This window comes from Pseudomonas bubulae (assembly GCF_900618535.1).
Lineage (GTDB): Bacteria > Pseudomonadota > Gammaproteobacteria > Pseudomonadales > Pseudomonadaceae > Aquipseudomonas > Aquipseudomonas bubulae.
In genome coordinates this window covers 225,099-686,471 of the sequence record NZ_UYJA01000003.1, presented here as the reverse complement: position 1 = coordinate 686,471, position 461,373 = coordinate 225,099, and the positions used below count along the sequence as shown (strand labels likewise).

The 461,373-nt window shown below is 57.9% G+C and carries 410 protein-coding genes, 12 tRNA genes, 6 pseudogenes and 1 riboswitch (2 of these 429 running past the window's edge); of the genes and pseudogenes, 176 read left to right on the top strand and 252 right to left on the bottom strand.

The window, feature by feature from the left end; translation table 11 throughout:
- Positions 1-963, bottom strand: the 5' portion of a protein-coding gene (locus PPTH39_RS14195; protein ID WP_130872110.1) for an MFS transporter. It extends 363 nt beyond the left edge of the window; only the first 963 of its 1,326 coding nucleotides appear in the window; it begins with the start codon at positions 961-963; its stop codon lies beyond the left edge, outside the window.
- A 291-nt stretch (positions 964-1,254) separates the two neighbouring features.
- Here PPTH39_RS14195 and PPTH39_RS14190 point away from each other — a divergent pair, with 291 nt between their 5' ends.
- On the top strand, positions 1,255-2,124 hold the full coding sequence (locus PPTH39_RS14190) for a LysR substrate-binding domain-containing protein (protein WP_095001689.1): 870 nt from the start codon (positions 1,255-1,257) through the stop codon (positions 2,122-2,124).
- Between the two features lie 44 nt (positions 2,125-2,168).
- Here PPTH39_RS14190 and PPTH39_RS14185 read toward each other — a convergent pair whose 3' ends face one another.
- Positions 2,169-3,026: a LysR substrate-binding domain-containing protein gene (locus PPTH39_RS14185; RefSeq protein ID WP_130872109.1), complete on the bottom strand. Its 858-nt coding sequence runs from the start codon at positions 3,024-3,026 to the stop codon at positions 2,169-2,171.
- A 113-nt stretch (positions 3,027-3,139) separates the two neighbouring features.
- Here PPTH39_RS14185 and PPTH39_RS14180 point away from each other — a divergent pair, with 113 nt between their 5' ends.
- Positions 3,140-4,249 (top strand): 2-aminoethylphosphonate--pyruvate transaminase, encoded by a 1,110-nt coding sequence (locus tag PPTH39_RS14180; RefSeq protein ID WP_095001691.1) that lies wholly within the window; start codon positions 3,140-3,142, stop codon positions 4,247-4,249.
- A 72-nt stretch (positions 4,250-4,321) separates the two neighbouring features.
- A complete protein-coding gene (gene phnX, locus PPTH39_RS14175; RefSeq protein WP_095001692.1) occupies positions 4,322-5,149 on the top strand; it encodes a phosphonoacetaldehyde hydrolase in 828 nt (275 codons plus the stop codon).
- A gap of 77 nt (positions 5,150-5,226) precedes the next feature.
- On the opposite strand, the gene PPTH39_RS14170 is transcribed toward phnX, so the two are convergent.
- Positions 5,227-5,775: an NADPH-dependent FMN reductase gene (locus tag PPTH39_RS14170; protein WP_095001693.1), complete on the bottom strand. Its 549-nt coding sequence runs from the start codon at positions 5,773-5,775 to the stop codon at positions 5,227-5,229.
- Positions 5,776-5,971: 196 nt separating this feature from the next.
- Between PPTH39_RS14170 and PPTH39_RS14165 the strand changes: the two genes are divergently transcribed.
- A complete protein-coding gene (locus PPTH39_RS14165) occupies positions 5,972-6,193 on the top strand; it encodes a hypothetical protein (protein ID WP_095001694.1) in 222 nt (73 codons plus the stop codon).
- 171 nt (positions 6,194-6,364) lie between these two features.
- Positions 6,365-7,276 (top strand): LysR substrate-binding domain-containing protein, encoded by a 912-nt coding sequence (locus PPTH39_RS14160; protein WP_095001695.1) that lies wholly within the window; start codon positions 6,365-6,367, stop codon positions 7,274-7,276.
- Positions 7,277-7,329: 53 nt separating this feature from the next.
- On the opposite strand, the gene PPTH39_RS14155 is transcribed toward PPTH39_RS14160, so the two are convergent.
- The 4 genes from PPTH39_RS14155 to PPTH39_RS14140 all read right to left on the bottom strand — a co-directional run bounded on the left by PPTH39_RS14155 (position 7,330) and on the right by PPTH39_RS14140 (position 10,021).
- Complete coding sequence (locus PPTH39_RS14155; protein WP_095001696.1) at positions 7,330-7,905, bottom strand: GNAT family N-acetyltransferase; 576 nt, start codon at positions 7,903-7,905, stop codon at positions 7,330-7,332.
- A gap of 67 nt (positions 7,906-7,972) precedes the next feature.
- On the bottom strand, positions 7,973-8,731 hold the full coding sequence (gene dnaQ / locus PPTH39_RS14150; protein WP_095001697.1) for a DNA polymerase III subunit epsilon: 759 nt from the start codon (positions 8,729-8,731) through the stop codon (positions 7,973-7,975).
- Positions 8,724-9,176: a ribonuclease HI gene (rnhA, locus tag PPTH39_RS14145; RefSeq protein ID WP_130872108.1), complete on the bottom strand. Its 453-nt coding sequence runs from the start codon at positions 9,174-9,176 to the stop codon at positions 8,724-8,726. Before rnhA ends, dnaQ begins: the two co-directional genes overlap by 8 nt.
- An 86-nt stretch (positions 9,177-9,262) precedes the next feature.
- Positions 9,263-10,021: a methyltransferase domain-containing protein gene (locus PPTH39_RS14140; RefSeq protein ID WP_130872107.1), complete on the bottom strand. Its 759-nt coding sequence runs from the start codon at positions 10,019-10,021 to the stop codon at positions 9,263-9,265.
- A gap of 109 nt (positions 10,022-10,130) precedes the next feature.
- On the opposite strand from PPTH39_RS14140, the gene gloB reads away from it, so the two are divergent.
- The 8 genes from gloB to fabI all read left to right on the top strand — a co-directional run bounded on the left by gloB (position 10,131) and on the right by fabI (position 20,754).
- Positions 10,131-10,910: a hydroxyacylglutathione hydrolase gene (gene gloB, locus PPTH39_RS14135; RefSeq protein ID WP_095025492.1), complete on the top strand. Its 780-nt coding sequence runs from the start codon at positions 10,131-10,133 to the stop codon at positions 10,908-10,910.
- A 97-nt stretch (positions 10,911-11,007) separates the two neighbouring features.
- Entirely contained in the window at positions 11,008-12,408 is a 1,401-nt protein-coding gene (locus tag PPTH39_RS14130; protein WP_095001701.1) for a lytic transglycosylase domain-containing protein, read from the top strand.
- A gap of 181 nt (positions 12,409-12,589) precedes the next feature.
- Positions 12,590-14,395 carry an extracellular solute-binding protein gene (locus tag PPTH39_RS14125; protein WP_416068816.1) on the top strand — a complete coding sequence of 602 codons (1,806 nt, stop codon included), beginning with the start codon at positions 12,590-12,592 and terminating at the stop codon, positions 14,393-14,395.
- A complete protein-coding gene (locus PPTH39_RS14120) occupies positions 14,392-16,233 on the top strand; it encodes an extracellular solute-binding protein (protein WP_095001703.1) in 1,842 nt (613 codons plus the stop codon). Before PPTH39_RS14125 ends, PPTH39_RS14120 begins: the two co-directional genes overlap by 4 nt.
- Positions 16,234-17,307 (top strand): microcin C ABC transporter permease YejB, encoded by a 1,074-nt coding sequence (locus tag PPTH39_RS14115; RefSeq protein ID WP_095019319.1) that lies wholly within the window; start codon positions 16,234-16,236, stop codon positions 17,305-17,307.
- Position 17,308: 1 nt separating this feature from the next.
- Positions 17,309-18,328, top strand: coding sequence for an ABC transporter permease (locus tag PPTH39_RS14110; RefSeq protein WP_095019320.1), 1,020 nt, complete (start codon positions 17,309-17,311; stop codon positions 18,326-18,328).
- 1 nt (position 18,329) lies between these two features.
- Complete coding sequence (locus PPTH39_RS14105; protein WP_130872105.1) at positions 18,330-19,940, top strand: ABC transporter ATP-binding protein; 1,611 nt, start codon at positions 18,330-18,332, stop codon at positions 19,938-19,940.
- A gap of 19 nt (positions 19,941-19,959) precedes the next feature.
- Positions 19,960-20,754 carry an enoyl-ACP reductase FabI gene (fabI, locus tag PPTH39_RS14100; RefSeq protein WP_016782317.1) on the top strand — a complete coding sequence of 265 codons (795 nt, stop codon included), beginning with the start codon at positions 19,960-19,962 and terminating at the stop codon, positions 20,752-20,754.
- A 240-nt stretch (positions 20,755-20,994) separates the two neighbouring features.
- Here fabI and PPTH39_RS14095 read toward each other — a convergent pair whose 3' ends face one another.
- The 10 genes from PPTH39_RS14095 to PPTH39_RS14050 all read right to left on the bottom strand — a co-directional run bounded on the left by PPTH39_RS14095 (position 20,995) and on the right by PPTH39_RS14050 (position 30,364).
- Complete coding sequence (locus tag PPTH39_RS14095) at positions 20,995-22,866, bottom strand: SurA N-terminal domain-containing protein (protein WP_095019322.1); 1,872 nt, start codon at positions 22,864-22,866, stop codon at positions 20,995-20,997.
- 229 nt (positions 22,867-23,095) lie between these two features.
- Positions 23,096-23,368, bottom strand: coding sequence for an HU family DNA-binding protein (locus PPTH39_RS14090; RefSeq protein WP_016782315.1), 273 nt, complete (start codon positions 23,366-23,368; stop codon positions 23,096-23,098).
- A 148-nt stretch (positions 23,369-23,516) separates the two neighbouring features.
- Positions 23,517-25,913: an endopeptidase La gene (gene lon / locus PPTH39_RS14085; protein ID WP_095001708.1), complete on the bottom strand. Its 2,397-nt coding sequence runs from the start codon at positions 25,911-25,913 to the stop codon at positions 23,517-23,519.
- Between the two features lie 162 nt (positions 25,914-26,075).
- The gene (gene clpX, locus PPTH39_RS14080) at positions 26,076-27,359 is read right to left on the bottom strand and encodes an ATP-dependent Clp protease ATP-binding subunit ClpX (RefSeq protein WP_016782313.1); all 1,284 of its coding nucleotides are present in this window, start codon (positions 27,357-27,359) and stop codon (positions 26,076-26,078) included.
- A gap of 106 nt (positions 27,360-27,465) precedes the next feature.
- The gene (gene clpP, locus PPTH39_RS14075; protein ID WP_095001709.1) at positions 27,466-28,107 is read right to left on the bottom strand and encodes an ATP-dependent Clp endopeptidase proteolytic subunit ClpP; all 642 of its coding nucleotides are present in this window, start codon (positions 28,105-28,107) and stop codon (positions 27,466-27,468) included.
- A 90-nt stretch (positions 28,108-28,197) separates the two neighbouring features.
- Positions 28,198-29,508: a trigger factor gene (tig, locus tag PPTH39_RS14070; protein WP_029611584.1), complete on the bottom strand. Its 1,311-nt coding sequence runs from the start codon at positions 29,506-29,508 to the stop codon at positions 28,198-28,200.
- A gap of 359 nt (positions 29,509-29,867) precedes the next feature.
- A tRNA-His gene (locus PPTH39_RS14065) sits at positions 29,868-29,943 on the bottom strand.
- Positions 29,944-30,029: 86 nt separating this feature from the next.
- Positions 30,030-30,114: transfer RNA gene (locus PPTH39_RS14060), tRNA-Leu, on the bottom strand.
- 56 nt (positions 30,115-30,170) lie between these two features.
- Positions 30,171-30,246, bottom strand: a tRNA-His gene (locus tag PPTH39_RS14055).
- Between the two features lie 41 nt (positions 30,247-30,287).
- Positions 30,288-30,364, bottom strand: a tRNA-Arg gene (locus PPTH39_RS14050).
- A gap of 280 nt (positions 30,365-30,644) precedes the next feature.
- Here PPTH39_RS14050 and folD point away from each other — a divergent pair.
- Positions 30,645-31,502: a bifunctional methylenetetrahydrofolate dehydrogenase/methenyltetrahydrofolate cyclohydrolase FolD gene (gene folD / locus PPTH39_RS14045; RefSeq protein ID WP_088377854.1), complete on the top strand. Its 858-nt coding sequence runs from the start codon at positions 30,645-30,647 to the stop codon at positions 31,500-31,502.
- Between the two features lie 163 nt (positions 31,503-31,665).
- On the opposite strand, the gene cysS is transcribed toward folD, so the two are convergent.
- Entirely contained in the window at positions 31,666-33,048 is a 1,383-nt protein-coding gene (cysS, locus tag PPTH39_RS14040) for a cysteine--tRNA ligase (RefSeq protein WP_130872104.1), read from the bottom strand.
- A 22-nt stretch (positions 33,049-33,070) separates the two neighbouring features.
- The gene (locus tag PPTH39_RS14035; RefSeq protein ID WP_095026548.1) at positions 33,071-34,768 is read right to left on the bottom strand and encodes a glutamine--tRNA ligase/YqeY domain fusion protein; all 1,698 of its coding nucleotides are present in this window, start codon (positions 34,766-34,768) and stop codon (positions 33,071-33,073) included.
- Positions 34,769-35,045: 277 nt separating this feature from the next.
- Between PPTH39_RS14035 and PPTH39_RS14030 the strand changes: the two genes are divergently transcribed.
- Positions 35,046-35,549: a peptidylprolyl isomerase gene (locus PPTH39_RS14030; RefSeq protein WP_095001712.1), complete on the top strand. Its 504-nt coding sequence runs from the start codon at positions 35,046-35,048 to the stop codon at positions 35,547-35,549.
- Entirely contained in the window at positions 35,546-36,283 is a 738-nt protein-coding gene (gene lpxH, locus PPTH39_RS14025) for a UDP-2,3-diacylglucosamine diphosphatase (RefSeq protein WP_095026549.1), read from the top strand. Before PPTH39_RS14030 ends, lpxH begins: the two co-directional genes overlap by 4 nt.
- A 121-nt stretch (positions 36,284-36,404) precedes the next feature.
- On the opposite strand, the gene PPTH39_RS14020 is transcribed toward lpxH, so the two are convergent.
- The 5 genes from PPTH39_RS14020 to PPTH39_RS14000 all read right to left on the bottom strand — a co-directional run bounded on the left by PPTH39_RS14020 (position 36,405) and on the right by PPTH39_RS14000 (position 42,028).
- Positions 36,405-37,934 (bottom strand): DHA2 family efflux MFS transporter permease subunit, encoded by a 1,530-nt coding sequence (locus PPTH39_RS14020; protein ID WP_095001714.1) that lies wholly within the window; start codon positions 37,932-37,934, stop codon positions 36,405-36,407.
- A 63-nt stretch (positions 37,935-37,997) separates the two neighbouring features.
- A complete protein-coding gene (locus tag PPTH39_RS14015; protein WP_095019325.1) occupies positions 37,998-39,203 on the bottom strand; it encodes an efflux RND transporter periplasmic adaptor subunit in 1,206 nt (401 codons plus the stop codon).
- Between the two features lie 9 nt (positions 39,204-39,212).
- Entirely contained in the window at positions 39,213-40,688 is a 1,476-nt protein-coding gene (locus PPTH39_RS14010) for an efflux transporter outer membrane subunit (protein WP_095001716.1), read from the bottom strand.
- Positions 40,685-41,158 (bottom strand): MarR family winged helix-turn-helix transcriptional regulator, encoded by a 474-nt coding sequence (locus tag PPTH39_RS14005; protein ID WP_095020911.1) that lies wholly within the window; start codon positions 41,156-41,158, stop codon positions 40,685-40,687. The genes PPTH39_RS14010 and PPTH39_RS14005 overlap by 4 nt, the downstream gene beginning before the upstream one ends.
- A 261-nt stretch (positions 41,159-41,419) precedes the next feature.
- Positions 41,420-42,028 (bottom strand): MiaE family protein, encoded by a 609-nt coding sequence (locus PPTH39_RS14000; protein WP_095001718.1) that lies wholly within the window; start codon positions 42,026-42,028, stop codon positions 41,420-41,422.
- A gap of 220 nt (positions 42,029-42,248) precedes the next feature.
- On the opposite strand from PPTH39_RS14000, the gene PPTH39_RS13995 reads away from it, so the two are divergent.
- Positions 42,249-43,112: a universal stress protein gene (locus tag PPTH39_RS13995; protein ID WP_130872103.1), complete on the top strand. Its 864-nt coding sequence runs from the start codon at positions 42,249-42,251 to the stop codon at positions 43,110-43,112.
- Between the two features lie 4 nt (positions 43,113-43,116).
- Here the strand turns inward: PPTH39_RS13995 and PPTH39_RS13990 are convergent, their stop codons facing one another.
- Positions 43,117-43,587 carry a DUF1289 domain-containing protein gene (locus tag PPTH39_RS13990; protein WP_095001720.1) on the bottom strand — a complete coding sequence of 157 codons (471 nt, stop codon included), beginning with the start codon at positions 43,585-43,587 and terminating at the stop codon, positions 43,117-43,119.
- Positions 43,588-43,993: 406 nt separating this feature from the next.
- Between PPTH39_RS13990 and acnB the strand changes: the two genes are divergently transcribed.
- Positions 43,994-46,594, top strand: coding sequence for a bifunctional aconitate hydratase 2/2-methylisocitrate dehydratase (gene acnB / locus PPTH39_RS13985; protein WP_095001721.1), 2,601 nt, complete (start codon positions 43,994-43,996; stop codon positions 46,592-46,594).
- A 69-nt stretch (positions 46,595-46,663) separates the two neighbouring features.
- Here the strand turns inward: acnB and PPTH39_RS13980 are convergent, their stop codons facing one another.
- Complete coding sequence (locus PPTH39_RS13980; RefSeq protein ID WP_029611582.1) at positions 46,664-47,734, bottom strand: AI-2E family transporter; 1,071 nt, start codon at positions 47,732-47,734, stop codon at positions 46,664-46,666.
- 87 nt (positions 47,735-47,821) lie between these two features.
- On the bottom strand, positions 47,822-48,061 hold the full coding sequence (locus PPTH39_RS13975) for a sulfurtransferase TusA family protein (protein ID WP_095001723.1): 240 nt from the start codon (positions 48,059-48,061) through the stop codon (positions 47,822-47,824).
- Positions 48,062-48,181: 120 nt separating this feature from the next.
- Here PPTH39_RS13975 and PPTH39_RS13970 point away from each other — a divergent pair, with 120 nt between their 5' ends.
- Positions 48,182-49,612 carry a M48 family metalloprotease gene (locus PPTH39_RS13970; protein WP_095001724.1) on the top strand — a complete coding sequence of 477 codons (1,431 nt, stop codon included), beginning with the start codon at positions 48,182-48,184 and terminating at the stop codon, positions 49,610-49,612.
- 39 nt (positions 49,613-49,651) lie between these two features.
- Here PPTH39_RS13970 and nadA read toward each other — a convergent pair whose 3' ends face one another.
- The 14 genes from nadA to PPTH39_RS13900 all read right to left on the bottom strand — a co-directional run bounded on the left by nadA (position 49,652) and on the right by PPTH39_RS13900 (position 62,186).
- Positions 49,652-50,710, bottom strand: a complete 1,059-nt coding sequence (gene nadA, locus PPTH39_RS13965; RefSeq protein ID WP_095001725.1) for a quinolinate synthase NadA — start codon at positions 50,708-50,710, stop codon at positions 49,652-49,654.
- A gap of 214 nt (positions 50,711-50,924) precedes the next feature.
- Positions 50,925-51,611 (bottom strand): type 1 glutamine amidotransferase domain-containing protein, encoded by a 687-nt coding sequence (locus tag PPTH39_RS13960; RefSeq protein ID WP_095019328.1) that lies wholly within the window; start codon positions 51,609-51,611, stop codon positions 50,925-50,927.
- 84 nt (positions 51,612-51,695) lie between these two features.
- The gene (locus PPTH39_RS13955) at positions 51,696-52,658 is read right to left on the bottom strand and encodes a type II secretion system F family protein (protein WP_095001733.1); all 963 of its coding nucleotides are present in this window, start codon (positions 52,656-52,658) and stop codon (positions 51,696-51,698) included.
- A gap of 24 nt (positions 52,659-52,682) precedes the next feature.
- A complete protein-coding gene (locus tag PPTH39_RS13950) occupies positions 52,683-53,669 on the bottom strand; it encodes a type II secretion system F family protein (RefSeq protein ID WP_095001734.1) in 987 nt (328 codons plus the stop codon).
- Positions 53,666-55,105 (bottom strand): CpaF family protein, encoded by a 1,440-nt coding sequence (locus tag PPTH39_RS13945; protein WP_095001735.1) that lies wholly within the window; start codon positions 55,103-55,105, stop codon positions 53,666-53,668. Before PPTH39_RS13945 ends, PPTH39_RS13950 begins: the two co-directional genes overlap by 4 nt.
- 3 nt (positions 55,106-55,108) lie before the next feature.
- The gene (locus PPTH39_RS13940; protein ID WP_095001736.1) at positions 55,109-56,326 is read right to left on the bottom strand and encodes an AAA family ATPase; all 1,218 of its coding nucleotides are present in this window, start codon (positions 56,324-56,326) and stop codon (positions 55,109-55,111) included.
- Positions 56,320-56,823 (bottom strand): TadE/TadG family type IV pilus assembly protein, encoded by a 504-nt coding sequence (locus PPTH39_RS13935; RefSeq protein WP_095001737.1) that lies wholly within the window; start codon positions 56,821-56,823, stop codon positions 56,320-56,322. The genes PPTH39_RS13940 and PPTH39_RS13935 overlap by 7 nt, the downstream gene beginning before the upstream one ends.
- Positions 56,823-57,293, bottom strand: a complete 471-nt coding sequence (locus tag PPTH39_RS13930; RefSeq protein ID WP_095001738.1) for a TadE/TadG family type IV pilus assembly protein — start codon at positions 57,291-57,293, stop codon at positions 56,823-56,825. Before PPTH39_RS13930 ends, PPTH39_RS13935 begins: the two co-directional genes overlap by 1 nt.
- 8 nt (positions 57,294-57,301) lie before the next feature.
- Entirely contained in the window at positions 57,302-58,642 is a 1,341-nt protein-coding gene (locus PPTH39_RS13925; protein ID WP_232527648.1) for a TadE/TadG family type IV pilus assembly protein, read from the bottom strand.
- A 40-nt stretch (positions 58,643-58,682) separates the two neighbouring features.
- The gene (cpaB, locus tag PPTH39_RS13920) at positions 58,683-59,489 is read right to left on the bottom strand and encodes a Flp pilus assembly protein CpaB (protein ID WP_095020918.1); all 807 of its coding nucleotides are present in this window, start codon (positions 59,487-59,489) and stop codon (positions 58,683-58,685) included.
- 12 nt (positions 59,490-59,501) lie between these two features.
- A complete protein-coding gene (locus PPTH39_RS13915; protein WP_095001741.1) occupies positions 59,502-60,824 on the bottom strand; it encodes an AAA family ATPase in 1,323 nt (440 codons plus the stop codon).
- 14 nt (positions 60,825-60,838) lie between these two features.
- A complete protein-coding gene (locus PPTH39_RS13910) occupies positions 60,839-61,357 on the bottom strand; it encodes an A24 family peptidase (RefSeq protein ID WP_095001742.1) in 519 nt (172 codons plus the stop codon).
- Positions 61,358-61,385: 28 nt separating this feature from the next.
- Positions 61,386-61,577 (bottom strand): Flp family type IVb pilin, encoded by a 192-nt coding sequence (locus PPTH39_RS13905; protein WP_016782274.1) that lies wholly within the window; start codon positions 61,575-61,577, stop codon positions 61,386-61,388.
- A 417-nt stretch (positions 61,578-61,994) separates the two neighbouring features.
- Positions 61,995-62,186 (bottom strand): Flp family type IVb pilin, encoded by a 192-nt coding sequence (locus PPTH39_RS13900; RefSeq protein WP_095001743.1) that lies wholly within the window; start codon positions 62,184-62,186, stop codon positions 61,995-61,997.
- A 241-nt stretch (positions 62,187-62,427) separates the two neighbouring features.
- Here PPTH39_RS13900 and PPTH39_RS13895 point away from each other — a divergent pair, with 241 nt between their 5' ends.
- Positions 62,428-63,288: a helix-turn-helix domain-containing protein gene (locus tag PPTH39_RS13895; protein WP_095001744.1), complete on the top strand. Its 861-nt coding sequence runs from the start codon at positions 62,428-62,430 to the stop codon at positions 63,286-63,288.
- Between the two features lie 5 nt (positions 63,289-63,293).
- On the opposite strand, the gene PPTH39_RS13890 is transcribed toward PPTH39_RS13895, so the two are convergent.
- The 4 genes from PPTH39_RS13890 to PPTH39_RS13875 are packed head-to-tail and all read right to left on the bottom strand — an operon-like array spanning position 63,294 to position 70,790.
- Positions 63,294-65,045: a tannase/feruloyl esterase family alpha/beta hydrolase gene (locus PPTH39_RS13890; protein ID WP_130872101.1), complete on the bottom strand. Its 1,752-nt coding sequence runs from the start codon at positions 65,043-65,045 to the stop codon at positions 63,294-63,296.
- 41 nt (positions 65,046-65,086) lie between these two features.
- Entirely contained in the window at positions 65,087-66,460 is a 1,374-nt protein-coding gene (locus tag PPTH39_RS13885) for an efflux transporter outer membrane subunit (RefSeq protein ID WP_130872100.1), read from the bottom strand.
- Entirely contained in the window at positions 66,457-69,591 is a 3,135-nt protein-coding gene (locus PPTH39_RS13880; protein WP_130872099.1) for an efflux RND transporter permease subunit, read from the bottom strand. Before PPTH39_RS13880 ends, PPTH39_RS13885 begins: the two co-directional genes overlap by 4 nt.
- Before the next feature lie 2 nt (positions 69,592-69,593).
- Entirely contained in the window at positions 69,594-70,790 is a 1,197-nt protein-coding gene (locus PPTH39_RS13875) for an efflux RND transporter periplasmic adaptor subunit (protein ID WP_130872098.1), read from the bottom strand.
- Between the two features lie 138 nt (positions 70,791-70,928).
- Here PPTH39_RS13875 and PPTH39_RS13870 point away from each other — a divergent pair, with 138 nt between their 5' ends.
- Entirely contained in the window at positions 70,929-72,314 is a 1,386-nt protein-coding gene (locus PPTH39_RS13870; RefSeq protein WP_095032093.1) for an ATP-binding protein, read from the top strand.
- A gap of 3 nt (positions 72,315-72,317) precedes the next feature.
- Complete coding sequence (locus PPTH39_RS13865) at positions 72,318-72,983, top strand: response regulator (protein WP_130872097.1); 666 nt, start codon at positions 72,318-72,320, stop codon at positions 72,981-72,983.
- A gap of 32 nt (positions 72,984-73,015) precedes the next feature.
- Here the strand turns inward: PPTH39_RS13865 and PPTH39_RS23535 are convergent, their stop codons facing one another.
- The 3 genes from PPTH39_RS23535 to PPTH39_RS13855 form a co-directional block, all read right to left on the bottom strand.
- Complete coding sequence (locus PPTH39_RS23535) at positions 73,016-73,159, bottom strand: hypothetical protein (protein WP_165446521.1); 144 nt, start codon at positions 73,157-73,159, stop codon at positions 73,016-73,018.
- Positions 73,160-73,422: 263 nt separating this feature from the next.
- Positions 73,423-74,742 (bottom strand): LLM class flavin-dependent oxidoreductase, encoded by a 1,320-nt coding sequence (locus tag PPTH39_RS13860; protein ID WP_095019284.1) that lies wholly within the window; start codon positions 74,740-74,742, stop codon positions 73,423-73,425.
- Between the two features lie 17 nt (positions 74,743-74,759).
- Complete coding sequence (locus tag PPTH39_RS13855) at positions 74,760-75,683, bottom strand: ABC transporter substrate-binding protein (protein WP_095019283.1); 924 nt, start codon at positions 75,681-75,683, stop codon at positions 74,760-74,762.
- A 313-nt stretch (positions 75,684-75,996) separates the two neighbouring features.
- Between PPTH39_RS13855 and PPTH39_RS13850 the strand changes: the two genes are divergently transcribed.
- The 3 genes from PPTH39_RS13850 (at position 75,997) to PPTH39_RS13840 (ending at position 79,226) form a co-directional block, all read left to right on the top strand.
- On the top strand, positions 75,997-77,235 hold the full coding sequence (locus tag PPTH39_RS13850; protein WP_130872096.1) for an acyl-CoA dehydrogenase family protein: 1,239 nt from the start codon (positions 75,997-75,999) through the stop codon (positions 77,233-77,235).
- A 279-nt stretch (positions 77,236-77,514) separates the two neighbouring features.
- Positions 77,515-78,534 carry an alpha/beta hydrolase gene (locus tag PPTH39_RS13845; protein ID WP_095026557.1) on the top strand — a complete coding sequence of 340 codons (1,020 nt, stop codon included), beginning with the start codon at positions 77,515-77,517 and terminating at the stop codon, positions 78,532-78,534.
- A gap of 176 nt (positions 78,535-78,710) precedes the next feature.
- Complete coding sequence (locus tag PPTH39_RS13840) at positions 78,711-79,226, top strand: cupin domain-containing protein (protein WP_095022923.1); 516 nt, start codon at positions 78,711-78,713, stop codon at positions 79,224-79,226.
- Positions 79,227-79,240: 14 nt separating this feature from the next.
- Here PPTH39_RS13840 and PPTH39_RS13835 read toward each other — a convergent pair whose 3' ends face one another.
- Positions 79,241-80,062 carry an AraC family transcriptional regulator gene (locus PPTH39_RS13835; protein ID WP_130872126.1) on the bottom strand — a complete coding sequence of 274 codons (822 nt, stop codon included), beginning with the start codon at positions 80,060-80,062 and terminating at the stop codon, positions 79,241-79,243.
- Between the two features lie 65 nt (positions 80,063-80,127).
- Between PPTH39_RS13835 and PPTH39_RS13830 the strand changes: the two genes are divergently transcribed.
- Entirely contained in the window at positions 80,128-81,369 is a 1,242-nt protein-coding gene (locus PPTH39_RS13830; protein ID WP_179292405.1) for an MFS transporter, read from the top strand.
- Positions 81,370-81,729: 360 nt separating this feature from the next.
- Here PPTH39_RS13830 and PPTH39_RS13825 read toward each other — a convergent pair whose 3' ends face one another.
- The 4 genes from PPTH39_RS13825 to PPTH39_RS13810 form a co-directional block, all read right to left on the bottom strand.
- Positions 81,730-82,155, bottom strand: coding sequence for a hypothetical protein (locus PPTH39_RS13825; protein ID WP_130872095.1), 426 nt, complete (start codon positions 82,153-82,155; stop codon positions 81,730-81,732).
- 8 nt (positions 82,156-82,163) lie between these two features.
- Positions 82,164-92,339, bottom strand: a complete 10,176-nt coding sequence (locus tag PPTH39_RS13820; RefSeq protein WP_130872094.1) for a two-partner secretion domain-containing protein — start codon at positions 92,337-92,339, stop codon at positions 82,164-82,166.
- Positions 92,340-92,369: 30 nt separating this feature from the next.
- On the bottom strand, positions 92,370-94,088 hold the full coding sequence (locus PPTH39_RS13815; RefSeq protein WP_130872093.1) for a ShlB/FhaC/HecB family hemolysin secretion/activation protein: 1,719 nt from the start codon (positions 94,086-94,088) through the stop codon (positions 92,370-92,372).
- 567 nt (positions 94,089-94,655) lie between these two features.
- Positions 94,656-95,546: a LysR family transcriptional regulator gene (locus tag PPTH39_RS13810; protein WP_130872092.1), complete on the bottom strand. Its 891-nt coding sequence runs from the start codon at positions 95,544-95,546 to the stop codon at positions 94,656-94,658.
- A gap of 137 nt (positions 95,547-95,683) precedes the next feature.
- On the opposite strand from PPTH39_RS13810, the gene PPTH39_RS13805 reads away from it, so the two are divergent.
- The 4 genes from PPTH39_RS13805 (at position 95,684) to PPTH39_RS13790 (ending at position 98,937) form a co-directional block, all read left to right on the top strand.
- A complete protein-coding gene (locus tag PPTH39_RS13805) occupies positions 95,684-96,424 on the top strand; it encodes an SDR family oxidoreductase (protein ID WP_095001760.1) in 741 nt (246 codons plus the stop codon).
- A gap of 118 nt (positions 96,425-96,542) precedes the next feature.
- Positions 96,543-97,439, top strand: coding sequence for an SDR family oxidoreductase (locus tag PPTH39_RS13800; protein ID WP_198417409.1), 897 nt, complete (start codon positions 96,543-96,545; stop codon positions 97,437-97,439).
- 125 nt (positions 97,440-97,564) lie between these two features.
- Positions 97,565-98,176 carry a hypothetical protein gene (locus tag PPTH39_RS13795; protein WP_232527640.1) on the top strand — a complete coding sequence of 204 codons (612 nt, stop codon included), beginning with the start codon at positions 97,565-97,567 and terminating at the stop codon, positions 98,174-98,176.
- Between the two features lie 278 nt (positions 98,177-98,454).
- Entirely contained in the window at positions 98,455-98,937 is a 483-nt protein-coding gene (locus PPTH39_RS13790; protein WP_232527639.1) for a GNAT family N-acetyltransferase, read from the top strand.
- A gap of 154 nt (positions 98,938-99,091) precedes the next feature.
- On the opposite strand, the gene PPTH39_RS13785 is transcribed toward PPTH39_RS13790, so the two are convergent.
- Positions 99,092-99,349 carry an MFS transporter gene (locus tag PPTH39_RS13785; RefSeq protein WP_198417408.1) on the bottom strand — a complete coding sequence of 86 codons (258 nt, stop codon included), beginning with the start codon at positions 99,347-99,349 and terminating at the stop codon, positions 99,092-99,094.
- Between the two features lie 162 nt (positions 99,350-99,511).
- On the opposite strand from PPTH39_RS13785, the gene PPTH39_RS23735 reads away from it, so the two are divergent.
- From PPTH39_RS23735 to PPTH39_RS13770, 4 genes are all read left to right on the top strand, one after another.
- Positions 99,512-99,934, top strand: a complete 423-nt coding sequence (locus tag PPTH39_RS23735) for an acyltransferase family protein (protein ID WP_232527638.1) — start codon at positions 99,512-99,514, stop codon at positions 99,932-99,934.
- On the top strand, positions 99,918-100,346 hold the full coding sequence (locus PPTH39_RS23730; protein ID WP_232527637.1) for an SGNH hydrolase domain-containing protein: 429 nt from the start codon (positions 99,918-99,920) through the stop codon (positions 100,344-100,346). Before PPTH39_RS23735 ends, PPTH39_RS23730 begins: the two co-directional genes overlap by 17 nt.
- An 81-nt stretch (positions 100,347-100,427) precedes the next feature.
- Positions 100,428-100,967, top strand: a complete 540-nt coding sequence (locus PPTH39_RS13775; protein ID WP_095032233.1) for a PBECR2 nuclease fold domain-containing protein — start codon at positions 100,428-100,430, stop codon at positions 100,965-100,967.
- Between the two features lie 341 nt (positions 100,968-101,308).
- A complete protein-coding gene (locus PPTH39_RS13770; RefSeq protein ID WP_130872090.1) occupies positions 101,309-101,971 on the top strand; it encodes a methyl-accepting chemotaxis protein in 663 nt (220 codons plus the stop codon).
- A gap of 405 nt (positions 101,972-102,376) precedes the next feature.
- On the opposite strand, the gene PPTH39_RS13765 is transcribed toward PPTH39_RS13770, so the two are convergent.
- The 17 genes from PPTH39_RS13765 to PPTH39_RS13685 all read right to left on the bottom strand — a co-directional run bounded on the left by PPTH39_RS13765 (position 102,377) and on the right by PPTH39_RS13685 (position 115,507).
- Positions 102,377-102,452: transfer RNA gene (locus tag PPTH39_RS13765), tRNA-Lys, on the bottom strand.
- Between the two features lie 74 nt (positions 102,453-102,526).
- The gene (gene queC / locus PPTH39_RS13760) at positions 102,527-103,219 is read right to left on the bottom strand and encodes a 7-cyano-7-deazaguanine synthase QueC (protein ID WP_095001772.1); all 693 of its coding nucleotides are present in this window, start codon (positions 103,217-103,219) and stop codon (positions 102,527-102,529) included.
- A gap of 1 nt (position 103,220) precedes the next feature.
- Positions 103,221-103,868 (bottom strand): 7-carboxy-7-deazaguanine synthase QueE, encoded by a 648-nt coding sequence (queE, locus tag PPTH39_RS13755; protein WP_095001773.1) that lies wholly within the window; start codon positions 103,866-103,868, stop codon positions 103,221-103,223.
- Between the two features lie 163 nt (positions 103,869-104,031).
- Positions 104,032-104,850, bottom strand: coding sequence for a tol-pal system protein YbgF (ybgF, locus tag PPTH39_RS13750; protein ID WP_095001774.1), 819 nt, complete (start codon positions 104,848-104,850; stop codon positions 104,032-104,034).
- A gap of 6 nt (positions 104,851-104,856) precedes the next feature.
- On the bottom strand, positions 104,857-105,357 hold the full coding sequence (gene pal / locus PPTH39_RS13745) for a peptidoglycan-associated lipoprotein Pal (protein ID WP_003441254.1): 501 nt from the start codon (positions 105,355-105,357) through the stop codon (positions 104,857-104,859).
- A gap of 55 nt (positions 105,358-105,412) precedes the next feature.
- Entirely contained in the window at positions 105,413-106,663 is a 1,251-nt protein-coding gene (tolB, locus tag PPTH39_RS13740) for a Tol-Pal system beta propeller repeat protein TolB (RefSeq protein WP_016782234.1), read from the bottom strand.
- A gap of 47 nt (positions 106,664-106,710) precedes the next feature.
- Positions 106,711-107,805 (bottom strand): cell envelope integrity protein TolA, encoded by a 1,095-nt coding sequence (gene tolA, locus PPTH39_RS13735; RefSeq protein ID WP_095001775.1) that lies wholly within the window; start codon positions 107,803-107,805, stop codon positions 106,711-106,713.
- Positions 107,805-108,257, bottom strand: coding sequence for a protein TolR (gene tolR, locus PPTH39_RS13730; RefSeq protein WP_162200692.1), 453 nt, complete (start codon positions 108,255-108,257; stop codon positions 107,805-107,807). Before tolR ends, tolA begins: the two co-directional genes overlap by 1 nt.
- A gap of 23 nt (positions 108,258-108,280) precedes the next feature.
- The gene (tolQ, locus tag PPTH39_RS13725; protein ID WP_048363571.1) at positions 108,281-108,976 is read right to left on the bottom strand and encodes a protein TolQ; all 696 of its coding nucleotides are present in this window, start codon (positions 108,974-108,976) and stop codon (positions 108,281-108,283) included.
- Positions 108,966-109,433 (bottom strand): tol-pal system-associated acyl-CoA thioesterase, encoded by a 468-nt coding sequence (ybgC, locus tag PPTH39_RS13720; RefSeq protein ID WP_016782230.1) that lies wholly within the window; start codon positions 109,431-109,433, stop codon positions 108,966-108,968. Before ybgC ends, tolQ begins: the two co-directional genes overlap by 11 nt.
- Before the next feature lie 137 nt (positions 109,434-109,570).
- Positions 109,571-110,629, bottom strand: coding sequence for a Holliday junction branch migration DNA helicase RuvB (ruvB, locus tag PPTH39_RS13715; protein ID WP_095001776.1), 1,059 nt, complete (start codon positions 110,627-110,629; stop codon positions 109,571-109,573).
- Complete coding sequence (gene ruvA, locus PPTH39_RS13710; protein ID WP_095001777.1) at positions 110,630-111,238, bottom strand: Holliday junction branch migration protein RuvA; 609 nt, start codon at positions 111,236-111,238, stop codon at positions 110,630-110,632.
- A gap of 110 nt (positions 111,239-111,348) precedes the next feature.
- Complete coding sequence (ruvC, locus tag PPTH39_RS13705) at positions 111,349-111,873, bottom strand: crossover junction endodeoxyribonuclease RuvC (RefSeq protein ID WP_029611572.1); 525 nt, start codon at positions 111,871-111,873, stop codon at positions 111,349-111,351.
- Positions 111,874-112,001: 128 nt separating this feature from the next.
- Positions 112,002-112,748: a YebC/PmpR family DNA-binding transcriptional regulator gene (locus PPTH39_RS13700; RefSeq protein WP_016782226.1), complete on the bottom strand. Its 747-nt coding sequence runs from the start codon at positions 112,746-112,748 to the stop codon at positions 112,002-112,004.
- 109 nt (positions 112,749-112,857) lie between these two features.
- On the bottom strand, positions 112,858-114,633 hold the full coding sequence (gene aspS / locus PPTH39_RS13695; RefSeq protein ID WP_130872089.1) for an aspartate--tRNA ligase: 1,776 nt from the start codon (positions 114,631-114,633) through the stop codon (positions 112,858-112,860).
- A gap of 109 nt (positions 114,634-114,742) precedes the next feature.
- Positions 114,743-114,964: an FmdB family zinc ribbon protein gene (locus tag PPTH39_RS13690; RefSeq protein WP_029611571.1), complete on the bottom strand. Its 222-nt coding sequence runs from the start codon at positions 114,962-114,964 to the stop codon at positions 114,743-114,745.
- Between the two features lie 198 nt (positions 114,965-115,162).
- Positions 115,163-115,507 (bottom strand): ribbon-helix-helix domain-containing protein, encoded by a 345-nt coding sequence (locus tag PPTH39_RS13685; RefSeq protein ID WP_095025871.1) that lies wholly within the window; start codon positions 115,505-115,507, stop codon positions 115,163-115,165.
- A 473-nt stretch (positions 115,508-115,980) separates the two neighbouring features.
- On the opposite strand from PPTH39_RS13685, the gene PPTH39_RS23795 reads away from it, so the two are divergent.
- A complete protein-coding gene (locus PPTH39_RS23795) occupies positions 115,981-116,583 on the top strand; it encodes a cold-shock protein (protein ID WP_095001779.1) in 603 nt (200 codons plus the stop codon).
- Between the two features lie 68 nt (positions 116,584-116,651).
- Here the strand turns inward: PPTH39_RS23795 and PPTH39_RS13675 are convergent, their stop codons facing one another.
- The 3 genes from PPTH39_RS13675 to PPTH39_RS13665 all read right to left on the bottom strand — a co-directional run bounded on the left by PPTH39_RS13675 (position 116,652) and on the right by PPTH39_RS13665 (position 118,089).
- Positions 116,652-116,858 (bottom strand): SlyX family protein, encoded by a 207-nt coding sequence (locus PPTH39_RS13675; protein ID WP_095019267.1) that lies wholly within the window; start codon positions 116,856-116,858, stop codon positions 116,652-116,654.
- Between the two features lie 2 nt (positions 116,859-116,860).
- Positions 116,861-117,286: an HIT family protein gene (locus tag PPTH39_RS13670; RefSeq protein ID WP_095001781.1), complete on the bottom strand. Its 426-nt coding sequence runs from the start codon at positions 117,284-117,286 to the stop codon at positions 116,861-116,863.
- A gap of 377 nt (positions 117,287-117,663) precedes the next feature.
- Entirely contained in the window at positions 117,664-118,089 is a 426-nt protein-coding gene (locus tag PPTH39_RS13665) for a hypothetical protein (protein ID WP_130872088.1), read from the bottom strand.
- On the opposite strand from PPTH39_RS13665, the gene PPTH39_RS13660 reads away from it, so the two are divergent.
- On the top strand, positions 118,067-119,359 hold the full coding sequence (locus PPTH39_RS13660) for an OprD family porin (RefSeq protein WP_130872087.1): 1,293 nt from the start codon (positions 118,067-118,069) through the stop codon (positions 119,357-119,359). The two genes, PPTH39_RS13665 and PPTH39_RS13660, sit on opposite strands and share 23 nt — an antisense overlap.
- A gap of 268 nt (positions 119,360-119,627) precedes the next feature.
- Here PPTH39_RS13660 and PPTH39_RS13655 read toward each other — a convergent pair whose 3' ends face one another.
- Together PPTH39_RS13655 and PPTH39_RS13650 are read right to left on the bottom strand one after the other, a co-directional pair.
- The gene (locus PPTH39_RS13655) at positions 119,628-120,470 is read right to left on the bottom strand and encodes a mechanosensitive ion channel family protein (RefSeq protein ID WP_130872086.1); all 843 of its coding nucleotides are present in this window, start codon (positions 120,468-120,470) and stop codon (positions 119,628-119,630) included.
- Positions 120,471-120,606: 136 nt separating this feature from the next.
- Positions 120,607-121,092, bottom strand: a complete 486-nt coding sequence (locus PPTH39_RS13650; protein WP_007906601.1) for a YajQ family cyclic di-GMP-binding protein — start codon at positions 121,090-121,092, stop codon at positions 120,607-120,609.
- A 205-nt stretch (positions 121,093-121,297) separates the two neighbouring features.
- Between PPTH39_RS13650 and PPTH39_RS13645 the strand changes: the two genes are divergently transcribed.
- From PPTH39_RS13645 to PPTH39_RS13635, 3 genes are read left to right on the top strand one after another with little or no spacing between them, the layout of a single operon-like run.
- Positions 121,298-122,173 carry a putative 2-dehydropantoate 2-reductase gene (locus tag PPTH39_RS13645; RefSeq protein WP_232527646.1) on the top strand — a complete coding sequence of 292 codons (876 nt, stop codon included), beginning with the start codon at positions 121,298-121,300 and terminating at the stop codon, positions 122,171-122,173.
- A 47-nt stretch (positions 122,174-122,220) separates the two neighbouring features.
- Complete coding sequence (locus PPTH39_RS13640; protein WP_095001785.1) at positions 122,221-124,257, top strand: sensor histidine kinase; 2,037 nt, start codon at positions 122,221-122,223, stop codon at positions 124,255-124,257.
- A 2-nt stretch (positions 124,258-124,259) separates the two neighbouring features.
- Entirely contained in the window at positions 124,260-124,841 is a 582-nt protein-coding gene (locus tag PPTH39_RS13635; protein WP_095001786.1) for a cob(I)yrinic acid a,c-diamide adenosyltransferase, read from the top strand.
- Between the two features lie 159 nt (positions 124,842-125,000).
- Here the strand turns inward: PPTH39_RS13635 and PPTH39_RS13630 are convergent, their stop codons facing one another.
- From PPTH39_RS13630 to secA, 4 genes are all read right to left on the bottom strand, one after another.
- Positions 125,001-125,945 (bottom strand): Nudix family hydrolase, encoded by a 945-nt coding sequence (locus tag PPTH39_RS13630; protein ID WP_095021329.1) that lies wholly within the window; start codon positions 125,943-125,945, stop codon positions 125,001-125,003.
- Positions 125,942-126,574 carry a glutathione S-transferase gene (locus PPTH39_RS13625; RefSeq protein WP_130872084.1) on the bottom strand — a complete coding sequence of 211 codons (633 nt, stop codon included), beginning with the start codon at positions 126,572-126,574 and terminating at the stop codon, positions 125,942-125,944. Before PPTH39_RS13625 ends, PPTH39_RS13630 begins: the two co-directional genes overlap by 4 nt.
- Positions 126,575-126,675: 101 nt before the next feature.
- Complete coding sequence (argJ, locus tag PPTH39_RS13620) at positions 126,676-127,893, bottom strand: bifunctional glutamate N-acetyltransferase/amino-acid acetyltransferase ArgJ (protein ID WP_095026570.1); 1,218 nt, start codon at positions 127,891-127,893, stop codon at positions 126,676-126,678.
- Positions 127,894-128,008: 115 nt separating this feature from the next.
- Positions 128,009-130,762 carry a preprotein translocase subunit SecA gene (gene secA, locus PPTH39_RS13615; RefSeq protein WP_095001790.1) on the bottom strand — a complete coding sequence of 918 codons (2,754 nt, stop codon included), beginning with the start codon at positions 130,760-130,762 and terminating at the stop codon, positions 128,009-128,011.
- 307 nt (positions 130,763-131,069) lie between these two features.
- On the opposite strand from secA, the gene PPTH39_RS13610 reads away from it, so the two are divergent.
- Positions 131,070-131,528 carry a DUF721 domain-containing protein gene (locus PPTH39_RS13610; RefSeq protein WP_095001791.1) on the top strand — a complete coding sequence of 153 codons (459 nt, stop codon included), beginning with the start codon at positions 131,070-131,072 and terminating at the stop codon, positions 131,526-131,528.
- A 64-nt stretch (positions 131,529-131,592) separates the two neighbouring features.
- On the opposite strand, the gene PPTH39_RS13605 is transcribed toward PPTH39_RS13610, so the two are convergent.
- A complete protein-coding gene (locus tag PPTH39_RS13605) occupies positions 131,593-133,077 on the bottom strand; it encodes a helicase HerA-like domain-containing protein (protein WP_130872083.1) in 1,485 nt (494 codons plus the stop codon).
- A gap of 195 nt (positions 133,078-133,272) precedes the next feature.
- On the opposite strand from PPTH39_RS13605, the pseudogene PPTH39_RS23880 reads away from it, so the two are divergent.
- A pseudogene (locus PPTH39_RS23880) lies at positions 133,273-134,307 on the top strand (HAMP domain-containing protein); the annotation flags it as partial.
- A 90-nt stretch (positions 134,308-134,397) separates the two neighbouring features.
- Positions 134,398-135,162 carry a methyl-accepting chemotaxis protein gene (locus PPTH39_RS23875; RefSeq protein ID WP_373557358.1) on the top strand — a complete coding sequence of 255 codons (765 nt, stop codon included), beginning with the start codon at positions 134,398-134,400 and terminating at the stop codon, positions 135,160-135,162.
- Here PPTH39_RS23875 and PPTH39_RS13595 read toward each other — a convergent pair.
- Positions 135,159-135,338: a hypothetical protein gene (locus PPTH39_RS13595; protein WP_130872081.1), complete on the bottom strand. Its 180-nt coding sequence runs from the start codon at positions 135,336-135,338 to the stop codon at positions 135,159-135,161. The two genes, PPTH39_RS23875 and PPTH39_RS13595, sit on opposite strands and share 4 nt — an antisense overlap.
- 52 nt (positions 135,339-135,390) lie before the next feature.
- Positions 135,391-136,239 (bottom strand): formyltetrahydrofolate deformylase, encoded by an 849-nt coding sequence (gene purU, locus PPTH39_RS13590; protein ID WP_095001795.1) that lies wholly within the window; start codon positions 136,237-136,239, stop codon positions 135,391-135,393.
- Positions 136,240-136,588: 349 nt separating this feature from the next.
- Here purU and mvaT point away from each other — a divergent pair, with 349 nt between their 5' ends.
- A complete protein-coding gene (gene mvaT, locus PPTH39_RS13585) occupies positions 136,589-136,966 on the top strand; it encodes a histone-like nucleoid-structuring protein MvaT (protein WP_048363549.1) in 378 nt (125 codons plus the stop codon).
- 76 nt (positions 136,967-137,042) lie between these two features.
- Here mvaT and sbcB read toward each other — a convergent pair whose 3' ends face one another.
- The 3 genes from sbcB to PPTH39_RS13570 all read right to left on the bottom strand — a co-directional run bounded on the left by sbcB (position 137,043) and on the right by PPTH39_RS13570 (position 139,541).
- The gene (gene sbcB / locus PPTH39_RS13580; protein ID WP_130872080.1) at positions 137,043-138,494 is read right to left on the bottom strand and encodes an exodeoxyribonuclease I; all 1,452 of its coding nucleotides are present in this window, start codon (positions 138,492-138,494) and stop codon (positions 137,043-137,045) included.
- Positions 138,495-138,561: 67 nt separating this feature from the next.
- A complete protein-coding gene (locus PPTH39_RS13575) occupies positions 138,562-138,921 on the bottom strand; it encodes a PilZ domain-containing protein (protein WP_095001797.1) in 360 nt (119 codons plus the stop codon).
- 239 nt (positions 138,922-139,160) lie between these two features.
- Entirely contained in the window at positions 139,161-139,541 is a 381-nt protein-coding gene (locus PPTH39_RS13570) for a tetratricopeptide repeat protein (RefSeq protein ID WP_095001798.1), read from the bottom strand.
- Between the two features lie 162 nt (positions 139,542-139,703).
- Here PPTH39_RS13570 and pyk point away from each other — a divergent pair, with 162 nt between their 5' ends.
- Positions 139,704-141,155, top strand: coding sequence for a pyruvate kinase (gene pyk / locus PPTH39_RS13565; protein ID WP_088377893.1), 1,452 nt, complete (start codon positions 139,704-139,706; stop codon positions 141,153-141,155).
- Between the two features lie 60 nt (positions 141,156-141,215).
- Here pyk and PPTH39_RS13560 read toward each other — a convergent pair whose 3' ends face one another.
- Positions 141,216-142,151 carry an iron-sulfur-binding ferredoxin reductase gene (locus PPTH39_RS13560; protein ID WP_130872079.1) on the bottom strand — a complete coding sequence of 312 codons (936 nt, stop codon included), beginning with the start codon at positions 142,149-142,151 and terminating at the stop codon, positions 141,216-141,218.
- A gap of 350 nt (positions 142,152-142,501) precedes the next feature.
- On the opposite strand from PPTH39_RS13560, the gene PPTH39_RS13550 reads away from it, so the two are divergent.
- A complete protein-coding gene (locus tag PPTH39_RS13550) occupies positions 142,502-144,025 on the top strand; it encodes a fumarate hydratase (RefSeq protein ID WP_095001801.1) in 1,524 nt (507 codons plus the stop codon).
- A 120-nt stretch (positions 144,026-144,145) separates the two neighbouring features.
- Here the strand turns inward: PPTH39_RS13550 and yiaY are convergent, their stop codons facing one another.
- A complete protein-coding gene (gene yiaY, locus PPTH39_RS13545) occupies positions 144,146-145,294 on the bottom strand; it encodes an L-threonine dehydrogenase (RefSeq protein ID WP_095001802.1) in 1,149 nt (382 codons plus the stop codon).
- 137 nt (positions 145,295-145,431) lie between these two features.
- Between yiaY and PPTH39_RS13540 the strand changes: the two genes are divergently transcribed.
- Positions 145,432-146,457 carry a DUF4917 family protein gene (locus tag PPTH39_RS13540; protein ID WP_130872078.1) on the top strand — a complete coding sequence of 342 codons (1,026 nt, stop codon included), beginning with the start codon at positions 145,432-145,434 and terminating at the stop codon, positions 146,455-146,457.
- A gap of 154 nt (positions 146,458-146,611) precedes the next feature.
- On the opposite strand, the gene PPTH39_RS13535 is transcribed toward PPTH39_RS13540, so the two are convergent.
- Positions 146,612-146,944, bottom strand: a complete 333-nt coding sequence (locus tag PPTH39_RS13535) for a YegP family protein (RefSeq protein WP_095001804.1) — start codon at positions 146,942-146,944, stop codon at positions 146,612-146,614.
- A 172-nt stretch (positions 146,945-147,116) separates the two neighbouring features.
- Between PPTH39_RS13535 and PPTH39_RS13530 the strand changes: the two genes are divergently transcribed.
- From PPTH39_RS13530 to PPTH39_RS13520, 3 genes are all read left to right on the top strand, one after another.
- Positions 147,117-147,656 (top strand): RNA polymerase sigma factor, encoded by a 540-nt coding sequence (locus PPTH39_RS13530; protein ID WP_130872077.1) that lies wholly within the window; start codon positions 147,117-147,119, stop codon positions 147,654-147,656.
- On the top strand, positions 147,653-148,594 hold the full coding sequence (locus tag PPTH39_RS13525; protein WP_095038651.1) for a FecR family protein: 942 nt from the start codon (positions 147,653-147,655) through the stop codon (positions 148,592-148,594). Before PPTH39_RS13530 ends, PPTH39_RS13525 begins: the two co-directional genes overlap by 4 nt.
- A 119-nt stretch (positions 148,595-148,713) precedes the next feature.
- The gene (locus PPTH39_RS13520; protein ID WP_130872076.1) at positions 148,714-151,260 is read left to right on the top strand and encodes a TonB-dependent receptor; all 2,547 of its coding nucleotides are present in this window, start codon (positions 148,714-148,716) and stop codon (positions 151,258-151,260) included.
- Positions 151,261-151,399: 139 nt separating this feature from the next.
- On the opposite strand, the gene PPTH39_RS13515 is transcribed toward PPTH39_RS13520, so the two are convergent.
- From PPTH39_RS13515 to PPTH39_RS13475, 8 genes are all read right to left on the bottom strand, one after another.
- Positions 151,400-151,720: a ribbon-helix-helix domain-containing protein gene (locus PPTH39_RS13515; protein ID WP_095026575.1), complete on the bottom strand. Its 321-nt coding sequence runs from the start codon at positions 151,718-151,720 to the stop codon at positions 151,400-151,402.
- Between the two features lie 15 nt (positions 151,721-151,735).
- The gene (locus PPTH39_RS13510) at positions 151,736-152,317 is read right to left on the bottom strand and encodes a DJ-1/PfpI family protein (RefSeq protein WP_095001809.1); all 582 of its coding nucleotides are present in this window, start codon (positions 152,315-152,317) and stop codon (positions 151,736-151,738) included.
- A gap of 115 nt (positions 152,318-152,432) precedes the next feature.
- Positions 152,433-153,650, bottom strand: coding sequence for a class I SAM-dependent methyltransferase (locus PPTH39_RS13505; RefSeq protein ID WP_130872075.1), 1,218 nt, complete (start codon positions 153,648-153,650; stop codon positions 152,433-152,435).
- A 425-nt stretch (positions 153,651-154,075) separates the two neighbouring features.
- The gene (locus tag PPTH39_RS13495) at positions 154,076-154,600 is read right to left on the bottom strand and encodes a hypothetical protein (RefSeq protein WP_130872074.1); all 525 of its coding nucleotides are present in this window, start codon (positions 154,598-154,600) and stop codon (positions 154,076-154,078) included.
- An 86-nt stretch (positions 154,601-154,686) separates the two neighbouring features.
- A complete protein-coding gene (locus tag PPTH39_RS13490; protein ID WP_130872073.1) occupies positions 154,687-154,878 on the bottom strand; it encodes a LuxR C-terminal-related transcriptional regulator in 192 nt (63 codons plus the stop codon).
- Positions 154,879-155,134: 256 nt separating this feature from the next.
- Complete coding sequence (locus PPTH39_RS13485) at positions 155,135-155,749, bottom strand: TPM domain-containing protein (RefSeq protein WP_095001813.1); 615 nt, start codon at positions 155,747-155,749, stop codon at positions 155,135-155,137.
- 26 nt (positions 155,750-155,775) lie between these two features.
- The gene (locus PPTH39_RS23790) at positions 155,776-156,516 is read right to left on the bottom strand and encodes a TPM domain-containing protein (RefSeq protein WP_130872072.1); all 741 of its coding nucleotides are present in this window, start codon (positions 156,514-156,516) and stop codon (positions 155,776-155,778) included.
- A gap of 153 nt (positions 156,517-156,669) precedes the next feature.
- Positions 156,670-157,278, bottom strand: a complete 609-nt coding sequence (locus tag PPTH39_RS13475) for a LemA family protein (RefSeq protein WP_095001815.1) — start codon at positions 157,276-157,278, stop codon at positions 156,670-156,672.
- A gap of 243 nt (positions 157,279-157,521) precedes the next feature.
- On the opposite strand from PPTH39_RS13475, the gene bglX reads away from it, so the two are divergent.
- The 3 genes from bglX (at position 157,522) to PPTH39_RS13460 (ending at position 164,416) form a co-directional block, all read left to right on the top strand.
- Positions 157,522-159,813: a beta-glucosidase BglX gene (gene bglX, locus PPTH39_RS13470; protein WP_130872071.1), complete on the top strand. Its 2,292-nt coding sequence runs from the start codon at positions 157,522-157,524 to the stop codon at positions 159,811-159,813.
- A 694-nt stretch (positions 159,814-160,507) separates the two neighbouring features.
- The gene (locus PPTH39_RS13465; RefSeq protein ID WP_130872070.1) at positions 160,508-163,381 is read left to right on the top strand and encodes a ribonucleoside-diphosphate reductase subunit alpha; all 2,874 of its coding nucleotides are present in this window, start codon (positions 160,508-160,510) and stop codon (positions 163,379-163,381) included.
- 330 nt (positions 163,382-163,711) lie between these two features.
- Positions 163,712-164,416 (top strand): LuxR C-terminal-related transcriptional regulator, encoded by a 705-nt coding sequence (locus PPTH39_RS13460; protein WP_130872069.1) that lies wholly within the window; start codon positions 163,712-163,714, stop codon positions 164,414-164,416.
- A gap of 72 nt (positions 164,417-164,488) precedes the next feature.
- Here PPTH39_RS13460 and PPTH39_RS13455 read toward each other — a convergent pair whose 3' ends face one another.
- Complete coding sequence (locus PPTH39_RS13455; protein ID WP_130872068.1) at positions 164,489-165,211, bottom strand: purine nucleoside phosphorylase YfiH/LACC1 family protein; 723 nt, start codon at positions 165,209-165,211, stop codon at positions 164,489-164,491.
- Between the two features lie 262 nt (positions 165,212-165,473).
- Between PPTH39_RS13455 and PPTH39_RS13450 the strand changes: the two genes are divergently transcribed.
- From PPTH39_RS13450 to PPTH39_RS13430, 5 genes are all read left to right on the top strand, one after another.
- A complete protein-coding gene (locus PPTH39_RS13450) occupies positions 165,474-166,178 on the top strand; it encodes an alpha/beta hydrolase (protein WP_130872067.1) in 705 nt (234 codons plus the stop codon).
- A 20-nt stretch (positions 166,179-166,198) separates the two neighbouring features.
- A complete protein-coding gene (locus PPTH39_RS13445) occupies positions 166,199-166,459 on the top strand; it encodes a class I SAM-dependent methyltransferase (protein ID WP_130872066.1) in 261 nt (86 codons plus the stop codon).
- Positions 166,460-166,609: 150 nt separating this feature from the next.
- Positions 166,610-166,918, top strand: coding sequence for a hypothetical protein (locus PPTH39_RS13440; RefSeq protein WP_130872065.1), 309 nt, complete (start codon positions 166,610-166,612; stop codon positions 166,916-166,918).
- A gap of 3 nt (positions 166,919-166,921) precedes the next feature.
- Entirely contained in the window at positions 166,922-167,716 is a 795-nt protein-coding gene (locus PPTH39_RS13435; protein WP_095021379.1) for a hypothetical protein, read from the top strand.
- Between the two features lie 21 nt (positions 167,717-167,737).
- Positions 167,738-168,949 carry an MFS transporter gene (locus PPTH39_RS13430; RefSeq protein WP_130872064.1) on the top strand — a complete coding sequence of 404 codons (1,212 nt, stop codon included), beginning with the start codon at positions 167,738-167,740 and terminating at the stop codon, positions 168,947-168,949.
- A gap of 167 nt (positions 168,950-169,116) precedes the next feature.
- On the opposite strand, the gene PPTH39_RS13425 is transcribed toward PPTH39_RS13430, so the two are convergent.
- Entirely contained in the window at positions 169,117-170,646 is a 1,530-nt protein-coding gene (locus PPTH39_RS13425; RefSeq protein WP_130872063.1) for a hypothetical protein, read from the bottom strand.
- 477 nt (positions 170,647-171,123) lie between these two features.
- Between PPTH39_RS13425 and PPTH39_RS13420 the strand changes: the two genes are divergently transcribed.
- The 5 genes from PPTH39_RS13420 (at position 171,124) to codA (ending at position 176,432) form a co-directional block, all read left to right on the top strand.
- Positions 171,124-171,660 carry a hypothetical protein gene (locus PPTH39_RS13420; RefSeq protein ID WP_130872062.1) on the top strand — a complete coding sequence of 179 codons (537 nt, stop codon included), beginning with the start codon at positions 171,124-171,126 and terminating at the stop codon, positions 171,658-171,660.
- Positions 171,599-172,360 (top strand): hypothetical protein, encoded by a 762-nt coding sequence (locus PPTH39_RS13415; protein ID WP_165446520.1) that lies wholly within the window; start codon positions 171,599-171,601, stop codon positions 172,358-172,360. Before PPTH39_RS13420 ends, PPTH39_RS13415 begins: the two co-directional genes overlap by 62 nt.
- A 354-nt stretch (positions 172,361-172,714) precedes the next feature.
- The gene (gene codB / locus PPTH39_RS13410; protein WP_130872060.1) at positions 172,715-173,980 is read left to right on the top strand and encodes a cytosine permease; all 1,266 of its coding nucleotides are present in this window, start codon (positions 172,715-172,717) and stop codon (positions 173,978-173,980) included.
- On the top strand, positions 173,977-175,200 hold the full coding sequence (locus tag PPTH39_RS13405; protein ID WP_130872059.1) for a PucR family transcriptional regulator: 1,224 nt from the start codon (positions 173,977-173,979) through the stop codon (positions 175,198-175,200). Before codB ends, PPTH39_RS13405 begins: the two co-directional genes overlap by 4 nt.
- On the top strand, positions 175,197-176,432 hold the full coding sequence (gene codA, locus PPTH39_RS13400; RefSeq protein ID WP_095025894.1) for a cytosine deaminase: 1,236 nt from the start codon (positions 175,197-175,199) through the stop codon (positions 176,430-176,432). The genes PPTH39_RS13405 and codA overlap by 4 nt, the downstream gene beginning before the upstream one ends.
- A gap of 156 nt (positions 176,433-176,588) precedes the next feature.
- On the opposite strand, the gene flgE is transcribed toward codA, so the two are convergent.
- From flgE to PPTH39_RS13370, 6 genes are all read right to left on the bottom strand, one after another.
- The gene (gene flgE, locus PPTH39_RS13395; RefSeq protein ID WP_095001821.1) at positions 176,589-177,917 is read right to left on the bottom strand and encodes a flagellar hook protein FlgE; all 1,329 of its coding nucleotides are present in this window, start codon (positions 177,915-177,917) and stop codon (positions 176,589-176,591) included.
- A 29-nt stretch (positions 177,918-177,946) separates the two neighbouring features.
- Positions 177,947-178,672, bottom strand: coding sequence for a flagellar hook assembly protein FlgD (gene flgD / locus PPTH39_RS13390; protein WP_095001822.1), 726 nt, complete (start codon positions 178,670-178,672; stop codon positions 177,947-177,949).
- A gap of 15 nt (positions 178,673-178,687) precedes the next feature.
- On the bottom strand, positions 178,688-179,134 hold the full coding sequence (flgC, locus tag PPTH39_RS13385) for a flagellar basal body rod protein FlgC (protein ID WP_095021373.1): 447 nt from the start codon (positions 179,132-179,134) through the stop codon (positions 178,688-178,690).
- A gap of 3 nt (positions 179,135-179,137) precedes the next feature.
- Positions 179,138-179,545: a flagellar basal body rod protein FlgB gene (flgB, locus tag PPTH39_RS13380; protein ID WP_016782175.1), complete on the bottom strand. Its 408-nt coding sequence runs from the start codon at positions 179,543-179,545 to the stop codon at positions 179,138-179,140.
- 449 nt (positions 179,546-179,994) lie between these two features.
- A complete protein-coding gene (gene cheR, locus PPTH39_RS13375) occupies positions 179,995-180,822 on the bottom strand; it encodes a protein-glutamate O-methyltransferase CheR (RefSeq protein ID WP_095001824.1) in 828 nt (275 codons plus the stop codon).
- A 45-nt stretch (positions 180,823-180,867) separates the two neighbouring features.
- Positions 180,868-181,800: a chemotaxis protein CheV gene (locus PPTH39_RS13370; protein WP_130872058.1), complete on the bottom strand. Its 933-nt coding sequence runs from the start codon at positions 181,798-181,800 to the stop codon at positions 180,868-180,870.
- 76 nt (positions 181,801-181,876) lie between these two features.
- On the opposite strand from PPTH39_RS13370, the gene flgA reads away from it, so the two are divergent.
- The 4 genes from flgA (at position 181,877) to PPTH39_RS13350 (ending at position 184,479) form a co-directional block, all read left to right on the top strand.
- A complete protein-coding gene (flgA, locus tag PPTH39_RS13365; RefSeq protein WP_095001826.1) occupies positions 181,877-182,647 on the top strand; it encodes a flagellar basal body P-ring formation chaperone FlgA in 771 nt (256 codons plus the stop codon).
- A gap of 151 nt (positions 182,648-182,798) precedes the next feature.
- The gene (flgM, locus tag PPTH39_RS13360; RefSeq protein ID WP_095026582.1) at positions 182,799-183,125 is read left to right on the top strand and encodes a flagellar biosynthesis anti-sigma factor FlgM; all 327 of its coding nucleotides are present in this window, start codon (positions 182,799-182,801) and stop codon (positions 183,123-183,125) included.
- A gap of 49 nt (positions 183,126-183,174) precedes the next feature.
- Positions 183,175-183,642, top strand: a complete 468-nt coding sequence (locus PPTH39_RS13355) for a flagella synthesis protein FlgN (protein WP_095001828.1) — start codon at positions 183,175-183,177, stop codon at positions 183,640-183,642.
- Between the two features lie 96 nt (positions 183,643-183,738).
- Positions 183,739-184,479: a flagellar brake protein gene (locus tag PPTH39_RS13350; protein ID WP_095001829.1), complete on the top strand. Its 741-nt coding sequence runs from the start codon at positions 183,739-183,741 to the stop codon at positions 184,477-184,479.
- A 100-nt stretch (positions 184,480-184,579) separates the two neighbouring features.
- Here the strand turns inward: PPTH39_RS13350 and PPTH39_RS13345 are convergent, their stop codons facing one another.
- Both PPTH39_RS13345 and PPTH39_RS13340 read right to left on the bottom strand, forming a co-directional pair.
- Entirely contained in the window at positions 184,580-185,893 is a 1,314-nt protein-coding gene (locus PPTH39_RS13345) for an MFS transporter (protein WP_095001830.1), read from the bottom strand.
- Between the two features lie 65 nt (positions 185,894-185,958).
- A complete protein-coding gene (locus PPTH39_RS13340; RefSeq protein ID WP_165446524.1) occupies positions 185,959-187,200 on the bottom strand; it encodes a glutamine synthetase family protein in 1,242 nt (413 codons plus the stop codon).
- 305 nt (positions 187,201-187,505) lie between these two features.
- Between PPTH39_RS13340 and PPTH39_RS13335 the strand changes: the two genes are divergently transcribed.
- Positions 187,506-188,804 carry a histidine-type phosphatase gene (locus PPTH39_RS13335; RefSeq protein ID WP_130872057.1) on the top strand — a complete coding sequence of 433 codons (1,299 nt, stop codon included), beginning with the start codon at positions 187,506-187,508 and terminating at the stop codon, positions 188,802-188,804.
- Here the strand turns inward: PPTH39_RS13335 and PPTH39_RS13330 are convergent.
- Both PPTH39_RS13330 and PPTH39_RS13325 read right to left on the bottom strand, forming a co-directional pair.
- A complete protein-coding gene (locus tag PPTH39_RS13330; RefSeq protein WP_130872056.1) occupies positions 188,797-190,014 on the bottom strand; it encodes an EAL domain-containing response regulator in 1,218 nt (405 codons plus the stop codon). The genes PPTH39_RS13335 and PPTH39_RS13330 overlap by 8 nt on opposite strands.
- A gap of 120 nt (positions 190,015-190,134) precedes the next feature.
- Positions 190,135-190,896, bottom strand: coding sequence for a FadR/GntR family transcriptional regulator (locus tag PPTH39_RS13325; RefSeq protein ID WP_095001834.1), 762 nt, complete (start codon positions 190,894-190,896; stop codon positions 190,135-190,137).
- Positions 190,897-191,134: 238 nt separating this feature from the next.
- On the opposite strand from PPTH39_RS13325, the gene PPTH39_RS13320 reads away from it, so the two are divergent.
- The 9 genes from PPTH39_RS13320 to PPTH39_RS13280 all read left to right on the top strand — a co-directional run bounded on the left by PPTH39_RS13320 (position 191,135) and on the right by PPTH39_RS13280 (position 199,208).
- Positions 191,135-191,875: an SDR family oxidoreductase gene (locus PPTH39_RS13320; protein ID WP_095019233.1), complete on the top strand. Its 741-nt coding sequence runs from the start codon at positions 191,135-191,137 to the stop codon at positions 191,873-191,875.
- 153 nt (positions 191,876-192,028) lie between these two features.
- Entirely contained in the window at positions 192,029-192,877 is an 849-nt protein-coding gene (locus PPTH39_RS13315; protein WP_130872055.1) for a fumarylacetoacetate hydrolase family protein, read from the top strand.
- Between the two features lie 14 nt (positions 192,878-192,891).
- Positions 192,892-194,169, top strand: a complete 1,278-nt coding sequence (locus PPTH39_RS13310) for an L-fuconate dehydratase (RefSeq protein ID WP_095019231.1) — start codon at positions 192,892-192,894, stop codon at positions 194,167-194,169.
- 24 nt (positions 194,170-194,193) lie between these two features.
- Entirely contained in the window at positions 194,194-195,039 is an 846-nt protein-coding gene (locus PPTH39_RS13305; protein WP_130872054.1) for an amidohydrolase family protein, read from the top strand.
- Positions 195,036-195,812: an L-fucose dehydrogenase gene (locus PPTH39_RS13300; RefSeq protein ID WP_095001839.1), complete on the top strand. Its 777-nt coding sequence runs from the start codon at positions 195,036-195,038 to the stop codon at positions 195,810-195,812. The genes PPTH39_RS13305 and PPTH39_RS13300 overlap by 4 nt, the downstream gene beginning before the upstream one ends.
- Positions 195,809-196,150, top strand: coding sequence for an L-rhamnose mutarotase (locus PPTH39_RS13295; RefSeq protein WP_095001840.1), 342 nt, complete (start codon positions 195,809-195,811; stop codon positions 196,148-196,150). The genes PPTH39_RS13300 and PPTH39_RS13295 overlap by 4 nt, the downstream gene beginning before the upstream one ends.
- Positions 196,151-196,298: 148 nt before the next feature.
- Positions 196,299-197,525: an L-fucose:H+ symporter permease gene (fucP, locus tag PPTH39_RS13290; protein ID WP_095001841.1), complete on the top strand. Its 1,227-nt coding sequence runs from the start codon at positions 196,299-196,301 to the stop codon at positions 197,523-197,525.
- Positions 197,526-197,561: 36 nt separating this feature from the next.
- Positions 197,562-198,872, top strand: a complete 1,311-nt coding sequence (locus PPTH39_RS13285) for an MFS transporter (RefSeq protein WP_095001842.1) — start codon at positions 197,562-197,564, stop codon at positions 198,870-198,872.
- 84 nt (positions 198,873-198,956) lie between these two features.
- Positions 198,957-199,208 (top strand): hypothetical protein, encoded by a 252-nt coding sequence (locus PPTH39_RS13280; protein ID WP_095001843.1) that lies wholly within the window; start codon positions 198,957-198,959, stop codon positions 199,206-199,208.
- Positions 199,209-199,235: 27 nt separating this feature from the next.
- Here PPTH39_RS13280 and PPTH39_RS13275 read toward each other — a convergent pair whose 3' ends face one another.
- From PPTH39_RS13275 to PPTH39_RS13265, 3 genes are all read right to left on the bottom strand, one after another.
- Entirely contained in the window at positions 199,236-199,694 is a 459-nt protein-coding gene (locus tag PPTH39_RS13275) for an REP-associated tyrosine transposase (RefSeq protein ID WP_130872053.1), read from the bottom strand.
- A gap of 599 nt (positions 199,695-200,293) precedes the next feature.
- Complete coding sequence (locus tag PPTH39_RS13270; protein ID WP_130872052.1) at positions 200,294-201,562, bottom strand: MFS transporter; 1,269 nt, start codon at positions 201,560-201,562, stop codon at positions 200,294-200,296.
- Positions 201,563-201,678: 116 nt separating this feature from the next.
- Positions 201,679-202,635, bottom strand: coding sequence for a LysR family transcriptional regulator (locus PPTH39_RS13265; protein WP_095003378.1), 957 nt, complete (start codon positions 202,633-202,635; stop codon positions 201,679-201,681).
- A gap of 106 nt (positions 202,636-202,741) precedes the next feature.
- On the opposite strand from PPTH39_RS13265, the gene PPTH39_RS13260 reads away from it, so the two are divergent.
- The 7 genes from PPTH39_RS13260 (at position 202,742) to PPTH39_RS13230 (ending at position 211,027) form a co-directional block, all read left to right on the top strand.
- Positions 202,742-203,482 (top strand): SDR family oxidoreductase, encoded by a 741-nt coding sequence (locus PPTH39_RS13260; RefSeq protein WP_130872051.1) that lies wholly within the window; start codon positions 202,742-202,744, stop codon positions 203,480-203,482.
- 138 nt (positions 203,483-203,620) lie between these two features.
- Complete coding sequence (locus tag PPTH39_RS13255) at positions 203,621-204,469, top strand: ureidoglycolate lyase (protein WP_095020876.1); 849 nt, start codon at positions 203,621-203,623, stop codon at positions 204,467-204,469.
- A 37-nt stretch (positions 204,470-204,506) separates the two neighbouring features.
- Positions 204,507-205,481, top strand: coding sequence for a D-erythronate dehydrogenase (gene denD, locus PPTH39_RS13250; RefSeq protein WP_095023003.1), 975 nt, complete (start codon positions 204,507-204,509; stop codon positions 205,479-205,481).
- Positions 205,482-205,652: 171 nt separating this feature from the next.
- Positions 205,653-207,020: an MFS transporter gene (locus tag PPTH39_RS13245; protein ID WP_130872050.1), complete on the top strand. Its 1,368-nt coding sequence runs from the start codon at positions 205,653-205,655 to the stop codon at positions 207,018-207,020.
- The gene (locus tag PPTH39_RS13240; protein ID WP_095025901.1) at positions 207,017-207,901 is read left to right on the top strand and encodes an NAD(P)-dependent oxidoreductase; all 885 of its coding nucleotides are present in this window, start codon (positions 207,017-207,019) and stop codon (positions 207,899-207,901) included. The genes PPTH39_RS13245 and PPTH39_RS13240 overlap by 4 nt, the downstream gene beginning before the upstream one ends.
- Before the next feature lie 21 nt (positions 207,902-207,922).
- Positions 207,923-209,707, top strand: coding sequence for an IlvD/Edd family dehydratase (locus PPTH39_RS13235; RefSeq protein ID WP_095026589.1), 1,785 nt, complete (start codon positions 207,923-207,925; stop codon positions 209,705-209,707).
- 132 nt (positions 209,708-209,839) lie between these two features.
- Positions 209,840-211,027, top strand: a complete 1,188-nt coding sequence (locus PPTH39_RS13230) for a fumarylacetoacetate hydrolase family protein (RefSeq protein ID WP_130872049.1) — start codon at positions 209,840-209,842, stop codon at positions 211,025-211,027.
- A gap of 63 nt (positions 211,028-211,090) precedes the next feature.
- On the opposite strand, the gene PPTH39_RS13225 is transcribed toward PPTH39_RS13230, so the two are convergent.
- Positions 211,091-211,167 (bottom strand) — tRNA-Arg (locus tag PPTH39_RS13225).
- A 324-nt stretch (positions 211,168-211,491) separates the two neighbouring features.
- Here PPTH39_RS13225 and PPTH39_RS13220 point away from each other — a divergent pair.
- The 3 genes from PPTH39_RS13220 (at position 211,492) to PPTH39_RS13215 (ending at position 212,528) form a co-directional block, all read left to right on the top strand.
- Positions 211,492-211,722, top strand: a complete 231-nt coding sequence (locus PPTH39_RS13220; RefSeq protein ID WP_095019285.1) for a hypothetical protein — start codon at positions 211,492-211,494, stop codon at positions 211,720-211,722.
- A 28-nt stretch (positions 211,723-211,750) separates the two neighbouring features.
- On the top strand, positions 211,751-211,927 hold the full coding sequence (locus PPTH39_RS23530; RefSeq protein WP_165446519.1) for a PA3371 family protein: 177 nt from the start codon (positions 211,751-211,753) through the stop codon (positions 211,925-211,927).
- 274 nt (positions 211,928-212,201) lie between these two features.
- Positions 212,202-212,528: an Arc family DNA-binding protein gene (locus PPTH39_RS13215; protein ID WP_016782142.1), complete on the top strand. Its 327-nt coding sequence runs from the start codon at positions 212,202-212,204 to the stop codon at positions 212,526-212,528.
- 75 nt (positions 212,529-212,603) lie between these two features.
- Here the strand turns inward: PPTH39_RS13215 and mgtE are convergent, their stop codons facing one another.
- The 10 genes from mgtE to ltaE all read right to left on the bottom strand — a co-directional run bounded on the left by mgtE (position 212,604) and on the right by ltaE (position 220,691).
- Entirely contained in the window at positions 212,604-214,046 is a 1,443-nt protein-coding gene (gene mgtE, locus PPTH39_RS13210) for a magnesium transporter (RefSeq protein ID WP_016782141.1), read from the bottom strand.
- Between the two features lie 403 nt (positions 214,047-214,449).
- Positions 214,450-214,526: transfer RNA gene (locus PPTH39_RS13205), tRNA-Arg, on the bottom strand.
- 71 nt (positions 214,527-214,597) lie between these two features.
- Positions 214,598-214,674 (bottom strand) — tRNA-Arg (locus PPTH39_RS13200).
- A 71-nt stretch (positions 214,675-214,745) separates the two neighbouring features.
- Positions 214,746-214,822, bottom strand: a tRNA-Arg gene (locus PPTH39_RS13195).
- Positions 214,823-214,893: 71 nt separating this feature from the next.
- A tRNA-Arg gene (locus PPTH39_RS13190) sits at positions 214,894-214,970 on the bottom strand.
- A gap of 107 nt (positions 214,971-215,077) precedes the next feature.
- Positions 215,078-215,168 (bottom strand) — tRNA-Ser (locus PPTH39_RS13185).
- A gap of 61 nt (positions 215,169-215,229) precedes the next feature.
- Complete coding sequence (gene csrA / locus PPTH39_RS13180) at positions 215,230-215,418, bottom strand: carbon storage regulator CsrA (protein ID WP_130872048.1); 189 nt, start codon at positions 215,416-215,418, stop codon at positions 215,230-215,232.
- Positions 215,419-215,602: 184 nt separating this feature from the next.
- Positions 215,603-216,838 (bottom strand): aspartate kinase, encoded by a 1,236-nt coding sequence (locus PPTH39_RS13175; RefSeq protein WP_095003369.1) that lies wholly within the window; start codon positions 216,836-216,838, stop codon positions 215,603-215,605.
- Positions 216,839-216,921: 83 nt separating this feature from the next.
- Complete coding sequence (gene alaS, locus PPTH39_RS13170) at positions 216,922-219,540, bottom strand: alanine--tRNA ligase (protein ID WP_130872047.1); 2,619 nt, start codon at positions 219,538-219,540, stop codon at positions 216,922-216,924.
- Between the two features lie 146 nt (positions 219,541-219,686).
- Positions 219,687-220,691: a low-specificity L-threonine aldolase gene (ltaE, locus tag PPTH39_RS13165; RefSeq protein ID WP_095003367.1), complete on the bottom strand. Its 1,005-nt coding sequence runs from the start codon at positions 220,689-220,691 to the stop codon at positions 219,687-219,689.
- Positions 220,692-220,906: 215 nt separating this feature from the next.
- A riboswitch (FMN riboswitch) is annotated at positions 220,907-221,077 on the top strand.
- A gap of 131 nt (positions 221,078-221,208) precedes the next feature.
- Here ltaE and PPTH39_RS13160 point away from each other — a divergent pair.
- Positions 221,209-221,703 carry a 6,7-dimethyl-8-ribityllumazine synthase gene (locus PPTH39_RS13160; RefSeq protein WP_095003366.1) on the top strand — a complete coding sequence of 165 codons (495 nt, stop codon included), beginning with the start codon at positions 221,209-221,211 and terminating at the stop codon, positions 221,701-221,703.
- A gap of 518 nt (positions 221,704-222,221) precedes the next feature.
- Positions 222,222-223,337, top strand: a complete 1,116-nt coding sequence (locus tag PPTH39_RS13155; protein ID WP_165446518.1) for a M91 family zinc metallopeptidase — start codon at positions 222,222-222,224, stop codon at positions 223,335-223,337.
- On the opposite strand, the gene astE is transcribed toward PPTH39_RS13155, so the two are convergent.
- From astE to PPTH39_RS13115, 7 genes are all read right to left on the bottom strand, one after another.
- Entirely contained in the window at positions 223,334-224,344 is a 1,011-nt protein-coding gene (gene astE, locus PPTH39_RS13150; RefSeq protein WP_095003229.1) for a succinylglutamate desuccinylase, read from the bottom strand. The two genes, PPTH39_RS13155 and astE, sit on opposite strands and share 4 nt — an antisense overlap.
- A 12-nt stretch (positions 224,345-224,356) precedes the next feature.
- On the bottom strand, positions 224,357-224,644 hold the full coding sequence (locus PPTH39_RS13145; protein ID WP_003440880.1) for a hypothetical protein: 288 nt from the start codon (positions 224,642-224,644) through the stop codon (positions 224,357-224,359).
- Between the two features lie 67 nt (positions 224,645-224,711).
- Positions 224,712-226,058: an N-succinylarginine dihydrolase gene (gene astB / locus PPTH39_RS13140; RefSeq protein ID WP_095003230.1), complete on the bottom strand. Its 1,347-nt coding sequence runs from the start codon at positions 226,056-226,058 to the stop codon at positions 224,712-224,714.
- A gap of 117 nt (positions 226,059-226,175) precedes the next feature.
- On the bottom strand, positions 226,176-227,645 hold the full coding sequence (gene astD, locus PPTH39_RS13135) for a succinylglutamate-semialdehyde dehydrogenase (protein WP_176465210.1): 1,470 nt from the start codon (positions 227,643-227,645) through the stop codon (positions 226,176-226,178).
- Positions 227,642-228,679 carry an arginine N-succinyltransferase gene (gene astA, locus PPTH39_RS13130; protein WP_130872045.1) on the bottom strand — a complete coding sequence of 346 codons (1,038 nt, stop codon included), beginning with the start codon at positions 228,677-228,679 and terminating at the stop codon, positions 227,642-227,644. The genes astD and astA overlap by 4 nt, the downstream gene beginning before the upstream one ends.
- A gap of 55 nt (positions 228,680-228,734) precedes the next feature.
- Positions 228,735-229,754, bottom strand: coding sequence for an arginine/ornithine succinyltransferase subunit alpha (aruF, locus tag PPTH39_RS13125; protein ID WP_095003233.1), 1,020 nt, complete (start codon positions 229,752-229,754; stop codon positions 228,735-228,737).
- Between the two features lie 240 nt (positions 229,755-229,994).
- Positions 229,995-231,215 carry an aspartate aminotransferase family protein gene (locus tag PPTH39_RS13115; RefSeq protein WP_095020866.1) on the bottom strand — a complete coding sequence of 407 codons (1,221 nt, stop codon included), beginning with the start codon at positions 231,213-231,215 and terminating at the stop codon, positions 229,995-229,997.
- 396 nt (positions 231,216-231,611) lie between these two features.
- Here PPTH39_RS13115 and PPTH39_RS13110 point away from each other — a divergent pair, with 396 nt between their 5' ends.
- Entirely contained in the window at positions 231,612-236,735 is a 5,124-nt protein-coding gene (locus PPTH39_RS13110; RefSeq protein WP_130872043.1) for an NEL-type E3 ubiquitin ligase domain-containing protein, read from the top strand.
- Positions 236,736-236,737: 2 nt separating this feature from the next.
- On the opposite strand, the gene argR is transcribed toward PPTH39_RS13110, so the two are convergent.
- The 7 genes from argR to acs form a co-directional block, all read right to left on the bottom strand.
- The gene (gene argR / locus PPTH39_RS13105) at positions 236,738-237,718 is read right to left on the bottom strand and encodes a transcriptional regulator ArgR (protein WP_095003236.1); all 981 of its coding nucleotides are present in this window, start codon (positions 237,716-237,718) and stop codon (positions 236,738-236,740) included.
- 115 nt (positions 237,719-237,833) lie between these two features.
- A complete protein-coding gene (locus PPTH39_RS13100; protein ID WP_095003237.1) occupies positions 237,834-238,598 on the bottom strand; it encodes an ABC transporter ATP-binding protein in 765 nt (254 codons plus the stop codon).
- Positions 238,599-238,621: 23 nt separating this feature from the next.
- Positions 238,622-239,734, bottom strand: coding sequence for a succinylglutamate desuccinylase/aspartoacylase family protein (locus PPTH39_RS13095; RefSeq protein WP_095003238.1), 1,113 nt, complete (start codon positions 239,732-239,734; stop codon positions 238,622-238,624).
- 3 nt (positions 239,735-239,737) lie between these two features.
- Positions 239,738-240,436, bottom strand: coding sequence for an ABC transporter permease (locus PPTH39_RS13090; RefSeq protein ID WP_095003239.1), 699 nt, complete (start codon positions 240,434-240,436; stop codon positions 239,738-239,740).
- Entirely contained in the window at positions 240,433-241,122 is a 690-nt protein-coding gene (locus PPTH39_RS13085) for an ABC transporter permease (protein WP_095003240.1), read from the bottom strand. Before PPTH39_RS13085 ends, PPTH39_RS13090 begins: the two co-directional genes overlap by 4 nt.
- Positions 241,123-241,227: 105 nt before the next feature.
- On the bottom strand, positions 241,228-242,001 hold the full coding sequence (locus PPTH39_RS13080) for an ABC transporter substrate-binding protein (RefSeq protein WP_095003241.1): 774 nt from the start codon (positions 241,999-242,001) through the stop codon (positions 241,228-241,230).
- 512 nt (positions 242,002-242,513) lie between these two features.
- Positions 242,514-244,469, bottom strand: coding sequence for an acetate--CoA ligase (gene acs, locus PPTH39_RS13075; protein ID WP_086798394.1), 1,956 nt, complete (start codon positions 244,467-244,469; stop codon positions 242,514-242,516).
- Between the two features lie 415 nt (positions 244,470-244,884).
- Here acs and PPTH39_RS13070 point away from each other — a divergent pair, with 415 nt between their 5' ends.
- From PPTH39_RS13070 to PPTH39_RS13060, 3 genes are all read left to right on the top strand, one after another.
- Positions 244,885-245,148, top strand: coding sequence for a DUF2790 domain-containing protein (locus PPTH39_RS13070; protein WP_095003243.1), 264 nt, complete (start codon positions 244,885-244,887; stop codon positions 245,146-245,148).
- Positions 245,149-245,289: 141 nt separating this feature from the next.
- Complete coding sequence (locus PPTH39_RS13065; RefSeq protein ID WP_095019707.1) at positions 245,290-245,547, top strand: heme utilization protein; 258 nt, start codon at positions 245,290-245,292, stop codon at positions 245,545-245,547.
- 503 nt (positions 245,548-246,050) lie between these two features.
- Positions 246,051-247,301, top strand: coding sequence for a ribonucleotide-diphosphate reductase subunit beta (locus PPTH39_RS13060; protein ID WP_016782118.1), 1,251 nt, complete (start codon positions 246,051-246,053; stop codon positions 247,299-247,301).
- A 242-nt stretch (positions 247,302-247,543) separates the two neighbouring features.
- Here the strand turns inward: PPTH39_RS13060 and PPTH39_RS13055 are convergent, their stop codons facing one another.
- Positions 247,544-248,428: a hypothetical protein gene (locus PPTH39_RS13055; protein ID WP_130872042.1), complete on the bottom strand. Its 885-nt coding sequence runs from the start codon at positions 248,426-248,428 to the stop codon at positions 247,544-247,546.
- Positions 248,429-249,037: 609 nt separating this feature from the next.
- Between PPTH39_RS13055 and PPTH39_RS13050 the strand changes: the two genes are divergently transcribed.
- Positions 249,038-249,355 carry a helix-turn-helix domain-containing protein gene (locus tag PPTH39_RS13050; protein ID WP_095003246.1) on the top strand — a complete coding sequence of 106 codons (318 nt, stop codon included), beginning with the start codon at positions 249,038-249,040 and terminating at the stop codon, positions 249,353-249,355.
- 9 nt (positions 249,356-249,364) lie between these two features.
- On the opposite strand, the gene PPTH39_RS13045 is transcribed toward PPTH39_RS13050, so the two are convergent.
- The gene (locus PPTH39_RS13045) at positions 249,365-250,393 is read right to left on the bottom strand and encodes an MBL fold metallo-hydrolase (RefSeq protein WP_095020863.1); all 1,029 of its coding nucleotides are present in this window, start codon (positions 250,391-250,393) and stop codon (positions 249,365-249,367) included.
- Positions 250,394-250,649: 256 nt separating this feature from the next.
- Here PPTH39_RS13045 and PPTH39_RS13040 point away from each other — a divergent pair, with 256 nt between their 5' ends.
- A complete protein-coding gene (locus PPTH39_RS13040; RefSeq protein ID WP_095003248.1) occupies positions 250,650-251,729 on the top strand; it encodes a diguanylate cyclase in 1,080 nt (359 codons plus the stop codon).
- Positions 251,730-251,752: 23 nt separating this feature from the next.
- On the opposite strand, the gene PPTH39_RS13035 is transcribed toward PPTH39_RS13040, so the two are convergent.
- Entirely contained in the window at positions 251,753-252,076 is a 324-nt protein-coding gene (locus tag PPTH39_RS13035; RefSeq protein ID WP_095003249.1) for a DUF2025 family protein, read from the bottom strand.
- A 168-nt stretch (positions 252,077-252,244) separates the two neighbouring features.
- On the opposite strand from PPTH39_RS13035, the gene PPTH39_RS13030 reads away from it, so the two are divergent.
- From PPTH39_RS13030 to PPTH39_RS13010, 5 genes and pseudogenes are all read left to right on the top strand, one after another.
- Positions 252,245-253,378 carry a glycerophosphodiester phosphodiesterase gene (locus tag PPTH39_RS13030; RefSeq protein ID WP_095039368.1) on the top strand — a complete coding sequence of 378 codons (1,134 nt, stop codon included), beginning with the start codon at positions 252,245-252,247 and terminating at the stop codon, positions 253,376-253,378.
- 94 nt (positions 253,379-253,472) lie between these two features.
- A complete protein-coding gene (locus PPTH39_RS13025; protein ID WP_095003251.1) occupies positions 253,473-253,778 on the top strand; it encodes a PepSY domain-containing protein in 306 nt (101 codons plus the stop codon).
- A gap of 130 nt (positions 253,779-253,908) precedes the next feature.
- Positions 253,909-255,087, top strand: a pseudogene (locus tag PPTH39_RS13020) (GAF domain-containing sensor histidine kinase).
- Between the two features lie 141 nt (positions 255,088-255,228).
- On the top strand, positions 255,229-256,017 hold the full coding sequence (mddA, locus tag PPTH39_RS13015; protein ID WP_095003253.1) for a methanethiol S-methyltransferase: 789 nt from the start codon (positions 255,229-255,231) through the stop codon (positions 256,015-256,017).
- Positions 256,018-256,130: 113 nt separating this feature from the next.
- Positions 256,131-256,637: a GNAT family N-acetyltransferase gene (locus PPTH39_RS13010; protein ID WP_095019699.1), complete on the top strand. Its 507-nt coding sequence runs from the start codon at positions 256,131-256,133 to the stop codon at positions 256,635-256,637.
- On the opposite strand, the gene PPTH39_RS13005 is transcribed toward PPTH39_RS13010, so the two are convergent.
- Positions 256,634-257,125: a GyrI-like domain-containing protein gene (locus PPTH39_RS13005; protein WP_095019698.1), complete on the bottom strand. Its 492-nt coding sequence runs from the start codon at positions 257,123-257,125 to the stop codon at positions 256,634-256,636. The two genes, PPTH39_RS13010 and PPTH39_RS13005, sit on opposite strands and share 4 nt — an antisense overlap.
- Before the next feature lie 198 nt (positions 257,126-257,323).
- On the opposite strand from PPTH39_RS13005, the gene alaC reads away from it, so the two are divergent.
- Positions 257,324-258,532: an alanine transaminase gene (gene alaC, locus PPTH39_RS13000; RefSeq protein WP_095003256.1), complete on the top strand. Its 1,209-nt coding sequence runs from the start codon at positions 257,324-257,326 to the stop codon at positions 258,530-258,532.
- A gap of 48 nt (positions 258,533-258,580) precedes the next feature.
- Here alaC and PPTH39_RS12995 read toward each other — a convergent pair whose 3' ends face one another.
- Together PPTH39_RS12995 and PPTH39_RS12990 are read right to left on the bottom strand one after the other, a co-directional pair.
- The gene (locus tag PPTH39_RS12995; RefSeq protein WP_095003257.1) at positions 258,581-259,933 is read right to left on the bottom strand and encodes a GntP family permease; all 1,353 of its coding nucleotides are present in this window, start codon (positions 259,931-259,933) and stop codon (positions 258,581-258,583) included.
- A gap of 85 nt (positions 259,934-260,018) precedes the next feature.
- Positions 260,019-260,552 (bottom strand): gluconokinase, encoded by a 534-nt coding sequence (locus PPTH39_RS12990; protein WP_095003258.1) that lies wholly within the window; start codon positions 260,550-260,552, stop codon positions 260,019-260,021.
- A 229-nt stretch (positions 260,553-260,781) separates the two neighbouring features.
- Here PPTH39_RS12990 and gntR point away from each other — a divergent pair, with 229 nt between their 5' ends.
- Positions 260,782-261,813, top strand: a complete 1,032-nt coding sequence (gntR, locus tag PPTH39_RS12985; protein WP_130872041.1) for an HTH-type transcriptional regulator GntR — start codon at positions 260,782-260,784, stop codon at positions 261,811-261,813.
- 34 nt (positions 261,814-261,847) lie between these two features.
- Here the strand turns inward: gntR and PPTH39_RS23870 are convergent.
- Both PPTH39_RS23870 and PPTH39_RS23865 read right to left on the bottom strand, forming a co-directional pair.
- Positions 261,848-262,276 (bottom strand): annotated as a pseudogene (locus tag PPTH39_RS23870) (methyl-accepting chemotaxis protein); the annotation flags it as partial.
- Positions 262,277-262,396: 120 nt separating this feature from the next.
- Positions 262,397-263,068, bottom strand: a pseudogene (locus tag PPTH39_RS23865) (PAS domain-containing protein); the annotation flags it as partial.
- Positions 263,069-263,771: 703 nt separating this feature from the next.
- Between PPTH39_RS23865 and PPTH39_RS12975 the strand changes: the two are divergent.
- Positions 263,772-264,218: a GNAT family N-acetyltransferase gene (locus PPTH39_RS12975; protein WP_095032562.1), complete on the top strand. Its 447-nt coding sequence runs from the start codon at positions 263,772-263,774 to the stop codon at positions 264,216-264,218.
- Here the strand turns inward: PPTH39_RS12975 and def are convergent.
- Together def and PPTH39_RS12965 are read right to left on the bottom strand one after the other, a co-directional pair.
- On the bottom strand, positions 264,172-264,711 hold the full coding sequence (gene def / locus PPTH39_RS12970; protein ID WP_095003261.1) for a peptide deformylase: 540 nt from the start codon (positions 264,709-264,711) through the stop codon (positions 264,172-264,174). The two genes, PPTH39_RS12975 and def, sit on opposite strands and share 47 nt — an antisense overlap.
- A 2-nt stretch (positions 264,712-264,713) precedes the next feature.
- The gene (locus tag PPTH39_RS12965; RefSeq protein WP_095003262.1) at positions 264,714-265,667 is read right to left on the bottom strand and encodes a YihY/virulence factor BrkB family protein; all 954 of its coding nucleotides are present in this window, start codon (positions 265,665-265,667) and stop codon (positions 264,714-264,716) included.
- A gap of 281 nt (positions 265,668-265,948) precedes the next feature.
- Here PPTH39_RS12965 and PPTH39_RS12960 point away from each other — a divergent pair, with 281 nt between their 5' ends.
- Positions 265,949-266,329, top strand: a complete 381-nt coding sequence (locus tag PPTH39_RS12960; protein WP_016782092.1) for a hypothetical protein — start codon at positions 265,949-265,951, stop codon at positions 266,327-266,329.
- Positions 266,330-266,535: 206 nt separating this feature from the next.
- Here PPTH39_RS12960 and fadD1 read toward each other — a convergent pair whose 3' ends face one another.
- Positions 266,536-268,227 carry a long-chain-fatty-acid--CoA ligase FadD1 gene (fadD1, locus tag PPTH39_RS12955; protein ID WP_095003263.1) on the bottom strand — a complete coding sequence of 564 codons (1,692 nt, stop codon included), beginning with the start codon at positions 268,225-268,227 and terminating at the stop codon, positions 266,536-266,538.
- Between the two features lie 329 nt (positions 268,228-268,556).
- Positions 268,557-270,245 (bottom strand): long-chain-fatty-acid--CoA ligase FadD2, encoded by a 1,689-nt coding sequence (gene fadD2 / locus PPTH39_RS12950; RefSeq protein WP_130872039.1) that lies wholly within the window; start codon positions 270,243-270,245, stop codon positions 268,557-268,559.
- 209 nt (positions 270,246-270,454) lie between these two features.
- Here fadD2 and PPTH39_RS12945 point away from each other — a divergent pair, with 209 nt between their 5' ends.
- Both PPTH39_RS12945 and PPTH39_RS12940 read left to right on the top strand, forming a co-directional pair.
- A complete protein-coding gene (locus PPTH39_RS12945; RefSeq protein WP_095025547.1) occupies positions 270,455-271,399 on the top strand; it encodes an alpha/beta hydrolase in 945 nt (314 codons plus the stop codon).
- Between the two features lie 79 nt (positions 271,400-271,478).
- A complete protein-coding gene (locus PPTH39_RS12940) occupies positions 271,479-271,949 on the top strand; it encodes a MaoC family dehydratase (protein WP_019829146.1) in 471 nt (156 codons plus the stop codon).
- Positions 271,950-272,068: 119 nt separating this feature from the next.
- Here PPTH39_RS12940 and PPTH39_RS12935 read toward each other — a convergent pair whose 3' ends face one another.
- Entirely contained in the window at positions 272,069-272,536 is a 468-nt protein-coding gene (locus PPTH39_RS12935; protein WP_130872038.1) for a PA2169 family four-helix-bundle protein, read from the bottom strand.
- Between the two features lie 208 nt (positions 272,537-272,744).
- Here PPTH39_RS12935 and PPTH39_RS12930 point away from each other — a divergent pair, with 208 nt between their 5' ends.
- Together PPTH39_RS12930 and PPTH39_RS12925 are read left to right on the top strand one after the other, a co-directional pair.
- A complete protein-coding gene (locus PPTH39_RS12930; protein WP_019693207.1) occupies positions 272,745-272,981 on the top strand; it encodes a DUF3820 family protein in 237 nt (78 codons plus the stop codon).
- Between the two features lie 12 nt (positions 272,982-272,993).
- A complete protein-coding gene (locus PPTH39_RS12925; protein ID WP_130872037.1) occupies positions 272,994-274,187 on the top strand; it encodes an aminotransferase class V-fold PLP-dependent enzyme in 1,194 nt (397 codons plus the stop codon).
- 95 nt (positions 274,188-274,282) lie between these two features.
- On the opposite strand, the gene PPTH39_RS12920 is transcribed toward PPTH39_RS12925, so the two are convergent.
- Genes PPTH39_RS12920 through zwf form a run of 3 tightly spaced genes read right to left on the bottom strand, consistent with a single transcriptional unit; the run spans position 274,283 to position 277,135 of the window.
- Positions 274,283-274,948, bottom strand: a complete 666-nt coding sequence (locus tag PPTH39_RS12920) for a bifunctional 4-hydroxy-2-oxoglutarate aldolase/2-dehydro-3-deoxy-phosphogluconate aldolase (RefSeq protein WP_095003268.1) — start codon at positions 274,946-274,948, stop codon at positions 274,283-274,285.
- A 17-nt stretch (positions 274,949-274,965) separates the two neighbouring features.
- Positions 274,966-275,679, bottom strand: a complete 714-nt coding sequence (pgl, locus tag PPTH39_RS12915) for a 6-phosphogluconolactonase (protein ID WP_095003269.1) — start codon at positions 275,677-275,679, stop codon at positions 274,966-274,968.
- Entirely contained in the window at positions 275,666-277,135 is a 1,470-nt protein-coding gene (zwf, locus tag PPTH39_RS12910) for a glucose-6-phosphate dehydrogenase (protein ID WP_130872036.1), read from the bottom strand. The genes pgl and zwf overlap by 14 nt, the downstream gene beginning before the upstream one ends.
- 205 nt (positions 277,136-277,340) lie before the next feature.
- On the opposite strand from zwf, the gene PPTH39_RS12905 reads away from it, so the two are divergent.
- Positions 277,341-278,201 (top strand): MurR/RpiR family transcriptional regulator, encoded by an 861-nt coding sequence (locus PPTH39_RS12905; protein ID WP_169845242.1) that lies wholly within the window; start codon positions 277,341-277,343, stop codon positions 278,199-278,201.
- Between the two features lie 22 nt (positions 278,202-278,223).
- On the opposite strand, the gene PPTH39_RS12900 is transcribed toward PPTH39_RS12905, so the two are convergent.
- The 6 genes from PPTH39_RS12900 to PPTH39_RS12875 form a co-directional block, all read right to left on the bottom strand.
- Complete coding sequence (locus tag PPTH39_RS12900; RefSeq protein ID WP_095003271.1) at positions 278,224-279,087, bottom strand: D-hexose-6-phosphate mutarotase; 864 nt, start codon at positions 279,085-279,087, stop codon at positions 278,224-278,226.
- Positions 279,088-279,184: 97 nt separating this feature from the next.
- Entirely contained in the window at positions 279,185-280,522 is a 1,338-nt protein-coding gene (locus tag PPTH39_RS12895) for a carbohydrate porin (RefSeq protein ID WP_095003272.1), read from the bottom strand.
- An 84-nt stretch (positions 280,523-280,606) separates the two neighbouring features.
- Positions 280,607-281,767, bottom strand: coding sequence for an ABC transporter ATP-binding protein (locus tag PPTH39_RS12890; protein WP_095003273.1), 1,161 nt, complete (start codon positions 281,765-281,767; stop codon positions 280,607-280,609).
- A 3-nt stretch (positions 281,768-281,770) separates the two neighbouring features.
- Positions 281,771-282,607: a carbohydrate ABC transporter permease gene (locus tag PPTH39_RS12885; protein WP_095020853.1), complete on the bottom strand. Its 837-nt coding sequence runs from the start codon at positions 282,605-282,607 to the stop codon at positions 281,771-281,773.
- Positions 282,600-283,508, bottom strand: coding sequence for a carbohydrate ABC transporter permease (locus tag PPTH39_RS12880; protein WP_095003275.1), 909 nt, complete (start codon positions 283,506-283,508; stop codon positions 282,600-282,602). The genes PPTH39_RS12885 and PPTH39_RS12880 overlap by 8 nt, the downstream gene beginning before the upstream one ends.
- A gap of 107 nt (positions 283,509-283,615) precedes the next feature.
- Positions 283,616-284,905 (bottom strand): ABC transporter substrate-binding protein, encoded by a 1,290-nt coding sequence (locus PPTH39_RS12875; RefSeq protein ID WP_130872035.1) that lies wholly within the window; start codon positions 284,903-284,905, stop codon positions 283,616-283,618.
- A gap of 354 nt (positions 284,906-285,259) precedes the next feature.
- Between PPTH39_RS12875 and PPTH39_RS12870 the strand changes: the two genes are divergently transcribed.
- Positions 285,260-285,907, top strand: a complete 648-nt coding sequence (locus PPTH39_RS12870; protein ID WP_095020852.1) for an AP2 domain-containing protein — start codon at positions 285,260-285,262, stop codon at positions 285,905-285,907.
- Here PPTH39_RS12870 and PPTH39_RS12865 read toward each other — a convergent pair.
- The 4 genes from PPTH39_RS12865 to edd form a co-directional block, all read right to left on the bottom strand.
- On the bottom strand, positions 285,876-287,336 hold the full coding sequence (locus tag PPTH39_RS12865) for a HAMP domain-containing sensor histidine kinase (protein WP_095024520.1): 1,461 nt from the start codon (positions 287,334-287,336) through the stop codon (positions 285,876-285,878). The two genes, PPTH39_RS12870 and PPTH39_RS12865, sit on opposite strands and share 32 nt — an antisense overlap.
- Positions 287,326-288,057: a response regulator gene (locus tag PPTH39_RS12860; protein WP_095019828.1), complete on the bottom strand. Its 732-nt coding sequence runs from the start codon at positions 288,055-288,057 to the stop codon at positions 287,326-287,328. The genes PPTH39_RS12865 and PPTH39_RS12860 overlap by 11 nt, the downstream gene beginning before the upstream one ends.
- 89 nt (positions 288,058-288,146) lie before the next feature.
- Positions 288,147-289,103 carry a glucokinase gene (locus PPTH39_RS12855; protein ID WP_095027218.1) on the bottom strand — a complete coding sequence of 319 codons (957 nt, stop codon included), beginning with the start codon at positions 289,101-289,103 and terminating at the stop codon, positions 288,147-288,149.
- Positions 289,100-290,926 (bottom strand): phosphogluconate dehydratase, encoded by a 1,827-nt coding sequence (gene edd, locus PPTH39_RS12850; RefSeq protein ID WP_095001384.1) that lies wholly within the window; start codon positions 290,924-290,926, stop codon positions 289,100-289,102. The genes PPTH39_RS12855 and edd overlap by 4 nt, the downstream gene beginning before the upstream one ends.
- A gap of 209 nt (positions 290,927-291,135) precedes the next feature.
- Here edd and gap point away from each other — a divergent pair, with 209 nt between their 5' ends.
- From gap to PPTH39_RS12815, 7 genes are all read left to right on the top strand, one after another.
- Positions 291,136-292,137 (top strand): type I glyceraldehyde-3-phosphate dehydrogenase, encoded by a 1,002-nt coding sequence (gap, locus tag PPTH39_RS12845; protein ID WP_095001383.1) that lies wholly within the window; start codon positions 291,136-291,138, stop codon positions 292,135-292,137.
- A 4-nt stretch (positions 292,138-292,141) separates the two neighbouring features.
- The gene (locus PPTH39_RS12840; RefSeq protein ID WP_095001382.1) at positions 292,142-292,606 is read left to right on the top strand and encodes a methylglyoxal synthase; all 465 of its coding nucleotides are present in this window, start codon (positions 292,142-292,144) and stop codon (positions 292,604-292,606) included.
- A 164-nt stretch (positions 292,607-292,770) separates the two neighbouring features.
- Positions 292,771-293,289, top strand: coding sequence for an RNA polymerase sigma factor (locus tag PPTH39_RS12835; RefSeq protein ID WP_095001381.1), 519 nt, complete (start codon positions 292,771-292,773; stop codon positions 293,287-293,289).
- Between the two features lie 51 nt (positions 293,290-293,340).
- Positions 293,341-294,309, top strand: coding sequence for a FecR family protein (locus tag PPTH39_RS12830; protein ID WP_095019825.1), 969 nt, complete (start codon positions 293,341-293,343; stop codon positions 294,307-294,309).
- Positions 294,310-294,427: 118 nt separating this feature from the next.
- The gene (locus tag PPTH39_RS12825; RefSeq protein WP_095001379.1) at positions 294,428-297,025 is read left to right on the top strand and encodes a TonB-dependent receptor; all 2,598 of its coding nucleotides are present in this window, start codon (positions 294,428-294,430) and stop codon (positions 297,023-297,025) included.
- A 112-nt stretch (positions 297,026-297,137) separates the two neighbouring features.
- Positions 297,138-297,746, top strand: coding sequence for a biliverdin-producing heme oxygenase (locus PPTH39_RS12820; protein WP_095001378.1), 609 nt, complete (start codon positions 297,138-297,140; stop codon positions 297,744-297,746).
- Positions 297,747-297,803: 57 nt separating this feature from the next.
- A complete protein-coding gene (locus PPTH39_RS12815) occupies positions 297,804-298,205 on the top strand; it encodes a YbaN family protein (protein WP_095001397.1) in 402 nt (133 codons plus the stop codon).
- Positions 298,206-298,376: 171 nt separating this feature from the next.
- Here the strand turns inward: PPTH39_RS12815 and arcD (PPTH39_RS12810) are convergent, their stop codons facing one another.
- Positions 298,377-299,804, bottom strand: coding sequence for an arginine-ornithine antiporter (arcD, locus tag PPTH39_RS12810; RefSeq protein ID WP_095001377.1), 1,428 nt, complete (start codon positions 299,802-299,804; stop codon positions 298,377-298,379).
- Positions 299,805-300,258: 454 nt separating this feature from the next.
- Between arcD (PPTH39_RS12810) and arcD (PPTH39_RS12805) the strand changes: the two genes are divergently transcribed.
- From arcD (PPTH39_RS12805) to PPTH39_RS12745, 12 genes are all read left to right on the top strand, one after another.
- On the top strand, positions 300,259-301,686 hold the full coding sequence (arcD, locus tag PPTH39_RS12805; protein ID WP_029611554.1) for an arginine-ornithine antiporter: 1,428 nt from the start codon (positions 300,259-300,261) through the stop codon (positions 301,684-301,686).
- Positions 301,687-301,719: 33 nt separating this feature from the next.
- Positions 301,720-302,976, top strand: coding sequence for an arginine deiminase (gene arcA, locus PPTH39_RS12800; RefSeq protein WP_088377977.1), 1,257 nt, complete (start codon positions 301,720-301,722; stop codon positions 302,974-302,976).
- A gap of 78 nt (positions 302,977-303,054) precedes the next feature.
- Positions 303,055-304,065, top strand: coding sequence for an ornithine carbamoyltransferase (locus tag PPTH39_RS12795; RefSeq protein WP_095001376.1), 1,011 nt, complete (start codon positions 303,055-303,057; stop codon positions 304,063-304,065).
- Between the two features lie 124 nt (positions 304,066-304,189).
- Positions 304,190-305,119: a carbamate kinase gene (gene arcC, locus PPTH39_RS12790; protein ID WP_095001375.1), complete on the top strand. Its 930-nt coding sequence runs from the start codon at positions 304,190-304,192 to the stop codon at positions 305,117-305,119.
- A gap of 54 nt (positions 305,120-305,173) precedes the next feature.
- A complete protein-coding gene (locus tag PPTH39_RS12785) occupies positions 305,174-305,533 on the top strand; it encodes a DUF5064 family protein (RefSeq protein ID WP_016782057.1) in 360 nt (119 codons plus the stop codon).
- A 184-nt stretch (positions 305,534-305,717) separates the two neighbouring features.
- A complete protein-coding gene (locus tag PPTH39_RS12775) occupies positions 305,718-307,226 on the top strand; it encodes a sigma-54-dependent transcriptional regulator (RefSeq protein ID WP_095019742.1) in 1,509 nt (502 codons plus the stop codon).
- A 464-nt stretch (positions 307,227-307,690) separates the two neighbouring features.
- Positions 307,691-308,074 carry a glycine cleavage system protein GcvH gene (gcvH, locus tag PPTH39_RS12770; RefSeq protein ID WP_095001372.1) on the top strand — a complete coding sequence of 128 codons (384 nt, stop codon included), beginning with the start codon at positions 307,691-307,693 and terminating at the stop codon, positions 308,072-308,074.
- A 10-nt stretch (positions 308,075-308,084) separates the two neighbouring features.
- Complete coding sequence (gene gcvP, locus PPTH39_RS12765) at positions 308,085-310,943, top strand: aminomethyl-transferring glycine dehydrogenase (protein WP_095020848.1); 2,859 nt, start codon at positions 308,085-308,087, stop codon at positions 310,941-310,943.
- A gap of 154 nt (positions 310,944-311,097) precedes the next feature.
- Positions 311,098-312,474 (top strand): L-serine ammonia-lyase, encoded by a 1,377-nt coding sequence (locus PPTH39_RS12760; protein WP_095001370.1) that lies wholly within the window; start codon positions 311,098-311,100, stop codon positions 312,472-312,474.
- 17 nt (positions 312,475-312,491) lie between these two features.
- A complete protein-coding gene (gene gcvT, locus PPTH39_RS12755) occupies positions 312,492-313,616 on the top strand; it encodes a glycine cleavage system aminomethyltransferase GcvT (protein WP_095001369.1) in 1,125 nt (374 codons plus the stop codon).
- A gap of 380 nt (positions 313,617-313,996) precedes the next feature.
- On the top strand, positions 313,997-314,209 hold the full coding sequence (locus PPTH39_RS12750; protein WP_016782052.1) for a cold-shock protein: 213 nt from the start codon (positions 313,997-313,999) through the stop codon (positions 314,207-314,209).
- 93 nt (positions 314,210-314,302) lie between these two features.
- Positions 314,303-314,791: an RDD family protein gene (locus tag PPTH39_RS12745; RefSeq protein ID WP_095001368.1), complete on the top strand. Its 489-nt coding sequence runs from the start codon at positions 314,303-314,305 to the stop codon at positions 314,789-314,791.
- A 141-nt stretch (positions 314,792-314,932) separates the two neighbouring features.
- Here the strand turns inward: PPTH39_RS12745 and PPTH39_RS12740 are convergent, their stop codons facing one another.
- The 4 genes from PPTH39_RS12740 to rpoE all read right to left on the bottom strand — a co-directional run bounded on the left by PPTH39_RS12740 (position 314,933) and on the right by rpoE (position 318,714).
- A complete protein-coding gene (locus tag PPTH39_RS12740) occupies positions 314,933-316,354 on the bottom strand; it encodes a DegQ family serine endoprotease (RefSeq protein ID WP_370688609.1) in 1,422 nt (473 codons plus the stop codon).
- A 185-nt stretch (positions 316,355-316,539) separates the two neighbouring features.
- Entirely contained in the window at positions 316,540-317,502 is a 963-nt protein-coding gene (locus PPTH39_RS12735) for a MucB/RseB C-terminal domain-containing protein (protein WP_095020847.1), read from the bottom strand.
- A gap of 8 nt (positions 317,503-317,510) precedes the next feature.
- Positions 317,511-318,101 carry a sigma-E factor negative regulatory protein gene (locus tag PPTH39_RS12730; RefSeq protein WP_095019735.1) on the bottom strand — a complete coding sequence of 197 codons (591 nt, stop codon included), beginning with the start codon at positions 318,099-318,101 and terminating at the stop codon, positions 317,511-317,513.
- 31 nt (positions 318,102-318,132) lie between these two features.
- Positions 318,133-318,714, bottom strand: coding sequence for an RNA polymerase sigma factor RpoE (gene rpoE / locus PPTH39_RS12725; RefSeq protein WP_016782046.1), 582 nt, complete (start codon positions 318,712-318,714; stop codon positions 318,133-318,135).
- 524 nt (positions 318,715-319,238) lie between these two features.
- On the opposite strand from rpoE, the gene nadB reads away from it, so the two are divergent.
- Complete coding sequence (gene nadB, locus PPTH39_RS12720) at positions 319,239-320,855, top strand: L-aspartate oxidase (protein ID WP_095024516.1); 1,617 nt, start codon at positions 319,239-319,241, stop codon at positions 320,853-320,855.
- On the opposite strand, the gene PPTH39_RS12715 is transcribed toward nadB, so the two are convergent.
- Both PPTH39_RS12715 and PPTH39_RS12710 read right to left on the bottom strand, forming a co-directional pair.
- Positions 320,824-321,276, bottom strand: a complete 453-nt coding sequence (locus PPTH39_RS12715) for a protein YgfX (RefSeq protein ID WP_095027212.1) — start codon at positions 321,274-321,276, stop codon at positions 320,824-320,826. The two genes, nadB and PPTH39_RS12715, sit on opposite strands and share 32 nt — an antisense overlap.
- Positions 321,260-321,514: an FAD assembly factor SdhE gene (locus PPTH39_RS12710; protein ID WP_048363403.1), complete on the bottom strand. Its 255-nt coding sequence runs from the start codon at positions 321,512-321,514 to the stop codon at positions 321,260-321,262. The genes PPTH39_RS12715 and PPTH39_RS12710 overlap by 17 nt, the downstream gene beginning before the upstream one ends.
- A gap of 148 nt (positions 321,515-321,662) precedes the next feature.
- Between PPTH39_RS12710 and ygfZ the strand changes: the two genes are divergently transcribed.
- Complete coding sequence (gene ygfZ, locus PPTH39_RS12705; RefSeq protein ID WP_095001355.1) at positions 321,663-322,607, top strand: CAF17-like 4Fe-4S cluster assembly/insertion protein YgfZ; 945 nt, start codon at positions 321,663-321,665, stop codon at positions 322,605-322,607.
- A 32-nt stretch (positions 322,608-322,639) separates the two neighbouring features.
- A complete protein-coding gene (locus PPTH39_RS12700) occupies positions 322,640-323,443 on the top strand; it encodes an HDOD domain-containing protein (protein WP_095001354.1) in 804 nt (267 codons plus the stop codon).
- A gap of 153 nt (positions 323,444-323,596) precedes the next feature.
- Here PPTH39_RS12700 and PPTH39_RS12690 read toward each other — a convergent pair whose 3' ends face one another.
- A complete protein-coding gene (locus tag PPTH39_RS12690) occupies positions 323,597-324,991 on the bottom strand; it encodes a sensor histidine kinase (RefSeq protein WP_095001353.1) in 1,395 nt (464 codons plus the stop codon).
- Complete coding sequence (locus PPTH39_RS12685; RefSeq protein WP_095001352.1) at positions 324,984-325,655, bottom strand: response regulator; 672 nt, start codon at positions 325,653-325,655, stop codon at positions 324,984-324,986. The genes PPTH39_RS12690 and PPTH39_RS12685 overlap by 8 nt, the downstream gene beginning before the upstream one ends.
- A 424-nt stretch (positions 325,656-326,079) precedes the next feature.
- Here PPTH39_RS12685 and PPTH39_RS12680 point away from each other — a divergent pair, with 424 nt between their 5' ends.
- Genes PPTH39_RS12680 through PPTH39_RS12665 form a run of 4 tightly spaced genes read left to right on the top strand, consistent with a single transcriptional unit; the run spans position 326,080 to position 330,125 of the window.
- Positions 326,080-327,057 carry a Bug family tripartite tricarboxylate transporter substrate binding protein gene (locus PPTH39_RS12680; RefSeq protein ID WP_095001351.1) on the top strand — a complete coding sequence of 326 codons (978 nt, stop codon included), beginning with the start codon at positions 326,080-326,082 and terminating at the stop codon, positions 327,055-327,057.
- Between the two features lie 57 nt (positions 327,058-327,114).
- On the top strand, positions 327,115-327,573 hold the full coding sequence (locus PPTH39_RS12675; protein ID WP_095001350.1) for a tripartite tricarboxylate transporter TctB family protein: 459 nt from the start codon (positions 327,115-327,117) through the stop codon (positions 327,571-327,573).
- A 1-nt stretch (position 327,574) separates the two neighbouring features.
- Positions 327,575-329,089, top strand: coding sequence for a tripartite tricarboxylate transporter permease (locus PPTH39_RS12670; RefSeq protein WP_130872033.1), 1,515 nt, complete (start codon positions 327,575-327,577; stop codon positions 329,087-329,089).
- Positions 329,082-330,125 carry an AbrB family transcriptional regulator gene (locus tag PPTH39_RS12665; protein ID WP_130872032.1) on the top strand — a complete coding sequence of 348 codons (1,044 nt, stop codon included), beginning with the start codon at positions 329,082-329,084 and terminating at the stop codon, positions 330,123-330,125. Before PPTH39_RS12670 ends, PPTH39_RS12665 begins: the two co-directional genes overlap by 8 nt.
- A 60-nt stretch (positions 330,126-330,185) precedes the next feature.
- Here PPTH39_RS12665 and ung read toward each other — a convergent pair whose 3' ends face one another.
- Positions 330,186-330,878 (bottom strand): uracil-DNA glycosylase, encoded by a 693-nt coding sequence (ung, locus tag PPTH39_RS12660; RefSeq protein WP_095001347.1) that lies wholly within the window; start codon positions 330,876-330,878, stop codon positions 330,186-330,188.
- Positions 330,879-331,008: 130 nt separating this feature from the next.
- On the opposite strand from ung, the gene PPTH39_RS12655 reads away from it, so the two are divergent.
- Positions 331,009-331,386, top strand: coding sequence for a hypothetical protein (locus PPTH39_RS12655; protein ID WP_130872031.1), 378 nt, complete (start codon positions 331,009-331,011; stop codon positions 331,384-331,386).
- A gap of 302 nt (positions 331,387-331,688) precedes the next feature.
- Here PPTH39_RS12655 and PPTH39_RS12650 read toward each other — a convergent pair whose 3' ends face one another.
- Positions 331,689-332,126: a DUF3757 domain-containing protein gene (locus tag PPTH39_RS12650; RefSeq protein WP_130872030.1), complete on the bottom strand. Its 438-nt coding sequence runs from the start codon at positions 332,124-332,126 to the stop codon at positions 331,689-331,691.
- Positions 332,127-332,376: 250 nt separating this feature from the next.
- On the opposite strand from PPTH39_RS12650, the gene PPTH39_RS12645 reads away from it, so the two are divergent.
- The 4 genes from PPTH39_RS12645 (at position 332,377) to PPTH39_RS12630 (ending at position 334,464) form a co-directional block, all read left to right on the top strand.
- The gene (locus tag PPTH39_RS12645) at positions 332,377-332,598 is read left to right on the top strand and encodes a cysteine-rich CWC family protein (RefSeq protein ID WP_095001344.1); all 222 of its coding nucleotides are present in this window, start codon (positions 332,377-332,379) and stop codon (positions 332,596-332,598) included.
- 33 nt (positions 332,599-332,631) lie between these two features.
- Positions 332,632-333,342 carry a pseudouridine synthase gene (locus tag PPTH39_RS12640; RefSeq protein ID WP_130872029.1) on the top strand — a complete coding sequence of 237 codons (711 nt, stop codon included), beginning with the start codon at positions 332,632-332,634 and terminating at the stop codon, positions 333,340-333,342.
- An 87-nt stretch (positions 333,343-333,429) separates the two neighbouring features.
- Entirely contained in the window at positions 333,430-334,284 is an 855-nt protein-coding gene (locus PPTH39_RS12635) for an alpha/beta fold hydrolase (RefSeq protein ID WP_169916950.1), read from the top strand.
- A 106-nt stretch (positions 334,285-334,390) separates the two neighbouring features.
- Positions 334,391-334,464, top strand: a tRNA-Gly gene (locus PPTH39_RS12630).
- 137 nt (positions 334,465-334,601) lie between these two features.
- On the opposite strand, the gene PPTH39_RS12625 is transcribed toward PPTH39_RS12630, so the two are convergent.
- The 3 genes from PPTH39_RS12625 to PPTH39_RS12615 form a co-directional block, all read right to left on the bottom strand.
- Positions 334,602-335,237, bottom strand: a complete 636-nt coding sequence (locus PPTH39_RS12625) for a LysE family translocator (protein WP_095001341.1) — start codon at positions 335,235-335,237, stop codon at positions 334,602-334,604.
- A gap of 102 nt (positions 335,238-335,339) precedes the next feature.
- Positions 335,340-336,497 carry a phospholipase D-like domain-containing protein gene (locus PPTH39_RS12620; protein WP_095001340.1) on the bottom strand — a complete coding sequence of 386 codons (1,158 nt, stop codon included), beginning with the start codon at positions 336,495-336,497 and terminating at the stop codon, positions 335,340-335,342.
- A 1-nt stretch (position 336,498) separates the two neighbouring features.
- Positions 336,499-337,089: a YceI family protein gene (locus PPTH39_RS12615; RefSeq protein WP_130872028.1), complete on the bottom strand. Its 591-nt coding sequence runs from the start codon at positions 337,087-337,089 to the stop codon at positions 336,499-336,501.
- 237 nt (positions 337,090-337,326) lie between these two features.
- Here PPTH39_RS12615 and olsB point away from each other — a divergent pair, with 237 nt between their 5' ends.
- Positions 337,327-338,082: an L-ornithine N(alpha)-acyltransferase gene (gene olsB / locus PPTH39_RS12610; RefSeq protein WP_095001338.1), complete on the top strand. Its 756-nt coding sequence runs from the start codon at positions 337,327-337,329 to the stop codon at positions 338,080-338,082.
- Positions 338,082-338,873, top strand: a complete 792-nt coding sequence (locus tag PPTH39_RS12605) for a lysophospholipid acyltransferase family protein (RefSeq protein WP_130872027.1) — start codon at positions 338,082-338,084, stop codon at positions 338,871-338,873. Before olsB ends, PPTH39_RS12605 begins: the two co-directional genes overlap by 1 nt.
- A gap of 530 nt (positions 338,874-339,403) precedes the next feature.
- Here the strand turns inward: PPTH39_RS12605 and PPTH39_RS12595 are convergent.
- Both PPTH39_RS12595 and PPTH39_RS12580 read right to left on the bottom strand, forming a co-directional pair.
- Positions 339,404-339,673: a short-chain dehydrogenase gene (locus tag PPTH39_RS12595; RefSeq protein ID WP_130872025.1), complete on the bottom strand. Its 270-nt coding sequence runs from the start codon at positions 339,671-339,673 to the stop codon at positions 339,404-339,406.
- A gap of 1,452 nt (positions 339,674-341,125) precedes the next feature.
- Positions 341,126-341,713: an acyl carrier protein phosphodiesterase gene (locus PPTH39_RS12580; protein ID WP_095020574.1), complete on the bottom strand. Its 588-nt coding sequence runs from the start codon at positions 341,711-341,713 to the stop codon at positions 341,126-341,128.
- 154 nt (positions 341,714-341,867) lie between these two features.
- Here PPTH39_RS12580 and PPTH39_RS12575 point away from each other — a divergent pair, with 154 nt between their 5' ends.
- Genes PPTH39_RS12575 through PPTH39_RS12565 form a run of 3 tightly spaced genes read left to right on the top strand, consistent with a single transcriptional unit; the run spans position 341,868 to position 344,417 of the window.
- Complete coding sequence (locus PPTH39_RS12575) at positions 341,868-342,170, top strand: ArsR/SmtB family transcription factor (protein ID WP_095001333.1); 303 nt, start codon at positions 341,868-341,870, stop codon at positions 342,168-342,170.
- A gap of 10 nt (positions 342,171-342,180) precedes the next feature.
- Positions 342,181-343,347 carry an MFS transporter gene (locus PPTH39_RS12570; protein ID WP_095001332.1) on the top strand — a complete coding sequence of 389 codons (1,167 nt, stop codon included), beginning with the start codon at positions 342,181-342,183 and terminating at the stop codon, positions 343,345-343,347.
- Positions 343,348-343,367: 20 nt separating this feature from the next.
- A complete protein-coding gene (locus tag PPTH39_RS12565) occupies positions 343,368-344,417 on the top strand; it encodes an alkene reductase (protein WP_095001331.1) in 1,050 nt (349 codons plus the stop codon).
- Between the two features lie 629 nt (positions 344,418-345,046).
- Here PPTH39_RS12565 and rpoS read toward each other — a convergent pair.
- The 8 genes from rpoS to PPTH39_RS12525 all read right to left on the bottom strand — a co-directional run bounded on the left by rpoS (position 345,047) and on the right by PPTH39_RS12525 (position 352,229).
- Positions 345,047-346,051 (bottom strand): RNA polymerase sigma factor RpoS, encoded by a 1,005-nt coding sequence (gene rpoS, locus PPTH39_RS12560; RefSeq protein WP_095001330.1) that lies wholly within the window; start codon positions 346,049-346,051, stop codon positions 345,047-345,049.
- Positions 346,052-346,157: 106 nt separating this feature from the next.
- Positions 346,158-346,985, bottom strand: a complete 828-nt coding sequence (locus tag PPTH39_RS12555) for a peptidoglycan DD-metalloendopeptidase family protein (RefSeq protein WP_095020572.1) — start codon at positions 346,983-346,985, stop codon at positions 346,158-346,160.
- Positions 346,986-347,194: 209 nt separating this feature from the next.
- Positions 347,195-347,830 carry a protein-L-isoaspartate(D-aspartate) O-methyltransferase gene (locus PPTH39_RS12550; RefSeq protein ID WP_169916772.1) on the bottom strand — a complete coding sequence of 212 codons (636 nt, stop codon included), beginning with the start codon at positions 347,828-347,830 and terminating at the stop codon, positions 347,195-347,197.
- A gap of 41 nt (positions 347,831-347,871) precedes the next feature.
- Entirely contained in the window at positions 347,872-348,621 is a 750-nt protein-coding gene (surE, locus tag PPTH39_RS12545) for a 5'/3'-nucleotidase SurE (RefSeq protein ID WP_095001327.1), read from the bottom strand.
- Complete coding sequence (gene truD, locus PPTH39_RS12540) at positions 348,609-349,667, bottom strand: tRNA pseudouridine(13) synthase TruD (RefSeq protein WP_130872022.1); 1,059 nt, start codon at positions 349,665-349,667, stop codon at positions 348,609-348,611. The genes surE and truD overlap by 13 nt, the downstream gene beginning before the upstream one ends.
- The gene (gene ispF, locus PPTH39_RS12535; protein WP_095001325.1) at positions 349,664-350,137 is read right to left on the bottom strand and encodes a 2-C-methyl-D-erythritol 2,4-cyclodiphosphate synthase; all 474 of its coding nucleotides are present in this window, start codon (positions 350,135-350,137) and stop codon (positions 349,664-349,666) included. The genes truD and ispF overlap by 4 nt, the downstream gene beginning before the upstream one ends.
- A gap of 43 nt (positions 350,138-350,180) precedes the next feature.
- On the bottom strand, positions 350,181-351,032 hold the full coding sequence (gene fghA / locus PPTH39_RS12530) for an S-formylglutathione hydrolase (protein WP_170943723.1): 852 nt from the start codon (positions 351,030-351,032) through the stop codon (positions 350,181-350,183).
- An 84-nt stretch (positions 351,033-351,116) separates the two neighbouring features.
- Positions 351,117-352,229 (bottom strand): S-(hydroxymethyl)glutathione dehydrogenase/class III alcohol dehydrogenase, encoded by a 1,113-nt coding sequence (locus PPTH39_RS12525; protein WP_016782003.1) that lies wholly within the window; start codon positions 352,227-352,229, stop codon positions 351,117-351,119.
- A gap of 108 nt (positions 352,230-352,337) precedes the next feature.
- Between PPTH39_RS12525 and PPTH39_RS12520 the strand changes: the two genes are divergently transcribed.
- On the top strand, positions 352,338-353,243 hold the full coding sequence (locus tag PPTH39_RS12520) for a LysR substrate-binding domain-containing protein (protein WP_095001323.1): 906 nt from the start codon (positions 352,338-352,340) through the stop codon (positions 353,241-353,243).
- 115 nt (positions 353,244-353,358) lie between these two features.
- On the opposite strand, the gene ispD is transcribed toward PPTH39_RS12520, so the two are convergent.
- The 23 genes and pseudogenes from ispD to rpsB form a co-directional block, all read right to left on the bottom strand.
- Complete coding sequence (gene ispD / locus PPTH39_RS12515; protein ID WP_095020570.1) at positions 353,359-354,063, bottom strand: 2-C-methyl-D-erythritol 4-phosphate cytidylyltransferase; 705 nt, start codon at positions 354,061-354,063, stop codon at positions 353,359-353,361.
- The gene (gene ftsB, locus PPTH39_RS12510; RefSeq protein ID WP_016782000.1) at positions 354,060-354,338 is read right to left on the bottom strand and encodes a cell division protein FtsB; all 279 of its coding nucleotides are present in this window, start codon (positions 354,336-354,338) and stop codon (positions 354,060-354,062) included. Before ftsB ends, ispD begins: the two co-directional genes overlap by 4 nt.
- A 168-nt stretch (positions 354,339-354,506) precedes the next feature.
- Complete coding sequence (eno, locus tag PPTH39_RS12505; protein ID WP_095001321.1) at positions 354,507-355,796, bottom strand: phosphopyruvate hydratase; 1,290 nt, start codon at positions 355,794-355,796, stop codon at positions 354,507-354,509.
- 153 nt (positions 355,797-355,949) lie between these two features.
- Entirely contained in the window at positions 355,950-356,795 is an 846-nt protein-coding gene (kdsA, locus tag PPTH39_RS12500; protein ID WP_016781998.1) for a 3-deoxy-8-phosphooctulonate synthase, read from the bottom strand.
- A gap of 5 nt (positions 356,796-356,800) precedes the next feature.
- Positions 356,801-358,432, bottom strand: coding sequence for a CTP synthase (locus PPTH39_RS12495; protein WP_029611550.1), 1,632 nt, complete (start codon positions 358,430-358,432; stop codon positions 356,801-356,803).
- A 272-nt stretch (positions 358,433-358,704) separates the two neighbouring features.
- Positions 358,705-360,021, bottom strand: a complete 1,317-nt coding sequence (tilS, locus tag PPTH39_RS12490; RefSeq protein WP_095023029.1) for a tRNA lysidine(34) synthetase TilS — start codon at positions 360,019-360,021, stop codon at positions 358,705-358,707.
- Positions 360,022-360,151: 130 nt separating this feature from the next.
- The gene (locus PPTH39_RS12485) at positions 360,152-361,099 is read right to left on the bottom strand and encodes an acetyl-CoA carboxylase carboxyltransferase subunit alpha (RefSeq protein ID WP_016781995.1); all 948 of its coding nucleotides are present in this window, start codon (positions 361,097-361,099) and stop codon (positions 360,152-360,154) included.
- A 184-nt stretch (positions 361,100-361,283) separates the two neighbouring features.
- Complete coding sequence (gene dnaE, locus PPTH39_RS12480; RefSeq protein WP_095001318.1) at positions 361,284-364,805, bottom strand: DNA polymerase III subunit alpha; 3,522 nt, start codon at positions 364,803-364,805, stop codon at positions 361,284-361,286.
- 78 nt (positions 364,806-364,883) lie between these two features.
- Positions 364,884-365,492, bottom strand: coding sequence for a ribonuclease HII (gene rnhB, locus PPTH39_RS12475; protein WP_095001317.1), 609 nt, complete (start codon positions 365,490-365,492; stop codon positions 364,884-364,886).
- Between the two features lie 11 nt (positions 365,493-365,503).
- Positions 365,504-366,634 (bottom strand): lipid-A-disaccharide synthase, encoded by a 1,131-nt coding sequence (lpxB, locus tag PPTH39_RS12470; protein ID WP_130872021.1) that lies wholly within the window; start codon positions 366,632-366,634, stop codon positions 365,504-365,506.
- A gap of 2 nt (positions 366,635-366,636) precedes the next feature.
- On the bottom strand, positions 366,637-367,413 hold the full coding sequence (lpxA, locus tag PPTH39_RS12465; RefSeq protein WP_095001315.1) for an acyl-ACP--UDP-N-acetylglucosamine O-acyltransferase: 777 nt from the start codon (positions 367,411-367,413) through the stop codon (positions 366,637-366,639).
- Positions 367,410-367,850, bottom strand: a complete 441-nt coding sequence (gene fabZ, locus PPTH39_RS12460) for a 3-hydroxyacyl-ACP dehydratase FabZ (RefSeq protein ID WP_016781990.1) — start codon at positions 367,848-367,850, stop codon at positions 367,410-367,412. The genes lpxA and fabZ overlap by 4 nt, the downstream gene beginning before the upstream one ends.
- A 109-nt stretch (positions 367,851-367,959) precedes the next feature.
- A pseudogene (gene lpxD / locus PPTH39_RS12455) lies at positions 367,960-369,014 on the bottom strand (UDP-3-O-(3-hydroxymyristoyl)glucosamine N-acyltransferase).
- Between the two features lie 2 nt (positions 369,015-369,016).
- A complete protein-coding gene (locus PPTH39_RS12450) occupies positions 369,017-369,520 on the bottom strand; it encodes an OmpH/Skp family outer membrane protein (protein ID WP_003440444.1) in 504 nt (167 codons plus the stop codon).
- Between the two features lie 44 nt (positions 369,521-369,564).
- On the bottom strand, positions 369,565-371,925 hold the full coding sequence (gene bamA, locus PPTH39_RS12445) for an outer membrane protein assembly factor BamA (protein WP_095001313.1): 2,361 nt from the start codon (positions 371,923-371,925) through the stop codon (positions 369,565-369,567).
- A 75-nt stretch (positions 371,926-372,000) separates the two neighbouring features.
- Entirely contained in the window at positions 372,001-373,353 is a 1,353-nt protein-coding gene (rseP, locus tag PPTH39_RS12440) for a sigma E protease regulator RseP (protein WP_095018172.1), read from the bottom strand.
- Positions 373,354-373,396: 43 nt separating this feature from the next.
- Entirely contained in the window at positions 373,397-374,584 is a 1,188-nt protein-coding gene (ispC, locus tag PPTH39_RS12435) for a 1-deoxy-D-xylulose-5-phosphate reductoisomerase (RefSeq protein ID WP_095001311.1), read from the bottom strand.
- Positions 374,581-375,387, bottom strand: coding sequence for a phosphatidate cytidylyltransferase (locus PPTH39_RS12430; RefSeq protein ID WP_130872020.1), 807 nt, complete (start codon positions 375,385-375,387; stop codon positions 374,581-374,583). Before PPTH39_RS12430 ends, ispC begins: the two co-directional genes overlap by 4 nt.
- A complete protein-coding gene (gene uppS / locus PPTH39_RS12425) occupies positions 375,387-376,142 on the bottom strand; it encodes a polyprenyl diphosphate synthase (RefSeq protein ID WP_095001309.1) in 756 nt (251 codons plus the stop codon). Before uppS ends, PPTH39_RS12430 begins: the two co-directional genes overlap by 1 nt.
- A 15-nt stretch (positions 376,143-376,157) precedes the next feature.
- Positions 376,158-376,715, bottom strand: coding sequence for a ribosome recycling factor (frr, locus tag PPTH39_RS12420; protein WP_016781983.1), 558 nt, complete (start codon positions 376,713-376,715; stop codon positions 376,158-376,160).
- Positions 376,712-377,455 (bottom strand): UMP kinase, encoded by a 744-nt coding sequence (gene pyrH, locus PPTH39_RS12415; RefSeq protein ID WP_003440426.1) that lies wholly within the window; start codon positions 377,453-377,455, stop codon positions 376,712-376,714. The genes frr and pyrH overlap by 4 nt, the downstream gene beginning before the upstream one ends.
- 208 nt (positions 377,456-377,663) lie before the next feature.
- The gene (tsf, locus tag PPTH39_RS12410; protein ID WP_095001308.1) at positions 377,664-378,533 is read right to left on the bottom strand and encodes a translation elongation factor Ts; all 870 of its coding nucleotides are present in this window, start codon (positions 378,531-378,533) and stop codon (positions 377,664-377,666) included.
- Between the two features lie 206 nt (positions 378,534-378,739).
- Positions 378,740-379,483: a 30S ribosomal protein S2 gene (gene rpsB, locus PPTH39_RS12405; RefSeq protein ID WP_016781981.1), complete on the bottom strand. Its 744-nt coding sequence runs from the start codon at positions 379,481-379,483 to the stop codon at positions 378,740-378,742.
- Positions 379,484-380,350: 867 nt separating this feature from the next.
- On the opposite strand from rpsB, the gene map reads away from it, so the two are divergent.
- The 3 genes from map to dapC are packed head-to-tail and all read left to right on the top strand — an operon-like array spanning position 380,351 to position 385,189.
- Positions 380,351-381,205 (top strand): type I methionyl aminopeptidase, encoded by an 855-nt coding sequence (gene map, locus PPTH39_RS12395; RefSeq protein ID WP_095001307.1) that lies wholly within the window; start codon positions 380,351-380,353, stop codon positions 381,203-381,205.
- 55 nt (positions 381,206-381,260) lie between these two features.
- Positions 381,261-383,963: a [protein-PII] uridylyltransferase gene (locus PPTH39_RS12390; RefSeq protein WP_095001306.1), complete on the top strand. Its 2,703-nt coding sequence runs from the start codon at positions 381,261-381,263 to the stop codon at positions 383,961-383,963.
- Between the two features lie 26 nt (positions 383,964-383,989).
- Complete coding sequence (dapC, locus tag PPTH39_RS12385) at positions 383,990-385,189, top strand: succinyldiaminopimelate transaminase (RefSeq protein ID WP_095001305.1); 1,200 nt, start codon at positions 383,990-383,992, stop codon at positions 385,187-385,189.
- A 105-nt stretch (positions 385,190-385,294) separates the two neighbouring features.
- On the opposite strand, the gene PPTH39_RS12380 is transcribed toward dapC, so the two are convergent.
- Positions 385,295-386,941 (bottom strand): Na+/H+ antiporter, encoded by a 1,647-nt coding sequence (locus PPTH39_RS12380; protein WP_095001304.1) that lies wholly within the window; start codon positions 386,939-386,941, stop codon positions 385,295-385,297.
- A gap of 229 nt (positions 386,942-387,170) precedes the next feature.
- Here PPTH39_RS12380 and PPTH39_RS12375 point away from each other — a divergent pair, with 229 nt between their 5' ends.
- From PPTH39_RS12375 to PPTH39_RS12360, 4 genes are read left to right on the top strand one after another with little or no spacing between them, the layout of a single operon-like run.
- Positions 387,171-387,533 (top strand): ArsC family reductase, encoded by a 363-nt coding sequence (locus PPTH39_RS12375; protein WP_095001396.1) that lies wholly within the window; start codon positions 387,171-387,173, stop codon positions 387,531-387,533.
- A gap of 35 nt (positions 387,534-387,568) precedes the next feature.
- Positions 387,569-388,603 (top strand): 2,3,4,5-tetrahydropyridine-2,6-dicarboxylate N-succinyltransferase, encoded by a 1,035-nt coding sequence (dapD, locus tag PPTH39_RS12370; RefSeq protein ID WP_095001303.1) that lies wholly within the window; start codon positions 387,569-387,571, stop codon positions 388,601-388,603.
- 58 nt (positions 388,604-388,661) lie between these two features.
- A complete protein-coding gene (locus tag PPTH39_RS12365; protein ID WP_130872018.1) occupies positions 388,662-389,867 on the top strand; it encodes an aminotransferase class V-fold PLP-dependent enzyme in 1,206 nt (401 codons plus the stop codon).
- Positions 389,864-390,268, top strand: coding sequence for a SufE family protein (locus PPTH39_RS12360; RefSeq protein ID WP_130872017.1), 405 nt, complete (start codon positions 389,864-389,866; stop codon positions 390,266-390,268). Before PPTH39_RS12365 ends, PPTH39_RS12360 begins: the two co-directional genes overlap by 4 nt.
- Before the next feature lie 121 nt (positions 390,269-390,389).
- On the opposite strand, the gene tcdA is transcribed toward PPTH39_RS12360, so the two are convergent.
- A complete protein-coding gene (tcdA, locus tag PPTH39_RS12355) occupies positions 390,390-391,208 on the bottom strand; it encodes a tRNA cyclic N6-threonylcarbamoyladenosine(37) synthase TcdA (protein ID WP_095001300.1) in 819 nt (272 codons plus the stop codon).
- Between the two features lie 276 nt (positions 391,209-391,484).
- Between tcdA and PPTH39_RS12350 the strand changes: the two genes are divergently transcribed.
- The 4 genes from PPTH39_RS12350 (at position 391,485) to PPTH39_RS12335 (ending at position 396,590) form a co-directional block, all read left to right on the top strand.
- Entirely contained in the window at positions 391,485-394,076 is a 2,592-nt protein-coding gene (locus PPTH39_RS12350; RefSeq protein WP_095001299.1) for a glycosyltransferase, read from the top strand.
- Between the two features lie 95 nt (positions 394,077-394,171).
- Entirely contained in the window at positions 394,172-395,323 is a 1,152-nt protein-coding gene (dapE, locus tag PPTH39_RS12345) for a succinyl-diaminopimelate desuccinylase (RefSeq protein WP_095001298.1), read from the top strand.
- On the top strand, positions 395,323-396,132 hold the full coding sequence (locus PPTH39_RS12340) for a putative RNA methyltransferase (RefSeq protein ID WP_095018175.1): 810 nt from the start codon (positions 395,323-395,325) through the stop codon (positions 396,130-396,132). The genes dapE and PPTH39_RS12340 overlap by 1 nt, the downstream gene beginning before the upstream one ends.
- An 80-nt stretch (positions 396,133-396,212) precedes the next feature.
- Complete coding sequence (locus PPTH39_RS12335) at positions 396,213-396,590, top strand: hypothetical protein (RefSeq protein WP_095001296.1); 378 nt, start codon at positions 396,213-396,215, stop codon at positions 396,588-396,590.
- 127 nt (positions 396,591-396,717) lie between these two features.
- On the opposite strand, the gene PPTH39_RS12330 is transcribed toward PPTH39_RS12335, so the two are convergent.
- Complete coding sequence (locus tag PPTH39_RS12330) at positions 396,718-396,927, bottom strand: cold shock domain-containing protein (RefSeq protein WP_095001295.1); 210 nt, start codon at positions 396,925-396,927, stop codon at positions 396,718-396,720.
- Between the two features lie 239 nt (positions 396,928-397,166).
- Here PPTH39_RS12330 and plsB point away from each other — a divergent pair, with 239 nt between their 5' ends.
- The 3 genes from plsB to PPTH39_RS12320 all read left to right on the top strand — a co-directional run bounded on the left by plsB (position 397,167) and on the right by PPTH39_RS12320 (position 400,488).
- The gene (gene plsB, locus PPTH39_RS12325) at positions 397,167-399,665 is read left to right on the top strand and encodes a glycerol-3-phosphate 1-O-acyltransferase PlsB (protein WP_095018176.1); all 2,499 of its coding nucleotides are present in this window, start codon (positions 397,167-397,169) and stop codon (positions 399,663-399,665) included.
- A 123-nt stretch (positions 399,666-399,788) separates the two neighbouring features.
- Positions 399,789-399,965 carry a hypothetical protein gene (locus PPTH39_RS23525; RefSeq protein ID WP_153328079.1) on the top strand — a complete coding sequence of 59 codons (177 nt, stop codon included), beginning with the start codon at positions 399,789-399,791 and terminating at the stop codon, positions 399,963-399,965.
- Positions 399,966-400,089: 124 nt separating this feature from the next.
- Positions 400,090-400,488 carry a YbaY family lipoprotein gene (locus PPTH39_RS12320; RefSeq protein WP_130872016.1) on the top strand — a complete coding sequence of 133 codons (399 nt, stop codon included), beginning with the start codon at positions 400,090-400,092 and terminating at the stop codon, positions 400,486-400,488.
- Positions 400,489-400,651: 163 nt separating this feature from the next.
- On the opposite strand, the gene PPTH39_RS12315 is transcribed toward PPTH39_RS12320, so the two are convergent.
- Positions 400,652-403,717, bottom strand: coding sequence for an efflux RND transporter permease subunit (locus PPTH39_RS12315; protein ID WP_095001292.1), 3,066 nt, complete (start codon positions 403,715-403,717; stop codon positions 400,652-400,654).
- Between the two features lie 5 nt (positions 403,718-403,722).
- Positions 403,723-404,823: an efflux RND transporter periplasmic adaptor subunit gene (locus tag PPTH39_RS12310; protein WP_095001291.1), complete on the bottom strand. Its 1,101-nt coding sequence runs from the start codon at positions 404,821-404,823 to the stop codon at positions 403,723-403,725.
- Positions 404,824-404,912: 89 nt separating this feature from the next.
- On the opposite strand from PPTH39_RS12310, the gene PPTH39_RS12305 reads away from it, so the two are divergent.
- Positions 404,913-405,554 (top strand): TetR/AcrR family transcriptional regulator, encoded by a 642-nt coding sequence (locus tag PPTH39_RS12305; protein WP_095001290.1) that lies wholly within the window; start codon positions 404,913-404,915, stop codon positions 405,552-405,554.
- 118 nt (positions 405,555-405,672) lie between these two features.
- Here PPTH39_RS12305 and PPTH39_RS12300 read toward each other — a convergent pair whose 3' ends face one another.
- The gene (locus PPTH39_RS12300) at positions 405,673-406,455 is read right to left on the bottom strand and encodes a class I SAM-dependent methyltransferase (RefSeq protein ID WP_095001289.1); all 783 of its coding nucleotides are present in this window, start codon (positions 406,453-406,455) and stop codon (positions 405,673-405,675) included.
- Positions 406,456-406,548: 93 nt separating this feature from the next.
- Here PPTH39_RS12300 and PPTH39_RS12295 point away from each other — a divergent pair, with 93 nt between their 5' ends.
- The gene (locus tag PPTH39_RS12295; RefSeq protein WP_095020562.1) at positions 406,549-407,169 is read left to right on the top strand and encodes an energy transducer TonB; all 621 of its coding nucleotides are present in this window, start codon (positions 406,549-406,551) and stop codon (positions 407,167-407,169) included.
- Here the strand turns inward: PPTH39_RS12295 and PPTH39_RS12290 are convergent.
- The 5 genes from PPTH39_RS12290 to ppc form a co-directional block, all read right to left on the bottom strand.
- A complete protein-coding gene (locus PPTH39_RS12290) occupies positions 407,166-408,029 on the bottom strand; it encodes a DUF72 domain-containing protein (RefSeq protein ID WP_130872015.1) in 864 nt (287 codons plus the stop codon). The genes PPTH39_RS12295 and PPTH39_RS12290 overlap by 4 nt on opposite strands.
- 4 nt (positions 408,030-408,033) lie before the next feature.
- Complete coding sequence (locus PPTH39_RS12285) at positions 408,034-408,321, bottom strand: hypothetical protein (RefSeq protein ID WP_095018181.1); 288 nt, start codon at positions 408,319-408,321, stop codon at positions 408,034-408,036.
- 116 nt (positions 408,322-408,437) lie between these two features.
- On the bottom strand, positions 408,438-409,121 hold the full coding sequence (gene tsaB / locus PPTH39_RS12280) for a tRNA (adenosine(37)-N6)-threonylcarbamoyltransferase complex dimerization subunit type 1 TsaB (protein WP_095018182.1): 684 nt from the start codon (positions 409,119-409,121) through the stop codon (positions 408,438-408,440).
- Positions 409,122-409,216: 95 nt separating this feature from the next.
- A complete protein-coding gene (gene adk / locus PPTH39_RS12275; protein ID WP_095001284.1) occupies positions 409,217-409,864 on the bottom strand; it encodes an adenylate kinase in 648 nt (215 codons plus the stop codon).
- 286 nt (positions 409,865-410,150) lie between these two features.
- The gene (gene ppc / locus PPTH39_RS12270) at positions 410,151-412,781 is read right to left on the bottom strand and encodes a phosphoenolpyruvate carboxylase (RefSeq protein WP_095001283.1); all 2,631 of its coding nucleotides are present in this window, start codon (positions 412,779-412,781) and stop codon (positions 410,151-410,153) included.
- Positions 412,782-413,051: 270 nt separating this feature from the next.
- On the opposite strand from ppc, the gene PPTH39_RS12265 reads away from it, so the two are divergent.
- Positions 413,052-413,465, top strand: a complete 414-nt coding sequence (locus tag PPTH39_RS12265) for a DUF4398 domain-containing protein (protein WP_019822131.1) — start codon at positions 413,052-413,054, stop codon at positions 413,463-413,465.
- A gap of 66 nt (positions 413,466-413,531) precedes the next feature.
- Complete coding sequence (locus tag PPTH39_RS12260; protein ID WP_095001282.1) at positions 413,532-414,311, top strand: lipotoxin F family OmpA-related protein LptF; 780 nt, start codon at positions 413,532-413,534, stop codon at positions 414,309-414,311.
- A 159-nt stretch (positions 414,312-414,470) separates the two neighbouring features.
- Here the strand turns inward: PPTH39_RS12260 and PPTH39_RS12255 are convergent, their stop codons facing one another.
- The 7 genes from PPTH39_RS12255 to prfB all read right to left on the bottom strand — a co-directional run bounded on the left by PPTH39_RS12255 (position 414,471) and on the right by prfB (position 421,272).
- On the bottom strand, positions 414,471-414,797 hold the full coding sequence (locus PPTH39_RS12255) for a hypothetical protein (RefSeq protein ID WP_029611547.1): 327 nt from the start codon (positions 414,795-414,797) through the stop codon (positions 414,471-414,473).
- Positions 414,794-415,705, bottom strand: a complete 912-nt coding sequence (locus tag PPTH39_RS12250; protein WP_095018184.1) for an alpha/beta hydrolase — start codon at positions 415,703-415,705, stop codon at positions 414,794-414,796. Before PPTH39_RS12250 ends, PPTH39_RS12255 begins: the two co-directional genes overlap by 4 nt.
- 117 nt (positions 415,706-415,822) lie before the next feature.
- The gene (locus tag PPTH39_RS12245; RefSeq protein WP_095001280.1) at positions 415,823-417,100 is read right to left on the bottom strand and encodes a flavohemoglobin expression-modulating QEGLA motif protein; all 1,278 of its coding nucleotides are present in this window, start codon (positions 417,098-417,100) and stop codon (positions 415,823-415,825) included.
- Positions 417,101-417,125: 25 nt separating this feature from the next.
- The gene (locus tag PPTH39_RS12240; protein ID WP_130872014.1) at positions 417,126-417,674 is read right to left on the bottom strand and encodes a hypothetical protein; all 549 of its coding nucleotides are present in this window, start codon (positions 417,672-417,674) and stop codon (positions 417,126-417,128) included.
- A gap of 12 nt (positions 417,675-417,686) precedes the next feature.
- Entirely contained in the window at positions 417,687-418,391 is a 705-nt protein-coding gene (locus tag PPTH39_RS12235; protein ID WP_130872013.1) for a TetR/AcrR family transcriptional regulator, read from the bottom strand.
- Between the two features lie 170 nt (positions 418,392-418,561).
- Positions 418,562-420,064, bottom strand: a complete 1,503-nt coding sequence (gene lysS / locus PPTH39_RS12230) for a lysine--tRNA ligase (RefSeq protein ID WP_130872012.1) — start codon at positions 420,062-420,064, stop codon at positions 418,562-418,564.
- 112 nt (positions 420,065-420,176) lie between these two features.
- A protein-coding gene (gene prfB, locus PPTH39_RS12225; RefSeq protein WP_130872011.1) for a peptide chain release factor 2 occupies positions 420,177-421,272 on the bottom strand; the annotation gives its coding sequence in 2 pieces (ribosomal slippage) (positions 420,177-421,199 and positions 421,201-421,272; 1,095 coding nt in all).
- Positions 421,273-421,694: 422 nt separating this feature from the next.
- Here prfB and PPTH39_RS12220 point away from each other — a divergent pair.
- From PPTH39_RS12220 to PPTH39_RS12195, 6 genes are read left to right on the top strand one after another with little or no spacing between them, the layout of a single operon-like run.
- Positions 421,695-423,143 carry a gamma-glutamyltransferase gene (locus PPTH39_RS12220; RefSeq protein ID WP_165446517.1) on the top strand — a complete coding sequence of 483 codons (1,449 nt, stop codon included), beginning with the start codon at positions 421,695-421,697 and terminating at the stop codon, positions 423,141-423,143.
- Positions 423,140-424,537, top strand: a complete 1,398-nt coding sequence (locus PPTH39_RS12215; RefSeq protein WP_130872009.1) for an MFS transporter — start codon at positions 423,140-423,142, stop codon at positions 424,535-424,537. Before PPTH39_RS12220 ends, PPTH39_RS12215 begins: the two co-directional genes overlap by 4 nt.
- A gap of 14 nt (positions 424,538-424,551) precedes the next feature.
- Positions 424,552-425,196: a GTP cyclohydrolase II RibA gene (gene ribA, locus PPTH39_RS12210; protein WP_232527636.1), complete on the top strand. Its 645-nt coding sequence runs from the start codon at positions 424,552-424,554 to the stop codon at positions 425,194-425,196.
- A gap of 5 nt (positions 425,197-425,201) precedes the next feature.
- On the top strand, positions 425,202-426,074 hold the full coding sequence (locus PPTH39_RS12205) for a beta-keto acid cleavage family enzyme (protein ID WP_095001395.1): 873 nt from the start codon (positions 425,202-425,204) through the stop codon (positions 426,072-426,074).
- Between the two features lie 16 nt (positions 426,075-426,090).
- Positions 426,091-426,879: a class I SAM-dependent methyltransferase gene (locus tag PPTH39_RS12200; protein WP_165446516.1), complete on the top strand. Its 789-nt coding sequence runs from the start codon at positions 426,091-426,093 to the stop codon at positions 426,877-426,879.
- Positions 426,879-427,505 (top strand): riboflavin synthase subunit alpha, encoded by a 627-nt coding sequence (locus PPTH39_RS12195; RefSeq protein ID WP_095018188.1) that lies wholly within the window; start codon positions 426,879-426,881, stop codon positions 427,503-427,505. Before PPTH39_RS12200 ends, PPTH39_RS12195 begins: the two co-directional genes overlap by 1 nt.
- 144 nt (positions 427,506-427,649) lie before the next feature.
- On the opposite strand, the gene PPTH39_RS12190 is transcribed toward PPTH39_RS12195, so the two are convergent.
- The 12 genes from PPTH39_RS12190 to PPTH39_RS12130 all read right to left on the bottom strand — a co-directional run bounded on the left by PPTH39_RS12190 (position 427,650) and on the right by PPTH39_RS12130 (position 442,506).
- Positions 427,650-428,651, bottom strand: a complete 1,002-nt coding sequence (locus tag PPTH39_RS12190) for a diguanylate cyclase (protein WP_095001271.1) — start codon at positions 428,649-428,651, stop codon at positions 427,650-427,652.
- 52 nt (positions 428,652-428,703) lie between these two features.
- Positions 428,704-429,714, bottom strand: a complete 1,011-nt coding sequence (gene cheB, locus PPTH39_RS12185) for a chemotaxis response regulator protein-glutamate methylesterase (RefSeq protein ID WP_095001270.1) — start codon at positions 429,712-429,714, stop codon at positions 428,704-428,706.
- Positions 429,711-432,020, bottom strand: a complete 2,310-nt coding sequence (locus PPTH39_RS12180; protein ID WP_095018190.1) for a hybrid sensor histidine kinase/response regulator — start codon at positions 432,018-432,020, stop codon at positions 429,711-429,713. Before PPTH39_RS12180 ends, cheB begins: the two co-directional genes overlap by 4 nt.
- The gene (locus PPTH39_RS12175; protein WP_095001268.1) at positions 432,017-432,703 is read right to left on the bottom strand and encodes a chemotaxis protein CheW; all 687 of its coding nucleotides are present in this window, start codon (positions 432,701-432,703) and stop codon (positions 432,017-432,019) included. Before PPTH39_RS12175 ends, PPTH39_RS12180 begins: the two co-directional genes overlap by 4 nt.
- Entirely contained in the window at positions 432,700-433,974 is a 1,275-nt protein-coding gene (locus PPTH39_RS12170; protein ID WP_130872008.1) for a CheR family methyltransferase, read from the bottom strand. Before PPTH39_RS12170 ends, PPTH39_RS12175 begins: the two co-directional genes overlap by 4 nt.
- Positions 433,971-434,486: a chemotaxis protein CheW gene (locus PPTH39_RS12165; protein ID WP_095020557.1), complete on the bottom strand. Its 516-nt coding sequence runs from the start codon at positions 434,484-434,486 to the stop codon at positions 433,971-433,973. The genes PPTH39_RS12170 and PPTH39_RS12165 overlap by 4 nt, the downstream gene beginning before the upstream one ends.
- Positions 434,486-436,108, bottom strand: coding sequence for a methyl-accepting chemotaxis protein (locus tag PPTH39_RS12160; protein ID WP_095001265.1), 1,623 nt, complete (start codon positions 436,106-436,108; stop codon positions 434,486-434,488). The genes PPTH39_RS12165 and PPTH39_RS12160 overlap by 1 nt, the downstream gene beginning before the upstream one ends.
- Positions 436,109-436,247: 139 nt before the next feature.
- Positions 436,248-437,924: an acid phosphatase gene (locus PPTH39_RS12155; RefSeq protein ID WP_130872007.1), complete on the bottom strand. Its 1,677-nt coding sequence runs from the start codon at positions 437,922-437,924 to the stop codon at positions 436,248-436,250.
- 190 nt (positions 437,925-438,114) lie between these two features.
- Entirely contained in the window at positions 438,115-438,822 is a 708-nt protein-coding gene (locus PPTH39_RS12150) for a tellurite resistance TerB family protein (protein WP_095018194.1), read from the bottom strand.
- A 78-nt stretch (positions 438,823-438,900) separates the two neighbouring features.
- The gene (locus PPTH39_RS12145; RefSeq protein WP_095001262.1) at positions 438,901-440,007 is read right to left on the bottom strand and encodes an NADH:flavin oxidoreductase/NADH oxidase; all 1,107 of its coding nucleotides are present in this window, start codon (positions 440,005-440,007) and stop codon (positions 438,901-438,903) included.
- Between the two features lie 205 nt (positions 440,008-440,212).
- On the bottom strand, positions 440,213-441,922 hold the full coding sequence (gene recJ, locus PPTH39_RS12135; protein ID WP_130872006.1) for a single-stranded-DNA-specific exonuclease RecJ: 1,710 nt from the start codon (positions 441,920-441,922) through the stop codon (positions 440,213-440,215).
- Positions 441,923-441,963: 41 nt separating this feature from the next.
- Positions 441,964-442,506: a YaeQ family protein gene (locus tag PPTH39_RS12130; RefSeq protein WP_016781928.1), complete on the bottom strand. Its 543-nt coding sequence runs from the start codon at positions 442,504-442,506 to the stop codon at positions 441,964-441,966.
- Between the two features lie 134 nt (positions 442,507-442,640).
- Here PPTH39_RS12130 and PPTH39_RS12125 point away from each other — a divergent pair, with 134 nt between their 5' ends.
- Together PPTH39_RS12125 and PPTH39_RS12120 are read left to right on the top strand one after the other, a co-directional pair.
- Positions 442,641-443,840: a CaiB/BaiF CoA transferase family protein gene (locus PPTH39_RS12125; protein WP_095001260.1), complete on the top strand. Its 1,200-nt coding sequence runs from the start codon at positions 442,641-442,643 to the stop codon at positions 443,838-443,840.
- 43 nt (positions 443,841-443,883) lie between these two features.
- A complete protein-coding gene (locus tag PPTH39_RS12120; protein ID WP_095001259.1) occupies positions 443,884-444,696 on the top strand; it encodes a TIGR02285 family protein in 813 nt (270 codons plus the stop codon).
- 164 nt (positions 444,697-444,860) lie between these two features.
- Here the strand turns inward: PPTH39_RS12120 and PPTH39_RS12115 are convergent, their stop codons facing one another.
- The 6 genes from PPTH39_RS12115 to xerD all read right to left on the bottom strand — a co-directional run bounded on the left by PPTH39_RS12115 (position 444,861) and on the right by xerD (position 452,335).
- On the bottom strand, positions 444,861-445,280 hold the full coding sequence (locus tag PPTH39_RS12115) for a response regulator (RefSeq protein ID WP_095001258.1): 420 nt from the start codon (positions 445,278-445,280) through the stop codon (positions 444,861-444,863).
- 131 nt (positions 445,281-445,411) lie between these two features.
- Positions 445,412-447,508: a transporter substrate-binding domain-containing protein gene (locus PPTH39_RS12110; RefSeq protein ID WP_130872005.1), complete on the bottom strand. Its 2,097-nt coding sequence runs from the start codon at positions 447,506-447,508 to the stop codon at positions 445,412-445,414.
- 120 nt (positions 447,509-447,628) lie between these two features.
- Positions 447,629-449,038 carry a threonine synthase gene (gene thrC, locus PPTH39_RS12105; protein ID WP_095001256.1) on the bottom strand — a complete coding sequence of 470 codons (1,410 nt, stop codon included), beginning with the start codon at positions 449,036-449,038 and terminating at the stop codon, positions 447,629-447,631.
- Positions 449,039-449,143: 105 nt separating this feature from the next.
- Complete coding sequence (locus PPTH39_RS12100) at positions 449,144-450,448, bottom strand: homoserine dehydrogenase (protein ID WP_016781922.1); 1,305 nt, start codon at positions 450,446-450,448, stop codon at positions 449,144-449,146.
- Between the two features lie 136 nt (positions 450,449-450,584).
- Positions 450,585-451,316: a DsbC family protein gene (locus PPTH39_RS12095; protein ID WP_095001255.1), complete on the bottom strand. Its 732-nt coding sequence runs from the start codon at positions 451,314-451,316 to the stop codon at positions 450,585-450,587.
- 122 nt (positions 451,317-451,438) lie between these two features.
- Positions 451,439-452,335: a site-specific tyrosine recombinase XerD gene (gene xerD / locus PPTH39_RS12090; protein ID WP_095026616.1), complete on the bottom strand. Its 897-nt coding sequence runs from the start codon at positions 452,333-452,335 to the stop codon at positions 451,439-451,441.
- 120 nt (positions 452,336-452,455) lie between these two features.
- Between xerD and PPTH39_RS12085 the strand changes: the two genes are divergently transcribed.
- Positions 452,456-454,252 (top strand): cation:proton antiporter, encoded by a 1,797-nt coding sequence (locus tag PPTH39_RS12085; RefSeq protein WP_095001253.1) that lies wholly within the window; start codon positions 452,456-452,458, stop codon positions 454,250-454,252.
- A gap of 6 nt (positions 454,253-454,258) precedes the next feature.
- Here the strand turns inward: PPTH39_RS12085 and PPTH39_RS12080 are convergent, their stop codons facing one another.
- The 6 genes from PPTH39_RS12080 to ffh form a co-directional block, all read right to left on the bottom strand.
- On the bottom strand, positions 454,259-454,672 hold the full coding sequence (locus PPTH39_RS12080; RefSeq protein WP_095001252.1) for an acyl-CoA thioesterase: 414 nt from the start codon (positions 454,670-454,672) through the stop codon (positions 454,259-454,261).
- 97 nt (positions 454,673-454,769) lie between these two features.
- Positions 454,770-455,120, bottom strand: a complete 351-nt coding sequence (rplS, locus tag PPTH39_RS12075; RefSeq protein ID WP_003440273.1) for a 50S ribosomal protein L19 — start codon at positions 455,118-455,120, stop codon at positions 454,770-454,772.
- A gap of 45 nt (positions 455,121-455,165) precedes the next feature.
- Positions 455,166-455,918, bottom strand: a complete 753-nt coding sequence (trmD, locus tag PPTH39_RS12070) for a tRNA (guanosine(37)-N1)-methyltransferase TrmD (protein ID WP_003440270.1) — start codon at positions 455,916-455,918, stop codon at positions 455,166-455,168.
- Between the two features lie 2 nt (positions 455,919-455,920).
- The gene (gene rimM / locus PPTH39_RS12065; protein WP_048363294.1) at positions 455,921-456,460 is read right to left on the bottom strand and encodes a ribosome maturation factor RimM; all 540 of its coding nucleotides are present in this window, start codon (positions 456,458-456,460) and stop codon (positions 455,921-455,923) included.
- A gap of 5 nt (positions 456,461-456,465) precedes the next feature.
- Positions 456,466-456,717, bottom strand: a complete 252-nt coding sequence (gene rpsP / locus PPTH39_RS12060) for a 30S ribosomal protein S16 (protein WP_095001251.1) — start codon at positions 456,715-456,717, stop codon at positions 456,466-456,468.
- A 249-nt stretch (positions 456,718-456,966) separates the two neighbouring features.
- Positions 456,967-458,343: a signal recognition particle protein gene (ffh, locus tag PPTH39_RS12055; protein WP_095001250.1), complete on the bottom strand. Its 1,377-nt coding sequence runs from the start codon at positions 458,341-458,343 to the stop codon at positions 456,967-456,969.
- Positions 458,344-458,551: 208 nt separating this feature from the next.
- Here ffh and PPTH39_RS12050 point away from each other — a divergent pair, with 208 nt between their 5' ends.
- From PPTH39_RS12050 to PPTH39_RS12040, 3 genes and pseudogenes are all read left to right on the top strand, one after another.
- Complete coding sequence (locus PPTH39_RS12050) at positions 458,552-459,364, top strand: cytochrome C assembly family protein (protein WP_095001249.1); 813 nt, start codon at positions 458,552-458,554, stop codon at positions 459,362-459,364.
- Between the two features lie 186 nt (positions 459,365-459,550).
- A pseudogene (locus PPTH39_RS12045) lies at positions 459,551-460,255 on the top strand (transporter associated domain-containing protein); the annotation flags it as partial.
- 257 nt (positions 460,256-460,512) lie between these two features.
- Positions 460,513-461,373: the 5' portion of an MFS transporter gene (locus PPTH39_RS12040; protein WP_095038757.1), read on the top strand. Its footprint extends 456 nt past the window's final position; only the first 861 of its 1,317 coding nucleotides appear in the window; it begins with the start codon at positions 460,513-460,515; its stop codon lies off the right edge, out of view.

Below are 461,373 nucleotides of genomic sequence, written 5' to 3'. Positions count from 1 at the left end.
AAACGCCAGGGAAACGGTCAGCGCCAACAGGCTCAAAATGCAGGCGGGCATGCGCCGGGCACCGAACAGCTTGTCGGAGGCCAGGCCGATCATGATCGGCCCCAGCAAACCCGCCAACTCAAAGGCCGTAGGAATAATCGCGGCGCCGACCTTGCCCACTTGCGGCATTTGCTCGAACACAATCACCGGCCCCCACAGCAGAATCGCGTAGCGTGCCGGCTTGAGCATGAAGTACGCCAGCCCCAGGGTCAGCACCGTGCGATTGCGCATGATCTCGCGCAAGGGTGCCCAAACGCTGATGCGCTTTTCGGCAGCGATTTCATCGGCGCTCATTGGCGGCTCGGGCTCAACCGCCGGCAGGCCGACATCTTGCGGCGTATTGCGCTGGAAGAAAAAGAACAGTACCGCCACCAGCGCCACCACCGCCGCGCTGGAAATAAATGCCGCGTGCCAACTGCCGATCAGCGTATAGGCCCACCACCCGGCAAAGGGTGAAGCTACCAACCCGCCAAAGGCATAACACGAACTCCACAGCCCCAGCACCCGCCCACGTTGCTGGGCGGGGAAAAAGCTGCCGATGTTTTTGCACAGCCCCGACCAGCCGGTGGATTGCGCCAGGCCCTGAACCAGCATGCAGGTGGCAAAGATCGGCAAGGTGGCGTAAGTGCCCATCACCAACGCCGCCAGTGCAGAGATGATCAAGCCGCCCAGCACCACAACCCGTGGGCCGAAGCGATCGGCGAGGATGCCCCAGGTAAATTGCCCTACGGCGTAGGCTGCCAGATAGATGGCATCGAGGTTGGCCATTGCCATCTTGTCCAGAAGAAAGCTGGGGTCATCAGCAATCCCCAGTTTGGCCACGGAAAAGGCTTTGCGAGTGAAGTAAAAGGCCGCGTAGGCCAGCCAGGTGATGGCAAAAATCTGCACGCGCCAGCGCTTGATGGTGGCAAAGGAGTTGTTCATGTCGGGTCTGACCTCAGAGGTGGAATGTGCCGGCAGAATCAGAAGAGAACGCCTGTTTTTTTATTGTGTTGAGCACTTCAATACCGCCCTTCAGACAAGAGCCGTATTTGACAGACACACCCTGAACGGCCCGTTTTTTGTTGGAGTTAGGGGCTGCACATCAGTGTGTCGCGACCCACCGTTATCGAGGACATAACGCCGGGCTGAGGTCGATCAAAGCAATTACTGACTAATAGGTAAAATCGATTTATCGTATTTCACTCATAAGCTCAGCTTGTAAGAGGTTTTTCAATGTCAGTTTCCCATGCGCAGTTGAAGGCCTTTCATGCCGTCGCCGTTCACGGCAGTTTCACGCGGGCTGCCGAACGTCTGTTTTTAAGCCAGCCGGCCATCTCCGATCAGGTCAGAAAACTTGAAGAACGCTTCGGGGTGTTGCTGTTCCACCGCAACAAGCGCTCGGTGCGCCTTACCGACCTGGGTGAGCGGTTGCTGAGCATCACCCAACGCCTGTTCGGGGTACAGGCCGAGGCCCAGGAGTTACTGCAGGACTCCCAGGCCCTGCAAACCGGCAGCCTGATCCTGGCGGTGGACGCCCCTGTTCATGTGTTGCCGCAAATCGCCCGCTTTTGCCAGCGCTACCCCGGGATCACGGTAAAAATCGAAACAGGCAACACCGACGAATGTCTGGCGCGGCTGTTCAACTACCAGGCAGACCTGGCCCTGCTGGGGCGCGATGTGAATGATGACCGGCTGCTGAGCGTGCCCTTGCGCAGCGACCCGATGGTGGCGTTTGTAGCACGCACGCACCCTTGGGCAAGCCGCCGTTCGATCTGCCTGGCCGACCTGGATGACACACCGCTGGTATTGCGCGAAGTCGGTTCGGTAACCCGGCAAACCCTGGAAGAAGAAATGAGCCAGGCCGGCCTGCGTATCCGCGCCGCGATCCAGGTAGAGGGTCGTGAAGCGGCGCGTGAAGCAGTGGTGGTCGGGATTGGCGTGGGGGTGGTGTCGGCGGCGGAGTTTGGCTCGGACTCCCGGGTGTGCGCCCTGCCCATCATCGACTGCAAAAGGCGCCTGACCGAAACCCTGGTGTGCCTGCAGGAGCAGAGCTCACGGCGGGTAGTGGCAACGTTTCTGGAGATTGTGCGGGCAGACCTGTAACACACCATTCGTAGCAGCTGCTACGCGTGTTATTCCCGCACAAATCACACCGCCAGCTCCATAAACGCCTTGATCAACCGCAACTCGGCCCGCCGTTCCATGCAGCCGAGCATATGCAGATTGACCAGCCCCGCGCCGTTGATCGGTACCGCACGCACGCGGGGGTCATGACTGACTTCCACCGACGACACAATGCCCACACCCAACTGCGCAGCGACGGCTTCGGTCACCGCCTCCCGGCTGTCCAGTTCCAGTAATACCCGTGGATTGACTCCAGCCTGCTCACAGGCATTGTCGAAAGTGCGACGGGTAATCGAGGTTGGTTCACGCAGCACCATGATCACCTGATCCAGTTGCCCGATCGCGATGCCATCAGGCAAGGCCAGCCACGGGTGGTTGGCGGGAACCAGCGCACAAATCCGTGACTCGTTAAGCGCACGCAAGGTCAGGCCCTTGCGCGGCTCCACTTCGGTCAGCACCGCCACATCGGCATGCTCCGACAGCAACGCCGCCAGGGTTTCCTGAGCGTTGCCCAGGCGCAAATTCACGGTAACCCCCGGATAACGTGCGCGCAGGCTTGCCAGCATCGGCATCACCAGATGCGGACCATCGGCCGCCACCTCAAGTCGCCCGGTGAGCAACTGGCGGTTGGCCTCCAGCATGACCTGCGCTTCATCCACCAAACCGAACATGGCCCGGGTGATGGCCGCCAGCTTGGTGCCTTCTTCAGTCAACTCCACCCGCCGCGCCGTACGCCGCAGCAAGGTGATCTGGTAGTGCTCCTCAAGCGCCTTGATATGCCCGGTCACCGCCGGCTGGCTGATAAACAGCCGGGCCGCAGCCCGGGTAAAACTGCCCTCGCGGGCCACGGCATCAAACGCACGGAGCTGGAATAAATTCATTTATAAGCCTCACTGATGGCAGGCATAACAACAAACAATTTGATTGATATCAACACAAACTGCAATTTATGTCCTGTACCAAGTAGCCATCCCATGCTTGTGAGGAATTCAGAATGAGTACTGCCGCGCCGATCCTGCTGACCCCTGGCCCACTGACCACCTCGGCGCGTACCCGCCAGGCGATGATGGTTGACTGGGGCTCATGGGATGACAGCTTCAACCAGCTGACTGCCAGCCTGTGCCAGCAACTGCTGGCCATTATCAACGGCGCCGACAGCCATCACTGCGTGCCCCTGCAAGGCAGCGGCACCTTTGCCGTCGAAGCCGCCATCGGCACCCTGGTACCACGGGATGGCAATGTACTGGTGCTGATCAACGGTGCGTACGGCAAACGCCTGGCGAAAATCTGCGAAGTGCTGGACCGTCGCTACAGCACCTTTGAAACCGCTGAAGACGAGCCCACCACGGCGGCAGACGTCGACCGCCTGCTGCATGCAGACCCGAGCATCACCCACGTGGCGTTGATCCACTGCGAAACCAGCACCGGCATCCTTAACCCGCTGCCCGACATTGCCGCAGTGATCGCTCAGCACGGCAAACGCCTGATCATCGATGCCATGAGTTCCTTCGGTGCCCTGCCGATCGATGCCCGGCAAGTCCCTTTTGATGCATTGATCGCTGCCTCCGGCAAATGCCTCGAAGGTGTGCCCGGCATGGGCTTTGTATTCGCCCGCAAAGAAGCCCTGGGCAATGCCGCCGGTAACAGCCATTCACTGGCAATGGACCTGCACGATCAGCACGTTTACATGAGCAAAACCGGACAATGGCGCTTTACCCCGCCGACCCATGTGGTAGCCGCCCTGCACGAGGCACTGCTGCAATACAACGAAGAAGGCGGCTTGCCTGCCCGCCATCAGCGTTACGCCAACAACTGCCAGGCCCTGCTCGACGGCATGGCCAAACTGGGCATTAGCAGTTTTCTGCCCGAGGCTATCCAGGCGCCGATTATCGTCACCTTCCATGCGCCAAAAGACCCCCGCTATCAGTTCAAGGAGTTCTACGAGCGGGTCAAGGCCAAGGGTTTCATCCTGTATCCGGGCAAATTGACCCAGGTTGAGACTTTTCGTGTGGGCTGCATCGGCCACGTCAATCAGGCCGAGATGCAGGCAGCCGTAGACGCCATAGGCCAGGTGCTGCAGGAAATGGAAGTCTTCGATATTTGATGGTGCAGGAACAGGCTAGAACAACCCTATTTACTTCGTGCGGCACAGCCCGCTCTTACAGGATTAACAGACATGAACTACACCAACCCGAGCAAGCTGCAAGCCGCCATCCTCGACTGGGCCGGCACCGTGGTCGATTTCGGCTCGTTCGCCCCAACCCAGATTTTTGTCGAAGCCTTTGCCGAGTTTGACGTGCAGGTGTCCATCGAAGAAGCTCGCGGGCCGATGGGCATGGGCAAGTGGGACCACATTCGTACCCTGTGTGATCAGCCGCAGATAACCGAGCGCTATAAAAAAGTGTTTGGCCGTGCACCGACCGACGATGACGTCACCGCGATTTATGAGCGCTTTATGCCGCTGCAGATCGAAAAGATCGCCGAGCATTCGGCCCTGATTCCCGGCGCACTGGACACCATTGCCCAACTGCGTGAGCAAGGTATCAAGATCGGTTCCTGCTCGGGCTACCCCGCGCAGGTCATGGCCAAAGTGGTTGAACTGGCCGCCACCAATGGCTATGTGGCCGACCACGTCGTGGCCACCGATGAAGTCCCTAACGGTCGCCCCTGGCCGGCCCAGGCACTGGCCAACGTGATCGCGCTGGGTATTGATGATGTGGGTGCCTGCGTCAAGATCGACGACACCGTACCGGGCATTCTTGAAGGTCGCCGCGCCGGCATGTGGACCGTGGCGCTGGTGTGCTCGGGCAACGCCCTGGGCCTGACCTGGGAACAATACAAGGCACTGGCCCCGGCAACCCTGGACAGCGAACGCAACCGCATTCACGCCCTGTTCGCCGGCTCTCGCCCCCACTATCTGATCGACACCATCAGCGACCTGCCCGCAGTGATTAGCGATATCAACCAGCGCCTGGCCAAGGGCGAGATGCCACAGAGCAGCTGATAGCTGCAGGTTGATAGCTGCAAGCTGCAAGCTGCAAGCTGCAAGTTTCTGACTTGCGGCTTGCGACTGCTGTAGTCCTAGCGCTCTACCCACCCGGCAAACTGATCGATAAATTTCTGCAAAAACGGTCGGGTTTTATCCGACAGTTTACCGGATGCATCAAACGCATCACCGGCTCCTCCCAGATAAGCCTCAGGCTGCTGCATGCACGGCACATCGAGAAACACCAGCGACTGGCGCAAGTGATGGTTAGCCCCAAAGCCACCAATGGCCCCAGGCGAAACGCTGATCACCGCGCCCGGCTTGCCACTGAACACACTCTGCCCATAGGGCCGCGAACCGACATCAATGGCGTTTTTCAACACCCCTGGCACCGAGCGATTGTACTCGGGGGTCACAAACAGGATGGCATCGGCCGGGCGGATCTGATCGCGAAAAACCGTGTATGGCGCAGGTGGCGACGCACCATCAATGTCTTCGTTGTAAAGCGCCAGCTCACCGATTTCGACAATAAACAGTTTCAGGCTTGGCGGAGCCAGCTCTGCCAGAGCCTGAGCCACTTTTCGATTGAGGGAATCCTTCCTCAAACTGCCAACCAACACTGCAACGCTGTAGACCTTGCTCATGGAAAACCCCGAGTCAGTAGCTGTAGGAAGAGTAGTTATAGATGATCGGACGGCTTTCTTGCACCCCAGTTCACCCTATCGGCCTGCAAGCCTGTAAAGTAGGGGGACTATTTTTTTCACATGGTTAAACTTCCCCTGCTGAACAACGGTCTACAGAACCGCAAATTGGGTGTTTATCTCCAGAGGTTCTCTACAAATGGCGGCAGTTCTCGTTGGACAATTTCATGCAAGAGATGCGGAAGGTCGCGTCTATTCCGTGCATGAGTTTGAAGATTCACAAGCAACCGGCGATCAACCCGTAATGACCTACAAACTGGCCATTGGCGATCGTGTCAAAAAGAACGATGACAACAACTTCGAGCTGGTGCAGTCGGGTGTCATCCTGGTTCGCGACCCGTCGCCCGTCGTCGCAGCCTGACCTGCCACTCAGGGCGTACAGGTTGAAGTCAAAGGATGAGAGACGGATCAGGCTTCGCAACGCTGAAACCTCATCTGCCGGGCACTGGTGTCCGGCCTCATGATTACGATCCTTTTTGACGACAACAGACGCCGTCAAAAAGGATCAGTATTTGCGAGACAGGACACCAGTATGCGTCTACGCCACATCGAAGTGATTCAAGCAATCTTGCAAACCGGCAACCTCGGCCATGCTGCCGAATTGCTGCAATTGCCCACGGCCACCCTCAACGCAACGCTGCAGGAAGCCGAACAGCAATTGGGCTTTATGCTGTTTGCCAGTATTCGCGGGAGGCTGCAAGCCACCCGCGACACCCTTGTGCTGCAACCCCTTATCAATCAGCTGTACCAGGCACTTGAGCCTCTGCGCCAGCTGGGCAACGAGCTGCGCCAGCATCAGGAACCGGCCTTGCGCATAGCCTGCAGCGAAACCCTGGCCCAACCGCTGCTGCCTCATTGCATAGGCGCTCTCAGACGGCGCTTTCCCGATACCCCGACAACCTTGAGCAGCCAGCCTTGCGCCGAAATTGTGCGCCGTCTGTTAATGGACGAATGCGATCTGGGCTTGAGTCTGCAGCAATCGGAGCAATCCGGGATCGAATCTCAGCCACTGGTTCAAGGCAAGGTGCAGTTTCTGGCGCCTCATGGCTGGTTGTCACCCAAGCACAAATACATCGCACTGCAAGAGCTGGCGGGACAGGCAATGATCGGCCTGCATCAGCACGACCCGTTGAGCCGCCTGCTCGACAGCAAGCTGCAAGCCTTGCGTCCGGCACCGGTGGTGCAGATTCAGGTGCAGAGTTACCAGATGATGCGCAGCATGGTCGAAGCGGGAGAAGGACTGGCGCTGGTCGACCCGTTCACGGCAGTGGGTGCCAGGGCAAGCGGGCTGGATGTGTGCCCGATCTCACCGGCGATCCCGGTGACGCTCTATGCGCTTACACGCAAAGGCACCCGGCACGGGCTGGCACTGGATGCCTTGCTGGAGATCGTGCGGCAAAAGGCCGAGGCATTGCTGGCGGATCAGGGCTTGGTGGTGCTTTAAAACACGAGCCCTGTAGCAGCCGCCGAACGCAGCCTCGCAGAGCTCGACAACTGCTACAGATCCCTGCGCTCAAATATCAAATACCAGAAAATAGCCACTTCACGGGTCTGTGGGTCAATACCGCGATAGCGCAAATCATCGATGCCCCCTACCTGATACCCGCAACGCTCATACAACCGGCAGGCGCCCAGGTTGTTGTTCTGGGTCTCGAGCATGATCCCCGGCAGGTTTTTTTTATGGCTCCAGAACCTCACCACTTCCAGCAATGACCTGGCCACACCGTGGCGACGGGCGCCCGCGATAACGGCCAGTTCATCGACATGGGCAAAGCCGTTCCAGTGGGTGCTTACAACCACATGCCCCACGGGCTGGTTGTCCAGGTACGCCATAAAGATGTCGCTGCCCTTGCCACCGCGGTAGCTGGCGAACTCATCCGGGTCGATGCCGTAGCACTTGCGATAGGGCGTAATCAGCTCCAGCGGCCAGTGCTCGACCTTTTTATGCCGGTCGGCACGGGCATAGGCACGAACTTCAAAGCTGAAATCGTTGCACCAGACATAGGGCGCAAAACCCTCGTCGGCCAGGCGTACCGAGACTTGAGGGTCTTGGGGGTTGATAACCAGATGCATGAAAAATCCTTCTTTCCTGTCGTCGACGCTGACAATAAGCGGCAGCGGCAGTCAGGTAGGCGCCAGGTTACTGCAGCGTCTGCCCTTTCGCGTCGAGGAGTTGCGCCCACAACGACGGGCCGCCAGCCGATTTGGCAATGGCTTCAAGTCGAGCCGCATGCTCGGTCAAGTCGCTTTCACTTGCACGAATAATCCGGCCCGGTTGACGGTCCGCCGACAGGCGGCGAATTTCGCTGGCCTGATTGCCCGACCCCTCACCCGAGCCATTACCGTCAGAAGCATTCCCGGCCAACGACAGGCTGGTCTGGCCACCGGTCATGGTCAGGTAAACGTCGGCCAGGATCTCGGAGTCGAGCAAGGCGCCGTGCAGCTCACGGCCCGAGTTGTCGACACCATAGCGTTTGCACAGCGCATCGAGGCTGTTGCGCTGGCCCGGGTGACGGGCCCGTGCCATGGCCAGGGTATCGAGGATGGTGCAGTGCTGAGTCAGGTCGGCGCGATCGGTCTGGCCGATCAGGGCAAACTCGTTGTTGAGGAAGCCCACGTCAAACGCAGCGTTATGAATAATCAGCTGTGCGCCCTTGATGAATTCGAAAAACTCATCGGCGACTTCAGCAAAACGCGGCTTGCCCACCAGGAATTCATTGGTAATGCCGTGGACGCCAATGGCGCCTTCGTCACTTTCACGGTCGGGTTGCAGATACACGTGAAAATGGCGACCGGTCAAACGGCGCCCCATCAACTCGACGCAACCGATCTCGATCACCCGGTGGCCGTCGGTGACCGGCATACCGGTGGTTTCGGTATCGAGTACAACACTACGCATGCTTGATTCCCCGTACCTGATCGACCCCACGATTGGCCAACTGGTCGGCGCGCTCGTTGCCGGGATGGCCGATGTGACCGCGTACCCACTGCCATTTCACGGTGTGACGACTGACCTGCTCATCGAGCAGCTTCCACAGGTCGGCATTTTTTACCGGCTCCTTGGAGGCGGTTTTCCAGCCGCGTTTTTTCCAGTTGACCATCCAATCGGTGATGCCTTTCATCACATACTGCGAGTCAGTCACCAGCAGCACCTCACACGGACGCTTGAGCTCTTCAAGCCCGCGAATGGCGGCCATCAGTTCCATGCGGTTGTTGGTGGTATTGGCCTCGCCACCCCAGAGCTCTTTCTCGACACCCTGGCAGATCAGCAAGGCACCCCAGCCACCCGGGCCAGGATTGCCCTTGCAGGCACCATCGGTGAACATTTCAACGCTATCAATCATTGCAAACTATCCAGGTAAGGCTGCTTATGGCCTGACCATCAGCAATGGCCAGCACCTGAGCCGGGCAAACCCGGCCCAACATAAATTTAGGAGTCTGTGTGGCGCCGATTGACCTTGGCCATCTGCAAGGGAATCAGCTTGCCCATCGGTTCCCGGCGCATCGGGTTGACAGGGCGCAAGCCCACCACCATTTTGCGAGCAACCAATACATAGAAGCCGCCACCTGCCAATTGCCAGCTACCGGCCTTGCGTTCCCAGCCGGACAAGCGGCTTTGCCACACTTTGGAAGCGAGCGGCGGACGATAGCACCCGAAGCGGCGTTTCTCCAGCGCAAAGCCCAGCAGGTTCAGCCAGTCGGCGACCCGTGAAGGTGAGATACAGCGTGCCTTGCGCAGGGCATCCTTGGCGAAGACATGGCGCAAGCCCCAACTGCTCCAGGGGTTGATCCCGACAATCAGCAGGTGCCCGCCAGGGCGTACGCTGCTGGCCGCTTCGCGCAACAGACCGTGGGGCGACAGACAGAAATCCAGCCCGTGCTGCAGCACCACCACGTCGGCAGCGTGCTCGCACAATGGCCAGGCCTGTTCTTCGCAGATGATTTCAACACCCGGTAATGGCGCGCCCAGGCGTACGTTGCGCTGAACCTGCGGGGCCTTGGGCGGGGTGTCGGCAGCAGGGCCGTAATGCACCAGATAGCCGCCGAAAAAGCGCCCCAGCTCGACCTCAAGCACGCGTTGCTCATCTTCGAGCAACAACTGCCCATGGGGGCCAGACAGCCACTCACGCGCCGAACTGATCAGTGCCAGCCACTCAGGATCAGCCTGAGCCAATGCTTTATCGGTCATTGCTCCTCCAACTCGCCCTTTATCTGTCGCAAGCCCTGACGACGCGACTCGCAATAAAACGTCAACAGCCCCTAAGATGCGCCATTGTTTCACACTTGGGAATTGCACCATGTTACAGATCGACGCCCTGCCCGCCTTCAACGACAACTACATCTGGTTGTTACAGGACACTACCCAAAAGCGCTGCGCCGTGGTCGACCCGGGTGATGCCGCGCCTGTTCTGGAGTGGCTGGCCAGGCGCCCGGACTGGGTCCTCAGCGACATTCTGATCACCCATCACCATTTCGATCATGTGGGCGGTGTCGCGCAACTTCACGCACACACTAACGCGAAGGTCTGGGGGCCGGCGCTTGAGACCATACCGGCCCGACAAGTGGCACTCAACGACGGCGACCGCATCGAGGTACTGGGCCTGGAGTTCCAGATCCTGCTGGTACCCGGCCATACGCTTGGGCATATCGCCTACTATCACCAAGACCCGACAGCGCCCCTGCTGTTCTGTGGCGACACCCTGTTCGCCGCGGGTTGCGGCCGACTGTTCGAGGGCACCCCGGAACAGATGCATCACTCCCTGACTCGCCTGGCCGCGCTGCCCGCCCACACCGGCGTGTACTGCACCCACGAATACACCTTGAGCAACCTGCGCTTCGCCCAGGCCGTGGAACCGAACAACCCGGATATTGCCGCGCGTGTAGCGCAAGTCACGCAGTGGCGGGCTGAAGGTCGTATCAGCTTGCCATCATCTATGGCACTGGAACTACGCACAAATCCCTTTCTGCGAGTCCACGAAACATCTGTTAAAGAAAAAGCTGACGAGTGGAACTCCCGCGACAACGACTCGCCCAGTGCGGTCTTTGCCAGCCTGCGCAGCTGGAAAGACAGGTTCTAAAACCGGCCGCGGTCAGAACAAAAATTCTCAACAGTTGACCGCGCCCCCCCTGCTTTCTAGAATCCCCCGACATTTTTTCCTGACTTTTTTCAAAACAATGTCGTCATTTAAAGGTAACTCCATCAATTCAGACGCATTGACGCGCATGGTCAAAGCCATTGCGGTGGCTGTCTGCGCCACGCTCGCGGGCTGCCAGTCCATGGATCATTCGGCGCAGACCACGGAGCGGGCCAGCCTTAAAATCGCCAAACGCATTCCCCAGGATCCACTCTGGCTCAGCCAGAAGCCCAGCCCCCTCCCCCCTCAAGATGTGTGGGAGCGCATGCGCCAGGGTTTCAAGTTGCAGGACGGCCAGAACGTCAACCCCCGAATTGAACAACAGCGCCTGTGGTTTGCGAGCAACCCGTCGTTTCTCGAGAATGCGGGCGAGCGCGGCAGCCTTTATATCCACTACATTGTAGAGCGCCTCGAAGAACGCAATATGCCGCTGGAACTGGCCCTGCTGCCAGCCATTGAAAGCGCCTACAACCCAATGGCGTATTCACATGCAAATGCGGTCGGGCTCTGGCAGTTCATTCCGTCGACAGGCCGCTACTTCAACCTGCGTCAAACCCGTGCCTACGATGGTCGCCGTGACATTACCGCCTCGACGCTGGCAGCCCTGAACTACCTGAACCGTCTGCATGACATGTTCAACGGCGACTGGCTGCTGGCCCTGGCGGCCTACAACGCTGGCGAAGGTACCGTCAGCCGGGCCATCGAGCGCAACGAAAAGCTCGGCCTGCCGACCGACTACTGGAACCTGCCACTGCCGCAGGAAACCAAAGACTACGTGCCAAAACTGCTGGCCCTGTCACAAGTGGTTCTGGCCCCTGAAGCCTACGGCATCAACCTGAACCCGATCGCCAACGAACCCTACTTCGAAATGGTCGAGATCAAACAGTCCATGGACCTGTCCCGCGTGGCAGCCCTGGCCGAAATCGACGAAGACGAAATGTTCCAGCTCAATCCGGCCTACAAACAGCGCGCCACCACCGATGGCCCCCAGCATCTGCTGGTACCTACGGCCAAAGCCCAGCTGTTGACTGCCAGCCTGTCCAATCTCAGCTCCGACCAACTGGTCAGTCTGCGCCCCAACAAGCCGGTATTTGACAAGGTTGCAAGCACATCCCCAGCTCGCCTGAACCGCAAGTACCGGGTCAAGAGCGGCGACAACCTGACCCTGATTGCCAAGGCCAACAAGGTCAATGTCAAAGACTTGCAACACTGGAACAAACTCAGCGGCAACAACCTCAAGGCCGGCCAGGTCCTGGTGATGCAGGACACACGCAAGCCCTCGGGCAAAAAGCCGACCCAATACAAGGTCCAGAAAGGCGACTCGCTGTATATGGTGGCCAAGCGTTTCAACGTTGAAATGCAGCATCTCAAGCGCTGGAATCCAAACAGCGCAAAAGCCCTCAAGCCGGGGCAAATGCTGACCGTTTCCAAACCCCGATAAGCACAGCGCTGACATCCCCCGCGGGCAAGCTGATTCCTACACAAAAGTAGGCCGCAGCTTGCCCGTCGTGCTTACCAGCGTGGCCTTTTTCCTACAGATACAAGCTGTTACTGTACGGAAACCTTAAGCCCAATGCCTGGATCGGATCTCTGACTTGACGCGTCCCCTCCTTACGCTATTTATCTGCCTGGCCTTGAGCTTCACCGCCAGCGCAAACCTGAGCGAAAGCCACGGTTATGCGCAGTTCGGCACACTCAAGTACCCCGCCACCTTTACCCATTTCGACTGGGTAAACCCTGACGCCCCCAAGGGCGGCACCTTGAAGGTCATGGCGTTCGGCACGTTCGACACGCTCAACCCCTACACCTTCAAAGGCACCAGCCCGGTTTCGACTCCCAACTTCCTGCAGTACGGGGTCAATGAACTCAATGAAACCCTGATGGCCGGTACGGGCCAATATGCCCCCTCCGGCGATGAGCCAACATCCAGCTATGGTTTGATCGCTCAATCAGTGGAGTACAACGAGGACCGCAGCTGGGTCGTCTTTAACCTGCGACCCGAAGCCCGCTTTCATGATGGGACGCCGATCACTGCCTACGATGTTGCCTTCTCCTACGACCTGTTACTAAAAGAAGGTCATCCGCAGTACCGCACCAATCTTCAGGAAGTCCAGCGGGTCGATATCCTGGGCCCCAAACGAATTCGTTTTGTCTTCAAGCGCTCAGGCAACCCGTTGCTGATTTTGCGCCTGGGCGAACTGCCCGTGTTGCCCCAGCAATACTGGGTAAAGCGCGACTTCAAAGCCACCACCTTCGAGCCACCGCTGGGTAGCGGCCCCTATCGCATTACCCGGGTTACCCCCGGGCGCCAACTGGTCTTTGAGCGCGTCAAGAACTGGTGGGGCGCCAACCTGCCGGTCAACCGCGGCAAATACAACTTCGACCGGGTTGAAGTGGAGTTCTACCGCGACAGCGATGTCGCCTTCGAGGCGTTCAAGGCCCGCGAGTTCGACATTTACATCGAGCACCAGGCCAAGAACTGGGCCAATGGCTATAACTTCCCGGCGGTACGCCGCGGCGATGTGATCAAGGCCGAAATTACCCACCAGATCCCGACACAAACCCAGGGGCTGTTTATGAACAGTCGCCGCGCCACCTTTGCGCAAAACAAAACCCGTGAGGCCCTGGGCCTTATGTTTGATTTTGAATGGACCAACCGCACCCTGTTCAACGGCGCCTACCAGCGCGCCGTGAGCCATTACCCCAACAGCGAATTCTCGGCCAGCGGCATTCCCCAGGGGCATGAGTGGCTGATGCTGTCACCCTGGCGCAGCCAACTACCGCCCGAACTGTTCAACCAGGCCTTTACCTTGCCGCAAACCGACGGCCGCGGCATCCCCCGCGCAACTCTGCGCCAGGCACTGGCACTGCTGGATGAAAGCGGCTGGAAACTGTCGGGCCAGCGCCTGGTCAATAGTGAAGGCAAACCCCTGCGTTTCGAAATATTACTGGTAAACCCGAACCTTGAGCGCATCCTGCAACCCTATGTGGAGAACCTGGCCAGCATTGGCGTCGATGCCCGGCTGCGCACCGTGGATCGCGCGCAATACAAGCAGCGCCTGGACCAGTTCGACTTTGACATGATCCTGATGACCCTTGACCAGACCCTGAGCCCCGGCCTTGAACAGTGGCAGTACTTCCACTCCAGCCAGGCCAACGTCAAGGGCAGCAAAAATTATGCAGGGGTAGCCAGCCCGGTGGTGGACCAACTGCTCGAGCGCCTGCTGGCCGCACGGACCCGCGACGAGCAATTGTCTGCCGGCCAGGCCCTGGACCGCGTGTTGCTTTGGCAGCACTACATCATTCCCAACTGGTATCTGAACTATCACCGCCTGGCGTACCGCAACCGGTTCGCCTTTGTGACTACGCCGCCCTACACCCTGGGCCTCAGCGCGTGGTGGCTTAAGCCTACGGAGAAAAAACAATGATGCCTTTGCGTACATGGCTAAAGCCCCTTGCCAGCTTGTTGTTTGCCGGTTTTGCCTGCACGGCCATGGCCGCTCCCCAGCATGCCTTGACCCTCTATGACGAGCCGCCGAAATATCCTGCCGACTTCAAGCATGTCGACTACGTCAACCCGCAAGCCCCCAAGGGCGGTACCTTTCGCAAGTCTGCGCTGGGCAGCTTTGACAGCCTCAACCCGTTTATCAATAAAGGCGTGCCAGCCGACGACATTGATCTGACCTTCGATACCCTGGCCCGGCAAACCCTCGACGAGCCTTTTACGTCCTACGGCCTGATTGCCGGGAAAATCGAGAAAGCCCCGGATAACAGCTGGGTGCGGTTTTACCTGCGCCCGGAAGCGAAGTTCAGCGATGGCCATCCGATTCGCGCCGAAGATGTCGTGTTCAGCTTCGATACCCTGATGAAAAGTGGCTCGCCGCTGTACAAGGGTTATTACAGCGATGTCGACCAGGCCATCGCGGAAAACCCGCTGCAAGTGAAATTCACCTTCAAGCACAACAAAAACCGTGAACTGCCGCTGATTCTTGGCCAGCTTCCGGTTCTGCCCAAGCACTGGTGGGAAACCCGCGACTTCAACAAGGGCAACCTGGAAATCCCGCCCGGCAGCGGCCCCTACACCATCGCCGAGATCAAGCCCGGGCGCTCGATCCGCTACGAGCGCAACAAGGACTATTGGGGCAAGGACCTGCCCATCAACAAGGGCCTGTACAATTTTGATGCCATCACGGTCGATTACTTTCGCGACAACAGCGTTGCCTTCGAAGCCCTCAAGGCCGGTCAGTTTGATTACTGGCTGGAGATCAGCGCCAAAAACTGGGCCGGAGCCTACAACTCTCCGGCATTTACTCAGGGCCGCCTGAAAAAAGAAGAAATCCGCAACCACAATCCAACAGGCATGCAGGGATTTGTCTTCAACCTGCGCAGGCCAATGTTCCAGGATGTGCGTGTACGCGAGGCGCTAAGCCTGCTGTTCGACTTTGAATGGGCCAACAAGCAACTGTTCAACGGTGCCTATGCGCGCACTGGCAGCTACTTCGAAAACTCGGAAATGGCCGCCAAGGCGCCGCCGACCGAAGCTGAACTGGCCATTCTGGAGCCCTTGCGCGGCCAGATTCCCGAGCAGGCGTTCAGCCAGGTGTTCAAACCCAGCGTCACCGACGCCAGCGGTATGATTCGCGAGCAACAGCGCCGCGCCTACCAACTGCTGCAAGACGCCGGCTGGCGCATCGTCGATGACAAGATGGTCGACGCCCAGGGCAAGCCGGTGAAGATCGAATTCCTGCTGGCACAAACCGAATTCGAGCGCATCCTTCTGCCGTTCAAGCGCAACCTCAGCGACCTGGGCATCGATTTGCAGATTCGCCGGGTCGACACCTCCCAATACCTCAACCGCCTGCGCTCAAGGGATTACGACATGATTGTCGGCAGCTTCCCGCAGTCCAGCTCACCCGGCAGCGAGCAGCGCGAGTACTGGGAATCACAAAGTATCGACAAACCCGGCAGCCGAAACTTTATCGGCCTCAAGGACCCGGCCATCGACCAGTTGACCGAGGGCCTGATCAACGCCGAGTCACGGCAAAGCCTGATCAACCATGCCAGGGCGCTGGACCGTGTGTTGCAGTGGGGCTTCTACGTGATCCCCAACTGGCATATCAAAACCTGGCGCGTGGCCTACTCGAACCATATCGGCCATCCCGAAGTTACGCCCAAATACGATATCGGCACCAACACCTGGTGGGCCAAACCTGACGCAAAACCTGCACCCTCTACCAAACCTTCAAGCGCGAGCCAGGAGCCTTAAATGCTGGCTTATATTTTCAGGCGACTGCTGCTGATCATTCCGACACTGTTCGGGATTCTGTTGATTAACTTCATCATTATCCAGGCGGCCCCCGGCGGCCCGGTTGAACAGATGATCGCCAAGCTCGAAGGCTTTGACGGCGCCACCAGCCGCATCGCCGGTGGTGGTTCGGAAGTGTCGGTGGCGGGCTCCAACTACCGTGGCGCCCAAGGGCTGGATCCGGAACTGATCAAGGAAATCGAAAAGATGTACGGTTTCGACAAGTCGGCGCCGGAACGCCTGTGGATCATGATTAAAAACTACGCCCGACTGGACTTCGGCGAAAGCTTCTTCCGCGACGCCAAGGTCATCGACCTGATCAAGGAGAAAATGCCGGTCTCCATCTCGCTGGGGTTGTGGAGCACCCTGATCATGTACCTGGTGTCGATCCCCCTGGGGATCGCCAAGGCCACGCGCCACGGCAGCCACTTTGATGTCTGGACCAGTTCACTGATCATCATCGGCTACGCCATCCCGGCCTTTCTGTTTGCCATCCTGCTGATCGTACTGTTTGCCGGGGGCAGTTACCTGGACTGGTTCCCCCTGCGCGGCCTGACGTCCAACAACTTTGACGAACTGAGCCTGGGCGGCAAGATTCTCGATTACTTCTGGCATCTGGCATTGCCCGTTACGGCACTGGTTATCGGCAACTTCGCCACCATGACCCTGCTGACCAAAAACAGCTTTCTCGACGAGATCAACAAACAGTATGTCGTCACTGCCAAAGCCAAGGGCCTGACCAACCACCGGGTGCTCTATGGCCATGTGTTCCGCAATGCCATGCTGCTGGTTATTGCCGGTTTCCCGTCGGCCTTTATCGGAATTTTCTTTACCGGCTCACTGCTGGTCGAAGTGATTTTCTCCCTCGATGGCCTGGGCCTGATGAGTTTCGAGGCCGCGATCAATCGCGACTACCCGGTTGTATTCGGCACCCTGTTTATCTTTACGCTGGTCGGGCTGGTGGTGAAGCTGATCGGTGACCTCTCATACACCCTGGTCGATCCGCGTATCGACTTTGAAAGCAGGGAGCATTGAGATGAAGCTATCCCCCCTCAATCGACGCCGTTTTGCCCGTTTCAAAGCCAACAAGCGTGGCTGGTGGTCGCTGTGGATCTTCCTGGTGCTGTTCGGGCTCAGCCTGAACGCCGAGTTCATCGCCAACGACAAACCGCTGGTGATCAATTACGACGGGGAGTGGTATTTCCCGGCGCTCAAGCGCTATCCAGAGACCGACTTCGGTGGAGAGTTCCCCCTCGAAGCCAACTACAAAAGCCCGTATATCCGTGAACTGCTGGCCAAGAAAGATGCCTGGGTTGTGTGGCCACCCATCCCCTACAGCTATCAAAGCATCAACTACGACCTGAAAGTCCCTGCCCCTGCACCGCCCTCCGCCGAGAACTGGCTGGGCACCGACGACCAGGGCCGCGACGTGCTGGCCCGAGTGATTTATGGCTTTCGCATATCGGTGCTGTTCGCCCTGACCCTGACGGTACTGAGCTCCATCATCGGCGTGATCGCCGGGGCCTTGCAGGGCTTTTATGGTGGCTGGGTCGACCTGGCCGGTCAGCGCTTTCTGGAAATCTGGTCAGGCTTGCCCGTGTTGTACCTGCTGATCATTCTCGCCAGTTTTGTGCAGCCCAATTTCTGGTGGCTGCTGGGCATCATGCTGCTGTTCTCGTGGATGAGCCTGGTGGACGTCGTGCGCGCCGAATTCCTGCGTGGGCGCAATCTGGAGTATGTGCGCGCCGCCCGCGCCCTGGGCATGCAGGACATGGCCATCATGTACCGCCACATCCTGCCCAACGCCATGGTCTCCACCATGACCTTTATGCCGTTTATCCTCACTGGCGCCATCGGCACCCTCACTGCCCTGGACTTCCTGGGCTTCGGCCTGCCCCCGGGCGCGCCGTCGCTGGGCGAACTGGTGGCCCAGGGCAAGTCCAACCTGCAAGCGCCCTGGCTGGGCATCAGTGCATTCGCAGTGCTGGCCATCATGCTCAGCCTGCTGGTGTTTATCGGTGAGTCCGCTCGCGATGCCTTCGACCCGAGGAAATAAGATGACGCAGGACAATCTGATCGAAGTGCGCGACCTCAGCGTCGAGTTTGTAGCGGGTGACACACCGCAGCGGGTGGTGCAAGGCGTCAGTTTTGATATCAGGCGCGGCGAAACCCTGGCCCTGGTGGGCGAAAGCGGTTCGGGCAAATCGGTGACCGCGCACTCGATCCTCAGGTTGCTGTCCTACCCCCTTGCACGCCACCCCAGCGGCAGCATCGCCTACGGCGGCCAGGATTTGCTCAGCGTGGACGAGAAAAAGCTGCGCAACATTCGCGGCAACCGCATTGCGATGATTTTTCAGGAGCCCATGACCTCCCTGAACCCGCTGCACAGCATTGAAAAACAAATCAATGAGGTGCTCGGCATTCACAAGGGGATCACCGGCAAGGCCGCTACCCTGCGCACCCTGGAGCTTCTGGAGCTGGTAGGCATACCCGAGCCTCACAAACGCCTCAAGGCGCTGCCACACGAGCTCTCAGGGGGTCAGAGACAGCGCGTGATGATCGCCATGGCCCTGGTCAATGAACCCGAACTGCTGATTGCCGACGAACCTACCACCGCCCTGGACGTGACCGTTCAGCTTAAAATCCTCGACTTGCTCAAGGATCTGCAAGCCCGCCTGGGCATGTCGTTGTTACTGATCAGTCACGATTTGAACCTTGTACGAAGAATTGCGCATCGCGTATGTGTCATGCAGCGCGGTTTAATCGTCGAACAAGCATCGTGCGAGCAGCTGTTCCGTTCGCCGCAGCATCCTTACACCCGGGAACTGCTCAGCGCAGAGCCCAGCGGAGGCCCGGCCAGCACCATTGCCGGTCCGCCATTGCTGCAAGTCGAGGACCTGAAGGTATGGTTCCCGATCAAGAAAGGCCTGCTGCGCAAGACCGTCGATTACGTGAAAGCGGTGGACGGTATCAATTTCAGCTTGCCCCAGGGGCAGACCCTGGGAATTGTGGGTGAAAGCGGATCGGGCAAATCAACGCTGGGCCTGGCGATTTTGCGTCTGATTGCCAGCAAGGGCCTGATCAGCTTTGAAGGCAAACGGCTAGACTGTCTGTCACAGAAAGAAGTCAGGCCATTGCGACGGGAAATGCAGGTGGTATTCCAGGACCCGTTTGGCAGTCTCAGCCCGCGCATGAGCGTCAGCGAGATTGTCGGTGAAGGGTTGCGCATTCACCGTATGGGCACCGAAGCGGAACAGGAAAGTGCAATTATTGAAGCCTTGCGAGAAGTAGGTCTGGATCCGGAAACCCGGCACCGTTACCCTCACGAGTTTTCAGGCGGACAACGGCAAAGAATCGCCATTGCCCGCGCACTGGTGTTAAAGCCGGAGTTGATATTGCTGGACGAGCCAACCTCTGCGCTGGACCGCACAGTACAACGCCAGGTTGTTGAACTGCTGCGCTCACTGCAAGCCAGGCACAACCTGACGTATTTGTTTATCAGCCATGACCTGGCTGTCGTCAAAGCGCTGAGCCACCAATTGATGGTGGTCAAGCATGGCCAAGTGGTCGAACAGGGTGATGCGCAAAGTATCTTTGCCTCACCGCAACATCCATATACACAACAGCTGCTGGAAGCCGCCTTTTTGGCACCAGTGGCTGTCGATTAACCTGATAGAGGAACAACACATGGGTTTTCTCACCGGTAAGCGCGTACTGATCGTTGGTGTCGCTAGCAAATTGTCCATCGCTTCTGGCATTGCTGCCGCCATGCACCGTGAAGGCGCCGAGCTGGCTTTCACTTATCAGAACGAAAAGCTGAAAGGTCGTGTTGAAGAATTCGCCGCAGGCTGGGGTTCGAACCCTGAGCTGTGCTTCCCTTGCGACGTTGCCAGCGATGAAGAAATCGCCAAGGTCTTCGAAGACCTGAGCAAGAAGTGGGACGGTCTGGACTGCATCGTTCACTCCGTAGGTTTCGCTCCTGGCGACCAGCTGGATGGCGATTTCACCGACGCCACCACCCGTGAAGGCTTCCGCATCGCTCACGACATCAGCGCCTACAGCTTCGTGGCCCTGGCCAAGGCTGGTCGCCCGATGATGAAAGGTCGCAACGGCAGCCTGCTGACCCTGTCCTACCTGGGCGCCGAGCGCACCATGCCTAACTACAACGTGATGGGCATGGCCAAGGCCAGCCTGGAAGCCGGTGTACGTTACCTGGCAGGCAGCCTGGGCCCTGAGGGTACTCGCGTTAACTGCGTATCGGCAGGCCCGATCCGTACCCTGGCAGCGTCGGGCATCAAGAACTTCCGCAAAATGCTGGCGGCCAACGAAGCGCAGACTCCACTGCGTCGCAACGTGACCATCGACGAAGTCGGCAATGCCGGCGCCTTCCTGTGCTCGGATCTGGCATCGGGCATCAGCGGCGAAATCATGTACGTAGACGGTGGCTTCAACACTACCGCCATGGGCAGCCTCGAAGAGTAAACCCTTCGTTACAAGCGCTACTCAAAAACGCCCGGTGCAGAGATTGCATCGGGCGTTTTTTTGCCTCGCGACAATCTCTGGGAGATGATCTGTGGGGGCGGGCTTGCCCGCGAAACAAACGACGCGATACGTCAGACAGAGCGCATGGATGCCATCGCGAGCAAGCCCGCTCCCACAAAAAAACCAGCGCAAAAAAATGGCCGCTCAATGAGCGGCCATTTTTAGCGAAGCAGGCTGAACTTAGTAGCGCTCAACCTTGGCTTCGTTTTCCAACTGCTTGCGGTAGGCAGCAAAGTCTTGCTGGCCAACACGCGAAGCGAGGAAGCGGCGATACGACGCTTTCTCTTCTTCAGTCGGCGCTACTGCATCGTTGACGCCGTTCAAACGCAATACAACCACAGTGCCATCTGCCAGGGTGACACTGCTGAATGTCGGCTTGTCCTTGGCTGCAGGTTTCGGCATGCGGAATACCGCTTGCAGGACGGCAGGATCAATACCTTCCTGACCACGGGCAACCGCTTCCTGGACCTTCCACGCCTGACCATCAACCGGCTGGTTCAACGGCAGTTTGCCATCGCGCAGCTCCTTGATGATTTCTTCAGCACGGGTTTTGGCCGCAGCACTGGCGTGCTCCTTGACCAGTTGCGCACGAATGCTCGAGGCAACAGCCTCCAGCGGCAACTGCTCAGGCTTGCGGTGCTCCTTGACGCGCAACACCACTACGGTCTCAGGGTCCAGCTCCAGGGCTGTACTGTTCGCGCCCTCATCCATCACTTCGGTGCTGAATGCGGCCTGAATCACAGCGCGATTGGCGGTGACACCCTCGCCCCCCTCACGACCAAATGGCGCAGAGGTATGCACAGTCAGCTTAAGCTCTTGAGCTGGCTGAGCCAGATCGGACGCTTCAAATGCCGAGTCTTCCAATTGCTTGGTTGCATCGACAAACAGGCGTTCAACCTGCTGGGTTTTCAGGTCATGGGTCAGCTTGTCTTTCAGGCTGGCAAAGCTCGGCACTTCAGGTGCTTCAACACCCAGCAGCTTGATCAGGTGATAACCGAAGCTGGTGCGTACCGGCTCCGAAACCTGGTCCTGCTTCAACCCGTAAACAGCCGTTTCGAACACAGGATCGTAAACACCAGGGCCTGCGAAGCCCAGGTCACCGCCATTGGCAGCCGAACCCGGATCCTGGGAGAACTCCTTGGCCAGAGCTTCGAAGCTTTCACCTTTGGCCAGACGCTGCTGAATCTCGGCGATCTTGGCTTTGGCCTGCTCGTCGCTGACCTTGTCGTTCACTTCGATCAGGATATGCGCAGCGCGGCGCTGTTCGGCCAGGTTGGCGATTTCCTTTTGATACAACGCTTGAAGCTCATCATCCTTCACGGCTACCTGGTCAAAGAAAGAAGATTTCTTCAACTCGATATAGTCGATCACGACCTGATCAGGGGTCATGAATTCCTTGGCGTGCTCGTCGTAGTAAGCCTTGATTTCGTCATCGCTCAGTTTCACCGCAGCCGGGTCGGCCTTGATGTTCAGCGAAGCGAAATCACGAGTTTGTTTCTCAAGACGGGCGAACGCATTCACCTGTTCGTCGGTCACGAAACCACTGCCCGCCAGACCGGCACGCAGCTGACCAATCAGCATTTCTTCGCCCAGCATGTTACGGAACTGCAAGCGACCGTAACCCAGTTGACGGATCACCTGGTCGAAACGCTCAGGGCTGAATTTGCCGTCTTCCTGAAATTCAGGAGTCAACAGAATGACTTGGTCCAAAGCGGCTTCAGAAAACGAAAACTTCGCGTCTTTGGCGCCTTGCAGCAACAGCTTGCGATCGATCAACCCTTTGAGGGCCGCTTCACGCAGCATTTTTTCATCCAGCAACGACGAGTCGAAATCCTTGCCCAACTGCTGCAGCAGCTGCCGGCGTTGCATATCGACGGCCTGGCTCAGTTCAACCTGGGTGATTTCTTCACCGTTAACCTTGGCAGCATCCTGGCTGGTAGAGGTGGCTTGAAAAATGGCATCGAAACCGGTCAACGCCATTAACGCGACGATGACACCGATGATGGTCTTGGCAATCCAGCCTTGTGAATTGTCCCTGATATTTTGCAGCATGCTTCCCCCAGAAACGGTCTTGCATAATGAGCAACCGTGGAGCGTGGGTAGAGTCCGGATAGAAGAAAGGCGCATCCGAGGATGCGCCTTCTCGTAACTGGCGGAGCGGACCGGGCTCGAACCCGCGACCCCCGGCGTGACACATCGATGTTGCCACCGATTGCACTACCGCTCCGCTGCCAAGCCTGGCGTGCGCCTGACCCGGTTGGGTAAAAGGTGTTACAGAAACTTAGTTAACCGCTTCTTTCAGTGCTTTACCGGCTTTGAAGCCTGGCTTTTTGGCAGCAGGAATTTCCAGCGTTTTACCGGTCTGTGGGTTACGACCAATACGGGCAGGACGATCGGTTACAGAGAAAGTACCAAAACCAACCAGTACCACAGAGTCGCCAGCCTTAAGAGCGCCAGTGACGGATTCGATTACTGCGTCCAGCGCACGGCCAGCTGCAGCTTTCGGGATATCAGCAGATGCAGCGATAGCATCAATCAGTTCCGACTTGTTCACTCTAAGTCCCCTTATATCTGTCTGAGTATGTTTCTAAAGTTTTTTGGTAAAAGCAAAACGACTGCTGAAGCACTTACGGACACTTATAGAGCCGCTTTATAACAAGGGCTCTAAAAAGCGTCAAGAAAGCCCGTCAGGCGAATCCGTATTAATGCGTGCTAATTCTTTCCTTAGAGTCAGATTCTCGTTTGTCGTCCTTGGCAACAATCTCGGGAGCCACATCCGGCAAGGGCTCCGGGGCGTATTGCAGCGCAATTTGCAGGACTTCGTCAATCCATTTAACCGGTTTAATCTGAAGATCCTGTTTGATGTTGTCAGGAATTTCCTTCAGGTCACGAACGTTCTCTTCGGGAATAATTACAGTTTTGATGCCACCACGGTGAGCAGCAAGTAATTTTTCCTTCAGGCCACCAATCGCCAACACCTGACCACGAAGGGTAATTTCACCGGTCATGGCAACATCGGCGCGTACCGGAATCAGGGTCAATGCAGAGACCAGGGCAGTACACATTCCCACGCCAGCACTAGGGCCATCTTTAGGCGTAGCGCCTTCGGGCATGTGAATGTGAATATCGCGTTTTTCGTGGAAATCCAACGGGATACCCAGGCTCTTGGCGCGGCTGCGCACCACCGTCAATGCAGCGGTGATGGACTCTACCATCACGTCGCCCAGTGAACCGGTCTTGATCAACTGGCCTTTGCCAGGAACAACGGCCGCTTCAATGGTCAACAACTCGCCACCCACCTGGGTCCAGGCCAGGCCGGTCACTTGACCGATCTGGTCCTGAACTTCAGCCAAACCGTAGCTGAATTTTCTTACGCCCAAAAAGTGCTCAAGTAGCTCCGGCGTGACGGTGACCGCAAAGCGTTTTTCCAGCGCATGCTCTTTGACCGCCTTGCGGCAGATCTTCGCAATCTGGCGCTCAAGGCCCCGCACACCGGCTTCCCGGGTGTAGTAGCGGATCATGTCGCGGATGGCTTCGTTATCAAATGCCAGCTCGCCCTTCTTCAAGCCATTGGCTTCAATTTGTTTCGGGGCCAGGTATTTGACAGCAATGTTGATTTTTTCGTCTTCGGTGTAGCCAGGCAGACGAATGACTTCCATCCGGTCCAGCAAGGCTGGCGGGATGTTCATCGAGTTGGACGTACACAGGAACATCACATCGGACAGGTCGTAATCAACCTCGAGGTAATGGTCGTTGAAATTGTGGTTCTGCTCGGGATCGAGCACTTCAAGCAGTGCAGACGCCGGATCGCCGCGCATGTCACTGCCCATCTTGTCGATTTCATCAAGCAGGAACAGCGGGTTGCGCACACCAACCTTGGTCATCTTTTGAATCAATCTTCCTGGCATCGAACCGATGTACGTACGGCGATGGCCACGAATTTCCGCTTCGTCACGCACGCCACCCAAGGCCATACGCACAAATTTGCGGTTTGTTGCGTGGGCAATGGACTCAGCAAGCGAGGTTTTGCCTACACCCGGTGGACCGACCAGGCAAAGAACCGGGCCACGAATTTTCTTCACACGCTTTTGCACGGCAAGATATTCGAGAATCCGCTCTTTGACTTCGTCCAGACCGTAGTGATCTGCGTCCAGAATGTCTTCAGCACGCTTGAGATCCAGGCGCACCTTGCTCTGAGCCTTCCACGGCACCTGCACCAGCCAGTCGATGTAGGAGCGCACCACGGTGGCTTCTGCGGACATTGGCGACATTTGCTTGAGCTTGTTCAGCTCCGCCTGGGCCTTGGCCATTGCATCTTTCGGCAAACCGGCAGCATCGATGCGTTTTTTCAGCTCTTCGATTTCATTGTGACCTTCGTCACCATCACCCAGCTCTTTCTGAATGGCCTTCATCTGCTCATTCAGGTAGTACTCGCGCTGGCTGCGCTCCATTTGCTTTTTGACGCGGCCACGGATGCGCTTTTCGACTTGCAGCAAGTCGATCTCGGCATCCAGCAGGGCCAGAACGTGCTCGACACGGGCCTGCAGATCGATGATTTCGAGGATTTCCTGCTTCTGCTCGATCTTGAGTGCCATATGGGCAGCCATGGTATCGACCAGACGGCTTGGCTCGTCAATGCTGTTAAGCGATGACAGAACCTCGGCCGGGACTTTTTTGCCCAGTTGCACGTATTGCTCGAACTGCGAAAGCAGGCTGCGCACAAAGACCTCGGATTCGCGATCCGGGGCAGCCACTTCGTCAATCAGGGAGACTTCGGCACTCAGATAACCATCTGCCTGACCAAAATGCTCAACCGCACCGCGTTGCTCACCCTCAACCAGCACTTTGACCGTGCCGTCCGGGAGCTTGAGCAGTTGCAGTACAGTTGCAATGGTACCGACGCGATACAGGGCGTCTTCGCCCGGATCGTCGTCAGCCGGATTCTTTTGAGCCAACAGCAAAATTTGCTTGTCGCCCGTCATCGCAGCCTCAAGGGCCTCGATCGACTTCTCGCGTCCCACGAACAGTGGGATCACCATGTGCGGATACACAACAACATCACGCAACGGCAGGAGAGGCAATTCGATGGTTGTCTTCATGATTTCGCCTCTACGGCGGCCATAAGGCCGTAATCAGATGGATGTAAGCTTGAAGCCAAGATGGGGGCAGTCTTGAAAAAAAACAAGCGTTGAACGACAGGAAAAACAAAGGGGCCCGAAGGCCCCTTCTTTAACACGCAATGTGGAATGCCAGCATTACATTTACGCGTCAGGTGCAACCTTGGCAGTCGCTTCGTTGTTTTCATAGATCAACAACGGCTTGGACTTGCCTTCTATAACGCTTTCGTCGATCACAACTTTACTCACCTCGGATTGCGAGGGGATTTCATACATTGTGTCGAGCAGCACGCCTTCAAGAATCGAACGCAGGCCACGAGCGCCCGTTTTGCGCTCCAGAGCACGCTTGGCCACGGCCTTCAAGGCGTCGGCACGGAACTCAAGATCTACACCTTCCATCTCGAACAGCTTGCCGTACTGCTTGGTCAAGGCGTTCTTCGGTTCGGTGAGGATCTGCATCAAGGCAGCCTCGTCCAGCTCGTCCAGGGTTGCCAGCACAGGCAGACGACCCACGAATTCCGGGATCAGGCCAAACTTGACCAGATCGTCAGGCTCGACTTCACGCAGGGATTCGCCAACCTTCTTGCCCTCTTCCTTGCTGCGCACTTCGGCACTGAAGCCGATGCCGCCGCGAGTCGAGCGAGCCTGTACAACCTTCTCAAGGCCCGAGAACGCACCACCGCAGATAAACAGGATGTTGCGGGTATCAACCTGCAAGAACTCCTGCTGCGGGTGCTTGCGGCCGCCTTGAGGCGGTACGGAAGCCACGGTACCTTCGATCAGCTTGAGCAATGCCTGCTGCACACCTTCACCGGAAACATCACGGGTAATCGAAGGGTTGTCAGACTTGCGCGAAATCTTGTCGATTTCATCGATGTAGACAATGCCCATCTGGGCTTTTTCTACGTCGTAATCGCATTTCTGCAGCAGCTTCTGAATGATGTTTTCAACATCTTCGCCTACGTAACCGGCTTCAGTCAGCGTGGTTGCGTCAGCGATGGTGAAAGGTACATTCAACAGGCGTGCAAGGGTTTCTGCCAGCAGGGTCTTACCCGAACCGGTAGGGCCGATCAGCAGGATGTTGCTCTTGCCGAGTTCGACGTCGTCGTTTTTCTTGTCACGCTGGTTGAGGCGCTTGTAGTGGTTGTACACCGCTACAGCCAAAACCTTTTTGGCACGCTCCTGACCAATGACGTATTGATCAAGGATGCCGCTGATTTCTTTTGGCGATGGTAATTTATGCGCGCTGCTCTCGGCCTGGGCTTCCTGCACCTCCTCACGGATGATGTCATTGCACAGGTCAACGCATTCGTCGCAGATAAAGACCGAGGGGCCGGCAATCAATTTGCGCACTTCATGCTGGCTTTTGCCACAGAAGGAGCAATAGAGCAATTTGCCGTTGTCCTCGCCGTTGCGGGTGTCAGTCATTCGATCGATCCAAATCCGATAGGCTTGCAACACAAGATGAAGGCAACTGCGGGCTTTTTCAAGCCCGCAGGTGGTCGGTTAACCCAACCACCCACATTTGAGCTGCTTAAGCGGGCATTTGACGCTTGCTGAACACAGAGTCGATCAAACCGTATTCGGCTGCACGCTCGGCGCTCATGAAGTTGTCACGCTCGGTGTCGCGCTCGATGGTTTCGAGAGTCTGGCCCGTGTGGTGAGCCAGCAGCGAGTTCAAACGGTGACGGATGTTGAGGATTTCCTTGGCATGAATGTCGATATCCGACGCCTGGCCCTGGAAACCGCCCAGTGGCTGGTGAATCATCATGCGCGAGTTCGGCAGGCAGTGACGCTTGCCCGGTGCGCCACCAGCCAACAGGAAGGCACCCATGCTGCAGGCCTGGCCGATGCAGATGGTCGACACGTCAGGCTTGATGAATTGCATGGTGTCGTAGATCGACATGCCTGCAGTCACCGAACCGCCCGGCGAGTTGATGTACAGGTGGATGTCCTTGTCCGGGTTCTCGGCTTCAAGGAACAGCAGCTGCGCAGCCACCAGGTTGGCCATGTAGTCTTCTACGGGGCCGACCAGGAAGATGATTCGCTCCTTCAGGAGGCGCGAGTAGATGTCGTAAGCGCGTTCGCCACGAGCGGACTGCTCGACAACCATCGGGACCAGGCCGCCAGCGGCGTGGATATCAGAGTTCTGCTGAATATAAGAATTGCGGGACATGTCCGGCAGTCACTCCCAAATAGTCTTGTCTGGATACGCATAAGCCAGCTCGAGGCTGGCTTATGGTTGTGTTTTCTAACGAGTCAGAAATCAGTCGGCTTGTGGAGCTTCCACCGGCTTGACAGCTTCTTCGTAAGAGACCGCTTTATCGGTCACCTTGGCCTTCTGCAGAACAGTATCCACAACTTGCTCTTCCAGCACAACCGAACGAACCTCGTTCAATTGCGCGTCGTTTTTGTAGTACCAGGCTACAACCTGCTCTGGCTCCTGGTAAGCGGAAGCCATTTCCTGAATCATTTCGCGAACGCGATCTTCGTCAGGCTTGAGGTCGAACTGCTTGACCACTTCAGCCACGATCAGACCCAGCACTACACGGCGGTTGGCTTGCTCTTCGAACAGCTCTGCCGGCAGTTGATCAGGCTTGATGTTACCACCGAACTGCTGAACAGCCTGCACGCGCAGACGGTCAACTTCGTTGGCCAGCAGCGACTTCGGCACTTCGATCGGGTTGGCAGCCAGCAGGCCGTCCATTACCTGGTTCTTGACCTTGGACTTGATGGCCTGACGCAGTTCACGCTCCATGTTCTTGCGAACTTCGGCGCGGAAGCCTTCCAGACCGGTTTCCTTGATACCGAACTGGGCGAAGAACTCTTCGTTCAGCTCTGGCAGCTTAGGCTCGGAAACAGTGTTCACGGTTACGGTGAACTCGGCTTCTTTGCCAGCCAGGTCCAGATTCTGGTAGTCAGCAGGGAAAGTCAGTTTCAGAACGCGCTCTTCACCGGCTTTGGCGCCTACCAGGCCTTCTTCAAAGCCAGGAATCATGCGGCCCGAACCCAGCACCAGCTGAGTACCGGTGGCGGAGCCGCCAGCGAACACTTCGCCGTCTACCTTGCCAACGAAATCGATGTTCAGCTGATCATCGTTCTGGGCAGCACGGTCAGTCACTTCAAAGCGGGTGTTCTGCTTGCGCAGCACGTCCAGCATCTTGTCCAGGTCGGCATCAGCCACTTCGGCGCTCAGGCGCTCGATAGCGATGGTGTCCAGACCGGTCACTTCGAATTCAGGGAATACTTCGAAAGTAGCAACGTATTCCAGATCTTTGCCTTTTTCGAAAACCTTAGGCTCGATCGAAGGAGCACCAGCCGGGTTCAGCTTCTGCTCAACCACAGCTTCGTAGAACGAAGACTGGACTACATTGCCCAGCGCTTCCTGGCGCGCATCAGCTTCGTAACGCTGACGGATTACGCTCATTGGCACCTTGCCTGGACGGAAGCCCGGGATCTTGGCCTTTTGGGCAGTCTGTTGCAGACGCTTGTTGACTTCAGCCTCAATACGCTCAGCTGGCACGCCAATGGTCATGCGACGCTCAAGAGCGGAAGTATTTTCAACAGAAACTTGCATGGATATTCCTCGTTGCACAGACATTAGCCGGCCGTTTCCGACCCCATAATCAAGGGCAAGCATTCTAGTGGGTCAAACTCAAGAAGTCACCCTACCGCAAACACCCTAAGAAACGGCCGACAGAAATTAAGTAAAAGCAGCCATCCGCCTCGCCTTCTATATAGATAGAAGACTGCACTGATCAATTGGCGATAACGGGCAGCCTTTGGAGCTACCCCGATCTGCGCGCATTGTCACACAAATCACAGAGGACGCTAAGCATGCGGGAAACAAGGCGCCGAACGACACCCCTATATGCGATTCTCAAACCGCAGATACAAAAAAACGCCAGAGGGTTAGTCTGGCGTTTTCTTTTAATATGGGGTGGACGAAGGGGATCGAACCCTCGACAACGGGAGTCACAATCCCGTGCTCTACCAACTGAGCTACGCCCACCATAGTGCGCTTACAACGCTGCCTGCTCCTGGAAGCCGACAGTTACAACCAAAGAAAAAGCCGCTACAAGCGGCTCTATCAAAATTTGGTGCGGACGGAGAGACTCGAACTCTCACACCTTGCGGCGCTGGAACCTAAATCCAGTGTGTCTACCAATTCCACCACATCCGCATTTCAAACTCTTGAAGCAAAGACGCCAGACTTTTAATCTGGCGGCTTTCTAAATATGGGGTGGACGAAGGGGATCGAACCCTCGACAACGGGAGTCACAATCCCGTGCTCTACCAACTGAGCTACGCCCACCATATTGCCTGTACTGCTTTACTTGTGCCAAAGCTGCCTAATGGCGCACCCGGCAGGACTCGAACCTGCGACCATCCGCTTAGAAGGCGGATGCTCTATCCAGCTGAGCTACGGGCGCATTGTTAGCCTGTATTCTTTGACGACTACAAACCAAGTGCTTTCAGTATCACCAAGCTGGACAACAACTTCGCTCTACCTTCTTAACCAGTGCTAGGCTGTGCCCGACAAGTGCGACGAATGTTATAGGTGAGCCCGTAAGTCGTCAACTGTTTTTTAAAAAAAGTTTAGAAATATAAAGGAGTTAGGGCAATAAACAGACCAGGCGCCTTTGCCCTCGCGCCGCGGCATGCGAGAATGCACGTCCTTTTTCCACCCTTTACGATGGTTAATCACGCGTAATGACTGCACAACTAATCGACGGCAAAGCGATCGCCGCCAGCCTGCGCCAGCAGATTGCCAAACGTGTCGCCGAGCGCCACGAGCAAGGCCTGCGCACCCCTGGTCTGGCAGTGATTCTGGTCGGCAGCGATCCTGCTTCCCAGGTTTATGTTTCGCACAAGCGTAAAGACTGCGAAGAGGTAGGCTTTATTTCCCAAGCCTATGACCTGCCCTCCGACACGACCCAACAGGACCTCACCGACCTGATCGACCGTCTCAATGACGACGCGAACATCGACGGCATCCTGCTGCAACTGCCTCTGCCTGCCCATCTGGATGCCTCCAAACTGCTGGAGCGTATCCGCCCGGACAAAGATGTCGACGGTTTCCACCCCTATAACGTCGGTCGTCTGGCCCAACGCATCCCGCTGCTGCGCCCATGCACCCCCAAAGGCATCATGGCCCTGCTGGAAAGCACCGGCCAGGACCTGTACGGAATGGACGCGGTCATTGTCGGCGCCTCCAATATCGTTGGACGCCCGATGGCCATGGAATTGCTGCTGGCTGGCTGCACCGTGACCGTAACCCACCGTTTCACCAAGGACCTGGCCGGCCACGTTGGCCGCGCCGACCTGGTGGTGGTAGCTGCCGGCAAGCCTGGCCTGGTCAAAGGCGAATGGATCAAGGAAGGCGCCATCGTCATCGACGTGGGCATCAACCGCCAGGCTGATGGCAAGCTGGTGGGCGACGTGGTGTACGAGACTGCCCTGCCCCGCGCGGGCTGGATCACCCCGGTACCGGGCGGCGTAGGCCCGATGACTCGTGCCTGCCTGCTGGAAAACACCTTGTACGCAGCCGAAGAATTGCACGGCAACTAGTGCAAAGCGCTGCAAAAAAACGGCACCTTCGGGTGCCGTTTTTATTGGCGCCGCTAAAATCCGGGCAAACAAAAGCCCGCACTTGGCGCAATGCCATGACCTCGTTCCCACAAAATCATCAGCATCACGCCCCGTACGGGCTTTTGTTCACACAACGGGCAATCTAGTCAGCCAAGCGCCAGGTTGTCCCGCCTTTACTGTCTTCCAGCACCACACCCATTGCGGCGAACTGATCACGGATACGGTCAGACTCCGCCCAGTCCTTGGCAGCGCGGGCAGCCAGACGCGCATCGATCAAGGCCTGCACCTGAGCGGCATCGATCTTGCCTTCAGCACCGGCCTGCAGAAAGTCATCCGCTTCAAGCTGCAACACACCCAGCACATCGGCCAATTGCTTGAGACGTGCCGCCAGACCGGCAGCCGCCTGCAGATCGGTTTCGCGCAACCGGTTGATCTCGCGAACCATCTCGAACAGCACCGCACAGGCTTCCGGCGTACCGAAGTCGTCGTTCATGACTTGGGTAAAGCGCTCAACAAAGGCTTCACCACCGGCCGGAGCAACCTTGGGCAACCCTTTCAGTGCGTTATAGAAGCGATCAAGGGCTGCCTTGGCATCCTTGAGATTGTCTTCCGAATAGTTGATCGAACTACGGTAGTGGCTCGACACCAACAGATAACGCACAACCTCCGGGTGATACTTCGCCAGAACGTCGCGAATGGTGAAGAAGTTGTTCAAGGACTTGGACATCTTCTCGCCATTGATGCGAATCATCCCGCAATGCATCCAGGCATTGGCGTAGGTTTTACCCGTAGCCGCCTCGCTTTGGGCGATTTCGTTCTCATGGTGCGGAAACTCCAGGTCGCTGCCGCCGCCATGAATATCGAAGGTCTCACCCAGGCAGCAGGTAGACATCACCGAGCATTCAATGTGCCAGCCCGGACGACCCGGGCCCCACGGCGACTCCCAGCTCGGCTCGCCAGGCTTGACGCCTTTCCACAACACGAAGTCCAGCGGATCGTCCTTGGCCTCGTCGACCTCGATGCGCGCGCCGATGCGCAGATCTTCGATCTTTTTGCGCGACAGCTTGCCGTAGCCCATGAACTTGGCAACGCGGTAGTACACGTCACCATTGCCCGGGGCATAGGCGTAACCCTTGTCGATCAGGGTCTGGATCATCGCGTGCATGCCAGGGATATGATCCGTGGCACGAGGCTCCATATCCGGCTTGAGGATATTGAGCCGCGCTTCATCTTCATGCATGGCCGCGATCATGCGCTCGGTCAGCACCTCGAAAGGCTCGCCGTTTTCACGCGCACGATTGATGATCTTGTCTTCAATGTCCGTAATGTTGCGCACGTAGGTCAGGTTGTAGCCGCTGAAACGCAACCAGCGGGTCACCAGATCGAAGGCAATCATGCTGCGACCATGGCCGATGTGGCAGTAGTCGTACACGGTCATGCCGCACACGTACATGCGCACATTGTTGCCGTCCAGCGGCTTGAAAACTTCTTTGCTCTTGGTGAGCGTGTTGTAGATCGTAAGCACGGCTTGTTCCTTCAAAACTTGATCACTGGCCCCACGAATCACGCAGGGTCACGGTACGGTTGAATACCGGGTGACCGGGTTTCGAGTCCTTGATATCTGCGCAGAAGTAGCCTTCGCGCTCGAACTGGAAACGGTCTTCCGGCTGTGCATTGCCCAGCGAGGGTTCAGCACGACAACCGGTCAGTACCTGCAGCGAGTCAGGGTTGATGTTTTCCAGGAAGCCCGCGCCGTCTTCGGCCTTTTCAGGGTTCGGCGAGCGGAACAGACGATCATACAAACGCACTTCGCATTCGACGCTGGCAGCCGCCGGCACCCAATGCACAACACCCTTGACCTTGCGACCTTCAGGGTTTTTACCCAGGGTCAGCGGATCGTACGAGCAATGCAGTTCAACGATGTTGCCATCGGCATCCTTGATCGCTTCGTCGGCACGGATCACATAGCTGCCGCGCAAACGCACTTCGCCCGCAGGCTCAAGACGCTTGTAGCCTTTTGGCGGCTCTTCCATGAAGTCTTCATGGTCGATGTAGATTTCACGGGCAAACGGCAACACCCGCACACCCATGTCTTCCTTAGGGTGGCAAGGCAGCTCGAGGTTTTCGACCTGACCTTCCGGGTAGTTGGTGATGATCACTTTCAATGGACGCAGCACGCACATGGCGCGCGGCGCGCTGTGGTCCAGATCGTCACGAATGCTGAATTCCAGCATGCCGAAGTCAACAACACCGTCAGAACGGTTGGTGCCGACCATGTCACAGAAATTACGAATCGATTTAGGCGTGTAACCGCGACGGCGGAAACCCGACAGCGTCGACATGCGCGGGTCATCCCAGCCGTTGACGTGCTTTTCATCGACCAGCTGCTTGAGCTTGCGCTTGCTGGTGATGGTGTAGTTGAGGTTCAGACGGCTGAACTCGTACTGACGCGGGCGCGCCGGTACTGGCAGGCTGTCCAGGAACCATTCGTACAGCGGACGATGGCTTTCGAACTCCAGGGTGCAGATCGAATGGGTGATGCCTTCAATGGCATCCGACTGACCGTGGGTGAAGTCATAGTTGGGGTAGATGCACCACTTGTCACCGGTCTGGTGGTGATGGGCATGACGGATGCGGTACATGATCGGGTCGCGCAAGTTCATGTTCGGCGAGGTCATGTCGATCTTGGCGCGCAGCACACGCTTGCCGTCTTCAAACTCACCGGCGGTCATGCGGGCGAACAGATCCAGGTTCTCTTCAACGCTACGGTCGCGGAACGGGCTGTTCTTGCCGGGCTCGGTCAGGCTGCCGCGGTATTCCTTGGCTTGCTCGGGCGTCAGGTCGCAGACGTAGGCCTTGCCTTCTTTGATCAGGTAAATCGCCCACTCGTGCAGTTGATCGAAGTATTGCGACGCGTAACGCACTTCACCGGCCCACTCGAAGCCCAGCCACTTGACGTCGCTTTCGATGGCGTCGATGTATTCCTGGTCTTCTTTTGCCGGGTTGGTGTCGTCAAAACGCAAATGCGTCACGCCGCCAAACTCTTGAGCCAGCCCAAAGTTCACACAAATGGATTTGGCATGACCGATGTGCAGATAGCCGTTTGGCTCCGGCGGAAAGCGGGTCACGATCTGTGTGTATTTACCCGAGTCTAGGTCCGCCTGAACGATTGGACGCAGGAAGTTAGCCGGGACAGCAGGGCCAGCCTTTGGATTCAGAGTGGGGTCGACAGTGGGCTTGCTCATAGGATCCTTGAACGTAACAGGGTGCGCGGCCTGGGTCGGCCGACTAAATCAAAGCGCCTATCATAGCCGATGCCGCCAAGTCACTGACAGAGCAGGTGCTCAATCAAAGCGATTGAAATGCCGGCTTTTAGTCCCCATATGGGAAAAACACCATCGAAATGCCGTGCGAGCACGCTAAACTCCGCCCGCGGCTGTATCTACCCAGCCAGCCCGGGAGATTGAGGTGTGTTCACCCCGCTCCCCGGCCCGACGAATTCCCTGATAGAGCGATACGACCATGACCCAAGTAAAACTGAGCACCAACCACGGCGACATCGTGATCGAACTGAACGCTGAAAAAGCACCGATCACCGTAGCCAACTTCATCGAATACGTAAAAGCCGGCCACTACGAAAACACCGTTTTCCACCGTGTAATCGGCAACTTCATGATCCAGGGCGGCGGTTTTGAGCCAGGCATGAAAGAAAAGAAAGACAAGCGTCCAAGCATCCAGAACGAAGCCGACAACGGCCTGCCGAACGAGAAGTACACCGTGGCCATGGCTCGCACCATGGAACCGCATTCGGCTTCCGCCCAGTTCTTCATCAACGTGGCTGACAACAGCTTCCTCAACCACAGCGGCAAAACCGCTCAGGGCTGGGGCTACGCCGTATTCGGTAAAGTCGTTGCAGGCCAGGACGTAGTAGACAAGATCAAAGGCGTTGCCACCACATCCAAAGCCGGCCACCAGGACGTGCCTAAAGATGACGTGATCGTCGAGAAAGCAGAGATCATTGAGTGATACTGCTGATTTCAGATTTGCATCTGGAAGAGGAGCGCCCGGACATTACCCGGGCGTTTCTGGATTTCCTGACCGGGCGTGCGCGCTCGGCTCAGGCGCTCTACATCCTGGGCGACTTTTTCGAAGCCTGGATTGGCGACGATGCCATGACCCCCTATCAGCGCTCGATCTGTGCAGCGCTGCGCACCCTGAGCGAGACCGGCACGCAGATCTTTCTGATGCACGGCAACCGCGACTTTTTACTGGGCCAGGCCTTTTGTAAAGCGGCTGGCTGCACCCTGATCAAAGACCCCAGCGTGGTCGACTTCTATGGCGAACCGGTTTTGTTGATGCACGGCGACAGCCTGTGCACGCGCGACGAAGCCTATATGCGCCTGCGACGCATCCTGCGCAACCCCGTCACTTTGTGGGTCCTGCGCCACCTGCCGCTGAGCACCCGGCATAAACTGGCGCGCAAGCTGCGCAGCGAAAGCCGCGCCCAGACCCGCATGAAAGCCAACGACATCGTTGACGTGACTCCCGAGGAAGTACCCCGGATCATGGCGCACTTTGGTGTGCACACCCTGATTCACGGCCACACCCACCGCCCGGCGATACACAAACTGCAGATCGGCGAACAGACCGCCCGGCGCATTGTGCTGGGTGACTGGGACCGCCAGGGCTGGGTACTGCAAGTGGATGAGCAAGGCATGCAGCTGACGCCGTTTGATTTTGCTCCGCCTGGCGCACAGTAAACTCGTGGGAGCGAGCCTGCTCGCGAAGGTTTCTGCACAACATCACAGATAAACCGCATGCCGACTTTCGCGAGCAGGCTCGCTCCCACAAGGGACTTGCAGGGCTCCAGCCCCTCTACCTCTAATGCCCGCTGGTCGCCGGCCCCGCCTTGGCTATAAACGGTGGTTTCGCCAGCCACACCAGCAGAATCAAGCCCATAAACAGCCAACCCATCATGGTGAAGTAATCCACGGTGGAGAACATATAGGCCTGACTGGTCAGAATCTTGTCCATCTGTGCATAGGCGGGCGTGCTGGCGCCCCCCAGGCTTTCGAGCGTATGCCGGGTCACAGGGTCATAGGCGCTGATGCTTTCGCTCAAGTAGGCATGATGCTGATCCGCCCGGCGAATCCAGATCCAGGTGGTCAAGGACGCCGCAAAGCTGCCGCCCAGTGTGCGCAGGAAGGTCGCTAGCCCCGCGCCATCAGCAATCTGATGCGGCGGCAAATCCGACATCAAAATGGTCAAGGTCGGCATAAAGAACAGGGCCACGCCAATCCCCATGAACAGCTGCACCATCGCGATATGCTGGAAATCCACCTCATTGGTGAACTCGGCACGCATAAAGCAGCTCAGGCCAATAGCCAAAAAGGCCAGCCCGGCCAACAGGCGCAAGTCGAATTTATTCGCGTACTTGCCCACAAAGGGCGACATCAAAACCGGCAAGATCCCGATCGGTGCCACCGCCAGACCGGCCCAGGTAGCGGTATAGCCCATCTGCGTCTGCAGCCATTGCGGCAAAATCAGGTTGATACCAAAGAACCCGGCATAACCCAACACCAGCACAATGGTGCCAATCCGGAAGTTACGGTGAGCAAACAGGCGCAAGTTGACGATCGGATGCTTGTCTGTCATTTCCCAAATGATAAAGGCCGCCAGTGCCACTACCGATAACGCCGTGCCCGAGAGGATGAAACTGGACTCGAACCAGTCCAGATCATTGCCCTTGTCGAGCACGATCTGCAACGCACCCACACCGATGATCAAGGTGATTAGTCCCACGTAATCCATCGGTTGACGGGTAATCACCACCGGGCGCGCCTTGAGTTGCTGGCGAACCACCATCACGGCAAAAATACCGATCGGGATATTGATAAAGAAGATCCACGGCCAACTGTAACTGTCGGTGATCCAGCCGCCCAAAATAGGCCCGGCAATCGGTGCAACCACCGTGACCATTGCCAGCAATGCCAATGCCATCCCCCGTTTTGCCGGGGGATACACCGCAATCAGCAAAGTCTGGGTCATGGGATAAAGCGGCCCGGCCACCAACCCCTGGAGCACGCGAAACCCGACCAGCTCTGGCATCGAGGTGGAAATACCGCACAAAAACGAGGCCAGAACGAACAGCATCGTGGCCCACAGAAACAACTTAACCTCACCAAACCGCCGGCTGAGCCAGCCGGTTAACGGCAAGGCAATCGCGTTACTGACCGCAAATGACGTAATGACCCAGGTACCCTGCTCCGAACTCACTCCAAGATTACCGGAGATGGTGGGCAAGGCGACGTTGGCGATGGTGGTGTCCAGCACCTGCATAAAGGTCGCCAGCGACAGGCCGATCGTGGCCATTACCAGGCTGGGAGGGGAAAATGACGCGTTTGTACTCATCGCAAATCCTTTAAAACCGGGGATGCAGCCCCACCCTTGCGGCGGGGCTCATGGATTGGCGAATCAGCGTTGGGCGGCCATGTCGCCAGTGCCAGCGCTGTTGCTGTCAATCAAACGCGTAATCAGGGCTTCGGCATCGACCAATTGCTGCGCATACACCGTGGTGGAGAACGAAGCTTTTTGCGGCGGTTGCTGAGCCAGTACCGGACCACTTTGGTCACGCAGGTTGACATCCACAGTCGTCGACAAGCCGACCCGCAACGGGTGCTCGGCCAGCTCATCGGCATTGATATGAATACGCACCGGCACACGCTGGACAATCTTGATCCAGTTGCCCGTGGCATTTTGCGCGGGCAACAGAGCAAATGCACTGCCGGTACCGGCACCGATACTGTCGATGGTGCCGCTGTATTTCACGCCGCTGCCGTAGATATCAGACTCAATATCCACCGCCTGCCCGATACGCATCTTGTGCAACTGGGTTTCCTTGAAGTTGGCATCGATCCACAGCTGGTTAAGCGGAATGACCGCCATCAACGCCGTGCCCGGCTGAACCCGCTGGCCCAGCTGCACGGTGCGCTTGGCCACATAACCGGTGACCGGCGCAATCAGGGTGGAACGGGCATTGGCCAGGTACGCCTGGCGCAGTTGCGCCGCTGCAGCCTTCACATCCGGGTGGTTGGCCACCGTGGTGTTATCGACCAGCGCCAGGGTGGTGTCGAGTTTTTGCTCGGCATTGCGCAAGGCGCTTTGCGCCGAAGACAGATCATCCCGGGCATGGGACAACTCTTCCTGAGAGATCGCCCCGCCTGCTGCCAGGCTTTTACGGCGGCTGTAGTTATCCTGGTTTTTCTGCACTTCAACTTTCTGCGCAGCCACCTGGGCTTTCATGCCCTTCACATCACTGAACAGGCCGCGTACCTGGCGCACGGTACGGGCCAGATTGGCTTCAGCGCTCTGCAGGCCGACCTGGGCATCGCTCGGATCGAAGTCAATCAGCACCTGCCCTTCATGCACCAGATCGCCATCATCGGCGCCGATACTCACCACCGTACCGGTGACCAACGGGGTGATTTCAACCACGTTGCCATTTACATAGGCATCGTCGGTGCTTTCATTCCAGCGACCATAGAGCTCTTCCCAGGCCCAGACACCCAGCCCGAGCAGGATGACCAAAATTGCCAGGCCGCTCAGCCAGAGCTTGCGTTTGCGCTGGCTGGCAGCGTCCTGGGGTTGTTGCGTTTCATTCGGTGTTTGCACAGTGGCCATGACGGGTACCTAAATTATTCTGCCAGCGAGGGCTTCAGCGGGAGCGGCCGCAGCCGGATTGCCGGGCTCAAGTCCGCCGCCCAGGGCTTGCATCAGTTGAATCGAAAGGTCGATCTGCTCGGCATTCAGGCCCGCCAGCTGGCGCTGCGCCTGCAACAATTGCTGCTCGATGCTGAGCACGTCGAGGTAGTTGCCGACACCCGAGCCGTAGCGCTGCAAGACGGTATCGAACGACTCCTGAGCGATCTGGGTGGCCCGTTGCTGGGCGCTTATCTGCTGGCCCACGGCACTTAACTGCGCCAGGGTGTCACTGACATCGCCCAGGGCGCCGACCAGGATCTTGTTGTATTGCGCCACCGCCAGATCGTAATTGGCGTCCTCTGCATCCAGCCCGGCACGCAAACGCCCGCCATCAAAGATCGGCAGCGAAATCGCCGGGGCAATATTGAGGAAGCGACTGGCAGAACCGAACAGCGCATCACCCAGCAACGACTGGGTTCCCGCCGCTGCACTCAAATTGAGATTGGGATAAAAACGCGTCCGGGCGGCGGCAATATTCTTGCTCGCTGCCTCTACCCGCCAGCGCGCAGCCACCAGATCGGGGCGACGCCCCAGCAGTTCAGCTGGCAAGCTGCTCGGTAACGCCACGGCGCCCGGGGCGAGGGTTTTCGGGCGAGCGATATCCATCCCGCGGTCCGGCCCCTTGCCCAACAACACCGCCAGCGCGATGCGTGCACTTTTGAGTTGTTTTTCAGCATTGATCAACTGCTCCTGGGAGCTGGCCTCAAGGCTTTCGGTTTGCTGGTACTGGTAATGGCTGTCGATACCGGCTTGCAGGCGGCGCTTGCTCAGGTCCAGCATTTTACCGGTGCGTTCCAGGTCATCCCTGGCCAGGTCGCGCACGATAAAGGCATGTCCCAGGCTGCTATACCCCCGCGCTACATCGGCAGCCAGGGTCAGGCTCGCGGCCTGAGTGTCGACTTCGGCAGCGCGGGCCTGGCCCAACGCCGCTTCCCAGGCCGCACGCTGGCCGCCCCATAGGTCGAAGGTGTAATTAAATGTCAGGCTGGCGTTGCGTAGCGTGTCGTAACGGCCACCCTGGCCGGTCGGATCCTGGGAGCGCGACAGGCGCGAACGCGAAACATCGGCCTCGGCATCCAGGGTCGGCATGCGTGCGGCATCTGCAGCCCCGGCTGCAGCCGTTGCTTGATGGGCGCGGGCACTCGCTATTTGCATATCAGGGCTGTCGCGCAACGCTTGTTCGATCAAGCCATCCAGCTGAGTGTCGCCCAGGCGCTTCCACCAGTCCTTTTCAGGCCATGCCGCCGGGCTGACGGCAATGCCTGCAAGGGTCCTGGCCGCTTCCAGGTTTTTCCCGTCCTGGCTCACGCCCTCGGTGTTCAGCCCGCTGTAGCTGGCACAACCGGCCAGCAGCATCGACGTAAAAACCAGGCTCAGGCCTGTACGCAGTGTCTTGTGGCTCATTTTTCACCTAAACGCATGACAGTGATGGGATCACCCGCTGCCAACAGTATTTTCTTGAGGATCTGTTCCAGGCTTTGCAGTTCTTGCGGGCTGATGGCGCCGGCCAGCTGGTTCATCGCATCGGCACCGACCTTCGGCAGAAGGCCTGCCAGGGCCTTGCCGTCTTCGCTCAGTACCAGCCGCACCTGGCGACGGTCAGCCTCGGAACGCTGGCGCACCAGCAGGTTTTTCTGCTCAAGACGATCGAGCATGCGCGTCATCGAGCCGCTGTCCAGGCACAGATGGCGGCAAAGCTCAGCCGGAGTGTCGACGTCGAACTGGGCCATGATGATCAGCACCTTGAACTGCGCCGCGGTGATGCCGTAAGGCTCCATATGGCGGTCAATGATCTTGTCTTTGAGCATGGCCGTGCGCCCCAGGAGCAAACCCAGGGTGCAGTTTTGAAAGTTATCGGGGTGAAAATGCTTCATCAGGGCACCAGGAAGCTGCCTAGGCAGTAATGTTTCTAAATATTACTGTCTAGGCAGCTAATGTCAAGCCGATTATTAGGTGGCTATCTATCTGGTTTTTCAGCGGGCACGCAAACCGGTGCCTAAGAGAGCAACTATCTAGATGATGGCGGGATTGTTGTGGGAGCGGGCTTGCTCGCGAGGGCATCGCCCTGCCTGCATGACAGACCGCAGCGTCTGCATCGCGAGCAAGCCCGCTCCCACAGTAGATCTACAGAAGACTCAAGAAACTGCCGGCACACCACTATGAAAGCGGAATTCAACATCCGGCGACTCAATCAGCTCCTGCTCCGCCGCCCTCACCCGCTCGATCACCTGGGCGATATCCTTGGCGTCGCCATACTGGTAGGCCAGCTTCAGATAACCCTGGAAATGTCGGGCCTCGCTCTTGAGCAGACCGAAGTAGAACTTGCCGAGCTCTTCGTCCAGATGCGGCACCAGCGCCTCGAAACGCTCGCAGCTGCGGGCCTCGATAAACGCCCCCACCACCAGGGTATCCACCAGTTTGACCGGCTCATGGTTGCGCACCACCTTGCGCAGCGCCGAGGCATAGCGCCCGGCCGATAGCTGGCGCAGCTCGATCTTGCGCTTTTTCATCAGACGCATGACTTGCTCGTGGTGCACCAGCTCTTCACGAGCCAGACGCGACATCATATTGATCAGGTCAACATGGGAGTGATATTTGGCGATCAGGCTCAGCGCCGTGCTGGCGGCCTTGAACTCGCAGTTTTTGTGATCGATCAGCAGGGTTTCCTGATCAGCCAGTGCCGCTGCAATCCAGCCGTCAGGCGTTCGGCAACCCAGGAACTCATGAATTTCAGGAAGATTCACGCGCACACTCCCAGGCATTGGGAATTGCACGGCAGACCGGCAGTGATTTGAACAATTGCTGACATGGGACTCACAAAGACTGAATTGAGGCGAGCCGGTGATTATACGGCCCCCGGCGCGCAGCACCAACGACACAACTTGATATGCATCAACGCAGGTTCAACTGCCGACCAACTATAGTGAATGCACGCCGTTTCTATTACATGTGGAGTCACCGGTCATGCACAGCATTAACAGCCTGTTGGTCGTCATCGAGCCTCACCTGATGGAAAGCCTCGCACTCAAGCGGGCCAAGCACATTGCCAGTCACACCAAGGCGCATCTGCATCTATTGATCTGCGATAAAAAAAATGACCACTCAGCCCTGCTGAGCGTGCTTGAAAGCAGCCTCAAAAGCGAAGCCTACAGTGTGAGCAGCGAGCAGGCCTGGCACGAAAGCCAGCACGCCACCATTATCAAAGTGCAGCAGGCGCACAACTGCGGGCTGGTGATCAAACAGCATGTGCCCGACAACCCGCTAAAAAAAGTCCTGCTGACCCCTGAGGACTGGAAACTGCTGCGCTATTGCCCTAGCCCGGTGCTGCTGGCCAAAACAGCACAGAGTTGGGAGCACGGCGTGATACTGGCAGCCGTCGACGTGGGCAATAACGACCCGGAGCATATGGCCCTGCATACCAGCATTGTCGACCACGGCTTTCGCATCGCCAGCATGGCCCATGCCGAACTGCATGTGGTCAGCGCCCACCCGGCGCCAATGCTCGCAACAGTCGACGCGGTCTACCCGCTGGATACCGAGCTGGAACAGACCTACCGCACAGAATGTAAAGTCTTCCAGCAACAATGCGAAATTGACGACAGCCGCCTGCATATTGAAGAAGGCCCGGCGGACGTGATCATTCCGCGGGTAGCCAAAAACCTGGACGCCGTGGTCACTGTGATGGGCACCGTCGCCCGTACCGGCTTTTCCGGGGCCCTGATCGGCAATACCGCCGAAGTGGTGATCGACAAGCTGGAAAGCGACATTCTGGTGCTCAAGCCCGATGACATCGTCGAGCATCTGGAGCAACTGGCGAGCAAGCTCTGAGCGCTTACTCGCCAAACGCATCCTTCAGAAAGCCCGGGGCGATATAGCGCTGATAATGCGCTTCGGACAGGAGGAAAAATTCCCGATCAATGGCATCGCGCAGATCGGTCAGCGGCCAGCCGCGAAACTCCGGCAACAGCACCATGCCGTACAGCTCCAGCTGGTTGATCACCCGCGCCCCGCGGGCAATCAGCTGGTAGGCCCAGCAATACTCGGACTGGGCAGGCACAAAGCGGATTTTGCGCGCCACCAGCTGGTCACGCAGCGTGGCCCGGTCGAACACTTCGACCTTGCCGGCCATCACCTGCACCAACAACTGCTCGAGCCGACGCCACACGGCACGCTTTTCTTCCTCGTTGTAACCGTTCCAGTTGATCACTTCATGATGGAAACGCTTGCAACCACGGCACACAAGGTCGCCGTAAACCGTTGAGCAAAGGCCTATGCAGGGGGTCTTGATGGTTTGATTGGACATGGCGAAATAGAGCACTGCAGAACGAAACAGGTGGCCATGTTAGCCCTTTGTCTAACGCAGATCACCCCTCAACCTTCAGGGCCTAACTTACCTTTAACAAGTTTTTACCGTAGAATCGGCCTGCCTTTTAAGGCGCCAATGTCCGTTAGAAGCTGTTTTCAAAGCGTCACGAGCACAGTTGATCCCGAAGAACGGTGTTGGTGAAGGGTGTTTGCACTGCAGATACCCCCACCGACATTCATCATCTCCCCCGTTCGGAAGGCGTAAAACTTTGAAAACAGCTTCTGTTGGGAATCCTTGAAACTCTGGCCAAGCGGCTCATAAAGCCGCGCAGCGCATGAGTGCTCGGCATTCCTGGATGAGCGTCCCGGACACCCATTTGGGACCAATGATGAGGGTAATAACTGTGCTTGAAGCCTACCGCAAACATATCGAAGAGCGCGCAGCACTGGGTATCGTTCCCCAGCCGCTTAACGCCGAACAAACCGCAGGCCTGGTTGAGCTGCTGAAAAACCCGCCTGCCGGCGAAGAAGAATTCCTCGTTGACCTGATCACCAACCGCATTCCGCCGGGTGTTGACGAAGCTGCTTACGTAAAAGCCGGCTTCCTGGCCGCGATTGCCAAAGGCGAAGCGACCTCTCCGCTGATCAGCAAAAAACGCGCTGTTGAACTGCTTGGCACCATGCAGGGCGGCTACAACATCGTGACCCTGGTTGACCTGCTGGACGACGCGGAGCTGGCTCCAGTTGCCGCCGAGCAACTCAAGCACACCCTGCTGATGTTTGACGCCTTCCACGACGTTGCAGAAAAAGCCAAGAACGGCAATGCCCACGCCAAAGCCGTGGTGCAGTCCTGGGCTGACGGCGAGTGGTTCAAGAACCGCCCTACCCTGGCTGACAAAATCAGCCTGCGCGTGTTCAAGGTAACCGGCGAAACCAACACCGACGACCTGTCGCCGGCACCGGACGCCTGGTCGCGCCCTGACATCCCGCTGCACGCCCTGGCCATGCTGAAAATGGCCCGTGACGGTATCGTGCCGGACGTGCAAGGCTCCATCGGCCCGATGAAGCAAATCGAAGAAATGCGCGGCCAGGGCTTCCCTATCGCTTACGTCGGTGACGTAGTCGGTACCGGTTCGTCGCGCAAGTCGGCAACCAACTCCGTACTGTGGTTCTTCGGCGACGACGTTCCTTATGTACCGAACAAGCGTGCCGGCGGTTTCTGCTTCGGCAGCAAAATCGCTCCGATCTTCTACAACACCATGGAAGATGCTGGCGCACTGCCAATCGAATTTGATGTTTCCAACATCAACATGGGCGACGTGATCGACCTGTACCCGCACGCAGGCAAAGTCTGCAAGCACGGTACTGACGAAGTCATCACCACTTTCGAACTGAAAACCCCGGTTCTGTTGGACGAAGTACGCGCTGGCGGCCGTATTCCGCTGATCATCGGCCGCGGCCTCACCGAGAAGGCTCGCGCCGAGCTGGGTCTGGGCCCTACCGACCTGTTCAAGAAGCCTGAAGCACCGGTTGAAAGCACCAAGGGTTTCACCCTGGCGCAGAAAATGGTCGGCAAGGCTTGCGGCGTGACTGGCGTTCGTCCAGGCACTTACTGCGAACCGAAGATGACCACCGTAGGTTCTCAGGACACCACCGGTCCTATGACCCGTGACGAACTGAAGGACCTGGCGTGCCTGGGCTTCTCCGCTGATCTGGTGATGCAGTCGTTCTGCCACACCGCGGCTTATCCAAAGCCGATCGACGTGACCACCCACCACACCCTGCCTGACTTCATCATGACCCGCGGCGGTGTTTCCCTGCGTCCGGGCGACGGCATCATCCACAGCTGGCTGAACCGCATGCTGCTGCCGGATACCGTCGGTACCGGTGGTGACTCCCACACCCGTTTCCCGATGGGCATTTCGTTCCCGGCCGGTTCGGGTCTGGTGGCGTTCGCCGCAGCTACTGGCGTAATGCCATTGGATATGCCGGAATCGGTTCTGGTTCGCTTCAAGGGCGAAATGCAACCGGGCATCACCCTGCGTGACCTGGTTCACGCCATTCCTTACGTCGCTATCCAGAAAGGCCTGCTGACGGTAGAGAAGAAAGGCAAGATCAACGAATTCTCGGGTCGTATCCTGGAAATCGAAGGTCTGGACAACCTGAGCATCGAGCAAGCCTTCGAACTGTCCGACGCTTCGGCAGAACGTTCGGCCGCCGGTTGCACCATCAAGTTGTCCAAAGAGTCGATCACCGAATACCTGAATTCCAACATCACCCTGCTGCGCTGGATGATCGGTGAAGGTTACGGCGACGCACGTACCCTCGAGCGTCGTGCTCAAGCGATGGAAGCCTGGGTAGCCAACCCTGAGCTGATGGAAGCCGATGCTGACGCCGAATACGCGCACATTATCGAAATCGATCTGGCTGACATCAAAGAGCCTGTGCTCTGCGCGCCAAACGACCCGGATGACGCCCGTCTGCTGTCCAGCGTTGCTGGCGAGAAAATCGACGAAGTGTTTATCGGTTCGTGCATGACCAACATCGGCCACTTCCGCGCTGCGGGCAAGTTGCTGGACAAGGTCAAAGGCCAGCTGCCAACCCGTCTGTGGCTGTCGCCGCCGACCAAGATGGACGCTCACCAACTGACCGAAGAAGGCTACTACGGTATTTACGGCAAAGCTGGCGCGCGCATGGAAATGCCGGGCTGCTCGCTGTGCATGGGTAACCAGGCACGTGTAGAGCCGAACTCGACTGTTGTGTCGACTTCGACCCGTAACTTCCCGAACCGTCTGGGTGACGGCGCGAACGTTTACCTGGCTTCGGCCGAGTTGGCGTCGGTTGCCTCGATCCTGGGTCGCCTGCCTTCCGTTGAGGAATACATGGCCTACGCGGCAGAGATCAACACCATGGCTGCGGACGTGTACCGCTACCTGAGCTTTGATCAGATCGCCGAATTCCGTGAAGCGGCCGCCAATGCCAATATCCCGGTTATTCAAGCGTAAGCTGATGCAGTAACGAAAAAGCCCCGACTCTTACGAGCCGGGGCTTTTTCATCTCTGGCGTTCAGTGATTTACAACAGCGGTGATACGACTTGCTGCTCGCGCGGCCAGGCATCGAGCACGGCCTTGAACAAGGTCGCCAGCGGGATCGCAAAGAATATCCCCCAGAACCCCCATAAACCGCCAAACAACAGCACCGCACAAATGATCGCCACCGGGTGCAGGCTCACCGCCTCGGAGAACAGCAGCGGTACCAGCACATTGCCGTCCAGGGTCTGAATGATCCCGTAGACCGCCATCAGGTAGATAAACTGATCGCTCCAGCCCCACTGGAACAGCGCAATCAGCAGCACCGGCACCGTCACCACCACCGCCCCGACATAGGGCACCACTACCGAAACCCCCACTAGCAGCGCCAGCAAGGCCGCATAGTTGAGGCCCATGGTGACAAAGGCGATATAGGTCACGCCGCCACAAATGATGATCTCGATCACCTTGCCGCGAATGTAATTAGCAATCTGGCGGTTCATTTCTTCGGCCACGCGGGTAATCAATGCCCGTTCACGGGGCAAATAACCCCGCACCCAACGGCCAATCACCGCGCGGTCCTTGAGGAAGAAAAACACCAGGATCGGTACCAGCACCAGATAAATCATGATGTTGACCAGCAGCGGCAAACTGGACAGCGAAAAGGTCAGTGCCAGTTGCCCGAACTTGCCGATTTCACCCCGTGCAACTTCGATGGCCTGTAACACCTGCTCATCCGATACGAGGTGAGGGTAGCGCTCAGGCAGCAACAGCAACAACGATTGCCACTTGGCAAGCATGCCCGGCAGTTCGTTGAACAGGGTGATCAACTGATGCCAGAGCAAAGGCACTACCACCACCAGAAACACCAGCAACAGCCCCATAAACAGCGCAAACACCAGCCCGACTGCCGCCGCGGCCGGCACCCGCATGCGTTCCAGTGCAACCACCAGGCCCTGCATCAAATACGCCAGCACCATGCCCGCCAGCACCGGCGCCAGCATGCCGCCCAATGTCAGTACGGCGGTGAAAGCCAACACCAGCAACACCGCCAGCACCACCGCTTCTTCATCAGAGAAATAGCGCTGCACCCAACCACGTAAAACCTTGAACATCGATATTCCTTAAAAGAAAGTGCAGCGCTTCTGCGGGAGCGATTCATTCGCGAGCAGGCTCGCTCCCACAGCGAGGTCAAGCAAGGGTCAGGCCTTGCGTAACCAGTAGCGATAAGTGCCAGCATCTACTTCTTCACGCAGCAACTCATGGCCTGCCAGGCGCGCGAAGGTACGAATGTCCCGTTGTGAGCCGGCATCGGTGGCAATCACCTTGAGGGTCTGGCCACTGCCCATTTTGTTAAGCGCCATCTTGGCCTTGAGCAGTGGCAGCGGGCAATTGAGCCCGGCAGCATCCAGTTCGGCATCATGGGCCAGCACATCAGTCATTGCATACGTCTCCACAGAGGGCTTTTTTTATGCGGGCTAGAATACCCCAAGCAACCCCGCCACTGGTCGCCAGCCAAGTGTCCAGCTACAGTAAGCGCTTTACCGACCAGAGCCTTGTGCATGACTTTTCTGCGCCCTACCCTGTTGACGCTCGCTTGCCTGCTCGCATCACCGAGTTTCGCCGACGATTTACCGTCTCTGGGTGACGCCAGTTCGTCCATTGTCTCGCCACAGCAAGAGTACCAACTGGGCCGCGCCTGGCTGGGCATGTTGCGCGGCCAGGTGTCACAACTCAACGACCCGCAGCTCAAGGACTACGTCGAGACCAGTGTCTACAAACTGGTCGAAACCAGCCAGGTGCAGGACCGCCGCCTGGAATTCATCCTGATCAACAGCCCGCAACTCAACGCCTTCGCCGCACCCGGCGGCATCATCGGGGTTAACGGCGGCCTGTTCCTCAATGCCCAGACCGAAGGTGAATATGCCTCGGTAATGGCCCACGAACTGGCCCACTTGTCCCAACGCCACTTTGCCCGTGGCGTGGAAGCCCAGCAGCGCATGCAACTGCCGATGATGGCAGCGCTACTCGCCGGGATCATCGTTGCAGCCTCTGGCGCAGGAGATGCCGGCATCGCTGCGATTGCCGGCACCCAGGCTGCGGCCCTGCAAGAGCAGCGACGCTTCTCGCGTCAGAACGAGCAGGAAGCTGACCGCATCGGCATTCTTAACCTGGAGAAAGCCGGTTACGACCCGCGCTCCATGCCCACCATGTTTGAGCGCCTGATGCGCCAGTACCGTTTTGATGGCAGGCCGCCGGAATTTTTGCTGACTCACCCGGTCACCGAGTCGCGTATCGCCGATACCCGCAACCGCGCGGAACAGGCCCGGCCAGGCGGCACTGAAGACAGCCTGCGCTATCAGTTGATCCGCGCCCGGGTGCAACTCAATTACGAAGAAACCCCGGGGCTGGCCGCCAAACGCTTTCGCCAGCAACTGGATGAAAACCCGAAAAATAACGTAGCCCGTTATGGCCTGGCGATTGCCTATATAAAAGGCAGCCAGTTCAACGAAGCCCGCGAGACCCTCAAGCCACTGCTGGAAAAGGCGCCCAACGACATCACCTATAACCTGGCACAGATCGAGCTGGACATGGACAGCAACCGCCTGAGCGAAGCCCAGCAACGTATCGACCGGATGCGCACCCTGTACCCGGGCAATTACCCGCTCAATCAGGCCCGGGTTGATTTGCTGCTCAAGCAGAATAATCCCAAGGAAGCCGACAAGGCCCTTGAGGCGCTGCTCAAGAGCCGCCCCGACGACCCGGATGTCTGGTATTCGGTTGCCGAGACCCGAGGTTTGTCAGGCAATATCATCGGCCTGCACCAGGCCCGTGCGGAGTACTTCGCATTGGTGGGGGATTACCGCCAGGCCATCCAGCAGCTGGATTTCGCCCAGAAGCTGACCAACAACTTTCAGCTGTCGGCACGCCTGGATGCGCGCAAGCGGGAATTGATGGATCAGGAACGGGCGCTCAAGGAAATGATGAACTGAGCCTGACTGGCTCAGTTCCTGTGGGAGCGGGTTTGCTAATCAGGCATTCCCCGCCAGCTTCAACCGCGCCGCCTGGGTGAAATCCAGCATGCGCTTGAGCGGGCGAATGGCATGGGGCACCAGTGCCGGGTCGACAAAGATTTCGTTGCTGCCCTGCTGCAAGCATTCCAGCGTGCGCTCCAGGGTATTCATCGCCATCCACGGACAGTGTGCGCAACTGCGGCACGCCGCACCGTTACCCGCGGTCGGGGCTTCGATAAACACCTTGTCCGGGCACAACTGCTGCATCTTGTAGAAAATGCCGCGATCGGTGGCCACGATAAAGGTCTTGTTGGGCAGGTTCTGCGCCGCAGCAATCAACTGACTGGTAGAGCCCACGGCATCGGCCAGATCGATCACCGACTCTGGCGACTCCGGGTGCACCAGAATCGCTGCATCCGGGTACAGCGCCTTCATGTCTTCCAGCTGCTTGGACTTGAACTCTTCGTGAACGATGCAGGCACCGTCCCACAGCAGCATGTCGGCACCGGTCTGGCGCTGGATATAACGGCCCAGATGCTTGTCCGGCCCCCAGATAATGGTTTCGCCGTTATCCATCAGGCTTTCGACGATTTCCAGCGCGCAGCTTGAGGTCACCACCCAGTCCGCCCGGGCCTTGACCGCCGCCGACGTGTTGGCATACACCACCACCGTGCGCTCGGGGTGCTTGTCGCAAAACGCGGAGAACTCTTCCACCGGGCAGCCCAGGTCCAGCGAGCAGGTGGCCTCCAGCGTCGGCATCAGCACGCGTTTTTCAGGGGTGAGGATTTTTGCGGTTTCGCCCATAAAGCGCACACCGGCCACCAGAATGGTCTTGGCCGGGTGAGCCGCACCAAAGCGGGCCATCTCCAGGGAGTCAGAGACACAGCCGCCAGTTTCTTCGGCCAGGGCCTGAATCACCGGATCACAATAAAAGTGCGCCACCAGCACCGCGTCGCGGGCTTTAAGTTCAGCCGCGATTTGCGCCCGCAGGCTGAGGGCTTGAGCCTCAGTCAACGGCTTGGGCTGCTTGGCATCAAGGTGGGCTTGAACCAGAAGTCGTTCAGAAATTTGCGTCATGTTCGCAAGACCTGCAAGCGCTGTTGCGCGAAAGTCGAGTGTACCACCAGCTCCGGGCCGGCAAGCCCCGCTGGGAGAATGTATGTATCAGGCACGGACAAGCACTGAAGCGCGACAAGGCTACAGAATATCCTTGGGATTCAAAAGTTTAATGTGGGTATCAGGCAGGTAGATGCAGGCTGAGGGGCCTGCATCGGCTTTAGAACGGGGGATTTTACTGAATCGCCGCCAGTACCAGCTCGGCCACCGGCCCGCCCGATGCCGGGTTTTGCCCGGTAATCAGCCGTCCGTCTGCGATGGCAAACGGTGCCCATGGGGTGCCGGCCTTTTGATACAAGGCACCGCGCTTCACCAGCTCGGTTTCGGTCAGGTACGGCACATGCTGGCTTAATCCGGCCAGGTCTTCCTCTTCATTGGAAAAACCAGTGACTTTCTTGCCCTTGACCAGCAGTTCACCATTACTCAGCTTGATATTCAGTAAACCCACAGCGCCATGACACACCGACGAAACCACCCCGCCGTGCTCATAGATATGACGGCTGAGCGCTTGCAGTTTCTCGTTGTCAGGAAAATCCCAGATCACACCATGGCCGCCCGCGTAATAAATGGCGATATAGTCATCCGGGTTGACCTGATCCGGCGTCAGCGTCGCCCCAAGCCGGTTCATAAACGCCTTGTTGTGGTACCACTGCCAGTCAATCGGCGACGCCATGTCGGCGGCAAGGCTGTGGGGGTCGATCGGCGTGTACCCACCTTGCGGGCTGACGTAGTCGACGGCATAGCCTGCGGCCTCGACCTTGTGCACAAAATGCACGGCTTCGCCCAGCCATAAGCCTGTGGCGCGATCAAGGTTCGGGTATTTCTCGACGCTGGTCAGTACCACCAAAATCTTCTTGCTCATGGTCAACCTCCTGTTTGTGCGAACACCGGCAAACCGGTGGGAACAAGAGCATAGACCACAGCAACACGCATTCGTCCTGTGCACTCAAATCTTGCCGAACACCTTGAACACACTGATGATCGCAGGCCCGATGGCCACCAGGAAAAAGCTCGGCCACAGGCAGAAGATCAGTGGAAACACCAGCTTGGTACCGACTTTGGCGGCCTTTTCTTCAGCCAACTGGGTGCGCCGATCGCGAAACTCTTCAGCATAAATCCGCAGGGTCGTACCCACACTGGTACCAAAGCGAATGCTTTGTGCCAGCAAGCTCACCAGCCCGCGAATATCTTCCAGCCCGGTACGCTCGGCCAGGTGCTTGAGCGCCTCAGTACTGGGCACCCCGGCACGCACCTCGGCGTTGACCAGCGCCAGTTCCATGGCCAGGTCAGGCTGGCTGACGGCCATTTCCTCGGCCACCCGTTCAATAGCCTGGGGCAAGGCCAGGCCCGATTCCACACACACCACCATAAGGTCGAGGGCATCCGGGAAGGCAATGAGCAACCGCGACATGCGCGACTTCTTGCGTGAGCTGACATAGATCGCCGGTATCAACCAGCCCACCCCGAGCGCTACTGCCAGGATGCCGCCCCCCAGCAGCAGCGACATGTTGGGAATAAACGGCAATGCCAGAAGCGCAATACCCATCAGCAGCAGTGGCAGCAGCAGACGAATCGCCCAGTACACCTGCACCGCAGACGGCGAGCGATAACCGGCATGGATCAGCAGGGTCCGGGTGGCCGATGCCCCCCGGGTCTCACCGGAGCTGAAACGCTGCCCGACCTGCTCCAGCATCATTTGCAGATTGCTCGGCGGCGCCCGGTGGTCGACACCATGCCCGCGCTTGATCAACATCAAGCGCCGCTGTACCGGGCTTTGCAGGCCCTTGACCAGCACCGCCAGGGTGACCACCACCAACACCACACTCAGGCCGATAAGCCCGGCAAACAGCATGCGGGTCAGTTGCTCGTTACCCACCATCCGGTTGATCAGTTCGAGTAAATAGTTCATGTCACCCTCCAGGGCGAGCCGTGTTCAAACCTGAATCCGGATGATTTTGCGAATCCAGAAAATCCCGATGATCATGGCCACAAAAGCCCCCATGATCAGCTTCTGGCCCATGGGCTCCTTGAACAGCAGGGGCATATAAGTCGGGCTGGAAATCAGGATGGCCAACGCCAGCACAAAGGGCATCGACACCAGAATCCAGCCGGACATCCGCCCTTCAGCCGAGAGCGTCTTGACCTTGCGATGGAAGCGAAAGCGCCCGCGGATCAGGCTGCTCAAGCGGGTCAACACCTCGGTCAGGTTGCCGCCGGTTTCGCGGTGGATCAGCACCGTGGTCACCAGCATCATCACCGTCATGCTGGGCACCCGTTCCAGCAGGCCGAGCATGGCCCGGCGCACATCATTGCCATAGTTGATATCGGCAAAGGCCAGGCCGAACTCGTAAGCCACCGGCCCGTGATGCTCTTCGGCAACCAGTTGCAGGGTTTCGTTAAACGGATGCCCGGCGCGCAAAGCCCGGCACATGGCATCCAGCGCATCGGGCAAACCCTCTTCAAACTGGGCAAAACGCTTGATGCGATCGTGGGAAATCTTCCAGATGGGTAGCCAGAAGCAGACAAACGCCGCCGGCAACGCCACCCACCACAGCTGCAACAACGACCACAGCACCAGCCCCACCGCCGTAGCCAGCACCAGCCCCAGCAGCAACACGCGGTAGGCCCTGTATTCATGGCCGGCCTGCTCGATCATCTGCGCCAGGGTTTCCATCATCGGCAACTGCTCAAGGCGGGCCTCAAGGGGTGGCAGACGCCGCAGGTATTTCTGGCGCAGGATCGACTGCATATTGGGCAGGTTACTCGCCCGCTCCAGCAGGTTCAGGCGCCCGCGAATGCGCTTGCGCACCTGGTTGGCCTCACCGAACACCGGAATGGTCAAACCCTGACTGAGCAGGAACATGGCAGTGAACACCATGCCCAGGAACGCCAGGATAAATTCGCCAGGAACCTGATTCATGACTGCCCCTCCATCCATTCCGGCCGGAACAGGCTGAGCGGCAGCTCAATACCCCGTTTGGCCAGCACATCACGAAATGCCGGCACCATGCCGGTTGAGCGGAACTCGCCCAGCACTTCCCCTTTTTCGCCCATGCCGCTGCGTACAAAGGCGAAGATCTCGGTCATGGTAATGATGTCGCCTTCCATGCCGTTGATTTCCTGCACGCTGACCAGGCGCCGGGTACCATCCTCCTGACGCTCCAGCTGGATGACCACGCCGATGGCCGAGGCAATTTGCTGACGCATGGCCTTGATCGGAAAGGTGGCGCCGCTCATCGACACCATGTTTTCGATCCGCCCCAGCGCGTCGCGGGCCGTATTGGCGTGAATAGTGGTCAGCGACCCGTCGTGGCCGGTGTTCATGGCCGTCAACATATCCAGCGCCTCGGCGCCACGCACCTCACCGATCACGATCCGGTCAGGGCGCATACGCAGGCTGTTGCGCACCAGTTCACGCTGACCCACCTCGCCACGCCCCTCGATATTCGAGGGCCGGGTTTCCAGGCGCACCACATGGGGCTGCTGCAATTGCAGCTCGGCGGAGTCTTCAATGGTGACGATGCGCTCGTTGTGCGGGATAAAGCTGGAGAGCACATTGAGCATGGTGGTCTTGCCGCTGCCGGTGCCGCCGGAGATCAGCACATTGAGCCGCCCGCGCACGATGGCCTTGAGCATCAGGGCAATGGCCGGGGTCAGGGTGCCCATCTGCACCAGGCTCTGGGTATTGAGCAGGTCTACGGCGAAGCGGCGGATCGACATGCTCGGCCCGTCGATGGCCAGCGGCGGGATGATCGCGTTGACCCGCGAGCCGTCCTTGAGCCGTGCATCCACCAGGGGCGAGGACTCATCGATACGCCGCCCGAGGCTGGAGACAATACGGTCGATGATATTGAGCAGATGATGATCGTCGCGAAAGCGCACATCGGTTCTCTGCAATTTACCGAAGCGCTCGACGTACACCGAGTCAAAACCATTGACCAGAATGTCCGATACGCTGCTGTCACCCAGCAGCGGCTCCAGCGGCCCGAGGCCCAGCACCTCGTCGGTAATCTGCTTGATGATCAACTGACGGCTGCTGGCACTGACCGGTGCCGAGTATTCATCCAGCAGGCGCTGACTGATCTCGCGAATCTGGCGCCCTGCATCGGCCAGCTCCAGGGTGTCGAGCAAGGACAGGTCCATGACCTTGAGCAACTGCTGGTAAATCTTCTCCCGCCACTCGGCCTCCATGGAGCTGAGCTTGGTGCGGGTTTCATACACCACATCCGGCACGCTGGCTTCCCAGGCCATCAATACACTGGTGCAATCGGCGCCCTCGACAGGCAGTGCCACCACTTCTGCGGAGGCCAGCTTGCCGGCTTGCTGACGCAGACGATTACGAAAGTCGCTGAGCATGGCTTATCCTCCGAACAGACGGCTGAAAGTACGTTTGAGCAAACCTGCTTCAGTGGCCTCGATGCCGATCAGGCTCTGGCTCAGCTCACGCAGGCTCAAGGTGATGCTGGCACGGGGAGCATGCAGCTCCAGGGGCACCCCGGTATTCTGGCTTTCACTGACCACCGCATAGTCATTGGGCAACTTTTGCAGTTCCGCGCAGCGCAATGCTTCGCTGATGTCCTTGGGTTTAAAGGGCGACGCCTTGTCAAAGCGGTTAAGCACCACATGCAGACGATTGCCCTGCACGCCCAGGTCGTCGCGCAGAATGCGCACCAGGCGGTTGGCGTCCTGCAGATGGCTCAAGCTTTGCTGCAGCACGATATAGACCCGGTCCGACTGTTCCAGGGTGATGCCGGTGAGGTGATCAATATGCCGCGGCAAATCCACCACGACCCAGTCATAGGTGCTGCGCGCCAGTTTCAGCAAACTGTCCAGTTGCTCCAGACGAATTTCCTGCGACAGGCACAGCTCATCGGTGCGGCCGCCCAGCACATGCAGACTGGGGCTGAAATGACTGCAGAAACCCCGCAGCGCCACGCTGTCCAGGGTATCGATCTGTTGCAGCACATCGGTATGGCTGTGGGTGGGCAACACATCCAGACTGTGAGCCAGGCTGCCGAATTGCAGGTCCAGATCCAGCAGCAGGGTTCTGCCGCCCTGCACACTTAATTGATGAGCCAGATTGCAAGCCAGCATCGAGGCACCCGAACCGCCCTTGGCATTCATCACCGACACCAGTTTGCCCTTGCTCCCATACTCGCTGTGCTGCTCCAGCTGCATGCGCTCCAGCGCCGACTGCAAGTCCTCGGCCGACACTGGCTCCGGCAAAAAGTCACGGGCCCCGGCCTGCATGGCCATACGCATGCCTTCATGCTCATCCAGCGACCCGCACACCAGCAGTGGCGGACGCTCCTTGAGCGGATGCTGCAACAACGCCGCCAGTTCCTCGCGCCATAAATGACTGACGCGCAACAGCAGAAAATCAGGCTGCTGTTCCAGGCCGTAGAGCGGGTCAGTGTGGCCATTGCTCACCAGCCGCGTACTCACCTGCAAGTGGGCTATGCCCTGGCTCAAGGCCTTGAGATGATTCAAGGCCGCGGCATCACGACCGCTGATCAACAGGCGCATTCCCTGGCGGTCTGATGACGTAGCCGCCGTCACTTCTCGGACACTTAACATGGCGTAATCCCCGGTGTAACCGCCGGATCAGGCTGGCGACCAAGACTCTCACGAGGCACGGTCGACCTGAACGTGGGCAGAATGAAGACCCCCCTGAAGCCGGGGATCAACAGATTGAAACTGAAGTTGGTCACCTGCAGTTGCACATAACGAATGGCGGCAAAACCGCCGGCCCCCACCAGATCATTGGGGCTGGAGACCACTGCACCGTTGGCGTCCAGATAGATCAGGTTCAGATTGGCACTGGTCAGGCTGGCGATCAGGCTGCTTGGCCCGGCATTGCCCGCCGTGTTGAACATGGCACGACGCAGGATGACCGGGTCCTGGATATTGCACACCGCTGCCAGCCGCGCGCCGCGACGCACCGACTCGCTCAGCACATTGACGGTGAAGTACAGCCGGCCCATTTCCAGTGCGCCAAACAGCAGGGTGAAGAGCACCAGAGCGGTGATGGCGAACTCGACGATATACACGCCACCCATGCGTTTGCGGTTCATCACAAGGCCCTCATTACGACCGTTGAAGTCAACAGCAGGCCCAGTGGCACGCTGCTGCCATACAGCGCAGGAATGGCGCTGCCGAGCGCCGGGACAAAGGTGTAGGCAATGCTGACCCGTACATGGTTGGTGCCCACCGCACTCACCGTGACATCACCGGTGGTCAGGCCTGGTGCCGCCGCCGGGTAACCGTTGGGGTTGGCCGGCAGGCCATAAACGGCAACGTTCTTGGTCTTGGTGACCAGCGCCGCGTTCAGGTCCAGCGTGCCCAGGGTGGCGTTCCACGCCTGGCTGGCCACATAACGCCCGGCATCACGGCTGGCCTGCTGCAGGCTGTTGTACTGGAACAGCATGCGGCCGAACTCGGCGAAGGCCAGCATCAGCAACACCAGCAGCGGCAGGGTCAGCGCCAGTTCGACCATCGCCAGGCCCCGCTGGGCGCGGGACGACCTGAATCCACAGCGTCTCATGAGACCTCCTAGGAGTCGGTGCTCGGCGTCTGGTTGTTGTCGATATAGGTTTTGTACAGCTGGATCACCTGTGGCCCGGCGTTGGCCGCAGGGTTGGGACCCGGTACGTTGTCGCCTTCGCACACGCTGACGAACTGGCCGAAGATTTGCGCTTCATTACCCTGCTGAGCGGCTGGCTGCATCACGAAATAGCAGCCAAAGCCCAGCACCGGAATCGCCGAGGCTCCGTCGTTCTTGCCCGAGCAATCGCCGATCACGATTTTCAGGATCCGTCGTTCAAATACACCATTGCCCTGGCAACCGGCGCCGCCGCCCACACAAGCTGCCTCGTCCTGCTTCCAGTTGTTGTAGTCGTACAGGGCACCGCTGCTGGTGGACAGGTTGCCGCTGCTGGACGTGACCGTATTGCCGTCATACAGAATCGGCGCAGGCGACCCGGCGTAGGTAAATGACTTGGGATTGACGGTAACCACCAGGTCCGGCGGATAGTCAGAAGCACTGAGGCCACCCTTGTATTCGTTAAAGCGCGTATTGAGGCCCTGGGAAGCCGGGCCCACGGTGTTGCCCGGCTTGGTCTGGGCAGTTGCACCGACGATATTGCACTGGTCGATCCCCCCCGCCAACGCTTCCCTGACCGTCTTGCCGCCCGAACCGAAATCCAGCAGCTGAAAATTGCCCGGACCGATGGGCGAATTGTTGTTGGCGGCAGTTTTCAGTACCTGCAGATCACCGAACGTGAAACCCCAGAACATCCCCGCAGCCGGATTGTTCTGCGCAGGGTTGCCGCACACCAGCAGCGGCGTCAGATCACAGGGGCCGCTGCTCGGGCTGGGCCCGGCAGTGGCCACCGCCGCGACGGCCTTGCCGGTGGCGTTACCGTTGTCCAGCGCCTGGAATACGCCCCAGAAAAAACTGCTCAGGGGATAGTTGTTCACCGTGACCCGAACAAAGGTCGCATTGGTCGGCCCCGGGAAAGAAAACGGCCCGTAGACACTGGTGGCCAGTTCCACCGAGGCAAAGCCTGACGGGTTGGCCGTGATGGCCCTGCCCAATTCCTCGTTGCCCGTCGCATTGGCATTGAGGCTCAGGGTATTGAGGGCCGCTGTTTGCGTCAGGCTGGCCGAGCCGGTCGCCCCCACTACCATGCTGAGCGTCTTGGCCCCGCTCAACGCCGCCGCATCCACGGCGTTTTGCAACCGGGTCTTGTTCAGCAGCATATGGCTGCCGTCCAGGGCCAGGGCGCCCATCAACAGGAGCGAAGCCATGGCAATCACCACCAGGACCAGCATGGCGCCGCGCTGTTGCCGGGGAAGCGCGGTGTGGGGCTGTTGGATACGCGCGTTCATGATGGTTCACCTTGATAGTGTTGCGCTGCCGCTGCCCGACCCTCTACATCGCTTTTTCTACCGTGGCCGCGACACCGCGGATGACAATCACGCCACCGTCATTGGCCGGTGCACGACGGCGAGCCACCGGCTTGGCCATCACGGTCGGCAGTACCGGCGCCGCCATGGCAACGGGCTCAGCCGCAATGGGTGTCTTGTTGTTATCCAGAGGGTTGCGCAAGGCCAGTTGCACCTTGCCAGCGCTCATGCCCTTGACCAGCACTTCGGCCTGGGCGGGGGTCATCTCCAGGGTTACCGCACGCACCACCACCGGTTGGGTCTTGTCAGTGCTGGCGGTCTGGTCAACAGCCAGTACCCGCAGGTCCTGGAGAATGGTCTTCGACTCGGCATTACCTTCGCTACCAACCTGCCGGGTTGCCAGCACGTCGACCCGATTACCCGGCAGCAGGAAGCCGCCGACGCCAACCACGTCATCCACCCGCACCGAGATGGCCCGTTTGCTGGGTTCGATCAGCGAGGCCAGGGTGCTGCCACCCATATGCTCGGCCAACCGTGCCCCCCGCAGAATGTCGCCGCGCAGCAGGGAGAAGGTGGCGATCTTGCCGACCACTTTTTCAGTGGTGTCGAAGGCGTCTTCGGGGGCTGCATCCCTGGGCATGCGCACCACCGTCACTTGCTGGGGCTCGATCATCTGCCCGAAAGCGATTTCCACCGTGGCAATCACCACGTTTTGCTGGTTATCGTCAGGGCTGGTGTTCAGCCGTGCCGTGAGCCAGTTATTGGCCATCCATGTAGCCCCCAGCCCGAGGATCACGGACAGGACAATCAAAGTCAGCGTGCGCGAGTTCATGACGGTAACTCCTTAGCCAAGAAAATCGAGTTGGACGAAATAGTTGCGCCACGCCCACTCAAGCTCCTGAGTAGTCAGTGGCCCCGCCCCCTCCAGATAACGCTGGCGATCGCACGCCATATTCAACAGATCCCGGGGATGACATGGCACCAGGGGCATGTTTTCGGCGCCATACAGGTCGTGCAGCACGAAACTGAGCAACAGCGGGTCATAGGGGATACCCAGGCGCTGCGTCTCTTGAATCCAGATGCGTTCGTATTCGCCAGGCTTGAGGTAGCCAAATTGCAGCTTGTAGCCAATGCGCCGCAAAAATGCTTCGTCAGCCAGCTCCAGCGGATTGAGGTTGGTGGAGAACACCAGGATCAGGTCAAACGGCAGTTCGCAGTGGCGCCCGCCCCCCAGGTTGAGGAAGTCTCGCCTCTCTTCCATGGGCACAATCCAGCGGTTCAACAACTCGCCCGGGGTCATGCGCTGACGCCCCAGATCGTCGATGATCAGCAGGCCGTTACTGGCCTTGAGTTGCAACGGTGCCTGGTACTGACGGGCATAAGGGTCATAACGCACATCCAGTTGTTCCATCGTCAACTCACCACCGGTGATCACGATCGGCCGTTCGCAGCACAGCAAGCGGCGGTCTATGCCCTCGTTGAGCATCAAGCCGTTTTGATGTTCGTCATCGCCCAGGCGCTTGTGTACCTGAGGGTCAAAGATCTCGATCACCGATTCATTGATGGCGATGGCATGAGGCACCCAGATCGCTTCGGCAAACAAGCGGATCAGCCGACTGCTGACATAGGTCTTGCCGGTACCCGCAGGCCCGTAAATCATGATGGCGCGCCCGGAATTCAAGGCAACACCCAGTTGATCGAGCATGCTTTGCGCCAGCACCATCGAACCGAAACAGTGGTGCATGTCATGGGCGCTGATACGCCCGTGGTGAATGGTCTGCAACTTCAGCAGCGAGCGGTAGGCACTCACCGGGTAAGGCGCTGCACCTATGTAGCCACTGCGGGCCAGGGCATCGCGGGCACTGTTGCGGCCGCGCTCGGTCAAGCCGTAGCGCATGGCCTGCCCCCCTGCCTGGCCCAGTACTTCGACGCGACGGTCCTTGCGCAGGAACGTGAGGATTTCTTCCATTACCGCACCGGTAAGCGCCAGTCGCGCCACCAGCTGCACCATGTCCAGCACACCCGCATCGTATAAATGCTTGCACACCAGATCACCGAGAAAATTGTCTGCCAATCCGGTTTCAAGGATGGTCCGTGGTTGTGGAGCCAGTAGTTGTACCGCTTCGCGCTCATCGAGAGAAACACGGTTGCTGCTGATGGCGTACATGGTGTTCTCCTGAACTAGTGGCCCAAGGTCAGCCAAAAGACGCTGGCCAAGGTGCCGAGCAAAACGGCGACCGAATAAGGGAAAGGTTTGCCGGCCACTTCAGCAGCGTGGGGGGGGAAGTAGGCGCGTGCCCTGAGCATCAACCAGTAGCGGCCCAGGGTTTGCAGGGCCTGGCCCTGCACCAGGACGATCAATAACCCGCATACCCCACCTGCAATCAGGCTGAAAAACGCAGCCCAGAGGGCGTCATGGGGGGTTAAAAATGCGCCGGCCATGGCCATTAGCTTGACGTCTCCGGCGGCCATCCCGCCAACGGCGTACATGGGCAGGAAAATTCCGAAACCGATCAGCATGCCCAGCAGTGAATGCCCCAACCCGATAAAGCCTGCGGCCCAGGTCTGGCCGACCAGGCCCAGTACCAGCCCCAGCAAAACAAGAAGGTTGGGAATGCGGTGACTGCGAAGATCGCTCACCACCGCAACTCCCAGCAGCCCTAAAAGCAATACGACAGGAGCAATCAGTAACTCGCTCATGGCTGCACCCTCAACAGGAGACATCGTGTTAGCAGACAGTGCCCTTGACAGCACATCCCAGACTGGTGATTGCTGTTTTCACATTGCCGCCCAGGGTGATAAACGCGGCGACAGCGCCCAGAGTTATCAGCCCGCCTGCCACTGCATATTCCACAATGGTCAGGCCATCTTCGTCGTTGATAAACTTCACTACGGAAGTCTTGATTGATTGCAGGCTCATTTCGTCCACCTCACTCAATGTTTGATATCAAGAAGCAGGGCTATTTGCGCTGCTTGATTGGATCTTAGCCAGAGGGTTATTTGAGGGTTAGGAGATTTTTGCTGACTGCTAGGACTTTATTGACATTACCCAGAAACAGTTAAACCCCACCTATTCAAGAGCAGGTAACTGCCACTAACAGACTCTTTATATGCAATCCGTACTACAACTAATCAGGCACAAAAAAACCGGCTTAAGGGTGCTGGGCTAGAGGGGACGTATAGCGCAACAGACTAAGCCGGGGGTTTCATAGCAGGATTTAATCTTCACAACCTCACAGCAACAGCGATACTTATGTACGGGTTGGTATCATTGGCGCTGCAAACCGGCAGCCAGCAACTGCAAAGGAGCCATGCCCCAGTGATCATTGCCCGTGCATCAGCAGGTAGTACCCTTGACCGCACACCCCAGGCTGGTAATGGCGTCCTTGACGTTGCCACCCAGGGTGACGAATGCCGCAACCGCCCCCAGGGTTATCAAGCCACCGGCCACGGCGTATTCAACAATGGTCAGGCCGTTCTCATCCTTAATAAAGGCCTGGACGGAAGTTTTAATGGTTTGCAAGTTCATTTTGTTCACCTCACTCGAGTGGCTTGCCCAAAGCGATTACTAAATGCACCGCCTGATTGAAGGCTAGCCATCGGTGGAAGGAGCGGTTAGGAGTTTATTGTCGAACAGCAGGATTTTTTTGCACTAATTAGATAGGCAAACACCCTGATCGGATCCAATTAAAAACCAACTTGAAAGTGCGCGTACATATTGATTCGACCTATCAACCCGACAGCGCTCTGCACAAGAAAGGATTAGGTGAATGAAATCTGAAGCTGTCAAACAACCTCATCTCCTATGGTTCGACCTTACCCGCAATCAATCCACTGAAGCCCTCATGCTGCCCTTTCGTTCCGCCTGCCACTGCCTGCTGGACACCCCCCGGGCCTGGGCCAACAAACACCGCGAACCGGTGCCAGACATGATCTGCATGCATTTTGACTGCCCCGACCTGGCGGGGCTCAGCCTGTTGCAGGAAATCAAACTCAAGTCGCCCTCTATCCCGATCACCATGTTTACCGTGCAGCACTCCGAAGAGCTTGCGATCTGGGCCATGCGTTCGCGAGTCTGGGAATACGTGGTGCTGCCCTTGAGTGCGGCCGAGATCAACCGTTACCTCAACGCCCTTGAGCAACTGTGTACATTGAGAAGCGCCGCCGGGAACAACAAGGCATTGCCGATCGAACATGGTCCTGCTCTGCCCGACAGCATCCGCCTGACCACCGACCATCAAAAGCACAACGCACTGCACAATGTGCTGCAGTACATCGATCAGCATTACTGCGAAAGCATTGACCAGAAAGACCTGGCCAAGCGCTGCGGGATGACCACCTTTCGCTTTAGCCGCCTGTTCAAGGAAGTCTACGGGCTGGGCTTTATGGACTACATACTGGGCAAGCGCATGGACAGCGCCAAGGACCTGCTCGACAACAGCCAGATGCCCATTACCAGTATCGGCTATGAAGTCGGCTTCAAGGACCCCTCCTACTTCGCCCGCGCATTCAAGCAATACGCGGGCAGTACCCCCAGCGAGTATCGCCAGGCGCGACGCAGTGATGTGCCATTATCGGATGAAATCCTCACCCAGGTCATCCAGAGCCTGGCGCGCAGTGCCGAGGGCTGAAGACCTCAGCGTTGCAGCGGTGCATAGGGCGTGAAAAAGTCCGAGCCCAGCCACTGCGGGGTTTTTTCATCCACCGCGTTTGGGCTGCGCACATAACTGTCGGCCGATTTAACATCGCCCTTGCCGTCATACACCGCCACATCCGGGTACGGAAACACCAGGCGTGTACGCCCGTCGTTGGCAGGGTCCTGGGCGACAGACCGGGGCGCCATCATTGACGGTTTTTGGTCCGCAGCAGCCCGGCCCGGAAGATTGGTCGGTGCGCCAAACTCGCTGGCAGCGGCCTGTTTGCTGCTGGCCTGCAAGGTCACAATGGCAGCGGGGGCCTGACCCTTTTCGACCCATGACATCATGGGTGTCAGCAGGTCCAGCAGGCTCGGGCCTTCACCGCCACCACAGTGGTAAACCCCTGGCAGCAGGTAAAGCCGCTCGAAGGACTCGGCCTTCGACTTGCCCATCTGCACCTGCACCGCCTGGTGGTAGGCGATGGTGTTCAGGGGCGAGATATGCTGATCGGCCCAACCGTGCCACAGGATCAGCTTGCCGCCGCGGTCTGCGAATGCCGACAGATCCGGGTTGGTGGCGTCATACAGTGGGTGCAGGGCGCGCAATTGATCCAGGGTGCTGCGATCAAACTTCACGTCCGCCAGGCTGTAATCTGCTCCCGGATTGCGCTCGAAGGCCAGATTGCGCAAGACATCCAGGGCCATCTTTTCACTGTTGATCGGCTGATCGACGCTGTCCGGCACAAACACCCCGGCCCAGGCCAGTTCGGAACCCGGCTGTGGCCCGGCAATGGTCAGGCGTTCACCGGTAGCCGGGTCACGCGGGCCGTCATAAAGGCTTCGGGCCGCATCCACCTCCCTGGCGCTCAGACAGTCCGATGTGTCCGTCGCAGAGGCCTTGCACTGCACGGTTGCTGGATCAAAGCGGCAGGCTCGCGGGTCGCTGATCAGACCATCGACCTGCCCGTCCAGCGCGTCGCACTGCTGCAGCACAGCCTGGTGCAGGATCGGCAGGCGCGAGGCGACAAGAATCGCCTTGCCCTCCCCGTCCTGATTGGCGCGGGCCTGCCAGGCATGATAAATCGAATTCTGCACCAGAAAATTCAATGCCGGCGCCCCGGCAATGATGCCGTTGAAATCGTCGGGATAGCGCTGGGCTTCGATCAGGGCTTCGCGCCCGCCATCGGAGCAGCCGGTAAAATAAGCGTACGCAGGTTGCTGGCCGTAATAGGCGCCAATCAGTTGCTTGGCGGCCAATGCCGTCAGGTGGACGCCGCGATGGGCGAAATCAGCACGTTTTTGTGCATCGTTGCCCCAACTGTTGTCCATGCCCTCGTGACCCATATCGGTTGCTGCCAGCACAAAGCCGCCGCTGTTCAGGGGGGCACAGCCTTCGGCCGCGCCCACCTGCAATGAAATCCGCCCGCACAGGCCGCCGCAACCCACTTGCAGATAACGCTGGGTCCAGGTGTGGGTTGGCAGCATGACCTTGAAACCGATGCTCGGCGCCAGCGTGCCTTGCACTTCACAGGCGGTAACCCCATTGCTGGTGGTTTCGCTGGCCGACACCACCTGGCTGCCCTTGCCGCCGATTGCCTGCAGATCAACCCGGGTCAGGGCCGCGCAGCTGATGGCGGGTTTGACCACGGGCAGCGCGGCGATGGGCGTTTCGGCATGGGCCAGGTTCGGCAGTTGCAGGAGAAGCACTGTGCTGCCGAGAAATAGCCGGCGCAGGGTTTGGAGGGCGATCATGACAGCTCCTTTTCAATGAAAAATCCGGGGTAAACCTGCGCTCAGTTCCAGCCACCGCCCAGCACTTTGTATAACGTCACGCGGTTGCTTTGTTCGGCCAGTCGCAGGGTGATCAGGTCTTGTTCGGCGCTGTACAGCGAACGCTGGGAAACCAGTGCTTCAAGAAAGCTTTGCGAACCACTGCGGTACAGTGCATCCGACAACTCGTAGCTTTTGCGACTGGCCTCGGTCAGCGCTTGCTGGGCGCTCAGGCGCTGGTCCAGGGTGCTGCGCACCGCCAGTGCATCGGCCACTTCCTTGAACGCAGTCTGCAAGGTCAGCTGGTAGGTCTGCGCCTGTATCTCGCGCTCCACTTTGGCTGAGTCCAGCGTAGCCCGATTACTGCCGGCGTCGAAGATCGGCAGGCTGATACTCGGCGCAAAGCTCCACGCGCCGCTGCCGGCCTTGAACAGGCTCGACAGGCTGGTGCTGGCTGACCCGGCACCGGCGGTCAGGGTGATGCTGGGGAAGAACGCCGCCCGCGCCGCGCCAATGTCGATGTTGGCGGACATCAAGGTATGTTCAGCGGCCAGTACGTCCGGGCGACGCTGCAACAAGGTGGACGGCAACTCGGCTGGCACTTGCACCAGCATCGCCGCCGATTCCAGGCTGTCGCCCGGCAGCAGGCTGGCCGGGATGTCGCTGCCCACCAGCAGACGCAACGCATTCTGATCTTGCAGCACCTGACTGGCGTATTCGGCCACATCGACCCGCGCCGATTCCACGGTGGTTTGCGCCTCAGAGACTGCCAGCCCCGATGAACCACCCAAACCATGGCTGCGCTGGGTCAGTTCGTAGGTGGACTGCTGGCTGGTCAGCGTCTCTTGTGCCAATTTCAGGCGCTCGTTGTCCGCCGCCAACGTCAGCCACGCGGTGCCCACTTCGGCGACCATGCTGATCTGAGTGCTGCGCCGGGTTTCGGTCAGCGCCAGATAGGATTGCAGCGCTTCGTCCTGAAGGTTTTTGACTCGCCCGAACACGTCCACTTCGTAGCTGCTCAACCCCAGTTCGGCACTGTAGCTGTGGCTGGTGCTGCTGTTGGCCCGACTGGAACTGCCACTGACGCTGGCGTCGATCCCCGGAAACGAGGCGGCACGCTGAATACGGTATTGCGCCTGCGCTTTTTCGATATTCAGGCTGGCCACCCGCAGGTCGCGGTTATTGGCCAAGGCCAGGGTCTGCAACTGCGCCAGACGCGGATCGGTGAAAAACTGCTGCCATTGAATGTCCGCCGCCACCTGCCCTTTGGGCGTAGCGGTGCCCGGCAGCCATTGTTCGGCCACCGGGGCTTGCGGGCGCTCGTACTCAGGCGCCAGATTGATGCAGCCGCCCAGCAGTGCGAAAACGGCCAGCAGCGGCCAACGAAAGCGACTCATGCTTCACCTGTACGGTCAGTGGTGGGGGTCGACACGCGGCTGAAACGGCGGCGAATCAACACGAAGAACAGCGGCACAAAGAAGATCCCCAGCACCGTGGCGCTGAACATGCCGCCCAGCACGCCGGTGCCGATGGCTTGACGCCCGGCCGAACCTGCACCGGAACTCATGGCCAGCGGCAACACGCCAAACATAAAGGCCAGCGAGGTCATCAAAATCGGCCGCAGACGTTGCCGTACCGCGATCAGCGTGGCGTCGATCAAACTGTTGCCCTGCTCTTGCAGATGCTTGGCGAACTCGACGATCAGAATGGCGTTTTTCGCCGCCAGCCCCACGGTGGTCAACAGCCCCACCTGAAAGTACACGTCATTGCTCAAGCCGCTGAAGCGAGTGGCGAGCACCGCGCCCACCACGCCCAATGGCACCACCAGCATCACCGAAAACGGCACCGACCAGCTCTCGTACAGCGCCGCCAGGCACAGGAACACAAACAGCACCGAAATCGCATACAGCAACGGCGCTTGCGAGCCGGACAGGCGCAGTTGATAGGACTGCCCCGTCCATTCGTAGCTGATGCCTTCAGGCAGTTGCTTGATGATCGACTCCACAGCGTCCATCGCCACCCCGGAACTCACGCCCGGTGCCGGATCACCCACCACTTCCAGCGACGAACTGCCGTTGTAGCGCTCCAGCAGCGGCGAACCCGAGGTCCATGAGCTGCTGGCGAACGAGGAGAACGGCACCATTTCGTCATTGCTGTTGCGCACAAACCAGTGATCAAGGTCGTCAGCCTGCATCCGCGACGACGCCTGCCCCTGCACATAGACCTTTTTCACCCGGCCCTGATTGAGGAAGTCATTGACGTAACTGCCGCCCAACGCCGTGGATAACGTGGTGTTGATATCGCTGGTGGTCAGGCTCAGCGCCCCGGCTTTGCGGTCATCAATCGTCACCTTGAGCTGCGGCGTGTCGTCCAGACCGTTGCTGCGTACGCCTTGCAGGCGCGGGTCCTGTCTGGCCAGCTCGATCAGTTGCTCACGCGCCGCCACCAGCGCTTCATGGCCCAGCCCGGCGACGTCCTTGAGTTGCAAATCAAACCCCGAGCTTTGCCCCAATCCGCGCACGGCTGGCGGCTGCATGACAAACACATCGGCATCGCCGATGCTCGACAGCGCCTGCGTGGCGCGCTGCGCGATCGACGCTGAATCCTGCCCGGCGCCGGTGCGCTCGCTCCAGTCCTTGAGACGGATAAACGCCCGCGCCGAGTTCTGACTGTTGCCGCCCATACCCATGCCGGAAATACTGATCATGGCCTCGACTTCCGGCTGTTGCAGAATGTAGCTCTCGAACTGTTTGAGCACCGCCTGGGTGCGGTCATCGGTGGCGCCTACCGGCAATTGCATCTGCGCCATGAGGATGCCCTGATCTTCATCGGGCAGGAACGAGGTGGGCAGTTTGGTGTAACCCACCGCCATCGCGGCAACTACCAACACGTACACTATCAGGCTGCGGCCACTGCGTTGCAAAATCTTGCCGACTACCCGTTGATACGCCTGGGCGCCGCGCTCAAAGGTACGGTTGAACCAGCCGAAGAATCCGCTCTGCGGGCCGTGGCCCTTACCGTCAACCGGCTTGAGCAAGGTCGCACACAGGGCCGGGGTCAAGGTCATGGCCACCAGCACCGAGAGCACCATCGCCGACACAATCGTCACCGAAAACTGGCGGTAGATAATCCCGGTCGAACCGCTGAAAAACGCCATAGGAATAAACACCGCGCTCAGCACCAGAGCGATGCCGATCAAGGCGCTGGTGATTTCATCCATCGACTGGCGCGTCGCTTCCAGCGGCGACAAACCCTTCTCGCTCATCACCCGCTCGACGTTTTCCACCACCACAATGGCGTCATCCACTAGCAAGCCAATGGCCAATACCATGGCAAACATGGTCAGGGTGTTGATCGAGTAACCAAACATCGCCAGCACGCCAAAGGTGCCCAGCAGCACCACCGGCACGGTGATGGCGGGGATCAGCGTGGCGCGAAAATTCTGCAGGAACAGGAACATGATCAGCACCACCAGCACGATGGCCTCGCCCAGGGACTTGACCACTTCTTCGATGGACAGGCTGACAAACGGCGTGGTGTCGTAGGCGATCACGTTTTTGAGCTGCATTTCGCTCGGGTAGTACGGTTCCAGTTCGGCGAGCTTGGCCTTGACCGCCTCACCGACTTCCAGCGCATTGGCGCCGGTGGCCAGTTGCACGCCCATGGCGGCGGACGGTTTGCCATTAAGGGCCGAGTTGACGTCATAGCTGTCACTGCCCAGCTCCACCGTGGCCACTTCGCCGAGCAACACCACGGCACCGGCGCTGTTGGACTTGACCACCACATTGCGAAATTCTTCGGCGGTTTGCAGCTTGCTGCGCGCGGTGATGGTGGCATTGAGTTGCTGGCTGGCCACGGCGGGCAAGGCGCCCAATTGCCCGGCCGACACTTCGGTGTTTTGCGCCTCCAGGGCGGTGGTCACGTCAGAAGGCATAAGGGAATATTTTTGCAGCAGCGCCGGGTCCAGCCAGATGCGCATGGCGTAGCCCGAGCCCATGGCTTTGACTTCACCGACGCCGTCGATGCGGCTGATGGAGTCGAGCAAGGTGCTGGAGATGTAATCGCCAATCTGCGTGCCGGTCACGCTCGGGTTATCCGAGGCCAGCGCGGCAATCATCAAGAAATCCGAGCCGCCCTTGGTCACGGTCAGGCCTTCGCTCTGCACCGAGCTGGGCAGGCGCGATTCCACTTGCTGGAGCTTGTTTTGCACCTGCATCTGCGCCACGTCGGGATCCGTGCCGGCCTCAAAGGTGAGGTTGATACTGGCGCTGCCCGCCGAACTGCTGGAGGCCGACATATAGGTCAGCTTGTCGATACCGGTCATTTGCTGCTCGATCACCTGTGTCACCGAGTCCTCGACCGTTTTGGCCGATGCGCCGGTGTAGGTGGCGGCGATTTTCACGGTGGGCGGTGCAATGTCCGGGTACTGTTCAAGGGGCAATTGGGTGATCGACAGCGCGCCCGCGAGCATGATCACAATGGCAATCACCCAGGCAAAAATCGGCCGATCAATAAAGAAACGCGCCATGCTCAACCCTCCTTGGCAATTGCAGTGGGTGCGGCACGGGTTGGCAGCGCACGGGTTTCGCTGTTTTGTGCCAATACCTCGTTGCCCACCCGGACTTTCTGCCCGCCCTCGACAATCACCTGATCACCGGCATTCAACCCGGAGGTGACCCACCATTGATTGCCCTCGGCACGGTCAATGGTCAGCACGCGCTGTTCGACCTTGCCCTCGACCACCACCAGCACCGAGGTCACGCCGCTGGCGCTGCGGGTGACGGCTTTTTGCGGGATCAAAATCGCCCTGTCGTCGGTGGCCTGATCCAGCACGGCGCGTACATACATACCCGGCAATAACAGGTGATCGGGGTTGGGGAAGACAGCGCGCAGGGTCACGGTGCCGGTGCCTTCAGTGACGGTGACGCCACTGAACTTGAGGCTGCCGGCGTGGTTGTAGGTGCTGCCGTCATCGAGTTTGAGCAACACCGGGGTTTCGCCCTGGCCATTGTTTTGCAGGGTGCCGCTGGCCAGGTCGCGTTTCAGGCGCAGCAACTCGCTGGTCGACTGGGTGACGTCGACATAGATCGGGTCCAGTTGCTGCACGGTGGTCAGCGCAGTGTCCTGGCTGGCCACCACCAAGGCGCCGGGGGTCACGGTGGAGGTTTCGATGCGGCCACTGAGCGGCGAACTGATGCGCGTGTAAGCCAGATTGATGCGCGCGGTTTCGACGTCGGCCAAGGCCACTTGCAGGTCGGCCTCGGCCGTTTGCAGGCTGACCTGCGCGTCTTCATTATCTTGCTGGCTGATGGCGTCTATTTTCGCCAGTTGCGCGTCGCGCCGGGCCGTGGCCTGAGCCGATTTGACGGTGGCGCGGGCCTTGGCGGCGGTGGCCTGCATCTGGGCAAAGGCGGCCTTGTATGGCGCTGCATCAATTTGATACAGCGCCTCGCCGGCCTTGACCTCGGCCCCTTCGACGAACAGGCGCTGCTGCACAATGCCGCTGACCTGAGGACGGATCTGCGCAACCATAAATGCCTGGGTGCGACCGGCCAGCTCGGTGGTCAATGCCTGACGCTGCGGTTGCACAGTGAGCACCGAAACCTTGGGTTTTTCGGCAACGGGCGCGGAATCACCGGCCGAGCATCCGCTCAACACAACGAGAACCAGCAAAGACACAATAACAGCGGCGGTTACCAGGGATTTGGTAAACAGTTTGATCGACATGGCGGCCTCTACAAGACAGTTGGCTGATGTCATGGTGCGAGGCAAATGTGCAGGAAAATTGAAGATTGCCCGCAAGCCTTGAATCTTCCCCGGCGCAGGGCCTAAATGAGCAGGCCATTTCGCCAGTAAGCCGAGCCGATGAAACTGAGTATCTCCACCAAGCTGTTTATCGCCGTCCTGGCCAGCGTGCTGTTCGTGATTCTGAGCATGGGCCTGGCCACCAGCTGGAGTTTCACCCGGGGCTTTCTCGGCTACCTCAATGAACAGGCGCTGGAGCGCATGGAATCCGTGCAGCCGCGTATGGTTAGCGCCTGGCAGCGCGAAGGCAGTTGGGATTTTTTGCGACACAATCCAGAGCGCTGGTTTCAACTTATGCGGCCAGACGCAGGGGATGAACCCAAACGCGGCGACCTTAAAAACCCGTTGCCCTCGGACCTGACCGGCGCGCTGTTTCGTATTGCCCTGCTCGACCAGGATAAAAAGCGCGTCACCGGCTACCCCTCCATCGGCGACGATGCTCTGCTGCGGCCAATTGAAGTCAATGGCAAAACCGTCGGCTGGCTGGCCGTGACCCCGTTCCAGAGCGTGACCGAGGCCGGTGGCGAGCGTTTCCAGCAATACCAGTTGCAAACCAGTCTGGGCATGGGCGTGCTCTCGCTGCTGCTGGCCATGCTGATTGCCTGGTGGATCGCCCGCACCCTGCTCGACCCGGTCAAGCGCGTGGCTGCGGCCACCCACAAACTGGCCACCGGGGAATACAGCAACCGGGTAGCCGTATCGTCCAATGACGAAGTCGGCCAGCTGGCCCGCGACTTCAATCAACTGGCCTACACCCTTGAGCGCAACGAAAAAATGCGCCGTGAATTTATGGCCGATGTCTCCCACGAACTGCGCACGCCGTTGTCGATCCTGCGCGGCGAACTGGAGGCCATCGAGGACGGTGTACGCACCCTCGACCACAGTTCGATGAAGTCACTGCAAGGCGAAGTCGGCATGCTCAGCAAACTGGTGGACGACCTGTATGAGCTGTCACTGGCCGATGTCGGTGCCCTGACCTACCGCAAAAGCCAATGCGACCTCAACGACCTGCTGCAGACCTCGGTGGCCATGTATCAGGAACGCTGCAATGCGGCCGGCCTGCGGGTTGAGCTGCGCCTGCCATCCTGCCCCCTGCTGCTGGAAGCCGATGCCAAGCGCCTGCAACAGCTGTTTGGCAACCTGCTGGAAAACGCCGTGCGCTACACCGATGCCGGCGGCATGCTGCTGATCAGCGCCTCCATTGAAGATGAGCACATACTGGTCAGCTTTATGGACTCCGGCCCCGGCGTAGACCCGCAGCAACTGCCGCGGCTGTTCGAGCGCTTCTACCGCGGTGAAGCTTCGCGCAATCGCGCCAGTGGCGGCGCCGGCCTGGGACTGGCGATCTGTCACAGCATCGTACTGGCCCATGGCGGCAGCCTCACGGCCGACCACTCACCCCTGGGCGGCCTCTGGCTCAGCCTGCGCTTGCCACGCAAGGTGTAAAGCATGGACACGATTCTGATCGTTGAAGATGAGCCTAAACTGGCCGCATTGATGCATGACTACCTGACCCTCGCCGGTTACGCCGTGCATTGCCTGGACAACGGCCTGGACGTGGTGCCGTGGGTACGCAGCCATGCGCCACGGCTAATCCTGCTGGACCTGATGCTGCCCGGTAGCGACGGCCTGGAAATCTGCAAGGAGCTGCGGGATTTCAGCGCAATCCCGGTCATCATGATCACCGCTCGGGTAGAAGAAGTGGACCGCCTGCTGGGGCTGGATCTGGGCGCTGACGACTATATCTGCAAGCCGTTCAGCCCGCGTGAAGTGGTGGCCCGGGTCAAGGCCATCCTGCGCCGCAGCCCGCAGTTCGAGCAGGTGGCCCGGGCCCGCCTGCAGATCGACGAAGCGCAGTATCGCGCCTCGTTCGATGGCGTGGCGCTGGACCTGACCCCGGTTGAACTGCGCCTGCTCAACACCTTCGCCCGCGCCCCGGGGCGGGTATTTTCCCGTGACCAGTTGCTGGACAAACTCTACTCCGACCATCGCGTGGTCACTGACCGCACGGTGGACAGCCATATCCGCAACCTGCGGCGCAAACTGGCCCAGGCCAGCCCCGGGCAAGACCCGATCCAGTCGTTGTATGGCGTGGGCTACAAGCTGGAATTGTAATGCCAGCGCCCACAATAGAGCGACTCACCCGATCAGCGCTGACCACCGTGCTGACCACCGCCACCATGACCGCCACCACCGCCACCGCCACCTGGCGGCATAAACATCCAGCAGCCTGACAAGGCCGATACCGCCACCGCTACAACCATCGCTTTAACAACAGACTTCAATTTCATGACCGAACGCTCATTTTCAACAGGGACAAAACGCCGCCCTTATACCTGTGCGAGCAAGGCTCGAAGCCAAGATTTACCCAACTTTACAGTCCTTGCACAACTGCCAAGCACCTGTAGCCGCTGTCGAGCGGAGCGAGGCTGCGACGAGCATCGGGTGATTGTCAGCTACCCATTGAATATTCTGTAAAGGAACCGGCCTCAGGGGCTATCGAGCAATCCGTCATTGGCGAGGGGTTCAGGAGTGAACCCTTCGCACTCCGGTTTCAATTGAAACTTTTCAACCCCAGATGCCCACGCAAGGTCGGATGCTCATAGGCGCTGCGCAGGTAACCGCGGCGTTGCAGGATCGGCACCACCGATTCGGTGAACTCGGTGAAAGTGCCGGGCAGGTAGGCAGGCGACACCACATAACCGTCGCAGGCCCCCAACTCCAGCCAGTCGATCAATTGCTGCGCCACGCTCTCTGCGGTCCCCGCCAATTGCGGCACGCGGATACTGGCGGCCATGATCGCACCGTACTCGCCAAGGGTGATGTCACGTTCCAGACGCAGTTTTTGCGCAATCACGTCGGGGGTGGCCGAGTGCCGGGCGATATCCAGCAGGCGGGTGTCCAGCGGGAATTGGGTAAAGTCGAAATTGGACTGGGTCGACAGGGTGATAACCCCCAGTTCAGGGTTGGCCAATGCATTGTGCTCATCGCGCTTTTTGATCGCTTCAGCTTCAGTGCCGCCAATAAATGGCATGACCGCCGTGAGGATTTTGCAGTCATCCGGGTTGCGGCCAATGGCGCGCATTTGCTGGTGGATGTCCTGGCGGAATTCGAGCATGCGCTCTACCCGGCTGTTGATGCTGAAAATCACTTCAGCCCAGCGTGAACCAAACTGGCGACCCCGCCCCGAGGCTCCGGCCTGGATCAGCACCGGCTGGCCCTGTGGCACTCGCGGAATATTGAGCGGGCCTTCGCAGTCGAAGTAGGTGCCGCTGTGCTTGAAGGCATCGATCTTGCTCGGGTCGGCGAGGATGCCGCGCACCTTGTCCAGCACCAGCGCATCCGGCTGCCAGCTGTTCCACAGTTTGAGCACCAGTTCGACAAACTCATCGGCGCGGGCGTAGCGCTGATCGTGGGCCAGGTGCTGGGCATGGCCGAACAGACGCGCTTCGCTGTCGTTCATCGAGGTCACGATATTCCAGGCGCTGCGACCTCTGGAGATATGGTCCAGGGAGGCGATGGCCCGCGCCACATGGGGCGGTTGGTAGTAGGTGGTAGAGCGTGTCAGCCCCAGGCCAATATGCTTGGTGTGACCGGCCAGCAAGCTGAGAATCGGTAGCGGATCGAGCCGCGCCGCATCCTGCGCACCCAACTCGAAGGAACGCGCCCGGGATTGCCCGGCCTGATCGCCGACCGCCAGGCGATCAGCGAAAAACAACAGGTCAAAACAACCCTCTTCCAGGGTCTTGGCGATTTCGATGTAGTAGTCGGGGTCGAGAAAGTGGCTATGGGTTTGCGGGTGACGCCACACCGCGTGGCTATGTACCACGGGGCCCGAAAGCATAAACCCCGCCAGTGCCATTTGCTTGGCCATAAGGTTTTCCTTGGTTGTCAGAGTGCGCGGTCAAACATGGGAGTGACGTCGTACGGCTTTTTCAGCAGTTTGGCGTCGTATAGAAAGTCAGAAGTGGCCTGGGCTTCGCTGACAATGGTGGGCGAGATCGGCAACACGGTAATGGCGTCACGCTTGAACCAGGCCTTGGCGATTTCCGGGGAGGACTGGTTGGCCTTGGACCAGGCGGCAGCGTATTCATCAACATGGCTTTGGCTCCACTCCCGGGCGCGGGTCAGGCGCGCAACAAAGTCCTTGATGATCTCGCCCTTTTGCGCCAGCACCGGCTCATAGGCAACCACATAAGTCGGTGCGCTCATCAGCCCCTTGGCGTTGCGGATCAGGGTGCTGCCTTCTTTTTCCTGCAGCGACACATAGGGTTCCCACGTGCCGAAGGCATCGATATCGCCCTGGCTCAAGGCCATGCTCGCCTCCGCCGGCAACAGGAACTTGTAGTTCACGCTGTCCCGTGGCACGCCTGCTTCGTCAAGGGCCTTGAACATCATCTGCTGACTCCAGGAGCCGTTCCAGATCGCCACGGTCTTGCCTTTGAGATCCGCCACCGAATGGATGCCCGGGCGGGCCACAATGCCGACACCGTTAAGGCTGGTCTGGGTGCTGGCCACGACTTTGACCGGGGCACCGTTGGCCGCCAGGCTGATCACCGGGGTATCGCCTACCACGCCAATATCCAGGGCGCCGCTGGCGACGGCCGAGGCTACCGGCGAACCGGTATTGAAGCGCTTGAAATCGATGGTATAGGGCAAATCTTTAAGCTCACCCGAGAGTTCGAGAACAATGCGGTTGGAGAAGAACTGATCGCCCACCACCAGGGTCTGCGGGGTAGCGGCGCAGGCGGGAGTGCCATGCAGCACCAGAGAGGCCAGACCCAACAGGCCGAGCAATTTTTGACGTGTTGTCATTAAGAATTCCTACAGAGTTAACAGCTGAATCAACCATCTGTAGGCATGCAGTCTGGCTTTGAGAAAAGAGGCTTTTTGAGTCGCCAAGCGTGGCGTTTTTAGAAGCTAGCGCAATAAAGACATAAGCAACCAATACTTTTAAGGCATATCCATAGAACCCTGTCCGGGTATTTGGTTAGCTGTTTTTGGTATTAAGCATTTGACCAATCTAGTATTAGGGTGGCTTCACCAGACCACTGGGCCTAACCGTATTTACTTCACTCATTTCAGCGCCAGCGCGCCTTTGAGCGCAGGCCCGGCAAGGTCAGACTGCATGCCTAATCCACAACTTGATATCTGGGGCAGCGCCCCAAGCGCCCGTTACGAACAACTGGCCGCTCCCTTTCGCCCGCTGTTTGCCCAAATCGGCGCACAAGCCGCCGAAGCTGATGGTTCGCGCAGCCACCTGGGCAAGGTGATCCAGCAACTGAACGCCCTGGGCTTGCCGCGCTGGCGTCTGCCGACCAGCTATGGCGGTCAGGACGCCACGCTGGTTGAGTTGCTCGCCCTGTTGACCGAATTGTCCGCAGCCGACTCCAACATCACCCAGGCCTTGCGCGGGCATTTTGGGTTCTGCGAAGAAGTGCTGGTGTCGAAAAATCTCGACTGGCAGGCCCGCTGGCTGGACACACTCAGCCAGGGCGTTTTGCTGTCGCCGGGCAGTACCGAGGTGGGCACCCAGACCCGTGGCGAATTCGAAACCCGCATCCACCGGGCTGAAGACGGCTCGCTGCGTATCAGCGGGAAAAAGTTCTACACCACCGGCGCCCTTTACAGTGACCTGATCAACACCATCGGCACCGGTGACGATGGCACGTTGTACAGCGTAGTGGTCGATCTCAAGGCCCCCGGCGTGCAAATCATTGATGACTGGAACGGCTTTGGTCAGCGCCTGACGGCCAGCGGTACCTGCATTTTCGACAACGTGCGGGTGAACGATGAACCCCGCGCCACCGACCAGCGTTTTGCCTATGGCCAATCGTTCTTCCAGATCTACCACCTGAGCACCCTGGCCGGCATCGCCCGCCGCGCCGCCTTGAGTGGTGCCGACGAACTGCACAGCCGCTCCAGAACCTTCTCTACGGGCAATGCCGACAGCGCCGCGCAGGACGTGCAATTGCTGCAAGTGATTGGCGAGGTGGCCAGCCAGGCCTATGCGGCACAGGCCATTGCCCGGTACGCGGCGCAGCGCCTGGAAAGCACCGCGCAATACACCATTGCCAGTGAGCAGCCGCTGACCCATGAAGACCCGCAGGTGGCACTGGCCGAACTGGAAGTGTGCCTGGCGGTCAACCCCGTGGTAGACGCCACCCTGGCCGCGACTACGGCGCTGTTCGATGCCCTGGGCGCCAGCGCCACCGCCAGCAACAAGGCGCTGGACCGCCTGTGGCGCAACGCCCGCACCCTGGCCAACCACAACCCCCGGGTCTACAAGTCACGCATTGTCGGCAACTACCTGGTCAACGGCCTGGTGCCCCCTTCGCAGTGGCGGGTGGGGGTGGCCAAGTGCTGATTATTGCGCAGGCGCGGCTTTCAGCTCATTGCCACCCTTAACGGTAATGAGTTGGCCTGCACTCGCCAGATAAAACCCGGGCAACTTGTAAACGCTCATCAAACAACTGTCGTGAAAAACAAATACAGAATGAGCCGCTGGTTTTTCCGACTACAAATCCTCTAACAGTCTGGAAGTTGACGCTTTCAGCCAGCTTGAGCATAACTTCGTCGCCCATTTAGGCAATTGCGATGTACACCCGTACGTGTACGCTCAACCCACTGCGATGAAGATAAAAACATGAGCACTCTTGTTAAAATCCTGGCGGGGTCAATCCTCGCTGTATCTATAGGCAGCGCGTTCGCAGCAACTGACACCGGTATTGAACACAACACCCGGAACTTCCTTAATGCATTGAATTCCAGTGGCGGCACACCCATCGAGAAGCTCTCGCCTGAAAATGCGCGTGCGGTGCTGGCGAGTGCCCAGTCGGGGGTAGAGCTGACTCTGCCCAAAGCCGATATCAGCCAAAAGACCATTTCCGTCGAGGGTCAGGATATCAACCTGACCATCGTGCGCCCGGCAGGCGTGAAAGGCATCTTGCCCGTGTTCATGTACTTCCACGGTGGCGGCTGGGTGCTGGGAGACTACCCGACCCACGAGCGCCTGATACGCGACCTGGTCGCGGGTTCCGGGGCAGTGGCGGTGTATGTTGACTACACCCCCTCCCCCGAAGCCAGGTACCCGACAGCCATCAACCAGGCCTACGCGGCAACCCAGTGGGTGGCCGAGCACGGCAGCGAAATCAATGTAGACGGCAAACGCCTGGCCGTTGCAGGCAACAGCGTGGGCGGCAATATGGCCGCTGTGGTCAGCCTGATGGCCAAAGACAAAGGCACACCGGCGATCAAATACCAGGTGCTGCTATGGCCAGTGACTGATGCCAACTTTGATACCGGATCCTACAAGCAATTTGCCGAGGGCCACTTTCTCACCCGCAACATGATGAAGTGGTTCTGGGACAACTACACCACCGACCCCAAGCAACGTGCCGACCTCTACGCCTCGCCACTTCGCGCATCGGTGGATCAGTTGAAGGGGCTGCCACCTGCACTGGTACAAACCGCCAGTGCCGATGTACTGCGTGACGAAGGCGAAGCCTACGCCCGCAAGCTGGATCAGGCAGGAGTACCGGTCACTGCGGTTCGCTATAACGGCATGATTCACGACTTTGGTCTTTTGAACGTGGTCAGCCAGGTGCCTGCAGTGCGCTCTGCCATGTTGCAAGCCTCGCAAGAACTCAAGGCACATTTGCAGTAACGCTGAATGCTGGCAATGGCATGAGCGGGCAACCAACCCCATCAGCGCTCACCAAAAGTCCGTCTCGATCAGCCGGGCTTTTATAACCCATAAACAAATTGTTAATTGTCCAGAGCCGCTCCCCCGCAGAACATGGCTGCCTGTCACGTCAATTCAGCACAAGGGAACCCTGCTCCATGCATAAGCACACTCGCGCACCGCAGCGCACTGCAATCCACCGCCTGGGCCTGCGCACGGCAGCGGCTGTCGCCATTACCCTGGCTGGCCTGAGCGGTGCCCAGGCCGCCACCTCCACTACCGACACCATCAAGGCCTACAAATTGTGTACGGGTGCGGACAACGCCTCCCATGTTCTGCAAGGCCGTATCGACCAGAACATGCGCAACGACGTGACCGCCATCCATTTCAAGCAAAGCCCGGCGCATGCTTCCTATGACTGGCACAACGACCCGGAGCCGCAGTACGTCATCACGTTGTCGGGCACGCTGGCATTCGCGACCCGCAATGGCGAAAAATTCACCCTGCATCCGGGCGAAGTGCTGATCGCCGAAGACAACACCGGTACGGGGCATCGCTGGAGCATGGTCGATGACCAGCCTTGGCGCCGCGGCTACGTGGTGCTTAAACCCTCAGCCAAGGACTCGTTTATCCCCGACGACCCGGTTGCTGCCAAGGTGTGTAGCGGTTCGTAGCAGCGAGCGAAAGACTATTTGAAAAAATGGCTGGGAGTTTTGCCGAACTGCTTTTTGAACATGTTGGTGAACGCACTCGGACTTTCATACCCCAGTGAAAACGCCACATCGATAATCTTCTCCCCCACCGCCATGCGCTCAACCGCCAGCAGCAAACGTGCCTGCTGGCGCCACTGGCCGAAGGTCATGCCGGTCTCCTTGCGAAACAGGCGCTGGATGGTTTTTTCGTCGAGGCCCAGATGGGTACTCCAGTCAGCCAGCGTCGAACTGTCGGCGGGATTTTTTTGCAACCTGAGGCAAATATCGTTGATGCGATGATCGGCTGGCCGGGGCAGATGCAAGGGTAATGCGGGCAGTAGAGCCAACTCGTCCAGAATCAGCTGCATCACCCGACCTTCGCGGGTGTGCGCGGTATATGGCAGCTTCAGGCCCACGGCAACCTTGATCAACTCGCTCAACAGCGGCGAGATGCTCACGGCCCTTATCTCGGCAGGCAGGTCCACAAGTGCATCGGGTCGCACAAACACACTGCGCATTTTCAGCGGCCCCACACAGCGGATCGAATGAACCCTGCCGCTGGGCATCCACACCCCCCGATTGGAGGGAACGGTCCACTGGCTCGACTCGCTGTAAACCACCATGACACCTGCAATGGCATACAGCAGTTGATGCTTCTCATGAGTATGGCCCGGGATGATCCAGTCCTGAGGATAATCGGTCGCGCTGCCGATCACCGTCCAGTTGCTCCGATCGATCTCCAGCAAAAAATCATTGAGTGGTTTGATCGCGACGCCCCTTTTGCGATGGTTTGCTCCCTTATACAGCGAGACAGGCATGCAGGCGAATTCTAGGATAGCGTCGAGCATTGAGCTCGCACCCCTATCGCCCCGGAAGATTTGCCATGTCTACAACAACCGCATCCCCGGCCTCTGCGTCTGCGTCTGCGTCTGCGTCTGCGTCAGCCTCAGTGGCCCAACAAGCGAGCCCGCTGGTCATGAAGGTGATCGGCGCCTGCGCGCTGGCACATTTGATCAACGACCTGATCCAGGCCGTGCTTCCCTCGATCTATCCCATGCTCAAGGCCAACTATGGGCTCAGCTTTACCCAGGTGGGGCTGATTACCTTGACCTTCCAGCTGACAGCCTCCCTGCTGCAGCCCTGGGTGGGTTATCACACCGATCGCCACCCCAAACCCTGGCTGCTGCCGGCGGGCATGGTGTGCACCTTGATCGGCATCCTGCTGCTGGCCTTTGCCGCCAGCTTTGCGTCGATCCTGGTGGCCTCCGCCCTTGTCGGCATCGGCTCATCGACCTTCCACCCCGAGGCCTCCCGTGTAGCGCGACTGGCGTCAGGCGGGCGCTATGGCCTGGCCCAGTCAACCTTCCAGGTCGGCGGCAACGCCGGTAGCGCATTCGGCCCGCTGCTGGCTGCGGCCATCGTGATCCCTTATGGCCAGGGGCATGTCGCCTGGTTTGGCCTGTTTGCCGCCTTCGCCATCTTCGTGCTGTACGGCTTGAGCCGCTGGTATCGCAACCACCTGGCCCTGTTCAAGCTTAAACAGGGCAGCCAGGCGAGCCACGGCCTGTCCAAGGGACGAGTAACGTTTGCACTGGTGGTGCTCGCAATGCTGGTGTTCTCCAAATACTTCTACATGACCAGCTTTACCAGTTATTTCACGTTCTACCTTATCGAGAAATTTCACCTGTCAGTGGCCAGCTCTCAACTTTACCTGTTCTTGTTCCTCGGCTCAGTGGCAGCAGGTACCTTCTTTGGTGGCCCGATTGGCGACAGGATCGGGCGCAAAAAAGTCATCTGGTTCTCGATCCTGGGGGCAGCCCCTTTTACACTGGCCTTGCCTTATGTGGACCTGTTCTGGACAGGCGTATTGAGCATGGTTATTGGATTTATTCTGGCGTCGGCGTTCTCTGCCATCGTCGTCTATGCCCAGGAACTGGTACCCGGTAACGTCGGCATGATTGCCGGTGTGTTCTTCGGCTTGATGTTCGGTTTTGGCGGGATTGGCGCCGCGTTGCTGGGGCATCTGGCGGACATCCAGGGCATCGAGTATGTGTATGGACTCTGTTCCTACCTGCCGCTGCTGGGGGTATTGACCATCTTGCTGCCGAATACCAAAGGGGTTTAAGGGAGGGCCGCGCTGGGAAATCACTACCAGCCTGACGCAACGCATGCAATTAATGGGAGTCACGCAAGAGCTCGGGTTGGGCTCTTGGTGTTCCCTAAGTTAACTCTCAAAGGCTAAGAACCTGCCTTGGCTGAAAGCTTTGTGCTGGGTCTCGTAGTCAGCACTATTAAAATAGATAGTCTTGAATAGCTGTCGCACGAGAAAAAACGCCTTTCAATACCGCTCCGCTGAGGGCAGCACAAACGAAGTTAACAGTTATTAGATAGGCCCCAGTTACTTTCACACCATTTGAGTTTTAATCAGCACAAACTAGGAGGACATCTCCACCTCCCAAACCACCAATTATATGCTGACCATACCCTAACCCCATGGTTCTGCTATGCGCTCCACTTCTTCCAGGAATCGCAGTACTTCCACTGGGTCCCGTTCAACAACCCCTATATAATGCTCATACTCATTAACCAGTAGCGGATAGCCTATAACATGGCTAATTTTAAAAGCTTCAAAAAGACACTTATAATCAGGGCGCGTTTGCGTAATACAAAGCTGCCAGCCGGCTGGAATTCTAGCATCAACCAACTGAAACAGACTGCTCGGAGCCCAGAAAGGTGGTTGCTCAGGCGCTCGAACTAAAAAATCCACTCGTTCAAAAACACACAGCAGACCATACACCACATAACTCCCACCAATACTTAAAGGGGAGTAGTCAGTTTGATCAACCTCACCCAAATAGCGCTCCTTGGCTGGAATAGCACTACCGAGATTAGCCTGACATAAGGCAAGCATAGTTTTACTCACTTAAATTTGAAATCATCAATGGCTCCAGTTATGGAGTTTCTTACATAGTGAATTTCGATTCCATTTATATTTTGGGCCGATTTCACCCAACCATCATTTGCCGGCCATCGGGGATCAGTCATTGGGACAGTCAGTGGGCGACCAGCAGCAGGGTTCGAAATAGCCTGCTCCATTGCAAGCTTTTCACTCAAGTTAGCAGGTGCAGACCTACCCGTCGAACCAAGACCTAAAGGTTTGTTCGCTAGCGTAGTTATTTCAGCGCCTTTTACCCCCCAAGACCCGAGGCGCCACAATATACCCGCGAGAGCCGCCCCTGTGAGCTCGCCGGCCATAAACATGCCCCAAGCCTCAACTAACTCACTAGCCGGTTGGACACCATCAAACCCTTGCCCTCGGGCCAACTCCAGTTGCGCCTGAGCTATTTCATCACCCGTAGCGCCCTTGCTTTGCATATCTGCTGCGAGGGTAGTTGCCGCTTGTCCATACTCAACCAAGCCAGGCGGCAGATGGTTAAGGAAGTTGTACTGCGTCAGGTTCTGCGCAATCCATTTGCCTTTCTCCAGCTTGCTGGCGTCCACATCATGTTGAGCGGCAGCCGCCAGCACACCAACGATCTGCGAACTCATGGTCAGCAGTTTTTCATCACCATTGACCAAGTCATTCAAGTGACCAACCAACACCTCGTTGGCACCTGCTGCCAAGGCACCGGTTTTAAAGTCTCCGCCCGTGGCTTCTGCCAGCAAACCTCCGACCATGGCCTGAATTGCGACCTTTGGCCCTGAGCCATCGGCAAACACACCCTGGGTGTAATCGCCAACAGCGTTGAAACTGGCCGCCGCCAAGGTGTTGAATAGCGCACTTTTCAAGGCATCGCTGACGTTGCCACCCTGCCCCAAGGCCTTGCTCAAGGCCAGGGAGGTGCCATTTTGCAGCGTCTGGTTGGCTGCAAATTGCCCAGCGCCTTTCCAGGTGTTGAGGGGGACATTGACCTTGCCTGTGCCCGTATTGGTTTTGCTTGCCGTCAAGTCGTCAAAATAGCCAGCCGTCACACCAGCGGTAACACCTGATATCGCATAGCCCTTCATCGCATCGGATGACGTGACGTCCTTGATCACCGCACCAAGATTTCCGCGATTATTGACGGTACTAACGGTGGCATTCGTTGCCGCGCCTGCGGTCACTGCTCCTGCAGCCGCTGACAGCCCAGCCGCGGTGCCCGCCGTCATTGTTCCGGCGGCAACCGCAGCCCCTGTCGCACCGGCCATGGCTCCCATCGCCATAGGCCCAATCACGGCCGCCATCACAATAGCGATAATGATCTGCGAAGCCGGACCCAGCCCCGAGTGGCTGTATTTGAAGCTGTCGTGGATTTCCTTGACCTGACGCCAATCCACATCGCCACGTTTTTCTGCATCCTTGAGCCAGGCCAGTTGAGGGTCAGCCTCGACCATCGCGTCGATGGACTGGCTGACCGATTGTTGGTCAACCTGTCTGATATCGATCTTCAGGCCATCAACAGCTTTGATCGCAATGCTGCCTTCGGCAATCATCTGGGTCTGACGTAAGGTTTCGTCGGTGTTGCCCTGGCCTTTGGATGAAACCCAAAATGCATTGTTGTTACTCTTTTCGTGACTCTCCTGATGCAAGTCTTTAACCGCCTCAAAAGTAACCGTCCCATCGCTATCGATCGCGATATCGTTACCGCTGTTGAGCCTGGCCCCTTGATAAAGCTGATCACCGCCACTGCTTAGGGTCAGGTCACCACCGGTCTTGATTTCGCTACCGATGTTTTTGATGTCGGTAACTTCATCTCGCTTGGTTTTCTTACTCCCCCAACCGCCCTTCTTTTTCATGTCATAAAACGAGTAGTTGCTGTCCTGCGCAGCCAACAGGCTCAACTCGTTATCAGCATGAAGATAGGCCTCGTTGCCTGCACTGATCTTGCTCGCCATCAGCGTCAGGTCTGTTCCCGCAATAGCTAGCAGGTCGCCACCGGCGCTCAGTTCGGCAGACTGCTGGGTCACCTGGTCCGACTGGGTGTTGGTCTTGGTTTTGCCTTTTTTCTCTTTGGCGTAATCATGGTTTTCGTTGGCAGCAGCGGCCAGGGTCAAGCTTTCCCCGGCTGTGACGCTCAAGTCTTTAGCAGCACTGACGGTGCTGGCGATTACGGCGATATCCCGCCGAGCATCGATGCTCAAGTCACCACCGATATCCACTGCCGAGGCGTGTTGTTGGATAGTTTGTTCGGTGCCGCTGCTGCGCCGGCGCTGGTAGTCGTAGCTGTCTTCTTCAGCCCTGCTGGCAATTACCACGTCGCGCCCGGCGACAATGGACGCATCGGCACCGGTTTTGAGGGTGCTGCCGATGCTCGCGATATCGCGCCCAGCGTTGAGTTTGAGGGTGTCCGTGGCTTCAAAGCGGGAGGCGTTGCTCACCACGTCATTGCGCAACTGATAGCCATCGCCTTCACGCTTGAAGGTGGTGACGGTGCGTTCGTTGAGAATGTCGCCGGTCAGCGCGGTTGCATCGATTTCGCGCCCCGCAATTACCCCGCCACGGCTGTTGCTGATGGAGTCGGTGGCGAGCATGTCCAGACGGTTGCCGGCCTGCATCAGGCCGCTGTTGTCGAGGGTGTTGGCCACCATGTTCAAGTTGTGCGTGGCCCGCAATGTGCCGCTGTTGTGCAGGTCAGTACCGGAGATCAGGCTGACATCCTGGCCCTGGATCAGCGCGCCGTTAGGGGCCAGGCGGTTGTTGGCCTGGGCCAGGTAAAGCACCGGGGTCAGGACTTTTTGGCCGTTAACCTGAGCCTCTTCCATCCACACAATATCGTGGGTCAGTGCCGCCACTTGTTCGGCGGTCAGGGAAACGCCAAGTTGAAGCTTCAGCGTGTCCTTGTATGAAATGGCGTTGTCCATCAGGTAGCGGAACAGCGCATCGTCGCTGGTAATCCCCTCGATGTAACGCTGACCGGTGCGGGCAACTACCGCTTCACGAATCAGCCGTTGCTCATAAAGCCCATCGCCCAGACGACGATGGGTTGCGTCCGGAGTCATACCCAGCTTGTCGAGCAGGTAGTCGGAACTCATGAACTGCTTGAGGTCGGTAAGTGCCGGGTTGGTTTCGATCAGATACTTGTGGCTATTATCCGCCGCAGGGGTTTCTGGCAGGCCTTGCACCCGAGTGACGCTGTGCGTATTGGTCTCCAGAACCAACGGCCCCTGACCATTCACCGTGGCTGTTACCGGCGGTGTATCGAGGGTAAAACCCCGTTCCTGGGCAGCGTTGTAGCCCAGTGTTTTTTCGCGGTCTTGCGCGGCAATTTGGCGGCCTGTGACGCTGAAATCGCCGCCACCTTTGGGAGCATTGTTCGCAGCGTCATCAGTGGCTTGCTGACCACTTAGCCGAAACAAGCCGTTTTGCCCGGTGGGGAGGCTAAATCCCGGCAAGGTCACCGGATTGACTTGCTGTTGTGCCAGATCGGGTGGCAGTTGCGCGGTGATCGCTGGCTTCACAGTCGAGGCAAATACATCGGAACTGGTGTTGTGGTTTCGCTCGGGATTGTTGATATCCGTGGCGTTCGGGCGGATGACGCTGTTGTTGAGTTGTTGCGCGGCATTGACCGCGACGGAGCCTGCCGCCTGGATAACCGCCTGGGCAATAACACTCCCCGAGGTCGGTACGACATAGGTGCTGGTCTCGATAAAGTTGCCGATACCGGCCATGACCTGAGCTACGGTCATGTCACCCGGGCGGTAGTTTGCCGAAGTTGGGTTGTTGTACTGGTTGAATTGGTCACGGCGGCTGATGAAGGTGTTGTAGAAACCACGATCACGGGTATACATCGCCGAATTCAGATGGCGTACCTCCCCTCCCGCAGCACCGGTGTTGTTCAGGACATCAGTGTTGATAAGGATGTTTTTTGCCGCCGATACCGAGCTGTAGAGGTTGTCGAAGGTTTGACTGCCCACTGTCAGATCCCCCCCTGCGTTAATAAACGCCGAGGCCGAACTGCCGGTTATCACATCTTCATAGCGCTCTACCGAGGTGAAACTGAGCGAGCAGCCTTTACCCTTGCAGAAATCGTTGGAGTAGACGTTGATGTTGCCCGATACCAGTTTCTTTTCTGTACTGAATTGATCGCGGCGGTTACTCAGGCTGCCCGCCAGCAGACGCATATCGCCGATGCTTTCCAGGGTGCCGGAAATATTTTCGATCAGGGCACTGCGGCCGTTCGCGTCATCACGTGCGATGTCCAGGCCACCCAGGCTGTAGACATCGCCGAAGCGGTTGCTGAAGTCATTGACCCGCACCGTCATGTCGTTGCCGCTGAAAATCAGGCCTTGGTCGTTGCCCAGGTGAACAGCGTTCAACCGCACCTTTTCGGCACCACCCAGGGTGCCGTAGTTGTTCAATTTACTGGCGTTGACCGTCAGGTCGCCTGCCGATGTCAGGCGGCCATGGTTGTTCAAGGTCGTGCTGTTGATGTGGGTAGTGGCGCCACTGGCAATGCGGGCGGTGTCGCCCAGGTTCATGCTGGAGCTGGCAAGGTGCATGTCGCCCAGACTGCTGATGCGACCGTTGCCGCTGTAGTCACCGGTAAGGGTCAGCTCAAGGCTACCGTCACTGGCCAGGAGACCTTCGTTGATCCAGGTGTCACCTTTGCCGCTCAAACGTTGCGAGCCCAGCAACTGACCGCTGGCTGTCTGAGTGAACTGACCGATATCAAGGTTCAGGCGACCGGCCTGGATGACACTGCTGTTGGTCCAGCTCGCCGCCTTGATATCCAGCTGGCCATTGGTCACGAAGCTGCCGCCCGCGCGGGTGACTTGATCTGAAGCCAGGTCAAATTTACCGCTGCCGCTGTGCAGGACGCGACCACCGTTGTTGTCCAGCGCTGATGCTTGCAGGTTGAGGTATGGGTTGGTGCTTTCGAGCACACCAAAACGATTATCCAGCTGGCCCGAAGCGCTGATGTACGAGGTGCCCGTGCGCCCCATGGCCCGCAAGGTGCCGTTTACGTTGCTGATATCACGCGCGGCTAGACGCAGCGTTTCATCGCTTTCGATCAAGCCGAAACTATTGCTCAAAGATCCCGCAAGACTGAACTCGATGTCCTTCGCACCGACTTTTCCTCCGTTTCCTTCAGTTGTCCCTTGGTTGTCGAAGTGCTCAGCCGTGACTTTGAGCCGGGTATCGGCATAGATACCACCGCCCTGATTATTGAACGTACTGGTAACAATGCGGTTTTCGCCGCCCAGTGCAGATAAGTGCCCCATCTGATTGAGCAGTCCGCCTGTGGCGTCGATATCCAGGGATTGCGCCTGGGTGATCCCACCGCTGTTGTCGAACAAGCCGGTGACCAGTTTTATCCAGCCCTTGTTGCTGTTGAGCACACCGCCTGCATCGTTGGCGATACTGGCCGCTTCAAGGTTCACATTGGCGCTCAGGCTGTCGACCTTGCCGCCCTGGTTATTCAAGGCATCACCAAGGTGCAGACTATTATCGGCCTGGCTTTGCAGCGTGCCTTGCTGGTTGTTGAGGGCGCGGGCAGCCAGGTCGAGTCGACCTTTTTGACTGAAGATCAAACCGGCCTGCTGGTTGTGTACATCACCAGCCAACAGTTTGATAACCAGGTCTTTCTGGCTGGCCAGGGTGCCTTGGTCGCGGTTGTCCAGATCACCGTTGGTGAGAGTCAGATCAAGCTGATCCTGGCTGGCCAGTTGACCGCCACGGTTATCCAGACTGGCCGCAATGAGCAGCAGGGCCGCACCACTGGCCAAGCGCGCGTTATTGGCGTTGATCAATGCACCGCTCAAGGTGCCTTTGAGGGTTCCCTGGCTGATCAGTTGCCCAGCGCTGTTGTCCACGCTCCGACCTGTGAGGGTGATATTGGCAGCGTTGACTTTGCCGTTACGGTTGCTCAGCTCAGTCCGCACGTGGTTGAAATCCAGATCTCTTGCGGACGAAATCAAACCGTCATTACTGTTGTCCAGACCACCCGCGATGCTGAGCGTTAGGTCATCCTGGCCCGAAATAATGCCCTGGTTGTTATTCAGGCTCGCGGCACTGACATGTTGCTTGCCCTGGCTGACCAGCGCGCCCGCGTCGTGGTTATCCAAAGCATCTGTGAGGACAACCTGCAGGGTGCCGTCCTTGCTCGACAGGGTGCCTTGGACGCTGTTGTCCAAGCTGTCGCCAATCACCTTCAGGCCATTCCAGCCGGAGATCAAGCCGTGGTCGGAGTTGACCACATGCCCAGCCTCAAGGCGCAATTGGTCGGTGCTGAGGATGACGCCGCGATCACCGTTATCGATGTGTTTCGCCCCCAGGGTGAATGCGTTCTGACTGGAGATTTCCCCGTGTTCACGGTTGGTCAGGGCGACCAGACGTGCAAAGGTCAGCGGGCCGTTGGCCCTGATCAAACCACCCCTGTTGTCCAGATCCCCGCCTTGCAGGTCAATGGCCACGGCACGCTCGCCGACCAGGCGACCCTGGCGCTGAATCAACTGTTGAACGGTGAGTTCCAGGTCGCCCTTGGCCGAGATTTCCCCGCCCTGGCTTGAGGTCACGTGTTGACCCGCTAAAGCAAGATCGCCTTGGCTGTTGATCAGGCCTGCGCTGTTTTCAAGGTCAGCGGTGGTCAGATTCAACGCCCGCTGGCTGCCGATTACCCCTTCACGGTTATCCACGTTGCCAGCCGTGACAATCATGGAGCCATCGCTGGCTAAACTGCCGCCCTGGCGATTGTCCAGCGCTCCCGTGTTGAGGGTCAGGTGGGCACCGGCGAAGAGTCGCCCCTTGTCGCTGTTGTTCAATGACCCGGAGGCCACTTCAAGTGTGGTCGCGGCCGTGATCATGCCTTGGTTGCGATTGTCCAGAACCCCCTCAACCTTGAGGTTGAGGTCGCCATGACTGGCGAGCGCCCCACCGGACCGGTTGTCCAGGCTGGCGGTCGCCACTTGTAATACGTTCTGCGCCGACAGCACCCCTTTGACACTGTTATCCAGTGCATGGGCCACGTGCAGTTGAAGGCTATCGGCACTGATGACCTTGCCGCCTCGGTTGTTCAGCGAATCTGCCGCCAGCACAAATGACTGCGTGCTGGAAATCTCGCCGCCCTGGCTGTTGTCGACCACGCCCAAGTTGCTTAGCAGCAACTGCCCTGGTGTCGCAATCAATCCTCGGTTGCGGTTGATCAAAACCCCATGATTGAGGTTCAGATTGATGCCCGTGTTGCTGACCAGTTCGCCCCGATCGTGTTGATCCAGTCCGGTCAGCGTTGCGTTAACCGTGGACTTGGCGAAGATCGAACCTTGCTGGCTGTTGTTCAGTTGACCGCCATCAAGGGTGATCCCGGCGTCACTTTTAATACTGCCTTGCTGACTGTTGTCCAGGTTCGCGCTGAGGATATCAATGCTGTTTCTGGCACTGATGACACCGCCCTGGCTGTTGTTAAGGTCGCCGCTGTACAGGCTGGCCGTACCATCCGCCAGCAGTTTGCCGGCCTGATTATTCAATAGGCCCCGAGTGGTGACCGACAACGCCTTGGCTGCGGAGAGAATACCGCCCTGGCCATTATCCAGACTGGCAGCGTTTACTCTCAGGTTTCCCTCGCTGACAAGTTCGCCCTGGAAATGGTTAAGCAGATCCTCAGTCAAATTGACTTGAATATTTTTTTGGCTGGTGAGGCGTCCACCCGAGCTGTTATCCAGCTGGCCACCGTTCAATACCAGCCCTTCGCGACCTGCCAGCAGCCCTTTGTTCTGATTGAGAAGCCGTTGCACCGTCAGGTTCAGGCCGCTGTCGGCAATCACTTTACCGCCACTGTTATTCAGAAAATCAGCAGCCAGCAGTACCTTGGCCTGGCTGGAAATCTCGCCTCGCTGATTGAGCAGAGTTTGGCCGTGCAGGGCCACGCCTTTATCAGCGGCGATCAGGCCGCCGTTGCGGTTGTCCAGCGTGGTGGTTTTGAGTGCCAGTGCACCTTCGCTGACCAGCTCACCACCTTGTTGATTCAGGACACCAACCGTGACCTGCAGACCGCCCTTGGCACTGATCCGCCCGGCGCCGTTTTCGATCTGGTTGGCATTGAGGGCCAAAAGACCCTCGCTGCTCAGTTTGCCGCCGGTGTTATCCAGACGGTCCAACTCAACACGGGCACCTGCCTTGCTGCTGATAACGCCTTTTTGGCTGTTATCAACGCGGCCACCCCTCAGGGTCAGTGCTCCATCAGCGATCACCAGGCCTGCGTGATTGACCAGGGCATCGCTGTGCAACGTCAGGCCTGTTTTGCTGGAGATCAGTCCTGCCTGGGAGTTGTACAACTGACCAGTCGTGATCTGCTGAGCCCCCTGACTGACCAGATTGCCTTTGTTGCGGTTGTCGAGCAGACCGGTGATGGATGCGGTCAAGCCGACCTGGCTGGACAAAGAACCTTGGCCACTGTTATCCAGGCTGGCGGCCTGAACTGTCAGCCAGTCAACAGCAGAAAAAATGCCGAGACGATTATCGATTGCGCCGCTGGCCGTCACGTTAAGGTTGCTGCCCAACAACGTGCCTGAGCGGTTGTCCAGGGTCGTGGTAGTGATAAGGGTTTGGCTGGCCGATAGTTCACCCGACCGGTTGCTCAGGTGTCCGGCCGTCACGCTGGCCCGCTCGGTGCTGGCGATCAGGCCCTTGTCGTTGGTCAGTTGACCAGCGTTGAGTTTCAAGTCGTTGAGGCCAATCACTCGGCCATTTTGGTTTTCCAGAGCCGCCAGTACCGTGACGTCTGCGCTGTTAGTGCTGTGCAGCAAGCCATCGGCTCGGTTGTCCAGGCGGGTAGCGTTGACGTTGAGTGTGTCAGTGCCGAGGATGCGGCCCCCACGGTTATCGAGGTGACCGGCAGTGACCGATGTTTTCGGGCCGCTTAACGTACCCGTTTGGTTGTCCAGCGTTTGTGTGGCGGCCACCGTCAAGGCACGACTGGCAACTATGCTATTGGTATTGCTTAGATTGGCTGCTGAAAGGCTGATATCACCTGTGGTATTGCGGGTGTTGTCTGCGTTGACCCCGGCTTCGATGATGCCGTTATTGGTCAACTGGCCACCACTGCTGAGGGTAATGCTGTCCCGTGCGGCGAGGCTTTTTTGGTTGTTCAGTGCCGTTGTGGTTTGTACATCAAGCCGAGTGCCAGCATCGACCGGGCCCTGGGCATCGAGGCTCGCCGCTTTGACATTGATAGCCCCACTTGCCGAGGCTTGGGCCATGCGCAAATGCCCATTGGCGTCGAGCACAATATCGCCACCACTGGCCGCCAGGGTGCCGTCCAGCTTCACGCCGACACCCGCTTGCGTACCTACCAGCTTGATAGCACCTGCATACATGCCGCCCAGTACAGATGAATCGATGGCCAATTCAGGTTTTGCACTGCCGTCGTCGACCCGAGCGGTGATGGCAAGAGTCTGGGCACTGACGTCATTACGCCCGGCAATGACGGTCAAATTGCGTGCATTGATCTGCGCATTGATTCTGGCTGTGCGGGTGATGATTTCGAAGCTGTCAACGTTGCTCGCGTTCAAGCCCTGACCGTCGATGGTCACGGCGCCGCCATCCACCTGATAACGATCCAGGTGGCCGTTATCCAGGACGGGCTTGCCGGTGCTCAGGGTGACGCTAGGAGTGTTGATAAAACCGCAGCCATTACAGGTAATGCCGTAGGGGTTGGCCACGATCACCTTGGCCGACTGCCCCGCCACTTCGGTATAGCCGCGCAGCTGGCTAGGGCTGCCGCCGCTGACTTCGTTGAGGATGATGTTGGCAGCATTGCCATGCAGGTTCGGGTTGCCGAGGATGATGCCGCCCAGTTGTGTCGACTGGGTGCGGTCGGTGGCGTTGTTGAGGATCAGGCCATTGGCACCGACGTTGTAATCATTGAACTGGTTATGCGACAGCCCGCTGCCATTGGGTGCTGCAATATTGATGATCGGGACGCCATTACCCGCTGTTTGCAGACTGGTGCCTGGCCCGCTGACGACGATACCTTCGGCCTGCACCAGCAGTGGCTGCCAGAACATCGCGTTGGCCAGAATAAAGGCCAGGCCACGCTTGGGCATGCCCAGGAAGGATTCTCGGGGTTGCAGGGCCGCGGAGGGCTGGCGAGCCAAAAAGGCCAGGTGACGGTCGTCCATGTCAGTTTCTCGATACAACGAAGCGTTGAATTAAAGAAAGAAATCCATACGGAAGTAGATCGGCGCTTCACGCTCGGTGAGCACATCCGGTCGTTCCAGGGAATGAGCAAAGGTCACGCTGGTGCTGAGGTTGCGGCCCCGGGCAAACAACTCCAGCGAATTGCTGGAGACCCGGCCATGTACCTCGCGGTTGTAACGCCCGTGGCGAATCACGCCCTGGTCGTAGCCAAGGCTGGTGCCGTAATCGGTAAATACCGGGCGCAGCCACCCCCACGTCACCGGACGCCACCAGCGCAGGTCATTGCGCCAGTAACCTCCGCTGTCGCCGGACAGTTGCTGGTCCTTGTAGCCCCGTACCGAGGCTGTACCGCCCAGGCTTAAGCGTTGTGGACTAAACAGCACATCCTCACTGCGTTGACCGGTGGCCATACTGGTAAAGCTGAAGGACTCACCCCACAGCTTGAAAGGCTGTAAATAGCTGATGGTCGCGGTGTATTTGCGGTAGCGGGCCTCTGGCATGCCCCGCTCGGGGCTGTGCTCCCCCTGGGCATCGAAGGCGCCGATACCGTTTTGCATACCGACATCGAGGTTGACGAAGGAACTCGCGATACGTCGACCGTGGTTGATGCCAACCTGGAATTCGCTAAGACGGTGGCTGCTGTTGCGCAGTCGTGAATCGCTTACGTAGTTATTGGAACGCATATGCGCCAGACCGGTGTTGAGGGAGGTTTTACTCATCGCGTCGCGATGGACCACCCGTTCGGCACGCAGTTGATGGTTTGCACTGTCCCCGGTTTGTTTGAAATCAAACGTATTGGCCTGGCCGACCGAGCGATAATCGCTTTGGCTGTAGGTATAAGCGAAGTTCCACCAGCCCCACGGCAGGTTGTAGTAGAAGCTCGCATTTTTCGACGTTTTCCGGTGGTCGCTGATTGCATCGTGGCCCCCACGCAGCACCAATTGATCGGCCAGACCCAGCGGGCTGTCCCACTCAAACCCCGTGCCCCACTGCTGTTCACCGGTACTTTTCTGACCGTCGTTAGTACGCGACAAGCCGACACGCCAGGGCTTTTGCGGCGCGTTTTTGACCACTACCGCACTCCCCCCCACCTCACTGCCCGGTGCCAGTTCCATTTGTGCCTGGTTGGATGGCAAGCGGTTGAGCTGATCAATCGCCTGCTCGATTTCCCGCAAATCCAGCTGATTACCAGGCTGACCGGGAAAGCTCATGGCCAATTCGCGGCTGGATAGCTTGCTGTTGTCGTCGCCCTTGAAACTTTCAAGCTTGCCTTCAACCACCAGGACTTGCAGATGCCCTTGGGAAAGGTCCTGCTGCGGCAAGTAAGCACGACTGGTCACCAAACCCCTGTCGATATATCGGTTGGTGATGACCTTGAGTAGTTCATTGAGCTGAGACACGCCCAGACACTGGCCGATATAGGACTGGAACACCGATTCGCGCTCACTGGCGGACAGGCTGTCGGCGCCCTTGAGCTCGATTTCTTCTATGGGGAAACAGCGACTGTCGGCTGGCTGAGCTGGAGCCGTAAGAGAAATCTGTTTGCCGGGAAGCTCCTGAAGCTCCTCAAGCCGGCGCCGTTGCTCTTCGAGCAGACGTTCTTGACGATCGCGAATCAGATCCTGATCACCCGGCGTCGGGCCCGATTCAGCCACAGCGGAACTCACCCCGGCCAAACCAACCAGCAGAGACGAAAAGTAAAACCTTACAGCGAGGTGACATGCCGACATGCTTGCTCCATCCGTGGTTCGCAAACCTTGCTGTGTGAGCCAAAGCCTTTTGACAGGGGCAACTCGTAGAAAAATGCCTAGGAGCGCCCGTGGATGGCGTAAGTTTTAAGTTTCTCAGAAGGAAATGATTTAGGACGTTTCCTATACCAACGACGAAACCTCTCGCCAGGGAACTAGATTTTTCGAAGCAGGTAGATCTGGTAGTTGAGGGGTCCGCTTGCCCCCATGTGCAAAGCCAAATTGTCAGAGCGCCCAAGAGCACTGCGTTGGCCTTATCGATGAGTGCCGATCCGTGGTTGATATCAACGGCCAACGGGGTGAACAGATTAAAAATCCGCCGCTCTTTGAATATTTACTGCCGATCGCATACCGATAAACCACTCACGGACACCATGATTAAAATCAGTCACCCAATCATCTGCCGGGTAAAAAAGGGACTGCCCCGCCTGACCTCTATGCTTGGTGAATGCTAAAAATGGGGGGATTACCCGCCCTTCTGAACGAACGTTGGCCGCTCATCCTGAAATAAGCACTCAGACGCGCCGTCGCGATGCCCTCACGATGCCCTCACGATGCATCGGCGAATATTTCGCTCAACCAGTCGACAAATACCCGAACCCGTGGCGACATGTGCCGGTTCTGCGGGTAAAGCACAGAAACCGGCATCGGTGGCGGTGGCGTTTCGGCGAGAATTTTCTGCACCAGGCCTTGGGATATCTGCGTTTTCATCCGGTAATGCGGGCACTGGATGATGCCGAGCCCGGCAATTGCCGACGCCGCATAAACTTCTGCACCAAACACCGACAACGCCCCCTCAATGACCACTTCCTTGACTTGGCCATCGACCATGAACTCAAACGGAAACTGCCTAGCGGTGGTGCGCGAGACGTAATTCACGGCGCGGTGATGGCCCAGGTCGTCGAGGCTTTTCGGTACACCGTATTGGCGCAGATACCCCGGACTTGCACAGGTGATCTGTTCAAGGTTGGCCACACGCTTGCCAATCAATGCCGAATCACCAAGGGTTCCGGCACGCAGGACACAGTCCACACCTTCGGTAATCAGGTCGACAAAGCGATCGGCCTCGCTGATGGACAACTCTATCTCCGGATACCGGGCCATAAACTGCGGCAACGCCGGGATAACGAAGTGTTTGGCCAAAGTGCCATGCAAATCTACGCGCAACTGGCCTTTGGGGGCCACGCCGCGAAATGCCAGCTCGGCCTCCTCCAGTTCCGCCAATAACTGCACGCAACGCTGGTAGTACGCCTCGCCATCAAGCGTAGGGCGCACTTTTCGCGTACTGCGTTCCAGCAGACGCGTACCAAGCCAGGCCTCGAATTGATTCAGGGTATGGGTCAGCGTCGCCCGCGGCAGGTTCAAGTCATCGGCGGCTTTCGTGAAGCTGCTGCGCTCATAAATCCGCACAAAGGCTTTCATCGCCTTGACTTGATCCACGCTGAACGCCCTCTTTTTGATTGTTGGTATTTATTGAACAGTTAAGCCAACTTTCATGCATTTAACACCAAGAGTAAACATGTGAAATTAGCCTCGTCCCCAGCAAACACCCCCCACTGACACAAGGAATGACAGCCATGACGACTCACAATTTGAAAGTTGCCATTATCACTGGCGCCTCCCGCGGCATCGGCGCTGTTATTGCCAAACAACTGGCCACCGAAGGTTTCGCCGTCGCAATCAATTATGCCAACAGCGCCAACGAAGCCACGGCTCTGGTTGCCCAATTGCGTCAGGCCGGACACCAGGCCATCGCGATAAAGGCAGATGTTGCCAGTGCCGAAGATGTACGCCGCCTGTTTGATGAAACCGAAGCGCAACTGGGTAAAGTCGACGTGCTGGTCAACAATGCGGGCATCCTCAAAGTCATGCCGCTGGCACAACACAGCGACGAGCTGTTCGATCAGAATTTCAATATCCACGCCCGCGGCACCTTCAACACGCTGCGTGAAGCCGCTACCCGCCTGAACAATGGCGGCCGGATCATCAACTTTTCCAGCAGTACCGTCGGCATGAACCTGCCGGGTTACGCCGTGTACATCGCCAGCAAAGCAGCGGTGGAATCCCTGACCCAAGTGTTCGCCAAGGAAATGCGCGGTCGCAACATCACCGTCAACGCCGTGGCACCTGGCCCGGTCGCCACCGATCTGTTCCTGCATGGCAAGAGCGAAGAGCAAATCCAGACCTTCGCCAAAATGCCTCCGCTGGAACGCCTGGCTCAGCCAGAAGATATCTCTCGCGTGGTGTCCTTCCTCGTGGGCCCTGATTCGGCCTGGGTGAATGGACAAATCCTGCGCGTCAACGGTGGCCTCGTCTGAGCCGAGCCGTTTGAAACACAGGGTTAGTGATCATGCTGCGAGCAATCGCAGCGGATGTTCACATTGCTCAGCGCAGTGACGGCAGGTTTTATCTGCTGATTTTGGAGAGGTCTTTATCTTGAAATCCGTCATTCTGATTACCGGTGCCTCCAGCGGGTTTGGCGCGCTCACCGCACGCGCCCTGGCCGACGCTGGCCATACCGTCTACGCCAGCATGCGTGAAACCCTGGGCCGCAACGCAGCGCAAGTACTCGAAGCACAGCGCTACGCGGACGAACACCGGGTTGACTTGCGCAGCGTTGAACTGGACGTCGCCTCAACCGAGTCGGTCCAGGCGGGCGTCGCGAAAATCATCGGCGATTGCGGCCAACTGGACGTGATCATCCACAATGCCGGGCACATGTCCTTTGGCCCCGCCGAAGCCTTTACGCCCGAGCAGTTCGCCCAGCTCTACGACGTCAACGTATTGAGCACTCAACGCGTTAACCGAGCGGCCTTGCCGCAACTGCGCAAACAGGGACGGGGGCTGGTGCTGTGGGTTTCCTCCAGCAGTGCGCGCGGTGGCACCCCGCCGTATTTGGCTCCGTACTTTGCGGCCAAGGCGGCCATGGACTCGCTGGCAGTGTCCTACGCCAGCGAACTGACGCGTTGGGGGGTGGAGACGTCAATCATCGTGCCGGGTGCGTTCACCAAGGGCACCAACCACTTCACCCATTCCGGTTCCCCTGCAGACCAGGTTCGAGCCGCCGAATACAACGAAGGCCCTTACTCCGGTGTGCCAGATCAGGCACTCAAAGGTCTGGCAGCCCTGGAACCGGCTGACGCGGATGTCGGTGAAGTGGCCAAAGCCATCGTCGAAATCGTCGGAATGCCATTGGGTACCCGTCCATTTCGGTGTCATATCGATCCATCCCAGGACGGTGCCCAGGTCGTCAATGCCATGGCCGACCGGGTACGCGCTGAAATGTTTCGCCGCATAGGCCTTGAAGACCTGCTCAAGGTCGCTGCTCGCTGAGTCTGCCCTCGCGGCCCGAGGGGTACTTCGGCGACTAAGTGGAATACACACACTCCAGGTTTTACGCAAAGGCCAAAGCCCCCCGGCGGCCTCCCACAAGACCGCCAATCACATAGGGCATGACAATGATGAACATCAACTTGAGCCACGGTACGGCGACCCTGCGCAGGCGCTTTCGGAATGCGGGCCTGACCGTTTTGACCACCATGGGGTTTGCAGCGTGCGGCGATCATCGTACGCCCGATGCCATGCAGGAAATGACCATGAAACCTTCAATCACGTATCTGCATTTGCTACGCCACACGCCGTTTTTCACGTCGTTGACGACCGAACAACTGCGGTGGGTCATCGACCACTCAAACGAATGGGAAACCGAAGCCGGAGCGGTCATCGCCAAGAAGGACCAGGGAGGAGCATCGGCACCGGACACCTGGATCCTGCTCGATGGTGGATGGCAGGTTCATTACAACGGCCATACCTTCGCAAGCGGGCATGGTGATGCGGGCAAATGGTTCAATATGGGCGAAACACAAGGTGCGGACTGTGCGCTGATCACGACCGGGCACAGCTACATCATGCGCATTACCGAGGCCGACATGAACACAATGCTGGAACAAGGTTTTACGTTCGGGCCTCATCTTGAAGCCGGGCGAAGGTACTACCAGTCGATATTCACTACGACGCAAGGGCTGAACTGCCCCTGCGAAGTTGGGGATTTTGCAGCTGGTTTGGATTGAGGCTTTGACTGAGGACGATGCTGGCAATCGAAGCTACGGGATGGCCCCACTCTTGAATGACCTGGGCTTTGAAAGATCTGGAATACGAACGTCATTTTGGCTGCATTAAATACCCGTTTAAAAGGCTAAAACTGCTGCCCACTTAAATCAAAGTGCACACCATGTCACAGCTTTGGGAGTTGGGTAGATGACGTGGATAGACGCATACGTTAAATTGAGTGTTGACGTATATTTTTACACCTTATATTCAGACTGATATATAAATCCGAACCAGTCATTTGAGCGTAGATCTTTTGAAGACTCCCCCCTTTATTTCGCTTGAATCCCCTGATCAACCGGAAGTGATTGCCCTCATTGAGGAGCTTGATGCTTACCAAGCCCCGCTTTACCCCGCAGAAAGTCATCACGGCATAAACATCGAAGCTCTTTCTTCGAAAAATGTGCTGTTCGCTGTTGGGCGTTCCAGTAACGGAGAGGCCGTGGCATGTGGAGCCTTGGTAGTGCACCCGACGCACGGCGAGCTGAAGCGGATGTTTACAAAACCAACATTCCGGGGACAAGGGCTGGCCAGTCGGCTTCTTACAACCCTAGAAAACGAAGCTCGAAAGGAGGGCTGCTTTCATTTAATGCTTGAAACCGGCTATCGACAACTGGAAGCAATTTCATTTTATGAGCGCAACGGATATCAGCGTCGAGGGCCATTCGGCGGGTATGAATATGATCCCAATAGTATATTTTTGGAAAAGCATCTCGAATCATAGCGTCCATATGCAGCTGTGCTGGCCGGACAGATATTGCTATAAGCGCAGCATTGAATTACTGCGGTGAAATCCTCAGCAATCATCGCCTGGGTTCGCGGAGGTGTCTTTACATACTTTGTGCCGAAAGCAGGCTCTCAAGCTATTTTTATTAGCTTCAACATGCACCTGGCGGCCCATTGGCCCTGGCGAACCAAACCACGGACAGACCGAGCAGCGCCAGTATCAGCCGTGTTGGGGAAAAAGAGCTCGGCCCCGCCTGTTCCAGCAACAAGTCACCAGCAATGCCACCTCCGGCCACTGCCAGATTGAAGATGGCGACCAGCATCGACTGCGCTACATCGGCCCCGTCACCGGCGGTATCGGCAATGGCCGTCTGTAGTAACGAGGGAGCGCCACCAAACGTCAGCCCCAAGGTGCAACGCTGAGGAGCACAAGAACCAAACTACAGATTTTACTTAAAGTATTAACTATTACATATACATACGAGCCTACCTCTTTGAAATAGGTTATTCCCTATAGTACCCCGCGCAATGCGGTGCTCTCGCACTACTGACCTATTTCATGGATTACACAAATGCAGTTCCGAAAGAATATAAATTCGCTGCGAGCGCTCGCGGTCATTTCCGTTGTGTTGTTTCACTTCAAAATCGGAGGGTTCGGCGGGGGCTTTGCTGGAGTCGACATCTTCTTTGTTATCTCCGGTTTTCTGATGACCGGAATCATCGTCAATGGCCTGCACAATCAAAACTTCTCACTCTTGGGCTTTTACGCCTCCAGGGCACGGCGAATCATTCCGGCTTTGCTGACTCTGTGTGCAGCGTTGCTGATCTTCGGGTTTGTCTATTTTCCCCTCGATGACTACCGCGAGTTGATCAGAGCAATCAAGAGCAGCTTGTTGTTCAGCTCCAATTTCATGTTCGCCAAAAGCGGGGGCTATTTCGACGCACCACACCGATACGAGGAGAGGCAACAGTTACCGCGTGTACTTCCCGGGTAAGGAGCACCTCACGGGGCAGTCATTTGCCGATACATACGCCGCTGAGTACACCAAGGTTGTGTGTGCCATCTCAGATAATCGTCCGGTGTATATCGTCAAACCGATCCCGGAAATGCCGTTCAACATCTACAAAGGCTTGAACCTGCATAAACGCATTTTCCAGTACTCATCGGACATCACCGTTTCACTGCAGGACTATGAGAGACGTAATCGCGTAGCCAACCACGCCATTGAAGTCGCGGCAAAGCAGTGCAATGCCAAGGTTATTGACCCAACCCCATACCTTTGCCCAAACGGGCAATGCATGGGCTCAAGGAACGGTGTGCCGCTGTACTACGACGACAACCACCTGGTGGATGCTGGTAACGAGCAATTGAAAGGGTTGTTCAATGGAATCATTGAACAGATTTAACGCCCCCAATTCCATGGTTGCCCTACTGGTGGACAACAACTCGCCTGGACGTTTCCGAGCATGCTTTTTTGGACATGGTAGATGCCCCCCATAAAAGAAATAAAAGGCCAGCCAACGTGGGTTGATTACGGGCTCCCTGATTTGAGAACCCTTGAGCGTGAAATGCGTTCATCTGCGGTGGATGAGGTGGAGGCAGCCGATAGCCATGAAGCGGCCATAGCGCTGGTCGCTCAATATTTGGGTTTTGTTAACCCGGCCATTTTGTCCCTCACTATCGAGACACCCATGGGGTTAGTAACCGTCGACCGAAAAAGCTTCTATCACATAGTAGAAAAGCGTGCCGATGCTCGCGAACGCTATGTGAAAATGGCCATGGACACGCTTACTGGGCCTTTTGAGGTTTGGAAGGTCGAATACGATGATGGCTCGTACCGCTTGGCCTTTATAGGAGCCTACGAAGCAAAGCGCCAGATGCTGGTCATTGTCGCTGTGCGAGACGGGCTTTTGTTCTGGAATTTCATGCAAACGGATGCCAAGTCACTGAACAAGCATCGACATGGCGAGCTGCAGCACCAGCGCTATAAGCCTTTAATCACGGACAAAGAAAAAGGGCAGTCCTGAGAACTGCCCTTTAGGGAGTGTGCTTGATATTCATATACACACCCTCAAGCAGGGGTGTGGAGGTCTCACCCTACGCTGATGTGCCAGCCATCGACGGGGTTCCTACGCCAGTTATAGCCGCTGGAGGCAACTGGTTTCGCGCTCCAAAACATTATTTATGATCCATCAAAAAAGATCAACTGCCTGCTCAGCATTAAGACCGCCGGCCTATAGGCCAAGGTGTTAATGCTCGATTGATGACCTCCACGACCTTTAAAACAACGGCGTGCGAAAAACCTATTTCCTGCTGCGCTCCACAACCCGGATTGACAGGATGTCCTCGTTCTCACGCGAGGCCGCTCATGAAACTTCCACGTCCCACCCGCACCACATTGATCTTCAGCCTCTGCCTGATCGCCCTGGCCAGTGTATTGGCCTACGAGAATCACCAGCTCTCCCTTGTGAGCAATGACTTGGCAGCCACCGCTGACAAGGACTCACTGAACGCGCTGCTAACACGACTGACCAAGGTTGATGAGCGACTGGATGCCGTTTACGGCAAGCACCTGGTTACCAACGACGACTTCCGCTCGGGCCAACAGGCGCTTTCCAATCGCATCGATGCCGTTCAAGCGTATGCCAAACAAGCGACTGAAACCACCCAAGACCTTTCCCTGCGCGTAACAGCTGCCGAAGAGCAGGTGATGGTGGTCAAAGCCAGTATCGAGATGATCGATATCCGGCTGCAGGAACTGAGCAAGCCTCAAGCCTCAGAGCCACCAGTGGTTGCCCCTCCCCCAAAACCGGTTATTCGCAAGAAACCTCCACCTGCGCCCCAACCTCCTCCGTTCACCGTAATCGGCATCGAATATCGAGGTGGCGAGCGCTTTCTGTCCGTGGCGCCACCCGGTAGTACGCAACTGAGCCAGATCAACCTGATCCGGCCCGGCGACGGGGTCACGGGAACTGGACTGCCCCAGCCGCCATGGATGAAGGTACGGAGCCCTCTCTGCTGCTCACCTTGATGATCAGTCAGGTCGGTGGCATGAAGATCCACAATTGGGGTTAGGAAATGCGGAACCAGGATCGTAGCAATCGCACTGAAGGCAACAAACCCCGGAGAGATCCGAGCAGGCTTGTAAGCTCAAGGTAGCAATCATCTGAAACGCTTTGCAGATCAAAAAGAATGTTCCTGCAACAGCAAAATCCACCTTCCGACAGACATTGCTTAAATCGCTAAAAACAGCCAATAACTCGACCGCTCCATATTGACATCACCTGAAGTCGAAATTAGTGTTCGATTCAGACGGCTGCATGTCTACGAAGAAATCTGTGCAGTGCACACATTCAGACCCGCGCCCCACCAAATCCCGGACACAAAAAAGCCGGTTAATCCTGAGGACTAGACCGGCTGTTTTGGTGTAGCTATATGGTGGGTCGTGTGGGATTCGAACCTACGACCAATTGGTTAAAAGCCAACTGCTCTACCAACTGAGCTAACGACCCGCTTCGTTGTGGGGCGTATAATACTGATTTCTAACGAGAATTCAATACCCGCTCAGAAATAAATCCGAAATAATTCAAAAATAACGGGTTGGGTCGCTAATTCCGGCAGCTGCAAAGCCTTCTGCACGCAAACGGCAACTGTCGCATTTGCCACAGGCACGCCCTTGATTGTCAGCCTGGTAGCAGGAAACTGTCAGCGAATAGTCCACGCCCAGCTTTATACCAGCCTGTACGATTTGTGCCTTGCTCAGGTTTTGCAGAGGCGCCTTGATACTGAAGCCCTGCCCCTCTACTCCGGCCTTGGTCGCCAGGTTGGCCATGACCTCAAAGGCCTCGATAAACTCTGGACGGCAGTCCGGGTAACCCGAGTAGTCCACCGCATTGACACCGATAAAAATATCTCGCGCCTGCAGCACTTCTGCCCAACCCAGCGCCAAGGACAGGAACACGGTATTGCGTGCCGGAACATAAGTAACCGGAATGCCTTCACTCGGGGCCTCGGGCACATCTATGGAGCTGTCGGTCAATGCCGAGCCACCCATGCCGTCCAGGTTCAGGCCGATAACTTTATGCTCAACAGCACCCAGATCCCGTGCAACACGTGCAGCAGCGTCCAGTTCAGCACGATGGCGCTGACCGTAGTCAAAGCTCATGGTGTAGCAGCTGTAGCCCTCGGCACGAGCCATGGCCACGACGGTTGCCGAGTCAAGGCCGCCAGACAGCAGGATCACGGCCCGTTTTTCAGTGACAACAGTTTGTTCAGTCATTTCAGCGCCCCGGCTCGTCATTCCACAGATATTTGTGCAGCTGCATTTGCAAACGTACTGGCAGGTTATCCGCCACGATCCAGTCGGCCAGGTCACGGGCTGACAGGTCATGGTGGCTCGGCGAAAACAGTACTTCGCCTGCACGTCGCTCCAGCCCGTATTCAATCAACTTGGACACTGCCCAGTCATAGTCTTCCCGCGAGCAGATCACAAACTTGACCTGGTCGTTGGGCGTCAACAGGGCGATGTTTTCGTAGAGGTTGCGGTGGGACTCCTTGGAGCCCGGCGTTTTCAAATCCAGCACGCGACTGACGCGCGGATCTACCGCCGAGATATCCAGCGCACCACTGGTCTCGATCGAGACTTCATAGCCCGCATCGCAGAGCTGCTTAAGTAGAGGAATGGCATTGGGCTGGGCCAGCGGCTCGCCGCCTGTCACGCACACATAACGCGGGCGAAAGCCGGCAACCTGCTCAAGGATGTCGTCCAGAGGGCGCACAGTCCCGCCACTGAAGGCATAAGCGCTGTCACAGTAACCGCAGCGCAAAGGGCAGCCAGTCAGGCGCACAAAAACGGTGGGCAGGCCAGCCGTCCGCGTTTCACCCTGCAACGAGTAAAAAACTTCGGTAATTCTCAATGTGTCTTGCATATTCGCCACGGGCGTAACAGCTAAACAGGCTGTCCGCCTCCGTCAGGCACTCCAAAAAATCTGCTCGCGCAGGATCCAGAAGAGCGTATTTCATAAAAGGGCGTGGATTCTAACGAAAAAACCCGCGACAGGCGCGGGTTTCTCGATTAAAGCCGGTTATTGCTTACATACGCTGCAAGTCGCGTTGCGCCAACTGTGCAGCGGAAGTGCCTGGATACTGGGCCACAACCTGCTGCAGAATGCCTTTTACCTTGTCGGTATGGCCCAGGCGGCGCTCTACGTCAGCAAGCTTGTAGAGCGAGTCCGGCACTTTGGCATGCTTGGGGTACAACTGGCTGACCTTGGCAAAGGCCTGGCCTGCCGCTTGCAAATCACCTTTGGCCAGGTTCACTTCTCCCAACCAGTACTGGGCGTTACCCGCGTACTGACTGTTGGGGTATTTGCGCAGAAAGGCAGTAAATGCCTGGCTGGCCTTGTCGAAATCCTTGGCTTTGATCAGGTCGAAAGCAGCATCGTAATAGAGCTTCTCTTTCGCCGGATCGCCAGGCTCGGCACTGGCAGCGGCCTGGGAAGCAGGCGCTGCTGTATTACCGGCGGCATTAGCGCCACCAGCAGAAGAATTATCAGGGGCGGCAGCAGGAGCAATGCCAGCACCAATACGCCGATCAAGTTCCTGGTATCGCTCCAGGCTTTCTTGTTTCATGCGCGAAATGTCGTTCTGCAGAACTTCAATCACACCCTGTTGGCGTGCAATCTGTTCCTGCATTTGTTGCAGCTGGTTGAACAGCTCGCCCTGTGCCGAGACAGGGGTCGAAACCCCTCCCCCGGCATAGGCGCCGCTCGCACCATAACCCGGTGACGGATAACTCCCCCCGCTATTGTTATAGCCAGAGTTGTCATCGACCACAGGAACCGCAGCCCATGCCGATAGCGGCAGGAGGCTGAGAGTCAGAATAGTTACAGCACGGCGGCACGTTCGCATGACGAATTACTTACGCAGTTCGACGCGACGGTTTTGAGCCCACGACTGTTCGTCGTTGCCAGTAGCGATTGGACGCTCTTTACCGTAGGACACCAGCTCCAGCTGTGCTGGAGAAACGCCTTGCAGTACCAGGTAGCGTTGAACGGCTTTCGCACGACGCTCGCCCAGTGCCATGTTGTACTCACGAGTACCACGGGCGTCAGTGTTACCTTCCAGAACAACGCGAGCGCCGTTAGCTTTCAGGTCTTTGGCGTGAACGTCCAGAGCGCGCATTGCTTCTGGTTTCAGGTCCGAAGAATCGTATTCGAAGTAGAAAACAGTGATAGCGCGCAGAGCAGCTTCTTCGCTCAGGGAACCATCAACAGCGCCAGTGTTTGCGCCGTAACCAGCGTTTGGATCAACAGCAGCGCCTTCACCGGCATTGTCGCCGCCTTTGGACGAGCAACCTACAGCTACAGCCATGGCCAGTGCCAGCGCAGCAAATTTACCAAACTTCAGCATTTCCATCGTAAAACTCCTAATGAACCCCAAGTGTTATGTGCAACGTAAAGCTATCACCACGTCAGTTCAGGTAAGGGGACCAGGAAGGTTCTCTGACTTCGCCTTGAGCGGTAGGAAGAGGGAGCCTTACGCGTCCATTAATGGACACGAGCATCAAGACTCCCCGGCCCTGCTGGCGGGTGGCGTAGATTACCATGGTGCCGTTGGGCGCAACAGTAGCAGACTCATCAAGGTTGGTATCTGTGAGGATTTTCACGCTTCCACGCTGCAAATCTTGCGCCGCAACACGGAAATTGGTGAAGCCGTCCTGACGATGGATCATTACCAGGGTCTTTTCGTCAGCCGAAAGCTTAGGACTGGCGTTGTAGTTGCCGATAAAGGTCACGCGCTCTGCGTTACCGCTGCCAACGTTGGTCTTGTAGATCTGTGGTTTGCCGCCACGGTCGGAGGTGAAATAGATGGTAGAACCATCTTTACCCCAGAAAGGTTCTGTATCAATTGCAGGGTTGTTGGTAACACGAGTCAACCCTCGGGAAGCCAGATCCATCACATAGATCTCGGCATTACCGTCCTTGGACAATACGAACGCCAGTTTCGAGCCGTCCGGCGACCATGCTGGCGCACCGTTCAGACCTTCGAAATTGGTGATTTGCTCACGGCGGCCGGTATCAATGTTCTGCACGAAGATGCGAGGACGTTTCTGCTCGAACGACACATAAGCGATGCGTTTGCCATCGGGCGCAAAACGCGGCGACAGGATCGGCTCACGGGATTGCAGCAGGGTCACGGCACGGGCACCGTCGTAGTCCGAACGTTGCAGGGTGTAACGGGTGTTGGTGGCACTGGCACGCTCGGCCGTCACGTAAAGAAGACGGGTGGAGAATGCACCTTTGATACCGGTCAGTTTTTCAAACGACTGATCGGAGATGTAATGCGCCATGTCCCGCAGCTGTTCAGCCGTGCCCGACACACTGCCAGTCAGTACTGGCTGCTCGGTTGCAACGTTGAACAAGGCGTATTGCACCTGCAGGCGACCGCCTGCCGGCACGATATTGCCTACCATTACGTACTGGGCACCCAGGGCTTTCCAGTCGCGGAAAATGACTTCGCTGGCCTGGGTAGGCAAGCCGATCATGTTCTGCTTTGGAATCGGCGCGTAGTAACCCGAGTTGCGCAGGTCATTGCCGATAATTTCAGCCATGTCGTCCGGCAGCACTGTACCGCCCTGCCAACCAAAAGGGACTACGGCAATTGGCGTTGCCCGATCGCTGCCACTGGTGACCAGGATGTTCTTTTCATCTGCTACAGCCATCCCTGCCAGGCAGCAGACGACGACCAGCAGTCCTCGAAAAAGTTTAATCACAAGGCTAGATCCTCAGGTGTGAATGTCATCTTGAACGATCGATAAGGATTAAAATCGCTGGGCTTCATACCCTGCATTTCCGTTAAACGGCCAATATTCTTGACCGCTGCCACTGCGGAGCTGTCGAACGGTCCGTCACCGCTGGATTTGGCAACCGTCACAGAGGTTACCGTACCATCTGGCAACATGCCGATCTGCAGCACCACTGTCATGTTTTTGCGCGCCGATGGCGGACGGGCCCACCCTTCTGCTGCACGAGCACGAATCAAGTCATCGAAACTGCCGGCGACCTCATCCCCTTGCTCATCTGCCAGCGCCTGCTGGCGTTGCGGCGTATCGGAAAGCAAATCAGCCAAGGCTTGCGCCTTTTTCTCTTCGGTCGATTTACGAGCTGCTTCCACGGCCTTTTTCTTGGCGGCATCGGCAGCGGCCTTTTTCTTCGCATCTTCGGCGGATTTCTTTTTCGCCTCGTCTGCTACGGCCTTTTTCTTGGCGTCTTCAGCTGCTTTTTTCTTCGCATCTTCAGCCGCTTTTTTCTTGGCGTCTTCCGCGGCCTTTTTCTTGGCCTCTTCTTCCGCAGCCTTCTTGGCCTCTTCCTCGGATTTTTTCTTGGCTATGTCAGCCAGTTTTTTCTCTTCGGCTTTTTTGGCTTCAGTGGCCTTTTTGGCATCATCGGCTTTCTTGGCTTCATCAGCCTTCTTCGCCTCGTCTGCCTTTTTGGCCTCGCTCGCTTTGGCTTCGTCAGCCTTCTTGGCTTCTGCAGCTTTTTCGGCAGCCTCTTCTTTCTTTTGTTCCGCAGCTTTTACAGCTTCCTGCTCAACCTTCTTTTGTTCCATCTGCTCGACTTCGGTCTGGCGCGCGGCGGATTTCTTCGCCTCACCCGCAATCTTTTGATTGGTCTGGGTGGTCGCCTGACTTTTGGACTTGAGCTGGTACAAGGTCGCCTGAACAATCGGTTTGGAAGGCGGCAGTTCCGGAGTCATGGCAAAGCTGACAAACAGCAGGCCAAAAATCAGGACGTGCAACCCTACCGCCCAGACTGCAGGCCAAAAATAGTTTTCAGAGGCGGACGGCTCCCGCTGTTCGCGCATCAGGGAGCCTCGGTTATCAAGCCAACGTTACCGACCCCGGCCTTCTGCAGACCACCCATAGCCCCCATTACCGCCCCGTAATCCACGGTCTTGTCACCGCGAATAAACACCTGGGTGTGCTTGCCGCCTTCATTGCCTGCGCGGATGATCTTGGTCACGGCGTCAGTCATCTGGGGCAAGGTCATTGCCTTGTCCATCTGCTTGTCGGTGTCGACTTCGCTGCCAAGGTTCCAGAAATAGGTCTTGTCAGCCTTGATCGAAATGGTCAGAACCTGGGTATTGTTGTCTTGCGGCAAAGCCTCGCTGGAGACCTTGGGCAAATCAACCTTCACACCCTGGTTGAGCATCGGTGCGGTCACCATGAAAATGACCAGCAGCACCAGCATCACGTCGATGTAAGGCACTACGTTCATCTCGGCGACCGGCTTGCGCTTTTTACGCGCTCGAGCGATTAAAGCCATTGGAAATTACCTGCTTATTCTTCGCTGGTGTGCACTTTGCGGTGCAGGATCGCCTGGAATTCATCGGCGAAGGTGTAGTAGCGGCCGATCAGCGTTTCGCTACGGGCAGCAAAACGGTTGTAAGCAATAACTGCCGGGATGGCCGCGAACAAGCCGATGGCCGTTGCGATCAGTGCTTCGGCAATGCCTGGCGCTACAGTCGCCAGTGTCGCCTGCTGGGCAGTGGCCAGGCCACGGAAGGAGTTCATGATGCCCCATACGGTACCAAACAGGCCGATATACGGGCTTACGGAACCAACGGTGGCCAGGAACGGCAAGCTTTGTTCAAGCTTTTCTTCTTCACGGGAGATGGCCACGCGCATGGCACGCGCCACACCTTCCATAACCGCTTCAGGATCAACGCCCGGCTGCTGACGCAGACGCGAGAACTCTTTGAAACCGGCACGAAAGATTTGTTCCACGCCCGAGTCCGGATCCGGATTGCTACCTGCCTGACGATACAGTTTCGACAGGTCGATACCCGACCAAAAACGCTCTTCAAAGCTTTCAAGGGCACGTCGACCGGCGCGCAACATGGTGCTGCGCTGAAAAATCATGACCCACGAGGTAACCGATGCGGCCAGCAGGGTCAACATTACCAACTGCACAACAATGCTGGCATTGCTGACCAAGCTCCACATGGAGGAATGGTCGACGACGTTAGCTTCCACGCTTTATCTCCTGCTCTAAATGTTTACCCGCGCCGCTCACGTCGGCAAAGGCCGTACGTAGAGCTTCGGGAATGGCTCGGGGTTTAAAACTATCGGCGCGCACACAGGCCACCAAAAACTGCCCTTCACAGAGCAGCGTTGCATCTGCAGCCCGCCAGACCTGCTGCTTGAAACGCAGGCTGGCACGGTTGAGTTCCATCACTTGCGCACTTACCAACAGTTCGTCGTCCAGTCGCGCCGGTGCGTGGTAGCGCGCCTCGCTGGAATGCACGACAAATAACAGGTTCTCGCCTGCCAGCGCGGACTGGGCAAACCCCAATTCCCGCAGCCTTTCGGTTCGAGCCCGCTCCATAAACTTTAGATAATTTACGTAATACACGACGCCACCCGCATCGGTGTCCTCGTAATAAACGCGACAGCGATGTGCGAACGGCTCAAGCCTGTTTTGCGCGCGCATACTCTAGTGCTTACTCCTCAGGTTGCCAATCCGCCAAACCACTGTTTTTTACGCTTCTTGGCCTTTATGACCGAAGATTTTCAGCGCCAGTCCTTGAGACAGCAAAAACCTTAAAAAAATCGACCGCTAACGGCTTATTAATCATCCAAAGCATTCAGAAATTCGTCTACCACAGGCATATCGCCTAATCGTGACGGAATGTTTAAACCAAAGTGCAAATACGCATGCCGGGTCACAACGCGACCACGCGGCGTACGCATGATGTAACCCTGCTGAATCAGATACGGCTCCAGCACATCTTCAATCGTATGACGCTCTTCGCTGATTGCTGCGGCAAGGCTATCGACTCCCACAGGCCCGCCATCGAACTTCTCGATCATGGTCAGCAGCAATCGCCGGTCCTGATGATCAAAACCATGCTCATCTACGTCCAGCAGGTTCAACGCCAGGTCAGCGACCGGCTTGGTGATATGCCCCTTGGCACGCACCTCGGCAAAATCCCGCACACGACGCAGCAAACGGTTGGCGATACGCGGTGTCCCGCGAGCCCGCCGGGCAATTTCATACGCACCTTCAGGGTCGAGCGGCAAACCGAAGATACCCGCCGAGCGACTGACAATCGTCGCCAGGTCGTCAGTACTATAGAACTCCAGTCGCTGAACAATCCCGAAACGATCACGCAACGGGTTGGTCAGCATCCCGGCGCGCGTGGTCGCCCCCACCAGGGTAAAAGGCGGCAGATCGAGTTTGATGGAACGCGCAGCCGGCCCTTCGCCAATCATGATATCGAGCTGGAAGTCCTCCATGGCCGGGTAAAGCACTTCCTCGACAATGGGTGAAAGGCGATGGATTTCATCGATAAAGAGCACATCATGGGGCTCAAGGTTGGTCAGCAGCGCAGCCAGATCACCCGGGCGCTCCAGAACAGGCCCGGAAGTGCTCTTGATCGATACGCCCATTTCCTGGGCGATGATGTTGGCCAGCGTCGTCTTGCCCAGCCCGGGCGGCCCAAAGATCAATGTGTGATCCAGCGATTCGGCACGCCCGCGCGCAGCCTGGATAAACAGCTCCATCTGCTCGCGAACGGTGGGCTGGCCAATATAGTCGGCCAGGCTCAGAGGCCGAATCGCCCGATCCTGAACTTCTTCCCGGTCCCGCCCGCTTGAGGCTGTAATCAGTCGATCAGCTTCAATCACTTAAATCATCCCCTTGAGGGCTCGGCGAATCATGTCTTCACTGCTCAACGTTTTATCCTTGATCGCAGAAACCGCCTTGCTCGCTTCCTGAGGCTTATAGCCCAGGGAGATCAAGGCACTCACCGCATCACTTTCAGCGCTGGCGACCGGCACCGGAGCATCCGGCTGATTAGGGACCAGGGCGAACATGCTGGGTACTTGCTCCCACGCCTTGAAACGATCCTTCAACTCTACCAGCAGTCGTTCCGCGGTCTTTTTGCCCACCCCCGGAACCTTGGTCAAGGCCGATGTGTCCTGAGCCTGCACACAGCGCACAAGCTCATCGACTTCCAGGCTGGACATCAACGCCAGCGCCAGCTTGGGGCCGACGCCGTTGAGCCGGATCAGCTCACGAAAAAAGTCACGCTCGCGCTTGCCTATGAAACCATAGAGCAACTGGGCGTCTTCGCGAACCACAAGATGGGTATGCAGGGTCAGTGGCTCGCCGACAGACGGTAATCGATAAAGCGTGGTCATCGGTACTTCCAGCTCATAACCCAAGCCGTTTACATCGAGAATCAGGTGCGGCGGCTGTTTTTCAGCCAGAGTGCCGCGCAAGCGTCCAATCACGTTTCAGATCCTTTCACTGGCCAGATCAATGGCTGACAAATACAAAGACAGAGCCGCATCATTACAGATGAAGCCCTGTCAGGAAGCCCAATCCAGTTAAAAATTGCGTTTCACAGCCGCAAACGCCCGCCACGGCTACGGGCCGCACCCAGCCCGTGGGGCAGCAAGCTGGAGCGAGTGTGGGCATGGCACAAGGCAATCGCAAGGGCATCCGACGCATCGATTTGCGGCTTGCTGGTCAGCTTGAGCAGGTGCATGACCATCATCATCACCTGTTCTTTATTGGCGCCACCTGTACCCGCCACCGCCTGCTTGACCTGGGTTGCCGAATACTCGGCGATCTCCAGGTTTTCTTCGGCTCCCGCAACAATGGCCGCGCCCCTGGCCTGCCCCAGCTTGAGAGCCGAATCGGCATTGCGGGCCATAAACACCTTTTCGATGCCCATGGTGACAGGACCGTACGTCTGAATAACCTCACGCACCCCACGATAGACGATCTGCAACCGCTCATGCAGTTCGCCGCTCCCCGTACGAATACATCCCGAAGCCACGTACACACAGCCACGCCCAGTGTCTCGCACGACGCCATAACCGGTGATTCGCGAACCCGGATCGATACCAAGAATAAGAGTCATAACGCCTACAGCTTATGAAGTGATGCCCACCGGCACATACCCGGACAGCTTAAAGGCAGAAGCCGGAGGTGCCCAGCGCCGCGATTGTCGCGACGGAGCACCTCCGGCCTCTTGATTGACGCAATCGCTCAGGCAAGCTGTTCCAGGACGGCGTCAGGGATTTCAGCATTGGAGTAGACGTTTTGGACGTCATCCAGGTCTTCAAGCATGTCGATCAACTTGAGAACCTTTTCTGCGCCCTCCAGATCAAGCTCGGCACTGGTGGTCGGCAACATGACGATTTCAGCATCCGTCGGCTTGAACCCTGCCGCTTCCAGGGCGTTACGCACGGCATAGAAGCTGGAGAACGACGTGAACACATCGATGGAGCCATCTTCGTTGGTCACCACGTCGTCGGCATCGGCCTCCATCGCGGCTTCCATCAAGGCATCCTCATCAACGCCGGCTGCATAGGAGATCTGGCCCTTGCGCTCGAACAGATAGGCAACAGAACCGTCAGTACCCAGGTTGCCGCCACACTTGCTGAACGCATGGCGTACAGCCGCGGCAGTACGGTTACGGTTGTCGGTCATGCACTCGACCATTACGGCTACGCCACCCGGGCCATAGCCTTCGTAGCTCAATTCGACCATGTCATCGGTATCAGCCGCACCGGCACCACGGGCCACGGCGCGATCAATGATATCGCGACTCATGTTCGCCCCAAGGGCCTTGTCCAGCGCCAGACGCAGGCGCGGATTGGAACTCGGATCGCCGCCACCTTGACGGGCAGCAACGGTCAGTTCACGGATCCACTTGGTGAAAATCTTGCCTTTTTTGGCATCCTGACGCTCTTTGCGGTGCTTGATGTTCGCCCACTTAGAATGACCTGCCATAACGCACTCCGAATCCCTTTAAAAACCTTGCCAGGCCAAGGCCTGACAATAAAAATTCTCGACCCCAAATGCAAAGGCGCACCCGAAGATGCGCCTTTGAAGGTCAGACTTACTCTGCCTTGGCTTGTTCGCGCAAACGAATATGCAGCTCGCGCAACGCTTTGGCGTCAACCACGCCAGGTGCTTGTGTCATGACACAGGCAGCACTCTGGGTTTTCGGGAAGGCAATCACTTCACGAATCGATTGTGCACCGGTCATCAGCATGACCAGACGATCCAGACCGAAGGCCAGGCCACCATGGGGCGGCGCGCCGTACTTCAGGGCGTCCAGCAGGAAGCCGAATTTCTCTTCCTGCTCGGCTTCTTCGATACCCAGCAGGCGGAATACCGCTTGCTGCATTTCCTTGCGGTGGATACGGATCGAACCGCCACCCAGCTCGGTACCGTTCAAGACCATATCGTAGGCACGGGAGATCGCGGTTGCCGGGTTGGCTTCCAGCTCTTCAGGCGAGCACTTCGGAGCAGTGAACGGGTGGTGCAAGGCGCTGAAGCTGCCGTCGTCGTTCTCTTCGAACATCGGGAAGTCGACCACCCACATAGGGGCCCACTCGCAGGTCAGCAGGTTCAGGTCGTTACCCACCTTGATACGCAGCGCGCCCAGGGCCTCGCTGACGATCTTGGCCTTGTCGGCACCGAAGAACACGATATCGCCATCGACGGCACCGACGCGATCCAGGATCACGTTCAGGTTGGCCTCAGGGATGTTTTTAACGATCGGCGACTGCAGACCTTCCACGCCTTTGGCGCGCTCGTTGACCTTGATGTACGCCAGGCCTTTGGCACCGTAGATGCCGACAAACTTGGTGTAGTCGTCGATCTGCTTGCGCGGCATGCTTGCAGCACCCGGAACCCGCAGGGCCGCAATACGGCATTTAGGGTCGTTGGCCGGGCCGCTGAACACCTTGAAATCCACGTCTTTGAGCTGATCGGCAACGTCAACCAGTTCCAGCGGGTTACGCAGGTCAGGCTTGTCGGAGCCGTAGCGGCGCATGGCCTCTTCGAAGGTCATGTGCGGGAATTCGCCGAATTCCAGATCCAGCACTTCCTTGAACAGGTTGCGGATCATGCCTTCGGTAAGGCCCATGATGTCTTTTTCATCGAGAAAGCTGGTTTCGATGTCGATCTGAGTGAACTCAGGCTGACGGTCGGCACGCAGGTCTTCGTCGCGGAAGCACTTGGCGATCTGGTAGTAACGGTCAAAACCGGCAACCATCAGCAACTGCTTGAACAGTTGCGGCGATTGCGGCAAAGCAAAGAACGAACCGACGTGAGTACGGCTAGGCACCAGATAGTCACGGGCGCCTTCCGGGGTGGCACGGGTCAGGATCGGAGTTTCAACGTCCAGGAAACCGTTCTCGTCCAGGTAACGACGAATGCTGGTAGTCATGCGCGAACGCAGGCGCAGCTTCTCGAGCATTTCCGGGCGACGCAAGTCGATAAAGCGGTAGCGCAAACGGGTTTCTTCGCCGACATCCGAGAATTCGTTAAGCGGGAATGGCGGGGTTTCTGCTTCGTTCAGAACTTCCAGCTCATAGCCCAGCACTTCGATCATGCCCGACGCCATGTTGGTATTGCCTGCACCGGCAGGACGCAGACGTACCTTGCCGGTGATCTTGACAACATACTCGCTGCGCACACGGTCGGCAGCGGCGAAGGTCTCAGCGCGATCCGGGTCGAAAACCACCTGGGCCAGACCATCACGATCACGGATATCGAGGAAAATCACCCCACCGTGGTCACGGCGACGGTGAACCCATCCGCAAAGGGTAATTTCCTGGCCGTCCAGGCTTTCGTTCAGTTGGCCGCAATAATGGCTGCGCATCATGGTAGTGGTTTCACTTCTCGTAATTCGAAATTCGGTGGAGGTCTTGCGCACCGTCGGTGCTGGTAACCTTGCAAGAGCCCGCTTGTGTTCTGACTGCTTTCGCTAGACCTCAGTCGGATTTATCGCCGCCTGCCAGATTCTTTTTCGAGCCTGTCTTGAAGTCTGTTTCATACCAGCCTGTACCGCTAAGGCGGAAACCCGGCATGGACAGCATTTTCTTCAGCTCGGGGGCCTGACAGGCTGGACAATCAACCAGCGGTGCAGCGCTGATCTTTTGAATGGCTTCCAGCTGATGACCACAGGAAGCGCACTGGTAATCGTACATGGGCATTGGCGTGTCTCGACAATCCGTTAGCGGCAACCCTTAAGCAGGGCCGCACAGCAAAGAGCGAGATTATATCTGGTAAATCGAGCCATTGCAGCCGCATGAACAGCCAGAAGCACCTAAATGCATCATAAATAGTGGGCGATTACAAGCCGTCGAGCATGCACCTCCAGCCGGCTGCGGCCTTCAACCCGCAAACACCTGCTACTGTTTTACCTCCTGAAGGCCGCGACCCATTTTCAACAAATGCATGACGCAGACGACCCGAATGAACCCACTGAAGTTCTTCACCCCGCCATGGCGCAAGTGAACCTCCAGGTCGATATAGGACAGCAGCGTATTTATTGAGCACTTGTTGATACGTGATATATCGGACAACACCTCCCAATACACTTCCTCAAGCCGCAAACAGGTGGCAAAGCCATTCAACCGTACTGAACGTGATAATGGCCGGGCCAGCGTGATGCCAAAGTCCAGAATGGCAGGGTCAATCCTGACCCTCTGCATTGATCTGCACCCGGCATTTTCTTGCCGCATCAATCGCCCCATCGCAAAAGCACTCCATTGCGCATCATTGGATTTGATTACTCTTTTTTCAAAGAACTTGCCTCATAAAACGACATGTAAAAATTCTTATCCAGCGGATCAAACCCGCAAATCTGTAGGAGCGCTCTCGCTACGTGCGGCGAATATGGTCATGGACGGAGCAGGCAGCACCCCCATCAGATCACACCACCCCCCAATCCCCAGACCAGAGGCCTACATGCGTCTAAGACAAGGCTTTCGTAATAAGCTGATTTTGCCTATGCCTCATCGAACAGTCTCACTCACAGATAGACCCATACGCTTAATTTGAGTAGACCCAAGCTTTGCTGTTAAATAGGCAGCGTGTTGCCCAATTTTCGCCTCCGGCGAGGGCGCATAGGCTGATGAACTCACGTGTCCAGCGCCTCCATTTTTTCTGAAGCGAACCGTGCGCAATCAGCTCTTCCTTGCGATCTATCTTAATGTGAGTCATTGAAATGTTGAAAATCGTCCACCTGATAACGGGTGCAGCGGCTTTGCTGCTGTCCTTTATTCCCAGCCTGCAATCTGAAGCTTTACCTTACCTACAACATCCTGATGCCCTTTACCTGGCGTTTTTTGGCCTGCTGAACCTGACACTGGCCCCAGTCATTCCATTCTGGAATAAAGGCCCGCGCCATCAACTGCAGAATCTGGTCAGTGCGCTGCTGGTACTGTCCGTTGTCCTGCAGACCCTGACCCTGTTCGGCCTGCTGCTGCCGATTGGTGATCAGCCCGCTGTTCTCCTGGGCCTGACACCTGCTGTTATTGCCGTACTGCTTCATCTTGCTGTCAGCTTCTATAAATCGTCACCTTCGTCGTCCTCGCAAAGCTATGACATGACCAACCGCGATACAGGGACTGTCAAATGGTTCAACACCTCAAAGGGTTTCGGCTTTATCTCCCGAGATTCCGGTGATGATATTTTTGTACACTTCCGCGCCATTCGTGGCGAGGGCCACCGTGTTTTGGTGGAAGGGCAACGTGTCGAGTTCTCGGTCATGAACCGCGACAAGGGCCTGCAGGCCGAAGACGTGATCGCAGCATTGCCGCGCCGCTGATTCAAGCCTGAAAAAAAACCGCGATCAGCCAGGCTGAATCGCGGTTTTTTTATGCCTGCACAAAACAATCAATAGTGCGGTGGCGGAGCCTCTTCTTCAAACGACTCGAACTGCCCGCCCATTTCCTCCTGGCGCTTGAGCAAGGCGGCCATCTGCATCTGCAGACGATCCACGGTGTTCTGCTGGGCCACCAGTACATCATTCAATGCCTGAATGGTGTCATCCTGAAAAGCCACGCGGCTTTCAAGGTCCATCACTCGCGCTTCAAGCGTCACGATCAACCCTCCGAAATAGTAAAACTTGCATCAAGAGCCGATGCCAGCCTGTCCCGGACAGCACGCACCTCCGCCGGCGCATAGGGTTTTGCAGGATGCTTGCCCCAGACAGGCCCTGGCCATGCCACATCAGCCCGGTAACGAACAATCACATGCATGTGCAACTGACTGACGACATTACCCAGGGTGGCAACATTGATTTTATCCGCACCGTACGACTCTTTCAGCACTCGCGCCAAAGCCGTGGTCTCAGCCCACATCCGCTGTTGGTCGGCGTCATCCAATTGAAACAGTTCAGTTATACCCTCGCGTCGCGGCACCAGGATAAACCAGGGGTAATTCGAATCATTGGAAAGCAGCAAGCGGCACAAGGGGAAGTCCCCTATCAGCCAGGTATCCTCTTGAAGACGTGTATCCAAAGCGAACACTGGGAGCTCTCCTGTTTGACCGTTCATTTCAGCACAACCCGGCACCCGGTGACATTCACCGCAGGCCAGACGACAGGAATCAAGGATACCCTTGATTGCGACTGGCATCACGCCTCCAGCCCTGCACGCACCGCAAATGCGACGCTGCACGCCCAAGCAACAGTGCTCGAACACTTATGCACCAAAACTGCACAAAGCGCATGTTTCAAGCGCGCCAAAACGTCACCTGCCACCCCAGCGGGTGTTAACCGGTAACGCTTAAGGCGTAAATCCGGGACAGCCACCACTCCTTGCAACAAAAAACAACACCCTGAAGGCAGCTTTATCGCCGTTTGACCCAAGCAAGATCAGGCCTCATAGCTCAAAAACGCAGAATATTATTTATTTTTCATCCAGGCAGGAATTTGAGCACGCTTGTTGCATAGATCATTGACACAGTCGCCAGGCCTGAGCAGGAGCACAGCAACCCGACGATAAATAACAATAGCTAAACAGTAGGAATTTTGAGTTTTCATTGTAGGCAACATGAAATCAATCATATGCCCAACACTGGAAACAGTACTGAATCGATGCTCAAACAAGGCTCTAAGCGGCGCGCTTGCGACATGTGGGGTGCCATTTGCGACATGGCTGTAAAGAAGCTGAAAGGTTATGAGAGCAAGTATCGCCAATATTGCCGGCGTGATATAAGTTTGCGCCGACACAAAAAGAAAGAGCCGCCCAGATAATAATTCAGGTGGGACGGCAGTACTCTTCCTAAAACCAAAGGAGCAAATCACGATGCGCGTGATGAAGTGGAGCATGATCGCCCTGGCTGTTTCAGCCGGCACTACTCAGTTCGCAATGGCTTCGTCCCAGGACGACGCAAAAGGTTTCGTTGACGACAGCACGCTGACTTCCAAAACCCGCATGCTGTACATGAACCGCGACTTCCGTAACGGTGCTGGCAACAAGCAGCAGGCCGATGGTTCGTTCAAAAGCGGCTACCGTGAAGATTGGGGCCTGAGCGAGCTGCTTAACTACCAGTCCGGCTTCACCCAAGGCACCATTGGTGTCGGTGTTGATGCTTTCGCCATGGGTACTGCACGCCTGGATGGCGGTGCCGGTCGCCAGGGCAACGGCCTGTTCGCCAGCAAAAGCGATGGCTCCCCTGAAGATACCCAAGGGAAAATCGGCGGCGCGGTCAAATTCCGCCTGTCCGACACCGAGCTGAAATACGGCAACCAGTTCGTCGCCAGCCCGGTTTTCTCCACTGACGACAGCCGCCTGCTGCCTGAGGTTGCTACCGGCACCCTGATCACCAGCAAGGAAATCAAAGGCCTGGAGCTGACCGCAGGTCGCTTCACCGCACTGAGCTCCCAGACTGGCATGGCCCGTGACAGCATCAACGGCAAAGGCGAGCCAGGCCTGACCGCCGCCAATATTGCCGGCGCAACCTACCAGTTCACTGACAACTTCGTCGGCGGCATTGCCGCATCCGATGTTGATGACTACTTCAAGAAGCAGTACATCAACCTGAACTACACCCTGCCAATCGCAGAGTCTCAAGCCCTGAACTTCGACTTCAACGGCTACAGAACCTCGAGCCAGGGTCAGGAACGCGCCGGCGACGTTGACAACAAAATCTGGAGCCTGGCAGCCGCCTATAGCCTGGGCGCCCACAAGTTCACCATCGCTCACCAGCGCTCCACCGGTGACAGCGCTTACTACTACGGCGTAGATGGCGGCGGTACTATTTTCCTCGCCAACTCCGTGCAATATTCCGACTTCAACCAGCGTGACGAACGCTCCTGGCAGGGTCGCTACGACCTGAACATGGCCAGCTACGGCGTGCCAGGCCTGAGCTTCATGGCTCGCTACGTGAAAGGTGACAACATCTCCACCAGCACGGGCGAAGGCAAAGAGCACGAGTTCGACTTCGAGACCAAATACGTATTGCAGGAAGGCCCGGCCAAAGACCTGTCCTTGCGTCTGCGTAGCGCGGTTTACCGCACCAACGGCAACAACAGCGTGAACGGCACAGACAACAACGACGTACGTATCATTGCCGAGTACCCACTGAACATCTTGTAACCGAGGCCTAAGGGCTCTAGTTGCAAACACACTGTTTAGTGAAAGCCACGCACCTGTCTCAGGGCGTGGCTTTTTATTGGCCGACATAAGACCAAGTTATATAGCAAGCTAACTAACAGAGCCGAATGCAACTAATTATCAGTTATACATATATGTCCGATCATGCATTCGCAGCGGCGACCACAAGCGACAAAAACAATTAAAGGGGCCTTAGCCCCTTTAATTGTTTATCCAGACCTGACTCAATAATCAGGTGCAGTTCCCGGCCTTATTCCGCAGCCACTTCCTGAACCACACGTACTACACGCTGCGGAAAAGGAATATCAATACCTTCAGCCTTTAAGCGGTCACGCGAATGCTCGTTGAGCATAAAGAGTACATCCCAGTAATCCGGGGTGTTGACCCAAACCCGCAGCGACATGGTGATAGCACTGTCGCCCAAGGCAGTCACCACAACGACCGGAGCAGGCTGCTTCAGCACGCGCGGGTCATCGGCCAGCGCCAACAACACTTCACGCACCTTCTGCAGATCAGCTTCGTAGTCCACACCCACATCAAACACCACCTTGCGCGTCGGCTGACGGTTGTAGTTGGTGATGATGCCGTTGGACAGGTTACCGTTTGGCACGATGACGGTTTTGTTGTCACCGGTACGCAGCACCGTGTGGAAAATCTGAATGCTGTCGACAGTCCCGCTTACACCTTGAGCTTCGATCCAGTCACCGATCTTGAACGGGCGGAACAACAGAATCAGTACCCCACCTGCAAAGTTGGCCAAGCTGCCCTGCAATGCCAGGCCAATGGCCAGACCTGCCGCACCGATGGCTGCCACAAACGAGGTGGTCTGAATACCGATCATCGATGCAACACTGACAATCAGCAATATCTTGAGAATGATATTGGCCAGGCTGCTGATAAAGCCCTGCAGCGCAAGATCCGCCTTTCTCAACGCCAGCAACTGACCGATCTTGGTCGTCAGGCGGTTAATCAGCCACCAGCCGACAGCCAGGGTAACCAGTGCCAGCAGCACGCGACTGCCGTACTCCATGATCATCGGAACCCAGGCCTGGGAGGCCTTGATCAATTGATCAACTTCAGTGTTCAAATCCATTTTTATCTCCTCACGCCATTACCAGCCAGCGTCATTTATTCAGCAAAACGATCGAGCCACCCTGGCAGCTCAATCGTTTCTGCAGCGCCCAGGAAAATCGGACGTCAATGATCGCCAGAGGTTCCCCGGGTGGTGATCAGTCGCGGAAGTTGTTGAACTGCAGCGGCATGTCGAACGTTTTGGCACGCAACGCAGCGATGGCTTCTTGCAGGTCATCACGTTTTTTACCCGTGATACGCACTTGCTCGCCCTGAATGGCGGCCTGAACCTTGAGCTTGGCGTCCTTGACGTGAGCGACGATCTTTTTCGCCAGCTCTTTATCAATGCCTTCCTTGAGCACCGCTTCCTGCTTCATCAACTTGCCCGAAGCGTAAGCGTCCTTGACCTCAAGGCACTGAACGTCGATCTTGCGCTTGACCAGTGCCAGCTTGAGGATCTCGATCATGGCTTCGAGCTGGAAGTCGGCTTCAGCGGTCAAGTTGACCGTCAAATCCTTTTCCTTGAACTCGAAAGTACCTTTACCCTTGAGGTCATAACGACGGTCCAGCTCCTTGACGGCGTTCTCGACGGCGTTGGTGACTTCGTGCTTGTCCAGTTCGGATACCACGTCGAACGACGGCATGTAATTTCTCCAATAATAAACGGCGCGCTCAACACAGATGGAGCACGCCTGACCTGACAGTTAAAATGCGCGGGCATTATAGCGGTTCTTCGACTTCATTCACTTGCGAGCTCACATGCCAGATTCGGCCATCCCACAAAATCCCCCAAACGCACCGGCACGGGCTAGCACCACCTGGCACATTCTCGGTGCAGGCAGCATGGGGATGCTGTGGGCAACACGACTGGCACGCGCCGGCCTGCCCGTCACCCTCATTCTGCGCAACGACGACCGCCTGCAAGCCTATAAAGCCGTGCAAAAGTTGACCCTGATTAAAGGCGAAGATTCGCAACACTGGCCCATCAGCGCACAAACCCCTGAAACCGACGAGCCTATCCAGCGCTTGCTGGTCACCTGCAAGGCATACGACGCCGAGCAGGCGGTCAAGCAAATCGCCGGGCGCCTGAGCCCGGGTGCCGAACTGATCCTGTTGCAAAATGGCCTCGGCAGCCAGCAGGCCGTCGCTGCGCAGGTACCCCACGCGCGTTGCATCTTCGCGTCCAGCACTGAAGGCGCCTATCGCGATGGCGACTGGCGCGTAGTGTTTGCCGGGCGTGGCCATACCTGGCTGGGCGACCCACGTCATGGCCCTGCCCCTCAATGGCTGGAAGAGCTTCAACTCAGCGGCATTGCCCATGAATGGAGCCCGAATATTCTGAGCAGGTTGTGGCGCAAACTGGCACTAAACTGTGCGATTAACCCACTGACGGTGCTCCATGATTGCCGCAACGGCGGCTTGCAAGCCCATGATGCCGAAGTGAACACCCTGTGCGCCGAACTCAGCGCCTTGCTGGAACACTGCGGCCAGGCAGAAGCCGCCATCGACCTGGCCACCGAGGTGCACCGGGTCATCCAGGCGACAGCCAACAATTATTCATCGATGCACCAAGATGTCAGCCAGGGCCGGCGCACCGAAATCAGTTACTTGCTGGGCTACGCTTGCACTGCCGCCCGCAACCGACAGTTCGCCGTCCCCTGTCTGCAAGGTCTGCACCAACGCTTGAGCGAACACCTGCGCCAGCGCGGATTGCCCTGCAACTGAGGGCCGCGCTACCCTGCCCTTCTGTTCTTTTATCAAATGGCCATCTCATGCCCTTGCGCCAGCGCCTTGAAAACCTCCCGGTAGGCCAGAAGCTGCTGACCGCCCTGCTCGCCTTGCTGGCCACCGTATTGCTGGTGGCCAACTTGACGTTTATCAGCGTCGCGTACTGGATCTCCCACGAGAGCACGGCTCCGCAAGCCCTGCAAACCCTGGGCAAGCTGACCGCAAACCCCGACCTGATCACCCACGCACTGGACTCGCCGCAAAGCGCCAAAGCCCTGCTCAACGAGATCGGCAGCTACGCCCCCCTGCGTGCTGCCGCCATTTATGACAGCGCGGGCAACCTGCTGGGACAACTGCAACACGGCGAACACCTGCCACTTCCGGAGCACTATCGTCAACTTGAGGCCTGGAGCCTCACCGAACTGCGCAGCCATCAAATCACCCGCCTGCATAACGGCGACCAGCCCCCCGGGCATTTGTTGCTGATCGCCAGCAGCGAACTGCCAATGGCGTTCTATACCGGCACGCTAACGGCCAGCCTGGGCATTCTGATCATCAGCGCTTTGCTCTGGTTCGTGGTGGCGCGGCAGATCAAGCGCCTGATTACCCAGCCTATTCACCGCCTTGAAGAACTGTCCCGCCAGGTCACTCGCGAGGAGAACTACGCATTGCGCGCGGCGCCCGGCAACAACGACGAAATCGGTAGCCTGGCTGAGGCATTCAACACCATGCTGTCGCGCATTGAAGTACGCGATCAAGCGCTCAAGCGCGCACGGGACGAGGCCCGCCAGGCGTACGATCAAGCGCAGTCGCTGGCCGAAGAAACCCGCAACACCAATCGCAAGCTGGAACTGGAAGTCCAGGTACGCAGCAAAATCGAGAAAAAACTTACCGGTTTTCAGAACTACCTCAACTGCATCATCGACTCCATGCCTTCGGCGCTGATTGCACTGGACGAACAGCTCTATGTCACCCAATGGAACCAGGAAGCCAGCGCCCTCTCCGGCACGCAGCTGGATGAAGCCCTGAACAAGCCCATCGAGCTGGCATTTGAACCTCTCAAGCCCTTCCTGCCGCAACTCAAAGACACCATTGAGCACCACCAGGTCGCAAAAATTGAACGCGTTACCTGGAATCAGGGCGAGGAAGCCCGCCACTATGCCCTGACCTTTTACCCCCTGATGGGCGGTGGTGGACGCGGCGTGGTGATCCGCATCGATGACATCACCCAGCGCCTGTCGCTGGAAGACATGATGGTGCAATCGGAAAAAATGCTTTCCGTAGGCGGGCTGGCTGCCGGTATGGCTCACGAAATCAACAATCCGCTGGGAGCGATCCTGCATAACGTACAGAACATTCGCAGGCGCCTGTCGAGCGAGTTGCCCAAGAACATCGAACAAGCCGAGCAGACCGGCATCGACCTGGAGGTGGTCAACCACTACCTGCAGGCCCGGGAAATCCCGCAACTACTGGATGGCATTCAACAGGCCGGTGCACGCGCGGCGAAAATTGTCACCCATATGCTCAGCTTCAGCCGCCGCAGCAACCGGCAGATGAGCCCCTGTGATCTGTCGGCCCTGATTGACCAGGCTCTGGACATCGCCAGCAATGATTTCGACCTGGCCATTGGTTTTGACTTTATGGGACAAGCCATCACTCGCCAGTTCGACCCGCAACTGGGACCGGTGCCCGGCATCCCCAACGAACTGGAGCAGGTGCTGCTCAATTTGCTGAAGAACGCCGCCCAGGCCATTCATCAACGTGCCGATCAGAGCGAGCCGGGACGCATAACCCTGCGCACCAGGCTCAACCCGCCCTGGGCGGAAATACAGGTCGAAGACAACGGTGCCGGTATGCCCGAGGCGGTGCGCAAACGAATTTTCGAGCCCTTCTTCACCACCAAGGAAGTTGGCCAGGGCACAGGGCTTGGCCTGTCCGTGTCGTACTTCATCATTACCAACAACCACAAGGGCCAAATGGAAGTGCACTCAACCCAGGGCCAAGGCACCTGTTTTACCCTGCGCCTGCCCTTGGCCGGCAACCAGCCGGCCTCCCCCGAACCAACCAACGTGGAAATGTAACCATGGGCTTTCGCTTATCGAAAATTTATACCCGCACCGGCGACAAGGGCGAAACAGGGCTTGGCGACGGTCGCCGTGTGCCCAAGGATCACCCGCGCATAGAAGCCATCGGCGAAGTCGATACGCTTAACAGCCAGGTCGGCCTGCTCCTGGCCGGGCTCATCGAGCACAGTGCCAGCCAGCCGGGGCTCAACGAGCTGATCGAGGTGCTTGAGCCGTGTCAGCACCGTTTGTTTGACCTGGGGGGTGAGTTGGCGATGCCGGAATATCAGGCACTTAACGCTGCCGAGATCGAACGGCTTGAAACTGCGATCGATCGCTGGAATGAGGAGCTGGGGCCACTGGAGAACTTCATTCTGCCCGGCGGCTCGAGCCTGATAGCCCAGGCCCATGTTTGCCGCAGCCTGGCACGTAGTGCCGAACGCCGCTGCCAGCAGCTCAATGCATTGGAGCCACTGGCAGGTGTGGGGCTGGCGTATATCAATCGCTTGTCTGACTTGCTGTTTGTCGCCGCGCGCCTGATTGCCAAGCGCCAGGGGGTTGCAGAGATCCTGTGGCAGGCGGCTGCCAAACCAAAGGCTTGATGTCGTTCATTTGTAGTCGCTCTACTCGTCAGCGACTACAGGAAAAACTGAATCTGTGGGAGCGAGCCTGCTCGCGAAGGTCGTTCGCGAGCAGGCTCGCTCCCACAACCAACAGAACGTGCATGCCGTCGCGGGACCCGCAACAGCCTCCGAATCACATCAAACCTGCGGCCAGAACGCCCGAATACCCGCCACGCCCTGGGCACCGATCTGCCACGCCTGCTGGCGATCATCCGGGCCGAGCCCACCCAGCAAAAATACCGGCCTGCTGAAATTGGCGATCAATTGCTGCGCCTGCTCCCAGCCCAGTGGCTGTGCATCAGGGTGGGTCTGCGTCGCCAGCACCGGCGACAGGGTCACGAAGTCCACATCCATCTGTTCAGCCAGCGCCAGCTCCTCGGCGTTATGGCATGAAGCAGCCAGCCAGCGGTCTTTTGGCAATGGCCGACCCTTGGCGGCGTACTTGCGCAATTGCGCGGCCGTCAGATGCCAGCCGGCCGAAGGAAAATCCCCCAACCACTCCAACGGCCCCTTGAGCATCAACTGCGCCTTGCCGGCACACAAGCCGGTCGCGTCCACCGCCAGGTCGCGGTACTTGGGGTCGTACCCATTGGGGGCACGCAACGAAATCAGCCTGATCCCGCCAGCAATCGCCTTCTGGATACCGCGCAACAGCTCAGGGGTCTCCAGTTCATCCGGCGTAATCAGGTACTGATCGGGCAAGCGGGCAGCGGCCACAATGGGCTGATTGGCGTCAGGGAACCTGTAGTCCACCAACTCGCGCTGACTGACCCAAGCCAGTGGCTGACCTTCTACGCCATGAGGTTCGCCGGAAAACGCCGAAACTTCCCATACATCCAGCAGAACCTGCTTATCCGGATAGTCATGCTGAACCTTGATCAGAGGCCGGGCCACCTCGACCGTAATGCCCAACTCTTCTTTCAGCTCGCGCGCCAGTGCAGCTTCGACCGATTCCCCGGCCTCGACCTTGCCGCCGGGAAATTCCCACAGACCGCCCTGATGCTGAGTGTCAGCGCGACGAGCGATCAGAATGCTGCCGTCTGTGCCTCGGATAACGGCCGCAGCCACATGAACTCGTTTCACCCTTGTACTTCCTCTAATCCGGCCTGTTGCCAGGCTTTGAACGCAGGCCATTGATAAATGGCGTCGATATACGCTTGATCTTCTGCTGACAGCTCCACGCGATAAGTGCGAAGGCGCACAGCCACCGGCGCGAAAAACGCATCAGCCACACTCAACCGCCCGAACAGGTACGGCCCGCGTTCGCTGGCCACAGCACGGCACTCTGCCCACAAGGCAATGATGCGCTCGATGTCGGCCTGAGTCTCGGCCGGCATGGGTACCAGCGCCTGATCATGGCTCAAATCAAATGGCAGATTGCCCCGCAACGCAAAAAAGCCGCTGTGCATTTGCGCGCAAGCCGATCGGGCCTGGGCCCGTGCCTTGATATCTGCAGGCCATAACTGGGCCGCAGGGAAACGCTCATTCAGATATTCGGCAATCGCCAGCGAGTCAGCGATGGTGCCATGTTCGGTCTTGAGCAACGGTACTTTACCCGTTGCCGAGTGTTGCAGAATCAGTGCCCGGGTATCCGGCTGACCCAGTTTTATCAGTGTCTCGGTGTAGGCAGCACCCGCCAGATCCAGCGCCAGCGCGCCACGCAGGGACCACGAAGAGTGCAACTTGTCGCCAATGATCAGGTGGAAGCTCATACACAGACACCTTGAGAATTAGGGGGTAAATCTGATGCCCTCAAGGCATCACGGTGCTGCCCGCGCAGGATCGGCTGACAACCCCGTGATGTCGAGACGACTTAGGTACGGTACTCGGCGTTGATTTTCACGTATTCGTGGGACAGGTCAGTGGTCCAGATAGTCTCGCTGCAGGTACCACGACCCAATTCGATGCGGATGGTGATTTCTTCGCGAGCCATCACTGCCGAGCCCTGCTCTTCGGTGTAAGTGGCCGAACGGGCGCCGCCGCTGGCAATGCACACTTCACCCAGGAACACGTCAATCTTGCTGACGTCCAGATCCGGCACGCCTGCGCGGCCCACTGCAGCCAGAATGCGGCCCCAGTTCGGGTCCGAGGCAAACAGCGCGGTCTTGATCAGCGGCGAGTGTGCAACGGTGTACCCCACGTCCAGGCACTCCTGGTGATTGGCGCCGCCATTTACTTCAACGGTGACAAACTTGGTCGCACCCTCACCGTCACGCACGATGGCCTGCGCCACCTCCATGCAGACTTCCAGCACCGCCCGTTTCAACGCGGCAAACAGCGGGCCGCTGGCTTCTGTAATTTCAGGCAGGGCAGCCTTGCCGGTGGCAATCAGCATGCAGCAGTCGTTGGTCGAAGTATCGCCATCGATAGTGATGCGGTTGAACGACTTGTTCGCACCGTCGAGCAGCAGGTTTTGCAACACGTCGCGGGCAACTTTGGCGTCGGTGGCGATGTAGCCCAGCATGGTGGCCATATTTGGACGAATCATGCCCGCACCCTTGCTGATACCGGTCACGGTGATGGTTACGCCTTCATGCTCGAACTGACGGCTGGCACCCTTTGGCAGGGTGTCGGTGGTCATGATGCCGGTTGCAGCCTCGGCCCAGTTGTTCTCGGACAAATCGTCCAGCGCGGCTTGCAATGCGCCTTCGATCTTCTCGACAGGCAGCGGCTCGCCGATCACCCCGGTGGAATACGGCAGCACGGCACTGGCATCAACGCCGGTCAGTTCAGCCAGCCTGGCGCAGGTCCGGGTTGCAGCGATCAGCCCCGGCTCACCGGTACCGGCGTTGGCATTGCCCGTGTTGGTCAGCAAATAGCGAACCGGGCCTTGCACACGTTGTTTGGCCAGAATCACAGGGGCCGCGCAAAACGCATTCAGGGTGAAAACACCCGCCACGCTGGAGCCTTCGGCGCAGCGCATAATCACCACGTCCTTGCGCCCTGCGCGCTTGATACCGGCAGAAGCGATACCCAGTTCAAAACCGGCCACCGGGTGCAAAACAGGCAAAGGACCAAGACCAACAGCCATGACGCGCTCCTAAAAAGTTCTGTGCGCCGCCGCAAAAGGACGGGAATTCAATGGTAAAACGCCGCGACGGCTAATGCCGGTCGCGGCGCAGGTGTTTCAGCAGGTGAAGCGGGCTTTAGTTGATTTGCCCGTGACAGTGCTTGTATTTCTTGCCCGAGCCGCAGTGGCACAGCTCGTTGCGACCCAGCTTCTGCTCGCTACGAACAGGCTCGGTTGCCGCCACAACATCTTCGACGTCAGCACCTTGCAGCACCTGGGCCATTGCCTCCGGCTGGTCAAGGCCCGGCGCTTCAGCATGCTGGAACTGCATGCGCGAAGCCAGGTCTTCAGCTTCCTGGCGCAGGCGCGCCTCCTCTTCGACCGGGTCTTCACGACGAACCTGTACGTGGGACAACACACGGATCGAGTCGCGTTTGATCGAATCAAGCAGCTCGGAGAACAGGTTGAACGACTCGCGCTTGTACTCCTGCTTCGGGTTCTTCTGCGCATAACCGCGCAAGTGGATACCGTGGCGCAGGTGGTCCATGGTCGACAGGTGGTCTTTCCACAGGTCATCCAGAACGCGCAGCACAATCTGCTTCTCGAACGTGCGCAGTGCTTCAGCACCGGCCTGCTCTTCTTTCTCGTTGTAAGCTGCAATCAATTCAGCCAGCAGCTTCTCACGCAGGGTTTCTTCGTACAGGTGATCATCTTCGTCGAGCCATTGCTGGATCGGCAGTTTCACCCCGAAGCCGCTTTCGATGGCCGCTTCCAGACCTTTGACGTCCCACTGTTCCGGCAACGATTGTGGCGGAATATGAGCGCTTACGGTGCTGTCCAGTACATCCTTGCGGAAGTCGGCGATGGTCTCACCGATGTTGTCGGCTGCCAGCAACGTGTTACGCATGTGATAAATCACTTTACGCTGTTCGTTGTTGACGTCATCGAACTCCAGCAATTGCTTGCGGATATCGAAGTTGCGACCTTCAACCTTGCGCTGGGCCTTCTCGATCGCGTTGGTCACCATGCGGTGCTCAATCGCTTCGCCGGACTGCATGCCCAAGGCCTTCATGAAGTTCTTCACCCGATCAGAGGCGAAGATACGCATCAGGCTGTCTTCCAGCGACAGGTAGAAACGGCTGGAACCGGTGTCACCCTGACGGCCGGCACGGCCACGCAGCTGGTTGTCGATACGGCGCGATTCGTGACGCTCGGAAGCGATCACATGCAGGCCACCCGACTCCAGCACCTGCTGGTGACGTTTTTGCCAGTCGGCCTTGATCTGCGCGATCTGCTCAGGTGTCGGGTTTTCCAGGGAGGCTACTTCCACTTCCCAGTTGCCGCCCAACAGGATGTCGGTACCACGACCGGCCATGTTGGTTGCAATGGTCAACGCGCCCGGACGACCGGCCTGTGCAATGATTTCTGCTTCTTTTTCGTGGAACTTGGCGTTCAGAACCTTGTGCTCGATGCCTTCCTTCTTCAGAAGGTTGGACATGTGCTCGGAGGTTTCGATGGTTGCCGTACCCACCAGCACCGGACGACCCTTGGCCATGCAGTCCTTGATGTCGGCCACGATTGCTGCGTACTTCTCGTCCGCGGTGAGGAACACCAGGTCGTTGTAGTCTTTACGCGCCAGCGGCTTGTTCGGCGGGATGACCATTACCGACAGACCGTAGATCTGGTGGAATTCAAACGCTTCGGTGTCTGCTGTACCGGTCATGCCCGACAGCTTGTTGTACAGGCGGAAGTAGTTCTGGAAGGTGGTCGAGGCCAGGGTCTGGCTCTCTGCCTGGATATTCAGGCCTTCCTTCGCTTCGATCGCCTGGTGCAGGCCTTCGGACAGACGACGACCCGGCATGGTACGCCCAGTGTGTTCGTCGACCAGCAATACCTGACCGTCTTCAACGATGTATTCAACGTTGCGATGGAACAGCTTGTGGGCGCGCAGTGCAGCGTACACGTGGGTCAACAGGCCCAGGTTGTGCGCCGAGTACAGGCTTTCGCCTTCGGCGAGCAGGCCGATCTGGGTCAGCATGTCTTCAACGAACTGGTGACCGGCTTCGTTCAGCTCAACCTGGCGGGTCTTTTCATCGATGGTGAAATGGCCAGCCTTGGTGACTTCGCCTTCCACTTCCTCGATGTGTTGCTCAAGGCGAGGGATCAGCTTGTTGATTTCAATGTACAGCTTGGAGCTGTCTTCAGCCTGACCGGAGATGATCAGCGGAGTACGGGCTTCATCGATAAGGATGGAGTCGACTTCGTCGATTACGGCGAAATTAAGCTCGCGCTGGAATTTTTCTTCCATGCTGAAAGCCATGTTGTCACGCAGGTAATCGAAACCGAACTCGTTGTTGGTGCCGTAAGTGATATCGGCAGCATAGGCTTCGCGCTTTTCCTGAGGTGGCTGGAACGGTGTCACGACACCGACCGTAAGGCCCAGGAACTCGTAGAGCGGGCGCATCCAGTTGGCATCCCGGCGAGCCAGGTAGTCGTTCACGGTTACCACGTGAACGCCCTTGCCCGACAATGCGTTGAGGTAAACGCCCAGGGTTGCTACCAAGGTCTTGCCTTCACCCGTACGCATTTCTGCGATCATGCCTTCATGCAAGGTCATGCCGCCGATCAGCTGTACATCGAAGTGACGCATGCCCATGACACGCTTGCCGGCTTCACGGCAGACCGCAAAGGCTTCTGGCAGCAGTTGGTCGAGGGTCTCACCTTTGGCTATGCGGGCCTTGAACTCTTCGGTCTTGGCGCGCAATTGCTCATCGGTCAGGGCAACCATCTGCTCTTCGAAGGAATTGACGACCTGTACTGTCTTGAGCATGCGTTTAACTTCGCGCTCGTTCTTGCTTCCAAAAAGTTTCTTTAACAAAGGCGCAAACATATCGGCAGGATCTTCCACACATAGGGATGGAGGGCGGCCCCGAGAGTCGCCCGAGCAGCCCTGATGGCCGCATGCGAACGAGCATTCTACCCGGAAACGGCGGTGAGGAAAGTGGCGTTATTCCACGATACTGGTACTGCGTTGTGAAGGGGCCTCCCTAAAATAAGGGCTTTTTGCTGAACTTCAACCCGTTTGCACAAGAAGTTACTCATTGATTTCATAAATAAATTCAGATTTACCTTAGCCCGGACCAGTGAGAGGCAGGCATCTGCTAAGATTGCAGCTCTGTTTTATCAGGTGTTTGAACATGGCATTTCGCCCACATCCAGCACGGGCACCCTCCGTCCTGCTCCGCGAGGCCAAGCCCCTAAAAGCTATTTTCGGCCATGCCAAGCGCCTGGCACACCTGCAACGCCTGCTTGAAAGCCAGCTTCAGCCCGCTGCACGGGAGCATTGTCACGTTGCCTCATGGCGTGAAGGGAGTTTGTTGCTGATCGTGACCGACGGCCATTGGGCCACTCGCCTGCGCTATCAGCAAAAGCGCCTGCTGCGCCAACTGCAGGCATTCGACGAGTTCGCCAGCCTGACCCGCATTTTGTTCAAGGTGCAGCCGCCCACGGTACAGGCCAAGGTCGCGGGGCATACGCTGGATTTGTCCGTCGATGCCGCCCAGACCATCCAGGCAACGGCCGATGGCATTACCGACCCGGCCTTGCGCGCGGCCCTTGAACGCCTGGCCAGCCACGCGCGGCCAAAACCCGACTGATCCTCCTGATCAAGCCCCATTGTGGGAGCGAGCCTGCTCGCTCCCACAGTTGCAGTCTTGTTATTTATTTGCGCTTGCTGTTACCCAGTAACGACCCCAACAGCCCGCGCACCAGCTGACGGCCCATCTGACCCGCCGCCTGACGCGCCATCGACTGCAAGGCCTTGCCTGCTGTCGTGCCCAAAAAGTCTCCCGCCTGATCAAGAAACCCCGGCTCGTGCTGTGCAGCCTGTGTCTGCGCCTGATCTTGCGGCGCCACGCCTTTGCGGGCCATGAGGATTTCATAAGCCGACTCTCGATCAACGGGCTTGTCATAACGCCCCTGCAGCGCTGAACGGCTGATCAATGCAGCCCTTTCGGCCTCCGTCAGCGGGCCTATACGCGATTGCGGTGGCGCAATCAGCACCCGCTGAACCATCGCCGGCGTGCCTTTTTCCTCAAGCATGCCCACCAGAGCCTCCCCCGTGCCCAGCTCCGTCAGTACGGCCAGCGCGCTGAATGCCGGATTGGGGCGAAAGCCGTCTGCCACAGCTTTCAGGGATTTCTGCTCTTTGGCCGTAAAGGCCCGCAGCCCGTGCTGGATACGCAACCCCAACTGTGCCAGCACCGTATCGGGCAAGTCCGCCGGTGATTGAGTGACGAAATACACCCCTACACCCTTGGAACGAATCAACCTGACCACTTGTTCCAGCCGGTCCTGCAATGCTTTTGGCGTACCGGCAAACAACAGATGCGCTTCGTCGAAAAACAGCGCCAGTAAAGGCTTGTCTGCATCGCCGCGCTCGGGCAACTGTTCGAAAAGCTCCGCCAGCAACCACAACAGAAACGTTGCGTAGACCTTGGGCGCTTCATGCACCAGGCGGCTGGCATCGAGCAGATGGATCTGCCCGCGCCCGTCGCTGGCGGGCTGCAAAATATCGTCGAGCTGCAGTGCCGGCTCACCAAACAGGGCTTCTGCACCCTGCTGCTCAAGGGTTGCCAGACGGCGCAACAACGCCTGGCTGGAGCCCGTGGTCATCAGGGCCGCGTCATCGCCAAGCACTTGTGGGTTGTCACGCAGGTGATTGAGCAGTGCCTTGAGGTCTTTAAGGTCAAGCAGCAACAACCCTTCCCGATCCGCCACCTTGAAGGCGGCATAGAGGGCCGACTGCTGGCTGTCGGTCAGCTCCAGCAGGCTGCCCAGCAGCAACGGCCCCATGTCACTCAGGGTCGTGCGCAATGGGTGACCCATCTTGCCCTGGATATCCCACAAAGTAACCGGATAGGCCTTGGGCTGGTAATTGAGCCAGGGCATTCCCGCGATCCGTTCGGCAATCTTGCCCTGGGGATTGCCGGCCGCACCCAGGCCGCACAAGTCACCCTTGATGTCGGCGGCGAAGACGGCCACCCCGGCATCACTGAACTGTTCAGCCAGCCGCTGAAGCGTAACGGTTTTACCCGTGCCCGTGGCTCCCGCCACTAAACCGTGGCGATTGGCCAGGCGCAAGGACTGCGCGATGGGCTGAGCCGAAAGGTCAGCGCCGATTACTAGAGCAGAAGAGTCAGGCATTTTGCCACCTTTGATTAATCTTTAGCGATCGCGGGTCGATACACACTGAATGCTAGACCACATAAAACCGGATTTAGCGTGGTAAAGCGGCTTGATCAACAGCCAACTTGCCCTGTTCAGGCAGTGCTGTGTAGAGCGCGCGTTTTACCAGAGTGTATGTCGCACACTTTTAGACCTTAGCGGACCCTTCAAGCCATGAATAAAAACCTGCGTTTCAGTCATAAAATCCTGCTTGCCGCGTCCCTGATCGTAATAGCCGCCTTTTCGCTATTTACGCTGTATAACGACTACTTGCAACGCAACGCCATCCGCAACAACCTGGACAACTACCTGCACGAGATGGGCAGTGTCACGGCCAATAACATTCAGACCTGGCTCGGTGGCCGGATCCTGCTGGCGCAAAACCTCGCTGAATCCATCGCCCTGACTCCAGAGCCCGCCCAGGTGGCCAGCCTGCTGGAACAAAAAACCCTGAGCAGTACCTTTATGTCGGTTTATTTTGGTGACAGCCAAGGCGGATTTACCATTCGCCCTGACAGCAAGATGCCTGACGGCTACGACCCGCGCACCCGGCCCTGGTACAAGGATGCGTTCAACAGCAGCAGCTCCAGCCTGACCAAACCCTATATAGATGCTGCCACCGGACAGATGGTCATTACCATCGCGGCCCCGGTAAAAAAGGGCTCTCAAACCCTGGGTGTGGTCGGCGCCGACATGACCCTGCAAGCCATCACCGACAGCATCAACGCGCTGAATTTCAACGGCATGGGTTACGCCTTTCTGATCAATGCCGACGGCGAAATCCTGGTGCACCCGGACAAGAGCCTGGCCACCAGGAACCTGAAGGACATCTATCCGCAGGACACTCCCGCGATCACCACTGCGTTCAGCGAGATCCAGGCCAATGGCAAAACCCGGATCGTAAGCTTCACCCCGATCAAAGGGCTGGGCTCAGCCAACTGGTACATCGGCCTGTCGGTTGACAAGCAGCAGGCTTTCGCAGCGCTCAGTGAGTTCCGTACGTCGGCAATCATTGCCACGGTTATCGCCGTGGCTTCGATCATCGCCCTGCTCGGCCTGTTGATTCGCCTGCTGATGCAACCGCTGCACGTGATGACCCGCGCCATGCAGAATATTGCCGAAGGCGAAGGCGACCTGACGCGCCGCCTGGTGGTGGAGTCCCAGGATGAATTCGGTACCCTGGGCAGCGCATTCAACCGTTTTGTCGAGCGCATTCACGCTTCCATCAGCGAAGTGGCCTCGGCCACCGGCCAGGTCAACGAGGTGGTCCTGCGGGTTGTCAGCGCTTCCAACTCATCGATGCTCAACTCTGACGAACAGGCCAGCCGCACCAGTAGCGTCGCCGCTGCTATCAACGAACTGGGCGCCGCCGCACAGGAGATCGCCCGCAACGCCGCCCAGGCCTCGCACCAGGCCAGCGATGCACGCAGCCTTGCCGAGGAAGGCCAGGAAGTGGTCGAACGCAGTATCAGCTCGATGCAGAAGCTGTCGCAAATGCTTGGCACTTCCAGCGGTCATATCGAGTCGCTTAACGACAAGACGGTGAATATCGGTCAAATCCTGGAGGTGATTACCAGCATTTCCCAGCAAACCAACCTGCTGGCCCTTAACGCCGCCATTGAAGCAGCTCGTGCTGGCGAAGCCGGGCGTGGCTTTGCCGTGGTCGCCGATGAAGTGCGCAACCTGGCACACCGCACCCAGGAATCGGCGCAGCAAGTGCAGAAAATGATCGAAGAATTGCAGATCAGTGCCCGAGGCTCAGTGAGCACCATGGAAGAAAGCCAGCGTCACAGCCAGGACAGCGTGGAAATCGCCAACCGCGCGGGCGAGCGCCTGATCAGCGTGACCGAACGCATTGGTGAAATCGACGGCATGAACCAGTCTGTCGCCACGGCAACCGAGGAACAAACCTCGGTGGTCGAGTCGATCAATATGGACATTACCGAGATCAATACGCTGAATCAGGAAGGCGTCGAAAACCTTCAATCAACCCTTCGCGCGTGTTCCGATCTGGAACAGCAGGCTGCCCGCCTGAAGCATCTGGTGGGCAGTTTCAGGATTTAGGCTTCAGACACACGCTGCATGCCTGCAGCGTCTAGCTCCTGCGCCCAAAGCTCGGCGGCACCGGGGAAGTCGGTGCCGTCCTCGGGGCTGAGGGCATCCGGGTCATAGCGACTCAGACAGCCCTCACCCAAGGTCGGTGGAGCACTGGATGTCGCCTTGTCGAGTGGATCGCTCATCACATCCTCCGCCGGCAATCCTTCGCGAGCAGGCTCGCTCCCACGGTGTCGATCAGAACACTACAGTCTTGTTGCCATGCACCAGCACGCGATCTTCAAGGTGATAACGCAAGCCACGGGCCAGTACCATTTTCTCGACATCACGGCCGAAACGCACCATATCCTCAATGCTGTCACTGTGGCTGACACGTACCACGTCCTGCTCGATGATAGGACCGGCATCCAGCTCTTCAGTCACATAATGGCAGGTTGCACCGATCAGCTTCACGCCCCGCATCGAGGCCTGGTGATAAGGCTTGGCGCCGACAAACGACGGCAGGAAGCTGTGGTGGATATTGATGACCTGGCCGGCATATTCGCTGCACAGGTCAGGTGGCAGGATTTGCATGTAACGGGCCAGTACCACCACTTCGGCAGCATGGTGCTTGACCAGACGCGAGACTTCGGCGAAAGCCGGCTCCTTGTTCTTCGGGTCAACCGGTACGTGATAGAACGGGATGCCATGCCACTCGACCATGCTGCGCAGGTCGTCGTGATTGGAGATCACGCAGGAAATATCGCAGTCCAGTTCATCGCTGTGCCAGCGGTGCAGCAGATCTGCCAGGCAGTGGGATTCGCGGCTCGCCATCAATACCACGCGTTTTTTCTGCGCCGTATCGGTAATGCGCCACTCCATCGAGAACTCTTCGGCGATCGGGGCAAATGCCTCACGAAACGCCTCCAGCCCGAACGGCAGGGAATCGGCACGAATCTCGTGACGCATAAAGAACCAACCGCTCTGGTCGTCCGAGTGGTGGCTTGCTTCAGTGATCCAGCCATTGTGGGAGGCAAGGAAATTGCTGACCTTGGCGACAATGCCGACGCCGTCGGGGCACGCAATCACCAACCGAAAAGTGCGCATGAGGGGAAAACTCCAAAAACTTTACTAAGGCCGCCATTCTAGCGAGTGCGCAGCAAAACTGCAGTATTCGTTACTGCTCGGCACCTGCGCCATCGGGTCGCGCACCAAAGGTGCCACACCAGCATCGACGTGGCCTGCACTGCAATGGACGGACACTTGCCGATGTTATTGATCGTCCATATTAACCTCACTGTAGCGCGGTGTATTTAATAGCGCGCATATTCTCGAGGGCAAAGTTAATGAATAAAATTTTAAATTAAATAGCCCTTTCATGTTTACTTGCAGTAACTGTCTGACTACTATTGCGCCACTGTCTCCCTGACATCCTTTTCAACATAAGGTTATCCTCATGTCCTTGATCAACGAATATCGTGCAACCGAAGAAGCCATCAAAGAACTGCAAGCCCGCCTGAAGAACCTGTCCGAAGACGACAAACTTCAAACCGAGCTGGAATTTGAAGGCAAACTGCGCACGCTGATGGGCGAATACCAAAAATCGCTACGCGATATCATCGCTCTGCTGGATCCGGAATCCAAAGTTAGCAAAGCACCTCGCGGCGTTGTTAAAACCACCGGCACCAAACGTGCCCGTAAGGTTAAACAATACAAAAACCCACACAATGGTGAAGTGATTGAAACCAAAGGTGGCAACCACAAAACTCTGAAAGAGTGGAAAGCCAAGTGGGGCGGCGACGTGGTTGAAGGCTGGGCTACTTTGCTCGACTAAGTGACACCGGGCCCGCAACTATTTTGCGATGCCACTAAAAAACGCCAGCATGCTGGCGTTTTTTATTGCCTGTGTTTTAGTCCGCACTCTCGGCGGGCGGGCTCAGCCCGACACGCCGGCTCAATGCCTGGGCATAGCGCTGCCATTCGCCCAAAAGCTTTAGCTGGGCCGGCGTGGCACTGCGCGACAGCTCATCTGCTGCCTGCATAAAGCTGTCCAGGGTCAAAGGCGCACCCATGGCCGGATCCGACAAACGCTGCTGGCAGAAGATATGCCAACGCTGCTGTTCTTGTTCACTCAGGGTATGAGGAAAGTTTCGGGCGCGGTATCGAAACAATAATTCGGGCAAGCGCTCATCATCAAATGGCCATGTATCTTTGGCCAATTGCTCCGGGTCACTGTGCCTGACCTGCTCACACAGGCGACGGTCTCGATCGCCAATAAACCCGTCATACAATTGCTGCTCCGGATCTTCACTGGGGGTAAAGTCTTCGCGGGCATAAATGGCCGACAACTTTTCCTGCCAAACTTGCTGAGCCTCAACAAGGCTCCGGGCTCGCGCGTGATAGAGGTCCATGTCCAGTTGCAATCGCTGTTGGTCCTGGGCACGCACTACATTCAAGGGGGCGACCACCGGGCAACGATTAACTTGAATCAGCTTTAGCCCAATGGGTAATTGACCGTCGGGTAAATCTCCACGCCGGGTATAGAGCATCTTGCGCAACGCTGCGGCGTCCATCTCCAGTAAAGGCTGAGGGTCTAAGTGCAGGTCGTAGACAATCAGAGCATTACGATTCTTTGGGTGCCAACCCAGCGGCAAGACCACACCGGCATAATGTCTGGCCGCGGAAAAACGCCCCGAGATATGCAGCATGGGCTGCAATAGCCGAATTTGATCAAGCACACGTTGTTTGCTGCGCAACTGGAATAACCAGTCATATAACTTGGGTTGTTTGTCACGAATCAGCCGGGCCAGCGCAATGGTTGCCCGTACATCGGACAACGCATCGTGGGCCTGGCCATGATCAATCCCGTTAGCCGCCGTCAACCGTTCAAGCTTGAGCGTCACCCGCCCCTCTTCCTCTGGCCAGACGATGCCTTCAGGCCGCAGGGCATAGGCTGTTCGCACCACATCAATGAGGTCCCAGCGACTGTTGCCACCCTGCCATTCACGCGCATAAGGGTCGAAGAAGTTTCGGTAGAGACTGTAGCGCGTTACCTCATCATCAAAGCGCAACGAGTTGTAGCCCGCCCCGCAAGTGCCGGGCAGGGCCAGCTGGGCATGGGTGCGAGTCATGAACTCGGCTTCGCCCAGGCCTTTGTCTTCGAGACGAGCGGGCGTGATGCCGGTGATCAGGCAGGCCATGGGATGAGGGAGGATATCGTCGCTTGGCTGACAATAGAGGTTGACCGGCTGATCAATCTCGTTGAGTTCAAGGTCGGTGCGGATGCCGGCCACTTGCACCGCCCGGTCGCAGCGCGGGTTGATACCGGTGGTTTCGTAGTCGTACCAGAAGATAGAGGTCACGGGGTGTTCCTGAGCAGTAGACCCGGACAGTCTAGGCGCTCAAACCCGGGCAAGACCAGCCCCGGGGCTATGCAGAGGCTTGCAGGGGCTGGAAGCTGAAGTAGCGCTGCAAGGCACTGATCAAACCGCTGTACTCGGCGGGTGGCTGATACAGGATAAACCCGGAATCGTAATAATGCGGCGTTAGATCCTCACGGCACCACAGGCAACGCGCTGTCAGGTCGATAAACTGCACCTCCCCATCGGCACCGGGAAGCTTGATCCGAAACTCGAAATTGGCGTCGACCAACATCGGTAACTGGCTGATCAGCATCAACCCGCCATCAGACACATTGCCCAGATAGCCAATAGGCTTGTCCGTGAACCGATTGAACACTTTCAGGAAAAACGTCAGTTGGTGCCGCTGGATAAGCCGTTCGATAACCATGTTCAACTTCACTATAGAGAGGCCATTCAGCATGGCCGCGCTGGCGTCTCGAAACGCCCTGTCCCCCACATCCGGGCCAACAGTCACGTGTAGATCTGCCCGCCATCTTCACCTGAAGCTCGACATATCAAGCAGCGACAGAGCGAGTAATCCGTTTGTGTACCAAGAGAAACAAAAAACACTCGAACGAATTTGATATTAGCCAACCGGGCACAAATGACCAGTTTAAATTTCGCCCATCATGGAATGCTTACAGGCACTGCCTGGGCAGTAGTGCCGGGGCCCGGGATGAACCTGAGAATGCGCAATGTCTCGATCCGAGCCTTGGCCCGGTAGGCGTACTCGCTCTTGGGAAATTCGTTGATGATGTACTGGTAGGTCTGGGACGCATCCAAGTAAAACTTCGTACGCTCAAGACACAGTCCACGGAGCATAGCTGTTTGTGGCCAAATGTACGGGCGACTACGACTGTCGCGATCAACCTCGGACAACTCAAGCATTACCGTTTCACAATTGCCCCGGTCGTAAGCACGATAGGCATTGTTCAAATGATGGTTCATCGACCAACGGGTACAGCCGGTCGCACTGGCGACCAAGATTAAAACGAGCACGATTCGCATGGGGCATCTCCTGTTCATAACAGTGTATCGACCCCACGGCCAGATTCTTCAGACAACAGACCCGATGCACCACAACTTAAGCAGAAAGTAGTGCAGAGGAACAATGACTACAGCCAAAGACCATAGTAGCCTTTGGCAGCGCTTGAACTCAGGAGTCTTTGCATGTCTGTTCGTCGAACCAAAATTGTTGCCACACTTGGCCCTGCCAGCAATTCACCGGAAATGCTGGAACAGCTGATCCTCGCTGGCCTGGACGTTGCCCGTCTGAACTTTTCCCACGGCACCCCCGACGAGCACAAGGCTCGCGCCAAGCTGGTACGTGACATCGCTGCCAAGCACGGTCGTTTCGTAGCCCTGCTGGGTGACCTGCAAGGCCCGAAAATTCGTATCGCCAAATTTGCCAACAAAAAGATCGAGCTGAAGATCGGTGATCAATTCACCTTCTCCACCAGCCATCCGTTGACCGAAGGCAACCAGCAAGTGGTCGGCATCGACTACCCGGACCTGGTTAAAGACTGCGGCGTCGGCGACGAGCTGCTGCTCGATGACGGCCGTGTGGTGATGCGTGTAGACACTGCCACCGACGACGCCCTGCACTGCACCGTGCTGATCGGCGGCCCACTGTCCGACCACAAAGGCATCAACCGTCGCGGTGGTGGCCTGACCGCACCGGCGCTGACGGAAAAAGACAAGGCCGACATCAAGCTGGCTGCCGAAATGCAAGTCGACTACCTGGCCGTGTCGTTCCCGCGTGACGCTGCCGACATGGAATACGCCCGCCAACTGCGCGACGAAGCCGGCGGTACTGCCTGGCTGGTAGCGAAGATTGAACGCGCCGAAGCCGTAGCCGATGACGAAACCCTCGACGGCCTGATCAAGGCCAGCGATGCGGTCATGGTTGCCCGTGGCGACCTGGGCGTTGAAATCGGCGATGCCGAGCTGGTGGGCATCCAGAAAAAAATCATCCTGCACGCACGTCGCCACAACAAGGCAGTGATCGTGGCAACCCAGATGATGGAGTCGATGATCCAGAACCCGATGCCAACTCGTGCCGAAGTGTCCGACGTTGCCAACGCCGTTCTCGACTACACCGACGCCGTGATGCTCTCGGCTGAAAGTGCTGCCGGTGCCTACCCGCTGGAAGCCGTGCAGGCTATGGCGCGCATCTGTGTCGGCGCTGAAAAGCACCCGACCAGCAAAACGTCCAGCCACCGTATCGGTAAAACCTTCGAAAGCTGCGACCAGAGCATTGCGCTGGCGGCCATGTACACCGCCAACCACTTCCCGGGTGTCAAAGCGATCATCGCCCTGACTGAAAGCGGCTACACCCCGCTGATCATGTCGCGCATCCGCTCCTCGGTGCCGATCTACGCCTACTCCCCGCACCGTGAAACCCAGGCGCGCGCGGCAATGTTCCGTGGCGTCTACACCGTACCGTTCGACCCGGCATCGCTGCCGCCAGAACAGGTCAGCCAGGCTGCCATCGACGAGTTGCTCAAGCGTGGCGTTGTGGAAAAAGGCGACTGGGTCATCCTGACCAAGGGCGACAGCTACCACACCATCGGCGGCACTAACGGCATGAAGATCCTGCATGTCGGCGACAAAATGGTTTAAGCCTGCAAGGTTTGAATCCCAAGCCCCGCCTGAGTGATCAGGCGGGGCTTTTTTGTGCGCCTAGCTGCGGGTCAAAAAGGCATCGGCCAACAGCTGATTACGCGGCAAGCCCGCCAGAAACAAACGTTTGGCAAAGGCATCGACCGTATCCGGATGACCGCAGACCAAGGCACGGGTCTGGCGCGAGACAACCCCCATCTGTAACAGGTAGTCGGGCAACTGAGGGCGTTCAAGGTACTCGATCACAAACCCTGGACAAGCCGCCGACAGGGCCAGCAGTTCGCTCTGGAGGTAATGCTCAGCCTTGTCGCGGGCCACATGCACCAGCCGTATCGGGCCTTGATGATCCTGACGCAAGGCCTCGCGCAATACGCCATACAAAGGCCCCAGGCCGGTACCGGATGCCAGCAGCCAGAGCGGTTGCTCCTGCCAGTCCGGATCATAACGCAGTGCGCCGCCGCGCAACTCGCCCAGCCGTACAACGTCACCGACCTTGAACTGGCGGGCCGCATCGACAAACTCACCGGGGTGCGCACAATCGAGGTGAAACTCCAGAAAGCGGTCTTCTTCGGGCAGGCTGGCCAATGAATACGGCCGCGCCACATCGCCGGCCCACAGCACCAGATGCTGGCCTGCGCGATAACGCAAAGCCCGCTGCGGCGTGAGGCACAAGCGCAACACCGTCGGACTGAGCCAGTCGAGCCCTGCCACTTGGGCCGGCACACCGTCGCGCAGCGGGTCAAAGGCTTCAATCTGCAGGTCTTCGACAATTTGACACTGACAGGCCAGGCGCCAGCCCTGCTCATGCTGGTCCCGACTCAATGCCTCGGGCTTGAGATCGGCGGGCTCACCACGCACGCAGCGCACCAGGCAGGCATGGCAACTGCCCGCCCGGCAACTGTAGGGCACCGACACGCCAACCTGATTCAAGGCATCGAGCAGGTTAGTGTTCGGGGCAACTGACCAGTGCTGGTCAGCGACGTGTAACTGGGGCACTGCTGGCCTCCGCAGGGTAAGCCTGTGGGAGCTGGATTGCTCTCGATGCAGGCGACGCGGTTTTTTTGAATGACCGCGGTGATGCAATCGCGAGCAAGCCCGCTCCCACAGTTGATCTTCATATATTTCGTGGTTTTACAGTTTAACTTATCACCCCTCGTCCACCCCCTACTTTCGTTTGCACCTCTACGGGTGTATCAGTGAGAGTACCGGGTTATACTGCCGCGCCGTTTTTGTACCGGTCATGCGTGTCCGGTATGCCAAGCAAAGATGTTTTCGACAGACCGATGCACCAAGGTCGCAAACACCTTATTGATTGTATGTTCCCGTCTTATAGAGGAGCGCGACCCATGACCGTGATCAAGCAAGACGACCTGATTCAGAGCGTTGCTGACGCCCTGCAATTCATTTCCTACTACCACCCCGTGGACTTCATCCAGGCCATGCACGAAGCCTACCTGCGCGAAGAATCGCCAGCGGCCCGTGACTCGATGGCGCAAATCCTGATCAACTCGCGCATGTGTGCCACCGGCCACCGTCCGATCTGCCAGGACACCGGCATCGTCACCGTATTCGTACGCGTCGGCATGGACGTGCGCTGGGATGGTGCCACCATGGGCCTGGACGACATGATCAACGAAGGCGTGCGTCGCGCTTACAACCTGCCGGAAAACGTCCTGCGTGCTTCGATCCTGGCCGACCCGGCCGGTGCCCGTCGCAACACCAAGGACAACACCCCTGCAGTGATCCACTACTCCATCGTTCCGGGCAACACCGTGGAAGTGGACGTGGCAGCCAAGGGCGGCGGTTCCGAGAACAAGTCGAAAATGGCCATGCTCAACCCGTCCGACTCGATCGTTGACTGGGTGCTCAAGACCGTTCCGACCATGGGCGCGGGCTGGTGCCCACCGGGCATGCTGGGTATCGGCATCGGCGGCACCGCGGAAAAAGCCGCAGTGATGGCCAAGGAAGTGTTGATGGAATCCATCGACATTCACGACCTGATCAAGCGTGGCCCGAGCAACCGTATCGAAGAGATGCGCATCGAGCTGTTCGAGAAGGTCAACCAGCTGGGCATCGGCGCCCAGGGCCTGGGCGGCCTGACTACCGTGCTCGACGTAAAAATCATGGACTACCCGACCCACGCAGCGTCCCTGCCGGTGTGCATGATCCCGAACTGCGCGGCCACCCGTCACGCCCACTTCGTGCTGGACGGCTCCGGCCCGGCAGCCCTCGAAGCGCCACCGCTGGATGCCTACCCGGAAATCGTCTGGGAAGCCGGCCCGTCGGCCCGCCGTGTCAACCTTGACACCCTGACCCCGGAAGACGTGCAGAGCTGGAAGCCGGGCGAGACCGTCCTGCTCAACGGCAAAATGCTCACCGGTCGCGACGCGGCGCACAAGCGCATGGTCGAAATGCTGAACAAGGGTGAAACCTTGCCGGTAGACCTCAAGGGTCGCTTTATCTACTACGTTGGCCCGGTTGATCCGGTGCGTGACGAAGTGGTTGGCCCTGCAGGCCCGACCACCGCTACGCGAATGGACAAGTTCACTCGTCAGATCCTTGATCAGACCGGCTTGCTGGGCATGATCGGCAAGTCCGAGCGCGGCCCTACCGCCATTGAAGCGATCAAGGAACACAAAGCCGTGTATCTGATGGCTGTGGGCGGTGCTGCTTACCTGGTCGCCCAGGCGATCAAAAAGTCCCGTGTAGTGGCCTTTGCCGAACTGGGCATGGAAGCGATCTACGAGTTCGATGTCAAAGACATGCCGGTTACGGTGGCAGTCGACAGTAAAGGCGAGTCGGTGCACATCACCGGCCCGGCGATCTGGCAGAAGAAAATCAGCGACAGCCTGGCTGTAGAAGTGCAATAAGCGCTTTTTAGCCAGAAATAAAAAGGCCGGGTTATTAACCCGGCCTTTTTTATGCCTGTCCAAAAGCCCCCTCACCCTGGCCCTCTCCCGGAGGGAGAGGGTTGGGGTGAGGGCAAGCCGTTAAAACGCGTTACGGAAGATCTCTTCAATCTGCCCCTGATCGGCTTTGCGCGGGTTGGTAAAACCACAGGCATCTTTCAAGGCGTTGGTGGCCAGAATCGGGATGTCATCCAGCTTGGCGCCCAAATCCCGCAGCCCGGCAGGAATCTCGACATCCTTGGCCAGAGTACGAATCGCCGCAATGGCCGCTTGCGCGCCCTCTTCCGGGCTCAAACCGCGCACATCGGCACCCAGTGCATGGGCCACATCGGTCAGGCGGGCTGCACACACACTGGCATTGAACGTCTGCACATGGGGCAACAACACCGCGTTGCATACACCGTGGGGCAAATCATAGAAGCCGCCCAACTGGTGCGCCATCGCATGCACAAAGCCCAGCGAGGCATTGTTGAAGGCCATGCCCGCGAGGAACTGTGCGTAAGCCATATTCTCCCGCGCCGTCAGATTCTTGCCGTCGCTTACCGCCTGACGCAGGTTCTGGCTGATCAGTTCCATCGCCTTGATCGCGCAGGCATCGGTAATGGGGTTGGCCGCCGTGGACACATATGCCTCGATGGCGTGGGTCAACGCGTCCATGCCCGTGGCGGCAGTCAGGCCCTTGGGCATCGCCACCATCAACTCAGGGTCGTTAACCGACAGCAGCGGCGTCACGTTGCGGTCAACAATGGCCATTTTCACATGGCGCTCTTCGTCGGTGATGATACAAAACCGCGTCATCTCACTGGCCGTGCCGGCCGTGGTATTGATCGACACCAGCGGTAACTGCGGCTTGGCCGAGCGATCGACGCCTTCGTAATCACGGATATGCCCGCCATTGGTGGCACACAGCGCTATACCCTTGGCGCAGTCATGGGGCGAGCCGCCACCCAGCGACACAATAAAGTCGCACTGATGCTCCTTGAGCACCTTCAAGCCCGCCTCGACGTTGGCAATGCTCGGGTTCGGCTTGGCGCCGTCGAAAATCACCGAATCAATATCCTGCAACGCGAGCTTCTCGGCGATCAACGTCGCAACCCCCGCCTTGGCCAACCCCGCGTCGGTCACAATCAAGGCCTTGCGAAAACCATAATTGCGAATCGCAGTCATGGCTTCATCCAGGCAACCGTTACCCATAATGTTTACAGCAGGAATAAAGAAAGTGCTGGTCATGTCGAGTCCTCTTCGCGGGTCATTGGCTAATTCGGTCTCCACAGCTTCCTCCAATCACAAAGCAGCAATGTTGATCTGGCTCAACACTTGAGCGTGATAAAGTCCGCTACCGCCCACGCCTTGAGACGATATTTGCGATGACCCCCTTCCAGGAATTTGATGCCCAACTAGAAGACTGGAACCAGTTACGCACCAGCACCCCGTGCAGCGGACTGCTGATCGGCAACGGCGCCAGCATGGCCGTGTGGCATGATTTCTATTACGACTCGCTGTTTGAAAAAGCCAAAAGCGTGGCCGAAAAGCCGCTGAGCCAGACCGAACTCAGCGTGTTCGAGGCCCTCGGCACGCGCAATTTCGAACATGTACTCAGCGCCCTGAAAACCGCAAGTAAGGTCAACAAGGCACTGGCCATCAACTCGGCCTCGCCGCGCAAACGCTACTACGCAATCAAGGAAGCCCTGATCAACTGTACCCAGGACGTGCACATCCCCTGGCGCCTGATGCAGCCCGAAACCCTGGCCTGCTGGAACGAAGAACTGGCGCGCTACGCCACGGTGTACTGCGCCAACTATGACCTGCTGGCACCCTGGGCCGTGATGCACGCACCCAAAGGTTTCAACGACCTGTTCGGTACCCCGCAGGCAACCTTTGAGCCTGCCGCGGCACTGGCCAAAAGCAGGACTACACGTGTGCTGTACCTGCACGGCGCCCTGCACCTGGTGAAAAACCAGGAAGGCAAGGCGCGCAAGCTGGCAGCCAACCAACCCACATTGCTAAGCAACTTTGCGATCAACCACTCCATCAGCGCCCTGGACGACGTACCGCTGTTTGTCAGCGAAACCGGCAGCGAAGACAAGCGAAAATCCATTCGCCAGTCCGATTACCTGTCTTTTTGTCATGAGCAGTTGCTGACCCAGAAAGACGCGCTGTGCATCTTCGGCCACAGCCTGGGTGAGCAGGACCAGCACCTGATCGATGCCTTGCGCCAGGCACCGCTGAAGACCCTGTGCGTCTCGATTTACCCGCGCAGCGAAGCCTTTATTCGCTTTCAGAAAAACCACTACACAGCGTTGTTTGCCGACAAGAAGCTTGAGCTGCGCTTCTTTGATTCAAAAACCCATCCGTTGGGCGATACCAGGCACTCAGTACCTGTGGAACGGTAAACCTGTAGCCGCTGACGAGCAGCGGCAACAGGAAAAACTGCAACTGTGGGAGCGAGCCTGCTCGCGAAGGTCGTTCGCGAGCAGGCTCGCTCCCACAATAGGGTTTGATCTACAACAGAGTATCTACAGGGTTACAAGAGCACACATTCAGGTATCAAAATTTCTCTTTGATCACCGTGGTCGGGCCATTGTGCTTGACGCTGGCAATGCCCTTGTCCCGCGCGGCCTCCGAGGAGTACAGCTCGCTGGTGCCGATGATCTGGTGATTGGCCGCCTTCAGGTTGAAGTATGGCTTGCCGTCCTTGGCCACTTTCTTCTCGTAGCGCTCATCCAGCGGGCTGTTGACCTGCACCGAGGCGATCCCGCCCTTGGCCGCCGCCAGCGTGGTGTATTGCTCGCTGACCAGAATGGTTTCGGCATTCGCCGCCTTCAGTACAAAACGGAACTGCCCGCTGCTGGTCTTGCTCAACTCATACCAACCCGACATAGCCTTTCTCCCGAAATTAAAGGTTCCTGCACTTATTCAGTAAAGACCCCATGGGCTATTTATCCATTTATCGACCGGAATGAAGGAAACAGGAAATTTCAACGAGACAAATAGCAATGGTTATCGATACCATTCGCAGCTTATTTGCATCGCTGTGTCTATAAGGATCTTCATGTCTGGCCTTAAACCCGATCCGCCCGCGGCCGATCACTTTCGCGAGTTCTATACGCAAATTTTGCACTTTCTGCGCAAGCGTACCGACAACACCAGCGATGCAGCCGACATGACCCAGGATGTTTTCACCCAATGGCTGGGCTATCAGGACCGAGGCAAAATCGAACAGCCCCGGGCGTTTTTGTTCCAGATGGCGCGCAATCTGTTGCGCGATCACTGGCGTCGACAGCAAGTGCGACACGCCGCTCACGGCGAGCACAGTGAAAGTGAGGTCGAGCCCTTGAGCGATGACAGGGATGATCCGATGGTCGCAGCCCTGCGCCTGCAACGCCTTGAACAACTTAAAAGGGTAGTTGCAGAACTCTCGCCCAGGCGTCGAGAAGCCCTTATGCTGCACCGTTTTGAAGGCTTGAGTCAGGCACAGATTGCCGAACGCATGGGGATATCCGTGAGCATGGTTGAAAAGCACATTGCCCAGGCCTTGCTGCACTGCAAGCAACATCTACAGCGGGACAGCGGCAAGGAGCAGACACAATGAGCCCTTTTCACACGGCCGGTGACGACAGCATCGATGAACAGGCCGCCAATTGGTTTGCACGCAACCGCAATACCCGCAACCAAGGCAGTTGCGAACAATTCAACGCCTGGCATGCCAACCCGAGTCATGCCCGGGCCTATACCGAATTTGAATCGTTGTGGGCTGACCTGGGAGAACTTGAACAGATCAACTCGCCGGTACCCCTCCCTGCCAAGCCCCGGCGCGCACACTTTGCGCTGGCCACTGCTGCCGCCGTGCTCTGCGCCGTCTTTGCGCTGAACCTGGGCGCCCCGGTGGCGCTGCATCAACAGCAGGTCAGCACACTGGCCCAAGGCGCCCGCACGATATTGCTACCCGACGGCAGCACCCTGAACGTGAATGCCAACACGCGCCTGAGCCTGGACTTCAGCGCCCACCAGCGTGACATCTATCTGGACCAGGGCCAGCTTTACATCGAGGTCGCGGCCAACAAGGAGCAGCCGTTGGTGGTGCATGCCGGGGAGGCGCGCATACGGGTGGTCGGCACGGGGTTCGATGTACGCCGCAGTTCGCGCCAATTGGTGGTCAGCGTGGCCCACGGCGAGGTTGCGTTCATCCCAGACCCCAGGTCAGCAATGCTGCTGGGTGCACAACAACGCGCCACCTGGGACTACAACAGGGGAGCACTCATAGAACAGACGTTGAGTGCGGGCGAAGTGGCGGGCTGGCGCAGCGGCCATCTGTCCTTTCGCAATCGCGAACTGGCCAGCCTGGTGGATGAACTGGACCTCTACCGCCCGGGCCTGATTCAGTTGGCCGACGGCCCGCTGACTGGCTACAAGGTTTCAGGCAACCTGGATGTCAGCGATCCACTGGCACTGGTCAAAGCCCTGCCCGCCCTGATCCCGGTAAAAACCGTGCTGCTGGACAGCGGTAAAATCCGTATCGAACCACGCTAAAAAACATATGCGAATATTTTACATTCGCATATGTGGTTTTTTCATTTTGCTGCGTCTTCCTCCGGTCTGCGTTGCTAACGCATGTCTTTTTGGCCTTTGTTGCCACACCGGGGGATTTCATGTTTCGCGCACCACATTGCTTCTCGCATTTGTACACCCGCCCGACACTGCTGGCGGCTTGCCTGGCGATCAGCCTGCAAGCCCACGCGGAGTCGATCCAACTGCAACTGCCAGCACAATCGCTGGCCAGTTCGCTGAGCGAGGTGGCACAGCAGGCAAAAATCCAGCTGCTGTTCGACGAAGCCCTGTTACGCAACGTGAAAGCCCCGGCACTCAGTGGCACCTTCGAGCCACAGGAAGCTATCCAGCGCCTGCTCAAAGACACCGACTTCAGCCTTGTGCAGATCGATCGCACCTACGTCGTGCGGCCCCGGGAGTCCGGCACCACCACCAGCAACAGCCTGGAGCTGGGCGCAGTCAGCGTGGTCGGCAACGGTAGCGAGGTCGACTCCAGCAACGTCGGCAAGTCGACCATGACCCAGGAGCAAATCAACCGCTATCAGGCCAATAACATCCCCAGCCTGCTCGCCACCCTGCCAGGCATCAACCTCGGCGGCTCGCTCAAGCCCGGTGGCCAGACCATCAATATCTGGGGCATGGGAGAAGCCGAAGACGTACAAATGACCGTCGATGGCGCGACCAAAAGCGGCTTTGAACGCTACAAACAGGGCACGATTTTTATCGAACCCGAGCTGATCAAACGCCTGGAAGTCGAAAAAGGCCCCCACGATATCCACACCGGCAATGGCGGCTTCGCCGGTGTAGTGCACATGGAAACCAAGGACGCGACCGACTTGCTCGAAGAGGGCAAGAACACCGGCGCCATGCTCAAATACGGCTACAGCAGCAACGACCATCAACAGGTCTACAGCGGCGCTGTTTACGGTCGCACCGAAGATGGTCGCGCCGACGCTCTGTTTTACTACACCAAGCGCGACGGCGACGATATGAAGCTGGCCGGTAAAATGCCCAACCCCGGCAATGTCTACCCGGTTAACCCGCAGCGTCTGCCCAATACGGCCCAGGACCTGGACGGACAACTGCTCAAGCTCAACTTGCACCTCAATGACGAACACAGTGTGGGCATGTCTTACTCGCGCTCGAACAACTATTTGTGGGTGCCCTTCTCGGCCGTGAGTTACCCGGCGCCACCCAGCCAGGCCAACATCGACAAATTTGGTTACGACATTGCAGCGCGGCGCTACCTGTCCAACCGCTCGACGATCGACACCACCTGGTCGGCCAAATACAAGTACGAACCCCTGGACAACCCGCTGGTGGACCTGGAGGTCAAGTACTCGCACTCCAACACCGAGCAAACCGACAAGCGTGACGCCCAGGCTTACACCCAGCCCACCAGCGGCGGGCGCAAAATGGAGACCGGCTATACCGATGACATGCTCCAGGTCGAGAACATCAGCCTGTTTGCCAGCGGCCCGCTGGACCATGCAGTGACCACCGGCGTGCAATTTCGCAAGCACCAGCGTGATGTGGACATGTGGATGCCGGGCGGTATCTACGACGTCGAAAAGTACAACTACGGCCACTACCAGCCCAACTTCATGCCCCGGGGCAAGGTCGACACCAACAGCTTCTATATTCAGGACGCCATCACTTGGGGTGACTTCACCCTCACGCCGTCCATGCGCTACGACCACGTACGCAATCGCGGCCAGGAAAACGACGCGCCGTACTATAACCACCCGGAGTTGGGTCACGACTACAGCGACAAAACCTACACCGGCTGGTCGCCTCGCCTGTCGGCCTTCTGGAAAATCACCCCGAAAACCGCCCTGTTCCTGGACTACAGCAAAACCTGGCGTGCCCCGGTGATTGACGAGCAGTACGAAGTACAAGGCGTCGGCAGCCGCACCTCCAGCAGCCTGGGCCTTGATCCGGAGCGCATCACCGGCTGGCGCGGCGGCAACATCACCACCTTCGACCAGATTTTTGGCGACAACGACCACGCCCTGGTGCGCACCACCCTGTTCCGCAACACCGTCGACGACGAGATTTTCAAGGCCACGGGCGTCGGCTGCGCCGCGCAAACCCCTACGGTCAGCATGAGCGATGCGTGCGGGCCCAACATGCCCAACTACCGCAACATTGGCAGCGTGACCATCAAGGGCTTCGAAATTGAGAGCTTCTACGAATCCACCTACGTGTTCGGATCCCTGTCCTACGCATGGATGACCGGCAAACACCAAGGCGCCTATACCAACCCTTGGGGTCCCAACGTCTGGGCGCGTGACATACCCGCGCCCAAGTGGATTGCCGTACTGGGTACCAAGATCCCGAGCCTGGATGCCCGGATTGGCTGGAAGGGAGAATTCGTACGCAAGACCGACCGCTTGCCAAGCGATAACTACTACAGCAGCCCGATCAGTGCGCTGGGTGACCGCTACTGGGACCAGTTCCCCAACGACAGCTACAACGTGCAGGGCCTGTTTGCCAACTGGAAGCCGCAGCAGCCGTACCTCAAGGGCACCGAAGTCAACTTCACCCTGGACAACATGTTCAATAAAAACTATCAGCCGATGCTCAGTGGCGAAAACGCCTACAGCCAGGGCCGCAATGCCAAGATCAGCGTGACGCGGTTCTTCTGAGTTGGCTGATCCGGCAAAACCCTCTGTGGGAGCGGGCTTGCTCGCGATTCCGCCGGCACGGTGTATCTGGCCGACCGCGCCGATGCCATCGCGGGCAAGCCCGGCTCCCACAGGTGTGTACCGCTCACACCCGCAAGCGCTATTGCGGGAGAGCGCGGCTACTGTGACGTGCTACCACACTCAACTCCGGCGCCTGCACCCGGCGCTGGCTCAAGTAGCGGGTGCAGCTCACGCGCAGGAACGAGGCAAAGTTGACTACTTCGCCGCGATAATCCATCACCTCTTCATAGAGCTTGGCCACCAACTGGTTGGTGGTCATGCCATCTGTTTCGGCGATTTCGCTGAGGATGTCCCAGAACTGGTTTTCCAGGCGCAAAGTGGTGACCACGCCGCAAATACGCAATGAGCGCGAACGTGACTCGTAAAGAATCGGGTCGGCTTTTACATACAGTTCACACATGGTCACGCCCTCTGCCTACAAAGTGATTTTGGTACCCAGCAAACCCAGGAATGCCGCCAGCCACGCCGGATGTGCCGGCCACGCAGGGGCTGTGGCCAGGTTGCCTTGCACATGGGCCTTGGTCACATCGATATCGATATAAGTCCCCCCCGCCAGCCGCACTTCCGGTGCACACGCCGGGTAAGCACTGCACTCACGGCCTTCCAGCGTGCCCGCAGCGGCCAGCAGTTGCGCACCATGGCACACTGCTGCAATTGGCTTGGCCGCCTTGTCGAAGTCACGCACTAGCTCCAGCACCTTTTCGTTCAGACGCAGGTATTCCGGCGCACGACCGCCCGGCACCAGCAGTGCGTCGTAATCGCTGGCTTTCACCTTGTCAAAGTCGAAATTCAGGGCAAACAAGTGCCCGGGCTTTTCGCTGTAAGTCTGGTCGCCTTCGAAGTCGTGGATGGCAGTGCGTACGGTCTGGCCTGCGGTTTTTCCCGGGCATACCGCATGAACCTGATGGCCGACCATCAACAGTGCCTGAAACGGCACCATCACTTCATAGTCTTCGACGTAATCGCCAACCAGCATCAGAATTTTTTTCGCTGCCATGGTGCGTGCTCCTGTGGGGTAAGACCTTGGGCCAGTAAGAGTAGCCAAGGTAACCCCTGAGCGCGCGGGCGGGTAATAGCCATGTACTACGTTCCCGCCGGAGCTGCTTACAGGCTTACTTCAGCAAACCGTCTGCTTGAAGCAGGGTTTCGAGGCAGTGTTCCTGAATGTTGTAGAACGCCTTGAGTTCCTGGATTTTCACCAACAACTGCGCCGGATCGGAAGGTTCGGCACGTTTGACCGCGAGGATCATCTTGTTTTTATTGGTATGTTCCAGCGAGATAAACTCGAACACCTTGGTGTCATAGCCGCAGGCTTCGAGGTACAGCGCGCGCAGGCTGTCGGTGACCATTTCGGCCTGCTGGCCCAGGTGCAGGCCGTATTGCAGCATCGGCTTGAGCAGCGCCGGGCTCTGGATTTGCAGGCGGATCTGTTTGTGGCAGCACGGCGAGCACATGATGATTGCCGCCCCGGAGCGAATGCCCATATGAATCGCATAGTCGGTGGCAATATCACAGGCATGCAGGGCGATCATCACATCGATCGGGGTGGGTGCAAAACTGCGCACATCGCCGTGCTGGAAGGTCAGGCCCGGGTGCTCCAGACGCTGGGCGGCGTTATTGCACAGCGTGACCATGTCTTCACGCAGCTCAACCCCGGTCACCAGGCCTTCGGCTTGCAGGCTGTGACGCAGGTAATCGTGAATGGCAAACGTCAGGTAACCCTTGCCCGAACCGAAATCCACCACCTTGACCGGCTGATCGAGCTTGAGCGGTGAGCTGCTCAGGGCGTGGGAAAACACCTCGATAAACTTGTTGATCTGCTTCCACTTGCGCGACATTGCCGGGATCAGTTCTTGCTGCTTATTGGTCACACCCAGGTCCGCCAGAAACGGCCGGGTCAGATCCAGAAAGCGATTTTTCTCACGATTGTGCTCAGCCGACGGCACTTCGCGCTCTTGCTGGCTTTTGCCTTTGAACAGCGAGCTTTTACCCTTTTTGCTGTATTCAAGCTGCACTTCGTCGGTCAGGGTCAGCAGGTGGGCATTTTTGAACGCTTCGGGCAGCAGACCGGCAATGATCGCCACGCCTTCGTCCAGCGGGAAATTCTTGGTGATATCGCGGGTTTTATAGCGATATACAAAGGACAGGCAAGGCTGCTCCTTGACTGTTACCTGCTTGATGATCACCCGCTGCAATTCAGCCTCGGGGCCCACGTATTTGGCCAGCACCAGCTTGATAAAGGAATTCTGGGCCAGACCGGTTTCCAGCAGGTTCAAAAATTGCGCACGATGATCCGGCACAGACGCGGCGGTGGTAGCAGTCACTGACATTGAAAAAGGTGCCTCGGGGGTGCAGGAGGGAAAATCAGAAAACGAATGGCAGGTATTTTAGGCGTGTTGGGCGCTCAGGGCACGGGGTAATTTCATACGGGCACGGACAGTGGCGGGTATGCAGACCTTGCCAACAATTATAAATGGTTTGTGATGTGAAAAATAATTGCAGCTCATATGAGTAGAACAGTAAGAATGCCGGCCGGCGCTCATTACAAAACACACCAATCGTTAAACCGGGATATACTATATTGTCTCGATGAATGATCGTATCTTGACCGAACATCTGTCCGCCCGCACAAGCGTCTAACACAGCAATTTTAAAATCATGCAATACCAGAATTCGCTCCAACACACGGGTTAAAAAACTCCAAGGCTTATTCCCCCTCAACTCCTCAAGTCGTGACTGAACTAGCGAGCGACCCTTACCTGCAATAATACCGATTCCAAATACCACACCTGAACATGAAAAAACCGCAATAACTTAAAGCCAGGCACGACAACACAATCGCAAGGTAATTACCACCATTGTTATATCGCACCCACCACTCAATCTGCTTACGACTCACCATCAATCGAAGTTCATCATCATACACAGCCCATACAAATTCGCTCTCTCCACTAGCATCTACAGCCACCCACAACTTTTTATGCTTCTGAACATCCAACAACCTTGCATCCTCACTGGAGAACTCAACCCTGTACTTATAACTCCCTTCATCTTGCCCCACAGTAAAATACAAAAAAGCTGACGACTTCGACCGATCCAAAGGATGGGTAACATATGCGCTGCGCAGCACCAACTTTTTCGGTTCCAGCGGCACTTCCACCCTCGCATCCCACATCATCACACCAAGCCCCAGCATAAACAGGCAACTCAACGCCATCACAACCAAATCCACACGGGTCGCCACATAATCAAGCGGTATATACAAAGACAGCTTTTTCATCCTCACCTCTTGCGCACTTGATCTAAAAATAAACTTCAACACCTGACATAGCAACCCTACCGATGTAGGGGGTCCGCAAGCCCATATTAACCTTCACCCATACGGCCAATCTCCACTACTAACTCCATACGACTTCCGACACTGTACTTGCGCAGCAATGAAGACACATGATCCCGTAGCGTAAAACCACTAATACGCAACTGTTGCGCTATCTTCTTGTTCGTGCGCCCCTGCAAAAGCAAATCAAGCACTTCTTTCTCCCTGTGCGTAAGCTTCAATCCTTTTCTCCCAAACCATTTAATTTCTCACGGAAAAGCACCCTACAAAAACGCTCAAACACAACCTAGCCATCATTCAAAAAAATGACAACACAGCTTTTCACAACAATGAAAATTATAATCAGAAGAAATTTATATCGCGACCCAGCAAGAACTTACTTACGGACAGACAAGAATAAAACCATAAAGATAACTTTACAAAAGCCCGACACTTCTCATCAAAGTGTCGGAAACATCAAAGCCACTAAGAAAATGATTACAACATCACCAACCGATTCGGCAGTTGGTTGCGCGCTTGGGTTTTGGGTATGTGCTGTGCGAGCACTTCAGCGCAGGCATCGATGCAAGTGATAAAACCTTCTGCCGTATGCCCCAACGCCACGCGGCGTACGAAATCGCTGACGATAGTGCCCCAGTCACTGTCGTCCAGATGGCGGGATATCCCTTCATCCACCAGTATTTCGACATAACGTTCAGCTTCACTGACAAAAATCAGTACACCCGTGCGCCCAGCAGTGTGGTGCAGTTTTTGTTCGAGAAACTGACGCCGGGCCAGGTTACTGGCACGCCAATGCCGCACGCGGGGCGGAATCAGGCGCGTGGTTATGGCCGGGATGCGAAAGATCAGGCTAAGAAAGACAAAGCTGGCCCATTGCAGCATCAGCAGAGTGTAAGTCGCCAGGCCGCTGTTCAAGAAGTGCACCACGGCGGGCAGCACCAAGGCAATCAGGCTGGCCCATAGCAAGGGGATGTAGCTGTAGTCATCGGCACGGGGAGCCAGCACGGTGACGATTTCGGCGTCGGTGTGCTGTTCGGCACGGGTAACCGCGTCTTCGACCTGCCGTTGTTGCTCGGGGGTTAATAAAGCCATAAGTCTCGTACTCGTTAAAAAGTGAATTACCAGCCACCAGAGGCTCCGCCGCCGCCGAAGCTGCCACCACCGCCGCGAAAACCGCCACCACCGCCTCCGCCGAACCCGCCACCGCCAAAACCACCGGAGCGCGAACCGCCACCGCCACCCGAATTGCAGATGCCATAGAACTGACAGGCGGCAACCACCAGTACAAACAGGATAAATAGCAGCATCACCCCCCCGGGGTGCTCGGCCATAAAGTCGCTGCCGTCACCCTGGCTGCTGGCGTAGGCCGGTTCGGCCAGGGCCGTGCCGCCCAATACTTGCAGGATGGCACCCACACCGTCGCTGATACCTTGGTTGTAGTCCCCGGTTTTAAAGGCCGGGGTGATGATCTGGTTGATAATCACCGAGGCCTGGGCATCGGTGAGGCGATCCTCAAGGCCATAGCCGACCTCGATGCGCAACTTGCGGTCGTCGCGGGCCACGATCAGCAAGGCGCCGTTATTTTTGTCCTTTTGCCCGATACCCCAGGCACGGCCCAGTTGGTAGCCGTAGTCTTCGATGGGCATGCCCTGCAGGTCAGGCACGGTGACCACCACCACTTGCTCGCCGGTGGCCTTTTCGTGAGCCTGCAGGCTTTGCGTCAATTGCTCGCGGGTGGCGGGCGTGAGCATTTGCCCCTCGTCCACTACCCGCCCGCTGAGCGCGGGAAAGGTCAGCGCCTGGGCCGTGGCTATAAATAGCCACAGCAACAGGCCCAACCCCAGTCTTGATACGCGCATCGCTACCTCGAACGTTTGTTATCCATTGTAGGAGCGGGCTTGCTCGCGATACATGCGGCGCGGTCTGTCAGGCAAATCGCGTTGATTCCATCGCGAGCAAGCCCGCTCCCACAACAAGCTCGCTCCCACAGGGGGGGGAACGGTATAAGGCCGTTAAAACTTCACTTCCGGCGCTTTGTCGGCGTCCGGGGTGGTGGCTTCGAATGTGGAGCGCACCGGCAGGTCGCTGTACATCACCGCATGCCACAAACGCCCCGGGAAGGTGCGGATCTCGGTGTTGTAGCGTTCAACCGCGAGGATAAAGTCGCGCCGCGCCACGCTGATGCGGTTTTCCGTACCTTCTAGCTGTGATTGCAACGCCAGAAAGTTCTGGTTGGATTTAAGGTCAGGGTAGCGCTCGGACACCACCATCAACCGGCTCAAAGCTCCGGTCAGCTGGTTCTGCGCGTCCTGGAACTGCTTGAGTTTTTCCGGGTTGTTCAGCGTGCTGGCATCAACCTGGATCGAGGTGGCCTTGGCCCGCGCTTCAATCACCGCGGTCAGGGTGGCCTGCTCCTGCTTGGCTGCACCCTTGACCGTTTCGACCAGATTGGGGATCAAGTCAGAACGACGCTGATACTGGTTCTGCACCTGGGACCAGGCCGCCTTGACCTGCTCGTCGAGGGTGGGAATGGTGTTGATCCCGCACCCCGCCAGCAGACTGCTCAAGGCCAGAAGGGCGAGGGCTTTCCAGCCCGCTGCTTTAAAACTTTGTATGCCCATGCTTGCAACGCTCCGAAATAACAACATTGGGTTTATTGACCACACACCACGCCTAATATCTCCCGGCAATACTGGATTGCTCGCGGCGAATCAGCTAAAAGACTGCCTGCCATGCAGGAATACTCCGTTCTAAAGGTAGGTCAAATCTTTGATTCGAGTACTCCTGATACCTCCCCAGAACAATATCGCTGCACGAGCGTGGGTCTCCCTCGCTTCAAGTGAGCGGCTGCGCAGAAGAATCCAATGAGAAATATGTGTTTGCTGGGCATCGTCATCAGCCTGGCCAGTCACACCGCCTGGGCTCAAACCCCGGCCGCCCCGCTCCCCCCCAAAGACGTGTTCGTCGCTGAGCTGCTGAAAAAGATGAGCGTCGATGAAAAGATCGGCCAACTGCGCCTCATCAGTATCGGCCCGGAAATGCCCCGCGAGATGATCCGCAAGGAAATTGCTGCGGGCCGCATCGGCGGTACGTTCAACTCCATCAGCCGCGACGAAAACCGCCCGATGCAAGACGCCGCCATGCGCAGTCGCCTGCAGATTCCGATGTTTTTCGCGTACGACGTGATCCACGGCCACCGAACGATTTTCCCGATCAGCCTGGCCCTGGCCTCCAGCTGGGACATGGACGCCATCGGCCTGAGCGGCCGCATCGCCGCCAGGGAAGCCAGCGCCGACAGTATCGACCTGACCTTCGCGCCGATGGTCGACATCGCCCGTGACCCGCGCTGGGGCCGTACCTCCGAGGGCTTTGGCGAAGACACCTACCTGGTCTCGCGCATCGCCAAGGTGATGGTGCAGGCCTATCAGGGCGCATCCCCGGCCCTGCCCGGCAATATCATGGCCAGCGTCAAGCACTTCGCCCTGTATGGCGCGGTGGAAGGCGGCCGGGACTACAACACTGTGGACATGAGCCCGACACGCATGTTTCAGGACTATCTGCCGCCTTACCACGCCGCTATTGAGGCAGGCGCGGGCAGCGTGATGGTGGCCCTTAACTCGATCAATGGCGTGCCGGCCACTTCGAACATGTGGCTGATGCAGGATTTGCTGCGCAAGGACTGGGGCTTCAAAGGCGTGGCAGTCAGCGACCACGGCGCGATTAACGAGCTGATCAAACACGGCGTGGCCAAGGACAGCCGCGAGGCCGCCAAGCTGGCGATCAAGGCCGGTATCGACATGAGCATGAACGACAAGGCCTACGGTGAAGAGCTGCCCGGCCTGCTCAAGTCCGGCGAAGTGCCGCAGAGCGATCTGGACAATGCCGTACGTGAAGTGCTCGGAGCCAAATACGACATGGGCCTGTTTGCCGACCCGTACCTGCGTATCGGCAAGGCCGAAGATGACCCGGCCGACACCAAGGCCGACAGCCGCCTGCATCGTGCCGAAGCCCGTGAAGTGGCACGCAAGAGCCTGGTATTGCTGAAAAACCAGAACGATACCCTGCCCCTCAACAAGCAGGCGCGCATTGCCCTGGTTGGCCCGCTGGCCAAAGCCCCGATCGATATTATGGGCAGCTGGGCCGCAGCCGGTCAGCCTGCGCAATCGGTGACCGTATTTGACGGCATGCGCAATGCCATCGCCCAACAGGACAACCTGATCTACGCCCGTGGTGCCAATATCACGGACGATCAAAGCGTCGTCGACTACCTCAACTTCCTCAACTTTGATGCACCCGAAGTGGTCAACGACCCGCGCCCGGCGCAGGTCATGATCGACGAAGCCGTCAAGGCTGCGCAGCAGGCCGACGTGGTGGTTGCTGTGGTAGGTGAGTCGCGGGGCATGTCCCACGAGTCGTCGAGCCGCACCAATCTGGACATTCCTGCCAGCCAGCGCGCCCTGATTACGGCCCTCAAAGCCACCGGCAAGCCGTTGGTGCTGGTATTGATGAACGGCCGCCCGTTGTCGATCGATGTGCAACAGCAGCAGGCCGATGCCGTGCTGGAAACCTGGTTCAGCGGCACTGAAGGCGGCAACGCCATTGCCGACGTGCTATTTGGCGACTACAACCCCTCCGGCAAGTTGCCGATCACTTTCCCACGCTCCGTTGGCCAGATCCCGACCTACTACAGCCATCTGAGCATTGGCCGTCCCTTCACGCCGGGCAAACCGGGCAACTACACCTCGCAGTACTTTGATGAGGGCAACAGCCCGCTGTACCCGTTTGGCTATGGTTTGAGCTACACCGACTTCAGCCTTTCAGATGTCCGCCTGTCGGCCAAAACCCTGAAGCCGGGCGCAACCCTGACGGCCAGCGTCACCGTAACAAACACCGGCAAGCGTGCTGGCGAAACGGTGGTTCAGCTGTATATCCAGGACGTTACTGCGTCCATGAGCCGAGCGGTTAAAGAGCTGAAGAACTTCGAGAAGGTCATGCTCAACCCCGGCGAGCAGAAAGTCGTGCAGTTCACCCTCAGCGAGAACGACCTGAAGTTCTACAACGCGCAGTTACAGCATGTCGCCGAACCTGGCGAATTCAACGTACAAATTGGCCTGGACTCGCAAAACGTCCAGCAAAACAGCTTCCAGTTGCAGTAATTTCGCGTAATTGCCGGGAAGGCTCCACGCCGCCTTCCCGGCCCTTCCCCGCAACAATCCGTGCTTGACCTTTCCTATCTTTGCACCCGCCTGAAAATGCGTTCGGACAGCGCTGTTTTTTGTGGTAGGGTTCGCGCCCTCAAAATCCGGCACACAGGATTTGTCCCGGCTAAATCCGGTGACAAACGGCTAAATGCCGGTGCAGTGCGGCCTACGTGGATCTCCAAGCTTTCACACACAATTTACACACAGGGTTATCCACAGGCAGTACGTTGCACAACCCCTATAAAACGCATATCTTGTATCAGCTTCGCCAAAAAACCCCATATGTAGGGTTTTAGGCCAAAAACCCAACACAACTCAGACGAGAATTTCAAGCCCTTTTCTCGCGCCTGTCGGGTTAAATCAAACGCAGCTTTCAAAGTCCAAACCGCTTATGCGGATGGCAACCGTTTTCCAGCCCAAAGGTCGGAAAGCGGCCCGGGTGTTGCAGTAAAAATACTGTCATCCAACAGGAATACGGTTTCACGCGGTCTGCGTGAATCAAGACTTCGGCACGGAAGCGGCTTAACCCCCCCTTCTGTACGTCCCGAAGTTGTTATGCCCGGTTCATTACCGGTTGTAGTGCTTCAGGACGGAACGGTGGGCACCCAAAAGGCGCCCAAACAAACATAGAGAATGTGGAGACACCCCCATGCAAACCGATACAACTCGCGAGAACTCGCAGGGTACCGATTCAAATCTGGATCTGTCTGCGACCGCGCCAGGCCAGCTGCGCGTGATCAAACGTAACGGGGCTGTGGTTCCTTACACCGATGACAAGATCACCGTTGCCATCACCAAGGCGTTTCTCGCAGTTGAAGGCGGCAATGCTGCCGCTTCGTCGCGCATTCACGACACCGTTGCGCGCCTGACCGAACAGGTCACCGCAACTTTCAAGCGTCGCATGCCATCGGGTGGCACCATCCACATCGAAGAAATCCAGGACCAGGTAGAACTGGCCCTGATGCGCGCCGGCGAGCAAAAAGTGGCCCGCGACTATGTGATCTACCGTGACGCACGCTCCAAGGAACGCGCCAACCGCGCACCGGCCGAAGACGCCGTGCAGGCTCACCCGTCGATCCGCATCACCCGTGCCGACGGCACCTTCGCCCCTCTGGACATGGGTCGCCTGAACACCATCGTTTCCGAGGCCTGCGAAGGTCTGGAAGAAGTGGACGGCGAGCTGATCCAGCGCGAAACCCTGAAAAACCTCTACGACGGCGTAGCGCTGAGCGACGTCAACACCGCCCTGGTGATGACCGCCCGCACCCTGGTAGAGCGTGAGCCGAACTACTCGTTCGTGACCGCCCGCCTGCTGATGGACACCCTGCGTGCCGAAGGCCTGAGCTTCCTGAAAGTAGCTGACAGCGCCACCCACCACGAGATGGCTGACCTGTACGCCAAGGCCCTGCCTGCCTACATCGCCAAGGGTATCGAGTTCGACCTGCTGAACCCGGTGCTGGCCACCTTCGACCTGGAAAAACTGGGCAAGGCGATCAACCACGAGCGCGATCAGCAGTTCACCTACCTGGGCCTGCAAACCCTGTACGACCGTTACTTCATCCACCACGATGGCGTGCGTTTCGAACTGCCGCAGATCTTCTTCATGCGCGTGGCCATGGGCCTGGCGATCGAAGAGAAGCAGAAAGAAGACCGTGCCATCGAGTTCTACAACCTGTTGTCGTCTTTCGACTACATGGCCTCGACACCGACCCTGTTCAACGCCGGTACCCAGCGTCCGCAGCTGTCCAGCTGCTACCTGACTACCGTGCCGGACGACCTGTCGGGCATCTACCACGCGATCCACGACAACGCCATGTTGTCGAAATTCGCCGGTGGCCTGGGCAACGACTGGACTCCGGTACGTGCATTGGGTTCGTGGATCAAGGGCACCAACGGCAAATCCCAGGGCGTTGTACCGTTCCTGAAAGTGGTGAACGACACCGCCGTAGCCGTTAACCAGGGTGGCAAGCGCAAAGGCGCTGTATGTGCCTACCTGGAAACCTGGCACATGGACATCGAAGAGTTCATCGAGCTGCGCAAGAACACCGGTGATGACCGTCGTCGTACCCACGACATGAACACCGCCAACTGGATCCCTGACCTGTTCATGAAGCGCGTCTTCGATGACGGCCCGTGGACCCTGTTCTCGCCGTCCGAAGTACCGGACCTGCACGACCTGACCGGCAAGGCCTTCGAAGAACGCTACGAGTACTACGAAGCACTGTGCCAGTACCCGGGCAAGATCAAGCTGTTCAAGACCATCCAGGCCAAAGACCTGTGGCGCAAAATGCTGTCCATGCTGTTTGAAACCGGCCACCCTTGGCTGACCTTCAAAGACCCGTGCAACCTGCGCAGCCCGCAGCAGCACGTTGGCGTGGTTCACAGCTCGAACCTGTGCACCGAAATCACCTTGAACACCAACAAGGACGAAATCGCCGTTTGCAACCTGGGCTCGATCAACCTGCCGAACCACATCGTCAACGGCAAGCTGGACACCGACAAGCTCAAGCGCACCATCGACGTCGCCGTTCGCATGCTCGATAACGTGATCGACATCAACTACTACTCGGTACCGCAAGCGCGCAACTCGAACTTCAAGCACCGTCCGGTTGGTCTGGGGATCATGGGCTTCCAGGACGCCCTGTACCTGCAGCACATTCCTTACGCTTCGCAAGCAGCCGTGGAATTTGCCGACAAGTCGATGGAAGCGGTCAGCTACTACGCGATCCAGGCGTCCTGCGACCTGGCTGACGAGCGTGGCGCTTACGAGACATTCCAGGGTTCGCTGTGGTCCAAAGGCATCCTGCCGCTGGATTCGCAACAGATTCTGATCGAGCAGCGCGGCCAGAAGTACATTGACGTTGACCTGAACGAATCCCTGGACTGGGCACCGGTTCGCGCCCGTGTACAAAAAGGCATTCGCAACTCCAACATCATGGCCATCGCACCGACCGCCACCATCGCCAACATCACCGGCGTATCGCAGTCGATCGAACCGACCTACCAGAACCTGTATGTGAAATCGAACCTGTCGGGCGAATTCACCGTGATCAACCCGTACCTGGTTCGCGATCTCAAGGCTCGCGATCTGTGGGACTCGGTCATGATCAACGACCTGAAGTACTACGACGGTTCCGTGCAGCAGATCGAACGCATCCCGCAAGAGCTCAAAGAGCTGTATGCCACTGCGTTCGAAGTGGACACCAAGTGGATTGTTGACGCCGCCAGCCGTCGTCAGAAGTGGATCGACCAGGCGCAGTCGCTGAACCTGTACATCGCTGGCGCTTCGGGCAAGAAGCTGGACGTGACCTACCGCATGGCCTGGTACCGTGGTCTGAAAACCACCTACTACCTCCGTGCCCTGGCTGCGACCAGCACCGAGAAGTCCACCGTCAACACCGGCAAGCTCAACGCAGTATCGAGCGGCAAAAACAGTGAAGACGTTGCTGCGGCCCCAGCCGGCCCGGCACCGGTGCCAAAGGCTTGCGCCATTGACGAGCCGGATTGCGAAGCTTGCCAATAAGCTGAGCAGGCAGGCGGGTCAAACCGCCTGACCCAAAACCCCCGTTAAACCCTGGCAACAGTTGGGTTTGGCGGGGTTTTTTGTTTTTTGGGGGGAGCGAACCAACCCGACTGTGCCTTACCAGTCATTCAGCATGTGAAAACAAGCAGATTCATAAATAAATTTTATTCCGAAGCCTTTGTGTTGAACCAGACAAGTAATTTGTAGGATTTATCCTTCGCAACAAGCAGAACGTTGATAGACCTCGTGGGAAAACACCTATTAACTCCTCAAAGCAGATGGCAAATACTCACCTTATCGCGAAATAGTTAAAGCGCTAAGGGGATCGCCATGAACAATAAAGTGCAACTCAAGTCACTAACAAGCTACCTGAGCAAAACATTTTCTGCGTGCAAAACGCTCGATGATTTATGGACTGCCTGCATCAGCACAACAAAACAAGTTAACTTCGAACACTTTTCCTTCCGCATTCAATACCCAACACCTTTTACAAATCCAAAAAACCACACCTATGGAAATTACCCATTCAATCCAGACCCGCTACTTAGCACAAAGCGTGCAAACATCACATCAGGTTTCTTTAGAATTTGTACAGAACACTTAGACACATTAAGTCATCTCGAGGCACACAACACTGCCCCCTTATTCAACTTGGATGACAATATTTATTACATAACGCAATCAATACCAAAGCAGGATGGCGTGTTCGAGCACTTACTACTGGCACGAGCCCATCAAAAAATCGAACATAGAGAGATGAAAATACTGCACTTTGTGATAGAACAAATGACAGCGGAAATTCATAACTGGATGAGTAAAACAAATAGCCCTACTTCTTTGGCTGTAACACTGTCGACACGAGAGAAAGAGATTTTACGTTGGGGCGCAGACGGGAAAACGTCTGAAGAAATCGCAATAATACTTGGGCTCTCGCAAGACGCCATAAACTTTCACTACAAAACAATACAAAATAAAATAGGCACTACCAATAGAGCACAAGCCATTGCCTATGCAATTATCAAAGACTATATATAACATATTAAATAATGCCAATTGGAATACGCCCACAAGGCAAAGCAACTACAATATTTGGACCCTCTATTGACTTCAGCATTCTCGCAGGCGTACCCATGAGTACTGAAAAGCCTTCGACTCACTTTGATGCTTTCGCCTCCTGTAACTACCCCATTCATCCCCACTACTATAAGTGCATATCCCCGCCACCTCAACTTGCATACGGCCCACCCCCAAATCCTCTAGCAAATAAAGGCCATAAAGAGTGAGATCAACCCACGCTTCGTTATGACTGACAGGTGCACGACGGAGAGTAACGCCAAACTCTGATTCTGTACGAACTCTAGACCATGGCGCCTGGCGCCCCCGCCAAAGATGTCCATGCGCCTGTTCAATTGTATCAACAAGCTCCTTTCCAACCTCATAGCAACATGAATGTATGGCAGGACCTATTGCAACTTGCAAATGTTCTAACGAGATATTTTCTCGTATGAACGCAAGAAAGGAATTTTCGATTATACCTGCCGCTAATCCTTGCCAGCCGCCATGAATGGCTGCAACGAACTTATCTTTTTTTGAACCTACAAGAATAGGTAGACAGTCTGCTGTCACGATTCCTATGGGACGGGTTGTACGTGTGAAAATCGCGTCCCCAGCGATGGCACCAGACTCATCTGCATCGCCCACTTGAATGACGTTTTCACCATGCTTCTGAGCACAACAAAATAAGTTTGTGGGTTTATGGAAATTGCTGGCCGAGCCGAATGCGTGTTCCAGCCCGGGTAGAGCATTCAAATTATCAGCAAAAAAAGACATTTGAACCTCACTTAAAAGTAATAGCACGCACCTTTATGGCAACACAGGGTCTATGTATTCAATAGTAGGTGCATGGCTAGCTACCTAGACAAAGCAAAGTTAACAATTTGATTTAGTTGAGATTTCAACCTAAAGCACAACCCGTGCCACTCACAACTACCAAATCTTGTAGATGTAAATCTATCAGCCAACGTCTATAAAAACAAATATCGCCCCTACAAATCTCTACCGGGCCAATACTCGACGATGATTAGGATAGGATATGAAACGGCTAATCGAAGACTTTATGGTGCGCTGCGGAACGGCACACTTACGAGGACAACGCTGGCACTGCAACTCCCCTAAGAGAACAGTCTTGCTTATGCACGGTGCTGGCACATCCAGCTGCAAAGGTTTTTACAGTCTTCAAACATACTTAAACTCTCATAGCGTCGAAACGATTGCATTTGATTTTCTTGGGCATGGGCACACCGGCGGAAACTTGCAACATTCCAGCTTGGAAAGAAGAACCGAGCAAGCATTAGCTGTGATCCACAAACTCGACCTACAGGAAGGTCTTAATATAATGGGCTTCAGCATGGGGGCGCATAATGCACTCCATATAGCTTCACAGATCTCGGTTGCTCGCCTAGGGCTGGCGATACCCGCGATTTATTCAGAAAAGGCTGAAACCTTAAAATTTGGCCCCTCATTTTCATCCTGCATACGCCAATACCGAAGTTGGGAACACAGCAAATGCTTTTCCATCATCCAACACTTCAAGGGGAAACTGCTTATTATTTCTGCAGAAAAAGACATGATCATTCCCGCTGAAATCCCTTGCAAACTGATTGAATACGCACAAAATTGCCTCGCTGCTGAGCACCATTGTATTCGTCAAGCTGGCCACGATCTAGAAACACACTTCAGTGAATACCCACACAGTAGACATCTGGCTTTGAACAGCATTTTAAGATGGATTACATAAGACGTTGACTGGAATTCATAATGAAAAATACGTTTGATTATCTTTATATTTATTTTTCAGAAAATTATCTTACCCATGAGAGGACGAAGAAAGAATGCACTCTTATTGAACATCTTTGCAGCCTTGAAAAAGGTGACCACGTACTGGATATCGGCTGCGGCCATGGTCGAATTTCCAATGAGCTTGCTCACAGGGGCTATCGTGTAACGGGCATTGACTGGAGCCAGAACGCACTTGACTTGGCTATCCTTAACGCTCGTAAAAGCAACCTTGATATTTGATACAAAAACAAAAACTTCCTTGACACGCTCTGGAGGGAAAAATTCGACTGTGCGCTTAGTTGGTACACATCTTTTGGATACTCTAATGACGAAATTTGCAAATTGCAATTAAGCAAAATTTACGATTCATTGAAGAAAGGAGGCCGTTTTTTGATTGATCATATTAATCGTGATCGCTGCCTTAAATACCTTCCCACCTCAAGTGTTCTAGAAAGAGAAGGGAACTTTATGATCGACCACTTCGACTACAACCCTGCTCAAGGAATACTTCATGTTAGACGCCAATTTATTAAAGATGGAGAACTGAGTGAAACACCTTACAACATCCGACTATTGACATTCACAGAAATCAAGGAGTGGATGCTACACGCAGGATTTAAAAATATAGAGGGCTATAATAATAAGGGACAACCTTTTAGCGTTGACAGCGAAAGAATGATCCTAACAGGCGTGAAATAACTTATGAGAATTATATTTTCGGAGTCAAACCCTGACTACAAAAACTATACTTTTCCTTACGCTGTTTGGGCCATACCTGAATCACAGGAAGAAATCGTTGAACTCTATGACCGCGGCTTTTTACCTTCACGCAAACCGAGATTCTATTTAACCCGAAGCACAAGAATTACCCTGAAAAGATTTGAACTTACCTATAGAGCTCGACGAACGCTCAAAGCCTGTCAAGATATAGAAATGACGCTTATTAATATCAGCGATTTCGTTATCGACAAGAGCATCCGTGAATTATGCCTACAGTGTGCGGAACAGCGATTTGGGGAAGGAGTGATTAATGAACAGCGACTTAACCGAATCATCAATCCGGAAAATGCGACGCACATCATGCACTTCACCAGGAAAGAGAAAACTGTCGGCCTAGTAACAATTAACACAGCTCCTAAAATAGCACACTATAACTTTGCCTTCTATGACATTACCGAACCAAAAAAATCGCTAGGCACGTTCATGCTGACCGCAACAATTAATTACTTTCACAACCGTGACTGCAACTACCTTTACATGGGCACATGTTACGGGAAAAAATTCTTGTATAAAGCACACTTTGAAGGGTTCGAGTTTTTTAACGGCGCTCAATGGTCATCTGACATGAACGAACTGAGCTTTTTGATGGAGCGCCCTCACCAACCGAATCACTTATTTGAGTCATCCGATTATCTGAATACATTCCATCCAATAACGCTGGATATTGACGTACACGAGACAGGCTTCCGTTACATTACTCAGGCGCATAGCGCCTGACGATTAAAGGCGCACTGAGTAATGAGTCGAATATCAGTCCCCGCATATGCCACTGTTATATTTTTCTCGAGGGCTGGAACCGGTATATTTTTTTTTATAAATACTTGGATTGTGATTGACTTAACAGGGTACGCCACAAGTGCGGCAATAAGCTTGTTGATTGCAACACTGCCCAGCCTATTTCTTTCAATGATAATCGGAAGTATGGCTGACAAATATCCAGCTATAAAGCTTGTGCTATATTCTGAATGCACGCGCTGCCTGACACTACTGGTATATGCATCGTTATTTGTCATGGATCGAGCATCCCCTGCATTCGCTTACTCCGTCAGCTTCTTAATGTCCATTTGCGCAGAAATACAACTATTGTCTTGGCGTGTCATTTTGGCAACGTTCGCAACTCATGAAAAAAACTTCAAACTCAATGCACTTTCTGTTACCAGTGGGCAGGCAGGTGTCATAATTGGAGCAACAGGCTCCGGCATGTTATTCGTAACTCTTGGGCCGACCTTTACTATCGCTATCGCCAGTACTATTTTCTGGGCATCCAGCTGCTGCATTGCTTATATGGCAAAGGCGCTTCACTCGCCGTGTGCGAGTGCGATCACCAAGATAAGCACGCTAAACCATTTGGTCGCTCACCTGAGATCCATACTTGAAGGCTTTCAATATATCACCCAGCAACCCCGCCTCATCGGATACTATCTGCTGATACTGCTAAACACAAACATACTATATATGTCAAATGCATTACTTGCCCCCTTCGTAAAAGGACCTCTCAATCTGAATGCAAATGCATATGGACAGATTGACGCCGCCTATTCTATTGGAGCAATCATTGGCGGACTGATTATAGTAAAACTCACCCAACGACTCGGCACTTTGAAAATCACCCTATTGGGCCTGACCACCCTAGCGTTATCACTATTCATCTTCGCTCAATCTGAAGCTTTCCTTCTGGCCTTTTTTTCATATATTGGAATTGGCCTGGGATGCCAAACATCCATTGTAAGTCTCAGCCATGCACAAAGAATTACTGATCCGACACTACACGGGAGAGCCTACGCAACCTTAAACACTTTAACCGGATGTTTCGGCGTACTTATTTTCATATTAAGTACACAGTTCACTTCACATGAAGAGCTACGAAACATGTTCGAATACCAAGCTATTGCAGTGACGACTGTTCTATTAATTATCGGTGCTAGCAAAAAAATTAAAGACTCTCTATAAACCGGATACCACATATGAGTCCAAAAGCACGCGCCGGATTGCGAAGCTTGCCAATAAGCTGAGCTGGCAGGCGGGTCAAACCGCCTGACCCAAAACCCCCGTTAAACCCTGGCAACAGGTGGGTTTGACGGGGGTTTTGTTTTTTGGAGGGGTGGGGAGTTACGCGGTCATTTGCGCCAATCGGCTATCTGCTGCGCAGTGGCGTAGAAATCAACGCCAGCACCCAAGGCTTGCTGCCCATCCGGCTGATTGTGACGTAACCCCTCAAGCACTTGAGCATGACTGCGACGGAATTGCCCAAGCTGTTTTGCACCTTGCGGGCTGGCCGTTTGCGCTGCTGTCTCGATGCGTTGATACAAGTCCATCTGATTGGTAGCCGCCAGGTTGGTGGGGACATAGGGGCGATTAGCCGCAACGGCCTCTGCAATCGGGAATGTTTCGGCAAAGGTATGGTAGCCGCCAAAGTTCATGAAGGCGGCAATACCCAGCCCGGCCGCCAGCACCATGTGTTCATTGCCATAGATTCTATCCGGGTTCAACGTGTTGAGCGCCAGCAGCACGTCACAGGTACTGCCGGATTGCGCCCCCGCAGATGGCAGACCCTTGAGGTTGGACTCCATTGCGAATGTGCCAAAGGGCTGCCAGCGATTGATACCCACGCCATGCAGCATTGAAAAATGCTCCAGCATGCCGGTCAGGCCTTGCTGGGAATAGGCTGGCGGCACGTTCTCCATTTCAGCCTCTGACATGGTGAAAGGCCGGGTCAGGTCTGCAATCGGCGCACCTTGACGGGGAATTGCATTGAGATTCTGATTGCGATCACCCAGCGCTTTGCGCAAGGCGGCCTGCTCAGTGCTGTGCGGGTCGACCGTGTTCTGTACCACCAGCCCAAACCCCATCTTGAGCTTGGCCGCATCTTCATAAACTCCCTTCACCGGCCGCAACTTCCCGCCGACTTCCACCATAGGCATCCGTTCACTGCGGGCACGACTGAGCGGATTGTCAAAGGCCGGCGTACGCGTCTTGCTTGAAAACTCCTTGAAACGATCAGCGAACTGATCTGCCTGCGCATCAAGACCAGCCTCACGCAGCAAGGCCACCCAAGCCGCGGTATTGGCTTGTTTGTGCTGCGCATAGAGCCCGGGTTGACTCTCGTCTTCTACGGGGGCCATCAACTGGCACATCGTGCTGCCAAAAGCGCTCGACGCACGGATTTTAGTCAGCAGGTCAACATGGTTTTGCTTGTCGAACCCTTCTGTACATCCGGCCAGAGGAGTCTGCAGCGTGTTGATCAACCACGGTTGCAGCGCCTGCCCGGGTTTCATCTGCCGACCAATCTGGTCGGACTGTGCTGCCAAAGGCTCGATGGTGGCCTGCAGAACATCGCGCAACGGCTGCTCCCGTCCCTTGTAATGGACGGCAAGCCCACCCGCCACGCTTTGCTCGCTCAACCCCTGACGCAACACCGTTGCCAGTTGTGCGGCGTGCTGGTCGAACACTTCACCTATCCTGCCTGGCTGGTTCAACAAGGCCATGCTGGCGCCCGCTTCAAAAAACTTGCTGTTGGTGATCATCTGTCTTTGTACATCCGTCAGGGCAACACCATGGGGACTGCTTTGAGCAACGGCATCTGGCTTACCTTGACTGTCGATGCCATATACCGCATCGAGCGATGTACCTGACCTGGAAATAAACATGATGCTCACCTCATTAATAGTGCACTTGGATAGATGGGGCATGGAGAAGGCACGCACAGGCTCGCAAACCAGTAGCAAACCTGGCGACGCAACAGGCCATTGGGCCGCAAACTTTGCCCTTGAACTAAAAACAAAACAAATATCAAAGTGTAAGAAAATAACAAGGAAAGACGAACAGCCCTCTTAATTATTAGCGTACTGAACCGAATACATACTCACATCCAATAAACACTTTCACGGCAATAAAGACATGATGCCTTATCAATAACACTTGCGATCTTTGTACCTGTTAACCCCCGGTAACAGTTCGCTTGCACGTTGTGGAACCCGCCCTGCAGCCCGGGCCACAGACTGCGAGACATGTAATGGACTGCACGGTCGCCGATACCCTCCCTGCTCCCGGAGTGTGTTGCTTGACCGTTCACATGTTGTTTCCCACGAAGGATGACCACCATTCGATCGAACGAACGAAAACACATGAAAGATCTCAGCTCGATTTCCCCCTTCAGGTTTACCCCCACGGACAGCGTTGCCCGGGGGACTTCACACATCAGCGCCGGCGCCATTCCCGCCGCCCCACCTTGCTGTACACCCAAAGAAATATACGATCGTGTCCACCAGGAAATATCCCGGCGCTATCTGTCATTCGATCAAGGTAAGGAAATGGGATTTGCCGGCAAGGCCGGAGTAACCGGTGATATCGACTTCATTACCAAAAAAGATTTGATTGGCATACTGCGACACTTGAAAGAGGATGAAAGCGCACTGCAGGAGAGCAAAAAAGACTCTGCTCGGACTCAACTTTTCGACAAGATTTATTTGATGTCCGGGGACAAGGAGACAGGCAGAAACTGGAATTTAAGACTCCACAATTACAGTGTGCGCGGCACAGGGCTTGGAGGCGAAGACATCCCCCACCGTCATCGCTGGACGCTGGACGCTGGCCAGCAATGTGCTTACTGGTGGTTACAACAACGTCAATTACGAAGAACGCAGTGTCTCGCAGCCCCATGACCCCAAAGACAAATTCAACAAATACGTGCTTGGCGCATCGAGTGCGCAAACAACCCAGGGCGCCAGGGGGGCAACGCTTGTAAACGAAGCCGTGATGGTTCCCTTCAAAAATGAAATTTATGCCAAGGGTGACATCAATCATTTCCCGATTGCCCTGCCGCACAGTGTTGATACAGCCCCTGCCTATATGGGGACTACATTGACCCTGGCCCACACGGGCGTGCCGACGACAGATACGTCCATTGCTTATTACAAAGAAGCGTTCACCAGCTTGCCTTCACTGCACTTTGAAAGTGTCGAGGCCTTCAAGGCGTCCATTGACCTGCGCATCGCGCAACTTCAGGTGCTGGACTTGCAGGACAACCTGAGTACGTTCCTCAACGCCAGGCAACAGAAGAACCAGCCGTTAACCCCCGACGAAACCCGGCACCTGAGGGATACCCACGAGTACAACTATGTAGAAACATCGTTGCTGCCGGCCCTGGCCATTTACAACATGGAAAAAATCAATGGCATCGAGCACCGGGAGTTCTCGGCCGACACGGCGAAATTTCTCGATAGCCAACTTTCACAGATCAATCAACGTGTACTTAACACCCTGATCGAAGGTAACCAGACGGACCTGATGGACCAGCGCCTTTCCCTGGTACTGGAGCCCGGCGCTTTCGCCCAGGCCATGGCTGAAAGACAGGGGCAATAAACCTCGATTCGCGGATCCGCAGCGATAGCATTGCGTTCTAACTGTTGGGCACTGTGGGAGCGGGCTTGCCCGCGATTGTCCTGTTACACCGCAGCGATCCCGTCGCGAGCAAGCCCGCTCCCACAGAACGTGTAACCATCACCCCGAAACAGTGCGCCCGCGCCACAAAATGAATCACTCTGCACATTCTTCAGCCTGATATTCGCTCGCCAATAGGCACTCTGCACACCCGCCCATATGCCGTGTGCCCGCTTTTCTCCGGTTTACCCGCCCTGACAAAACAGGCCCGCTTATTGCTCTGGCTCCTGTGTGCTACCGATATCGGCGCACCCATTCGAGGCGGAGAAATAGACCATGAGTTCACCCGGCGATTTTCCTTTGAGCGAAGCCCCGCGTTCAGCGCGCAAGGGGTTGTTGTCGATTTCGATGGTGCTGTTCAGCTTTACCTTCTTTACCGGCACCATGTTCGCCGGTGGCAAGCTGGGCATGGCCTTCAACTTTGTCGATATGCTGTGGATTGCGGCCATCGGCAATACCCTGCTGGCGCTGTATGCTGCCGCCCTGGCCCTGATCGCTTCGCGCAGCGGCCTGAACACGGTGCTGATGGGACGCTTGTGCTTTGGTGAGGCCGGTAGCCGCCTCTCGGACTTCCTGCTCGGTTTTGCCGAACTCGGCTGGTACGCCTGGGGCACGGCAACCGTGGCCATCGTGCTGGTGAAGATGCTCGGCCTGGCCGAAGGCTTCACCCTGCCCTTGATGGTGTTTTTCGGCATGGGCTTCAGCATCACGGCGATCATCGGCTACAAAGGCCTGGATGTGCTGTCGCGGGTTTCGGTGCCGCTGATGTTTGTCCTGCTGATCGTCTCCATGTATATCGCCACGCAGCATGTCGGCGGGTTTTCCGGGCTGGCAGCGGTGATCCCGCAGCAGACCATGACCGTCTCGGCAGCCATTACCATGGTCTTTGGCACCTTCGCCAGCGGTGCCACCCAGGCCACCAACTGGACGCGGCTGTCGCGCAGCGGACGCATCGCCGTGACCGCCAGCGTGGTCAGCTTTCTGCTGGGCAATGGCCTGATGATCGTGGCCGGCGCCTGGTGCGCCATGGTTTATCAACAGGCCGACATCGTCGAAGTGATGATGCTGCAAGGCCTGTCGTTTGCCGCCGTAGTCATGCTGTGCCTGAACCTGTGGACGATCCAGGGCCCGACCATCTACAACGTGGCCGCTGCCACCTGCCATCTGGTGCGCAGCGAACGCCGGCGCACCATGACCCTGCTCGCCGCCGCCGTGGGCGTGCTGCTGGCGATGGGCGGCATGTATGAAATGCTGATTCCGTTTCTGGTGCTGCTGGGTTCGGTCATCCCGCCCATTGGCGGCGTGATCATGGCCGACTTCTGGTTTCGTCATCGCGGCAAATACCCGGCCCTGGCCAGCGTCCAGTTACCTCGCTACAACCTGGCAGGGCTGACCGCCTATGCCGTGGGCGCCTTGCTGGCCTATTTGTCGCCATGGATTGCGCCTCTGGTAGGCATTGGCGCATCGGCCATCGTCTATATCGTGCTGCTGAAACTCAGCCGTCAACCGGCGGTGCTGCCCACCGTCCAGGAGCCCCTTTGAGCCTGACCGTTGAAGAGATCCTGGCCCTGCCCGGCCTCGAAGAGATGACCCTGCGGGCCGGCGCACGCAACCGCCAGCGCAGCGTGCGCTGGTCCTATGTGGCCGAGAACGAAGGCATCGCCGGCTGGGTCATGGGCGGTGAGCTGGTGTTTGTCACCGGGATCAACCACCCCCGTGACGAGGCCAACTTGCTGCGCCTGATCGACGAAGGCAGTGACTGTGCGATTGCCGGACTGGTGGTCCTGACCGGCGAGACCTTCATCCACAGCATTCCCCCATCGGTGATTGCACTGGCCGAAGCCCGCGGCGTGCCCCTGATCGAGCAACCGTACTTGCTGAGAATGGTCATCGTCACCCATTTGATTGGTACTGCACTGGTACAAATGGCCCAGACCAAACGCTCGCGCCACGACATTCTGGCGCAACTGCTCAGTGGCGATTACCCCAGCCTGGCCACCCTCCGCCAGCGCGCAACGCACTTGCAGCTGGCGCTGGACCAACCGTGCCGCCTGGTTGCGCTACGCTTGTCAGCAGTCAGTGTACTGTTTGCCAGTCACGCACCCGAGGAGGCAGAACGCCTGTTGCAACACACCCGCCAGACCGTACAGGATCACCTCGACGTGTGGAGCCGTGCCCTGCCCCGCGCGTTGCCGGTGATCGTGCAGGGTGATCTGTTCATCCTGTTGCTCGCTGAAGACAACAACCTGCGCACAGAACTGGCGAGCCTGTATCGAGACTTGCAGGCCATCATCGGTAATCTGGCGCTGTTTATGGGGCTGGCAGGCAAGGTCGAGGATTGCGCCCATTATCACCGGGCCCTCAACGAGGCACGCCAGGCGCTGGATGTTGCAGAAAACCTGCGCCCGGCCACCGGCCTCTGCGATTTCAGCGAACTGGGCGTGTTGCGTCTGCTGCAGGCCGTGGGCGAACGCTCGGTGATCGAGGCTTTCGTACAGCAAACCCTGGGGCCGCTGATCGAACCCAACCGCAAGCAACCCCATACCTTGATCGATACCCTGGATGCCCTGCTCCAGGAGAACGGTAACGCACTCAAGGCCGCGCAACGCCTGAGCATCCATCGAAATACCATCAATCAACGCATGCAACGCATCGAGCAAAACAGCGCCCAGTCGATCGATGACCCCCTATTCAGAATGAATGCTTCGGTGGCCCTGCTGGTGTGGCGCATGTCCGAAGCTCAACGACAGGAACGACCATGAAGATCATCAATGCCACACTGCGTAAAACCTCGGGTCTGCACACGGTCACCTGTGAAGGTGCGCTGATCAGTGCCATCACCCTGCAGGCAGGCAGCGTGCCGGCGCAGGCCGGCGATATCGACGCCCGCGGTCAGTTGCTGATTGCGCCTTTTGTAGAACCGCATATCCATCTGGACGCGGCCCTGACCGCCGGCCAGCCCGAGTGGAACCTCAGCGGCACCCTGTTCGAAGGCATCGAACGCTGGGCGCAGCGCAAGGAAACCATCACCCATGAAGACACCAAGCAGCGTGCCCACGCCACTGTCCGCATGCTGGCCGAACACGGCATCCAGCATGTGCGCACCCATGTCGACGTCACCGATCCAACCCTAGCTGCCTTGCGGGCGATGATTGAAGTGCGCGATGAAACCCGCCACCTGATCGACCTGCAAATCGTGGCATTCCCCCAGGAAGGCATCGAGTCCTATGCCGGTGGCCGTGAGCTGATGACCCTGGCCGTGGAGCTGGGCGCCGATGTGGTGGGTGGCATCCCGCACTTTGAAAACACCCGCGAGCAGGGAGTCAGTTCGATCAAGTTCCTGATGGATCTGGCCGAGCGCACGGGGTGCCTGGTGGACGTGCATTGCGACGAAACCGACGATCCCCACTCGCGCTTTCTTGAAGTGCTGGCCGAAGAGGCCCGGGTACGCGGCATGGGCAGCCGGGTGACCGCCAGTCACACCACAGCGATGGGTTCGTATGACAATGCCTACTGCTCCAAACTGTTCCGCTTGCTCAAGGCATCAAAGATCAACTTTGTCTCGTGCCCGACCGAAAGCATCCATTTGCAGGGTCGTTTTGATACCTTCCCGAAACGCCGTGGCGTGACCCGGGTGGCCGAAATCGACCGTGCCGGCATGAACGTGTGCTTTGGTCAGGACTCAATCAAGGACCCGTGGTATCCGCTGGGTAATGGCAATATTTTGCGGGTGCTGGATGCAGGGCTGCATATCTGCCACATGATGGGTTTTGAAGACCTGGCGCGCAGCCTGGACCTGGTCACCGACAACAGTGCACGGACGCTGAATCTGGGCGAGGGTTATGGCATTGAAGTGGGTCGCCCGGCGAACCTGGTGGTGCTGGATGCCGAGAGCGATTACGAAGCGGTACGTCGCCAGGCCAAGGCGCGGGTATCGATCCGCGCCGGCAAGGTTTTGCTGACGCGGGTGCCGGAACAGGTGGAGTTCAGCTGAGACCCGTGACGAACATGGTGGGAGCGGGCTTGCTCGCGATGGCATCGACGCGGTTGAACTGAAACACCGCAGCGTCTGCATCGCAGGCAAGCCAGCTCCCACAGGTTATGTATTGCTCACCCACCCGATGCCCGCCGGATCATGGTCGCAGCGCTATCACGTCATCTGAATGATGGTCTGCATGATGGTGCTTTGGGTCGAGATGGTTTTGGCGTTGGCCTGGTAGTTGCTCTGGGCCTTGATCAGGTCCACCAGCTCACTGGTCAGGTTAACGTTGGAGTCTTCCAGCGAGTTGGACTGGATGGCGCCCAGGCTGCCGACCTTCGGTGCGTCGTAGCCCGCCACGCCCGAGGCGTAGGTCTCCTTCCAGGCCGTGCCGCCCACTGGTTGCAGACCCTGCTCATTGGTAAAGCTGGCCAGGGAAATCTGGCCAATGGCACGGCTCTGGTTGTTGCTGAAGTTGGCGAACATCACACCCGAACCGTCGATGGTCAGGTTGTTGATCTGGCCGGTAGCGTAGCCGTCCTGGGTCGGCGGGTTGCGCGAGGTGTCGGTGTTGTACTGAGTGGTTTTGGCCATGTCGATGGCAATCCCGGTGTCCTTGGCTGCCGCGCCGTTGGACGCCCACTTGCCATTGACCATGGCGCCCGGCATCCAGGTGCTGACGGTCAGGGTGTTGCTGACGATATCGGGTTCGCCGGCCACCGGGTTGGGCGTCGTCACACTGGTCAGCCCGCCGGCTGAGTCGAATTGCATGATCGAAGCCACCGGCGCCTTCGCGCCGTCTCCGCTCACTGCGCTGCCATCGGGGTTGCGACCGTCAATCAGGGTGTAGGCCTTCCAGGTATTGGCACCGGTCTTGACCATGTACTGGTCCATCGGGTGTGGATTGCCCTGGGTATCGTAGACCGTAGTACTGAAGCTTTTCGTATAGGATTCGGCTTTGCTCGGGTCGAACGGGTTGGCGGTCTGATCAATCACCGCAGCGTTGGAATTGAGGTTGATCGTCGAGTCCACCGAGCCCGTCGCCTTGGGCGCCAGGTTGGAAGTATCGATGCGCAGGTCGGTCAATACGCCATTAACGATATTGCCATTGGCATCCACGCCATAGCCCTGCAAGCGCGCAGTGCCATCAGAGCTGGTGACAAAGCCGTCTTTGTCGGCCTTGAACGTACCGGCGCGGGTATAGCTCAGGGAGCCGTTGTCACTGAGCACGAAAAAGCCGCTGCCCTGGATGCCCATATCCAGCAGGTTGCCGGTGTTGTTAACCGCACCTTGACCAAAATTTTGCGAGACCGCTGCCAGGTTCACGCCACTGCCGATGGTCTTGCTGCCGGTACCCAGCTTGCTGGCCGAGTAGATATCGGCGAATTCCGCACGCGAGGCCTTGAAGCCGGTGGTCGCAGAGTTGGCGATGTTGTTGCCGGTCACGTCCAGCTGCTTGTTCGCCGCATAGAGGCCGCTAAGGCCGATATTGAATGACATGTTTCTCTCCTTGAGGCGTATGAGTCGGCTTACAAGCCAATGGTCTGGACTTTGGACATGCCAATGCTGCCCAGGCCTGCGAGGTTGAGCATGATTTCACCGCCGGTCTTGCTCAGGGTCACGCTGTTGACCGTGGCTGGCAGATAGGTGGTGAGCGCCGTGGTACCGGCGTCGGTTTTGCTGGATGCGGTGAAGGTGTAGGAGCCCTTTTCCAGCAGCACACCCTCGTCGTCCTTGCCATCCCAGGTGAACTCCGCGTTGCCGGCTTTCTGGGTGCCCATGTCGATGGTGCGAACCACCTCACCGTCGGCATTGGTGATGGTGATAACGGGTTTGGAGTCAGCATCCTTGACCACCACGGTGCCGTTGAAGGGCTTGTCGCTGGCCGGATCCACATAGGCTTCGCCGGTCTGCACGATCACCGAACGCCCCACCAGCGACGAGGCCTGCAACGCCTGCGAAGACTGGAAGTTGCCGGAGATCGAATTGACCGTATCGTTGAGCGTGGTGATGCCTTCCAGGCTGCTGAACTGCGCCAGTTGCGCAACGAACGCCGTGTTGTCCTGCGGGTCCAGCGGGTTCTGGTTTTTCAGCTGGGTGACCAGCAGTTGCAGGAACGCATCCTTGCCCAGCGCCGTGTTGCCGGATACCGCCTTGGAGGCCGCCGCCAGGCTGGTGTCAGTGGTCTTGGCCTGGGCGGAGTTGGCGAGTACCTGGTTAAGGGTCAAGCCGCTGGTGGAATCGGTCACACTCATTTGCGTCGCCCCTTATCACTGACCGAGGGTCAGGACCTTCTGCATCATGGTTTTGGCGGTATTCATCAGCTCGGCGTTGGTCTGGAACGAACGACTGGCGGAAATCATGTCGGCCATTTCTTCAACCACATTGACGTTGGGGTAATACACATAGCCCTTGGCGTCGGCAGAAGGATGGTTGGGCTCGTAGCGGGCCTGCAACTCGCTCTGGTCTTCAACCACACCCAACACCTGCACGCCCTGGCCGGCGGCGTCCTGGTTCTGGAACAGCGAGTCGCCGCCGCTGCTGCCTTGCGCACCTTGAAACATAGTGGCAAACACCGGGTGGCGGGCGCGGTAGGTCTGGTCGATGCTCGACGACACCGTATCGGCGTTGGCGATGTTGCTGGCCACGGTGTTCAGGCGCGTGGTCTGGGCGCTCATGCCGCTACCGGCAATATTGAAGACACTGGATAGAGACATGGATCACTCCCCGCGCAGGGCCGACATCAGCCCTTTGAATTTGCTGTTGAGCAGGGTGAAGCTGGCCTGGAAGTTGACCGCATTCTCTGCATAGTTCGACTGCTCAAGCTGAGCGTCCACGGTGTTCTGATCGATCGACGGCTGCATCGGCGTGCGGTACAGCAGCGACTCGTCGCCGCTGCTCAGGCCCTGGGCTTCGATATGGCGGGTGTTGGTCTTGTTCAACGCAAATGTGCCGTTCTGGTTTTTGTCGTTCTGGGCGGCGAGCACAGAGGCGAAATCCAGATCCCGAGCCTTGTAGTTCGGGGTATCGGCGTTGGCGATGTTGTTGGCCAGTACTTCAGCGCGCTGGGCACGAAAGCCCAGGGCCTGTTCATGGATACCAAGCGCTTTATCGAAGCTGATGCTCATCTCGAAAAACCTTTGTGGGCTGACCTGAGAATGTGGTTCAGGTTTTACATGACAGGGATAGAGCAAACCCCGTGCCAGTTTTTACAGCCCCGTAACACAAGGGTTTGCCGGGAGGCGGGAGATGGCAATGGCAAAAAAGCGGCAATGCTTGACCGCTGACTGCCGGTTTTCTGCCGCTTTGCTTTGGATTCGTCGTAGCAGTTGCCGAAGGAACGAGGCTGCGTTCGGCGACGAAGTCGTCGTAAAAACCCTGGTAGCCGGGTTTGACTGTTACACCGCAGCCCCTGATTTTGCGACTGCTTCGCAGCCGAACGCAGCCTCGTTCCTACGGCAGCTACAGGAACACTGCAACTGTGGGAGCGAGCCTGCTCGCGAAGGTCGTTCGCGAGCAGGCTCGCTCCCACAATAGGGCTTGACCGGCAACAGAGTATCTACGGGGTTTTCCCAGCCTATTTCGCCTGGTAAATGATCCCCGGACTGCATTGGACCATCTGGTAATGGTCCGGCAACCCGTTGAGCGCTTCAGAAGCGCCCAGGAACAAATACCCGCCCGGCTTCAAGGTGCTGTGAATGCGCAGCAGGATGTCTTTTTTCACTTCGGCCGAGAAGTAGATCAGCACGTTGCGGCAAAACACGATGTCGAACTTGCCGAAGCTGGCGTAGCTGTCCAGCAGGTTGAACGGGCGAAACTCCACGCGGTTTTTGATCGGCGCCTTGATCACCCAACGCCCCGGTCCCTTGGGATCGAAATAACGTTGCAGGCGCTCCGGTGACAGGCCCCGGCCAATGGCCAGGTTGTCGTATTCGCCGGTGCGGCAGGTGTTGAGCATCTGCGCTGACAGATCGGTGGCAAAAATCTGCACGCCGGCTTTGAGCTGCCCAAGGTTGCTGCGCTCGAATTCGTCAATCGCCATCGACAGCGAGAACGGCTCCTGCCCCGAAGAGCAAGCCGCCGACCAGATACGCAGGCGCTGGCCGGGGCTGGCCTTGATTTGCTCCGGCAACACCTTGTTTTTCAGCACTTCAAAGGGATAGGTATCGCGAAACCACAGGGTTTCGTTGGTGGTCATGGCATCGACCACCTGCTCGCGCAACCCGCTGCGCGGCTGAGCCTGGATGCGTTGAATCAGCTCGCCCAACGACTTGATGCCCTGCTGCTCCATCAATTTGTTGAGGCGGCTGGAGACGAGGTACTGCTTGTTCTCACCCAGCAAAATGCCACAGGCTTTTTCCAGGAATACCCGGAACTGTTCAAAATCCAAATTAGCCGTCGACAAATGATCCTGCCTCTTAAATCGTTTTGACCGCCAAGGGCTGCGCCCTTAGCTGTGGTCTGCTGCTTTGATCCGGTCAACTACCCGGGTTGCCAGGTCATCAGGGCGGAACTTGGCCAAAAAGTCATCGGCACCGACTTTTTTGACCATCGCCTGATTGAATACCCCGGACAACGAAGTATGCAGAATGATGTGCAAGTTTTGCATCCGCGGGTCGTTGCGGATTTCAGCTGTCAGGGTGTAGCCGTCCATTTCCGGCATCTCGATATCCGAGATCATCATCAGAAACTCTTCAGACGGGTTCTTGCCCTCGTCCACCAGCTTGCGCAGGTAATCGAGCGCCTGGCGCCCGTCGTTCAACGACACCACTTCAACACCCACCGATTGCAGGCAACGGGCAACCTGCTTGCGCGCCACCGACGAATCGTCAACGGTCAGCACCCGCAATGACAGCGCCTTGCTTTGGATTTCAACATCCACCACGCCCTGGCTGATGGTTTCAGACGATGGCGAGACTTCTGCCAGCACCTTTTCCACGTCGATGATTTCGACCAGTTGCTCGTCCATACGGGTCACGGCCGTCAGGTAATGGTCGTGACCGGTGCCCTTGGGCGGCGGATGAATGTCTTCCCAGTTCATATTGACGATACGCTCCACTGAACGCACCAGAAAGCCCTGGGTCTTGGTGTTGTACTCGGTGATGATCACAAACGGGTTACTTTGATCCTTCAAGGCTCCCGCGCCGGTGGCCATCGCCAGGTCGAGAATCGGTATGGTCGCGCCGCGAATGCTCGCCACACCGCATACCACGGGGTGGGACTTGGGGATCAGGGTCAGCTTGGGGCATTGCAGCACCTCGCGGACCTTGAACACATTGATCCCGTAAAGCTGTGGCCCATCCAGGCGAAACAGCAACAGCTCCAGGCGGTTTTGCCCCACCAGTTGAGTGCGCTGGTTAACCGCATCCATCACTCCGGCCATACTCAGCTCCTCTTAAAAACTTCAAGTTTCAACCCGCATATTCCGAAAACGGCACGGGGCTTGCTTTTTATCGGTCATGAACGCAAAAACGACAAAATCCTGCCACCGACCTTTCCTGCCGAGTCTGCGCCGCTGTGGTCTGAGCGCGCTGGCGGCGGGCACCTTGCTTGCACTCAGCACTTATAGCAGGGCTGACGCGTTTACATCGCCTGAACAGCTTATCGGCGTGACCCAGGGCTTTCTTGAATTCACGGTTGAAGACTACCTGGCCACCAGCCAGACCGAGGGTCGATATCAGATCCAGGTCAACAATCTTGACCCGCGCCTGCGCCTGGCCCAGTGCGACAAGGATTTGACAGCTTCCCTCGAAAGCCCGGCGCAACCCATGGGCCGGGTAATCGTGCGCGTACGCTGCGAAGGGCTGTCGCCGTGGACCATCTTTGTGCCGGCCCAGGTCAAACTGTTCCGCGACGTAGTCACCGTCAATCACCCGCTCAAGCGCGGCATGGTTATCGACTACCCCGACGTGACCCTGCGCGAGCGCGATGTCAGCCTGATCAGCCAGGGCTACCTGACCGCCACCGAGCTGGCCGTGGGGCAAAAATTGCTCAGGCCCATGGTCACCGACCAGGTGCTGACCCTCACCCACCTGGAGCAGGCCGCAGCCGTGCGCAAGGGCGATCATGTGGTGATCAGCGCGCGCAGCGGCACATTAAGTGTCAAGATGCCCGGCGAAGCCCTGTCAGACGGTGGCCTTAGCGAGCAAATACGGGTAAAAAACCTGAACTCCAAGCGTGTTATCCGCGCCAGGGTGACAGCACCCGGGCAAGTAGAAGTGGCATTATAGGAAAGTTGGCATCAGTCTCGCGACTTTCCTACACTGTCATTTGACGCAGATCAGTACAGCTCTGTGTGAAGCCATGATTAATCGAGCCTAAAGTTTTTCCGGGTATGGCCGAAAACATGGCAAGCGTCCAAATACCCCGAGGTTTAACGTTATGGTCATCGACTTCAGTCGTCTCAACAGCGCCCCGCCCCTGACCGGCAGTACACGCAGTAACGCCAACCAGGAAACCGGCAGCGCCACGCAAGCGGCCCCGGCAATAAACCCTGAGCAAAACGGCGTCAGCGCCCCAAGCGGGGAATCTGTTCACCTCAGCCAAGAGGCTCAACAGTTGCAGAAGATCAGCGACTCGTTGCGTGACCAACCTGTAGTCGACAAAAATCGGGTGGCAGAGCTTAAACAAGCCATCGCGGACGGCAGCTACAAAGTCGACAGCGACCGGATCGCCAGCAAACTGCTTGACATGGAAGCCCAGCGCTAGGCCAACGGCCAGTGCCGCGCTTTTGGACGCTTAACTCCCAGAGCCCGCCATGCACGACGAAAATTTACTGCAACTGATCAACGATGACCTCGCTCCTGCCGAGCAATTGCTCGGCCTGTTACAGGACGAATCCATCGCCCTCAAAGGCCGCGACATGCAGGTGCTGGAAAACATTCTGGCGCGCAAACAGTCGCTGATCATTTTGCTTGAGCAACATGGCCGCAGACGCAGCGAAATTCTCGCCAGCCTTGGCCTGGCCACCAACCGCAGCGGCCTCGAAAGCCTGGCCAGCCATTCCAGCGTGGGAACACAACTGCTCGCCCAGAGCGATGCACTGAACCAGCTGCTAGCGAAATGCCAGGCCGCCAACCTGCTCAATGGTCAGTCGATCCAGACCCAGCAGGCGATCACCGCCAACCAGTTGCGCATCCTCCATGGCGGCGAAGCCCCGTCTCTGTATGACGCACGCGGCACCACCTCGATGCTCAACAAGCACCGCGCCTACAGCCAGGCTTGAGCCCGCGCAACCACCGCATGTAGCGAGACACACAACATGATGGCAGAATGCCCATCTTTTGCGTGTCGCTGTATTTTGTCTGGAGATTGATCAAACGTGTTCGACGCCCAAGATGCTCCGCAACCGCCAAAGGTGCTCACCACGCCGTTGGAAATTGCCTCCAACTTGCGGATGCTGCAAGAGAGCCATGACCCGCTGATCATTACTTTCCAGGACCGCACCCAGCGCTTCCAGAGCTATGTGGTGGATGTTAATCGCGAGAGCAACACCATGGCCCTGGACGAAATGATCCCCCGTGACGGTGAGCGTTTTCTTGAAGCGGGGGTGCCGTTCAAGGTTGAGGGCTTCCATGATGGCGTGCGTATCGCCTGGGAGTGCACCACGGCGCTGACCATTGATGACCGTCATGAGCACCGCTGTTATCGCGGCGCGATGCCCCACGAAGTGGTGTACCACCAGCGCCGCAATGCATTCCGTGCGGCCCTGCGGCTGGCCAATCTGGTCAATGTGCAAGTGGCGGGTGACAAGCTCAAGGCGCCGATCAAGGGCAAGTTGCTGGACGTTTCGGCAACCGGCTGCAAATTGCGTTTTGAGGGGGATATCAGCCAGGGCATGCAACTGGGCCAGGTGTATGAGCGCTTCAGCGCCGACCTGCCGTTTGGCCTGATGTCTACACCGGTGGAGTTGCGCTACCTGCATTTTGAAGAGCGGCTGAATATCACCTTTGCCGGGATGCGCTTTCACAACATCAGCGGCGCAGTGCAGCGCCAGGTCGAGCGATTTGTCTATCAACTGCAGCGCGAGGCGCGCCAGTTTGATAAAGACGATGATTATTGAAACAGTGGTCGCTGGCTTGCCTGCGATGCAGAGGGCGCGATCTGGCTGAAAAACCGCGCTGATGCCATCGCGAGCAAGCCCGCTCCCACAGGGGTATTGCCTATGTCTTGGACTCTGGTTCCGGTTCTGGCTCCTGCTCCTCCACCACCGGCTCCTGCACCATCTGTTCCTGCACCACCTGCTCATCCACCCGCGGGTCAAGGGCGGCGACCAGCGGCGAGCTGGACATGCTGTCGGGCATGGCCACGTGATGCAGCGGCGCATCATCGACCTGGTGCAGGTTGGTCACCGCATTCGGGCGAATCCGCCATACCAGGATCAACCCCGCCACGCTGAAAAACCCATAGAGCATCTGGCTGCCAAACAGCTTCATCAGCACCCCCGCCACCAACGGCCCCACGCTTGCGCCCACGCCATAAGTCACCAGCAGCATGGCCGTCAGCGACACACGACGCTCCGGCTCGATATGGTCGTTGGCAAAGGCCACGGCCAGCGGATAGATGCAAAATTGCAGCAAAGCCGCCAGGCAACCGGCAATAAACAGTACCTGCATGGGCACCGCCGGCAAGATCGCCAATGGCAACGCAGCCACCGCCAGCAAGCCGGCGAAAATACGGATCAGCAACGGCCGGTCATAACGGTCGGACAACCAGCCCAACGGCCACTGCACCAGCAAGCCGGCAAAAATGCAGCTACCCATATACAAGCCGACCAGTTCGGTAGACAGCCCTTGCTGCGATGCGTAGAGCGGTGCCAGACCGTAAAACGAGCCCACCAGCAAACCCGCGCCCATCACCGCAATCAACGACTGCGGCACACGCTTGATAAAAAATTTCGGGTCCATCGGCGCCGGGTGCAAAGGCGCCGGGTGAATACGCCGGGTCATGGCTACAGGCACCAGGCACAAGGCAAAACACAAGGCCACCACCATCAACAACTCGAGACCGAGCTGCGGGTGAACCGCCAGGATCAATTGCCCAAGCACCAGCCCCAGATAGGAGGCGATCATGTAGAGGCTGAACACCACGCCGCGCTGCCTGGCCTCGGCCTGCTCGTTAAGCCAGCTTTCGATGACCATGTACTGGCACATCATGCCCAGACCGACAATCACCCGCAGCAACAGCCAGATCGGCAGCCAGTCCGTCAGCCCGTGGCACAGCACCGCCGCACCGACAATACCGGCGCATGTGGCGTAGGCACGAATATGCCCGACCCTGGCAATCAGCCGGTGGCCGATCTTGCCACCCAGCACCAGGCCAAAATAGTTGGCCGCCATCAGCGCGCCGATCCACAGGCCGTCGACATTGTCCGCTGCCAGGCGCAGCGCCAGATAAGTACTCAACAGGCCGGAACCGATCAACATCATCAGCGAGGCAAAATACAACGCTCTAAAGGACTTCCAGATCTGGTGCATTGGCTTTCCCTACGGCTCCTTGTGTCTGCCACCGGGAACAGGCCCGGCGCCACAGATTTAAACGGTCAAGCCTGAGCCGCCAGAACGCGACGTTCCCAGGGCGTGATTTCGTCATGGAAGCTGGTCAGTTCCAGCGTCTTGGACGCAACGTAACCTTCGATGAACTCAGTGCCGAACAGTTCAATCGCCATTTCACTACGGGCCAGGCGTGCCAGTGCCGCGTGCAAGGTGCAGGGCAATGTCAGCGCCTCGGGCACCTGGAACTCACCCTGGATCGCAGCACTCGGTTCAAGCCCACGCTCGATGCCATATAACCCTGCCGCGAGGCTGGCGGCAATTGCCAGGTAGGGGTTGGCGTCCGCCCCCGGCAAACGGTTTTCAACCCGCCGCGCCGCAGGTGAGCTGGCTGGAATGCGTAAACCCGCACTCCGGTTGTCATGGGACCAGCACGCGTTGTTCGGCGACGCATAGGGGTGGAACAAGCGCTGATAGGAATTTACGTTCGGCGCAAACAACGCGGTAAAGTCCGCCATGCCCGCCTGCTGCCCGCCGATAAAATGGCGGAAGGTGGCTGTCGGCTGCCCCGCTTCGTCGCTGAACACGTTTCGCCCGCTGGCCGCCTCGACCACGCTCTGGTGAATATGCATCGAACTGCCGGCCGTGTGCGCCAGCGGCTTGGCCATGCACACCACGTTAAGGCCATGCTTGAGGGCAACTTCCTTGAGCAGGTGCTTGAACAGAAAAGTCTGGTCGGCCAGCAGCATCGGATCACCGTGCAGCAGGTTGATCTCGAACTGGCTGACGCCCATCTCGTGCATAAAGGTGTCACGGGGCAAGCCCAGTGCCGCCATGCACAGGTACACCTCATTGAAAAAAGGCCGCAAGCCGTTGTTGGAGCTGATGCTGAACGCCGAAAATCCGTCTTCACGGCGCCCGTCCAGGCCCACGGGCGGGCGGAACGGCTGGGCCGGATCGGGGTTGTGCGCAAACACAAAGAACTCCAGCTCGGTCGCTACCACCGGCGCCAGTCCCCGCGCCGCGTAGCGGGCGATCACCGCTTTCAACTGGCCACGGGTCGACAGACGCGAGCTTTCACCGCTGAGCTCATCGGCATCGCAAATGGCCAGGGCACGGGTTGGCTGGCTCCAGGGCAGGCGATGAAGCTGGGTGAGGTCTGGCACCAAGGCAAGATCACCGTCCTCGCCGCCATAAAAGCGTGACTCCGGGTAGCCACCCATGATGCATTGCAGCAGCACGCCACGGGCCATCTGCAAGCGCCGCCCTTCTATAAACCCCGCAGCAGTCATCACCTTGCCACGGGGCACGCCATTGAGGTCGGGGGTGACGCATTCAATCTCATCAATACCCGCCAATCGCTGTGCGAGCAAACCCTGGCCATCGCTATTCATGCCACTATCCTTGTTGTTAAGCAGGCCGCGCAGGGCAATGGCTACAAAATACGCACTGCCTGTTCGGAATTTCAAGCGAGCACCGCACAAATCTCGCGAAAACAGTGATCCTTCCTTCGGCAGCCGCTACGGAGCTCGGCATTTGTCTTATTTGCCGACTAGACTCTTCGCCCACTGTGTCAGGAAGACCCAAAGGAAGATCGATGAAGACGCTGCCCCCGCTTTATACCGGCCTGTTGCTGGCCAGCCTGTTCAGCCCCGCAGCCTTGGCCCAGATACCCAGCAGCGATGGCTATGTGCTGGATAAAGTCGTGCAGGTCAGCCGCCACGGAGTGCGCCCGCCTACCGAATCCAATGAAAAGCTGCTGACCTCGGTCACCCAGCGCAAATGGCCAACCTGGCTGGTGCCCTTCGGTAACCTGACCGGCCACGGCTATACCGGCGCGGTGGAAATGGGCCGTTACCGTGGTGAAGTGCTGCGGGCCGCCGGGCTGATCCCCCGGGGCTGCCCGGATGCCAGCCAGTTGCTGGTACACGCCAGCCCCCTGCAACGCACCAAGGCCACGGCCCAGGCCTTGCTCGATGGCATGTTCCCCGGCTGCGGCCTGCAACCGGGCTATGTCCACGGCAAGCAGGATGCCCTGTTCCAGGCCAATGAAATGCCCTTTGCCGCGCTCGATCCGGCCAAGGCCAAAGCCGAAATCCTCAAGGCTCTGGGCGGCAGCGTCGAAGCCGCACAGGCACGCTACAAACCCTTTGAAGAAAAACTCAGGGAGGTCGTCTGCCTGCCTGCCACCGATTGCCCGTATGGCAAACAGGACTGGACACTGGAACAAAACGCCAAGGGCCGTTTCGCGATCAAGGGCCTGAGCGCAGGTGCCAATATGGGCGAAGTGTTCCGTCTGGAATATAGCCAGGGCCTGCCACTGGACAAGGTCGCCTTCGGCAACGGCCGCACCGCCGCCGAGGTATCCAGCCTGATGGTGCTGACCAAGGCCAAGTACGACTACCTCAACGACATCCCCTATATCGCCAGCCGCGGCGCTTCCGAGCTGATGAACCAGATTGCCCTGGAACTCAAGCAGGGCACCCCGCTGGAGCAGAAAGACGCGCCGGATAGCCCGCCCGATGTACCGCTGATGCTGCTGGTGGCTCACGACACCAATATCTCTTACCTGCGCACCATGCTCGGCTTCGGCTGGAAGCAGGGAGATTACATCGCCAACAACATCCCGCCCGTGGGTACGTTGCAGTTCGAACGTTACAAGGAAGTCAAAACCGGCGAGTACTTTTTGCGCATCGCCTTTGAGGCCCAGTCAATGGACCAGATTCGTAACCTGACCCAACTGACCGCCACGCAAAAACCCCTCAGGAGCGATTTCCAAAGCGCCGGGGACTGCCGCAAAACCAGCGCAGGCCTGCTCTGCCCGCTCAAGGATGCGATGGTCCAAGTCGAGCAGAACATCGACCCCACCGCGCTGACGCCCTATACCTTCAACTAGCGGTGGTTAAGGCAGGGCTTGCTTCACGTTGCTGCAACCAGCACAGCAAGTCCTGCCCGCTCATGGGCCGCGCAAACCAGTAACCCTGCCCTTCAACACAGCCCATGGCCAGCAAACGCTGGGACTGTGCCTCGGTTTCAATCCCTTCAATAACCACCGACATACCCAAGGCTTTACCCAGGGCCAGGGTGCTGGCGATCACGGCGGCGCAACGCGGTTCATGCTCCAGGTTGCCCACAAATTCACCGTCCAGCTTGATTTCGGTGAATGGCAACTGGCACAGCCGCTGCAATGACGAAAAACCGGCACCAAAATCGTCAATTGATAACCGGCAGCCCATCATGCGCAGGCGCACCAGATTCTCCAGGCTAGCGACCGGAGCTTGCAGCAAACCGGTTTCAGTCAATTCGAAGGTCAACCTGGAGCCCGGCGTGACATGACGGGTCAGAACCCCCTTGAGGGTATAAGTCAGCTGACTGTTAGCCAGTTGCGACGCTTGCAGGTTGAACGCCATGTTCAAGGGATAACCCCGTGTCCGTGCTTGCTCTTGCAGGCTCAACGCCTGATCGAGTTGGGCAAACAGCAACTCGTCCATCAAGCCGCAGCGCTCCAGCACCGGGATAAATACCGCCGGTGGTAGCACGCCCTTATCGGGGTGCAGCCAACGGCAAAGCACTTCGACTCCGGTCACCTCGCCGGTTTGCAGATTGAACTTGGGTTGATACCAGGCCTGCAATTGCTGCAGGGCCAGAGCCTGACGCACTTCGTCCTCGCAAGCCAGTGACAGCGTGCTGCCCGGTACAGGTCCGAGCGTGCAGATACTGCTTTGATACTTGAGTAACAGAGGTTGCAGCACAGCGGCATACAACGGTTTGCCGGCATCGCCAAGCAACTCGAGCCCCAACAGGGCAATGAGCTGATGCGCAGCACAACGCAAATCGGCCGACAGCGCACTGCTGACAATAATCGACCGGACTTGCCCCGTCCTGCCCACGCGACGCAAAAACGCCAGGCCGTCCATGCCATCCATCTGCAAATCGCACACGGCGATATCCACCGGCCCCACTTGCTGAAGAACCGTCAACGCCTGGCTGCCGTCACTGGCCTCAAACACGTCATGGCAACCCAGGGAGCGAAACATGCTTACCGCAACAGCACGCTGGAAACTGTCATCTTCCAGGATCAGGACACGCAGGGGATTTCCAGGCATTAAGATGAACCATCGAGAAACGGTGTAGGTCAATCATCTCGAATGCTGAAAGATTTTTACCTAGGAAAAGTCCCAATAAATGTAGGACTAATGCCAACCCTCCCGACTGGCGATTGAATGTCAGCGCGCGCTGCGACTGAATATACGGATCACTTCATCCAGGTGCTCGGCCATTGCCTGCCGTGCGGCGGGCGCATCGTGCTGCTCGAGCGCCAGCAGGATACGGCGGTGCTCATCTTCCGAGCGATGGGTCATATCCTGTGGGGTGTAGTGGTTTTGCAGGCGCTGGAACATGCTGCCGTAACGATGGCCCAATAGATGCTGGATCATCAGGGCATAGGCCGGGTTGTCCGAGGCCTGGGCAATGCGGATATGGAACAGACGATCGCCGGGGTGGGTGTGGGACCCTTCGCGGTTGTCCTGAACGTTGCGTTCAAAAGCTTCGCGGATGCCCGCCAACTCCTCGTCACTGGCATTGATCGCCGCCAGCGCCGCCGCTTCGGGCTCAATCAGGCGACGGGCCTGCAACAGCGCGAACGGTGGAATTTCGGCATTGAAGTCGATTTCAAGGTTCAGCTCGGGGTCCAGTTCTTTCCACTGGTTGCGCGTAGCCTGGGCCATAACCGGTTCATCTGACACCGCCTGCACCGGCGGCTCACAGACCAGTACCCCGTTACCGACGCGTACATCCACCAGACCTATCACTTCAAGCGCAATCATCGCCTCACGTACCGAGGCACGACTTACACCCAGCAACTTGGCCAGTTCACGCTCGGCTGGCAAACGGCTGCCCGGCGGAAATTCACCGCTGTCGATCAAGGCGCGTAGCTGATCAGCGATTTGCCGATAAAGCCGTTGGTTATCAATAACTTGAAATGGCATCAGGAAATAAGCTCTGGTTTGGACAGCATTCGACAAGCACTTGGAGCTGAAAAAGACGCTTGTTGAAGCTTGAGGTGCATGCTACAAAAGGCCCAATGGCCTGACCATTGGATGGATATCGTAAAGCGATCATAGCAAACCTTATCCTTGTACTTGTGTCGTTTTGCCATTTGCTACGCCCCCAATGGCCTGACCATTGGGCCAACTATAAAAACAATGACATCGTAACGGAGCACCCATGGATCTTTCCGGCAAACGTGTGCTGATCACTGCCGCTGCGCAGGGGATTGGCCAGGCCACCGTCCAGGCATACCTCGCCGCCGGTGCCGAAGTCTTCGCCGCCGATATCAATGCCGGCGCCCTCGACGCCCTTGAGGGCGCGCACAAACATGTTCTGGACGTCACCGATGCTGCTGCCATCGAGCGCCTGGCCAAACAGCTGGGCCCACTGGATGTGCTGTTCAACTGCGCGGGCGTGGTGCACAGCGGCACTATCCTGGAATGCGAAGAAAAGGACTGGAACTTCGCCCTGGACCTCAACGTGACAGCCATGTACCGCATGATCCGCGCTTTTTTGCCGGGCATGCTGGGCAGCGGCGGCGGCTCGATCATCAACATGGCCTCGGTCGCCTCCAGCGTCAAAGGCGTGCCCAACCGTTTTGCCTACTGCGCCAGCAAAGGCGCGGTGATTGGCCTGACCCGTTCTGTAGCGGCTGACTTTGTGAGCCAGAACATCCGCTGCAACGCCATCTGCCCCGGCACCGTCGACTCCCCTTCCCTGCGCCAGCGTATTCGCGAACAGGCCGAGCGCGAAGGCCGCAGCGTGGACGAGGTGTATGCCGCCTTTGCCGCGCGCCAGCCCATGGGCCGCATTGGCACCGCCGAGGAAATCGCCCAGTTGGCGCTGTACCTGGGCTCAAGTGCCAGCGGCTTTACCACCGGCACGGCACAAATCATTGATGGCGGCTGGAGTAACTAGCCGCAAGCTTTTGACCTTGTGGGAGCGGGCTTGCTCGCGATTGGATCGCTGCGCTGTATCAGGCAAATCGCGCTGATGCCATCGCCAGCAAGCCCGCTCCCGCAACAAGCCTGCTCCCACTGGGCCCTGCCCCTCCCCCAAAAAGGATTGTTTATGAAACTGCTGCGTTACGGTGAAAAAGGCCAGGAGCGTCCCGCCCTGCTCGACAACGACGGCCAACTGCGCGATTTGTCGGCAGTGGTCGCGGATATCGCAGGCCAGACCCTGAGCTCCGAAAGCATTGTCCGCCTGCAAGATATCGACCCGTCCACCCTACCACTGGTTGAGGGCTCCCCCCGTATCGGCGCCTGCGTCGGCCAGGTCGGAAAATTTATCTGCATCGGCCTGAACTACGCCGACCATGCTGCCGAAACCGGTGCCGCAATCCCCGCCGAACCGGTGGTGTTCAGCAAATGGACCAGCGCCATCGTCGGCCCCAACGACAACGTCGAAATCCCGCGCAATTCGCGCAAAACCGACTGGGAAGTCGAGCTGGGTGTGGTGATCGGTAAAGGCGGACGCTATATCAGCGAAAACCAGGCCATGGAACACGTGGCCGGTTACTGCGTGATCAACGACGTCTCCGAGCGCGAGTTCCAGCTGGAGCTGGGCGGTACCTGGGACAAAGGCAAAGGCTGCGACACTTTCGGCCCGCTGGGCCCGTGGCTGGTGACCCGCGACGAAATCGCCGATCCGCACCAGCTCGACCTGTGGCTGGAAGTGGATGGCCACCGCTACCAGAACGGCAACACCCGCACGATGATCTTCCAGATCCCGAAAATCATCAGCTACCTCAGCCAGTTCATGAGCCTGCAACCGGGGGATGTGATTTCCACCGGCACCCCGCCAGGCGTCGGCCTGGGTATCAAACCCGAGCCTGTCTACCTGCGTGCCGGCCAGACCATGCGCCTGGGCATCAGCGGGCTGGGCGAACAACAGCAACGCACCGTGAACGCCGACTGACAGGGAGCCATACCATGACCACAATTACTGCCGTACGGGTTGAAGACATCCGCTTCCCCACCTCGCAATCCCTCGACGGTTCTGACGCGATGAACCCGGACCCTGACTACTCGGCGGCCTATGTCATCCTCGAAACCGACACCCCCGGCCTTGAAGGCCATGGCCTGACCTTCACCATCGGCCGCGGCAACGAAATCTGCTGTGCCTCGATCAAGGCCCTGGCCAGCCTGCTGGTGGGTTTGAAGCTGGAGTGGATCGCCGAAGACATGGGCCGTTTCTGGCACCACGTGACCAGCGACAGCCAGTTGCGCTGGATCGGCCCGGACAAGGGCGCCATCCACCTGGCCACCGGTGCGGTGGTCAACGCCGCCTGGGACCTGTGGGCCAAGGCCGAAGGCAAGCCGGTGTGGCGTCTGGTGGCAGACATGAGCCCCGAAGAACTGGTGCGCTGTATCGACTTTCGTTATATCACCGACTGCATCACCCCGGCAGAAGCTCTGACCCTGCTGCGCGAGCGCGCCAATGGCAAGGCCGAGCGACTGGCCTTGCTCGAGGCTGAGGGCTACCCCTGCTACACCACCTCCGCCGGCTGGCTGGGCTATGCCGACGACAAGCTGCGCAGACTGTGTCAGGAAGCGGTGGATGCGGGCTTCTCTCACGTCAAATTGAAGGTCGGCCACGACCTGCAGGACGATATCCGCCGCGTGCGTATCGCCCGGGAAGTACTGGGCCCGGATCGCAAGCTGATGATCGATGCCAATCAGGTATGGGAAGTGGACGCGGCCATCGATTGGGTGCGCGAACTGTCATTCGCCAACCCGTGGTTTATCGAAGAGCCAACCAGCCCGGACGACGTCGAAGGTCATCGAAAAATCCGCCTGGGTGTCAGCCCGGTCAAGGTAGCGACCGGCGAAATGTGCCAGAACCGTATCGTGTTCAAGCAACTGATCATGCGTGAAGCCATTGACGTGGTGCAGATCGACGCCTGCCGCCTGGGCGGGGTCAATGAAGTGCTGGCGGTGATGCTGATGGCCGCCAAGTACAACCTGCCGGTATGTCCGCACGCAGGCGGCGTTGGTCTGTGCGAGTACGTGCAGCACCTGTCGATGATCGACTACCTGTGCATCGCCGGGACTCACGAAGGCCGGGTGGTGGAGTTTGTCGACCATCTGCACGAGCACTTCGAAGACCCCTGCGTGATCCGCAACGCGGCCTATATGCCACCACAGGCTCCGGGCTTCTCGATCCAGATGAAGGCCGCCTCCCGCGAGCAGTACCGCTACCGGGGCTAAGCAAACGGACGGAGTACAACAATAATGTCGTCCCCGCACTCACTACGACTGGATGCACACCAGCACTTCTGGCGCTATGACGCCGCGGCCTATCCGTGGATAGGTCGCGACATGAGCGGTTTGCGCCAGGACTTTACCCCCGATGATCTGCGGCCCTTGCTCGATGCTGGCGGATTCGACGGTTGCATCGCCGTGCAGGCCCGCGCCTGTGCCAGTGAAACCGATCAACTGTTGCGACTGGCGCAGCGCTACCCGTGGATTCGCGCCGTGGTGGGCTGGGTCGACCTGTGTGCCCGCGACCTTGAGCAATCGCTTGAACGCTGGGCGCAAGCGCCGGTTTTGCGTGGCTTTCGTCATCAGTTGCAGGACGAACCCTCGCTCGCCCAGTTTATCCAAAATCCGGGGTTCAGCCGTGGCTTGCATACCTTGCAACGCCAGGGACTGGTCTACGAAGTGCTGGTCAAGGCCCGGGATCTGCGCACGGTTACCGAACTGTGCCAGCAGCATGACCAGCACCATCTGGTACTCGACCACCTGGGCAAACCCGATATCCAGGCCGGGGACTTGAAAACCTGGGCCAGCCAACTGGCACCGTTGGCGGCCCTGCCCCACGTCAGCTGCAAGCTGTCAGGGCTGATCACCGAAGCCCATTGGCAGGACTGGTCCAGCGCACAACTGACGCCCTATTTGCACATGGCACTGGAACTGTTTGGCCCCGAGCGCCTGATGTTCGGTTCCGACTGGCCGGTGTGCCTGTTGGCCAGCGACTACGAGGCCACTCACACCCTGGTCGCCAGCGTGTCAGAGCACGCGGCCATCTGGGGTGGTACGGCGTGCCGCGTCTACAACATAGAGGGAGTGACGCAATGAATCTGCATCTGCAAGACAAGGTGTTTATCGTGACCGGCGGCGGCTCGGGGATCGGCGCAGCCATCACCCTGGGGCTGGCTGACGAAGGTGCGATCCCGGTGATTTTCGGCCACAGCCCGCTGTCCGATGAGCTGGCCCGGCAATTGGATCAGCGCGGGGCGCAGAGCCTGTTTGTGCAGGTCGAACTGCGCGACGAAGACGCCTGCCGCGCGGCAGTCGCCAGCGTGCTGCAACGCTTCGGGCGCATTGACGGGCTGGTCAATAACGCCGGGGTCAACGATGGCGTTGGCCTTGAAGCCGGGCGCTCGGCCTTTGTCGAGTCACTGGAAAAAAACCTCATCCATTATTATCTCATGACCCATCTGTGCGTCGATGCGCTCAAGGCCAGCCGCGGTGCCATCGTCAATATCAGCTCCAAGACGGCCCTCACCGGGCAAGGCGGGACCAGCGGCTACACCGCCGCCAAGGGCGCGCAACTGTCGTTGACCCGCGAATGGGCCACTTCATTGCTGGCTGACGGGATCCGGGTCAATGCGGTGATCCCGGCCGAAGTCATGACCCCCTTGTACGAGCGCTGGATCGACACCTTCGCCGACCCGCAAGCCAAGCTGGCGAGCATTGTTGAAAAAATTCCCCTGGGCCGGCGCATGACCACGGCCGCAGAAATCGCCGACAGCGTGCTGTTTTTGCTCTCCCCGCGCGCCTCCCACACCACCGGGCAATGGCTGGTGGTGGACGGTGGCTACACCCACCTGGACCGGGCGCTGACATGAACCGCCAATGCCTGGCGCTGGACCTTAAGGACGACCCGGCGCTGATTGCCGAGTATGAGCGCTTGCACCAGAACATCTGGCCGCAGATCAGCGCCCATTTGCGCGGGTATGGCGTGCTCGACATGCAGATATGGCGCCTGGGCACGCGGCTGTTCATGGTCATGGACACAGCCCCGGGGTTTAGCGCCGAGGCCTTTGCCCGGGCTGGCGCCAGCGACCCCAAGGTGCAGGAATGGGAAGCGCTGATGTGGCGTTTTCAGCAGCCTACACCCTGGACAAAGCCCGGTGAAAAATGGGCGCCAATGGCACAGATTTTCAGCCTGAAAGATTCTCCCTGACCCTGTGGGAGCGAGCCTGCTCGCGATGGCATCACCGCGGTGGTCAGGCAAACCGAGCCGCCTGCATCGCGAGCAGGCTCGCTCCCACAGGGTGTAGATCCACGCAAACCACAACGCCGAACTCACAACAATAAGAAGGAGATGCGTCATGTCACTCAAGCACCCGAACGTCGCAGCGCCGTCCTTTACCCGGGCGGTCACGTCCTATCGCCGGGCACTGATCCTGGTCACCTGCCTGTTCTTTCTCTGGGGCCTGTCCTATGGCTTGCTCGATGTGCTCAACAAGCACTTCCAGGAAACCCTGCACGTCAGCAAGGCGCAGTCGGGCCTGCTGCAAAGCGCCTACTTTGGCGCGTATTTTCTGATAGCCCTGCCCGCCGGTTTGCTGATGGACAGGTACGGCTACAAGGCCGGCATCCTGCTGGGCCTGTGCCTCTACGCCACCGGCGCCCTGCTGTTTATGCCCGCCGCTGCGGCGCAGAGTTTTCAGTTTTTCCTGTTCGCCCTGTTTGTGATTGCCTGCGGCCTGGGCTGCCTGGAAACCGCCGCCAACCCCTACGCCACGGTGCTGGGTGAACCCGCCGGAGCCGAGCGCCGCCTGAACCTGGCGCAGTCGTTCAACGGCCTGGGGCAGTTTTTCGGCCCCTTGATTGGCGGCGCACTGTTCTTCAGCGGTGCCAACAGCACCGACACCACACAATCGCTGCAAATGACCTATCTGGTGATTGCCGCACTGGTGTTGCTGGTGGCCATCCTTATCGCCCGCACTGCGCTGCCCGACCTGCGCGAGCAGGAAGTGCAAGTTGCGCAGCACGACCACAAAGGCCTGTGGCAACACCGCGAATTCGTCACGGGGGTTATCACCCAGTTCTTTTATGTGGGAGCACAAGTTGGCGTGGGGGCGTTTTTTATCAACTACGTCACCGAGCACTGGGCGCAGATGAGCAGCCAGCAAGCCGCGTATCTGCTTTCGGTGGCCATGCTCAGCTTTATGTTCGGACGCTTTTTCAGCACCTGGCTGATGGGCAGGGTCAATGCCCAGCGCCTGCTGCTGATCTATGCGCTGATCAACGTGGCGCTGTGTGCGGTGGTGGTGCTGGGGTTTGAAGGTGTATCGGTGGTCGCGCTGGTGGCGACGTTCTTCTTTATGTCGATCATGTTCCCCACCCTGTTTGCCATGGGCGTGAAAAACCTCGGCCCACATACCAAGCGCGGCAGCTCGTTCATGATCATGGCCATTGTTGGCGGCGCGCTGCTGCCCTATGTGATGGGTCTGGTGGCCGACCACTCCTCCACGGCCGTGGCCTATCTGTTGCCAATGGGCTGTTTTGTAATCGTCGCTGCCTATGCCCGTGCTGCCCTGAAAAAAATCTGATTGCTGTACTCCACAAAAACAATAACGGAGCACCCCATGACCAACCCCGCACTGCAACAGGCGCTGAGCAAGATCCGCTGGCGCATCCTGCCCTTTGTCGCCCTGATGTTCGCCATGGCGATCATCGATCGTTCCAATATCGGCTTTGCCAAACACGCCCTGCAGGCGGACACCGGCCTGAGCAACGCGGCATTTGCCCTGGGTGCGGGGATTTTCTTTATCGGCTATGCCGTGTTCGAAGTACCGAGCAACCTGATGCTGCACAAGATCGGCGCACGCATCTGGCTGAGCCGGATCATGGTGACCTGGGGCCTGGTCTCAGCGGCGATGATGTTTGCCCACGACGAAACCAGCTTCTATATCCTGCGGTTTCTGCTGGGCGTAGCCGAAGCCGGGCTATCGCCGGGGGTGGTGTTGTACCTGACCTACTGGTTCCCGCAGAACCAGCGTGGCTCGGCCTATGGCATTTACTATTTTGGCGTGCCGGTGTCGTTGATGGTGGGCGGCCCGGTATCGGGCTGGTTGCTGGAAAGCGCGCAGTTCGGCCTTACCGGCTGGCAATGGATGTTTGTCACCGAAGGCCTGGCGGCCTCGATCATCGGCGTATTCGCGTTCTTCTACCTGACCGACAAACCCCGGGATGCCAAGTGGCTGAACACCGAAGAAAAGGCCGCGATCGAACACGAGCTGGAAAAAGAGCAACTGCAAAAAGCCAACAAAGGCCCGTCGTCGTGGCGTGCAGCAATGTTCAACCCGGTGGTGCTGTACTTCACCCTGATCTACTTCACCATTCAGGTCAGCGTGTATGGCGTGCTGTTCTACCTGCCAACGCGGATCGCCGAGTTGCTGGGTACCGGCATTGGCCTTAAGGTCGGCGCCCTGACCTCCATTCCGTGGATTGCCACCGTATGCATGCTGTACCTGGTGACACGCCATGCTGACCGCAAGGGCCAACAAACCCGCTATGCCGCATTGATGCTGGCAATGGCCGCAGTGGGCATGATCGGCTCGACCTTGAGTGGCAACCTGGTGCTGGTGATTATGGCGTTCTGCGTGGCTGCCGCCGGTTTTATCACCGTGCAACCGTTGTTCTGGACACTGCCTACCCGCTTTCTGGGTGGTGCAGCGGCGGCCAGCGGGATTGCCGTGATCGGTGCCCTGGGCAACCTGGGCGGTTTTCTTGCACCCACGGTCAAAACCTGGGCCGAGGGCTACTTCAACAACCCGCACGCGGGCATGTACTTTCTGGCCGGCACGGCGCTGCTGGGCGCATTGATGCTGATTCGCTCAGCGAGGGCGAGCGGCAATCCGGGCAAACTCCCGGCCCCGGCAGCCACACCACACTGAGGGGCACTGCGGGTATTAACACGGGTCACATGTGAGCTACATTGGGTAACAAACAACAGCCCGTAAACTCACAAAGGGTGACCCGTGAATACCAATCAAAAACTGCGCACCTTCGACCTGATCCGTGAAGCGGTACTGCCCGAGTACCGCGACCGCGTAAACGAATACCTGAGCCTCTACGAAGAGACGCTGCACAGCGCAAACACTCCGACTGCCGACATCCAGGCCAGTGCCCAACAGCTGCGCGGCTACCTGCGCGGCCTCAACACCACCCGGGTGCTGGGCATGGCTGACTGGGAAGAACTGGACCGGCGCATTACCGAGTCGTGGTTGTAACGGTAAACACCTATCCCCCCTGTGGGATCAAACCCAGATTGCGTACCACAAGGGGTAGTCCCCCACCCGCTGGACCAGCCCGGCGCGCAGCGGGTTGGCAATCACATAACGGGCCATCTGCTTGATATCTTCATCACGCCGCAAGGCATGGTCGTGGTAGCCCTGCTGCCAACGGCGGCCTGTTTGCCCAGTGGACTGCTTGATTGCGCGGGTGCTCAACGATTTTGTGCGACACATCAACTCATCCAGCGAGCCTTTATCAAGGCTGATCAGCCAATGAAAGTGATCCGGCATCACCACCCATGCCAGCGAAGTGGCCAGCCCCTGCTCTTGTGCCCGCTTGAACTGTTCGACCACCCGTCGGCCTACACGCCAGTTCAGGAAAATCGGTTGGCGTTCAAGCGTATTGGCGGTCAGAAGATAAATGCGATTTTGCTCGCTGTAACGACCACGGCGCAGGCGGTGGGAGGCAGAAAAAGAAGGCATGGCCTGACTCTATGAGTTGATGAATTTCAAAGGCTAGTCAGTAGCGGGCCAGCCACAACGGGCATCGTTTGACGGGATATGTCGTGGGACTTTTTTGTGATCACCGCAAACCTGTGAGAGCTGGATTGCCTGCGATGCACACAACGCGGTCTGGCTGGCGCACCCCGGGGATGCCATCGCGAGCAAGCCCGCTCCCACAGAGGTACGCGGCTGACCCCGGATTTTGTGAGCACCGCAAAACCTGTGGGAGCTGGATTGCCTGCGATGCACACAACGCGGTCTGGCTGGCGCACTCCGGGGATGCCATCGCGAGCAAGCCCGCTCCCACAGAGGTACGCGGTTGGCCCCGGATTTTGTGAGCACCGCAAAAACTGTGGGAGCTGGCTTGCCTGCGATGCAAACAACGCGGTCTGGCTGGCGCACCCCGGGGATGCCATCGCGAGCAAGCCCGCTCCCACAGAGGTACGCGGCTGACCCCGGATTTTTGTGAGCACCGCAAAACCTGTGGGAGCTGGCTTGCCTGCGATGCACACAACGCGGTCTGGCTGGCGCACCCCGGGGATGCCATCGCGAGCAAGCCCGCTCCCACAAGGGCTCAGTCAGGCGGGTACAAGGGTGACCAAGGGCGCTTCCGGTGCCTGCGGTTCCTTGAGCAACGCAAAGTAGGCAAAGGCCGAACACGCCGCCACCACCGCACTGATCACAAATGCCGAGGAAAACGAACCGCTCTGCTGCACGCTGAATCCAGTCAGAATCGGCGCTATGGAACCTGCCAGGTAACCGCCAAAGTTCTGGATCGAGCCAAACGAAGCCACACGCTCCGACGGCACAATGGTGTTGACGATCATCCACGCCGTGGCACTGGAGATGTTGATAAAGAACATGGTCAGGCACAGCAGGATCACGCACGCCACCACGTTGGTGGTAAAGGCCACAATCAGGGTAAACAGCGCCCCGCCCAGCAGCCCCAGAATCACCATCAGCTTGCGGCTGGCCAACACCCGCATGCCTCGTGCCACCAGTCGATCACAGCATTTACCGGCCACAATGGTGCCCAACGCGCCAAACAAATAAGCCAGCGATACCACCCAGGCCGTGCGATACAGATCCAGACCGTGCTCACGCTCAAAATAACCGGGCAACCAGGTGAGATTGAGCCAGATCATGTAAATCACACCCATAAACCCGAGGAACGCCCCCCAGGTGTTGCGATCCCTGAACAACGAGGTCCAGCGCACTTTCGCCGCCTTGACCTGTTGCACCGGCACCGGTTCCGCACGACCTGTCTCGGCCATGTATTGCGCCTTGCTCTTGTAGAACTTGAACCAGCACAGTGCCAATACCAGTCCCATGACGCCGGTAAGGATAAACATCCCGCGCCAGCCCAGATGCACCATGAAAACAGTCAACAACGGCGGGGCCAGGCACGGGCCGATACAAGTCGAAGACCACACCCAGCCGGTCGCCGTGCCGCGCTCCTGGGTATCGAACCACTCCGACAATGCCTTGGCCGCCGAAGGAAACACCGGCGCCTCACCTATCCCCAGCAACACCCGCAAGCCGACCAGATGGCCATAGCTGCTGAACAGGCCGAAGGCCGCCTGCGCAACCGACCACACCACCAGCGATCCACCCAGTGCCAGCTTGCTGCCCAACTTGTCGATCAAGGCACCAAGAGGCAGTTGTGAAAAGGCGTAGGCAATGGAGAACGCCGAGAGCATCACCCCCATTTGCATCGGGCTGATGGCCAGGTCTTTCTGGATGGTGGTGTTGGCGATGGATAAGGCGCTGCGGTCAAGGTAGTTGACCACGCCAATCAGGAACAGGAAGAAGATCGTCAGCGTCTTGTAGCTTTTTATTGTTCTCATACGCGCCTCTCATGAGCGGTTGCGCCCCTACCCGACAGGTGGGGCGACGCTCACTTTAGAGGGCGGTTTGGCCTGTGCCCAATTACATCATTCCATCAGTTAATAACCGCGCGTTATCAAGGTGTCTGGCGAGCACCGCGCAGGGCATCGGGACCACTTAACAAGGCGTCGATAAAGGCTTTTGCCGACCACTGCGGGACATCGTTGCGCCGGGTAATCACCCCGTAGTCAGCCAGCACCAGCGGAAACGGCAAGGCCAGGCGGGTCAGGCGACCGGCCTGGATTTCCGGTTCGACCATCGACTCGGCCAGCATCGCCACCGACGGGGTGGTTTGCAGCAGTTGCATGGTGGTCTGCAAGGACACGGTTTCGACGGTGTTTTCCGGGGTCTGCATGCCTGCTTCGACGAAGGCTTTTTCCACCCGCGCGCGCATCGGCGTGCCCGTCGGGTAAATCACCCACGGCCAACTGCCCAAATCCGCCAGTGGCACTTCACTGGCCCCGGCCAGCGGGTGCTGGCTGCCCGTAACCAGGCACAACGGCTCCGGCGCCAGCGCCTGGAATTCAAACAACTCACGATGACGATCGAGGGTAAAACGGGCCACCACCAGGTCCAGTTCCTTGTGCTCGAGCAAGGTCAGCATATTGGCACTGGTGCCCTCAAGCACTTGCACGGTGAGCAACGGCCAGTCCTGCTTGACCCGCACAATGGCAGCAGGCACGGCCAGGGCTGTGGCCGCATAAATGGTGCCGACCTTGATCAGGCCATGCCCACCCTGGCGCAGATGGTTGATCTGGCTGACAAACTGACCGGTGTCGTTCAACGCGATCTGGGCAAAACGGGCCACATGGCTGCCCAGATCGGTAAGGGTCATGCTGCGCGGCAAACGGGCAAATACTTCGAAGCCAAGCTGGTGCTCGATTTCGCGCAACATCTTGCTCACGGCTGGCTGGCTGATGCTCATTTCCTGCGCAGTCGCATGCATGTTTTGCGTGCGCGCCAGGGTGTCGATCAGCACCAAATGGCGAAACCGCAGCCAGTTGCACAACTGGTTAAATCCGACATCCGCCATCCGATAACCCCCGGTTATTAAGACCTGAGAATATCTCATTGGCGATTATCGCAAAGCAATATTAGTGTGCAGCTGTTGGGCCAAATAATAACAACGGACTTTCGTCATGAACCTAGCCAACAAACGTGTGCTGATAACTGCTGCGGCGCAAGGCATAGGCCGCGCTTCGGTACTGGCCTTTCGCGATGCGGGCGCGCAGGTCATCGCCACCGACCTGCATGTCGAAGCCCTGCAAGATATCCCCGGTATTCAAGTCCTTCCCCTGGACGTGACCCAAGCTTGCGCCATCGATGCCATCTGCCAGCAACTGGGCGCTATCGACGTACTGTTCAACTGCGCAGGCTATGTGCACAGCGGTGCCCTGCTGGAGTGCGACGAGCAGGCCTGGCAATTTTCTTTCGACCTCAATGTCACCGCCATGTACCGCATGATCCGCGGCTTCCTCCCCGGCATGCTGGAAAACGGCGGCGGCTCGATCATCAACATGGCTTCGGTGGCCTCCAGCGTCAAAGGCGTGCCCAACCGGTTTGCCTACACCGCCAGCAAGGCTGCGGTGATCGGCCTGACCAAATCGGTCGCCGCCGACTACGTGCGCCAGGGCATTCGCTGCAACGCCATTTGCCCCGGCACGGTGGACTCCCCTTCGCTACGCCAGCGCATCGCTGAACAGGCCCTTGAGCAAGGGCGCTCCGAAGCTGAGGTCTATCAGGCCTTTGTTGACCGCCAGCCCATGGGCCGCATCGGCAGCGCTAAAGAAATCGCACAACTGGCGCTGTACCTGGCCAGCGATGCCAGCAGCTACACCACCGGCACAGTCCAGGTGATCGATGGCGGGATGAGTAATTAAGCATTTTGTGGGAAACCCTGTGGGAGCGAGCCTGCTCGCGATGCAGGCACCTCGGTGTTTAAGTGGCACCGCATTGATGCATTCGCGAGCAGGCTCGCTCCCACACTAGATTTATTTCCATGCACCAAAGGAGCTTTTATGAAACTGCTGCGCTACGGCGATAAAGGTCAGGAAAAACCCGGCCTGCTCGATGCCCAAGGCAATATCCGCGATTTGTCGGCGCATATCACCGACGTTGCAGGCGCTGCGCTGTCAGCCGCAAGCCTGGAAACACTGAGCAAAATCGACCCCGCCAGTTTGCCGCTGGTCAGCGGTTCGCCACGTATCGGCGCCTGCGTCGGCCAGGTCGGCAAATTTATCTGCATCGGCCTGAACTATGCCGACCACGCTGCCGAATCGGGCCTGGCGGTGCCGTCGGAACCGGTGGTATTCAGCAAATGGACCAGCGCCATCTGCGGTCCCAACGACAACGTGGAAATCCCCCGCGACTCGACCAAAACCGACTGGGAAGTCGAGCTGGGCGTGGTGATCGGCAAGGGTGGACGCAATATCGATGAACATAACGCCCTGGAGCACGTGGCCGGATACTGCGTGATCAACGATGTGTCGGAGCGCGAATGGCAGATCGAACGTGGCGGCACCTGGGACAAGGGCAAGGGCTTTGACACCTTTGGCCCCCTCGGACCATGGCTGGTGACCCGCGATGAGATCAGCGACCCGCACCAGCTCGACCTTTGGCTTGAAGTCGACGGACAGCGCTACCAGAACGGCAACACCCGCACCATGGTCTTTCAGATCCCGGCCCTGATTGCTTACCTGAGCCGCTGCATGTCGCTGCAACCGGGCGACGTGATTTCCACCGGCACACCGCCGGGTGTGGGCCTGGGGATCAAGCCAACCCCGGTGTACCTGCGCGCAGGCCAGGTCATGCACCTGGGCATCAGCGGCCTTGGCGAACAGCGCCAGCTCACCGTACAGGCCGACTGACTTCACGCTCACACAACTATAAGAAAGGGTTTTACACATGCGCATTCTGATTACTGGCGGCACCGGCTTTATCGGCAAACAACTGGCCCAGCGCCTGCTCGACATGAACAGCCTGACCTTTGAAGGCCAGGCGCCTCGCACCATTGAGCGCATCGTGTTGTTCGACGCCTTTGCCGGCGAAGATGTGCCGAGCGACCCGCGTATCGAACTGGTGACCGGCGATATAGCCGACCCCGATGTCATCGCCCGCGTCACCGATGGCGTGGATCTGGTATGGCATCTGGCAGCCGTGGTCAGCTCGGCGGCCGAAGCGGATTTCGACCTGGGCATGCAGGTCAACCTGCACGGCCTGATGCTGCTGCTCGAAACCCTGCGCAAGCAAGGCAACGCGCCGCGCTTCGTCTACGCCAGCGGTTTTGCAGTATTCGGCGGCGCCCTGCCGCCAGTAGTCGATGACAACACCGTGCTTACCCCGCAATCGTCCTACGGCATGCAAAAAGCCGTAGGCGAATTGCTGGTCGCCGACTATGCGCGCAAAGGCTTTGTCGACGGCCGGGTGCTGCGCCTGCCAACCGTGGCTGTACGCCCCGGCAAGCCGAACAAGGCGGCCTCGACCTTCTTCAGTTCGATCATCCGCGAGCCACTGGTGGGCCTGCCTGCCGTATGCCCGGTACGCCCGGATACCCAGGTTTACCTCACCTCGCCGCGGCGCATTATTGAGTCGATGCTGCTGGGCATGACCCTGTCGCCAGAAACCCTGGGCAACCAGCGCATTATCCCGCTGCCGGGCGTGACCACCACCGTGGCCGACATGGTCGCGGCGCTGCAACGGGTGGCCGGTGATGACGTGGCCAAACTGATTCGCTGGGAGCCCGACGCGACTATCCAGCGTATCGTCGAAAGCTGGCCGAGCAAGGTAGAAGCCCCCCGCGCCCGTGCCCTGGGCTTTACCGCCGACGCGGACTTCGATGCCATCGTGCGCGCACATATCGAGGATACGGCCGACAAATAACCCACCACCCCCTTGTGGGAGCGGGCTTGCTCGCGATCAAGGCGACGCGGTGCAACTGAAGCCCCGCAGCGATCCCATCGCGAGCAAGCCCGCTCCCACAAAAAGCCCTGTCTCACCCAAATGCTGCAACGCTCACGCTACTCACAACAATAAAAACTGAGGTCGTGCCACATGACTACTCCACTCACCGATGTCTCGGACATCGAACAACAGACAATCAAGCGCGTGACCAGGCGCATGATTCCTTTTCTTGTACTGCTGTTTGTGGTCGCCTTTCTGGACCGCAACAACGTCGGTTTCGCCGCACTGCGCATGAACGAAGATATCGGCATCAGCCAGACCATTTATGGCCTGGGCGCAGGTATTTTCTTCCTCGGCTATTTCATGTTCGAAGTGCCGAGCAACATTTTGCTGCACCGCTACGGCGCCCGTGTATGGATCGCGCGGATCATGGTGACCTGGGGCATCATCGCCGGCGCCATGGGCTTCCTGCAGACACCCATCCACTTCATTTCCCTGCGCGTGCTGCTGGGTATTGCCGAAGCCGGGTTCTTCCCTGGCGTGATCTATCTGCTGTCGCTGTGGTTCCCGAGCCGCTATCGCGCACGCATGATCGCCTCGTTTTATCTGGGCGTACCCATCGCGCAAATCATCGGCGCACCGCTGTCGGTGGGCCTGATGGAGATGGGCGATGCCTGGGGCTTTGTCGGCTGGCGCCTGATGTATATCGTCGAAGCCGTACCGGCGGTGATCCTCGGTGTGGTGTGCTACTTCTACCTCACCGACCACCCGGCCGATGCCCACTGGCTGACCGACAAACAGCGCACCTGGCTGATCAACACCCTGGCCCAGGAAGAGCGCAACAAACCGCTGGTGGTGGGAGTACAACCGTCCAAGGGCCAGATGATCCGCAAGGCCCTGTGCAACCGCCAGGTATGGCTGCTGGCACTGGTGTATTTCGGCATCACCTCGGGCTCCAACGCGATGAACTTCTTCATGCCAACGGTTCTGGCATCGTTCCGCGGTACCTTCGGCCTGGAAATCGGCCTGATGCAGAACGGCCTGATCACCGCCATTCCCTATGCCGTTGCTGCTGTGGCGATGATCTGGTGGAGCCGGCGCTCTGACCGCCTGCAAGAACGTCACTGGCATGCCGGCGGTGCCGCCATGCTCGCGGCAGTGTCGATTGCCGTGGCGCTGTGGCTCAACCAGCCGTGGATCATTGTCATCGGTTTCATTCTGCTGGCGATGGGCGTGTACAGCGCGATCAACGTGTTCTGGGCAGTCCCCGGGCAAGTGCTGACCGGTGTCGGCGCGGCCGTGGGCATTGGCCTGATCAACTCCATCGGCAACCTCAGCGGTTTTATCGGCCCTTACCTGACCGGGTACCTGTTCACCGTGACCGGCAGCTACACCCCGGGGTTTCTGGTGATCGCCGCACTGGTTGGCCTGGGTGGCCTGGGCATGGTGCTGATGCCGCGCAATAAAGAATCGCAAATTGGCGCCGCACTGGCCCCTGCCACTGGAGGAAAAGCATGAACCTGCCAAGCGTAGCCTTTATCGGTACCGGGATCATGGGCCTGCCCATGGCCCGCAACCTGCTGCACGCCGGCTTCCCGGTGCGGGCCTGGAACCGCTCCCCGGGCAAGTTGCAGGCGCTGGCAACACTGGGGGCGGCGGTTGCGCCGACCCCGGCAGGCGCGGCAGACGGTGCTCAGGTGCTGATCTGCATGCTCAGCGATGGCCCAACCTGTGACGAGGTGCTGTTTGGTGAAAACGGTGCCGCCCTGGCACTGGCACCGGGGGCGCTGGTGATCGTGATGAGTTCGATCCCGGTCGACACCGCCGTTGAACAGGCGCGGTTATGTGCCGAACGCCGCCTGCGTTACCTCGACGCCCCGGTGTCGGGGGGCGAGCGCGGGGCGCGGGAAGCCAGCCTGGCAATCATGGTTGGCGGCGAAGTGGCCGCCTTTGAGCAGGGCCGCGAAGTACTGGCCGCCATGGGCCGCCCGGTGCATGTCGGCCCGGCGGGCACCGGCGAGTTGTCCAAGCTGGTCAACCAGTTGATCGTCGCCAGCACCATCGCCACCGTCGCCGAAGGCCTGCTGCTGGCCGAGCGCGGTGGCGCCGACCCGGCGAAAGTCCACGAGGCGCTGATGGGCGGTTTTGTCGACTCGCCGATCTGGCGCCAGCACGGCCAACGCATGCTGAACAACGATTTCACTCCCGGTGGCCCGGCCAAATGGCAGCTCAAGGACACCCGCACCGCCCTCGCCCAGGCGCAGAAGCTGGGCCTGGACCTGCCCGTCGGCAGCCTGGTAGACAGCCTGTTTGCCGCCATGGTCGAGGCCGGTGACGGCGAACTCGACCACGCCGGACTGATCCGCCAGTTGCGCCGCAACAACCCATTGCCTGAATAAAATAATCAGCCGGAGCCTGCCATGACCGATTCAACCCCACGCCGCCTGCGCAGCCAGCTGTGGTTCGACGACCCAAGCCACGCCGACCTGACCGCACTGTATGTGGAACGCTACATGAACCAGGGCCTGACCCGCGCCGAACTGCAATCGGGGCGGCCGATTATCGGCATCGCCCAGACCGGCAGCGACCTGACACCCTGCAACCGCCATCACATCGAACTGGCCAAGCGGGTCAAGGACGGCATTCGCGATGCAGGTGGCATCCCGATGGAGTTTCCGGTACACCCGATTGCCGAACAGTCGCGCCGCCCCACCGCGGCCCTCGACCGCAACCTCGCCTACCTGGGCCTGGTCGAGGTGCTGCATGGTTACCCGCTGGACGGCGTAGTGCTGACCACCGGTTGCGACAAAACCACCCCGGCCTGCCTGATGGCAGCGGCCACCACCGACCTGCCTTCCATCGTGCTGTCCGGCGGGCCGATGCTCGACGGCTGGCACAAAGGCCAGCGCATTGGTTCGGGCACCGTACTGTGGCATGCGCGCAATCTGCTCAGCGCCGGCGAAATCGATTACGAAGGTTTTATGACCCTGACCACCGCATCATCGCCGTCGGTGGGTCACTGCAACACCATGGGCACTGCGCTGTCGATGAACGCCCTGGCCGAGGCACTGGGTATGTCCCTGCCCGGCTGCGCGAGCATCCCGGCACCGTACCGCGAGCGCGGGCAAATGGCCTATGCCACCGGGATGCGCATCGTCGACCTGGTGCGCGAAGACGTACGCCCCTCCCAGATCATGACCCACGCGGCCTTCGAAAACGCCATTGCCGTGGCCTCGGCGCTGGGCGCATCCACCAACTGCCCGCCGCACCTGATTGCCATCGCCCGCCACAGCGGTATCGAGCTGTCACTGGAAGACTGGCAGCGCGTCGGCGAAGACGTGCCCTTGCTGGTCAACTGCATGCCCGCCGGCGAGTACCTGGGTGAAAGTTTCCACCGCGCAGGCGGTGTACCGGCGGTGATGCATGAACTGGACAAGGTCGGCCGCCTGCACCGCGACTGCCTCACGGTCAGTGGCCGCAGCATGGGTGAAGTGGTTGCCGACTGCGTCACCGGCGACCGTGACGTGATCCGTTCCTACGAAGACCCGCTGATGCACCGAGCCGGTTTTATCGTACTCAGCGGCAACTTCTTCGACAGTGCCATCATGAAAATGTCAGTGGTGGGCGAAGCATTTCGCAAGACCTACCTCAGCGACCCGTTGCAACCCAACAGCTTCGAAGCGCGGGCTATTGTGTTCGAGGGCCCGGAAGACTACACGGCGCGGATCAACGACCCTTCGCTGGACATCGACGAGCGCTGCATTCTGGTGATTCGAGGCTGCGGCACCGTGGGCTTCCCCGGCAGCGGCGAGGTCGTGAACATGGCGCCACCTTCCAACCTGATCAAGGCCGGGATCGACTCCCTGCCCTGCATGGGTGATGGCCGCCAAAGCGGCACCTCGGCCAGCCCGTCAATTCTCAACATGTCCCCGGAATCTGCGGTGGGTGGCGGTCTGTCGTTACTGCGCACCGGCGATCGCCTGCGCGTCGACCTCAACGCGCGCAGCGTCAACCTGCTGGTGGACGAAAGCGTGCTCAACGAACGCCGCCAGGAACCGCTGCCACCGCTGGCCCCGTCACAAACTCCGTGGCAGGAACTCTACCGCCAACTGGTCGGCCAGCTCTCCACCGGCGGCTGCCTCGAACCGGCCACCCTGTACTGGCGCGTGATCCCGGAAAACGGCCCGCCCCGTCACTCCCACTAGACACGACAAACACATGACTTGTGGGAGCGAGCCTGCTCGCGAAGCAGACACTGCAGATGGTCAGCCAACCCGTGGTGACTTGATCGCGACCAAGCTCGCTCCCACCAAGCACTCTTTTCAAGGATCACGTATATGCAAACGCTGCAATTGACCATAGAAAACACCCTGCCCGATGACTGGCAGCGCGCCACCCTGGTCGGTCGCGTGTGGTTGCCCGGCGAACGTGGCGGCCCGGCCGTGGTGGTGATTCGTGACGGTGAAGTAATTGATTGCACGGCCCACTTCCCCACCCTGAGCCTGCTGCTCGATAGCGACAACCCGCTGCATGCCGTGCGTGAAATCCGCGGCACCGTATTGGGCACGATCCAGGCCTTGCTGGCCAACAGCGGCGAGCAGCGCGACATGGCCAAACCCTACCTGCTGGCCCCGGCAGATCTGCAAGTGATCAAGGCGGCGGGTGTCACCTTTGCTGCCAGCATGATCGAACGGGTGATCGAGGAAAAAGCCGGAGGCGATGCCCTCCGTGCCGAAGAGGTTCGTGCCCTGGTGCACGAAGTGATTGGTAATAACCTGCGCGACCTGCGCCCCGGCTCGCCAGAAGCCATGCGCCTCAAACAAGTGCTGATCGAACAGAACATGTGGTCGCAGTACCTGGAAGTGGGCATCGGCCCCGACGCCGAAATTTTCACCAAGGCACCGATCCTCGCTGCTGTGGGCAGCGGCAGCGCCATTGGTATCCACCCCGGTTCAAGCTGGAACAACCCGGAGCCGGAAGTGGTGCTGGCGGTAGACAGCCAGGGCCGAATCCACGGCGCGACCCTGGGCAACGACGTCAACCTGCGCGACTTCGAAGGTCGCAGCGCGTTACTGCTGAGCAAGGCCAAGGACAACAACGCCTCCTGTGCACTGGGGCCCTTTATTCGCCTGTTTGACGAACACTTCAACCTCGACGACGTGCGCCATTGTGAAGTGACCTTGCGTGTTGAAGGTGTCGATGGCTACGTGCTGAACGGTAAAAGCTCAATGAACCAGATCAGCCGCGATCCGGCGGACCTGGCCGAACAGACGCTCAACGCCAACCACCAGTACCCGGACGGTTTTGTCCTGTTCCTGGGTACCCTGTTCGCTCCTACCGAAGACCGCGACCAGCCGGGCCAGGGGTTTACCCATAAGGCCGATGATGTTGTAAGCATCTCGTCACCGACACTGGGAGCGTTGCACAACCGCGTGACCGGCAGCGACCAGGCGCCACAATGGGCGTTCGGGGTCAGTGCACTGATGAAGAACCTGGCGGGCCGCGGGCTGCTCGGCCAGGCCTGACTGGCTGATTGAAAGCCACAAAAAAGGCCCCGCCTGTTCAACAGTGCGGGGCCTTTGCGTATCTGGTGTCCCAGGCGGGGTTCGAACCTGCAACCTTCCCCTTAGGAGGGGGATGCTCTATCCAATTGAGCTACTGAGACAAATAACGGCGTGCATGGTAACGGGCATGCCTGGGTTTGTCATGTCGTGAGTGGTCTTTTTAACTGTAAGACAGCGGCCTAAATAGATTTTTTTGCCTCCGATGAGCGGTACGAGGTTGCGATCGACTGCACAGCACAGGCAAGGCTCAGGCGACCATCGTGCAATTTGCACTACATCAAAAAGCCATCATTGCAAAATGCAATTAAACACTCTTGAATATACGGCTCAACTCGCTGTTTTATAAGGTTTTTTAGCCTTGTTACAGTTGGCACGAAGACTGCTCTATTAACAGTATCCCGTCCATGCTCTCAGAGATGACCGCCATGAACAGCACGCTACTACTGTTAAACACCCTCGCGCTGGCCGTATTGCTGGTTTTTCATTTTCTGCCCGAGCCCGTTTCGGCCGAGCAGCCTGTTGAAATGACGGCTACCTTCAACAAACCGCGGCCACAGGTTGCGGTGATGAAAGAGACCAGCCGCGTGACACCTCGTCTGGCTGCCAACCAGCCCGTCGCCGACCAGGCACCTGCGGGTGAACGCTGGGTCTTTTGAAAGCACATTGAGAGATGGGTAAGAAATCATGTCCAAAATCGCTTTGGCTCTGTTAATGCTGGCACTGTCGAGCCTTGCCCTGGATGTATTCACCAGTAACGAATTTGGCAATCTGCCCTTGATCGCCGCCGCGGTATTTTTCGCTTGCTGGCTGGTGGCGCTGATGCTTGGTCGCAGGTTCAAGTTTGACCCGCAATTGCGCTGAAACTGCCCATAGGCAAGGGGGAAAACCCATTAATTTGCTGGGTTAATCGCTAAGCCACCCATTCGAGTGTATATTTTTAACAAGACCTACTGGCATAACGCCTTTATCCGGTTCAATATTTGTCACAGAATTGACGCCAGGGAAGTGGCAGATTTGAGGCATGATGCGCGCCTCTTAGCAATTCAGGTTGAACATTTGGCTATAAGGACGGTCTTAAACACATCCTGCGGCCAATTCCCGAGAACCGCTCCCCTGAACTAACCGGTTAACTAAAATGCGCCCATTGAAACAGGCAATTTACTCCAGCCGCACGGCTGACAAGTTCGTCGTTCGCCTGCCAGACGGAATGCGCGAGCGCATCGCCGAAGTGGCTCGCAACCATCACCGCAGCATGAACTCTGAAATCATTGCTCGTCTCGAGCAAAGCCTTATCCAGGAAGGCGTTCTGGGTGATGAGCTCAGCATGCGCCTCGACAGCCCCGAGCTTTCCCTGCATGAGCGTGAGCTGCTGCAACGCTTCCGCCAGTTGTCACACCGCCAGCAAAACGCCCTGGTATCACTGATTGCTCACGATGCTGAAGCAGCCTCTGAAGAATCCTGATTTAACCCAGGCATAAAAAAAGCCAGCAAATGCTGGCTTTTTTTATGGGCGCTGTTCGCGCCCTGTACAGAATGATCAAAGCAGGAAGATAGTCGCCAGCCCCAGAAAGATGAAGAACCCACCACTGTCGGTCATGGCGGTGATCATCACGCTTGCGCCCATGGCCGGATCACGCCCCAGCCGGGCCAGCGTCATGGGTATCAATACCCCCATCAGTGCTGCCAGCAGCAGGTTGAGGGTCATCGCTGCGGTCATCACCACGCCGAGCGACCAGCTGCCATACAGCAGGTAGGCCACAACACCAATCACCCCACCCCACACCAGACCATTGATCAGGCCCACGGCGAGCTCCTTGCGCATCAACCGCGAAGTGCTGCCGGTGTTAACCTGATCCAGGGCCATAGCGCGCACGATCATGGTAATGGTCTGGTTGCCGGAGTTACCGCCAATACCGGCCACGATGGGCATCAGTGCTGCCAGAGCCACCAGCTTTTCAATCGAGCCTTCGAACAGGCCAATCACCCGCGAAGCAATAAATGCCGTGACCAGGTTGACTGCCAGCCAGGCCCAACGGTTACGCAGGGACTTCCACACCGAGGCGAAGATGTCTTCTTCTTCTCGCAGACCGGCCATGTTGAGAACTTCGTTTTCGCTCTCTTCACGAATCAGGTCGACCATTTCATCGATGGTCAGACGGCCGATCAGCTTGCCGTTCTTGTCGACTACGGGGGCCGAAATCAAGTCATAACGCTCAAATGCCTGAGCAGCATCGTAGGCATCTTCGTCCGGGTGAAAACTCACCGGGTCGTTGGCCATCACTTCTGACACTTGCTTTTCAGGGTCGTTGACCAGCAAACGCTTGATCGGCAACACGCCTTTGAGGGCGCCGTCATAATCGACCACAAACAGTTTGTCGGTATGGCCCGGCAACTCCTTGAGGCGACGCAGGTAACGCAGCACGACTTCAAGGCTGACATCCTCACGGATGGTCACCATCTCAAAGTCCATCAAGGCACCGACCTGGTCCTCGTTATAGGACAGTGCGGAGCGCACGCGCTCACGCTGCTGGCCATCCAGGGTCTCCATCAGCTCATGGACGACGTCTCGCGGCAGCTCGGGAGCCAGGTCAGCAAGTTCGTCGGCGTCCATCTCCTTGGCGGCTGCCAGGAGCTCGTGATCGTCCATGTCGGCGATCAGGGTTTCACGCACCGAGTCGGATACTTCGAGCAGGATGTCGCCATCGCGATCAGCCTTGACCAGCTGCCAGACCGTCAGGCGGTCGTCCAGAGGCAATGCTTCGAGGATATAGGCAACGTCTGCGGAGTGCAGGTCTTCCAGCTTGCGCTGGAGTTCAACAAGGTTTTGCCGATGGACCAGGTTCTCGACCCGGTCATGGTGATGGCCTTCCTGACGATGAGTCAGATCTTCGACCACACGCTGGCGATTAAGCAGCTCAATAACTTGAGCAAGGCGGCTTTGCAGGCTTTCTTGGGTTTTCTTTACTTCAACTTCGGTCATAGGCGAACTCCACTCCCAGCAGCAGGGCACGCCGGAAGGATCAATCAGTCAATTCATGATTGGTAAAGCGGGATGCTGAGTTACTACTGGGTAAGTCCATGGAGGTATTCCACAAGCCCCGGCGGGGCTGACGGGCGCAATCATACACGGCTTGAAAATTAATGACGCAAAAATCTTGGAGATAACAAAAGCTTGCGAAAAACCGCCAGACGGCGCCTGCGCACTGCTTGTGCGACGAAGGATGAGTTGCACAGGGCACAACTCAAAGCTGAAATTCAACCTTGTAGCCGTTGACGAGCAGGGACAAGAACCAGAATAAACACAAGACAAGTCGCGAGGATGACAGCAATAGCCAAATCGCAGATAACAAAAAGCCCGCACAATGTGCGGGCTTTTTGATGTTTGGTGCACTCGACAGGATTCGAACCTGTGACCGCTCGGTTCGTAGCCGAGTACTCTATCCAGCTGAGCTACGAGTGCAGGTTGTGTTTGTTAAACCAGACCACCGCTGGCTGAAGCAAAGCCAACTGCCGGGGCAATTGACTCTTAAATGGTGCACTCGACAGGATTCGAACCTGTGACCGCTCGGTTCGTAGCCGAGTACTCTATCCAGCTGAGCTACGAGTGCAAGTTGTGTTTGATAAACCAGACCACCGCTGGTTGAAGCAAAGCCAACCGCCTGGGCGATTGACTCTTAAATGGTGCACTCGACAGGATTCGAACCTGTGACCGCTCGGTTCGTAGCCGAGTACTCTATCCAGCTGAGCTACGAGTGCAAGTTGTGTTTGATAGACCAGACCACCGCTGGTTGAAGCAAAACCAATCGCCTTGGCAATTGACTCTTAAATGGTGCACTCGACAGGATTCGAACCTGTGACCGCTCGGTTCGTAGCCGAGTACTCTATCCAGCTGAGCTACGAGTGCATTTGAAGCGGCGCATTATAGACCGTTGAATCTCTCTGGCAAGATTTTTTTTCAGTATTTTCAACAACTTACTGAACTGCCTAGATTACAACGTGCTACATGAATAATGGCGGAGAAGGGGGGATTCGAACCCCCGACACCCTTTTGAGATGTACTCCCTTAGCAGGGGAGCGCCTTCGGCCACTCGGCCACCTCTCCGCAACACGGGGCGTATAATAACCAGCCTTTTCCCCGCATGCAACTAAAAACTTAAATAAAATTAAAGACTTGGTTCTTCATCCTTTTCATTCTTGATCCGCAGGTAGATCTCTTCACGGTGTACGGCCACTTCCTTGGGAGCATTGACGCCAATGCGCACCTGGTTGCCTTTGACGCCCAATACGGTCACGGTAATTTCGCCATCGCCTATGATCAGGCTTTCCGTACAACGGCGAGTCAGAATCAGCATACGTTTCTCCTCACACTTATCTTTTCAGGGACAACAGTCTGCAAAAAAAAAGAGCCCGAGCCTACTAGCGACTAGTAGCACTCTGCGCTCCTTAGTATTGACCAACATGACAAAACGGGTGGGCTTCGTGCATGCCTGCCAAAAAACAAAGGGCGCGGATTAACCGCGCCCTTCTGCCAACGCCTTACTCGCCCTGTCGGGCTGGCGCATCCAGATCAAAAGCGGTGTGCAGGGAACGCACGGCCAGCTCCAGGTACTTTTCTTCGATCACAACAGACACTTTGATCTCGGAAGTCGAGATCATCAGGATGTTGATGTTCTCCTTGGCCAGCGATTCAAACATGCGGCTGGCAACGCCTGCATGAGAGCGCATGCCCACACCCACGATCGAAACCTTGGCAATGTTGGTGTCGCCCACCACTTCACGGGCACCGATCTCGCGAGCGGTATTTTCCAGCACGCTTTGCGCCGCATTGTAGTCATTGCGGTGTACGGTGAAGGTAAAATCGGTGGTGTTATCGTGCGCAACGTTCTGCACGATCATGTCGACTTCGATGTTGGCCGCGCTGATCGGGCCCAGAATCTTGAACGCCACGCCCGGGGTGTCCGGCACGCCACGGATGGTCAGCTTGGCTTCGTCACGATTGAACGCGATACCAGAAATGATCGGCTGTTCCATGGATTCCTCTTCATCAATAGTAATGAGGGTACCTGGACCCTCCTTGAAGCTGTGCAAAACGCGCAGCGGAACGTTGTACTTGCCGGCGAACTCGACTGCGCGGATCTGCAACACCTTGGAACCCAGGCTGGCCATTTCCAGCATTTCTTCGAAGGTGATCTTTTCCAGACGCTGCGCCTTGGCCACAACCCGCGGGTCAGTGGTGTAGACGCCGTCAACATCGGTGTAGATCTGGCATTCATCAGCCTTGAGGGCCGCTGCCAGCGCCACACCCGTGGTGTCGGAACCGCCACGGCCCAGCGTGGTGATATTGCCGAGCTCATCAACGCCCTGGAAACCGGCAACCACAACCACACGACCGGCCTTGAGATCAGCGCGAATCTTCTGATCGTCAATTTTCAGGATACGGGCCTTGGTGTGCGAGCTGTCCGTGAGGATGCGCACCTGGCTGCCGGTGTAGGACACGGCCGGCACACCACGCTTGTTCAGCGCCATGGACAGCAGACCAATAGTCACCTGCTCGCCCGTGGATACAATCATATCCAGCTCACGCGGCAACGGCTGATCGCTGATTTGCTTGGCCAGGTCGATCAGGCGATTGGTTTCGCCGCTCATGGCCGATAGCACGATCACCAGATCATTGCCGGCTTCGCGGAACTTCTTAACTTTATCGGCGACCTGCTCGATTCTCTCGACAGTGCCGACCGAGGTGCCTCCGAATTTCTGTACGATCAAAGCCATTTCAAAGCAGCCTCAGCCCATAAAGGGCGCCCATTTATCATTCAAACGACGCGCCGTTACTAGACAACGGCGCGTTCTGGACCTCAGATACCCTGCTCGACAAATGGCACGGTCAGACCCAGCGCGGCGTCCAGGGCTGCAGCATCAACACCGCCACCTTGCGCCATGTCCGGACGACCACCGCCCTTCCCGCCCACTGCCGCAGCAGCCTGCTTCATCAAATCACCGGCTTTGAGTTGGCCAGTCAGGTCTTTGGTTACGCCTGCAACCAGTACAACCTTGTCTTCATGGACACTGCCGAGCAGGATCACCGCACGGCCGAGCTTGTTCTTCAGCTGATCTACCAGCGCCAGAAGCGCTTTGCCGTCTTGACCGTCCAGGCGGGCGGTCAACACTTTCACGCCTTTTACGTCCACTGCCGACGATGACAGATCATCACCCGCTGCGCTTGCGGCCTTGGCCTGCAACTGCTCAAGCTGTTTTTCCAGCTGACGGTTGCGCTCAAGTACCGCCGACAATTTGTCGACCAGGTTCTCGCGCGAGCCCTTGACCAGGCTGGCGGCTTCCTTGAGCTGCTCTTCGGCAGCATTGAGGTAAGCCAGTGCAGCTGCGCCGGTCACCGCTTCAATACGACGGATACCGGAGGCTACACCGCCTTCGCTGATGATTTTCATCAGGCCGATATCACCGGTGCGCTTGGCGTGGATACCACCACACAGCTCAACCGAGAAATCACCACCCATGCTCAGCACGCGCACGCTGTCGCCGTACTTCTCGCCAAACAGCGCCATGGCGCCTTTTTCCTTGGCGGTTTCGATGTCGGTTTCTTCAGTCTCGACCGGGGTATTCTTGCGAATCTCGGCGTTGACAATATCTTCCAGCGCCTTGATCTGCTCAGGCTTGATCGCTTCGAAGTGGCTGAAGTCAAAACGCATGCGCTGGCTGTCAACCAAAGAGCCTTTCTGCTGAACGTGCTCGCCCAGAACCTGGCGCAAGGCGGCGTGCAGCAAGTGGGTGGCCGAGTGGTTCAGCGCCGTGGCGTGACGCACATCGGCGTCCACCTGGGCTTCAACGGTTTCGCCCACTTTCAGGCCGCCCGCAGCAACCACGCCGTGGTGCAGGAACGCGCCACCGGTCTTGGTGGTGTCGCGCACGTCAAAGCGGGCAGCACCCGCCTGCAGGTAACCGCAATCGCCGACCTGGCCGCCCGATTCGGCATAGAACGGGGTCTGGTCGAGAATCACCACACCCTCGTCGCCTTCGTTCAGGCTGGCAACCGACTGCCCTTCTTTATACAGCGCAACCACCTTGGCCGAGGCCTGGGTAGCGTTGTAACCGACAAACTCGGTCGGCACGTCGACTTTGACCAGGGTGTTGTAGTCCAGGCCAAACGAGCTGGCCGAACGGGCACGCACACGCTGGGCTTCCATCTCGCGTTCGAAGCCTTCTTCGTCCACGGTCAGGTTGCGCTCGCGGGCGATATCGGCCGTCAGGTCCATCGGGAAGCCGTAGGTGTCGTAGAGCTTGAACACTACGTCGCCAGGCACCACGGTACCCTTGAGCTCAGCCAGATCCAGCTCGAGGATTTTCAGACCCTGCTCCAGGGTCTTGGAGAACTGCTCTTCTTCAGCCTTGAGCACGCGCTCGATATTGGCCTGCTCGCGCACCAGCTCCGGGAAGCTGGCACCCATCTCGGCCACCAGGGCCGCGACGATCTTGTAGAAGAAATTGCCGGTAGCACCCAGCTTGTTGCCATGACGGCAGGCGCGACGAATGATGCGGCGCAGCACGTAGCCGCGACCTTCGTTCGATGGCAGTACACCGTCGGCGATCAGGAAGCTGCATGAACGGATATGGTCCGCTACCACCTTGAGCGATGCCTGGCCTTCGTTGGCGCAGCCGATCGCGTCCGCCGCTGCGGTCAGCAGGCTCTGGAACAGGTCGATATCGTAGTTGGAGTTGACGTGCTGCATCACCGCACTGATCCGCTCCAGGCCCATGCCGGTGTCTACCGACGGCGCTGGCAACGGATGCAACACGCCATCGGCGGTGCGGTTGAACTGCATGAAAACGTTGTTCCAGATTTCGATGTAACGGTCGCCGTCTTCGTCTGGCGAGCCCGGCGGGCCACCCCAGATTTCCGGGCCGTGATCGTAGAAAATCTCGGTGCACGGGCCGCACGGGCCGGTATCGCCCATGGTCCAGAAGTTGTCCGATGCATACGGCGCGCCCTTGTTGTCGCCGATACGGATCATGCGCTCGGCAGGCACGCCGACGTCCTGGGTCCAGATGTCGTAGGCTTCGTCATCGCTGGCGTAGACGGTCACCCACAGCTTGTCTTTGGGCAGCTTGAGAACACCGGTCAGGAAGGTCCAGGCGAAATTGATCGCATCTTTCTTGAAGTAATCGCCAAAGCTGAAATTGCCGAGCATTTCAAAGAAGGTGTGGTGACGGGCGGTGTAACCGACGTTTTCCAGGTCGCTGTTCTTGCCGCCGGCACGCACGCACTTCTGGCTGCTGGTCGCTCGGGTGTAGGCACGTTTTTCTTGACCCAGGAAACAGTCCTTGAACTGGTTCATCCCCGCGTTGGTGAACAGCAGGGTCGGGTCGTTATTAGGGACCAAGGAGCTGGAAGGGACACGGGTGTGACCTTGCTCCTCGAAGAAGCGAAGGAAGGCTTCACGGATTTCTGCGCTTTTCATAGGTTCTTCCACGGAGGCTGCGGCCAGAGGCAAGTAAATCACGTCAATCGACAGTGCGACTCGCAAAGGGCCGCATTATATCGGCCCTTCGCCCCGGGTACAGCGTGTTTATACGATAGCGACAAGCAATTGGACGGATTGAACGCTTATTGAAGGGAAAACTCGGCAAAAACCGCTATCACCTGCTCAATCTGGCTGCGACTGACATCCATGTGCGTCACCATTCGCAAGCGCGGCGCGGCACTGAGCCTGATCCCCTGGCCGGCCGCAAAGGCCTTGAGTGCCTCGGCACGCTCACCGATCTGGACGTAGACCATATTGGTCTGCACCGGCTCAACCTCATAACCGGCAGCACGCAGGCCCTCGGCCAGCAACTGGGCATTGGCATGGTCATCGGCCAGACGCGCCACCTGATGATCCAGTGCATACAGCCCGGCAGCCGCCAGTTGACCGGCCTGGCGCATGCCGCCCCCGACCATCTTGCGCAGGCGTCGAGCGCGGGAGACAAGCTCGGCGGTGCCGCACAGCACCGACCCCACGGGCGCGCCCAGGCCTTTGGACAGGCAGACCGATACCGAATCGAAATGGCGGGTGATATCACCGGCGTCAACGCCCAGTTTGACCGCCGCGTTGTACAACCGCGCGCCATCAAGATGCAGCGCCAGGCCGTGCTCGCGGGTCAGGCGGCCGGCCGCTGCCAGGTACTCGGTGGGCAGCACCTTGCCTTGCATGGTGTTTTCCAGCGCCAGCAGGCGGGTGCGGGCAAAGTGGAAGTCATCCGGTTTGATCGCGGCAGCCACCTGTTTCAGATCAAGCGAGCCATCGGCCTGCACCTCCAGCGGCTGCGGCTGAATGGACCCCAGGACCGCCGCCCCGCCACCTTCATACTTATAGGTGTGAGCCTGCTGACCGACGATGTATTCATCACCGCGCTCGCAATGCGCCATCAAGGCCAGCAGGTTGCTCATGGTGCCCGTGGGCACAAACAGCCCCCTGGCAAAGCCCAGGCGCAATGCCAGCTCGGATTCCAGTTTATTCACCGAAGGATCTTCGCCATACACATCATCGCCCATAGGCGCATTTGCCATGGCTTCACGCATGCCTGGGGTGGGTTGGGTCACGGTGTCACTACGAAGATCGATAACAGACATGGCATTGGCCTCGGCAAGGTTTGATCAGTGTTGAATGCTAAACGTGCGATTCCCGCCAGAACAAGCCTACTCTGCAGCGATCGACAATATTCGGATGCTCACGTAGGAATTACCTTATTAATGAAATGGAAAAACTGATAGCTATTAGCAAAAAGCATCAATGCATACTCGAAAAATATGTGATACAAAATGTCCGCCGCCAGAAAGGCTGGTGGCAACGTTCTCAGGGCGGGGTGCGACTCCCCACCGGCGGTAATTGCGCGCAAAGCGCATAGCCCGCGAGCGCTTGGCACATTCTTGAGCTTCGGCCAGGAATAAACCAAGGTCAGCAGACCCGGTGTGATCCCGGGGCCGACGGTCATAGTCCGGATGAAGAGAGAACGGGATTGGCGCCAAAGGGCCGTCAACCAGGCGGGATAGTGGCGATGCCGTATGGCCGTGCGCTGCCCTCCTGAACGTACCCTTTAATCCCATTCGATTCATATGCCCTGTTTTTCACACAAACAGGAATCTGAACATGCAACCTACAGCTATTCACCACAACGAACGTGTCGCATTTATCCAGGCTTCCTGGCACAAAGAGATTGTCGACCAGAGCCGCAAGGGCTTCCTGGCCGAAATGCTGGTGCTGGGCTATCAGGAAAGCGACATCGATTTCTTCGAAGTCGGCGGCGCATTCGAGATCCCGCTGCACGCCAAACTGCTGGCCAAGACCGGTCGTTACGCCGGAATTGTCGGCGCCGCACTGGTCGTGGATGGCGGCATCTACCGTCACGACTTTGTTGCCCAGACGGTCGTCAGCGGCCTGATGCAAGTACAACTGGAAACCGAAGTGCCGGTGTTCTCCGTCAGCCTCACGCCGCACCACTTCCACGCCGGTGAGGAGCATCAGAAGTTTTTCTTTGAGCACTTCGTGCACAAAGGCCAGGAAGCCGCCCGGACGTGCGTAGACACACTGCAGAAAATCCGCACCATCAAGCGCATGGATACCCAGCAAAAACGCGCGGTGTAATGCCTGATTCCCCGGCCAGCCCTGAAACCAGGCTCGCCGGGGAGCACACCATAAACATGTAACGCACACATAAGCCATCCAGGCGTTTCAATTGTCGATACAGGTGCCCGGTCACCGATGACATTTGAACTTGACGCCCAGGAGCATCTCTTATGTGCCCAACCCCGCCCCCAGTAACAACTACCCCTCTGCCAGCCCCTCATCATTTCGAGTTTGACGGCGGTGCCCAGGCCCCGCTCGAAAGAACCGAAACAACGGTTTCACACCCCCTGCCCCATGTGACAGAGAGCACCACACAAAGCATTCTTCATATTGGCGATAACGCCACCCTCGTGCGCTACGTCACTGAAGGCGTCCTGTACCCCCGCCCCATTGACCGCCTGGTCTTCCGTGCCTCGGTGGCGCGGGCATCCATTTGCGTCACCAAGGGCGACAACGACTCTCTGCTGATCGACCTGAACCATGAGCGCTATCGGATAAAGCCTGCAAGTGCAAAGCAGATCATCGAAATTCATACCTTGAACGGCAACGATACGGTTTACATCGCCGACACCCTGAAAAACACCTTTCATATCGAAACCGGCCCCGGCAATGACACCGTCGTGACCAGCAGCGGCAAGTCCACGGTGCTGACCGGTACTGGCGATGACATGGTGATGACCCGTGGGGGCACCAGCTACGTAGACACTGGAGATGGCAATGACATCGTCAACGCCAATGGCACGGGCACAACCGTTGCCTACACGGGCAAAGGGGCAGACTTTTTTCGTGGCGGGGCCGGCATGGCCTTTATCGACGCAGGAGAAGGTGACGATGTAGCCGTCGGAGGCCAGGGCCACAGCATTCTATGCGGGGGCGACGGCGATGACCTTATTACAGCCGGAGCGGGCTCCAATGTGATCTATACCGGCCAGGGCCAGGACATCCTCAATCAAATAAAAGACAGGGACAAAGTATTCACCGACAGCGAGCCCACCTATATCGCCGAAGGCAGAATCACCCCGCACAAAAAGGTCGCCAATACATTTATTGGCAGCCCAATCCCCCTGCCGGAATCAGGGCTGATTATTCAAGGCAGCGAAGAGTTTATCGTAAGGGTTCAGGATGACTTGAAACTGTTGCTGAGCTCCGGCAACGGGAGCCAGCTACTGCGCGAACTGACAAAAAGTATTCGTAAAAGCCAGAAACCCATCACCATCGCCGAACTCAAGCAGGTAAATAACGGCCTATACATACCCAATCTGGGTGATGGCCGGTCTTTTATTCAGGTCGGGATGGCAGGTCTGCCTGATTTCGGAGGAACGGTGTACTACAACCCGGCATTTTCTACACCCGGCGCGATACCGCTTACCTCTCTGTACCACGAGCTATGCCACGCCTACAACTTTGTCACGGGCACACGATTTTTAGGCGCAAGCCCCGACGGGCATCAGGGAACCAAGCAAGCTGCGCTGGTGAAAAATGATGAACTGCAGGCCGTGGGCTTACCTTGCAACACAGAGCCCTTTGACTTCGATAAAGACCCTGCAACCCCTGCCCTCCCCACGAACCCGGCACAGTTCAGCGAAAACGGCATACGCGAAGAACTGGGGCTACCCCTGCGCAAAACCTATATCCATTACTCGGATGATTAACCCTGTGGGGCCAGGGTTGTCGGTTCGATAATGATACCGGCGCGCAGGCCATTTTTGACTTTAGGGTTGGGAAAGATGATCCGCGCACCCTCTTCTTCAATAATCCAGCGGGTTTTGCCGGCGTCTTGCGCCAGTAGATAGCCCTTGGGCAACTCGCTGAAATTTTCGATATCGGCAGGCAAGTGCAGGATAAAGGCATCACTGTGCTTGATGACTTCACGCGCCACACTGAACAACTGCAAACCCTCGAGCGAAGCATCGGCCAGTGCTGGCTCGCTACCCTCGATCATCTGCTGCAAACGCTGCTCCAGACGTTCGACATTGACTCCGCCGTTCTGCCCGAAAGGCCGGGCCTTGCCCAACTCAAGGGTAAACGCCTCGGCGCCCAAGCGATCGTAGGTATAGGCACTGAACACAATGGAGGGCTTGTTTTGCAACAGCACCGCTTCCATCCCGGCCGCACGCAAGCGCGACAGCTCTTCGCGAGAGTGGCTACGGCCCTCCTTGAAGGGATACAACGCAAACTGCTCGATCTTCGACCCTCGAATGGCCGTGTGCAAGTCGTAGTGCAGACGAGTACGCCCGGGAGGGCTGAAAAAGGTTTCAGCCAGGTGTTCAAGCTCGCAAGCACGCAGGGCTTCGGGGCCACTGCTGCTTTCGTGACGGCCGTTGAACAGCCGGTTGAGGTCTTCCTCGACAAAACGTGCGCCAGTACGCATGGCGCCGGGGTTGCCGAACAGGAACAGAATTCGCGCACGGGGCTTGATAGTACCCCGTGCAATGGCCTGCAACAGGCGATCAAGCAACTCGATCGGCGCTGTTTCATTGCCATGGATGCCGGCTGACAACAACAGATCCATACCGTTGTCACGAGCCTCGGGCGGGCGCACTTCAAGCGCGCCTTCGGTCAGCCAGCGCATCCGCACGCCGTCGACAGTCAGTTGAGTTTTCTCGGCCGGTTCACGTCCGGCCAAGGTCAGTTCAAGCAGTTTGCCGAGAGCGAGCATAGAACTTCCTTATCAGTGGTTGCAGTCCGGACCGTGTACGTGACCGTCTTCATCATCGCCCAGATCAGCCGGTTCCATTTCCAGTTGCAGGCTCACAAGGTTAGTCGCCAATGGGCGCAGCAGCAGGTTGGCGTATTCGGCATCGCCTTCTTCAACGTCTACACCGATCAGCAACTGGCCACGGCCGTCCTGCTGGATCCACAATTCCTTGCCCTGCCACATGACAGCAACGCGCGTGCAGGACGTTTCCAGCTGGGTACCGTCGGTGTCTTCAAGGATCAGCTTCAGGGTATCAGTCATTTCATCGCTCTCATTGGGGTGTGAAGGTGCGTGCCCGGCGTCAACTATCGCCCAGGCACAGCGCCTTTCAATTGATCTGGAAGGGGTAAACCGCGCCCAGTTTAAGGATTTGCGTCAGTTCATCCAATGCCGTGCGGCATTCAAGCAGCAATTGTGGATCAGCCAGGTCACTTTCGCGCAAAGCATCACGATAATGTTTGTTCACCCAGACCGTCAGGGTGTCGTACAGCGCCGGGGTCATGATCACGCCGGGGTTGACGGCCGCCAGCTCGGTTTCGTTGAGCGCGACCCGCAGGCGCAGGCACGCCGGACCACCGCCATTCTGCATGCTCTGCTTGAGGTCGAACACCTTGACCTCACGGATCGGCCCGCCAGCGGCCGTCAGCCCTTGCAGGTACTGCCACACGCGCGGGTTGGCACGACACTCTTCAGGCACGATCAATAGCATCGAGCCATCGGCGCGGCTCAGCAGCTGGCTGTTGAACAGATAAGAGCGCACGGCATCTTCCACGGCCACCTGATCACGGGGCACGCTGATCGACTGGAAGTTGGCGCCGCGGGTCGCCAGCTTGGCCTGCAACTCGGCCAGCATCTGCTCGGTATTGAGGAAAGCATCCTGGTGATGGAACAACAGTTCACCATTACCCACGGCGATCACGTCGTTATGAAACACACCCTGGTCAATGACCGCAGGATTTTGCTGGGCAAACACCACACCCTCCTCGCTCAGGCCATGCAGGCGAGCCACTGCCTGCGAAGCCTCGAGGGTCTGGCGCGCCGGGTATTTTTGCGGTGCCGGGTAACGACTGTCGAACGCACTGCGGCCGAACACAAAAAACTCGACACCGGCCTCACCATAATCGCGGCAAAAACGCGTGTGGTTGGCTGCACCTTCATCGCCAAATTGCGCCACTGCCGGCAAAGCCGCGTGGTGGGCAAAATGCTCCTGATCGGCAAACATCGCGCCCAGCACGCGACTGGTGGTCGGGTGCTCGATACTGCGATGGTATTTGCAATTGAGGTTGGCAGCGGTGAAGTGCACGCGACCGTCAGCGGTGTCGGCACTGGGGCTGACTGTGGCCGCATTGGCTACCCACATGCTCGAGGCCGAGCAGCTGGCGACCAGCAATGGCATGGCCTCTTTGGCGGCGCGCTCGATCACCTGAGCATCAGTCCCGGCAAAACCCAGGCTGCGCAAGGCAGCAACGTCCGGACGCTCTTGCGGGGCCAGCACGCCCTGGACAAAGCCCATGTCCATCAACGCTTTCATTTTTTCCAGGCCTTGCAGCGCAGCTTCCTTAGGGTTGGAAGCCTGCTGGCTGTTGCTCTGGGAAGCGACGTTGCCAAACGACAAACCGCCATAGTTATGGGTCGGCCCCACTAAACCGTCAAAATTGACTTCAAAGGACTTCATCAGCGAGGCTCCGGAAAACGGTTATAAGTCATACAGCACCTGTGGGAGCGAGCCTGCTCGCGAATGGCCTTTAAGGCTTTCGCGAGCAAGCTCGCTCCCACAGGGTTGAGATAAGCGTTACGACATCCGCACGCCCGGGGTCAGCGCTGCTGGCAAAGCCAGGGTCGGCGTTTCAAGGGAAGCCACCGGGTATGCGCAATAATCCGCCGCGTAGTAGGCACTGGCGCGATGATTGCCCGACGCCCCGATACCACCAAATGGCGCACTGCTCGCCGCGCCGGTCAATTGTTTGTTCCAGTTGACGATACCGGCGCGGCTTTCGAGCCAGAACTGCTGGTAACGCGCTTCGGAATCCGACAGCAACCCGGCCGCCAGACCAAACGCCGTGTTGTTGGCTTCAGCAATCGCCGCATCAAAGTCAGCGTAGCGAATCACTTGCAGCAATGGCCCGAACAGTTCTTCGTCCGAACGATCGCCAACCTCTGTCACATCGATAATGCCCGGCGTCAGCAAGGCGGCATTGCTGTCTGGCTGGTGCATTTCCAGCAAGGCCACAGCCCCCGACCCCAGCAACACTTCCTGGGCATCCATCAAGGCGCGCGCTGCGCCAAGGGAAATCACCGACCCCATGAATGGCGCCGGCTGCTGATCGAAAGCACCCACTTCGATGCTCTGACTCACTTCAACCAGGCGCGTCAGCAGGCTGTCGCCCCATGCGCCTTGCGGCACCAGCAAGCGGCGGGCACAGGTGCAACGCTGCCCGGCGGAGATAAAGGCCGACTGGATGATGGTGTACACCGCTGCGTCCAGGTCCTCTACCTGATCGACCACCAGCGGGTTGTTGCCACCCATTTCCAGAGCCAGGATTTTGTCCGGGCGCCCGGCAAATTGCTGGTGCAGGGCATTGCCGGTGCGGCTCGAACCGGTGAAGAACAACCCGTCGATACCCGTGTGCGCCGCCAGGGCGATACCGGTGTCGCGTGCGCCCTGCAGCAGGTTGAGCACGCCCGCAGGCAGACCCGCTTCGATCCAGCACTTGACCGTCAGTTCGGCGACTTTAGGGGTCAATTCGCTCGGTTTGAATACCACGCTGTTACCCGCCAGCAACGCCGGAACAATGTGCCCGTTGGGCAAATGACCGGGGAAGTTGTACGGACCGAAAACAGCCACTACACCATGAGGCTTGTGACGCAAAACGGCCGTGGCATCCCCCAGCGGTCCACTTTTTTCACCCGTGCGCTCGCGGTAGCTCTGTACCGAAATCGCCACTTTATTGATCATGCTGGTGACTTCGGTGGCCGACTCCCAGAGGGGTTTGCCGGTTTCTTCACCGATGCAGCGCGACAGTTCGTCGGCGTGGTTTTTAAGGCTTGCGGCAAACGCTTCGAGCACGCTCAGGCGCTGCTCGAAAGTCTGTTTGGCCCACTGCGGGAAAGCCTGGCGCGCAGCCTTCACGGCGGCATCCACTTGCCCGGCATCGGCACCCTTGCCAGCCCAAAGCACGTGCTGGGTAACCGGGTTCAGCGACTCCAAAGCCTCGCCCTGCCCGCTCTGCCAGGTACCTGCGATATACAACGTACTCATTATTTTGACTCCCGTGGGGCCATTGACTGGGCGGACAAGGCAACGGCGCGCACCTGGTCGCCCGCGCTCAGTTGCAGGCGTTTGGCGGTCAGCGGGTCGACCACCAGGGTGCCAGCAGCCAGCCGCGCAGGGGCGGCCGTGATGCGGCAATCTTCGCGTTTGCGGTTGTGCATCAGGTAAGGCGTTGCGTCGTCACCCGGTGTGCCAATAGCCAGTACCAGCGCTTCGCTGTCGCGCACTGCGCGGATCTTGCTGGTTTCACACTCAACCGCCGGGCCTGCGTCAAAAATATCGACGTAGCCCTGATAACTGAAGCCTTCGCTTTTAAGCATGTTCAAGGCCGGTTCGGTGTGGGTATGCACCTTGCCGATCACCGCTCGGGCATCTTCGGACAGGAAACAGGTGTACACCGGGAACTTGGGCATCAACTCGGCGATAAAGGCTTTGTTGCCCACGCCGGTCAGGTAGTCGGCCTGGCTGAACTCCATTTTGAAAAAGTGCCGGCCCAGGCTTTCCCAAAATGGCGAGCGGCCACTTTCATCGGACATGCCACGCATTTCGGCAATGATCTTGCTGCCAAACAGCTCCGGGAACTCGGCGATAAACAGCATCCGCGCCTTGGCCAGCAGGCGGCCATTGAGCCCGGTACGGTAATCGGCACTGAGGAACAATGAGCACAGCTCGGAGTTGCCGGTCAGGTCATTGGCCAGAAACAGGGTCGGGATTTCGCGGTAAATATTCAGCTCTTGAGAGGCGCTGACCGTCAGGCCCACACGGAAGTTGTACCAGGGCTCACGCAGACCGACGGCACCGGCAATGGCAGAAATACCCACCACTTTGCCATCGTCGTTTTCGAGCACAAACAGATAGTCCGCATCGCCACGCTCGGCTTCGCCACGGAAGGTTTTCTCAGCCCAGGTGACCCGATGCAGCAAGCGCTCTTCGTTGGCCGGCAAGGTGGTCAGGCCGGTGCCGGTGCTGCGTGCCAGCTCAATCAGGGCCGGTAAATCGCTGTTGCGTACAGGACGAACGATCATGCTATCTCCTTGGACGGGGCTCGCTGACGACCCCCGCGAAACTCGCTCAAACGCGTTATACCGCTACCACTCGTACGCTGGCACCTTCGCCAACACCAAGTGCTTCGGCCGCTTCCAGATCCAGCGTGACCGGTTTGCCCGGCGCCCAATCCAGCTCCAGCAATACGGCGCGGTAATCCTGTAGCTGGGCATTGGCCACCAGATACTGACGTCCACCGCCTGTGCTCAGTGCGCCGATCTTGACCGGAACCACGCGGCTCTGGGCGATTGAGCGGATGCCCGAAACCCGGGCATGCAAGGTCGGGCCACCGTCGAAAATATCGATGTAGTGATCGGTCTCGAAACCTTCGCGCATCAGGATGTCAAAGGTGATCTGCGCACGCGGGTGGACTTGCCCCATGGCCTCTTGGGCGGTGTCAGGCAGCAGCGGCACGTAAATCGGGTAATGCGGCATCAGCTCGGCAAGGAAGGTGCGGCTTTTAAGCCCGCACAGACGCTCGGCGGCGGCATAGTTCAAGTCGAAGAAGTTGCGGCCAATGGCATCCCAGAACGGCGAGTCGCCATTTTCATCGCTGTAGCCAACGATCTCGGTGACCACGGAGTCGGCAAAACGCTCCGGGTGGTTGGCCACAAACAGCAGGCGGCCACGGGAGTTGAGTTCGGACCAGGCCGACCCCACCAGTTCCGGGACCACATAAAAACTGGTCAGCAGGCTGTTACCGGTCAGATCATGGCACTGCGACAGGACGTGAATCTTGTTGTGAATCTTAAGTTCGCGGGAGGCGTGCACGAACGTCTCGTTACGGAAGCTGTAAAACGGCTCCGAATAACCGGCCGAGGCCACGATCGCCGAGCACCCCACCAACTTGCCGGCAGCGGTGTCTTCAAGGACGAAAAAATAGCTTTCTTCGCCATTGAAGCTCACTTCGGCAGCGAACGAGGTTTCAGACGCGGCGATCTTGTCGCGCAGGCGTTCGATATCGTCCGGCAATGAAGTGACACCAATCGGGCTGTCCGCAGCCAGACGCTGTACCTCGCCCAGATCAGCCATTTGCGCAGGGCGCATCACCAGCATGGTGTCACTCCTTAATCCTTGAATTGCATAGAGGGGTATAGGCCGAACAGTCGAGTGCACCCGGGATTTCAACTGTGGGAGCGGGCTTGCTCGCGATGACGTCACTGCGGCGTGACTGACACACCGCGCTGCCTGTATCGCGAGCAAGCCCGCTCCCACATTGAAAGCCCTGTGCATTGAGCCTGGCCCGGCACATTAAATTCGGTTCGACGCCCGGCAAGCCGGGCGTCGAGGTCACACTCAGGCTTGCGTCAGATTCTTTACGGCACGTTCGAAGCGGTTCAGACCTTCTTCTATATCGGCCTCGTCAACCACCAGGCTTGGCGCGAAACGCACAACGTCGGGGCCGGCCTGCAGAATCATCAGGTTTTCTTTTTCAGCGGCATTGAAGATGTCCTTGGCGCGGCCCTTCCAGGCATCGTTCAGCACACAACCCAGCAGCAGGCCCATGCCACGCACTTGAGTGAACAGGCCGTATTGCTGGCCGATTTGCTCAAGGCGGGTCTTGAACAGGTCATGCCTGGCCTTGACGCCTTGCAGTACCTCTGGCGTGTTGATCACATCGATTACCGCATTGCCGACTGCACACGCCAGCGGGTTACCCCCGTAGGTGGTGCCGTGGGTGCCGACAACCAGATGCTTGGCCAGCGCTTCGGTGGTCAGCATGGCTGCGATCGGGAAACCGCCGCCCAGGCTCTTGGCGCTGGTCAAAATATCCGGGGTCACGCCGTAATGCATGTAGGCAAACAGCTCGCCGGTACGACCCATGCCGGTTTGAACTTCGTCAAACACCAGCAACGCATTATGCTGGTCGCACAGTTCGCGGGCGCCTTGCAGGTAAGCCTGCTCGGCCGGCAGCACGCCGCCTTCGCCCTGGATCGGCTCCAGCACCACTGCGCAGGTCTTGTCCGAAATCGCCGCTTTCAGCGCGTCAAGGTCGTTGAACGGAACATGGGTAATGCCGGTGATTTTCGGACCAAAACCGTCGGAGTACTTCGACTGCCCGCCCACGTTCACGGTGAACAGCGTGCGGCCGTGAAAGCTGTTGAGCGCAGCGATGATTTCGTACTTCTCGCTGCCGAAACGGTCATGGGCGACACGACGGGCCAGCTTGAAAGCGGCTTCGTTGGCTTCAGCGCCCGAGTTGCAGAAGAACACACGCTCGGCAAAGGTCGAGTCCACCAGTTTTTTCGCCAGGCGCAACGCCGGCTCGTTGGTGAACACGTTGGACACATGCCAAAGAGTATTCGCCTGCTCAGTCAAGGCACCGACCAATGCCGGATGCGCATGGCCAAGAACGTTAACGGCAATGCCGCCCGCGAAGTCGATCAGCTCCCGACCGGCCTGATCCCATACTCGGGAACCGGCACCACGCACAGGAATAAAGGCTGCAGGCGCGTAGTTGGGAACCATGACCTGGTCGAAATCGGCGCGTTGCACCGGGGCTTGCTCAACGGACATCGGAGTCTCCTGAAGAGGAACGCCTGCCTAAACTGGCGAGCGATGGGGGGATTGTAGGGACACATCGGGAGCACGCCTTGTCGCCAAGCGACAACTTCTTATAGCGCCAAACCACGATTTACAAAGGCATTACGACAATGCGACATATTCCGTCACAAAGGCGCAGTTTAAACGCTGGGGCGTCTTTGCGGCAGCACTCTGGCGCGCTGATTTGCCCGGAAAACGCGAGTTTTTGCCGATCACCGCCGGATCTGTACGTATGGGTGCTAAATATGTATGGATTGATCGCTGATTGTTGATGCAAAGCCTCCGCCAGCCAGCAAATATTTGCGCTTTTTAACGGGCTCGTACTGGCGGATCTTGAAGGTACTCCATCAGGACATACGAGTACCGGACATGCCCGATCCAACACCTCTTGCGCCCCTGAAACCGCCCCCTGAAAAAGGGTTAACAGCGGCGAACCGACTCCAGACCATCCCCCACTTCACGACCATTGCCGAGGCCATGCCGCCCTGGGCCACGTCCCTGGGCCGACCGACCCTGAACGCATTGAAAGGGACGTCCCCCAGCCTTCACCCAACCTTGAGGACCCTCACGCCCGCTCAGGGCGACACCTTGCGCAAAACGTTTGCAGCGCGATGGGCCGCCCGCAACGATGTTGAAAAAGACCTGGCAAGGGTCGTAGATGTTCACGGGTTTGCGGCGCCCTTGCTGAACAACCTTATTAAACGCCAATATCAGCTGGACCTGGATGTACACAACACCTTTATCAATCTGTATATCCCGAACTACCTGCCTGTCATCGGCCTGCGCGAAAGCGGTACCACGACCTGGCGCGTGTCCCTGCTAGACGCGGCCCTGCACAACTTTGAACTGCATGAAACCCTGCCCTATGCCTACCTCTCAGGCTCGGGGTATATCAGCCGCCCCGATGCCCAGGGGCATTTCAAGCAGCTCAATCACATCACCGAGCACATGCCCGTCCAGGCGTTCACGGCCTTGTGCCGAACACTGAATCTGGGCGCCCGCTACAAGGACCATCTCACGCGCCATCTGGGTCTTGACGATCATGGCAGGCAGTTAAGGCTGAAAAACAAAATACTGGACAGTCAACGCGCCGACCTGAAGGCCGATCTGACCTACGCCGTGATGACCAGACAGATCGGCCTGCCCCTGTATGAGTCACTGGATGCCTTTCTCATAGGCCTGGACAACCGTTGGCTGACCTATCGCCTGACAGTGCTCTCCCTCGACATCGAAAGCCCGCTGATCTTCATGCCGGTACATCAACGATCGGTAGTTGCGTACATACCCCACGACCCCCTGCATCCGGTCAAGGAATACTCATCGATCGGCGAGTGCATGGCGCATCTGACCGAACGCCTGAAAAGCACTTCCTACCAGCATTTCTTCAGCCGCTTCGTCGCCCACGACCGATTGGGGGCTTTTCTGGAGGGTCTTAAAAGAACCTACTGGCAGGTCATCCCCGACACCCCCATCGCACCGGGCGCAACGCTACCAGACGCACTGGTTGCGCAAACCCTGATACCGATCGAAAAACCCGCGATTGAATACCTGCTGGTGCCGATACCTGATGACCTCTGGGAAACGCTTTACAGCAGGCAACTGGCAAAAATTTTCAACGATGCCAAAAGCCTCGCCGTGTCGACCGATGCCGAAGACCGCAAAACCCGTGAGGCACGCCTTGAACGCCTGAAAGGCATTGGCATGGCACTGCTGAATGCCGCAGCCTTTGTCATCGCGCCTTTTGTACCTGTCGTCGGCGAACTGATGCTGCTGCAAATGGCCTGGCAACTGCTGGACGACACCTATGAGGGTATCCACGACTGGGTGCAAGGCAAGACCACTGAAGCATTCGAACACCTGTTCGGGGTGCTGGAGAGCGGTATCCAGGCAGGTTTTTTTGCGGCTGGCACAAAGGTGCTGGGAGGCTTGCTGCCCAAGCCATCCGCCTTTGTACAAGGCATGAAACCTGTCACCTGCAACGATGGCGCCACTCGATTGTGGAACCCTGACATCAGCGCCTACCACCACGACCTGGCCCTGCCCGAACACCTCGCGTCCGACGAACTGGGCCTGCAGTACCACCAGGACAAAACACTGCTGACCCTCAGTTCCGGGCAGCAAGCCCGACACACGCTGGTACTGGACAAGACCGAAAGCGCCGGCCCTTATACCTTGCGTCACCCGACACGGCCCCACGCCTACGGCCCCCGGATGCAGCACAACGGTGAAGGCGCCTGGCTGATGGAGGGTGAGCGCCCGCAAACCTGGCAAGGCTCGATCCTTATGCGTCGGCTCGGCCCTGTCGCCGAGGGCTTCAGCGATGCCGAGCTGGAAAAGCTGCGAATTATCAGCGGCACCGATGAAGGCGTGTTGCGAAGGGTTCACCTGCATAACGAACCGACTCCGCCTCTGCTCAAAGACTGTATGGCACGACTGAGGATCCAAAAACAAAATATCGAGGACATCACCCGTATTCGCCAAGGGCGAGCCCTTTCAACCAGGGGGAACTGGCTGGAAAGCCTGCCCACCGAGTTACCCGGCTGGCCGCCAGACAAAGCCCTGAATGTCTTTGTCGATGAAACCCTCAGTGGCATGGCCCATGTCTACGGTGCCCCCGAGGCACTCCCCGAGGACTCTCTCAGGATTTCTCAGCAGGACATCAAGAACGGCAAACTGTGGCCCCTGATTGTCGACAACTTCAACACGCCTCAACTCGATGCCCTGCTGGGCCCGCGCGCAACAAAGACAGAAGCCGTCAACACCCTGCAGGCCAAGGTGTCCGACTACGCCCGGCAACGACGGGAAGACATCTTCGACCATCAGTACGCCAGGGAGCGCCAGACAAAAAACCCGGCAGCGCGATTGATAGAAAGCACCTTTGCGCACCTGCCCGCCCCTGTCACCCAAGCGCTGCTTGAGACCACCAGCACGCTCGAGAAAACCACCCTCCTCGAGAATGGCAGAATCCCCCTGAGGGTAAAAAATCTGGCCACCGAGCTGGAACACCAAACCCGCATAGCTCACGCCCAGGAGGGACTGCTTGAAGATGACCTGCTGACTCCAGACGGCGAAAAACTGGCCATAAACATCCTGAAAACCTACACCGATGCGATCCACGACCTTCATCTCGAGGTGCGCGATCTGGTCGTTGACGGCACCTTGCGCTGCAGCCATGCCCCCAAGGACGCCAGGCACACCCGAATACTGGTTCGTAAAGGTCCGGACGCCTATGAGACCTACGATGGCGAGCATGCCCTGCTGCATCCAGCCTCGCGCTTTCACGGTGCGCTGATGAAGGCGCTCCCCGAACGCAACAGCGAGCACCTGAAATCCAGGTTCGCCATTGGCCAGAACTTCAAACAATGGCTGGCAGATAAGTACAGCGCCCCCGGTGAAATCCGAACGGCACTTGATCTGCCATCCCCGGCAGCTTGCGTGGCAACCGAAAGCGAAACCCTGTTGCGCGGCGCCGCCAGCAGCCGGGTCAATACCACGCCTGCAGCCAATCCCTTGCAGGAACGGGTCAAGGCCCTCTACCCCTATCGAAATAGCGACGAGATAGCGTTGATCACGGCGCGAATCGACAGCGAGCAGGCCCTTGAACACCTGCGCGCCACCGAGGAGGAAAAAGACCAGCTTTTCGAGACACTGGACAACTGGATCAGCGCTGCGATCGGCGTCACCACCGACAACGCATTGCCACCCAACCTTCATGGTTTAAGGCGCCTGATAGGCTCCAGAATAAAGAACTCCTGGCTATCGGCCGACAAGGTCCATATCAACAAAACAGGACAGGCTGCCATAGTGGCCGAACTGGACTTCAGCAGCACCCTGTTCGGCCATGCCGGCACCGACAGCCTGGTTTTAAGCCGCCCCCTGAGCCATGTAGGCCTGCTGAGGCTCGACGATTGCAGCTTTTCCCCAAACCAGGGCGACTTCCTGACCTACTTTCCCAATCTGAAGGTACTTTCGCTCAACGCCAACGACCTTGAAACCCTGCCCGAGACACTCGATACACTGCCGCACCTCAGGTCGCTGCACCTTGCCCATAACCGCCTGACCCTGAACGCCGGGATGCAGAGTCAGCTCAAGCACCTTACCCGTCTTCAACACCTTGATCTGGGTCACAACCCTCTTGGCAGCCCTTTGGCCGTGGGGCATATGCCCGAACTCAGGACACTCGTACTGGAGAACACCCGCATCACTCAATGGCCCCCGGGGTTGTTCGACCAGCCACGACCGAAGGCTTTCAAATTGAACCTGCTGGGCAATGAGATCCATACCGTGCCCGACTACCCCGATCAATCGGCCGAATCCTGGTTGATTGCCAATGCCCGCCTTGAACGCCAGAAGCTCGACCTGGAGAGTCAGGACCGTGTCACTCAGTATCGCCGCGCCCTTGGCCTAGACCCTCATCGCACTTATCCGCCACGAGGGTCAGAGCAAAGCTCATTCTGGTTGTTCGCCCCCCCCGGGTCACAGGTATCCATGCAGGAACTCTGGGAGACTCTAGAGCACGAGCATGGCTCACAGGGATTTTTTGAAGTCATCGCCCGAATGGAAATCCCCCCGGACGTATTTGAAACACCCTCTGACCAAATTGCCTATCAGGAAGGCCTGGGAGATTTGAAGCAGAAAGTCTGGCGCTTGATCGATGCTGCCAGTAACGACACCCGCATGCGCGAGCTACTGTTCACCATGGCCAGTTCGCCCACCAATTGCGCCGACGCCGGCGCCCAGATATTCAATGCCATGGGCCTGGAAACCATGGCCCATGAGTTCTATAACGCCCGAAGCACACCACTGGAACTGGAAAAAAACCTGATAACGCTGGCACGCGGCAAGGCCCGGCTGGCCAAGATCGGTGACATTGCCCGGGCTGATGTGGCGCAACGTGTCAGGCCTGTGAGTGAGGGCGGCCAGGGCTTGAGGTTTACCAGCGAAGTGATCGATGGTGCGCCCGGAACGGTCGACGAAGTCGAAGTCCACACCGGCTACCAGACCCGGCTGAGCACAAGCCTCGAACTGCCCTGGGTACCCAACTACATGGTCTACAGGATGACTGCCCAGGTGGGCGATACGGAGTTTGTCAGGGCCTATCGCCTGATTCATGAGGGCGAAGCCGGTGACGGGCTGGTCAATCAGATCCTTGATGTGCCCTTCTGGGAGACCTACCTGAACAAAACTTACGCCTCGGAACTGGACGCCAACGCCAGCCTCTTCGAACAGAAGGCCGAGTGGCCCGAGCAGCTCAGGGAGCTGCAGGATAATTGGGTTCGCTCGGATACGCGCCTGGAGCAGCGCCATGCAGGGCAGCGTGTCGAGCTGCAGGAACTCGCCCTAAAACTGGCAGTGCCTGAGCCTCAGGTATTCACCTCCGAGCCCATGAATGACAAGCTCTACTACCGGATCTACAGCCAGATCGCCGATGAACGCAAAGAGCTCAGCCGGCAGTTGACCCGTCAGGCTCTGACCAAAGCCAGGCTGACCTGACCTCAGCCGCGCTCGGCCGGGGCCGAAGACAACTCGAAAGGGCTGCTGCTACGGCGCTGATTGCGATCTTCACGGGGAGTCGCACCAAAGAAGTTGCGATAGGCGCTGGAGAAATGCGGCCCCGACGAGAAACCGCAGGACAAGCCGATCTGGATGATCGACTTGCTGGTTTGCATCAACATCTGCCGGGCTTTATTCAGGCGCAGTTCGAGGTAGTACTGACTCGGCACGCGATTGAGGTACTGCTTGAAGATACGCTCCAACTGACGACGGGAAACGCACACATGCTGGGCGATTTCGTCGGTGGTCAGGGGCTCTTCAATATTGGCCTCCATCAGCAACACAGCCTGGGTCAGCTTGGGATGGCTGGAGCCAAGACGGTTCTGCAGCGGGATACGCTGACGCTCACCGCCTTCACGGATGCGCTCGACCACCAGCTCCTCGGACACCGCACCGGCCAGTTCGGCACCATGATCGCGAGCCAGCACCGCCAGCAACAAATCGAGTACCGACAGCCCGCCGCAAGCGCTCAGGCGATCACGATCCCAGTCGAACAAATGACTGGTGGCGATTACTTTGGGGAAGCGCTCGGCGAAATCGTCCTGCCAGCGCCAGTGCACGGCCGCACGGTAGCCATCCAGCAAACCCAATTGCGCCAGCGGGTAGACACCCGCCGACAGCCCGCCAATCACGCACCCTGCCCGCACCAGTTGCTTGAGCGCACTGCTCAGGGCCGAGGTCAGGGCGGCAGGCGGCTCATCCGCCAGCAAAAACAGCTTTTGGCAACCTTCAAGCTTGCCGTTCCAGGGCTCACCCGGCAATTGCCAGGCTCCTTCAAGCGGTGCCTCGGCCTGCAAGAACAACAACTCGTAGACGACTTCAGGATGCACGCGCTGGGCAACACGCAACGCTTCCTCGGCCAGCGCCAGAGTCAAGGCTTTGGTGCTGGGCCAAATGAGGAAACCAATTCGATGGGCGGTCATGGCGTGCTATCCGGAACGAAAACGGGAATAAAACCTGTGCACCCAGCCTGGGCCAGCTACGCAGGATGCGGAGCATGACCTATTTTGGTGCACAGCGGCAGTCTTAAAATTGCAGTTATTTCAAGCTGCCCGACAGAAACTGCTGCAACCGCTCGCACTGCGGGTTAACCAGCACTTCACGCGGGTCACCGCTTTCTTCGACAATACCTTTATGCAGAAACACCAACTGGTTCGACACTTCACGGGCAAAACCCATTTCGTGGGTCACCACCACCATGGTGCGGCCTTCCTGGGCCAGATCCTGCATCACCTTGAGCACATCACCCACCAGCTCAGGGTCAAGGGCCGAGGTCGGCTCGTCAAACAGCATGACCTCAGGCTCCATCGCCAGCGCACGGGCAATTGCCACACGCTGCTGCTCGCCACCGGACATATGCCCCGGGTAAGCATCCTTGCGGTGCGACACGCCTACTTTCTGCAGGTAATGCTCAGCCTTGTCACGGGCTTCGGCCTTGGACATGCCCAGTACATGCACCGGCGCTTCCATGATGTTTTCCAGCGCGGTCATGTGCGACCACAGGTTGAAATGCTGGAACACCATCGACAGGCGCGAGCGCATGCGCTGCAACTGCTTGGGATCGGCGGCCTTGAGCGCGCCGTCCTTGTTGGCAATCAGCTTGAGCTCTTCACCATTGAGCAGGATCTTGCCTGCATGGGGTTGCTCGAGCAGGTTGATGCAACGCAAAAAGGTACTTTTGCCGGAGCCACTGGAACCGATGATGCTGATCACATCACCTGCCTTGGCGGCCAGCGAAACGCCTTTGAGCACTTCATGACTGCCATAGCGTTTATGCAGGTCTTGGACTTCAAGTTTGTACATGCTGTCGGTTCTCACAAAAACAGTCAGTCGTTGAGCAAGCGCCCGTGACGCAAAGGCTTGCGCCCCGCCACTTTAGCCAGCCAGAAACCGGGTTGGGCATAGCGCAGTCGCTCAACGGCAAATAACACACCGGCGGTGCCCGCGCATACCGTACTGACCCGGTCAGATAAAGGATCAATCACTTCAAACAGCGGCTCGCCGGGCTCAACCCAAGCGCCCACCGGACGTAAAAAACTCACCACACCGGGGTGCGGTGCAAACAACAACTCAGTGCCTTCAAATGGCATGCCTTCACATGCCTCATGCTGCGCTGCAGGCCAGTCACCTGTGATCAGGCCCTGTTCGGCCAGAAACGCCAGAATGCCCTCGGCATAAGCCTCGGCCTGCGGGCGGCCGGTGTCCGCCTGCCCGCCCAGCTCCAGGGTGGTCGACATGCAGGCCAAAGGGATCTGCGCATCGGCAAACTGGCGCTGCAAACGCAGCCAGGGCACTGAGCAGGCTTCATCGAAGGAGCTGCCACCCGAGTCTTCAGCCAACAGCCCAACCCGCACACCCAGATGCGCAGCCAGCGAACGCCACTGCGGCCAATGCTGGGGCAAGGCGTACAGATGCAGTGCGGCATCGGTCTCGCAGTGCAGATCCAGGACAATGTCTGCATCACAGGCATGACTCAACAAAACACGCTGCATACCTTGCAACTGACTGACCGGATCTGGCAACTCGGACAATATATCAAGCATTGTCTGACGGATCAGTCGGGTGTTGGCGTGAGGATCATCCCCCAGGCGACCTGCCAGCCTCTGCGCTACCGGCTCACTCAACTCGACGAAATCGCGGTTGAAGTTTTTGCCGCTGCCAAACTCGAAACGTCCCTGATGACTGCCTTGCAGCAACTGGCCGAGCCCCAGGGGGTTGGCCACGGGCACCAGTTCGATCACGCCATTCAAAGCACCCCGGGCTTCAAGTTCGCTCAGGCGCTTTTTCAGTTCCCAGGCACAACGCATGCCCGGCAGTTCGTCTGCATGCAGGCTGGCCTGGATATAGGCTTTGCGCTCACCTTCACCGAAACGGAACACCGTCAAGTGACGCTCGGAACCCAGGCTGCTCCAGGGCAGCAGGTGATCGATACGCTCCATGACTCAGGCCTTGCGCGGGGCCATATAGCCCAGCCAGCGGCGCTCGGCCAGTTTGAACAGGCGCACCAGAATGAAGGTCAGGCACAGGTAGAAAGCACCGGCCGTGATGTAGGCCTCAAACGGCAGGTAGTACTGGGCATTGACGGTACGCGCAGCGCCCGTAATGTCGATCAGGGTCACGATGGAGGCCAGACTGGTGGTCTGCAACATCATGATCACTTCATTGCTGTATTGCGGCAGAGCCCGGCGCATGGCCGACGGCAGCAAAATGCGGCGATACATCTTGGAACGGGACATGCCCATTGCCTTGGCCGCTTCAATCTCACCATTGGGCGTGGCCCGCAGGCTGCCGGCTATGATTTCGGCGGTATAGGCGCTGGTATTGATGGCAAACGCCAGGCAGGCACAGAAGGTGGCACTGGACAACAGCGGCCACATAAAGCTGTCACGAATCACTTCGAACTGGGCCAAACCGTAGTAGATCAAGAACAGCTGCACCAGCATCGGCGTGCCGCGAATCACGTAGGTGAACAGCCAGGCCGGAAAGTTGACCCAGGCCTGCTTGGAGACCCGCATCAACCCCAGCGGCACGGCTGCCAGCAGGCCGAAAAACAGCGAAATACCCAGCAGTTTCACGGTTTCCAGCATGCCGCTCAAGTACAGCGGCATGCTGGCCCAGATGACGTTGTAGTCAAAGATCATAGATCAGCCGCCCTTACGCCTACCGAGTAGCGCTTCTCAAGTTGTCGCAATGCCAGCAGCGAAACACTGGTCAGTACTAGGTACATCGCCGCAACGGCCAGGAAGAAGGTGAACGGCTCGCGGGTGGCATCAGCCGCCTGCTTGGCCTTGAACATCATGTCTTGCAGGCCCACCACCGAAATCAGTGCAGTCGCCTTGGTCAACACCAGCCAGTTATTGGTAAAGCCAGGAATCGCCAGGCGAATCATCTGTGGCACCAATACCCGGAAAAACACCTGAAACGGGCTCATGCCATAAGCCATGCCGGCTTCAGCCTGCCCCTTGGGAATGGCCATGAAGGCCCCACGAAAGGTCTCGGACAGGTAGGCACCAAAAATGAAGCCCAGGGTGCCGATACCGGCCGCCAACGGATTCAAGTCAATGTAATCGTCGTAGCCCAGCATCGGCGCAACGCGATTGAGCAGGTCCTGACCGCCGTAGAAAATCAGCAAAATCAGCACAAGGTCGGGAATCCCGCGGATTACCGTTGAATACAGATCGCCCATCCAAGCCAGCCAACGTACCGGCGACAAGCGCAACGAAACACCGATCAGACCTAGAACAATGGCCAGGGCCATGGACGACAAGGCGAGCTGAAGCGTCAGCCAAGCGCCATCGAGGATGACAGCCCCGTAGCCTTTCAACATGATTCCGGCCCTCTAAAAAATAGCTCGAAAATGGGGGAATAAAAAATGGCGCAAACTTCAGAGATTCTGTCGCTTGCGCCATTTCGGACGTACTGCTGCGATGTATTACTGACCGTAAATATCGAAGTTGAAGTACTTGTCCTGGATTTGCTTGTACTTGCCGTTTTCACGCAGAGCCGTGATAGCAGCGTTGATCTTGTCTTTCAGGGCGTCGCCCTTGCGTACGGCGATACCCACGCCATCACCAAAGTACTTGACGTCGGTGAATGCCGGGCCTGCGAATGCGTAGCCTTTGCCAGCCGGGGTCTTCAGGAAACCGTCTTCCAGCAGGGTGGCGTCTGCAACGGTGCCGTCGAGACGACCCGCTTCCACGTCCAGGTAGATTTCGTTCTGCGAGCCGTAAGGAACGACAACGGCACCTTTAGGCGCCAGAACTTCCTTGGCGAAACGGTCGTGAATCGAGCCGCGCTGTACGCCGATTTTCTTGCCTTTGAGTTCATCAAGGCTGTCGCTGACCACAGTACCTTCCTTCATCACCAGGCGCGCTGGCGTCAGGTAGTACTTGTTGGTGAAATCAACGGACTTCTTGCGGTCTTCGGTGATGGACATCGAGGACAGGATTGCGTCGATTTTGCGCACTTTAAGTGCCGGGATCAGGCCATCGAATTCTTGCTCGACCCACACGCACTTGACCTGCATCTGCTCGCACAGTGCATTACCGATGTCGTAGTCAAAACCCACGATACTGCCATCCGGGGCTTTGGAAGCGAACGGAGGGTAAGCCGCTTCAATACCAATTTTCAGAGGTTTGTCAGCAGCAAAAGCCTGCAGGGACAGCACGGACAGTGCCAGGGCGCCAAGAAGCACGAGTTTCTTCATCTTAGGACTCCATCGGTAAAGGCAATAAAAGCAGAGTGAGCCTGAGCCCAATATGCGGAGGTTAAACCGGGAATGCGGCGCCACGTCCTACTGGCGTTGCACTGTGACCAGCACAACAACGACGAGCGGGTGATCGGCATTCTAACGACAGGCTTCAAGCCGTTATTTCTTCAATGCGACAACTAGTTACAGATGCACCGAAAAAAGCGACTCCAGGCATTGACAGCTCTTCATGTTTATGCAAGAGCAAAAGACATAGAACCTATGTGAGTTGCAAATAGCGGGCCTATTATTCGCAAAGCCTTCTATTCCGGCAAGTGCAGCGTTTCATCTTATTTATTCAGGAGCCGAAAAGGGCTCTAAAACGGTGCTTTGAGTATCAGAAGGCCCCGCTAACGGGCAACCGGTTACATCTGCGGTAACACATAGTCGGCTCCCACAGGATCTGCAGTTGCCCAATAAAAAGCCCCGCCAGGTTATGCCGGACGGGGCTTGGTGACCTTCAGGCCGTGTTAGGCGACCTTCATGCCTTTATGGGTATCGATCAAGTGCTGCACCACACCCGGGTCAGCCAGAGTAGAAATATCACCCAGACCGTCGTATTCGCCGGTAGCTATCTTGCGAAGGATACGACGCATGATTTTGCCCGAACGGGTTTTCGGCAGGCCGGGCGCCCACTGGATGACATCCGGCGAAGCGATCGGACCGATCTCTTTGCGCACCCAGTTTTTCAATTCAAGGCGCAACGCCTCACTTGGCTCTTCGCCACCATTGAGGGTGACATAGACATAAATCCCCTGCCCTTTGATGTCATGGGGCACGCCAACCACTGCAGCCTCTGCCACTTTAGGGTGGGCCACCATTGCGCTTTCGATTTCAGCAGTCCCCATCCGGTGGCCGGACACGTTGAGCACGTCATCTACACGACCGGTGATCCAGTAGTAACCGTCTTCGTCACGACGCGCGCCGTCGCCGGTGAAGTACATGCCACGGAAGGTCTTGAAGTAGGTATCGACGAACCGGTCGTGATCGCCATACAAGGTGCGCGCCTGTCCAGGCCAGGAGTCCAGAATCACCAGGTTACCTTCAGCGGCCCCTTCTATAAGGTTGCCAAGGTTATCCACCAGCCCCGGCACCACACCAAAGAACGGACGCGCTGCAGAGCCTGGCTTGAGTGCATGCGCCCCAGGCAGCGGGCTCATCATGCAAGCGCCGGTTTCGGTCTGCCACCAGGTATCCACAATCGGGCAACGCTCTTTGCCGACCGTTGTGTAGTACCAGTTCCAGGCCTCAGGGTTGATCGGCTCACCCACCGAGCCCAGCAAGCGCAAGCTGGAGCCATCGGCATCCTTAACCGCCGCCTGACCTTCGGCCATCATCGCGCGAATGGCTGTAGGCGCGGTGTAGAGAATATTGACCTTGTGCTTGTCGACAATTTTCGAAACGCGGGTAATGTCCGGGTAGTTCGGCACACCTTCGAACAGCACGGTGGTTGCGCCGTTGGCCAATGGCCCGTAGACGATATAAGTGTGACCGGTCACCCAGCCGACGTCCGCCGTGCACCAGTACACCTCGCCCGGGCGGTAGTCGAACACGCGTTCGTGGGTCAACGCCGCATAGAGCAGATAGCCACCCGTGGTGTGCTGCACACCTTTGGGCTTGCCGGTGGAGCCGGAGGTATAAAGGATAAACAAGGCTTCTTCTGCGCCCATTTCTTTCGGGGCGCAGTGAGTCGAGGCCACGGCCATCAGGTCGTGGTACCAGATATCACGATGCTTGTACCAGGCGATGTCCCCGCCGGTACGCTTGAACACGATGATCTTCTGAACGCTGGAGGTATCCGGGTTGGTCAGTGCCACATCGACATTGGCCTTGAGCGCGGTACGCTTGCCGCCACGCAGGCCTTCGTCAGCGGTGATCACTACCTTGGATTTGCAGTCGATGATCCGGCCGGCCAGCGCCTCTGGCGAGAACCCACCAAATACAACCGAGTGGATTGCACCGATCCGGGTACACGCCAGCATGGCGACCACAGCCTCAGGCACCATCGGCATATAGATGGTGACTACGTCACCCCGGTGCACATCCTGACCGCGCAAGGCGTTGGCCAGCTTGCACACCTCTTCGTGCAGCTCACGGTAGGTAATGTTGCGCTGCTCGGAAGGATCATCCCCTTCCCAAATGATGGCCACTTGATCGCCGCGCTCGGCAAGGTGACGGTCCAGGCAGTTGTAGGAAACGTTGAGAGTGCCGTCCGCGAACCATTTGATATCGACATGATGATCGTCGAAAGAGGTCTGTTTGACGGTGGTAAAAGGCTTGATCCAGTCGAGGCGCTTTGCTTGTTCGCGCCAGAAGCCATCCGGGTTGACGACGGACTGCTGGTACATCGCCTTGTAGGTCGCCTCGTCAGTCAGCGTATTGGCAGCGACTTCAGGACGTACGGGATACAGGGAAGCGGCACTCATGTTTCATACCTCAATGCTTGTAGTTGTTGTTTTATGACCCTGTTTTAGCCGGGCCAGGCCGTGAGATCCATTCGACGTTGGTAGTAAGAAACACGCAGAAAAGTCATGGTTTTTCTGCGCAAGGCTCAAGCACAGTACTTACAGCGATTTCCTGCTCGTCACGCGCCTTGTAAACGTCAGAAATGAGCGCTGTTTTCGACGATTGTTGCAGAAACTGTCAACAGTCTTTATCAAAACTCCCTCTATATGCCCGCACGGCACAGGCCTAAAATTCATCTCGCCAACCAAGGCACCGCGATTAACCCAAGTTACAGCCCCCACGAAGGCAAGTTAAGTCGCTCTTCAATACTCAGTTTCACGCACAGCCTCACAAGGGCTGTGTGACCCCACTCGACCTAAAACAGGTAACTCTGAAATGAAAGCGTTGTTAGTTCTGGCCCTGAGCAGTGTGTGTCTGACCGCCATGGCTGAGGAAGTGAACACACAAGCTGCGCACCCGCAACCTGCCGTCGAACAGTATTCCTACTCATCCGAACTGGACATCGCCAAAGTGATTTCCATGAGCGAAATCCCCAGCGTTTGCGAAGTTGTGCCGGCCCAGATGGTCTACGAAGACTCGCAGGGCAAGCAGCACACCCTTGAATACCGTGTAATGGGCAACGGCTGCTCCAACGGCTGATTAATAACCTGCGATTTATTCCAGCGTTAATCAACTCACTTATTCACGCGAACCAACGCGGTGTTTAATTGCAACTTTCAACCTGGCTTATATAACTTTGAAACGTTGCCCGCCGCGCATGTATCGCCCGGGAATTATCTAATGAAACGTTCTTTGATAGTGGCTTTCAGTTTGTCTGTTCTGGCCAGTTCAGCTTTTGCCGCTGACGGTTATGACCGTACCCACGCAGCCACTTTTACTGAAGATGGCTACAACAGCACCCGCTCGGCCAATTTTGCCGAAGACGGCTATGACAGCACCCGCTCGGCCAGCTTTGCCGAAGACGGCTATGACAGCACCCGCTCGGCCAGCTTTGCTGAAGACGGCTATGACCGTACCAACGGCCATCGTCTCAGCTAACACCGCTTCGACCTGACGCCCGGTAGCTGCCGGGCGTGGTCTGCCTTGCAACAAATCTCCCTTCCCTCCCGCTCATGCCACAGGTCATTTGGTCGCCCAGACCCATGACAAAAAAACTTCTGCCCCGGCAAACCCTCGCCCAGCCGCAGCCTTGCTTAAGCCCTGGACAAATTTAGGGCGTTTCGTCGCATCTCCAGCAAAAAAACTGGCTGAAATACCTTGTGCAAAAGCCTTATACTGCGGCCATCAAAAAGGCTTGGCATCTCCCCTTCGCGGGCTAAAAAACCACGCTGCTACGGCCTCAAGGCCCAGGGCAAGTGCAGGCACGACCTCCTTCCCTGAACGACAGCGGTACAAGCCAACGTACACATTCATGTTTTTGCGTGAGCACAACGCTACTGCAAGCAACATTTCTTAGATCCAAGTGGCCTATGGCCGCGTAAAAACCAAACCATAAGTGTTTTCACGCAGCTATCAGGCCCTCACGCAGGAGACGACACGTCATGCTGAGCTGGGACGAATTCGACAAAGAAGACGAAGGCGAAGTCGCTGTTAAAGGCGCCAACGCAGGCCACGCAACCGAAGCCAACATGGACCGCCTCGACGCCGCTGGCGGCGTAGCTGCCCAGGAAGCCCGCGCAGTCACGGCTACCGACTCGGCCGCGATCATTCGTGCCAAAGCCGCGCTGGACAACCTCGACATTGCTGAAGGTCTGGCCGAACTCGAAGGCGCTTCCGCCCGTGTAGCGGTTGACGAAAAAATGATGATCAACTGCCGCGCCGACCTGAACCAGCTCGTACCGTTCAAGTACGACTGGGCGTGGCAGAAATACCTGGACGGTTGCGCAAACCACTGGATGCCGCAAGAAGTCAACATGACCGCCGACATCGCCCTCTGGAAAAACCCGGAAGGCCTGACCGACGACGAGCGCCGCATCGTGATGCGCAACCTGGGCTTCTTCTCGACTGCCGACTCCCTGGTAGCCAACAACCTGGTACTGGCCGTATACCGCCTGATCACCAACCCGGAGTGCCGCCAGTACATCCTGCGCCAGGCTTTCGAAGAGGCGATCCATACCCACGCCTACCAGTACTGCATCGAATCGCTGGCCATGGATGAAGGCGAGATCTTCAACATGTACCACGAGATCCCGTCGGTTGCTAAAAAAGCTACCTGGGGCCTGAAATACACCCGTTCGATCTCTGATCCGAAGTTCGAAACCGGTACTGTCGAAACCGACAAAGAGCTGCTGCGCAACCTGATCGCCTACTACTGCGTTCTGGAAGGCATCTTCTTCTACTGCGGCTTTACGCAGATCCTGTCGATGGGTCGTCGCAACAAAATGACCGGGGTTGCCGAGCAGTTCCAGTACATCCTGCGCGACGAATCCATGCACCTGAACTTCGGCATCGACGTGATCAACCAGATCAAAATCGAAAACCCGCACTTGTGGGACGCTGAAATGAAGGAAGAAGCTTCGCAGATGATTCTGCAAGGCACCCAGCTGGAAATCGAATACGCACGTGACACCATGCCACGCGGCGTATTGGGCATGAACGCAGCGATGATGGAAGACTACCTCAAGTTCATCGCCAACCGCCGCCTGTCGCAAATCGGCCTGAAAGAAGAATACCCGGGCACGACTAACCCGTTCCCATGGATGAGCGAAATCATGGATTTGAAGAAAGAGAAAAACTTCTTCGAAACACGGGTCATCGAATACCAAACCGGCGGTGCATTGAGCTGGGATTGATACACCGGGTTGGTTAAAGCCACACCGGGTAAATAAAAAGGGCCAACCATGTTGGCCCTTTTTATTGGCATCGAAATTTTCAATTACCCTTTATTAAACTCAAAAAGCCGGAATCCGCCTGCCATAGTGCGGCGAGTTTCGTGTGAGACTTCCCAGCAGCTTCCAGATTTCTCAGCTCCTCAACGGCTACAGCCCACCAAAGAGGCTTACACGCCTCAAGATAGGGTAATTGGCTACCCGCCTTACCCAGCAGATAGAGTTTGGCAATTTTTTCGAGAGGTACTGCATTGCCCCCTCAATTTCCACCTCAGCTGTAAACGATGACGCAGCGAGACCCTGGGAAGACGGTCAGGAACGGCAAATGATGCTTGCGGTAAACCCTCACGATAGCCCTCACCCTGCTTATTAAAAAAAACCCGGTACATTGCATGGTGATAGTGCTTCACCGAGAAGTAATGATTAATGCAGTCATTGGCCGCAATCACTTTTCGACCATGCAGCATAAACGATATAGCAATTTGCTCAATCGTAAGAAGTGTTGCTCCATGATGAGCCCATTGATCAATCAAACTAATTACGCCTTCAAAAATATGACCGTTGGTTTTGGTCATCCCGCAAACCCCACTATTGAACAGTTTCAACCACGGTGCGGGGGCTTTATTTTCAGCGTCGAGCTGTGTAACCAGTTTACGAAACCCCAGACGCCGGGAAGCATCTGCCCAACTCAACTCAAACTTATCCATCAAAAAATGATTGTCAGAGACCCGTTTAAACAACTGGGCCGGATCTTTGAAAAAAACCGTATCGGTATCAACGAAAATGGTTTTGCCAGACAGCGCAACGCCCGCCTGGATAGCGCAAGCCTTACGCCGGTGATAATAACCGCCTGCCCCTTGCCAGGCGTCCAGCACCTCAACGCTCAGAGGCAACACGCTCACAGGCCAGCCATCAAATGCCTCAGGCTGATCAGTCATCAGTGTGATCGTAAAGTCAGCCGGATCTTTTCTGTAGCGCAACGCCGACAAAATACTGAATTTTGCTTCAAACCGATAAACTTCTTTGCCGCCATACAGCAAATACAGGAGTTGATTGATACTGTTAGTGGGCTCACCTATGGCTTCCATCATCTTTTTTATACCGTTCTTGCAGATAAGGGTAAACGTTTAAACAGTCATCATCCGACCACTGAAAAACTGTTTAAAAGTTTTCTTTTACATTAACCGCACACACCCAGCGACAGAGAAAACCCCAGATACCTTTTGCAACTGACTTATTGCTGATTTTCGCCGCAAGGCTCCCACCCTGAACACAACGTGGGTGTCTTCGTAGAAGGTGATGGCTGCTTCAACAGATACAAGTGTGCAAACTTTATGGGCATTATATTTTGATAGCGTCAATGTGCAGGCTAAGCACTGGGACATCCCTGATATGGGAACCAGTCTTAAGCTTATTTAAAATAAAAGAGTTAGGACTTTTCTGATTTCAACGAAGAAAGCTCTGCTAACCGTGTCCCCGCGATGACGTGAGCAACATGGGCGTTTTCCGCGAAAAGATTACACACACCCCACTATCGAAATTTTCGACCCATGCTCTTCGCGCAAAAGCTCATAAAAATGCAGCCAGACAACAGATTTCGCCCCTCGGCACTTATCAAAAAATGAGTTTGTTCCGGCACCAAGATAGCTGTATAAAAACACAGTACATTTTCAAGCACTGACTCAGCCCTGGAGAAACCCATGCCTCATTCAGCCACGCGCAGTACGTTTGAACGTATCGTCATCAATCAATTTACCCCGCTGCACTGCTCGCAGGCCCGCGAAATGCTGGGCTGGAATCGCGAGTACCTGAGTGAGCAGTCCGGGGTTTCAGTCTCGGCCATTGAACGCTTCGAGTCACAAGCCCCCGTTCGCGACGTAACCCGGCTGGCCCTGGCCTATAGCCTTGAGGCGCAGGGCCTGGTGTTCTTTCCCGGCTTTACCCCCGGTCGCGGGGGAAATGTTCGCGGCACAACACCAGACCCGATGGGGCGCGAAGATTTTGCTCTGATCGAGTGAAATACGGCCCTATTGCCCTGGAGTTTCTACCTCAAGCCACCAGGCATGGCCCCGGTGAGGGGTTAGCAGATTGAAAGCCTCACCCATTTGTGGCGTTGTAATCAGCACTTTGCGTTGCTCTGCCAACGCCACAATGCGCTCAAACGGCTCGAACCAGGCATGAAAAGCCAGATCAAAGGTGCCGTTGTGAATAGGTAACAACCAACGCCCGTTGAGGTCGTTGTGCGCTTGCAGGCTGTGTTCGGGCTGCATATGCACATCGGGCCAGTCGGTGTTGTAGGCACCCGTCTCCATCAGGGTCAGATCAAATGGCCCAAACTGCTCGCCGATCAGCTTGAAACCGTCGAAGTAACCTGAGTCTCCACTGAAGAAGATTCGCACGTCATCAATGATCATCACCCAGGATGCCCAAAGCGTCTGGTTATGATCAAACAGGCCGCGGCCTGAAAAGTGCTGGGAAGGAGTCGCGACAAAGCGGATACCTGCAAGTTGGGTGCCCTGCCACCAATTTAGTTGCTGAACCTTGCTGGCTGGTACTCCCCATTTGACCAGCAAGTCGCCCACACCCAGCGGCGCCAAAAACTGCTGTGTTTTGGCGGCCAGTTGCAATACGGTTTTTTGGTCCAGGTGATCGTAATGATTGTGGGAAAGAATCACTGCTTCCAGTGGCGGGAGCTCATCAAGGCTGATGGGCGGCGCATGGAAGCGCTTGGGGCCAGCCCACTGGAACGGCGATGCACGCTCAGCATAGACCGGGTCGGTCAACCAGTACTTTCCCTTGAGCTTGAGCAGCAGAGTCGAGTGACCCAACCGGTACACACTGAAATCCGCAGCCTCGTCCAATTGCTCACGGGTCAGCGGTTTGACCGGGATCACACCTGCAGGGCGAGTGCTCGCAGGCTTTTGGAATATCATTCTCCAAAAAATGCCCAAGGTTTTGCCGATACTGGAAGGCGGCCTGACGCCAGCATTTTGAAATGCACCTTTATGACGCTCAGCGGGCTTAGGCCCCTCTGCACTGCTTGAGTCGAGTGCCATGGCTTGAAGGCTCCAGTCAAAAGTGATTAATACTCTGTTTACAGGCCTGTTAGAGGATGATCGACATTCTACTGGCATCCTTCTGCGCCGCAGCTTGCCCTCGACTTAATAAGCTAATCTAGTCCCCATAACTGTTTCAGAATTTTCGGAACAGATGGGGTGTATTCTCGACAAGGCTGACCGACCAGCCAACAATCGATAATGCAGTACCCGGCAGTTGCCAGAAACTCCGCCCGCACATCTTGCGCAGATAGACATGGACAATAAAAGAGGCAAAGGGTTGTCGTTCGCCAAGCGTATTTATGCGCCGCGAGTGATTGGCTCAGGGTTTGGCAGTATCGGGCTAATGGCCGCCCTCTACCCCCTCGACAGATCCATATGGGTTTGGCCACTACTGCTGCTAAACGCGTTCGTATGGCCTCACCTGGCCTATCAATTGTCATCGCGTGCAACCTATCCCTACCGGGCTGAACGTCGAAATATTTTGATTGATTCCCTGTGCGGAGGGTTTTGGGCGGCGGCTATCGAGTTCAATCCGCTGCCTACGGTGATCATCGTGTCGATGATGACCATGCACAACGTTGCTGCCGGAGGGCCAAAACTGCTGGTTCGCGGAGCGCTGGCGCAGCTGGCAGGCGCCCTGGTTGCGTTGCTGCTGTTCGGCTTTGCGTTTACACCCCATACCACCAGCCTGCAGGTCTATGCCTGCGTACCCGTGCTGATTCTTTACCCTTTTGCTGTAGGCATGGTCAGCTATGGTCTGGCAATCACCCTGGCCGAGCATAAACGCACCCTCAGTACCCTCAGCCGCACCGATAGCCTGACCGGGCTGCTTAATCACGGCTCATGGAAAGACCTGCTGCAACTCAGTTTCCAGCAAAGTCTGGAGCGCAATTCTCCGGCGACTCTGGCGCTGATTGATATCGATCACTTCAAACAGATCAACGACACCTACGGGCATATTGTCGGCGACAGTGTATTGCGCCAGCTCAGCAAGGAGCTCAAGGACAATTTGCGCACTGAAGACCTTGCAGGCCGCTACGGCGGTGATGAATTCTGCGTCATCCTGCCTAATCGCACCCTGGACCAGGCCCGGGAAATCATGGAACGGCTGCGCCACGTGATTGACAACTATCAACACGCCGACGAGCCCGGCCTGTGCGTTAGCCTGAGTATCGGGCTTGCCACTTGCCGCCCCGAACTCCTCCAGGCCAGCACGTGGCTGAACGAGGCAGACAAAGCGCTGTATATCGCAAAGAATACGGGGCGCAACAAAATCAGTGTTGGCGCAGCAGACACCCTTGCTGAATCACAGCTGAGCAATGATCCGGTATAGAAACAGGGCCCGGGCAGCGCTATTCAACTGATGCAGCGACGCAAGGCCGAGATCTCGGGCACATCCTGGCGCTGCATATACACCCTCAAGGGCTCGGTGATGTTCAGGCGGTCATCGATATTCTGATCCAGCAACAACTGAATCAACTCGCGCTTGAGAGTCATGGTGCCAGCACCATCGGCCTGCCAGACAAACTCGCTGGTGGGCGTGATGTTGTCGTCGGCGACATCCATTCCAAATGAATCTTCACTGAAACGGACAATGTGCTGGCCTGTCTTACGATTGAAACCAACAAAGCCGCTAAGTAGGTCGGCGGCCTGACAGATGAGTTGCGAAGTGATACGCATGGTAAACCTCACTGATGAGCCTGAAAGGCTCCGGGACGGTGGTTTACACGCAAGTTCGATTGCCTGCCCCTCTGCCGGGGACGTTGATGTGGCCAAGAATACTGCACATCTTCACGAAAAACCGCTAAAAAACACCCTCTGCTTTTATGATTGAAAGGAACTCAACCAATGCCTGACACTTTTGGCAAAAACGCCCTGCTGCTGAGCCTGCTCCTGGGCTTGGGTGGCGTACAGAATGCTGGCGCGTCCAATGCGACCGAGGCGGCACTGGCCAACGCTCACGGCATACCGCGCCCGGCGGTGATCGCCCATCGCGGTGCGTCCTTCGATGCTCCGGAATCAACCGCTGCCGCCTACACCCTTGCCAGGGATCTGGGGGCTGACTATCTGGAAATGGACCTGCAACGCAGCAAGGACGGCGTTCTGTTTGCGCTGCATGACAACAGCCTGTTGCGCACCACTGACGTCGCCAAAAAGTTTCCGCAACGCAAGGACAGCCCGGCCAGCGCCTTTACCCTGGCCGAGCTTAAAACCCTGGATGCTGGCAGTTGGTTCAACCAGGCTTATCCGGATCGCGCGCGCCCGTCCTATGTCGGGCTGCCGATCCTGACCCTGGACGAAATTATCGATATCGCCCAGGGCAATCCACAGTACAAACCGGGCCTCTACATCGAAACCAAAGAGCCCAGGCAGTTCCCGGGCCTTGAACACGATCTGAAAAACAAGTTGAGCGAACGCGGCTGGCTTGAGCCCGTTGCCTCGGCAGAGGCGGAAGGCAAACCACTGGTCGGCCAGGGCAAAGGCCGGGTCATGTTGCAAACCTTCGACAAAAACAGCCTTGAGCTGCTGCAAAAAGAAATGCCCGACACGCCGAAGATCCTGCTGTTATGGGTAGGTGAAGGCGGCATGAAGCCCAACACCTCAGTCAGTTTCGCCGACTCCGGCGAAAAGGATAAAGCCGCGTACTACGCCAAACAGCAACCCAAGGACAAAGCCGAATTCATCCAGTGGCTCGACTTTGCCAAGGCCAACGGTGCCATCGGTACAGGCCCTTCGGCAGCCTTGACCCACGGGGGTGACCAGAGCTTCTTCGACCTGATCCAGCCCTGGATGAACAGCGCCGCCCATGACCGGGGCATGCTGGTACATGTTTACACCCTCGATGCCCCCGTTGACTTCAAAAAGGCAATGGACGCAGGTGTCGACGGCATCTTCACCAACCGCGCCAGCGAGTTGCTCACGTATTACCAGCGCCCGGTGCCACAAAGCGTCAATCAGTTGCTGGAGAAAAATGGCTTTTAACCTGCAAGCCGGCAAGGGGCGAAAATTAAGGGTGAGTTAAGTTGCGCCGGTTAATCTGATCCCACTTGAACAGATCAACCCAAAGGGACTCAACATGAAAAAACTTAATCTGGTATTTGCAACTGTTGCCCTGGCTCTGACTGCCGGTATTGCTCAGGCCGATGTACGCCCGGACCATATCCCGGGCCTGATCAAATCGGGTGAAATCACCTCGTTTGAAAAGTTGAATCAAGCAGCACTGGACAAACACCCTGGCGCGACCATTCTCGATACCGAGCTTGATCACTCCTACGGCAAGCTGGTGTATGAAGTTGAATTGCGCGATACCAAAGGCATCAAATGGGACGTAGATCTCGACGCAAAAACCGGCGAAGTGCTGCAAGACAAACAAGACACCTGAGTTGATTTGAATAAAAGGCTGCGCCACTCTTCATGGGTGGCGCGGCCTTTTTATTTAGCGCTTGCTTAGGAATAAGTGCCGCGCTCAAGTGTTCTGGCTAGAATCATCTTTTTGAGCTCGAGCTTTTACCATGACGCACGGCACGGCTGACGATATCGCGACAATTAACCGGATCAGTGCCGTACCTGCAATGTTGCAGGTGATTACGGAAATGACCGGTATGCGCTTTGCTGCCGTTGCCCGTGTCACCCAGACCACCTGGACCGCCTGCGCGGTACTCGACAAGCTGGGTTTCGGTTTGCAGTCCGGTGGCGAGCTGGACCTGGTCAGCACCCTGTGCTTTGAAAGCATGAACTCGCACCTGCCGATCATCATTGATAAAGCCAGCGCCGATCCGCTGTACCAACACCATCACACGCCGCGGATTTATCGCTTCGAAAGCTACATCACGATTCCGGTATGGCGCACTGACGGTAGTTTTTTCGGCACCCTGTGCGCACTCGACCCCGAGCCTGCAAGCCTCAGGAACAGTACGATCCAGTCCACAATGGAGTCATTCGCACGCCTGCTGTCGCTGCAAATTGACGCCGAAGAAAACCTGCAACGTACAGAAACCGCGTTGGAGCAGGAGCGTGAAACCGCAGAGCTGCGCGAGCAATTTATCGCTGTTATAGGCCATGACCTGCGCAACCCGTTATTCGCCATCACCACAGCCGCAGAGCGCTTGCTACGGGTGCGCCCAGACCCCTCCACCGATGTCCTGGTCAAGCATATCCTGAGCTGCGGAAACCGTGCCTCGCAGCTGGTTGAGGACGTTATGGACTTTGCCCGCGGACGGCTCGGTAGCGGCATCCCGCTGACGCTGCGCGAGTGCCCCGATCTCGACTAGGTCTTCATCCATGTCATCTCGGAACTGCAAAACGTTCATGCGCAACGTTCCATCCGCTCAGACATAGGGCCACTTGAGGGCATCCGCTGTGACAGCGGCCGCCTGGCCCAACTGCTCTCCAACCTGTTGACCAATGCCATCACCCATGGCTGCCCCGACGGGCCCGTTGACATCTCGGCACTGGTACTCAATGGGGTATTCACCCTGAGGATCTGCAACCAGGGCGAGCCCATCCCGGCCGAACAACTGCCGCATTTGTTCAAACCCTACTCACGCCCGGCCACCGACACTCCCCAGGCCGGACTTGGCCTTGGGCTGTATATTGCCAGCCAGATCGCCCTGTCCCACGGCGGCCATATGGAAGTCACCTCGGACCAGGACCAAGGCACAGTCTTCACCTTCAGCATGGCGCTGCCCTGATGCTCTGACGCCCTCGACTGGTATGTGAGACGACATCTTATGACCGCCCGGCCGCGACGCTAGCCATTTGCCATATAGGGGCTAAGGTACTGGCTGTAGACGTTTTAATTGAAATTTCGCCATGTTCGAAAGGAGTCGTTCATGCACACCAAAATTGAGCTGAAACCGCGTTCAACCAGCCGTACTGAAAAACTCGCAGCGCTGCTCTATAGCCTGTTCAGCTATCTGTTTTTTCTACTGACATTTGTTTATCTGATAGGTTTTCTGGGGAATGTCGTCGTCCCGAAAAGTATCGATTCGGGATCTGGCCTGGCATGGCCCTGGGCGCTTGTGGTCGATGTGCTGCTGATCACCGTATTTGCCCTGCAACACAGCATCATGGCGCGCAAAAGCTTCAAGCGCAGGTGGTGTCATGTCATACCGCCAGTTATTGAACGGGCCACTTATGTCCTGGCCTCCAGTGCGGTGCTGGCGCTTATATGCTGGCTGTGGCAGCCGATCGATATCAGTGTCTGGAGTGTACAGTCGCCCTTGTTTGCGGGGTTACTTGTCACGCTGTACTGGTTCGGATGGGGGTTGGTGCTGCTGGCCTCTTTCATGATCAGCCACTTCGAATTGTTTGGCGTCAAACAGCCCTTTGACACCCTGCGCCAACCAAAACCCGTAAACAACGCATTCAGAACCCCCGCGCTCTACAAGCTCGTGCGTCACCCGTTGTATCTGGGATTCCTGATCGCTTTCTGGGTAACGCCCGAGATGAGTGTCGGGCACCTGGTGTTTGCACTGACAAGTACCCTTTACATTCTGATCGGCACCCAACTGGAAGAGAAAGATCTGGTTGAGCTGTTTGGAGACAAGTACCGGGTTTATCAAAAAAACGTCGGCATGTTGCTGCCCTCTCTACGCCGCAAGTCCGGCACCGGGCGCTGATCCACGAATAAATCTGTATTTAGAACCGTGATGGGTAGAAACTGACGCGCTGTTCAGCGGCTACTGACACTGCCTGTCAGATGCCTCCTATTGCGCCTCGACAGAAACCCGACATGAACACCCGCCTATGCGCTTATGAAGACCTGACACCCCGCCAGCGCGAGCAACTGCGCGAGATAGAAGTTCGCCCTGAGCAGATTGCTTTTTGCGGCACCATCGAGTCTGCCCTGCACTCGTTGCCGGTCCAGCCGCAGGCGGGCATCAAAGGGCTGGTGCTGCTCAACGACGAGTTGCCAGTGGCATTTTTGCTTCTCAAGCGCGAGCCGCTTCTGGCCCACTGGGCCGAGCCGGGCTGCGCCACCTTGCACGCACTACAGGTCGACAGCCGTGCTCAGGGCCAGGGATTGGGCAAGGCCTGTTTGCGCGAGCTGGCCAGGGCCATTGAACAGATATGGCCCGAGATTCGCCAATTGATGCTCTCGGTCAGCCCGTTCAATACCAGCGCCATGGCTTTTTATCTGAGCCAGGGCTGGGTCGAGCAAGGCGAGGCCTATCGTGGTGAGCGACGGTTGGTGCTGTCGCTGGCCCCCATGCTGCCCCTGCAGTTGCAGGCAAGCTAAGCAGGCTTTTTGATCGGCAGCCAGATTTCCAGCAGCCCCGTACCGGTGTCCGCATTGAAGTCTGCGCTGTAGCGCTCGAACTCGGGCGCATCAGCGGCTTGGTAGCCCGAATTTGGCAACCAGTCTTTCCAGATCGCCTGAAAGGTCTGACCAAGCGTGTCCAATGCCCCGTGATGCTCAAAGACCGCGTAAGACTGCTCCTGCAGTTCAATCCAGCGATACCGCTCAGGCAGATCATCAAGCTTGCTGATAGCCACGCCAGCAATGTATTCAAAACCACCCTCGCCATCAGGATTACAACAAACACCGTAGGTTTCATCGCCAATTTGGCTTGGTACTTTGCCGATTTCGGGAATGAATTTTTCCCATAACAGCGGGATTCGATCAACGCTCTCCTCAGTGAAACGGCCACCCAAACCCGCGATCAATTGAAACTGGCCTTTGGCAAATCGCGGCGCTGACAGCTCGAACTTTTTTAGTTGGTCCATGGGGCATGCTCGATGGAGGAAGTAGGAAACCTAGCATCTGAGTATAGGAACAAAACCACATACAGGTCGGATCAGCGAAAAATAGACGCTGACAGCACCTAGACAAAAGGTCATCAGCGCCCGTATTGTTTCGTCCAGACCACCGCAGTGGTCAACGTCGCTCGGACGGTTCCGGGCGCTTACGTATCAGAGGCACACATGGCAGACCAAGGTTCGCCGCGACGCTTTGCGCGCATAGATCGACTCCCCCCCTATGTTTTCAATATCACTGCCGAGCTGAAGATGGCCGCCCGTCGTCGTGGCGAAGACATCATCGACTTCAGCATGGGTAACCCTGACGGCCCGACACCTCCCCACATCGTCGAAAAACTCTGCACCGTCGCGCAGCGTGAAGACACTCACGGCTACTCGACTTCGCGGGGAATTCCACGCCTGCGCCGGGCCATTTCGCGCTGGTATGCCGACCGTTATAACGTTGAGATCGATCCCGAGCACGAAGCCATTGTCACCATCGGCTCCAAGGAAGGCCTGGCGCACTTGATGCTTGCCACCCTGGATCAGGGCGACACCGTGCTGGTGCCCAACCCCAGCTACCCGATTCATATCTACGGTGCCGTGATTGCCGGTGCCCAGGTGCGTTCGGTACCGCTGATCCCCGGCGTGGACTTTTTTGCCGAGCTGGAAAAAGCTATCCGCGGCTCCATCCCCAAACCGAAAATGATGATCCTGGGCTTCCCGTCCAACCCGACGGCGCAGTGTGTCGAACTGGATTTCTTCGAGCGCGTGGTGGCCCTGGCCAAGCAATATGATGTGCTGGTTGTGCACGATCTGGCCTACGCCGATATCGTCTATGACGGCTGGAAAGCGCCTTCGATCATGCAAGTACCGGGCGCCAAGGACATCGCCGTGGAGTTCTTCACGCTGTCCAAAAGCTACAACATGGCAGGCTGGCGTATCGGTTTTATGGTGGGCAATCCTGAGCTGGTCAATGCTCTGGCGCGAATCAAGAGTTACCACGACTACGGCACCTTTACCCCGCTGCAAGTGGCGGCAATTGCTGCACTTGAGGGTGACCAGCAATGTGTGAAGGATATTGCCGAACAGTATCGTCAGCGCCGTAACGTGATCGTCAAAGGGCTGCACGAACTGGGCTGGATGGTCGAAAACCCGAAGGCTTCGATGTATATCTGGGCCAAGATTCCCGAACACTACGCCCACCTGGGCTCACTGGAATTCGCCAAGAAGCTGTTGGCGGATGCCAAGGTCTGTGTTTCACCGGGGGTAGGCTTTGGTGAATATGGTGACGACCATGTGCGCTTTGCCCTGATTGAAAATCAGGATCGCATTCGTCAGGCGCTGCGTGGGATTCGCGCTATGTTCCGCGCTGATGGCTTTAACGCTGGCTAAAACGACTGTGGGAGCTGGTAAACCAGCTCCCACAGGTTTATTGGTGCTTTAAACCACCAACGACAGCAGCAGAATAAAGATCAAACCTACAACCGAGAGGATGGTTTCCATCGCGGTCCAGGTCTTGAAGGTTTCAGCCACGGTCATGTTGAAGTACTGCTTCACCAGCCAGAAACCTGCGTCGTTGACGTGAGACAGGATCAACGAGCCTGCGCCGGTTGCCAGTACCAGCAGCTCACGGTTCACACCTGGAATCATGTCCACCACCGGCAACACAATCCCCGCCCCGGTAATGGTCGCTACGGTCGCAGAACCCGTCGCGATACGAATCACCGCAGCCACCAGCCAGGCCAGCAAAATCGGCGAGATTTGCGCGTTTACCGCCATATGGCCGATCACGTCACCCACACCGCTGGCTACCAGCATCTGCTTGAAACCGCCGCCCGCACCAATGATCAGAATGATCGCTGCGGTAGGAGCCAGGCTCGCGTCCAGCAGCTTGAGGATGCGTTTGGAGTCGATACCCTGGCGGGCGCCAAAGGTGTACAGCGCCAGCAGCAATGCCAGCAACAGCGCACTGATCGGGTGGCCGATCATGTCCATCCACACACGGAAGAAGTTGCCATCGGGCAGCGCCACGTCGGCGAACGTCTTGAGCAGCATCAGGAATACCGGCAACAGCACGGTGATCAGGGTGATGGAAAAACTCGGCAAGGTGCTGGATTCCGGCTCACTGGCCAGTTGATCCATGAGGTCCTGGGATGCATGGCCCGGGATGTACTTGGCGATAAACGTACCGTAAATCGGTCCGGCAATGATCGCGGTAGGCAGAGCAACAATCAGGCCGTACAGAATGGTCTTGCCGATGTCGGCACCAAACACGCCAATGGCCAGCAGCGGGCCCGGGTGCGGCGGTACCAGCCCGTGAACAGCCGACAAGCCGGCGAGCAGCGGGATACCGATCTTGATGATCGACACGCCAGTACGTCGCGCAACGATAAACACCAGCGGAATCAGCAGTACAAAGCCGATTTCGAAGAACAATGGAATACCGACCAGAAAGGCGGCAAACATCATTGCCCACTGCACCTTGTCCTTGCCGAAGGCACGGATCAGGGTACGGGCGATCTGGTCAGCACCACCGGAATCGGCCATCATTTTGCCAAGCATGGTGCCCAGCGCCAGGATGATCCCGACAAAGCCCAACACGCCGCCAAAACCGTCCTGGAACGACTTGATGATCAGGTTGGCAGGCATGCCGGCCGTCAGCCCCAGAAACGCAGAGGCGATGATCAAGGCAATAAAGGGGTGCAGTTTGAATCGGGTGATCAGTACGATCAGGCCGATAATGGTCACCACTGCATCAAGCAGCAGAAACGTATTATGGGACATGCCTAGCATGGGGCGTCTCCTGCCTTTTTGTTGTTATCAAGTACGGGGGTGCCGCTACAGCCGAGGCAGATAGCGCTATCTGTTTGAAACAACATCATGAAGTTGCCATTACCGTCTGCTCGCACCACCAGTCTCGGGCGGCGCTTGCTAATTGCTTAACGTTCATCTGGGCTGCATTCAGAGTCAGCACCAAGGATTCATTGGTCGGTGATTCAAGCGCAGCGAACTGGCTGTCGATCAGGGTCTTGGGCATAAAGTGCCCCGGACGATCGGCCACCCGGGCAGCCGCCACCTCAGGGGTCAGCTCCAGAAACACAAAACCCAGACCATCTACCGCACTGCGTAAACGCTCGCGATAACGCAGCTTGAGTGCCGAACAGGTCAGCACCGGGCGCTGACCACTGGCAACCGCACGACGCAATTCGTCGCACAGGCTGTCAAGCCAGCCGGCACGGTCTTCATCGGTCAAGGGAATACCGGCACTCATCTTGGCAATGTTGGCCGCCGGGTGAAACGCATCGCCTTCAATCGGGGTCGCGCCATTGAGCTGGCACAATGCCTGGCTAACGCTGGATTTGCCGCAGCCGGCAACACCCATGATGACCAGAGCAGTGATAGGTTGACTCATGAAACACCTCAGTCCGTAGACAGCGCTGTCTTTGTTCATGCGTTCAATACTTGAAAGCAAAGCACAAAGCTTAGGCTACCGACGTCTATTTCTCATTTTTATGGGGAGACGCGGAGACGCTCTCGACATACAAAGCTGGGGTAACTGATTTACACGCAATCAGGCAATTGCGGGTCCGCCAGGACAGCGCTACCTTAGTGACTTGTTTTTTGTTTGGCAAGCCGCCCTGATGACCACCTCCAAAAACGATAAAAACACCCGGACCACGGGTCGCCCCACCCTTAACGAAGTTGCCCGCCTTGCGGGGGTCAGCCCCATCACCGCCTCGCGAGCCCTGCGCGGTATCAGCAGCGTTGCCACGAAGCTGGCCGAAAAGGTCCGTGTTGCCGCCGACGAGCTGAACTATGTGGTCAATCCCGCCGCCCGCGCGCTAGCTTCGGCGCAGAGTCATTCTGTCGTGGTGCTGGTACCTTCGCTGTCCAACCTGCTTTTTATAGACACCCTCGAAGCCATCCATGACGTGTTGCGCCCCCGTGGCTTTGAAGTATTGATCGGCAACTTCCACTATTCCCGTGACGAAGAAGAAAATTTGCTGCGCAACTATATGGCCTACCAGCCCCGAGGGCTGCTGCTGACCGGTTTTGATCGTTCGGAAAGCTCACGGCGGATGATCGAGACCAGCAATGTACCCTGCGTGTACATGATGGAGCTGGATGCCGCCGAGGGCTTGAACTGCGTCGGCTTTTCACAGCTGCAGGCCGGTGAAACAGCTGCCCGGCACTTGATCTCCCGTGGCCGCAGACATCTGGCCTATATCGGCGCCCAGCTCGATCAACGCACGTTGCTGCGCGGTGAGGGTTATCGCCGCACTTTGCAGGAAGCCGGACTGTACAACCCTGATCTTGAAGTACTGACGCCACGTCCGTCTTCGGTTGGCCTGGGGGGCGAATTGTTCCTGCAATTGCTCGCCAGCCATCCACAAGTGGATGCGATCTTTTTCGGCAACGACGACCTGGCCCAGGGCGCCTTGCTTGAGGCTGCACGCATCGGCATCAAAATCCCGGAGCAAATCGCCGTACTGGGCTTTAACGACTTGCCGTCTTCAGAGTTTATGGTGCCTCGCCTGAGCAGTATTCGTACGCCCCGGGAAGCCATTGGCCGTCGCGCAGCCGAGCAGATGCTGACACTGATGGCAGGCAATAAAGTTGCCAACCCTGTGCAGGACATGGGCTTTGAACTGATGGTGCGTGAAAGCAGTTAAAGCCCCTCACCCTCATCATGTACACAGTACAGCTTTAATGCAGTTGCAACGTCGAGTTGAACTGGCTGATGGCATCGACCACATGCCGGGAGCCTTGCTGGATTTCCAGAATCGCTTCCCCGGCCTCATTTGCCAGCTCAACACCAAGCCCTGTGCGGCTAAGGCTCGACTGCATGCTGGTCACAGCGCTCAGCGACAGATCATGATTTCGACGCACCACTTCGACAATTTCCAGGGTGGCCGCACTGGTGCGCGCCGCAAGGCTTCTGACCTCATCGGCCACCACGGCAAAGCCGCGCCCGTGCTCCCCCGCCCGCGCTGCCTCGATCGCGGCATTGAGCGCCAGTAAATTGGTTTGATCCGCAATACCACGAATGGTCTGCACGATCTTGCCGATACTGTCCGACTGCTTGCTTACCGCATCAATGCTCTGCGCCGCTTCATTAAGGTCTTTGGAAATGGCCTCGATGATTTGCACGGTTTGCTGAACCACCTGCGAGCCCTTCTGCGCACAGGCATCGTTTTGCACTGAAGTGCTGTGGGCCGATTCGGCGGCAGTCTGCAGGTTGGTGACCTGAGCAGTGATATCACTGGCGAATTTCACCACTTTGTACAGGCGCCCCCTGGCATCGAAGATCGGGTTGTAGGAGGCCTCGAGAAACACCGTATGACCGTGTTTGTCGACCCGCTCAAATCGCCTGGAATGGTACTCGCCGCGATTGAGCGAGGCCCAGAAAGCCTTGTAGCCGGCTGACTCGGCCTCGCTTCGACGACAGAACATGCTGTGATGCTGGCCGACAATTTCGCTCAGCGAGTAATGCATGGTGTCGAGGAAGTTCTGGTTGGCATTGATTACCCGCCCATCCGGTGAAAACTCGATCACCGCCATCGACCGGCTCAGGGCGTTTACGATGCTCTGGGTTTCATGTTCTTTATTGATTCGATCTGTGACATCCGAAGCCACCTTGATGACACGCACAACGTGCTGGTCAGCGCCGACGATGGGCATGTAGCTGGCTTCCAGCCACACCTCACGCCCCGCCTTGTCGAGCCGTGAAAAGGTGCCGCTCAAAGGTTCGCCTCGGGCCAGGTCCCGCCAGAAATTGTTGTACTCACTGGATTTTACGTAAGCCGCTTCGCAAAATAGCCGATGGTGCTTGCCCCGAATCTCGTCAGCGGAATAACCCACAACCCGACAAAAATTCTCGTTGGCATCCAGAATGGTGCCGTCAGGGGCGAACTCAATAATTGCCATGGAACGGCTGATAGCCTGCACTTTGGCGGCCATGTCATTTAATAAGCCGCTAAGACGTTGATTTTCGAGCAGATCGGCTTTGCGATGCGAATTAAACATGGCTCAATCCCTGGAGGTGCTGTCTATTGATAATTCAAAAGTTTCAAGACGCAGCCAATCAGCTGGGTATCTCACTCTTAACGTTAGAGCTGTACGCACTTCGAGGGTTTGAGCACTTATGGCTACGACCCCGTAAACATGGAGCATAGCTAGCCAAATGACGCGCGCAAGCAAATGGCCATCAACCTGCGACGGAACGCTCACGCTTTAAAAATTTACCAAATGGATGATGCAGTATTAAAAGTGACAGGGCCCCGAGGAGCGAGCCCCGGTAAATCCACTTAATGACCAAACAATCCGGTGTCAGTTTTTTTGGCTTTCTTGTCAGCGCGTTTTTCATCGGCTGTTTTAGCCGGCTTTTTCTTCGCTGCTTTCTTTGAATCCATACCTTTGGACATGTTATGCACTCCAGTAACCAGGGTTGTTCACTGAGGTATAGCACTGATCCATGGTGAACTTTCATTTAAAGTCGGTTATTTCGAAATGAATGCGTATGTGTACCCTTTAATTCCGAATATAGATCACCCACACTATTCAGATAACCCGCAGAAATCTGCCTTTTAGTTATTTATACTGCGCGCCCCTCCCCTGAGCCTGTGGACTTATGACTGCCATTGTTTACGCCCCGCTTGAAGCGGCTTTATGGCCACTGATGAACAAGTTTTATCGCACACATCAATCATCGATGAAGGCGGTCAGGGAAGCGCAGTTATGGGTCGCCCGCAAAGAGGGGATTATTGCCGGTTTATGTTTGCGACCAATGGCTCACGGCCACTGGTTGACCGGGCTTTTTGTCGCGCCAGCGCTACGCGGCCAAGGGGTGGCTGGCGATCTGGTCAGCCAGGCAATAGCTGCCGTCGATGGCCCGATCTGGTTGTTCTGCGACCCGCAGTTGCAGGGGTTTTATGAAAAGCTGGGGTTTAGCCTGGACGTGGAATTGCCCCATGCCCTGCATGAGCGGCTGGTTCGCTATCAACGCAACAAAGCGATGATAGCGATGGGCCTTACTCCTTGGTGTGCGGATCCAGATCAGGAAACAGCACCTCAATAAAACCGAACTTGCTGAAGTCCTTGATCCGTGACGGATACAGACGACCGATCAAGTGATCGCACTCATGCTGCACGACCCGCGCATGAAACCCCTCTGCAATCCGTACGATTGGCTCACCCTTGGGGGTAAATCCTTCGTAGCGGATCTTGTGAAAGCGCTCCACGACCCCACGCAGACCCGGCACGGACAGGCAACCCTCCCAGTCCTCTTCAACTGCCGGGCTCAGCGGCGTGATCAGCGGGTTGATCAGAATGGTCTGCGGCACGGCTTCGGCATCCGGGTAACGCTCGCTGTGCTCGAAACCGAACACCACCAGTTGCAGGTCAACGCCAATCTGCGGCGCTGCCAGGCCCACGCCGCCAGCGTGTTCCATGGTCTGCAACATGTCGTCGAGCAGTTGCCAGAGTTCTGGCGTGTCGAACATCTCATCCGGCACCGGTTGGGCCACACGTAATAAACGCTCATCACCCATTTTCAGGATTTCACGAATCATGGTCAGGTTTCATCAGAAGTGGATTTAAGGGAGTGGTCGCGGCCAAGGCCGGAGACATGCTGCTTTGGATCAGGGTCGGCAGACTCATCGAATGTCTTCTCGCCCGGATTTTTGCCTTCAGCCGACATATGTTCGATCACAGCATTCATTTCAGCGCCCAGCAACAGCACCGCGGCCGAAATGTAGAAGTAAAGCAACAGCACGATGATTGCACCGATACTGCCATACATGGCGTTGTAGTCCGCGAAGGTTTTGACATAAAAGGCAAACCCCAAGGAAGCCACAATCCAGACCACTACCGCCAGTACCGAGCCCGGGGTAATAAAACGGAATTTCTGCTCAACATCGGGCATCACGTAATACATCAACGCAACTGCCACCATCATCAGCAAAATAATCGCCGGCCAGCGCAGGATGGTCCACAGCGTGACCACAAAGTCTTCAAGCCCCACCTGCCCCGCCAGCCAGCTCATCACCTGCGGTCCGAGCACCATCAGTGCGGCGGCGACCAGCAGCATGCCGGCAATGCCGATCGTGTAGAAAATCGACAGCGGAAAACGTTTCCAGACGGGGCGCCCTTCAACCACGTCGTAGGCAGCATTCATTGCACTCATCATCAGGCGCACACCCGCAGAAGCCGTCCATAGCGCAATGACGATACCTACCGAAAGCAATCCGCCCTTGGATTGCTGCAACTGGTCGATCACCGGGTTGACCTGCTCCAGCGCTTGCGGCGGCAGTACCAGTTCGGACTGCAGGCGCAACCAGGTAAAGAAGTCTGGCAGATGCAAAAAACCGATCAATGCAATCAGGAACAGAATGAAAGGGAATAACGAAAACAGCATTTGATAGGCCAGCGCCGAGGCGTAGGTCGACATTTCATCGTCGATAAATTCCTTGACCGTTCGGATCAAGACTTTGCCCAAAGGCAGGCCGTTCAAGCCTGGGAATAACATAGCGTCTCCTTTCGCCGCACCGTTAATGAGGTCAACACGCCTCCAAGCGAAGGGTTTTACCTAAAAGTAGCCCAATTGGCGACTTTGAAAATACCGGATCGCCAAACCCGTAAAAAGGCCAACCCAACATTGACCTTGTGGTCCGGCATCGAGTTTCATTTATTTTCTGCCCATCATTTCGTCGATCAGCGCAGGTTGGGCTTTATGTTTGCCCGCTAACCCCCGAGAATACGCGACGTATTCAGGCTATGGCGCTGAAGATCCGCAATTGTAGGAAGGTTATGAAACTCGATAAAAAGCTGGCTATTGCCCGCAGGAACCAGGAACTCGGCGGCGCGGTACTCGGCGTCAACAACTGCCATTTCGCCGCACTGAACACCAACAAGAACATCTGGTGGTTCGATATTCCGCTGGCGCGCCTGGCCGTCGGCCAGTACGAATGGGTGCATCTGCTCCTGCACACCCCAAGCACCGACGAACTGCTGCACCTGAAGGTAACGACTGCATTCCTGCGTGAAAAACGCGAAGGCATGGTAGTACGTGCAACGCACAAGCGTACGCCGACCATGAGCCTGGAGTTGAGTGCAGACAAGGACTCCTATCTGCAGGACGTGCGTCCTACAGGTACTGGCGTCAACTTCGCACAGTTTTTACAGAAATAAACCCAAAGGCCAAAACCTGTGGCCGACCTGTAGATACTCTGTTGCAGGTCAAGCCCTATTGTGGGAGCGAGCCTGCTCGCGAACGACCTTCGCGAGCAGGCTCGCTCCCACAGTTGCAGTGTTCCTTCGGCAGCTGCTACAACAGACCTTCACCGTATCAAAACGAAAAATCCCCGCATTGCGGGGATTTTTCGTATCCAGGCCTGTTACTTCTTGAGGCCCAGCTTTTTCAGTTCTTCGTCTCGCAACTCACGACGCAGGATCTTGCCCACGTTGGTGGTCGGCAAGCTGTCGCGGAACTCGACGAACTTGGGCGCCTTGTAAGCCGTCAGGTTGGCACGCATATGCGTCATGACCTGTTCCTTGGTCAGCGTCATACCCGGCTTGACCACGATAAACACCTTGATCAGCTCACCGGTCTTCTCGTCCGGAATACCGATTGCAGCGCACTGCAATACGCCCGGCAAGGAGGCCATCACGTCTTCCAGCTCGTTGGGGTAAACATTGAAGCCCGACACCAGAATCATGTCTTTTTTGCGATCAACGATACGCATGTAGCCATCAGGCTGAATCACTGCGATATCACCGGATTTCAACCAGCCTTCGCTGTCCATGATCTCGGCGGTGGCGTCAGGACGCTCCCAGTAGCCTTTCATGACCTGCGGGCCCTTGATGCACAGCTCGCCGACTTCACCCAGCGGCAGCTCTTCGCCGGCATCGTTAATCACTTTGCACAGGGTCGAAGGCACCGGAATGCCAATGGTACCGATCTGAATGCTCTGGGCCGGGTTGACCGTGGCTACCGGACTGGTCTCGGTCATGCCATAACCTTCGCAGATCGGGCAACCGGTCACGGTCTTCCAGCGCTCGGCCACCGACAGTTGCAAGGCCATGCCACCCGAGAGCGTCACTTTGAGGGCCGAGAAATCCAGCTTGCGGAACGCCTCGCTGTTGCACAGCGCCACAAACAGGGTATTGAGGCCGACAAAACCGGTGAATTTCCACTTGGACAGCTCTTTGACCATCGCCGGTAAATCACGGGGGTTACTGATCAATACGTTGTGATTGCCCAGTAGCATCATCGCCATGCAGTGAAAGGTAAAGGCGTAGATGTGATACAGCGGCAAAGGCGTAATCAGGATTTCACAACCTTCATCGAGGTTGGAGGCCATCAATGCCTTGCACTGCAACATGTTGGCGATCAGGTTGCGATGGGTCAGCATCGCGCCCTTGGCCACACCGGTAGTGCCGCCCGTGTATTGCAGCACGGCAACATCACTGCTCACCGGGCTGGCTTCCTTGACCGGCTGGCCCTGGCCTTTGCTCAGCACGTCGTTGAACTTGACGGCCTGTGGCAAATGATAAGCAGGGACCATCTTTTTCACGTACTTGATGACGCTATTGATCAGCACCCGCTTGAAAGGCGACAGCATGTCAGCCACTTCGGTGACGATCACATACTTGACCGACGTCTGGGGCACGACTTTTTCAGCCAGATGCGCCATGTTCGCCAGGCACACCAGTGCCTTGGCACCGGAATCCTTGAACTGGTGTTCCATTTCCCGCGCGGTGTACAGCGGGTTGGTGTTGACCACAATCAAACCGGCGCGGATGGCTCCGAACACAGCAATCGGGTATTGCAACAGGTTGGGCAGCTGCACGGCGATGCGATCGCCCGGCTGCAAGTCGGTGTGCTGCTGCAACCAGGCTGCAAAAGCGCCCGACTGCTCATAGAGCTCACCGTAGGTAATGGTTTTGCCGAGGTTACTGAACGCCGGTTTATCGGCGAAACGCTGGCAAGATTCCCGCAGTACCGTCTGAATATTTGGATATTCATCTGGATTGATTTCAGCAGCAATCCCAGCTGGGTACTTATCCTTCCAAAAGCCTTCAATCATGGAAGCCCACTCCTCAGCGTCGCGAATTCTTCACCGCATCGGGTGCGGTTCTTATTTATTTGATTTTTATAATGGACAGCTCTGACTTTCACTTACCCTGAAGTCACAAAGCGCGCCGAGAGTAGCAGCTTTGCCAAAGGCCGCCTAGAGCCAAAAACCGGGTTTAGAGTCACCAACCTGACTGTAGGACAATCCAAAGTCATCATTAGTATAAACACTCTATTAACCGATAAACCCCTCTATCTCAGGTATTACAGCCCCTTATCATAGGCATAAAAAAACGCCCGCGGCCTTTCAGCCTGCGAGCGTCTGTCGCCATGATGAACGAATCAGGCGGTATCCCGTAACTCCCGTCGCAGGATTTTTCCCACCGGCGTCATGGGCAAAGCATCACGCAACACTATTTGCTTGGGCACCTTGTAACCGGTGAAATTTTCCTTGCAGTAGGCCTTGAGCTCCTCAACGGTCACCCCGCCTGCACGCGGCACCACAAACAGTTTGACTGCCTCGCCCGTGCGCTCATCAGGTACGCCGATAACTGCGCAATTGGCCACTTTAGGGTGTGCCATCACGATATCTTCGATTTCGTTGGGGTAGACATTAAAGCCTGAGACGATAATCAGATCTTTCTTGCGATCGACGATGCGGACAAAACCGTCCGGATCAATCACGGCGACATCGCCGGTCTTGAACCAGCCCTCGGCGTCCAGCACCTCGGCCGTAGCCTCGGGGTTTTGCCAGTAACCCTTCATCACTTGCGGGCCTTTGATGCATAGCTCGCCGCGCTCACCCAGCCCAACCTCATTGCCATCATCGCTGATCACCTTCATCAGCGTTCCCGGTACCGGCATGCCCACAGTGCCCAGACGCGCCTGCGGGCCGTAAGGGTTGGCACTGGCCACCGGTGAGGTTTCAGTCAAGCCATAGCCTTCGACGATGCGACAGCCGGTGAGCCTTTCCCAACGCTCAGCTGTGGTCTTGACCAGCGCAGTACCGCCTGAGTTGGTGAGCTTGAGGTGGGAGAAATCCAGGTCTTTAAAGTCAGGATGGTCCATCAGAGCCACAAACAGGGTGTTCAAGCCCAGCAACCCGGAGAACTTCCAGTTTTTCAGCTCCTTGATAAAACCCTTGATATCGCGCGGATTGGTAATCAACAGGTTGTGATTGCCCGTAACCATCATGCACATGCAATTGGCCGTGAATGCGTAGATATGGTAAAGCGGCAACGGTGCCACCATGATCTCTTGACCGTCCTTGAACATCGGCAGGCCATCTTCGGCATGCTGGGACAGGCACGCACGAATCTGCTGCATATTGGCGACCAGATTGCCATGGGTGAGCATCGCGCCCTTGGGCAGGCCGGTGGTGCCGCCGGTGTACTGCAGGACGGCGATATCATCCAGCGTTACCGCCAACGGGCGGATCACCTGCCCCGCGCCCCGGCGCAAGACGCTCTTGAAGGAAATGGCCTGGGGCAACTGATAGGCAGGCACCAGTTTTTTCACCTTGTCGACCACCAGGTTGGTGATCCAGCCTTTGGCGGCCGGCATCATGTCGCCCATTCTGGCTTCGATCAGGTAGTCGATTTCGGTGTCTTGCAGCACTTCCTGTACCCGCTTGCCGAACATGTTCAGGTACACCAGCGCCCGAATCCCGGCGCTCTTGAACTGATGGCGCATCTCGCGCGAGGTGTAGAGCGGGTTGGTATTGACCACAATCAGGCCTGCACGCATGGCTCCGAACACGGCAATCGGATATTGCAGGGTGTTGGGCATTTGTACGGCAATACGGTCGCCCGGCTTGAGATCGGTGTACTCCTGCAGATAACCGGCAAACGCGGCACTGTGGCGCTCAAGCTCGGCATAGGTGATGGTCACTCCCAGATTGCTGAAGGCCGGGCGATCCGCAAACTTTTTGCAGGAGCGCTCAAACACGTCAACAACCGATTTAAAAGCCGTCATGTCGATATCCAGCGGTACACCGGCGGGACGTTTGTCATTCCAGAAATCAGGTTGCATTGTTTTTATCCTCGTACCTGAGTGTGCCTGGCCGCGTCTCGTGTCGAATGAAAAGCGGAGCTTGCGGACGTTAACAGTTATAAAGTTGTAGGCAAATACAGCGATCTTCGCCATTTACATCTTGAATCTTATTGCCGGGTAAACGCCCGTTAACTGGCCCCCTCGCAAATGCGCGATACACTGCTACGACAACAAATAAAGGAAATGCCATGACCCCTGAGACTTTCTGGCTGGAAGCGAATGACCGCAGCGGTCTTTTCGTTAACCAGTGGCTGCCGGACAGTACACCCAGGGCTGTTGTCCTGCTGGCTCATGGCATGGCTGAACACAGTGGCCGTTATACGCACCTGGGCCAGGCCCTGTGTGCTGCCGGCTTTGCCCTGTATGCCCATGATCAGCGCGGTCACGGTAAAACAGCCGAGCGCGGCACCCTGGGCTATTTTGCCGACAATGATGGCTGGTGCGCGGTGGTCAGCGACGTGGCCAGCCTGAGCCGGCATATCGGCCAGGCCCACCCTGGCATACCGGTTTTTTTGCTCGGGCACAGCATGGGCAGCTATATCGCGCAGGCGTATGTGATGCATCACAGTGCCAGCCTGCAAGGGGTGATTCTGAGTGCTTCGAATTTCCAGCCGGTGGCGCTCTATCGTGCAGCCAGCCTGATCGCCCGACTAGAGCGTTGGCGCCAGGGAGCCAAGGGCCGCAGTGCGCTGATCGAATGGTTGTCGTTCGGCTCGTTCAACAAGGCCTTCAAACCCAATCGCACGCCGTATGACTGGCTCAGCCGCGATCCGGCCCAGGTCGATGCCTACGCCAGCGACCCCCTGTGCGGCTTTCGGTGCACCAACCAACTGTGGATCGACCTGCTCGGCGGGTTGCAGCAAATCAGCAAAGCGTCCAATCTCGCTCAGATCGATCCGGGCCTGCCGCTGCTGATAATCGGCGGCGAATGTGATCCGGTGAGTGAAGGCAAGCGTCTCACTGATCTGGCCAGGGCATTGCGAAATGCCGGCAATCGTCAGTTGCAACTGAATCTGTATCCGCAAGCGCGGCATGAACTCTTCAACGAAACCAACCGCGATGAAGTCATGGCTGATGTAATTAAGTGGCTAAATCAGGCATTGAGCCACTCCCGCCCGTCGCGAAGCGAATGAGCGAAAAACAGATTTACACCTAAAAAGCTTTTAAAATCATAGCTTTAAAACCAAACACTCGTCACAGGACATGCGCTAGATGACTCAGGTTACCAACACCCCGTACGAAGCCCTCGAAGTCGGCCAGACAGCCAGCTACAGCAAAACCGTCGGAGAGCGTGACATTCAGCTTTTTGCGGCCATGTCCGGCGACCACAATCCGGTGCACCTCGACCCCGAGTTCGCCGCCGCCACCATGTTCAAGGAGCGTATTGCCCATGGCATGTTCAGTGGTGCGCTGATAAGTGCTGCCGTAGCCTGCGAGCTGCCTGGCCCGGGCACCATCTATGTCGGCCAGCAAATGAGCTTTCAGAAACCGGTGAAAATCGGTGACACCCTCACCGTGCGCCTGGAAATCCTGGAAAAACTGCCCAAGTTCCGCGTGCGTATTGCTACTCGCGTGTTCAACCAGCGCGATGAAATCGTTGTTGATGGCGAGGCCGAAATCATTGCGCCACGCAAGCAACAAACCGTGACCCTGCCGGTACTGCCTGCGATCAGCATTGGCTAAAACGCAATGTGGGAGCGGGCTCGCTCGCGATAGCATCAACTCGATCATTCTGATCAATCGAGTTTTTGCATCACGAGCAAGCCCGCTCCCACATTTTTGGAACTACAGCTTCAAGCTAATCATGCACGGGCACGGGCCTGATTGCGCAGCGCCTTAACCTGATCGTGGTTGCGTTGCACGCCGTGGTACTGGCGCTCTACCAGATCACGAATGCCGACCAGGTTGTGCTTGCTGATTTTTTCCAGCGCTTCTTTATAAGCCTTCAGCGCATGATCTTCGCCGCGCTCGGCTTCGTTGAGCTCCGCTTCTTCGTCTTTGCCGGTAAACACGGACTTCACATCCACCCAACGGCGATGCAAGTCACCGGCCACGCTGGTGCTGGTTTCCGGGTCACCACCCAGAGCTCGAACTTGAGCCTGAAGTTCGGCAGCTGCGGCAGCGCAATCGGCTGAACGCTTGGCAAACAGAGCCTTCAGCTCCGGGTGCTTGATATCTTCGGCACAGCTTTTAAACCCTTCCTGGCCGTCTTTGCTGGTTTCGATCAGATCGTTCAGGATGCTAATGGCTTCTTTATTAAGGTCAGTCATTGTTCAATTCCTTACAAGGTTGAGGATCGTGCAATAGAGGTTGCAGGGCTCGTGCCAGTTTTATAATTAAATAAAATCCTTAAATATCAATGACTTAATAAATATCAAAAAATCTGTATCCGGTTTATATGCATGATCTGTCAATTGGCCTTCATGCAAATTGCCTGTATTTTGATTTCCACAGCTTTACCCATCTAAGGGCCGCTGCATGAACCCCGAAAAACTCGAACTGCTGGTCACTCGTGAAATGCCCTTCGGCAAATACAAGGGCCGAATCATCGCCGACCTGCCCGGCCAGTACCTCAACTGGTTCGCCCGTGAAGGTTTCCCCCACGGAGAACTGGGCGGCTTGCTGGCCCTGATGCAAGAGATTGATCATAACGGCCTGTCGGACCTGCTCGACCCGTTACGCGCCAAACACGGAAAACCCAAACCCCGCCATTGATAGAGCTGCCCCATGCCAAGGATTGAAGACAACGCCCGCGACGAACACTTCTGGCAAGCAATTGCCGAGCGCTACGACCTTGCGCCCGGCCCGATCAATCTGGAGAACGGCTACTTCGGGCGTATGACCCGCGACGTGGCACAGGACTACCAGCGTAATATCGACTTTATTAACCGCAACAACTCGGTGCCTGTGCGCCAGCACTTCGATACCACTCAGGGCCTGGAAATTCGCGACTCGCTGGCGGGGTTGCTTGGTGTAGCCCCTGCCGGCGTGGCGCTGACCTTTTGCGCGTCTGACGGCCTGCAATCATTGATCCGCAACTACAATGGCCTGCAAACGGGCGATCAATTGCTGATCAGCGATCTGGAATACCACAGCGTCGAATACGCCATGCGTGGAGTGGCACGCCAACGCGGCCTGGAAATTATCGAAATCTCCCACACGCACCCAGCCACGTTTGAAAGCCTGGTGGCCAGCTATCGCCAGGCATTTGAACGTAACCCGCGGATCAAGCTGATGGCGCTCACTCACGTTACCCATCGCACTGGCCTGGTCATGCCCGTGGAGGCCATTGTTGCGGCGGCAAAAGAGCATGGGGTTGACGTGATTCTGGACGGTGCCCATGCCCTGGGGCAGATCGAACTGGACCTGCCGGCACTGGGTGTGGCCTTTGCCGGTTTCAACCTGCATAAATGGATTGGCGCGCCGCTGACCCTGGGCCTGATGTATATAGATCCCCAGCGCCTGGGCGACATTGACCCCGATATGGGCAATGAGCGCTACCCCGAGCCGGATGTGCGCAACCGCGCCGTTTATGGCACGGTCAACATCCCCGCCTGGCTAACCCTGACCAAGGTGCTGCAGGAACACCATGAGATGGGTGGCGCCCGAGGCAAGGGTGCCCGACTCAACTACCTGCGCAACCTGTGGGTCAGCGAGGCGCGCAAGATCGAGGGCATTGAAGTGCTGGTCAACGATGATCCGCGCTTGTATTGCGCAATCACTTCGCTGCGCTTTACCCATGTGCAGGATCAACAACCGATGGTTGATCGCCTGCTCAAGGACTACAACCTGTTCACCGTAGCCCGCAACGGTTCGGCGTGTGGCAGTTGTATCCGGGTAACAGTGGGCTTTGCCACCACGCTGGATGACATCAACCAACTGGTGCGGGCGCTGCGCGAGCTTTCGCAAGCTCACACATAACCTTGTGGGAGCGGGTATTTTTCAGGCAAAAAAAAGGTGCGCCGACCAAGCGCACCAAAAACCGTAGAACACACAACACATTCGTAACTAAAACATCAATCCAGCAGGGCAAGCGCCTCAGCGGTGCATTCCTGGATTCGGGCCCAGTCGCCGTTCTTGATCCATTCGCTGTCCAGCATCCAGCTACCGCCCACGCACATCACGTTTTTCAAGGCCATGTAGTTGCGGATATTGGCCGGACCAACACCGCCGGTCGGGCAGAATTTCACTTCGCCAAAAGGACCGCCCAGGGCCTTGATCGCCGCTACACCGCCGCTGACTTCTGCAGGGAACAGTTTGAAACGGCGGTAACCCAAGCCATAGCCTTCCATGATCCCGGAAGCATTGCTGATGCCCGGCAGCAGCGGAATGTCGCTGGCAACACTGGCCTCGAGCAAGTCACGGGTAATGCCCGGAGTAACAATAAATTGCGAACCGGCGTCTTCCGCCGCCGCCAGCATATGGCGATCCAGTACGGTACCCGCACCTGTCACCAGCTCAGGGCGCTGGTCACGCAGGATACGAATGGCCTTGAGGCCGAACGCCGAACGCAGGGTCACTTCCAGCGCCGTCAGACCACCGGCCGCCAGCGCATCCGCCAAAGGCAGGATGTCTTGTTCGCGGGCAATGGTAATCACCGGCAGAATTCGTGCTCGCTCACACAGGCTGTCGATCAGGGCGACTTTATCCGCCATCGATACGTTCGCAATTGTTGTTGTCATGGCAGCTGATCCTTGGCTCATGGGCACCAGTAAATCTCTAACGTAGGTTGCAGGAAGGCACGAATCGGCAAGGCGGCAACATCTGTGCCCCCCAGCGCTTCGTTGAGGGTGTTCAATTTGGACTGGCCCTGGATCGACAGCACCTTGTGCTTCGCGCTCGCCAACAGGCTGCGACTCATGCTCAGACGCTGGTGCGGCACCGTAGGCGCCAGCATCGCCCAGCAACGGCGCGGGTTGTCCAGTTGCAGGGCTTCACTCAGATTCGGGCTATTGGGGAACAGCGACGCGGTATGCCCGTCATCGCCCATACCCAGGATCAGCACATCGATCGGCGGCAACTCGGCCAGCCCCTGATCGGCCTCCAGCGCAGCCTTTTCTACCGTGGCTGCAGCGTTATACAAGCCGACAAAACGGGCTTTGGCCGCCGGGCCTTGGAGCAGATGCTTTTTAAGCAGGCCCGCGTTGCTGTCGGCATGCTCGACCGGCACCCAGCGTTCATCCGCCAGGCTGACAACCACTTTCGACCAATCGACCGGCTGCTTGATCAAGCTTTGGAAAAACGCCACCGGGCTGCGGCCGCCGGACACCACCAGAGTGGCAACGCCCTGCTCGGCGATAGCCTGGTTCAATTGCCCGGCAACTTTTGTTGCCAGCCCTTCGGCCAACAACGCCGGGTTCTTGAAGGTGTGCGTGCTCACACCTTCAGGCAGTTTCAAATCAGATATCGCCATACCAAGACCTCCCGTCCCGCGTAATCAGTGCAATGGAACTCATCGGCCCCCAGGACCCCGCCGCGTACGGCTTGGGCGCATCACCGGACTTTTTCCAGCCAGCGATCAACTGGTCGCACCATTTCCATGCCGCTTCAATTTCATCTTTGCGTACAAACAGGTTCTGGTTGCCGCGCATGACTTCGAGCAACAGCCGCTCGTATGCATCCGGAATCCGTGTGCTGCGATAAGTGTCAGAAAAATTCAATTGCAACGGGCCGCTGCGCAGTTGCATGCCTTTATCCAGGCCCTGGTCCTTGGTCATTACCCGCAAGGAAATACCTTCGTCCGGTTGCAGGCGAATAATCAGCTTGTTGCCGATTTGCAGGCGCTGCTCGGGAGCAAAGATGTAGTGCGACGGCTCCTTGAAGTGGATAACGATTTGCGAGAGCTTTTGTGGCATGCGTTTGCCGGTGCGCAGGTAGAACGGCACCCCTGCCCAACGCCAGTTACGAATATCGGCGCGCAGTGCCACAAAGGTCTCGGTGTCACTCTGGGTGTTGGAGTTTTCTTCCTCCAGATAACCCGGCACCGACTGACCTTCGCTGTAACCGGCAATGTACTGGCCGCGTACCACCTGGGTGGTCAGGCCTTCGGCGCTGATCGGGGCCAGGGCCTTGAGCACTTTGACCTTTTCGTCGCGAATGCTGTCGGCCGACAGGTCCGCAGGCGGGTCCATGGCAATCAGGCACAGCAACTGCAGCAGGTGGTTCTGGATCATGTCGCGCAGTTGGCCAGCCTTGTCGAAATAGCCCCAGCGGCCCTCGATGCCGACTTTCTCGGCCACGGTGATTTCAACGTGGGAGATGTAGCGCTGGTTCCACTGGGTCTCGAACAGGCTGTTGGCAAAACGCAGCGCGATCAGGTTTTGTACGGTCTCTTTGCCCAGGTAGTGGTCGATGCGGTAAGTGCGGTTCTCGGGGAAGAACTGCGCCACGGAATCGTTGACCTTGCGCGAAGACTCAAGATCCGAACCGATGGGCTTTTCCAGCACCACACGGGTGTTTTCAGCCAGGCCGACCGCGGACAGGTTCTCGCAAATGGCACCGTACACAGCCGCCGGAGTGGCGAAGTAAGCGATCAGGCGCTGCTCTGTGCCGGCCATTTCAGCCAGCGCCAGGTAATCTTCAGTCTTGAAAAAATCCACATGCAGGTAGCTCAAGCGAGCCAGGAAGCGGTTCAATGCTTCAACTTCGATTTCCTTCTCGCCCAGATACTGGCGCAACTGGCTGTCGATATGCGCCAGGTGCGTGGAGGCCTCGCCCGACTCTCGGGCCAGCGCGAGAATGCGTGTGTCGGCATGCAGCAGACCGGCGCGATCCAGTTGGTACAAGGCAGGAAACAGCTTGCGCAGGGCCAGATCGCCAAGGGCGCCGAACAAGGCAAAGGTGCACGGTTCAACCGTAATCGAAGGCATGATGTTTGTTCTTTTATCAAGTTAAGCTACAAATACCTTTTTTCAAGGTATCACTCAAGGAAAAATGTAGTAATAAACACAACATTTTCTCAAAATACAGATTCCTGCTAGTGGTCGTCACAGGCCACCAGTAGGATAGGCCACCTTCCAGAACCGCTTTAGTCCGGTTCTTGCATCGCTGACCCAAGGACCATAAATGGACCGCGTGCGAAATTTACTCGAACAGATCAAGGGCCGCCTCGAAGACCTGAACAAGGCCGAGCGCAAAGTGGCCGAAATCATTTTGCAGAACCCGCAGCAGGCGACCCGATTCAGCATCGCCGCCCTGGCGCAGGCAGCTTCTGTCAGCGAACCCACGGTTAACCGTTTCTGCCGTTCATTTGGTGTCAGCGGCTACCCCGAGTTAAAGCTGCAACTGGCACAAAGCCTGGCCAGCGGCGCAGCTTACGTGAGCCGCGCGGTAGAGGCAGACGATAATCCGGCCGCGTATACACAAAAAATCTTCGGCAGCGCCATCGCCTCGCTGGACAGTGCCTGCCAGGCACTGGACCCCAACCTTATCAGCCGCGCCGTCGACTTGCTGATCCAGGCCCGGCAGATCCACTTTTTTGGCTTGGGCGCTTCTGCACCGGTGGCACTGGATGCGCAACACAAGTTCTTCCGCTTCAACCTGGCCGTCACCGCCCACGCCGACGTGCTGATGCAGCGCATGATCGCCTCGGTGGCGCACACGGGTGAATTGTTCGTGATTATTTCCTACACCGGTCGCACCCGTGAACTGGTGGAAGTGGCTCGCATTGCGCGCGCCAACGGTGCCTCGGTACTGGGGCTAACTGCGGAAAACTCGCCACTGGCCAAGGCCAGCACCCTGAGCCTGAACATCCCGCTGCCCGAAGACACCGACATCTATATGCCGATGACCTCGCGCATCATCCAGCTGACCGTACTGGATGTACTGGCAACCGGCATGACCCTGCGCCGCGGCGTGGACTTCCAGCCACACCTGCGCAAAATCAAGGAAAGCCTCAACGCCAGCCGCTATCCGGTGGGCGATGAGTTCAACTAGGCAAGCGCTTGGTAATGCCCCATCAGACGCTGCAAAGCCCCGCCCTCGCCTGCAAGCTCAAATGAGCCTGCTCGCCCGGGGCAAGGGCCTGGTTATGGGTACCGCCACTCGTGGACTCCACACACACAAAGCCCATCACTTCGTTCCAGCTCACCCCCAGCAACGGCCGCTTGCCGGGATGCCAGACCACCGTGCTGCCCTGATCACCCGTGTCGATGCTCAAAGCCCGTTGCCAGGCATGGTCATTGAGCTGCATTTCGCCGTCATGCTGGAACACCCGCTGACAACCACCTCCCACCCGTAACTCGCCTTTCTGCTGGCATACCTCACGGTTCAACTGGTCGTAGCCGTGCGCTCCGTCCAGACCGGACAGCGCTACCTCAGCAACATCACCAATTCGCCAGTAAGCGCGCAACGCCTGGCTCACCTGGCAAGGCTCGTCGTCCTGATGTTCGGTGCTCAGGCGCAGCTCCATTTCTTCGCCCAATCGCGCATGCAAATCCACCTGCCAATCGCACAGCTGCAAGCGCCAGTGCAAGGTCACCCCTTCTTCGTCGCTGCTGCTGTCGAGCAGCTTCCAGTCGATCAGCCGCGCCCAGCCATGGGATGGCCAGGCGTTTTCACTGGGGTGACGGCCATACCAGGGCCAGAAGATCGGTACCCCACCACGTATCGCACCCACTTGCGGCCACTTGGCAGCGCACCACAGCCAGGGTTTTTGCCCGGTCGGCTGGAAGTGCAGCAACTGCGCGCCCTGACGGCTGAACACCGCCTGGCAATGCGGATGATCGATCACCAGTACGTCGCGCTGCTGAAAGCGCTCCCACTGGAAAACCGGCTGCTCGCGTCTGGATTTGAAAAAACGGTGAAGCGGATGCTCATGCATGTGCCGCAGTCCTGAAAATCATGCGCCGGGGGGTGCAGCCCCGAAAAAAAGCGGATAGCCAAGGCTATCCGCTGGAAAAACAAGGAGCTTAGCGCATTTAGAACGTCGACTGAATTTTCAGTCCGGCCACCAATGCGTTGTCTACCTGGTCCACACCACCCGGGTGAGTGATGTACTGCAGGTTTGGACGCACCGTCAGCCAGTTGGTCACGTGGAAGCCGTAGTTGAGTTCGTAGTTGTACTCGGTATTGCGCAGCGGCGTGTACAAGGGGTCGCTGTAGTCGGTGGCACCGATGGACGCATTGATCAGCTCGGCGCTTTTCTTCACGTCATCGTTGACATGAATACGGGCGGCGCCAATGCCGATGTCATCCTTGGGCCGGGCATCGAACGGCCCTTTGTACACAAACATCAGCGACTGATAGTTGTCGACGATGTTGGTCTGCTTGTCATGGAAAGTGGCGTTGGCCGCGATATGCAGGCCGCGCGAAGCGTCACCGTTGTGGCTAGTGAGCTGCTGCTGCACGACAAACCAGTAGCCGTGTTTGCTGTCACGTACGCGATAGTCCTGACCATCATTGGTGATATTGACCTTCACGTCATCGGCAGGCGCCGTGCTCTTGTAGTAACCCACACGGTATTCGCCCGGCAGGTCGTTGACCTTGGGCGACCACACCAACTCAACCGGCAACACAGTGCCCTTGGTACCGCTGCCGCTGAGCTTGAAGCCGTTGCCGTGCTCCAGTTGCGACGGGTTCTGGTTGTACGCACCGATTTGCGCGTACAACTCAGGCGTGATGTTGTACTTCACGCGCAGCGCCGCCTGGCTGACCGGCCAGTTGTACCAGAGGTTGGTGGCCCAGTTACCCACCTGCGAGCCACAGAACGCCAGGTTCTGGAATTCGCACGGGAAGGTGTTGAAGTCCTCGCCTTCACCGAAATAACCGGCCTTGACGTCCAGCTTGCCATCGAGGAACTGGTGCTGGATCCACAATTGGGTCAGACGCACCATATGGCCACGGCCATAGACTTCCTGGGAGGAACTCAAGGTCCCTGCACGCGGATCACCGACACGGTCATTGGAGATATTCTGACCATTACGGTTGGTCAGCTGGATCTTCGCCTGGGTGTTGTCCCAGCCCCACAGCTTTTGCAGGTCCAGCGCCACACCCAGACCAAACTGGTCGCTGTAGCGTGCGGTCTTGTCGTCGTTGTAGCCACCGTGCAGGTTGGCGCCCACTTCACCGACATAATCGGCCTTGATGTCGATACCCTGCTCGATCAGTCTGGTGCGCTCGCCGCCCCAGTCGCCCGTCATCCATTTCGAATCGGCACTGAAGGCTTCGTCGGCGTAGACACTGCTTGCACCCAGACCTAGCGCGACAATTGCCGATAGCTGGCAGGCCAGACGGGTGCGGGTCATTCTGTTAGTCATCCCTTTAATCCTCGTTGTCTTCTTATTGGCTTTGTTTAACGCGGCACAACTGCAAGGAGGCCCGGTAACAGGCTCCCTGTTGACTTAACGACCCTTGAATTGCGCCACGTTATCAGCCCGGCCTTGAGCCTGAGGCGAACTCATCGCCCCCAGACGCTCCCCCGTATTCGCATCAAACAGTAGCACTTTGGCAGGATCGAACTGCAAATTGAGGCTCTGACCGACCGCAGGGGCATCATCCGGAGCCATGCGGCAGCACACTTTGATGCCGTTGAGGCTGACAAAAACCAGAGTATCGGGGCCGGTGGGTTCGACAACCTGCACCTCGGCGCGAATAACCGGCAGGCCATTGGGTTCGGCTGGCGCCAGCACAATTTGCTCGGCGCGGATGCCCACGATCACATCGCGGTCTTCCAGCCCGGCGTCCTGCATACCCAGCGGCAGCTCGCAACGCGCCTGGCCGCTGTCGAGCAAGGCCAGCAAGCGGCCGTCGCGACGCTGCAAACGCAGGGGGATAAAGTTCATCGGCGGCGAGCCAATAAAACTGGCGACAAACAGGTTGGCCGGGTCGTTGTAGATCTGTTTCGGCGTACCGAACTGCTGAATGATGCCGTCCTTCATCACCGCCACTTTGTCGCCCAGGGTCATGGCTTCGATCTGGTCGTGGGTAACGTAGACGGTGGTGGTTTTCAGGCGCTGGTGCATCAGCTTCATTTCGGTGCGCATCTCGACCCGCAGCTTGGCATCGAGGTTGGACAGCGGCTCGTCGAACAGGTAGATCTTCGGCCGCCGCGCCAGCGCCCGGCCCATGGCCACGCGCTGCTGCTGGCCACCGGACAGCTGGCCGGGCTTGCGCGTCAGCAGGTGCTCGATCTGCAGCAGTTTGGACACCCGCGCCACTTCTTCGTCAATGGCTGCCGCACTCATCTTGCGGATCTTCAGGCCGAAGGCAATGTTGTCGCGGACATTCATGGTCGGGTACAGCGCGTAGGACTGAAACACCATGGCGATGTCACGGTCCTTGGGGCTCATGCCGCTGATATCGGCATCGTCCACCAGAATCGCCCCGCCACTGATGCTCTCAAGACCGGCGATGCAGTTCATCAGGGTTGATTTGCCGCAGCCCGAAGGGCCCACCAGAATCAGGAACTCGCCGTCATCGATTTTCAGCTCGATGTTTTTCAGCGTGTCGGGCAAACCCTTGCCGTAGGATTTATTTACGTTGCGTAATTCTAGAGTCGCCATGCCTTACCCCTTGACCGCGCCGGACGTCAGCCCGCGCAGAAAATACTTGCCCGCAAAGATGTAGACCAGCAGCGTCGGCAGCCCCGCGATCATGGCCGCAGCCATGTCCACGTTGTATTCCTTGGCGCCGGTGCTGGTATTGACCAGGTTGTTGAGCGCCACCGTAATCGGCTGCGCATCGCCACTGGCAAACACCACACCAAACAGAAAGTCGTTCCAGATTTGAGTGAACTGCCAGATCAGGCAGACCATGACGATGGGCACCGACATCGGCAGCAGGATGCGCCCGAAAATAGTGAAAAAGCCCGCACCGTCCAGACGCGCAGCCTTGACCAGCGCATCCGGGATACTCACGTAGTAGTTGCGGAAAAACAGCGTGGTAAAGGCCAGACCGTAGACCACATGCACCAGCACCAGGCCGGTGGTGGTGTTGGCCAGCCCCAGTTTGCCGATGGTGAACGAGGCCGGCAGCAACACCGTCTGAAACGGCAGGAAGCAGCCAAACAACAGCAGGCCGAAAAACAGCTGCGAGCCGCGAAAACGCCACATCGACAGGACATAACCGTTCATGGCGCCGATAAAGGTCGAAATCAGGACCGCTGGCACGGTGATTTTCACCGAGTTCCAGAAATACCCGCCCACCGTGTCCCAGGCCTTGATCCAGCCGATACCGTCGATCACTTGCGGCCAGCTCAGCAGGTTGCCGGTGCGGATGTCTTCCGGGGTTTTGAAACTGGTAAGCAGCATCACCACCAGCGGCACCAGATACACCGCCGCCGCAAGGATCAGGGTGGCGTAGATCGCCATACGGCTGAAGGTAAAACGCTGAGCATTAATCATGGCGTTTGTTCCTCAGCTCGGAATACAGATACGGCACGAGAATGGCCAGAATCGCGCCCAGCATCATGATCGCGCTGGCAGAACCGATGCCCATTTGCCCACGGCTGAAAGTAAAGGAGTACATGAACATCGCAGGCAGATCCGAGGAGTAGCCAGGGCCTCCAGCAGTCATCGCTGACACCAGGTCGAAGCTCTTGATGGCAATGTGCGCCAGGATCATGAAAGCGCTGAAAAACACCGGTCGCAGGCTCGGCAGGACAATGCGCAAGTAGATGGTCGGCAAGTTTGCGCCGTCGACCTGAGCGGCACGAATGATCGACTGATCAACCCCGCGCAACCCGGCCAGAAACATCGCCATGACAAATCCGGAGGCCTGCCATACCGCCGCGATCACCAGGCAGTACACCACCCGGTCCTGATCCAGCAGCCAGTCAAAGCGAAAGCCTTCCCAGCCCCAGTCACGAAGCATTTTATCCAGCCCCAGGCCCGGGTTGAGCAGCCATTTCCAGGCCGTACCGGTGACGATCATGGAGAGCGCCATCGGGTACAGGTAGATGGTGCGGATAAAACCTTCCTTGCGAATCCGCTGGTCGAGCAGAATCGCCAGGAACACGCCAATCACCAGGCTGATGACGATAAACATGCCACCAAACACCGCCAGGTTCTTGCTCGCAACCCACCAGCGGTCATTGGCCATCAAGCGCGCATATTGCTGCAGGCCGACCCACTGGTAGCTGGGCATAAAACTGGAGTTGGTGAACGACAGCAGGAACGTCCAAAAAATGTAGCCATAAAAGCCCACCAATACGATCAGCATGCTCGGCGCCAAAACCAGCTTGGGCAACCAGCGCTGCAGCGCATCAAAGGGCGAGGCCTTGCTGAACACAGCCACGGAACTCATCGAAATACTCCCGGCAGGGTATGCCGGCATCCGCCAATGCAGATGCCGCACAACCAGGGACAAGGGGGGGGAGCCACGCACAAGGCGTGGCGGGTCAGCTCAACGAATTACTGTGCCGACTTGATGGCCGAATAGAGCTTTTTCCCGGCAGTGGCCGGATCAGCACTCTTGTCGCTCATAAAGTTGCTTACCGTGTCGAAAATAGCGCCCTGTACCGCCAGCGAGGTGGCCATGTTATGCGCCATGCTCGGCAACTGATCGTGGGTTTTGCCCGCTTCGGCAAAATCCTTGGCCGAGGCCTGGGCACAGCTGTCGAACTTGCTCATGTCCAGGTCACTGCGTACCGGGATCGAGCCTTTGTTCTGGTTGAACACGTACTGGAATTCGGGTTCAAGGGCGACTTTGGCCACGTCGTTTTGCGCGGCGATATTGCCCGGCGTGTTGTTTTTCGCCGAGAGCTTGAACATTGCCAGTGAGTCGATGTTGTAGGTAAAGCTGCCCTGGGTGCCTGGAAACGGCACGCATTCGAAATCAGTACCGGCCTTTTTGCCCGCAGCAGCCCATTCGCTTTTCGCCCAGTCACCCATGATCTGCATGCCGGCCTTGCCGTTGATCACCTTGGCCGCTTCCAGGTTCCAGTCCTGGCCGGTGCCATCAGGGTCCATATAGCCCTGGAGTTTTTTCAGTTTGCTGAACACTTCAGCCATCTGCGGGCCGGTGAGGGTTTTCTCATCAAGATCGACGAACGCTTTTTTATAGCCTTGCGGGCCCATGACGCTCAGCACCAGGTCTTCAAAGACCGTGCTGTCCTGCCACGGCTGGCCGCCGTGGGCCAGGGGAATAAAGCCCGCTGCCTTGAGCTTGTCGCCCGCAGCAAAGAGTTCGTCAAGGGTAGTGGGCGCCTTGTCGATACCGGCCTTTTTGAAGACTTCAGGGTTGATCCACAACCAGTTCACCCGGTGAATATTCACCGGTACCGCCACGTAATGGCCGTCGTACTTCATGGTGTCGGATACAGTCTTGGACAGCATGCCATCCCAGTTGTTGGCCTTGGACACCTCATCGAGGTTGGTCAACAAACCCAGTGCGCCCCACTCCTGCAAGTCCGGGCCCTTGATCTGCGCCGCTGATGGTGGGTTGCCGGAGACGGCGCGGGTTTTCAGCACGGTCATGGCCGCAGCACCGCCACCGCCTGCTACAGCGCTGTCCTGCCAGGTATAACCGTCTTTTTCGATCAGTTTTTTCAGCACATCAACCGCTTTGGCTTCACCGCCGGAGGTCCACCAATGCACCACTTCAACCGTGCCTTTGGAATCGGCAGGGGCGGCAGCATAAGCACCCAGGGGGAACAGTGTTGCAAGCGAAATGACAACGGCGAGGCGATTGAATGAATTCATGTCGAGACCTTTCTTGTTGTTATAGCTGTGCAAGTCTTTTGCTTGCGCTGCTAGAGAGTGTATCCATCGCAAACTGCCTGCACGTAACGAACAGACGCCGAAATGTCACAACCTGGTGACATGGCGGCCGAGGTGATTGTTCTGTTCCAAAGATCTTTCAACAGCGCTAAACCCCGTATTCCTCTGGGCACTTAAGCTGCGCCTATCGATACATAAGGTATTTTCTGCGTTGCATGTAGGACGGATCCCGAAGTCGTTTTCCCACGTTGAACCTGCAAAAAACTTCAGCGAGGCTGCAACACTTCGCCACAATTCAAGAACGGATGCCGGCCCCCCCATCAGGAGATGAGTTTCATGCCAAAACAGCGCGCAACGCCCCAGAATCACTGTTTTATCAGCCAGCTACTGGATCCGGACGGCACCCCCTGCGCCTGGAAGCTGGACATTCGGCGCTCGGGGAAAGTACATGTCCACTGTTTCAATTTCACCGACTACGCGGATCAGGCTGCTGCCCTGGAGGCCGCTGAGACCATGCGTAACCAATTGGTTCTCAAAATGCCCCTGGCGTTTTCTTATGAAAACCGTCAGCGCCTTATGCCGCACAACACCAGCGGTCATCCAGGGGTGTACCGGGTCCGCTCCAACCAGATCGACTACTGGCGTGCGACAACCCGCATTCACGGCTACAACCTGAGCAAGAGCTTTCGCGTTGACCGGCATGGCGATGACGAGGCCAAACGTCTGGCGCTACAAGAGCGTCAGAGGCAACTGACTCTGTGCAATGAGCCCTACGACGTGGCCATGGAAAAACTGCAACAGCACTTCGGCCAGACCAGCAGGCGCGTGCGTGAGAACCGTATCAACGCCGCCATGAACAGCGACCACCCGCCCAGCCCCACCCTTGCAAAGCCTTCGGACAGCAACCTGGAACCCCTGTTGCCCATCAGCCCCGAGCAGGCGACCCTGTCGATCAATCGCCATTTCGCGGCAAGTGCAAAGTAACCCGCAGGCCGCCGGCCCGCAGGTTCTGCAAACTGACTTCACCGCCATGGCTATGGGCGATGCTGCGTGCAATCCCCAATCCGAGCCCGTAGCCCTGCTGCTGCCCGGCCAGGCGAAAGTGCGGTTCGAATACCTGCTCAAGACGCTGCTCGGGTACGCCCGGCCCCTCATCGTCAACCGTGAGGACAAAGGCCTGCTCATTGTCATCAATACGCAAATGCGCGTAGTGGCCGTACTTGAGCGCGTTATCGATCAGGTTGCCCATGCAGCGCCGCAGCGCCAGGGGTTTACCATAGTAAGGTCTGACAGCCCGGCCCTGCAGCGTTACGCGGCCGTTACCCTGGGGCAGCAGGTAAGGCTCGATCAGGCAGTCAAGCAACTGGTTCAAGTCCACGGCTTCGATGTTTTCGTGAATATCGGTGTCTTTCACACATTGCAGCGCCCCTTTGACCAGCATTTCCAGCTCGTCCAGATCACGGCCGAATTTGTATTGCAGTTGTTCGTCTTCGAGGAGCTCGACCCGCAGGCGCAAGCGGGTAATGGGCGTGCGCAAATCATGGGAGATGGCACTGAACAACTGGCCGCGCTCGGTCAGATAACGACTGATGCGGGCACGCATGGTATTGAGGGCGCGCGCCACCTCGACCACTTCACTGCCGCCGCCCACCTCGACCGGCTTGACCTCGTCCTCACCCAGCGACATGTCCCGGGCCGCTCGCGCCAGACGCTTGAGCGGACGGCTTTGCCAGTGCATCAACAGGCCGATGAACAACAACAGAAAAATACTGCTGAGCACGATAAACCACACCTGCAGGGCCGGCAGCCCCTCCTCTTCGAGACTGGTGTAGGGCTGGGGCAACAAGGAGGCGATATACAGCCATTCACCGGGCACCATCTGGATTTGTGTGACCAGGATCGGCGGATCGACCGGCTCCAGCGTCAGTGCAAAATGCGCCCAGGAGCGCGGTAGCTCGTCGAGTTTGAGACCGGCATTGAAAATACGCAGATCTTGGGGGCTGACAAACTGCACCGACATCTCGACATTGGGCCCCACGGCCTCGCGCAATACCTGATCCACGGCATCCAGTACCGCCTGCTTGCGCTGGGTGGGCGGCAACACCTGCATATCCAGTGGTTTGTCGTTGAGGCTCACGACAAAACGCGTACCGCCCATGCTGCGCAGTTGATCCAGTACCAATGGGCGATAGGCCAGCGGCAGGGAACGCAGGTAGGCGACGGTGGCGTTCATCGAGTGGGCCAGGCTACGCGCGCTGTTGACCAGGCCTTCGAGTTGCGTGGTACGCAACTGCGACAACCAGATAGCACTGGACAGGGTTTGCGCCAGCAGGATCGCGAGCAAGGTCAGCAACAACATGCGTCCCAGCAGCGAACGGGGCATATGCCATTTGCGCAGGCGCTTAAAGGTCATTGCCGGACATGACCTGAGCCGCCAGCTGATAACCGCTGCCGCGGATGGTGCGGATCAGCCGTGGCGGCTTGTCAGTGTCACGCAGGCGCTGGCGCAGGCGGCTGACCGCCATGTCGACAATGCGATCAAGCGGCATCAGCTCACGCCCGCGGGTTGCATTGCCAATAGTGTCGCGGTCGAGAATCTGCTGCGGGTTATCGAGAAACAATTTGAGCAAGGCAAAATCTGCCCCCGACAAAATCACCTCTTCTCCATCGGTATGAAACAGCCGATGAGTCACGGTGTTCAGCCGCCACTCTTCAAATGCCAGCACCTCGTTGCCCGAGGTGGTAGCGACAAATTGTGCCCTGCGTAACAACGCCTTGATCCGCGCCAGCAGCTCACGGGGGCTGAAGGGTTTACCCAGGTAATCGTCGGCGCCCAGCTCAAGGCCAATGATGCGATCGGCCTCGTCGGAACTGGCAGTGAGCATGATGATCGGGATCTGGGCAAAGCGCGGATGCTGACGCACCCAGCGGCACAGGCTGAAGCCGTCTTCATCGGGCAACATGACATCGAGGATCAACAGATCACTCGCCGCGCTGTCCAGCGTTTCGCGAAAACCGGCGCCATCTCCCACGGCACGCACCTGGAAACCGGCGCGGGTGAGATACAGATCAAGCAGGTCGCGAATTTCCTGGTCGTCATCGACCAGCAAAATGGATTTGCCGGGTGTGCTCACAGTGGTGTTCCTTATTGTTTTTATACGGCGATCCAAACTCTGTGGGAGCGGGCTTGCTCGCTCCCACAACAAGCCCACTCACGGAGCTTTCAGCCAAACGCCTGCTGCAACGCCACCCCGGCACCGATCAAACCCGGGTACGGCGCCGTCACCAGCCACACCGGGATATCCTTGAGGTAGTCGCTCATGCAGCCTTTGTCGGCAAAGCTGCGGGCAAAGCCGCTGGCCAGGAAGATATCGGCAAAGCGAGGAATCACCCCGCCGACGATATACACCCCGCCACGGCCACCGATGGTCAGCACATTGTTGCCCGCCACACGGCCCAGCCAGCAACTGAAATGCTCCAGCACTTGCAGCGCCACAGGGTCGCCCGCCAAAGCAGCCGCGGTAATGGCCCGGTCGCTGTCCAGTACCGGTGCATGGCCATCCACCGCACAAATCGCCCGATAGACCCGCGGCAAACCGCTGCCGCTCAAAATGCTCTCGGCGCTCACATGGCCGATTTCATTGTAGATGTGCTGCCACAACTGCACTTCACGCGGGTTGCTCATGGGCAGGTCGACATGCCCGCCCTCCCCCGGCAAGGCCATGAATTGACCCTCGCCGAGATTGAGCAAAGTGCCCACACCCAGCCCGGTGCCCGGCCCGATAACCACCGCCGGGCGCGTCGGGTCAACAACCCCCGGACAAACCTGGCGCACATCTTCGGGTTGCAGCCGGGTCATGCCCAAGGCCATCGCGCTGAAGTCGTTGATCAGCAGCAGATTGTCGACCTGCAGCGCACGGCAGAAGGCCGAGCGGCTCAACCGCCAATGGTTGTTGGTAAAACGAAATTCATCGCCACTCACCGGCCCGGCCACTGACAGACATACCGAGCCTACAGAGCCCGGAGCCAGTTCCAGCGTATCCAGGTAAAGCTTGATGGCATCTTCCGGGCAGGCGAAGTCTGCTGTGGGCAATACGCTGACCGAACGCAACTGGTCGTTTTCCCACAACGCAAAACGTGCGTTGGTACCGCCTATATCACCGACCAGTGCGAGCTTCATTTCAGATTTTCCAGAGACGAGGTAAAGGTGCTCGCGCCCTGCTCGGCCGAACTGAAGGCCTGACGCATAAACGCAAACAACTCACGCCCGGTGCCGACGGCATTATCCAGAGTGCCGACAGCCGGGGTGCGCGCGGCAAATTCTGCCTCATCCACCAGCAGTTGCAACGTACCTTTTACCCCATCGACGCGAATTATGTCGCCGTCCTGCACCCGCGCCAGGGCGCCGCCAATCGAAGCCTCGGGGCTCACATGAATCGCTGCCGGGATCTTCCCCGACGCGCCTGACATCCGCCCGTCGGTAATCAGCGCCACCTTGAAGCCCCGATCCTGCAACACACCCAGAAACGGCGTCATCTTGTGCAGCTCGGGCATACCGTTGGAGCGCGGCCCCTGAAAACGCATCACGGCCACGAAGTCGTGTTCCAGCTCACCGGCCTTGAACGCATCGGCCAGTTGTTGCTGGTCCTGGAACACCCGCGCCGGGGCTTCGACGATCTGATGTTCCGGGGCTACCGCCGAGACCTTCATCACGCCACGGCCCAGGTTGCCTTCCATCACCCGCAGGCCACCCTCGCCGGAGAATGCACGGGCAACCGGGCGCAGGATCGACTCGTCGAGGCTTTCAATCGGACCTTCACGCCATACCAGCTCGCCATCCACCAGGAACGGTTCGCGGGTGTAGCGGCTCAGGCCATAGCCCGCCACGGTGTTGACGTTTTCGTGAAGCAGACCGGCTTCCAGCAGCTCCCGAATCAGGAACGCCATACCACCGGCGGCCTGGAAGTGGTTGATATCGGCCTTGCCGTTTGGATACACGTGGGACAGGGTCGGTACCACCTCGGAGAGGTCGGCCATGTCTTGCCAGGTCAGCTGGATACCCGCCGACATGGCAATCGCCGGCATGTGCAAGGTGTGGTTGGTCGAACCGCCGGTGGCGTGCAGCGCAACGATGGAGTTGACCAGCGAACGCTCGTCAACGATCTCGCCCAGCGGCATGAAATCGCCGTTTTGCTTGGTCAGACGAGTGACTTGATGAGCCGCTTCGCGAGTCAGGGCATCGCGCAAAGGCGTGTAGGGGTTAACGAAAGAGGCGCCTGGCAAATGCAGGCCCATCACTTCCATCAGCAACTGGTTGGTGTTCGCGGTGCCGTAGAACGTGCAGGTGCCAGGGCTGTGGTAGGACTTCATCTCCGATTCCAGCAACTCTTCGCGGCTGGCCTTGCCTTCGGCGTAGCGCTGGCGCACATCGGCTTTTTCCTTGTTGGAAATGCCCGACGGCATCGGCCCACCCGGTACAAAGATGGTCGGCAAGTGACCAAAACGCAGCGCCCCCATCAGCAGGCCCGGCACGATCTTGTCGCAAATGCCCAGCATCAGCGCCGCGTCGAACATATTGTGGGACAGCGCCACGGCTGTGGACAAGGCAATCACTTCGCGGCTCAGCAAACTGAGTTCCATGCCCGGCTCGCCCTGGGTCACGCCGTCACACATGGCCGGGGTGCCGCCTGCGAACTGGCCCACCGAGCCAATTTCACGCAGGGCTTTTTTGATTTGCTCAGGAAAGTGCTCGTACGGCTGGTGCGCCGAGAGCATGTCGTTATATGACGAAACAATTGCCACGTTGGCCGCGTTCATCATCCGCAGGCTGTTTTTATCTTCAGTGCCACACCCTGCCACGCCGTGGGCGAAGTTCGCGCATTGCAGCTTGCCGCGTTGCGGGCCGTCGCCGGCAGCGCCACGAATAAGCGTCAGATACGCCTCGCGGGTTGCACGACTGCGGGCAATAAGACGCTCGGTGACTTCAAGAACGCGGGGATGCATGTGTTGAACTCCAGGCTAACGGATGTGGCGACCTGTGCGTGTCCTATGCTGACCGAAGGGCTCCGGGGAGCGACTTCAATCATTCGGACCCGTTGATTCAGGTCACTCGTTGTAGATAAAACAAAATATTGCCACTTAAATGGCTTGTTTTCTATTTTTATGCGAATAATCTTGTAATTCCAACAACAAATCGATGGCAGGCGCTTTCCATGACTCTACGAATCGCAATCAATGGTTTTGGCCGTATCGGCCGTAACGTCCTGCGCGCACTGTATACCCAAGGCTACCGTCAGGACCTGCAGATCGTCGCCATCAACGATCTGGGTGACAGTTCGATCAATGCCCATCTGCTCAAGTACGACACGGTTCACGGCACGTTCGACGCCAATGTCGAACACGATCAGGAAAGCCTGACCGTCAATGGTGACCGCATCAGCGTGACCGCCATTCGCAATCCGGCCGAACTGCCGTGGGCGGCACTGAACATCGATGTGGTGTTTGAATGCACAGGTTTGTTCACCGAGCGCAGCAAGGCACAAGCACATATTACTGCTGGCGCCCGCAAGGTGATTATCTCTGCTCCCGGCAAAAATGCCGATGCGACGGTGGTCTACGGTGTCAACCACGACATTTTGCGTCAATCCCACCACATTATTTCCAATGCTTCCTGCACCACCAACTGCCTGGCACCCGTGGCGCAAATCCTGCACCGCGAATTCGGCATTGAAAACGGCCTGATGACCACCATTCACGCCTACACCAATGACCAGAACCTGACCGACGTTTATCACTCGGACCCCTACCGCGCACGTTCGGCCACCCAGAACATGATCCCGAGCAAAACCGGCGCCGCCGAAGCCGTGGGCCTGGTATTGCCGGAACTCGCCGGCAAGCTCACCGGCATGGCCGTGCGGGTACCGGTGATCAACGTATCGCTGGTTGACCTGACCATTGAACTCAAGCGCGAAACCACCGCAGCTGAAGTCAACGCGCTGTTCAAGGAAGCCAGCCAGCACTCCAAAGTACTGGGTTACAACACCCTGCCGCTGGTATCGAGCGACTTCAACCACAACCCGCTTTCGTCGATCTTCGATGCCAATCACACCAAAGTCAGCGGCAAACTGCTAAAAGTGCTGGCCTGGTACGACAACGAGTGGGGCTTCTCCAACCGCATGCTCGATAACTGCCTGGCGCTGCACAACGCGGAGTAACGCGATGATCGGTATCAGCTTCACCACGGCCACCCTGGCGGCGCGCAAGCGTATCGCTCTGGTGGCCCACGATCATTGCAAGGGCTTTTTGCTGGACTGGGCCGAACGCCACAAGGCAGCCCTCAGCCAGCATGACCTGTGCGCCACCGGCACCACCGGGCTGCTGCTGAGCCAGCGCCTGGGCCTGCCGATCGAAAGCATGATCAGCGGGCCGTTGGGCGGCGATCAACAGGTGGGGGCACGGATCGCCGAGCAACGGGTCGACATGCTGGTGTTCTTCTGGGACCCGTTCGAGCCCCAGCCCCACGACCCGGACATCAAGGCACTGCTGCGGGTTGCGGCAGTATGGAACATCCCCGTGGCGTGCAATGAATGCAGCGCCGACTACCTGCTCAGCAGCCCGCTGATGAGCCAGCCCCATGAACACCGCATTCCTGATTACAGTGCGTATTTGAAGGGTCGGGTTTAGGTTTATGGTGGGAGCGAGCCTGCTCGCGAAGACGCACTATCGTCTACGACCTTCGCGAGCAGGCTCACTCCCACCAGAACAATTCAAACCATTTCAAAACAGCACTTGACCAATAGCACAGATGATAAGCATTATCATTCGCTCAAAATCGGTCGGGTAGCACTGTGAGTCAGTCCCACTTCAATCAAGTCTTCCTTACCCAACGGGTAACCCTGCTGCGCACCCTGGAGCGGATGGTCAACAACCACAGCACCGCCGAAGACCTGCTGCAGGAGACCTACCTGCGCGTAACCCGCGCCTTGAGCGAACGCAGCGTCGAGCACCTTGAGCCCTTTGTGTTCCAGACCGCACGCAATCTGGCGCTTGACCACCTGCGCGCCCGGCGGATCCAGTCACGCACCGTGGTCGAAGATGTGCCCACTGAAGTGATCGAAGGCGTTGCCTCCCCTCTCAGCACCCCTGAAGAAGCCCATCAAGCCGCGCAACTACTGGAGCGTCTGAGTGTGAGCCTGAGCCAGTTAAGTGCCCGTCAACAACGGATTTTCATCCTCAGCCGCCTGCATGGCTGCAGTTATCAGGAGATTGCCGAAGAGCTTGACGTTTCCTTGAGCACCGTTCAAAAGGAACTCAAATTGATCATGGCAATCTGCATCGGGGTAGCCGACAGACTCAATCGCCCTTAACCTTGACCGGCGATGCCTGCTAGAACGCTCTGAAACTGCCAAGGAACATCCGTGACGGACACTCACAAATCTGCCGTGCCAGAACTGGCGCAAGACGTGCTGCAGGACAGCGCCATGGATCAGGCACTGGAATGGCTGATTACTCTTGAGTGTGCGAGCGACGAACAAAAAGCCGCTTTCGAAAACTGGCTCAATGCCGACCCCGCCCATGCCCAGGCCTTTGCCAAGGCCAATGCGATCTGGAACGGCGAACCGCTGCTGGCCGCCGCGCAAACCCTGCAAGCCCGCCGTACCCCCGGCCTGTTGCGGCGCATAGGACGACACTGGAAACACCTGGCAACTGCGGCGGTGGTGATAATCAGCGTCGGCAGCTACAGCAATGTACCGTTACGCCTGCAAGCCGATCACCTGACCGTGGTGGGCGAGCGCCAGCGCCTGCAACTCGAGGACGGCTCAAAAGTGCTGCTTAACACCAACTCGGCGTTTTCCAGCAAGGTGGTCAATGCCCAAAGCAGCGCCCGCCTGTATCAGGGCGAAGCGTATTTCGAAATTCCCGCCGACCTGGAGTTCCCGCTGGTGCTTGATGCTGGCCCTGTGCGCGTCAGCGTGCGCGACACCGCCTTCGCCGTGAGCTACCTCAATGGTGAAACACAGGTGCGGGTGCAGCGCGGCGACGTCGACTTGCGGGTCAACAGTGCCGGTGCGCAAATGCGCCTGTCGGCTGGCAACAGCGTGCGCATTGGCCCTGACGGCTTCAGCAAGACCGCCCGGCTCAACCCCCAGACCGACCTGGCCTGGGTGCAGGGGCGCCTGGTGTTCGAAAACTGCCCGATGGGCAAGGTGCTGGATGAAGTACGCCGCTACTACCCAGGCTGGATCGTCAACAACAACGACAAACTCGCCAACGTGGCAGTGACCGGCAACTACCGGCTGGATCAGCCTCTGGATATCGTCCGCTCACTGGCCCATATCACCTCAAGTAGCCTTTCAGAATTCCCGGCATTGGTAATTCTCAATTAAAAGTAGGTTTTTTTACTCGATAGCCTAAGGTCATACGTCTCGTTGTAGTCAATGCAACTGATTCGCATTTTGAGTCAGCTTCGCAACTATAAGATTCGTTCACCACGGAGCGCTATCAATGCCCACTCGTTTCAACAGCCGGTCCTCATCCAACGCCCGCAAGGGTGGTTTGCAGCAGTGCACGTTGTCGTTGTTGACCGCCGCCATGCTTTTGGCCGGCGTGCAGGCGGCTCCAGCCCTGGCGGCGACCGATGAGCAGCCGGCGACCCGCTCCGTGGGCAATTACAAGTTTGCGATCTCCCAGCAGCCATTGGCCTCCGCGCTTAACGATTTCAGCACGGTGACCGGCTGGCAGGTCGGCCTGCCGGCAGAGCTGGCGCAGAATGTGTCCTCGCCCGGCGTGCGCGGTTCACTCACCCCGGAAAAAGCCCTGGAGCGCCTGTTGATCGGCACCAACCTGGGCTACCGCAAGCTGGCCAGCAACAATATCGTGCTGGAAAAGCGCAGCAGCTCCACCGGCACCCTGGCCCTGCAACAAGTCACCATCAGCGCCACTCGCCAGGAGCAGGACGTGAACTCGGTGCCCAGCACCATTACCGTCCATGACCGCCAGGATATGGACCGCGATAACGTCAATACCATCAAGGACCTGGTGCGCTATGAGCCGGGTGTCTCGGTAGGCGGCGCCGGCCAGCGTGGCGGTATCAGCAACTACAACATCCGCGGCATCGACGGCGACCGGATCCTGACCCAGGTGGACGGCGTCGAGATCCCCAACTCGTTCTTCAACGGCCCGTACGCCAAGACCCAGCGCAACTACGTCGACCCGGAAATCATCAAGCGCGTCGAAATCCTCCGTGGCCCGGCGTCGGTACTTTATGGCAGCAACGCCATTGGCGGTGCCGTCAGCTACTTCACCCTCGACCCCAATGACATCATCAAGCCGGGCCAGGATGTTGGCGCCCGCCTCAAGGCCGGCTACAGCTCGGCCGATCGCAGTTGGTTGAAATCCGGCACCGTCGCCGGCCGCTCGGGCGACTTCGACGGCTTGTTGCACCTGAGCCAGCGCGACGGTCACGAAACCGAATCCTACGGTGACCACGGCGGCACCGGGCTGTCACGTACCGCGGCCAACCCTGAAGATACCAAAACCACCAACGTACTGGCCAAGCTGGGCTGGAACTACAACGATGACGACCGTCTTGGCTTCACTTATGAGAAGTACAAGGACCGCCTCGACATCAATGAAAAAAGCGCGGTCGGCGGACCGTTCAACAACGGCCAGCCGCTGGGCATGTACCTGTCGCGTAACGGCAAGGACACCATCAGCCGCGAGCGTTTCGGCCTGGAAAACAGCATGGCGCTGGATACCGCCGTGGCTGACCACTTCAAGTGGAGCCTGAACTACCAGATCGCCAAAACCGACCAGAACACCCTGGAAGACTACTTCCCCTACAGCCGTCATGTGATGCGTTCGCGCAACACCACCTACGAAGAAAAAACCTGGGTACTGGACGCCCAGGCAGACAAAGCCTTCCATATTGCTGACACCGATCACCTGCTGACCTACGGTGCCACTATCAAGCACCAGAAAGTCACCGGTTCGCGCAGTGGCTCGGGCACCTGCCTGGCAGTAGGCAATGGTTGCACCGCCGTGGGCGCCGATAGCCCGAAAGATTACCTGGTCAAATCCAGCGACTTCCCGGACCCGACCATCAACACCTACAGCCTGTTCGCCCAGGACCAGATCAGCTGGAATGACTGGACCTTCATGCCCGGCCTGCGCTACGACTACACCAAGCTGACGCCGCATATCACCCAGGAATTCCTCAACACCGTCAACAGCGACCAGAAAGGCACCGTAAGCGATGCAGACAAGGTCTGGCACCGCCTGTCGCCAAAACTGGGCGTCACTTACGCATTCAACGACAACTACACCTGGTACGGCCAGTACGCCGAAGGCTTCCGCACCCCGACCGCCAAAGCGTTGTACGGTCGATTTGACAACCTGCAGGCAGGCTACTCGGTAGAGCCGAACCCGGATCTGGAACCGGAAAAAAGCAAAAGCTACGAGACCGGCCTGCGCGGCAATTTCGATGCTGGCTCATTCGATGTGGCGGTGTTCTATAACAAGTACCGCGACTTCATTAACGAAGATGCCATCACCCCCGGCTACGACGACCTCAAGTTCCAGGCCAACAACATCAAGCACGCCACCATCAAGGGTGCCGAGGTCAAAGGCCGCCTGAACCTGGACGCTTTCGGCGCGCCACAGGGCCTCTATACCCGTGGTTCCGTGGCATATGCCCACGGTCGCAACGAAGACACCGGCCAGCCGATCAACAGCGTCAACCCGCTGACCGCCGTGATGGGCCTGGGCTACGAGCAGCAGAACTATGGCGCCCTGGTGAGCTGGACCCTGGTCAAGAGCAAGGATCAGGTCGACGACACCAGCTACTTCGCCCCCGATGGCACCAGCAAGCAGTTCAAGTCGCCTGGCTATGGTGTGCTCGACCTGACCGGTTTCTACAAGGTCACCAAGGACGTCACCGTCAATGCCGGCCTGTACAACCTGACCGACAAGAAATACTGGAACTGGGATGACGTGCGCGGCTACGACAGCGTGGGTGAGGCCGGCGTGCTGAACCCGGCCAATATGGAGCGACTGACCGCGCCGGGCCGCAACTTCTCGATCAATCTGGTCTGGGATATCTGATCAGCCACGCTCACTGCGCAGAATTTTGCTCTGCGCAGTGAGGATTTTTTACTGTGATGCGTCTTCCTGATCGTCTAGTTACAAAGCGCATCTCATTCTCAAGGATTTTTTCATGACCACTGCTGATTCCGCATCACGTCCGGCCTTGCGTTCCCAACGTCTGAACCAGATCACCAACGAGCCGCATCAAAAGCTCGACGCTTTGGTCAAGGCGCACAAGCCATTTGATGACGTGGCCAGTTTCGCCCGCTTTGTCGTCGCCCAGTACCTGTTCCAGTCGGAGCTCAAGGCGCTGTACACCGACCCGGCCCTGAAAGAAATCGTCCCTGACCTGCCAGAGCGCTGCCGCGCCGAGCAAGCCAAGGCCGACCTGGCCGACCTCAACACCGAAGTGCCTGCCCCGGTTGCCGGCGCGGTCAATTCGCCAAGCAAAGCTGAAGCACTGGGCTGGATCTTCGTTTCCGAAGGCTCCAAGCTGGGCGCTGCATTCCTGATCAAGCGTGCTGTGGGCCTGGGCCTGAGCGACAGCTTCGGCGCCCGCCACCTGGGCGAGCCTGCCGGTGGCCGTGCCGAAGGCTGGAAAAGCTTTATCCGCACCCTCGACGGCCTGGAACTGACGGCTGAAGAAGAAGCCGACCTCGACAAAGGTGCAGTAGCGGCCTTTGAGCGTTTTACCGTATTACTGGAACACGCCTACGCTGCTCAGCCAGAACTGGCTTAAGCTGACAGGCCCGACCAGCGCACGCTGGTCGGGTGTCCTTTTATGCGTCCTGAGCTTATGACCCGCCAAACCCGATCCACGTCGAAAATCGCCCGAATCCTGTTCGGCTTGCTGGCCTATGTGAGCCTGGGCATTGGCCTGATTGCGATTGTGATTCCTGGCCTGCCGACCACCGAATTTATTTTGCTCGCCGCCTGGGCCGCGACCAAAAGCTCCCCGCGCTTGAGTGCCTGGCTGGAAAACCACCGGTTGTTTGGTCCGATCCTGAGCAACTGGCGCAACGGCAAGATCATCAAGCGCAACGCCAAAATCAGCGCCACTGTCAGCATGTTGTTGTGCGCAGGGCTGATGCTGTATGTGCTGGATCACAACTGGCCGGTGTTTCTGGCGATAGCCGGCATGAGCATGGGCAATCTGTGGATCTGGTCGCGACCGGAGCGCTTGCCAAGCCCTTCGTAGCAGCTGACGAGCGGAGCACTCATAAGGCTTTTTACAGGAACTGGCCCCCCTCGGAATTTATGAGCGCCGCACACCTGTGGGAGCTGGCTTGCCTGCGATACTGACACCCCGGTGTATCAGGCAAACGGCGGCGATGCCATCGCGAGCAAGCCCGCTCCCACAAATCGCCACTTACAACGCCAACGCCCCGCTATACAGCGCATAAGCTGCCGCCAGTGCCGTTATCACCACCATCGCGAATATCACCTTCTCCCAGGGCTTGAACAGCAGCTCACCCTGCTCGCGCTTGGCCTTGGCGAAAAAGAACACCCCCGGTGCATACAGCAACGCCGAGAGCAGCAGGTATTTGGGCCCCGCCGCATATAACAGCCACATCGCATAAATCAGCGCCACCGCCCCTACCAGCAGGTCCTTGACCCTCCGCCGCCCCGCCCGCTCGTAAGTCTCGCCCCTCACGCACAGCAGCACCGCGTAAGCTGCCGACCACAGGTAAGGCACCAGGATCATCGATGACGCCAGATAGATAAGACTGGTGTAAGTACCGGCGGACACCAGGGTGATCACCAGGAAAATCTGGATCATCGAGTTGGTCAGCCACAGGGCATTGACCGGCACATGGTTGGCGTTTTCCTTTTTCAGGAACGCCGGCATGGTGTTGTCCCGGGCTGTGGCATAGAGGATCTCGGCGCACAGCAACGCCCACGACAGCAGCGCCCCCAGCAGCGAGATCGCCAGCCCGATACTGATCAGTATCGCACCCCACTCTCCCACCACATGCTTGAGCACCCCGGCCATCGACGGGTTTTGCAGACTGGCCAGTTCCGGCTGGCTCATGATCCCCAGCGACAGCACGTTCACTAGCACCAGCAGGGCCAGCACGCCGAGAAAGCCAATAACCGTAGCCTTGCCCACATCCGAACGTTTCTCGGCACGGCCCGAGTAGACACTGGCACCTTCAATACCGATAAACACGAAAACCGTCACCAGCATCATGTTGCGCACCTGATCCATCACGCTGCCCAGGCTGGGTGTTTGTGTGCCCCAAAAATCCCGGGTGAAAATATCGGCCTTGAACGCCACGGCGGTGAGCACGATAAACATCACAATGGGGACGATTTTGGCCACGGTGGTCAGCTGGTTGATAAACGCCGCTTCCTTGATCCCGCGCAGCACCAGAAAATGCACCCCCCACAGCAGCAACGATGCGCAACCTATGGCGATCGGCGTGTTGCCCTGGCCAAACACCGGGAAAAAATAGCCCAGGGTGCTGAACAGCAATACGAAGTAACCGACGTTGCCCATCCAGGCGCTGATCCAGTAGCCCCAGGCTGACGAGAAACCCATGTAGTCGCCAAACCCGGCCTTGGCGTAGGCATACACCCCCGAATCCAGCTGCGGCTTGCGATTGGCCAGGGTCTGGAACACAAAGGCCAGCGCCAGCATGCCCACTGCCGTGATTGCCCAGCCGATCAACACGGCACCACCGGCAGCATGCTCGGCGATATTTTGTGGCAACGAAAAAATCCCGCCTCCAATCATCGAGCCGACAACCAACGCGATCAGGGCGTTGAGCCTAAGCTTTTGCGTCTGTTGCGACATCGTCACCTCGCTGTACTACTTGGTTAAAACTTATGAATATCAGGCTACAGACGTTCACTGACTAAATATATGCAGCGCCCAAACGTTTAATAGATCCCCGCAATAAGCCGTGCTTCCCTGATAACCATTGCGCCTATTGAAACCTAAAAAACCGTTCATATATAGATGACGATTTAATTTCATGGAGGGGTTCATGAAACTTGAAGATGACATTTGCAAATCTGGAAATACTGGCTAGCTTCAATCCCCACGACACCGTGGGTAACGAACGTATTAATACCTGAAAACATCTCTGGAGTAAGGCTTTCAGGAAGCGTCATAAAAATGCGTGATCGCGACCTTCCCCGCTCTATCAACAATGGAATGTAGTAATGCCCTGATCTATGTCAAACGGCTTGAATATCAATGGACTTAACTTTGAAGCCTCACTTCTCCTAGATTGGAGTCACTACAAATGTCTGATACTCCTGGAAAACTGCGACTGGGTGCGTTGGTTGCTCTGGTAGTCGGCTCAATGATTGGCGGCGGGATTTTTTCGCTGCCTCAAAACATGGCCGCCAGCGCTGATGTCGGCGCAATCCTGATCGGTTGGGCAATTACCGCTGTCGGTATGTTGACCCTCGCTTTTGTGTTCCAGACCCTCGCCAATCGCAAACCTGACCTTGACGGCGGCGTGTATGCCTACGCCAAGGCAGGCTTCGGCGATTACATGGGTTTCTCGTCAGCCTGGGGCTACTGGATCAGCGCCTGGCTGGGTAACGTCGGCTACTTCGTGTTGCTGTTCAGCACCCTAGGTTACTTCTTCCCGATCTTCGGCGAAGGCAATACCCCCGCCGCCATCATCGGCGCCTCGATCCTGCTCTGGGCCGTGCATTTCCTGGTACTGCGCGGCATCAAGGAAGCAGCGTTCATCAACCTGGTAACCACCGTTGCCAAGGTCGTACCGCTGGTTCTGTTTATCCTGATTGCCCTCTTCGCGTTCAAACTGGACATCTTTACCAGTGACATCTGGGGCGTAAAAAACCCGGACCTGGGCAGCGTGATGGATCAGGTGCGCAACATGATGCTGGTCACCGTTTGGGTGTTCATCGGTATCGAAGGCGCAAGCATCTTCTCTTCCCGTGCCGAAAAACGTTCGGACGTGGGTCGGGCCACCGTGATCGGCTTTATCACCGTGCTGCTGTTGCTGGTACTGGTGAACGTGCTGTCGCTGGGCATCATGACTCAGCCTGAACTGGCAAAACTGCAAAACCCTTCGATGGCGGCCGTGCTTGAGCATGTGGTCGGTCACTGGGGTGCAGTACTGATCAGCGTCGGCTTGATCATCTCCCTGCTGGGTGCCCTGCTCTCCTGGGTACTGCTGTGCGCAGAGATCATGTTCTCGGCGGCCAAGGACCACACCATGCCGGCCTTCCTGAAAAAGGAAAACGCCAACCATGTACCGGTCAACGCCCTGTGGCTGACCAACGCCATGGTGCAGCTGTTCCTGATCATCACCCTGTTCTCGGCCAGTACTTATCTGTCGCTGATCTACCTGGCGACCTCGATGATCCTGGTGCCTTACCTCTGGTCTGCAGCCTACGGCTTCCTGCTGGCGGTACGTGCCGAGACTTACGAGAACGCCCTGGCAGAACGCAAGAAAGATCTGATCATCGGCGGTATCGCGCTGATCTACGCGATCTGGCTGATCTATGCCGGCGGCCTCAAGTACCTGCTGTTGTCGGCCCTGCTCTATGCACCTGGCGCGATTCTGTTCGCCAAGGCCAAGCGTGAAAGCGGCCAGCCCGTGTTCACCAACATCGAGAAAGTGATTTTTGCCGCAGTAGTGATCGGCGCCCTGGTGGCTGCCTATGGTCTCTACGACGGTTTCCTGACCCTGTAACAACCTGTTTGTGTACTTTGGAGGATGACTGTAATGACCACGGAAAAAGTGAAATACGGCGTGCATTCCGAAGCCGGTAAGCTGCATAAGGTTATGGTGTGTTCCCCAGGCCTGGCTCACCAGCGCCTGACCCCAAGCAACTGCGATGAATTGCTGTTCGATGACGTACTGTGGGTCAACCAGGCCAAGCGTGACCACTTCGACTTCGTCACCAAAATGCGCGACCGCGGCATTGATGTGCTGGAAATGCACAACCTGCTGACCGATATCGTTGCCATCCCGGAAGCCCTGGACTGGATTCTGGACCACAAAGTGACCCCCAATCAGGTGGGTGTGGGCCTGGTCAACGAAGTCAAATCCTGGCTTAAAAGCCTTGAGCCACGCCAAATTGCCGAGTACCTGATCGGCGGCGTGTCGGCAGACGATCTGCCAGACAGCTTTGGTGGCAAGACCATCCAGATGTTCCGTGACTTCCTCGGTCACACCAGCTTTATCCTGCCACCGCTGCCCAACACCCAGTTCACCCGTGACACCACTTGCTGGATCTACGGTGGCGTGACGCTGAACCCTATGTACTGGCCGGCGCGTCGTCAGGAAACCCTGCTGACCACCGCGATCTACAAGTTCCACCCTGAGTTCACCAACGCCGACTTCCAGATCTGGTACGGCGACCCGACAGTCGACCATGGCAACGCCAGCCTTGAAGGCGGCGACGTGATGCCAATCGGCAACGGCGTAGTCCTGATCGGTATGGGCGAGCGCACGTCACGTCAGGCCATTGGCCAACTGGCACAAAACCTGTTCAAGAACGGCGCTGTAGAACGAGTGATCGTTGCCGGTATGCCCAAGTCCCGCGCGGCAATGCACCTGGACACCGTGTTCAGCTTCTGCGACCGCGACCTGGTAACCATCTTCCCTGAAGTCGTGAACCAGATCGTTGCGTTCTCGGTGTACCCGGACGACAAGAAACAAGGCGGCGTGGACGTACGACGCGAAGAAGGCCACTTCCTCGACGTAGTGGCCAAGGCCCTGGGCGTGAAAAAACTGCGTGTGGTCGAAACCGGCGGCAACTCGTTCGCAGCAGAACGCGAGCAGTGGGATGACGGTAACAACGTGGTGGCCCTGGAGCCTGGCGTGGTGATCGGTTACGACCGCAACACCTACACCAACACCCTGCTGCGCAAGGCTGGCGTTGAAGTCATCACCATCAGCGCCTCCGAACTGGGCCGCGGCCGTGGCGGCGGTCACTGCATGACCTGCCCGATCGTGCGTGACCCTGTCGACTATTAATCTACCCATTTGATTGCTTGCCCCGGCCCCAACACGGGGCCGGTGCAAGCCGGTTAACCCGAAACCAAGGAGATCACCATGGCTTTTAACATGAAAAACCGCAGCCTTCTGAGCCTGATGCACCACACTCCACGTGAGTTGCATTTCCTGCTCGATCTGTCCCGCGATCTCAAGCGCGCCAAGTACACCGGTACTGAAGAGCCGCACTTGAAAGGCAAAAACATCGCCCTGATCTTCGAAAAAACGTCGACCCGCACCCGTTGCGCATTTGAAGTAGCAGCCCACGACCAGGGCGCGCACGTTACCTACATCGACCCGGTTTCTTCACAGATCGGTCACAAAGAAAGCATGAAAGACACCGCCCGCGTTCTGGGCCGCATGTTTGACGCCATCGAATACCGTGGCTTTGAACAGGCTGTTGTCGAAGAGCTGGCCAAGTACGCAGGCGTGCCGGTGTTCAACGGCCTGACCGCTGAGTTCCACCCGACGCAAATGATCGCCGACGTGCTGACCATGCGCGAACACAGCGACAAGCCGCTGCACAACATCAGCTACGCGTACCTGGGCGACGCCCGCAACAACATGGGTAACTCGCTGCTGCTGATCGGTGCCAAACTGGGCATGGACGTGCGTATTGCCGCACCAAAAAGCCTGTGGCCGGAAGAGTCGTTCGTTAAACAGTGCCAGGAATTCGCCAAGGAAAGCGGTGCCAAAATCACCCTGACCGAAGACCCTAAAGCTGCCGTCAAAGGCGTGGACTTTATCCACACCGACGTCTGGGTATCGATGGGCGAACCGGTTGAAGCCTGGAACGACCGTATCAAGCTGCTGCTGCCTTACCAGGTCAACAGCGACATGATCAAGGCGGCAGAAAACCCACGCGTGAAGTTCATGCACTGTCTGCCTGCGTTCCACAACTGTGAAACCAAGGTCGGCAAAGACGTGGCCGAGCACCATCCAAACCTGAAAAACGGTATTGAAGTGACCGAGGAAGTGTTCGAGTCCCCTGTCAACATCGCCTTTGAGCAAGCTGAAAACCGCATGCACACCATCAAGGCGATTTTGGTCGCGGCATTGGCTGATATCTAAGCCTGGCTCACAGTCGTTATGTGAATGCATAACGACTGTGGGAGCGAGCCTGCTCGCGAACGAGCTTCGCGGGCAAGCCCGCTCCCACATAGGCTGCTCCCACACTTTTAAAAGGACATCTTCTATGCGTATCGTCGTTGCACTGGGCGGTAACGCCCTCTTGCGTCGCGGCCAGCCCATGACCGCCGAGAACCAGCGCGAAAACATCCAGACCGCTACCGCCCAAATCGCCCGCATTGCCCATGGCAACGAGCTGGTAGTGGCCCACGGTAACGGTCCGCAAGTCGGCCTGCTGTCCCTGCAAGCCGCCGCCTACACTGCAGTCGCCCCTTACCCGCTGGACGTGCTCGGTGCTGAAACCGAAGGCATGATCGGCTACATGATCGAGCAGGAACTGGGCAACCTGCTGCCACAGGAGGCCGCGTTTGCCACCCTGCTGACTCAGGTTGAAGTCGACCCCAAGGACCCCGCGTTCCAGAAGCCGACCAAGCCGATCGGCCCGGTCTACACCGAAAGCGAAGCCAAGAGCCTGGCCGCCGAAAAAGGCTGGAGCATTGCTCCGGACGGCGACAAGTTCCGTCGCGTAGTGCCTAGCCCGAAACCCAAACGCATCTTCGAAATTCGCCCGATCAAGTGGCTGCTGGAAAAAGGCACCATCGTGATCTGTGCGGGCGGCGGCGGCATTCCCACCATGTACGGCGAAGACGGCAAGCTGCGCGGCATCGAAGCGGTGATCGACAAGGACCTGGCGTCCTCGCTGCTGGCCCAGCAACTGGACAGCGACCTGCTGGTGATCGCCACTGACGTGAATGCGGCCTTTATCGACTGGGGCAAGCCAACCCAGAAGGGCATTGCTCAGGCCCACCCGGACGAGCTGGAAAAACTCGGCTTTGCCTCGGGCTCCATGGGCCCTAAAGTGGAAGCGGCTTGCGAGTTTGCCCGCAAAACCGGCAAGACTGCCGTGATCGGCGCACTGGCGGATATCGAAGCAATCGTTCAAGGTAAGGCCGGTACTCGGGTCAGCACCGAAAAACCGGGTATCACCTACTTCTGAACCTCGGGGCAGGCCCCGGGGCCTGCCCTTTCCCATAGCCTCAAGGAGTACCCTATGGCCTCGTTCGAACCCGGTCACCTGCATATCCACCGCGAACCGCTGCAACCGAGCGACTTTGGGTATGACATCAAGATCGATTACCAGGTCGTTCAGGATCCCAAGGAAGGCAAGTCGATGCAGTTCGACATGCACGGCCAGATCAACCAGAAGGAGTTCAAGGAGTCCTTCACACTGCCCAAGGACATGGCCTACAACTTTGCCCATGACGCTTTCCAGATTGCCGTGAAGCACGGCATTCCCAAAACCGCCGACATCCGCTCGATGCACGGTTACTACGACAAGATGTTCGCCGACGTGATGGCCCAGCTCAACCACAAGCCGGGCGACCCGATCAAGCTCGACCATCTGGACTGATTCAGCCACTGGCTGAGGGCTGCATTTTTGTGGGAGCGGGCTTGCTCGCGATGCAGGCAACACGGTTTAACGACTAGACCGCGCTGATGCCATCGCGAGCAAGCCCGCTCCCACGGAATTTCACCTATCCCCCCCGCCAAGGCATACTGGCCGTCCCTGCTGGCCAGAAGTGTTTGCCGTTCCCATGCGTATCCATGTCAGTTTTATCGACCGAGTTGGCATCACCCAGGAAGTCCTGGCATTGCTGGGCGGGCGCAACCTCAATCTGGATGCGGTGGAAATGGTTCCGCCCAACGTTTACATCGACGCCCCGACCCTCAGCCCGCAAGTGCTCGACGAGCTGCGCGAGGCCCTGTTTGGTGTCCGCGGTGTGCAAACGGTAACGGTCGTCGATATCCTTCCCGGCCAGCGCCGTCACCTGCAACTGGACGCCTTGCTCGCCGCCATGACCGACCCGGTACTGGCGCTCGACAGCGAAGGCCATGTGCTGCTGGCCAACCCGGCGCTGGTTGCACTGTACGGCCACGAGCCGACCGGCGAAAGTATCGGCCAACTGTTCAGCGACCCCGGGCTGCTCGACGTGCTGCTGGAAAACGGCTTTCGCCTGCCACTGCGCGAAGTCACGCTCAACGGCCATCCGCTGATGCTCGACGCTACGCCGATCACCGATGCCGGCGCCCTGCTCACCCTGTACCAGCCAAGCCGCATCGGCGAGCGCCTGGCAGCCCTGCATCACGATCACGCAGAAGGCTTTGACGCCCTGCTCGGCGACTCACCTGCCATCCGCACGCTGAAAGCCCGGGCGCAGCGCGTAGCGGCCCTGGACGCGCCCTTGCTGATCCAGGGGGAGACCGGCACCGGCAAAGAACTGGTGGCCCGCGCCTGCCATGCCATCAGCGATCGGTTTGGCGCACCGTTCCTGGCCCTGAACTGCGCTGCGCTCCCGGAGAACCTGGCTGAAAGCGAACTGTTCGGCTATGCCCCCGGCGCTTTTACCGGCGCCCAGCGTGGCGGCAAACCGGGGCTGATGGAACTGGCCAACAACGGCACGGTATTTCTCGACGAAATCGCCGAAATGTCACCCTACCTGCAAGCCAAGCTGCTGCGCTTTCTCAACGACGGCAGCTTTCGCCGGGTGGGCGGCGAACGCGAGGTTAAGGTCAATGTGCGCATCCTCAGCGCCACGCACCGCAACCTCGAAAAAATGGTCAACGAAGGCAGCTTTCGCGAAGACCTGTTCTACCGTCTGAACGTGCTCAATATCGAAGTGCCGCCCCTGCGTGAACGTGGCCAGGATATTTTGTTGCTGGCACGCGCGTTCATGCAGCAGGCCTGTACCCAGATCCAGCGTCCGGCGTGTCGCCTGGCACCCGGTACCTACCCGGCCCTGCTGGGCAACCGCTGGCCCGGCAACGTACGCCAGTTGCAGAACGTGATTTTTCGCGCAGCGGCCATCTGCGAGGGTTCGCTGGTGGACATTGGCGACCTGGATATCGCCGGCACCTCGGTGGCACGCCAAAACGACAGCGAGATCGAGACCCTCGAGCACGCTGTCGAAACATTCGAGAAGGCGCTGCTGGAGAAGCTCTACGTCAGCTACCCCTCCACCCGCCAACTGGCCAGCCGCCTGCAAACCAGTCACACCGCCATCGCCCATCGACTGCGCAAATACGGCATCCCGGGCAAGGCCTGACGGACACAGAGCCCTGTAGATACTCTGTTGCCTGTCAACCCTCCCTGTGGGAGCGAGCCTGCTCGCGAAAGTCGTTCGCGAGCAGGCTCGCTCCCACAGTTAAAATTCCCTTCAGACCTTGCAGCTGCCGAAGGCTGAGTTCGGCAGCCGCCACAGAGTTTGTGCTCCCGCTCATTGGCAACCCAAGCCTTGTATCGAATTCAATCCACCGGAACGAATTCGATACACACCCTCTCTACCCATGCCACGCAAGGCTTTGATCCCCTTGGATTTTTTTATGGCCTTCAGGCTGTATCGAATTCGCTACAGTCTTGCTCTTCGAATACCTCTTTTAAAATCTTAACTCATTGATAAATAAGGATATTTTTAAACTGGCAACCATCTTGCAGAGAACTCCTCATAAGCTCGACCTGCACGAGCATTTACCTGTGACCACCAGACCTGTCTGGCCTTGAGGAGTTTCCATGAGCGAATTGCGTTTTACTGAAGACCACGAATGGCTGCGCGCCGAAGCTGACGGCAGCGTAACCGTGGGGATTACCGCGTTTGCGCAAAACGCTCTGGGTGACGTGGTGTTTGTGCAATTGCCCGAGCTGCAGGCCTACGACAAGGGCGCCGAAGCCGCGACTGTCGAGTCGGTCAAGGCGGCCAGCGGCGTGTATATGCCCCTGGACGGCGAAGTGATCGCAGTCAACCCGGCGCTCGACAGCAGCCCGGAACTGGTCAACGAAGACCCGCTGGGCGAAGGCTGGTTCTTCCGCTTCAAGCCCGCCGACGCCAACGCTGTTGGCCAACTGCTCGATCAGGACGCCTATGACCGCCTGATCAAAGCCCAAGACGACAACTGAGAGCCCAGCCATGACCATCAATCTCAGCACCGCCAATGAATTTATCGCGCGCCATATCGGCCCGCGTCAGGCCGATGAACAGGCCATGCTCGCCACCCTGGGCTTTGATTCCCTTGAAGGTCTCAGCGCCAGCGTGATCCCGGAAAGCATCAAGGGCACCAGCGTGCTCAACTTGCCGGCCGGGCAAAGTGAAGCCGACGCCCTGGCCTCGATCAAGGCCATCGCAGCCAGGAACCAGCTGTGCAAAACCTATATCGGCCAAGGCTATTACAACTGCCACACGCCTTCGCCGATCCTGCGCAATCTGCTGGAAAACCCGGCCTGGTACACCGCCTACACACCGTACCAGCCAGAAATTTCCCAGGGCCGTCTCGAAGCGCTGCTCAACTTCCAGACCCTGATCAGCGACCTTAGCGGCCTGCCGATTGCCAACGCTTCGCTGCTCGACGAAGCCACCGCTGCTGCAGAAGCCATGACCTTCTGCAAACGCCTGAGCAAGAACAAAACCAGCCACCGCTTTTTCGCCTCCAGCCACTGCCACCCGCAAACCCTCGACGTGCTGCGCACCCGTGCCGAGCCGCTGGGCATTGAAGTGTTTGTGGCCGACGAGCGCGAACTGACTGACGTGACAGCCTTCTTCGGCGCGTTGCTGCAATACCCGGCCAGCAACGGCGATGTATTCGACTATCGCGAACTGGTCGAGCGTTTCCACGCCGCCAACGCCCTGGTGGCTGTTGCCGCCGACCTGCTGGCGCTGACCCTGCTGACCCCGCCGGGCGAGTTCGGCGCGGACGTCGCCATCGGCAGCGCCCAGCGCTTTGGCGTACCACTGGGCTTCGGCGGCCCGCACGCGGCCTACTTCGCCACCCGCGATGCGTTCAAGCGCGACATGCCGGGCCGCTTGGTCGGTGTTTCGGTTGACCGTCACGGTAAACCGGCGCTGCGCTTGGCCATGCAAACCCGCGAGCAGCATATCCGCCGCGAGAAGGCCACGAGCAACATCTGTACCGCTCAGGTGCTGCTGGCCAACATCGCCAGCATGTATGCCGTTTACCACGGCCCTAAAGGCCTGACGCAAATCGCCCAACGCACTCACCAGTTGACCGCGATCCTGGCCCGTGGCCTCAGCGATCTGGGGCTGAAGGTCGAGCAGGAACAGTTCTTCGACACCCTGACCCTCAACACCGGCACCCACACCGCCGCGCTGCACGCCAAGGCCCATGCGCAGAACATCAATCTGCGCGTGATCGACGACCAGCGCCTGGGCCTGTCGCTGGATGAAACCAGCAGCCAGTCCGACGTCACTGCACTGTGGGCATTGCTCGCCACAGACGGCCAGGCCCTGCCTGACTTCGACGCACTGGCCACCAGCGTAACGGGCACCCTGCCCGCCGCCCTGCTGCGCCAGTCGCCGATCCTCAGCCACCCGGTGTTCAACCGCTACCACTCTGAAACCGAGCTGATGCGCTACCTGCGTCGCCTGGCCGACAAGGACCTGGCGCTGGACCGCACCATGATCCCGCTGGGCTCGTGCACCATGAAGCTCAACGCCGCCAGCGAAATGATCCCGGTTACCTGGGCCGAGTTCGGCAACCTGCACCCGTTTGCACCTGCCGAACAAAGCCTGGGCTACCAGCAATTGACCACCGAACTGGAAGCCATGCTCTGCGCGGCTACCGGCTACGATGCTATTTCCCTTCAACCAAACGCCGGTTCCCAGGGCGAATACGCCGGCTTGCTGGCCATTCGTGCCTACCACCAGAGCCGTGGCGACGAGCGCCGCGATATCTGCCTGATCCCGTCCTCGGCCCACGGCACCAACCCGGCCACCGCCAACATGGCCGGCATGCGCGTGGTGGTCACCGCCTGTGACGCCCGCGGCAACGTTGATATCGAAGACCTGCGTGCCAAGGCCATCGAGCACCGCGACCACCTCGCCGCGCTGATGATCACCTACCCCTCCACCCACGGCGTGTTCGAAGAAGGCATCCGCGAAATCTGCGGCATCATTCATGACAACGGCGGCCAGGTGTACATCGACGGCGCCAACATGAACGCGATGGTGGGCCTGTGCGCTCCGGGCAAGTTCGGCGGCGACGTGTCCCACCTCAACCTGCACAAAACCTTCTGCATCCCTCACGGCGGTGGCGGCCCGGGTGTAGGCCCGATTGGCGTCAAATCGCACCTGACGCCGTTCCTGCCGGGTCACGCGGCCATGGAACGCAAGGAAGGCGCGGTCTGCGCGGCGCCGTTTGGCAGCGCCAGCATCCTGCCGATCACCTGGATGTACATCCGCATGATGGGCGGTGAAGGCCTCAAGCGTGCATCGCAACTGGCCATCCTCAACGCCAACTACATCGCCCGCCGTCTCGAAGAGCACTACCCGGTGCTGTACTCGGGCAGCAACGGCCTGGTCGCCCACGAATGCATCCTCGACCTGCGCCCGCTCAAGGAAACCAGCGGTATCAGCGTCGATGACGTGGCCAAGCGCCTGATCGATTTTGGCTTCCACGCCCCGACCATGTCGTTCCCGGTGGCCGGCACGTTGATGATCGAACCGACCGAAAGCGAGTCCAAGGAAGAGCTGGATCGCTTCTGTGACGCGATGATCTGCATCCGCGAAGAAATCCGCGAAGTCGAGAGCGGTGGTCTGGACAAGGAAGACAACCCGCTGAAAAACGCCCCGCACACCGCCGCTGAAATGGTCGGCGAATGGACTCACCCCTACAGCCGCGAACAGGCGGTGTACCCGGTTGCGTCCTTGATCGAAGGCAAGTACTGGCCACCGGTCGGTCGTGTCGACAACGTATTTGGCGACCGCAACCTGGTGTGTGCGTGCCCGTCGATCGAGAACTATCAGGAGGCATAAGTCAAAAACTGTAGCCGCTGCCGAAGGCTGCGATGGGCTGCGAGGCGGCCCCGCTTTCGGGCACAACGGCGAAGGCCCTGCGGGCTTTATCGCAGCCTGCGGCAGCGGCTACAGATGATTTGCCTACCCACACAATAAGAAACCGGAGAACCCCATGTCGTTAAGCGTGTTCGACCTGTTCAAGATTGGCATCGGCCCCTCCAGTTCCCATACCGTCGGCCCCATGCGTGCTGCTGCGCGTTTTGTCGAAGGTCTGCGCCGTGATGAGCTGTTGCAACAAACAGCCTGCGTAAAAGTTGAACTCTACGGTTCCCTCGGCGCCACCGGCAAAGGCCACGGCAGCGACAAAGCCGTGCTGCTGGGGCTGGAAGGTGAACATCCGGATACCGTCAACACCGAAACCGTGGCCGAACGACTGGCCGCGATTCGCAGCAGCGGGCGCCTGAACCTGCTGGGCGAACACCCCATCGAATTCATCGAAAAATCACACCTGGCGATGATTCGCAAACCCCTGCCCTATCACCCCAACGGCATGATTTTTCGGGCACTGGATGCCGCCGGCATTCAGATCCGCAGCCGCGAGTATTACTCGATCGGCGGTGGTTTTGTGGTGGACGAAGGCGCGGCAGGTGCCGACCGAATTGTCGAAGACAGTACTGTGCTGCAATACCCCTTCAAAACCGCCAAGGACCTGTTGCGCCAATGCGTAACCCATCACCTGTCGATCAGTGAAGTGATGATGGCCAATGAAAGCGCCTGGCGCCCGGAAGCCGAGACCCGCAGCGGCCTGTTGAAAATCTGGCAGGTCATGCAGGACTGCGTAAGTGCCGGCTGTCGCAATGAAGGGATTTTACCCGGCGGTTTGAAGGTCAAGCGCCGTGCCCCGGCCTTGCACCGTCAGCTCTGTGCCAACCCGGAAGCCGCGCTGCGCGATGCCTTGTCAGTACTGGACTGGGTGAACCTGTACGCCCTGGCCGTCAATGAAGAAAACGCCAACGGCGGGCGCGTGGTCACAGCGCCTACCAACGGTGCGGCGGGAATTATCCCGGCCGTTTTGCATTACTACATGCGCTTTATCGGCGGCGCCAATGAAGACGGCGTGGTGCGGTTTCTGCTCACTGCCGCCGCCATCGGCATTCTTTACAAGGAAAACGCTTCGATTTCGGGGGCCGAAGTCGGCTGCCAGGGTGAAGTCGGCGTGGCCTGTTCAATGGCGGCCGGCGCGTTGTGTGAAGTGCTGGGCGGCAGCGTGCAGCAAGTCGAGAACGCCGCCGAGATCGGCATGGAGCACAACCTCGGCCTGACCTGCGATCCGATTGGCGGGCTGGTGCAAGTGCCGTGCATCGAACGTAACGCGATGGGCTCGGTCAAGGCCATCAACGCAGTGCGCATGGCCCTGCGAGGTGATGGTCAGCACTTTGTCTCGCTCGACAAGGTGATCCGCACCATGCGCCAGACCGGCGCCGACATGAAAAGCAAATACAAGGAGACCGCCCGCGGCGGTCTCGCCGTCAACATTATTGAGTGCTGATTTTCAAGGAGTCTCGAATGTCCACCGAACAACTGCTTAAAACCCCGCTGCATGCACTGCACCTTGAACTCGGCGCCCGCATGGTGCCGTTTGCCGGCTACGACATGCCCGTGCAGTACCCGCTAGGGGTGATGAAAGAACACCAGCACACCCGTGAACAGGCCGGGTTATTCGATGTATCGCACATGGGCCAGATCCGTCTGACCGGTGCTGACGCGGCCAAAGCCCTGGAAGCACTGGTGCCGGTGGATATCATCGACCTGCCGGTGGGTATGCAGCGCTATGCCATGTTCACCAACGAACAGGGCGGCATCCTCGATGACCTGATGGTCGCCAACCTGGGCAATGACGAGCTGTTCCTGGTGGTCAACGCCGCCTGCAAGGATCAGGACCTGGCCCACCTGCGCAAGCATTTGAGCGCCCACTGCCAGATCCAGCCGCTGTTTGAAGAGCGCGCCCTGCTTGCCCTGCAAGGCCCGGCTGCAGTCAGCGTACTGCAACGCCTGGCACCGCAAGTGGCGAACATGACCTTTATGCAATTTGCCCCGGTGACCTTACTGGGCGCGGATTGCTACGTCAGCCGCTCGGGTTATACCGGCGAAGACGGTTTTGAGATTTCAGTGCCGGCCGAGCACGCCGAAGCACTGGCCCGCCGCCTGCTGGCCGAGCCAGAGGTTCAGGCCATCGGCCTGGGCGCACGGGATTCGCTGCGCCTGGAAGCGGGCCTGTGCCTGTACGGCCACGACATGAACGACACCACGACGCCTATCGAAGCCAGCCTGCTCTGGGCCATCTCCAAGGCCCGTCGCGCTGACGGCCCGCGGGCCGGTGGTTTCCCGGGTGCCGAGAGCATCTTTGCCCAGCAGCAAAACGGCGTAGCGCGTAAACGAGTGGGCTTGCTGCCCCAGGAACGTACCCCGGTGCGTGAAGGCGCACAAATCGTCGATGCCGACGGCACCGAGATCGGCACCGTATGCAGCGGCGGCTTTGGGCCAACGTTGGGCGCACCCTTGGCAATGGGTTATCTGGATATCGCATTCACGCCTGTGGACACTGAAGTCTGGGCCATCGTGCGGGGCAAGCGCGTGCCGATGAAAGTGTCGAAAATGCCGTTTGTAGCGCAACGTTATTACAGGGGTTAAACAGTAAGTTATACAGTTGCATGTTCACGGTGCGTACGTGTCATGCAACTGCTACATAACAGTGCAAACTTTCGATAGCGAAAACAGTCTTTATTACACGAAAATAATTGAACACCTCTATAACGATCCGCTCTTTGACTCTGCGTTTAGAGTATTAAAAACAGCGGCCCTGCGGCGTATTTAAAGGGGCTTGTTTTTTCAATTACAGTTTCGTAGAGTTTGCCCACTGTGTTTGCATGGGTCGCTGGAATCGTGACCTGGGCAGTAGCTCAATGCTTGCTACATCCCGTTCTGCGTCTCTTACTTTCCTGCAACCCAGCACCAGTACTCTTTCATGTGAAAGAGGCTGTCATTAATTGTTAGCGTCAAGGAATTAAGAAATGTCTCAACGTCAGAGCGGTACGGTCAAGTGGTTCAACGACGAGAAGGGGTTTGGTTTCATCACCCCTGAAAGCGGCCCGGACCTGTTTGTGCACTTCCGTGCCATCCAGGGCAACGGCTTCAAAAGCCTGAAGGAAGGCCAGAAAGTGACCTTCATCTCGGTACAGGGCCAAAAAGGCCTGCAGGCTGACGAAGTTCAAGCAGAAGCTTAAATCTCGTGCACAAAAGCCTCTGATGGTGACATCAGAGGCTTTTTTATGGCCGTTATTCCGTAAGATGGCTGTTTTCCTTCACGAGACCCTGCCATGTCGAAACAACCGCTTAGCCCTCAAGGCGACTTTCCCGCCGTTGGCCTGGGGCGCCGCTTGGCAGCCATGTTCTACGACTTTCTGCTGTGTACCGCCCTGCTGATCGTCACGACCTTTATCTACAAGCTGATCATGATGAGCTTTATTGGCGAAGCCAAAATGCGCGAACTGTCAGAAGCAGGCGCCCTGGATGGTGACCCGCTGCTGTCGACCCTCCTGTTTTTCGTCCTGTTCGGTTTCTTTGCCAAGTTCTGGACCCACTCCGGGCAAACCCTGGGCATGCAGGTCTGGGGAGTTCGCGTACAGAACGCCGACGGCACGGCAATCAGCCTGTGGCAGGCCCTTCTGCGTTTTATCGTGTCCATAGGCTCGTGGTTGTGCCTGGGGCTGGGGTTTGTCTGGTCGATCTTCGACAAGCAAAAACGCACCTGGCATGACATGTATTCCAATACGCAGTTGGTACGCGTCCCCAAGCAGAAGAAATAAAAAAAAGCCCGTATCTCGCGATACGGGCTTTTTTATTGCCCTTGTGGGAGCGGGCTTGCTCTCGATGAAGGCAACGCGGTTTCGCCGTTGAACCGCGCCGATGCTATCGCAAGCAAGCCCGCTCCCTCACGGCTGTGCGGCTTACTCCGCCAGCTTGAACGTGATAAAGCTGGCACGCCCCTGACGCAGAACCCGCATCGACACCGAACGGTTCTTCGGCAATGCCTTGGCGATCTCGGTGAACTCCTTGCCATTGGTGATGGCCTGATTGTTCAAGTGCGTAATCACGTCGCCAGGCTGCAGGCCGATCAAGGCCGCAGGACCGTCCTGAACGTCAGTAATGATCACACCGCCCTTGATGTCGTTGGCTTTCTTCTGCTCTTCACTCAAGTCCGCTACGGACACGCCCAGGCGGTTGCTGCTTTGTTCAGCGCCGCCACCCGAAGCGATGTCTTTTGCATCATCAGGGATAGCGCCCACAGTCAGCTCCAGATTCTGACGCTTGCCGTTACGAATAACTTCAAGGTTGGCCTTGCTGCCGGCCTTGAGTGCGCCAACCAGGTGCGGCAAATCTGCCGACATGACGATCGGCTGACCATTCATGCTCAGAATCACGTCGCCCACTTGCAGACCGCCTTTGGCAGCCGGGCCGTCATCCAGTACCTGCGCCACCAGTGCACCGGCAGGTTTTTCCAGACCGAAAGACTCGGCCAGGTCCTTGTTGACCTCCTGGATCACCACACCCAACCAGCCACGGCTGACTTTGCCGCCAGCCTTGAGCTGATTGGCAACGTCCATCGCCACATCGATCGGGATTGCAAAGGACACACCCATGAAACCGCCCGAACGGGTATAGATTTGCGAGTTGATGCCCACGACTTCGCCCGCCAGGTTGAACAGCGGACCACCCGAGTTGCCCGGGTTGATCGGCACGTCAGTCTGGATAAATGGCACATAGCTTTCATTCGGCAGGCTGCGGCCCATGGCGCTGATGATGCCCTGGGTCACGGTGTGGTCGAAACCAAATGGCGAACCGATCGCAACCACCCACTGGCCGGCCTTGAGGTCCTGGGACTTGCCCAGTTTGAGCACCGGCAGGTTCTTGCCATCGATTTTCAGCAAGGCCACGTCAGAGCGCGGGTCAGTGCCCACCAGCTTGGCTTTCATTTCACTGCGATCGGACAGCCGCACAATGATTTCATCGGCATCTGCAACCACGTGGTTGTTGGTCAGGATGTAGCCATCGGGCGAGATGATAAAGCCCGAGCCCAGGGACTGGGCCTCGCGCTGACGCCCGCCTTTGCCACCGGGTGCAGGTGGCAGGCTGCGCTCAAAAAAGTCGCGCAGGCCAGGCGGCAGGCCTTCCAGGTCGGGCATTTGGCCCATGCTGGAAACCCGACGCTCAGGCAGCTTTTGCGTGGTACTGATATTCACTACGGCTGGCGAAGCCTGTTCAACCAGTTGGGTGAAATCAGGCAACTGCGCTTCAGCCATCACCGGCACTGCCTGCCCGAGCATCAGCACGGCTGCAAAAATGGGTAGATAAGATTTCAATCGCGGCATCGACATACAGCTCCCGTTAATAACAGCAGAGTTAAGCGACAGGCACCTAAAAACAAGTCAAAAGCATAGACCGTTTTTCAGACCCCGGAAAACAAACAAGGCCAAAGCCCTTTGGGGCTCTGACCTTTATAAAAAGAGATAAAAATGGCAAATCGAAAATTGTCACCCGCCATGTCGATGCAACCCTATGGTTTGGCCTGAGCATCGTTTTCACCGACACGCATCGACAGGGCAATTCGTTCAGCAGTGCCCATGGGAATTTCACCCACCACCGTGGCCATCATGTCTCCCTGAGGCGTGCTCAGGTGGCGCGTGACCGCAGCTGTGGGCCCGAGCTGGACGCGGGCATCTGGAACAGCAGCGCCCTTGACCGGCTCGATAAACACCGAAAAACGGGCAAGGCCATCGTCATACAGAAGGCTGGTGACTTCGGATTTGCTCCGCGGATCACGGCGCACCGTACTGCTGACCTGCTCAAAACCGGAGGGCAGCCAGTCAGAGTGCCAGGCCTGAACCGAATTGACCTGCCCGGCCCCTTTGTCGGCAGGGGCAACAGCACGGCACTGCCCCGCAGGCGTGAGCTGGCTGTCATCAGGAGGCGTGGTTGCAAAGGTCGTAAACTGGTAGCGCTCAAGCAACTGCCCCTTGTCATTGAGCAACAAGGACTTGAGAGGCAAACCGGTTTCACGGTCCAGATACAGCTCAAAACCGTAGCGATGCTGATCACGCGGAGCAAACGATATGACCACTACCGGGCGACCGGCGACCCTGGAGTTGCCCTCGATTGCCACGGCATACAGGTCATTGAACTTCTGGACATCGAATTGACGCGCCGCGACAGCCGTGACATCGCCCAACCCGGAGGCCTGTTTGCCAGTGACACATTCAGTGCGCCCATCCGAGCGGATCACCTCTTGCGCAGTGCCATCAAGCTGCATCAACCGCTCACGAACCTTGCCATCCTGCACGCGGTGCCAGATGCTGTGGGTAGAAAAACTACCGTTACGCTCGTAAACGAAAGTACCCTGATAGCTATGCTGTTGCTCGGCCTGCCCAAGACGTTTTAACCAGTCCTGGGCTTCATCGGCGTGGGCCGGTACTGCAAACCAGCCACTGAGCAGAAGAGGTAGCAAAGGTAGGACGCGCATGATGGTCCTTAACGGTTTTCGAGGCTCGCAGCACGAGCATAAGGCAGAGGGCTTTCAGCCCCTTTCAGCGCTGCTTGCTCTGCGTGCTGGCGCAGGTAGCCAGGCAAACGCTGATCTTGCCAGCCCGGCTGACCTTGCAGGACACCGTTGGCCATCGGGCCGGTGGCCTGATCGGCACTCTCGCTGTAGTTGGCCAGTACTGCCGGACCTTTGGCCATCGGTGCACTCAGGCTCTGCGCAGGGTTCTGCTGGGCGAGCTGGTTGCCAACGATGTCATCCTGGTTGTACAGCCGCACACCCGCCAGAACAGCGACGGTAACCGACGCGGCTACGGCCAGGCGACCAATGCTGCGCCACGGCCCACGGACAACCTTGGCCGGGGTTTGCTCTTCAGCCAGCGCGGCCGAAACGGCAGATGCGATGTCCAGGCGCGGAATCAACAGGTCCTTGTGCATCACAGCACGGGCCACCTGATAACGGGACCAGGTGTCACGGGTTTGTGTGTCGTCGAAGGCATTCAATACCCGACGTAGTTCCAGTTCGTCCGCTTCGTTATCCATCACTGCGGACAGCGATTCCTGCAGGGCTTCACGACTCATGGCGGTTCCTCTCTTGGCTGTCGCCGCTGTCTCAGTTTTCCTGCAACAACGGCTGCAGGGCTTTATCTATGGCTTCCCGGGCGCGGAAAATCCGGGAGCGCACGGTACCCACCGGGCATTGCATGACGCTCGCAATGTCCTCGTAACTCAGACCATCAAATTCACGTAAAGTTAAAGCCGTACGCAAATCTTCTGGCAGTAGCTGAATAGTGCGATGAACGGTGCCTTCGATCTCGTCTCGGAGCAAAGCGCGCTCCGGCGACTCGAGGTCCTTGAGACCGTGATCACCATCATAAAACTCGGCATCTTCCGAACTCACATCGCTGTCAGGCGGACGTCGACCGCGTGACACCAGATAGTTTTTCGCCGTGTTAATGGCGATGCGATATAGCCATGTGTAAAAGGCACTGTCGCCGCGAAAATTACCAAGTGCCCGGTACGCCTTGATAAAGGCCTCCTGGGCAACGTCCTGGGCTTCATGGGTGTCGTGCACGAAACGCACGATCAACCCGAGAATTTTGTGTTGATACTTCAACACCAGCAGATCGAACGCGCGCTTGTCGCCACGCTGTACGCGCTCGACCAGCTGCTGATCCTCTTCCTGGGCTAGCATGAATACTCCTCATAAGACCGGGAGGAAGATTGCTGTGCTAATTGATCAGGCTTGCAAACATAGACTCGGGCTTTTCGCAAAAGTTCTCTCCCCCCTGGCAAGTTTCCTGCGTGCCCGGATTTGGCACACACGAAAACGCAGCTCGGGCCTGGCCGGCTGCGTCAATAATCTTGTCGTCAAATTCAGCTGTCGAGTCGAAAAAACAAACCCCGCATCAATCTGGACGCCGTTCCCCTGCATCAAGGGCAGCCCACTATGGAACCCCTGGCTATACGAAAAGTTCAAAAACTTCGTATAAAACAAGCCCTGCAGTACCTTGGAAGCGTATCAGAACCCGCGCCATTCCAGAGCACTGCCCCAGCATGCAGATTAATTGTGCAAATCAACATGCAGACCCTTCGTGTCTGAGGCACACTTTGCGCCCGCTGTAATTTCACAATGCCATAAAGGCCCGGCCATTGTGCCGATCCCCCCCTCTATATACTAGAGATACCAGAGGGCGTTTTTTTGCGGATGTGAGAAGAATGAGCCAACATTTTCAACATGATGTGCTGGTGATTGGCAGCGGCGCTGCCGGCTTGAGCCTTGCGCTCACGTTACCCAGCCATATGCGTATTGCAGTGCTGAGCAAAGGCGATCTGGCCAATGGTTCGACGTTCTGGGCCCAGGGCGGTGTCGCCGCTGTCCTGGATGACACCGACACGGTGCAGTCCCACGTCGAAGACACCCTCAATGCCGGTGGCGGGCTGTGCCACGAAGACGCGGTACGCTTTACCGTCGAGCACAGCCGCGAAGCCATCCAGTGGCTGATCGATCAGGGCGTACCCTTCACCCGCGATGACAGCATCGACCCGGAGCAACAGGGCTTTGAGTTCCACCTCACCCGAGAAGGCGGGCACAGCCACCGGCGCATCATCCATGCGGCCGACGCCACCGGCGCGGCGATTTTCAAGACATTGCTCGAACAGGCCCGCCAGCGCCCCAATATCGAACTGCTCGAACAGCGCGTTGCCGTCGATCTGATTACCGAACGCCGCCTGGGCCTGGAAGGTGATCGCTGCCTCGGTGCCTATGTGCTGGATCGTGCCACGGGTGAAGTCGACACCTTTGGCTCGCGCTTCACCATTCTGGCAACCGGTGGCGCAGCCAAGGTGTACCTCTATACCAGCAACCCGGACGGTGCCTGCGGTGATGGCATTGCCATGGCCTGGCGCTCGGGTTGCCGGGTGGCCAACCTGGAGTTCAACCAGTTCCACCCCACCTGCCTTTATCACCCGCAAGCCAAGAGCTTTTTGATCACTGAAGCCCTGCGGGGCGAAGGCGCGCACCTCAAGCTGCCCAACGGCGAGCGTTTCATGCATCGCTTCGACCCGCGGGGCGAACTGGCCCCGCGGGATATCGTCGCCCGGGCCATCGACCATGAAATGAAGCGTCTGGGCATCGATTGTGTGTACCTGGATATCAGCCATGAGCCCGATAGCTTTATCAAGGCCCACTTCCCGACTGTATATGAGCGCTGCCTGGCATTTGGTATCGACATCACTCAACAGGCCATCCCGGTAGTACCTGCGGCGCATTACACCTGCGGCGGCGTGATGGTCGACGAACATGGCCACACCGATGTGCCGGGCCTGTACGCCATCGGCGAAACCAGCTTCACCGGCCTGCATGGTGCCAACCGCATGGCCAGCAACTCGCTGCTCGAGTGCTTTGTGTACGCCAAGTCGGCAGCGGCAGACATCCTTGCCCAGTCGCCCGAAATCGCCGCCCCCGTCGCACTGCCGAGCTGGGATGCCAGCCAGGTGACCGACTCCGATGAAGACGTAATCATCGCCCACAACTGGGATGAGCTACGGCGCTTTATGTGGGACTACGTGGGCATCGTGCGCACCAACAAGCGCCTGCAGCGGGCCCAGCACCGGGTGCGCCTGCTGCTGGATGAAATTGACGAGTTCTACAGCAACTACAAGGTCAGCCGTGACCTGATCGAGTTGCGCAACCTGGCGCAAGTGGCCGAGTTGATGATCCGCAGTGCCATGACCCGCAAGGAGTCGCGCGGCCTGCACTACACCCTCGACTACCCGCACATGCTCCCCGAAGCGCTGGACACTATTCTGGTGCCAGCCACCTACGCCGACTGAACTTCAGTCGCACGCGCAGGCGCCGGTGCTGATCCGGTGCCAGCGCGGCGGCCGGAATGCACACCGCACGCACCCGCCGCTCACCCGGCAAGCGAAAGCGCACCACTACCACCAGGGGTAGCGCCAGGCTGTCACGGCGCAGTTGCACGGCCTGCCAGCCTTGGTCACGACTCCACAACTGCCAGCCATCAACATCATGACGCAACCGGGTAATGGCACTGCCATGGGTCAGGCGGATATGCCTTGGCAACACCCAGGCCCCGTGAGCCAGACACAGCAATGCGCCGAGCAGGTGTGCCCAGGCAGGGATTGAAAGAAGGCAAATAGATATCAGCGCCAGCGACTGGGCTGCAAGATACGCCGCCAGCAATTGCCCCGAGGCATGCCAGCGGCATTCAAAATAATTACTTGGGCTGGACACGATCCAGAATCATCCGGACCATGCGCTGCAGCTCAGGGTCCTCGGACTCGCTGCGCTCCATAAACCAGCCAAACATGTCCTGGTCTTCGCACTCCAGCAGCTTGCGATAGCATTCGCGGTCTACGTCATTAAGGGTGGCGTACACCTCCTTGACGAAAGGCACCAGCAACACGTCAAGTTCAAGCATGCCGCGGCGGCTGTGCCAGTAGAGACGATTGAGTTCAACATCTTCGACCATGGAGCGCTCCTCAAATAGAACGCAAGTATACAGGCCGATCCGTCATAGAACAGTCGGCTTTGGTCGGCCCCGTCCATCCTTTGCGAACTACCCATTTGCAGGGCGCACCTCTATGATGTGTTCCAGACTTATTCAACTGCGATGACCCATGGCCGACTCTGCTTTTTTTTGCACCCTGAACCACGAAGGCATCCTTGCTGTGATCGGCAACGACGCCAGCAAGTTTCTGCAAGGGCAGCTGACCTGCAACCTCAACTATTTGAGTGAAACCCGCTCAAGCCTTGGCGCCCGCTGCACGCAAAAAGGCCGTATGCAGTCGAGCTTTCGCATCGTGCTGCAAGACAACGGCTGCCTGCTGGCAATGGCGCGCGAACTGGTTGAACCGCAGTTGGCGGACCTGAAAAAGTACGCGGTGTTCTCCAAGTCCAAACTGACCGATGACAGTGCCAACTGGGTACGCTTTGGCCTGGTAAATGCCGACTCGGTGCTGCAAAGCCTGGGCCTGGACCTGCCAGCTGAAACTGACAGCGTTGCCCGCGCCAGCGACCTGATCGCCATTCGCGCTTCTGAAGGCCGCGCGGAACTCTGGGCCCCTGTCGAACAGACTGAAAGCCTCGTTCAGCACCTCAAGGCACAGCTGCCCGAGGCCGACCTCAACCAATGGCTGCTGGGCCAGGTTCGCGCCGGTATTGGCCAGGTCATGGCCCAAACCCGTGAGTTGTTCATTCCGCAAATGATCAACCTGCAGGCCGTAGGCGGTGTCAGCTTCAAAAAAGGCTGCTACACCGGCCAGGAAATCGTTGCGCGCATGCAATACCTGGGCAAACTCAAACGCCACCTCTACCGCCTGTCCCTTGAGGCGGGGCATGCTGCGCCCGCCCCCGGCACGCCGCTGTTTACCCCGTCCCACGCCAGTTCCGTGGGCGAAGTGGTACTGGCCGCTAACGCCGAAAACGGGGTTGAGCTGCTAGCCGTGCTGACCAGCGATGCTGCGCAAGCCGGAGATATTCACTTGGGTGACCTGCAAGGCCCTGGCCTTTCACTGCTTGAGCTGCCGTATCAACTGGACCGCGATCGCGAAATCCAGCGTTGATTGCCACACATTGAAATGCAGTACCTAGAGAAATGAGCATGCTGGCGCACAGAGTCCAAATGGACTTGCTTAAGGCCATTGATAGAGATGACCTGGTTCTACCCACACTACCGGAAGTAGCGTTAAACATTCGCAAGGCCGCGGAAAACCCTGAAATCAGCGTCAGTAACTTGAGCAAGGTCATAGGTCGTGACACCGCGCTGTCAGCCCGACTGATCAAAGTGGTCAACAGCCCGATGTTGCGTGCCACCCGTGAGGTGACTGACCTGCACACGGCCATCACCCGCCTGGGGGTTAACTACAGCAGCAATCTGGCGATCGGGCTGGTGATGGAGCAGATTTTCCATGCCCGCTCCGAGGTGGTCGAGCAGAAAATGCGCGATGTATGGCGCCAGAGCCTGGAAGTGGCCGGCATCTGCTACACCCTGTGCCGCCGTCATACCTTGCTCAAGCCTGACCAGGCGGCACTGGGCGGCCTGGTGCACCAGATCGGCGTCTTGCCCATCCTGACCTACGCCGAAGAGCACAACGAACTGCTTTCCGATCCGGTTTCGCTTAACCACGTCATCGACAGCATTCACCCGCTGATTGGTGACAAGCTGCTGGCAGGCTGGGAGTTTCCGGAAATGCTGCTAAAGATTCCCGGGCAGTATCAGGATTTTTCCCGACAAACCAAAGCCATCGACTACATCGATCTGGTGCAAATCGCTACCGTATTTATGGGGCAAGACATGGAAGCACTGGTCGCCCTGCCCGCGCTCAAGAAGTTGAAGGTGCAAGCTGATGACCTGAAGTTTCAGGAGCAACTGCACGAAGCGCGCTGGATGCTTATCTGAGCCTCTGAATCTGTGGGAGCGGGCTTGCTCGCGATGCAGACGACGCGGTCTGTCAGTTACACCGAATCGATTCAATCGCGGGCAAGCCCGCTCCCACAGGGGATTTGACGCCGGGTCGACTGGCCAGGGTATTTATCCATCCATGTCACAGGGCTAGCGCCCATTGGCCGGCACAAAACTCACCCGCACTTTCAACCCGCCCTGCACGCCATCATGCAAACTGATATGGGCAAGGTGGGCGCGACAGATTTCACCCACAATCGCCAGCCCCAGCCCCGACCCGGCCACCTGCTGATTACGTCGATAGAAGCGTTCAAATACCCGTTCGCGATCTTCATGGGGAATGCCCGGACCATCATCTTCGACTTCCAGCACGGCAGGCGCTGTCACGCGCAAAATCACATTGCCACCCACCGGTGTGTGAGCCATGGCGTTGTCCACCAGATTGCTCAGCAGTTCATGCAGCAACGTAGGCTCACCGTATAGCCAGACCGGCTGGTCGGCCTCAAGCGCCAGGGCAAACCCGCGGGCATGGGCCAGTGGCGCCATGGCCATGCCCAGCTCACGGGCCAACTGACTCAGGTCGAGCAACTGCGCACCGCCTTCGGCAATAGCCCGGGCGCCGTTTTCGATGCGCGCCAGCGACAGCAACTGATTGGCCAAATGGGTCAACCGGTCCGTACCCTGGGCCGCTTGCTCAAGGGTATGGCGCAAGGTCTGCGGTTCCTTTGCACGCAAGCCCAATTCAAGCTGGGCCTTGAGGACTGCCAGAGGTGTGCGCAACTCATGGGCAGCGTCAGCAATAAACTGCGCCTGACGAGCGAACTGCCCACGCAAACGCTCGGTAAAATGATTGAGTGCCTGCACCAATGGCCGCAACTCTCTTTGCACGGACACCAGCGGCAAAGGGCGCAGGTCATCCATCTCGCGCTCCTCCACGGCGCTGCGCAAACGCTCCAGCGGGCGCAGTGCGGCGCTTACGGCAAACCACACCACCAGTAATGCCCCCAACCCCAACATGCCCAGGCGCAGCAAGGTGTCCGCCATCAAGCTACGGGCCATGGCCACCCGTGCTTCGTCGGTCTCGGCCACACGAATTTCCGCCATGCCGTTCATGCTCGGTTCGCTCACAGCCTTGAGCAAACTCACAACGCGCACGTTCTGGCCGAGATAAGTGCCATCATAAAAACGCGCCAACGCCGGATAATCATCGGTCCGCGGCGTGCCAGCTGGCGGCGCGGGCAGATTTTCATAACCGGAAATCAGCTTCTGATGAATATCATTGACCTGGTAGTAGATTCGCCCGGCGCTGTCGTAGGCAAAGGTATCAAGGGCAACGTAGGGCACATCCGCACTCAGGCTGCCATCACGCTGCGAGAGCCCGGCGGCAATGGTTCGTGCCGATGCCAGCAGGGTTCGGTCATACGCCGTATCGGCGGCCTCGCGACCGTTGAAGTAAGCGCTCAAGCTGCTCGCCAGCATCAACACAACCAGCAACAGCGTAAGGTGCCACAACAGGCTCCAGCGCAAGCTGTCGAGCTTAAACATCGCGGCCTTCCAGCAAATACCCCAGGCCCCTGAACGTCACGATCGCCACTGCCTGGCCGTCGAGTTTTTTACGCAGTCGGTGAATGTAAATCTCGATGGCGTCCGGGCTTGCCTCCTCATCCAGGCCAAACACCTGAGCGGCCAGTTGCTCCTTGCTCATGACCCTGCCAGGGCGCGCTATCAGCGCTTCCAGTACCGCCTGCTCGCGGGAGGTCAGCACCAGCAGCTCATCACCAAGGGTGAAGCGCCGGGTTCCGAGGTCGTACACCAGGGCGCCGCATTGCTGCAGCCGCTCACCACCCAGCACACTGCGCCGCAGCAGCGCCTTGACCCGGGCTTCCAGCTCCGTCAGCTCAAATGGCTTGGCCAGGTAATCATCGGCCCCCAGGTTAAGCCCGTGAACCCGGTCCTTGACGTCACTGCGCGCAGTCAACATCAACACCGGCAAGGTTTTGCCACGGCCTCGCAAACGCGCCAGCACTTCAAAACCATCCATGCGCGGCAAGCCTACATCCAGAATTGCCACGGCATACTCTTCACTGCTCAAGGCCAGGTCGGCGGCTACGCCATCATGCAATACATCCACGGTCAGGCCTGTGCCTTTCAGGGCTTGGGCAACACTCTCGGCCAGCTGTAGCTGATCCTCGACCAAAAGCACACGCATCGGTTTTACCTCGATTTTTTGTCCTGGCCGCAGCCTTTTGTGCGCGGAGTTTACAGACGGCAGGAGTGCTGTGAAGCGCAAAAACAGTGAATCTGTTTTGAAAGGTTAGCGAAAGGTTGGCCGGTTAGCATCGCGAGACTGACAGTAATGCCTGTCGCCGTCATGCGCTGCATAACGGCCCGAAAAACGCCTCGAAGCGTTTTCGCCAATAAGAACAATAATGGAGCACCTGCATGCTGACTTATCAGCCAAAAGCCCGCCATCTCTATATTTTTTCCGTACTAGCCCCATGCGCCTCTGCGCCTGCGAGCCGCTTTGTGCTGCCTGCACACTGCCCTCACTACGGCCGAGGATCGGCTCTGCAGCGATGAATTTGCACAATCAAAAACTGCTCTATAAAAACAAAAATTCCTGAGGAGACACTATGAAACTGCCCCTGCGCACTCTGGCTATTGCGGCCGGCTGCATGCTCTTCACTGGCCAACTGCTGGCTGAACCCAAACGCCCCGAATGCATTGCCCCGGCGTCCCCTGGCGGTGGCTTTGACCTGACCTGCAAACTGGCGCAAAGCGCACTGGTCAACGAGAAGCTGCTGAGCAAACCCATGCGTGTGACCTACATGCCGGGTGGCGTGGGGGCTGTTGCCTACAACGCCGTGGTCGCCCAGCGCCCGGCCGATGCTGGCACCCTGGTAGCCTGGTCCAGTGGCTCATTGCTTAACCTGGCCCAGGGCAAGTTCGGCCGCTTCGATGAAAGCGCCGTACGCTGGCTGGCAGCGGTCGGCACCAGCTACGGGGCCATTGCGGTGAAGAAGGACTCGCCCTACAAAAATCTCGATGATCTGGTTCAGGCCCTGAAAAAAGACCCGAGCAAAGTGGTCATTGGCTCAGGCGGCACCGTGGGCAGCCAGGACTGGATGCAGACCGCCCTGATCGCCAAGGCCGCCGGGATCAACCCCCGTGACCTGCGTTATGTGGCCCTGGAGGGTGGCGGTGAAATCGCTACCGCGCTGCTGGGTGGCCATATTCAGGTAGGCAGTACAGATATTTCCGACTCCATGCCCCATATCCAGAGCGGTGATATGCGCCTGCTCGCCGTATTCGCCAACGAGCGCCTCGATGAGCCGGAGATGAAGGACATCCCGACGGCCAAGGAACAGGGCTACGACATTGTCTGGCCTGTCGTACGCGGCTTCTACCTGGGGCCAAAAGTCAGCGATGCAGAGTACGCCTGGTGGAAAGAGGCTTTTGACAAGCTGCTGGCCTCCGAAGATTTCGCCACTTTGCGTGATCAGCGCGAACTGTTCCCCTTCGCCATGACCGGCCCGGAGCTGGACACCTATGTGAAAAAGCAGGTGGCTGACTACAAAGTACTGGCCCAGGAATTCGGCCTGATCCAGTAACCGCCGCCGACCACTGGCTGTGCCCTTGCACCCAGGGGCACAGCCCAGGAGTGAACCATGCTTGCACAACGCGTATTTGCTTCGGCCCTGCTGCTTGTCTGCGCCGGTTTGGCGGCGATGGCCTGGCCTTATCAGGCAGCCTTTTCCTACGAACCCGTTGGTCCTCGCGCTTTCCCTTTGCTGATGCTGGCATTAATGGGATTGGGGCTGGCCTACATGATCTTTCGCCCCTCCCCCGTGGTGCACAGCGAAGATGACCCCAAACTGGATCGTGAAACCCTGACCAAGATCGGCCTGTGTATCGTGCTGTTGCTGATCTTCGCCGGCACCTTCGAACCTCTCGGTTTTATCCTCAGCAGCATCCTGGTCGGCATCCCGCTGGCGCGTCTGTATGGCGGTCGCTGGCTGCCCAGCAGCGTGATCATCAGCTTGGTGAGCGTTGGCCTTTATTTACTCTTTGATAAAGCCATGGACGTTCCGCTGCCGCTTGGCCTGCTCGACGTTCTGGAGGACTGATATGGATACTTTCGGCTATTTGGGCCAGGGCTTCGGCGTCGCGCTCAGCCCGTACAATCTGGTCACAGCCCTGTGCGGCACCTTGATCGGCACCGTGGTCGGCCTGCTGCCGGGGCTTGGCCCAATCAACGGGGTCGCCCTGCTGATCCCCATCGCATTTGCCTTGGGCCTGCCACCGGAATCGGCGCTGATCCTGCTGGCGGCGGTGTATCTGGGCTGTGAATACGGCGGGCGTATCAGCTCGATCCTGCTGAACATCCCTGGCGAAGCTTCGACCGTGATGACCACCTTCGACGGCTACCCGATGGCGCGTAAAGGCCTGGCTGGCGTGGCGTTGTCGCTGTCGGCCTGGAGCTCATTTATTGGCGCCTTTATCGCCACCTGCGGCATGGTGCTGTTTGCTCCGCTACTGGCCAAGTGGGCGATAGCCTTCGGCCCGGCGGAGTATTTCGTGCTCATGGTGTTTGCCATTGTCTGCCTCGGCGGCATGGCCGGGGACCGTCCGCTCAAAACCTTTATCGCTGCGCTTATCGGCCTGTTTCTGGCCTGCGTGGGGATTGATGCCAACAGTGGCGTATACCGCTTCACCGGCGACAACATCCACCTGACTGACGGCATTCAATTTGTCGTGCTGGTACTGGGGTTGTTCTCCATCAGCGAAATCCTGTTGCTGCTGGAAAAAACCCATCGCGGCCAGGAAGCGGTTAAGGCCACCGGGCGCATGATGTTCAATTTCAAGGAAGCGTCTGCGGTATTCGCGGTGAATATCCGTTGCGGGCTGCTCGGTTTTATCATGGGCGTCCTGCCGGGTGCAGGTGCCACACTGGCCAGCGCCGTGTCCTATATGACGGAAAAACGCCTGGCGGGTACTTCCGGCAAATTCGGCGAGGGTGACATGCGCGGTCTGGCGGCCCCCGAAACCGCAATCGGTGCTTCCGCTTGTGGGGCGCTGGTACCCATGCTGACCCTGGGCGTGCCGGGTTCGGGCACCACGGCAGTGATGATCGGCGCCCTCTCGCTGTACAACATCACCCCCGGCCCGCTGTTGTTTCAGCAGCAGCCGGATATCGTCTGGGGTCTGATCGCGTCATTGTTTATCGCCAACGTCATGCTGGTGATCCTCAACATCCCGATGATCCGTATCTTCACCCGGATTCTGTCGGTGCCTAACTGGGCGCTGGTGCCCGCAATCGCCATCATCACGGCCATTGGTGTATACGCCGTGCACGCGACCACCTTCGATCTGTTCCTGATGATCGGTATCGGCATCTTCGGCTATATCCTGCGCAAGCTCGACTTCCCGCTGTCTCCGGTATTGTTGGGGTTCATTCTGGGCGGGCTGATGGAGCAGAACCTGCGTCGCGCACTGTCGATATCCAACGGTGCGCTGGATATCCTGTGGGCGAGCCCGATCACCCTGGGTGTCTGGGTACTGACGACAATCATGTTGTTGCTGCCTGTCATACGTATCTGGCGCAAACGCAGCGCCCAACGTCGCGCCCTGGCCAATGCCTGATTCAGGACTCAAGCACTGGTGGGGCACGCCGCTGATCGGCCTGGCTGGCGGCTACCTCGCCAGCCAGATCGGCTGGCCGTTACCGTGGATGGTCGGCTCTCTGCTGGCGATCATCCTGGTGCGTTGCCTGACACCCTGGCAACTGGCCGAGATTCCCGGCGGGCGTAAATGCGGGCAGTGGATTGTGGGCATCGGTATCGGCCTGCATTTCACACCTGTGGTGATGGAGCAGGTGCTGGCGCATTTCTGGCTGATCCTGGCGGGCGCCCTGCTCACCAGTGTGTCGAGTGTGATCGGTGTATGGCTGATGCGCCGCAGCGGTGAGGATCGCGCCACTGCGTTCTTCTCCAGCATGCCCGGCGGTTCGGGGGAGATGGTCAACCTCGGCGCACGCAATGGCGCCGTATTGAGCCGCGTCGCTGCTGGGCAGAGCCTGCGCGTACTGACCGTTGTGCTGTGCGTTCCGGCAGCCTTCAAGTACCTGCTGGGCGAAGGTGCTCCTGCCGTACACCCTGCCTCAATTAACTTCTATTGGCTGGCGGTGCTGTTTCCGGCAGGTGCCTTGCTGGCCTGGATCTGGCAACGCCTGCGCCAGCCAAACCCGTGGTTGTTCGGGCCGCTGCTGGTCAGTGCCGGCGTGAGTATTTTATGGGATTTGCATATAGGCCTGCCAGACGGCAGCAGTCAGATGGGGCAGTGGCTGATTGGCAGCGGGCTGGGCTGTCATTTCAATCGGGCATTCTTTCGGCGGGCGCCGTCTTTTATCGGTAAAACCCTGCTGGGCACAGCCCTGACCATGTTGATAGCCAGCCTGTGCGCACTGGGCTTGAGTGCCCTTACCCAACTCGATCTGCGCTCGATGACCCTGGGGATGATGCCGGGCGGCATTGCAGAAATGAGCCTCACCGCAGAAACATTGCAACTGTCAGTGCCCTTGGTTACCGCGTTGCAGGTGATGCGCCTGATCTTCGTGCTGTTTTTGGCTGAACCCCTGTTCCGCTATTGGGCTCGCCAGGATGAAGCCAACCCTTCCTGACAACAAGTGCTGGCACACCGGCTATTGCGCTGAGTGTGCCTTGTACCGCTGAGTCATGACTTAAACCGGTGGCAGTTTCCAGTCGATCGCAGCCAGGCCGTTTTGCTCAAGGAACTTGTTGGTTCGGCTGAAGTGGCCGTTGCCTATAAAGCCCCGATACGCCGATAGCGGCGATGGATGCACCGACGTCAGCACCAGGTGTTTGGTCGCATCGATCAGTTTTTGCTTGCTCTGGGCATGGGCGCCCCACAGCAGGAACACCAGCTTGGGTTGCTGCTCGCTGACCACCTGGATAATCCGGTCAGTAAAATGCTCCCAGCCCTTCTTGGCATGGGAGGCGGCATTGGCGCGCTCCACCGTCATCGTCGTATTGAGCAGCAAAACGCCCTGCTCTGCCCAGTGTTGCAAGCAGCCGTGAGGGGCGATATCAATATTCAGGTCACGCTTGAGCTCTTTATAGATATTGACCAGCGACGGCGGTGTCGGGATACCGGGCTGTACTGAAAAACACAAACCATGGGCCTGACCGGGGCCGTGATAAGGGTCCTGACCAAGAATGACCACCTTGATCTTGTCCAGCGGCGTCAGGTTAAGGGCATTGAAAATAAGCGGACCCGGTGGGTAAATCTCTTTTCCGGCCGCATGTTCCTGGCGCAGGAACTCGCGCAGCTCGGCCATGTAAGGTTTATCGAACTCCTCACGCAATGCCTGTTTCCAGACAGGTTCAAGTTTTATACGGTCATCCGGGGTCATGGGTAAGTCCTGAGAAACAATGGGGCGGACACTAGAAAACCCCGTCCCTGTTGTCAACATCCCCATCCGTCGCGTCCGGCGCCATGCAAGCGGGTCAGGTGCTTGTGCCGGGGTCATTGCCGGTTCGACCGTGAACGCTGATCTTGCTGAACCTTTAATACTGAATGAGGGGTGCCTGAACCTCTTGCACAAGCACAGGGCTATTAATCCCTTGATGATTCAGCTGTTCGCGCTGAATCAGCGGCGCCTGAACCTCTCGCACAAGCACAGGACTATTGATCCCTTGCTGATTCAGCTGTTCGCGCTGAATAAGCGGCGCCTGAACCTCTCGCACAAGCACAGGACTATTGACCCCTTGCTGATTCAGCTGTTCGCGCTGAATCAGCGGCGCCTGAACCTCTCGCACAAGCACAGGGCTATTGATCCTTTGCTGATTCAGCTTTTCGCGCCGAATAAGCGGCGCCTTAACTTTTTGCCTGACCACAGGGCTATTTACGCCCTGATTTAACAGTGGGGCGGAACGCACGTCGGCTCGCTGATGGTGCCTGGGATACACAGGATAATTTATACAAGCAGACAAGGATGCACTTATTAAAACAACAGTTATAACGCGAATATACATAAAAACCTCTCAAACCAAAGACAGTGCTCCCGCCCCATCGGAAGATATAAAAAACCGCGCACACTTCATTCAATATCTAAGAAACCAACCAAACACTCTCGAATTCACACCCCACAGCCATGCAGAGTAGTCAGCCAGACTCCCTGCCTGGCCGCATCAGCTGGATAAGGCATTACCGGACACGCAAATCAATTCCGTACCGAAAACGAGCACCCATTGGTGTCAGATGAGTTGCACTCATAAAAAGCCAGCCCAAACCCGCTGGTATACATCTTCCAGTTTCTAGCCTCCACCAGAGTCATGGCGTCACCGGAAGCATCCGGATTATTATAATGCAAGTTCAGAAGTGACCTGTCCGCCGCCCTGTACTCGCAATACCCGATCCGCCCCGTAGACCCTGCCTCGTTATTGGCTGGATAAAAAACAGCGGCTTCGAATGTTTGCAACGGTGACGCTGTCGGGGCGCTTGCCACAGCGATCCATTCAGCTGCGGAAGCATTGGCTGGCGCCGTATAGATACCATTTCTGAGCGTCACGGTTTCAGCACGCGGACAACTTTCAACCACACTGGCTAAAGAAACCGAAGAATAAAACAACATCACACACAACAAGTACACGTATTTCATATACGCCCCCAATCAAATACTGAAAATTGTTCACGACAAGCAACTTGCCGCCCCCCCAATCCTAAACGGACATTATTATTTAACAACAGGTTATTATGTAGGGAATTTCCTGAGGATACGTGCGATCTTCTTTATCCTCAGCACCTAATCAAAAAGAGCCAACCTCCACACTGATTATAAATAACGATCGTTTTCCTACCCTTGTAAGGATTATTATCAAGCCATCAACAAATTCCATGGACATGCTGAAATGACCACCCCTGACCTGTGCCCAGCATGCGGCGCTCGAAACGACTGCGCCATGGCCAGCCCGGATATCGCGGCTCAATCCTGCTGGTGCCATACCGTCAATATTGATCCCAAGGTCATACAGGCATTACCACTTGAGCTACGTGACCTCGCCTGCCTGTGCCCACGTTGCGCGAACGTTGCAAGTCAATTGCCGCCTGCAAGGGCGCAGAGCCTCACGTAAGATACGCGCATGAATTCCTTGTGATTGATCGCTATGCGTTTAGACCGTTTTCTGAGCAACCGCCCCCAGTTCAACCGCCAGCAAGTACGTTTGCTCCTGATAGAGAAGCGTATCCAGGTTGATGGGCAGGTTATCTGCGATCCACGTCACGAAATCCGGGCATTCAGCCAGGTTGAGTTCGACGGGCAAATCTTGCAGGCAGGCAAACCGGCGCGTTACTTCATGCTGCACAAGCCACCCGGATGTGTAAGCGCCACCCAGGATGCGGAACATCCTACGGTGATCGACTTGCTGGATGAGCCGGACAAACACGACCTGCATATCGCAGGTCGGCTGGACTTCAACACCAGCGGGTTGATGCTGATTACCAATGACGGCCAATGGTCGCGTCATGTCACTCAGCCCGAGACCAAGATGCCCAAGGTGTATTACGTCGAGACCGAGCAGGAAATTACCGACGCGTATATCAGCAAATTTCGTGAGGGCGTCTATTTCGCTTTTGAAGACCTGACCACGCAGCCCGCCGGGCTGGAACTGCTTGGCCCTTGTAGTGCCCGCCTGAGCATCGTTGAGGGCCGTTATCATCAGGTCAAACGCATGTTTGGCTTCTTCAACAACAAGGTCGTGCGCCTGCACCGCGAAAGCATCGGCCCCTTGGTGCTCGACAGCCTGCTGGCCCCCGGCGAGTACCGGGCGCTGAGCGAGCAGGAAGTTGTGCAATTCCAACCCTCTCCAGCAAATTAGCCGGCAACGAGGCCCACCCCTTTCTGTAACAATCACAGAGCACCATCAGTCAGACCGACGCTCGATTCACTGGAGTCTGACGCCATGATGAAGCCCGAAATTGCCGTGCTCGACATTCAAGGCCAATACCGTATCCATACCGAGCTTTATCGTTGCGATACGGCGCTAAACACCATCATCCTGGTGAATGGTTCGATGGCCACCACTGCGTCCTTTGGCCAGACCCTGAAAAACCTCCACCCGCATTTAAACGTTGTTCTCTATGACCAGCCCTACGCGGGCAACTCCAGGCCTCATAACCCTCATCAGAAGATGCTGACGAGGGAAATAGAAGCTCAAATTTTGCTGGAGCTGATAGAGCATTTTGACGCGAACTACCTGCTGTCATTTTCATGGGGCGGGACAGCGGCACTTACCGCCCTGGCGTGTGCGCCGCGACGCATCGAAAAGGCCGTGATCAGTTCGTTTTCGCCGCTGATCAACGACGCCATGCGCGATTACCTGGAGCGTGGCCGTCATTGCCTGGCAGCTTGCAACCGCACTCAGGTGGGCAATCTGGTCAACGACACACTGGGCAAGCATTTGCCGCCATTGTTCAAGCGTTTCAACTTCAGGCACGTCAGCAGCCTGGCCGAGCATGAATACGCGCAAATGCACTTTCATATAGACCAGGTCCTGAACAACGATCAGCAAGGCTTTCTCAGTGCCACGCAGGGTATCGATATACCGGTGCTGTTTATCAATGGCCAATGGGACGAATACACCGTGGCCAGCGACGCCCGGCACTTTGCCCAGCCGATTGCCAACAGCCGGTTCATCAGCCTGGAAAACACCGGGCATTTTCTCGATATGGAAAACAGGAGCGCCAGCCACAGCAGTAAAAACGCCCTGCTCGAGTTTTTAAAGCCAACCCGACCTCACCCACCCTCACTGTCGTTGTGAGGGTGCTCGAGGCAATCAGCAGAACGAAAAAGCTGCTAAAACAACACATTTCAAGAATAAAACTTCTCATCGCTGCCATCTTCTGGTACAAAGTCAGCCGCTCTGAGCGGGTGTCGTATAATGGTATTACTCCAGCTTCCCAAGCTGATCACGCGGGTTCGATTCCCGCCACCCGCTCCACTTCTTCCTGGCTTTCAATCCACTTGAAAGCTTCGCTACACAGCAAAATCCTGCAACTGCATTGCCATCCAAGCCCTACCCCACCCTTTTTCATCCCCGATGACATTGTCCACACTGCATCCCCCCTGCCCGTTATTTCAAACGATCGCTTGTAACAATCCGGGCAGCGCATGCATCAGCGCACTGATGGCAAAGCCGATAAACATCACCCCGCACAGCCGGGTAATCAGTAACTCATGGCGCTGATAGAGCGCCCTGACATGGCCGGCGCCAACAACACCCACCAGAATCATGTAGGCCAGCGCCCCACCCACAAAGCTCAACGCGATCAACCAGGGCAACATGGCCCAGGTCAGTAACTCTGCGCGGCTGGACAACAGCGCAGTGAACGTCGCCACTGCCACCGGATACGCTTTGGGGTTGGTCAATCCGAAGAAAATCCCGTGGGCAAACGGCTGTCGCGCCGGGCCTTGTTGAGCACTGCTGCTGCCCTGGGCGCGAACGGCACGCAGGCCCAGCCAGAAAAGGTACAAGCCGCTAATCAAGCCCAGCACGTTGAAGGCAGTGCTGCCAAATTCACGTGCGCCGACAATGGCAATCAGCGCCGTGCTGCACCAGATCACATCGCCGAGCAAATGCCCGCACAGAAAACCGGCGCCGGCACGTCGCCCACGGGCAGCGCCAATGCCGAAAACAGCCAGCACGCCCGGGCCCGGCGTGATCCCATAGATAAAGCCTGAGGCCAGAACGGCCAATAACAACGAAGGTGTCATGCAAAACGCTCCAGATAATCATGCCTCACGTTCGTCCGCTGCCGTGAAGTGGCTCGATTTTGCACGTTATCAACGCTTAAGTAACCGCGTGCAGGGCGAAATTCAGTGGCGCCGCCCCAAAATATTCACCACCAGCCGGTCAACCCAGCCCCAGATGCGCTGCTTCACCCGTCGCCAGAGGGGGCGTGATTGCCAGTCTTGCAGGCTGACGGGCTGACTTTGGGCGAAGTCGGCGATAAAGCTGGCCGCCACCGCCTGGGTAAGCGCCGGATCCAGCGCCTCAAGGTTGGCTTCAAGGTTGAAACGCAGGTTCCAGTGGTCGAAATTGCATGAGCCAACGCTGACCCAATCGTCGATCAGGACCATTTTCAAATGCAGAAAACAGGGCTGATATTCCAGTATCTGCACTCCGGATTTGAGCAGCCGCGGGTAATAACGGTGCCCGGCGTAGCGCACCGAAGGGTGGTCGGTGCGCGGCCCGGTGAGCAGCAGCCGCACATCGACACCCCGCGCCGCCGCACGGCGCAGCGAACGGCGCACGCTCCAGGTCGGCAGAAAGTAAGGCGTGGCCAGCCAGATACGCTGCTTGGCGCTGTTGATCGCGCGCACCAGCGATTGCAGGATATCGCGATGTTGATGGGCATCGGCGTAGGCCACGCGCCCCATACCCTCAGCCTCGTCGGGCACACCGGGCAAGCGCGCCAGGCCGAAGTGGGTCGCCGGTTTCCAGGCCTTGCGGCTGATATTGGCCCGCCACTGGCGATCAAACAGCATCTGCCAGTCCAGCACCAGCGGACCTTGCATCTGCACCATCACCTCATGCCAGTCGCAGCTGTTTTCAGTGGGGCGCCAGAACTCATCGGTGACGCCGGTGCCACCCACCACAGCCAATTGCTGATCCACCAACAACAGCTTGCGATGATCGCGATACAGATTGTTGAGGCCACGGCGCCAGCTCAGCGGGTTGTAATGCCGCAGCTCAACCCCGGCTTCGATCAGCCTGCGGCGCAACGCCGGGCCCAATCCCAGACTTCCGTAGGCGTCAAACAGGCAACGCACCCGCACCTCGCGCCAGGCCGCCTGTTCCAGGGCCTGGACGATGGTTTCGGCACAGTCACCGGCCTCAACCAGATACAACTCCAGATCGATCTGCTCCTGAGCCTGTTCAATGACGGCCAGCATGCGCGGGAAAAACTGCGGCCCGTCGATCAGCAACTCAAAACTATTGTCACTGCGCCAGCCAAACACTGCGCCGGCCATCTTAACGGGCCGTGAAAATCAGCACCGCATTCACCGGTACTGAAAAGCTGATGGCCGAAAGCCCGGCCAGTTTGCGCAAGGTTTTAAGCTCCGGTTGCAGGCCAAAATCTTCGGCTTGCAGCATCAGCGGCTCCAGGGTCACGACCTGAAAGCGTCGTTCATCCAGACGGGTGGCCAATAGCTCGGCCTGATAGGTGTGCTGTTTGCCGCGCAAGCTGACCGTTACCGGCAAGCGCAATTCCAGTTGCGCACCGGAGGCCAGGTCATTGATCGGTTGCAGGTCGATCTGCGCGCTGATCTGCGCTTCCGGGAAGTGCTTGAAATCAAACAACACGTCACGCATGCGCTCATCACGCAGTGGCACTGAGCTGTTGACCGAGTCCATCTCGATACGCAATTGCGCCAGGCCTTTGCGGTCAACCTTGCCATGCAGGACCAGAAAGCGGTGCACATCGGCGATATTGGCATTTTGCGTGGTAATAAATGACAGCCGTGACGACTCACCGTCCAGGTACCAGTTGGCCTGGGCAGACAGGCTCACACCCAGGGTCAGCAACAAGGCACAGGCAGAAGATAACAGCGCTTTAAGCATAAAAACTCATCAACCAATAAACGTGGGTGAACATTAAACCCGGCGAGCGGTTTTGGCAGGACTTATTTCACCCTCTTGAGACGTCAGGCGCTACCGACAGTTCCTCCCGCCCCCCTGTCACACAAGCATCATCCAAACGTCACAGTGGTGACATTGCACCTGCTTAGCCTGAAGTTGCACACCTCAGTCGATTGGCAGATACCCAGAGCGGGCACAGTGCCTGCACGGAGATTCGCAATGTCCCAGATCGCCCGTATCCGCGACACCGCTCCAGAACGTCGCTTGCAGGCTGAGCGTTTGCTCGGCCCCGCGGCATTGCGCGAGGCTCAGACCCTGCGTTTTCGTGTGTTCAGCGACGAGTTGAAGGCCAAACTCAAAAGCGCCGAACATGGGCTGGACGAGGACGGCTATGACGCTTATTGCGAACATATCGGGGTACGCGATCTCAATAGCGGCCAGTTGGTTGCCACCACCCGCCTGCTGGATCACAGCGCGGCACAACGTATCGGCCATTTTTACAGCGAAGAAGAGTTCAACCTTCACGGGTTGGCCAACCTGCAGGGGCCGCTGCTTGAAATCGGGCGCACCTGCGTCGATCCGGCCTACCGCAATGGTGGCACCATCGCCGTGCTGTGGGGTGAACTGGCCGAAGTCCTTAACCAGGGCAATTATCGCTACCTGATGGGCTGCGCCAGCATCCCGATGCAGGATGGTGGCATTCAGGCCCGGGCGATCATGCAGCGTCTGCGCGAGCGTTACTTGTGTACGGAGCATCTACGCGCCGAGCCGAAAAATCCGCTGCCGGCGCAGGAAGTGCCCAGCAACGTCATCACGGAAATGCCGCCGCTGCTCAAGGCCTATATGCGCCTGGGCGCGAGGATTTGCGGCGAGCCCTGCTGGGATGAAGACTTCCAGGTGGCCGACGTCTTCATCCTGCTCAAGCGTGATGAACTGTGCCCGCGCTATGCGCGTCACTTCAAGGCGGCCGTGTGATGCGCCGCTTGCGCCGGTATGCCCGGGTGGCACGGGTGCTCGGGGTGGTCAGTCTGGGGCTGGGCATGGCGGGAATGTTCGGGCTGCTGGAGCGCCTGGGCCTGAACAGCACAATGGATCGCCGCCAGCGCTGGTCGCAGTTTTTTATGACACGCCTGAGCAGCGCCCTGCCCTTTCGCGTCACCGTGGTCGGGGAAATCCCGGCAACGCCGATGCTGTGGGTGAGCAATCACGTGTCCTGGACCGATATTGCATTGCTGGGGCAACTGACCCCGCTGTCATTTCTGTCCAAAGCCGAGGTGCGTGGCTGGCCGGTGGCCGGGTGGTTGGCGGCCAAGGCAGGCAGTTTGTTTATCCGCCGTGGTGCGGGAGACAGCCAGGTGATTCGTGAGCAAATGACCCGTCACCTGCAACAGCCGCTACCCCTGCTGATGTTTCCCGAAGGCACCACCACGGATGGGTGCTCGGTGCGTACCTTTCGTGGGCGGTTGCTGTCGGCGGCCATTGACAGCCGGGTACCACTGCAACCTGTAGCCATCCGCTATTTGCGCAATGGCGAGGTCGATGCGATAGCGCCGTTTATTGGCAATGACGATTTGCTCTCACATCTGCTGCGACTGTTTAGCCATGAGCAGAGCGACGTTGAGATTCATCTGCTGGAGCCCATTGCCAGCCAGGCACAAGAGCGGGCCGTGCTGGCGTTCAGAGCGCAGGAAGCGATCCGGCGGGTGGTGTCAGCACCGGTGACGCAAACAGATCCGCTGCCGGAGAGAGTGGGGGCGATGATTTGAGCCGGGAGCCATGTAAGGGGATGTTGTGGGAGCGGGCTTGCTCGCGATGCAGGCGACACGGTGCGACGATAAAGTCGCGTTGCAACAGTAAAGGTACGTTGCACATTAACTGGCCCACCGCGTACATATCCGGCATGTGCGTCTAACTGAAATATTGGTTTCGCCCTTACGGCGAGTCCCTTTTTGAAGGACCAAAAAGGAACCAAAAAGTCCTCGCCCCATCGTACGGCCTTCGCTGCGCTCAGGTTCCCTCGCTCCGGCTCTGCTCCGTGGGCCCGCCGCCACGGGCCATCCATGGCCCATCGCGGCTCTCCCGGCATCCATGCCGGTCGACCCACTCCTCAGAACCTCCTCTCGGCCTCCCGGGAGGGCAGGCAGATCAAAAGCACTACGCCGAGGCGGCCGACCGGCCGGCCTGTTTGGTTCACATTTACTGCGCAATCCCCTGTCGTCACTGCCGAAGGAACAAGGCTGCGATTTTTAACGCGAATATCGGTTATGTACTCAATGCATCAGTTATAAAAACGCTATCAAGCAGGCCTCAACCGCCAGCCCAACACATCAAGCAGGTCACAACCATCACGCAGCAATTGCGCCGAAACAGTAGCCATATGCCTAAGATCTACAGAGTCAGCCTCTTGCACTTCCCGACTGGAAAACGATTCCATCAGTTGGGTGACGGCCAGTACGCGAGCGGCGGCGTTGGCGTGAAGTACGTCGAGGGGCGCGTTGCGGTCGATCAATAAAACAGGGATGGTGCAATCGATGGCAGTAAGAGGGATGAACTGGGAATGAGTCATGGATAAACCTCAGATGCTATATGTTTTAGCCAGCCGTTTTCGTCGCCAAACAAAAACAAGTGGCCGCTGTACGCGGGTTGGCGAACCGGTCATTCCCAGAACCCGGCAGACCCGAAGATCTCCCACGCACAGCTGCCATAAAGCACAGCGCGTATAAATACACGCTCTGTCTTATATAGCAATTGCACATATTTCTGAAAATGTTCCAAGTCGCCAAACCCGGCCGCCTTATCGGCGAACACCGACTATAAGCGTCGTCCCCTCGCCCCAGCAATTGGCAAACCTGTGAGAAAAATCCCGAAAAAACGTGAGCTTGTAGTTTCTGTAGTCGCTGCCGAGGAACACTGCAACTGTGGGAGCGAGCCTGCTCGCGAAGGTCGTTCGCGAGCAGGCTCGCTCCCACAAATAGGGCTTGACCTGCAACAGAGTATCTACAGAGATTGCGCAGTACACGCGAACCGAACAGGCCGGCCGGTCGGCCGCCTCGGGACGCAGTGCTTTTGATCTGCCCGCCCCTTCGGGAGGCCGAGAGGAGGTTCTGTGGAGTGGGTCGACCGGCATGGATGCCGGGAGAGCCGCGATGGGCCAAGGATGGCCCGTGGCGGCGGGCCCACGGAGCAGGACCGGAGCGAGGGAACCTGAGCGCAGCGAAGGCCGTACGCCGGGGCAAGCCTTTTTGGTTACTTTTTCGGCGTCTGGAAAAAGTGACTCGCTGTAAGAGCGAAACCAATATCCCAGTTAGACATGAATGCCGGATATGTACTCAACGCTCCAGTTAAACAAACAAGATCAAACAGCCGTAAACCCTGAGAACCTGGTGTAACTGACACAACCCATTGCCTGATTTTGCGACGACTTCGTCGGAGTGCCGCATCACGCCGAACGCAGCCTTCGTTCCTCGTCAGCTGCTACAGGAACACTGCAACTGTGGGAGCGAGCCTGCTCGCGAAGGACGTACGCGAGCAGGCTCGCTCCCACAATAGGGCTTGACCTGCAACAGAGTATCTACAGAGATTGCGCAGTACACGCGAACCGAACAGGCCGGCCGGTCGGTCGGCCGCCTCGGGACACAGTGCTTTTGATCTGCCCGCCCCTTCGGGAGGCCGAGAGGAGGTTATGGGGAGTGGGTCGACCGGCATGGATGCCGGGAGAGCCGCGATGGGCCATGGATGGCCCGTGGCGGCGGGCCCACGGAGCAGGACCGGAGCGAGGGAACCGGAGCGCAGCGAAGGCCGTACGCCGGGGCAAGCCTTTTTGGTTACTTTTTCGGCGTCTGGAAAAAGTGACTCGCTGTAAGAGCGAAACCAATATCTCGGTTAGACACGAATGCCGGATATGTACTCAACGTTCCAGTTAAACAAACAAGATCAAACAACCGTAAACCCTGAGAACCTGGTGTAACTGACACAACCCATTGCCTGATTTTGCGACGACTTCGCCCCGCGTCAGCGGCTACGGACATCCCTTCCGGTAACAACCCGCCGCAAATACCTGCAACTGCGGATAAAACGCCCGAAAATCCTCGCTCAGAGGTTCATACAACGCCTTCAAGTCCTGCATCGCCCCGGCCAGTTCCTCGGGGCGCGACAAGCGCCGGGCTATACCATTGAACACCTGCTCCAGCACGGCAAAATCCCGATACGAACCCAACCAGTCATGGGCCGCCATGTGCGGCGCAATCGTGGCAAGCCGCCGTGGCAGCTGTTGTTCGGCCACCAGCACCCGGTAAAAATCCGAGGTAAAACGCTCCAGCGGCCCTTCAGCATACTGCCCCCAGTCCCGCGCCAGGCAATGGTCAAAAAACACGTCCAGCACAATGCCCGCATACCGCCGGCGAGTATGGGCAAATCGCGACAACGACTGATCAACCAGGGGGTGGTTGTCAGTAAAGACATCAATGCTGCGGTGCAGCGCTATACCGTGTTCAATGTCCGCGCTGTATTGGCCATGCAGCCGCCCTTTGACAAAATCGCCATAAAGACTGCCCAGCATTTCTTCCGGGCGCTGACCGCCAAGGTGCAGATGTGCGAGATAATTCATGGGCGCAGTTTAGCACTGCCACACCAATATCGTTATAACCCGATATATCGATTTGAGCTGATCTAAGATCGAAATCATATTTGTATATCGCGATATAACGATTTAAAGTTCGCCTCATCGCGATATAACGTTGTACCCAATGAGCACTGCAACCATGACGATCGACCTCGACGAAATAATAAAAGCCCTGGCACACCCAGTACGCCGAGAAATTCTCAACGCTCTGAAAAACCCTGATGCCTCGTTCCCTGACCAGGTTCACTCCACCGAACATGGTGTGTGTGCCGGGCAGTTTGATCAGCTCTGCGGCCTGTCGCAGTCCACGGTTTCTGCCCATCTCGCAACGCTGCAGCGAGCGGGCCTGATTACCAGCCAAAAACACGGTCAGTGGCACTTTTTCAAACGTAATGAGGAAACCATCAAGGTCTTCCTCGAAAAAATCAGCCAAGAGCTTTAAAAGGACTTCCATGCCCCTCTCGCTACTCATTCTGGCGCTCAGCGCTTTCGCCATCGGGACCACCGAGTTTGTGATCATGGGCTTGCTGCCTGATGTCGCAACCGACCTTGGTGTATCCATTCCCGGTGCCGGCTGGCTGGTAACCGGCTACGCGCTGGGTGTGGCCATCGGTGCGCCGTTTATGGCGCTGGCCACGGCCAGGTTGCCGCGCAAGGCCGCCCTGGTAGCGTTGATGGTGATATTCATCATCGGCAACCTGCTCTGTGCCCTGGCCAGTGATTACAACGTGCTGATGTTTGCCCGTGTTGTCACTGCCCTGTGCCACGGCGCGTTCTTCGGTATTGGTTCGGTCGTGGCCGCAGGCCTGGTACCTGCCAACAAGCGCGCGTCTGCCGTGGCCCTGATGTTTACCGGCCTGACCCTGGCCAACGTGCTCGGCGTTCCCCTGGGCACTGCTCTGGGCCAGGCAGCTGGATGGCGCTCGACGTTTTTTGCCGTCACCGTGATCGGTGTCGTGGCATTGATCGGCCTGATCCGCTTTCTGCCAGCCAAGCGTGACGAGGAAAAACTCGACATGCGTGCCGAACTGGCCGCGCTCAAAGGCGCAGGCATCTGGCTGTCGCTGAGCATGACTGCGCTGTTTTCCGCGTCGATGTTCACCCTGTTCACTTATGTCGCGCCCCTGCTCGGTGATGTCACCGGCGTTTCGCCAAGCGGCGTGACCTGGACTCTGCTGCTGATCGGCCTTGGCCTGACGGTGGGCAATATCATCGGTGGCAAGCTGGCGGACAAACGCCTGGCTGCAACGCTGATCGGTGTGTTTATCGCGATGGCGGTGATGTCCACCGTACTGACCTGGACCAGCGTCGCGGTGATCCCGACTGAAATCACCCTGTTTTTGTGGGCTGCGGCTTCATTCGCTGCCGTACCGGCGCTGCAAATCAATGTCGTGACCTTCGGCAAGGCTGCCCCGAACCTGGTTTCAACCCTGAATATCGGCGCATTCAACGTCGGCAATGCACTCGGCGCCTGGGTTGGCGGCAGTGTCATCGCCCACGGCTTCGGCCTCACCAGCGTTCCACTGGCCGCTGCCGCACTGGCAATACTGGCACTGCTGGTGACGCTGATCACTTTCCGCCAGGGCGGCAATTCCGAACTGGCTACTGCTACTAACTGATCCTTGAGAGGGCTGCATAAATGACGACGATTTTCGATCCGATCAAGTTGGGCGACCTCGAACTGCCCAACCGCATCATCATGGCTCCGCTGACCCGCTGCCGCGCCAGCGAAGGTCGGGTACCTAATGCCCTGATGGCTGAATACTACGTTCAACGCGCCTCTGCCGGCCTGATCCTGAGCGAGGCCACATCGGTCACGCCTATGGGCGTCGGCTACCCTGACACTCCGGGCATCTGGGCCGACGACCAGGTACGCGGCTGGACCAATATCACCCGGGCCGTCCACGCTGCCGGTGGCCGGATTGCGCTGCAGTTGTGGCATGTAGGCCGCATCTCGCATCCGATGTACCTGAACGGTGAAACGCCGGTTGCACCCAGCGCCATTGCGGCCAAAGGCCATGTTAGCCTGGTGCGCCCGAAGGTTGATTTCCCGACGCCTCGCGCGCTGGAAACTGCCGAGATCGCCGATATTGTCGAGGCCTACCGCACAGGCGCAGAAAACGCCAAGGCTGCCGGTTTTGATGGCGTCGAGATCCATGGTGCAAATGGCTACCTGCTCGACCAGTTCCTGCAAAGCAGCACCAACAAACGTACCGACCAGTACGGCGGCAGCATAGAGAACCGTGCGCGCCTGTTGCTGGAAGTTACCGACGCCGCCATTGAAGTCTGGGGTGCCGGCCGGGTTGGCGTGCATTTGTCGCCACGGGCCGACCTGCACGACATGGGCGATGAAAACCTGGCCGAAACCTTTGGTTATGTCGCCCGCGAACTGGGCAAGCGCGGTATTGCCTACATCTGTGCGCGCGAGCATGAAGCTGCCGACAGCCTGGGCCCGCAACTCAAGCAAGCCTTCGGTGGCCCGTACATCGTCAATGAGAGCTTCACCAAAGACAGTGCCAATGCCTGGCTGGCAGCAGGCAAGGCCGATGCCGTCGCATTCGGCGTGCCGTTTATCGCCAACCCTGATCTGCCCGCACGCTTGAAGGCCGATGCGCCGCTGAATGAGGCGCACCCGGAAACCTTCTACGTCAATGGCGCAGTGGGCTATATCGACTATCCAGTACTCTAAGTACTGAGCCTGGCACGGCCAGGTGACTGCACCACGCAAAACGCCCGAGACCAATGGCCTTGGGCGTTTTGCTATAACCGTTTAAACATCACCGCCCGGACCTTTTTTGCGGGCAAAAAAAAGGGGCGGTTTGACCCGCCCACATTTTTTCCCTAGTCCCTTTTGTTCCTTCTCATCATCCTGATGAATCGCTTCCCGCGATGTCCGTCTGCATTCTTCCTTGAGCGCCGTATCGATCCGTCGATACAGTTCAAATACTAGAGTTTTATAGGATTGCTGCAAGCACGGATGTTATGAGTATTTATTACACAAACTGCCCAACTAAAAATATAAATACGTTATATTTCAATGACTTATGAGTTAAGCACTGTTACACAAAGGCGTTTGCCCTTTATTGCCAAGCCCTTGGCTTACGTAAAAAGTAAGTAAAGGCTTACAGCAAGCCACAGGCAATAACCTATCTCGTCCGTGACATTCCATTTCAAAGCCGATTAAATAAACAATTAGTTCAAGTTTGTATAACAACAAGGTCCATATTGTTGTCACATTCGCACTACCGGGCATCACTCAAAACAAACACCCACAAAAAACCCCGATTAGTTCGGGGTTTTTTGTCAGCCGTTCGCGGATTACTGGAACAGCGACTCGCTCGACAGGCCGTTGCGTTCAAGAATTTCTCGCAAGCGCTTGAGCCCTTCAACCTGGATCTGGCGCACACGCTCACGGGTCAGGCCAATTTCCAGCCCTACATCCTCAAGAGTGCTGCTCTCATGGCCACGCAGCCCGAAACGGCGAATCACCACTTCACGCTGCTTGTCTGTGAGCTCGGACAACCACTGATCGATACTTTGCGACAAGTCATCGTCCTGAAGCAGCTCACAAGGGTCTGTGGGCCTGTCATCCGTCAGGGTATCAAGCAGGGTTTTGTCAGAGTCCGGCCCCAAAGACACGTCTACCGAAGACACGCGTTCATTAAGCCCAAGCATGCGCTTGACCTCGGCGACCGGTTTTTCGAGCAGATTGGCGATTTCTTCAGGAGAGGGTTCGTGATCGAGCTTTTGCGTGAGTTCGCGCGCGGCTCGCAGGTAGACGTTCAGCTCTTTTACAACGTGGATCGGCAAACGGATGGTGCGGGTCTGGTTCATGATCGCCCGTTCAATCGTTTGGCGGATCCACCAGGTGGCGTAGGTCGAGAAGCGAAACCCTCGTTCGGGATCGAATTTCTCGACAGCCCGGATCAGGCCCAGGTTGCCTTCTTCGATCAGGTCAAGCAATGACAAACCACGGTTGACGTAACGTCGGGCAATTTTCACCACCAGCCGCAGGTTGCTTTCTATCATTCGCTTGCGCCCGGCCGGGTCGCCGCTTTGCGACAAACGCGCAAAATGGACTTCTTCTGCCGGAGAGAGTAACGGGGAAAAGCCGATTTCATTGAGGTACAACTGGGTCGCATCAAGGGCCCGCGTGTAGTCAATGTACTTGTGCTGTTTTGTAGCAGCTGCTTTTTTGGACTTGGTTCTAGCTGTAGGGGGCGAATCGTCTTCTTCTGACATCAAGTCGCTATCGATGCTGGAGTCCATAAGGAGCACCTCATCGTCGATGTCAAACCCCGGCGCTTCTTTGTTGAGAGCCATTGCAATAGTCCTTTGTTGAGTTCGACCTCAAGCTCAAGCCTCGCCTTAATCCCTGGCAACGCTGGAGCCTGTTCCTTATCCACATCAGGAACAGGCTGGTAACCGATCAACGGCGAGGAAGGAATTGCAATGGATCTACAGGTTTACCTTGGCGGCGAATCTCAAAGTGAAGTTTCACCCGGTCTGTACCAGTTGACCCCATTTCGGCAATTGTCTGTCCGACCTTGACCTGCTGCCCCTCCCGAACCAAAAGCCTGCGGTTGTGACCGTAGGCACTGACGTAGGTATCACTGTGTTTGATGATGATCAGTTCGCCGTAGCCCCTCAATCCACTGCCAGCGTATACAACCGAACCATCAGACGCAGCTAAAACAGGCTGTCCCAAATCGCCGGCGATATCAATACCTTTATTCAAACTACCGTTTGAAGAGAATTTTCCGATCAAAATGCCATTTGAGGGCCATCCCCACCCCTTGGGAGCAGGGCCTGCCGGCATCGGGGCAACCGCTGCGGGGGCACTTGCAGCCGTGGCGGAACGCTTGATAACCGTGGTTTTGCTGCCCGAAGAGGATGACACAACGGTGGTGCTCGAGCCGCCTGCAGGCTGGGTGCCTGAGCGCCCGTCAAAGCGGATGACCTGGCCCGGGACGATGGTGAACGGAGCGGCAATATTGTTGCGTGCAGCCAGGGCCTTCCAGTCCCACCCATAACGAAAGGCAATCGAGAACAAAGTGTCGCCGCGACGCACCGCGTATTGCCCGGTGGTCACGGCCGGGCGCTGGGCCACGCCGTTACGGTCAACGACATTCACGCCATTTTTGGGGGTGCTGGAGCACGCTGCCAACAAAGCCAGTGTGGTACTCAGAAATAGACCGACCACCAGTCTCTGAAAGCTTTTGCTGCTCTTACGCTGCGCAATGACTGTGAGACTCACCCGCCGCTCCCTTTGAAGATGGCTAAATAGTAAAACGCCAGTACTGGCCATGGTTTGCAGCAAGTATAACTGGCTATAGGGCTTTTACAGACTGTAAAGCCGATTGATAAACACAGCGTATAAAACATACACACATACCGGGCAGAGCCCGGGTGATGGGCTTTATGACCCGTACCCTGCCCCAAAATTCACCCGATACGTACAAAGACTCAGGCCAGCGGCCCGTTGAGCAGCGGCACAAAGCGTACATTACCGATCACCCGCCGGGCGAAACCGTGCTCTTCGCGCACGATCAACATCAACTGCTGCATCTCGCCGGCACCCACCGGGATCACCAGGCGCCCGCCAGGGGCCAGTTGGTCGAGCAGTGCCTGCGGCACATCAGTGGCTACAGCGGTGACGATAATGCCGTTGTAAGGCGCCAGCGCAGGCCAGCCCTCCCACCCATCGCCCCAGCGGAACACCACATTGCGCAGGTTGAGCTCAAGCAATCGCTCCTTGGCCCGGTCCTGCAGCACCTTGATGCGCTCGACCGAAAAAATCCGCTCGACCAGCTGCGACAGCACGGCGGTCTGGTACCCCGAACCGGTGCCGATCTCCATGACCTTGTCCAGCGGCCCGTCCTCAAGCAACAGCTCGCTCATGCGCGCCACCATGTAAGGCTGGGAGATGGTCTGGTTATTGCCGATCGGCAGCGCCGTATCTTCGTACGCCCTGTGCGCCAGGGCTTCATCCACAAACAGATGACGTGGCGTGCGGCGAATGACCTCGAGCACGTTCTGGTTAACGATGCCCTCTTCACGCAGGCGCTGAATCAGCCGCTCACGGGTGCGCTCAGAGGTCATGCCAATGCCGCGGTGCATCATGCCATCCTGCTCGCGCGCCATCAGCCCATGCCCTCCAGCCAGTCATTGAGGCTGTTGAAACCATCACCAAAGGTGCGATCCAGTTGCAGCGGCGTGATCGATACATAACCCTGCATCACGGCATGGAAGTCCGTGCCCGGGCCACCGTCTTCGACATCGCCTGCCGCAGCAATCCAGTAACCTGCCTTGCCGCGCGGATCGACCACCCGTACCGGTGCAGCAGCACGGGCACGATGGCCGAGACGGGTGAGTTGAATGCCACGAATCTTCGCCAACGGCAGGTTGGGAATGTTCACATTGAGGACCGTACGCGGCGGCAAGTTCAGCGATGCGTGGGCTTCAAGCAGCTTGCGGGCAAAAAACGCCGCCGTCGGCAGGTTGTCCACCTGGCGGGAGACCAACGAAAAGGCAAAAGAAGGACGATCCAGGAAGCGGCCCTCGAGTGCCGCCGCCACAGTGCCCGAGTACAACACGTCATCACCCAGGTTGGCACCCAGGTTGATGCCCGACACCACCATGTCCGGCTGCTGCTCGAGCAAGCCGTGAATAGCCAGGTGCACGCAATCGGTAGGTGTACCGTTGATGCTGATAAAGCCATTGGCCAGGGTATGAGGATGCAGGGGACGGTCCAGCGTCAGCGAACTGCTGGCGCCACTTTTGTCCTGCTCGGGGGCAACTACCACGCACTCGGCGTAGTCGGCCAGCGCACCATAAAGCGCGGCCAGGCCCGGAGCTGTTACCCCGTCATCGTTTGAAATCAGAATACGCATAAGGTGTCCGCTTGATCCAACGTCACCAGATCAACAAGCTCGCGCACCAGAACAGTGGCGAAGCATCCTGGCGGCAGAACAAATTCCAGTTGCAGAATGTCAGGCTGAGGATAATGCCACGTCAACCGGCCAATGGGCAGTCGCAGGATACGTCGCTCATGGCTCATGCCGGCGCGTACCAGCCAGTCACGCAAATCGGCTTCACGCTCTGCAATTGACTGCTCCAGCGCGTGGGTGGCGCCAGTGGTCGGTGATTCGCCCTCGCCCCACTGCGGGCCGGTGGGGTGCAGATCGAGAATGGCCAGGCGCGGGTCGCTGCATTCAGCCTCGCCCGCCGGGAAAAAGCTGCGGCTGTCAGTAAAAGCCAGTAAATCGCCAACTTGCGCCCGTTGCCAGCAGCCATCGGCCACCCGTGCGGCCAGCACCTGATTGAACAGATAGCTGCGCGCGGTGGACAGCAGCCGCGAACGAACGTTGCGCTGCTCAGGCAAGGCCTTGCGCGCCGCATAATCACGGGCTTCGCCCAGATTGCCGCCCTGCCAGCCAAAGCGCTGGCTACCGAAATAGTTCGGTACACCCTGCTTGGCGATCAGTTGCAGGCGTTGCTCCAGCGCGTCCTTGTCGGCGTTCAGTTGCGTCAGGCGCAAGGTGAAACCATTGGCCGCATGGGCTCCACGCTGCAATTTGCGCTTGTGTCGCGAGGTCTTGAGAATCTTCAGCGTGTCGTTTTCGGCGCCCGACAGATCAGGGTCTGCCTTGCCCGGCAGTTGCACGCTGAACCACTGGCGGGTCAATGCCTGGCGGTCCTTGAGGCCTGCATAGCTGACGGTGCGCAGCGGCACGCCTGCCGCCTTGGCAAGGCGCCGGGCCGCCTCCTCGGTATTCAGGCCGCGCTTCTCGACCCACAACCACAGGTGCTCGCCATCTCCGGACAGCGGTATATCAAGCACTTCGTCGACTTGAAAATCTTCAGCCGTGGCCTTGAGTACAGCCGTGCCCAATGCCTCGCCATAAGCGAGCGGGCCCAGCAGATCGAACTCGTTCATGAGCGAACCAACAAGGCAATGGAATGCACTGCGATGCCTTCTTCACGCCCAACGAAGCCGAGCTTCTCGGTGGTCGTGGCCTTTACGTTTACCTGGTCCAAATCAACCTCTAGATCCGCGGCAATCAGCGCACGCATCGTTTCAATATGCGGCGCCATTTTTGGTGCCTGGGCAATGATGGTGTTGTCGACATTGCCGACTTTCCAGCCCTTGGCATGGATCAGACCGACGACATGACGCAACAGAACGCGACTGTCAGCGCCCTTGAAGGTCGGATCGGTGTCCGGGAAATGCTTGCCGATATCGCCAAGCGCTGCAGCGCCCAGCAAGGCGTCGCTCAGGGCGTGCAACAGCACATCGCCATCAGAGTGGGCCAACAGCCCGAATTTATGGGAGATCCGCACGCCGCCCAACGTAATGAAATCGCCTTCAGCGAAACAGTGCACATCATAGCCGTGGCCAATACGCATAAAAAAACGCCCCGATTAAGTCAGGGCGTGATTCTACCTACTATTAAGCACTTAGTGCGCTTGCGTGGTGACGCAAGTGGTCGTCAATAAAGCTGGCGATGAAGAAATAGCTATGGTCGTAGCCCGGTTGCAAACGCAAGGTCAGCGGGTAATCGGCTAGCCTGGCGGCCTGTTGCAGCACTTCAGGCTTGAGCTGAACAGCCAGGAAGTCATCGCGATCTCCCTGATCGACCAGCAACGGCAGCCTTTCACTGGCCTCGCCAATCAGCACACTGGCATCCCACTCACGCCAGCGCGCCCGCTCTTCTCCCAGGTAATGGGAGAATGCCTTTTGCCCCCACGGGCAATCCATCGGATTGCTGATGGGCGCAAACGCCGACACCGACTGGTAACGCCCCGGATTACGCAACGCGCAAACCAACGCCCCGTGCCCACCCATCGAGTGTCCGCTGATGCCACGCTTTTGCGAAGCCGGGAAATGCGCTTCGACCAGAGCCGGCAATTCCTGCACCACATAATCGTGCATCTGATAGTGCTGGGCCCACGGCTGCTGAGTGGCATTCAGATAGAACCCTGCACCCAGGCCGAAATCCCACGCCCCCTGCGGGTCATCGGGCACGCCTTCGCCACGGGGGCTGGTGTCCGGTGCGACGATGATAAGGCCCAATTCGGCAGCCATCTTCATGGCCCCGGCCTTGTGCATGAAGTTTTCGTCGGTACAGGTCAAACCCGACAGCCAATACACTACAGGCAGCTTTGCGCCCTGCTCCGCCTGCGGCGGCAAGTACACGGCAAACACCATGTCGCAGCCCAGCACTTCGGACCGGTGCTTGTAACGCTTGTGCCAACCGCCAAAGCTCTTCTGGCAGGAAATGTTCTCAAGAGACATGGGCAACTCCAGACCACAAGACAAACACCCCCCTGTGGGAGCAAGCCCGCTCCCACAGGTGTTTTATGGCGTTCGACTTGCCGCAGTTATTTAGAAATGGATGACAGTGCGGATGCTTTTGCCTTCATGCATCAGGTCAAAAGCCTTATTGATATCTTCCAGGCCCATGGTGTGGGTGATGAAAGTATCCAGCGGGATCTCGCCGCTTTGTGCCATATCCACATAGCTCGGCAATTCGCTGCGGCCGCGCACGCCACCAAATGCCGAACCGCGCCAGACGCGACCGGTCACCAGCTGGAACGGACGGGTGGAAATTTCCTGCCCCGCACCTGCCACGCCAATAATCACCGACTCGCCCCATCCCTTGTGGCAGCACTCCAGTGCCGCACGCATCAACTGCACATTGCCGATGCACTCAAAGGAAAAATCGACACCGCCATCGGTCATGTCGACTATCACTTCCTGAATCGGGCGATCGAAGTCTTTCGGGTTCACGCAATCAGTAGCACCCAGCTGTCGGGCGATTTCAAACTTGGCCGGGTTGATATCAATGGCTATGATCCGCGCCGCCTTCGCTTTCACCGCACCGATTACCGCAGACAGGCCAATACCGCCCAGACCGAAGATGGCCACGGTGTCGCCCGGCTTGACCTTGGCCGTGTTCAGCACCGCGCCGATCCCGGTCGTCACGCCGCAACCCAGCAGACACACCTTCTCCAGAGGAGCGTCCTTCTGAATTTTTGCGACCGAAATCTCAGGGAGCACGGTGTATTCGGAAAAGGTCGAAGTGCCCATGTAGTGGAAAATCGGCTGACCTTTGTAGGAGAAGCGCGTGGTGCCATCAGGCATCAAGCCCTTGCCCTGGGTGGCACGAATGGCCTGACACAGGTTGGTCTTGCCCGACAGGCAGAATTTGCACTTGCCACATTCAGGGGTGTACAGAGGGATGACATGATCGCCGACCGCAACCGAGGTCACGCCTTCGCCGATGGCTTCAACGATGGCACCGCCTTCATGGCCCAGGATCGACGGGAAGATGCCTTCCGGGTCTGCGCCCGACAAGGTGTAGGCATCGGTATGGCAAACACCCGAGGCCACAACCCGCAGCAGCACTTCGCCAGCCTTGGGCATGGCAACGTCTACTTCCACGATTTCCAGCGGCTTTTTGGCTTCGAACGCAACGGCGGCACGTGACTTGATCATCGATCGTCTCCAGCAAAGTAAAAACAAGACGCAGAGTGTAAATCAGCGCCAGGTGATTAATAATCCAGGCAAAAGCAAAACATTATTGCCATGCAGGGATAATCAACCATGAATGAGAACCGCTGGGAAGGTATAGACGAATTTGTCGCTGTGGCCGAATGTGGCCAATTCACAGCGGCGGCCGAACGTCTTGGCGTCTCTTCATCCCATATCAGCCGCCAGGTAGCGCGACTTGAAGAGCGATTGCAGACCCGCCTGTTTTATCGCAGTACCCGCAAGGTAACGCTGACCGAAGCCGGGCAGACTTTTTTGCAGCATTGCCAGCGCCTGCAAGACGGACGTGAAGAAGCACTGCGTGCCATCGGTGATCTGGCCAGCGAACCCAAGGGCATGTTGCGCATGACCTGTGCCGTGGCCTATGGCGAACGTTTTATCGTGCCGCTGGTTACGCGCTTTATGGGGCTGTACCCGCAATTGCGGGTGGACATCGAACTGAGCAACCGGCCATTGGACCTGGTGCATGAAAGCCTGGATCTGGCGATCCGCCTGGGGCGCTTGCAGGACTCAAGACTGGTAGCCACGCGCCTGGCTCCCAGGCGCATGTATATGTGCGCCTCGCCCTCCTACCTGGAACGTTACGGGCGCCCCCATAGCCTGTCGGAATTGAGCCGGCACAATTGTCTGATTGGCAGTTCAGATCTATGGCAATTGCAGCAGGACGGCCGCGAATTTTCGCAACGGGTGCAAGGGAACTGGCGATGCAACAGTGGGCAGGCTGTACTGGATGCTGCGTTACAGGGTGTAGGGATTTGTCAGTTGCCGGACTATTACGTGCTGGAGCACTTGAAGACCGGGACGCTGGTGTCGTTGCTCGACACCCACCAGCCCCCCAACACCGCAGTATGGGCGCTGTACCCGCAACAGCGGCACTTGTCGCCCAAAGTCAGAAAGCTGGTTGATTACTTGAAGGAGGGGTTGGCCAGGCGGGAGGAATACCAGGAGAGGGAGCAGTAGTTTTTAACAGTGGGAGCGGGCTTGCTCGCGATGCAGACGACTCGGTCTGTCAGGCAAATTCAGGTGATACCATCGCGAGCAAGCCCGCTCCCACAAGAACCTCAGCAGGTTCTGATCAGCGCTTGGCCCAACGCAAACGCAACCACTCGAGGTCTTCGGGGCGGGTGACCTTGATATTGTCCGAACGCCCTTCGATCAAACGCGGTGCCAGACCTGCCCACTCCATCGCTGAAGATTCATCGGTGATGGTTGCATCGGCCACCAGACTGTCAGCCAAAGCACGATGCAACGCCCCCAAGCGGAACATCTGCGGCGTATAGGCCTGCCAGATCAAGCTGCGATCCACGGTTTCAACCGCACGCCCCTGCTTGTCCACCCGCTTGAGCGTGTCTCGCGCTGGAACGGCTAGCAAACCACCTACAGGGTCGTCTGCCAATTCACTCAGCAGCTTGTTAAGGTCTTCCCGAGACAGGTTGGGCCTCGCGGCATCATGCACCAACACCCAATCGTCATCTGCCGCGCCCTGCGCATGCAGGTACAACAATGCGTTGAGTACCGAGTCGGCGCGCTCACGCCCGCCGTCTACCCGTACAACCCGAGGGTCGGCAGCACAAGGCAAGGACGGCCAGAAAGGATCATCAAAAGCGACACTGACCACCAGCCCCTTCAGGCCCGGGTGGTCGAGGAAACAGCTGATGCTGTGTTCCAGAATACTGCGTCCGCCCAACTGCAAATATTGTTTGGGACGGTCCGCGGCCATACGGGCACCTACACCCGCGGCAGGAATCACGGCCCAGAAGGCCGGTGACAAATGACTCATTGGGCCAACTGATAGAGGGTTTCACCCTCTTTGATCATGCCCAACTCATGGCGAGCACGTTCTTCAACGGTCTCCATGCCTTTTTTCAGCTCCAGCACTTCCGCATCCAGCACGCGGTTGCGCTCAAGCAGGATTTCGTTTTCAGCACGCTGATCGGCTATTTGCTGGGTCAGGTCAGTAACCTGCGCCAAACTGCCATTACCCACCCACAGGCGATACTGCAGGCCTGCCAGCAGCAAGAGCAAGATTAGAAACAACCAATTGGGACTGCGCATCGAATATCAGGTATCCAGTGAAAAGACAGCCATGCCGACAAACGTAAACAACGAATAATACAAAGCCTGGACGAACCAGGCTTGTATACAGAAGCATCAGATTAGTGTCAAAAGACCCGACTTGGCGAGCTTTCCGACACTACCTGCTGACTTTTTACCATTAAGTACTCAGCCGCGAAACTCGCCACGGCCGTTGTACTTGGCTTTTGCACCCAGTTGCTCTTCGATACGCAGCAATTGGTTGTACTTGGAAACGCGATCGGAACGGCACAGCGAGCCGGTCTTGATCTGGCCAGCGGCGGTACCCACGGCCAGGTCGGCAATGGTGGAATCTTCGGTTTCGCCGGAGCGGTGCGAGATCACAGCCGTGTAACCTGCAGCCTTGGCCATCTGGATGGCTTCCAGGGTTTCGGTCAGGGTGCCGATCTGGTTGAACTTGATCAGGATCGAGTTGGCGATGCTCTTGTCGATGCCTTCTTTCAGGATCTTGGTGTTGGTAACGAACAGGTCGTCGCCTACCAGCTGTACTTTCTCACCGATTTTGTCGGTCAGAATTTTCCAGCCATCCCAGTCAGACTCGTCCAGACCGTCTTCGATGGAGATGATCGGGTAACGCTGGGTCAGACCCTTGAGGTATTCAGCAAAACCTTCGGAGCTGAACACCTGGCCTTCGCCCGACAGGTTGTACTTGCCGTCTTCGTAGAATTCACTCGCCGCGCAGTCCAGCGCCAGGGTCACGTCGGTGCCCAGGGTGTAACCGGCATTGGCGATGGCTTCGGAAATGACTTTCAGAGCATCTTCGTTGGACGCCAGGTTCGGTGCGAAACCACCTTCGTCGCCCACTGCGGTGTTCAGGCCACGGGCCTTGAGCACTGCTTTGAGGTGATGGAAGATTTCGGTGCCCATGCGCAGCGCGTCAGAAAAGGTTTTGGCGCCAACCGGCTGAACCATGAACTCTTGAATGTCGACGTTGTTATCGGCGTGCTCGCCACCGTTGATGATGTTCATCATCGGAACCGGCATCGAGTAAACACCCGGAGTGCCGTTCAGGTTGGCGATGTGTGCGTACAGCGGCAGATCCTGGTCCTGGGCAGCAGCTTTGGCAGCAGCCAACGACACGGCCAGGATGGCGTTGGCGCCCAGGGAGCCTTTGTTCTCAGTACCGTCCAGCGCGATCATCGCGTGGTCCAGCGCCTTTTGGTCAACCGGGTCTTTACCCAGCAGCAAATCACGAATCGGGCCGTTGATGTTGGCAACGGCTTTCAGCACGCCTTTGCCCAGGTAACGGCTTTTGTCGCCATCACGCAGTTCCAGCGCTTCACGGGAACCGGTGGAAGCACCGGACGGCGCGCAAGCGCTGCCGATGATGCCGTTGTCGAGAAGCACGTCCGCTTCCACAGTGGGATTGCCACGGGAGTCGAGAACTTCACGACCTTTGATGTCGACGATCTTTGCCATTGTTGTAAATACTCCAAAGTTGACGAAAACGACGCAGCTGAGGGAAATATTGTTATCGGCGGCAAGGGTCAAATAGCGGGCAGCCTTGCGGGCGATAAGGCTCGGGCCCTGAGGCCCGAGAAATCGTGCGGTACTTTACCGGAGAAACGAGGGTTACGCGGTTTCTATTGTCGGAAAACTTTTAACCAACTCATCCAGCGACTTCAGCTGAGCCAGGAATGGCTCCAGCTTGTCCAGGCGCAAGGCACAAGGGCCGTCGCACTTGGCGTTGTCAGGATCCGGGTGTGCTTCCAGGAACAGACCGGCCAGGCTCTGGCTGATACCAGCCTTGGCCAGGTCGGTTACCTGGGCACGACGACCACCGGCAGAGTCCGAGCGACCGCCAGGCATTTGCAGCGCATGGGTCACGTCGAAAAACACCGGGTATTCGAACTGCTTCATGATGCCGAAGCCCAGCATGTCGACAACAAGGTTGTTGTAGCCAAAGCTGGAACCACGTTCGCAGAGGATCAACTGATCATTGCCCGCTTCTTCGCATTTGCTCAGGATGTGTTTCATTTCCTGAGGCGCAAGGAACTGGGCTTTTTTGATGTTGATCACGGCGCCGGTCTTGGCCATGGCCACGACCAGGTCAGTTTGACGCGACAGGAAAGCCGGCAACTGGATGATGTCGCAGACCTCGGCGACCACGGCCGCTTGCGCAGGCTCGTGGACGTCGGTAATCAGCGGCACACCGAAGGCGGCCTTGATGTCCTGAAAAATCCGCATGCCTTCTTCGAGGCCTGGGCCACGGTAAGAGCTGACAGATGAACGATTGGCCTTGTCGAAACTGGCCTTGAACACGTAAGGAATACCGAGCTTTTCGGTGACCCGTACGTACTCTTCGCAAACCTGCATGGCCATATCACGGCTTTCCAGCACGTTCATGCCACCGAACAAGACCATTGGCTTGTCGTTGGCAATTTCGATATTGCCTACACGGATAATCTTTTGCGCCATTCTGATTACGCCTTCTTCTCGTGTTGCGCCAGTGCAGCTTTGACGAAACCGGTGAACAATGGATGGCCATCACGTGGCGTGGAGGTGAACTCCGGGTGGAACTGGCAAGCGACAAACCAAGGATGGTCCGGAGCTTCAACCACTTCTACCAACGCGCCGTCACCGGAACGACCGGTCACTTTCAGGCCTGCTTCGGTCAGTTGCGGCAGCAGGTTATTGTTCACTTCATAGCGATGACGATGACGTTCAACAATCACGTCCTTGGCATAGCAATCGTGAACCAGGGAACCGGCTTGCAGCTGGCAATCCTGCGCGCCCAGACGCATGGTGCCGCCCAGGTCGGAAGTTTCGGTACGGGTTTCGACTGCACCGGTGGCATCTTCCCACTCGGTGATCAGACCGACAACCGGATGGCCGCTGCTGCGATCGAATTCGGTGGAGTTGGCGTCTTTCCAGCCCAGCACATTACGTGCGAACTCGATAACCGCTACTTGCATGCCCAGGCAGATACCCAGGTATGGCACCTTGTTCTCGCGTGCATATTGAACGGCAGTGATCTTGCCTTCGACGCCGCGCAGACCGAAGCCGCCCGGAACCAGAATGGCATCACAGCCTTCAAGCAGCTCGGTGCCTTTGTTTTCGATGTCTTCGGAGTCGATATAGCGCAGGTTGACCTTGGTACGGTTGGAAATACCGGCGTGGCTCATCGCTTCGATCAGCGACTTGTACGCGTCCAGCAGTTCCATGTACTTGCCGACCATCGCGATGGTGACTTCGTGCTCCGGGTTCAGCTTGGCGTCGACGACCTTGTCCCACTCGGACAGGTCGGCGCTGTTGCATTCCAGGCCAAAGCGCTCAACGACGAAATCATCCAGGCCCTGAGCGTGCAGCATGCCCGGGATCTTGTAGATGGTGTCGGCGTCTTCCAGCGAAATGACAGCACGTTCCTCAACGTTGGTGAACAGCGCGATCTTGCGACGCGAAGACACATCAACGTGGTGATCGGAGCGGCAGATCAGTACGTCTGGCTGCAGGCCGATGGAACGCAGCTCTTTAACCGAGTGCTGTGTAGGTTTGGTTTTCGTTTCGCCAGCGGTGGCAATGTACGGAACCAGAGTCAGGTGCATCAGCATGGCGCGCTTGGCGCCCACTTCGATGCGCAGCTGACGGATAGCTTCGAGGAACGGTTGCGACTCAATGTCACCCACAGTGCCGCCAATCTCAACCATCGCTACGTCGGCATCGCCGGCGCCCTTGATGATCCGACGTTTGATTTCGTCGGTGATGTGCGGAATTACCTGAATGGTTGCACCCAGGTAATCACCACGGCGCTCCTTGCGCAGGACGTGTTCGTAAACGCGGCCCGTGGTGAAGTTGTTGTTCTGGGTCATGGTCGTGCGGATAAACCGCTCGTAATGGCCCAAGTCCAGGTCGGTTTCGGCGCCGTCGTGCGTGACGAACACTTCACCGTGCTGGAACGGGCTCATGGTGCCCGGATCAACGTTGATGTAGGGGTCCAGCTTCAGCATGGTGACCTTAAGTCCCCGCGCCTCCAGGATGGCTGCCAATGAAGCCGAGGCAATGCCTTTCCCCAATGAAGAAACAACACCGCCCGTGACGAAGATGTAGCGCGTCATGAAAAACCCTAGAAGTCTGCGTTAAAGCGGTCAGAGCCGCCGGGGAAAGCGAAGGAAGGCCGAAGCCCCCAATCACCAGCATTAGTCACAGTGCACCTTTCGAAAAACTGCTGCGTTGAAACAGACCGATGGAAACCACCGGTTCGATGCAAGCCACACATTTTTTTAAAATCGCCCAGCAAAGACTGCTTGGTAATCGGCAACATCTGCAATTCTGGTGAATCCACAGAAGTTGTATCAAGAAGGGAGCGTAGTCTACCGGAAACCCCCTTTCAGCTCAAACCTTGATCGCTCGAAGTTGGCAGCCACTGCAATTTCCAGTGCCCACAGGGGCTGGAGTCCAGTCCAGGGAGGTTTGCCACGGCCAATAACTGCTCATTGCGGTACAGAAGCGGCAATCTGCCACGGGCAAACAACGGAACACCTCGCTCGTTGAGCAGCCGCTTGAGATCACGATGACCGCGCTGTGCCTGCGCCATCACTTCGCCCCCTAGACGATAGCTCACTTGCAAAGGGCCATCCGGGATATCCCCGACAAAATGCACACGACCATTACCCGGCAGCGCCAGGGCCTGATCAGGACAGGGCCACAACACGGGGGCGATCGGTTGGTGCAACCATTCGCCGGCCAGCCACCAAATACGCCCACCGGCACGATGCAACTCGCCGTCTGCGAGCTTCCACACCGGCTGCGCATCGATGCGGGCATCCCGCAGGGCATCCCACCCCGCCCAATGGTCGGTGTCCGGCAATGACGTGAAGGCTGACAGCCAGTGACGCAAGGCATTGCGCTGACGGGCAGGTGACAGGCTGGCGATGGCGGTCAGTTCCAGGGAGGGCAAGCCAAGCCAGGCAAACTCGCTGGTAGAGCCCGCAGCGTGCAAATCCTGCTGGGCCAGTTCATCCAGCAAACCCTGCGCCTCGGCACAGTGCGCTGCGCTGCGGGCCATGCTGGCAGCCGCCTGGGGCCAGCGCCGAGCGAGGATCGGAAGGACTTCATGGCGCAGGAAATTGCGGGAAAAATCTGTCTGGGTGTTAGACGGGTCCTCAATCCAGCTCAGACCCTGTGTTCGGGCATATGACTCAAGCTGGGCGCGGGACACGTCCAGCAAAGGCCGGCACAGGTGTCCTGCGCCCAGGCGACGCTGGCGCGGCATGCCCGCCAGGCCGCCGACCCCCGCCCCGCGCAACAGGCGAAACAACAGGGTTTCAGCCTGGTCATCGCGATGCTGCCCGAGCAGCAGCACCTCCCCGGCACCGCTGATCGCCGCAAACGCCTGATAGCGCGCATCCCGCGCTGCACGCTCGACACTTGCGCCCGCCTGCACCTGCACGGCAATCACCTGCAAGGGCACTCCAAGCCCCTTACACAGTGCCTGACAATGGGCTGGCCACGCATCGGCCGCCGCCTGTAGGCCATGATGCACATGGACAGCGGTGATAGGCGGTAATGAGTGGGTTTTACGTAATTGAACGAGAAGGTGCAGCAGAACGGTGGAATCGAGTCCGCCGGAGAGCGCGACGTGCCAGGCCTTGGCGTTGCGCCAGGGGCCGAGGGCTTGCAGAAGTAGAGTTGACATGTCAGCCATTAAAAGCCCCTCACCCTAGCCCTCTCCCGGAGGGAGAGGGGACTGACCGCACGCGGTAGCGAGAACACCACCAATCAGCTCCCTCTCCCTCCGGGAGAGGGTTGGGGTGAGGGCCGGTTTTAATCAGGTATCAGAGACCGTAGCTCATCAAACGATCATAACGACGTTTGAGCAGGGCTTCGTGATCCAGCTTCTTGAGCATGTCGAGCTGGGAAATCAGATCGGCACGAATGCTCGCAGAAGCCGCAGCCGGGTCACGGTGCGCGCCGCCCAATGGCTCGCCAATCACCTTGTCGACGATGCCCAGGCCTTTCAGACGTTCTGCAGTGATACCCATGGCTTCAGCTGCGTCCGGCGCTTTTTCGGCGGTTTTCCACAGAATCGAGGCGCAACCTTCCGGCGAGATCACCGCGTAGGTCGAGTACTGCAGCATGTTCAACTGGTCGCACACGCCAATGGCCAATGCACCGCCCGAACCGCCTTCGCCGATAACGGTGGCGATGATAGGGGTTTTCAGGCGCGACATGACGCGCAGGTTCCAGGCAATGGCTTCGCTCTGGTTGCGCTCTTCGGCGTCGATACCCGGGTAAGCACCCGGCGTGTCGATAAAGGTCAGGATCGGCATCTTGAAGCGCTCGGCCATTTCCATCAGACGGCAGGCCTTGCGGTAGCCTTCAGGGCGTGGCATACCGAAGTTGCGTCGTACCTTTTCACGCACTTCACGGCCTTTCTGATGACCAATCACCATCACTGGCTGATCGTCCAGACGGGCAATACCGCCAACAATGGCAGCGTCATCGGCAAAGTGGCGGTCGCCATGCAGCTCATCGAACTCGGTGAAGATGTGATCGATGTAGTCCAGCGTGTAGGGACGACGCGGGTGACGGGCCAAACGGGCAATCTGCCAGCTGGTCAGCTTGCCGAAAATATCTTCAGTCAGCGTTTTGCTTTTGTCTTGCAGACGAGAGATTTCATCACTGATATTCAGCGAGTTGTCATTACCAACCAAGCGCAACTCTTCGATTTTGGCTTGCAGGTCAGCAATCGGCTGTTCGAAATCAAGAAAATTCGGGTTCATAAGCATCCGTCTTGGGTCGGCGGCAAAGCATGCCAGAGGGTCTGAAGCCCAGCAATTGCTGGCGTTTCTAACCGAGCTGGGGCAGCCGGTTGATCTGTATCGCGCCTACCTTAAGGGACAGGCGCTCTCAGGTCGAGATTAAAAATTCAGGTCGAGGTCAGGGCGCAGCTATGGCCCCTGACCGTCAACGGTATTGGAGGAAGACGTTGTCTCGCCCGAACTGGTCACGCAGGGCTTGAATCAAGCTGTCTGCCGGATCGATCCGCCAGGTCTCGCCAAACTGCAGCATGGCCTTGGCCTCTTCGCCCGTGTACTCCATGGTGACAGGACAGGCTCCGCGATGTTTTTTCAGCAACTCGCCCAGATTACGCAACTGATCACCCTTGAGCGCGTCCCGGTTCACTTTCAAGCGCAAGCTCTCGGCCAGACTGGTGCGTGCATCTTCCATGCTCATCACCCGCTTGACCCGCAGGCGCAGGCCACCGGAGAAGTCGTCATTGCTGACTTCACCTTCGACCACCACCATCGCATCAGTCTGCAACAGCGACTGCGCCGAATGAAACGCCTCGGCAAACAACGACGCTTCAATGCGCGCCGAACGGTCATCGAGAGTGATAAAGCCCATCTTGTCGCCTTTTTTGTTCTTCATCACCCGCAACGCGATAATCATCCCGGCAACGGTCTGGGTATCACGGGCTGGCTTGAGATCAATAATGCGCTGGCGGGCAAAGCGGCGGATCTCGCCCTCGTACTCGTCAATCGGATGGCCGGTCAGGTACAGGCCCAGAGTGTCCTTCTCGCCTTTGAGTCGCTCCTTGAGCGTCAGTTCCCTGGCCTTGCGGTGGTGGGCATAGACGTCCGCATCAGCCTCGACAAACAACCCGCCAAACAGGTCGGCGTGCCCGCTGTCATGGGTGCGCGCAGTTTGTTCGGCTGCCTTGATCGCTTCTTCCAGCGCCGACAGCAACACCGCACGGTTCTGGTCGATGTTGGCTTGCCAGGCCTTGGGCTCGTCATGGAAAAACGGCCCCAGGCGGTCAAGGGCACCGCTGCGGATCAGGCCATCAAGAGTACGCTTGTTGATACGTTTGAGGTCAACCCGGGCGCAGAAATCGAACAAATCCTTGAACGGGCCGTCCTGACGCGCCTCGGTAATGGCCTCGACAGGCCCCTCGCCCACCCCCTTGATCGCCCCCAGGCCATAAATGATCCGGCCTTCATCGTTCACCGTGAACTTGAACTCCGAGGCATTCACATCCGGCGCATCGAGACGCAGCTTCATGCTGCGAATCTCTTCGATCAGGATCACCACCTTGTCGGTGTTGTGCATATCCGCCGACAGTACCGCGGCCATAAATGGCGCCGGGTAGTGGGTTTTCAGCCAGGCGGTCTGGTACGACACCAGGCCGTAGGCAGCGGAGTGGGATTTGTTGAAACCGTAACCGGCGAATTTTTCCACCAGGTCGAAAATGTTACCGGCCAGGTCAGCGTCAATATTGTTATTGGCGCAACCTTCAATAAAGCCACCGCGCTGCTTGGCCATTTCTTCAGGTTTTTTCTTGCCCATGGCCCGACGCAGCATGTCAGCGCCGCCGAGGGTATACCCGGCCATGACCTGGGCAATCTGCATCACCTGTTCCTGATACAGGATGATGCCGTAAGTGGGTGCCAATACCGGCTTGAGGCCTTCGTACTGATAATCGGAGTGCGGGTACGCCAGTTCGGCACGGCCGTGCTTACGGTTGATAAAGTCATCAACCATGCCTGACTGCAGCGGCCCTGGACGGAACAGGGCCACCAGTGCGATCAAGTCTTCCAGGCAGTCGGGCTTGAGCTTTTTGATCAGCTCTTTCATGCCGCGCGACTCGAGCTGGAACACCGCGGTGGTTTCGGCCTTTTGCAGCAACTGGTAGGTCGGCTTGTCGTCCAGCGGGATAAAGGCGATATCCAGCGGCGGCTCGTCGACCTTGGCGCGATCGCGGTTGATGGTTTTCAACGCCCAGTCGATCACTGTCAGGGTCCGCAGACCGAGGAAGTCGAACTTCACCAGGCCAGCAGACTCAACGTCATCCTTGTCGAACTGGGTAACCAGACCACCACCCTCTTCGTCGCAGTAAATCGGCGAGAAGTCAGTCAGTTTGGTCGGTGCGATCACCACACCACCGGCGTGCTTGCCGACGTTACGTACAACGCCTTCAAGCTTGCGGGCCATTTCCCAGATTTCGGCCGCTTCTTCATCGACCTTGATAAAGTCGCGCAGGATTTCCTCCTGCTCGAAGGCTTTTTCCAGGGTCATACCGACTTCAAACGGAATCATCTTCGACAGACGATCCGCCAGGCCGTAGGACTTGCCCTGCACCCGCGCCACGTCACGGATTACCGCCTTGGCGGCCATCGAACCGAAAGTGATGATCTGGCTTACCGCGTTGCGTCCGTATTTTTCGGCCACATACTCGATTACCCGGTCGCGACCATCCATGCAGAAGTCGACGTCGAAGTCGGGCATCGATACCCGTTCCGGGTTAAGGAATCGTTCGAACAGGAGGTCGTATTCCAGCGGATCAAGGTCGGTGATCTTCTGTACATAGGCCACCAGCGAGCCGGCACCCGACCCCCGGCCCGGCCCTACCGGTACGCCATTGCTCTTGGCCCACTGAATAAAGTCCATCACGATCAGGAAGTAACCCGGGAACCCCATCTGGATGATGATATCCAGTTCGAAATTCAGCCGGTCGACATACACCTGACGCTTGGTGTCGTAATCCTCGGTGGTGTCTTTGGGCAGCAGAACGCTCAGGCGCTCTTCCAGGCCGTCAAATGACACCTTGCGGAAATATTCATCGATGGTCATGCCATCAGGGATCGGGAAGTTGGGCAAAAAGTGAGTGCCCAGCTTTACTTCGATATTGCAGCGTTTGGCAATTTCAACCGTGTTTGCCAAAGCATCAGGCAAGTCACTGAACAGCTCGGCCATTTCCTCGGCGCTTTTCAGATACTGCTGATCGCTGTAATTCTTGGAGCGACGCGGGTCGTCCAGTGCCCGGCCCTCACCAATGCAGACGCGGGTTTCGTGAGCCTCAAAGTCCTGTTGCCTGATAAAGCGCACATCGTTGGTTGCCACCAGCGGCGCGCCGATCTTGTCTGCCAGGGCCACAGCCGCATGCAGATGCTCTTCGTCATTGGGACGCTTGGTGCGCTGCACTTCGATATAGAAGCGGTCAGGGAACACCGTCATCCATTCTCGGGCCAGGGTCTCGGCTTCTTCAGTGTTGCCACTGATCAGCGCGACACCGATCTCGCCCTCTTTCGCAGCCGACAGCATGATCAGGCCATCGGCGGCCTCGGCTACCCACTCGCGCTCGATGATGACCTGGCCATTGCGCTGGCCATCGATGTAACCACGGGAGATCAGCTCGGTCAGGTTGCGATAGCCCAACGGGTTCATCGCCAACAGGCTGATACGGCTGAGGGGGTTTTCAGGGTCCTTGTTCGACAGCCACAGGTCTGCACCACTGATCGGCTTGATGCCGCCGCCCATGGCCGCCTTGTAGAACTTGACCAGGGAGCACATGTTGTTCTGATCGGTCACCGCGACAGCGGGCATATTCATGCCGGCCAGAGTTTTGATCAGCGGTTTGATCCGCACCAGGCCATCGACCAGGGAGTATTCAGTGTGCAGGCGCAGGTGAACGAATGAAGCCGGCATGGTGATCCTGTCTATAAGCTTTGAGAAACAACAAGGCCCGGATTGTACCGGGCCTTGGCAAAAACATCAGCCTTATGGCTAAAGGCCTTCAAGGGCCTCGTAAGCACGACGCACCGGACCAAACGAACGGCGATGTATCGGTGTAGGCCCCAGGCGCTCGAGGGCTGCAAGATGAACGGCCGTTGGGTAACCCTTGTGCCCGCCAATGCCATAGCCAGGGTACTGCAGCTCGAATGCAGCCATTTCGCGGTCACGGCTGACCTTGGCCAGAATCGATGCCGCGGCAATTGCCGGTACCTTGCTATCGCCCTTGACCACGGCCTCGGCTGGCATGGCCAGCTTGGGGCAACGATTACCGTCGATCATGGCCAGTTTCGGGGTAATGCTCAGTCCTTCAACAGCGCGCTGCATGGCCAGCATGGTGGCGTGCAGAATGTTCAGCTCGTCGATTTCTTCGACTTCGGCCCGGGCAATGCACCAGCTCAGTGCTTTTTCACGAATTTCGTCGAAGAGCTTTTCGCGACGGGCTTCAGTGAGCTTTTTCGAATCATTGAGCCCGGCGATAGGCCGATTGGGGTCGAGAATCACGGCGGCCGTTACCACGGCACCGCACAAGGGGCCACGACCCACTTCATCGACACCCGCCACGAGGTCTTCGACCAGATTGAAGTCCAAGCCGATTTGCATGGTTACTTTACTCATTTGGATTGTGCAATCAGGCCCAGTACCGCTTTGGCGGCCTGATTGGAAGCGTCGAGACGCAAGGTGCGATGAATTTCGTCAAAGCCGCGGGTCTGCTCTTCACCACCCTCAAGCAAAGGCAGCAAGGTGCGGGCCAGTGCCTCAGGCGTGGCTGCATCCTGCAACAGCTCGGGCACCAGCATGCGCTGGGCCAGCAAGTTGGGCAGCGACACATACGGGCTTTTGACCAGACGCTTGAGAATCCAGAACGTGAGACGCGCAAGACGATAAGCCACCACCATCGGCCGCTTGTACAGCAAGGCTTCAAGAGTGGCCGTGCCCGATGCGATCAAGACCGCATCACAGGCCGCGAGCGCGAGGTGCGACTGGCCGTCGAGCAAGGTCAGCGGCAGGTCGCGCCCCACCAGCAACTGTTCGATCTGCTCACGACGCGCTGCGTTCGCGCAAGGCAACACAAAGCGCACATCAGGGCGAGCTTGGCGGATTATTTGCGCGGCATCGAGAAACAACCCGCCAAGCTTGCCAACTTCACCACCACGACTACCCGGCATCAAGGCGACCAACGGCCCGTCAGGCAGGCCCAACTCGGCGCGCGCACCGGCCTTGTCGGCCTCAAGAGGAATGGTGTCTGCCAGCGAATGCCCGACAAAACGCACGGGCACACCGTGCTCTTCGTAAAAGCGCGCCTCGAATGGCAGCAACGTCAGCATCAAATCGCAACCTTCGCGGATTTTCAGCACGCGCTTCTGCCGCCACGCCCACACGGACGGGCTCACATAATGCACGGTCTTGATCCCGGCACGACGCAATTGAAGTTCGATATTGAGGGTGAAATCGGGGGCGTCGATGCCGATAAACACGTCGGGCTTTTCGGCGATCAGGGTCTGAACCAACAGCTTGCGGCGCTTGAGCAATTCACGCAGGCGACCCAGCACTTCAACCAGGCCCATCACCGACAGACGTTCCATCGGGAAGTAGGAGCTCATGCCCTCTGCTTCCATCAATGGACCACCCACGCCGATAAATTCGATATCAGAATGCTGGGCCTTGAGTGCCCGCATCAACCCCGAACCCAATATGTCGCCCGAGGCCTCACCCGCTACCAGCGCGATACGCAATCTGGCCATGACTAGCGCGTGATGCCGCGAGTGGAAGAGCGAATGGACTCTACAAACATGGCAACTTCCGGGAACTGAGCAGCAGGCTCGGCCAATTCTGCAAGCGCCTGATCAACAGTCAACCCCTGGCGGTAAACCACCTTGTAGGCACGACGCAAGGCATGGATGGCATCGTCACTGAAGCCGCGACGACGCATGCCTTCGAAGTTCATGCTGCGTGCTTCGGCAGGGCTGCCAAACACGGTTACAAATGCAGGAACGTCCTTGCCAATGGCAGTGCCCATGCCCGAAAAGCTGTGCGCACCGATGTGGCAGAACTGATGGACCAGGGTAAAACCGGACAGGATGGCCCAGTCACCCATGTGCACATGGCCTGCCAACGCAGAGTTATTGACCAGGATGCAATGGTTGCCAATAACGCTGTCATGGCCGATATGGGCATAGGCCATTACCAGGTTGTGATCACCCAGCGTGGTTTCAGAGCGGTCCTGAATGGTGCCGCGATGAATGGTGACACCTTCACGAATCACGTTGTGGTCACCGATCACCAGGCGAGTTTCCTCACCCTTGTACTTCAGATCAGGGGTGTCCTCACCTACCGAAGAAAACTGGTAGATGCGATTGTGCTTACCGATCCTGGTTGGGCCCTTGAGAATCACATGCGGCCCAATCACAGTCCCCTCGCCGATTTCCACACCAGCGCCGATGATCGACCAAGGGCCGACCTCGACGTCGTCGGCCAAAATGGCCGTCGGATCGATGATTGCGCGAGGGTCAATCAAACTCATAGTTTGCGTTCCGCACAAATGATTTCAGCCGAGCATACCGGCTTGCCGTCAACCGTTGCCTGGCACTCGAACTTCCAGATGGAACGCTTGCAGCTCAAGAACTTGGCCTCAAGGATCAGTTGATCACCTGGCAGCACAGGCTGACGAAAGCGTAGCTTGTCGGAACCTACGAAGTAATAAAGTGTACCGTCAGCCGGCTTGAGGTCCATCATCTTGAAACCAAGGATGCCGGCTGCCTGAGCCATGGCCTCGATGATCAACACGCCCGGCATGATCGGGTGGGCCGGGAAGTGACCGTTGAAAAAAGGCTCATTGATGCTGACATTCTTGTAGGCACGAATGCGCTTGTTCTCGACATCCAGATCCACCACTCGGTCCACCAGCAGGAACGGGTAACGGTGGGGCAGATATTCGCGAATCTCGTTGATGTCCATCATTTCGTGGGGAAGCCTGTAATAAAGATTGGGCGCGCGCGACTAAGGCGCGCTCCTCTAGCAAATCAAGGAAGCAAACCAATGGCTCTGCACGCTTGATATGGAAATTGTATTAACCTTTTGAAGAAGCTTTACCGCCGGGGGTCACTTACCGACGTGCTTTTCCAGTTGTTTCAATCGCCGGGCGATATCGTCCAGCTGACGAATACGTGCCGCACTTTTGCGCCACTCGGCGGCCGGCTGCATCGCGGTACCGGAAGAGTAGGCGCCAGGCTCGGTAATCGAGTGGGTCACCATTGTCATGCCAGTCAAGAATACATTGTCACAAATTTCAATGTGCCCCACCAAACCGACACCACCTGCCAGCATGCAGTGCTTGCCGATCTTGGTGCTGCCCGAGATCCCGACACATGCGGCCATGGCCGTATGGTCACCGACCTGAACGTTGTGCGCGATCTGGATCTGGTTATCCAGCTTGACCCCATTACCGATTACGGTATCGGCCAGGGCGCCGCGGTCGATGGCCGTGTTGACACCGATTTCGACATCATCACCAATGGTCACACCACCGATTTGCGCGATTTTTTGCCACACGCCTTTTTCGTTGGCAAAACCAAAGCCTTCACCGCCCAGCACTGCGCCCGACTGAATAACCACGCGCTTGCCGATGCGAACATCGTGATAAAGCGTCACGCGTGGAGCCAGCCAGCCGCCTTCACCGATTTCGCAACGCGCCCCGATAAAGCAATGAGGGCCCACCGTGACACCGGCAGCGATGCGCGCACCGCTTTCGATGACGGCAAACGCACCAATGCTCGCCGCAGGGTCAACCACCGCGTCAGCAGCAATCACTGCCGATGGATGAACGCCGGCAGTGGCTTTGGGTTTGGGATCAAACAGATGGGAAATCCGCGCATAAGCCAGGTAAGGATCCGGCACAACCAGGGCATCACCGGGATACTCTTCGGCGTCAGCAGCCTTGAGCAATACAGCTCCGGCCTGGCAGTCGACAAGGAATTTTCGGTACTGGGGGTTGGCCAGAAAGCTCAACTGAGCTGGGCCAGCCTCTTGTAAAGTGGCTAGCCCAGTGATTTCTTTCTCCGCAGAGCCACGCAAGGTGGCCCCGAGGAACTCGGCCAATTGGCCGAGTTTTATAGTCGCAGTCATAATTACTTCAGCTGATTCATGCGCTCGATAACTTGGCGAGTGATGTCGTACTGAGGTTTAACATCAATCACAGCACCACGCTCGAACACCAGGTCAAAGGCGCCTTTTTTGATGACTTCTTCAACAGCGCTGTCCAGTTTCGGCTTCAGCTGTTTCAGCATTTCACGGTCAGCAACGGCTTTGGCTTCGTTCAGTTCCTTGGACTGGAACTGGAAGTCACGGGCCTTTTGCTTGAATTCAAGCTCCAGACGCTCACGCTCGCCCTGCTGCATCTTATCGCCGCCTTTTACCAGACGGTCCTGAATACCCTTGGCGCTGCTTTCCAGGCTTTTGAGCTTGGTCAGTTGCGGGCCAAATTTCTTCTCGGCATCTACGGCGTAACGCTTGGCGGCGTCCGATTCAAGCAATGCCATCTGATAGTTCAGCACGGCAATTTTCATGTCGGCGAAAGCCGGGCCAGCCACTAGAACCGAAGCCAGGAGAACCAATTGAGTCAACTTACGCACGATGCACTCCTAAAAAATCCGTTGTCTGTATCTGAAGTCAGGCTTTAGAAAGTCTGGCCGAGGGAGAATTGGAACACTTGAGTGTCGGCATCATCCGGTTTCTTGATCGGCATGGCCAAGCTGAAACTCAGCGGGCCAAGCGCAGTCACCCAGGTCACACCAACACCCACAGAGCTGGCCAGGTTGCTGAAGCCGATATCGCAATCCTTGGTATCGCCCTTGCAGTTGGTGTCGAACACGTTACCCACATCCCAGAACACGGAGGTGCGCAGGGAACGCTGGTCTTTGACGAACGGCATAGGGAACAACACTTCCACACCACCCTGGATCAGCACGTTACCACCGAATGGCAGCGGATCCTGGTCCGGGTCGGCAATGGTGCCTACGTTACCGGTTACACCAGCACCACGGCTTGGGGTGCTGCGTGGGCCCAGAGCGCTGTCCTTGAAGCCTCGTACCGAGTTGAAGCCACCCGCGTAGTAGTTTTCATAGAACGGCAGGCCTTCGGTGGAACCATAGCCATCACCATAGCCCAACTCGGTGTGCAGGCGCATGGTGTAGGTGTCGGTCAACGGCTGGAACAGCTGGGCACGGTAGTCCAGCTTGTAGAACTGCAGGTCGCTGCCTGGAATGGTGGTTTCAAACACCAGGCTCTGCGAGCTGCCGCGAGTCGGCAATACGCCTTTGTTCAGGGTCGATTCAGACCAGCCGACCGATGCCTTGAAGTTGAGGTACTTGTCGCCTTCACGGTTTACGAAGTCGAAAATCTCGTCAACGGTGTACTGGCCGGTGCTGATTTCATCCTGCTGCACAGTCAGGCCATAGGTCAGGCGCGATGTGTCGCTGATCGGGTAGCCCATGGTGATACCAGCACCCAGGCTGTCCACCGAGTAGTTTGCTACGTCAACGTCCAGGTCTTTGTAGTCGGTAGTGCGGTAGAAAGCGTTGTAACCCAGGCTCACACCATCAGCTGTCCAGTACGGATCGACATAGCTGAAGTTGTAGCGGCTCTGGTATTCGCTGCGGGTCAGGCCAATGCTGACCTTGTTGCCCGTACCCAGGAAGTTGTTCTGGGTAATCGAACCGCCCAGGATCAAACCTGCGCTCTGGGCAAAACCGACGCTGGCGGTAATGGAACCCGACGCCTGCTCTTCTACTGCATAGTTCACGTCAACCTGATCGTCAGTGCCTGGCACTGCCGGAGTCTCGACGTTGACTTCCTTGAAAAAGCCCAGACGCTCAAGGCGGACCTTGGACTGGTCAATCAGGTAAGTCGATGCCCAGCCACCTTCCATCTGGCGCATTTCGCGACGCAGCACTTCGTCAGCCGACTTGGTGTTGCCGCGGTAGTTGATGCGGTTGACGTAAGCACGCTTGCCCGGATCGACCACAAAGGTGATGGCCACGGTGTGATCTTCAGGGTTTGGCTGAGGTACGCCGTTGACGTTGGCGAAGGTATAGCCCTCATTACCCAGACGACGGGTGATCAGCTCCGAGGTGGTGGTCATCAGCTTGCGCGAGAACACCTGGCCCGGCTGAACCAGCAGCAGCGACTTGATCTGATCTTCCGGAACCTTGAGGTCACCGCTCAGTTTCACTTCGCCAACATTGTATTTTTCGCCTTCATTCACGTTAACGGTGATGTAGACGCTTTTCTTGTCAGGCGTGATCGATACCTGGGTCGAAGCAATATCCATATTGATATAGCCGCGATCGAGGTAGTAGGAGCGCAGACGCTCAAGGTCACCCGACAGTTTTTCACGTGCGTACTTGTCGTCGTTCTTGAAGAACGACAGCCAGTTCGTGGTCTTGAGTTCAAACAGGTCAACCAGGTCGGACTCAGGGAAAACCGTGTTGCCCACCACGTTGATGTGCTGGATCGCGGCAACCGTGCCCTCGTTGATATTGACCTTCAAGGCAACCCGGTTACGCGGCTCGGGCACCACTTCGGTGTCTACCGTCGCCGAGTAGCGGCCCTGGGCAACATACTGGCGTTGCAGTTCGTTGCGTACGCCTTCAAGGGTGGCGCGCTGGAAGATTTCACCTTCGGCCAGGCCCGACTGTTTAAGACCTTTCATAAGGTCATCAGTGGAGATCGCCTTGTTGCCGTCAATGGTGATGCTGGAGACGGAAGGACGTTCGACAACCGTGATAACAAGCACATTGCCATCACGACCCAGTTGGATGTCCTGAAAGAACCCGGTTTTGAACAACGCACGAGTGGATTCCACCAGACGGCGGTCATCCGCTACTTCACCCACGTTCAGAGGCAACGCGCCAAACACGCTACCGGCGGAAACCCGCTGGAGGCCGTTGACACGGATATCAGAGATAGTGAAGGACTCGGCGTGAACTTCGGCGATCATCAGTACGGCGAGAACCGCAGTTAGCAGCAGACGTTTCATGAAGTCCTTTCTTATTCCAACTGGCAATAAACAAACTGCCGCAAAATGCGGCAGATTCGCAATTCAGCGAAGCGTTTACAGACGGCCCAGATCGTTGATCAAGGCAAGTAACATCACCCCGACCACCAAGCTGATACCGATCTGCATTCCCCAACCCTGCACCCGATCCGACAAGGGGCGACCACGCACCCACTCGATCAGATAAAACAACAAATGTCCCCCATCCAGTACAGGTATGGGCAACAAATTCAGAACCCCGAGGCTGATACTCAGATAAGCCAGGAAATTCAGGAAATCAGCAACACCCGACTGGGCAGAAGCGCCCGCCACTTTAGCAATGGTTATCGGTCCACTCAAGTTTTTTACCGAGAGCTCGCCGAACAACATTTTCTTGAGTGAGTCGAGCGTCAATATGCTCATGGTCCAGGTGCGTTTGGCCCCCTCCCCGATTGCCGCGAGCGGGCCATAGCTGACTTCACGGATCATCGATGGTGGCCAGTCGACACCTTTGACGCCGGCCCCCAGATAACCGGTTGCTGCCTTGCCTTCGCCACGCGCAGCCAGCGTGACCGGAATCTCTACCGGCACACCGTCGCGCTCGACATGCAAAACAATACGGGCTTGCGGATGTACCCGCACCCAGTCCACGACCTGCTGCCAGTCCTTGACCGGCTGATCGTCGATGGCCAGCAGCTTGTCACCGGTTTTAAGCCCGGCAGCCTGGGCAGGGCCTTTAGGGTCGAGTTCTGCCAGAACGGCTGGCAACTCGGGACGCCATGGGCGAATCCCCAACGACTTGATCGGATCCGGCTCATCAGCGCCCTTGAGCCAGTCTTTCAATACCAACTGACGGGACGTTTCAGCCGTTGTACCCGGCTCACGCACCACCACCTGCAACGAACCGCTTTCGCCCAGACGGCGAACCAGCTGCAGGTTGACGTTTGACCAGCCCGTGGTTGGCTCGCCATCGATGGAGACGATTTCCTGACCGGCAGTCAGCCCGGCCTGAGCCGCCAGGCTGCCGCTTTCCACTGCACCGATGACCGGCCGCACCTGCTGGCTGCCCATCATTGCCAGCACCCAGAAGAACGCCATGGCCAACATGAAGTTGGCAATTGGCCCGGCCGCAACGATGGCAATGCGCTGGCCTACGGTCTTGCGGTTGAACGATTGATCGCGCTGCTCGGCGGGCACTTCGCCTTCGCGCTCATCGAGCATCTTGACGTAGCCACCCAACGGAATGGCAGCAACTACAAACTCGGTGCCCTGGCGGTCATGCCAGCGAAGCAGAGGCGTACCGAAGCCCACGGAGAAGCGCAGAACCTTGACGCCACAACGGCGCGCCACCCAAAAGTGACCGAATTCATGAAAAGTGACCAGCACACCCAATGCCACCAGGGTGCCAACAATCATATAGAGCGCACTCATCTACTTTCTCCGCGATTCTGTCCGGTTCCGGCTCACATCACTTTCAGCCGTTACGACTCAACCACTGTTCAGCCAGCATCCGGGCTTTGCTATCTGCGGCAAATACCGCTTCCAATTCGTCGACGGCCACAACGGGCTCGCTGTTCAATACGTCTTCGATAATACGCGCGATCTGCGGATAACGGATTCGCCCGTCCAAAAAGGCGGCCACGGCAACTTCGTTTGCCGCATTGAGCATCGCTGGCGCGCTATTGCCCGCCATGGCAGCCTCGCGAGCCAGACGCAAACAAGGGAAGCGTTGCTCGTCAGGGCGCTGGAAGTCCAGCCGCGCCACTGCAAACAGGTCCAACGGCGCAACACCCGAGTCAATCCGCTCAGGCCAGGCCAGGGCATTGGCAATCGGCGTACGCATATCGGGGTTGCCCAACTGGGCCAGCACCGAGCCATCCACATAATCGACCAGCGAGTGAATCACGCTTTGCGGATGGATCACCACCTCGACCTGTTCCGGGCGCGCATCAAACAGCCAGCAGGCCTCGATCAGCTCCAGGCCTTTGTTCATCATGCTGGCCGAATCTACCGAAATCTTGCGCCCCATCGACCAATTGGGATGAGCACAGGCTTGATCCGGCGTGACATGCTCAAGCTCTGCCAGCGGCGTCTCACGGAATGGACCACCAGAGGCTGTCAGCAAAATCCGACGAACACCGACATTACCCAGGCCACGGGAAAAGTCCCGGGGCAAGCACTGGAAAATCGCGTTGTGTTCGCTGTCGATGGGCAGCAATACCGAACCGCTGCGACGCACGGCCTGCATAAACAGGTCGCCGGTCATCACCAACGCTTCTTTGTTGGCCAGCAGGATCTTCTTGCCGGCATTGACCGCCGCCAGTGTCGGGCGCAGGCCTGCGGCACCGACAATTGCCGCCATCACCGAATCCACTTCAGGAGCCGACGAAACCTGACACAACCCCTCCTCACCTACCAATACTTCGGTATTGAGCCCGGCTGCGCGCAAATCCGCCTGTAACTGGCTGGCAGCACGCTCATCCGGCACCACGGCAACCTGCGGCCGGTGCTTGATGCACAAGGCCAGCAGTTCGGCGAGACGGCTGTAGCCTGTCAGGGCAAAGGCCTGATAGCGGTCAGGGTGACGCGCAATAACATCCAGGGTGCTCAGGCCAATGGAACCCGTAGCCCCCAGAACAGTAATCTGTTGTGGACGGCTCATGAAGCCGCCATCCACAGCAATACAGCAAATACCGGGATCGCCGCCGTCAGGCTGTCGATACGATCCAGTACACCACCATGGCCCGGCAGCAGGTTACTGCTGTCTTTGACCCCGGCCTGGCGTTTGAACATGCTTTCCGTGAGGTCGCCCACCACCGAAATCAGGACGATCACAGCAGCGCCCAGCAGTGCAACAAACATCTGCGAAGCGCTCCAGTCACGCACTATACCCACGACCGCGGTGATCAGCAGGCTGAGCAACAGACCGCCAAATACACCTTCCCAGCTTTTGCCCGGACTGACCTTGGGGGCAAGCTTGCGCTTGCCGAATTTGCGCCCGGAAAAATAGGCACCAATATCTGCGCCCCATACCAGAACCATCACCGCCATGATCAGCCAGTTGCCCAGCGGCATCGCCTTGATCAGGACCAGCCCTTGCCAGGCCGGCAGCAGGATCAACAGACCGATCACCAGCCTGGCCGCCATACTCGACCAGTGCGCAGCCGATTGCGGAAAGGTCAGCACCAGAAAGGTCGCTGTCGCCCACCACAACACCGCCGCGCCCAGCACCCAGGGCGCCAGATCGGGGAATATATGCAGCCCCAACAGCAGCGCGGCCACTACTACAGCAAACAGCACCCGTGCACCTTGCGCCTCAAAGCCGGCAAGACGCGCCCACTCCCAGGCACCCAGGGTCACGACCAGGCCAATAAACAGCGCAAAGCCGCTGCCCTCGAGCAGGAAAAAGCCACACAAGGCAATTGGCAGCAAGATAAGTGCAGTGATGATTCTTTGTTTAAGCATTAAATCCGGGCTCCAGCCTCAACCTGCTCGCTCGTTTTACCGAAGCGGCGCTGGCGAGAAGCGAAATCAGCCAATGCGTGCTGCATGGCCTCGTGTTTGAAGTCCGGCCAGAACAGGTCGGAGAAGTACAACTCGGAATAGGCCAGCTGCCACAGCAAGAAATTGCTGATGCGGTGCTCGCCACCGGTGCGGATACACAGATCGGGCAATGGCAGATCACCCGTTACCAAACAGGTTTGCAGCAAACCCGGAGTGATATCCTCCGGCTGCAAGTGCCCTGTCTGGACTTGACGCGCCAACTGCTGCGCGGCCTGCGCGATATCCCACTGGCCACCGTAATTGGCGGCAATCTGCAAGACAAAGCGGCCTTCGCCCACTGTCATTGCTTCCGCTTCACGCATCGCCTTTTGCAAATCGGGATGAAAGCGCGAGCGGTCGCCAATGATCCGCAGGCTGATCTCGTTTTCGTTGAGGCGCTTGGCCTCACGACGCAGCGCCCTGAAAAACAGGTCCATCAAGGCACTGACTTCAGCGGCGGGCCGCTGCCAGTTTTCACTGGAAAACGCGAACAGGGTCAGTACCTCGACCCCGGCCCCGGCACACACTTCAATGACCGCGCGAACTGCATCCACGCCCGCTTTATGCCCGGCAACACCTGGCAGAAAGCGTTTTTTTGCCCAGCGATTATTACCGTCCATGATGATCGCGACATGTCGCGGAACAGATGACGGGTCAGCCTGCTTCGTCTTTTCCATAAAACGCCCTGACCCTTATACGGCCATCAGGTCCGCTTCTTTCTGCTTGGTGGCAACTTCGATATCCGCCACGGCCTTGTCGGTCAGCTTCTGGATATCATCAGCAGCACGACGCTCTTCGTCTTCGCTGATTTCCTTTTCCTTGACCAGGTCTTTCAATTGGCTCAAGGCGTCGCGACGGATATTGCGCACGGCAATACGGGCATCTTCAGCTGCATCACGGGCCTGCTTGGCGAAAACCTTGCGGGTTTCTTCAGTCAGGGCCGGCATGGAGATCAGCAGCAGCTCACCCAGGTTGGTCGGGTTCAGGTTCAGACCGGCGCTCTGGATGGCCTTGTCGACTGCGCCCAGCATGTTGCGCTCGAACGCTACAACTTGAAGGGTGCGGGAGTCTTTGACGGTGATGTTGGCGACCTGGCTGATCGGAGTATCCGAGCCATAGTAAGGCACCATCACGCTGCCCAGAATGCTCGGGTGAGCCTTGCCGGTACGGATCTGGCCAAATGCATGGGCCAGGGATTCCAGCGACTTCTGCATACGCGTTTGAGCGTCTTTCTTGATTTCGTTGATCATTGTTGACCTTCCTCGATCAGAGTACCTTCAGCGCCGCCATGGACAATATTAAGCAGGGCGCCGGGCTTGTTCATATTAAATACACGCAATGGCATTTTGTGGTCGCGGCACAGACAGATGGCCGTCAGGTCCATAACACCCAGTTTGCGATCCAGTACTTCATCGTAAGTCAGATGATCGAACTTCTCGGCATGCGGGTCTTTGAATGGATCTGCGGTGTACACGCCGTCAACCTTGGTTGCCTTGAGCACGACATCAGCGTCGATTTCAATGGCACGCAAGCATGCTGCCGAATCCGTCGTGAAGAAAGGATTACCGGTGCCTGCAGCGAAAATCACCACATCCTTGGCATTCAGGTGGCGCATGGCCTTGCGACGATCGTAATGATCGGTCACACCAACCATGGAAATGGCCGACATAACGATGGCGGAGATATTCGCACGTTCCAGCGCATCGCGCATGGCCAGGGCGTTCATCACGGTAGCCAGCATGCCCATATGGTCGCCAGTCACACGATCCATACCGGCGGCGCTCAATGCAGCACCACGGAACAGGTTGCCACCACCAATCACCAGTCCTACCTGAACGCCGATGCCGACCAGTTGGCCCACTTCCAGCGCCATGCGGTCGAGCACCTTGGGATCGATCCCGAACTCTTCAGAGCCCATCAGGGCTTCGCCGCTTAGCTTGAGTAGAATGCGTTTATAGCGAGCTTGATAACCACTGCCCTGCTGAGCCATTGCGAATCTCTCCTGCCGCGTTTTATAGATAATCTGTGCGAGGTCATTTTTCAACCCGCGCTTGTTCTAGCTGTGGCACTGCACAGCAGCACCATCGGAACACGATTTTGCAAACCGGTTCCGCCGAGAAGGAAAAATCCCCTCCCATTTGAAAAGAGGCTGCGCGCGTGAGCGGGCAGCCTCTTCGGGTCGACAGTTTAGAACCGTCTTATTGCTTGCTTGCAGCCACTTGAGCAGCAACTTCAGCAGCGAAGTCGTCAACTGGCTTCTCGATGCCATCACCTACTTTGAAGTAAGTGAAGGAAACGATTTCAGCGCCGGCTTTCTTGGCCAGATCGCCGACCTTGATTTCCGGGTTCTTGACGAACGCTTGCTCAACCAGGCTGGCTTCAGCCAGGAACTTGCTGATACGACCGGCAACCATTTTTTCAACGATTTCGGCTGGCTTGCCTTTGATCTTGTCTTCGTTGAGGCTCATGAACACGGTTTTTTCGCGTTCGATGGCATCAGCGGAAACTTGCGAAGGCAGCAGGAACTCAGGGTTGCTTGCAGCTACGTGCATGGCGATGTCACGAGCCAGCTCAGCGTTGCCGCCTTTCAGAGCTACAACAACACCGATCTTGTTGCCGTGCAGGTAAGCATCAACAACGTCACCTTCGATGCGGGCCAGACGACGGATGTTGACGTTCTCGCCTACTTTACCAACCAGAACCAGACGATCAGCTTCTTGAGCAGCGATCAGCGGAGCTGCGTCGGTCAGTTTGTCAGCGAACGCTTTTTCAACGCTGTCAGCAACGAATTTTTTGAAGTCGTCTTGCAGAGCCAGGAAGTCGGTTTGCGAGTTGACTTCAAGAATTACAGCCGACTTGTTGTCGTCTGCAACTTTAACTGCGATAGCGCCTTCAGCAGCAACGTTACCTGCTTTTTTGGCTGCCTTGATGGCGCCCGAAGCACGCATGTCATCAATGGCTTTTTCGATGTCGCCGCCAGCCTTGGTCAAGGCTTTCTTGCAGTCCATCATGCCTTCGCCAGTACGCTCACGCAGTTCTTTAACCAACGCTGCAGTAATCTCTGCCATTTCAAAATTCCTCTTGGATAGGTTTTCAACCATTCCACCCGACCGAACGGGCGTTCAATTCGTTTGAAGCGCACCCCGAATCAACCGTGCAGGTCGCCATCTGATACAGATACAACAAACAGGGTTACAACAAATGGATTTCGAGGTGGCAAAAAGGGGGCCAAGCCCCCTTTTTGCGTACTGAGTAAACGCTAGGCGTTAATTACTCAGCCTTCAACTACCGCTGCAGCTGGAGCTTCTTCGACGAAAACGTCGGTGCCGCCAGCAACGTGGTTACGGCCTTTGATCACAGCATCAGCCATCGCACCCATGTACAGCTGGATAGCGCGGATTGCGTCATCGTTACCCGGGATGATGTAGTCAACACCTTCTGGGCTGCTGTTGGTATCGACAACGCCGATTACCGGGATACCCAACTTGTTAGCTTCGGTGATCGCGATACGCTCGTGGTCAACGTCGATAACGAACAGAGCGTCTGGCAGACCGCCCATGTCCTTGATACCACCCAGGCTACGATCCAGCTTCTGCAGATCGCGAGTGCGCATCAGCGCCTCTTTCTTGGTCAGCTTGGCGAAAGTACCGTCTTCTGCCTGGATTTCAAGGTCACGCAGACGCTTGATCGAAGCACGAATGGTTTTGAAGTTGGTGAGCATGCCGCCCAACCAGCGGTGATCCACGTACGGCGAACCGCAACGTGCTGCTTCTTCAGCAACGATCTTGCCAGCGGAACGCTTGGTGCCGACGAACAGAATCTTGTTTTTGCCCTGGGCCAGGCGCTCAACGAAAGTCAGAGCTTCGTTGAACATTGGCAGGGTTTTTTCAAGGTTGATGATGTGGATCTTGTTACGCGCGCCAAAGATGTATTTACCCATCTTCGGGTTCCAGTAACGGGTTTGGTGACCGAAGTGCACACCGGCCTTCAGCATATCGCGCATGTTGACTTGGGACATGATAGTTCCTTAATAAGTCGGGTTAGGCCTCCACGTATCCCAACGACCAACCAGCAGCTTCAAAGCTGAAGGCACCCAGGTCATCGTGTCGACACGTGTGTGGGTTTGTGCTCTGCGGGCTATACCCGCAAAGCGGCGCATTTTATACCACAAGATGCATTAAAAACGAAGTGTGAATTCAGACTTTATTGCTAAAGCGTTGCCCTGCAAGGGTTTACGCCTGGCTTGCTCTTGCTACTTGTCCAACAATACCACTTCCACCAGCAAAATATTCCAAACACCGAGCAAGCCCATAACAGCGTCGGAGCCAGACGGCCGCACAACACAACAAGTCTGACACCTGGGCCAGGGCCGCTTCTGAATTGACCGAACAGGCCGGCCGGTCGGCCGCCTCGGGGCGCAGTGCTTTTGATCTGCCTGCCCTCCCGGGAGGCCGAGAGGAGGTTCTGCGGAGTGGGTCGACCGGCATGGATGCCGGGAGAGCCGCGATGGGCCATGGATGGCCCGTGGCGGCGGGCCCACGGAGCAGAGCCGGAGCGAGGGAACCTGAGCGCAGCGAAGGCCGTACGATGGGGCGAGGACCTTTTGGTTCCTTTTGGGTCCTTCCAAAAGGGACTCGACGTAAGGTCGAAACCATAGTCTCAGTTAGACACAAATGCTGGATATGTACGCGCAATGCCATTTAAAACTACCGAGTACATACCTATTCGGCCTCACGAAGGGCGAAAAAATCAAAAGCGCGGGCTTCGGCCGCTTACCTTATTCGCGCGGGGCCTTGGAATAGAACCAGGATGCTCCTATCTATTAAGAGAAGCGATGGCTACAGGCCCACGACTAACGCCGACCGTCTGTTAGAATCGTACTTTTATGACGGCGTGCCGCGATTCACAGCACGCCCGCAATCCTGATGATGAGCGCCAACGCGCGAAGAGAGCCCGAATGACCGTCACCCTCAAAACCCCAGAGGACATCGCAAAAATGCGTATCGCCGGCAAACTGGCCGCCGAAGTCCTGGAAATGATCGCCGAGTACGTAAAACCCGGCGTCACCACTGAAGAGCTGGATCGCATCTGCCATGACTATATCGTCAATGTGCAAAAGGCCATCCCTGCCCCGCTCAACTATAAAGGCTTTCCCAAGTCGATCTGCACCTCGATCAATCACGTGGTATGCCACGGCATCCCGGGCGACAAGGTATTGAAGGACGGCGACACCCTGAACATCGACGTCACCGTGATCAAGGACGGCTACCACGGCGACACCAGCCGCATGTTCCACGTCGGCAAGGTTCCGGTATGGGCCGAGCGCCTGTCGCAAGTGACCCAGGAATGCATGTACAAGGCTATCGAAATCGTTAAACCGGGCTGCCGCCTGGGCGATATCGGCGAAGTGATCCAGAAGCACGCTGAAAAGAACGGTTTTTCTGTAGTACGCGAGTTCTGCGGCCACGGTATCGGCAAGGTATTCCACGAAGAGCCGCAGATCCTGCACTACGGCCGCGCTGGCACCGGTATGGAGCTCAAGGCCGGCATGACCTTCACCATCGAGCCGATGATCAATCAGGGCAAGGCCGACACCAAGGTGCTGGGCGACGGCTGGACCGCCATCACCAAGGACCGCAAGCTGTCTGCCCAGTGGGAACACACCCTGCTGGTCACCGACACCGGCTACGAAATTTTCACCCTGCGCAGCGATGACACCATCCCCCGCGTTTCGGCCTGAAACTTGCGTGTTTTCACCGTTTAGCCCGTAAAACCCAGCACAGGAATGCCAATCGATGCCGCAGGTGGATCCAGAACTTTTTGACCGCGGCCAGTTCCAGGCCGAGCTGGCATTAAAGGCGAGCCCCATTGCCGCTTTCAAAAAGGCGATCCGCCAGGCTCGGGAGGTACTCGACGAACGCTTCAAAAAGGGGCGTGATATTCGCCGCCTGATCGAAGACCGTGCATGGTTCGTCGACAACATCCTGCAACAGGCGTGGGACCAGTTCAGCTGGAGCGCTGAGGCCGACATCGCGCTGGTCGCCGTCGGCGGCTATGGCCGCGGCGAGTTGCACCCTTATTCCGACATCGATCTGCTGATCCTGCTGGACAACGCAGATCACGAAGTTTTCCGTGATTCCATTGAGCGTTTTCTGACACTTCTTTGGGACATAGGCCTAGAAGTAGGTCAGAGCGTGCGCTCGGTGGATGAGTGCGCAGAGCAGGCCCGCGCCGACCTGACCATCATCACCAACTTGATGGAAAGCCGCACCGTGGCGGGCCCCGAGCATTTGCGCCAGCGCATGCTGGACGTCACCAGCACCGCCCACATGTGGCCCAGCAAGGAGTTTTTCCTGGCCAAGCGCGCCGAGCAAAAGGCCCGCCACCACAAGTACAACGACACCGAGTACAACCTGGAGCCTAACGTCAAGGGTTCGCCCGGCGGCCTGCGCGATATCCAGACCATTTTGTGGGTAGCCCGCCGCCAGTACGGCACCCTGAATTTGCGCGCCCTTGCCGGCGAAGGCTTTCTGGTAGAAAGCGAGCACGCCCTGCTGGCCTCGTCCCAGGAATTTTTGTGGAAGGTGCGCTACGCCCTGCACATGCTTGCCGGGCGTGCCGAAGACCGTCTGCTGTTCGACCACCAGCGCAGCATCGGCGAACTGCTCGGCTTTGCCGGCGAAGACGCCAAGCAGACCATCGAAAATTTCATGCAGCAGTACTACCGGGTGGTCATGAGCATTGCCCAGCTCAGCGACCTGATCATCCAGCACTTCGAAGAAGTGATTCTCGCCCCCGAGGACGAAGCGCCGCCAACCCCGTTGAACTCGCGCTTCCAGTTGCACGATGGCTATATCGAAGCCACCAGCGACCACGTGTTCAAGCGCACTCCCTTCGCCATGCTGGAAATCTTCCTGCTGATGGCACAGCACCCAGAGATCAAGGGCGTGCGAGCCGACACCATCCGCCTGCTACGCGAACATCGCTACCTGATCGACGAAGATTTCCGCAAAGACATCCGCAACACCAGCCTGTTTATCGAACTGTTCAAGTGCAAGATCGGTATCCACCGCAACCTGCGCCGAATGAACCGTTACGGCATCCTGGGCCGTTACCTGCCCGAGTTTGGTTTTATCGTCGGGCAAATGCAGCATGACCTGTTCCACATTTATACGGTCGATGCCCACACCCTGAACCTGATCAAACACTTGCGTAAGCTGCAATACACCCAGGTATCGGAGAAATTCCCGCTCGCCAGCAAGTTGATGGCCAAACTGCCCAAGCCCGAGCTGATCTACCTGGCCGGGCTGTACCACGATATCGGCAAGGGCCGCCACGGCGACCACTCCGAAATCGGTGCCGTGGATGCAGAAGCGTTCTGCATCCGTCATCAGTTGCCGCAGTGGGACACGCGCCTGATCGTGTGGCTGGTACAAAACCACCTGGTGATGTCCACCACCGCCCAGCGCAAGGACCTGTCCGACCCGCAGGTCATCCATGATTTTGCCCAGATTGTGGTGGACGAAACCCACCTCGACTACCTCTATGTGCTGACTGTCGCCGATATCAACGCCACCAACCCGACGCTGTGGAACTCCTGGCGCGCCAGCCTGTTGCGCCAGCTCTACACCGAGACCAAGCGTGCCTTGCGTAGAGGCCTGGAAAACCCGGTGGACCGCGAAGAACAGATCCGCCAGACGCAAAGTGCGGCGCTGGATATTCTGGTGCGCGGGGGTACCGACCAGGATGACGTGGAACAGCTCTGGTCACAGCTGGGCGACGACTATTTCCTGCGACACTCCTCTGCCGACGTGGCCCTGCATACCGAAGCCATCCTGCAGCAGCCTGCCGATGGCGGCCCGCTGGTGCTGATCAAGGAAACCACCCAGCGCGAGTTCGAGGGCGGCACGCAGATCTTCATCTATGCACCCGACCAGCACGACTTCTTCGCCGTGACAGTGGCCGCCATGGACCAGCTCAACCTGAACATCCATGACGCACGCATTATCACCTCCAGCAGTCAGTTCACCCTCGACACCTATATCGTGCTCGACAACGATGGTGGCTCGATTGGTAACAACCCGGCGCGTATCGAAAAAATCCGTAAGGGGCTGACCGAAGCCCTGCGCAACCCGGACGACTACCCGACCATCATCCAGCGCCGCGTGCCGCGCCAGCTCAAGCACTTTGCCTTTGCGCCCCAGGTCACGATCCATAACGACGCCCAGCGCCCGGTGACCGTGCTGGAGCTGAGCGCCCCCGACCGCCCGGGCCTGCTGGCTCGCATCGGAATGATCTTTCTGGAGTTTGATCTGTCGCTGCAGAACGCCAAGATTGCCACCCTGGGTGAACGCGTCGAAGACGTCTTTTTCATTACCGATGCAAACAACCAGCCGCTGTCCGACCCGCAGCTGTGCATGCGTTTGCAGGAAGCGATCGTCGAGCAACTGACGGTCAACCAGGATTCAACCCCAGAACCGTGGCGCCTGAGCATTTAACCGCCGCCGAGTGAGACCCGCACCCCATGAACAACGCTCTAAACCAGCTGCAGCCTTACCCGTTCGAAAAATTGCGCGCCCTGCTTGGCAGCGTGCAGCCCAACGCCGACAAGCGCCCAATCGCGCTGTCGATTGGCGAACCCAAGCACCGCTCGCCGGACTTCGTGGCCAAGGCACTGGCTGACAACCTCGACCAGATGGCGGTCTACCCGACCACCCTGGGCATCCCGGCGCTGCGCGAAGCTATCGCCGACTGGGCCGAGCGTCGTTTCAACGTACCAAAAGGCTGGCTTGACCCGGCGCGCAATATCCTGCCGGTCAACGGCACCCGTGAAGCCCTGTTTGCCTTCACCCAGACCGTGGTCAACCGTGGTGACGACGCTCTGGTGGTGAGCCCGAACCCGTTCTACCAGATCTATGAAGGGGCTGCCTTCCTGGCAGGCGCTCAGCCGCACTACCTGCCGTGCCTGGCCGAGCATGGGTTCAACCCGGATTTCGACGCCGTATCCGTCGACACCTGGAAACGCTGCCAGATCCTGTTCCTGTGCTCGCCGGGTAACCCGACCGGTGCGCTGATCCCGCTTGAAACCCTGAAAAAACTGATCGCACTGGCCGACGAACACGACTTCGTGATCGCCGCAGACGAGTGCTACAGCGAGCTGTACTTCGACGAGAAGACACCACCGGTCGGCCTGCTCAGCGCCTGTGTGGCCCTGGGCCGTGAAGACTTCAAGCGTTGCGTGGTGTTCCACAGCCTGTCCAAGCGCTCCAACCTGCCGGGTTTGCGTTCCGGTTTTGTGGCCGGCGATGCCGACATCCTCAAGGCGTTCCTGCTGTACCGCACGTACCATGGCTGCGCAATGCCGGTACAAACCCAGCTGGCAAGCATTGCCGCCTGGAACGACGAAGACCACGTACGTAGCAACCGTGACCTGTATCGCGAGAAGTTTGATGCGGTGTTGGAGATTTTAACGCCGGTACTGGATGTGCAGCGCCCGGATGGCGGCTTCTACCTGTGGCCCAGGGTTGAAGGCGACGACGCCGAATTCTGCCGCGACCTGTTTGCCCAAGAGCACGTCACCGTAGTGCCGGGCTCTTATCTGTCCCGCGAAGTAGACGGTTTCAACCCCGGCGCTGGTCGCGTACGCATGGCCCTGGTTGCGCCACTGGCTGAGTGCGTGGAAGCCGCCGGGCGGATCCGCGACTTTATCCAGCGCCGCGGCTAAACCGCCCCTGTGGGAGCGGGCTTGCTCGCGATGCAAGCGATGCGGTCTGCCAGACGAACCGCTGCGATGCCATCGCGAGCAAGCCCGCTCCCACATAAAGCTGGGTTATTTCACCGTTCCCAGGTTGGCCTCGCTCAAGTCCAGGTCCTTGAGGATTTCGCTCAGGGCGTCGTCGCCGATTTCGTGATGGCGGCGCAAGCTGTACAGTTCCAGCCGCTGCGCCCGCAGCGCCTTGAGCCGCAAGCGGCTTTCCAGCTGGTCCATTTGCGAAGCCAGTGCCTGGGCCTCCGCCGAGTCGTTGTACACCTCAAGCTGATGACGGTACTCAGACATGATCCGCGCCTTTAGCTCAGCCGCCAGAGCCGCCTGGGCCGCATCCTGCTGACCATCGGCCTCCACCACCTCTTCTGCTTCCAGCGCGTGAATCGCCGCTTCTGCGGTGCGCCGCCAGGCTTCGCGCACTTCTTTGCGCATGGCATCGTCCGGGCTTTTTGGAATACCGCGCAACAACACCGGCAAGGCGATGCAGGCTGCCACCAGCGACAGCAAAATCACCCCGGCAGCAATAAAGATCAGCAAATCACGCTCAGGAAAATTCAAACCCTCGCTGACCAGCAGCGGTACCGACATCACGCCCGCCAGGGTCACCGCACCGCGTACCCCGCCCACGGTCAGCAGCCAGCAGGAGCGGGCTGTCGGCACCATCGTCAGCTCGCCCTTGCCACGCCAGCGGCGCAACAGGCCGGACAGCCGCCAGATGCTCTGCACCCAGATGAAGCGCAGCGCCAGCAGCACTAGGAAAATCGCCACCACATCCAGGCAGCGATACATCAAAGTCGGCCACAGAGTCGTTTCGTGGCTGACCACCGCCTTGATGATGTCCGGCAATTGCAGGCCCAACAGCAAAAAGATCAACCCGTTGAAGGCAAACTCCAGCAGCGACCACACACTGCGATTAAGCAGGCGGGTGCTGGTCTGACGCGGCAACAGGTCCAGCCAGCTCTGCATCATCCCCGCCGCCACCGCCGACAGGATGCCCGAAGCACCCAAGCGTTCGGCCAGTACATAGGCGGCAAAAGGCAGCAGCAACATAAACACCACATGGGTGGCCGGGTCATCCCAGCCACGGGCGATCATCCACGCGCGCAAACGCCCCACCAGCCAGCTCAGGGCGACGCCAATGGCCAGCCCGCCACAGGCCACCAAGATGAAGGTCAGGCTGGCATTGGCCAGGGAAAACACCCCGGTAATGGCAGCCACCAGGGCGAACTTGAAGGTCACCAGGCCCGTGGCGTCATTCATCAGCGCCTCGCCTTGCAGCATGTGCATCAAGGGTGCGGGCAAGCGATTCTGTGCAATGGCCGATACCGCCACCGCATCAGTGGGTGACAGTACTGCTGCCAGGGCAAATGCCACCGGCAAGGGGATGGTCGGCAACAGCCAATGGATGAAATACCCCGCACCCACCACCGTAAACAAAACCAGCCCTACTGCCAGGGTCAGAATCGGCCCGCGCAGGCGCCAGAACTCACGCTTGGGCATGCGCCAGCCATCCGAGAACAGCAGCGGCGGCAAGAACAGAAACAGGAACAGCTCAGGTTCCAGCGCCACATGCAGGCCCAGCGTCGGCCAGGCCAGTACGGCACCGGCAGCAATCTGCACCAGCGGCAAAGGCAGAGGTATGACACGCCCCAACAGACGCGAAATCCCCACCAGCATCAGCAGGATAAGGACGGTATAGGCGGTTTGCATATCAGCAGAGTTCCCGAACGATCAGTTTTAAACTAAATAAATAGCAACAATTTCCCATTGCGCTCCATAGTAGCGTCTAACCGTAAAAGCCGAGCCTGAACAAAAGTAGCAGTGCGACGACATGTCACAAGTCTGTGCCAAGCTCGCAGCCAATCACGCCCAAGGGCGCTGCGCATGGCATAATCCGCGACTGCTCATTTACCGCATCTCCAAAGGGGGGGCAATTTCCGTGACCGATTCAAGCAAGACGTTGCACCTTTTCGGCATCAAAGCCTGCGACACCATGAAAAAGGCTCGCACCTGGCTCGATGAACATGCAGTGCACTACGATTTCCATGACTACAAAAGCAGCGGCATTGACCGTGAACACCTGACCCGCTGGTGCAATGAGCACGGCTGGGAAGTGGTGCTCAACCGCGCCGGTACAACCTTTCGCAAGCTCGACGACGAACGCAAAGCCGATCTCGACCAAGCCAAAGCCATTGAACTGATGCTCGCCCAACCCTCGATGATCAAGCGCCCGGTGCTCGATCTCGGTGACAAAACCCTGATTGGCTTCAAGCCAGATCTTTATGCGGCGGCCCTTCTGTAAGCGCCCGCCCATTTATTTTTGTAAGAGGTAATTGCATGTCTACTACCCTGTTCAGCGCAGCCTTCGGCGTCGGCACCCAAAACCGCCAAGGCGCATGGCTGGAAGTGTTCTACGCACAACCCCTGGTCAATCCATCGGCCGAGCTGATTGCAGCCATCGCACCGATTCTGGGCTACACCGGTGGCAATCAGGCAATCACCTTTACTACCGCCCAAGCCGCACAGATGGCTGAAGCCGCCAAACCGGTCGACGCCGCCCAGGCTGCCCTGCTGACCCGCCTGGCCGAAAGCCACAAGCCGCTGGTTGCCACCCTGCTGGCCGAAGACGCCACTCTGACCTCGACACCAGAGGCCTACCTCAAGCTGCACCTGCTGTCCCATCGCCTGGTCAAGCCCCACGGCCTGAGCCTGGCGGGCGTGTTCCCGCTGCTGCCAAACGTGGCATGGACCAGCCAGGGCGCCATCGATCTGGGCGAACTGGCCGAGCGTCAACTCGAAGCGCGCCTGCGTGGCGATCTGCTGGAAGTGTTCTCGGTCGACAAGTTCCCGAAAATGACCGACTACGTGGTTCCGGCCGGTGTGCGCATCGCTGATGCGGCACGTATCCGCCTGGGCGCCTACGTCGGCGAAGGCACCACCGTGATGCACGAAGGTTTCGTCAACTTCAACGCTGGTACCGAAGGCCCGGGCATGATCGAAGGCCGTGTATCGGCAGGCGTGTTTGTCGGCAAAGGTTCGGACCTGGGCGGCGGTTGCTCGACCATGGGCACGCTGTCGGGTGGTGGCAACATCGTGATCAAGGTCGGCGAAGGCTGCCTGATCGGCGCCAACGCCGGTATCGGCATCCCGCTGGGTGACCGCAACACCGTCGAGTCCGGCCTGTACGTGACCGCAGGTACCAAAGTGGCCCTGCTGGACGAAAACAACCAGTTGGTCAAAGTGGTCAAGGCCCGTGACCTGGCTGGCCAGCCTGACCTGTTGTTCCGCCGTAACTCGGAAACCGGCGCTGTGGAATGCAAAACCCACAAGTCGGCCATCGAGCTGAACGAAGCACTGCACGCTCACAACTAAGCGTCTGTCTGCAACTGACGGGGCCGGCTTCCGGCCTCGTCAACAGAGCCCGAACACCATGCTTTTGCCTTCTCCCTGGCGCGCTGACTTTCCCGCCATCGCCGCCTTGCAACGTCAGGACCAGACGTATCTGGACAGCGCTGCTACCACGCAAAAACCCCAAGCCCTGCTCGACGCACTGACGCATTACTACGCCAACGGCGCAGCCAATGTACACAGGGCCCAACATTTGCCGGGCGCCCACGCGACCCAGGCATTCGAAAACACCCGCCACAAAGTGACGCAATGGCTCAATGCCGGCGAGTGCGGGCAAATCGTGTTCACCCACGGCGCCACGTCAGCGCTGAACCTTCTGGCCTACGGCCTGGAGCACCAATTCAATACGGGCGATGAAATCGTTATCAGCGCCCTGGAACATCACGCCAACTTGCTGCCGTGGCAGCAACTTGCAAAGCGTAAAAAGCTGGCCCTGGTGGTACTGCCACTGGATGCCGACGGCGTGATCGACCTCGTGGCCGCCGCACGCCTGATCACCCCGCGCACTCGCCTGTTGGCCGTGAGCCAGTTATCCAACGTCCTTGGTGTGTGGCAGCCCCTGCCCGAACTGTTGGCGCTGGCCAGGGCACAGAATGCACTGACCGTGGTTGACGGCGCCCAGGGTGTTGTCCACGGTCGCCAGGACGTTCAGGCGCTGGGTTGTGACTTCTATGTGTTTTCCGCCCACAAGCTCTATGGCCCCGACGGGCTGGGCGTGCTGTTTGGCCGTCATGAAGCCCTGGCCCGCTTGCAACACTGGCAGTTTGGCGGCGAGATGGTGCAGGACGCCGACTATCAGCACGCCACCTTTCGCCCGGCACCGCTGGGATTTGAGGCTGGTACCCCGCCGATTGCCAGCGTGATCGGACTGGGGGCAACCCTCAACTATCTGGCCAACCTCAACCAGGGCGCAGTCCAGGCCCACGAAACAGCACTGCACCGATTGCTCGTCGAGGGTTTGCAGCAGCGCCAGGGCATTCGTCTGCTGGGCGCCCCGCACCTGGCCCTGGTCAGTTTTGTAGTCGAGGGCGTCCACAACGCCGATCTGGCCCATCTGCTGACCGAACAGGGGATTGCCGTTCGCGCCGGGCATCATTGCGCCATGCCACTGCTTAAAAGCCTTGGTCTGGCTGGTGCCATCCGTGTTTCGCTGGCGCTGTACAATGACTCAGAAGATCTGGAGCGTTTTTTCCTCGCCCTCGATCAGGCGCTGGAGTTGCTGCAATGACCCTGCCCGCCGACGCCCAGGCGGCGCTCGACAGCTTTGAGCATTGCACCGGCTGGGAACAGCGTGCACGCCTGCTGATGCAATGGGGCCAGCGATTGCCGGAACTCGGCGAGGCCGACAAAACCGACGCCAACCGGGTGCATGGCTGTGAAAGCCAGATGTGGCTGGTGGGCAAACAGGTCGATGGCCAATGGCAGTTTGCGGCCAGCAGTGAAGCGCGACTGATTCGCGGGCTGGTGGCGTTGCTGCTGGTGCGGGTGAACGGCTTGACCACGCAAGAGCTGCTGCAGGTCGATTTGCCGGGATGGTTCGAACAATTGGGGCTTAGCCGGCAGTTGTCGCCATCGCGCAGCAATGGGCTCAATGCGGTGCTGGTGCGGATGCGGGAATTGGCAGCCTGACCATTGCCGCCCCCTGTGGGAGCGGGCTTGCTCGCGATGCGGGCGATTCGGTTTATCTGAAACACCGCGCCGGTGCTATCGCGAGCAAAGCCGCTCCCACAGGCCAGGTCCGAGGCGAGCCTTATTCCTGTGGTGCAGGCTTTACCTTCTCCGAAGGCCGGCGCACGCCCGCCACGATCTTGTCCACCGCCTTGGTCGCCGCCACCATGCCGAAGGTGGCCGTCACCATCATCACTGCGCCAAACCCGCCAGCACAGTCCAGCTTCACCCCGTCACCGACAAAACTCTTCTGCAGGCAAATGCTGCCGTCCGGCTTGGGGTAGCGCAGCTGCTCGGTGGAGAACACACACGGCACGCTGTAGTGACGGGTCATGGTGCGCGAAAATCCATAATCGCGACGCAAGGTCGAACGCACCTTGGAGGCCAGAGGGTCATTGAAGGTACGGTTCAAGTCACAGACCTGAATCAGCGTCGGGTCAATTTGCCCGCCCGCGCCACCGGTGGTGATGATCTGTATCTTGCGCCGCTTGCACCAGGCAATCAGCGCCGCCTTGGCATTCACACTGTCGATGCAGTCGATCACGCAATCAATATCGGGGGTGATGTAGTCGGCCATGGTTTCGCGCGTCACGAAATCGGCCACCTCATGAACCTTGCAGTCAGGATTGATCTGACGCAGGCGTTCGGCCATCACCTCAACCTTGTCCCGACCAATGGTCGTACTCAAGGCGTGTAACTGGCGGTTGCTGTTGCTAACGCACACGTCATCCAGATCAAACAGCGAAATTTCGCCGACGCCGCAGCGCGCAATCGCTTCCGCTGCCCACGACCCGACGCCGCCTACACCGACGATCGCCACATGCGCCGCCTTCAGTCGTTCAAGGCCTTCCAGCCCATATAACCGGGCTACACCGGCAAAACGTGGATCTTCTGTACTCATGACCAACACCCCAAAAACCGGCGCGCATTATAGGGTTCTTACATTGCATTGAGTATCTTTCCTACAAGCTATGCGACCAAGCCTGCTTTAATAGCCTGCTACGGAAGAAGATAAGAGCTACAACTAATAAAGAAAGAACTTAAGTCGGCTGTAAGTGCCAAACGCCCGACTCAATTCCGTCCGCTATACGATTGGTCAAAGCACAGTGTAGGATGCGCGCCGTTTGGCACCCGCCGACCGATCTTCGTTCCACTCCCTTTGGAACCCGAAATAGTTATGTCATCGCGTAAATTTGGACTCAATCTGGTGGTGGTCCTGGCCATCGCCGCGCTCTTCACAGGCTTCTGGGCGCTGATCAATCGCCCGGTCTCTGCGCCCAACTGGCCCGAGCAAATCTCCGGTTTTTCGTACTCGCCGTTCCAGCAAGGCCAGTACCCACAGAAAGACCAGTACCCGACCGACGACGAAATGCGTCGCGACCTGGAAATCATCAGCAAGCTGACCGACAACATCCGGACTTACTCGGTTGACGGCACCCTGGGCGACATTCCCAAGCTGGCCGAAGAATTCGGCCTGCGCGTGACCATCGGGATCTGGATCAGCCCTGATCTGGAGCGCAACGAGCGGGAAATCCAGAAAGCCATCGAGCTGGCCAACAACTCACGCAGCGTGGTGCGGGTTGTGGTGGGCAACGAAGCCCTGTTCCGCGAAGAAATCACGCCCGAAGACCTGATCGTGCTGCTGGATCGGGTGCGCGCCGCGGTCAAGGTGCCGGTCACCACGTCCGAGCAATGGCATATTTGGGAAAAGTACCCGCAACTGGCCAAGCACGTTGACCTGATCGCCGCGCACATCCTGCCCTACTGGGAATTTATCCCGGTGGACAAGGCCGGCGAATTCGTCCTGGACCGTGCCCGCGACCTGAAAAAAATGTTCCCGAAAAAACCGCTGCTGCTGTCGGAAGTTGGCTGGCCGAGCAATGGCCGCATGCGCGGTGGCGCTGACGCTACCCCGGCCGACCAGGCGATTTATCTGCGTACGTTGGTCAATACCCTCAACCGCCGGGGCTACAACTATTTTGTGATCGAAGCCTTCGACCAGCCGTGGAAGGCCAGCGACGAAGGTTCAGTGGGCGCGTACTGGGGCGTGTACAACGCTGCCCGCCAGCAAAAATTCAATTTTGAAGGGCCGGTGGTGGCGATTCCACAGTGGCGCGTACTGGCCATCGGCTCGGTGGTCATGGGCCTGCTGTCACTGGCACTGCTGCTGATCGACGGTTCCGCCCTGCGCCAGCGTGGCCGTACCTTCCTGACCTTTACCGCTTTCCTCTGCGGCTCGGTGCTGGTGTGGATCGCCTATGACTACAGCCAGCAATACAGCACCTGGTTCAGCCTGACTGTGGGCTTTCTGCTTGGCTTAGGTGCGCTCGGGGTGTTTATCGTGCTGCTCACCGAGGCCCATGAACTGGCCGAAGCAGTATGGATTCGCAAGCGGCGAAGGGAGTTTTTACCGGTAGAAGCCGACGATGCCTACCGTCCGAAAGTCTCGATCCATGTGCCGTGCTACAACGAGCCGCCGGAGATGGTCAAACAGACCCTCGACGCCCTGGCCAACCTCGACTACCCCGATTTCGAAGTGTTGATCATCGACAACAACACCAAGGACCCGGCAGTCTGGGAGCCGGTGCGCGATTACTGCGCCACCCTCGGCCCGCGCTTCAAGTTCTTCCACGTCGCGCCCCTGGCCGGTTTCAAGGGCGGCGCGCTGAACTACCTGATCCCGCATACCGCACCGGATGCCGAAGTGATTGCCGTGATCGACTCTGATTACTGCGTGGACCGCAACTGGCTCAAGCATATGGTGCCGCACTTTGCCGACCCGAAAATCGCCATCGTGCAATCGCCACAGGACTACCGCGACCAGAACGAAAGCACCTTCAAAAAGCTCTGCTACTCCGAATACAAGGGCTTTTTCCATATCGGCATGGTCACCCGTAACGACCGCGATGCGATCATTCAGCACGGCACCATGACCATGACCCGCCGTTCAGTGCTCGAAGAACTGGGCTGGGCAGACTGGTGCATCTGTGAAGACGCCGAACTGGGCCTGCGGGTATTTGAAAAAGGGTATTCCGCCGCGTATTCCCACAACAGCTATGGCAAGGGCCTGATGCCCGATACCTTTATCGACTTCAAGAAACAGCGATTCCGCTGGGCCTACGGTGCGATTCAGATTATCAAGCGTCACACCTCCAGCCTGTTGCTGGGCAAAGACACGGAGCTGACCCGTGGCCAGCGCTATCACTTCCTCGCAGGCTGGCTGCCATGGGTGGCCGACGGCATGAATATTTTCTTCACTGTCGGTGCCCTGTTGTGGTCGGCGGCGATGATCATCGTGCCAACGCGGGTCGACCCGCCACTGTTGATTTTCGCCATTCCGCCACTGGCGCTATTTGTGTTCAAGGTGGGCAAGATCATTTTCCTGTACCGCCGTGCAGTGGGGGTCAACCTCAAGGACGCCTTCGCCGCGGCACTGGCCGGGCTGGCGTTGTCCCACACCATCGCCAAAGCCGTGCTGTACGGGTTCTTCACCACCAGCATCCCGTTCTTCCGGACGCCTAAAAACGCCGATAACCACGGCTTTTGGGTAGCGATCTCGGAAGCCCGCGAAGAGGTGTTCATCATGCTGCTGCTCTGGGGCGCGGCTGTGGGGATTTTCTTCGTACAAGGCCTGCCGAGCAACGACATGCGTTTCTGGGTGGTGATGCTGCTGGTGCAATCGTTGCCGTATCTGGCAGCGCTGATCATGGCCTTTATGTCTTCGTTGCCTAAACCGGTCGAAGAAGCACAAGAGCAACCCGCTGCATAAATCGACTGCAACCACTAAACGGCGGCCTCTGGCCGCCGTTTTGCTTTAAGATAACCGCCCTTTTGTGCCTTGTGTCCCGCTTCGGAGTCCCTACCATGACGGCCCACGCCGACCTTTCGCCGACCCTGCAACTCGCCTGCGATCTGATCCGTCGCCCTTCCGTGACGCCGATCGACGCTGACTGCCAGAAGCTGATGATGCAGCGCCTGGGCGATGCCGGCTTCATGCTTGAGCCGATGCGCATCGAAGACGTCGACAACTTCTGGGCCACCCACGGCAAACACGAAGGCCCGGTGCTGTGCTTCGCCGGCCACACTGACGTGGTACCGACCGGCCCGGTACAGGCCTGGCAGAACGACCCGTTCGACGCGCTGATCGATGAGCACGGCATGCTCTGCGGCCGTGGCGCGGCCGACATGAAAGGCAGCCTGGCAGCCATGCTGGTGGCCGCTGAACGCTTTGTCTGCGACTACCCGGACCACAAGGGCAAGGTCGCATTTTTGATCACCAGTGACGAAGAAGGCCCGGCCCATCACGGCACCAAGGCCGTGATCGAACGTTTCGCCGCACGTAACGAGCGTCTGGACTGGTGCATCGTCGGCGAGCCGTCGAGCACTTCCCTGGTCGGTGACGTGGTCAAGAACGGCCGTCGCGGTTCTCTGGGGGCCAAGCTCACCGTTCGCGGCGTTCAAGGCCATGTGGCCTACCCGCATCTGGCCAAGAACCCGATTCATCTGGCCGTGCCTGCGCTGACCGAGCTGGCCGCCGAGCATTGGGACAACGGCAATGCCTTTTTCCCGCCAACCAGCTTCCAGATTTCCAACCTCAACTCAGGCACAGGCGCGACCAACGTCATCCCGGGTGATCTGGTTGCAGTGTTCAACTTCCGCTTCTCCACCGAGTCCACCGTTGAGGGCCTGCAAAAGCGCGTCGCGGACATCCTGGACAAGCACGGCCTGGACTGGCACATCGACTGGGCGCTGTCCGGCCTGCCGTTCCTGACCGAGCCGGGGGCGCTGCTGGATGCCGTGTCGTCGAGCATCAAGCAGGTGACCGGTCGCGAAACCAAGGCTTCCACCAGCGGTGGCACATCCGACGGTCGCTTTATCGCGACCCTGGGCACCCAGGTGGTAGAGCTGGGGCCGGTCAACGCGACCATTCACCAGGTCAACGAACGGGTGCTGGCCAGCGATCTCGACGTGTTGACCGAAATCTACTATCAGACCCTGATCAAGTTGCTCGCCTGATGCTCGCCTGCCCGATCTGCTCCGAGCCGCTCAACGCGGCAGACAATGGTGTGGTGTGCCCTGCCGGCCATCGCTTTGACCGTGCCCGCCAGGGCTACCTGAACCTGCTGCCGGTGCAACACAAGAACAGCCGTGACCCAGGCGACAACCAGGCTATGGTTGAAGCCCGCCGCGACTTTCTAAACGCCGGGCATTACGCCCCTGTGGCCAAACGCCTGGCCGAACTGGCCGCCGAACGCGCGCCACAGCGCTGGCTCGACATCGGCTGTGGCGAGGGTTACTACACCGCGCAAATCGCCGACGCGCTGCCCAACGCCGATGGCTACGCGCTGGATATCTCCCGCGAAGCGGTCAAGCGTGCCTGTAAACGCAGCCCGCAACTGACCTGGTTGATCGCCAGCATGGCCCGCGTGCCACTGGCTGACGCCAGCTGCCAGTTCCTGGCCAGTGTGTTCAGCCCGCTGGACTGGCTCGAAGCCAAGCGCCTGCTCACCCCCGGTGGCGGCCTGATGCGTGTAGGCCCGACCCGCGGTCACTTGATGGAATTGCGCGAACGCCTGTACGACGAAGTCCGGGATTACGCCGACGACAAGCATCTGGCCCTGGTGCCCGAAGGCATGTCGCTACAGCACAGTGAAACACTGGAGTTCACCCTCAGCCTGAGCGAACCCCAGGATCGCGCCAACCTGCTGGCCATGACCCCTCACGGCTGGCGTGCCAGTGCCGAGCGGCGCGCCGAGGTCATCGAGCACCCCGAGCCTTTAGTGGTGACCGTGTCGATGCGCTACGATTACTTCGTACTTCAATAACCCATTTTACGGCCAGGTGCACATGCCCTTGGCCCGACTAATCCGCGAATGGATTTTTCAGACACGCAGTGAGGACATCCATGCGCCAACCCGATATCGAGATTTACCTGAAAGAAGCCGTCACTTACAAAGACGTCGAAGCCTGGCTGGCAAACGTGCTGGGACCGTGCACGGAATGGAAAAAGAAAGGCGAAACCTGGAAGTGCATGGCCGGCAACGTGCCCGTAACCTGGATGCCAAAAGCTGTAGGCAAATGGAATAGCCTGTACCTGGACAGTGACCAGACGCCGTGGGAAGACGACATCGCCTGCGCCAAGGCTGCTTTTGAGGCATTGCACATCGAAGTGCGCTGCGCGCCGGGCAGCTGGGTTGAAGAACAAGGCGAGGCAGACGCCGACCGCTGGATCCGCATCAGCGAAGACGGTCAGGAAGAAATCACCTGGAAAACCGGTTCCTGATTCGGACCGGCCATAGATCCCTTGTGGGAGCTGGCTTGCCTGCGATGCGACCGACGCGGTGTCTATGTGCACATGCGCTGATGCAATCGCGAGCAAGCCCGCTCCCACAGGGAGGGCAAGCAGTGCCTTACAACCCCACTACATCCTCGGCCTGCAGGCCCTTGGCGCCTGAGACCTGGGTGTATTCGACCTGCTGACCTTCGGCCAGGCTGCGATGGCCTTCACCGCGAATGGCACGGTAATGCACAAACACATCAGCCCCGTCTTCGCACTGGATAAAGCCGTAACCCTTTGCGTCGTTAAACCACTTCACATTGCCCGTTACACGTGCAGTCATGGAACTTCCCCCCTTTTTATTATTGATCGGGCTCGTTAACTGGCCCTTTGAGAACTATCGTTTGAACCTGACTCTGCAAAACTCTGTCTGACGCAGTATCGCGAAAGACCACCGAGTATAGGTCAGGCAAAAAAACACTCAATCAATATTAGTTCAGCGCTTTTTTGCCGATTTTGCGCTGATACTGCAAACTACCCGACCGAGTAAACGCTCGTTTAATTCACTAACGCAGAAGCCGTATGACCCCCTCCCCATTCCGCCGCCTTGTATTTGGCGCCCTGCGTCGCTTGCTGTACCTGTGGGTGCGCTCGGAGACCATCAACCAGTCTTCGCTGACCCTGAACCTGGATCGCAGCCGACCGGTGTTCTATGTACTGCAATCGCCCTCGCTGACCGAGCTGGCCGTTGTCGACGCCGAGTGCTCCAAAGCCGGCCTGCCGCGCCCGGTGCTGCCAGTTGCCGTAGGCGAGATGATAGAGCCAGCTGCCTTCTTCTACCTGACCCCCGAGCCGGACTGGCTGGGGCGTCAGGACAAGCGTGGCGCACCGCCGGTATTGACCCGACTGGTTGACGGCTTGAGCCAGCACCCGGGGGAAGACGCGCAAATCATCCCGGTCAGCGTATTCTGGGGCCAGTCCCCCGACAGCGAGTCCAGCCCCTGGAAACTGCTGTTCGCCGACAGCTGGGCCGTGACCGGGCGTTTGCGGCGCATGCTGCGCATCCTGATTCTGGGCCGTAAAACCCGCGTGCAGTTCTCGGCCCCTATCCATATGCGAGAGCTGGTCGACCTCAACAAGGGTCACGAACGCACCGTGCGCATGGCCCAGCGCATTTTACGGGTGCACTTTCGCAACCTGAAAATCTCGACCATCGGCCCCGACCTGTCGCACCGGCGTACGCTGGTAAAGGGCCTGGTCAACGAGCCTTCCGTGCGCCAGGCGATCCTCGATGAAGCCGAGCGCGAGAATATTTCGCCCGACAAGGCCCGTGCCCTTGCGCTGCGCTACGCCAATGAAATCGCCTCGGACTACACCTACACCGCGATCCGTTTTTTTGAAGTACTGCTGAGCTGGTTCTGGAACAAGATTTACGATGGGGTCAAGGTCAACCAGATCGAGAGCGTGCAAAAGGTCGCCCAGGGCCATGAGATCATTTATGTGCCGTGCCACCGCAGCCATATCGACTACCTGCTGCTGTCCTATCTGCTGTTTCGCAACGGCCTGACCCCGCCGCACATTGCCGCCGGGATCAACCTGAACATGCCGGTGCTGGGCCCGCTGCTACGCCGTGGCGGGGCATTTTTCATGCGCCGCACCTTCAAGGGCAACCCGTTGTACACCTCGGTGTTCAACGAATACATGCACACCCTGTTCACCAAGGGTTTCCCGGTTGAGTACTTCGTCGAAGGTGGCCGCTCGCGCACCGGACGCATGCTGCAACCGAAAACCGGGATGCTGGCCATCACCGTGCGCAGTTTCCTGCGTTCATCACGCACGCCGATCGTGTTCGTACCCGTATACATCGGTTACGAACGCGTTCTTGAAGGCCGTACCTACCTGGGTGAGCTGCGCGGCGCCAGCAAGAAAAAAGAGTCGATTTTTGACATTTTCAAAGTGATCGGTGCGCTGAAAAAACAGAAGTTCGGTCAGGTCGCAGTCAACTTCGGCGAGCCGATCAAGCTGGCCGAGTTTCTTGAGCAGGAGCAGCCCGGCTGGCGTCAGCAGGAGCTTGCACCGTCCTACCGCCCTGAATGGCTGAGCCAGACCACCAACCGCCTGGGAGAAAAGGTTGCCCGGCATCTGAATGAAGCGGCGGCCATCAACCCGGTAAACCTGGTGGCACTGGCCTTGCTGTCCACTACCCGCCTGGCCCTGGATGAGCAAGCCATGGCCCGGGTACTGGACCTCTATCTGGCCCTGCTGCGCCGTGTGCCTTACTCGCCGTACACCACCTTGCCCGAAGGCGATGGCCCGGCGCTGATCAAGCATGTCAAAGACATGAATCTGCTGGCCGAGCAAAGCGATGCGCTGGGCAAGATCCTCTATCTGGATGAGCAGAACGCGGTACTGATGACTTATTACCGCAACAACGTGATGCATATCTTTGCCTTGCCATCATTGCTCGCCAGCTTCTTCCAGAGCACTTCGCGCATGAGCCGCGAACAGATCCTGCGCTACACCCATGCGCTGTATCCGTACCTGCAATCGGAACTGTTTATCCGCTGGTCCGAGCAAGAACTCGACGGAGTGGTCGATCAATGGCTTGAAGCCTTTGTCGAGCAAGGGTTGCTACGGTTCGAAAAAGACGTGTACCTGCGCCCTGCGCCAAGCTCGCGACACTTTGTATTGCTGACGCTGCTGTCCAAAAGCATTGCGCAAACCCTGCAGCGCTTTTACATGGCCATATCCCTGCTGCTCAACAGCGGCCAGAACACCCTGAGCGCCGAAGAACTGGAAGACCTGTGCACCATGATGGCCCAGCGCCTGTCGATTCTGCATGGGCTCAACGCCCCGGAATTCTTCGACAAGAGCCTGTTCCGGCACTTTATCCAGACCTTGCTTGAAGAGGACGTGTTGCGCCGCGATAGCAATGGCAAGCTGAGCTACCACGAACTGCTCGGTGAACTGGCTGAAGGGGCCGCCAAGCGCGTGTTGCCTGCGGAAATCCGCCTGTCTATTCGCCAGGTGGCATTGCACCGCAGTGAAGATGCCGCGGATATTTCCGAGAGCGTGGGATAATCCTGCAAAGTTGAGTTGAAACGTCTCAACCGGTTTCAGCCTTCCAATCCGCGACTAGCCTTGGATGTGTGCCGAAGATTTCGGCACACATCCAAAGCAAACCAACGATAAGGAAGTCTGGAAATGACCCAAGACAACAAAACCCCCTCCGAACACCCCTCTCCTGAAACCAGGGGTAATGCTGGCACGCCCTGGCATGTTCAGAATCCCGATGGCAGCGTCCACGGTGGCAACGGCATCCAACCCGCCAGCCACAACAACCCCCCTGACGAATCCCAGGATGAACCTCTGACTGAATAACCCACTGAAACAGCAGCGGTTGTCAGGCACAGGTTTGCCGCTTCAAAGGCAAGTTCATTGCTAGAATCCCTTCCATTCTCCAGTGTGAAATGTCTTACACAGGAAAAGAAACGGAGTCTGCCCTATGAAAAAGTTACTTTTACTGAGCCTGACCGCCCTGCTGGGAGCCTGTAGTTCCATGACCTCGACCCCGCAAGCGTGCCTCGACGGTGAAGTGTTCTACCTGCAACGTATCGCCCTGCCACCTACCGCTACACTGGAAGTGAGCCTGCAGGATGTGTCTCTGGCCGACGCGCCAGCAGTAACACTGGCCAAACAGAGCGGCCCGGTAAAAGGCCAGGTGCCACTGCCTTTCCACCTGACCTATGACCCGGCGCAAATCAAACCCGGCCACACCTACGCAATCAGCGCGCGGATTGAAGAGAACGGCCAGTTGCTGTTTATCAACACCGAGCGCAACAGTGTCGACCTGACGGCCAAGACCCAGCAGCCGATCCGTGTGCGCGTGGATCAGATTCGCTAATCCGCAGGCTCGCCCTCACCCCAACCCTCTCCCGGAGGGAGAGGGAGCCGATTAGGGGATTTTCAAGAATCTCGGCAGTCTGAAAGCATTGAGTTGAATCCCGCATCAACGCGGTCGGTCCCCTCTCCCTCCGGGAGAGGGTTAGGGTGAGGGGCTTTGGCTCCTAGACCTTCTTCACCTTGAACCAAGCCGCATACAACGCAGGCAAGAACAGCAACGTCAGCACAGTCGCCACGATCAACCCGCCCATAATGGCCACCGCCATCGGCCCGAAGAACACGCTGCGTGACAGTGGAATCATCGCCAGTACCGCCGCCAGCGCGGTCAGCACAATCGGCCGGAACCGCCGCACCGTCGCTTCAATCACCGCCCGCCACGGGTCCAGCCCCGCCGCCTTGTCCTGCTCGATCTGATCCACCAGGATCACCGAGTTGCGCATGATCATCCCCGACAACGCAATGGTGCCCAGCATCGCCACAAAACCGAACGGTTTGCCAAACAACAACAGGAACAATGTCACCCCGATCAAACCCAAAGGCGCCGTCAGGAATACCATCACCATGCGCGAGAAACTGCGCAACTGCACCATCAGCAACGTCAGCACTACCACGATAAACAGAGGTACACCGGCCTTCACCGAGTCCTGGCCGCGGGTGGAGTCTTCCACCGTGCCACCCACTTCCAGCAGATAGCCATCCGGCAGCTCGGCACGCACACCTTCCAGGGTCGGCAGAATCTGCTGCACCAGGGTCGCCGGTTGCTCCTTGCCGTAAATATCCGCCCGCACCGTCACGGTCGGCAGACGATTGCGGTGCCAGATAATGCCCTCTTCAAAGCCGTACTCCAGGGTCGCAATCTGCGACAGGGCAACGCTCTGGCCATTATCGGTCGGCACCGCCAGGCTCGGCAGCAGCGCCAGTTCGGTACGTTCCTGGGCTGTGCCGCGCAGCAGAATTTCGATCAACTCGTTATCTTCGCGGTACTGGCTGACCGTCGAGCCCAGCAAGGTACTTTGCAAGAAGCGCGACAGGTTGGCCGTACTCACCCCCAGGGCACGCGCCCGGTCCTGATCGATATTGAGGTTGACCACCTTGCTCGGCTCTTCCCAGTCCAGGTGCACGTTAACCACATGGGGGTTGCCCCGCACCTGGGCTGCGACCTTGCGCGCCAGCGCCCGTACCTCTTCGATATGCTCGCCGGTCACCCGAAACTGCACCGGATAGCCCACAGGCGGGCCGTTTTCCAGACGCGTCACCCGCGAGCGTATCGTCGGGAACTGTTCATTGAGCGTGTCGATCAACCAGGTGCGCAGGCTTTCCCGGTCCTCGATGGTCTTGGCCAACACCACAAACTGGGCAAAGCTCGCCGCGGGCAGTTGCTGATCCAGTGGCAGGTAATAGCGGGGCGAACCGGTGCCTGCGTAAGCCACATAGTTCTCGATGCCCGGGTGATCCTTGAGCAGTGCCTCGAGCTGCTTGACCTGGTCGGTGGTGTTGCTCAACGAAGCACCCTCGGCCAGCTTCATATCGACCATCAGCTCCAGTCGGCTGGACGCCGGGAAGAACTGCTGCGGAACAAACTTGAACAGCACCACCGAGCCTATAAACACCAACGCGGTCAGGGCAATCACGGTTTTGCGCCGGGTCACGCACCACTCCACCAACCGACGTACGCGCTGGTAAAATGGCGTTGCATAGGGGTCAGGCACGCCAGCCCCTGTGCCGTGTTTGGCCGCATGAATCTTCGCCAGGTCCGGTAACAACAGCGCGCCCAAATACGGCACAAACACCACCGCAGCCACCCACGACGCCAGCAGGGCAATGGTCACCACCTGGAAAATCGAGCGGGTGTATTCGCCGGTGCTCGACTGCGCCATGGCAATCGGCAAAAAGCCCGCAGCCGTTATCAGCGTACCGGTGAGCATCGGGAACGCGGTGCTGGTCCAGGCAAAGCTGGCGGCCTTGAGCCGGTCGTAGCCCTGCTCCATTTTGATCGCCATCATTTCCACGGCGATGATCGCGTCGTCGACCAGCAGGCCCAGCGCCAGCACCAACGCGCCCAGCGAGATCTTGTGCAGGCCGATGCCAAAGTAATGCATGGCGGCAAAAGTCATGGCCAGCACCAGCGGAATGGTCAGCGCCACCACCATGCCGGTACGCACACCCAGGGAGAAAAAACTCACCAGCAAAACGATGACCAGTGCTTCGACCAGCACCTGCACAAACTCACCAACGCTGGTTTTCACCGCCGCAGGCTGGTCTGACACTTTGCCCAGTTGCATCCCCGCCGGAAGGTTTTTTTGGATCCGCTCAAACTCGGTGTCCAGTGCCTTGCCCAGCACCAGAATATCGCCACCGTCCTTCATCGCCACGGCCAGGCCAATCGCGTCCTGGCCCATAAAGCGCATGCGCGGTGCCGGAGGATCATTAAAACCGCGACGCACATCCGCCACGTCGCTGATGCGCAAGGTGCGCTCGCCTACGCGAATGGGGAAGCGCTCGATCTCTTCGACCGTCTTGAAGTTACCGCTCACACGCAATTGCACGCGCTCGGTCGGGGTTTCGAAGAAGCCCGCCGTCGATACTGCGTTTTGCTCTTCAAGGGCTTTTTGCACGGCAGCCAGCGGCAAACCCAGGGTCGCGAGCTTGAGGTTGGACAGTTCGATCCAGATTTTTTCGTCCTGCAGGCCCAGCAACTCGACCTTGCCCACATCCTTGACCCGCTGTAGCTGGATCTGGATACGGTCAGCGTAGTCCTTGAGTACCGCGTAGTCGTAACCTTCGCCGCTCAGGCTGTAGATATTGCCAAAGGTCGTGCCAAATTCATCGTTGAAGAACGGCCCCTGAACATCCGGTGGCAAGGTGTAGCGGATATCACTGATCTTTTTGCGTACCTGATACCACAGCTCGGGGATCTGGTCGGAATGCATCGAATCGCGGGCCATAAAGGTCACTTGCGATTCACCCGGGCGCGAGAACGAGACAATGCGCTCGTACTCGCCGGTTTCCATCAGTTTCTTCTCGATTCGCTCGGTGACCTGACGCGAGACTTCTTCAGCCGTGGCGCCCGGCCAAAGGGTGCGGATCACCATCGCCTTGAAGGTAAACGGCGGGTCTTCGCTTTGCCCTAATTTGGTGTAAGAAAGACCGCCAACGATTGCCAGCAACAGCATCAGAAACAGGACGATCTGGCGATTACGCAATGCCCATGCGGACAGGTTGAAACCCATGGGGATCACTCCTTGGCCGCAATATTGATTGCCCGGTTGGAGCGATCAATCGGCCGCACCTCCTGGCCGGGATGCAACACATGCACACCGGCGGCAACAATCCAGTCATCGGCCGTAAGGCCTTCGAGCACCGGCACGCTGCTTTCGCCAAACGGCCCCACACGCACGGGCACCTGCTCCAACTTGTTGCCCTGGCCCACCCGCCACACATAGGACGCACCATTTTCCGCAGTCAGGGCCGACAACGGCACCGACAGCGAGCTGACACCTTCACTCTGAATAAACACCCGGGCACTTTGTCCCAGTTCGGCAGGCACTTTGCCAGCGGTGAAAGCGATACGCGCAGCAAAGGTGCGCGATTTAGGATCAGCTGAAGGCGACAGTTCGCGGATGCGGCCGCTGAAGCGCTGGCCAGGCTGCGACCACAACTCGACCGCTACCGGCATGCCTATCTTGAAACGGCCAAAATCCTGTTCCGGCAAGCTGATCAATACCTCACGCTCGCCGTCGGCAGCCAGGGTAAACACCGTTTGCCCGGCATTGACCACCTGCCCCACTTCGACCTGACGCTGGGCAATCACACCGTCTTGCGGCGCACGCAACACCGCATAACTCGCCTGATTGCTGGCCACGTCCTGCTCGGCCTTGAGCTGTTGCAGCCTGGCTTCGCCTGAGCGGTAGAGGTTTTCGGCGTTGTCGAACTGCGAACGGCTGACCATCTGCCGGTCCAGCAGGGTCTTGTAGCGATCACGCTCGGCACGCACCAGGTTCAGGTTGGCCTGCCCGGCGGCGACCTGGGCGCGGGTGGCGTCCAGTTGCAGGCGCACGTCCTGCGGGTCCAGCTCGGCCAGCGGCTGATTAGCCTTGACCCGCTCCCCCTCGTCCACCAGACGCTTGGTAACTTTGCCGCCAATGCGAAACGCCAACTGCGGGTCAAAGCGTGCCCGCACTTCGCCGGGGTAACTCTGGCTGGCCAGTGCCGAAGGCTGCGGTTGCACCACCATCGCCGGGCTGATGCTGATTTTTGCGGGCTCCTGCTGCCCACACCCAGACAATAAAAACAGCAGACACACAGGCACAGCGCGGGGCAAGGCATGGCGCAACATGGTGATGACCTTTCGCTAATGGGGCTTGGAATATTTATACTGGCAGCATGTTATTAATACTAAACTCACCAGTCCAGTAATAAACGGATATGTCTGACAATCCTTTACCCCCCAATGCCCTCGGGCGCCCCAAGGACCTGGCAAAACGCCAGTCGATCCTCGACGCCGCCAAAACCCTGTTTTTGACCAAGGGCTATGCCAACACCAGCATGGATGCGGTTGCGGGTCTGGCAGGCGTGTCAAAACTGACGGTCTACAGTCACTTCACCGACAAGGAGACCCTGTTTTCCTCGGCCATCATGTCCAAATGCACCGAACAGTTGCCGGTACTGTTCTTTGAATTGCCGGCGGGCAAGCCGATCAAGGATGTATTGCTGAACATTGCCCGTGGTTTTCAGGTGCTGATCAACAGTGAAGAGTCGCTGAACCTGCATCGCCTGATGGTTGCTCTGGGCAGCCAGGACCCCAAGCTGTCGCAGATCTTTCTGGAGGCCGGGCCGGAGCGCGTGGTGCACGAGATGGAGGGGCTACTGCGCAAGATGGATCAAAGTGGCGCGCTGCAGATCGACAACCCCCATTATGCGGCGGAGCACTTCTTCTGCATGCTCAAGGGCGCGCCGAACTTCCGCCTGCTGTTTGCCGGCGGTGAGCCGCCGGGGCCCGAGGAAAGCGAGGCCCATGTGCAGGAAGTGGTGGGGATATTTATGCGGGCGTATCAGCCATTGTCGTGAGACCGCGGCGCCTTTTACCCTCACCCCAACCCTCTCCCGGAGGGAGAGGGGGCTGATCTGTGGTGTTACGCAGATTTGCTTTTACCTTTAGTCCCCTCTCCCTCCGGGAGAGGGGTTTTTAAGGTTTCAACGCTTTTTTCGGATAAATATCGTAACGGCTCGACTTACCATCCAGCGCATGGCTCGGCTTGGGCCCGGCAATGCACGGTGCCTTGCGCGGGCGCTTGACCACCACCCGGTGGCTGGCCAACGCCAGCGCAGCTTCCAGCAACGCCGGGGCATCGTTGTCATCACCCACCAATGGTCGGAACAAGCGCATTTCCTTTTTCACCAGGGCGGTTTTTTCGCGATGGGGGAACATCGGGTCCAGGTAAATCACCTGCGGCGGTTCGCCTTGCCAATTGCGCATCACTTCGATCGAATTGCCCTTGAGCAAGTGCATACGCGACACGATCGGCGCCACCTCAAAGTCATCCAGACCACGGGCCAGCCCGTCTTCGAGCAAGGCACCGATCAGCGGCTGGCGCTCGATCAGGCTCATTTCACAGCCCAGGCTCGCCAGCACAAATGCATCCTTGCCCAGGCCCGCCGTGGCATCCAGCACCCGCGGGCGCACACCCTGCTGAATCCCCACGGCCTTGGCGATCATCTGCCCCGTGCCGCCGCCAAACAAACGTCGATGGGCCGCGCCACCTTCGACAAAGTCGACCCGCACCGGGCCCGGCGCATCTGCGCCCAACTGCTGCAGCTGCAAACCCTGGGCGCTCAATTGCAAGGCGAACTCGGCGTCCGGTTCGTCCAGCGACAAACCCAGACGCTCGGCCCATTGCTCGGCCAGGGCCTGATAAGCCTCGTCCAGTGCCTCGACTTTGATACGACAGCCCGCTGTTTGCTCAATCATCTAAAAACACGCTCAAAAATTTAATGATCGGCAAAGACTGCCGATAAATGAAATATCCGGCATTTTGCCAGAGCTGAGCGCCAACCGAGAGTTATGTCAGACATTCAATCCGCATCTATCGGCTTTATTGCGCCCATTGGTGACTTTGGCCGACACAATTCCCAGATCACAGGAAGCGTCAACCACCTGTGGAAGGACTTCTACGCCCAGGCATTGGCCGAGCAGTCCGGTACTGAAGACTATGCGACGGTTGATACAGCGCCGACAGCCAAAAATGAAAATGCCGAGCCCCGTGGCGGCAGTGAGGTTTTGGGCACTATCGTGACCCAGCGCCACTGCGACGTTCAGGACACTGAACTGCGCCCGCCTGAAGCCCTGTTTTTGCCCATTGCCGAATTTGAACTGGACCTGCTGCCACCGCCCGCCGTGCCCTACCCGCCTGAGGTCATTGTCGAGCAACAACACCAGCAGGATTTCAACACTACGTGGGTGCGCCCAGTAGTCATGGCTCAGGGCCATCCGCTGCCTGAACCGGGCCCTGCGCCTGAACCTCGCGCGTTGCATCTGCCCATTGCCGAGTTTGAGTCTGACTTGCTGCCGCCGCCTGCCGAGCCCTTCGATGCCATGACCCTGATCGAGCAACAACGGGCCATGGATTTCGATCTGGGCTGGGCACGCCCGCTGGTGGTCAACAACTTGCGCCTGGCGGCTTAAAGCAGGCCTAGTTGTTCGCGACTCTGGGGGGGATGCAGCTCGGGCAATGCCGGCAACCCAGGTAACCTTTCACTCAGTTGAAGATGAAAACGCCGTGCCAGTTCCGGAGCACGGTGATTGTCCGGCGTGTGCAAAAAAACATAGGGCGTGCGCCCTTCCTCGACCCAGCCCGCGACTTTTTCAACCCAGGGCACCAGGTAAGGATCGTTGGCCTCAAGCTCCGGACGGCCAATAAAACGCACCTGCGGACATTGCGTGAAAGCCGCCGGACGTGGGGGCACCCTGGGCTTTTTCGATTGTGCGTGAAGCACGGCAGGGTCGCCCGAATCACAACTGAACAGTGCCCGCGAATCAAGGCAGATACGCTCAACCCCTCGATCCATCAGCAGACGATTGAGCAGGCGCTCGGCATCGCCCTTGGCGAAGAACTCCGGATGCCGCACCTCAACGGCCAACGGCCTCTGCAAGGCGTCCACAAAGCTCACCAGCTCCGCCAGGCGCTGTGGCCCGAAGCTTGCCGGGAGTTGTAGCCAAAATGGCGCTACACGCGCTCCCAAGGGCTGCAACAGTTGCAGGAAGTCTTCGGCTGCATGCAATTGCTCGCGCAAATCACCGCCGTGACTGATATCCCGAGGGAACTTGGCCGTCAGCCGAAAGTGTTCAGGCAGGCTTTGTGCCCATCGGACCACCGTGGTCGGTGCAGGCCTGGCGTAAAACGTGGTGTTGCCCTCGACCGCATTGAACACCTGCGCATACAGGCTCAGAAAATCCGCCGGGCGGGCGTTTTGCGGATACAGCCCTTCGCGCCAGGCGTTTTCACTCCAGGACGGACAACCGAGGTAGTAAGGAAGGTCAGTCATGTACTCAGATGTAAAGATCCAGGCCCAGCACTTCCTGTTCCCAGTCGACGAAGCCTGCGGTGGTCAGGTAGCTGGCAAGGGCACTGGCCGCGCTTTTGCTCATGGCGCGCTGGAAGATCATGTCTTGCGAGCGCACCGGCAACTGGCTGATGCGCTCGGCGCCGGAGGATGTGCGGGGGGTGTTTTCGGGCGCAGCCTCAGTGTCTTCAACCGACTCATCAACCACCGCCTGACCATTACGCGGCTTGCGCTTGATGGGGTATGACCGGGGAGAAAAGCTGTCAATGCGCATGGCTGCATGCTCTGTAACGATAGATACAATTTAGCGGCGCAGGGCAGACTAAGCAAATGGGCCGGCCATTTTGTAGCAGCAGCCTCGCTCCGCTCGGCAGCTGCTACAAAAGTGGATCAAACGCCACGTTCGGCTTTTGTAGCCGCTACCTTGTCGCGCAGGTACACAGGCTGGGCGTCATCGGCACGGATGGCTTCGCCGCGGGCCCAGGCAAAGCGGGCCAGGGTCAGCAGGTCTTCGGCGTGGGGCAACATGCCTGCGTCCATTGCATACGGCTTGACGTTCAAGCGCTCGGCATAGCCCCAGCCAGTGCCCGCGCCATACCAGTCGCCTGTAGCACCATCGGGCAAGGCCGCAGCCTCAGGCGCCAATACCGCTTCAGCGCCTTGCAGGCGCATTTCACCCGCTTCTTCGCGGTAGCAGCCCCAATACACCTCGTCCATGCGCGCATCGATCGCCGACACCACCTGGGTTGCGCCGTGCTCACGGTGAGCACGCTGGGCCAGGACCGCCAGGTTGGAGATCGGCAACACCGGACGCTCCAGTGCAAAGGCCAGGCCCTGAACCACGCCAATGGCAATACGCACACCGGTAAAGGCACCAGGCCCGCGACCGAAGGCAATGGCCTCAACCGCCGACAGCTCGACACCGGCCGCGGCCAGCAGCGCCTTGATCATCGGTAACAGCTTTTGCGCATGCAGGCGCGGGATCACCTCGTAGTGGCTAGTAACCTTGCCATCGTGCAACAAGGCAACTGAGCAAGCTTCAGTCGCGGTATCCAGGGCCAGCAAGGTGGTCATCGGTGTTCCCGTCAGAATCAGAATTGAAAAAAGTGCAGCAGTATAAACAACAACAGCCCGCAAGCGGGCTGTTGTCATGACGCAAAATCGACTTATCAGCTCAGTGCTTCAAGCACCTTGGCCGTGATCGATTCGACCGAGCCAACGCCTTCAACGTGGCTGTACTTGGGCTTGCCCTGAGCAGCGGCCAGCTTCTGGTAGAAGTCCACCAGCGGCTTGGTTTGCGAATGGTAAACAGACAGGCGGTGACGAACGGTTTCTTCGGTGTCGTCCTTGCGCTGTACCAGATCTTCGCCGGTCACATCGTCCTTGCCTTCAACCTTTGGCGGGTTGTAGACGGTGTGGTACACACGGCCCGAGGCTTCGTGTACACGACGGCCAGCAATACGCTGGACGATCTCTTCGTCTTCAACGGCGATTTCCAGCACGTGGTCCAGCTCGACACCGGCTTTAACCAGCGCTTCAGCTTGCGGAATGGTGCGCGGGAAACCGTCGAACAGGAAACCGTTTACGCAATCCGGCTGAGCAATGCGCTCTTTGACCAGATTGATGATCAGGTCGTCGGAAACCAGGCCACCGCTGTCCATCACGCCTTTGGCGATCAGGCCCAGCTCGGTGCCGGCTTTTACGGCTGCACGCAACATGTCGCCGGTGGAGATTTGCGGGATGCCAAATTTTTCAGTGATGAACTTTGCCTGAGTACCTTTACCGGCCCCGGGAGCTCCCAGCAGAATTACGCGCATCGATGTGCTCCTCAAATTTTTTATTTAAATGACAACAAACTCGCCTCTTTGGGCCAGTCTCAAAATCGGGTTATGGCCATCAAAACGGCCAAGGGCTGATCAAGATACACAGCAGGCCCGGCCCACACAAGCCGCCCAAAGTAGGAAAAATTACAGCCAAACGGGCCTGTGCGGCCGGGTGTCACAGGTCGCAACCCCACAATAAAGTGTCGCGCCCGCGCAGCGATCGGCATCCAGTCTGCCGTGTCCCCGCCCGCTCTGGCGCGACATTTGCCGCTGTTTTGCCTTAGCCGGTGTTGCGCAAGCCGGCCGCGATCCCGGCCACAGTCACCAGCAACGCTTGTTCCAGAGGGCTGTCCTGCGCCGCTTGCTGGCGACGCGAGCGTGCCAGCAGCTCGGCCTGCAATAGATGAAGAGGATCAAGGTAAGTGTTGCGCAAACGGATGAACTCGAGCGTCTCCGGGCTATGTGCCATCAACTGCGCCTGCCCGGTCAAGCCCAGCACCACTGCGCACGCCTGCGACAATAAGTCGCGTAAGTGCGCACCCAATGGCAGCAGTTCCGGGCTCACCAGGCGCTCGTCGTAAAGCCGGGCGATATCGGCATCGGCCTTGGCCAGGACCATTTCCAGCATGTCGATACGGGTGCGAAAGAAGGGCCACTGCTCACGCATTTGTGCCAGTTGATCACCTTCACCGCGCTCCAGTGCACGACGCAATGCAGTTTCCCAACCCAGCCAGGCGGGCAACATCAGGCGGGTCTGGGTCCAGCCAAAAATCCACGGGATGGCCCGCAGGCTTTCAATGCCCCCTGCCCGGCGCTTGGCCGGCCGACTGCCCAGAGGCAAGCGGCCCAGCTCCTGCTCCGGGGTGGACTGGCGAAAGTACTCGACGAACTGCGGATTATCCCGCACTACGCCACGGTAGGCAGCGACCCCGTCTGCCGCCAGCTCATCCATCAGTACCCGCCAGCCCGGCTCCGGCAGGGGCGGTGGCAGCAAAGTGGCCTCCAGCACGGCGGCCAGGTACAGGTTGAGATTTTGCTCGGCAATGTCCGGCAGGCCGAATTTGAAGCGAATCATTTCGCCCTGTTCAGTGGTGCGGAAACGCCCCGCCACCGAGCCCGGCGGCTGCGACAGGATGGCCGCGTGAGCCGGGCCACCGCCGCGCCCCACGGTACCGCCGCGACCATGAAACAACAGCAGCTCGACGCCTTGCTCACGGCAGATATTGACCAGGGCTTCCTGCGCCCGGTACTGCGCCCAGGCGGCCGCGGTGGTGCCCGCATCCTTGGCCGAATCGGAATAGCCGATCATCACTTCCTGCGGGCCCTGCAGGTGCGCGCGATAACCCGGCAACAGCAGCAGGCGCTCGATCACCGGCCCCGCATTGTCGAGGTCGGCGAGGGTTTCGAACAGCGGTACAACCCGCATCGGCCGCTCCAGCCCAGCCTCCTTGAGCAACAGTTGCACCGCCAGTACATCCGAGGCAGCACCGGCCATCGAGATCACGTAGGAGCCCAGCGAGGCGCCCGGTGCGGCAGCGACTTCGCGGCAGGTCGCCAGCACTTCGGCGGTGTCGGCCCCCGGCTTGAAATAACCGGGCAACAGCGGCCGACGGTTGTTCAATTCGCGCATCAGAAAGCTAAGACGCGCATCCTCGTCCCAGTCCTCATAGCGGCCCAGGCCCAGGTAATCGGTGATTTCAGTCATGGCCGAGGCATGGCGTGCAGCATCCTGGCGCACATCGAGGCGCACCAGGAACAGGCCGAAGGTTACAGCCCGACGCAGGAAATCGAGCAGCGGGCCATCGGCAATTACGCCCATGCCACAGGCATGCAGGGACTGATAACACAGCTGCAACGGCGCCAGCAGTTCGCGATTGTCCTGCAGCACTTCAGGCGGCGCGGCCTGGGTGCTGTGCAAGGCTGTATGCGCCCAATTGCGGGTGGCCCGCAGGCGTTCACGCAATTGTTTGAGTACGGCGCGATACGGCTCGGCGCTGTCGCCTGCGGCGGCCAGCAGTTGCGCCGAGGCCTGTTGCATCGACAGATCGGCCGCCAGTTTGTCGATATCGCGCAGGTACAGGTCCGCCGCCATCCAGCGCGCCAGCAGCAGTACTTCACGGGTAACGCTGGCCGTGACATTGGGATTGCCATCACGGTCGCCGCCCATCCAGGAAGCAAAGCGGACCGGTGCGGCCTCAAGCGGCAAATGCAGGCCGGTCGCGGCATGCAGGGCCTTGTCAGCCTTACGCAGCATATGCGGCACGGCGTGCCATAACGAATGCTCGATCACCGCAAAACCCCACTTGGCCTCATCCACAGGGGTAGGTCGGGTGCGACGGATTTCTTCGGTGTGCCAGGCCTCGGCGATCAACCGCTGCAAGCGCTGATGAATCTCGGATTTTTCCGCGAGGGTCAGGTCACGATGGTCCTGGGCCGCCAGTTGCTCGGCAATGGCATCGTACTTCTGGATCAGGGTGCGGCGAGTCACTTCAGTGGGGTGTGCGGTGAGTACCAGTTCAATTTCAAGACGGCTGACCTGGCGCGCCAGCGACTCGGGGTCATGGCCTTCGGCGAGCAGGCGCGCAAGCAGTTGCGGCAACACCAGCGCCTCAAACGGCTGGGGCTGGCCTTCTTCACGGCGGTGGATCAGTTCGTACTGCTCGGCAATATTGGCCAGGTTCAAAAACTGGTTGAAGGCTCGCGCAACGGGCAGCACTTCGTCATCGCCCAGGGCGTCCAGAATGGCGCTTAACTCCTCGCCGGTGGTGCCGCGCCGGTCGGCTTTGGCCCCCTGGCGAATGCGCTCGATCTTGGCGAGAAAAGCTTCGCCGTATTGGTCACGAATCGTATTACCCAACAGCTCACCCAGCAGGTGAACATCATCGCGCAAGCGTGCATCAATATCGGTCATCAGCAGTTTCTCCAGCAGGATCCGGGGACAGCTCGTGCCCCAAGAGTGCGTTGCAAAGGCAGTTGGAGGCAAGCCATGGGAAGCACAGATTTAAAAAAATGCGCTGACCAATCGGTCAGAAAATCTTTTAGGCCAAATGCCATCTTTTATTGAACTATTCAAAAAACGCTTCGGTCACAGCCATTAACCATCACCGCTGGAACTCGTGTTCCAACACTCCGGGTGACGTCGCCAGTCGTGATGGAATTTGCTTTTTTAAGGAGCTTCCCAATGGAGTTGAAGACCATGATGACCCGCACTGTCAAAACCACCTCACCTCGCCTGCGCGGGCTAAAACTGGCTGCGCTGGCAATCGGCACCAGCTTCGTTCTGGCCGGTTGTGCTGGCAATCCACCTTCAGAGCAGTACGCCGTGACGCAATCGGCGGTGAACAACGCCGTGAGCGCAGGTGCCACTGAATATGCACCGGTGGAAATGAAGTCAGCCCAGGACAAGCTCAAGCAGGCCGAGCTGGCCATGCATGACAAAAAATATGACGAGGCCCGCCGCCTGTCCGAACAGGCTGAGTGGGATGCTCGCGTAGCAGAGCGCAAGGCCCAGGCAGCTAAAGCAGAGAAGGCTGTTCAGGATGCTCAGAATGCCGTTCAGCAATTGCGTCAGGAAGGCATGCGCAGCGTTCAGTAAACGCTGCCCTTTTTTGACTGCATCTGACGACACAGCATTCCTAATCGATAGAAAGGACGACATATCATGCGCAATACAGTAATGATCCCTGCCCTGTTGGCCCTGAGCGTTGGCCTGGCGGCGTGCTCGCACCAGCCCAACGTCAACCTGGAAAACGCCAAGACCAACTTCTCGGCCCTGCAAACCAACCCTGAAGCGACCAAGGTTGCAGCGCTCGAAACCAAGGACGCCAGCGAATGGCTGGACAAGGCTGAAAAGGCTTACCTGAACAAGGAAGACGAGTCCAAGGTTGACCAGCTGGCTTACCTGACCAACCAGCGTGTGGAAGTGGCCAAGCAGACCATCGCGTTGCGAACCGCTGAAAACAATCTGAAAAACGCCGGTGCGGCGCGCAACCAGGCCTTGCTCGATGCCCGTGATGCGCAGATCCAGCAACTCAAAGGCATGAACGCCAAGCAAACCGAACGCGGCACACTGGTGACCTTTGGTGATGTGCTGTTCCAGTTCGGCAAATCCGAGCTGCAACCCAACGGCATGCGCAATATCAACACCCTGGCCGAATACCTGCTGCAGAACCCGGACCGCAAGGTGATTGTCGAGGGTTACACCGACAGTGTCGGTTCGGCGGCTTTCAACCAGACCCTGTCCGAGCGCCGTGCCGAGTCGGTGCGTAATGCACTGGTGCGCAAAGGCGTAGACCCTACCCGCATCGTGGCGCAGGGCTATGGCAAGGAATACCCGGTGGCCAGCAACAGCACCGATTCTGGCCGCGCCCAGAACCGCCGCGTTGAAGTGACCATCTCCAACGACAACCAGCCGGTTGCTCCGCGTTCAACCATGAAGTAAGACATGAAAAAGCCCCGCCTGAGTAATCAGGCGGGGCTTTTTTTTGCGCAAATATATTCACAACTGTGAGAGCGGGCTTGCTCGCGATGCAGACAGCGCGGTTCGTCAGGCATACCGAGGCGATTCAATCGCGAGCAAGCCCGCTCCCACAACAGAACGTTACTGCTCCAGCTTCGGCGTTTCCTGGCCCAGGCAACGTACGGCCTGTTTCTTGTTGTTGACCAGCACACCGGTCAGGCCTTTTTGCTCGGTATCGAACAAGACGATGATGCCGTCGATGCACTGCGCCACCTGGTTGGCCGGCGTGAGCGAGACCTTATAGTCCTCCCCCGGGATAGTCTTGAGCATGGTGAAGTCGCTGAGCAGCAAGGCGTCCTCGGGCTTGGCAAAATGCAGGTAACCGTAGTACCACAGGGCGCCCACGGTGCCGATAATGCTGCAGATACCGGTGATGATCAGGGGGATGGCGTTGCGTTCTTCACTCATTGTTGGCTCTCGGATTCAAGTTCGGTGTTCGGTGACGCGGGGTAATTGGCAATTTCGCCCAGGCGCCGCACGCCATTGAAATGTTGCGGGTCATCCAGGTAACGCAGCATTACCTGACGCCAGGTCGGGTCGGCAAACGTCTGTACATGGCCGCCACGGGTCAGTTGCAGCACCTTGGGCGGTGGCGCAGCCTGGTACAGGCGCAGGCCATTGGAAAGCGGCACGATGGGATCATCGAGGCTGTGGAAGATCAGCATCGGCGTGTCGCCCATGTTCGGTATCGCGTAAAGAGCACTGTCGGCATCCGGTACCAGCCAGGACAGCGGCACCTGCAGCGGCCAGGTCAGCCAGGACGTACTCAGGGCAAACTGCCCCACTTCGCGGTAACTGGCCGGCACGCCATCGAGCACCACCGCCTTGACTCGCGCGCGCTGCTGCGGGTGCTCGCTCAGGTAGTGGATGCCCATGGCGCCGCCCAGGCTTTGCCCCAGCACAATCAACGGCAGGCCGCGGGTTTGCGGCTCATGCTGCAACCAGTCAAAAGCGGCATCGATGTCCTGATACACCGCCGGCAGCCCGGGCTCTCCTTGGGACAGGCCGTAACCGCGATAGTCGAGCATCAGCACTTGATAACCCTGCTCCGGCAACCAGGCAGTGGCGCCGAGATGGTAAGCCAGGTTGCCGCCATTGCCGTGCAGATGCAGCACCGTGCCCTTGAGCGGCACGCCTTTCTTGGCCGGTAGCCACCAACCGTGCAGGCGCGTGCCATCGGCGGCAGTCAGGGTGACATCGCTATAATCCAGGCCAGCGGCCTTCGGGGTAACCGGCTGGCCGGGCTCAGGGTAGAACAACAGGGAACTGCATCCGCTGAGGGTCAACAGCAGGCAGAGTGCAGCCAGGATTTTCATCAGAACGATTCGCCTGAACGAGTGAGTGTGGGAGCGGGCTTGCTCGCGATGGCATCGACGCGGTTCAACTGAAACGCCGCAGCGCCTGTATCGCGAGCAAGCCCGCTCCCACAGGGTTCACAAAATGTTGGAGTAATCCGCTTCGATACGGTCAAGGCTCAAATGGTTGAGGAAGTTGCTGAAGCACATCCAGGCCGAGAGCGCGTTCATGTCGCGGAACTGGTCCGGCAGGTACTTGGGCGCTACCACCAGGCCTTCATCCACCAACTGACGCAGGGTTCGCATGTCCTCCAGGGTGGTCTTGCCACAGAACAGCAGCGGCACTTGTTCCAGCTTGCCTTTACGTACGGCCAGCTGAATGTAGTTGTAAACCATGATGAAGCCCTTGAGGTAGGACAAGTCTTTGGTGAATGGCAGTCCATTTGGCACCGACCCACGGAAAACCCGACTCGCGTTGCCATAACTTTCTGGCATCTCGAAGCCTTGCTCGCGGAAAAACTCGTACACCTGCATGAAATCTGCGCCCTCCTCCACCATATGGATGGCGCGGGTTCGGTTGGTCAGTTTGCGCAGGCGACTGGGGTAGGAGGCAAAGGTGATGATTTCCATCAGGATTGCCAGGCCTTCCTGGGTCACGGTGGAAGAAGGCGGCCCCTTGGACAGGAAGGTGCAGATCGGCTGGTTCAGGCCATTGAGCGTGGTGCCCACATGCACCAGCCCTTCGTGGACTTCGAGGGCGCGCACGTCGCGTTCGTTGAACATCGCATCGGTACGGATCTTGATGTAGTCGGCACCCGCCGCCGCATCTGCCACGATACCGTCGGACTCGAACACGCGGATGGTTTCTTCAGCCTCGCCAAACACCTTGTTCAGGCGGCTTTGCAGCAGATTCACGGCATCCTTGGCGGTCAGGATCTTGGCTTCGTCCTTGAGCGCCCCGCGCCCGTCGATGTTGTCCAGGTAATCGGACATCATCAGGCCCAGGTCAGCCAGGGTCGGATCGCCAGCATGAAACGCATCGGAAGCTGCGCCATACAGCTCCTGGGAAATAAGCCCGAAATCCTCGGTGCCACGGGCTTCGAGCATGCGCACCACCATGCGGTATTCCTTGCACATGCGCCGCATGATCTGCCCGACCGGGTTGAATTGCCCCAACTGGCGGGTGATATCCCGCTCGATGTTCTGGAACTCGGACTTCACCGCCGCTGAATCAAAAGCCAGTGGCCGGCCCAGGTAATAGTCGCGATCAACTGCAGGCATGGCCTTGCCTTTGGCCTTTAAAAAGCCCTGGCGGATGCTGTCATCCCACTTCACCGCATCCAGCACGCGGATCGGTGTCTGTGCCAGCACGATGCGGTCAGACAAGGTGCGTATCGTGCGCTGGTAGTCGTCCACCGGCAGCTTCCTTCAGTTAACAGCGTTATTTGGCCACACGTTTATAGCGGGCCGCTTCGACAAATACGTCGGAATTGGCCGGGTCATCCAGATAGGCAAAGACTTCAGCCGACGGGCTTTTGATCAGGGTACCCGTCCCTTCAGCGGTTTCCACCGGCTCACCGTTCAACGCGGACTGGCCAATGGCCTGCTTGATCTGATCCAGGTCAAGATCGTAGATCACCAGTTCGCCGTTATCGGTCAGCTCAAATCCGCTGAGGGTATGGTTGCCGCCCAGTTTGGCCGGTATCGCGGCCGAGGCATACCAGCGGCTGCCGTGGCGGGCGACGATAAAGACATAGCGCTCACGGGCCTTGGGTTCGCCCTTGGGGTAAACGACGGCCTGGTAGCGTGTTTTGTCGATGGCACTGATATCGAGATTGCGTGCCTGGCCCCAGGCATCCTTGCTGATCCATTTGCCCAGCAGCTGTTTGGGTGCCGGCTGCGCCTCGATCGGGGCCCGGCTGAAGGTCACCAGACAGCCGTTCAACATCAAAAACGACAATGCCATAAGCATCACGCGCCAAACTTTCATGCCTGCATCCTTCTATAGAGCGGCCAACACCAAGTGCATGTAACGCGTAAGAATAGCCAGACGGTCGTCATCCGCCTCGGGCTGCGCGCCATCAAGTAGGGCCTGATATTCCATCCGACCGATAATCGCCGTCAAGACTTTGGCATCCTGCTGAGGTTGTGTGGAGCCTAGCACTTCGAAGATCTGCCCGGCACCCTGCAGGAAAATCTGCTGATGGGCACGTACCAGCACCGCCAGCCGCGGGTTGATCAATGCGGCCTGATGAAAAGCTTGCTCGGCCATCAACTGGTCGCGGCGGGTGAGCAGTTGGCGCTGAAGGTAATCGGCGGTCATCTGTGCAATATCATCGGCCAGCAGCCCCCGCGCCCGGTGGCTGCCATCGCCCTGGGCCATCATTTCCCGCAACTTGCCTTCGGTGCCCTGCCACAGCTTGGCCATAAAGGCCGCACTGCGCTCCACATACTGGGCGAAGGTGTCGTTGATCAGGTCATCGATATCCTTGAAGTAATACGTGGTTGCCGACAACGGCACCCCCGCTTCGGCGGCCACCGCCCGATGGCGCACGCCCCGCACGCCGTCGCGTATGACGATGCGCATGGCAGCATCGAGAATCAACTGGCGGCGCTGCTCGCTGCCATGCCGGCTGGCCTTGCGACCCTGGTATTCGACACTTTGGGCAAGCGCCACCGCAACATTTGCTGCGCCTTGAGGAGGCATCACAGATTCCTTCTGAATTGAGCGGCGTTACCGAAACTGTGGGAGCGAGCCTGCTCGCGAAAGCCACCTTAGCGAGCAGGCTCGCTCCCACAAACTCTCCTGATTATTCTGCTGGCTGCATGCCAGGCAATAAAAAGCCGCCTTTAACGGCGGCTTCTTATTCTGCATCGTTACGCTTGCGGGCGCATATGCGGGAACAGGATCACGTCGCGAATCGACGGTGAGTTGGTCAACAACATCACCAGACGGTCGATACCGATACCTTCACCGGCAGTCGGCGGCATGCCGTATTCCAGGGCGCGGACGAAGTCGGCATCGTAGTGCATGGCTTCGTCGTCACCGGCGTCCTTGTCGGCTACCTGTGCCATGAAGCGCTCTGCCTGGTCTTCTGCGTCGTTGAGCTCGGAGTAGGCGTTGGCGATTTCACGGCCACCGATGAACAGCTCAAAACGGTCAGTAACGTTCGGGTTTTCGTCGTTGCGACGGGCCAGCGGCGACACTTCGAACGGGTACTGGGTAATGAAGTGCGGTTGCTCCAGCTTGTGCTCGACCAACTCTTCGAAAATCATCACTTGCAGCTTGCCCAGACCTTCGAAGCCCAGCACCTTGGCGCCGGCTTTCTTGGCGATGGCGCGAGCCTTGTCGAGGTCGTTGAGGTCGTCAGCGGTCAGCTCGGGGTTGTACTTGAGGATCGAGTCGAATACCGACAGACGCACAAACGGTTCGCCAAAGTGGAACACCTTGTCGCCGTACGGTACGTCTGTAGTGCCCAGAACCAGCTGCGCCAGTTCACGGAACAGCTCTTCGGTCAGGTCCATGTTGTCTTCGTAGTCGGCGTAAGCCTGGTAGAACTCCAACATGGTGAATTCAGGGTTGTGACGGGTCGACACGCCTTCGTTACGGAAGTTGCGGTTGATCTCGAACACTTTCTCGAAACCACCCACCACCAGACGCTTGAGGAACAGTTCCGGCGCGATGCGCAGGTACATGTCCATGTCCAGGGCATTGTGGTGGGTTTCAAACGGCTTGGCCGCAGCGCCACCCGGGATGGTTTGCAGCATCGGCGTTTCGACTTCCAGGAAGTCGCGTGCCATCAGGAAGCTGCGAATGTGGGCAATCACTTGCGAACGTACACGGAAGGTGTGACGCACGTCTTCGTTAACGATCAAGTCAACGTAACGCTGGCGATAGCGCTGCTCGGTGTCGGTCAGGCCGTGGTGCTTGTCCGGCAGCGGACGCAGGGATTTGGTCAGCAGGCGCACGCTGGTCATTTCAACGTACAGGTCACCTTTGCCGGAGCGGGCCAGGGTGCCTTCAGCGGCAATGATGTCGCCCAGGTCCCAGGTTTTTACTTCGGCCAGGGTTTCTTCCGGCAGGGTCTTGCGGTTGACGTAGACCTGGATGCGACCGGTCATGTCCTGGATCACCATGAACGAGCCACGGTTAAGCATGATGCGACCGGCAACCTTCACCGGAATGGCGGCTTCGGCCAGCTCTTCCTTGGACGCTTGCGCATACTTCTTCTGCAGGTCAGCGCAGAGGCTGTCACGGCGGAAGTCATTCGGGAAGGCATTGCCCTTGGCACGCACGGCAGCAAGCTTTTCCTTGCGCAGGGCGATCAGGGCATTTTCTTCCTGTTGCAGGTCTTGCGGGTCGAGTTGTTGGTCGCTCATGTCTTTAAAAATTCCATCACAGTTCTGTTGCCCCCGCCTTGCGGCAGGGGGAAGCGGGCTTTGGCGCGCCCTCTGGGCATCGCACTGGCTTCGCACACGTTTTGTTGCCGACTTACAGCCCTTGTTTCAGGCTGGCTATCAGGTATTCGTCGATATCGCCGTCGAGCACCTTGTCGCAGTCGCTGCGCTCGATATTGGTACGCAAATCCTTGATCCGCGAGGCGTCGAGAACGTACGAGCGGATCTGATGACCCCAGCCGATGTCCGACTTGGTGTCTTCCAGGGCCTGGGAAGCGGCATTGCGCTTCTGGATTTCCTGCTCGTAAAGACGCGCCCGCAGCATTTTCATCGCGGTGTCTTTGTTCGCATGCTGGGAACGTTCGTTCTGGCAGCTCACCACGGTATTGGTCGGCACGTGAGTGATACGTACGGCCGAGTCAGTGGTGTTTACGTGCTGACCACCCGCTCCGGAGGAGCGATAGGTATCGATCCGCAGGTCAGAGGGGTTGATGTCGATTTCGATGTTGTCATCGATTTCCGGCGAAACGAATACAGCCGAAAACGAGGTATGACGACGGTTGCCCGAATCGTACGGGCTTTTGCGTACCAGACGATGGACGCCAATCTCGGTGCGCAACCAACCAAATGCGTATTCGCCTTTGATATGAACGGTTGCACCCTTGATACCGGCAACTTCACCGGCGGACAGTTCCATGATGGTGGCATCGAAGCCGCGCTTGTCGGCCCAACGCAAATACATCCGCAGCAGGATATTGGCCCAGTCTTGCGCTTCGGTGCCACCGGAGCCAGCCTGGATGTCCAGGTACGCGTTGTTGGCATCCATCTCACCACTGAACATGCGGCGGAATTCGAGTTTTTCAAGGGCTTCGCGCAGGCGTTCAACTTCAGCGGCCACGTCATCGACGGCGCCCTGGTCTTCTTCCTCGGCGGCCATCAACAGCAGGTCTTTGGCATCGGCCAGGCCTGTGTGCATCTCATCGAGGGTTTCAACGATCTGCGCCAGCAGGGAGCGCTCGCGCCCCAGTTCCTGGGCGTATGCAGGGTTGTTCCAGACACTCGGATCTTCAAGCTCGCGATTGACTTCGGTCAGACGCTCATGCTTTTGATCGTAGTCAAAGATACCCCCGAATGGTTTCGGAGCGCTCTGACAGGTCCTTGATGCTGTTAAGGATCGGGTTGATTTCCATGGCTGGCGGCACTCTCAGGCGATTTTTACAAAGCCGGGGAGTATACCGTAAACCGAGCGTATCAGCAGCCCGCCTGGCGGGGTTATGTGGCCAGTGACAACAGGTCGCAAGCCTTCTTCGATGAGCGATACGTCGCACATAATTCTGGGCACAGAATTACATCTGAAAGACGAGGCCATCTCAGCCGTACGACAAGTTTGAATACTACATAGGAATAGTTACCCAATTTGAGAGAAAAGTACTACGCGCCAAATAATTGCACTTAAAAACCTGCACCGCTATACCTACAACACACTTACAACACCTGATTACCTGATACCCACACGCCATATCCGAACAACCAATAATTAAATGGCAGCCCCATGTCGAACTTAGCGAACGGTCACTCATTCGGTATAGCGACCCCCCACTTCAAGTCCTCGATGATGGCCATGCAGGCCTATCTAACATCAGGGGCTACCCCGCATGCCGTATTAAGTGCAGCCGTGTCACTGACGTATAACCTCCCGCACTTATGCGGCCTGGGAGGCGACGCAATTATCATGCAATCAACCCCCCATAATCTGGCCATCTTCAACGGAACGGGCAGAACAGGTTTTCACCAGCATCACGACAACTACTTGCATAAAGGCCTTGTATCAATTCCTCGCAGAGGGATTTACAGCACCATGATCTATGGCTGTCCTTCAGCTTATGATCGTTATACACGCCTACATGACATCGACTTGAACGGCGTATTTAAACACCTGCACAACAATGACTTGAAACATGGCGTGGTGGCGTCCAGCAGTTTGATTCAGGCGTTTGATAACAGCACTAAAGACTCACTCAGACAGACACGATTTTCACAATGGAACAAATACTTTATTCAACAGCAAGATCCAGCGCCCTTCTACCGTCAAACCCTGGCCACTTTGGCGCGTGAAGGTTTTGCATCCATGTACAGGGGGCAGTTGGCGGCGCAGGTATTTGACGCGCTGTCGACCTGCGACCCGCATTTGTATACACCTGAAGATTTTTCCGACTTTACCCCTAACCCCTCTGAAGTAAAAAAAACCACCTTCATGCACGCCAATGTCACGGCGCATGGCAGTAACAGTCCATGGAAAGAGCTGTTCCTGCTCTTGAAAGTCTACCAGTGGAGTGCCGAAGACACGGCCTTGCTCACACCGGCACAGCTCTGTACGGCAGCCGGGCTGATCGACAGCTGGGTGGCATCGCCGCTTTCTTCAGAGACGCACAGCGATGACAGCCTGAGCCAACAGGCCGCCCTGATCTATCAACAGCTCAAATTCGACAACCCCGAACCTGTGCCTCAATTGTCCAAACCCTCCCACACCATCTTTATGGCATGTGCCGAGGCCGACGGGACCCTGACCGGCATAACCAACTCCATCTTTACCCCCCTGGGGTCACTGTTCGAGATCGATGACACAGGCATTATCCTGAGCAACCGGGCATTCTCATTCAATGGCCCCCATCTGGGTTCGACCTTCAAAGGCAACACAGCCGCCAAACACACCACCAACTGCGTGCGCGTCACCACCGATCACCTGGAATTTATCATTGGTACATCCGGGGGGCCTGTGCAGTCCCAGACACTGGCGTACGTCATCTACAAAATTATCGCTGAGCAATGCCCGGTTCAAACCGCCCTGTCGAGCCCGCGCTTTGCCAATCTGGGCCGGCACCCGAAGACAAACGGCATTACCTATTTAAGCGAATCCGCACAAACGAACCCGATATTTACCTGTACTCACGGGCTATCCGATAAATTCGGGGTGGTACAGCTGGCTGGCATCAACACCCTGACCGGTCAGGTGTTCGCCGCTGCAGACCCTCGTGGCAGCGGTGTGGCGCTGGCGGTATGAAGGCTCACAGTTGCGGTTCAGGCCATGCAGCCATACTGACTGTCGCCAGTGCTTTCTTTCTGGAAGTACTGGATGCAACCATCATGCTGATGGCCATCATCCCCATGGCCAACGACCTGGGCGCCAGCATCAGCGGCGTGACACTGTCACTGGCCACCTATCTACTGGCCCTGGTCTTGTTCCTGCCCCTGAGCGGGCATTTGTTCAACCGTTTCGCGCTTGCCCAACAATTCCTGTGCGGCCTGGCGATTTTTTGCCTCGCCTCCCTGGCCTGCGCCATCAGCCAGAATATTTACCTGCTGTGCATCGCCCGCCTTGTCCAGGGCTTTGGCAGTGCGTTGGTGGTACCTGCCGGACGAGCCTTGATCCTGGCCAACACCCCGAAGATTGCCATTCCCAAAACCATGGCCTGGCTGATTGCGCCTGCGCTCGTCGCCCCGATGGTTGCCCCCTATATGGCCAACCTGCTGTTAAACATCGGCAACTGGCGACTGATTTTTGCCTCTATCGGACTCTTTGCCGCAGGATTGATTATTGCCTGCCGCATCACCCTGTACTCACTGCCTGCCCCTGAAACCCCGCGTTTACAGCTTGATAAACATGCCTACGCACTATGGGCACTGTCCTCATCGGCCTTGTTCATGATGTTTATGGCGGCTTCGAATAACTGGCTCTTCTGCAGCGTTCTGGCCGCAGGTGCAATGCTCTATGGCAGCAAACGACTGTGCACAAGGCTGCACCAGCACGCGAAGGCGCAATTGTTTGATTTGTCCTTGCTCAATGATCCGGCGTTCAAGTTCAACATTTTCTCCGGCAGTTTGTTCCGTATCAGCATTTATGCATTTCCAACGCTGCTGATTATTCACCTCATGAAAAACTCGAATTATTCGCCCGTTTCGATTGGCCACTGCCTGTTGTTTATTTTCGCCGGCAACCTTGTTTCAAAACCACTGGCAGTCCGGCTATTAACGGGCTGCCGCTGCCTGAAACGCTATTTCATCTATTCGGCACTGACGACATCCGTCACGTTGGGCCTGTTTCTTTTCCCGCCACTGCTCAGCCAACTACCGGCACTGTGGTTGATGTGTTTTCTACACGGTTGCGCACGCTCATTTCAATTTCTCGGCTACTCATCCACCGCACTGCGCAATGTGCAACAGCACCGCATGCATCACGCCAATATCCTGATCAGTTCGGTGATGCAACACAACGCCCTGATCGGCCAGGCAGTACCTGCCCTTCTGAGTGCCTTCTTTATTCCCGAACACCTGCCGTTCTTCACGATCGGCATGTCCACCGTGACGCTTGCGTCACTTCTTACCGTGCTGGGCGCACTGCGCCTGCCCAACTCAAACAGGAGCCATATCGACCCCATGCACTTCAAGTCCGATTAACGGAAAACCTGGGTATGTCCCGTACTCATGTGGTGTTACGCAAGGAGCTGAAGATGAAAGCATTGACGTTGAAAACCACCGTTGAAATTCCGATAGAGGGCGTTCCTCAACTCACCCGATTTGTGTCCTTTGAAGGTGTCGATAAAGAACACTTCGCGCTATTGATTGGTGACTGTCAAACCACTCCCGTACTCACCCGGGTTCATTCCGAGTGCCTGACAGGCGATGTATTCGGCTCAAAGCGTTGCGATTGCGGCGCCCAGCTCAAAGAAGCCCTGTCGCAAATAGCCGCGCGAGGGGGTGGCGTATTGATCTATCTGCGTCAGGAAGGGCGCGGTATTGGCCTGTACTCCAAGTTCGATGCCTACCTGCTGCAAAACCAGGGCATTGATACCTTCACTGCCAACGAGATGCTCGGGTACGCCGATGACTTGAGAGAGTTTGAAAGTGCGGGGGCCATGCTCAAGGCCCTGCATATTCATCACATCGACCTGATTACCAACAACCCGGCAAAAATCCTGGCCCTGGAAAATTGCGATATCACCATCAATACCACCCTGCCCTCCGGGGTTTTCCTGACCGTCGAAAACGAGGACTACCTGCGCAGCAAAATCAATAAAAAACACCATACGATCAACTTGAAAAACAAAAAATGGTGATCGCAATGAGCACTTACATTCTGAATTTTTCACCTACAGGCATGCTACCGACAAAGCAGATGAACCCCCACACACCCATCAGCACCTCAGAAATTATCGACGATGTATTGATGGCCGCCGAACTGGGTGCGTCCATTGCGCACCTGCACGCCAGGGATCAAAAAACCGGCGAACCGACCTGCGACCTCAACACATTTGCCACTCTCTTCGAAGGCATCAGAAAATATAATAAACAACTGATTTTATGCGCCTCACTCAGTGGTCGAAACATTTCCGATCCAACTCTCAGAGCGCTGCCCCTGTCATTGGACGGTGACGCAAAACCCGATATGGGTTCATTGACCTTGTCGTCCATGAACTTTTCCACGCAGCCCAGCATTAATGCCCCGGCGACAATCAACTACCTCGCCGAACAAATGGCGCTAAAAGGCATCTCGCCCGAGGTTGAGATATTTGATAGCGGCATGTCGAACTACCTGCATTGCCTGATCAAAAAATCGTTAATGCCGCCCACTGTCTACGCCAATATTTTGCTGGGCAATATTTTTGGCGCACAGCCCAGTTTTGCGCATATGGCAGCCATTACCAGCTCACTGCCGGGCAATGTCGTCAGTTCTTTCGCCGGGCTGGGCAGCTATCAACTGCGCAGCAATACCCTGGCTCTCGCCTCTGGTCACGGCATCCGCATCGGCCTTGAAGACAATATCTGGCTCGACCATAAACGCACCACCCTGGCGAGTAATCGCAGCCTGCTCGAGCGCATCACCGCCATTGCCAACCTGCAGGAGTTGACACCCGCCACCCCCAGGCAGGTCAGGGAACAACTAGGACTGCAACCTGGACAAGGTCGCTATGGCTTGCCCCCTATCGTTGACTGATACGAGGAAACAGAAAATGGAGAATGTCTGGTTTACTCCCGAAAATTATCAACGCACCTCCAAAAACCTGCAGAGACGCTGTTTGAAACTATTGCTGTCGTTCGCGCCCCCCCAAGGCACATTGCTGGATGTCGGGTGCGGAACCGGTAATACCCTGCTCTTCACGGACAAAGAAAAGATTGAGCAGTACGTGGGCATTGATATTTCCGCTGACATGATTGCGTACGCCAACCGCGCTCATGCAGCACCCAATATCAGATTTATGGTCAGCGACTTCCTGGACTGTTCCCTCGAACACTGGCCAGCGTTTGACGCAGCCGTCTGTGCCGCCTGCCTGCATTGGTTTATTCCCAACGAACAAACCGTTATCGATAAATTATTCAGGGCTTTGAAACCGGGCGGTTACTTATATTTATCCTGTGCGTTCGACTTCGATTATGTACAAGGTGAGCGATCAATCCAGGAGCGGGTGCTGACCGCTATCCGCCAGCAATACCCCTGTATTGCCGAGCCCGTGGTATTCGATGATTTCAGGTTCAACAGGCACTCCCTTGTCACGGCACTTCACGGTTTCGAGATCATTCGCTCGCACCGTATCGAGGAACCCGTGCACTTCAAGACGTTTGAAGATTTCAGGGATTGGCACCTGGGTAGCGGCTCCGTGGTCTATGGCCAGTTCGAAGAAAGCGTCCGCGACCTGGCAATCGCCGCTTACTATCAAAAACTCTATGAGCACTATTGCGCCGCAGAATACAAAACCGCGTATTCCACTGGCTTGATGCTGCTTAAAAGGAGGGCTGCCTGATGTATACCGGAATTGTTCAAGGCACTGCCCGGGTGCTGTCGGTGCACACGCAGGCTGGGCACAAACGTATCGTCCTGGCCCAGAAAGCCTCTCTATTCGAAAACGTTGATATCGGTGCCAGCGTGTCGGTCAACGGCACCTGCCTGACCGTCGTTGCCTACTCTGCAGGCACCGCGACGTTTGATATTTCTCACCGAACGGCCGAAATCACGACACTCAAACACTTGAGTATCGATGAGCAGGTCAATATTGAACGCTCACATCGAACTGGCGATGAGAATGGCGGGCACGCACTGTACGGCCATGTTGAAAGTACCGCGCAGGTCGTGTCGTGGCAGCCACTGGGCGAAACGGTGACTGCGCAACTCCAGCTGGATGCGTCGACCTTTGCCTACCTGTTCAAAAAGGGTTTTGTCGGTATGCATGGCTGCAGCCTCACCATCGATAGCCTGGATGAAGAGCGGCACTGGGTGACGGTCAACCTGATTGCGCAAACACTCGCCCTGACCAATTTGAGCAGCTTGCGGGTGGGCGACCGGGTCAATATCGAAATCGACCAGACCACCCGCACCCTGGTGGATACCCTTAGGACTACCCTGGCCCGCCTGCTCCCGGGAAACCTGTAGCGTGCGGCAAAGCAGTCACCGTTGATGCCATCGCGCGCAGGCTCGCTCCCACGACAGTGCTGTAAGCACTCCGGCTGTGTGAACGACACAAAACCTGTGGAAGCTGGCTTGCCTGCGATGCAAGCGACAAGGTCTTGAGAGCAATCACTCAATACCCACCTGATTACGCCCATTCTTCTTGGCCAGGTAAAGCCCCTTGTCCGCCGCCGAAATCAGCTCACGGCAGTTGCTACCCTGCTGCGGGGTCATGGTCGACAGGCCAATACTGATGGTCAGGCTGGAGCCTGCTGTCGGCGAAATATGCGGGATTTTCATCGCTTCAACCGCCATGCGCAGTTTTTCTGCCACCAGCCGCGCGCCGCCCTGGGAAGTGTTGGGCAGTACAATGGCAAATTCCTCACCGCCATAACGGGCCGGCAAGTCAGATGGCCGGCTGCTGGCATCACGGATGCCCGCCGCCACCTTGCGCAACGCTTCATCGCCGTCCAGATGGCCAAATGAGTCGTTGTATGATTTGAAGTAATCAACATCGATCATCAACAACGACAATTGGTTCTGCTCACGCATGGCGCGACGCCATTCCAGCTCAAGGTATTCATCAAAGTGGCGGCGGTTGGACAGCCCGGTCAGGCCATCGGAGTTCATCAGCCGTTGCAGCACCAGATTGGTGTCCAGCAATTGCTGTTGGCTGACCCGTAGCGCACGGTAGGCAGCATCACGCTGCAACAGCGTCATGTAGGAGCGCGAGTGATAGCGGATACGCGCCACCAGTTCGATGTTGTCCGGCAGCTTCACCAGGTAATCATTGGCCCCGGCCGAGAACGCCGCGCTTTTGATCAACGGGTCCTCTTTGGTGGACAACACGATAATCGGGATATTTTGCGTCGCCGGGTGGTTGCGGTATTCGCGCACCAGGCTCAAGCCGTCCAGGCCCGGCATCACCAGATCCTGCAAAATCACCGTCGGCTTGATGCGGATAGCCTGGGCAATGGCCTGGTGCGGGTCGGCACAGAAGTGAAAATCAATGTTCTGTTCAAGGGCCAACCCTCGGCGCACGGCTTCGCCGATCATTGCCTGATCGTCTACCAGCAACACCATGGCCGCGTTTTCATCAGTTTTAACGTCGTCCAACTGCAAGTCGCTCATGCGCGTTCACCTGAATTACTGCCTTCAAGCCACTCTTGCCGGGTTCTACCAGTCATTTGGCAAATTTCTCCAGCAAGCGTGGCGCAATCTTGTCCAATGGGCGAATCTCGACTGCGGCATCGATGGCCGCTGCCGCTTTGGGCATTCCGTACACCGAGCTGCTCTGCTGATCCTGGGCAATGGTGAGAAACCCCTGCTGGCGCATGAGTTTAAGACCTTGAGCCCCGTCACGCCCCATGCCGGTCAACAGCACTCCCACCGCTTCACCATTCCAGTAGCGGGCAACACTTTCAAAAAAAACATCGATCGATGGCCGATAAATCTCATTGACCGGCTCGGCGGTGTAAGCCAGCGTGCCATTTTTCAATAGCCTGATATGGTGATTGGTGCCCGCCAGCAGCACGGTGCCCACCTGCGGCGTCTCCCCGTCGCGGGCCAGGCGCACATCAAGTCCGCACGAAGTGCTCAGCCACTCGGCCATACCTGCAGCAAACACCTGATCAACGTGCTGAACCAGTACGATAGCTGCCTCAAAGTTTCTCGGCAGACCTTTAAGCAGGGTTTCAAGTGCAGCCGGACCACCTGCCGACGAACCGATGGCCACCAGCCCTGCCCGCACACCCGGTACACGAGCATGGGTCACTACCGGCTTGACCCGTTTCTCACTCTGCCCCATCAACCAGCCAACATTGAGTATCTTGCGCAGCAAAGGCGCCGCCGCCTCTCTGGGGTTGCTGCCGCCCAGCACGGGGGTATCCACCACATCCAGCGCACCAAAGCCCATGGCCTCAAAAACACGGTGCACATTCTGCTCGCGGTCGATGGTGACAATCACAATCGCACAAGGGCTTTCAGCCATGATCCGGCGCGTGGCCTCGACGCCGTCCATGACCGGCATGATCAAGTCCATCAGAATCAGGTCCGGGGTGTTCTCGGCGCACAGGCGCACCGCCTCCTGACCATCACCGGCAACCCAGATCACATGGTGCGCGGGTTCGAACGCCAGCGCCCGGCGCAAGGCCTCAACCGCCAGGGGCATATCGTTGACGATGGCGATTCTCATGTCTGGGCTCCACCAATGAGTTCAACCACTGCGTCGAGCAGGGCATCGTCATGGAAACTCGCTTTGGCTAGATAATAGTCGGCGCCTGCATCCAGGCCGCGCCGACGGTCTTCTTCACGATCTTTGTACGACACCACCATCACCGGCATTGATTGCAATCGGTTATCGCGACGCAACAGGGTAACCAGTTCGATGCCATCCATGCGCGGCATATCGATGTCGGTAATCAACAAATCGAAATGTTCGGCACGCAGCGCGTTCCAGCCGTCCATGCCGTCAACCGCCACAGCCACTTCATAACCACGGTTAATCAGCAACTTGCGTTGCAGTTCGCGCACCGTCAATGAGTCATCCACCACCAGAATACGTTTGCGGGTCAATTCGGCGGTGTGCCGGTTACGCCGGTCGATACGCTCAAGACGCCCGGTATTAAGCAGTTTGTCTACCGAACGCAGCATGTCTTCGACATCTACGATCAGCACCGGTGAACCATCATCCAGCAAGGCCCCGGCGGAAATGTCCTGGACCTTGCCCAGACGCGGATCAAGGGGCAGGACCACCAGGGTGCGCTCGCCGATAAAGCGCTCAACGGCCACGCCATAGACCGCGTCGCGTTCGCGAATCACCACCACCTTGAGGGTTTCGTCATCGCTCTGGCTGGCAGGGCGCTGCAACAATTGGCTGGCGGCAACCAGCCCCACATGGCGGCCTTCATGCCAGAAGTGCTGACGGCCTTCGAGCTGCACGATGTCGTCGGGCTCCAGGTCGCGCATGCGCTCGATATGGGCCAGCGGGAAGGCATAGGCTTCGTCGGCCACTTCAACCACCAGGCTGCGCACCACCGACAGAGTCAACGGCACTTCAAGATGGAAGCGGCTGCCATGCTGGGGGGTGTGCTCCAGCACAATGGCACCGCGCAACAGGCGCACCATATGCTGTACGGCATCCAGCCCCACACCGCGCCCCGATACTTCGGTGACGGTGTCGCGCAGACTGAAACCGGGTAAAAACAGAAAGGTCAGCAGCTCTTCTTCGCTCAGTTGCGCCACCGTCTCCTCGGTGGACAACTGACGCTCGACGATGGTGCGACGCAAACGGTCCAGATCGACACCGGCACCGTCATCGCTCAACTCCAGCACCAGCAGACCGGCCTGATGGGAGATGCGCAGGCGGATCAGGCCTTCGGCCGGTTTACCCGCCAGCAAGCGCTGTTCCGGGGTTTCAATACCGTGGTCGACGGCATTGCGCAATAAATGGATCAAGGGTGCTTCGAGCTTTTCCAGCACGTCGCGGTCAACCTGGGTTTTCTCGCCTTCGATTTCCAGGCGGATCTGCTTGCCCAGGGCGCGACCCAAATCACGCACCATGCGCTCCTGCCCGACCAGCACATCGGCGAAGGGCCGCATGCGACACGCCAGTGCAGTGTCGTAGAGCAATTGCGCACGCTGGCCAGCCTGCCAGCAAAATTCGTCAAGTTCGGCGGTCTGCTCGCTGAGCAGGTGCTGGGACTCGGCCAGCATCTGCCGGGCATCGACCAGTGCCTGCTCGGCTTCATGGCTGATGCCCGAGACCTTGAGGTGTTCATTGAGCGTGTCCATGGCCCGCAAGTTGGTGCTTTGCATGCGTTTAAGCCGTTGCAATGTCACCAGAAAGGGCTTGAGGCGCTGGGTTTCCACCAGGGATTTGCTCGACAGATCGAGCAGGCTGTTAAGGCGCTGGGCCGTGACCCGCAGTACCCGCTCGCCGCTTTCGGTCAGACGCTGGGGGCGACGTGCTGGCTCCGCTGCCGGCTCGGCTGGCACCTCGACCTGACGCTCAACCACAGGTTCTGGCGCAAATTCGGGTACTGCTGGCGAGGGCATCAACAACAGCTGCGACACGTCAAATTCGGGCGGCGCCACCCGCGCACCGGGGGCAGACGGATCCAGCAGCTCATTCATGTGCGCCACATAGGCGTCGATGTCGTGAGGCGTGACAGTGTTGCCGGGGGTGGCAATGCGCATCAGCAGGTCGGTACCTTGCAACAAGGCATCAATGTGTTCGCGTTGCAGGTACAAACGGCCTTCCTGGGCACTGACCAGGCAGTCTTCCATGACATGGGACACGCTGACCCCGGCATCCACCCCGACAATCCGGGCTGCGCCCTTGAGCGAGTGGGCCGCGCGCATGCAGGCTTCCAGCTGGTCAGCCTGGGTCGGGTTGCGTTCCAGCGCCAGCAGGCCTTCGTTGAGCACCTGGGTTTGCGCCTCGGCCTCCAGGCTGAACAGCTCAAGCAGCGAGGCGTCGCGCATTTGCTCGGGGGTCATGTCAGGCTCCGGGTGATTGCGCTCAACAGTTGCTCTTCATCCAGTAAACGCAGGCTGCGGGTTTTCCACTGCAGCACACCCCGGGTGTATTTGGCGCTGACATGCTCGCCGGAGAGCGATGCAGCATTGATGTCGCCCTCGGCAATATTATGAATGCCATCCACCTCATCCACCGGCAGCACCACGGCTCCACCGTGGGCGGCCACAATCAGCATGCGCGGCATCACCCGCTGCGATGAGGCTCCCGGCGTGGCTGGGTCAAGCCCCAGCAGTTCAACCAGCGACAGGCACGGCACCAGAGTACCGCGCACATTGGCCACACCGCGCAAGGCCCGGGAACGCTGGTGCGGCAGGGAGTGAATGGTTTGCATCGGTGCCACTTCATCCAGGCAACGCGTGGGCAGCCCCAGCCACTCCTCACTCAGGCGGAAAATCACCAGTGAGCAGGTTGCAACCTTTTGCTCATGGGCCTGCGGGGCATAAAGCTCCTGGCTTTGCTGCTCAAATGAATAGCGGTCGAGCAAACGGGTCGCGGCAGCAGCATACGTGTCGCAGTTGCGGCAATGGATATGCTGGGGCAGCAACGGGCAGCTTTTGTCACCGTAGATGCCAATGCGGTTCCAGCAGTCATCAATGGCCTGCGCTTCGGAGTGAATCAAGCTCTGTGCTGCTAAAGCGCTCATTGTTTACGCTCACTTTGAGTGGAACGCCCGTTACGGGCTGCGCGCTCGTGCAAGCGCCGGGCGCCTGCTTCATCGCCTTGTGAAGCCAACAGCGCTGCCAGATGGGCCAGCGCTTCCGAATGCTGGGGTTCCAGGTACAGCGCCTTGCGATAGAAGCCCTGGGCCTCTGAGGTCTGGCCCTGCACATCGCTGAGCAGGCCCAACCAGTAAAACACCTCGGCCTGCGGGTCATGCCGCTGCAAGAACTGTTCGCAGACCGCACGCGCCTCAAGGCTTTTGCCTTCATTGGCCAGGCTGGCAATCTGTTCAAGCAACAGACCCGGCCCATCCACTGGCGAAGCCGATTTTTGCCCGACCGGGGCTTGCACGCGCGGGGCAAAAGGCCGGCTGACCGGTGTCGGCACAGGCGCTGGCGCTTTTGGTCGCGTCAGTGGCTTGAGTTCGGCAAGCACAGGGCGAGCTGCCGGCAATGGCTCATGATTGTGGCAAAAGGCAAATGACTGCGGAGCACCGATCGAACGCATGCCCAGCCGGTTGAGCAAGCTGCCTTCGGCCGGACCTATAAATAAAACACCATCATCACGGGTCAGGCGCTTGAGCACATCCAGGGCCTGCTGCTGGGTTTTAAGATCAAAGTAGATCAACAGGTTGCGGCAGAACACAAAGTCATAAGGCTCGTGGCTGGCGAGCAGTATCGGATCCAGCAGATTGCCTGCGGTGAAGCTGACCTGCCCGCAGACCCGCTCCGACAACTGATAACCATCGCTCTCGACACAGAAGTAGCGCTCACGAAAATCTGTTGGCTGGCCTCGAAAGGAGTTTTTGCCATACAGCGCGTTTTGCGCACGCTGCACCGAAAGCGGACTGACATCCAGGGCGTCGACCTTGAATTGGTGTGCAGCAAAGCCGGCATCGAACAGTGCCATGGCAATCGAATACGGCTCTTCGCCGGTCGAACACGGCAGACTCAGGATACGCAACGGGCGTCGGCTGCCGATTTCCGCCAGGCGCTGCCTGGCCAGGCGGCCCAGGGTGGCAAAGGATTCGGGGTAACGGAAGAACCAGGTCTCGGGCACGATCACCGATTCGATCAGGGCTTGCTGTTCATCCTGGGAACTGAGCAGGCGCTGCCAGTAGCGATCGTTATCAGCCATGCCCAATGCAATGCAGCGCTGGCGTACGGCACGTTCGATAATCGCCGGGCCGACCGATGCCACATCCAGGCCGATGCGCTGCTTCAAATAGTCAAAAAAACGCTGATCAAGACTCATGGCGCCACCTGGACGCAGGTGTCATCTTCGCCCTGGGCAAAAAGCAGAGCAGACACCGCAGGGCTGAGCAGATCGTCGACACTTAACCACTGCAACAGCCCGGCCTCATCTTTACGCACCGGTCCCAGGTAAGGCGCATCGCGGTTATCGACACCGTAGGGCTGAAACTCCGCCGGATCGCAGCGCAAGGTGTCACTGGCCTGTTCAAGCAGCAGGCCGAGCAATTGCCCGCGATAATTGACCAGCACCAGCCGGGTGCTGGTGCGGGCTACGGCGGCGGTGCCAAAGGTCATGGCACTGATATCGATCACCGGAACCATTCGATCACGATGAGCAAAAACCCCCGCTACCCACTCGGGGGCATGGGCTATGGGCTTGAGTGGCAAGCGCGGCAACACTTCGACCACATCGCCAGCGGCCAGTGCATAGCGCTCGTTACCAATATAAAACACCAGAAACAGGCGTTTTTGCGACACCTTGGCGCCCGGTTTTTTGGCTGAAAGCTCGCTCATCAGACTTTGAAACGCGAAACGCCGCTGCGCAACCCAACGGCAACCTGACTCAATTCGTCGATCGCGAAGCTGGCCTGACGCAGGGACTCAACGGTCTGGCTGCTGGCATCACCCAATTGCACCAGCGCAAGGTTGATCTGCTCGGCGCCCGTAGCTTGAGCCTGCATGCCTTCATTGACCATCAGTACACGCGGCGCCAGGGCCTGAACCTGATGGATGATCTGCGACAGCTGCTCGCCCACTTGCTGCACTTCGGACATGCCGCGGCGTACTTCTTCAGAGAACTTGTCCATGCCCATCACGCCCGCCGACACTGCCGACTGAATCTCGCGCACCATCTGCTCGATATCGTAGGTAGCCACGGCAGTCTGGTCGGCCAAACGGCGCACTTCGGTAGCAACCACAGCAAAACCGCGGCCGTATTCACCGGCTTTTTCAGCTTCAATGGCCGCGTTAAGCGACAGCAAATTGGTCTGGTCGGCGACCTTGACGATGGTCACCACCACCTGGTTGATGTTACCGGCCTTCTCGTTGAGGATCGCCAGCTTGGCGTTGACCAGATCGGCAGCCCCCATCACCGAGTGCATGGTTTCTTCCATGCGGGCCAGGCCCTGCTGCCCGGAACCGGCCAGGATCGAGGCCTGGTCGGCTGCCGAGGTCACTTCGGTCATGGTGCGCACCAGATCACGGGACGTGGCGGCAATTTCCCGGGAAGTTGCACCTATTTCCGTAGTGGTGGCTGCGGTTTCAGTGGCTGTGGCCTGTTGTTGCTTGGAGGTAGCGGCAATTTCCGTAACCGACGTAGTGACCTGCACCGAAGAGCGCTGGGCCTGGGACACCAACGTAGTCAGCTCGGCCATCATGTCGTTGAAGCCGGTTTCCACCGCGCCAAACTCGTCCTTGCGCTCCAGATTCAAGCGCGAGCTCAGGTCACCGGAACGCATCACTTCCAGAATCGTGACGATACGCTGCATCGGCGACATGATTGCGCGCAGCAACAGGAAGCCACACAGCGCTGCTGCAAGTACGGCAATAACCAGGGAAATGATCATGCTGATCTTGGCAGTCAATACGGCGTGACCAATATTGTCAGTGGCGAGCTTGGCCGACTCGCTGTTGCCTTCAATGATGCTGTTGAGCAACTTGCGGCCTTCCATCCAGGCTGGAGCCAGTTGCTCACTAAGCACCTTGTGGGCCTGGGCGTAATCCTTGTTCTGATAGAGATCAAGAATTTTCGCCAACACCACGCCGTACTCTCCATGCAGACGCTCGAAGTCGTCGAAGTGGGCCCTGTCTTCACCTTCAAAAATAGTGCCGCGATAGTTATCCAGTTCTTTGTTCAAGCGGTCTTCGTAGCTGGCGTACAACTTGCGGTCTTCGTTGGTCAGGTCACGCTGATTAAGCGAGCCCACCAGCTCCAGGGTCAGGACATAGCTGTCGACCCAGGCGCTACGAATCATCGAACTGTAATAGACCCCGGGAATCGAGTCGGTTTGCACCTTTTCTTCACTGGTTTCGATCGACAGCAGGCGCGAGTAAGACGCAACAACCATCAGCAGCATAATGGCGATGATTACAGCAAAGCTCGCCAAGATGCGTTGGCGTAACGTCCAGTTCTTCACAGTCGATCCTCGGGTGCCATTCAAATGAAGGTGAGTATAGCCGAGGGTAAGCAATGATTCGTACAGGCGTTGAGACAGATCTCACAGCAATAGACAAAAATTCCTACATGCAAAACTTCAAACCTGTGGGGGGCTGTTGTCAAAACATCAATGCATTGGTCAGGTCGCCCATGGGCGCTTGCCCCCGCGCCTTCATGGCATCGTCACGCTGCTTGAGGCCATCCAGCACTTCCAGCTGATGCACCCGGCTAATCAGGCGCAGAATCGAAGCGGTGTCATACACCGTGTGATCCACCGTCCCCTTGCGTGCGAAAGGTGATACCACCAGAGCCGGAATCCTTGTACCCGGCCCCCAGCGATCACCTTTGGGCGGTGCAACGTGATCCCACCAGCCACCGTTTTCGTCCACGGTAAGCACGATCACCATGTTTTGCCATTGCGGGCTGTTGCGCAGCACCTTGAGCACACGGTCAAGGTGCCGGTCACCAGCAGCCACATCGGCATAGCCAGCGTGCAGGTTGAGGTTGCCCTGAGGCTTGTAGAAACTCACGGCTGGCAGGCTGCCAGCCTCGGCGTCAGCCAGAAAGCGGTTGCTGCCGGACTCATCGCCCAGGCCTGCGTCGCGCAGGCGCTTGCTGCGCTCCTGCGGGTTCTGCGGGCCTTGTTGAACAAAGTAGTTGAATGGCTGGTGGTGGTACTGGAAGTTGGGGATCTTGGGGATCCCGTCCGAGCCCTTGAACTGCTCCAGCGTGGCCTGCCAGGCCCCCGCGTACCAGGCCCAGTCAATGTTCTTTTTGCTCAGTTTGTCGCCGATATGCTCATGGCTTTGTGGCACCAGTACGCTTGGCAGGTCGGACTTGGCATAGTCGGGACGCTCGGGGTCGCGGATCCAGGTCGGCCAGTAAGGCGGCGCCATGGTGTTGACTGCAAAACCGTCCGGAGTAAGAGCGCTGGGGCCGAACTGCGCGGCGCCGGTCATGGCGCTGGCCGGGGATTTGTCCAGAGCCTTCAAGCGTGTACCGGCAGGGTCATCGCCCTGCAAAACAGCAATCTGCGCCTCGGCAACAGAGGTATTCGCGTTCGGATAGAACGGCACCGCTGCGCTGATCAGGTATTGGTGGTTAAGGAACGAACCGCCAAAAGCCCCCTGGAAGAAGTTGTCGCACAGTACGAATTCACGGGCTACGTCCCACAGACGCAGCGAATACTGCGACTGGGCGTAGTAGCCCATGGGCAAGCCGCCGGAATCCCCCCAGGCCACGAACTGGTCGTTCTTGCCATCGTTGATCTGCATCTGGTTCTGATAGAACACATGCCACAGGTCGCGGGTCACCAGATTCAACGGCAGATCTTGCTGATTCGGCCCTTTCAGCGCGAAGGGGGCGTTGGGCAGGTTCTCCTGAAACTGCTCACCCGGCGCATAGGTCACGCCATCTACCGTCTGCGGTCCCACTTGCAGCAGCCCGCCCCATATCGGTGGCAGGGTCTGTAGCAGGCTGCCATCACGGTCGCGTTGCTGGTAGTCGGCGGGTTTGAGGGCCGACAACGGCTTCTCGACACCGGGGAAATTTGCAAACAGGTTGTTGAAGCTGCGGTTCTCGGCATAGATCACCACGATGGTCTTGACCTGTTCGTGGAGCTTTTTGTCCAGCTCGGCCGGGGTCAGCGGTTGCGGCCTGACGGGGGGTTCATGCTGACTGCTGCCGCAAGCGCTCAAGGTGGCCGCGCCAACGCCCAGTGCGGCAGCACCGGCGAGGAAGCGACGGCGGCTGCTGTCGGCAGGGCATTGGGTGTCCTGGTCTTTCTTGTCGCTCATTGCGGCTTCCTGATTACACGTAACAAATTATTTCTGGCGGGCAGGCTAACAGGGGATTATGACGGGGAAGTTGCAGTGGATCGAAGCCACGAAGCATAAAAAAACGCCCCGGGCCGTTGCGGCTCGGAGCGTCTAAAACAAGCATGTTGCGGCGCCTGCATCGTGATGCAGGCTCGCCCCACAGAGTGCGCTAGCCCTGCGCCTGCTTGACCTGGGCTTCCAGCTCGATCTTGAGCCCCGGGTCGAGCTTGAGCTGTTTGGCCAGCTCTTCCAGATAGGCGCGCTCCATGAAATGTTCTTCATCCACCAGAATCAGGCTGGCGATATACATTTCGGCCGCGATTTCCGGGGTGCTGGCAGCTCTGGCAACCTCTGCCGGGTCCAGCGGCTTGTTCAGTTCAGCTTGCAGCCATTGGCGCAATGCAGGGTCGCCATTGAGTTTGTTCAACTCGCCATCGATCAGTTGGCGCTCACGCTCATCCACATGCCCATCAGCCTTGGCAGCAGCCACCAGGGCCTTGAGGATCGCCTGGCTGTGTTGCTCCACTTGCGGCGCCGGAACACGGTCAATGGTTTGCGGCTCGGTCTGCGGTGCCGTGCCCTGATTGGCCTGCCAGTTGCCGTAGGCCTTGTAGGCCAGAACGCCCAGGGCGGCAAGGCCGCCATAGGTCAGTGCCTGACCACCGTACTTGCGCGCACTCTTGTTGCCCAGCAGCAGCCCCAGGGCACTGGCTGCCAGAGCGCCGCCACCCGCGCCGGAAAGCAGGCCGCCCAGGCCACCAGACCCGAGCAGGTCACCCAGGCCGCCTTTATCGTCACGGGAGGCGCTGCCTTGGGCGCCGGTTTTTTTCGCCAGCATCTGTTGGCCGGATTTAAGCAGTTGGTCGAGCAAACTCATAAGCATCCTCTCTTAACAGGGTCAGGGGGCGCCAGAAAACCCGCCCGCAGGCAGGTTTATCGTAAAGAGCACTGGCTATCAGTCGCGCAGGTCGGACTCATGAATCGGTTGGTCGCGATGGGTCGCGCGCTGGTACTGGGCTGGCCAGATGGCCTTTTTACCGCCCAGGTCATCGTCTGCATGCAACGGCCAATACGGGTCACGCAACAGTTCACGCGCCAGCAGGATCAGGTTGGCCTGCCCGGTACGCAAAATATGCTCGGCCTGGGCCGGTTCGGTGATCATGCCCACCGTACCGGTGGCAATGCAGGCCTCCTTGCGCACGCGCTCGGCAAAACGGGTCTGGTAGCCTGGCCCCACCGGAATCTCGGCATTGGCTGCGGTACCGCCCGAAGACACGTCGATCAGGTCCACGCCCAATGCCTTGAGGCGTCGTGCCAGTTCGACGGTTTCGTCAGGGTTCCAGCCGTCTTCCACCCAGTCGGTGGCCGAGACCCGCACAAACAGCGGTAGCTCCTGCGGCCATACACCGCGCACGGCCTCGGTGACTTCCAACACCAGACGGATGCGATTCTCGAACGAACCGCCGTATTGGTCACGTCGCTGGTTGCTCAACGGTGAAAGAAATTGATGCAACAAGTAACCATGAGCAGCATGTACTTCAACCACCGAGAAGCCAGCCTCCAGCGCTCGCTTGGCGGCAGCCACGAACGCCTGGATAACCTCATTGATCTGGATCTCGTCCAGTTGCACTGGCGCAGTGTGCTGTGGGTCGAAGGCAATGGGTGACGGCCCGACAGGCACCCAGCCGCCCTCCTCCACCTTGACGCTGCCATGCTTGCCCAACCAGGGGCGGTGGGTGCTGGCCTTACGCCCGGCATGGGCCAGCTGGATGCCGGCTACAGCGCCCTGGGCGCGAATAAAGCGGGTGATGCGTTGCAGGGGTTCAATCTGCTCGTCGTTCCACAGGCCCAGATCCTGGGCAGTGATACGGCCTTCGGGGGTGACGGCAGTGGCTTCGGTAAAAATCAGCCCGGCGCCGCCAACGGCACGGCTGCCCAGGTGGACCAGGTGCCAGTCATTTGCCAGCCCATCGACGCTGGAGTACTGGCACATTGGCGAGACCGCAATGCGGTTAAGAAGGGTCAGTTGGCGCAGGGTATAGGGTTCGAGCAGCAGACTCATGGGTCACCTCTAATTCCAGTGGGCAGGCTCCAAGTACTTCTGAAGAGCCTAGTCGACAACACTGGATGAGGGGGAGTTCATATCGCAACGGGACGTGGTGGTTTTGGTGGGAGCGGGCTTGCTCGGGATGCGGGCACCGCGGCCTGTCAGGCCAACCGCAGTGATAGCATCGCGAGCAAGCCCGCTCCCACAGGGGATTGGCGGATTAGCGCGGCTCGATATGGGCAATCATCAACTGTACGGTTTCGTTGCCGCGAAATTCGTTGAGGTCAAGCTTGTAGGCCAGTTCCACCCAGCGAATGGTCGGGTTCGGCCACACTTCGCGGTCGATCCCGAAAGCAATGCCGTCGAGCTTTACGCTGCCGCATTCGGTCTTGAGCACGACTTTCAAATGCCGCTCCCCCACGATGCGTTGCTCCACCAACTGGAATACCCCGTGGAACAGCGGTTCGGGAAAGTGCTGCCCCCATGGCCCGGCATTGCGCAGGGCACGCGCCAGCTCCAGGTGAAACTCTTCCACTGCCAGGCTGCCGTCAGACAGCATGCGCCCGGTCAGGTCTTCTTCACGCAATTGACGCCGCACTTCAGCATCAAAGGCCTCACAGAACAGCGGGAAGTTAGCCTCAGGCAAAGTCAGCCCGGCCGCCATGGCATGGCCACCGTATTTGCTGATCAAGTCCGGATGCTGTGCAGCCACCACACTCAGTGCATCACGAATATGAAAGCCCGGTACCGATCGGCCGGAGCCCTTGAGCATGCCATCCCCGGCATCGGCAAAGGCAAAAGTCGGGCGGAAGTAACGCTCCTTGAGCCGCGAAGCCAGAATTCCGATCACCCCCTGATGCCACTCGGGGTCGAACAGGCACAGGCCAAACGGCATGCTGTCGATGGTCAGATCCTTGAGCTGGGCCAGCGCTTCACGTTGCATGCCCTGCTCGATGGATTTGCGGTCCTGGTTCATTTCGTCCAGTTGCGCAGCCATTTCCCGTGCGGCATTGGCGTCATCGGTGAGCAGGCATTCGATACCCAGGCTCATGTCGTCCAGGCGCCCGGCGGCATTCAGGCGCGGCCCGAGGATAAAACCCAGGTCGGTGGAGGTAATTTTCGCATGGTCACGCTTGGCCACTTCCAGAATAGCCTTGAGCCCGGGCCGGGCACGCCCGGCACGGATGCGCTCAAGCCCCTGGTGTACCAGGATGCGGTTGTTCGCATCCAGCGGCACCACGTCCGCGACGCTGCCCAGCGCCACCAGATCCAGCAACTCGGCGATATTCGGCGCCTTGCTGTCCTGGTACCAGCCCAGGCTGTTCAAGCGCGCCCGCAAGGCGATCAGCACATAGAAGATCACCCCTACCCCCGCCAGCGCCTTGCTCGGGAACTCGCAGCCGGGCTGGTTGGGGTTGACGATGGCATCCGCGGCCGGCAATTCACTGCCCGGCAAGTGGTGGTCGGTAACCAGCACGCTCAAACCAGCTTTTTTGGCTGCGGCCACACCTTCGATACTGGAAATTCCGTTATCGACCGTGATCAACAGCTGCGGCGTACGGGTCAGCGCAACTTCGACGATTTCCGGGGTCAAGCCGTAGCCATATTCGAAGCGGTTAGGCACCAGGTAATCGACATGGGCCGCCCCCAGCAGGCGCAGACCCAGCATGCCCACGGTGCTGGCTGTGGCGCCGTCGGCGTCAAAGTCGCCGACGATCAGGATGCGCTGGCGCTGCTCAAGCGCGACCACCAGCAAGTCCACCGCTGAATCAATGCCCTTAAGCTGCTGATACGGGATCAACCGCGCCAGGCTTTTGTCCAGCTCAGCTTGCGACTGCACACCCCGTGCGGCGTAAAGGCGGGTCAGCAGGGTTGGCATTTCGCCCAGAAAAGGCAGGGGTTCAGGCAATGGACGAGGTTCGATGCGCATAAGCAGGTGAAGAGTCTCTAAGCGTAAAAAAGGGTTGGAACTTAGCCGCGTTCGCCTTGCAGCCACTGCAGTTGCACTTCGTGCTGGCCGCGATCATCTGTCACGAAAATCGTACCCTCGCTGATCATCACGTCCCACTTGATAACCCGTGGCATATCTTTGGCCAGCACCTCAAGAATCTCTTGCGGAACGGCTGCGATATTGACGTTCTTCAGGTTCTTGATTGCAGGAATCACCTTCCCTTCCCACACACGCAAGCTGCCATACGCCAGCAGGCTGGTGCGCTCGGTACGGCGCGAGCACCAGGTCAGACGGTCGGCATCGGGCTGTCCGACTTCGATCCAGTGCAGAACACGGTCATCCAGGCTTTTTTCCCACAGGGCCGGTTCGTCTACATCTGACAGGCCTCGACCAAAAGACAGCTGCTCGTTGTACCAAAAAGCGTAGGCCAGAAGGCGCACAGTCATGCGTTCTTCGGTCTCCGAAGGGTGGCGGGCGATGGTCTGCTTGACGCTTTCATAGACCCCGCGATCGAGATCGGTAAGGTTGAGTTCAAACTTGTAGGTCGTGGACGGCTGTGCCATGAACGGGCTTCTTGATACGGAGAAAGGCGACAAGTCTAACCGATACACCGTGATTGAACGAATCGGCCAGCTTCTTGCCAGCCGCCAGCTATGTTAAAAGGCTGTACTCGCTCGCCCTTGGACAAGGATTCCACATGCCGCTCGCCACCAAACCCCTTTCAGGCCTTAAAGTTGTTGAATTGGGTACCCTGATCGCCGGGCCATTTGCATCGCGCATTTGCGCCGAGTTTGGCGCCCAGGTGATCAAGGTCGAATCTCCTGACGGCGGCGACCCGCTGCGAAAATGGCGCAAGCTGTATGAAGGCACATCGCTATGGTGGTTCGTCCAGGCGCGCAACAAAAAATCCCTGACCCTGAATCTAAAACACCCCGACGGTCTGAGCATTCTCAAGGAGCTGCTGACAGACGCCGATATTCTGATCGAAAACTTTCGCCCCGGGGTTCTGGAGAAACTCGGACTGGGTTGGGATGTGCTGCATGCACTGAACCCCAAGCTGGTGATGGTGCGCCTGTCCGGCTTTGGCCAGACCGGCCCGATGAAAGATCAGCCGGGGTTTGGTGCGGTCGGCGAATCCATGGGCGGGCTGCGTTATATCACCGGTTTCGAAGATCGTCCGCCAGTGCGCACAGGCATCTCGATTGGCGACTCGATTGCCGCGCTGTGGGGTGTGATCGGTGCCCTTATGGCTTTGCGTCATCGCGAGGTCAACGGCGGCCAGGGCCAGGTGGTAGACGTGGCGCTCTACGAAGCGATTTTTGCCATGATGGAAAGCATGGTGCCCGAGTTCGATGTGTTCGGTTTCATCCGTGAACGTACCGGCAATATCATGCCGGGTATTACGCCCTCTTCCATCCATACCAGCCTGGACGGCAAGCACGTACAGATCGGCGCCAATGGCGACGCCATTTTCAAGCGCTTTATGCAGATTATCGGGCGCGACGATCTGGCCAACGACCCGGAGCTTGCACACAACGATGGTCGTGACGCACGCCGTGACGAACTGTATGGCGTGATTGACCGCTGGGTCGGCTCGCTGCCGCTGGCCACGGTACTTGAACAACTGGGCGCAGCGCAGGTGCCTGCCAGCCGTATTTTCTCGGCAGAAGACATGTTCAGCGATCCACAGTTTCTGGCCCGTGAAATGTTCCTGCAGGCCAAACTGCCTGACGGTAAAGACTTCAAGATGCCCGGTATCGTGCCAAGGCTCTCCGATACTCCGGGAACGGCAGATTGGGTAGGCCCCGAACTGGGTGCACATAACATCGAGGTGTTGAACGACCTGGGTTACGACGCTGCAGCAATCGCCAACCTCAAGCAAGCGGGCGCCATCTAGGCGTGTTGCCCATTTTTAGTGGCCACCCAAGGAGATCAGCAGCATGACCCAGCGTTCGACCTTGCGAAGACTTTGGGCAGGCCTGATCACCGCATTGTTTCTGGCCTGGGCCCCTGGCAGTCAGGCAGCACCCACACTCATCTGGTTGTTGCGCGACCTGCCACCGTTAACGGTGTTTCATGGCCCGCAAAAAGGTAAGGGGATAGTCGACCAGGTGATGCCAGCCCTGATCGCAGGCATGCCGCAATACCAGCACGTGATAATGCGGGTTAACCGGGCTCGGGCCCTGCAGATGCTTGAAGAACCCTCGCTGACCTGCGATCCGGCGCTGATCTGGAATCCCGCCCGCGCCCTCTCGATCGTTTACTCCGAGCCCGTTGCGATCATGCACAGCAATGGCATGGCCATACTGCGTGAGAATCAGCATTTGATCGAACCCTTTGTCCATGACGACAAGGTAGACCTGCCGGGGCTGCTCAAGGCGCAAACCCTCAAGCTTGGAGTCATTGCCAAACGCAGCTACGGAGTATTGATTGATAGCCAGCTGAAGCTGAGCCCGCCAGGCCAGATTGTCATGCATTACGGTAACGATCCGTTGGGCAGCCTGCTGCAAATGCAACATGCAGGCCGTATGCCGACGCTATTGGGCTACTGGCCAGAAATCCAGGCCAAGGCCAGTCAGCAAGGTTTGTCATCCGACGAACTGCTGTTTTATCCGATCCAGGGCGCCCCGGAATATCAGTCGATTTACGTTGGCTGCTCGGACACTGCGCAAGGACGTGAGGTCATTCGCAGGGTCAATTCGATACTCACCACATTGGGTTCGCCATCCCTGTCTTACCTGGATGAGCAATGACACGTACGCATAAAAAAACCCCGAGCAGTGGGGAGGCTGCTCGGGGTTTAACAGGGTCATGATAACCCGCTCAACAGGCTACAAGTATCGGAGCAATAAACTTGCTCCTGCTGATGAAAAATCTGACAAACCAAACCTGCTGGAAGTTCCCCCGGTACTGGCAATTAATCTGCATTCGCGCCATCAGCACTTATCTGCTGTAGCTCGAAGGCGCCCAACAATTGCCCCAGCGCCCCTATGGTCACGGGTTTTGACAGACACCCCAGCACCCTGAGACCTTGACTGCGGGCCACTCTGGCCGCCCTCTCGACCACCGGAGGTGCAGCAGCACTCAAAATGATCAACGCTGCAGCTTTGCGTTCAAGGGCCAACTCGCTGATCAGCTCCTGCCCTGATGCCCCTTCCATATACAAATCACAAATGGCCACGTCTATGGCACCGCGCCTGAGCAAGGACTCGCGGGCGCAATCAACGCTTTCGGCCGTCAACACGTCAAAAATGCGGAAGGCGTTCAACATCTGATGCAACACCATTAATTGAAACGGGTTGTCTTCAAGAATCAATACTTTCAAAGATCGCATCATGGGCCTTCAGGCATAAACCTAGCGCTACAGAGGAGGTAAACCTTAGTGGGCTCAACACTCAATACACATAGGACATATCTGTAAATACCATAGGAATCCACAACGCCTTTCATTTACTGGATCAAACCAGCTTACTGATCCCACTTTTTAGCTTCAGATTTGTCGAACCATCCTCCTACCAGCCCCTCCAGACGCCCAGTCTCTGAATAAAACGGAACAACCCACTGATAGATTTCCATGCCTCCGGACTTAAACTCCACCCAACGTTTTTGGTAACAGGGTTTGCGGCTTTGAATCATGCGCATTATTTCCCGCTGGAGCTTCTCGGCCAGCTCCTTCGAAAACAAATCAACATCAGTCACCTTCAACCCGCGAATCCGTCCCAACTGGACAGATAAACGCTGCTCATAGCTTTGATTGCAGGTAATCAGCTCTCCCTCCAGGCCAACCACGAAAATCGGGCTGGGAATGCCATCCAGAAAGCGGTGACTGAGCCCCAACTGCTCATTCAGGGTTTTCTCGGATTGACGCGCAATAATCAGTTGCCTGCGCAGAAACCAGTTGTACACAAACAACATAAGCCCGGCCGCAATCAAGACCGCTATCGCCCAATAAAGACGGGCTGAGTGATACAGGCCACTCTCGATGATCAGCGGTTTGCCCACCCCCCCCAGCCACTTGGTTCTCAGCGCCCGAATCTCGGCCATGGGCATGGCTTCCAACGCCTTGTTCATGATGCTGAAAAGCTCCGGGTATAGAACAGGGACCGAAAAGCTGGCGGCAGCCCATTGCCCGTCAACACTGCGTCCGACCTTGAGGCGCCCCGGTGGGTAAAGATGAGCCTGTGTCTCTGTTTGTATCGTCGCATCTGCCTCGCCATTGGCGACCGCGTGACGTGCCTGGGCGTAGGTATCAACCAGATGCAAGGTGATTGCGGGGTATTCACGTCGAATCAAGTCTTCGAGGGCATGCCTGGCTGGAAGCGCCAGAACCTTGCCGGCCAGTTCGTCCAATGAACCCAGCCGGGAATCATTGACTCGTACAACAAACACCCAGGGTGCCCCACCGTAGGAATAGGTGAAGTTCAAAAAAGCTTTGCGCTCACGACTTCTGGAGAGGCTTGAGTTCATCAGTGCCTCGCCACTTTTGAGCATGTCGAGGATTTGTACCGTTGAAAACGCTTCTTTATGTACAAACTGCAGCCCGGTCATGCGAGAAATTCGCGCCAGAATATCCACACTCAGCCCTACCCAACGACCGTCCCCGGTCTTGAATGCGTACAAGGGGAACTGCTGGGTCGCCAGGGCTACAACCGGATTGCGCTGGATCCACTCAAGCTCGCCAGGCAGCAGGTTGATATGCGATTGAACAGCGTGCCCTTCAAGCCCGATGATCCAGCGTGAAAGCACCATGCGCGATGTATTGTCATCAAGGCTGCCCAGCGCGCGGTTGATCAGCAACCCAAGTTCGGGGTCAGAGAGGCGTGTAGCAAATGCAAAACCGGAGGATGGCAAGGCGCTATCACCGATAATGCGCACCCCCGAATGAGGCCGGACACTTTTGAATGACTGCACGATAAGTTCATTGCCGATAAACCCGTCGATATCCCCCTCAACCAGCGCGTCCATTGCATTATGCAGGTCACTGATGGTGGTGATTTCACTGTCAGGGTAAAACGCCTGGGCGGTATGAATATCGACGTAGCCCTCCATAAAGCCGATTTTTTTCCCGACCAAGTTTTTGACCGGCTCTTCCTCACATGAGCGACAAACGATAACCAGTCGATCAGTCATGTACTCCCGGGAAAAAGCTACACCTTCAATCCCTCGCTCAAACCCGCTGGCGCTGGCCAGAATATCGATATTGCCGGCCAGCAGCTCTGCAACGGCCTGATCACGACGCCTGTAGCCCAGGACATCAACAGGCACGCCCAACGTGTCTCGAACGATGCTCAGGTAATCTGCGCTGATGCCCTGATAGTTATTGCGGTCGTCGGTGATGTCGACCGGTTCGTAATCACCGATGGCGATACCAACCCGTAGCGTTCCATGATTGGCCAGCCATTGCCGCTCCGGGGCATCCAGTTGCAGAGGCTGGATATCGACAAAGCGTGTTGCGAGCCTGAAAGGCGTTCCGGAAGCGCCAATCACCGGCAGGGCCAGGCTCAACAAGGCCATGCCCAGCACTATGCGCATCCATGATTCAAATGTCTGGTGAATACGTGACATGACAGCATCCTTGACCGGGTATTCGCCAGCACAGAAGGGGCGAAGACCTGGCAAGTTTGCCATGCACCAATAAAAAAGCCCGTCAGATGACGGGCTTCAAATTACGTAAGACGAATGCCGTTAAAGCGGCTTGCCACGGTTGCCATGCTGGCTGACAAAGCCCTGGACAGCCTTGAGGTCATTAGCCAGTACGGTGTAACGCTCCTCTCGCTCAAACAAGTCAGAAAGGTGAGACGGCAGTTCGAGCGCTTTTCCTATGCCGGCTTTTTCAACCGCTTCAGGGAACTTGACCGGATGTGCCGTGCCCAGAATGACCATCGGGATATCCAGACTGCGACGGCATTCACGGGCCGCACGCACACCGATAGCGGTGTGCGGATCGAGCACTTCGCCGCTTTCGACAAATACCTGAGCGATGGTTTCGCAGGTTTGCTCATCATCAACCGCCAGCGAATCAAACAGACGACGCGCTTCGGTCCAGCGATCTTCATCAACGCTGAAATTGCCGGTTTGCTTGAAGGTATCCATCAGACCGGCAACGGCTGCGCCATTGCGACCATGAAGGTCGAACAGCAAGCGCTCGAAGTTCGACGACACCATGATGTCCATCGACGGCGACAGAGTCGCGTGCAAGGTGTCCTTGGCGTACTGATTGCCGCTCATGAAGCGGTGCAGGATGTCGTTGCGGTTGGTGGCAACGATCAGCTGGTTGATCGGCAGGCCCATGTTGCGTGCCAGGTAGCCCGCAAAGATGTCGCCGAAGTTGCCGGTAGGCACCGAGAACGACACGGAACGGTGCGGCCCGCCCAGTTGCAGGGAGGCATGGAAGTAGTAAACGATCTGGGCCATGATCCGCGCCCAGTTGATCGAGTTTACGGCGACCAGGCGTGTACCCTTGAGGAAACCCTGGTCGGCGAAGCTGGCCTTGACCATTTCCTGGCAGTCATCGAAGTTGCCTTCGATGGCGATGTTATGAATGTTGTCACCGAACAGCGTGGTCATCTGCCGACGCTGGACTTCCGATACCCGGTTGTTGGGGTGCAGGATAAAGATGTCGACGTTTTCGCAATGCTTGCAGCCTTCGATCGCCGCCGAACCGGTATCCCCGGAAGTCGCGCCGACAATCACCACACGCTCGCCACGCTTGGCCAGCACGTAGTCGAGCAAGCGGCCGAGCAGTTGCAGGGCAAAGTCCTTGAACGCCAGGGTCGGACCGTGGAACAGCTCAAGTACCCATTCATTGCCATTTAGCTGACGCAGTGGCGCTACAGCTGCGTGGGAAAACGCGCCGTAGGTTTCTTCGAGAATCTTTTTGAAGTCTGCATCCGGAATGCTGCCGGTCACGAACGGGCGCATAACCCGAAAGGCCAGTTCGTGGTAAGGCAAACCGGCCCAGGAAGCGATTTCTTCCTGGGTAAAGCGCGGCAGGTTTTCCGGTACATACAAACCGCCATCACTGGCCAGACCGGCCAGCAACACATCTTCAAAATTCAGGGCCGGTGCCTGGCCACGGGTACTGATATAGCGCATGGGTTCAAACCTTCGGTTTGAGCGCCAAGCGGTTTAGCGCCAGGCAACAAGTAAAAGCCGATGTGCTCTTGCTTGCCGCTTGCCGCTGCCGCTTGCCGCTCTTAATTAATTAAGATGCTCAACGCGGATGCGAACGACCGGACCCACAACGCCCTGCAATGCTTCAAGCGCGGCAATGGCATCGTTGATGTGCTGTTCAATTACCCGATGGGTCAACAGGATCATTGGCACCAGGCCGTCATGCTCTTCGACTTCTTTCTGCATGATCGATTCGATGTTGATGCCGCGCTCGGACAAGATGCTCGCCACCTGGGCCAATACGCCCGGGTGATCTTTGGCCTGGATGCGCAGGTAGTAGGCGCTTTCGCACGCTTCGATCGGCAGGATCGGATGGTCGGAGAGCAGATCCGGCTGGAAGGCCAGGTGCGGTACGCGGTTTTCCGGGTCGCTGGTCATGGCACGCACCACGTCTACCAGGTCGGCAACCACGGACGAAGCCGTTGGTTCCATACCGGCGCCAGCACCATAGAACAGGGTCGAACCGGCAGCGTCACCGTTGACCATGACTGCGTTCATTACGCCGTTGACGTTGGCGATCAGGCGGTCAGCCGGAATCAGCGTCGGGTGAACCCGCAACTCGATGCCGTTGGCCGTGCTGCGTGCAACACCCAGATGCTTGATGCGATAACCCAGCGCCTCTGCGTAATTCACATCAGCGGTTGTCAGCTTGGTGATGCCTTCGGTGTAGGCCTTGTCGAACTGCAACGGGATACCGAAAGCAATCGACGCCAGAATGGTCAGCTTGTGCGCCGCATCGATACCTTCAACGTCAAACGTCGGGTCTGCCTCGGCATAACCCAGCGCTTGTGCTTCAGCCAGCACGTCTTCGAACGTGCGGCCTTTTTCGCGCATTTCGGTGAGGATGAAGTTACCGGTACCGTTGATGATGCCCGCCACCCAGTTGATACGATTGGCCGAGAGACCTTCACGGATCGCCTTGATCACCGGGATACCGCCTGCAACGGCCGCTTCGAACGCCACGATCACGCCCTTTTCCTGGGCTTTGGCGAAGATTTCATTACCGTGAACGGCAATCAGCGCCTTGTTCGCGGTCACGACATGCTTGCCGTTTTCGATGGCCTTGAGCACCAGTTCACGGGCGATGGTGTAACCACCAATCAGCTCGATAACAATGTCGATTTCAGGGTTGGTCGCAACAGCGAATACATCGTTGGTAATGGGGGTACCGGTAATGTCGCACTGAGGGTTTGGCGTACGCATTGCAATTTGCGCAACCTGGATACCACGCCCGGCACGGCGGGCAATCTCCTCGGCGTTACGCTTTAGTACGTTGAAGGTGCCGCCACCGACGGTCCCGAGCCCACAGATACCTACTTTGACCGGATTCACGCTGAACTCCCCATAAAACGGCCGACTCAAGGTCGGCCGTGAAAAACAACCGTGGATTGCCACGGTTCTCTATTAATGGCCGGGCAACTGAACTGCCCCGCCATGATCGTCACAGGCTTATCGTGACGACACTGGATTATTTAACACTGAGTGCCAGCTTGCCAACCTGCGCAGCAGGCTGATAACCCGGAATCACCTGACCGTCAGCCAAAACGATGGCTGGCGTGCCATTGACGCCGATGGACTGGCCCATGGCGAACTGCTTGGCAACCGGATTGGCGCATTTTGGCGCCTCGACGGTTTTACCATCAGTCATCTTGTCCATCGCCGTTTTTTTGTCCTTGGAACACCACACTGCCTGCAGCTGCTGGTCACCCGGTGAGCCGAGGCCCTGACGCGGGAACGCAACATAGCGCACTTCAATCCCCATCTTGTTCAGTTGCGGGACTTCGGCATGCAATTTGTGGCAATACGGGCAAGTGGTGTCGGTAAATACCGTGATATGGGACTTGGTTTCGCCGATGGCAGGGTAAACGACGGTCTCTGCCACCGGAATGCCATTAATCAACTTGGCCACGCCAACACGTTCGGCCTGCTCGGTCAGGTTCACCGGCTTGCCGTCCTTGAGCTGGAACATGTAGCCCTGAACGATGAACTGGCCATCGGCACTGGCATACAGCACGCGGCTGCCCTTGAGCTTGACTTCATACAGGCCGGCCATGGGGCTGGCACTGATGCTCTCGACCGGCACATCCAGTTGCAGGGTTTCGAGGCTCTTGCGGATTGCTTGTTCGGCGCCGGTATCGGCGAACGAGAAGGTGCTGACCAACGCAATGGCTGCGGCGGCGAAAATCTGGATCACACGCATGGGAACTCCTGAAGACGGGCAAAGCTGCCAACCCCGATACCCGTCCTGAAACAACGGGTTTGGGCGGCGCGCTTTCTAAACCGGCAAAGCCTACCACAGATGGCCTGCATGACCGACTCCGACTAGCCACGCGGGTGATGGAGGGCATGCAGGTCCTGCAGTCGGGCACGGGCAACATGGGTGTAAATCTGTGTCGTCGAGAGGTCGCTGTGCCCCAGCAGCATTTGCACCACACGCAAATCGGCGCCGTGATTGAGCAAATGGGTGGCGAAGGCATGGCGCAAGGTATGTGGCGACAGCGACTTGTTGATCCCGGCCACCCTGGCCTGATGCTTGATGCGATGCCAGAAGGTCTGGCGGGTCATCTGTTCACCGCGCTGACTGGGAAACAGCACATCACTGGGGCGACCGCCCAGCAGCTCATGCCGGGCATCGCGCATGTAGCGCTCGACCCGGACGATGGCCTCCTCCCCCATCGGCACCAGGCGTTCCTTGCTGCCCTTGCCCATCACGCGCAAAACACCCTGGCGCAGGTTGACCTGCTCCAGAGTCAGGCTGATCAATTCGGTTACGCGCAGGCCACAGGCATACAGTACTTCAAGCATGGCCCGATCACGCTGGCCGATAGCCTCACTCAGATCAGGGGCGGCGAGCAGCGCTTCTACGTCGGCCTCTGACAGGGACTTGGGTAATGGCCTGCCCAACTGGGGCATATCTACCTGCAAGGTAGGGTCGACGGCAATCAGGTTTTCTCGCAGCAGATAACGATAGAAGCCACGCAAACCTGAGAGCAAGCGCGCAGTCGAGCGAGGCTTGTAGCCCTGCTCCAGGCGCCAGGCGAGATGATCGAGGATCAACTCGCGCCCGGCGTTGGCCACAGCGATACCGCGCTCCTGCAACCAGCCATTGAATAAGGCCAGGTCACTGCGATAAGCACCGCGGGTGTTGTCCGACAGGCCTTTTTCCAGCCACAGGGCATCTAGAAAACGGTCGATAAGTGGGTCGTCTATAGCGGGCATTGGCTCTCGAAACGCACAGGCCGGAGGCTGCGCACAAATATAAAGTGAACTGCAAAAGTGAGCGCTAGTCTTTCATGGCTGGCGGATGCCATAAACCCCAAGTTTTCACAGGATGACCTTATGACCGAACAACAGATTTTGCTGTCTTTCGGCGGCATCGGCATCGCTGCCCTGGGCTCACAGTGGCTGGCCTGGCGACTGAAGCTGCCGGCCATCCTGTTTCTGCTGTTGAGCGGGATCCTGGTCGGCCCGGTATTGGGCTGGCTGGACCCGCAAGAATTGTTCGGCCCGCTGCTGATGCCGCTGGTCTCACTGGCGGTGGCGCTGATTCTGTTTGAAGGCAGCCTGACCCTGCATTTGTCCGAGTGGCGCGAAATCGGCACTGTGGTCCATCGGCTGGTCACTATCGGTGCGCTCTCGACCTGGGCCGTGATCACCCTGGCGACCCATTGGCTACTGGGCTTTGACTGGCTTCTGGCCTTGCTGTTCGGCACGCTGACACTGGTCACCGGGCCTACGGTGATTGTGCCGATGCTGCGCGTAGTACGGCCCAAGGCATCGATTGCCAATATCCTGCGCTGGGAAGGCATTGTCATCGACCCGATTGGCGCGCTGCTGGCGGTGGTGGTCTACAGCTTTATCATCGCCAGCGCCACGGGCGAGGGCCTGAGCCACAGCCTGCTGACCTTTGCCGGGGTGATTGTATGCGGCAGCTTGTTCGGCATTGTAGGTGGCTGGATCATGGGGCAGATCGTACGCCGCCAATGGCTGCCGGAGTACCTGCACAGCCTGGCCACGCTGGCAGCAGTGCTGGGCGTATTTATTGGCGCCAATACGGTGATGCATGAGTCCGGACTGCTGGCGGTCACCTTGATGGGCATGTGGATGGCCAATATGAAGGGGGTGGATGTACGCAACATCCTGCACTTCAAGGAAAACCTGAGCATCTTCCTGATCTCGGGGCTGTTTATCCTGCTGGCGGCGCGCCTGGACTTGAACGCCATGATCGGCCTGGGGCCTGTGGTGCTGGTGTTGCTGCTGATTATTCAATTTATCGCCCGGCCGCTGAACGTGGTGATTTCGACCTTTGGCTCAAAACTGAACTGGCGCGAACGCGCCTTGCTCGCCTGGATCGCCCCACGCGGGATCGTCGCGGCAGCCGTTTCAGCAATTTTTGCGATCCGCCTGGACGAAGCAGGCCATGACGGCGCGCTGCTACTGGTGCCCCTGACCTTTGCAGTGATCATCGGTACGGTGGTGCTGCAAAGCGCGACGGCACGGCCCCTGGCCCGCCTGCTCAAAGTCGCGGAGCCGGCCCCCAGCGGCTTTTTGATCGTTGGCGCCAATGGCCCGGCCCGGGTTATTGGCAAGGCATTGCAGCAACTGGGCAGCCGCGTACTGCTAACCGATTCCAACTGGGAACACATTCGCGCCGCGCGCATGGACAACTTGCCCACTTACTTTGGCAATCCGGCTTCAGAGCATGCCGAGAGTCACCTGGATCTGGTGGGACTGGGGCATTTGCTCGCACTGTCACCCTCTGGCGAGTTGAATACCCTGGCAGCGGCACGCTTTCATCACGAGTTCGGGCTGCAGCGCTTGTTTACACTGACCAATGGCCAGGAAATTCGCCGCACTGACAAGCATCGCGCCAGCCACGAGTACCGCGGTCAAGCCCTGGGCAACCCGGCGCTGACCTACGGTCAGCTCGCCAGTGAGTTGAGCCAGGGAGCCGAGCTGTACAGCACCACACTGACCGACAACTTCACCTGGGCGGACTACCTGGCCCTGCATGGCAAGCGCGTCACCCTGCTCTTCGCCCGCGACAACACTGGCTGGGTGCATGTAGTGACACCTGACAGTGAATTGAAACCAGGCTCCGGGTGGACGCTGCTGGCGTTGATCAGGCACCCGTAGCAGCTGTTACGAGGCAAACCCTGGCAACACCGGTACCGGGCGCTTGTCATCATCGATGGCGACAAAGCTGAACAAGCCCTGGATCGCCAGTTCGCGACCATCGCAGCTCATGCTTTCGACATACACCTCGACCTCAACCTTGAGGCTGGTGTTGCCAACTTTAACCACACGCCCCACCAGCTCAACGATGGAGCCAGCCGCGATCGGATGGTTGAAATCAATACGGTCCGTGGACACAGTCACCAACGGCAGACGACAAAAACGCGTTGCAGCAATAAACGAAACTTCGTCCATCCACGCCAGCGCGGTGCCGCCAAACAGGGTGTTGTGGTGATTGGTGGTAGAGGGGAATACCGCTTTGGTAATACGGGTAACGGAGAGGTCGGTACGGCGTTGAATCTCTTGCTCACGCGAAGTCATGCTTTCTTACTACCTACAACTGGACAAAGGTCTGACAAATCTCAGGCAACAAAAAAGCAGCCCGAAGGCTGCTTTTTTCTGCATCGGGAAGCTGGACTTAAGCCAGTTTTTCCTTGATGCGAGCTGCTTTACCCGACAGGTCGCGCAGGTAGTACAGCTTGGCTTTACGCACGTCACCGCGACGCTTAACAGCCATGCTGTCGATTTGCGGGCTGTAGGTCTGGAAAGTACGCTCTACGCCAACACCGTTGGAGATTTTACGAACAGTGAAAGCACTGTTCACGCCACGGTTACGCTTGGCAATCACTACACCTTCGAAAGCTTGCAGACGCGAACGATCGCCTTCCTTCACTTTCACCTGAACGACAATGGTGTCGCCCGGGGCAAAAGGAGGGATCTCTTTAGTCATCTGCTCTGCTTCGAGTGCAAGGATGATTTTGTTAGTCATGCTGTGCTCCTAAGGTAGATCAACTGATCTACCATCGATACGTTGTTAACTATCGTCCCGCTCGCGGATGTATTCCTCGAGCAGCTTCTTCTCTTCTCCAGAAAGCGAGCGGCTTTCCAGAAGATCGGCGCGTCGTTCAAAGGTCCGCCCAAGGGACTGCTGTAAACGCCAACGCCGGATGTGTGCATGATTGCCACTAAGCAATACGTCGGGAACACGCTGATCCGCATACACCTCCGGTCGGGTGTAGTGCGGGCAATCCAGCAGACCATCCGTGAAGGAATCTTCCTCCGCGGAGTCCGCATGCCCTAAAGCTCCAGGCAGCAGTCGTGTAACCGCATCAATCAGAACCATCGCCGGCAGCTCGCCACCAGAGAGTACATAGTCACCAATTGACCACTCTTCATCGACATAAGCGTCTATAAAACGCTCGTCAATGCCTTCATAACGACCTGCAATAAGGATTAATGCTTCCTCATTCGCCAGCTCGCGTACCGCCGACTGATTCAGTTGACGGCCTTGGGGCGACAGGTAAATCACCTTCGCCGCCTCTCCGGCTGCTTCTCTGGCCTGAACCAGTGCATCTTCCAGAGGCTTGATCTTCATCACCATGCCCGGACCACCGCCAAATGGGCGATCATCCACAGTGTGATGCCGATCCGTTGTGTAGTCTCGCGGGTTCCAACAAGTCAGCTGCAAGAGCCCTTGTTTCACCGCACGACTAGTGATGCCGTAGTCGCTGATGGCGGAAAACATTTCGGGAAACAAACTGATCACTTCTACGCGCAATTTAGCCACGCTTAGAAGTCCGCATCCCAATCCACCTTCATCTCGCCAGCTGCAAGGTCGACGCTCAACACGCATTGCTCTGTATAGGGCAACAAGCGATCACGATCATCCAGGCTACCTGGGCAAGGTTTGACTTCCATGACATCGTTCGAGCCAGTTTCCATCAGGTCAACAATCTTGCCGAGCAATTGCCCTTCAAGGTTGGTCACTTTCAGTCCCTGCAGCTGGTACCAGTAGTACTCGCCGTCGGTCAGTTCAGGAAACAGGTTACGCGGCACGCAGATTTCGAATTCACGAAGAAGACCAGCTTCATCACGGTCATCGAGACCCTTGAGCTTTACAACCAGAAACTTGCCGTTATGAGAACGGCCACTGACCAGCTCTGCCTGTCGTACATCATTACCGCGCCGAAGCGTCAGTTTTTTGTAGTCCAACAGGTTATCAATTGGATCCGTAAAGGAATAAACCTTCACTTCGCCGCGCACGCCGTGAATCGAGTAGATTTTGCCGATAACGATCAAATCATCAGCAGTTTCAGGCGTCACGCTCATATTGCTCAGGCCGCAGCCTTAGCGTTTTCTTTAACCAGCTGAGCAACACGCTCAGACAGTTGAGCACCAACGCTCAGCCAGTAGGCGAGGCGGTCTTCTTTAACGGAGAAACGGATTTCCTGACCACGGGCAACCGGGTTGAAGAAACCAATTTGTTCCTTGTGGGAACCGTCACGTGGGTTACGGCTGTCGGTAACGGTCAAGTGGTAAAACGGGCGCTTTTTGGAGCCGCCAAGGGCAAGACGGATTGTTAGCATGTGAACATCGTTCCTGTAGTCGGTGCTGCAAATCTAAAGGCACAGCGGGCATAGGTGCCCGAAAGGCCGCATATTCTAAGGAATATCCGGACTTTTGCAAATGTCTTTTTCTGGCGCCTATCGGCATGCCGTACAGACTTGCAACTAGGTCACCACGAATGGTGACAGGTCAGCTCCCGCACAGTGCGGGTTTGCCGGGTGTCTCGCATTGCTGCGAGTTGCCCGGACGCAAGCGTCCGGGCGGGTAAATTACATTTTTGGCATGCCGCCGCCGGGCATCATCGAGCCCATGCCGCGCATCATTTTCGCCATCCCACCTTTGGTGGAGAATTTTTTCATCATCTTTTGCATCTGCTTGTGCTGCTTGATCAAGCGGCCGATGTCCTGCACCTGAGTGCCGGAGCCCATGGCAATCCGGCGTTTGCGCGAACCGCTGATCAGCTCAGGGTCGCGGCGCTCGGCCGGGGTCATGGAGTTGATGATGGCTTCCATCTGCTTGAACTGTTTCTCAGCTGCGCCCTGGGCATTGCCCATTTGCGCCAGATTGACACCACCCATGTTCGGCAGTTTGTCCATGAGGCCGCCAAGGCCACCCATGTTCTTCATCTGTTGCAGCTGGTCACGGAAGTCTTCGAGATCGAAGCCTTTGCCTTTTTTAAGCTTTTTAGCCAGTTTGTCGGCTTTGTCTTTATCGAGGGTCTGTTCGGCCTGCTCGATCAGGCTGAGCACGTCGCCCATGCCGAGGATGCGCGAAGCGATACGATCCGGGTGGAACGGCTCGAGCGCATCGCTCTTCTCACCCATACCGATGAACTTGATCGGCTTGCCGGTAATGGCTCGCACGGACAACGCCGCACCACCCCGGGCATCACCGTCGACCTTGGTCAGGATCACCCCGGTCAGCGGCAATGCATCACCGAACGCCTTGGCGGTGTTGGCCGCATCCTGGCCAGTCATGGCGTCGACGACAAACAGGGTTTCTGCCGGCTTGACGGCCGCGTGCAGCTCCTGGATCTCGGTCATCATCTCGGCATCGATATGCAGGCGACCTGCGGTATCGAGGATGACCACGTCGATGAACTTCAGCTTGGCTTCCGCAATGGCGGCGCGAGCGATGTCTACCGGCTTCTGGCTCAGGTCGGACGGGAAGAAGGTTACGCCGACTTCATTGGCCAGGGTTTCGAGCTGTTTGATCGCAGCCGGACGATAAACGTCGGCCGAGACCACCATCACGGTTTTCTTTTTGCGCTCTTTAAGGAAGCGCGCCAGCTTGCCGGCAGTCGTGGTTTTACCAGCGCCCTGCAAACCGGCCATCAATACAACGGCTGGCGGCGTGACATTAAGGACCAGGTCCTCGTTGGCAGCGCCCATCAGGCTTTCAAGTTCAGCCTGAACAATTTTTACAAACGCCTGGCCCGGCGTCAGGCTGCGCGACACTTCAGTGCCGACAGCGCGCTCTTTGACCGCAGCGACGAAGTCTTTGACCACTGGCAAAGCCACGTCGGCTTCCAGCAACGCCATGCGTACTTCACGCAGGGTGTCTTTGATATTGTCTTCGGTCAGCTTGGCCTTGCCGGTGACATGGCGCAGCGTCTGCGAAAGACGGTCGGTTAAATTTTCAAACATGCGCGATCCTTTCAGGCCCAAAGTAGACCGGGGTTATTGCGGCCCAGCCCGTGTAAAACTGATGCTCGGCGAGCCTGCGGCGTGGGCAGGTCGCGGATTATAGCGAAGACTGGCCGTGTCCGACACCATGCCGTCGGCTTATGTGGTCTTTCGTGCACAGGCGGTTGTATGCCAAACTCAGTCCTTTCGGGCTTGCCTAACAGGATTTATGCTCCCCTTGTCACCCAGTTTGCTACCCAGCCTCGCCGCCGCCTGCTTGTATGCCGCTGCGACCTTCTATCAGGGCTCTTGTCTGCGCCAGGGCGCAAAGGCAAACAAACGCCTGTTGGTGACGCTCGGCATTCTTGCCGTACTCGCCCACGCCGCCAGCCTGTTCACCCACCTGATGACGCCTGCAGGCCTTGAACTGGACTTCTTCAGTGCAGCCAGCCTGATTGCCGTGGCCGTGATTACCGTGACCCTGGCGGCCTGCGCCCGCATACCGGTCGAGAACCTGCTGCTGCTTTTATACCCGCTGGGCATGCTGACAGTACTGCTGTCCGAATTCGCCCCGCCCGGCACGGTTCAGGTCATTAATGAAGAGCCAGGCATACTCGCGCATATCCTGCTGTCGATTCTGGCCTATGGCATGTTCACCATTGCGGTGTTCCAGGCGCTGTTGCTGTCGCTGCAGAACTATCAGCTCAAGCACAAGCATCCCAAGGGCCTGATCAAGAACTTCCCGCCACTGCAAACCATGGAAAGCCTGCTGTTCGGCTTTCTCTGGGCGGGCTGGTCGCTGCTTTCGCTGTCTCTGGTTTCCGGTTGGCTGTTTCTGGGCAACCTGTTCGCCCAGCACCTGGTGCACAAGACCCTGCTGGCCTGCCTGGCCTGGATCGTATTCAGCGTGTTGCTGTGGGGCCGTCACCACCTCGGCTGGCGCGGTCACAAGGCCATCCGCTGGACCTTTGCCGGTTTTTGCCTGCTGATGCTGGCCTACTTTGGCAGCAAGCTGGTTCGTGAATACATTCTGCATATCTGACGGGCGATAATTATGGATAGCTTGCCCCCTGGGCCGATTCTGACAATTTCGGCACTATTGATCGCAGGAGCCGCTGTATTTATCGGCTTTATACTGGGCAAAAGCAGTGCCCGCGCCAGGCGCACCAACGCCCAGCAGCTGCGAGAGGAGGCTCCCCAGCAACAGGACGAGCAGCCCAACAGCCGCCCGGCCCTGCTATCAGGCATCCATGCGCTGGACAACATCACGGTCAACGATATCCTGATCCCGCGCAACGAAGTCGAAGGCCTGAACCTCGACGACCCGATCGAAGACCTGATTGAGCAGTTGCGCCAGACCTCGCGCACACGCCTGCCGGTGTTTCACAACGACATCAACCAGGTCGAAGCCATCCTCAATACCCGCCACATCCAGCACATGCTGCCCGACGCCAGCCTGACCAAAGAGGCACTGCTGGCCGTTTGCCACGAACCTTACTTCATCCCCGAAAGCACCCCGCTGCAACTGCAACTGCTTAACTTCCACAAGCAGCAGCGCCGCCTGGGCGTGGTGGTCGATGAATACGGCGAAGTGCTTGGCATCGTGACGCTTGAGGACATCCTCGAAGAGATCGTCGGCGAGTTCGAAGACGAGCAGAATATCGATAACCCCCATATCGACCCCCTGCCCGACGGCCGTTATGTTGTCGATGGTGCAGCCTCCATTCGCGAGCTGAACAAGGCTCTGGGCTGGCACCTGCCCTGCGACGGCCCGAAAACCCTCAATGGCCTGGTCACCGAAGCGCTGGAAACCATCCCCGAGACTACCGTGTGCCTGAAAATCGGCGGCTATCGCCTGGAGATCCTCCAGACCGAAGAAAACCGCGTCAGCCGCGTACTGATCTGGCACAACAGCGTCAAGCCCGCGGTTTAATCGCCGCGCAAGGTCTTGTTACATTTGAGCGGGCCTCCCTATAATCATCATCGCTTACCCAAGCCTCGCCAACACGCGTGTTACCCGCACCCAGCGCTGTCGGCGCGTTGTATGACGCAGTACCTGCGTACGTTCCCATCCTGAACTGCGCTTGCACCCTGTTATCCCTCAGGGCCAACGACCATAAAAATTGCTCGCCATGTCGCACCGCCAAAGCGGACATCGGCACAGGGCTCATAACTGTCAGGGATATACGCATGACCTCCAGCACAACCTATAGCGAAGCTACGCCCGACAAGCCGGCCAACTCCGCCACCCGCGTCGCCACGGCCAGCTTTATTGGCACGGCCATCGAGTTCTACGACTTTTATGTGTATGCCACCGCCGCTGCACTGGTGATAGGCCCGGTATTTTTTCCGCAGACATCCGGTACCGCACAAATGCTGTCGGCGTTTCTGACCTTCGGCATCGCCTTTCTCGCCCGCCCGCTGGGCTCATTCCTGTTTGGCCACTTCGGTGACCGCATCGGACGCAAATCCACCCTGGTGGCCTCACTGCTACTGATGGGCGTGTGCACCACATTGATCGGGGTGCTGCCGGGCTACGCCACAATCGGCGCCTGGGCCCCGATCCTGCTGTGCGTGCTGCGCTTCGGCCAGGGCCTGGGGCTGGGTGGCGAATGGGGCGGCGCGGCATTGCTGGCCACCGAGAACGCCCCCAAGGGCAAGCGCGCCTGGTATGGCATGTTTCCGCAACTGGGGCCTTCGATCGGTTTTCTGGCGGCCAATGGCCTGTTTCTGATTCTGGCCATGAGCCTGAGCGATGAGCAGTTCCGCTCCTGGGGCTGGCGCATTCCCTTCCTGCTTAGCGCAGCGCTGGTGATGGTGGGTCTGTATGTACGCCTGAAGCTGGAAGAGACACCGGTGTTTGCCAAGGCCGTGGCACAGCACGAGCGGGTGAAAATGCCCATCGTCGAACTCTTCAGCCAATACTGGGCACCGATGCTGCTGGGCGCCGCTTCGATGGTGGTGTGTTACGCACTGTTCTATATCTCGACAGTGTTTTCCCTGAGCTATGGCGTCGCCACCCTGGGCTATACCCGCGAAACCTTCCTCGGC

Excerpts from the sequence above, each read along its gene's own strand:
- PPTH39_RS14190 (WP_095001689.1), top strand. The coding sequence starts at position 1,255 with ATGTCAGTTTCCCATGCGCAGTTGAAGGCCTTTCATGCCGTCGCCGTT.
- PPTH39_RS14185 (WP_130872109.1), bottom strand. The coding sequence starts at position 3,026 with ATGAATTTATTCCAGCTCCGTGCGTTTGATGCCGTGGCCCGCGAGGGC.
- PPTH39_RS14180 (WP_095001691.1), top strand. The coding sequence starts at position 3,140 with ATGAGTACTGCCGCGCCGATCCTGCTGACCCCTGGCCCACTGACCACC.
- phnX (WP_095001692.1), top strand. The coding sequence starts at position 4,322 with ATGAACTACACCAACCCGAGCAAGCTGCAAGCCGCCATCCTCGACTGG.
- PPTH39_RS14170 (WP_095001693.1), bottom strand. The coding sequence starts at position 5,775 with ATGAGCAAGGTCTACAGCGTTGCAGTGTTGGTTGGCAGTTTGAGGAAG.
- PPTH39_RS14165 (WP_095001694.1), top strand. The coding sequence starts at position 5,972 with ATGGCGGCAGTTCTCGTTGGACAATTTCATGCAAGAGATGCGGAAGGT.
- PPTH39_RS14160 (WP_095001695.1), top strand. The coding sequence starts at position 6,365 with ATGCGTCTACGCCACATCGAAGTGATTCAAGCAATCTTGCAAACCGGC.
- PPTH39_RS14155 (WP_095001696.1), bottom strand. The coding sequence starts at position 7,905 with ATGCATCTGGTTATCAACCCCCAAGACCCTCAAGTCTCGGTACGCCTG.
- dnaQ (WP_095001697.1), bottom strand. The coding sequence starts at position 8,731 with ATGCGTAGTGTTGTACTCGATACCGAAACCACCGGTATGCCGGTCACC.
- rnhA (WP_130872108.1), bottom strand. The coding sequence starts at position 9,176 with ATGATTGATAGCGTTGAAATGTTCACCGATGGTGCCTGCAAGGGCAAT.
- PPTH39_RS14140 (WP_130872107.1), bottom strand. The coding sequence starts at position 10,021 with ATGACCGATAAAGCATTGGCTCAGGCTGATCCTGAGTGGCTGGCACTG.
- gloB (WP_095025492.1), top strand. The coding sequence starts at position 10,131 with ATGTTACAGATCGACGCCCTGCCCGCCTTCAACGACAACTACATCTGG.
- PPTH39_RS14130 (WP_095001701.1), top strand. The coding sequence starts at position 11,008 with ATGTCGTCATTTAAAGGTAACTCCATCAATTCAGACGCATTGACGCGC.
- PPTH39_RS14120 (WP_095001703.1), top strand. The coding sequence starts at position 14,392 with ATGATGCCTTTGCGTACATGGCTAAAGCCCCTTGCCAGCTTGTTGTTT.
- PPTH39_RS14115 (WP_095019319.1), top strand. The coding sequence starts at position 16,234 with ATGCTGGCTTATATTTTCAGGCGACTGCTGCTGATCATTCCGACACTG.
- PPTH39_RS14110 (WP_095019320.1), top strand. The coding sequence starts at position 17,309 with ATGAAGCTATCCCCCCTCAATCGACGCCGTTTTGCCCGTTTCAAAGCC.
- PPTH39_RS14105 (WP_130872105.1), top strand. The coding sequence starts at position 18,330 with ATGACGCAGGACAATCTGATCGAAGTGCGCGACCTCAGCGTCGAGTTT.
- fabI (WP_016782317.1), top strand. The coding sequence starts at position 19,960 with ATGGGTTTTCTCACCGGTAAGCGCGTACTGATCGTTGGTGTCGCTAGC.
- PPTH39_RS14095 (WP_095019322.1), bottom strand. The coding sequence starts at position 22,866 with ATGCTGCAAAATATCAGGGACAATTCACAAGGCTGGATTGCCAAGACC.
- lon (WP_095001708.1), bottom strand. The coding sequence starts at position 25,913 with ATGAAGACAACCATCGAATTGCCTCTCCTGCCGTTGCGTGATGTTGTT.
- clpX (WP_016782313.1), bottom strand. The coding sequence starts at position 27,359 with ATGACTGACACCCGCAACGGCGAGGACAACGGCAAATTGCTCTATTGC.
- clpP (WP_095001709.1), bottom strand. The coding sequence starts at position 28,107 with ATGTCCCGCAATTCTTATATTCAGCAGAACTCTGATATCCACGCCGCT.
- tig (WP_029611584.1), bottom strand. The coding sequence starts at position 29,508 with ATGCAAGTTTCTGTTGAAAATACTTCCGCTCTTGAGCGTCGCATGACC.
- folD (WP_088377854.1), top strand. The coding sequence starts at position 30,645 with ATGACTGCACAACTAATCGACGGCAAAGCGATCGCCGCCAGCCTGCGC.
- PPTH39_RS14035 (WP_095026548.1), bottom strand. The coding sequence starts at position 34,768 with ATGAGCAAGCCCACTGTCGACCCCACTCTGAATCCAAAGGCTGGCCCT.
- PPTH39_RS14030 (WP_095001712.1), top strand. The coding sequence starts at position 35,046 with ATGACCCAAGTAAAACTGAGCACCAACCACGGCGACATCGTGATCGAA.
- PPTH39_RS14020 (WP_095001714.1), bottom strand. The coding sequence starts at position 37,934 with ATGAGTACAAACGCGTCATTTTCCCCTCCCAGCCTGGTAATGGCCACG.
- PPTH39_RS14015 (WP_095019325.1), bottom strand. The coding sequence starts at position 39,203 with ATGGCCACTGTGCAAACACCGAATGAAACGCAACAACCCCAGGACGCT.
- PPTH39_RS14010 (WP_095001716.1), bottom strand. The coding sequence starts at position 40,688 with ATGAGCCACAAGACACTGCGTACAGGCCTGAGCCTGGTTTTTACGTCG.
- PPTH39_RS14005 (WP_095020911.1), bottom strand. The coding sequence starts at position 41,158 with ATGAAGCATTTTCACCCCGATAACTTTCAAAACTGCACCCTGGGTTTG.
- PPTH39_RS13995 (WP_130872103.1), top strand. The coding sequence starts at position 42,249 with ATGCACAGCATTAACAGCCTGTTGGTCGTCATCGAGCCTCACCTGATG.
- PPTH39_RS13990 (WP_095001720.1), bottom strand. The coding sequence starts at position 43,587 with ATGTCCAATCAAACCATCAAGACCCCCTGCATAGGCCTTTGCTCAACG.
- PPTH39_RS13980 (WP_029611582.1), bottom strand. The coding sequence starts at position 47,734 with ATGTTCAAGGTTTTACGTGGTTGGGTGCAGCGCTATTTCTCTGATGAA.
- PPTH39_RS13975 (WP_095001723.1), bottom strand. The coding sequence starts at position 48,061 with ATGACTGATGTGCTGGCCCATGATGCCGAACTGGATGCTGCCGGGCTC.
- PPTH39_RS13970 (WP_095001724.1), top strand. The coding sequence starts at position 48,182 with ATGACTTTTCTGCGCCCTACCCTGTTGACGCTCGCTTGCCTGCTCGCA.
- nadA (WP_095001725.1), bottom strand. The coding sequence starts at position 50,710 with ATGACGCAAATTTCTGAACGACTTCTGGTTCAAGCCCACCTTGATGCC.
- PPTH39_RS13960 (WP_095019328.1), bottom strand. The coding sequence starts at position 51,611 with ATGAGCAAGAAGATTTTGGTGGTACTGACCAGCGTCGAGAAATACCCG.
- PPTH39_RS13955 (WP_095001733.1), bottom strand. The coding sequence starts at position 52,658 with ATGAACTATTTACTCGAACTGATCAACCGGATGGTGGGTAACGAGCAA.
- PPTH39_RS13950 (WP_095001734.1), bottom strand. The coding sequence starts at position 53,669 with ATGAATCAGGTTCCTGGCGAATTTATCCTGGCGTTCCTGGGCATGGTG.
- PPTH39_RS13945 (WP_095001735.1), bottom strand. The coding sequence starts at position 55,105 with ATGCTCAGCGACTTTCGTAATCGTCTGCGTCAGCAAGCCGGCAAGCTG.
- PPTH39_RS13940 (WP_095001736.1), bottom strand. The coding sequence starts at position 56,326 with ATGTTAAGTGTCCGAGAAGTGACGGCGGCTACGTCATCAGACCGCCAG.
- PPTH39_RS13935 (WP_095001737.1), bottom strand. The coding sequence starts at position 56,823 with ATGAACCGCAAACGCATGGGTGGCGTGTATATCGTCGAGTTCGCCATC.
- PPTH39_RS13930 (WP_095001738.1), bottom strand. The coding sequence starts at position 57,293 with ATGAGACGCTGTGGATTCAGGTCGTCCCGCGCCCAGCGGGGCCTGGCG.
- cpaB (WP_095020918.1), bottom strand. The coding sequence starts at position 59,489 with ATGAACTCGCGCACGCTGACTTTGATTGTCCTGTCCGTGATCCTCGGG.
- PPTH39_RS13915 (WP_095001741.1), bottom strand. The coding sequence starts at position 60,824 with ATGTACGCCATCAGCAGCAACCGTGTTTCTCTCGATGAGCGCGAAGCG.
- PPTH39_RS13910 (WP_095001742.1), bottom strand. The coding sequence starts at position 61,357 with ATGAGCGAGTTACTGATTGCTCCTGTCGTATTGCTTTTAGGGCTGCTG.
- PPTH39_RS13905 (WP_016782274.1), bottom strand. The coding sequence starts at position 61,577 with ATGAGCCTGCAATCAATCAAGACTTCCGTAGTGAAGTTTATCAACGAC.
- PPTH39_RS13900 (WP_095001743.1), bottom strand. The coding sequence starts at position 62,186 with ATGAACTTGCAAACCATTAAAACTTCCGTCCAGGCCTTTATTAAGGAT.
- PPTH39_RS13895 (WP_095001744.1), top strand. The coding sequence starts at position 62,428 with ATGAAATCTGAAGCTGTCAAACAACCTCATCTCCTATGGTTCGACCTT.
- PPTH39_RS13890 (WP_130872101.1), bottom strand. The coding sequence starts at position 65,045 with ATGATCGCCCTCCAAACCCTGCGCCGGCTATTTCTCGGCAGCACAGTG.
- PPTH39_RS13885 (WP_130872100.1), bottom strand. The coding sequence starts at position 66,460 with ATGAGTCGCTTTCGTTGGCCGCTGCTGGCCGTTTTCGCACTGCTGGGC.
- PPTH39_RS13880 (WP_130872099.1), bottom strand. The coding sequence starts at position 69,591 with ATGGCGCGTTTCTTTATTGATCGGCCGATTTTTGCCTGGGTGATTGCC.
- PPTH39_RS13875 (WP_130872098.1), bottom strand. The coding sequence starts at position 70,790 with ATGTCGATCAAACTGTTTACCAAATCCCTGGTAACCGCCGCTGTTATT.
- PPTH39_RS13870 (WP_095032093.1), top strand. The coding sequence starts at position 70,929 with ATGAAACTGAGTATCTCCACCAAGCTGTTTATCGCCGTCCTGGCCAGC.
- PPTH39_RS13865 (WP_130872097.1), top strand. The coding sequence starts at position 72,318 with ATGGACACGATTCTGATCGTTGAAGATGAGCCTAAACTGGCCGCATTG.
- PPTH39_RS23535 (WP_165446521.1), bottom strand. The coding sequence starts at position 73,159 with ATGAAATTGAAGTCTGTTGTTAAAGCGATGGTTGTAGCGGTGGCGGTA.
- PPTH39_RS13860 (WP_095019284.1), bottom strand. The coding sequence starts at position 74,742 with ATGGCCAAGCAAATGGCACTGGCGGGGTTTATGCTTTCGGGCCCCGTG.
- PPTH39_RS13855 (WP_095019283.1), bottom strand. The coding sequence starts at position 75,683 with ATGACAACACGTCAAAAATTGCTCGGCCTGTTGGGTCTGGCCTCTCTG.
- PPTH39_RS13850 (WP_130872096.1), top strand. The coding sequence starts at position 75,997 with ATGCCTAATCCACAACTTGATATCTGGGGCAGCGCCCCAAGCGCCCGT.
- PPTH39_RS13845 (WP_095026557.1), top strand. The coding sequence starts at position 77,515 with ATGAGCACTCTTGTTAAAATCCTGGCGGGGTCAATCCTCGCTGTATCT.
- PPTH39_RS13840 (WP_095022923.1), top strand. The coding sequence starts at position 78,711 with ATGCATAAGCACACTCGCGCACCGCAGCGCACTGCAATCCACCGCCTG.
- PPTH39_RS13835 (WP_130872126.1), bottom strand. The coding sequence starts at position 80,062 with ATGCCTGTCTCGCTGTATAAGGGAGCAAACCATCGCAAAAGGGGCGTC.
- PPTH39_RS13830 (WP_179292405.1), top strand. The coding sequence starts at position 80,128 with ATGTCTACAACAACCGCATCCCCGGCCTCTGCGTCTGCGTCTGCGTCT.
- PPTH39_RS13825 (WP_130872095.1), bottom strand. The coding sequence starts at position 82,155 with ATGCTTGCCTTATGTCAGGCTAATCTCGGTAGTGCTATTCCAGCCAAG.
- PPTH39_RS13820 (WP_130872094.1), bottom strand. The coding sequence starts at position 92,339 with ATGGACGACCGTCACCTGGCCTTTTTGGCTCGCCAGCCCTCCGCGGCC.
- PPTH39_RS13815 (WP_130872093.1), bottom strand. The coding sequence starts at position 94,088 with ATGTCGGCATGTCACCTCGCTGTAAGGTTTTACTTTTCGTCTCTGCTG.
- PPTH39_RS13805 (WP_095001760.1), top strand. The coding sequence starts at position 95,684 with ATGACGACTCACAATTTGAAAGTTGCCATTATCACTGGCGCCTCCCGC.
- PPTH39_RS13795 (WP_232527640.1), top strand. The coding sequence starts at position 97,565 with ATGATGAACATCAACTTGAGCCACGGTACGGCGACCCTGCGCAGGCGC.
- PPTH39_RS23735 (WP_232527638.1), top strand. The coding sequence starts at position 99,512 with ATGCAGTTCCGAAAGAATATAAATTCGCTGCGAGCGCTCGCGGTCATT.
- PPTH39_RS13775 (WP_095032233.1), top strand. The coding sequence starts at position 100,428 with ATGCCCCCCATAAAAGAAATAAAAGGCCAGCCAACGTGGGTTGATTAC.
- PPTH39_RS13770 (WP_130872090.1), top strand. The coding sequence starts at position 101,309 with ATGAAACTTCCACGTCCCACCCGCACCACATTGATCTTCAGCCTCTGC.
- queC (WP_095001772.1), bottom strand. The coding sequence starts at position 103,219 with ATGACTGAACAAACTGTTGTCACTGAAAAACGGGCCGTGATCCTGCTG.
- queE (WP_095001773.1), bottom strand. The coding sequence starts at position 103,868 with ATGCAAGACACATTGAGAATTACCGAAGTTTTTTACTCGTTGCAGGGT.
- ybgF (WP_095001774.1), bottom strand. The coding sequence starts at position 104,850 with ATGCGAACGTGCCGCCGTGCTGTAACTATTCTGACTCTCAGCCTCCTG.
- pal (WP_003441254.1), bottom strand. The coding sequence starts at position 105,357 with ATGGAAATGCTGAAGTTTGGTAAATTTGCTGCGCTGGCACTGGCCATG.
- tolB (WP_016782234.1), bottom strand. The coding sequence starts at position 106,663 with ATGGCTGTAGCAGATGAAAAGAACATCCTGGTCACCAGTGGCAGCGAT.
- tolA (WP_095001775.1), bottom strand. The coding sequence starts at position 107,805 with ATGCGCGAACAGCGGGAGCCGTCCGCCTCTGAAAACTATTTTTGGCCT.
- ybgC (WP_016782230.1), bottom strand. The coding sequence starts at position 109,433 with ATGCGCGCGCAAAACAGGCTTGAGCCGTTCGCACATCGCTGTCGCGTT.
- ruvC (WP_029611572.1), bottom strand. The coding sequence starts at position 111,873 with ATGACTCTTATTCTTGGTATCGATCCGGGTTCGCGAATCACCGGTTAT.
- PPTH39_RS13700 (WP_016782226.1), bottom strand. The coding sequence starts at position 112,748 with ATGGCAGGTCATTCTAAGTGGGCGAACATCAAGCACCGCAAAGAGCGT.
- aspS (WP_130872089.1), bottom strand. The coding sequence starts at position 114,633 with ATGATGCGCAGCCATTATTGCGGCCAACTGAACGAAAGCCTGGACGGC.
- PPTH39_RS13690 (WP_029611571.1), bottom strand. The coding sequence starts at position 114,964 with ATGCCCATGTACGATTACCAGTGCGCTTCCTGTGGTCATCAGCTGGAA.
- PPTH39_RS13685 (WP_095025871.1), bottom strand. The coding sequence starts at position 115,507 with ATGGGGCGATTGATGCGGCAAGAAAATGCCGGGTGCAGATCAATGCAG.
- PPTH39_RS23795 (WP_095001779.1), top strand. The coding sequence starts at position 115,981 with ATGTTGAAAATCGTCCACCTGATAACGGGTGCAGCGGCTTTGCTGCTG.
- PPTH39_RS13660 (WP_130872087.1), top strand. The coding sequence starts at position 118,067 with ATGCGCGTGATGAAGTGGAGCATGATCGCCCTGGCTGTTTCAGCCGGC.
- PPTH39_RS13665 (WP_130872088.1), bottom strand. The coding sequence starts at position 118,089 with ATGCTCCACTTCATCACGCGCATCGTGATTTGCTCCTTTGGTTTTAGG.
- PPTH39_RS13655 (WP_130872086.1), bottom strand. The coding sequence starts at position 120,470 with ATGGATTTGAACACTGAAGTTGATCAATTGATCAAGGCCTCCCAGGCC.
- PPTH39_RS13650 (WP_007906601.1), bottom strand. The coding sequence starts at position 121,092 with ATGCCGTCGTTCGACGTGGTATCCGAACTGGACAAGCACGAAGTCACC.
- PPTH39_RS13645 (WP_232527646.1), top strand. The coding sequence starts at position 121,298 with ATGCTGTGGGCAACACGACTGGCACGCGCCGGCCTGCCCGTCACCCTC.
- PPTH39_RS13640 (WP_095001785.1), top strand. The coding sequence starts at position 122,221 with ATGCCCTTGCGCCAGCGCCTTGAAAACCTCCCGGTAGGCCAGAAGCTG.
- PPTH39_RS13635 (WP_095001786.1), top strand. The coding sequence starts at position 124,260 with ATGGGCTTTCGCTTATCGAAAATTTATACCCGCACCGGCGACAAGGGC.
- PPTH39_RS13625 (WP_130872084.1), bottom strand. The coding sequence starts at position 126,574 with ATGAGCTTCCACCTGATCATTGGCGACAAGTTGCACTCTTCGTGGTCC.
- argJ (WP_095026570.1), bottom strand. The coding sequence starts at position 127,893 with ATGGCTGTTGGTCTTGGTCCTTTGCCTGTTTTGCACCCGGTGGCCGGT.
- secA (WP_095001790.1), bottom strand. The coding sequence starts at position 130,762 with ATGTTTGCGCCTTTGTTAAAGAAACTTTTTGGAAGCAAGAACGAGCGC.
- PPTH39_RS13610 (WP_095001791.1), top strand. The coding sequence starts at position 131,070 with ATGGCATTTCGCCCACATCCAGCACGGGCACCCTCCGTCCTGCTCCGC.
- PPTH39_RS13605 (WP_130872083.1), bottom strand. The coding sequence starts at position 133,077 with ATGCCTGACTCTTCTGCTCTAGTAATCGGCGCTGACCTTTCGGCTCAG.
- PPTH39_RS23875 (WP_373557358.1), top strand. The coding sequence starts at position 134,398 with ATGCTCAACTCTGACGAACAGGCCAGCCGCACCAGTAGCGTCGCCGCT.
- PPTH39_RS13595 (WP_130872081.1), bottom strand. The coding sequence starts at position 135,338 with ATGAGCGATCCACTCGACAAGGCGACATCCAGTGCTCCACCGACCTTG.
- purU (WP_095001795.1), bottom strand. The coding sequence starts at position 136,239 with ATGCGCACTTTTCGGTTGGTGATTGCGTGCCCCGACGGCGTCGGCATT.
- mvaT (WP_048363549.1), top strand. The coding sequence starts at position 136,589 with ATGTCCTTGATCAACGAATATCGTGCAACCGAAGAAGCCATCAAAGAA.
- PPTH39_RS13575 (WP_095001797.1), bottom strand. The coding sequence starts at position 138,921 with ATGGTTATCGAACGGCTTATCCAGCGGCACCAACTGACGTTTTTCCTG.
- PPTH39_RS13570 (WP_095001798.1), bottom strand. The coding sequence starts at position 139,541 with ATGCGAATCGTGCTCGTTTTAATCTTGGTCGCCAGTGCGACCGGCTGT.
- pyk (WP_088377893.1), top strand. The coding sequence starts at position 139,704 with ATGTCTGTTCGTCGAACCAAAATTGTTGCCACACTTGGCCCTGCCAGC.
- PPTH39_RS13550 (WP_095001801.1), top strand. The coding sequence starts at position 142,502 with ATGACCGTGATCAAGCAAGACGACCTGATTCAGAGCGTTGCTGACGCC.
- yiaY (WP_095001802.1), bottom strand. The coding sequence starts at position 145,294 with ATGACCAGCACTTTCTTTATTCCTGCTGTAAACATTATGGGTAACGGT.
- PPTH39_RS13540 (WP_130872078.1), top strand. The coding sequence starts at position 145,432 with ATGACCCCCTTCCAGGAATTTGATGCCCAACTAGAAGACTGGAACCAG.
- PPTH39_RS13535 (WP_095001804.1), bottom strand. The coding sequence starts at position 146,944 with ATGTCGGGTTGGTATGAGTTGAGCAAGACCAGCAGCGGGCAGTTCCGT.
- PPTH39_RS13530 (WP_130872077.1), top strand. The coding sequence starts at position 147,117 with ATGTCTGGCCTTAAACCCGATCCGCCCGCGGCCGATCACTTTCGCGAG.
- PPTH39_RS13525 (WP_095038651.1), top strand. The coding sequence starts at position 147,653 with ATGAGCCCTTTTCACACGGCCGGTGACGACAGCATCGATGAACAGGCC.
- PPTH39_RS13520 (WP_130872076.1), top strand. The coding sequence starts at position 148,714 with ATGTTTCGCGCACCACATTGCTTCTCGCATTTGTACACCCGCCCGACA.
- PPTH39_RS13515 (WP_095026575.1), bottom strand. The coding sequence starts at position 151,720 with ATGTGTGAACTGTATGTAAAAGCCGACCCGATTCTTTACGAGTCACGT.
- PPTH39_RS13510 (WP_095001809.1), bottom strand. The coding sequence starts at position 152,317 with ATGGCAGCGAAAAAAATTCTGATGCTGGTTGGCGATTACGTCGAAGAC.
- PPTH39_RS13505 (WP_130872075.1), bottom strand. The coding sequence starts at position 153,650 with ATGTCAGTGACTGCTACCACCGCCGCGTCTGTGCCGGATCATCGTGCG.
- PPTH39_RS13495 (WP_130872074.1), bottom strand. The coding sequence starts at position 154,600 with ATGAAAAAGCTGTCTTTGTATATACCGCTTGATTATGTGGCGACCCGT.
- PPTH39_RS13485 (WP_095001813.1), bottom strand. The coding sequence starts at position 155,749 with ATGGCTTTATTAACCCCCGAGCAACAACGGCAGGTCGAAGACGCGGTT.
- PPTH39_RS23790 (WP_130872072.1), bottom strand. The coding sequence starts at position 156,516 with ATGCGCGTATCAAGACTGGGGTTGGGCCTGTTGCTGTGGCTATTTATA.
- PPTH39_RS13475 (WP_095001815.1), bottom strand. The coding sequence starts at position 157,278 with ATGGGCATACAAAGTTTTAAAGCAGCGGGCTGGAAAGCCCTCGCCCTT.
- bglX (WP_130872071.1), top strand. The coding sequence starts at position 157,522 with ATGAGAAATATGTGTTTGCTGGGCATCGTCATCAGCCTGGCCAGTCAC.
- PPTH39_RS13465 (WP_130872070.1), top strand. The coding sequence starts at position 160,508 with ATGCAAACCGATACAACTCGCGAGAACTCGCAGGGTACCGATTCAAAT.
- PPTH39_RS13460 (WP_130872069.1), top strand. The coding sequence starts at position 163,712 with ATGAACAATAAAGTGCAACTCAAGTCACTAACAAGCTACCTGAGCAAA.
- PPTH39_RS13455 (WP_130872068.1), bottom strand. The coding sequence starts at position 165,211 with ATGTCTTTTTTTGCTGATAATTTGAATGCTCTACCCGGGCTGGAACAC.
- PPTH39_RS13450 (WP_130872067.1), top strand. The coding sequence starts at position 165,474 with ATGAAACGGCTAATCGAAGACTTTATGGTGCGCTGCGGAACGGCACAC.
- PPTH39_RS13445 (WP_130872066.1), top strand. The coding sequence starts at position 166,199 with ATGAAAAATACGTTTGATTATCTTTATATTTATTTTTCAGAAAATTAT.
- PPTH39_RS13435 (WP_095021379.1), top strand. The coding sequence starts at position 166,922 with ATGAGAATTATATTTTCGGAGTCAAACCCTGACTACAAAAACTATACT.
- PPTH39_RS13430 (WP_130872064.1), top strand. The coding sequence starts at position 167,738 with ATGAGTCGAATATCAGTCCCCGCATATGCCACTGTTATATTTTTCTCG.
- PPTH39_RS13425 (WP_130872063.1), bottom strand. The coding sequence starts at position 170,646 with ATGTTTATTTCCAGGTCAGGTACATCGCTCGATGCGGTATATGGCATC.
- PPTH39_RS13420 (WP_130872062.1), top strand. The coding sequence starts at position 171,124 with ATGAAAGATCTCAGCTCGATTTCCCCCTTCAGGTTTACCCCCACGGAC.
- codB (WP_130872060.1), top strand. The coding sequence starts at position 172,715 with ATGAGTTCACCCGGCGATTTTCCTTTGAGCGAAGCCCCGCGTTCAGCG.
- codA (WP_095025894.1), top strand. The coding sequence starts at position 175,197 with ATGAAGATCATCAATGCCACACTGCGTAAAACCTCGGGTCTGCACACG.
- flgE (WP_095001821.1), bottom strand. The coding sequence starts at position 177,917 with ATGTCATTCAATATCGGCCTTAGCGGCCTCTATGCGGCGAACAAGCAG.
- flgD (WP_095001822.1), bottom strand. The coding sequence starts at position 178,672 with ATGAGTGTGACCGATTCCACCAGCGGCTTGACCCTTAACCAGGTACTC.
- flgC (WP_095021373.1), bottom strand. The coding sequence starts at position 179,134 with ATGTCTCTATCCAGTGTCTTCAATATTGCCGGTAGCGGCATGAGCGCC.
- flgB (WP_016782175.1), bottom strand. The coding sequence starts at position 179,545 with ATGAGCATCAGCTTCGATAAAGCGCTTGGTATCCATGAACAGGCCCTG.
- PPTH39_RS13370 (WP_130872058.1), bottom strand. The coding sequence starts at position 181,800 with ATGGCCGGAGTGATGGATGCGGTTAACCAGCGCACTCAACTGGTGGGG.
- flgA (WP_095001826.1), top strand. The coding sequence starts at position 181,877 with ATGAACGCAAAAACGACAAAATCCTGCCACCGACCTTTCCTGCCGAGT.
- flgM (WP_095026582.1), top strand. The coding sequence starts at position 182,799 with ATGGTCATCGACTTCAGTCGTCTCAACAGCGCCCCGCCCCTGACCGGC.
- PPTH39_RS13355 (WP_095001828.1), top strand. The coding sequence starts at position 183,175 with ATGCACGACGAAAATTTACTGCAACTGATCAACGATGACCTCGCTCCT.
- PPTH39_RS13345 (WP_095001830.1), bottom strand. The coding sequence starts at position 185,893 with ATGCACCAGATCTGGAAGTCCTTTAGAGCGTTGTATTTTGCCTCGCTG.
- PPTH39_RS13340 (WP_165446524.1), bottom strand. The coding sequence starts at position 187,200 with ATGACTGCTGCGGGGTTTATAGAAGGGCGGCGCTTGCAGATGGCCCGT.
- PPTH39_RS13335 (WP_130872057.1), top strand. The coding sequence starts at position 187,506 with ATGAAGACGCTGCCCCCGCTTTATACCGGCCTGTTGCTGGCCAGCCTG.
- PPTH39_RS13330 (WP_130872056.1), bottom strand. The coding sequence starts at position 190,014 with ATGCCTGGAAATCCCCTGCGTGTCCTGATCCTGGAAGATGACAGTTTC.
- PPTH39_RS13325 (WP_095001834.1), bottom strand. The coding sequence starts at position 190,896 with ATGCCATTTCAAGTTATTGATAACCAACGGCTTTATCGGCAAATCGCT.
- PPTH39_RS13320 (WP_095019233.1), top strand. The coding sequence starts at position 191,135 with ATGGATCTTTCCGGCAAACGTGTGCTGATCACTGCCGCTGCGCAGGGG.
- PPTH39_RS13315 (WP_130872055.1), top strand. The coding sequence starts at position 192,029 with ATGAAACTGCTGCGTTACGGTGAAAAAGGCCAGGAGCGTCCCGCCCTG.
- PPTH39_RS13310 (WP_095019231.1), top strand. The coding sequence starts at position 192,892 with ATGACCACAATTACTGCCGTACGGGTTGAAGACATCCGCTTCCCCACC.
- PPTH39_RS13305 (WP_130872054.1), top strand. The coding sequence starts at position 194,194 with ATGTCGTCCCCGCACTCACTACGACTGGATGCACACCAGCACTTCTGG.
- PPTH39_RS13300 (WP_095001839.1), top strand. The coding sequence starts at position 195,036 with ATGAATCTGCATCTGCAAGACAAGGTGTTTATCGTGACCGGCGGCGGC.
- PPTH39_RS13295 (WP_095001840.1), top strand. The coding sequence starts at position 195,809 with ATGAACCGCCAATGCCTGGCGCTGGACCTTAAGGACGACCCGGCGCTG.
- fucP (WP_095001841.1), top strand. The coding sequence starts at position 196,299 with ATGTCACTCAAGCACCCGAACGTCGCAGCGCCGTCCTTTACCCGGGCG.
- PPTH39_RS13285 (WP_095001842.1), top strand. The coding sequence starts at position 197,562 with ATGACCAACCCCGCACTGCAACAGGCGCTGAGCAAGATCCGCTGGCGC.
- PPTH39_RS13275 (WP_130872053.1), bottom strand. The coding sequence starts at position 199,694 with ATGCCTTCTTTTTCTGCCTCCCACCGCCTGCGCCGTGGTCGTTACAGC.
- PPTH39_RS13270 (WP_130872052.1), bottom strand. The coding sequence starts at position 201,562 with ATGAGAACAATAAAAAGCTACAAGACGCTGACGATCTTCTTCCTGTTC.
- PPTH39_RS13265 (WP_095003378.1), bottom strand. The coding sequence starts at position 202,635 with ATGGCGGATGTCGGATTTAACCAGTTGTGCAACTGGCTGCGGTTTCGC.
- PPTH39_RS13260 (WP_130872051.1), top strand. The coding sequence starts at position 202,742 with ATGAACCTAGCCAACAAACGTGTGCTGATAACTGCTGCGGCGCAAGGC.
- PPTH39_RS13255 (WP_095020876.1), top strand. The coding sequence starts at position 203,621 with ATGAAACTGCTGCGCTACGGCGATAAAGGTCAGGAAAAACCCGGCCTG.
- denD (WP_095023003.1), top strand. The coding sequence starts at position 204,507 with ATGCGCATTCTGATTACTGGCGGCACCGGCTTTATCGGCAAACAACTG.
- PPTH39_RS13245 (WP_130872050.1), top strand. The coding sequence starts at position 205,653 with ATGACTACTCCACTCACCGATGTCTCGGACATCGAACAACAGACAATC.
- PPTH39_RS13240 (WP_095025901.1), top strand. The coding sequence starts at position 207,017 with ATGAACCTGCCAAGCGTAGCCTTTATCGGTACCGGGATCATGGGCCTG.
- PPTH39_RS13235 (WP_095026589.1), top strand. The coding sequence starts at position 207,923 with ATGACCGATTCAACCCCACGCCGCCTGCGCAGCCAGCTGTGGTTCGAC.
- PPTH39_RS13230 (WP_130872049.1), top strand. The coding sequence starts at position 209,840 with ATGCAAACGCTGCAATTGACCATAGAAAACACCCTGCCCGATGACTGG.
- PPTH39_RS13220 (WP_095019285.1), top strand. The coding sequence starts at position 211,492 with ATGAACAGCACGCTACTACTGTTAAACACCCTCGCGCTGGCCGTATTG.
- PPTH39_RS23530 (WP_165446519.1), top strand. The coding sequence starts at position 211,751 with ATGTCCAAAATCGCTTTGGCTCTGTTAATGCTGGCACTGTCGAGCCTT.
- PPTH39_RS13215 (WP_016782142.1), top strand. The coding sequence starts at position 212,202 with ATGCGCCCATTGAAACAGGCAATTTACTCCAGCCGCACGGCTGACAAG.
- mgtE (WP_016782141.1), bottom strand. The coding sequence starts at position 214,046 with ATGACCGAAGTTGAAGTAAAGAAAACCCAAGAAAGCCTGCAAAGCCGC.
- csrA (WP_130872048.1), bottom strand. The coding sequence starts at position 215,418 with ATGCTGATTCTGACTCGCCGTTGTACGGAAAGCCTGATCATAGGCGAT.
- PPTH39_RS13175 (WP_095003369.1), bottom strand. The coding sequence starts at position 216,838 with ATGGCTTTGATCGTACAGAAATTCGGAGGCACCTCGGTCGGCACTGTC.
- alaS (WP_130872047.1), bottom strand. The coding sequence starts at position 219,540 with ATGAAAAGCGCAGAAATCCGTGAAGCCTTCCTTCGCTTCTTCGAGGAG.
- ltaE (WP_095003367.1), bottom strand. The coding sequence starts at position 220,691 with ATGTCTGTTATCGATCTTCGTAGTGACACCGTGACCCAACCCACCCCA.
- PPTH39_RS13160 (WP_095003366.1), top strand. The coding sequence starts at position 221,209 with ATGCAACCTACAGCTATTCACCACAACGAACGTGTCGCATTTATCCAG.
- astE (WP_095003229.1), bottom strand. The coding sequence starts at position 224,344 with ATGCTCGCTCTCGGCAAACTGCTTGAACTGACCTTGGCCGGACGTGAA.
- PPTH39_RS13145 (WP_003440880.1), bottom strand. The coding sequence starts at position 224,644 with ATGACTGATACCCTGAAGCTGATCCTTGAAGACACCGACGGTACCCAG.
- astB (WP_095003230.1), bottom strand. The coding sequence starts at position 226,058 with ATGAAGTCCTTTGAAGTCAATTTTGACGGTTTAGTGGGGCCGACCCAT.
- astA (WP_130872045.1), bottom strand. The coding sequence starts at position 228,679 with ATGATCGTTCGTCCTGTACGCAACAGCGATTTACCGGCCCTGATTGAG.
- aruF (WP_095003233.1), bottom strand. The coding sequence starts at position 229,754 with ATGCTGGTGATGCGCCCTGCGCAAATGGCTGATCTGGGCGAGGTACAG.
- PPTH39_RS13115 (WP_095020866.1), bottom strand. The coding sequence starts at position 231,215 with ATGTCCGTTGAGCAAGCCCCGGTGCAACGCGCCGATTTCGACCAGGTC.
- PPTH39_RS13110 (WP_130872043.1), top strand. The coding sequence starts at position 231,612 with ATGCCCGATCCAACACCTCTTGCGCCCCTGAAACCGCCCCCTGAAAAA.
- argR (WP_095003236.1), bottom strand. The coding sequence starts at position 237,718 with ATGACCGCCCATCGAATTGGTTTCCTCATTTGGCCCAGCACCAAAGCC.
- PPTH39_RS13100 (WP_095003237.1), bottom strand. The coding sequence starts at position 238,598 with ATGTACAAACTTGAAGTCCAAGACCTGCATAAACGCTATGGCAGTCAT.
- PPTH39_RS13095 (WP_095003238.1), bottom strand. The coding sequence starts at position 239,734 with ATGGAGCGTATCGATCACCTGCTGCCCTGGAGCAGCCTGGGTTCCGAG.
- PPTH39_RS13090 (WP_095003239.1), bottom strand. The coding sequence starts at position 240,436 with ATGATCTTTGACTACAACGTCATCTGGGCCAGCATGCCGCTGTACTTG.
- PPTH39_RS13085 (WP_095003240.1), bottom strand. The coding sequence starts at position 241,122 with ATGTTGAAAGGCTACGGGGCTGTCATCCTCGATGGCGCTTGGCTGACG.
- PPTH39_RS13080 (WP_095003241.1), bottom strand. The coding sequence starts at position 242,001 with ATGAAGAAACTCGTGCTTCTTGGCGCCCTGGCACTGTCCGTGCTGTCC.
- acs (WP_086798394.1), bottom strand. The coding sequence starts at position 244,469 with ATGAGTGCCGCTTCCCTGTATCCCGTACGTCCTGAAGTCGCTGCCAAT.
- PPTH39_RS13070 (WP_095003243.1), top strand. The coding sequence starts at position 244,885 with ATGAAAGCGTTGTTAGTTCTGGCCCTGAGCAGTGTGTGTCTGACCGCC.
- PPTH39_RS13065 (WP_095019707.1), top strand. The coding sequence starts at position 245,290 with ATGAAACGTTCTTTGATAGTGGCTTTCAGTTTGTCTGTTCTGGCCAGT.
- PPTH39_RS13060 (WP_016782118.1), top strand. The coding sequence starts at position 246,051 with ATGCTGAGCTGGGACGAATTCGACAAAGAAGACGAAGGCGAAGTCGCT.
- PPTH39_RS13055 (WP_130872042.1), bottom strand. The coding sequence starts at position 248,428 with ATGATGGAAGCCATAGGTGAGCCCACTAACAGTATCAATCAACTCCTG.
- PPTH39_RS13050 (WP_095003246.1), top strand. The coding sequence starts at position 249,038 with ATGCCTCATTCAGCCACGCGCAGTACGTTTGAACGTATCGTCATCAAT.
- PPTH39_RS13045 (WP_095020863.1), bottom strand. The coding sequence starts at position 250,393 with ATGGCACTCGACTCAAGCAGTGCAGAGGGGCCTAAGCCCGCTGAGCGT.
- PPTH39_RS13040 (WP_095003248.1), top strand. The coding sequence starts at position 250,650 with ATGGACAATAAAAGAGGCAAAGGGTTGTCGTTCGCCAAGCGTATTTAT.
- PPTH39_RS13035 (WP_095003249.1), bottom strand. The coding sequence starts at position 252,076 with ATGCGTATCACTTCGCAACTCATCTGTCAGGCCGCCGACCTACTTAGC.
- PPTH39_RS13030 (WP_095039368.1), top strand. The coding sequence starts at position 252,245 with ATGCCTGACACTTTTGGCAAAAACGCCCTGCTGCTGAGCCTGCTCCTG.
- PPTH39_RS13025 (WP_095003251.1), top strand. The coding sequence starts at position 253,473 with ATGAAAAAACTTAATCTGGTATTTGCAACTGTTGCCCTGGCTCTGACT.
- mddA (WP_095003253.1), top strand. The coding sequence starts at position 255,229 with ATGCACACCAAAATTGAGCTGAAACCGCGTTCAACCAGCCGTACTGAA.
- PPTH39_RS13010 (WP_095019699.1), top strand. The coding sequence starts at position 256,131 with ATGAACACCCGCCTATGCGCTTATGAAGACCTGACACCCCGCCAGCGC.
- PPTH39_RS13005 (WP_095019698.1), bottom strand. The coding sequence starts at position 257,125 with ATGGACCAACTAAAAAAGTTCGAGCTGTCAGCGCCGCGATTTGCCAAA.
- alaC (WP_095003256.1), top strand. The coding sequence starts at position 257,324 with ATGGCAGACCAAGGTTCGCCGCGACGCTTTGCGCGCATAGATCGACTC.
- PPTH39_RS12995 (WP_095003257.1), bottom strand. The coding sequence starts at position 259,933 with ATGCTAGGCATGTCCCATAATACGTTTCTGCTGCTTGATGCAGTGGTG.
- PPTH39_RS12990 (WP_095003258.1), bottom strand. The coding sequence starts at position 260,552 with ATGAGTCAACCTATCACTGCTCTGGTCATCATGGGTGTTGCCGGCTGC.
- gntR (WP_130872041.1), top strand. The coding sequence starts at position 260,782 with ATGACCACCTCCAAAAACGATAAAAACACCCGGACCACGGGTCGCCCC.
- PPTH39_RS12975 (WP_095032562.1), top strand. The coding sequence starts at position 263,772 with ATGACTGCCATTGTTTACGCCCCGCTTGAAGCGGCTTTATGGCCACTG.
- def (WP_095003261.1), bottom strand. The coding sequence starts at position 264,711 with ATGATTCGTGAAATCCTGAAAATGGGTGATGAGCGTTTATTACGTGTG.
- PPTH39_RS12965 (WP_095003262.1), bottom strand. The coding sequence starts at position 265,667 with ATGTTATTCCCAGGCTTGAACGGCCTGCCTTTGGGCAAAGTCTTGATC.
- PPTH39_RS12960 (WP_016782092.1), top strand. The coding sequence starts at position 265,949 with ATGAAACTCGATAAAAAGCTGGCTATTGCCCGCAGGAACCAGGAACTC.
- fadD1 (WP_095003263.1), bottom strand. The coding sequence starts at position 268,227 with ATGATTGAAGGCTTTTGGAAGGATAAGTACCCAGCTGGGATTGCTGCT.
- fadD2 (WP_130872039.1), bottom strand. The coding sequence starts at position 270,245 with ATGCAACCTGATTTCTGGAATGACAAACGTCCCGCCGGTGTACCGCTG.
- PPTH39_RS12945 (WP_095025547.1), top strand. The coding sequence starts at position 270,455 with ATGACCCCTGAGACTTTCTGGCTGGAAGCGAATGACCGCAGCGGTCTT.
- PPTH39_RS12940 (WP_019829146.1), top strand. The coding sequence starts at position 271,479 with ATGACTCAGGTTACCAACACCCCGTACGAAGCCCTCGAAGTCGGCCAG.
- PPTH39_RS12935 (WP_130872038.1), bottom strand. The coding sequence starts at position 272,536 with ATGACTGACCTTAATAAAGAAGCCATTAGCATCCTGAACGATCTGATC.
- PPTH39_RS12930 (WP_019693207.1), top strand. The coding sequence starts at position 272,745 with ATGAACCCCGAAAAACTCGAACTGCTGGTCACTCGTGAAATGCCCTTC.
- PPTH39_RS12925 (WP_130872037.1), top strand. The coding sequence starts at position 272,994 with ATGCCAAGGATTGAAGACAACGCCCGCGACGAACACTTCTGGCAAGCA.
- PPTH39_RS12920 (WP_095003268.1), bottom strand. The coding sequence starts at position 274,948 with ATGACAACAACAATTGCGAACGTATCGATGGCGGATAAAGTCGCCCTG.
- pgl (WP_095003269.1), bottom strand. The coding sequence starts at position 275,679 with ATGGCGATATCTGATTTGAAACTGCCTGAAGGTGTGAGCACGCACACC.
- zwf (WP_130872036.1), bottom strand. The coding sequence starts at position 277,135 with ATGCCTTCGATTACGGTTGAACCGTGCACCTTTGCCTTGTTCGGCGCC.
- PPTH39_RS12900 (WP_095003271.1), bottom strand. The coding sequence starts at position 279,087 with ATGCATGAGCATCCGCTTCACCGTTTTTTCAAATCCAGACGCGAGCAG.
- PPTH39_RS12895 (WP_095003272.1), bottom strand. The coding sequence starts at position 280,522 with ATGACTAACAGAATGACCCGCACCCGTCTGGCCTGCCAGCTATCGGCA.
- PPTH39_RS12890 (WP_095003273.1), bottom strand. The coding sequence starts at position 281,767 with ATGGCGACTCTAGAATTACGCAACGTAAATAAATCCTACGGCAAGGGT.
- PPTH39_RS12885 (WP_095020853.1), bottom strand. The coding sequence starts at position 282,607 with ATGATTAATGCTCAGCGTTTTACCTTCAGCCGTATGGCGATCTACGCC.
- PPTH39_RS12880 (WP_095003275.1), bottom strand. The coding sequence starts at position 283,508 with ATGAGTTCCGTGGCTGTGTTCAGCAAGGCCTCGCCCTTTGATGCGCTG.
- PPTH39_RS12875 (WP_130872035.1), bottom strand. The coding sequence starts at position 284,905 with ATGAATTCATTCAATCGCCTCGCCGTTGTCATTTCGCTTGCAACACTG.
- PPTH39_RS12870 (WP_095020852.1), top strand. The coding sequence starts at position 285,260 with ATGCCAAAACAGCGCGCAACGCCCCAGAATCACTGTTTTATCAGCCAG.
- PPTH39_RS12865 (WP_095024520.1), bottom strand. The coding sequence starts at position 287,336 with ATGACCTTTAAGCGCCTGCGCAAATGGCATATGCCCCGTTCGCTGCTG.
- PPTH39_RS12855 (WP_095027218.1), bottom strand. The coding sequence starts at position 289,103 with ATGAAGCTCGCACTGGTCGGTGATATAGGCGGTACCAACGCACGTTTT.
- edd (WP_095001384.1), bottom strand. The coding sequence starts at position 290,926 with ATGCATCCCCGCGTTCTTGAAGTCACCGAGCGTCTTATTGCCCGCAGT.
- gap (WP_095001383.1), top strand. The coding sequence starts at position 291,136 with ATGACTCTACGAATCGCAATCAATGGTTTTGGCCGTATCGGCCGTAAC.
- PPTH39_RS12840 (WP_095001382.1), top strand. The coding sequence starts at position 292,142 with ATGATCGGTATCAGCTTCACCACGGCCACCCTGGCGGCGCGCAAGCGT.
- PPTH39_RS12825 (WP_095001379.1), top strand. The coding sequence starts at position 294,428 with ATGCCCACTCGTTTCAACAGCCGGTCCTCATCCAACGCCCGCAAGGGT.
- PPTH39_RS12820 (WP_095001378.1), top strand. The coding sequence starts at position 297,138 with ATGACCACTGCTGATTCCGCATCACGTCCGGCCTTGCGTTCCCAACGT.
- PPTH39_RS12815 (WP_095001397.1), top strand. The coding sequence starts at position 297,804 with ATGACCCGCCAAACCCGATCCACGTCGAAAATCGCCCGAATCCTGTTC.
- arcD (WP_095001377.1), bottom strand. The coding sequence starts at position 299,804 with ATGTCGCAACAGACGCAAAAGCTTAGGCTCAACGCCCTGATCGCGTTG.
- arcD (WP_029611554.1), top strand. The coding sequence starts at position 300,259 with ATGTCTGATACTCCTGGAAAACTGCGACTGGGTGCGTTGGTTGCTCTG.
- arcA (WP_088377977.1), top strand. The coding sequence starts at position 301,720 with ATGACCACGGAAAAAGTGAAATACGGCGTGCATTCCGAAGCCGGTAAG.
- PPTH39_RS12795 (WP_095001376.1), top strand. The coding sequence starts at position 303,055 with ATGGCTTTTAACATGAAAAACCGCAGCCTTCTGAGCCTGATGCACCAC.
- arcC (WP_095001375.1), top strand. The coding sequence starts at position 304,190 with ATGCGTATCGTCGTTGCACTGGGCGGTAACGCCCTCTTGCGTCGCGGC.
- PPTH39_RS12785 (WP_016782057.1), top strand. The coding sequence starts at position 305,174 with ATGGCCTCGTTCGAACCCGGTCACCTGCATATCCACCGCGAACCGCTG.
- PPTH39_RS12775 (WP_095019742.1), top strand. The coding sequence starts at position 305,718 with ATGCGTATCCATGTCAGTTTTATCGACCGAGTTGGCATCACCCAGGAA.
- gcvH (WP_095001372.1), top strand. The coding sequence starts at position 307,691 with ATGAGCGAATTGCGTTTTACTGAAGACCACGAATGGCTGCGCGCCGAA.
- gcvP (WP_095020848.1), top strand. The coding sequence starts at position 308,085 with ATGACCATCAATCTCAGCACCGCCAATGAATTTATCGCGCGCCATATC.
- PPTH39_RS12760 (WP_095001370.1), top strand. The coding sequence starts at position 311,098 with ATGTCGTTAAGCGTGTTCGACCTGTTCAAGATTGGCATCGGCCCCTCC.
- gcvT (WP_095001369.1), top strand. The coding sequence starts at position 312,492 with ATGTCCACCGAACAACTGCTTAAAACCCCGCTGCATGCACTGCACCTT.
- PPTH39_RS12750 (WP_016782052.1), top strand. The coding sequence starts at position 313,997 with ATGTCTCAACGTCAGAGCGGTACGGTCAAGTGGTTCAACGACGAGAAG.
- PPTH39_RS12745 (WP_095001368.1), top strand. The coding sequence starts at position 314,303 with ATGTCGAAACAACCGCTTAGCCCTCAAGGCGACTTTCCCGCCGTTGGC.
- PPTH39_RS12740 (WP_370688609.1), bottom strand. The coding sequence starts at position 316,354 with ATGCCGCGATTGAAATCTTATCTACCCATTTTTGCAGCCGTGCTGATG.
- PPTH39_RS12735 (WP_095020847.1), bottom strand. The coding sequence starts at position 317,502 with ATGCGCGTCCTACCTTTGCTACCTCTTCTGCTCAGTGGCTGGTTTGCA.
- PPTH39_RS12730 (WP_095019735.1), bottom strand. The coding sequence starts at position 318,101 with ATGAGTCGTGAAGCCCTGCAGGAATCGCTGTCCGCAGTGATGGATAAC.
- rpoE (WP_016782046.1), bottom strand. The coding sequence starts at position 318,714 with ATGCTAGCCCAGGAAGAGGATCAGCAGCTGGTCGAGCGCGTACAGCGT.
- nadB (WP_095024516.1), top strand. The coding sequence starts at position 319,239 with ATGAGCCAACATTTTCAACATGATGTGCTGGTGATTGGCAGCGGCGCT.
- PPTH39_RS12710 (WP_048363403.1), bottom strand. The coding sequence starts at position 321,514 with ATGGTCGAAGATGTTGAACTCAATCGTCTCTACTGGCACAGCCGCCGC.
- ygfZ (WP_095001355.1), top strand. The coding sequence starts at position 321,663 with ATGGCCGACTCTGCTTTTTTTTGCACCCTGAACCACGAAGGCATCCTT.
- PPTH39_RS12700 (WP_095001354.1), top strand. The coding sequence starts at position 322,640 with ATGAGCATGCTGGCGCACAGAGTCCAAATGGACTTGCTTAAGGCCATT.
- PPTH39_RS12690 (WP_095001353.1), bottom strand. The coding sequence starts at position 324,991 with ATGTTTAAGCTCGACAGCTTGCGCTGGAGCCTGTTGTGGCACCTTACG.
- PPTH39_RS12685 (WP_095001352.1), bottom strand. The coding sequence starts at position 325,655 with ATGCGTGTGCTTTTGGTCGAGGATCAGCTACAGCTGGCCGAGAGTGTT.
- PPTH39_RS12680 (WP_095001351.1), top strand. The coding sequence starts at position 326,080 with ATGAAACTGCCCCTGCGCACTCTGGCTATTGCGGCCGGCTGCATGCTC.
- PPTH39_RS12675 (WP_095001350.1), top strand. The coding sequence starts at position 327,115 with ATGCTTGCACAACGCGTATTTGCTTCGGCCCTGCTGCTTGTCTGCGCC.
- PPTH39_RS12670 (WP_130872033.1), top strand. The coding sequence starts at position 327,575 with ATGGATACTTTCGGCTATTTGGGCCAGGGCTTCGGCGTCGCGCTCAGC.
- PPTH39_RS12665 (WP_130872032.1), top strand. The coding sequence starts at position 329,082 with ATGCCTGATTCAGGACTCAAGCACTGGTGGGGCACGCCGCTGATCGGC.
- ung (WP_095001347.1), bottom strand. The coding sequence starts at position 330,878 with ATGACCCCGGATGACCGTATAAAACTTGAACCTGTCTGGAAACAGGCA.
- PPTH39_RS12650 (WP_130872030.1), bottom strand. The coding sequence starts at position 332,126 with ATGAAATACGTGTACTTGTTGTGTGTGATGTTGTTTTATTCTTCGGTT.
- PPTH39_RS12645 (WP_095001344.1), top strand. The coding sequence starts at position 332,377 with ATGACCACCCCTGACCTGTGCCCAGCATGCGGCGCTCGAAACGACTGC.
- PPTH39_RS12640 (WP_130872029.1), top strand. The coding sequence starts at position 332,632 with ATGCGTTTAGACCGTTTTCTGAGCAACCGCCCCCAGTTCAACCGCCAG.
- PPTH39_RS12635 (WP_169916950.1), top strand. The coding sequence starts at position 333,430 with ATGAAGCCCGAAATTGCCGTGCTCGACATTCAAGGCCAATACCGTATC.
- PPTH39_RS12625 (WP_095001341.1), bottom strand. The coding sequence starts at position 335,237 with ATGACACCTTCGTTGTTATTGGCCGTTCTGGCCTCAGGCTTTATCTAT.
- PPTH39_RS12620 (WP_095001340.1), bottom strand. The coding sequence starts at position 336,497 with ATGGCCGGCGCAGTGTTTGGCTGGCGCAGTGACAATAGTTTTGAGTTG.
- PPTH39_RS12615 (WP_130872028.1), bottom strand. The coding sequence starts at position 337,089 with ATGCTTAAAGCGCTGTTATCTTCTGCCTGTGCCTTGTTGCTGACCCTG.
- olsB (WP_095001338.1), top strand. The coding sequence starts at position 337,327 with ATGTCCCAGATCGCCCGTATCCGCGACACCGCTCCAGAACGTCGCTTG.
- PPTH39_RS12605 (WP_130872027.1), top strand. The coding sequence starts at position 338,082 with ATGCGCCGCTTGCGCCGGTATGCCCGGGTGGCACGGGTGCTCGGGGTG.
- PPTH39_RS12595 (WP_130872025.1), bottom strand. The coding sequence starts at position 339,673 with ATGACTCATTCCCAGTTCATCCCTCTTACTGCCATCGATTGCACCATC.
- PPTH39_RS12580 (WP_095020574.1), bottom strand. The coding sequence starts at position 341,713 with ATGAATTATCTCGCACATCTGCACCTTGGCGGTCAGCGCCCGGAAGAA.
- PPTH39_RS12575 (WP_095001333.1), top strand. The coding sequence starts at position 341,868 with ATGACGATCGACCTCGACGAAATAATAAAAGCCCTGGCACACCCAGTA.
- PPTH39_RS12570 (WP_095001332.1), top strand. The coding sequence starts at position 342,181 with ATGCCCCTCTCGCTACTCATTCTGGCGCTCAGCGCTTTCGCCATCGGG.
- PPTH39_RS12565 (WP_095001331.1), top strand. The coding sequence starts at position 343,368 with ATGACGACGATTTTCGATCCGATCAAGTTGGGCGACCTCGAACTGCCC.
- rpoS (WP_095001330.1), bottom strand. The coding sequence starts at position 346,051 with ATGGCTCTCAACAAAGAAGCGCCGGGGTTTGACATCGACGATGAGGTG.
- PPTH39_RS12550 (WP_169916772.1), bottom strand. The coding sequence starts at position 347,830 with ATGACCTCTGAGCGCACCCGTGAGCGGCTGATTCAGCGCCTGCGTGAA.
- surE (WP_095001327.1), bottom strand. The coding sequence starts at position 348,621 with ATGCGTATTCTGATTTCAAACGATGACGGGGTAACAGCTCCGGGCCTG.
- truD (WP_130872022.1), bottom strand. The coding sequence starts at position 349,667 with ATGAACGAGTTCGATCTGCTGGGCCCGCTCGCTTATGGCGAGGCATTG.
- ispF (WP_095001325.1), bottom strand. The coding sequence starts at position 350,137 with ATGCGTATTGGCCACGGCTATGATGTGCACTGTTTCGCTGAAGGCGAT.
- PPTH39_RS12525 (WP_016782003.1), bottom strand. The coding sequence starts at position 352,229 with ATGATCAAGTCACGTGCCGCCGTTGCGTTCGAAGCCAAAAAGCCGCTG.
- PPTH39_RS12520 (WP_095001323.1), top strand. The coding sequence starts at position 352,338 with ATGAATGAGAACCGCTGGGAAGGTATAGACGAATTTGTCGCTGTGGCC.
- ispD (WP_095020570.1), bottom strand. The coding sequence starts at position 354,063 with ATGAGTCATTTGTCACCGGCCTTCTGGGCCGTGATTCCTGCCGCGGGT.
- ftsB (WP_016782000.1), bottom strand. The coding sequence starts at position 354,338 with ATGCGCAGTCCCAATTGGTTGTTTCTAATCTTGCTCTTGCTGCTGGCA.
- eno (WP_095001321.1), bottom strand. The coding sequence starts at position 355,796 with ATGGCAAAGATCGTCGACATCAAAGGTCGTGAAGTTCTCGACTCCCGT.
- kdsA (WP_016781998.1), bottom strand. The coding sequence starts at position 356,795 with ATGGCGCAAAAGATTATCCGTGTAGGCAATATCGAAATTGCCAACGAC.
- PPTH39_RS12495 (WP_029611550.1), bottom strand. The coding sequence starts at position 358,432 with ATGACGCGCTACATCTTCGTCACGGGCGGTGTTGTTTCTTCATTGGGG.
- tilS (WP_095023029.1), bottom strand. The coding sequence starts at position 360,021 with ATGGCTGACATGTCAACTCTACTTCTGCAAGCCCTCGGCCCCTGGCGC.
- PPTH39_RS12485 (WP_016781995.1), bottom strand. The coding sequence starts at position 361,099 with ATGAACCCGAATTTTCTTGATTTCGAACAGCCGATTGCTGACCTGCAA.
- dnaE (WP_095001318.1), bottom strand. The coding sequence starts at position 364,805 with ATGCCGGCTTCATTCGTTCACCTGCGCCTGCACACTGAATACTCCCTG.
- rnhB (WP_095001317.1), bottom strand. The coding sequence starts at position 365,492 with ATGCAAATCGGCTTGGACTTCAATCTGGTCGAAGACCTCGTGGCGGGT.
- lpxB (WP_130872021.1), bottom strand. The coding sequence starts at position 366,634 with ATGGCCAGATTGCGTATCGCGCTGGTAGCGGGTGAGGCCTCGGGCGAC.
- lpxA (WP_095001315.1), bottom strand. The coding sequence starts at position 367,413 with ATGAGTTTGATTGACCCTCGCGCAATCATCGATCCGACGGCCATTTTG.
- fabZ (WP_016781990.1), bottom strand. The coding sequence starts at position 367,850 with ATGATGGACATCAACGAGATTCGCGAATATCTGCCCCACCGTTACCCG.
- bamA (WP_095001313.1), bottom strand. The coding sequence starts at position 371,925 with ATGAAACGTCTGCTGCTAACTGCGGTTCTCGCCGTACTGATGATCGCC.
- rseP (WP_095018172.1), bottom strand. The coding sequence starts at position 373,353 with ATGAGTGCGCTCTATATGATTGTTGGCACCCTGGTGGCATTGGGTGTG.
- ispC (WP_095001311.1), bottom strand. The coding sequence starts at position 374,584 with ATGAGCCGTCCACAACAGATTACTGTTCTGGGGGCTACGGGTTCCATT.
- PPTH39_RS12430 (WP_130872020.1), bottom strand. The coding sequence starts at position 375,387 with ATGCTTAAACAAAGAATCATCACTGCACTTATCTTGCTGCCAATTGCC.
- uppS (WP_095001309.1), bottom strand. The coding sequence starts at position 376,142 with ATGGAAAAGACGAAGCAGGCTGACCCGTCATCTGTTCCGCGACATGTC.
- frr (WP_016781983.1), bottom strand. The coding sequence starts at position 376,715 with ATGATCAACGAAATCAAGAAAGACGCTCAAACGCGTATGCAGAAGTCG.
- pyrH (WP_003440426.1), bottom strand. The coding sequence starts at position 377,455 with ATGGCTCAGCAGGGCAGTGGTTATCAAGCTCGCTATAAACGCATTCTA.
- tsf (WP_095001308.1), bottom strand. The coding sequence starts at position 378,533 with ATGGCAGAGATTACTGCAGCGTTGGTTAAAGAACTGCGTGAGCGTACT.
- rpsB (WP_016781981.1), bottom strand. The coding sequence starts at position 379,483 with ATGTCCCAAGTCAACATGCGCGATATGCTGAAGGCCGGTGTGCACTTC.
- map (WP_095001307.1), top strand. The coding sequence starts at position 380,351 with ATGACGGCGTGCCGCGATTCACAGCACGCCCGCAATCCTGATGATGAG.
- PPTH39_RS12390 (WP_095001306.1), top strand. The coding sequence starts at position 381,261 with ATGCCGCAGGTGGATCCAGAACTTTTTGACCGCGGCCAGTTCCAGGCC.
- dapC (WP_095001305.1), top strand. The coding sequence starts at position 383,990 with ATGAACAACGCTCTAAACCAGCTGCAGCCTTACCCGTTCGAAAAATTG.
- PPTH39_RS12380 (WP_095001304.1), bottom strand. The coding sequence starts at position 386,941 with ATGCAAACCGCCTATACCGTCCTTATCCTGCTGATGCTGGTGGGGATT.
- dapD (WP_095001303.1), top strand. The coding sequence starts at position 387,569 with ATGTCTACTACCCTGTTCAGCGCAGCCTTCGGCGTCGGCACCCAAAAC.
- PPTH39_RS12365 (WP_130872018.1), top strand. The coding sequence starts at position 388,662 with ATGCTTTTGCCTTCTCCCTGGCGCGCTGACTTTCCCGCCATCGCCGCC.
- PPTH39_RS12360 (WP_130872017.1), top strand. The coding sequence starts at position 389,864 with ATGACCCTGCCCGCCGACGCCCAGGCGGCGCTCGACAGCTTTGAGCAT.
- tcdA (WP_095001300.1), bottom strand. The coding sequence starts at position 391,208 with ATGAGTACAGAAGATCCACGTTTTGCCGGTGTAGCCCGGTTATATGGG.
- PPTH39_RS12350 (WP_095001299.1), top strand. The coding sequence starts at position 391,485 with ATGTCATCGCGTAAATTTGGACTCAATCTGGTGGTGGTCCTGGCCATC.
- dapE (WP_095001298.1), top strand. The coding sequence starts at position 394,172 with ATGACGGCCCACGCCGACCTTTCGCCGACCCTGCAACTCGCCTGCGAT.
- PPTH39_RS12340 (WP_095018175.1), top strand. The coding sequence starts at position 395,323 with ATGCTCGCCTGCCCGATCTGCTCCGAGCCGCTCAACGCGGCAGACAAT.
- PPTH39_RS12335 (WP_095001296.1), top strand. The coding sequence starts at position 396,213 with ATGCGCCAACCCGATATCGAGATTTACCTGAAAGAAGCCGTCACTTAC.
- PPTH39_RS12330 (WP_095001295.1), bottom strand. The coding sequence starts at position 396,927 with ATGACTGCACGTGTAACGGGCAATGTGAAGTGGTTTAACGACGCAAAG.
- plsB (WP_095018176.1), top strand. The coding sequence starts at position 397,167 with ATGACCCCCTCCCCATTCCGCCGCCTTGTATTTGGCGCCCTGCGTCGC.
- PPTH39_RS23525 (WP_153328079.1), top strand. The coding sequence starts at position 399,789 with ATGACCCAAGACAACAAAACCCCCTCCGAACACCCCTCTCCTGAAACC.
- PPTH39_RS12320 (WP_130872016.1), top strand. The coding sequence starts at position 400,090 with ATGAAAAAGTTACTTTTACTGAGCCTGACCGCCCTGCTGGGAGCCTGT.
- PPTH39_RS12315 (WP_095001292.1), bottom strand. The coding sequence starts at position 403,717 with ATGGGTTTCAACCTGTCCGCATGGGCATTGCGTAATCGCCAGATCGTC.
- PPTH39_RS12310 (WP_095001291.1), bottom strand. The coding sequence starts at position 404,823 with ATGTTGCGCCATGCCTTGCCCCGCGCTGTGCCTGTGTGTCTGCTGTTT.
- PPTH39_RS12305 (WP_095001290.1), top strand. The coding sequence starts at position 404,913 with ATGTCTGACAATCCTTTACCCCCCAATGCCCTCGGGCGCCCCAAGGAC.
- PPTH39_RS12300 (WP_095001289.1), bottom strand. The coding sequence starts at position 406,455 with ATGATTGAGCAAACAGCGGGCTGTCGTATCAAAGTCGAGGCACTGGAC.
- PPTH39_RS12295 (WP_095020562.1), top strand. The coding sequence starts at position 406,549 with ATGTCAGACATTCAATCCGCATCTATCGGCTTTATTGCGCCCATTGGT.
- PPTH39_RS12290 (WP_130872015.1), bottom strand. The coding sequence starts at position 408,029 with ATGACTGACCTTCCTTACTACCTCGGTTGTCCGTCCTGGAGTGAAAAC.
- PPTH39_RS12285 (WP_095018181.1), bottom strand. The coding sequence starts at position 408,321 with ATGCGCATTGACAGCTTTTCTCCCCGGTCATACCCCATCAAGCGCAAG.
- tsaB (WP_095018182.1), bottom strand. The coding sequence starts at position 409,121 with ATGACCACCTTGCTGGCCCTGGATACCGCGACTGAAGCTTGCTCAGTT.
- adk (WP_095001284.1), bottom strand. The coding sequence starts at position 409,864 with ATGCGCGTAATTCTGCTGGGAGCTCCCGGGGCCGGTAAAGGTACTCAG.
- ppc (WP_095001283.1), bottom strand. The coding sequence starts at position 412,781 with ATGACCGATATTGATGCACGCTTGCGCGATGATGTTCACCTGCTGGGT.
- PPTH39_RS12265 (WP_019822131.1), top strand. The coding sequence starts at position 413,052 with ATGGAGTTGAAGACCATGATGACCCGCACTGTCAAAACCACCTCACCT.
- PPTH39_RS12260 (WP_095001282.1), top strand. The coding sequence starts at position 413,532 with ATGCGCAATACAGTAATGATCCCTGCCCTGTTGGCCCTGAGCGTTGGC.
- PPTH39_RS12255 (WP_029611547.1), bottom strand. The coding sequence starts at position 414,797 with ATGAGTGAAGAACGCAACGCCATCCCCCTGATCATCACCGGTATCTGC.
- PPTH39_RS12250 (WP_095018184.1), bottom strand. The coding sequence starts at position 415,705 with ATGAAAATCCTGGCTGCACTCTGCCTGCTGTTGACCCTCAGCGGATGC.
- PPTH39_RS12240 (WP_130872014.1), bottom strand. The coding sequence starts at position 417,674 with ATGAAAGTTTGGCGCGTGATGCTTATGGCATTGTCGTTTTTGATGTTG.
- PPTH39_RS12235 (WP_130872013.1), bottom strand. The coding sequence starts at position 418,391 with ATGCCTCCTCAAGGCGCAGCAAATGTTGCGGTGGCGCTTGCCCAAAGT.
- lysS (WP_130872012.1), bottom strand. The coding sequence starts at position 420,064 with ATGAGCGACCAACAACTCGACCCGCAAGACCTGCAACAGGAAGAAAAT.
- PPTH39_RS12220 (WP_165446517.1), top strand. The coding sequence starts at position 421,695 with ATGATGGCCATGCAGGCCTATCTAACATCAGGGGCTACCCCGCATGCC.
- PPTH39_RS12215 (WP_130872009.1), top strand. The coding sequence starts at position 423,140 with ATGAAGGCTCACAGTTGCGGTTCAGGCCATGCAGCCATACTGACTGTC.
- ribA (WP_232527636.1), top strand. The coding sequence starts at position 424,552 with ATGTCCCGTACTCATGTGGTGTTACGCAAGGAGCTGAAGATGAAAGCA.
- PPTH39_RS12205 (WP_095001395.1), top strand. The coding sequence starts at position 425,202 with ATGAGCACTTACATTCTGAATTTTTCACCTACAGGCATGCTACCGACA.
- PPTH39_RS12200 (WP_165446516.1), top strand. The coding sequence starts at position 426,091 with ATGGAGAATGTCTGGTTTACTCCCGAAAATTATCAACGCACCTCCAAA.
- PPTH39_RS12195 (WP_095018188.1), top strand. The coding sequence starts at position 426,879 with ATGTATACCGGAATTGTTCAAGGCACTGCCCGGGTGCTGTCGGTGCAC.
- PPTH39_RS12190 (WP_095001271.1), bottom strand. The coding sequence starts at position 428,651 with ATGAGCGACTTGCAGTTGGACGACGTTAAAACTGATGAAAACGCGGCC.
- cheB (WP_095001270.1), bottom strand. The coding sequence starts at position 429,714 with ATGAGAATCGCCATCGTCAACGATATGCCCCTGGCGGTTGAGGCCTTG.
- PPTH39_RS12180 (WP_095018190.1), bottom strand. The coding sequence starts at position 432,020 with ATGACCCCCGAGCAAATGCGCGACGCCTCGCTGCTTGAGCTGTTCAGC.
- PPTH39_RS12175 (WP_095001268.1), bottom strand. The coding sequence starts at position 432,703 with ATGAGCGCTTTAGCAGCACAGAGCTTGATTCACTCCGAAGCGCAGGCC.
- PPTH39_RS12170 (WP_130872008.1), bottom strand. The coding sequence starts at position 433,974 with ATGAGTCTTGATCAGCGTTTTTTTGACTATTTGAAGCAGCGCATCGGC.
- PPTH39_RS12165 (WP_095020557.1), bottom strand. The coding sequence starts at position 434,486 with ATGAGCGAGCTTTCAGCCAAAAAACCGGGCGCCAAGGTGTCGCAAAAA.
- PPTH39_RS12155 (WP_130872007.1), bottom strand. The coding sequence starts at position 437,924 with ATGAGCGACAAGAAAGACCAGGACACCCAATGCCCTGCCGACAGCAGC.
- PPTH39_RS12150 (WP_095018194.1), bottom strand. The coding sequence starts at position 438,822 with ATGAGTTTGCTCGACCAACTGCTTAAATCCGGCCAACAGATGCTGGCG.
- PPTH39_RS12145 (WP_095001262.1), bottom strand. The coding sequence starts at position 440,007 with ATGAGTCTGCTGCTCGAACCCTATACCCTGCGCCAACTGACCCTTCTT.
- recJ (WP_130872006.1), bottom strand. The coding sequence starts at position 441,922 with ATGCGCATCGAACCTCGTCCATTGCCTGAACCCCTGCCTTTTCTGGGC.
- PPTH39_RS12130 (WP_016781928.1), bottom strand. The coding sequence starts at position 442,506 with ATGGCACAGCCGTCCACGACCTACAAGTTTGAACTCAACCTTACCGAT.
- PPTH39_RS12125 (WP_095001260.1), top strand. The coding sequence starts at position 442,641 with ATGCCGCTCGCCACCAAACCCCTTTCAGGCCTTAAAGTTGTTGAATTG.
- PPTH39_RS12120 (WP_095001259.1), top strand. The coding sequence starts at position 443,884 with ATGACCCAGCGTTCGACCTTGCGAAGACTTTGGGCAGGCCTGATCACC.
- PPTH39_RS12115 (WP_095001258.1), bottom strand. The coding sequence starts at position 445,280 with ATGATGCGATCTTTGAAAGTATTGATTCTTGAAGACAACCCGTTTCAA.
- PPTH39_RS12110 (WP_130872005.1), bottom strand. The coding sequence starts at position 447,508 with ATGTCACGTATTCACCAGACATTTGAATCATGGATGCGCATAGTGCTG.
- thrC (WP_095001256.1), bottom strand. The coding sequence starts at position 449,038 with ATGCGCTATATCAGTACCCGTGGCCAGGCACCGGCCCTGAATTTTGAA.
- PPTH39_RS12095 (WP_095001255.1), bottom strand. The coding sequence starts at position 451,316 with ATGCGTGTGATCCAGATTTTCGCCGCCGCAGCCATTGCGTTGGTCAGC.
- xerD (WP_095026616.1), bottom strand. The coding sequence starts at position 452,335 with ATGCCCGCTATAGACGACCCACTTATCGACCGTTTTCTAGATGCCCTG.
- PPTH39_RS12085 (WP_095001253.1), top strand. The coding sequence starts at position 452,456 with ATGACCGAACAACAGATTTTGCTGTCTTTCGGCGGCATCGGCATCGCT.
- PPTH39_RS12080 (WP_095001252.1), bottom strand. The coding sequence starts at position 454,672 with ATGACTTCGCGTGAGCAAGAGATTCAACGCCGTACCGACCTCTCCGTT.
- rplS (WP_003440273.1), bottom strand. The coding sequence starts at position 455,120 with ATGACTAACAAAATCATCCTTGCACTCGAAGCAGAGCAGATGACTAAA.
- rimM (WP_048363294.1), bottom strand. The coding sequence starts at position 456,460 with ATGAGCGTGACGCCTGAAACTGCTGATGATTTGATCGTTATCGGCAAA.
- rpsP (WP_095001251.1), bottom strand. The coding sequence starts at position 456,717 with ATGCTAACAATCCGTCTTGCCCTTGGCGGCTCCAAAAAGCGCCCGTTT.
- ffh (WP_095001250.1), bottom strand. The coding sequence starts at position 458,343 with ATGTTTGAAAATTTAACCGACCGTCTTTCGCAGACGCTGCGCCATGTC.
- PPTH39_RS12050 (WP_095001249.1), top strand. The coding sequence starts at position 458,552 with ATGCTCCCCTTGTCACCCAGTTTGCTACCCAGCCTCGCCGCCGCCTGC.